The organism is Saccharopolyspora erythraea NRRL 2338 (genome assembly GCF_000062885.1).
In the GTDB taxonomy this organism is placed as follows: domain Bacteria; phylum Actinomycetota; class Actinomycetes; order Mycobacteriales; family Pseudonocardiaceae; genus Saccharopolyspora_D; species Saccharopolyspora_D erythraea.
In genome coordinates this window covers 6983358-7443256 of sequence record NC_009142.1, presented here as the reverse complement: position 1 = coordinate 7443256, position 459899 = coordinate 6983358, and the positions used below count along the sequence as shown (strand labels likewise).

Here is a 459899-nt window from a genome sequence, read left to right as displayed (position 1 = left end):
GAGCCCGGCGGCGAGGTGATTTACCTGGAACGGGTGCTGCTGGCGGGCGGCGAACGCGTCGGGCTGGAGTCGAGCTACCTGCCGAGGCACCGGTTCCCGCGGCTGCTCGAAGACTTCGACGCCGACGGCTCGCTGTACGCGTTCCTGCAGCGGGAGCTGGGCGTGGTGTTCGGCGAGGCCGAGGAACGCATCGAGACGGTGCTGGCCACGCCCCGGGAGGCGCTGCTGATCGGCACCAACCCGGCGACGCCGATGATCCTGCTGCACCGGGTGTCGTGGGAGCCGGACGGGACGCCGATCGAGCGGGTCCGGTCGCTTTTCCGCGGCGACCGCTTCAGCTTCGTGACCCGCCTCCGCCAGTGAACCGCGTGTGCCCGTGACTCCCGTGTCCCGGTGAGCCGCCCGCGTCAGGACCGCTCCGGCTCGTAGTGCATCGCGGTGATCCCGCAGTCGAACGGCCGCGCCGTGACGAGCCGGAACCGCTGGTAGGCACCGGTGTTGGGAAACACGGGCAGACCGGTTCCGATGGCGGTGGGGTTGACGAAGAGGTGCAGCTCGTCGAGCAGGCCCCTGGCGATCAGCTCGGAAGCGAGCGTCGCGCCGCCGTAGGTGATCAGGTCCCCGCCGGGCTCGGCCTTCAGCCGCTCGACGATCTCGGCGAGGTCGCCGCCCGCGACGACGGCGCCGTCCCAGGGCGACTCGGTGAGACTGTCCGAGATCACCACCTTGGGCGTGCCGTTCATCCAGTCGATCGTCTCCTGCGTCTCGCCCTCGGGCCGGGACGCCCACGCCGGGATGAACCCCTCGGCGAGCTTGCGGCCCAGCACGATGCGGTCGACCGGTTCGGTCAGCGCGTCGACGTAGGAGTTCATGTCGTCGGTCCACGGCAGCGTCATCCAGTCCATCTCGCCGTTCGGGCCCGCCATGTAACCGTCGGCGGTGACCTGGAGCTGGAGCTTGAAAGTGGCCACGAGAAGTCCTCCTGGATTCGGCGAGCCGTTCGCTGTGGACGGTGCCGCGCTTGTCACGGGCTCTCCGATCGACGGCATCCGACAGTTTGCCTGGTCATGGGCGGTTGTGGTGGTTCCTACGGGAAGTTCGCGGCGGGATGAGCCGCAGAAAATAACGGTGAGATAACTGATCTAGACCGTCGCTCGGTGTTCACTTCGCGTTCGTACCGCCACCACGGCCAATTCGCCCGTGGCCGTGACGGTGTGTCCCGTGCGAGTACTGATCGTGGGCGGCGGCGTGCTGGGAACCATGCACGCGCTGCGCGCCCTGGAGAACGGCCATCACGTGGTGCACCTGGAGCGCGAGCCGGAGGCGCGCGGCGCCTCGGTCCGCAACTTCGGCCTGGTGTGGGTCAGCGGCCGCGAACCCGGCCCCGACCTGGAGCTGGCCCTGCGCGCCCGCCAAGCCTGGGAGCGCATCGGCGCCGACGTGCCCGGTGTCGGCTTCCGGCCCAACGGGTCGCTGACCCTGTTGCGCACCGACGCCGAGATCGCGGTCGCCGAAGGCATGACCGACCTCGCCGAACGCGGCACGAAGCTGGTCGAAGCCGCCGAGGCCAAGGCCCTGAACCCGGTGCTGCGCGGCGACTTCCGGGCCGCGCTGTGGTGCGAGCGCGACGGCGCCGTGGAGTCCCGCTTGGCGCTGCCCGCGTTGCGCGCCCACCTCGCCGCCACCGGCCGCTACACGTGGCTGCCCGGTCGCGAGGTCCGCGACGCGGGCGAGGGCTGGGTCCGCGACGACACCGCCCAGCGCCACGAGGCCGACGTTGTCGTGCTGTGCACCGGCGCCGCCCTCGGCGGCCTGGTCCGCGAGCTGCGGCCCGAACTGCCCGTGCGCCGAGTGCGGCTGCAGATGATGCAGACCGACCCGCTCGGCGAGGAGCTGGCGACCTCGATCGCCGACGGCGACAGCCTGCGCTACTACCCCGCCTACCGGGGCGCCGCGCTGGACGAGCTGAACCGCGCCGAGCCGCAGCCGCCCGTCGCCGCCGACAACGGCATGCAGCTGCTGATGGTGCAGCGCCTCGACGGCGGGCTGACCATCGGCGACACCCACGACTACGCCGAGCCGTTCCCCTTCGACGTGCGGGAGGAGCCCTACGACCACCTGGTGCGCCGCGCCGAGGAGCTGCTCGGCCGACCGCTGCCGCGTGTCACCCGCCGCTGGGCGGGCGTCTACGCCCAGACCGCCGACAAGTCGCAGGTCGTGCACCGCGAGCAGGTCCGGCCCGGGATCTGGCTGGTCACCGGCCCCGGCGGGCGCGGGATGACCGGTTCCCCGGCCATCGCCGAGGACACGCTGCGCGAGATCGAGGAGCACTGATGATCGAGCTCGTCGTCATGGACATGGCCGGGACCACCGTCGCCGACGGCGGCCTGGTGGAGGCCGCCTTCACCGACGCGATCGCCGAGGTCGGCGTCGCCGAGTCCGATCCCGCGTTCCCCGGCATGCTCGACCACGTCCGCCGCACCATGGGCGAGTCGAAGATCTCGGTGTTCCGCACGCTGCTCGACGGCGACGAAACCCGCGCGCGGCAGGCGAACGAGGCTTTCGAGCGCGCCTACGGCAGGCGGGTCGGTGAGTGCACCGAGATCGACGGCGCGGCCGAGACCATCCGGCGGCTCCGAGACGCGGGCGTGAAGGTCGCGCTGACCACCGGGTTCTCCGAGGTCACGCAACGCCAGATCATCGACGCGCTGGGCTGGGACGGCCTGGCCGACCTCACCCTCACCCCCGCGCAGGCCGGCCGCGGCCGGCCCTACCCCGACATGGTGCTCACCGCCCTGCTGCGGCTGGGCGTCGACGACGTCCGCCACGTCGCCGTCGTCGGGGACACCGCCTACGACGTCGGATCGGGACTGCGCGCCGGCGCGTCGGTCGTCGCCGGGGTGCTCACCGGCGCCCACGGCACCGCCGAGCTCACCGAGGCCGGTGCCACCCACGTCATCGACTCCGTCCGCGACCTGCCCGCCATCGTCCGAGTCCACTGAGGACTGAAAATGTCCAGGAGGTTCCCAGCCATGCGCACCAGCAGACTGGCCGGTGCCGCCGCCGGCTTCGCCGCGGTGGCGCTCACGCTCTCCGCCTGCGGCCCCAGCGCCGCCGACCAGAACGCTTCCGGCGGCGACGAGATCGTCTTCGCCTCCATCCCCTCCGAGGAGTCGACCAGCCTCCAGGCGAGCTACCAGCCGGTGCTGGACATGCTCGCCAAGGAGACCGGCAAGACCGTGCGCTTCCAGCAGGCGACCGACTACGCGGCCGTCATCGAGGGCCAGCGCGCCGGGAAGATCGACATCGCGCAGTACGGGCCGTTCTCCTACGTGCTGGCCAAGAACAAGGGCGTGGCGGCCACCGCCGTCTCCGGTCAGGTTGAAGCCAAGGGCGAGGCGCCCGGCTACCTCTCCTACGGCATCACCCGCCCGGACTCCGGCATCAACGGCCTCGCCGACCTGCGCGGCAAGAAGGTCTGCTTCGTCGACCCCACCTCCACCTCGGGCTACCTGTACCCGAAGGCCGGCCTGCTGAAGGCCGGGATCAACACGGACACCGACATCCAGCCGATCTACTCCGGCGGCCACGACTCGGCCGCGCTGGCGGTGGCCAAGGGCGACTGCGACGCCGGGTTCGCCCAGAACGCCACGGTCGACACCCAGCTCGTCGAGAAGGGCCAGCTCAAGCCGGGCGAACTGCGCACGATCTGGCGCTCGGAGACCGTGCCGGGCTCGCCGGTGGCCGTCAGCGACGAGCTCGCCCCGCAGGTCGGGGAGAAGGTCACCGCGGCGCTGCGGGAGAAGGCCAACTCCGACTACCTGCGGGCCAACGGCTTCTGCCAGGGCGACTGCAAGCTCGGCGACATCGGCGGCTGGGGCTACGCCCCGGTCGACGACGCCTTCTACAACGGCATCCGCGAGGTCTGCGACGTGACGAGGGACAAGCAGTGCCAGTGACCGGAGACCGCGTGATCGCATTCGACCGGGTCGGCAAGACCTTCGACGGCGGGGTCCGGGCGCTCGACGACGTCTCGATCGAGGTCGCCCGCGGCGAGGTGCTGGTGCTGCTCGGCCTGTCGGGCTCGGGCAAGTCGACGCTGCTGCGCCACGTCGACGGACTGCAACGCCCCACCTCCGGCAACGTCGCGGTGCTCGGCGAGGACGTCGGCAGGCTGGGCGGCGGGGGACTGCGCGCGCTGCGGCGCCGCGTCGGGTTCGTGTTCCAGCAGTTCCATCTCGTCGGCTCGCTGACCGTGCTGGAGAACGTCTGCACCGGCGCGCTGGGCACGCTGCGCGGACCGCGCCTCGGCCTGCTGAGCTACCCCAAGCGCATCCGCCACGCCGCGCTGGAACGGCTGGAGCGCGTCGGGCTCGGCGACCAGGCCCTGCAACGGGCGGACACCCTGTCCGGCGGGCAGCAGCAGCGGGTCGCCGTCGCGCGGGCACTGCTGCAGAAGCCCGAGATCCTGCTCGCCGACGAGCCCGTCGCCTCGCTCGACCCGGACTCGGCGGCTCAGGTGATGAGCCTGATCGCCGAGATCGCCGAGGAGGACGGCCTGACCGTGGTGTGCAGCCTGCACCAGGTCGACCTGGCGCTGAGCTGGGGACACCGCATCGTCGGGCTGCGCTCCGGACGGGTCGTGCTCGACACCCCGGTGCACGGGCTCAGCCGGGACGAAGCCATGTCGATCTACTCCAAGGTCGGCACCGAGCTCGCGCCGGTGGCGGTCTCATGACCACCACGGCGCAGCCGGTCCGCGCCGGGCGTGCCGCGCCGCGCACGCTCGCGCGGCCGAGGGCGGAAGGCACCGCGCCGGCGCTGACCGCCATGGCGCTGCTGGCGGCCGCCATCTGGGCGTTCACCGACCTGCGGCTCAACGTCGCGACCCTGGTGGACGGCGTCGCCAACGCCGCGGACTTCGCGGCCCGGACCTTCCCGCTGGACTTCCCGCCGGTCGGCGAACTGCTCGCGCTGTGCGGGCAGACGCTTGCCGTCGTTGTCTGCGCGACGCTGCTCGCCTCGCTGATCAGCGTTCCGGTCGCGGTGCTCGCGGCTGGCAACACCGCGCTCGGACCGGCCACCCGCTACGGCGGCCGGGCGTTGATCGTGCTGGCCCGCGCGGTCCCCGACGTGGTGCTCGCGATCGTGTTCTTCCGCGTCTTCGGCTTCGGCGGACTCACCGGCGTGCTGGCGATGGGCCTGCACTCGGTCGGCATGATCGGCAAGCTCTACGCCGACGCGGTCGAGCAGATCGACGAGGGACCGCGCACCGCGATCCGCGCCGCGGGCGGCTCGCGCGCGCAGCAGCTCGTGAGCGGTGTGCTGCCGCAGGTGCTGCCGTCCTTCGTCGCGACCTCGCTGCACCGTCTCGACATCAACCTGCGGGTGTCGGTCGTGCTCGGCTTCGTCGGCGTCGGCGGACTCGGGCAGGCGATCGCCGACGCCCTGCGAACCCTGGACTACCAGCGGGGCATCGCGCTGGCGTCGGTGGTGTTCGCGCTCTGCGTGGCGGTGGAGATCGTCTCCGGCGCGATCCGCGGCGCACTGCTCGGGCCGCGTGAGGAACACCGCGGGCTCCTCGCGCGGCTGCGCCGCCGACCGGGCCCGGGTCCCACGGGCCCGCGGATCAGCCGGCCCTGGGACCTCGCGCGGCTGCGGCGGACCGGCTACTGGCTGCTCACCGCGCTGGTCGTCGCCGCGTCGGTGTGGGGAGCGGAGCTCTCGTTCGAGCAGCTGGCCCGGGGCGTCACCGAGTTCGGCCCGACCATCGCGCTGTTCTGGCCACCCGAAACCGGTGGCATCCTCCCCGAGCTTCTGTCGGAACTGCTGGTCACCGTGCAGATCGCGCTGGCGGCCACGCTGATCGGCGCGGTGCTGTCTCTGCCCGTCGGGGCGCTCGCCGCGGCCAACGTCGCGCCGAACCCCGGAGTGGCGCGGTTCTTCCGCGGCGTCGTGCTGCTGGTGCGGGGCGTGCCGGAACTGGTGCTGGCGATCGTGTTCGTGGTGATCACCGGCCTCGGCCCGGTGGCGGGTGCCCTCGCGCTGGGCGTCGGATCGGTCGGGCTGCTCGGCAAGCTCGTCGCCGACTCGCTGGAGGAGGTCGACCGCGGTCTGGAGCGGGCGCTGCGCGCCACCGGCGCGAGCCGCACGCAGGTCTTCTTCGCGGCGACCCTCCCGCAGGCCGCACCGGCGTTCGTGTCCCACGTGCTGTACCAGCTCGACACGAACATCCGGTCGGCAACGCTGCTCGGCCTGGTCGGCGCGGGCGGCATCGGCTACTACCTGCTCAACGCCTCGCGCGTGCTGGAGTTCGGAGTGGTGACCACCGTCCTGCTGCTCACGTTCGCCGCGGTGATGGCCGTGGAGCTGCTGGCGGTGTGGTTCAGGCGCGTGAGCGCCTGAAGGCGGGGGACGTCGGGTCAGGAGCGCGCGAGCGTTCCCGGTGTCCAGCGGGAACTCTTCCAGCGGCTTTGCGTGGTGCCAAACGCCGAAGGAAAGGCCGGGCGTGGTCCGGTTCGAAGATCTCCGAACTTCGTTCGGAAGGTGGCCTACTCAACGCCCCATCTGGGGCGTTGAGCTCCGGCCTTCGGCCGGAAGCCCTTCGGGCTGCTAAAGGCGCCATCTGGCGCCTTCAGTCCCACCAGAACGACCAGGTCCTCCTGCCGCGGATTTCTCGGGCGTAGGCGGAGATGCTGCCTGATTCCTGGAGGATGCGGTCCGGGCAGAAGGTCCAGTGCTCCGCGGCTACGGCGGCGGCGTGGTGCATCTCCTGCGGGGGTGCGGCGACGCTGAGGTCGAGGCGGTCCGGGCCCAGGCGCAGTAGGCGGACGCCGAAGCGTTCCTCCCAGCTGCGGGCCATCGCGGCCAGGCCGGCCGTGCGGGAGACGTGGTTGGCCGCGCCCGACCAGCCGAGGGTGGCCAGCACGTCGGCGCCGCGCTCCACCGGCACCAGGCCGAGCCTGGTGTCGGCGTCGACGAAGCGCGGCACCTGCTGGTTGGCCAGGATGTCCGGGTCCGCCAGCAGGTTGCCCTCCGCCGCCAGGCCGGGGCAGTCGTAGCCGAAGGGCTCGAGCACCTCCAGCTCGTAGGCGGGTCCGAGGTCGTCCTCGGCCTGCACCAGACCGTCCCAGATCCGCGCCATCACGTCGGCCGCGTGCCAGCGCTCGATGTGCTCGCGCGGCTCCGGCGGCACTATCCCGACGGTGCAGCGGTCGCCGTAGACCTCGTTGCTGTCGCACAGCAGCAGCGGCCACAGCCCGGTGCGCTCGTGGTCGGTGCGCAGCGCGGCGAGCAGGTGCGGCGACGGCCGCTCGTCGCTGATCCAGCACAGCGGCGCCGGATCGCCCTTCCCCGGCGACTGGTCGGTGAGCAGCTCACCGGCGGGCAACGGCACGGACGGCGCGACACCGGTACCGAAGGCAGCGGGCAGGTCGGCAGCCGAATCCGCACCCCAGTCTTCTCGCAACACGCCACCGCCTCCTCGCAGAGAGCCTGCCGCCCACCTTAAGGAGCCCGCCCGGAATCCATCCGTTCGGGCTCCGGCGCGTCAGCGGGATTCGCGAACGTGGTCGGTTACGAGCACGATCCGGCCCGTCACGCGCCCCGCCATGTGCGTATCCAGGGCTTCTGCCGCCTGCGACAGCGGCAGCCGCATGCCGACCAGCGGCCGCAACCGTCCACACGCGACCAGTCGAAGCAGTTCGGTGAGGTCCTTCCGGTACTCACGGTTCGTCCGGACGTAGTACATGCGGGCGCGCCTGCCCGCGGTCCGGCCGACCAGCCGCAGCAGCTCCCACCGGCCGATCAGCCCCAGCATGCCCAGGTACGGGCGCCACCACGGGCTGTCGTCGGTGAGCGTCGCCGAGCTGCCGTAGGCGACGAGCGCGCCGCCCGGCGCGAGCAACTCCCACGACCGCCGCAGGCTCGCCTCGCCGAGCGGATCGAACACCGCGTCGACACCGCGCGGCGCCAGTTCCCGGACCCGCGCCGCGACGTCCTCGGTGCGGTGGTCGATCAGCTCCGCGCCGAGCGGGCGCAGCACCTCGTGGCGGCCGGCCGAGGCGGTACCGATGACCCGCACGCCCGAAAGCGCGCCGAGCTGGGCCAGCAGCGCGCCGACACCGCCGCCGGCACCGTGCACGAGCACGGTCTGTCCACTGCGGACGCGCGCGGCGCGGTGCAGGAGCTGCCACGCGGTGACGCCGTTGAGCACGACGGCCACCGCCTCCGCCGCGTCGATCTCGTCGGGCACCGGGACCACGTCGCTGTCGCGGACCTCGACGTAGTCCGCCCAGGCCCCGGTCCGCGGCATGGCGGCGACGCGCTGGCCCACCCGGCACGACGTCACCGCCTCGCCCACGGCCACCACCTCGCCCACGAGGTCGTAGCCGGGGACGAACGGGAACGCCGGCTGGGCCGGGTAGCGCCCGCGCAGCATTTGGACCTCGGCGAACGCCACGCCCGCGGCCTCGGTCCGGACCAGCAAGCCGTGCTTGCCGGGCTCGCCCCGCGTGGTGGTCCGAGTGGTGACGACCTCGGTGCCGCCCAGGCCGGTGAGCACGATCTCGGTGCCGGTGCGTTCGGCGGTCCGCGTCATGACGCCTCCAGTGATAAGTAATCACTTGTGTTAGAAGTTCTAACAAGAGAATGAGGCTGTTACCGTGGTGCTGTCAAGGAAGGGGCGGCGATGCACGCAGAGCGGCGGTCCGGTCCGCGCGAGAGGTTCCGCGAGCAGGCGCGGGCGGAGGCGAAGCGGGTGGCGCTCGACCAGCTCGCCGAGTCCGGGCCCGCCGGGGTCTCGGTGAACTCGATCGCCAAGCGGATGGGCATCACCGGGCCGGCGCTGTACCGGTACTTCGAGAACCGGGACGCGCTGCTCACCGAGCTCGTCAGCGACGCGTACCAAGACCTGGCGGAGGCTCTGGAGGAGGCGTCGGAGGGGAGCAGGCGCAAGTCGCCGCCGGTCCGGTTCCGGGAGTTGGCGCACCGCTTCCGGTCGTGGGCGCTGGAGCAGCCCCACCGGTACCTGCTGCTGTTCGGCACCCCGGTGCCCGGCTACCGGGCCCCCGGGCTGACCCTCGGGCTCGCCGACCGCGCGATGCGCGCGATCATCGACGTGGTGGCCGACCTGGCGCCGGCCGAGCCGCCCGCGGGGCGGTCGGCGCTGGACCGCCAGCTCGCGTCGTGGCGCGCCGAGCGCGGCGACGACGCGCAACGGCCGCCCGCGGTGCTGCGGCGCGCCCTGCTGACGTGGACGCGGCTGCACGGGCTGGTGAGCCTGGAGGTCGAGGGGCAGTTCACCGCCATGGGTGTCGCGCCCGAACTCCTCTTCCGGTTGGAAGTGCAGACCCTGCTCGACCAGCCCTGGGACTGACCCGCCCGGGGCCCGCGGGACGGGTCACTGCTGCGCGGCCGGCTTCTCCACCTCGCAGTCGCCGCCCGGGTAGACCAGGCTCTGGTGTCCGTCCTTGAACCGGACCAGGTAGGGCGGGGCGCCGTCGGGCCCGCGCACCTCCAGGATCTCGCCGGTCTGGTCGGCCTCGTCGACGTGTTTGCTGTGCACGTGCAGCTGATCGCCCACCGCTGCCTTCATGGCCATCACCTCCGCGACTCAAGGTTAGGTGACCAGGGCCACAGCGCGCAGCGTTGAACGGCTCTTGAACTCACCTCGCGTAGCGGTGCCGGTTGCGGGGTGGGCCGAGCGGCTCCGCGGCTTCGAAGGTCGAAGACGGGCTCTGAACGGCTGCGACGGACCCGCCCGCGGGAGCCGCGAGGCCCCGGCGGGCGGGCCCGCGGGCGGGTCAGCCGCCGACGGCCTTCGAGCAGGTCGTGGTGATCTGCCCGTACTTCTCCAGCTGCGCGGAGGCCCATTCCGCGCTCGACTCCAGGGTCACCGATCCGGAGGCGACCTGCTCGACCGACTTCTGCACGTCGAGCAGGTTCTGCTTGAGCGTCTGGTCGGCGGTCTGGTCGGCCAGCCGCTGCAGCTCCTGCACCTTCGCCTGGGCGTCGGCCTGGGCCTGCTGCGGGTCGGCGAAGTTCGGCATGAAGTTGGCGATGTTGATCGCCTGGACGCAGGCCGAACCGGCGTCGAGGCGGTCCTGCGCCTGCTGGATGCCCTCCTGGGCCTCCTGCGCGTTCTGCTGGAGCTCGCCGCACGCGCTCAGGCCGGTCAGCAGCGGCAGCGCCAGCGCCGCAACGACGAAACGCACTCGGGTTCGCATCTGTCCTCCGGTCCGCGAAGTCGCCAGCCGGGGCGCTGTCGACCATGTCACCCTATCGATACCGAAGGGCGTGATGGGCGATTTGTCGCGAGAACACCGATCAGGAGGAAGGGGCGATCCAGGCCATGACCTCCGGCGGGAGGTCGAGCTGGGCCAGCCACGGTGCCGCGCCGACGCGGTAGAGCACGACCGAGCTGAGCGCCACGGCGACGATCGTCAGACCCGGGCCGACCAGCACCATCTCGACCTTGCCGCCGGTGCGCATGCGCATCGCCTTCGGCGGCGCCACCGGGTACCAGGTCTTGCCGGTCAGCGGCACCGGCCAGAGCATCGGGCAGCCCTGCTCGGTGATGGCGTCGCCGACGAAGTGCGCCACGCAGCCGATCATCACCGCCAGGCCGAACGCGGCGGCGTCGGTGGGCTGGTCGCCCGCCCACGCCCAGCACGCCAGCGTGAGCACCAGCGAGGCGACCGTGATCAGGATGGCGTCCTTGCGGGGGCACCACGTGTGCATCAGGCCGCGCACCGCCAGGCCGGCGAAGAAGAACATCAGCACGCCCAGCGCGGTGCCCTGGCTCGTCTGCACGATGGCGGTCGTGGCCAGGCCGGCGAGCACCGCGAAGATCAGGGTATGGGTGAAACCGCGGTGCGTGCCGTCGCGGTCGCTGTCGCGCTTGGTGCGGGTGAGGCGGTACAGGAAGCCGCTGAACCCGCTGAGCGCCGCCGAAGCCCCGCGCGAGACGCCGCCGAAGGTGCTGGCGACGGTCGACTTGGGGTGGTCGATGTCGGGCAGCAGCGCGGCCCCGGAGGCCAGCGTCGCCCCGACGACCCAGGTCTTGGGCGATAATTGGCCGATCGCGTGCGTGTCGGCCAGCGCCGTCACCGCCGCCCACGCCGCCAGCCCGCTCATCGCATGCGTCGGTCCCGTCGCCATGGCCCCCTCCTGGATCAGGTGTTCGACGTCCGAGCCTAGAAGAAGATCGTCGCGAGGGGGGCGACCACCGGGTGCCGGATCGCCGGCTGTGGGAGCGTCACAACCGGCAGCGGGGGCCGGGTGGCGGATGGAACAATCGAATCCGCTAGCAGTACGCTTGTACCGCTTGCATTCTCGCGAGAGGAGCACCCCGCCACATGAGCAAGATCAAGGTCCAGGGCACCATCGCCGAGCTCGACGGCGACGAGATGACGCGGATCATCTGGCAGTTCATCAAGGACAAGCTGATCCACCCCTACCTGGACGTCAACCTCGACTACTACGACCTCGGCATCGAGCACCGGGACGCCACCGACGACCAGGTCACCGTCGACGCCGCGAACGCCATCAAGAAGTACGGCGTGGGCGTGAAGTGCGCCACCATCACCCCGGACGAGGCCCGCGTGGAGGAGTTCGGCCTGAAGAAGATGTGGCGGAGCCCGAACGGGACGATCCGCAACATCCTCGGTGGCGTCATCTTCCGCGAGCCGATCGTCATCTCCAACATCCCGCGCTACGTACCGACGTGGACCAAGCCGATCGTCATCGGCCGCCACGCGCACGGCGACCAGTACAAGGCGACCGACTTCAAGGTGCCGGGCCCGGGCACGGTGACCGTCACCTACACGCCGGAGGACGGCGGCGAACCGATCGAGTTCGAGGTCGCCAAGTTCGGTGAGGACGGCGGCGTGGCGATGGCCATGTACAACTACAGGCGCTCCATCGAGGAGTTCGCCCGCGCGTCCTTCCGCTACGGCCTCGAGCGCGGCTACCCGGTGTACATGTCCACCAAGAACACGATCCTCAAGGCCTACGACGGCCTGTTCAAGGACGTGTTCCAGGAGGTCTTCGACAACGAGTACAAGGCCGACTTCGACGCCAAGGGCCTGACCTACGAGCACCGGCTGATCGACGACATGGTCGCCACCGCCATGAAGTGGGAGGGCGGCTACGTCTGGGCCTGCAAGAACTACGACGGTGACGTGCAGTCCGACACCGTCGCGCAGGGCTTCGGCTCGCTGGGCCTGATGACCTCGGTGCTGATGACCGAGGACGGCAAGGTCGAGGCCGAGGCCGCGCACGGCACGGTCACCCGGCACTTCCGCCAGCACCAGCAGGGCAAGCCGACCTCGACCAACCCGATCGCGTCGATCTTCGCGTGGACCCGCGGCCTGCAGCACCGCGGCAAGCTGGACTCGACCCCCGAGGTCGTCGGCTTCGCCGAGACGCTGGAGAAGGTCGTCATCGAGACCGTCGAGAGCGGCCGGATGACCAAGGACCTGGCGCTGCTGGTCGGCGGCGACCAGGGCTACCAGACCACCGAGGAGTTCCTCGCGACGCTGGACGACAACCTGCAGAAGAGGATGGCCAACCGCTGATCTCCGGCGGCCACCACCACGCCTGACCTGATCCCAGGCGATGTGCGCGAACGCCACTTTTGCCCCCGAGGGGGCGAAAGTGGCGTTCTTCGTCCGGTCCGCGCGCCTCGACTACCTGCAGAACTTCCGGCCCCGGCGGAGCTCGTCGATGCGCATGGCGCTGCCGAGCGCGAAGAACGTCGGCGCCCACTCGCCGACGAAGATGCCCCAGCGGTCGGCCCGCTCGGTGCTCTCGGTCTTCTTCGAGGTCAGCCAGGAAAGGAACGACAGGCCGATCGAGGCCATCCCGGCCGCGAACATGTGGTCTGAGGTGAGGCCCATCTCGCGCAGCTTCGTAAGCATGTTCGTCCCCCCGTCGAGCTTCGGTCTCCGGCGCAGGCCCGTCGGATTCCCACTCCTGGCGGCGCGGAAACGCCGCATCACCGCCGTGGCACCTTTCGGGTGCCGCTCCGGCATCCCGCCCGGCTTCTCCTCCCGCTTCCGCTCCGCTTCCCGCCCCCGCTGACTGCGCGCACACGTCCGCTTGTGGGCGACACCCGACGCGCTGAACCGGACGTGCAGGCGGGTGCCCCGGGGTTCCGCCGCGGTCGGCCTGCCCGTATAGCTGGAACCAGGACATGTCGCCTGACCAGGAGGAACGTCATGTTCGGGGTGCCGCGTCCGGTCTTGTACGCAGTAGCGGGTGTGCTCGTCTTCATGTGGGCGACGGGCACCCAGGCAGGCGGCCTCCTCGGCGGAACGGCCCCCTGCGAGTTCCAGGTGAACGCCGACGTGCTCAATGTCCGCGCGGGCCCGGCCACCGGCGAGAAGCAGGTCGACTCGCTGCTCAACGGCGCGAAGGTGCGCGGGACCCCGACCGTGGTCAACGGCTTCCGCGACCTCGGCGGTGGGCGCTGGGCCGCCGACGAGTTCCTGACCCGCAAGCCCGGCAGCAAGTGCGAGCCGTGATCCACCGCTGCGCGCCCGAGGAACCCACGGCGGTCCGTCCTCGTTGGCCTGGTGTACGTGCAAGGCGACGACGGGGGACCGGATGCCCTACGAGTACAAGGTGGTCGAGCTGAGGGAGAAGATGCTCGGCGGCAAGATTTCCGGGGACAAGCTGGAGCGGGTCCTCAACGAGCACGCCTCCCAGGGCTGGCAGCTCAAGGCGATCACGGGCGCCGACGTCAAGGGCCGCCTCGGTCCGGGCGGCGTCGAGGGCCTGCTGGTCACCTTCGAACGCCAGGTGTGACCACCCGCCACACGTGCGGGGTGCCCACAGGTGCCGATCACGCCTCCGCTAGAGTGGTGCGCGCACGCGGTGCTGAACCGCAGGCGCGATTAGCTCAGTGGGAGAGCGCTACCTTGACACGGTAGAGGTCACTGGTTCAATCCCAGTATCGCGCACCGGAGCCAGCACGAAGCCCCTGCCGATTTCCCGGCAGGGGCTTCGTCGTGCATGGCGCGCTGATAGGCCGAGCGGGTGATGCTTCTCAAGAAGAGCCGGTATTGCTGGGACGATCAATGGTCGTGGTGAGCCTTGGTTTCAGCGATGCACGGTACCCGCGCCTTGCAGGCGAACTGTTCGAGGACGAACAGCATCTTCGCTGGGCGGCCGAAGACTGGGGCCATCTCGTCCACGACCGCCCGCGGGCCGTGCTGCGCCCCGGGAGTGTTTCCGACATCCGTGCTATGGCGCGGTTCGCGGCGGAACGCGGGATTCCGTTCGTGCCGCGCGCGCAAGGGCACTCTTCCGGAGGGCAGGCGCAGGCGAAGAACGGCATCGTCGTGGACATGAGGGGGCTCAACGGAATTGATGCCGTGCAGAGCGAGCACGTGGTGGTTGGTGCGGGTGCGCGGTGGAGCGAGGTGCTCCGCGCGACCCTCTCGCATGGTCTGACGCCACCGGTGCTCACCGACTACCTCGAACTGTCCGTCGGGGGCACGCTTTCGGTGGGTGGGATCGGCGGAACCAGCCACCGCTCCGGGTTGCAGACCGACAACGTCGCCGAGCTCGAGATCGTCACGGAGGAGGACGAACTCCGCACGTGTTCGCGGACCCGCGACTCAGATCTGTTCGACGCTGTTCTCGGGGGTCGTGGAAGGCACGGCACGATTATCAGGGCCACGCTGCGTCTCATTCCCGCCAAAACGTGCACGAGGCGCTACAAGCTGTACTACCGCGAGCTCAGTCCATTGCTGGCCGACCAATGCCTGCTCGTCGAGGATGGCCGGTTCGACCACATCGAAGGCCATGCCCGGTTCGCCGACAGCGGCGAGTGGATCTACGCGATGGTGTTGGCGACTCACTTCGATCCTGGGGAGGAGCCGGACGATGCCGCTCTTCTCGGCCGTCTCGGCCACGAGTCCGCCGAGATCGACGATATGGGGTGCTTCGACTTCCTGAACCAGATGGAGGACGACGAGGCTTACCTCAGGTCCACGGGGGCGTGGGAACAGCCGCACCCCTGGCTCGACCTCATGCTGCCGGGTTCCGCGGCGGAGGATTTCATCGTCGAAACGATGCGAAAGCTTGTGCTCGACGACATCGGTGAGTCGGGTCTGGTGCTGTTCTACCCGTTCCACACGCGCGTGATCACGACGCCACGGGTCCGGGTTCCCGCCGAACCGCGGGCGTTTCTCTTCTCGCTCCTGCGCACCGCGCCGCACGACGAGGTCGTGGTGAGCCGGCTGGTGGAGTCCAACAGGGAACTTCGTCAACGCGCCTTGTCCCTCGGCGGCACCGTGTACCTCGAGCACGCGGAGTCCCCCTGAGCGGAGAGGTTCCGCCAGCGCTGAATCCGTCGGGCGATGAATATTGGATGTCGGCTCGGGAAGACGGCAGCCCTCGCTGCAACCGGAGCTGGACGCCGTGCACGCGGCCGTATGCCGGGTGTGCGGGCCGAGTTCCGCGATGGTGCGAACGGCAGGGGCGGCGTCGCGAATGTTGCCGACGTCGACAGCGGTCGGCCGCTCGGACCGGAGTCGCGGCAGCGGGCCGGCAGCACCACCAAGACCTTCACCGCTGTCGCCATTCGCGGTGAGCGCGGGCAGCGGATCTCAGTGCGGATGGTGCTCAACCACACCAGCGGGATCAACGACTACGAGCACGTCCTGTCCCGTCGTACCTCCAGGGCAAGCTGGACGACCTGGAGGCCGGGCGCTGGAAGACCTGGCGGCCCGAGGGCTGATCGCGACCGGGCCGACCGAGCCGAGGTCGCCCGCCAAGGGCTCGGTCTGCCGGCCGTCGACGGTGGCGAGTGCGGCTGGCTCTGGGGCCATAACGACGCCGTCTTCGGCATGACCACGACGTCGCTGAACACCGAGGACGGTGCCCGGCAGCTCACCTACGGGCTGAACCTCACCAACTTGCCGTCGCCCATCGACGATGCGGTCACCGGTCTGACGGCGAAGGCCATGTGCCCGGCCACGCCGCCGGCAGCGGTGCCGCGCATCGCCGCGAGCTTCTGGAGGTCAGGCGGTGGTGGTCCGGGCGCGTTGTGAATCGCGGCGGCCGACCAGGAACCAGAGGACGCTGCCCAGGAACGGCGCCACGAACGCGAACACGATCCACGCCAGCTTCATCCCTCCGCTGTGGTGGGACCGCAGGATGCTGATCAGCGCGCTGATGAACAGCACCGCATAGGCGAGTGCCGCGATGCTGAGCACGCCGCCGAGTGCCAAGCCGAAGACCTGGCTCGTGTCGGCAACCGAAGCGGCCTGGTGGGCGATTGACGCGTGCATTGCTCTTCCTCGCTTCACAAAGTCGTTGTGCGATTGCCCTCGTGGGCATCTCGACGCCACTCATCCTGGTCGTTCCACCGCAGCGCGCACGTCATCGTTCCGGCTCGGGCCGGTTGTCCGAAAGGCTTAGGTCCGCTGACTGGAATGCGGACGTGCCCGACGGCTCGTCAGACCGAACATGGGTTGGTCACCGGGTTGGCACCGAGCCGACCCCTCAGACCAGCATTGCGAGGACACGCGTGATCACTGTCCAGGGACTGACGAAGCGGTACCGGGGTGTCACCGCCGTCGACGACCTCTCCTTCACCGTTCGGCCGGGTGTCGTCACCGGTTTCCTCGGCCCGAACGGTGCGGGAAAGTCCACCACGATGCGGCTGATGCTCGGATTGGAGCGAGGGTCGGGCAGCGCCACGTTCGGCGGCCGCACCTACGCCGAGCTGGCCAACCCGCTGCGCACGGTCGGGGCGTTGCTCGACGCGAAAGCCGTGCACCCGGCCCGTACAGCGTGCAACCACCTGCGCATGGTCGCCGCAGGGGCCGGCATTCCCACGCAGCGGGTGCGGGAGGTGCTGTCGCTGGTCGGTCTTGACGACGTTCGTCACCGGCGGATCGGCGGGTTCAGTCTCGGCATGCACCAGCGGCTCGGCCTGGCCACGGCCATGCTCGGTGACCCCGAGTACCTGATCCTCGACGAGCCCGCGAACGGTCTCGACCCGGAGGGCGTGCACTGGATGCGCACGTTCCTGCGTGGGCTGGCCAGTGAGGGCCGCGTCGTGCTCACGTCCTCGCACCTGCTGTCCGAGATCTCGATGACGGCCGACGAGCTGGTGGTGATCGGCCAGGGCCGCCTCATCGCCTCCCGGCCGACGCGGGACTTCGTCGACACCTACACCCGCTCCGAGGTGGTGGTGCGCACTCCGCAGGCCGCCGAGTTCGAGATGCGGTTGCGCCAGGCCGGTTTGCGGGCCCGCTGTGAGGAGCCGGAGGTCGTCGTGGTCACTGGTGTCGACGCCGACGTGGTCAGTGCGAGGGCCGCGCAGAGCGGTGTCCGGGTGCGTGAGCTGCACACCCGCCGGAGCAGCCTGGAAGACGCGTTCCTGGCCGCCACGTCCAACGCCACGCAGTACAGGGGAGAGGCCGCATGAACAACATCGCAGCGAATCTCGGCCGCGCGGGCGTCGCGCGGTCACCTGGCGTGGGGGGTTTCGGCGCGGCCCTGCGCTATGAGTGGATCAACCTGACCACGCTGCGCTCGACTTGGGTGCTCAGTGGCATGGCAGTGCTTCTCCAGGTCGTCCACGCGCTGTACGACGATCGCACGGGCGTCTCCGGTGCGGATCAGTTCTCCAGCGGACTGAGGCTGACGACGATGATCGCGGCCGTGCTCGTCTCCGCGATCGGTGTGAACGTGTTCGGTGCCGAGTACCGGTACAGGACCATCGCCACCACCGTGCTCACGGTGCAGTCGCGCGCGCGTGTGGTGCTGGCCAAAGTCGCCGTGGTCGCCGGCTTCGGCGCGTCGGCGAGCCTGCTCGCCGTGCTCGTCGACTACCTCGGTGTGCTGCTCAGCGGTGCGACGACGGACGACCCGGTCGGCATGGCGGTCGCGGGCCTCGGCGCGGTGCTGTACGTGACCCTGTCGGGTCTGGTCGGTCTGGCCTTGGCGGGGTTGGCCCGGCACGCGGTGGCCGCACTCGCAGTGGTGCTGCTCTGGCCCACCGTCCTGGAGCCGCTGCTGGTCAGTGGGCTGGAGATCAGCCCGAAGGTACTGCCGTTCCTGGCGACCGGGGCACTGGCCGAGGTCGTTCCCGAACCGCAGTGGTACCTGGCACTGCCGCTGGCCGGGCTGGCCACCATCCTGCTGGTCGCCGCGGGGACGGCGCTTTCGCGCAGGGATACGTGAGGCCGATGAGCGCAATGGGCGGGCATTACCGTGGGGCCGTGCGCTTCTTCGATCACCTGAGGGCCCGGTTGTCGTGGTGGGACGGCAGGATCCGGTCGCTGCTGTTCGATCTGGTGGCGGCGCTCATCACCATCCGGTTCGGGGTCAACCTCGAAACCGCGCTGACGGTGCCCAACGTCGGCCTGTTGATCGCGGCGGTGCTGGCGTTCGTCGTGCGCAGGCGGTTCCCGTGGTTGCCGGTCGTCGCGACCGCGGGGCTGGCCACCTTCACCGGTCCGGCCGCCGCCGCGTCGGTCGCCGCCTACACCATGGCGCGGCGGCGGGGTCCGTCCACGCAGCTCTGGGTTGCCGGCGGCCTCCTGGCCGCCGTGATGACCGCGCACACCTACCAACAGTTCCCGCAGGACCTGCACATCTACGCGATCGCGTCGGCGGCCACCGCGGGTGTGGCGATGCTGCTGGGCCTGTGGGTCTTCCAGCGCAAGATGCTGCTGGTGACGTTCCGGGAGCGCGCCGAGCAGGCCGAACGCGAGCGCGACCTGCTCGCCGAACGGGCGGTCGCTGCCGAGCGCAGGCGCATCGCCCGCGAGATGCACGACGTGGTCGCCCACCGGTGCAGCGTGATCTCGCTCCAGGCGGGCGCGCTCACGCTGACCGCTCCGGATGAGCGGACCGGTGAGGTCGCCGAGGTCATCCGCAAGACCAGCGCGACCGCGCTGACCGAACTTCGGAGCATGCTGCGCGTGCTGCGTGAGGACGAGAACGACGGCCCGGGGGAGATGAGCGGTGAGCTCGCCAGCGACCCGACCCTGAGCAGCATCCGGCGGCTGGTCGCCGATTCCGTCGAATCCGGGGAGAACATCCGGCTGGACCTGCCCGACCCGCTGCCCGAGACTTCCAGCGAGGTCGGCCGGGCCGCCTACCGCGTCGTGCAGGAGTCGCTGACCAACGCGGCCAAGCACGCGCCACACGCCGCGGTGCACGTCGAAGTCACCGCGGAAGACGGAGATCTCGTGGTCACCGTGTCGAACCGCCGCGCTCCAGGCACTGGCTCCGATGCCGTTCCCGGGTCGGGATACGGGCTGATCGGCATGCGGGAGCGGGTCACGCTCGCCGGAGGCGCACTGCGCAACGGGTGGGCCGAGGACGGCGGATACCGTGTGCGGGCGGTGTTCCCCCTGCAGTAGACGAGGTGCTGGCGTGGCCGTCAAGGTGGTCCTGCTCGACGACGAGGAACTGGTGCGCGGTGGTATCCGGCTGATCCTCGACCTGGACCCGGACATCGAGGTGGTCGCGGAGGGGAGCGACGGCTCGGTGGCCGCGGAGCTGGTGGCCATGCACCGCCCGGACGTCGTGCTCACCGACATCCAGATGCCCACCGTCGGCGGGCTGGAGGTCACCAGGCGCCTCACCAGGTTGCCGGATCCGCCCGCCGTCGCCGTGCTCACCACGTTCGACCTCGACGAGTACGTCTACGCCGCGTTGCAGAACGGCGCGGCGGGGTTCCTGCTCAAGGACACGCCGCCGCGCGACCTGGCCGCCGCGGTGCACGTCGTCGCCCGCGGTGAGGCGATGCTTTCCCCGCGCATCACCACGAAGCTGCTGTCGACGTTCTCGTCGGGGGCGACCGCCGCGCAGGCCGCGAAAGCGCGGATGGAGGAGCTGACGGCCCGCGAACGCGAGGTGGCCGTGGCCGTCGCCCAGGGGATGAGCAACGCCGAGATCGCGGGCAACCTGCACATGAGCCTGTCCACCGTGAAGGTGCACATCGGCCGGATCATGACGAAGCTCGGCATGGCCAACCGCACCCAGGTCGCCATCCTCGCCCACGACGCCGGGTTGGCCTGAGCCGGCCGGAGGGCGACGCCCTGCCCGACGGCGGCGGCATCTCCCGCGGAGGCCGTCAGCCGGTTTCTTCCGACTCCTCGCGGGTTCCCGCGATCAGCTCCTCGCGCGCCCGCGCGACGCGCGAGCGGACGGTGCCGACCGGGCAGCCGCAGATGTCGGCCGTCTCCTGGTAGGACAGCCCGAGGACCTGGGTCAGCAGCAGCACCTCGCGGCGCTGTTCGTCGAGCCCGGCCAGCAGCATGTTCAGCTCGACGATGTCCTCGAAGCCCGGCGCCGGTCGCTCGGCCGCGGTCGCCCACTCCACGGCGGCGGTCGTGCGCGGCCTGCTCCGGGCGTAGCGGACCTGGTCCACGACCACCCGGCGGGCGATCGAGAGCAGCCAGGTCCGGGCCGAGGCGCGGCCCGCGAACCGGGGCAGGCTCCGCAGCACCCGGACGTAGGTCTCCTGCGCGAGGTCGTCGGCCTGCTCGACGCTCGCCAGGTGCGCGACGAAGCGCCACACGTCGCGCTGGGTGGCCCGGATGAACTCCTCCAGCGCGCGACGGTCGCCGGTGCCGGCCGCCAGGGCGAGCTCGGTCAACCAGGCGTCATCTGCGGCGGATCGACTCACGGTCGCCGACATTACCTCGATCGTGATCTCTCGAAGAGCCCGGGAACCGGTGGTTCTCACGATGCGACCACCTGTGCAGAGCCCGGTCGAGACGTCCACAGCGCCGCCGGGCACGCACGACGCTGAAAGGCCCCGGATGACCCCGACCCCGACCCGCGTTACCCCGCGCCCGCAGGCGCGGCAGGTGGAGCTCGCCGTGACCGGCATGACCTGCGCGGCGTGCGCGACCCGCGTGGAGCGCAAGCTCGGCAAGCTCGACGGCGTGCGGGCGAGCGTGAACTACGCCACGGGCCGCGCGAGCGTCGAGGTCGCTTCCGCCACCGACGACGCGGCGCTGCTCGACGCCGTGCGACGGGCCGGCTACCAGGCGGAACCGGTGACGCCGGAAAGCGCGGAGGAACCCGACTCCGGCGACCGCAGCCGGGACCTGTGGCGCCGGATGCTGGTCTCGGTGCTGCTGTTCGTGCCGCTGTGCGACCTGTCGTTGCTGTTCACCGCACTTCCCGGCACGCGGTTTCCGGGCTGGCAGTGGGTGCTGGCCGCGCTCGCGCTGCCGGTCGTGGGCTGGGCGGCGCTGCCGTTCCACCGCGCCGCGCTCAGCGGCGCCCGGCGCGGGTCGTCGTCCATGGACACGTTGGTCTCGCTCGGGATCTGCGCGGCCGGCGCGTGGTCGGCGTACGCGATGTTCTCGGGGCACGAACCGGCCGAGCTCACGGGGTTCTGGGCGCTGTTGCGCGCCGACGGAGCGATCTACCTCGAGGTCGCCGCCGGGGTGACCACCTTCGTGCTCGCCGGCCGCTACTTCGAGGCGCGCGCCCAGCGCAGGGCGGGCCACGCGCTGCACGCGCTCGCCGACCTGCGCGCGAAGACCGTCACCGTCGTGCGCGATGACGGCACCAGGCAGGAGATCCCGGTCGACGATCTCCAGGTGGGGCAACGCTTCCTGGTGCGCCCGGGTGAAACCGTCGCGACCGATGGCGTCGTGCGCGACGGACGCGCCGAGCTCGACTGCGCGGCCATGACGGGCGAGTCGATGCCGGTCGGCACCGCGTCCGGCGACGACGTGATCGGTGGAACCGTGCTGCTGACGGGTCATCTGGTGGTCGAGGCGACCCGCGTCGGACGCGACACGCGGCTGGCCGCGATGGTCCGCCTGGTCGAGGAGGCGCAGACCGGCAAGGCGGCCGTGCAGCGCCTCGCGGACCGGATCTCGGCGTACTTCGTGCCCGCCGTGCTGGTGCTCGCGGTGTCCACATCGGTCGGCTGGCTGCTGGCCGGAGGTACGGCCGAACGCGCGTTCACCGCCGCGCTGGCGGTGCTGGTGATCGCCTGCCCCTGCGCGCTCGGACTGGCCACCCCGACCGCGCTCATGGTCGCCACCGGACGCGGCGCGATGCTCGGCATCTTCATCAAGGGCCACCAGGCCCTCGAGTCGACCAGGCACATCGACACCGTCGTGCTCGACAAGACCGGGACGGTCACCGAGGGACGGATGTCGGTGGTGGCCGTTGAGTGCCTGCCCGGCGTCGAGCGGGCGGTGGTGCTGCGTCGCGCGGGTGCGCTGGAGGACGCCTCGGAGCACGCGGTCGCGCGTGCGGTCAGCGCCTTCGCGCGGGAGGAACTCGGTGCGTTGCCCGGTGTCGCGGAGTTCCGCAACCTGACCGGGCTCGGCGCTCGTGGTGTGGTGGAGGATCGCGAGGTCCTCGCCGGTCGCGCCGCGCTGTTCGGCGAGCTCGGCTGGGAGGTGCCTGGTGACCTCGACGCCGTGCGCCGCGAATGGGAGCGACAGGGCAGGACCGCGGTGCTCCTCGGCTGGGATGGCCGTGCCGTCGCGGTGTTCGCGCTGGCCGACCTGGTCCGGCCGTCGGCGCCCCGGGCGGTGGCCGGCCTGCACCGCCTTGGCCTCCGGACGGTGCTGCTGACCGGCGACAACGCCGCGACGGCGGACGCGGTGGCCGCGGCGGTCGGCATCGGCGAGGTGGTCGCCGAGGTGCTGCCGGACGAGAAGGTCGACGTCGTGCGGCGCCTGCGCGCGCAAGGCCGGGTGGTGGCGATGGTCGGCGACGGCGTCAACGACGCTCCCGCGCTGGCCGCCGCCGACCTGGGGCTGGCCATCGGCACCGGCACCGATGTCGCGATCGGCGCCGCCGACCTGATCCTGGTGCGCGACGAACTGACGGTGGTGCCCGACGCGATCCGGCTCTCGCGTGCCGCGCTGCGCACGATTCGCGGGAACCTGGTGTGGGCGTTCGGCTACAACCTCGCCGCCCTCCCGCTCGCCGCCCTCGGACTCCTCAACCCGCTGGTCGCGGGTGGGGCGATGGCGCTGTCGTCGTTCTTCGTGGTCTCCAACAGCCTGCGCCTGCGCAGGTTCGCGCCAGGAGGCTGGGAGAACGCGGACCCGAGCCGCTGATCGCGCCTTAGGGGTCCTTGCATAATGATCTTGGTCTGGCATGGTGGTGGCTGGAGTTGATCACGTTTCGATCGTTGGGAGCGTGGGATGGCTCGCCCGAGGCCGTGGGAGGTCAGCGACGAGTTGTGGGCGTTGATCGAGCCGTTGCTGCCCCGGCACGAGCGTCGGTTTCGGTATCCGGGTCGGCGTCGGATCGACGATCGCAAGACTCTGCAGGGCATCTTGTTCGTGCTCTACACCGGCATCCAGTGGGAGTTTCTGCCGCAGGAGTTGGGATTCGGCTCGGGGTCGACGTGCTGGCGGCGGTTGGCCGAGTGGCAGCAGGCCGGAGTATGGGAGCAGTTGCAGCGGGTGCTGCTGGATCGCCTGCGAGCGGCCGATCAGTTGGACTTCTCCCGAGCGGTCGTGGATTCCTCCCAGATCCAGGCCAAACGGGGACGTGGTTGCCCAAAAGTCGGTCCGAGTCCGGTTGACCGTGGTCGGCCGGGCTCGAAGCACCACGTCATCACCGATGCCTGTGGAACCCCGTTGCGGGTGGTGCTGACCGGCAGCAACCGCAACGATGTGACCCAGCTGGTGCCGCTGGTGGAGGCGATCCCACCGGTGCGCGGACGGCCGGGTCGGCCCCGCCGCAAACCCCGCCGCCTCTACGCAGACCGGGCCTACGACCACGACGTCTACCGAGACAAGCTGCGGGCCCGGGGCATCACACCCCGGATCGCTCGCCGAGGTGACGACCACGGTTCCGGCCTCGGCAAGCTGCGGTGGGTGGTCGAAGCCGCGATCGCCTGGCTGCACGGACCACGCCGCCTACGGATCCGCTGGGAAACCCGCGACGACATCCACGACGGCTTCCTCCAACTCACCCACTGCATGATCCTCGCCGCCAAGCTCCCCACACACGCAATCTGAAAGGACCCCTTAGGCGTCGTCGGGCACCCAGCGCAGCACGTCGCCGGGCTGGCAGCGAGGGTGCGGCAGATCGCGACGAGCGTCGTGAACCGCACCGCCGTCGCCCGGCCGTACTCCGAGGATCGCCACCGTCACGTAGGGCACGGCGAACGGGGCGGGAACCGGTCGACCTCGTCGGCCGCCGTCTGCGGGATGACCACGATCTGCTCCCGGCTCACCGAGTACCGCGCGATCAGCGCCTGCGGGACTCGGCGAGCTGGGCGAGCATCGCGTTGTAGGCGGCGAGCTCCTCGTCGCCGGAGCGGTTCTCGCGGCGGCCCTGGCGCATGTCGTGGCGGTACCACTGGGTGAGCAGCGCGATCAGCACGAGCACCAGCGGCAGTTCGCCGCCCGCCCACGCGATCGCCCCGCCGAGGGTCTGGTCGGCGAGCAGGTCCGGCGCCCACGGCAGGTCCAGCGTCCGGTAGAAGTTCTCCGCGATCACCGTGGACGTGCTCATCACGATCACGCCGAAGAAGGCGTGGAACGGCATCACCGCGAACACCACCCCGAGCCGCGCGAGGTGCGGCAGCGGTCGCGGCGCCGGGTCGACGCCGATCACCGGCCAGTAGTACAGGTAGCCGACGAGCAGGAAGTGCGCGTTCATCAGCTCGTGCGCCCAGTGCTGCGCCATCGCCCACTCGAACAGCGGCGTGAAGTACAGCGCGTAGAAGGAGCCGACGAACAGCACCGTTGCCACCGCCGGATTGGCCAGTGCCCGCGCCGGCGGCGAGTGCGTCACCGCGAGAACCCATTCGCGCGGCCCGGCGGGGTTTCCCCGTCCGCTCGGCGGAATCGCGCGCAGCGCCAGCGTGATCGGGCCTCCGAGCACGAGCAGGACCGGCGCCAGCATGTTCAGCACCATGTGCACGAGCATGTGCATGCTGAACATTCCCGACGAGTAGACGCCGAGTCCCGACGACGTCGCCACGAGCACCGTCGCGCAACCGGCAAGCCACGCGACCGTCCGCCCGACCGGCCAGGCATCGCCCCGCCTGCGCAGCCGCCGCACGCCAGCCGCGTACAGGGCGGCCATGACGACCGCTGCGGTGCCGAGCACCAGGTCGAAGCGCCATGTGGTGATGACCCCGAGCACGCTGGGAGGCACCGGCAGGTCGTAGCCGATCACCACCGCCGTCGGGCCGACGCCGCGGGCGAGCAGGTTCGGGGGCGGGGTGTGCGCCATGCCCATCGAGACGCCGAGCGTCAGCAGCATGAGCGCGAGCTCCGGTCCGAGCAGACCCCGCAGCCCGCGGGCCCGGCGCCGGAGGGCGACGCCCACGGCGCCCAGCACGATCAGACATCCGGCTTTCGCCAGGACCATCGCCCCGTACCGGGTGGTGAGCAGCTGCGGCAGCGGCACCAGCACGAGCGCGTCGACCACGCCCGACACCGCCAGCGCGGTCCAGCACCAGAACGCGAGCCTGCGGTAGCGGCCGAGCACGAGCGCGGTCCGCGCGCCATTGCGCCGCAGGTGCGCGACGACGGCGACGAGCACGCCGAGCCACAGCGCGGCCGCCACCACGTGGATCAGCATGGCGTTGGTGGCGATGTCGTGGCCCGCGTTCGAGGCGGAGTGGCCGATCACCGCGGGTGGCAGCACGCCCGCGACCGCCAGTCCGGCCAGCAGCATCGTCGGCCGCCAAGACAGCACGAAGCGGCAGCTCACCGCGACGGCGAGCGCGACGGCCGAGGTCGTCAGCCACGCCTTCGGTTCGACGAGCGCGTGCAGCAGTCCGGAGAACGAGTCCGGGGCAAGGACGTCGGTCACCGGCTGACCGGACGAGTCCGACATCTCCAGCGGCACCATCGCGGCAGCGGACGCCGCCCACGCCCACCCGGCGGCCTCGGCGGCCCGCACAGCCGCGTAGCCGTCGGCGCAGACCCCGCCGGACTCCCGCGGCGAGGTGAAGAATGCCGCGAACACCAGCGATCCCACGCACACCGCCGCCGCGAGGTCGGCCACCATGCGCGCCGCGCTCACCCCGAACACCGTCACAGCGCCGGGAGCGCGGTAGCCGAGGACGGCGTAGACCTCGCTGCCAGCGGCCGCCACCAGAACAGCGGCCACCACGACCGCCGCGATCGTCCCGGCCAACATCCATGTGCCGTGCCGGCGCCGGCACGTTTTCCCGTCCATCTCCAAGGAGGTCGGTAGCGGCGTGGGGTTGGTTCCCGCTCACCGGTGCGTGGCCGCCGATGGAACACGCAGGACCTTGATCAGGCTCATGTAGTTCTCGTCGCCGTAGCCCGCCGCGACGGCCCTGTCGCCGAGCGCCTTCAGCTGCGACGGGACCTCGTCGCTGATCCCGGCGTCGCGGCTGGTCCGGACGATGTGCTCGATCGCGGTCAGGCACATCGCCAGAGTTCCGCCGTCCCCGGGGAACTCTTCGCGGTCGATCCGCGCCGCTTCGGCCCGCAGGATCTCCCCGGTGACCGAGGGCAGGAACCAGTCGACCGCCGTCTCCGCGAAATCGGCGACGCCGACGCCCCCCGACTCGACCAAAGCGGCGGCGTGCAGGAAACCGTTCACGGTCGCCCACATCAGGCCGAGCAGCGCGGTGTTGTGCAGGACGGCGAGCCCGGCGTCGCCACCGAGATACCGGGGGACGCCCCCGAGGGCGTCCAGCGTGTTCCGGTGCGCGTCGAACGGCTCCCGGGCGCCGCTGTAGAAGACCACCGAGCTCGGAGTGCCGATGACCTCCACCGGCACCATGATCGCGCCGTCGAGGTATCCGGCGCCGTGCGCGGTCGCCCAGGTCAGCGCTTCGCGGGCCTCCTGCGGAGTTCCTGAGCAGAGGTTGACCAGCACCTTGCCGGACAGCGCGGTGCCGCAGTGGTCGAGGGCCGCGTGCATCGCGGCGTAGTCCGCCACGCACACTACGGCCAGGTCGCTCGCGGCCAGCGCCTCGGCGGCGGTGGCGGCGCGCACGGCGCCCTCGGCCACCAGCGGGTCGGCCTTGTGCGCGGACCGGTTCCAGACGGTGGTGGGGTGGCCCGCGGCCAGGAACGCCTCTGCGAGCGCATACCCCATGGGGCCCAGGCCGACGACGGTCACGGGCGCGGCGAAGCCGTTGTGCATCTCGTGCTCCCCAGTTCTTGATTCTCATGCGCCGCAACGGTTTCCGGCGTGCGCCCATCGTCGTCTCGCGGGAATACCCCGGACAAGTACCGACTTGCAAGTGGGGTACGCACCTGGAGGACAGGGGGAGGATCGGATGAAGGGTCGCCAGCCCTACATCTGCGGACTGGGGCCGGTGTTCGACGCCATCGCGGGCAAGTGGAAGGTCCTGCTCCTGTGGGAGCTGAACCCGGGGCGGCTGCGCTTCGGCGAACTGCGCAGACGGGTCGCCGGGATCACCGAGAAGGGTGCTGACCCAGCAGCTCAAGGAGCTGGAGCGCGACGGCCTGGTGCGGCGCGAGGTGCACTACGAGATGCCGCTGCGGGTGGAGTATTCCTCACCGAGCTCGGCGTCACGCTCAACGACGCATTGATCCCGTTGGCTGAGTGGGGAAAGCGCTACCAGCGCGCGAAGGAGAACACTCGCGTCTGAGTGCCTGTCCTAAGACCACATCTCATTTGGGTGTGCCCTTGGGAGGGGGATATCGTTGATCAACTGTGAGCGATGTGGAGAAGTGGTGTCCGGAGCCGTTGTGGCTGCTGGTGCGTTCGCTGTTGCCCGAAGCGCCGCAACGCCACCAGGGCGGAGGTCGGCGTCGGCTGGACGACCGCGCGGTGCTGGCCGCGATCCTGTACGTGCTGCAAACCGGGTGCGCCTGGTCAGCGCTGCCCACCTCGTTCGGAGTCAGCTGCGCCACCGCACACCGCCGGTTCACCGAGTGGTCCCAAGCCGACGTGTTCACCCGGCTGCACCAGGAACTGCTGGACCTGCTCGGCACCGCTGGAGCGATCGACTGGTCCCGGGCGTCGGTGGACAGCATGCATATCCGGGCGGTCAAAAGGGGGACCTGACCGGCCCCAGCCCGGTGGATCGAGGCAAGCCCGGCTCGAAGATCCACGCGATGAGCGACCGCAGTGGCATCCCGCTGGCCGTGGTCATCTCCGCGGCCAACCGCAACGATCACCGGGAACTTCAGACGGTGATCGATGCGGTTGCGCCGGTCAGAGGGTCTGCCGGACGGCCTCGACGTCGGCCGCGCAAGCTGCACGCCGACAAGGGCTACGACTATCCGGTCTGCCGACACGCGTTGCGTCGGAGAGGAATCATCGCCCGGATCGCTCGCCGGGGTATCGAGTCGACCACCCGGCTGGGACGCCACCGCTACGTCATCGAACGCACCCTGGAGTGGGTTTCCCGGTTCCGTCGGCTGGCTCGCCGCTACGAGCGCAAGGCCGCCCACTACGCGGCATTCGCCAGCCTGGCCTGCGCGGTGATCTGCTACCGCCGCGCCGCCAAACTGGATCTGCTCACCCATAACAACCCCAAATGAGATCCCGTCTAAGGGTTCCGGGTGGCGGAAACTCAGGCGTGTCACTCGCAATGAGCACGGCGGTGGACGCGGGCACGTGAGCCCTGGTCAGCCGCCGGAAGGTCAGGTCACCAGGCGACCACGCCGTCACTGACCGGCTGCAGCGTGCCGACCTGGGCGGCGGACAACGGCAGCTCCGTCACGCGCTCGTCACCGCCGTTGGCGCCGTGGAAGTCGGCCACCACGGGCGCGGCGGCGCCGGGCGAGGTGATTTCGACGGTCGTGGCCACCGAGCACTCCGGGTCGGCCTTGTCGCAGGGGGTCCACTTGATCCCGCCGAACGCCGAGCGGCCAGGGAGGAGCTCGATCGGCCGGCCGGGGCCGGGCTGGGGCACCGCCTCGACGCTGACCGGCAGCTCACTGTTGTCAGCGGCGCGGAAGCCGACGCCCGGGGCTCCCTCCACAGTGCACGCGCGGGTGCCGATGTTGGTGAGCACGAGCATCGCCTTGCCGCCGCCGGGCTGGGCGTTCAGGTCGGGGGCGATCTCCTCCGCGGCGCACGGCGCGGGCTGCGCGGGGGCGGCCGGGGCGGAAGCCGGCGCGGCACCGGCCGCGCCCGCCAGGGCCACCGCGGCAGCGGCGGCGGTGGTGGTCAGGTAGAAGGCGGTCTTGCGCATCCGGCACCTCCGTGATCGTCTCGGAAACTCGTTCCGTGAGACGTCCGGCCGCTCCCGCCGTTGCAGGGGTGAGGAGTTCGCCACTGCGGAGCAACCTCGGCGATCCGCGGTTCACGCGCCGCCGGGGACTCGGCCGATGATGCGGGCGTACATGCGCCCCGGGCTCGGCGTCGAGGCGGGATCGAGGAAGCCCGGCAGCATCGGCAGCTCGTCGGCGAAGGACTGCAGGCGCTCGTAGAGGACCCCGGCGTCGGCGGGCCGGTCCTCGGGGTCCTTCTTCAGCAGGTCCTGCACGAGGTCGTCCAGCTCCGCGGGCACGCCGTGCACGGGCGGCGGGGCCTGCTTCACCTGCTTCTCGAAGACCGCGTAGGCGGTGGGGCCGGTGAACAGCTGCCGGCCGGTCAGCATCTCGTGCAGCACGCAGCCCAGGGCGTAGAGGTCGCTGCGCGGCCCGGCGACGCCCTGCTGGATCTGCTCCGGCGCCATGTAGGCGGGCGTGCCGAGGATCTGCCCGGCGCGGGTGAACTGCGCGACGTCGGTGTCGCGGAGCACCGCGAGCCCGAAGTCGAGCACCTTGACCGCCCCGTCCGGGCACAGCATCAGGTTGGTCGGTTTGAGGTCGCGGTGGCAGATCGACAGGGCGTGGGCGGCCGAGAGCACCGCGCACGCCTGCGCGGCCACCGCCGCCGCCCACGGAACCGGGACCGGGCCGTGCTCGCTGATCAGGTCGGCCACCGTGACCCCGTCGACGAACTGCATCACCTGGAACAGGCGGTGGTCGTAGGCCCCGAAGTCGTAGAGCGTCGGCGCACCCGCGTGCTCCAGCCGGGCGAGGATGCGCGCCTCCCGGATGAAGCGCTGCTCCAGCTCCTCGTCGGGACCACCGGGCAGGTGCAGGAACTTCACCGCCACCCGGCGGTCGAGGTGCAGGTCGTGGCCGCGGTGGACCGCGCCCATGCCGCCCTTGCCGAGGGGGAGCTCGTCGAGCTCGTACCGATCGGCGATGAGCATCCGGCCTCCCACCAGATCAGGGGCTCAGCCGTCCGTCGAGGAGCCCGTCGAAGCCTAGCCGGGCCAGCCTGCCCGCCAGGTCGGCCGTCTCCCGCGCGGTGTCCTCCAGCTCGGCGAGCCTGGCGAAGGCCCGGCCGTAGGCCCGCTGCTCCTCCAGCGGCAGCCGCGGCAGCCTGGTGCGCCTGGCGTCGACGCGGCTGGAACCGGCGCCGGGGCGCGGGTCGGCCGAGCGCAGCGCGCCCGCGATGTACTCCGGGTCGACCTGCTCCCGGTCCACCCGGTAGAGCGTGAGGTACGGGCCCAGCACCGCCTGGCCGCCGCGGACGACCCTGGCCGCGCCGGTCGCGGTCGCCACCACGTCGCCGGGGTGCAGCGGGACCAGGCCGTCGGTGGCCGTGGTCCAGCCGGACGGCGCGTGGTTGCCCGCGACGTCGTCGGCGGTCAGCACCGGCGTTTCACCCGCGCCGACCGGCATCCGCGGCGAGCCGTGCCGGATGGTGATCAGGCCCGCCTTGGCCATCTCGCCGATCGTGGTGATCGGCAGCGCCCTGCGCTGCGACAGCACCTCCAGCTCCGGCAGCGGAAGCGACGCGGCGCGCAACTCCTCCAGCGCGGTGGCGAAGTCGCGGCCGAGCCTGCGTCCGGTGCGCCGCAGCCGGTTCGCCGCCGGGCTCAGGTCCACGTCGTCGTCGAGCAGGTCGATGATGCGGGTGCCTGCCGACTCCGGTTCGGCGGTGTGGCGTTCCCACACCGGCTCCACTGAGGACAGATCGTCGGCCTCCAGCAGGAGCAGGTGCGAGGGCGGGCGGTCGCCGGGCGCCGGACGCCGCAGCAGCCACAGGTCGTTCCCGCCCGCGGGCAGCGTCACGATCGCCCGCAGCGCTCCGGCGCGCAGCAGGTTCCCGCGGATCCGCTTGCCCGGTCGGCGCGAAGCCGCGGCGGGCGGCATCAGGATCGCGACCGAGCCGCCCGGTCTGGCGTGGGCGAGGCAGTGCTGGACCCACGCGAGCTCGGGCTCACCGCGAGGTGGCACGCCGAACTCCCAGCGCGGGTCGCCGGTCAGCTCGCCGTGGCCCCAGGAGCGCTCGTTGAACGGCGGGTCGCACAGCACCGCGTCGGCCGTGCTCCCGCGGAAGCCGTCCTCGCGCAGGGAGTCGGCGGCCACGACCTCGGCATCGGTCCCGCGCAGCAGCAGGCGCGCGGCGCTGATCGCGGCGTGCGGCACGTCGACCTCCTGGCCGAGCGCGCGCGACGCGGGGGCGGCGAGCAGCAGCGTGCCGAGCCCGCACGCGGGGTCGAGAACGGTGCCCTCGGCCCCGCAGAGCCGCACCATGAGCGAGGCGACCGCGTCCGGCGTGGTGACCAGCCGCCGGGAGTGCGCCTCGCGGTAGCGGTCGCAGAGGAACTCGAAGGTCTCGGCCTCGCCGCGTTCGTCGGCGAGCGCGGTCAGCAGCTCCGCGAGCTCGGGATCGCCCACGCCGCCGTCGGAACCTGGCACCATGAGATCGCGCCGCCGCAGCAGGAAGGCCCCGGCGTCGGCGACCAGGCGTCCCAGCCGCAGATCGTCGGAAGCCGTCCGCAGCCGCTGCCAGGCGCGTTCGGCCATCGGCACCCGATAGGACTTGCCGTTGCGCCGGAGCCATTCCTCGACCTCGCGGAGGGAGAACAGCGGACTCGCGCTCGTGCCGCCCACGGGCTGCGGGAAGTCGTCGTAGCGGCGCCGCCAGTTGCTCACCGCGGCGCGCCCGACATCGACCAACCGCGCGATGTCACCCGCGTTCACGGTGGCGTCCTGGCTCATTGGACCCACCCTAGCCGCCGTCGGCAAGCGGGTCCACGGTCGAAATGCTTGTGAACTGAGTTCACCACGTGATTCACTGGGGGTATGACGCACAACGAGTCGTTGGTGCTCCGCTTCGCCAGTGGAACGGATCCGGGGCGCCGCCGTCAGCTGAACGAGGACTCCGCCTACGCCAGTCCGCGCGTGCTGGCCGTCGCCGACGGCATGGGCGGCCACGCGCACGGCGAGGTGGCGAGCTCGATCGCCGTCGAGGTGCTCTCCGACCTCGACCGCGACCTCGACCCCCAGCGGATCGACCTGCTCGACGCGCTCTCGGACGTGGTGACCGAGATCGGCCAGCGGCTGGCGAACCTGGGCGTGCGGAACCCCGAGCTCAAGGACATGGGTACCACGCTCACCACGCTGGTCTGGGACGGCACCCGCTTCGCGCTCGCCCACGTCGGCGACTCCCGCGGGTACCTGCTGCGCGAGGGCGCGCTGCACCAGCTCACCCGCGACCACACGCTCGTGCAGGAGCTGGTCGACGCCGGCCGCATCACCGAGGAGCAGGCCGCCGAGCACCCGCGGCGATCGCTGCTGACGCAGGCCCTGCGCAGCGGCGAGTCACCCGTCCCGGACCTCTCCTACTGCGAGGTCCGGCCGTTCGACCGCTACCTGCTCTGCTCGGACGGCGTGACCGCCGTGCTGCACGCGGCCGACATCCAGGAGGTGCTCGGCACCGTGCCCGAGCCGGGTGACGCCTGCCGGCGGCTCATCGAGCTGGCCAACGCGGGCGGCGGGCCGGACAACATCACGTGCGTGGTCGCCGACGTCATCGACCCCGCGGCGTTCGACGAACAGGACACCGTGCGGGAACCCAACTGGTGGCAGCGGCTGCTCGGAGGATGACGCGGGCGGAGCCGGACCCGCCGGGACGGCTCCGCGGATGATCGGCTGGACTTCTCGGCGGCCCGGCGACAGCCGGACGGCCCGGTGCGGCGCGCTTGCCGCAACCCCGGTTCGCGCCCGGTGGTTATGAACGGACCAGCCGAACGATCGCCTCGTTGGCCTCCCGCAGCTTCTCGTCGGCCACGGCACCGCCCTCGGCGACCGCCTCGGCGACGCAGTGCTTGAGGTGCTGCTCGATCAGTCCCAGCGACACCGCCTGCAGCGCCTTGGAGGCCGCGCCGACCTGGGTGAGGATGTCGATGCAGTACTCGTCCTGGTCGATCATCCGCTGCAGGCCGCGGATCTGGCCCTCGATGCGGCGCAATCGCTTGAGGTAGCCTTCCTTGTCCTCGGTGTAACCGCGCATCTCTCAACTCCTGGATCATCCGCGCCCGCAAGTCCGCCTGCGGTGCCAACCGTCGTGGATACGATACCTCCGTACCGCTGCCGCGGAACCCGCCCGCTTCGCCGATCGCCCCGAATCCGCAGGTGGCGGTGGGTCGACGCCGGTGAACCCGGCAGTCCACAGTGGACCACCGGGCTCCTCGGGGCCGAGCGCGTCAGGACGGGCGGAAGCCGCGCAGCCGCAGGCTGTTGGACACCACGAACACCGAGCTGAACGCCATCGCCGCCCCCGCGATCATCGGGTTCAGCAGCCCCGCCGCGGCCAGCGGCAGCGCCCCGACGTTGTAGGCGAAGGCCCAGAACAGGTTGCCCTTGATCGTGCCCAGCGTCCGCCGGGAGAGCCGGATCGCGTCGGCGGCGGCCCGCAGGTCACCGCGCACCAGCGTCAGGTCCCCGGCCTCGATCGCCACGTCGGTGCCGGTCCCCATCGCCAGACCGAGGTCGGCGGTGGCCAGCGCCGCGGCGTCGTTGACGCCGTCGCCGACCATCGCCACCGCCCGGCCCTCCTTCTGGAGCCTGGCGACCACGTCGACCTTGTCCTTGGGCAGCACCTCGGCGATCACCTCGTCGATGCCGACCTCCGCGGCGACCGCGCGGGCCGCTGCCTCGTTGTCGCCGGTCAGCAGGATCGGGGTGAGGCCGAGGTCGCGCAGCCTGCGGACGGCCTCCGCCGAGGTCGGCTTGATGGTGTCGGCCACCACCAGCACCGCCCTGGCATGCCCGTCCCAGGCGACCGCGACCGCCGTCGCGCCCTCGGACTCCGCCGCGGCCTTGGCCTCGGCGAGGTCGCCGGGCAGCCGGATGCTCCACTCCTCCAGCAGCGCGACGCGTCCGACGAGCACCGCGTGCCCGTCGACCACGCCGTGCACGCCCAGCCCCTCGGCGTTGGTGAAGCCCTCCACCTCGGGCAGCGACCCCGCGCGCTCCCGGGCCCCGGTCGCGATGGCCCTGGCGATCGGGTGCTCGGAGGCGTCCTCGAGGGCTCCGGCCAGGCGCAGCACCTCGGTCTCGGTCTCGCCGCCGGCCACCGCGACGCCGGCCAGCGACATGTGCCCGGAGGTGACGGTCCCGGTCTTGTCCAGCACGACGGTGTCGATCCGGCGGGTCGACTCCAGGACCTCCGGCCCCTTGATCAGGATGCCGAGCTGGGCGCCCCGGCCGGTGCCGACCAGCAGCGCCGTCGGCGTCGCGAGCCCGAGCGCGCACGGGCAGGCGATGATCAGCACCGCGACCGCCGCGGTGAAGGCCGCCGCCACCTCGCCGCCCGACCCCAGCCAGAAGCCCAGGGTGGCGAACGCCAGCAGGATCACCACCGGCACGAACACCGCCGACACCCGGTCGGCCAGCCGCTGCACGGCGGCCTTGCCGGTCTGGGCGTCCTCGACCAGTTTGGCCATCTGCGCGAGCTGGGTGTCGGAGCCGACCCGGGTCGCCCGCACCACCAGCCGGCCACCGGCGTTGACGGTCGCGCCGACGACGGTGTCGCCGGGGGCGACCTCGACCGGCACCGACTCTCCGGTGAGCATGCTGGCGTCGACCGCCGAGCTGCCGTCCTCGATCAAGCCGTCGGTTGCGATCTTCTCCCCGGGCCGCACCACGAACCGGTCGCCGACCGCGAGCTGGTCGGTCGGGATGCGCTCCTCGCGGCCGTCGCGCAGCACGGCGACGTCCTTGGCGCCCATCTCCAGCAGCGCCCGAAGGGCGGCGCCGGCCCGGCGCTTGGACCGCGCCTCGAAGTAGCGCCCGGCGAGGATGAACGCGGTGACGCCGGCGGCGACCTCCAGGTAGATGTTGCCGCTCCCGGCGGTGCGCTCGACGGTCAGCTCGAAGCCGTGGGTCATGCCCGGCTGTCCCGCGGTGCCGAAGAACAGCGCGTAGAGCGACCACGCCAGCGCGGCCAGGGTGCCCATGGAGATCAGCGTGTCCATGGTCGCGGTGCCGTGGCGGAGGTTGGTCCAGGTCGCGCGGTGGAACGGCAGCGCCCCCCAGACGACCACGGGCGCGGCCAGCGTCAGCGACAGCCACTGCCAGTTGGTGAACTGCAACGGCGGCACCATGGCCATCAGGATCACCGGGACCGACAGCACCGAGCTGACGACCAGCCGGGTGCGCAGCGCGTCGTGCTCGTGGTCCCGCGGCTCCTCGCCGGTCTGCTCGGGCTCCTGCGGGCGCGGGAGCGTCGCGGTGTAGCCGGCCTTCTCGACCGCCTCGACCAGGTCGTCGGGGGTGACGGTGTCGGGGAAGACGACGTTGGCCTTCTCGGTGGCGTAGTTGACGGTGGCCTGCACACCCTCGATCTTGTTGAGCTTGCGCTCGACCCGGGAAGCGCAGGAGGCGCAGGTCATGCCGCCGATGGCGAGCTCGATCCGGTCACCTACCCGGTCGGTGGTGGCGGTCATCGTCCTGTCTCGCTTCCGTGTTCGTCGTGGCCGGTGTCCTGCTGGTGCTGCGCCGGGGGAGGCGACGGGCTGATCCCGTCGGGGTTGACCGTCCTGCCCACGGTGAACGCGCTGACGAATGCGAACGCGGCGACCAGCGCGAAGCCGCCGAGTCGGGCCGCTGCGTTCACGGTCGGCTCACCACCTCGTAGCCCGCTTCCCGCACTGCCGCCGCGACGTCGGAGCCGGCCGGCGGCGCGGCGCTGGTCACCGTGACCGTACCGGTGGCCAGGTCGACGTCCACGCCGCTGACCCCGGCGATTCCGCTGATCCCGGTCCGCACGGAGCCGGCGCAGTGTTCGCAGGTCATGCCCTTGACGGTGTAGGTGGTGGTCGTCATCTTCGGCGTCCTCTCGCGTGCGGGCCGGGCGGAGCGCCCGGTAACCGGTACAATACCCCCCTAGGGTATGAAGTCAAGTGCGCAGGTCAGCTGCGCTGTTAGTTGTCCCCCGCTCACTCGGCAGGGTTTCGCCCGCAGGGTTCCCGATCTTGCCCGGAGCCAGTCCCGGTGCAGGTCGGAAAACGTGTCACCTACCCCAGGGGGGGGAGCCACGGGATGACAAAAAAGCGTCCACGCGGCACGTGCCGCATGGACGCTTGCGTTTGTTGGCCGGCCTCCGGCGCGCCCCGGCTCACGGCCGGGGCCTGGTTCGATCGCTCTGGTTCTGCCTGGTTCCGCTGGGCTCGGGCTGGGCTCGTCGCGGGGTCGGGCCGCCGCGAACTTCATGCGGTCGCGAGGTCAGACCGCCACGAGCTCCAGGTCATCGTGAGGCCGGGCCGTCACCGAGGTGATCAGGCCGAGGCCGCCAGCCAGGTGGACCGCCCGGCGTGGGTGGGCATCCAGCAGCCCTTGGCCGCGGTGCCGATCTCCACCGGGTCCTCCAGCTTGAGCACCTGCCTGATGACGTCCCGGGCGCGACCGGAGGTCCGCCAGATGACCGTCTGCGGGAACAGGACGTCGGGCTCGTCGCCGGGGATCCGCGCGGCGTCGGCGTCGTCCTCGCCGTAGAGCTGCACGATGTCGATCACGTTGTGGTGCACGCGCAGGCCGACCACGGCGACCAGGGTCCCCGCCGAGTCCCTGGGGTGTGCGAACTGGAAGTCCCTGGACATCAGCGCCTGCAAGCCGTCGGTGATCTCGTTCGTGACACCGCCGGCGATCGTGCGCGGTTGCTGCTCGAGCTGGGTTTCTGTCCGGATCACGACATGTCCCCCTGCATGATCAGGTCGTCGAACTCGCCGTCCTTGGCACCGCTGAGGAACGCCGCGATCTCGTCGCGGGTGTAGACCAGCGCCGGACCTTCCGGGTACCGCGAGTTGCGGACGGCGATGTCGCCGTCGACCAGCGGCGCCAGTTCCACGCAGTTGCCGACCGCGCCGCTGTGCCTGCTCTTGCGCCAGACTGCGTCGAACAACTGCTGAGCGGGCATTCCGTTCTGGACCTGTTGCATCGAAATCCCCAACCTCCCCCGGGTGCCGTGCACGGTCACCTGCACGTGCAGATGATCGTGCACGAACCGTAGCAGTTGCGGATGCAAGAGAGAATGCACGTGCACGACGGTGTGCGTCAGGTCACACGATTGGGCCTGTCGCCTGCGTGAATACTGGTAACTACGAGCGAACCGCGGGGTTCTAGAGCTCGTCGAGGAACGCGGAAAGCCGCTTGCGGGTCGCGTCCGGCGTCAGCGCGTCGACCGCGAGCCGGTGGCTGACCTTGCTGTAGAGCTCGACCTCGTCGGGCTTGTCCAGGTAGAGCGCGCCGCAGAGGTGCTCGAGGTAGACGATGTCGGGGATCTCGGGCTCGGCGAAGCGCAGGATCGTGAACGCGCCCTCGGCGGCCGAGCGGCCCACCGCCAGCGGCACGATCTGCAGCGAGACCGTCGGCAGCTTGGTGACATCGAGCAGGTGCTCGATCTGCTCGCGCAGCACCTTGCGCCCGCCGATCGGCCGGTGCAGCACCGACTCGTCGATGACCGCCCACAGCCGAGGGGCGCGCGGCTGCTGGAAGAGCCGCTGCCGCTGCATGCGCAGCCGGACCCGGCGCTCGACCTCCTGGTCCGAGGCTTCGGGCCGGCCCTGGGTGGCGATCGCCCTGGCGTAGTTCTCGGTCTGCAACAGGCCGGGCACGAACTGGATCTCGTAGGTCTGGATGCGGGAGGCCGACTCCTCCAGCCCGACGTAGTCCTGGAACCAGGACGGCACCAGGTCGCTGTAGCGGTGCCACCAGCCGGGCTCGTTGGACTTGCGGACCATGTCCAGGAACGTCGCGCGCTCGGCCTCGTCGGTGACCTTGTAGAGCGTGAGCAGGTCGGAGACGTCGCGTTCCTTGAAGCCGACCCGGCCGAGCTCCAACCTGCTGATCTTTGAGCCGGAGCCGCGGATGGAGTAGCCCGCGTCCTCGCGGGAGATGCCGTTGGCCTCCCGCAGGCGGCGCAACTGGCTTCCCAGGACAAGCCGTCGGGCGGTGGGGCCGCTGGTGGCGGCACCATCCGTGGTCACGTCCAGACCTCCCGTGCGTTCCGGCTCCCCGACCCGTTGTCGCAATCTCGCCACGGATCGTTACATGCGGCGGCAGTGTAATGCAGCGAGCCCGCGAAACCAGTGCTACGCGTCAGTACTCGCTCACTTCGACCAGCGGGGGGTGGTCGTGCCACGTGACGATCACGGACGAGCCGTGCGCGCCGCCGCCGAACTCTACGCGCAACCACCCCTGCGCGGTCCAGGTCCGCACGGAGTATCCCGGCTTCGGAGTCGCCGAGACCAGGCTCGCCGAGGTCGCTTCCATCGACAGCACGATGCGTCCGCCGCCGACGTCGTAAGTGCGTACGTCGCCGACAGGGCTCGGCTCGGGCTCCTGTGAGGACTCCCGTGTCGGCTCCGGCGCGGAGGTCTCGGGAGCGGCCGATTCCGGCGGAGCCGACGTGGGCGGGGTGGTGGCCTCCGGTGGTCGCCCGATGACGGGCCGCACGGCGGGCACCGGGTCGGGCCGGTCCAGCACCGCGCCGCGGATCACGTCGCGGACCCCGAGCCACGACAGCGTGACCGCCGCCGTGGTCGCCGCCAGCCACGCGGCCAGGTAGGTGAGGGCTCGTCTGGTCCGCACGGGAGCGACATCCTGCTCGTTGTGGGCTGTCCGGCGCAACCGCCCGGAACGCGTGTGCGCGCGTCCGTGCGGCCGGACGCGGCTTCGGTAGCGTCCCGGGGCATGGCAGTGGTTCTGGTGGTCGAGGACGACCCGGTCGTGCGGACGGCGATGATCCGCGACCTCAGCGCCCGCGAATGGGTGGTGCGCAGCGTGGGCACCGCGCTCGCCTCGCTGCGCGAGGTCGCCGAGAACCCGCCGGACGTGCTCGACCTCGGACTGCCCGACCTCGACGGCGGCGAGACGCTGAAGATGATCCGCGGGATCTCCGACGTGCCGACGATCGTCGCCACCGCCCGCGACGACGAACGCGAGATCGTGCGGCTGCTGCGCGCGGGCGCCGACGACTACGTGGTCAAGCCCTTCTCCAGCGAGCACCTCAACGCCCGCATCGAGGCGGTCCTGCGCCGGGCGCGCGGTTCGCGCCCGCCGCAGGCGGTGGAGGTCGGCGGCCTGCGCATCGACCTGGACAGCAGGGCCGCGACGCTGGACGGAGCCGAGCTCGAGCTCACCCGGCGCGAGTTCGACCTGCTGGCCTACCTCGCCGCGCGGCCCGGCCGGGTCGTGCCGCGCCGCGAGCTGCTCGCGCAGGTGTGGCGCCAGTCCTACGGCGATGACCAGACCATCGACGTCCACCTGTCCTGGCTGCGGCGCAAGCTCGGCGAGAGCGCCGCCACCCCGCGCTACCTGCACACGGTCCGCGGCGTCGGCGTGAAGCTGGTGGCACCGGAATGAGGCGGGCGCTGGCGCTGGTGGCGCTGGCGGTGACCTCGATGGTGGCGTTCGCGTTCCTCGTCCCGCTCGGGCTGATGATCAAGGAGATCGCGCGGGACCAAGCGGTGTCGGAGGCCGAGCGGCAGGCGGCGGCGCTCGCGCCGGTCCTCGCGACCACGACCGACCCGGCCCTGGTGGGCAGGGCCGTCGCGAGCACACCGGCCGGACAGGCGGGCTGGCTGGCGGTGCACCTGCCCGGCGGCGAGCGGGTCGGCACCTCCCGGACCGACGTCGGCCAGGCGCGCGCGGCCACCGGCGAGGCCCGTGCCGCGAGCCTGCCGGTGCCGGGCGGATCGGCCTTCGTCCAGCCGATCGCGCTCGACGGCGGCCGGACGGCGCTGGCCGAGGTGTTCGTCCCGGATTCCGAGCTCACCCGCGGCGTGCTGCGGTCTTGGCTGGTGCTGGCTGCGGTCGGGCTCGTGCTCGTGGCCGGTTCGGTGCTGGTCGCCGACCGGCTCGCGGCCAGGGTGGTGCGGTCGGCGGGCAGGCTCGCCGAGGCGTCGTCGGCGCTGGGCTCCGGTGACCTGAACGTGCGGGTGACGCCCAGCGGTCCGCGCGAGCTGGAGGAGGCCGGCCTGGCGTTCAACGTCATGGCCGACCGGGTGCGGCAGCTCCTGGCCGCCGAACGGGAGATGGCCGCCGACCTCTCGCACCGGCTCCGCACCCCGCTGACCGCGCTGCGGCTCAACGCCGAGGCGCTGGGCGACGGGCCCGCGGCGGAGCAGACCCGCGTCGCCGTCGACCGGCTGGAGCGCGAGGTCGACGCCGTCATCACCAGCGTGCGCCGCTCCGCCGACGGTGAGGGCGACTGCGACGTGGCCGAGCTGCTGCGGGAGCGCCTGGAGTTCTGGTCGGCGCTGGCGGAGGACCAGGGCCGGCGGTGGGAGCTCCGCGGCGCGTCCGAGTCGGTGGAGGCGCCGGTGCCGCGTTCGGAACTGGCCGCGGCGGTCGACGCGGTGGTGGGCAACGTCTTCCGCCACACGCCGGAGGGCACGGCGTTCGCCGTGTCGTTGCGGGAGAACGACGGCGTGGTCGGCGTGGTGGTGGAGGACGCCGGGCCCGGCGTCGGCGAGTCCGGCGCCGTGGTGCGGCGCGGCAGCAGCGGGGCCGGGTCGACGGGGCTCGGGCTCGACATCGCGAGCAGGCTGGCCGAGTCGACCGGCGGGCGCCTCAGCGTCGACCGCTCCAGCCTCGGAGGGGCCAGGGTGTGCATGTGGCTGTGGCAGCGGCCCGCCGCGCCAAAGCGCGCCGGACTCCGCGATCGCGCCCGTCGTCGCCGCCGTCGTCGCGGCTGAGATGGGTTTCGTCCACATTGGCCTGGTGTCTGGTGCGTCGTGGGCTGGCCTCGTTGCTGGCTCGTTGCTTGGCCGGGGTGGCAGCGGTGTTGTGTCCTAAATGGGCACTGCCGTCGTCGGTAGGCCGCCAATTGGCAGACGTGTCAACGGTTCGCGTTCTGCGTCATGACGGAGAGTGAAGCCCGGAGAGGTCGGCAACACTTAAGGGAATTCCGCTTCCGGTGACGGTCCTGGGACCCCCGGGCCGCCAGTAACGGACACCGCTCACCCGTTGGTGGCGCGGGCCCCACAGCTAGCGTTCTGCTTCGTGCTGGCGTTGCCATCGACGTTGCGAGGAACGACCGAGTGCCAGATGTTGGGGGAGGGCGACCGATCGAGCGGGTCGCCCGCACGAGTGGGACGGAGCCGGTTCGCACCGGCATGGGGATAAGAGGGGATCTGGGGGCCACGACTCCGCGCGAGCCGGACGACGATCTGCCGGCCGACGCCGGACCACGGGACTCGCGTCCGCCGGAGGCAGGCGCGCATGAGGAGCGGTCGGCGGAGACGGGGGCGCCGGACGGCTGGTCGGCGGACGCCGAGCGGTCGGGTGGGCGATCGGCCGCGCCCCTCCGGTGGTGGCCGACGCTGCTGGGGGAGCAGGAGGTCCGCCGCCCGGCGGGCACGGGATGGGCGACAGAGCGAGGCGACCTCTGCGCACCGGACAACGACCGTGCCGATGCCTCCGGCGACAGCCCCGGTTCGCAGGACACCGCCACCTCGCCGGACGGCACTCGTCCGGGCGATGTCCCCGGCCCGGTCGACGGCGTCGGTCCGGTTGTGGGCCTGACGTCGGTCGAGGACACCGGCCCGGATGCAGGCCTGAAGTCGGTTGAAGACACGGGCCCGGTCGACGGCGTCCGCCCGGTTGTGGGCCTGAGGTCTGTTGAGGACACGGGTCCGGTCGACGGCGTGCGCCCGGTTGGGGGCCTCAGTGCGGTTGAGGACACGGGCCCGGTCGACGGGGGCCACCCGGTTGCGGGCCTCAGGCCGGTCGACGGCGTTGACCCGGCCGCCGGCTCCAACCGGGCCGACAGCCCGGACCGGGACGCCGGCTCGAACCCAGCCGTCGGCCTCCCCCCAACCGCCGGTTCGCACCCCGCCGCGGTCACTGGCCGCTTCCCGGGGGTGAGCAGGCTCGCCGATCGGGAAACCCGCTTCAGCGAGTACGAGATCCGGCTCTGCCAACGGGTTTCGCGCAAGCTCGGCCACTCCGCGGAGCAGGTGGAAGCCCTGGTCACCGACCTCGACGGCCGCCACGCGCGACTGTTCGCCGAGCTGCGCGCCGGCGGCACCCGGCTCGACCTGGAGTCGCTGGTCCGCGAGATCGACGAGCTCGCGTCGATGCGCGTGCTCGGCCTGCCGACCGAGCTGCTGGCGCGGATCCAGGGCGGTGCGGAGCGGACGAACCTGGAGATCCTGATCCGCGAGGTGGACCGGCAGATCGCGGTCCAGGCCCTGTGCCTGCCGGTGGAGCTGTTCGACGACTGCCCGAGCGACCTGATCGACGCGTGGTGCACGCACGGCGCGGCCTGCACCCCCGACGAGCTGCTGGCGATGCCGCGCGCGGTGCGCCTGACGCTGCTCGCCGCGCTGTGCGCGGTGCGTCGCAGGGAGACCGCGGACATGCTGGTGGCCGTGCTGATCGGGCTCGTCCACCAGCTCCACGCGAGGATCGAGGCCCGGTTCGAGCAGTCGCTGCCCCAGGACCCGTGGCTGGAACGCGAGCGGCACGCGCTGCTGCCGAAGCTGCTCGGCGCGGCGCTGGACCGTCCCGACGAGCCGGTGCGCTCGGTGCTGTACCCGCTGGTGAGCGAGAAGACGATGCGCGAGCTGGTGAAGGACGCCGCCACGCGGGAGGCGATGCACGTCCGCCGCAAGCGCGCGGTGCTGCGCAGCACGTACTCCTCGCCGTACCAGCAGGTGCTGGCGCTGCTGCTGACGGCGCTGGAGTTCCGCTGCACCGACCCGGCCTGCTGGCCGGTGATGGCGGCGCTGGGCGAGCTCGTCGACGACTGCATGGTGTGCTGGGGCAAGGGACGGTACTACGACGCCGGCCAGTCCCTGCCGGTCGACGGCGTCGTTCCGGAGTCGTGGCGGCCTGCCGTGTTCGACGCCGAGGGCAGGATCGAGCGGGTGCCGTACGGGCTGTGCGTGCTGCTGTCGCTGCGGGACATGCTCAGCCGCAGGCGCGTTCACATCGCCGGGGCGGGCAGGTGGGGCAGGCCACCGGAGACGCGGGAGCCCGAACCGGTCGGCGCCACGCCGACCTACCACGGTCTGCGGCCCGTGCGCGGCGACGTGATCGACTGGCCGTCCGGCGCCGACGAATGAGGACACGACTCCGACGCGATGTTCGCCGGCCGGGTGCCTTTCCGCCTTTTGATGGTCGGGTTTTCCCGCCCCAAGATCGTCGGGCGGCTCGCGTATGCTTCGGCGCTGGCCCGGAATGGAAGCTGGAAGTAGGTTCACCCCGTGCTCACCGTCTCGACCGTGAACGTGAACGGCCTGCGCGCTGCCGCGAAGAAGGGCTTCGTGGAGTGGCTGGCCGCGACCGGGTCCGACGTGGTCTGCATGCAGGAGACCCGCGCCGAGCCCGACCAGCTGCCGGCGGCGGTGCGTTCGCCGGAGGGCTGGCACACGCAGCTCGCGCCGTCGGCCGACAAGGGCCGCAGCGGTGTGGCGATCTACAGCCGCCGCGAGCCGGACGAGGTCCGCGTGGGTTTCGGGTCGGCGGAGTTCGACGAGAGCGGCCGCTACGTCGAGGCCACCTTCGGTGACGTGGTCGTGGCCAGCCTCTACCTCCCCAGCGGCGATGTCGGCACCCCGCGCCAGGACGAGAAGGAACGCTTCATGAAGGAGTTCCTGGTGCACCTGACCGACCTGCGGGCGCGCGCCGAGGCGGCGGGCAAGCAGGCCCTGGTCTGCGGCGACTGGAACATCGCCCACCGCGAGATCGACCTGAAGAACTGGAAGGGCAACCAGAAGTCGGCCGGTTTCCTCCCCGAGGAGCGGGCCTGGCTGACCCAGGTCTTCGACGAGGTCGGCTACGTCGACGTCGTGCGCCGCCTGCACCCGGAGGGCCCCGGTCCCTACTCCTGGTGGTCCTACCGCGGCAAGGCCTTCGACAACGACTCCGGCTGGCGCATCGACTACCTCGCAGCGACCCCCGCCCTGGCCGAGCGGTGCACGGACGCGTTCGTGGAGCGGGCGCCGAGCTACGACAAGCGCTGGTCGGACCACGCCCCGGTGACGGCGGTCTTCGACTTCTGAACTGGCCGATGCACCACCCTGCCGGTTCAGGGTGCGATGCGCCGGCAACCGCCGTGTTCGATCGTTGGTGAGGCAGGTTCACCTGGTGCGACGGTCGCTGGAGCGACTGTTCCCCGTAAGGTGACCTACCTGCCCTGGTCGGGCATAATCGAACCGGGAGGTGACGTAGATGCACGAGCTGATCGAAGCGAAGCGCCGCGAGATCGAAGAGCTATGCCGCGTGCTCTCGGTGCGTCGCCTCGACGTGTTCGGGTCGGGGCTGGGGGAGTCATTCGACGTCGAGTCCAGTGACGTCGATGTGCTGGTCGAGTTCGACGTCGGCCCGGGATTCGATCACTTCGGTACCTTCTTCGACCTGAAGGAGGGGCTGGAGCGGATCCTCGGGCGTCCGGTCGACCTCGTGAGCGCCACCAGCATCCGAAACCACTATTTCAAGCAGCAGGTGTTGGACACCAGGGAACTGCTCTATGCGGCGTGACGCTCGGGCATACCTCTGGGATGCGCTTCAGGCATCGGAGCTGCTGAGGGACTTCAGCAATGGTGAGAACTTCGCCGGTTATCAGCAAACGCCATGCTGCGCTCTGCTGTCGAGCGCCAGTTCGAGATCATCGGCGAGGCGCTGAACCAGTTGTCCAAAGTGGATAGCGAGCTTGCCGCGCAAGTGCCGGATCTCGCCCGTATCGTGGCTTTTCGCAACATCCTCATCCACGGGTACGCGACAGTCGACGATGCCCTGGTTTGGCAGGTCCTCACCGAGAGGCTTCCCCGGTTGGCCGATGTCCTGCGGCAGTTGTTGGAGCCGTAGTCTTTGGACGTCCGGTCGACCTGCCGAGTGATATCAACAAGATCAAGGGCCGGCGCATCGACTACCTCGCAGCGACCCCCGCCCTGGCCGAGCGGTGCCCGGACGCCTGACGCCGAGCGGGCGCCGAGCTACGACAAGCGCTGGTCGGACCATGCGCCTGTGACGGCGGTCTTCGACTTCTGATGCGCGGCGGTGTTACGGCCGACCCGTAACACCGCCGCCTCCCTCGTTACGGACTTCGGGCCGTAACAAGCTTCCCTGCGCGTTGCGGTGTCCGGCCGTCCTGGACCCGGACTTCAAGCAGGGCTGCGGCAGCCCGATCCAGGAGCGCCGTGATCACACTCCGCATGTGCCCACTTCCGGCGCGCAGCACCCATTACCAGGGCGAGGGCGCTCTTCCCCTCCGTCTGCCGGGGTTGACCATGCATCCGCCCGTGCCCCGCTGCGTCCCCCGGCCCGTGCGCCGCGCTGTGCCGTAAAGCGCTCCACGCCGCCGTCCCCATGCCGCGTGGTCGGTTGGCGGCGCGGCCCCTCTTGTGGCCGTCGTCGCCTCTTCCCGAACGCCAGCACCGGCAGCGGGCACGCCGCGACGGCTCGCGGCCGCTCGGCGCACGCTTCCCACCCCGGTGTTCACGTCGCTTGAGCACCACAGGGACTAGATCCTCAGTGAACCCGAACTGGATCGGCATTGGGGCCAACTATCTATTGTTTTGCGGATTGCGGGAGGCGCTAATGGGTGGCGGCAGGGCGCAGAATAGCGGTCAAGCTGCAGGAATCACGTAGGAGATATCATGTCGAATCCAGGACAACCGTCGATTAAGAACGGCGACACCGGCGAAGCGGTGAAAAGGCTTCAGCGGGCATTGAACCGTGCGCCTGACGTGCCCGGGCTCATGGTGCTTCAGGTCGACGGGATCTTCGGCCCGCTCACCGAGGGCCGTGTCAGGGAGTTTCAGCAGCTGATCAAGAGTCTCATCGTGGACGGTATTGTCGGACCTCTGTCCTGGCAGGCGCTGCCGAGCGGTAGCGCGATGCCAGTGCTTCAGGAGGGCTCGACAGGGGGTGTCGTCTGGGACCTGCAGCGCACGCTGAACACCCTCATCGTTGCTGGGCTGGTGCAGGACGGGATTTTCGGGCCCCTCACCAAAGCGAAGGTGGTGCAATTCCAGCAGATCTCGTCAATCGCGCCGGACGGCATCGTCGGCGACCGCACCTGGCGCGCGAAGGCCGGGCTCATGATGCGTCCCACCCTGGAGCTCGTCGTCGGTCCGCAGTATGAGACTGCCTGATCACACGTTCTAGGGCGGCATGTGCGAACTCTGTGGGATTGGCGGGTGTCAAGCGGCACAGGTGAGTCGTGGGCGCGCGAGATCATCCGCGCGAGCCAAGCACCGACCCGTTAGCGGACTCGTGATCGAACACCCCAGCGCTACACCGAGTCATCCGGCCCCCACGCGGCTGGTGACGATGAGTGCATCCCTGACGACAGCGCCCAGTACCCGACCTCGTGCGGGAGGCCTGGGTCCTCCGGCGGAGGCGCACATGGGCAAGTGGCTCGTCCGGCAAGCGCTGAACCGCGAGCGGCAGAAGCACCAATGCGGAAATCCGCAAACAGCGCATTTCTACGCTGGAAGTGCGGCTTTCTGAAGAACTGACGCGGTGTCCGAGACACGGGCGCTACAGTGCCTCTTGGTACATCAGAGAGACAACGGTGCTTTGCCCAGCTGCCAGGTTGCGGTCATCGCTACCTGTCCGGCTGACTTCGAGCAAGTGACAGGGCAACAGACTCTATTTAATGCGTGAAACACCGAAATGGCCCAATCGGTCTGAATGGTGGCACCGTGTCTCGGCTGGGCGGCTCCAAGGTGCGGGTAGCCCGGGATCCCTTGTCATCGCGATCAGTAGTGTGTGTGCATGGCTGACAGTTCGCGGACCGCGCTCTTACCGATCCTGCACTACGACGACACGCGAGCGGCGTTGCGGTTTCTCACCGACGTCCTCGGCTTTCACGAGGCATTGGCGGCGTCGGACGAGGAGGGCGACGTCGTGCACGCTGAGCTGGTGTGGCCCGGCGGTGGCGCACTGGTCGTCGGCGGGACGAAGCACACCGACAGCGTCCACGGAGGGATGCGAGCGGGAAGCAGCGCGATCTACCTGGCCACCGACGATGTCGACGCCGTCCATGGCCGGGTGCGGGAGGCAGGTGGCGAGGTCGTCGAACCGCCCCATCACGCGAAGTTCGGCTCAGGCGCCGGCTCGTACACCTTCACGGTGCGGGATCCGGAGGGCAATCTCTGGACGTTCGGAACTTACCGCGGCGCCTTCTGACCGGCGCCACACGGATAGGCCCGCGTCCGGGGCCGCGTCGACCGCGGACACCTCGGTTGCGAAGACCGGCGATGACGGGGTGATGTCGTGACAACGTTTCCTTGATCTCGGCAATCGTGTCCGTAAGGTTCGAACGGAGGACGCTGCCCGGCCCCGAGCCGGAGCACCAGTCGACGGAGGTCTACCCGTAAGGAAGCCGGCTCCCCCAGCCGGGGCGGTTCCTCGCGGCACCGCCCCAGCCGCCGGAGTCACCGCCGTTCGTAGGTGAGGTGGAGGACGCCGGATTCGAAGGTCTGGCTCCTGGTCAGCCGGAACTGCGCGGGGTCGAAGTCGCCCTCGAACATCCGGATGCCGTTCCCGACGGTGACGGGGTGCAGCTTGATGACCAGTTCGTCGATCTCCGGGCGCAGGGCGGCCGCGAGGCTGCCCCCGCCCACGAGCCAGATGCCCTGCCCGGCCTCCCGCTTCAGCTCCCGGACCACCTCCACCGGATCGCTGGAGACGATCTCCACGCCGGGGTCCGGGCTTTCGGTCATGGTCCGGGTGAAGACGAGGTGGCGCAGGTGCGGGTAGGCGTTGGGGATGCCCGCGGCGAGCCCGCCCTCGTACGACACCCGCCCCTCCACCACTGTGTCGAAGTGCTTGTTGGGGGTGCTCGCGAGGCCGAGGGCTTCGCGCGCCTGCACCGGGACGATGTCCGGGTACTCGTCCAGGAGGGCCGCCATGTGATCGCCCTCCATGGTGAAGATCCCGGAGCCGGTGGGGTCGGTCGCGTCCGGCCCCGCGATGAAGCCGTCGAGGGTCGCGGCGACGAGATAGGTGAGCTTTCGCATGTGGTCCTCCTCCGGGCCAGTAACCACTTCAGTTGTAGTACTCTGCCTGTAGTGGTTGCAAGTCCGTTCTCCGCCGAGGAGGCGTCATGGTCCAGAACCCCGCGCGCCGGACCGCGCTGGTCGACGCGGCGATCGAGGTTCTCGCCCGCGACGGCGCCCGCGGCCTGACGTTCCGCGCGGTGGACGAGGAGGCGGGTGTGCCCAAGGGCACCGCGTCCAACTACTTCGCCAACCGCGACGACCTGCTCACGCAGGCGGGCAGGCACGTCCACCAGCGCATGGGACCCGACTTCGCCGAGCTCGCCGAGACGATGAAGGCGCCGCCGACGCGAGAGCTGGACTTCGAGCTGCTGCGCGCCACCATGCGCAGGCTCGAGGACGACCGCACCGGTTACCTCGCGCTGCTGGAACTGCGGCTGGAGGCCACCCGGAGACCGGAGCTGCGGGCGGCGCTCACCGAGACGATCCGCTCGAACCTGGCCGAGAACATCCGCTTCCACCTGGACTCCGGGCTGCCTGGGGACCGCTGGACCGTCGTGCTGCTCTACTTCGCGCTCACCGGGCTCGCCGTCGAGAAGCTCACCGTTCCGGACGTGCTGGCCGACTTCGACCCCGACGAACTGGTCGGCACGGTCATCGACCGCATCCTGCCGGCGGGACAGGGCGGAAACCCGGCGAAGCGAGACCGCGGCTGAGCCGCAAACGCGGCGCCTCCGGACCCTGCGTCGCGGCAGCCCCGGTGGGGCAAGAGCGAGAAGCGTGCGCCCCCCCGGGAATGAGGAAAGCCCCCGCCGGGCGGGGGCTTTCCGGTGTGGAACCGTCGCTGCGTCAGCGCACCGCGTCGAGCGCGTCGACCATGCCCGCGCCGTGGAAGCCGGCGCCTGTGCGGCCGCCCTCGCACACCGCGTCGGCCTTGCCGTCGCCGTTCGGGTCGTAGAAGTCCGGGCAGGTCAGGCGGTCCGCCTGCGCCTGCAGGACTCTGGTGACCTGCTTGGCGTTCCAGTCCGGGTGGGTGCTGCGCAGCAGCGCGACGACACCGGCCGCGTGCGGGCCCGACATCGAGGTGCCCTGCTTCCAGCCCCAGCCGCCGCCGGGCAGCGTGGACAGGATGCGGCCGTTGGCCGACGGCGTCTGCGGGATCTGGCGCGCGTCACCGCCGGGCGCGGTCACGTCGATCGAACCGAGGCCGTAGTTGGCGAAGTAGGACTTCTCCGACTTCACACCCACCGAGCTGACCGTCACCACGCCGTCGAGCTCGGCGGGCAGGATGCGGCACTCGTCGCCGGTCTGGCGCTCCTGCACCGGGCCGCCGTTGTTCGGGCTGTTCTGGTCGAGGATCGGCTTGGACAGGTCCCAGTTGCTGTTGCCCGCCGAGGCGACGGTGACGACGTCCTTGCGCGACGCGTAGGCGACCGCCCGGCGCACCGCCTCCGCCGCGGCCTTCTGGTCCGGGTCGCTGTCGCACCACAGGTACCAGGGGTCGACGAAGTAGGAGTTGTTGGTGACGTCGAAGCCGTGCTCGGCGGCCCAGACGAAACCGCACACCGCGTACTCGGGGTAGATGAAGCCGTCGTCGTCGATGACCCGCACCGAGGCGAGGGTGACGCCGGGGGCGACTCCCGCGACGCCGATGCCGTTGCGCGCGGCGGCGACGGTGCCCGCGACGTGCGTGCCGTGGTCCTGCTCGGCGTTCTCCGGGGCCCACGCGGCGGGGGACTGGTCCGGGATGCCCTGGTCGACGCAGCTCACCGAGCGGGAGACGTCGAGGTTGGGCTTGAGGTCGGGGTGCGCCGGGTCGATGCCGTAGTCGAGCACGCCGACGGTGACGTCCTTGTCGCCCTGGGAGAGCAGGTGCGCCTTGTCGGCCTTGATCAGCGGCAGGTCCCACTGCTCGGCTTCCAGCGGTTCGGCGTCGCCGGCCGCGGCGATCGACGCGGGAGCCGACAGCGTGCCCTCGGTGGGCTCGAGCATCGTGCTGTTCGCCGGCGGCAGCCATTCGACGAGGTTGCGGCTGGCTCCGGCCTGCTGGACTCCGGGACGACCGCGCACCGCGGCGGCGAAACCGGCGTCCGTCGAGGTCGCGACGAGCACGCCGATCTGCGGCCAGCTCTGCACGACGGTGCCGCCCGCCGCCCGGACCGACTTCTCGGTCCGGGCCAGGTTGCCGACCGGGCCGACGACCATGAAGTGCGCCGGGGCGGCGGTGGCCGCGGGCGCGGGGGCGGGGGCAGGTGCGGCACCTGCCGCGCCGGTGGGTACGAGCAGGGCGAGCGCGAACGCCGGTCCGGCGAAGCGCAAGGCGCGATGCTTACCAAGTTTGCGTGACACGCGGGTCCTCCCGAGACGCAGAATCACGACCGCTCAGTAGCGGTTCGTCGGGATTTTGCGCTTATTTGGGGAAGTCTGATAGGGCGAATCGGAGTAATTGAGTAGCCGTGCGTGATGTGTGCTGTGCGTCGCCGACGGCTGCGTGGGTACCCGCGCGGGACTTAGGGTCACGGGGTGGCCGATCTGCAACTCTCACCACCGCCGGAGCCCGTACCGAGCGCCTCGGCGATGCGCCGGGCGCTGCGCCGCGCCACCGACGGCGTGTCGCTCGACGTCACCGAAGCCGCCGTGCTGCTGCACGCGCGCGGCGACGACCTCGACGCGCTGCTGGCCGCGGCGGGCCGCGCCCGCGACGCGCACCTGCTGGCCGAGGGGCGCCAGGGGGTCGTCACCTACAGCCGCAACGTCTTCATCCCGCTCACCCGGCTGTGCCGGGACCGCTGCCACTACTGCACTTTCGCGACGGTGCCGCACCGGGTCGAGTCCGCCTACCTGGAGCGCGAGGAGGTCCTGGAGATCGCGCGGCGGGGCGCGGCGGCGGGGTGCAAGGAAGCGCTGTTCACCCTCGGCGACCGCCCGGAGGACCGCTGGCCCGCCGCCGCCGAGTGGCTGGACGCGCGCGGGTATTCCTCCACAGTGGACTACGTACGGTCCTGCGCCGTCGCGGTGCTGGAGGAGACCGGGCTGCTGCCGCACCTCAACCCGGGGGTGCTGAGCTGGTCGGAGCTGACCAGGCTCAAGCCGGTCGCCGCCAGCATGGGCATGATGCTGGAGACGACCTCCGAGCGGCTGTGGAGCGAGAAGGGCAACCCGCACTACGCCAGCCCGGACAAGGAGCCCGCGGTGCGGCTGCGGGTGCTTTCCGACGCCGGGCGCGTGGGCGTGCCGTTCACCAGCGGCATCCTGATCGGGATCGGTGAGACCAGGACCGAACGCGCCGAGTCGCTGATGGCGCTGCGCCGCAGCGCCCGCCAGTACGGGCACCTGCAGGAGATCATCGTCCAGAACTTCCGGGCCAAGCCCGACACCCGGATGCGCGGCATGCCCGACGCCGACCTGCAGGACCTGGCCGCGACCACCGCCGTCGCCCGGCTGCTGATGCCGTCGGACGTGAGCGTGCAGGCGCCCCCGAACCTCGTCGGCGACGAGCTGCTGCTGTTGCTGCGCGCCGGGATCGACGACTGGGGCGGGGTGTCGCCGGTGACGCCCGACCACGTCAACCCCGAACACCCGTGGCCGCACATCGACGACCTCGCCGCGCGCACCGCCGAGGGCGGTTTCGGCATGCGCGAGCGGCTGACCGCCTACCCGCGCTACGTGCGCGCGGGGCTGGCCGGGGACAGCACGCAGTGGATCGACCCGCGCATCGCGGGCCACGTCGCCGCGCTGTCCACACCGGACGGTCTGGCGTCGGAGGACGCCGTGCCGGTCGGCCGGGAGTGGCAGGAGCCCGACGGCGGATTCGAGTCGATCGGACGCACCGACCTGCACAGCAGCATCGACACGGTCGGTCGCACCGGCGACCGCCGCGGCGACTTCGACACCGTCTACGGCGACTGGGACGAGCTGCGCGCCCAGCTGCCGAGCGGAGCCGCGCCGCAACGGCTCGACTCCGAGGTCCGCGCCGGCCTGGACCTGGCCGGGTCCGACCCGGCGGCGCTGCTCGAGGAGCCACACACCGCCGCCGCGATGGCCCTGATGACCTGCGACGGAGCCGCGCTGGACACCCTGGCCGGCATCGCCGACGACCTGCGCCGCGAGGTCGTGGGCGACGACGTCACCTACGTGGTCAACCGCAACATCAACTTCTCCAACATCTGCTACGTCGGCTGCCGCTTCTGCGCGTTCGCGCAGCGCGAGCGCGACGCCGACGCATACCGGCTCTCGCCCCAGGAGGTCGCCGACCGCGCCGAGGAGGCGTGGCTCGCCGGGGCCACCGAGGTCTGCATGCAGGGCGGCATCGACCCGAAGCTGCCGGTCAGCGGGTACGCGGACCTGGTCCGGGCGGTGAAGCAGCGGGTGCCGGAGATGCACGTGCACGCCTTCAGCCCGATGGAGATCGTCAGCGCCTCGGCGAAGGCGGGCGTGAGCGTCGAGGAGTGGCTTTCCGAGCTGGCCGAGGCGGGCCTCGGCAGCATCCCCGGCACAGCCGCCGAGATCCTCGACGACGACGTGCGGTGGGTGCTGACCAAGGGCAAGCTGCCCGCCGCGGAGTGGATCGAGGTGATCAGCACCGCGCACCGGCTCGGCATCCCGTCCTCGTCGACGATGATGTACGGCCACGTCGACACCCCGGAGCACTGGCTCGGCCACCTGCGAACGCTGGCCGGCGTGCAGGACACCGCCGCGAGCAACGGTGCCGGCGGGTTCACCGAGTTCGTGCCGCTGCCGTTCGTGCACCGCAACGCGCCGATCTACCTCGCCGGTCTCGCCCGGCCGGGGCCGACCCGCCGCGACAACCGCGCGGTGCACGCGATGGCGCGGATCCTGCTGCACGGGCGCATCGACAACGTGCAGTGCTCGTGGGTGAAGCTCGGCGACGAGGGCACCTCGGAGGTGCTCACCGGGGGCGCCAACGACCTCGGCGGGACGCTGATGGAGGAGACGATCAGCCGGATGGCCGGGTCCGAGCACGGTTCGGCCCGCACGATCGAGGAGCTGCACGAGGCCGCCGCGCGGGTCGGCCGCCCGGCGCGGCAGCGCGGCACCACCTACGGGCGGGTCGGCCGGGTGCAGCTCGCCGTCACCGAGACGGGGGACGGGTCGCCCGGCTGAGTGTGCGTGAACTCATGACCGCGGATCCGGCCGTCGCGCGGGAGCCGCCGGATCCGCGTTCCGCACTGCGGTTGCCCTGCGGCGAACGGTGTTTCGCCGACCCGGTGCGAAGCCGCCCAGAACGGAAAATATGATCATTCCGTCGTGACAGGTTTACGCAACGCGACTTCGACGTTTACGTCTGGTCGGTACTGTCCGCCACCGAGCTGCAAATGCTTGTGACCCGTACGGGTTACCCGTCAAGGGAGGCAACGCTCGTGCGTAGCCGATTGGCATGCGTGTGCACCCGCGTGTCCGTGCTCAGCGCCGTGCTCGTCACGGGCCTGCTGGTGGCCGGGACGACCGCCAGTGCCGGCGCCAGGTCGACCGTGGTCGCGCAGCCCAGCCCCCTGGAGTCGTTCGGGCCGGTCGGTTCGGCCGCCGTGGTGCTCGGCGTCGTGGGCATGGTCGCGGGTGTGTTCCGGAAGAAGAAGATCCAGCCGGAGAACCAGCGCAAGAGCTGACTCGCGGCCGGCCGCCCGCGTGCCGAGGCGGTCCGGGGCAGCGGGCCGACGGCAGATACGCGCGGGAAGTGGCCGGACACTCCCTGTTGTCGGTACGCGCGAGAAGCGCGGGCACGCCCCTGTTGCCAGTACGCGCGGGAGGCGACTGGGCACTCCGTGTCTGCGGACCCGAGCCCGGTCGCCAGATCGGGAGCCGGAGCCGCTTCGCCGCCTGAGACCACGGCAGCTCGGAACGTCGTGCAGCTGACCGGTGGTCGCCCTTCCGGTTCCGCGGCAGCCTCGGCTCCCCGCCCCGCCGGGCGGCCTCGGCGCGGTTCGCGAAACACCGAGACCGGTGACCCGCTCCCGGTCGGCGGGGTGAGCTTGCGAGAATCAGGACGTGAGTGACGCGCCCGCAACCCAGAACGCCGAGACGTCCGCGGCCCGGCCGCGCGTGCTGTCCGGAATCCAGCCCACCGCCGACTCGTTCCACCTCGGCAACTACCTGGGTGCGCTGCGCGAGTGGGTCGTGATGCAGGAGACCCACGACGCCTTCTACTGCGTCGTCGACCTGCACGCCATCACCATGGGCCACGACCCGGAGCTGCTGCGCCGGCGGACCCGCCTGTCGGCGGCCCAGCTGCTCGCGCTGGGCATCGACCCGGAGCGCGCCACCCTGTTCGTGCAGAGCCACGTGCCCGAGCACACCCAGCTCAGCTGGGTCATGGAGTGCCTGACCGGCTTCGGAGAGGCCGGCCGGATGACCCAGTTCAAGGACAAGTCCGCGCGGCAGGAAGCCGACCACGTCAGCGTGGGGCTGTTCACCTACCCCGTGCTGCAGGCCGCCGACATCCTGATCTACCAGGCCGACGCGGTGCCGGTCGGCGAGGACCAGCGCCAGCACCTGGAGCTGACCCGCAACCTCGCGCAGCGGTTCAACTCGCGGTTCGGCGAGACCTTCACGGTGCCCGCCGCGCACATCCCCAAGGAGACCGCGAAGATCTTCGACCTGCAGGACCCGACGGTCAAGATGAGCAAGTCGGTGCCCGCGGGCGTCGTCGAGCTGCTGGAGGACCCGAAGCGCTCGGTCAAGAAGATCCGCTCGGCGGTCACCGACGCCGGCCGCGAGATCCAGTACGACCCGGAGAACAAGCCGGGTGTGAGCAACCTGCTGGTCATCTACTCCGCGCTCACCGGCCGCTCGATCGCAGACCTGGAGGCCGCCTACGAGGGCAAGGGCTACGGCGACCTGAAGAAGGAGCTCGGGCAGACCGTGCTGGAGTTCGTCACGCCGTTCCAGGAGAAGGTGCGCGGCTACCTCGACGACCCGGCCGAACTGGACAAGGTCCTGCGGCGCGGCGCCGAGCACGCCCGCGAGGTCGCCGCGGGCACGCTGAAGACGGTCTACGACCGGATCGGCTTCCTGCCACCGGCAGGCTGAACTGATCAACCGCCGGTAGCCTTCCGTTCGGGGCACGGTCACTGCGCCACGAGGACCAAGCCCGCGTCGGACGTGCCGGTGGAGGTGGATCCGTGGCCGAACGGACCAAGGCACCCGGGCTGCTCGCCCGGCTGCGGCAGCGGCACGAATGGCTGGACCGGCTGATCCGGGCCGCGAACCGCTACCAGAGCCAGTACGGCGACTACTACGCGGCGGCGATCACCTACTTCAGCGTGCTCGCCCTCGTCCCGCTGCTGATGATCGCGTTCGCGATCGCCGGTTTCGTGCTGGGCGGCAACCCGGACCTGCTCGCCCAGCTGCGGAACTCGATCACCACCGCGGTGCCGAACCCGGCCATGAGCCAGATGCTCAACAACGTCGTCGACCAGGCGATCGGCCAGGCGGGCGCGGTGGGGATCATCGGTCTTGTCGCGGCGCTGTACTCCGGTCTGAGCTGGATGACCAACCTGCGCGAGGCGCTGACCGCGCTCTGGACGCAGGAGCCCGAGCAGCAGCCGGTGCTGAGGAAGTACGTCTCCGACCTGCTCTCGCTCATCGGGCTCGGACTGGCGATGGGCATCTCGTTCGGCATCAGCGCCGTCGGCGGCGGCGTCGGCCGGATGCTGCTGGAGCTGGCCGGCATCGACGACACGCCGTTCGCCAGGGCCGGGCTGCAGGTGCTGGCCACCCTGCTGTCGCTGGCGGCGAGCTGGCTGGTGTTCCTGTGGATCCTGGCGCGGCTGCCGCGCAAGCCGGTGTCGCTGCGCAGCGCGGTCTGGGGGGCGCTGTTCGGGGCCGTCGGCTTCGAGATCCTCAAGCAGGTCGGGGTGTTCTACCTGAACAGCGTCACCGGCTCGCCGGCTGCCGCCGCGTTCGGGCCGATCCTGGGTCTGCTGGTGTTCTCCTACCTGACCTCGCGGTTCATCCTGTTCGTGACCGCGTGGACGGCGTCGGCGCCGGAGAACCAGGAGCGCGCCGTGCCGTCGCCGCCCGAGCCCGCCGTGATCCGGCCCGTGGTGCAGACGCGCGGCCGCACGGGTCCGGCGGCGACGGCGAGCCTGTTCGGCCTCGGCGTGCTCGCCGGTCTCGCCTGGCGCAGGCGCCGGTGACGGGTCTTCCGGGGCGCTCTATGGCAGCCCGGAAGACTCACGGGAGCGCAGCAGGCCGGTGAGCGGCTGGCGGACCTCCGCGGGATACAGGTCCAGCAGGTCGAACTCCTCGGAGCCCGCCCACACGAGTTCATAGCTGTTGTCGGGGCCGTGCGCCGCGGCCTCCGGGCCGGACAGCACGGGTGCGCCCTCGACGCCGGTCATGAGGAAGTACGACGCCGGGCGCCCGTTGTGGTGGCCGGTCCACAGCAGCCGCCCGGTCGTGGCCCGGAGCGATGTCTCCTCGGTCAGCTCCCGCAAGGCCGCCTCTTCGGCGGTCTCGCCCTCCTCGACGTGTCCGCCGGGCAGGATCGCGTAGCGGTGTCCGGGGCACCACGGCTGCGACCAGGCGATGTGCTCGCAGTTCCGGCAGGCTTCTCGGGACTCGCGCCTGACGTAGCGCTTCATGACCAGCACCCGTGGTCCGTCGACGACCACCGCGACCGCTCTGGGAATCCGCACGGACCAGATCATCCACGCAGCGTCCGCTCGGGTCATCCGCCCGCAGGGCGATCGGGCAGCAGCCCGGCCTGGCGGTGGACGGACTCCAGGTACCGTCGCGCACCCTCGGCGTCGAGGGGTTCCGGCTGGAGGAGCCGGAACATGACCGCTCCCACGACCATGTCGATGAGCACGTCCACGACGGTGTCCTCGGGCAGCACCCCCGTCGCCTTCGCGTGCTCCAGCAGCGCCCGGATCGCTTTCCGGCGCGGTACGACGTGGTGCTCCCAGTAGGCCGCCATCAGCGACGGATGGCGAGCGGCGGAGCCGAATACGCGCGCGATCATCGCGCGGACCCGAGGAGAGGACAGCGCCTGCGCCCACACCGGGAGCGCGCCCTCGATCTGTTCGCGCAGCGGAAGGTCCGCGCGCACCTCGAAACCCAGCGCCTCGCCGCGCACCGACTCGATCGCCTGCGCGATCAGCTCTTCCTTCGAGGACCAGCGGCGGTAGACGGTCAGCTTGCCGACCCCGGCGCGCTTGGCGACCTGCTCGATGCTGGTGCCTTCGACCCCGCCCTCGATGAAGAGGTCCATCGCGGCCCGCAGGATCGCCGCGTCCGCCTCGGGATCACGCGGCCGGCCGCGCGGGCGTGAACCGCCGCCGGCGCTGCCAGCGGCCCGCGGCGGGCTCATCGGGCCCTCCCGCGTTCGAGCGCGTTCTCCAGCCACCGCCCGAGCTCGGCCTGGTCGGTCCCGCGCCAGGCCAGGTGACCGTCGGGACGCACGAGCAGCGTGTCGCCGCTCCCGGTAGGGGTCAACGTGACCACCCGGTCGCCGAGCCACTTGCGCGCGACGGGCGCGTCTCCGACCACCGCCCAGCGCCCGCGCAGCTCGGTGTGCAGCCGAGTGCGTGTGCCATCCGCGCGCAGGCACTCGAAGTCGCGAACCCGGTCGCCGGAGCGCGGACGCGGACCGCGCACCGGAGCGGCGAGCGGTCCGCGCCGGTAGCTGATCCGCAGCTGCGACGCGGCGTCGGTGCCCATGCGCTGCACCACGGGCAGGTTGAGCAGCGGCGTCAGCACCCGGTCGCGCAGGAACCGGCCCGCGGCGCCCCCGCCGAGCAGGAGCTTGGTGTTGGCGGTGGTGCCGCGCAGCACGTAGGCCGCGACCGGCCGGCGCTCGGCTTCGTAGGTGTCCAGCAGCGCCTCGCCCGCCATGCCCCGGGCCACGAGGGCGAGCTTCCAGGCGAGGTTCTCCGCGTCGCCGACGCCGGTGTTCATGCCCTGACCGCCGAAGGGGCTGTGGATGTGCGCCGCGTCGCCGGCGAGGAGCACGCGTCCGCTGCGGTAGCGGTCGGCCAGGCGGCGGTGGATGCGGAACGCCGACGCCCACTTCGCGTCCGTGATCCGCACGTCGGTGAGCCCGGTGCGCTCGGGCAGCAGCCGCCGGAGGCGGTCAAGGATCTGCTGCTCGGTTAGCGCCTCGTCGGCGCGGGGTACGTCGCACATGATCCGCCACAGGTCGTCTCGGCCGGGCTCGCGCATCGGCATCGCGAACAGCAGGCCGTCCCGGTGGTACCAGCCGGCCGAGCCGCTGCGGTCGCGGTCCCAGTCGGCGTGCACGTCGGCGAGCAGCCACTGGTCGACCAGCGGTGCGCCCGGGAAGCCGATCCCGGCCAAGCGCCGGACGGCGCTGTGCGCGCCGTCGCAGCCCACGAGCCACTGCGCCCGGACCTGCTCACCGCCGCTCAGCTCCGCGGTGACGCCGGTGTCGTCCTGCGAGGCGGAGACCAGTTCCGAGCCCCACTCGACCTCGACGCCCAGCTCGCCGAGGCGCCGGCGCAGCTCGCCCTCGATCTCGGCTTGGGAGATGAACACCGCCGAGAGCCTGGCGCCCTCGACCTCGCCAAAGCGGACCTCCGCGATCTGGCGGCCCTCGAGGTGGATGGACAGCTGGAGAGCGCTGAGCCCGCGTTCGCGCAGGTCGCCCAGCGCGCCGAGCCGGTTCAGCACCTCGACGCCGCGCGCGTGCAGGATGTTGGCCCGCGACGTGGTGGCCGGTCCGCCAGCCTTGTCCACCACCCGCACCGCCACGTCGTGCTGCCGCAGCGCGCACGCGAGCGCCAGACCGGCCGGGCCGGCCCCGGTGATCAGCACCTCGGTCATCGCAACCCCCAATTTGTTTACGATACGGAGTCGTTAACAAATTGAACCACCGCGCACCGCCGAAATCCAGCAGTGCGAGGGGAAGGGAGGGTTACGGGTGGTCGGCCGGGACCTTCGCGCTTTCGCGCCGCGCGGCGGCGGCCCGCCGTGCCCGGCGCTGCCGCACACCCACCACGCCGAGCAAGGCCACGGCCGCGGCGGCCGCCAGCGTCAGCGGGCCCCCGACCGTGCCGAACGCCGGGTCGCGGTGCGGCGGCTCGACGTTCTGCACCGGGACGACCGGCGCGGTCTCGGTCGTCGGCTCCAGAGCGCCCTCCGCCACGAGCTCGCCGACCCGGCCGCGCAGCGTGAAGCCGTAGTCGAGCAGCCGCATGGTCTGCGACGACAGCCGGAGAGGCTGGTTCTCGCCGCGCAGCAGCACCGCGACGATTCGGCGCCCGTCGCGCTCGGCGGCGGCGATGAAGGTGTGCCTGGCGTCGTCGGTGAAGCCGGTCTTGCCGCCCAGAGCGCCGGCGTAGTTGAGCAGGACGGCGTTGTCGCTCCACACCTCCAGCGGCTGCCCCGGCGGGCCGGGCAGCACGGTGTGCTGGGTGTTGATCGCCCGCGCGAACTCCGGGCGCTGCATGGCGGCGCGGAAGACCAGGGCCAGGTCGTAGGCCGAGCTGCTCATGCCCGGCCCGTCCAGCCCGGACGGCGTCGCCGCGCGGGTGTCGAGCGCGCCGAGGTGGTGGGCCAGCTCGTTCATCCGGGCCGTCATCACCTCGGGGCCGCCGAGCTTCATCGCCAGCGCGTGCGCGGCGTCGTTGCCCGACTGCATCAGCAGTCCGGTCACCACCTGCTCGACGGTGTAGGTGACGCCGGGGTGCAGCCCGACGCGGCTGCCCTCCTGGTCGGCGTCGGCCTGGGTCGCCACCAGCGTGTCCGACATGTTCAGGTCGCGGATGGCCACCAGCGCGGTCAGGACCTTGATCGCCGACGCGGGCCGGTGCCGCGCGTGCGAGTCGCGTGCCGCGAGCACCTCACCGCTGGTGACGTCGGCGAGGATCCACGATGCCGCGCTCACCTCGGGCGGCGGTGCCGGGGCTCCCTCGGGCAGCACCGGGCCCGCGCACTCGCCGAGCCGGTCGCCGCCGACGGGCTTCTCCGGCACCGGCAACGGTTCCGGCGAGGCGACACCCGGTGGCGGCACCTCGGAGGTGTCGACGGGGGGCGGCGGAGCCGTCTCGTTGGAGCACGGCGGTGGGGGCGGCGGAGGTTGCGGAGCCGCCAGCGCGGGAGTCGGGCCGAGTGCGGTCGCAGCGAGCACGACCGCGGTAGCCGCGAGACGCAGCGCCGAGGTCGGATTCGTGCGGGGTGGACTGGCCGAGCGGGCTCTCACTGGCACACGTTGAAGGCTAACCAATATCGGTGCGTAGCGGCGGTCGGACGGAGTCGGCTACGCCCCGGTGGAGTGATGCCCGCAGGCGTGCGCCGATACTGGCGAGGTGACACTTTCGCGTGGTTGGTCGCTGTTCCTGCTGGCCTTCGGGGTCTGGACGTACCTGCTGTGGCCCAACTTCATCCGCAACATCTGGACCAGCGAGCGTTCCTGGGCGGCCGGTTCGCCCACTTCGTACCTCGTCGTCCACGTCGTGATCGCCGTCGTCTCGATCGTCCTGGGAACGGTTATCGGTGTGCTGGGGTGGCGTGGTTACCGAGCGTCACGACGCTGAGGGCCTGTCTTCGAACTCTGTCCCCGAATGCCAAGCGGCGCCCGCCCCTGTGGTGGGGCGGGCGCCGGTCGGGTGTCGCAGGCCGTCAGCGGCGGAACATCAGGGCCCGCTTGACCTCCTGGATCGCCTTGGTGACCTGGATGCCACGCGGGCAGGCGTCCGTGCAGTTGAAGGTCGTGCGGCAGCGCCAGACGCCGTCGACGTCGTTGAGGATGTCCAGGCGCTCCTCGGCGGCCTCGTCCCGGCTGTCGAAGATGAACCGGTGCGCGTTGACGATCGCCGCCGGGCCGAAGTAGGAGCCCTCCGACCAGTACACCGGGCACGACGTGGTGCACGCCGCGCACAGGATGCACTTGGTGGTGTCGTCGAAGCGCGCGCGGTCGGCGACCGACTGCAGCCGCTCGCGGGTCGGCTCGTTGCCCGAGGTGATCAGGTACGGCTTGACCGCCCGGTAGGCCTCGAAGAACGGCTCCATGTCGACCAGCAGGTCCTTCTCGACCGGCAGGCCCTTGATCGGCTCGACGCTGAGGGTGGTCTCACCGCTCTTGGCGAACAGGTCCTTCATCAGCACCTTGCAGGCCAGCCGGTTGACCCCGTTGATCCGCATCGCGTCCGAGCCGCACACACCGTGTGCGCAGGACCGGCGGAACGTCAGCGAGCCGTCGATGTACCACTTGATGTAGTGCAGCAGGTTGAGGACCCGGTCGGTCGGCAGCGCCGGCACCCGGTAGGACTCCCAGTGCAGGTCCTCGTCGACCTCCGGGTTGAACCGCTGGATCCGGACGGTCACCATCGTGGCGCCTTCGGGGATCGGCGGGGCGTCTTCCGGGAGGTCGGTCGTGTCGTGCTTGCTGGTGGTGGCGGTCATCAGTACTTACGCTCCATCGGCTGGTACCGGGTGACGACGACGGGCTTGTAGTCCAACCGGATGTCGGCGGTGAACCCGGTGAGCCCGAGCGGTGCGTTCGGGTCCTCGGCGTCGGGCAGCAACTTGTAGGACATGCTGTGCCGCATGAAGTTGACGTCGTCCCGCGCGGTGTAGTCCTCGCGGGCGTGCCCGCCACGGGACTCCTTGCGGGCCAGTGCGGCGTTGACCAGCGACTCGGCGAGGTCGAGCAGGAAGCCCAGCTCGATCGCCTCCAGCAGGTCGGAGTTGTACCGCCTGCCCTTGTCGTGCACGGCGATCCGGCCGTAGCGCTCCTTGAGCGCCTGCACGTCCGACAGCGCCGTCTTGAGGGTCTCCTCGGTGCGGTACACCGAGGCGTTGGCGTCCATCGTCTGCTGCAGCTCGGTGCGGATGGTGGCGACCCGCTCGCCGCCGCTGGCGGTGCGCAGGTGGTCCACCATGCCCTGGACCAGCTTCTCCGGCTGCTCCGGCAGGTCGATGTGGTCCTGGCCCAGCGCGTACTCGGCGGCGGCGATGCCCGCGCGGCGGCCGAAGACGTTGATGTCCAGCAGCGAGTTGGTGCCCAGGCGGTTGGAGCCGTGCACCGACACGCACGCGCACTCACCGGCGGCGTACAGGCCCGGCACCAGGTTCTCGTTGTCGCGCAGCACCTGGCCGGTGATGTTGGTCGGGATGCCGCCCATCGCGTAGTGCGCGGTCGGGTAGACCGGCACCAGCTCCTTGGTCGGCTCCACGCCCAGGTAGGTGCGGGAGAACTCCATGATGTCGGGGAGCTTGGTCTCCAGCAGCTCCTCGCCGAGGTGGGTCACGTCGAGCAGGACGTAGTCCTTGTTCGGGCCCGCTCCACGGCCTTCCAGGACCTCCAGGGCCATCGCGCGGGCGACGATGTCGCGGGGCGCGAGGTCCTTGATCGTGGGGGCGTAGCGCTCCATGAACCGCTCGCCGTCGGCGTTGCGCAGGATGCCGCCCTCGCCGCGGACGCCCTCGGTGATGAGGATGCCCAGACCGGCCAGACCGGTCGGGTGGAACTGGTAGAACTCCATGTCCTCCAGCGGCAGGCCCTTGCGGTAGACGATGCCCATGCCGTCACCGGTGAGGGTGTGGGCGTTGGAGGTCGTCTTGAACACCTTGCCGAAGCCGCCGGTGGCGAACACCACGGACTTGGCCTGGAAGACGTGGATCTCGCCGGTCGCCAGCTCGTAGGCGATGGCGCCGGTGCAGACCGGGCCGTTCTCGCCCTCGCTCATGACGATGTCGAGCACGTAGAACTCGTTGTAGAACTCCACGCCGTGCTTGACGCAGTTCTGGTACAGCGTCTGCAGGATCATGTGGCCGGTGCGGTCGGCCGCGTAGCAGGCCCGGCGCACCGGGGCCTTGCCGTGGTCGCGGGTGTGACCGCCGAACCGGCGCTGGTCGATCTTGCCCTCCGGGGTCCGGTTGAAGGGCAGGCCCATCTTCTCCAGGTCGAGGACCGCGTCGATGGCCTCCTTCGCCATCACCTCGGCGGCGTCCTGGTCGACCAGGTAGTCACCGCCCTTGATGGTGTCGAAGGTGTGCCACTCCCAGTTGTCCTCCTCGACGTTGGCCAGCGCGGCGCACATGCCGCCCTGCGCCGCGCCGGTGTGGGAGCGGGTGGGGTAGAGCTTGGTCAGCACCGCGGTGCGGGCGCGCTGCCCGGACTCGATCGCGGCGCGCATCCCGGCGCCGCCGGCGCCGACGATGACTACGTCGTACTTGTGGTACTGCATTGTCGCCTCCTGGGGCTGGGTGCCGGGGCCACGTGCCGTTGGCGGGCCCCGGGGAGCTGCTGGGTGCCGGGGTCAGCCGATGTTCGGGTCGAAGGTGAAGAGCACGAAGCTCCCCAGACCGACCGTCAGCAGCACCGACGCGTACAGCAGCACCTTCAGCCAGAAGCGGGTGCCGTCCTTGCGGGAGTAGTCGTTGATGACGGTACGCAGGCCGTTGCCGCCGTGCAGACCGGCCAGCCACAGCATCGTCAGGTCCCAGAACTGCCAGAACGGGGACGACCAGCGCCCCGCCACGAAGGCGAAGTTGACCCGGTGCACGCCGCCGTCCAGGAACAGCATGATCAGCAGGTGACCCAGCACGAGGAACAGCAGGACGACGCCGGACAGCCGCATGAACAGCCAGCTGTAGAGCTCGAAGTTGCTCCGGCGCGCCGCCGGGCGCGACGGCGAGCGGGGCTTGTCGACCGACAGCGGTGCTTCCGTGGTGGTCATGTCAGTGCCCCCCGAACATGATGTCGACGGCCCTTCCGAGCAGGCTGATCGCGGCGGGCACCATCAGGACCAGCCACAGCACCACGACGGTCCAGAGCATGGGCTTCTGGTACTTCGGCCCGTTCGACCAGAAGTCGACGAGCATGACTCGAATGCCGTTGAACGCGTGGAACAGCACCGCGGCCAGCAGACCCAGCTCGAACAGGATCATGACCGGGTGCTTGTAGGTCTCGATGACCGTGTCGTAGGCGTTCGGCGAGACCCGGACCAGGGCGGTGTCCAGGACGTGTACGAACAGGAAGAAGAAGGTGAGTACGCCCGTGATGCGGTGCGCGACCCACGACCACATGCCCAGATCGCCGCGGTAGAGGGAGCCCTTGGCGCGAGGGAGTGCCTCGCGTTGGGGGGCCTCCGCCGCGGAGGCGGTGGTGCTGGCCATGGTGGAAGGCCTCCAACGTCGCTGGTGGACTGACGACCCCAATCTCGGGAACACCGGCGACCGGTTCGAGTCGTCGATGTGTACGCCCGCCACCGGCCACCTGAACTGGGGCCTTGACCCATCGGATGCTAGACCTCGCCGCTCCGCGGGGCCTACTCGCCGGTGCACTCTGTGATCGATGAGACAGACGCCCGGGTCGGGTTGATCGATGTAGAAACCGTTCCGTGACAGTTTCGCGGCATTCGAGGTGACGCGCGCCACCACGCACGGTTACCGCTGGGCGGTACGGGCGGGTGCCGGAACCGGCCTCCGCGAGTCGAATGCACGTTCGGTCCAGTCTTGCACGGGTCGCAGGTGCGGGGCTCGGTTCGGTTCGAAGCAGTGCCTCGCGGTACCGCTCGCGGCGGCGCCGCCATGTGGCTTGGAGCACACGTAAGCGCTCCCGGCCGGTCTGCGCGCCCACCCGTTCCGGTACCGGTCCGCCCGCTCGGTAGCCCTCGCGTCGGCCTTGCCGACCCCTTGCCGGTCTTGCCCGCGTGCTCCTCGCCGTTGGTGCTTCCGGCTGTACTTGCGCCGTTCCAGAAAGCGCGTTACACACCTGAATTCCGCGTTATTCCCAGAGTTCCGGGTGGTTCCGCGGGCCGTCGGCGTCGCGAAATTCCCCGTTCACCGCGAGTTGATCGATGCAGAAACCAATTCGTGACTGCGTTCGCTCCCGCCGCGGCATGGTTCGGTCCTAAATTCCGGAGATCACGCCACGAATGGCGTGCGCTGCCAACCGGATCAACAATTCACCGGAAACGCCTCCGGGCGAGTTGACCCGGCAGCCCGTCATTGCCCGGTCCTCGGCAGGACCAGCCGGTGGTGGCGCGGGCACGCGGCGATACCGACACGAAAGGGGTACGGCATGCGGCGGACGCCACTTCATCGGCGCTCGGGTGCAGGCTGGTCGCGGTCCAGGGGGCGTTCCGGCGCCACTGCGGTCGCCTTGGTGCTCTCCGGCGCGCTGGCGCTGGCCGGATGCGCGAAGGACACCGGGGGCGGGGGCAGCGACAACGCGAGCGGTCAGCCCTGCAAGACCAACCCGCCGCCCACCGCCACCGCACCGGCGACCACACCCGCCGAGCAGCAGGCGCCGCCGAACGCCTCCCACATGAAGGTCGGCCTGGCCTTCGACATCGGCGGCCGCGGCGACGCCTCGTTCAACGACGCCTCGATCGCCGGCCTGGAGCGCGCCCAGCGCGAGATGGGCCTGTCGGAGATCAAGTCTCTGGACGCCGGTGCCGGTGAGCCCGAGGACGCCAAGCAGACCCGGCTGCGCCAGCTCGCCCGCGAGGGCTTCAACCCGGTGATCGCCGTCGGCTACGCCTACGCCGACGCGGTCAAGATCGTGGCTCCGGAGTTCCCCGGCACGAAGTTCGGGATCGTCGACGAGGACGTGCAGGGCATCCCGAACGTCACGCCGCTGGTCTTCGCCGAGGAGCAGGGTTCGTTCCTGGTCGGCGTCATCGCCGCGCACCGGTCCAAGAACTGCACCGTCGGCTTCGTCGGCGGCGTGAAGACCCCGCTGATCGAGAAGTTCCAGGCGGGCTTCGAGCAGGGCGCCAAGGCCGCCGCGCCGGACGTCGAGATCAAGAGCGACTACCTGACCCCGGCGGGCGACAGCAGCGGCTTCCAGGACCCGAACAAGGGGTCCGAGGTCACCCAGGGCCAGCTCGAGAGCGGGGCCGACGTGATCTACCACGCGGCGGGCGCCTCCGGTAAGGGCGTGTTCTCGTCGGTCAGCTCGGCGGGCGCGATGGCCATCGGCGTCGACTCCGACCAGTACAACCAGCCGACCGTGGCCGAGTACAAGGACGTGATCATCACGTCGATGCTCAAGCGGGTCGACCTCGCGGTGTTCGACTACGTCGCCGCGGTCGCGCGCAACGACCTGAGCACGCTGCCCGAGAAGTTCGACCTGGCCATCGACGGCGTCGGCTACTCCACCTCCGGCGGCAAGATCCAGGACCTGGTCCCGGTCGCCGACGCCTACAAGGCGGCGATCGCGTCCGGCCAGATCGAGGTCGTCGACAAGCCGCAGAACTGACCGCACCGACGAACGGCTCCGCGCGCCGGACGGCCCAGACCGGCGCTCCGGCGCGCGGAGCCCGCCAGACCCAGCGCCGCCCGCCCCGACCGGGTGCGGCAGGCGCGTTCCAGCGACGGAGCCATATGCGCAACCCCAGCGAGCCGGACCGCGGTGCCAAGCCGGACGGCGGTGCCGGACCCGCCCCCGGTGCCGCGCCGGGCGGGATCTCCCCGCCCGCGGTGGAACTGACCTCGATCACCAAGACCTTCCCCGGCGTGGTGGCCAACTCCGACGTGAACCTGCGGGTGCGCGCCGGTGAGGTGCACGCGCTGTGCGGGGAGAACGGGGCGGGCAAGTCCACCCTGATGAAGATCCTCTACGGCATGCAGGCGCCGGACTCGGGCACGATCCGGATCGAGGGCGAGCAGGTGCGCCTGCGCACCCCCGCCGACGCGATCCGCGCCGGGATCGGCATGGTGCACCAGCACTTCATGCTCGCCGACAACCTCACCGTGCTGGAGAACATCGTGCTCGGCGCGGAGGGCGTGCGGGGCATCGGCGCGAAGGCACGCGCGGAGGTGCGCGCTCTGGCGGCGAAGGTCGGGCTGGACGTGCGTCCCGACGTCCTGGTCGAACGCCTCGGCGTGGCCGACCGGCAGCGGGTGGAGATCCTCAAGGTCCTCTACCGGGGCGCGCGGATCATCATCCTCGACGAGCCGACGGCGGTGCTGGTGCCGCAGGAGGTCGACGAGCTGTTCGCGACCCTGCGCACCATGCGGGAGGAGGGCTTCACGTTCCTGTTCATCTCGCACAAGCTCGACGAGGTCCGCGACATCGCCGACACCATCACGGTGCTGCGGCGGGGCACCACGGTCGGCACGGTGGCGGCCGGTGAGGTCAGCTCGCGCAAGCTCGCCGAGATGATGGTCGGCAGCGAGCTGCCGGTGCCCGAGCACGGCGCGTCCACGGTCACCAACCGGGCGGTGCTGTCGCTGACCGGGCTCTCGGCGGTCGAGCAGGGCCGCGAGGTGCTCTCCGACGTCGACCTCACCGTGCACGCGGGCGAGGTGGTCGGCATCGCCGGGGTCGAGGGCAACGGCCAGACCGAGCTCGTCGAGGCGATCATGGGCATGCGGCCCGCGCTGCGCGGCCGGATCCGGCTGGGCGAGCGCGACATCACCGACCGCACCACGCTGGAGCGTCGCGAGGCGGGCATCGGCTACGTGCCGGAGGACCGCCACCGCCACGGCCTGCTGCTGGACGCGCCGCTGTGGTTCAACCGCATCCTCGGCCACCAGACGCGCAGGCCGTCCGCGCGCGGGATGCTGCTGGACCGCCCGGGCGCCAAGGCCGACACCCAGCGCATCGTCGAGCGGTTCGACGTGCGGACCCCCGGCATCGACGTCGACGCGGCGGCGCTGTCGGGCGGCAACCAGCAGAAGCTGGTCATCGGCCGGGAGCTCTCCGGAGACCCCGTGCTGCTGATCGCCGCCCACCCGACCAGGGGCGTCGACGTCGGCGCCCAGGCCGGCATCTGGGAGCACCTGCGGACCGCCCGGTCGCAGGGGCTGGCGGTGCTGCTGATCTCGGCCGACCTCGACGAGCTGATCGGCCTGTCCGACACGATCAAGGTGATGCTGCGGGGCAGGCTCGTCGCCGACGCCGACCCCGCGGACGTCACGCCGGAGGAACTCGGGGCCGCGATGACCGGTGCGACGGGCGGTGAGGCCGGATGAACAACTGGAGCGCAAGACTCCTGCCACCCGCGCTGGCGATCGGGTTCGCGGTCGTGCTGTGCAGCGTCGTGCTGCTGCTCTCGGGCGCGAACCCGGCCGAGGCGCTGGCCGAGATGGTGCTGCAGGTCGGCCGCGGCTCGACGGCGACCGACATCGTCAACACCGCCGGCGCCTACTACCTGGTCGCGATCGCGGCGGCGATCGGCTTCCAGATGAACCTGCTCAACATCGGCATCGAGGGCCAGTACCGGCTCGGCGCGTGCGTGGCGGCGATCGTCGGCGGCTCGCTGTCGCTGCCCTTCGGCCTGCACGCGCTGGTGGTCATCGCGGTGGGCGCGCTGGTCGGCGCGGCGTGGTCGGGGATCGCGGCGCTGCTGAAGGTCTACCGGGGCGTGTCGGAGGTGATCTCCACGATCATGCTGAACACGCTGTCCTTCGGCGTGATCGCCTACCTCGTCCGCGTCTTCGGCGAGTTCCGCGGCAACACCCAGGGCACGCCGGTCATCGCCGAGTCCGGGTGGATCCCGGGCATCCCGATGGGCGAGGCGGGCACGATGTTCGGCCTCGTGCTGCTCGCGGTCGCGGTCGGCGTCGGCTACGCGCTGATGATGGACCGCACCCGCTACGGCTTCGAACTGCGGGCCTCCGGGCTCTCGCCGACCGCCGCGCTGGCGGGCGGGGTGAACTCGAAGCGCATGGTGCTGACCGCGATGCTGCTCTCCGGTGCCATCGCCGGGCTCGCCGGCCTGCCCGAGATCCTCGGGCGCGACCACACCTTCACCATCAACTTCTCGACCGGCTACGGCTTCGCGGGGCTGGCCATCGCGCTGCTGGGCCGCAACCACCCGCTCGGCGTCGCGTTCGGCGCGCTGCTGTGGGCGTTCCTGGACAAGAGCTCGCTGACGCTGGACAACATCGGCGTGCCGAAGGAGATCGTGACGATCCTGCAGGGAGCGATCGTGCTGTCGGTCGTCGTCGCCTACGAACTGGTCCGCCGCTACGACCAGGCCGCCGAGCAGCGGCGGGTCGGGCGGGCGCTGGGCACCGCGGCCGAACCGGCCGCCGCGAGCGCGGGAGGTGAGCGCGCATGACGACCACTGTGGACATCACGACCGAACCCGTCCGGCAGCGCGCCCGCAAGCCGTTCCCCGGCTGGGCGCGCGCCGCCCTGTGGGTGGCGGTCGCCGTGGTGGCGGTGTCGCTGACCTCCTACCAGACCGGACTGCCCGAGCTGACCGCGTCCGGGACGGTGCAGGCCGCGGTGCGCCTCGGCGTGCCGATCCTGCTCGCCGGACTCGGCGGTCTGTGGGCCGAACGCGCGGGGGTCATCAACATCGGCCTGGAAGGCATGATGATCCTCGGCACCTGGGGCGGCGCCTGGGCCGGGTACCAATGGGGCCCGGTCGCGGGGCTGGTCGCGGCGGCGGTCTTCGGCGCGGTCGGAGGCCTGCTGCACGCGGTGGCGACGGTGACCTTCGGGGTCAACCACATCGTCTCCGGTGTCGCGATCAACCTGCTCGGCGCTGGGACGGCGAAGTACCTGTCGACGCTGGTGTTCGAGCCGGTCTCGCACAACCCGCGCGAGTCGCCGCCGGTGCCCAAGTTCGACACCTACTCGGTGCAGCCGCTGGGCGACTGGTTGCAGGAGCTGGAGGACATGCAGCGGGTCGGTCTCTCCGACGTCGCGGGCGTCCTCGGCGGCCTGGTCACCGGCCTGTCGCCGCTGACCGTGCTGGCCTTCCTGCTGGTGCCGGTGAGCTACCTGGTGCTGTGGCGGTCGCCGTTCGGGCTGCGGCTGCGCTCGTGCGGGGAGAACCCGGTCGCGGCGGAGTCGCTGGGCGTCAACGTCTACCGGTACAAGTACCTCGCGGTGATCGTCTCCGGCGCGCTGGCCGGCATCGGCGGCGCGGCGCTGATCCTCAACCCGGGGCAGGCCGGCTACCTGGAGAACCAGACCAACAACCGCGGCTACATCGGTCTGGCCGCGATGATCTTCGGCAACTGGCGGCCGGGCGGCCTGCTGGGCGGTGCCGCGCTGTTCGGCTACTCCGACGGCCTGCAGCTGCGCAGCGGTGAGACCACGGTGCACGCGCTGTTCTACGCGGCGGCGCTGGTGCTGCTCGCCGTCGTCGTGGTGCAGATCTGGCGGCGCAAGTGGTTCGCGGCCGGGATCGCTGCGGTCTTCGCCGCGGCGCTGTACTCGGTCTACTGGTTCACCGACGAGCTGCCGGAGGAGCTCACTGCCTACACGCCGCACCTGGTGACGCTGATCGTGCTGGCGGCGGCGTCGCAGCGGCTGCGACCGCCGGCCGCGAACGGCCTGCAGTACCGGCGCGGCACGGACTGACAGCGGCGGCGGGCCAGCGCCTCGGGTGCCGGCCCGCCGCCTTCCTGCTCCCTGCGAAGGAGAACTCGCTTTGGCTTCAGTGGCTCCCGCGGCGTCCTCCGTGGACTGGGACGCGTTGCGCGCGGCGGCGGTGGAGGTCGCGGGCAAGGCGTACTGCCCGTACTCGAATCTCCAGGTCGGTGCGGCCGCGATCTGCGACGACGGCCGGACGGTGGTGGGGTGCAACGTCGAGAACGCCTCCTACGGCCTGGCGCTCTGCGCGGAATGCACGATGGCGGGCCAGCTGCGCCTGACCGGCGGCGGCCGGTTCGTCGCCGTGGCCTGCCGCAGCGGCACCGGAGAGCTGCTCATGCCGTGCGGACGCTGCCGGCAGGTCCTGTTCGAACTCGGCGGCCCCGAATGCCTGGTCGACACGCCGCGCGGGGTGCTGCCGATGCGCGACGTCCTTCCGGACGCCTTCGAACTCTGAGCACGGCCGTCCGGTGAACTTTTGGTTCCGTCCGTTGACTTGTTCTTGTGGAGGCGAAGATGGCTCATTCCGTGATCGATGTGATCAGAGCGAAGCGGGACGGCGCTCGACTCACCCCCGAGCAGATCGACTGGGTCGTCGACGCCTACACCCGCGGCGCCGTCGCCGACGAGCAGATGTCGGCGCTGGCGATGGCCATCCTGCTGCGCGGCATGGAACCGGCGGAGACGGCGCGCTGGACGGCCGCGATGGTGGCCTCCGGCACGACCCTCGACCTCGGTGAGGTCGGCGCGCCCACCGTGGACAAGCACTCCACGGGCGGCGTCGGCGACAAGATCACGCTCCCTCTGACGCCGCTGGTGGCCGCGTGCGGTGCCGCGGTCCCGCAGCTCTCCGGCCGGGGACTCGGCCACACCGGCGGCACGCTGGACAAGCTGGAGTCGATCCCGGGCTGGCGCGCGAGCCTGTCGGCCGACGAGATCCGCCAGCAGCTCGCCGACGCGGGAGCGGTCATCTGCGCGGCGACGGAGGGACTGGCCCCGGCCGATCGCAAGCTCTACGCCCTGCGCGACGTCACGGGCACCGTGGAGTCGGTCCCGCTGATCGCCAGCTCGATCATGAGCAAGAAGATCGCCGAGGGAGTCAGCTCGCTGGTGCTGGACGTCAAGTGCGGCTCCGGCGCCTTCATGAAGGACCTGGGGCAGGCGCGCGAGCTCGCCGCCGCGCTGGTCGGGATCGGCACCGCGAACGGGCTGAACACCAGCGCGCTCATCACCGACATGTCGGTGCCGCTCGGGCGGGCGGTCGGCAACGCGCTGGAGGTGGCCGAGGCGGTGGAGGTGCTGAGCGGCGGCGGACCGGCCGACGTCGTCGAGCTGACCGTTGAGCTCGCCCGCGAGATGCTGAGCCAGGCAGGTCTGTCCGATGTGGACCCCGCGGAGGTGCTCTCCTCGGGGCGGGCCCACGACACCTGGAGGCGCATGATCAAGGCGCAGGGCGGCGACCCGGGCGCGGTCCTACCGCGGGCGGAGCACGTGGAGGTGGTGACAGCCCCGGAGAGCGGTGTCCTGACGTCCCTGGACGCCTACGCCGTCGGCGTCGCGGCGTGGCGCCTGGGCGCGGGCCGCTCCCGCAAGGAGGACGACGTCCAGCACGGCGCGGGCATCGTGTGCCGCGCCAAGCCCGGCGAGGAGGTCGCACAGGGCAGCCCGCTGCTGGAACTGCACACCGACACCCCGGAAGCCTTCGAGGCCGCTCGTGAGGCCCTGCAGGGGGCTTTCACGATCGCTGGGGAGGGCGCGGGGGCTGGACGCGAGGAGTTGGCGGGTGGACGGGGGTTGATCTTGGAGACCGTTCGGTAGGGGGCTTGGGGCCAGTTTTCGGGCGGTCGCCTTGGGCTTGTGGCTTGCTTCGAGGGTGGGGGCGCCGGGCCTCGGGGTGGTTGCGTTGGTCTTGCGGCTCACCTTGAGGGCGGGGGCGCGCCGGTTTTCGAGGCATCGAGCGGGGCTGGCGGGTCGCCTTCAGCGCGGGGCGCGTGGGTTTTCGGGGGACTCACCCTGGCATTGCGGGTCGCGGTGGGCTTGGGGTTTCTGGGGCGCTCGCCGCCCCCAGCATCCCCCGGCAGGTCTCCGGGATGAGTGGGGTTTCGAGGAACGCTGCGGCACGCTGCGGTGGGGAGCGAGTGGGCCCCCTTGACACGGTCTGATCGGGCTGGCGCCAGGTCGACGGGATGAGAACCGGGCACCGCCTGTGTGGGTCGGGCAGGTGGTGTGGGGCGACAGGCGAAGAAGCCATTGAGCAAAGTGGGGTGGCTTTCCCGGTCGTTGCCGGGGAAGCCACCCCACTTCACGTGCTCAGTTTTGTCGCGGCGGTCAACCGCTGCCTACGGCCGGTGCGTCAGGCGCTCTCGGCTGCGAAGCCGTCCTCGTCGCCGTCGGCGGTCAGGGCCTTGTCGTTGTCGCGCTTGGCGCTCTTCGAGCGGCCGCGGCGCTGCTGGCGCGGCAGCGTGGTGGGCGGCGGCGGGGCCGACGGCGCGCTGCCGCCGAGGATGAGCTCCGCGAAGGTCGCCATGGCCTCGTCGAGCTGACCGGCGTGGCGCCGCTCGGTCTCGGCGTTGGCCTCCCGCACCAGCGAGCCGAGCTGCTCCGCGTCGGGCCGCTGGGAGAGGTTGCCGCTGATCTGCGACAGGTTCTTCGCCAGGTTGCCGCCGAGCTCGCCCAGGCCGGTCTTGACGCCCTCCTCGACGGTGTCCAGCCGGGAGCTGAAGCCCTGCTCGACGGTGTCGAGGCGGTTGCTGACGCCCTGCTCCACCGTCTCCAGGCGCTCGCTGACGCCCTTCTCGACGGTCTCCAGCCGGGTGTTGACGTTCTCCTCGACGTTGTCGAGCCGGCTCGAGACCTGGTCGAGGCGCTCGGCGAGCTTCTCCAGCCGGTCGCCCAGCTTCGACAGCCGCTCGGTCGGGTCGACCGACTCGAGCTTGCCCTGCAGCTGGTCGCGGCTGCCCGTGACGGCCTCGCTGAGCGAGCTCTGCACGCCCGCGGCCGACTCGGTCAGCGAGCGCTGCAGCGCCTCGCGGGTGCCGTCGAGGTGCTCGTGCACGCCCTCGTCGATTTCGGCGAAGCGGCCGCGCAGGCTGGTCTCCAGCGAGTCCATGCGCTCGCGCACCGGACCGTGCACCGCCGTCGGCAGCGACTCCAGCCTGCCGTCCTGCTTGTCCAGGTGCAGTCCCAGCTCGTCGAGCCGCTTGTGGATGTGGGCGAGCTTGTCCTCCAGCCCGTCCATCCGCCCGGCGACGCCGTCGAAGCGGCCGGCCACCCCGTCCAGCCGCCCGTCGAGCTGGGCGAAAGGCTTGGCGAGCTTGTCGACCAGGCCGTCGACGGAGCTGCGGAGCTCGGTGATCGCGCCGTCCTGGGCCTCGAGCTTGGCCAGCGTCTCGTCGAGCCGCTCGGCGAGCACGCTGACCTCGGTGCGGTCGGGCAGCTCGGACAACCGCTTCCGCACGGAGCCCAGCGACTCCAGCGGAGACATCCGGGCGTGGATCTCATCAAGTGCGTCGAAGATCTGCTGCTGTTCGCTTTCGCGGATCTCAGCCGCACGCGTGAGCATGTTGCGCATGCGGTCGAACGACATGTTCTCGGTCACGGCTACGGGCGTCCTTCGTCGAGGGGAGGTGAGGACTCCAGGAGCGTAGCTACTCGCTCTCCGTGTTCCCAGACACCCCCCGATACTTTCCGTTATGGTCACGGTTTTGCATACACCGTTCGGTCTTTGTCAATTGCACTGAACGGAGTCAAACAGGGGGGTGCGAATGTCGCAATGGACATAACGCCACCCGTTCGGAGGAGTGCCGGGCACGGCCGGTTCGGCAGCCGGGTGATGTCGCGTAGCCGCTGATCGCCGGGGGTGCGGCGGCTCCGCCGGATTGCCGCCGCGTTGCGAGTAACGTGGGGCCATGGCGACCCCGGTTAGCTTTGACACGATCCGTTCGGCCCCCAAGGTCCTGCTGCACGACCACCTCGACGGCGGGCTGCGCCCGCAGACCGTGATCGACCTCGCTGCGGAGACCGGGTACTCGGGCCTGCCCCACACCGACGCCGCCGAGCTGGGCGAGTGGTTCCACCGCGCGGCCGACTCCGGCTCGCTGGAGCGCTACCTGGAGACCTTCTCGCACACCGTCGGCGTCATGCAGACACCCGACGCGCTGGTGCGCGTCGCCGCGGAGTGCGCGGAGGACCTCGCCGCCGACGGCGTCGTCTACGCCGAGGTGCGTTACGCGCCGGAACTGTTCCAGGACGGCGGTATGACGATCGACGAGGTCGTGCAGGCGGTTCAGGACGGATTCCGAGAAGGTGAACGCCGGGTTGCCGAAAGCGGAAAACGTATCCGAATCGGTACCTTGCTGTGCGCGATGCGGCAGAACGCCCGCGCGACCGAAATCGCCAACCTCGCGGTCCGCTACCGGGACGCCGAGGTCGTCGGATTCGACATCGCGGGCCCGGAAGCCGGTTTTCCGCCCACGCGGAACCTGGACGCCTTCGAGTATTTGCGCCAGCAGAACGCGCATTTCACCATTCACGCCGGTGAGGCGTTCGGGCTGCCGTCGATCTGGGAGGCGATCCAGCACTGCGGTGCCGAGCGCCTCGGCCACGGGGTGCGCATCGTCGACGACATCAAGGTCGACGACAACGGCGAGGTGCAGCTCGGCAGGCTGGCCTCCTACGTGCGCGACCGCCGCATCCCGCTGGAGATGTGTCCGTCGTCGAACCTGCAGACCGGGGCGGCGCCGTCGCTGGCCGAGCACCCGATCGGCCTGCTGGCGCGTCTGCGGTTCCGGGTGACGGTCAACACCGACAACCGGCTGATGAGCCACTGCTCGATGTCGAGCGAGTTCCACGCACTGCACGAGACGTTCGGCTACGACTGGGCGGACATGCAGTGGTTCACGGTGAACGCGATGAAGTCGTCCTTCCTCGGCTTCGACGAGCGGCTCGCGATCATCAACGACGTGGTCAAGCCGGGCTACGCGCGGCTGATGGCGTGAGGGGACTGCTCCGCTGGTCGCCTGTGGAAGCGCGGCGGCGCGTGATCCGGACGCACGGCGACGTCTCCGGCCGCGCCCCGCGAGAGCTCCCGCCACATCCGGCCGGGCGAGCAGTTCCGCCCCGTCGTCGGGATGTGACCGCCGACGCTGGCGCGCCCGGCCGGGTCCGGCGCACAATCGCAGGTCAGACATGTTGGTGGTCCGGTTCGCGCCAGGTGCGGACCGGACCGGGGCAGGAGGGAACGGTGACACGGGGGGACGGGGAGCCCACGCTCATCACGTCGGTGCAGCGTGCCTTGCGCCTGCTCGAGGCCGTTGGTGAACACCCCGGTGGCACGACGGCCAAGTACCTCGCCAGGCGCACCGGTATCGCACTGCCGACGACGTACCACCTGCTGCGCACGTTGGCGCATGAAGGCTACGTGGAGAAGCTCGGCGACGGCTCCTACATCGTCGGTGACGGCGTCGACGGGCTGCACGCCTCCAGCCGGGGTCAGGTGCTGCGCAACCGCGTCCGCGCGGTGATGGCCGACCTGCGCGAGGAGCTCGGCGCCGCCATCTACCTCGCCCGCTACCACGACGGCGAGGTGCAGGTGTCCGACATCGTCGACAGCCGCCGCGCACCGCGCGTGGACGTGTGGGCCGACTTCCGGGACGCCGCGCACGCCACCGCCATCGGCAAGTGCCTGCTGTCCGGGATGAGCCGGCAGCAGCGCGCCGACCACTTCAGCCGCTACCCGCCCGCCGGCCTCACCCCGCGCACGTTCACCCGGGTGCGTGACCTGGTCGACGGCGCGCGCACCTCGTCGATCGTCCTCGACTCCGAGGAGTACTCCCTCGGCGTGGCGTGCATGGCGGCTCCGGTCCGGGTCGGCGGTGGACCCGCGACGCTCGCGATTTCCTTCCCCGTCCAACGACTTCCGGTTTCCGGTGAGCTCGTCGGTCCGCTCTCCGACGCGGCGGGGAGGATCACCCGAATGCTCGCGGTGGCCGGAGATTTTCCCACCGCGCGGTGAGTTTCAGCGGGTCCGGCGGTCCGCGCAATCAGTATGTGAAATTCCGTGGCTTGTTAGGTGCCGGGAATGCGGGAAAGCATCTCCGGCGGGACGGGGCGACCAGTGCGCCGCACCGGTGGCCGAAGCCGTCCTCGAAACCGGATCACCCGCTAGGAGGCGGTGAACCATCGGCGACGAAGGAATCCTGCTGGACGCGGCGCGGTGCGGCTCCGCCGCGGCTTTCGGGGAGCTGTACGCGCGGCACGTCGGCGCCGCCCACACGATGGCGCGGCAGGTCGCCAGGACGGCGACCGACGCCGAGGACCTGGTGGCCGAGGCGTTCGCCCGGATACTCGACGTCCTCAACCGCGGTGGCGGCCCGACGACGGCGTTCCGCGCCTATCTGCTCACGACGGTCCGCAACCTGGCCACGACGTCGAACACGCAGGACCGCAGGCTGCACCTGGCCCCGGACGTCGACCTCGTCTTCGCCGAGCAGCCCCGGATGCCGTCCATCGACTCGGTTTCCGACGCGATCGACCGTTCGCTGCTCGCCCAGGCGTTCGCGCGGTTGCCCCTGCGGTGGCAGCGCGTGCTGTGGCACCTGGAGGTGGAGGACCTGCCCCTGGCGGAGGTGGCCGACCGGTTCGGGATGAACCCCAACGGCGTGTCGGCGCTCGCGTACCGGGCGCGCAAGGGTCTGCGCGAGGCTTACCTGGATGCCGACCGCGCGATCCCCGACCCCCGCAAGCGGTCCCCGCGCCCGATGGCCGACGCCGCCTGAAGCCGGGCCCGGCCACCTGGCCTGAACTCGGGTGCCTGCCGCCTGGAGCCGCGCACACCGGGCGTTGCATGGAACCCGCGAACGCCCGCCTAAAACCACCGGACGCGAGAACGCCGACCGCTGCCGGCCCTGTGGCGGGCCGCGCGGTCGGCGTTCGGTCGCTGATGCGAGGTCAGTGCGTGCGGAGGCGTTCCTCGAAGGACTCGACCAGCCCCTGCCAGGCCTCGACCTCGGCGTCGAACGGCGGGCTCGGCGGCAGCCGGTTCGGGCTGGGCTGCAGCACGAACGAGACCATCCAGCCCAGCCGCTCGGAGGGCTGCAGAGTCTCCTCGACGGTCTTGTCGCCCGCCCACACCGCGGCGTCGACGAGCAGCTCCTCGGCGAGGTCGAGCTGCACCGGGTCCACTTCGGACGGGCCGGCGGCGAGGTCGGCGTCCAGGCCGGCCAGCACGTAGGTGTTCTCCTCGTCGACCTCGACGGTCAGCTCCCCGGCGGTGGCCTTCTCGGTGACCTTCGGCCAGGTCGCGACCCGGGTCAGGTCGTTGTGCTCCACGGAGTCGGCGTCGGCGAGGAAGCGGGCCAGCGCCCGCGGCGAGGAGAACACGTCGATCTTGCCCTCGGACCCGAGGAACACCGGGTCGTCCTCGAGGTAGCAGCGCAGCGAGTAGTGCTCGCCCTGGCTGGTGATGATCCGGATCGGGTCGATGCCGATCTCGCCCCAGAAGCCGAGCTCCTCGTCCTCCACGGCCTCGACGTCGTCCAGCTCGGACGCCTCGGCGCCCTCCTCCTCGTCGGTGTCGAGCGCTTCGGCGAGCTCGGCCTCGGCGGTGGCCACGGCGTCGGCGGCGACCTCGGGAGAGGTGACCACGCCGTCGATCGCGTCCAGGACCTCGTCCCAGCGGTCGACGACCACCTTGCACAGCTCGTTCCAGCGCTTCTGCCCGTCCTTGCCGGAGAACGCCAGCGTGCCCTGGTCGAGCACGGCGAAGCCGTCGGCGGAGTCGAGGACCTCGTGCACCTTGTCCAGCTCGCAGACGTCGGCCAGCGACCGGGCGATCTCGACGATGTCGGCGAGCTCGTTGATCGTCCAGGTGTCCGGCGGTTCGGCGACGAGCTCCGGCACGCCGACGAGGTCGAACTGGTGGTCCTCGTCGGGGTTCAGCTCCACCGCGGACAACGCGGGCACCACGTGCCACGCCGGGTGGTCGTCGAGGTCGTGCTCCGCGGCCGTGCGGACGAACGCGGCCAGGCGGGCGGAGTCGGGGAAGGCGTACAGGTCTTCCTCGTGCCCGAGGAAGGCCTCCCACTCCTCGCCGTCCTCCCGCCAGCGCGGCGCCCACAGGGTGACGACGTCGCCCTGCGGCAGGCCAAGCTCGATGGGGACGATGTCCTGCGCCATCTCTTCTACCTCCGGTCGCCGAACCAGACGTCGCCGAAGCCTACGGGTTGGCCGACCACGCCCTGTGCGCCGGTCGGGTTCTCACCGTATCCAGCCCGGCTCAGGCGACCACAGACCCAATTCCTGATAACGATTCTCCTGGTCGGCACTACTGCGCTCGCCGTCGGCGGGCTTCGGCCGTTCGGTCGATCGTGGTCGCGCGGCGTGGTTTCCGGGGCTCCGCGGGCCGTGCGGGCTCACGGTTGGCGGTACCGGTGGTAGCGCAACGAGGCGATCATGAGTGGAATGGACGTCACGGAACTGTGGGCGAACATCGTGCGGTGGCTGGAAGATCACGCGCCGGTCACCGCCGCCGCCCTCGAACCCCCCGATCCGGCGGAGCTGGTGGCGCTGGAGGCGGAGTTCCACGTCCAGCTCCCAGCGGACCTGCGCGCCTGGTGGACCTGTTGCGGCGGTACCGCCACCGACGTGCTCGCCGACGTCCTGCCGCCCTTCTACACCCCCTACAGCCCGAGTGCGGCGCTGCGGGCGTGGCGCGGGCACCGGGAGCTGTGGACGGCGCGCTGGGAGCGGCCCTCCTGCGACTACTACGCCGGCTCGGCGGGATCGAGCTTCCACCCCGCGTGGATCCCGATCGCCGGTGACGGCTTCGCCGACGAGCTCGTCGTCGACCTGCGCCCGGGACCATTGCACGGCTGCGTGCTCGAGTGGGAGCAGGAGGCGGCGCAGGTCGAACGCCCGGAGTGGCAGGGCGTCTCGGCCATGCTGGCCGACGTCTACCGCGCGCTGACCGACGGCGTGCCCGCCGGGCACAGCCACGCGACGGTGACCGAGGACGGCAAGCTGGACTGGCAGATCCGCTGACCGGGGCGGACCCACTCTTGGCCTGACCCCGAGGTTCTCGGCCGCACGTGCCCGCTGGGGGCGGTGTGTTGCGGCCACTGGTGTCCTCTCCCGCGCGAAGGCGCGCGCGACCGCATGCGTGCGCCCACGTGCGCGCCCGCCCACGCAGGGTGCCCGCCCGCGTTGGTGCCCGTCTTCCGCCCGAGCGCGTAGGAACCATTCGCGCCGCTCGCGCTCATGCACCCGCCCACCTGCCGCCCCTCACCGCCGGCCACATGCGCCGTCGAGTCCCGTCCACACCAACTAGTTTGCGAGACCTACTAGTAGGTGTTACGTTCTCCGCATGGCGGACAAGACGACGGCCGCCCGTCAGACGCAGTGGCTGCGCGGGGTGCTCGACCTCGCGGTGCTGGCGCTGCTCGCCGAGAGCGGCGAGGACTACGGCTACACGCTGCTGCAGCGGCTCGGCGAGGCCGGCATGCCGGACATGAAGGCGGGAACCCTCTACCCGCTGCTCAACCGGCTGGCGGCGGACGGGCTCGTGCGTGCGGAGTGGCGGGCCGGTGAGGGCGGCCCGGGGCGGAAGTTCTTCGCCCTCACCGACGAGGGCCGCAAGGTGCTCTCCGAGCAGGGTCCGAAGTGGACGGAATTCGCGAAGAACGCGGTCGCGGTGGTTGAACGAGGGGTGCGAGCATGATGACGCTGGACAAGAAGTACCGGGACGAGCTGATGTTGGCGCTGCGGCTGCACGACATCTCCGGCAGGCGGGTCGGCGAGGTCCTCGCCGAGGTCGAGACCCACGTCGCCGAGACCGGCGAAGACCCGGTCGAGGCGTTCGGGTCGCCGCGGGAGTACGCGGCCCAGGTCGCCGCGCAGCTCGACCGCTCCACCGGCAAGCCGTCGCCGGTGGACAACGCGCTCGGCGCGCTGGGAACCGGGGCGTTCGTGTTCTTCGGGATCACCTTCCTGCTCGACGGCCTGTGGGCCGGGCCGAACGGCGTCACCTACACGCTCGCCGACAGCATCGGGGCGCTCCTGACGCTCGCCCTGATCCTGGTTGCGGTGTTCCTGTCGTTCCGCGCGGGCACCGCGCTCGCGGCGTCGAGGCGCCGCTCGCTGGGGACCGCCGCGGTCGTGACGTTCGCGGCGGCGATCGCGTGCACGGTCGTGAAGGACTGGTTCGTCGCCGACGCCGCGCCGCTCTTCGAGCTGTCGGCCTGGGTGTCGGTGGGGCTCGGCGCGGTGCTGATCGCGGTGTCGCTGGTCTTCCTGGTGCGGGCGATCAGGCGCGGCTGGGTCGTCGACCCGCGCTGACCGCACGGCCTCGACGTCCCCGGGTCGCCCGTGCGATCCGGGGACGTCGCGCGCTCAGGTGCCGACCGGGTGCCACACCGTCTTGACCTCGGTGAACGCGCGCAGCCGCTGGATGTCGGGCTGGCGGTTCCAGTCCGGCTCGCCGCGCACCGGCAGCACGCGCTTGACCGTCTCGGCCGCCGCCCGCTCCAGTTCGGCGCGCAGCTCGCCGGGGGCGCCCACCGGGTCGAGGGCGTTGACGTCGGCGTGCGAGGCCAGCCATGGACCCAGCTCCTCGGCGTGCCCGGTCAGCAGGTTGACCACGCCGCCGGGGACGTCGGAGGTCGCCAGGACCTCGGCGAGGGTGATCGCGGGCAGCGGCCGCTCGGAGGCGGCGACCACGACGCAGGTGTTGCCCGCGGCGATCACCGGCGCCACCACGCTGACCAGCCCGAGCAGCGACGACGACTGCGGTGCGAGCACGCCCACCACGCCGGTCGGTTCCGGCACGCTGAACGAGAAGTACGGCCCGGCGACCGGGTTGGCCGCGCCCAGCACCGAGGCGATCTTGTCGGTCCAGCCCGCGTACCAGACCACGCGGTCCACCGCGGCGTCCACGGCGGACTCGGCGGCCTTCTGGGAGAGCCCTTCCGCGGCGCGGACCTCGGCGGCGAACTGCTCGCGTCGCCCCTCCATCACCTCCGCCACCCGGAACAGCACCTGGCCGCGGTTGTAGGCGGTGGCGCCGGACCAGCCGCCGAAAGCCTTGCGCGCGGCCGAGACCGCGTCCCGGACGTCCTTGCGCGAAGCCTGCGCGGCGTTGGCGAGGAAGCCGCCCTTGGCGTCGCGCACCGGGTAGGAGCGCCCCGACTCCGAGCGCGGGAACTTCCCGCCGACGTAGAGCTTGTAGGTCTTGGCCACTGCCAGCCGCCCAGAAGACGTCGAACGGTCAGACATCGAGGTATGCCTCCAGACCTGCGCGACCGCCCTCGCGGCCGAAACCGGACTCCTGGTAGCCGCCGAACGGTGCGGTCGGGTCGAACCGGTTGAAGGTGTTGGCCCACACCACCCCGGCGCGCATCTTCTGCGCCGCCCACAGGATCCGGGAGCCCTTCTCGGTCCAGATGCCCGCCGACAGCCCGTACGGCGTGTTGTTGGCCTTGCTCACCGCCTCGTCCGGCGTGCGGAAGGTCAGCACCGACAGCACCGGTCCGAAGATCTCCTCGCGTGCGATGCGCATCGACTGCTGCACGCCGGAGAAGACGGTGGGGGAGAAGAAGAACCCCTTCTCCGGCAGCGGGCACGGGCTGGTCCACCGGCTCGCGCCCTCGGCGTCGCCGGTCGCGCTCAGCGCGGTGATCCGTTCGAGCTGCTCGGCCGAGTTGACCGCACCGACGTCGGTGTTCTTGTCCAGCGGGTCGCCGACCCGCAGCGTCGCGATCCGCGAGCGCAGCTTGTCGAGCAGCTCGTCGGCGACCGACTCCTGCACCAGCAGCCGTGAACCCGCGCAGCAGACGTGGCCCTGGTTGAAGAAGATGCCGTTGACGATGCCCTCGACGGCCTGGTCCAGCGGGGCGTCGTCGAAGACGACGTTGGCGGCCTTGCCGCCGAGCTCCAGCGTCAGCTTCTTGCCGCTGCCTGCCAGGGTGCGCTGGATCTGCTTGCCGACCTCGGTCGAGCCGGTGAAGGCGACCTTGTCGACCCCGGCGTGCCCGACCAGCTCGGCGCCGACGTCACCGGCTCCGGGCAGGATGTTGACCACGCCCGCGGGCAGTCCGGCCTGCTGGCAGATCTCGGCGAAGACCAGCGCCGTGAGCGGCGTGGTCTCGGCGGGCTTGAGGACGACGGTGTTCCCGCAGGCCAGCGCGGGTGCGATCTTCCAGGCCAGCATCAGCAGCGGGAAGTTCCACGGGATGACCTGGCCCGCGACGCCGACCGGCCGCGGGTCGGGGCCGTAACCGGCGTAGGAGAGCTTGTCCGCCCAGCCCGCGTGGTGGAAGAAGTGCGCCGCCGCGGTGGGGATGTCGGCGTCGCGGGACTCCTTGATGGGCTTGCCGTTGTCGAGCGTCTCCAGCACGGCCAGCTCGCGCCCGCGTTCCTGGATCAGCCGGGCGATGCGGAACAGGTACTTCGCGCGCTCGGAACCGGGCATCCCGCCCCACGTCCTGTCGAACGCCTTGCGCGCGGCGCGAACCGCCTTGTCCACATCCGACGGCCCGGCGCTGGAAACCTCCGCCAGGGTTTCCTCGGTCGCGGGGTTGACGCTCTTGAGCGGTTCGCCCGCGCCGTCGACGAACTCGCCGTCGACGAACATCCGGTAGCTCGGCTGGAGGTTGGCGATCGCCCGCGACTCGGGGGCGGGCGCGTACTCCCACGGGCTGCGGGTCTCCTCGGGCATGTCAGTCCACCGCCACGTAGTCGGGGCCGGAGTAGTGGCCGTCGAGCTGGGTCCGCCGCTGCATCAGCAGGTCGTTGAGCAGACTGGAGGCGCCGAAGCGGAACAGCTCCGGGGTGAGCCATTCCGGGCCCGCCACCTCGTGCACCGCCACCAGGTAGCGGATGGCGTCCTTGGTGTTGCGGATGCCGCCCGCGGGCTTGACCCCGCGCAGCTCGCCGGTGCGGTCGCGCCAGTCGCGCACCGCCTGCAGCATCAGGTGCGTCACCGGCAGCGTCGCGGCGGGCGACACCTTGCCGGTGGAGGTCTTGATGAAGTCGCCGCCGGCAAGCAGCGCCAGCCAGGACGCGCGCCGGACGTTGTCGTAGGTGGCCAGCTCGCCCGTCTCCAGGATGACCTTCAGGTGCGTGTCGCCGCAGGCCGCCTTGACCGCCCGGATCTCGTCGAACACCTGGCCGTAGCGGCCGGAGAGGAAGGCACCGCGGTCGATCACCATGTCGACCTCGGTCGCACCGGCCGACACCGCCAGCTCCACGTCGGCGAGCTTGACCTCCCGCGACGACCGCCCGGACGGGAAGGCGGTGGCCACCGACGCGACCCCGACGCCGGAGCCGCGCAGCGCCTCCACGGCGACCGCGGCCAGGTCCGGATACACGCAGATCGCGGCCACGCGCGGGGTGCCGGGCCGGTCCGGGTCGGGGTTGCGGCCCTTGGCGCACAGCGCGCGGACCTTGCCCTCGGTGTCGGCGCCTTCGAGCGTGGTCAGGTCGACCATGCCGATCGCGGTGTCGATCGCCCACAGCTTGGCGGCTTTCTTGATGCTGCGGGTGGCCAGGCCGGCGGCTCGCTGTTCGAGCCCGACCTGGTCGACGCCGGGAAGCCCGTGCAGGAAGCGGCGCAGGGTGCTGTCGTCCTTGGTCGCCTCGGCGAGCTCGGCCGGCAGACCGGGGGAGCTCGTCACCGACGGCGTTGTTGGTGGCGGGTAGGCCATGCTCCGGAGTCTAAGGGCCGGAGGTCCCGCACGGCCCGCAGTCGTTCGGGCGAGAACTCGTCGGTGTGCGGTGGCAGGCTGACCGCCATGACGGCATCGGACCCGAAAGCGGACCTCCACCTCTACCTGCGAGCGGCCCGCGAGGCGCTGCTCTGGAAGCTCGACGGGCTCTCGGAGTACGACGTCCGCCGGCCGCTGACCCCGACGGGCACGAACCTCCTCGGGCTGGTCAAGCACGCGGCCTGCTGCGAGCTGGGCTACTTCGGGTTCGTCTTCGGACGGCCGTCCGACGAGCCGATGCCGTGGTACGAGGACGGCGCCGAGCCCAACGGCGACATGTGGGCGACCGCAGAGGAGTCGCGGGAGCAGATCGTCGCGTTCTACCGCCGGGCGTGGGCGCACGCGGACGCCACGATCGAGGCGCTGTCGCTCGACTCGACCGGCAAGGTCCCGTGGTGGACCGGCGCGGAGGTGACGCTGCACCGGATCCTGGTGCACGTGATCGCCGAGACCCACCGCCACGCCGGGCACGCCGACATCGTCCGGGAGCTGATCGACGGCCAGGTCGGCATGCGCGAGGACAACGACAACATGCCGCCCGCCGACCGGGCCTGGTGGGAGGACTACCGGGCAAGGCTCGAGCGAGTGGCGCAGGAGGCCGGAGGGCGCTGACCGGACCGGTCCCGCCGGCCGGCTTCTCCGCTGATCGTGGTCACCCGTCCCCAAATTTCCTCCGCTCGGACCTTTGGACTGCGCCGGTCGGGGTAGTCCGTGAGTAGTGCCTCGGACATCCCCTGGAGGTGGTCGGTGATGAGAGCAGTGGTGTACCAGGAACCGTTCTCGGTCGCGGTGGACGAAGTGGACACGCCCACCATCCAACATCCGAACGACGTGCTCGTACGGGTGACGTCAACCGCGATCTGCGGGTCCGACCTGCACATGTACGAGGGGAGGACGGCCGCGGAGCCAGGCATCGTGTTCGGCCACGAGAACCTCGGCATCATCGAGGAGGTCGGCTCCGGCGTGGTGAGCCTGCAACGGGGTGACAGGGTCGTAATGCCCTTCAACGTCGCATGCGGGTTCTGCAAGAACTGCCTGGCGCGCGACACCGGGTTCTGCCTCACGGTCAACCCCGGCTTCGCGGGCGGGGCCTACGGCTACGTGGCGATGGGTCCCTACACCGGCGGGCAGGCGGAGTACCTGCGGGTGCCCTTCGCTGACTTCAACTGCCTGAAGCTGCCGTCGGACTCCAGCAAGGAGAGCGACTACGTCCTGTTGGCCGACATCTTCCCCACCGGCTACCACGGCTGCGAGCTGGCGCAGGTCTCGCCCGGCGAGACGTGCGTGGTGTACGGGGCGGGGCCGGTCGGCCTGATGGCCGCCTACTCGGCCATGCTGCGCGGGGCATCGCGGGTGTTCTGCGTGGACCGGGTCCCGGAGCGGCTGGCCAAGGCGGAGGAGATCGGCGCGATCCCGATCGACTTCAGCAAGGGCGACCCGGTGCAGCAGATCAAGGACCAGACCGACGGCGAGGGCACCGACAAGGGCGTCGACGCGGTCGGCTACCAGGCGCAGGTCGGCGACTCCTCCAAGGAGGAGCCGGCGGTGGTGCTGAACTCGCTGATCGAAACCGTGCGCCCCACCGGCCGACTCGGAGTGCCCGGACTGTACGTGCCGGCCGACCCCGGAGGACCGGACAGCAACGCCCAGCAGGGCAAGCTCCTGGTCTCCATCGGCCGCATGTTCGAGAAGGGCCAGGTCATGGGCACCGGCCAGTGCAACGTCAAGCGCTACAACCGGCAGCTCCGCGACATGATCACGGCCGGACGGGCCAACCCCAGCTTCGTCGTCTCCCACGAGCTGTCGCTCTCGGAGGCGCCGGACGCCTACCGCAAGTTCGACCAACGCATCGAGGGCTACACGAAGGTCGTCCTGCACCCGTAACAACAACCACGACGACGGGGCTTCCGGCACACCCCGGAAGCCCCGTCGCCTCACGCACACGGGCGGTGCAGGTTCTCATCCCGTCGACCTGGCGCCAGCCCTTAGCCCTCGTGGAGGTCGACGGGATGAGAACCGCCAACCGCCAAACCGCAAGCTGCCTCGAAAACCCACTCATCCCGGAGACCTGCCGGGGGTCTGGGGGCGGCGAGCGCCCCAGAAAACCCCTTCCCAAAGCGACCCGCAATGCCAGGGTGAGTACGTCGAAAGCTCCCGCGCCAGAGTACGTCGAAAATCCGCGCGCCACCCCGCCCTCAAGGTGACCCGCCAGCCCCACTGGATGCGTCGAAAGCCCCCGCGCCCCGCTCTCAAGGCGCCCCGCAAGGCCAGGGTGACCACCCCCAGAGCCCCGCGGCCCCGCTCTCAAGGCGACCCGCCAGCCCCGCTGCATCCCCCGAAAACCCACGCGCCCCCGCCCTGAAGGTGAGCCACCCCCTCACCGCCCCAGCACGGTCCGCAAAGCCTTCTCCAGCTCCGCCGTAGTCCCCGCTCCGACGCTCCGCCAGGCGATGAATCGGTCGGGCCGCACGAGCACAGCCCCCTGTTCCGACACGCCGTAGGCGTCTGCCCACTCACCTTCGAACTCTCCGCTGCCCGACCCGGCTCGGCCGATCAAATGCGCCGTCAGCCCCACGCCGAGGGAGTCACCGACCGCGACCGCTGACCGGACCCAGTCCTCCGAACCAGCCAAGAGGACGAAGTCGCGCCCGAAAAGGTCGATCGTCGACAGGCCATCGCGCCCACCGCTGCCCTCGCCTTTACGGCTGCCGCTGCCGTTCCCACTCCCGCCGCCGCTACCGCCCCCGCCAGGGCCTTCGACGCCACCCCCACTCCAACCCCCGCCCCCGCTCCGCAGCACCACGTGGGGTGCGCGAGAGCCCGGTCGGCCCGTGGGCTGCGTCGGGTCCTCCAGGAGCTCGCCCTCGTCGCCGGGTTCGGCCACGATCGCGCCGTTGTGCCGATAGCCGAAGCACAGCAGCCCCGGGTCCTCGATCGGCGGTTCCGCCTCGCCCGCCGCATCGCGCTGCGCGTCGCCGGGACGGGCGTTGCGGTAGATCGCGTTGTTGTACTGGTTGCGCGCGATCCATTCGCCCACGGGACGGCGTTCGGCGTCGTGGCTGTCGAGCAGGGACGGTCCCGCCTCGCCCTTGACCACTGCGGCCAGCTTCCACGCCAGGTAGAAGCCGTCCATCACGGCGGTGTTGCCTCCCATGCCGCCCTGCGGCGGCATGGTGTGGGCGGCGTCGCCGACGAGGTGCGCCCGCCCCGCGCTGAACCGGTCGGCGACGTGCATCCCGGTCTCGACGGCCGCCCGCGCCAGGATCTCGACATCGAGGTCGTCGACGCCGACCGCGATCCTGACCTGTTCGAGCGCGCGTTCGTCGGGGAAGTCGAACTCGTCCTCGACGGCCGGGTCGTAGGCCACGGCGACGATGAAGCGGTCGGGGTCGTCGGTGCTGCACACCACGCCGCTGGCTCCCGACAATTCGGGATTGCGCAGGTAGTAGAGCACCTGCTGGTCGCCGACCAGCGGGGCGAGGTCGGCACGGATGGTCCAGTGGATGTAGTGCCCGAACGACCCCTCGCCGTGGGTGCCGATGCCCAGCGCCTCGCGGACCGGACTCCGGTTGCCGTCGGCGCCGACCAGGTAGCCGGCTCGCAGGGTGCTCCGCTCGCCGTTGGTCAGGTCGCGGACGGTCGCCGTCACGCCGTGGCCGTCCTGCTCGAAGCTCTCCAGCTCGGTCGAGAAGCGCAGGTCGGCGCCGAGTTCGCGGGCTCGGGCGGCGAGGATCCGCTCCGCGCTCTCCTGGCTGGCGTCGGCCGATCCGGCGGGCGTCAGGTGGCCGAGCTGCACGAACGTGTCGTGCACGATCTCGCGGAACACCGGGCCGCGCACGCTCTCGGCGATCCGGATGGTGAAGCCGCGGCTCTTCGGCGAAGCGGCGGCGAAGGACTCCTCCAAGCCCGCCAGGCGCAACGCTTCCATCGTGTGCGGCCGCTGGCCGCGGGCCTTCGGGTGCGTCGAGGTGCTCGCGTGGCGCTCGACGACCACGGCGCGCACGCCGTGCAGGCCGAGGAAGACAGCGGTCGACAAGCCGGCCAGCCCGGCCCCCGCGATGAGCACCGGTGTCCCCGCTCCATCCTTCGGTCCGATCGCTCCGCTTTTCACCTCGATGGCTCCATCCTTCGGTCCGATCGGTCCGTTCTCCGCCTCGACCGCCCCGTTCTCCACGCCGATCGGTCCGTCCCCGCTCCTCCGCCCGCTCTGCCCGCCAGTCATCCCGGTGTTGGTGTTGGTCGTGGTCATCGGCGCTCCTACTCAGCATCGAACGGTGTTCGCAAGCCTTGACGAACACCGTTCTATTCGCGAACAGAGTTCGTGTCAAGAACGCCGTTCGTCTCCAGTACAGTGTTCGCGGCAGTCGGAGGAGGTTCGTGGATGTCGGTTCCGGTTCCGCCGTGGCAGCAGCGGGCGGGCAGGTCGCGGGCGGGCAGGCAACCGCTGAGCCTGGAGGCCATCGTCGGGACCGCGCTCGGCCTGATGGACCGCGAAGGGCTCGACGCGGTGAGCATGCGCCGCGTCGCCCAGGAGCTCGGCACCGGTGCCGCGTCGCTGTACGCCTACGTGCGCAACAAAAGTGAGCTGCACGAGCTGATGCTCGACCTGGTCATCGGCGAGATCCCGGTTCCCGAGCCCGACCCCGCCCGCTGGCGTGACCAGCTCAAGCAGATCGCCCGAGACCAGGTGCGGGTGTTCGCCGAGCACCCGGGCATCGCCCAGGTCGTCATGCGCACGCCCGCGCCGACCGGCCCGAACGCGCTGGCGATGATGGAGGCCGTCCTCGCCATCCTGCGGTCGGCCGGGCTCCCGGACCGCGTGGTCGCCTTCGCCGCGGACCTGCTGGCGCTCTACCCGAACGCGGTCGCGTTGGAACGCAGTGCGGCGTTCGGCTTACCCGCAGAGGAACTGGGGGAGCGGATGTCCCAAGTGGAGCGTTACTTCTCCCAACTGCCGCGTGAGACCTTCCCCACGATCGTCGCGCTGCTGCCGTCGCTGATGGCCGGCGAGGGTGACGAGCGCTTCGAGTTCGGCCTCGAAGTGATCATGCGCGGGCTGGAGTCCTGGGCCGGGTGACCGGTTACTGTTGTTGGCCATGGAGATCCGGGTCGTAGAGCATCCGCTGGCGAAATCGAGACTGTCCACAATGCGCGATGCGCGCACGGGCAGTGCGGCTTTCCGCGCCGCGTTGCAGGAACTCACCCTCATGCTGATCTACGAGGCGACCCGGGACGCCGAGGTCGCCGAGGAGATGATCCACACCCCCGTGGCGCGCACCACGGGCTACCGGCTCGCCAACCCGCCGCTGCTGGTGCCGGTGCTGCGGGCCGGACTGGGCATGGCCGACCAGGCGCACAAGATGATCCCCGAGGCGCAGATGGGATTCGTCGGCCTGGCCAGGGACGAGACGACACTGCAGCCGACGCCGTACCTGGAGTCGCTGCCCGCCGACCTGGCCGGCCGCCCGGTCTTCGTGCTCGACCCGATGCTGGCCACCGGCGGTTCGATGGTGCACACGATCAACCTGCTGGCCGAGCGCGGCGCGAGCGACGTGACCGCCATCTGCACGCTCGCCGCGCCGGAGGGGCTGGACCGGCTGGAGAAGTCGGGACTGCCGGTGCGCGTGGTCACCGCGAGCGTCGACGAACGCCTCAACGACTCCGGCTACATCGTCCCCGGCCTCGGCGACGCCGGAGACCGCGAGTACGGCGCGGTCTGACCGACCTCCGGACGATCCGGCTCCAGCGTGCTCGGCGCGGGCGGTGGTGAGGTGACGCGACCGCCCGCACCGAGGTGCGTGCCGCCCCGGTTCTCGGCTGCTTCAGGGCGGTCGCGCACCCGCTGAATTCGCGCCAACTGGGGTTTCGAGGCGCGCCTGCCAAGGTGAGCGCGAACCCGGCCCGCGCCGCCGCAGCCGCACCGCTGTCCCCCCCGCGCCGCTGCCGCACCGCTGTTCCCCCGCACCGCTGCCCCCGCCGCGCTATCCCCCCGCGCCGCTCTGCCACCGCCGCACTCCGGACCGCCGCACTCCGCACCACCGCGCCGCTGCCCTCCGCGCCATCCCCCCGCGCCGAGCTGCACCGCCGCACTCCGCCCCACCGTCCCCCAGCGCCGTGCTCCGTGCTCCGTGCCACCGCCGCACTCCGTGCGCCGTGACGCCCGCCGTCATCGCCACGCGCCGCGAGCGCCACTCCGGCCAGCAACCCCCCACCCCGCCTCACGCGAGCAATGCAGTGACGCCGAACGGGCCTACCGGTGGTCTAGACCTTATCGGAACATGGTCCGAGCCATGTTCTCCCGCACCGCCGCCGTTTTCCCCCGGGCGTCGGGCGGGTGGCAGGTCATCCCCGAAACCCCAGGAGTTGTGCTATGTCCTCAGCTCGAACCCCCTGGCGTTTACCGGCACTGGCCGCCGGTGTCCTCGCAATGGCACTGGCCGCCCCGCCGACGTTCGCGGCGACCCCCGCCGCCGCTCCGTCCCCCGCAACAGCCCAAGCCCCCACCGCCGCCCAAGCCCCGACCGCCGCCGAGGTGCCGGAAGCGCGGGCGGCCAACCGCAGGGTCGGGTACTTCACCCAGTGGTCGATCTACGACCGCAACTACTTCGTCAAGAACCTCGACACCTCCGGCTCCGCCGCGAAGCTCACGCACGTCAACTACGCGTTCGGCAACCTCGACGCGTCCGGCAAGTGCTTCCAGGTGAACCAGGCGGGCGAGGGCGACGCGTGGGCGGACTACCAACGCCGCTTCACCGCCGACCAGACCGTCAGCGGCCAGGCCGACACCTACGACCAGCCGCTCGCCGGGAACCTGAACCAGCTCAAGCAGCTCAAGGCCAAGTACCCGCACCTGAAGGTCCACATCTCCTTCGGCGGCTGGACGTGGTCGAAGAACTTCCACACCGCTGCCGCGACCCCGGAGTCCCGCGCGGCGCACGTGAAGTCCTGCGTCGACATGTGGATCCGGGGCAACCTGCCCAAGCTCGGCGGCGAGCCGCAGGGCGGCGCCGGCGCCGCGGCCGGGATCTTCGACGGTGTCGACCTGGACTGGGAGTGGCCCGGTTCCGAGGGCGGACCCGGCAACGTGGTCGACCCGGCGGACAAGGCGAACTTCACCGCCCTGCTCCAGGAGTGGCGCAAGCAGCTCGACGCCGTCGGCCAGGAGCTCGGCAAGTCCTACGAGATCTCGGCGTTCCTGCCCGCCGACCCGAAGAAGATCGACGCCGGTTTCGAGGTGCCCAAGGTGTTCGGCCTGCTGGACTTCGGCACGATCCAGGGCTACGACCTGCACGGGGCCTACGAGCCGACGACCAACCACCAGTCGGCGATCCACAGCCCGGCGGGCGACCCGCACCCTGAGAAGTGGAGCATCGACCAGACCGTCAACGCCTGGCTCGACCGGGGCGCGCCCGCGGACGAGATGGTCCTCGGCGTGCCGTTCTACGGGCGCGGCTGGACCGGTGTGCCGAACCAGAACAACGGCCTGTTCCAGTCCTCGACCGGGCCCGCGCCCGGCCGCTACGAGGGCGGGTTCGAGGACTACGAGCTCCTGAAGGCCAGGGCCGGTTCGTTCCAGCTGCACCGCGACGGGCAGGCGGGGTTCGCGTGGCTCTTCGACGGCACGACGTTCTGGACCTACGACGACCCGACCGAGATCAAGCGCAAGATGGCCTACGTCAAGCAGAAGGCGCTGGGCGGGGCGATGGTCTGGTCGATGGACGGTGACACGCCGCAGGGCGAGCTGATGGCCGCCATCGACCAGGGTCTCGGCGGCTGAGAGCGGGGCTGGTCGCAGCCCTGGGGCCGGTCCCGCGTTCCAATCCCCCGTCGCGCGGGGCCGGCACCCCCGAGGATCTCTCCGATTGCGCACTCCCCGGCGGTGGCCGACCGTCGGGGAGTGCGGCTGTTCGGCTTCTACCCGCAGTGGTCGATCCACCAGCGGGGCTACCTGGTGCGCGACGTCAGCGCCGTCGCGGACCGGCTGACCCACCTCGGTTACGCCTTCGGCGACCTCGACGCCTCCGGTGAGGCGGTGTGCGGCGACCCGTGGGCCGACCGCGAACGCCGGTTCGGCGCCGAGGAGGCCGTCAGCGGCGTCGCCGACAGCGAGGACCAGCCGTTGGCGGGCAACCTGAACCAGCTGCGGCAGCTCAAGGCCGAGCATCCGCACCTGAAGGTCGTCGTCGCCATCGGCGGCTGGAACTGGTCGCGGCACTTCCACGCGGCCGCGGCGACGCCGCGATCCCGTGCGGCGCACGTGGAGTCGTGCATCGACATGTGGCTGAAGGGCGATGCCGCGGGCGTGTTCGACGGCGTGGATCTGGACTGGGAGTGGCCGGGTTCCGACGGTGGTCCCGGCACCGTGGCGGACCCGGCGGACAAGGCCAACTTCACCGCCCTGCTGCGGGAATGGCGCACCCGGCTCGACGCGCTCGGCGCCGAGACGGGCCGGACCCTCGAGCTGACGGCGTTCCTGCCGTGCGCGCCGGAGCGGATGCGGGCCGGGTACCAGGTGCCGGAGGTCTTCGACCTGCTCAGCTCCGCCAATCTCCAGGGCTACGACCTGCACGGGGCGTTCGAGCGGACGACCAACCACCAGTCCGGAATCCGCAGTCCCGCAGGCGATCCCGCTTCCGGGCGGCCGAGCCTCGACCAGGGCGTGCGGGCGTGGATCGAGGCGGGCGCGCCCGCGCACAAGCTCGTCCTCGGCGCTCCCTGCCACGGCAGCGGCTGGAGCGGCGTGCACGCCCACGGCGACGGGCTGTTCCAGCCGTCGGCCGGTCCGGCGCGCGGGACCTTCGAACCCGGCCACGAGAGCTACCGGGTGCTGAAAGACCGCACTGGCGCTCGGCACCGCGACGAGGCAGCCGGATTCGCCTGGCTGTACGAAGGCGGGACGTTCTGGACCTACGACGATCCCGTGGAGATCGCGCGCAAGGCCGAGTACGTCCGCGACCGCGGCCTGGGCGGCATGATGCTCTGGTCGCTCGACGGCGACACCGAGGACGGAGAGCTCGTGGAGGCCGCGCACCGGGGGCTCGCGGGCGGCGCACCGCCGGACGGGGCAACCGATCGGCGGTCTGGTGATCAGTGGTATCAGGCAGATACCATCCCCGCATGGCCATGACACTGCGTCTGACCGAGGAAGAGAACCGGCGGCTGGCCGAACTGGCCGCGGCCGAAGGCCGCTCCAAACAGGAAGTCGTGCGCAGCGCGCTGGCCGAGCGCTGGGCGCGTCAGCAGAAGGAGCAGAGGCTCGACGACGTCATGCAGCGCGTCCTGCCGCGTTATCGGGGATTGCTGGAGCGCCTCGGACCCGCATGATCGACCATTGATCGGTGATCGTTTACCTCGACGCGTCCGATCTGCTGCTGCTCGCGACCGCCATCACCGCCGGTGACCTGGTGGTGCGCGACAGCGGTCTGCTCGACTCCGCCGCGTACCGGCCGCGGGCGGAGGTACTGGGAGCACCCTCCTACGACACGCTCTGGCTGAAGTCGGCGGCCCTGCTGGACTCGATCGTGCGGACCCGCCCGCTGGCGGCGGGCAACTGGCGGCTCGGCTGGGTCGCCGCGGTCACGATGTGCGACGTCAACGGCTGGTGGATCGACGCCGACGAGGACGAGGCGCTGGAGCTGGTCCGCGAGGTCGGCCGCGACCAGCGCGAACTGCCGGAGATCGCCGAGCGGCTCGAGGAGTGGGCCCGCCCGAAGGTCTGAGTGCCTGTCGGCGTGTCGGTGCCGATGGCCGGGGGCCAAGTGGCTGCGCCGCTTCAAAGCTCAATGACAAACCCTGAAGGCCCGGTGCTGGTGCCACCCGGCCTGCGTGCAACGGCCATGCGCTGTTCGTGTGGAATTCGCGTTTCCGATCTATGCCGGTTCGCCCGTTGCGGGCGACCCTCTCCGGCGTGGGTTCTCAGAGCAGCGGATCGTTGCGGAGCGTGATGGCACTGGCGGTCGCGGGGTCGGTCTACCGCAGCGCGAGGACGGTGGCCAGGACGCGCGCGGTCGTCCCGCTGGCCACGGCCGCGTCCGACACCCCTCTCCCGCCGCCGGTGACCATCGTCGTCCCGGCCCGGGACGAGGCCGGTGTCCTGCACGAATGCCTGACCGGACTGCGCGCGCAGACGCACCCGGGCACGCTGCGGATCGTGCTGGTCGACGACGGCTCCACCGACGGCACCGGCGACATCGGCCGCGCCCACGCGGCGGTCGACCCGAGGGTGCGGGTCGTGCGCGTGGAGGGGCCGCCACCGGGTTGGGCGGGCAAGGTGCACGCGATGCACGTCGGCATCGAGCGCGCCGGTGCCGCCGACGCGGGGGAGTGGCTGCTGTTCGTCGACGCCGACACCGTGCTCGCGCCGGACCTGCTCGGCAGGCTGCTCGCCACCGCCGAGGAGGTCGACGCCGACCTGGTGTCCACGCCCGGCGGACCGCCTGCGGGGCATTCGGCGTCCTGGCCGCTGCTGATGCCCGCGGGCCTGCAGATGATCGGGGAGAACGCGTCACCGGACGGACGGGGCCGCAAGGCGTTCGCCATCGGCCACTGCCTCGCGCTGCGGCGTTCCTACTACGAGAAGATCGGCGGCTGGCGGACGCTGGCGTCGATGCGCAACGAGGACGTCGCGATCGCCACGACCGTGCGCGACCACGGCGGCACGACCAGGCTCGTCGACGGCGCCGACCACGTCACGACCAGCGGGATGGACCCGTTCGTGCAGGGCTGGGCTTCTTTCCGCAAGAGCTTCGTGGCCGGTGCGCGCGGTTCTGTACCGGTCCTGCTCGCCGGCGGGCTCGGCCAGATCGCGCTGTCGCTGGCTCCTCCGGTGGCGACGCTCGCCGGGCTGCGCGGCAGGAATCCCGCGCTCGCGGCCGTGGGACTGGCCGGCTGGGCGGCGCAGGGCGTGGCGCACGCGCGCACCGCGAAGCTGATGCGCGCGGACTCCCGCCTGGCCCCGCTGGCGCCGCTGACCGGCGCGCTGTTCGGCGGGGTGCTGCTGGACGGGGCGGCGCGGGTGGCGCGGGGCACCGTGCGGTGGAAAGGACGCCGCACCACGTCGTGAGAAGCGGCGGGAACGCAGCCGCCCCGCGGAGAGAGCGCTGCCGCGGAAGCTGAGCGCTGAGCTGGAGCTGAGCGCTGCGCTGGAGATGGGCGCTGCGCGGCGGCTTTCGCGCGGTAGTGGCGCCGAACGGGATTTCGGGGGCCGCAGACTTCCGGCGGCCGGTGTTCGCCGTGGAGCGGGCCACGGCGAACTCGGCTGCGGACTGCTTTCGGTGGTCGGTCTGGTGATCAGCCTGCGGCTTCTGCTGACTGCTTGCGCAGCGCGACCGGCGCGCCCGCCAGATCCTCCTCGTTGCAGAGCAACTTCACGTCGTAATAGGGCTCGCCGTTGCGGTCGTCGTAGTCCAGGTGGACCGCGATGACGTCCAGGGGCTCGCCCAGCCACGTCTGCGCTTCGCGGAGCCAGCGCGCGGACCGTTCCAAGGCGGTCGGCAGATCGTCGTCACGGAACTCGACCGGCCGATATGGGACGCCCTGCACCTGATCGTTCGGATGGGAGGGCTGAGGGAGATCCACAGAGACGCCGGAGTCGTCGAGTTCGAGTTCGATCGTTTCCTCACTCACCTGACGAAGCGTAACCCCTATGCCCTGACCAGGTCGAACAAAACGGAGTCTGAATTGATACCCGATCGACGCCCCGAGCGGGCCGCGCAGGACCGGTCCGAGAATTCCTGGCATATACCATCGGGTGGCACGGGGGTGCCCTGAACATCGCACGTTGATGAGGGAAGGCGGGCTCTGCTCAGGGCACCCGTACCGCCGTCCGGGGGCGCGCCCCGACGACCTGATCAGGTTAACCCGGCGCGCATCAGCAAGATCAACTGGGTTTGCCCTGAGAGCGCCCGCGAGCGCTCCGTGCGCGGGGGCGGGCGTTCCGCTGTGACGGACCCGACAACTTCGGCCCGCCCGGCGCGTCGTGGCGGACCCCGGTCCGGCAGGCGGATTCGCGCTTCCGCACGGCACCGCACCGGATGGCATGGCGAATCTCACCCGATCGCGCCACCTTGCTCACCAGGATCCGGGACCGAACGCCGGAGCCGTCAGGAAGGACGGCACAGCACGGGATTCGCCGGCTCCGCGCACGGGCGGTGACCGTGCGAGCGGACGATGTCCTTGCCGACCACGTTGGTCAGGTAGAGCAGGAAGCTCGCCGTCGGGGAGTCGGCCTCGGGCTCCCCGTAGGTGTAGGCGTACTCGGTCTCCCAGAACGGATACGCCCCGTAGTCGGCGCCTTCCAGTGTCGCCGCGTGGCCCCCGATGCGCACGAGCAGCAGGTCGTCGCGTGCGGAGGCGGCCCCGCCCTCGCTGTAGCCGAGGGCTCCCGGTGTGGCGGCCACCGCGTCCAGCACGTCCCCGGTGGACGCCCGCGCGCAGCGGACGACGCCCGGCGGGGCGCCCGGAGCCGGGTTCGCGCAGTCGTCGGAGGTGTCGCCCGGCTCGCGGCGGCCGTCGAGGAGCCGCTGCTCGAAGGTCCTGCGGGTGCCGGGGTCGGAGAACCGGCTGACCAGCCGGACGGGCAGGTCGTTGCCGCCGATCTGCCGCCGGTTGACGATCTCCCCGGCGTGGAGCCGCCGGATCTGCTCCGGCGAGAGGTCCTGGACACCCGCCTCACGGTTGACCACGAGAGTGAACAGCGAGAAGGCGATAGGGCGCGGCAGCAACTGCGGGTAGCCCTCGCCCTTCGCCCCGTCGGAGAACGCCAGCAGTCCGGGTGACACGTGGCCTTCCCGGTCGAGCCCTGCAACCCGCCGGTGCTCCCCTGGGTGCTGATGGCGATCTCGGCGCCGGGACAGGTGCGGCGGTAGGCGTCGGCGCCTCCTTCAGCACCGGCGCGAACGCCGTCGACCCGAGGACCCTGAGCCTGCCGGTGGCGCAGTCCAGCGGTGCCGAGCCGCTTCCGAGCGACACCGCGGCCTGGGCGATGATCAGCAGCACCAGGAACCCGATCAGTGCGAGGGCCTTGCGCGGTGTCCCGGTCTGGCTCCGCGTCTCGTGGATTCCGCCGCGGCCCACGCCGCCCTTGATCCCGCCGACGATCTCCGGGTCTTCGAAGTTCTCCGGCGTACCGCCGGCGGCGTCGAGCGCGGCCAGGACCTTGTAGTGCGCGGTGCGGTTCAGCGGCACCTTGGGCAGCTCGATGACGTCGTCGCGCACGCTGAGGCCCGAGTCCGCGCCGAAGGCCGGGCGCAGGAAGTCGTCGCTGAGCTCGGTCACCACCATCCCGGCGACGCGCCGCCCCGGGAACCTGATGCGGATGCCCACCTTGTCGTCGTCGAGCACGGCGTAGTCGCTGGTGTCGATGGGCGTCGCGCCGGTGTTCTCGATGCGCAGCAGCACGAACGAGGGGGCGCTCAGCCGCTCGCCGTTCTCGCCGAGCCGCAGCTCCTGGAGCGCACCGGAGTGGTTGGAGGAGACCGCGTCGGTTGCGGTGGTGTCCATCTGCACGCGGTAGCCGAGCCGCTTGCGGCCGACGACGACGAACTCGTAGAGCGCCGCCACGATCGGCACCACGACACCGAGGACCGCGAAAACGATCTCCCAGGGAATTCCGGCCATGACCGCCCCCGAATTCGTTCGGTCGAACGCTGAACGAACATGCGAGCGGGCGGCATTCGGTGATGCCGCATTGCGCACACCCTTCGGCGGCCGTTCACCCGACGTTCGGCCGCACTGCCCGGTGTGTTCGGCGAATTGGGCCGGACGGCCGCATTTTCCGCGCTGCCGCGGCATTTCCGCGGCTCTCCGCGCGTTGCGGAACAATTGTCGGAGCACCGCGGGATCGGCGAATGCCGCGGCACCGATCGGCTAGGGCATCAGGCCGGCGGCGACCGTGGCGCCGAGCTCCCAGCACGCCTCCAGGTCCTCCTTGCCCGGCTCCCCGGTCACCGAGACGTTGGGAGTCGCCTTCTCCCAGCCCAGGCCGGTGGTGACCGACTCGATCCCCCGGACCGCGCCGGTGGTGTCGTTGTTGCCGTGCACGTACAGGCCGTACGGGCGGCCCTTCGTCGAGTCCAGGCACGGGTAGTAGGCGAGGTCGAAGAACACCTTCAGCGCCCCGCTCATCATCCCCAGGTTCGCCGGCGTGCCCAGGACGTAGCCGTCGGCGGCCAGCGCGTCGGACGGGGTGGCCTCCAGCGCGGCGCGGCGGACCACCTCGACGTCCTCGATCTCGTCGGTCGTGGCACCGGCGATGACCGCTTCGAGCATGGCCTGCAGGTTCGGCGACGGCGTGTGGTGGACGATCAGCAAACGAGGCACGTCGCGAGGGTGCCGTCTGCGGCGCCGTCGTGCAACGCCTACCGGTTGTGACACCGCGCCTGCCACCAACGGCCGCCGGTCCGCGCCCTCCGAGGTACCCGCAATCATCCTTCTGGGTGCATCCTCCCAAGCCGTGTTCGGCTGTACGGTGGTCGATCGATCACCCGGTCGCGGCAGCGGCTTCGCGGTTCACCCGCCCGGCCGGCGAAGGAGTGAACGACCCGGACGAGGTGGCTCATGGCTGAGGAAGCGCATTGGGTTCCGGCGAACATCGACGTGGAGGTGCCCAGCGCGGCGCGCGTCTACGACTTCCTGCTGGGCGGTGGGCACAACTTCGCCGCTGACCGCGCGGTGGGGCACAAGGTCCTCGAGGTGCAGCCGCAGGGACGCCGGATCGCGGCGTCGAACCGGGCTTTCCTGCACCGCGCGGTGCAGTACATGGTCGACGAGGGCATCACGCAGTTCCTCGACCTCGGTTCGGGCATCCCCACCGCGGGCAACGTGCACGAGATCGCCCAGAAGGCCAACCCGGACTGCCGCGTGGTCTACGTCGACTACGACCCGGTCGCGGTCGCCCACAGCGAGCTGCTGCTCAAGGACGACACGCGCACCATCGTCGTCGACGCCGACCTCCGCGAGCCGGAGGCGGTGCTCGAGGCCCCCGCGGTGCGCGAGCACCTCGACTTCAGCCGGCCGATCGGGCTGCTCACCGTCGCGATCTTCCACTTCGTGGCCGACGAGCGGGACCCGTGGAAGATCCTCTCCCGCTACCGGTCCGCGCTGGCCCCGGGCAGCCTGGTGGCGCTGTCGCACCTGACCGCCGACCAGATGCCCGGCGAGATGGCCGCGGTGGTCGAGGCCATGAAGCGCAGCAGGGACCCGATGTACTTCCGCACCTACTCCGAGGTCGTCGCCATGTTCGAGGGCCTGGAGCTGGTGGAGCCGGGCGTGGTCAGCGCCCCGGTGTGGCGCTTCGCCTGGGACGCGGAGGAGGAACCGCCGCAGGACGGCGTCTACGTCGGCGTCGGCCGCAAGAGCTGACCGGCGGAGTCAGGAAGCGACCAGCTCGGTCACCGCGGTCGAAAGCTCGGAGAGCCGCCGCGCCGCCTCGCGCTTGGCGGTGCCGATCGTGCCGCAGGTGACCTGCTCGACCACCTGCAGGTAGCACTTGAGCTTCGGTTCGGTGCCCGACGGACGGATCACCACCCGCAGTCCGCCCGCGCCGGTGACCACCAGCGCGTCCGTCTCGGGCAGCAGGTCCTGGACCTCCACCGGTGAACCGGCCAGCTCGGCCGGAGGTTGCCGCCGCAGCCGGCGCATCGTCTCGGCGATGACGCCCAGGTCGGTCACGCGCACCGAGACCTGCCCGGTCTGGTGCACGCCGTGGGAGATCGCGAGCGCGTCGAGCAACCCGGCGATGCTGCGCCCGTCGGCGGCCACGTGCGCGGCCAGGTCGCAGGCCAGCACCGCGGTCGAGATGCCGTCCTTGTCGCGCACCCACTCCGGGTCCACGCAGTGGCCGAGCGCCTCCTCGTAGGCGTAGACGAGGCCGGTGCCCGCCCCGTCGCCCGCGCGCACGAGCCACTTGAAGCCGGTCAGCGTCTCGTCGTAGCGGGCGCGGAACTCCTGCGCGATCGAGCGCAGCATCGTCGAGGAGACGATGGTGGTGGCGACCAGCGGGTCCGGGTGCGCCTGGCGGTCCAGCGCCGACAGGATGTGCTGCGCGAGCAGGACGCCGGTCTCGTCGCCGCGCAGCATCCGCCACCGCCCGTCCTCGCGGATGCCCAGCGCGCAGCGGTCGGCGTCGGGGTCCAGGGCGATGGCCAGGTCGGCCTCGATCTCGGCGGCCAGCGCGAGCAGCGCGTCGGTCGCTCCCGGCTCCTCCGGGTTCGGGAACCCGACGGTGGGGAAGTCCGGGTCGGGTTCGGACTGCGACGCCACCAGGTGCACGTCGTCGAACCCGGCGCGGTGCAGCGCCTCGCGCAGCGGCCGCGCGCCGACGCCGTGCAGCGCCGTCGCGGCGACCCGCAGTGGCCGCGGGGAGCCCTTCGAGAGTTCTGCCACCCGCGCCAGGTAGTCCTCCAACGCGCTGTGGTGGACCGAGTAGTCCTGGCTGCGCGGCACCGAAGCGGCGTCGGGGGTCCGCGCGATGGCCTCCTCGATCTCGGTGTCGGCCGGACCGACCAGGTGCACGCCGCCGCGCAGGTAGAGCTTGTAGCCGTTGTCCTGCGGCGGGTTGTGGGAGGCGGTGATCTGGATGCCCGCCACCGCGTCCAGCGCCCGGGTCGCGAACGCCAGCACCGGCGTCGGCAGCGGCGCGGGCAGCACCCGCACGTCGAAGCCGGCGGCGGCGAGCACCCCGGCGGCGTCGGCGGCGAAGTCCTCGGAACCGTGCCGCGCGTCGCGCCCGACCACCACGATCCCGCCGCCGTGGCCCCGTTCGCGCAGCCACTCCGCGACACCGGCGGTGGTGCGCACGACCACCGCGCGGTTCATCCCGTTGGCACCGGCCCGCACCGGGCCGCGCAGACCGGCCGTGCCGAACGTCGGCATGCCCGACATCCGGTCGGCGAGCTCGGTGGCGGCGTCGGCGGAACCCGCGTCGGCCGCGCCGAGCAGCTCCAGCAGCTCGTCCCGCGCCCGCGCATCGACGTCACCGGCGACCCAGCGTTCGGCCGCCTCCCGCACCTGGGGGTCCAGACCGCTCAACTCAGGCCCGTTCCACCAGCGCCCGCAGCAGCCCGCCCATCCGGCTCGCCGCCGCCCGGCCCGCGTCGAGCACCTCCTGGTGGCTCAGCGGCTCACCGCTGAGACCGGCCGCCAGGTTCGTCACCAGCGACAGGCCGAAGACCTCGGCGCCCGCGGCGCGGGCGGCGATCGCCTCCAGCACGGTGGACATGCCGACCAGGTCGACGCCGAGCCCGCGCAGCATGCGGATCTCGGCGGGCGTCTCGAAGTGCGGGCCCGGCAGCCCCGCGTAGACCCCCTCCTCGAGCGTGGAGTCGATCTCGCGGGCGATGTCGCGCAGTCGCGGGGAGTACAGGTCGGTCAGGTCGACGAAGTCCGCGCCCACCAGCGGCGACCGCGCCGTCATGTTGACGTGGTCGCTGATCAGCACCGGCTGCCCGACGAACATGCCCTCGCGCAGGCCGCCGGCCGCGTTGGTCAGCACGACCGTCCGGCACCCCGCCGCGGCGGCGGTGCGCACCCCGTGCGCGACCGGCTCGACGCCCTTGCCCTCGTACATGTGGGTGCGCCCGAGCATCACCAGCACGTGCTTGCCCGCGACCGGCACCGACCACACCTTCCCGCTGTGGCCGATGGCGCTGGGCGGGGCGAAGCCGGGCAGGTCGGACATGTGCATCTCGGTCTCGGGAGCACCGATCTCCTCGGCCGCGGGCTGCCAGCCCGAGCCGAGCACCACTGCCATGTCGTGCCGCTGGATGCCGGTGGCGTCGGCGATCGCCGAGGCCGCCGCGTGCGCGTCGGTGGTAGTCGTAGCCGTCACGGTGCAGAGCTTAGTGGCGCGCGCGGTGCGGGGAATGCGGTGTTCACCCCGCTCGCGCGGGCGAACGGGCATGCGCGCGGAAGGCCGTACGGACTCCGGGTGTACGGGTGAACGCGGCGTCCGTCCGGCGCAGCACGCGGTCGCTGCACAGGGGAAGCTGTGTCCACAGTGAACTGACGGCGGTCCCGCTAGGAGAAGCGGCGGAAGGTTGGCACCACGGTGTCGAACAGCTCCTGGCCCTTCGCGGCGGCCTCCGCGGGGACGGTCACCCGCACCAGCCACAGGTCGTCGCCGCTCGGGATCAGCCTCGCCACCGTCGAGCGGCTCAGCCTGCCCTGCCCGCCGGTCAGCGGGACCTCCACCGAGGTGTAGTTCAGCCGCCGCTCGCCAGCGCCCGCCGGCTCGGCCACGTCGGAGTGCAGGGTGAACAGGCCCTTGGAGCCCGCCGCCATCTCCGGCAGCGCCGCCAGGTAGTCGTCCACGTCGTGGCCACCGCGGAAGAAGCCGCCGAAGCGTTCCACGGCGACCTCCCTCCTGCCGTCGGGCGAGACGAACGACACCGCCTTGCTGTTGGTCAGCTCGTCGTGTTCGCCCTGGAAGACCGCCCAGTTCTCGGCCACGGTGATCTCGAAGGCACCGGTGCCCGAGTCCGACGAGTGCTGCGTGTCGAGCCGGACCGGGACGAGTTCCGGGGCCGGCCGTTGCGCCGGCGGCACGGGCAGCACGGTGTCCCCGGCGAGCGTGCGGGCGGCGGCGAAGCCGCCCGCCAGCGCGAGGGTGAAGACCACGACCGAGGCCAGGCCCAGCGCGGTGGCCGCCAGCGGCGAACGGCGCCGCGCCGCCGGCGGCGGGTCCTTGAGCATGAAAGGCAGCACGCCCGGGTCGCTCGCCAGCGGCGCGGGCGCGGGCTCGCGCTCGGTTTCCTGGCGGCGCGGCACGGACTGCGCGGGACGCCGCACCCGGACCGTCGGCGCCTCCGGGTCGAGCAGCATCGCGAACGGGCGCGCCCCCGGCTCCGGCATCAGGTGCCGCATCCGGCGGCGGACCTCGGTCAGCGACATCCGCTCGGCGGGGTCCTTGACCATCAGGCCCGCGATCACCTCGCCGACCGGTCCCGGCCGGGCGCTGGAGGGCACCGGCCCGCGCACCACCTCGGTGACCGTGGCGACCGGGTCGTCGCCGGCGTCGTAGGGCGGCCTGCCCTCCGCGGCGGCGAACAGGGTGGCGCCCAGCCCCCACAGGTCGGCCGAGGCGGTGACGCCGTCGCCGGAGGCGATCTCCGGCGCGATGAACGCCGGGGTGCCGAGCATGATCCCGGTCCGGGTGATCGTCTGCTCGGAGATGTTGCGGGAGATGCCGAAGTCGCTGAGCTTGATCCGCCCGTCGTCGCCGATCAGCACGTTGCCGGGCTTGACGTCGCGGTGCACGATCCCGGCCCGGTGCGCGGCCTCCAGCGCCGAGGCGACGCCGTCGGCGATCAGCGCGAGCTGGTGGTCGTCGAGCGGCCCGTGCTCGTCGAGGACCGCGGCCAGGCTCTGCGAGGGCACCAGCTCCATCACCACGAACGGCTCGCCCGCCTCGCGGGCGACGTCGTAGAGCGTCACGACGTTGGGGTGGGTGACAACCGCGATGGCCCGCGCCTCGCGCAGCGCGCGTTCGCGCAGCTCGGCGGCCTCCTCCTCCGGCATGCCCGGGGGCAGCCGCACCTCCTTGACCGCGACCGGCCTGCGCAGCAGCTCGTCGATGGCGGACCACACGGTGCCCATCGCGCCGCCGCCGAGCCGGCTTTCCAGGCGGTATCGGTCGGCGATGATCCGGCCCGCGCCGGCGAGGGTCGTGTCGTCGTCTGGAATGGGCACGCCGACATTCTCCACGGGCCACCCGGGCCGCTGTGGCGAAACCCGCAAGGTCGGCGAGGGTGAGCTGATGCCGTCGCTCACCCGGAAAGCCGTCTTGATCACGAGGAGTGATCAAGGTGTGCTCGGTTGGCAGGGACCGCGTTACCGGTAGTGAACTTTCCCACGCCCCCTCCGGCGCCCCGTGACCCGCGCAACCGCGAAAGGTCATTTCGCCGCAACGAAAAAACGGCTCTGACCGGCCTGGATTTCACCGCGAGAGCAATCACGGGGAATTGGCCCCGACTGGGGCGTTTCGGATAACTTGGCGCTGATCGGACCGTGCTGACCGTCTGGCCCGAGCCTTCTCAGCCGACACCCGCGTGCCGGCGTCGAACGTCGCCACGGAAACCGATGCGGTGAAGTGGATCGACACTCGTTGTCACGGTGCGCCCGAGGTGGCGGTGGCGAACAATCCCGGTGCCGGGTGTTGGTGGGTCGCGTTCGCCGTACTGCCCGCCGCCTGAGGAGGTGCCCTTGCTCGCGTTCGTCATCGTGCACCTGCTGGTCGCCCTCGCACTCGTGTTCGTCGCCCGCCGCAACACCCGCGCCGCCTTCCTCGTCGCGGCCGTGCCGCCCGCCGCGGCGCTGGGCTGGGTGCTGGCGAAGTCCGGGCCGGTGCTCTCCGGCCAGGCGATCGACGAGGTGGTCGAGTGGGCACCGGCGATCGGCCTGGAGCTGGCCTTCCGGCTGGACGCGCTGGGCGTGCTGATGACGGTCCTGGTCGCGGGCATCGGGGCGCTCGTGCTGGTCTACTCGGCCTGGTACTTCCAGCGGGACAGCGGTGACGCGCGGCGCTCCGGCCCGCTGCTGCTCACCTTCGCCGCCGCGATGCTCGGGCTGGTGCTGGCCGACGACCTGATCACCGTCTACGTCTTCTGGGAACTGACGACCATCTGCTCGTTCCTGCTGGTCGGGCAGGCCGGCGTGAGCCGGGAGTCGCGGCGTTCGGCGATGCAGGCGCTGATGATCACCAGCCTCGGCGGCCTGGTCATGCTGCTCGGTTTCGTCGTGCTCGGCGAGGCGGCCGGCACCTTCCGGATCTCGGCGCTGGTCGCGCACCCGCCCGCCGGACCCCAGGTCGCGGTGGCCGCCGTGCTGATCCTGGTCGGCGCGTTCACCAAGTCCGCGCAGATCCCGTTCCACAACTGGCTGCCCGCGGCGATGGTCGCCCCGACGCCGATCAGCGCCTACCTGCACGCCGCTTCGATGGTCAAGGCGGGCGTGTTCCTGGTCGCCCGGCTCGCGCCGGTCTTCGTCGGGGTCGTGCAGTGGTGGCTGCCCACCGTGCTGTTCGGTCTGGCCACCATGCTCGTCGGCGGCTGGCGGGCGATGTTCGAGACCGACCTGAAGAAGCTGCTCGCCTACGGCACGGTCAGCCAGCTCGGCTTCATCATGGTGCTGGTCGGCGCCGGAACGCCGACCGCGGCCATGGCCGGCGCCACGATGCTGCTGGCCCACGGCATGTTCAAAGGGACGCTGTTCCTGGTCGTCGGCATCGTCGACCACAACGCGGGCACGCGCGACGTCCGGGAGCTCTCCGGTCTGGGCCGAAAGGTGCCCTGGGTGAACGGCGTCGCCTGGCTGGCGGCGGTGTCGATGGCCGGTGTGCCGCCTACGCTGGGCTTCCTCGGCAAGGAGGCCGCCTTCACCGCCTACCTCCGCCACGAATGGGTGCTGGCCGGACTGGTCGCCGGTTCGATGCTGACCGTCGCCTACACCGCGAGGCTGCTGTGGGGCGCGTTCTCCACCAAGCCAGGTGTCGCGCCGACCGAGGTCAAGCCGGTCGGGCCGGGGCTGCTGCTGCCGACCGCGGTGCCCGCGGTCGTCGGTGTGGTGCTCGGCGTGGTCTACGGGGTGCCCGACTACCTCGCCGCCACCTACGCGTCACAGCTCGGCAACACCACCTACCACCTCGCGCTGTGGCACGGCGTGAACGTGGTGCTGGTGTGCACCGCGCTCGCGCTGGTCGGCGGCGCGCTGCTGCACGTGGTGCGCTTCCGGCTGGCCGCGTTCCGCCGCGACCTGCCCAGACCGCTGGACGCCCAGCGCGGCTACGAGCGGGTGATGGGGCTGCTCGAGCGGGTCGCGGTCGGCGTGACCGGCCGCCTGCAGGTCGGTTCGCTGCCCACCTACGTCGGCATCATCCTGCTGACCGTCCTCGCCGTCCCGGGCACGGCGCTGGTGCTGAACTCCAGCGTCCCCGAGGACCTGCGGTTCTTCGACAACCTGCTCCAGGTGCCGCTGGCGATCGTGGTCGTCGTCGCGGCCGTCGCGGCGCTGCGCTCGCACCGCAGGCTCACCGCGGTGCTCATGGTCGGCGTCGTCGGCTACGGCATCGGCGGGCTGTTCATCGTCGACGGCGGGCCCGACCTCGCGCTGGCGCAGTTCCTGGTCGAGACGCTGACGCTGGTCGCGTTCGTCTTCGTGCTGCGCAGGCTGCCCGCCCACTTCTCAACCGGGGAAACGACGCTGCGGCTGCCGAAGATGCTCATCGCCGCGGCGGCCGGGACCTTCATCGCCTTCGCCGCGCTGATCTTCAGCTCGGCCCGCCAGGTCCCGCCGATCAGCCACTCCTACCTCGCGCAGGCCGAGGAGGGCGCCGGGGCCACCAACGTCGTCAACTCGATCATCGTCGACTTCCGCGCGTTCGACACCGTCGGCGAGATCTCGGTGCTCGCAGTGGCCGCGACCGGCGTGGCGAGCCTGATCCTGGCCTCGCGCTTCGAGCGGCGCAAACGCAGCACCCGCGCCACAGCGGTCGTCCGGCAGCCGAAGCAGAAGGAGGAGGTGCGCGATTGAGCCCCGACACCAAGACCCGGTCCTGGATCGGGTGGGACGCCCCGCGCGAGCGGTTCCTGCTGACCGGATTCCTGCGGCCCGGCCAGGAGCGCACCGTGCTGCTGGAGCTCACCGCGCGCATCGCGTTCCCGACCGTCCTCGTGCTGTCGCTGTATCTGCTGTTCGCCGGGCACGACCGGGCGGGCGGCGGCTTCAGCGGCGGACTGGTCGCCGGCCAGGCGTTCGTGCTGCGCTACCTGGCGGGCGGGCGGCTCGACGACAGCTCCACGGTGCCGCTGCGGCCACCGGTGCTGATCGGCATCGGCCTGACCATCGCCACCGTCACCAGCTTCGTGCCGCTGCTGGCAGGCGGGCAGGTGCTGGAGAGCGCCATCTACAAGTTCACCCTGCCGCTGCTGGGCCAGATCAAGCTGGTCACCAGCGTCGTGCTCGACACCGGGGTGTACCTGCTGATCGTCGGCGTGGTGCTGGACCTGCTGCGGACGCTGGGCTCGGGCATCGAGGCCGACGTCGACGCCGCGGCGAGGGAGCAGGCGCGATGACGATCAACCTGACGATGGCCTTCGTGCTCGCCGTGCTGTACTCGGCGGGCTTCTACCTGATCATGCAGCGCTCGCTGATGCGGATCCTGATCGGCATCGTGATCCTCGGCCACGGCGCCAACCTGATGCTGCAGACAGTCGGCGGCCCGCCGGGCAAGGCGCCGATGCTCTTGGTCGCACCCCCCGGCGAGATGACCGACCCGCTGCCGCAGGCGCTGGCCCTGACAGCGATCGTGATCACCTTCGCGCTGACCACCTTCCTGCTCGCGCTGGCCTACCGGTCCTGGATGCTGCTCGGCCACGACGAGGTCCAGGACGACGTCGAGGACCGCCGGATCATGCGCCTGGAGCGCAGGCTCGCCGAGTCCGAGGAGGCCGAGGAGGAGCTCGAGGAGGAGGTGAGCAGGTGACCGTGCTGGTGGCTCTGCCCGTGCTGCTGCCGCTGGCCGCGGCCGCGCTCTCGCTCGCGCTCGGCCGCTTCGCCGACGTGCAGCGGGTGATCGGCATCGTCGTGCTCGGCGCGATCATCGCCGACGCCGGCGTGCTGCTGCACCTCGCCGACGCGCACGGGCCGCTGGTGCTGCAGATGGGCGGCTGGCCCGCCCCGATCGGCATCAGCCTCGTCGCCGACCGGCTGTCGGCCCTGCTGCTGCTGGTGTCGTCGGTGGTCACCTTCGCGGTGCTGATCTACTCGATCGGGCAGCGCGTGGCCGACTACGGCCGGGAACGCTCCAGCACCACGTTCCACCCGATGTACCTGATGCTGTGCGCGGGCGTGTCGCTGGCATACCTGACGGGCGACCTGTTCAACCTCTTCGTCGCGTTCGAGATCATGCTGTCGTCGTCGTACGTGCTGATCACCCGGCGCACGACGAGCCAGCGCATCCGGGCGGGGATGACCTACACCATCGTCAGCCTGGTCTCCTCGCTGCTGTTCATCACGATGATCGCGCTGGTCTACGCCTCGACGGGCACGATCAACCTGGCCGACCTGGGCGCCAAGGCCGACGCGCTGCCCGACGGCCTGACGGTCGCGCTCGGCCTGCTGGTGGTGATCGTCTTCGGCGTCAAGGCCGCGATGGTGCCGCTGCACTTCTGGCTGCCCGACAGCTACCCGACCGCGCCCGCCCCGGTCACGGCCGTGTTCGCCGGCCTGCTGACCAAGGTCGGCATCTACGCGCTGATCCGCACCCAGACCCTGGTGTTCCACCACCACGAGAGCTGGAAGCTGATGCTGGGCATCGCGCTGATCACCATGATCGTCGGCGCGCTGGGCGCCCTGGCGCAGAACGACCTCAACCGGATGCTGTCGTTCCTGCTGGTCAGCCACATCGGCTACATGCTGTTCGGGCTCGGCGTCTACGACGTGGCCGGCCTGACCGGCGTGATCCTCTACGTGGTGCACCACATCACCGTGCAGGCGACGCTGTTCCTGGTCAGCGGTCTGATCACGCGGCACACCGGCACGGTGGCGCTGAGCCGGATGGGCGGGCTGGCCAAGGCCGCACCGCTGGTCGCCGTGCTGTTCGCGCTGCCCGCGCTGAGCCTGGCGGGCGTGCCGCCGTTCTCCGGCTTCGTCGCCAAGCTCGCGCTCCTGGAGGCCGGCGTCGGCGCCGGCACCACCGCGGCGTTCGCCGTCACCGCGGGCGCGGTGCTGACCAGCCTGCTGACCCTCTACGCCATGGCGAGGGTCTGGACCCGCGCCTTCTGGGGCCAGGTCCGCGCCCCCGAGCCGGACCCGGACCCGACCGACGAGCTCGTCGTCGGCACCGGCACCTCGTCACCGCCGATGGTCGTCGCGACCGGGGTGCTGGTCGCCTCCAGCGTGGCGATCGCGGTGCTCGCCGGGCCGCTGGCCGCCATCAGCGAACGCGCCGCGACCGACCTCATGCACGGCGAGACGTACCGGACGGCGGTGCTGGGAGGTGTCGCGCATGAGTAGGCGCAAGCGGGTGCTGCGGCGCCTGCCGCTGCTGCTCTGGCTGACGCTGGTGTGGGTGATGCTCTGGGGCACCCTCGACGCGGGCACGGTGTTCTTCGGCCTGATCGTGGCGCTGCTGGTGACGGCGGTGTTCCCGATGCCGCCGATCACCACCAACATCGTCGTCCGGCCGCACCGGCTGGCCCACCTGGTGCTGTACCTGGCGTGGGACCTGCTGATCTCCACGGCCAGGGTCGCGTGGCAGGCGGTGCGCTACGGCCCCAACGCCAAGGCGGGCATCGTCGCGGTGACGATGCTGACCGACTCCGACCACCTGACCGCGATGGTGGCCAACGGGGTTTCGCTGGCCCCGGGCAAGTTCGTCATGCAGATCGACCGCGCCAACCGCATCTGCTACGTCTACGCGCTCGGCATGGGCGAGCACGACGCCGAGTCGGTGCGCCGCGACGTGCTGAGCCTCGAGGCCAAGGTGGTGCGGGCCGTGGGCTCGCCCGCCGAGGTGGCGATGGTCGAGGCGCACCCGAAGGCGGAGGGCTGAGCGATGTCCGTTGTTTTCGCGATCACCTTCGCGCTGCTGGCGGTCGCCGGGCTGCTGGTGATCGTCCGGCTGCTGCGGGGCAGGACCACGCTCGACCGGATCGTCGCGGTCGACGTGTTCGTCACGCTGATCGTCGCCTCCGCCTGCGTCGGGATGGGCTACCTGCAGGACGCCTCGAACATCGCACTGCTGCTGGCGTTCGCGCTGCTGGCGTTCATCGGCTCGGTGAGCGCGGCGCGGCTGGTGGAGCGGAAGGAGCCGTACCGGTGAACTGGATCGACGTGGTCTCGGCCGTTCTGATGATCGGCGGCGCGCTGTCGTGCCTGCTCGGCGCGATCGGCCTGCTGAGCTTCCCGGACGTGGCCGCCCGCCTGCAGGCCGCGACCAAGCCGCAGACGCTCGGGCTGATCCTGGTGCTGATCGGTGCCGCGCTCCAGCTCGGCTTCCCGGAGGCGCTGGCGCTGGCGCTGGTTGGCCTGTTCCAGATGCTCACCGCGCCGATCGTCGCCCAGCTCGTCGGACGTGCCGCCTACCGGGCCGACAGCATCCGCCGCGACACGCTGGTGATCGACGAGCTCGGCGAACGGCTCGACCGCGAGCGCGGCTCCGCGAGCTGAGCCCGGCCCGCCTCAGTCGGCCACCACCCGGTCCGGGATCGGCGGGGCGGCGCGGGCGCGTTCGAGCAGGGCGCGGACGGCGTTGACGGCATCGGGATCGCGGTCGGCCAGCCAGGTCAGCGTCGCCTGGTCCCGGGTGTCGAGGTCGAGCCCCGCCAGCGGGGCGCGCAGCAGCGCCAGGTTCGTCCGGCAGCGACGGCTGCGGGCCTCCGCGGCGATCAGCTGCCCGTCGTGGTCCGGAGTCATCGACTCCAGCAGACTGCGTCGCCTGAGCACGGACGGCATCTCTGCGAGCGGTTCGTGGGACCGGTTCATGCGGACTCCTTGCTGTGCAACACCAGGATGACCGCGCGTCGTTCACTCGAAAGGGAACAAAGTCCCGGCGGCGAGGCCCTGACCTCGGTATCCGCGCCACACGAGCGGATTCGGGCAGACTCGGCACGGTGGACGACCTCCTGCCGCCCGACCTCCCGATCTTCGCCGAGATGCGGCACGACGACTCGCAGCGCGAGTGGCTGACCCGCCTGCCCGGGATGATCGCGGAGCTGCGCGACCGCTGGTCGCTCGACCTCGGCGACCCCGTCCATGGCGGGAGCTGCTCGTGGGTCGCTCCCGCGTCGCCGCCGGACGGCACCCTCGCCGTCCTGAAGATCACCTGGCCGCACCGCGAGATGGAGGGGGAGGCGCAAGCCCTGCGCCTGTGGGACGGCGTCGGCGCGGTGCGCCTGCTCCACCACGCCCCGGACCTCTCCGCGCTGCTGGTGGAGCGCTGCGAGCCCGGCACCGAGCTGGCCGAGCACGACGGCGTGCCGGAGGAGCTGTTGACCACCGCCGCGAGTGCCCTGCGCGAGCTCTGGCGCCCGCCGGCCGCGGATTCGGGGTTCGAACGGGTCACAGACGTCGCCGCCGAGTGGGCCGACGAGGTGGAGGACCGCATGCGGCGGCACCGGCCCGCCGTCGACCCGGGACTGGTCGCGCTGGGAGCGGGCCTGCTGCGCGAGCTGCCGCGCACGGCCGAACGCGAGGTCGTCGTGCACGGCGACTTCAACCCGGGCAACCTGCTGGCCGCGCACCGCGACGGCGGCTGGCTGGCGATCGACCCCAAGCCGATGATCGGCGACCCGGCCTACGACCCGTGGCCGCTGCTGGAGCAGATCGACGACCCCTTCGAGCACGACGACCCCGACCTGCTGCTCAAGGAGCGGTTCGCGTTGGTGGCCGACGTCCTCGGCGAGGACGTCCGGCGCCTGCAGGCGTGGTCGGTCGCCCGCCAGGTCGAGACGGCCCTGTGGTGCGTCGAGCACGGCGAGGCCGAGGACGGCGCCGAGGTGATGGACTGCGCACGGGTCGTCGCCGACCTCGCCGGCCTGTGACCGGACCCGGACGCCCGGCGGTGTTCGGCACCGGATGTTCGTCACCGACCCTTGTGCGGCCTTCCGTCCGGCACACGCCATCATGGTCGGGCCTTGGTGGGGGCCAGGCGGCACGTGCGGGCGAGATGCTGCCCGCCGGCCACTGCGACGTTCCGGGGTAAGTCGGACGCATCGAGTTACGGGCGCGCCCGCATATGATCAAATGAACCGGTAAGGGTGACCACGTCGGGGTGACCCGGCAACGCTGTGCTTGGGGAAGGGTGTGCTGCCATCATGTCGCGGACAGCCCATGCGCTCGCAGTCCTCGTGATCGGCTGCCTCTTCGTCCTGGCGCCTTCGGCGGTCGCTGCCGACGCGGGCCACGCCGTTCCCGCAGGCCATGCCGTCCTCGCCCAGGCTCCCGCCCCGCCGCCGGGCCCGGCCCAGCAACCGGGACAGCAGGGCCCCCAGCAGCTGCCGGAACGCCAGCGCCTGGCGATCGGCGTGACCGGAGCGGTCATCCTCGGCCTGGTCTTCGTCTCCCGGAAAGTGCGCGGCAAGCCGGTGTTCTTCGTGCAGTGGAAGAAGAAGTGAAACGGCGAAAAGAGTCCGAGCGGTCTGTTTTCACGACATTCTTTCGGAAGATTTCCGGCATGGACTAGACCTGGCGGCGAACCTGTGGGATTTTCACAACCGAGCGTGAGCGGCTGGCGAACCCGTCGGCCTGCTCCGCGAACAACGTGCGAGTAGCTGGGGCATGAGCCCCCACAGACGTGGGTCGGCACCGGGAAGCCCCCCGACCGGTGCCGACCCACACCCTGCCGTCCGGATGCTTTCTTCAGTCGCGCCGAATCGTTTTCGGCCGCTCGCCGCAGGACCCGTACCGGTGGGCTTCTCAGGACGTGGTCGACCCCGCGCGAAGCGTTCCCGTCGTGCAGGATGGGCCGCAAATGAGTACTGGTCCCAACCACCGAGATGACGCTCGTACCGACTCGTTGCGCGCCACCTGCCATCGCACCGTGCAGCGCGCCGAGCAGGAGCTGACGGCGCTCTCGCGCTCCATCCACGCCGAGCCCGAGCTCGCGTTCGCCGAGCACCGCAGCGCCGCCAAGATCGCCGAGCTGATGCGCTCGCACGGCTTCGACCTGCGACTTCCGGTGGCCGGCCTGGACACCGCGTTCGTCGCCGAGTACGGCACCGGAGACCTGGTCGTCGGGGTGTGCGCCGAGTACGACGCGCTGCCGGAGGTCGGTCACGCCTGCGGGCACAACATCATCGCGGCAGCCGGCGCCGGAGCGGCCCTCGCGCTGGCCGCGGTCGCCGACGACCTCGGCATCACCGTCCGGCTGATCGGCACCCCGGCCGAGGAGACCGGCGGCGGCAAGGTGCTGATGCTGGAGCGCGGCGTGTTCGACGACGTGGCGCTGGCCATGATGGTGCACCCCGGCCCCGAGGAGGTGTGCCGACCGGGTTCGCTGGCGATCACCGACCTCGAGGTCCGCTACTCGGGCCGGGCGGCGCACGCCGCGGCGGCCCCGGACCTGGGCGTCAACGCCGCCGACGCGATCACCGTCGCCCAGGTCGCCATCGGCCTGCTGCGCCAGCACCTCGAGCCGCGGCAGATGGTGCACGGTATCGTTACCGCAGGTGGCGCGGCGCCGAACATCGTGCCCGCGGCCACCGCGGCGGTCTACAACCTGCGTGCCGCCGAATCGCACTCCTTGCAGCGCTTGGAGAACCGCATTCGAGCCTGCTTCGAGGCGGGTGCGACCGCGACCGGGTGCACCGCCGAGGTCGTGCAGGTGTCGCCGGTGTACGCCGAGCTGGACACCGACGAATGGCTGTCGGAGGCGTACCGGGCGGCGATCACCGAACTCGGGCGCGAACCGCTCGACCGGTCCGCGGAACGGGACCGCGTCATCGGCAGCACCGACATGGGCAACGTCACCAGGCGGCTGCCCGCGATCCATCCGATGATCGCGGTGGACTGCGGTTCGGCGGTCAACCACCAGGCGGAGTTCGCCGCGGCCTGCGCGTCGCCCTCGGCCGACCGCGCGGTGGTCGACGCGGCGGTGGCGATGGCGTGGACCGCCGTGGCCGCCGCGACCGACCCGGACCAGCGGGTCCGGTTGCTGGCCGCGGTGCAGGGGCGGCCGGGTGCTTCAACAGAAGAGTTCTTCGCGTCGGGAGGCGTGGCGTGACGGTAGTGGATTCGGATCCAGGGCAGTTCCCGAACGGGCGTCCCGCGGTGCCGGGGGACGGCTGGGACACCGCCGAGCGGGTCGCGGTGCTCGACGGGCCGACCACCGGCATCGGCAGCACCATGTCCACCGTGGGGTCCAGTGTGGAATCCGCGGTTGAGGACATCGGTGCGGGGCACGGACCGGCCTGGCTGGACGCCTGGATCGAGGACAACGCGCACCGGGTGGTCGCGTGGCGCCGGCACATCCACGCCCACCCCGAGCTCTCCCGCGCCGAGCACCGGACCACGGCCTTCCTCTCCGACCGGCTCGCCCGCGCCGGCCTCAACCCCAAGCTGCTGCCCGTCGGCACCGGGCTCATCTGCGACATCGGCCCCGACACCGCCGAGCGCACCGTCGCGCTGCGCGCCGACATCGACGCCCTGCCGCTGACCGAGGCGACCGGCCTGCCGTATTCCTCCACAGTGGATGGTGTCGCGCACGCCTGCGGGCACGACGCGCACACCACGATCCTGCTCGGCGCGGCGTCGGCGCTGGCCGAGGCGCCGGAGCTGCCCGGGCGGGTGCGGCTGATCTTCCAGCCCGCGGAGGAGGTCATGCCCGGCGGGGCCCTCGACGTGCTCAACGCCGGCGGCCTGGAAGGCGTGGACAGCATCTACGGCCTGCACTGCGACCCGCGCCTGCCGGTCGGCAGGATCGGCACCCGGGTGGGCCCGATCACCTCGGCGAGCGACCTCATCGAGCTGCGGCTGACCTCGCCGGGCGGGCACACCTCCCGGCCGCACCTGACCGCCGACCTGGTGCACGCGCTCGGCACGGTCATCACCGGCCTGCCGACCCTGCTGTCGCGCCGGATCGACCCGCGCACCGGCACCGTGCTGGCGTGGGGCGCGGTGCACGCGGGCGAGGCCGCCAACGCCATTCCGCAGGACGGCGTGCTCACGGGCACCCTGCGCACCGGCGACCGGGACACCTGGGCGGAGCTGGAACCGCTGATCCACGAGCTCGTGCACAGCCTGCTGGCGCCGCTGGGCGTCGGGTTCGACCTGCACCACCGCCGCGGTGTGCCGCCGGTCGTCAACGACGCGGCGAGCACCGAGATCATGCGCGAGGGCATCACCGCCGCCCTCGGCGAGCAGGCCCTGACCGGGACCCCGCAGTCCTCCGGAGGTGAGGACTTCGGCTGGTACCTGGAGCACGTGCCCGGCTCGTTCGCCCGGCTCGGCGTGCACTCGAACGTCGTGCGGCCCAAGGACCTGCACCAGCCGACCTTCGAGCTCGACGAGCGCGCCCTGCTGGTCGGAGTCCGGGCCATGGTGGGAACGGCCCTGCGGGCTCTGGAGAACTGACGCCGTCGCGTTCGTCCCAGCGCGGGGCTGGCTTCACCCGAACGAGGTGAATCCACAGGCGGTGTTCGGGCCTCTTTTATGTATGCGCTCGAACACCGCTCACCCCGAAGCCTTCGCCGACCGTCCCACCGACCGCGCCGGTGGCCATGCTGCTGGCCGCGCCGTCGGCCATGCTGCCGACCCGTCAGCACGTCCGTCGGCCCACCGCCCGGTGGAGCCACTGCCCACTGATCTGTCTGTCCGGATTGGACAGGGGATTGGCAGCGCGGCATCCGCGAGTCTTCTGGATTGCCATGACAGCCCTAAAGACTCAGGGCAGCAGTCCGGAACCGGTTCACCGTCCAATCCCGACGGTGCGGATTCCGAGTCAGACTGCCCCGGGCTCGGCGCGGAGGCCCACTCGGCTCCCGACTCCGGGCCATCTCCCGACCCCGGTTCCAGGCCGAAGCCCAGTCCTGAAAGCGCTTCCGGAACATCCTCCGCAGCGAGGTGCGCTCCCGCCCAGCTCCACCGCGCGATGTTGCGTGCGGACGCCGAGCAGTTGCTCGGTGGCGACGAACTCGCGGCCGCACTCGAAGACCGGCGGCTCGTCGAGCCGTGGCCCGGTGTCGTGCTTCCAGCCGCGCTCGAAGGCGATCCGTGCACCCGAGCACGCGCTGCTCTCCTCCGTGCGGGGCCGGCCGGGGTGCTGTCGGGTCCGACGGCCGCTGCCATGCACGGCTGCGAGGCGGCGGCCGGACCGGTCGTCCACGTCACGATCCCGTACTACCGGGAGAAGCGCTCCGTCCCGGGACTGACGTTCCACCAGGCATGGATCCGCGAAAAAGACGTGGTCGAACTGGACGGCCTGCGCGTCCACGCGCTCGACGTCGCGATCGCGGACCTGCTCTGCACAGGTCCGCAACGCATGGCCCTGGCCTGCCTGGAGCAGTCACTCGCCGACCTCGGCGAGCGCGGACCGCATTTCCGCGCCCTGGTCGAGCAACGCCTGGCCCGACGCCGCGACCGCCGAGGCACCCGACAAGCCGCCGCACTACTCGAACTGGCGTGGACCGAGTCACCCGGCCGCCGCCTCCCTCCGCAGCAAGGAGGGCTCGCCATGGCGTCCTGAACCCGTCGCGACGAGCCCTACCGGTGCACTCCGCCTACCGGTGCACTCCGTCTACCGGTGCGCTCCACCTGTCAGCGCGCACAGGTGGACACCCACCGGGTAATCCACGCGCCGGTGCCGCCTGCTGGCGGTCGGCGCTGGCGTGGCAGGGCTGGCGTGGCAGGGCTGGCGTGGCAGGGCTGGCGGGTCGCGGTCGTCGTGGTCGGTGCGCTGGCGCTGTTCTGGGCCGCGTGGTGGCTGCGTTCCTACCGCGAACCGCGCGAGCCCCCGAAGGTCACCGCCGAAGAGCTGGCCTCCGGTCGCCGAGGGTCGGCGCTTGCGGGGTGCCACCGATGGAGTTTGCGCTGCGGGGTTGCCGCCTACCGGGCTCGTCGTCGTACCTCTGGAGTCGTCACATGCCCGCGCTGTTGGCTGCCGGGCTGGCCGCCACGCTGGCTCGCCATGTCCGGGCTGTCACCCCCGGACGTGCTGGCTACCAGGGTTGCTGCTGTGGGAGTCGAAACTCGCCGGGCTCGCCTCTCCCAGACTCGTCGGCCGGACTGCACGACATCGGAGCCGCTACCTGCGGAGCCGCCGCCGTGCCGGAAGTCGCGACGGGGCTGGAGTCGTGTTTGTGCCGGGGCCGTCAGCACCGGAAGTCGCCACCGGGCCGGAGTCGTCGCCGTGCCGGAAGCTGGCGTGGGTGGCTACTTCGGCCAGGTTGTCCAGGTATGACAGCCTCGCTTCGGCCCGCTCGGCTCGTCCTGCTTTCGGCTCGCCCCGTCGTGCTCCGCGCTGTCCCGGGCTCGCGCCGCCCGCTCCTGCTCGACCGCCGCTCCCTCCGCCCCGGCGCTACCACCTCGCACCGCTCGATGGCTCTGCTCCGCGCTCCCCGTCGCTGCCGCCCAGCGCCGCTCGCCCCGCCCCGCTCGCTCCGCGTCGCTCCCGCTCCGCGCCGCTCCCGCTCCCGCTCCCGCTCCGCGCCGCTCCCGCTCCCGCTCCCGCTCCGCTCCCGCTCCCGCTCCCGCTCCCGCTCCCGCTCCGTTCCCGCTCCGTTCCCGCTCCGTTCCCGCTCCGTTCCCGCTCCGTTCCCGCTCCGTTCCCGCTCCGTTCCCGCTCCGCTCCCGCTCCGCTCCCGCTCCGCTCCCGCGCCGCTCCCGCGCCGCTCCCGCGCCGCTCCCGCTCCCGCCCCGCCCCGCTCGCTCCGCTGCGGGAGCGCCGCTCCCGCGCCGCGCCGCCCCGCTCCGCGGGCGGAGCGGGCCCGCCGCTGCCACCAGGCGCTGCCGCGTCTGGGCCCCGCGTCAGTCCGCTGGGCGGAACCAGTGCGCTGTCTGGGCGGCGTTGCGGGCGGCGAGGAACCGGGCGTAGGCGTCGTCGTAGCGGGGGCGGTTCGCCGGGAGCGGGTCCATCGGGGCGGCGGTGCCGACCAGGTCGGCGGCGACGTCGGGGATGGTTCGTCCTTCCAGCACCGCGTGGGCGGTGACCGTCGCACCGCGCGCTCCGGCCTGCGCGTCGGAGGTCCGCACCACGGGCAGTCCGGTCGCGTCCGCGATGACCTGGCGCCAGAGCGGGTTCGCCGAACCGCCACCGGTGAGCCGCAGCTCCGTGGGGGTGGCCGTGCTGGCTTCCAGGCATTCCCTGATGACCAGGGCCAGGCCCTCGAGGCACGCTCGGGCGATCTCCGCCGGGCCGTGCTCCAGGCTCAGCCCGTGCAGGCTGCCCCGCGCACGCGGGTCGTAGAACGGTGCCCGTTCTCCGCCCGGCGAGAGGTAGGGCAGCATCAGCAGGCCCCTGCTGCCGGGCTCCGCGTTCTCGGCGAGCGCGGTGAGGTTCTCGGGGTTCGGCAGCCCCAGCATGCGGCAGGTCCACTCGACGACCTCGGTGCCGGCCAGGGTCGCGTAGGCGAGCATCCAGCGCTGCGGCATCGGCGTGCGCAGCGACATGCCCACCGGGCTGCGCTCGAGGCGCGGGCTGTCGCTGAGCACCTCGGTGCACACCGTGGTGCCCAGGATCGTGCACGCCTGCCCGGGCTTGGTGGTTCCTGCGCCGATGGCGGTCGAGATGACGTCGTAGGCGGCCAGCACCACCGGCGTTCCGGCGGGGACGCCCAGGCGGCGTCCGGAGGCTTCGGTGAGCGGTGCGACGCGCTGCTCGCCGTCCACGACCTCCGGCAGCAGCTCCCGCGCCCAGTCGAGTCCGAGCTTGCTCAGCACCGCGTCGGAGTACTCGCCGCTACGGGCGTCCAGGAACGGGTTCGACGCCTCGGAGACGTCCTGCGCGAGCCGGTCGGTCAGGCACCGGTAGAGCCATCCGCCGCACGTCAGGACCTTCGACGCCGAGGCGAGCCGTTCGGGTGCGTGTTCGGCGAGCCAGGTGAGCTGCGCGTGCGGCAGTCCCGCGAAGCCGACCGAGCCGTTGATCTCGAACAGCTCGTCAAGGATCCCGCTGCGCGCCCAGCGGGCAGCCGTGCCCGCGGCTCGGGCGTCGTTCCACAGCATCGCGGGCCCGACCGGCCGGCCGTCGGCGTCGACCAGCCAGCACCCGTCGCCCTGCGCGGTCACGGCCACCGCGCGCACGTCCTGCCCGACAGAGGAGACGAGTTCGGCGACCGTGGTCGCGACGGCTTCCCACACCTCGTCCATGTCCTGTTCGGCCCACCCCGGTTCGGGGTGCACGACCCTGGTCGGCCGCCGGACGACGGCCAGCTCCGCGCCGTCGTCGGCGTAGGCGACGGCCTTCACGACGGACGTGCCGGCGTCGATGCCGATCGTGATCACGACCGCTCCTCCCTGGTGGCCGCTCGGGCATCGGACTTGCCCCGACGCCTCGAAGCACAAACATCACAGCAGGAGGTGTTATAAATGGCAAGAGTTATGTTAAATCTAGCGGTAGGGTTGAGATGAAGGCCGTTGCGCTCGACAGGCGCGAGTCGGCCCAGCGAGGAGGACGCACTGTGCCGGACCAAGCTTCACCGCAGGTCAACGCGGGCATCGCCGGTCAGGACGCCGGGCGAGGCGCGCCGATCGAGCTCGTGCTGCTCGACGTCGGCGGACCGATCTACGACGACGCGACCTACCGCGACGCGCTGTGGCGCGCCACCCGCGAACTGGTGGCCGAGCGCGGCGGCGAGGTCACCGAGGACGAGTTCCAGCGGGTCTACGACGAGCGCAGGCAGGCGCAGAGCGGCTCGCTTCGCACGGCCGTCGCCGAACGGTTCCTGGAGCCCGGCGACCGGCAGCGGCTGTCCGACCTCGCCGACGCCTACTGGGTCTACCCGCCGTCCGCGCTGCACCCCGACGTGCTCCCGGTGCTGCGCGAGCTTTCCGGCAGGTACGCGCTCGCGGTCGTGGCCAACCAGCGGGCGGTGGTCGTCGACGCGCTGCGCAGGGACGGGGTCGCCGGCTTCATCGACCACTGGGCGATCTCCGAGGTCGTCGGTGCCGCCAAGCCCGATCCCGCGATCTTCCGGCACGCCCTCGACGCGGCGGGCGTCGACGCGAGCCGCGCGGTGCACGTGGGCAACCGGCTCGACACCGACGTCCGCGGCGCCCGGCGGCTCGGCCTGCGAACCGTGTGGGTGGTGCGCGGCGAGGCGCCGCCGGAGCCGACGCCCGAGCAGCTCGCCGAACCCGACGTCTCGATGTTCACGATGGCCGACCTGCCCGCCGCGCTCGAGCGGTTGCAGGAGGCGCGGTGATGGGCGAGCTCGTCGCGGGCGTGGACGTCGCGACGGCGAACGTCCGCGTGCAGGTGCACGACCCGTCGGGCGAGCTGGTCGCGTCGGCGTCACGCCCGCTGCCGCAGCCGGTGCGCTCGCCGGGCGGCCGTTCCGAACAGGACGCTTCGACGTGGTGGCCCGCGGTCCGCGACAGCCTCCGCGAGTGCACCGCCGCGCTCGGGGAGCGGTCGTCCGGGATCGCCGCGCTCGCGGTCTCGGCCACCTCGGGCACCGTCGTGCTCGTCGACCGGCACGGCGACCCGGTCACCCCGGCGCTGATGTACGACGACCGGCGGGCAGGTGCGGAGGCGCTGACGGCGGCCGAGGCCGGCGCCCGGCGGTGGGACCGGATCGGCATCCGGCCGTCAGCGGGATCCGGGCTCGCGCGCATCGCGCGGCTGGCGTCGGACGCCCCGGACGATGCGGTGCTCGCCTGCCACACGCCCGACGTGATCGGGTGGAAGCTCGTCGGGCGCCCGGTCGCCACGGACTCCAGCCACGCGCTCAAGAGCGGCTACGACGCCGTGGCCGGTGAATGGGCATCGGAGGTCTTCGACGCGCTCGGAGTTCCCGCGGCGCTGCTGCCCGAGGTCGTGCGGCCGACGACCGTGCTCGGCGCGGTCGGCGCGCGGGCCGCCGAGCTGACCGGCCTGCCGGTCGGCTGCGAGGTCCGGGCGGGCATGACCGACGGCTGCGCCGGTCAGCTCGCCTGCGGTGCGGTGGACGTCGGGCAGTTCGTGACCGTGCTGGGCACGACCCTCGTGCTCAAGGGCGTGTCCAAGGAACTCGTGCGCGACCCGGCCGGAGCGGTCTACAGCCACCTGCACCCGGACGGCGTGTGGCTGCCGGGCGGAGCCGCCAACGTTGGCGGATCGGCGCTGTCCGATGTGGACGTCGCGGAGCTGCGGTCGCTCGACGAGGCCGCCACCGAGCGCGGGCCCTCGGGTGCGGTGAACTACCCGCTGCGGGGCGAGGGCGAGCGGTTCCCGTTCCTGGCCGAGGGTGCGCGCGGTTTCGTGCTCGGCGAGCCCGCGGACCGGGTCGACGAGTACCGCTCCAGGCTCGAGGGGGTCGCCTTCTGCGAACGGCTGGCGGTGGAGCGCCTCGCCGAGCTGGGCGCACCGGCAGAGGGACCGATGCGCACCGCGGGCGGCGGAGCGCGCAGCCTCGCGTGGTGCCGGATCCGGGCGTCGGTGCTGGACCGGCCGGTGATGCGCATGCAGGAGGCCGGAACGGCCCTGGGTGCGGCCCTGCTCGCGGCCGCCGGATCTGTCCACCCGGACCTCAGCCGCGCCGCGGCGGCGATGGTCCCGACGGGCGAGGTCGTGGAGCCGGAAGCAGCCGAGGTCCCCGCGCTGGAAACGTCCTACCAGCGCTTCCTGGCCGAACTGCGCGAGCGCGGCTGGCTCTGACTGACCTGGGCGGTCCCGTCCGCGGGCGGGTGCACGGACCGCTGGACGCCCAGGCGGTCCGGTGCGCCGAGAAGGCTGGACGCCGCCTGCCCGGGAACCCGTGATCACGGATCAGGGAGCGTCGAGGGGCCCGGCCCGTCTGCCGTACCGGTCAGCCTTCGGCGACCTCCACCGGGACGTCCGCCAGGCGCAGGTCCTCGATGGTGGCCTCCGGGGTGTCGGCGTCCACGATGACGACGTCGAAGTCGGTCAGCGGCGCCAGTTCGTGGACGGCGCGGCGTTCGAATTTCGAGTGGTCGAGCAGCAGCACCCGCTTCGCGGTGGTCCGCATCAGCGCCCGCTTGACTTGGATCGTCTCCTGCGACCGGTGCAGGCAGTGCCCTTCGACGACCGCCGTCGTCGACATGAACAGCACGTCGGACCGCATGGTCAGCGCCATGTCCGCCGCGTGCAGCCCGAGGAAGGCGTCGTAGTCGGGGCGGTAGTCCCCGCCGAGGCCGATCACTTGCAGCCCGGGCTCACCGCCGAGCAGGCTGATCACCGGCAGGAAGTTGGTCACCACCGTCAGCGGCCCCAGCGAGGTGAGGCGGTTCGCCACGGCCAGCGCGCTCGTGCTGTCGTCCAACGCGACGACCTGGCCTGGGGAGACGTGTTGCAGGGCGTGGGCGGCGATGCTCGCCTTGGCCTCGGCGGCGTCGGTCATGCGCGCGCGCAGCGAGGTTTCCAGCACGGCCGTCGGGGTCGACGTCGCGCCACCGCGCACCTTGCGCAGCCAGCCCTGCTGTTCGAGTACGTCCAGGTCGCGGTGGATGGTCATCCCGCTGACGCCGTGCTCGGCGGCGAGCTGTTCGATCTTCACGTAGCCGCTGTCCAGCACCTCGCGGCGGATCTGCTCCCGGCGCTGGAGCTGGTTCACCGGCATGCCTGCGTCGGCCACGCGCACCCCTCACCCGGCGATCTCTGGCACGAGTGATTATCACACGGCGGGTGTGATGTCCGGCGCGGACATCACGTCGCGCGAGCCCGGCTCAGGAGCCGACCGGGTCAGGGACCGGCCGGATCAGGGACCGATGTTGCCGCACGGACGCGTGCGCAGCTTCTCCACGTAGTCCGACGGAGCCCCGGCCGCTTCGGCCGCGTCGGCCATCACGCCGAGGTAGCGCGCCGAGGGCAGGCCGCCTTCGTAGGCGTCGAGCACGTACAGCCACGCCAGGACCGGGCCGTCCAGGGTGTGGACCCGCAGCCGCAGCTTCTTGTGCATCCCCAGCTCGGCGCCTTCCCAGCGGTCGAGCTGCCGTTCGTCCTCGGGGCTGACGTCGTACAGGACGGTGAACACCTGGGAGCCGGGGGCCTCGACGATCGTGGCCAGCGCGCCTTCCCAGCCGTAGTCCTCACCGCCGAAGGTCAGCCGCCAGTCCATCAGCCAGCCCGTTCCCGCCATCGGGGAATGCGGGGCTCGCTCCATCATCTGGGCCGGATCCATGTTGGACCCGTACGCGGCGTACAGCGGCACGCCCCACAGGGTAGCGATCGACGGGCCACCTGTCGGAGTGGACCACATCACGAAGGGGTGTACGGCAGTGCGACGAGCGGTCCCGGAAGCCGCGCGGCGTTCGCCCGTACGGCCCGCGCGCGGCCCGTACCTGGGGACTTCCGGCGGCCAGGGCGACGTGGTGAGGCTCACCCGAAGCGGTGGCACCACCCGGAATGACCGATCTCGGCGCAGCGTACGGTGAGGTCGGCGCCCACAAGGCAGGCGGACCGGGGAGGAATCGCACAGTGACCCGCATCGTGATCATGGGAGGCGGCCCGGCGGGCTACGAGGCGGCTCTGGTCGCCGCGCAGAACGCGGCGGAGGTGACGCTGATCGAGCCGGAAGGTCTCGGGGGAGCCTGCGTGCTTTACGACTGCGTGCCGTCGAAGACCTTCATCGCCTCCTCAGGTGCGCGCTCCTCCGCCCGCGACGCCCGCGAGCTGGGCATCCGCAGCCGCAGCGAGGACACCGACGTCGACGTCGCGGTGGTCCACGGCCGGGTCAAGGGCCTCGCGCTCGCGCAGTCCGCGGACGTCCGGTCCCGGGTCCGCCGGGAGGGCGTGCGGGTCCTCACCGGGCGTGCGCGCTTCACCAGCCCGACCAAGGGCATGGCGCAGCACCACGTGGGCGTCGACCTCGCCGACGGCGGCTTCGAGGAGCTGCTCGCCGACGTCGTGCTGATCGCCACCGGCGCCACGCCGCGCATCCTCAAGGGCGCCGAACCCGACGGCAAGCGCATCCTCACCTGGCGCCAGCTCTACGACCTGCCCGAACTGCCCGAGCACCTGGCCGTCATCGGCTCCGGTGTCACCGGTGTGGAGTTCGCCTCGGCCTACACCGAGATGGGCGTGAAGGTCACCATGATCTCCAGCCGCGACCGGGTGCTGCCGCACGAGGACGCCGACGCCGCCGCCGTGCTCGAGGAGGTCTTCGCCGAGCGCGGCACCGAGGTCGTCAAGCACGCCCGGGCCGAGAAGGTGGAGCGCACCGACACCGGCGTGCTGATCCACCTCGCCGACGGCCGCCAGGTCGAGGCCGGCCACGCGCTGATGACGGTCGGTTCGGTGCCCAACACCGCCGACATCGGACTGGAGCGCATCGGCATCGAGCCGGACCGCGGCGGCTACATCCCGGTGGACCGGGTGTCGCGCACCAGCGTCCCCGGCGTCTACGCGGCCGGTGACTGCACCGGCGTCCTGCTGCTGGCCTCGGTCGCGGCGATGCAGGGGCGGATCGCGATGTGGCACGCGCTGGGCGAGGGCGTCACCCCGATCAAGCTCAAGACCGTCGCGGCGAACGTGTTCACCCACCCCGAGATCGCCACCGTCGGCATCAGCCAGCAGGCGATCGACAGCGGCGAGGTGCCCGCGCGGACCGTGATGATGCCGCTGGCGACCAACCCGCGGGCCAAGATGGAGGGCCTGCGCCGCGGTTTCCTCAAGGTGTTCTGCCGCCCGCAGACCGGTGTGGTCGTCGGCGGCGTGGTGGTCGCGCCCAACGCCAGCGAGCTGATCCTGCCGATCGCGATGGCGGTGCAGAACCAGATCACCGTGGACAACCTGGCCGCCACGTTCTCGGTGTACCCGTCGCTGTCGGGGTCGCTGACCGAGGCGTGCCGCCAGCTCATGCGCCACGACGACCTCGACTGACGGTGACTGGTCGAGTTCCGGCACGGCGACGGGAGAAGCCGTTGTGATGCGGTGATCACCGCGCCGATGCTGCTGGGGAACCTGTACCTCAGGCCGTTCGGCTGGGGCTCGTTCCCGCGACCGCTACGTCAGGGCGCGGTCGCGCCCGGTCGCTGGTGCGCCGGCAGCCGGCAGGCGGGCGTCGCACCCGGCAGCCGGTACCGGTTCGCCGCGACCCACCGGTACGCCAAGTGCGCCAGCGAACGCAACACCGGCAGCGACATCAGATGGCCGAGCACCGGCCACGGGCGCCGGCAGTGCTTCAGCAGCTCGGCGACGGCGGCCGCTCCGCCGAACCGACGCCCCGAGGTGTCGACCCAGACGATCTCGTGCCGGGCGCGGTCCTCGGTGATCCGCAGCGCCGCGAGGTCGGCCTCCTGCCACGGGACGAGCCGCACCCGCACGGGCAACCGCTCCACCAGTCGCGCGCTGCGCGTGCAGAAACCGCAGTCACCGTCGTAGACCAGCACCGGAACCGGTGGCATGGGAACCTCCTCCCCGCAGAGCCGCACCAGGCTTCGTGGCATCCACGATAGGCCGGAGCTTCGGCCAGTCCTGACGTAGGCCGAAAGTACGAGCCGTGGCCTGCCTTCCTGACCGTTCGATCGATCTTGCGCTGCCAATTCGGCCGATCCGAACATTCGCCCTACCCGCATAGCGTGAGGTCATCGGGGGTTCGGTGCCGCCGGTGCTCCGGGCTCAGGGGACAGCGGAGCACCGGCGGTCCGGCAAGGGTCGAGGCGGGGTCCTCGACCGAGGTGCTGATCGCGAAGGTGGCTCGGATGTACGGCAAGGCGTTCGCACCGGAGTACCAGGGGGCGCTCTGGGAACTGTCGGTCAACACGGCGTACGAGGACGTCCTCGCCGCCGCGCGGGAGCGGGAAAGCCGCGCCGAGGCCGATGGCACGCCGCTGGAGCTGGCTCAGGCGAGGCTCGGCGTCGCCGAGGCGTGCCGCCGGCTCGGCAGGCTCGACGAGGCCGACGCCGCGTGGCGGGCGAGCTACCACGCCGCCAAGAGCGTGTCGGCGCAGGGCGCGATGGCGTGGGCGCTGTGGAGCGGCGGCACGCTGGCGCGCCAGTGCGGCAAGCTCAACGTCGCGGTGCGCTGGCTGAAGGCGGGCCGCGACCTCGCCGAGCAGGCCGGCGACATCGTCGCCTACGGCTACACCTTCGCCGGGATCGCCGAGACGCTGCGGATCAGGGGCGACCACGAGGAAGCGCGGGTGCTGCACGAACACGTGCTGGCCGAGGCGCGCAAGCGCGGCGAGTCCCGCCACATCGTGTGGGCGCTGGAAGGGCTGGCGCAGATCGACCGCTTCGCCGGTGATCTCGACTCCGCCTGGAACCGCTTCGAGGAGGCCGCCCGCACCGCCGAGGAGTCCGGCGACGAGCGGGGGCACGCGTGGGCGCTGCGCGGCCTGGCCGACGTGTCGTCGCTGCGCGGTGACCACGACCAGGCGTTGCTGCTGCTCTCGCAGGCCGAGCAGACGTGCAGGCAGATGGACCTCTCCAGCGCGCTGGCCTACAACCGCAAGATGCGCGGCAACGTGCTGTTCCGCGCGAGCTGGTACGGGGAGGCCTCGCGCACCTACCGGGACGCGCGCGAGAAGTTCCGCGCCATCGGCGAACCCCGCGGTGAGGCGCTGGCGCAGCTCGGACTGCTCAAGAGCCTCGACAAGCTGGGGCGTCCGCGCCCGGAGACCGAGCGCGACCTGGCGGCGTTGCGGGATTCGCTGCAGAGCCACGAACTGGGGCACACCCGGCAGATGGTCGAGAACACCATCGAAGAGCTGACGTCGCGCCCCTGAGCCGGAAGTGCTCCCCGGGTCAGGGCCCACGCGCGGGTGCTGGCCCGGGGTCTTCGGCGCGCGGCTGCTTCCGCTGCTTCCACTGCCGCCAACCGGCCGGTAACTTACGGCCCCACGACGTTGACCGGCGATCGTTCGGAGGACCCCGTGACCGCTGGCGAATCCTTCGGACGCGCCGTCCAGGCGCAGATCTACCGCGCGGGCCTCTTCGGCCGCACGCCCCGCGTGCCCGTGTCGCCCGACGCCCTGGAAGCCGCCGCACGCCGCCGGATGAGCCGGACCGCGTGGGCCTACGTCGCGGGGTCGGCGGGCAGGGAGCGGACCGCGCACGCGAACCGGTCCGCGCTCGACCGGTGGGAGATCGTGCCGCGCATGCTGCGCGACGTCGAGGACCGCGACACCGGCGTCGAGCTCTTCGGCGCGCGGCTGCCGTCGCCGTTCCTCTTCGCTCCGGTCGGGGTGCTGGAGATGGCCCACCAGGAGGCCGACCTCGCGGTCGCGGCGGCGGCCCGCGAGCTGGGCGTGCCGATGGTGATCTCCACGCAGGGCTCGGTGCCGATGGAGGAGACCGCGGTGGCGCTGGCCGAGACGGTCCGCTGGTACCAGCTCTACTGGCCCGGTGACGACGGGCTCGCGGCGAGCCTGGTCCGGCGCGCCGAGGCGACCGGGGCGGCGGCCATCGTGGTCACCCTCGACACCGACCTGCTCGGGTGGCGCACCCGGGACCTGGATCTGGCGTGGCTGCCGTTCGGCCGGGCCATGGGCATCGCGCAGTACCTCAGCGACCCGGTCTTCGCCGAGCTGGTCGCCGAGCGGGCGTCCCGTCCCCGGCAGGACGCACCGGTGAAACCCGGGCTCGCGGCGCTGAAGACCCTGGCCGGGATCGCCCGGCGGTATCCGGGCGGTTTCCTGCGCAACCTCACTTCGCCGTTGCCGCGCGCGGCGGTCGAAACCTTCCTGGACGTCTTCTCGCGGCCCGCGCTGACCTGGGAGCACCTCGCCTGGCTGCGCGAGCGGACGTCGTTGCCGATCGTCCTCAAGGGACTCCAGCACCCCGACGACGCGGCGCTGGCGCTGGACCACGGCGTGGACGGGATCATCGTGTCCAACCACGGCGGCCGACAGGTCGACGGAGCCATCGGTGCCATCGACGCGTTGCCGGGGATCGCCGAACGCGTCGGGGGTCGCATCCCGGTGCTGTTCGACAGCGGCATCCGCAGCGGCGCCGACGCGTTCAAGGCGCTGGCCCTCGGGGCTCGAGCGGTCCTCGTCGGCAGGCCCTACGTCTACGGGCTCGCGTTGGCGGGCGCGGACGGCGCGCGGGAGGTCGTGCGGAACCTGATGGCCGAGTTCGACCTGACCATGGCGCTGACCGGCCGCACGACCACATCGGACATCACCCGCGACGCGCTCCGCTGACCGGCCTCGTCGCTCGTCCTGCCGCGTCGGCGGTGGAAAAGGTTGGTGCCGCGGTAACGAACCGTTCACCTCCTGCGACGAGCTGAACGGGTTGATCAAGAACTGCAGAGGGGGAGAAGCTCACATGCCTCGCGTGGTGGTGTCCTGGGCGTTGGCGGTCGTCGCGCTGATGGGCTGCGTGGTCGTCGTGATGGTGGGCGGTACCCCGTTGGCGCGACCCGCCGAGATCGGCAGCGGCTCCTCGGTCACGGTGGGCACGCTGCCGCACCCGTGACAGGGGGACCTGACCGCGACGTGCCCCGCACCTGGCCTTCCGGGTGCGGGGCACGTCAGTTTCCGGCTCGGGGCGGTGGTGCGTCCGTCACCGGGTGAGTGGCGTGGCCGGGTGATCTTCAGCGGTCGAAGGGACGAAAACCGGGCTCTCGGACAGCGGGCGAGCGGCGTTCGATCTGCACTTCGGTGCGGGAGTTTTCGGCGCTGTCCGCCGGAAAGGGAAGGAGTCCTCGCAATGATCCGATTCAGGTGGACGATGGCCGCGGTGGTCCTCGGCGCGGCGACCGCGATGGCATCGGCACTGCTCGCCGGACCCGCACGCGCTGACGAGGCGGCGTGCGGCCGCTACCTGGCTGACATGAGGTTCTCGCTTGTGGCGGCCGATGCCGCCGAAGCGTGCGGGCGGGCTGTCCTCCCACCGGGCTTCGCCCGGATGTGATCACCTCTGCCGCCGGTGTCGACGTCGAATGGGCGGCGCTCCTGCTGTCGCCTGTCAGCCACCCGGAGGTGTGACCGTCGATCAGCGCACCGAGCGGGCGAGGACCCGAAACCTCGGGTACTTCTCAGGAATCGGTGATCGACACTTGGAAAGGGTTGTCCCATGCGCGTGCGTTCTCTGATCCTCGCGATGTTGGCCACTGCCGGACTCACCGTCATGGGCGCGGCACCCGCGTCCGCGGCTTTGGGTCCGCTCGGCGATCTTATCGGCGGCAAAGGCTCGCCCGTCACGGCTCTGCTCGGCGGTAAGTAACAGCGGCGCCACTGTCCGTGTCGCGGGTTGGCGTCTCGGGTTCCCGAACCCGGACGAGCGTTGACTCCCTGGACTCCGGGGCCACCGCGGGGTAGCCTTCCCGCTGCCCGGCCAGGGCACGCCAGGGCCGGGTCCAAGCAACCGCCCCCGCATCCTTCCGGTTCGCCGGTCGGATGCGGGGGCGTTTCTTTTCGGCTCGAACAGACCGGCCGGGCACCGGCCCGGGCGGGCGCCGCCGCTGTCCCACGGAGCCACCTCTGGAGCGAATGTCCTTCGTGTGACACACGTTGGTGGTACTTGATCGGCTGGATCGACGATCTCGGGCCAGAGTGATCGCGGAAACGCAACCTGATCAAAACCCCGAGAAGGACGGTGTTTCACGTGATGAGCATTTCCGAGATCGAGAACGAGCGGATCGAGCTGCTCCCGGCGCGTACCGTGCTGACGACGTTCGCCTTCGCCTTCGGCCCGCGTCATGCGGATTGGGGCGGTGAGACCAACAACTCCACCGCGGGCGGCGGCGGCAACGGTGGCGGCCAGGGTGGCGGCAACGGCGGCGGTGGGGGCGGCAACGCCGGTGCCGGCGGCACGTTCGGCCACGGCGGCCACGGCGGCCACGGCGGCGACTTCGGCCACGGCGGCTTCGGCTTCGGTGGCGACGGCAAGGGCGGCCCCGGCGGCGACGCCTTCGCCCGCTGAGGCAGCAGGCGGGTCAGCGGCCTTCCGCTGACCCGCCGCTTCGCCGAGCGAGAGCGCAGATCCCGCGCAGGGACTCGGAGAATCCGAGATCGTCCAAGCTGATCCCGGCGCCAGAGCCGGGGTACCAACTTCACTCGTCCCAGTCGAACTACTGGGTGTTCATAGGCCCTGTTGCCAGCGGCCGACAGATCTCTTTCCTGGCCGGTGTCTCGCCGGAAGGCAGATCGTCCGTAGACGGCGCTCCCACAGGTGGCTCCTCGACGGGCTCGACGTTTCAGCAGAGCCGCCGTCGACGAGCGGAACTCGGCGACCAATGCATCCGCGTCGAAAGCCATGTCGCCGTTGGTGGTGTATAGCGAGCGGGCGTTTCCGTCCTGGGTCCAGGCGCCGCCCGCTTCGGACGCGAAGGCACCAAAGCGAGGGGGCTCCAACGCCGGACGTGGCGTTGGAGCCCCCTCGGTCAGCGGGTGGTCACTCGACCCAGTCGAAGGTCTTGGTCACGGCCTTCTGCCACTGGCGGTACTCGGCTTCCCGCTTCTCCTCCGGCATGAGCGGGTCCCACTGCTTGTCCTTGGCCCAGTTGGAGCGGATGTCCTCCTCGCTGCCCCAGAAGCCGACGGCGAGGCCCGCCGCGTAGGCGGCGCCGAGCGCCGTCGTCTCGCTGACCACCGGACGGATCACCGGCACGCCGAGGATGTCGGCCTGGAACTGCATGAGCAGTTCGTTGCCGACCATGCCGCCGTCGACCTTCAGCGACTTCAGCGGCACCCCGGAGTCGGCGTTCATCGCCTCGATCACCTCGCGGGTCTGGAACGCCGTGGCCTCCAGCACCGCGCGGGCCAGGTGCCCGCGGTCGACGAACCGGGTCAGGCCGACGATCGCGCCGCGCGCGTCGGATCGCCAGTGCGGCGCGAACAGCCCGGAGAACGCCGGGACGAAGTAGGCGCCGCCGTTGTCGTCGACGGTCCGCGCGAGCTGCTCGATCTCCGGCGCGCTGGCGATGAGCCCGAGGTTGTCGCGCAGCCACTGCACCAGCGAGCCGGTGACCGCGATCGAGCCCTCCAGGCAGTAGACGGTGTCGTTGCCGCCGATCTTGTAGCCGACCGTGGTCAGCAGCCCGTTCTCGCTGAGCACCCGCTCGGTGCCGGTGTTGAGCAGCAGGAAGTTGCCGGTGCCGTAGGTGTTCTTGGCTTCACCGGGCGACAGGCACGCCTGCCCGAAGGTGGCGGCCTGCTGGTCGCCGAGGATGCCCGCGATCGGCAGCCCGCCGAACACCCCGCGCTCGCGGAAGTGCCCGTAGACCTCCGACGACGAGCGGATCTCCGGCAGCATCGACGTCGGGATGCCGAACTCGGCGCAGATGTCGGTGTCCCAGTCCAGGGTCTCCAGGTCCATCAGCAGGGTGCGCGAGGCGTTGGTCGGGTCGGTCACGTGCAGACCGCCGTCGGGACCGCCCGTGGAGTTCCACAGCACCCAGGTGTCCATGTTGCCGAACAGCAGCTCGCCCTTCTCGGCACGGGCGCGGACACCGTCCACGTTGTCCAGGATCCAGCGGATCTTGGTGCCGGAGAAGTAGGTCGCCAGCGGCAGACCGGTCTTGCGGTGGTAGCGGTTCTGCCCGCCGTCGGCGGCGAGCTCGTTGACGATGCTGTCGGTCCTGGTGTCCTGCCAGACGATGGCGTTGTAGACCGGCTTGCCGGTCTTGCGGTCCCACACCACGGTCGTCTCGCGCTGGTTGGTGATGCCGACCGCGGCGATCTCGGAGGTCACCAGGTCGGCCTTGGCCAGCGCGCCGGCGCAGACCTGCCTGGTGTTGCTCCAGATCTCCTCCGGGTCGTGCTCGACCCATCCCGCGCGCGGGAAGATCTGGCGGTGCTCCACCTGGTCCACGGCGACGACCCGGCCCGAGTGGTTGAAGATCATGCACCGGGTCGAGGTGGTGCCCTGGTCGATTGCTGCGACGTAGGAAGCCATATCCATCTACCTTCCGAGGAGTTTCGACGTCAGCTCGCGGGCAGGGCGAGCGCCAGCAGACCGGCCAGGACACCGCCTGCGATCGGTCCCGCGACCGGGACCCAGGAGTAACCCCAGTTGGCCGAGCCCTTGCCCCGGATCGGCAGCAACGCGTAGGCGATGCGAGGACCGAGGTCGCGCGCCGGGTTGATCGCGTACCCGGTGGGACCGCCCAGCGAGTTGCCGATGCCGATGACGATGAAGGTGACCGCCGCGTATCCCAGCGCGGCGTTGCCGAACTCCGGCACGCCGGCCTGGCCGACCTCCGCCGACGGGTTCTGGATGATCCAGAAGACCAGCACGAAGGTGCCGATGATCTCGGTGACCAGGTTCCACGGCGCGCTCGGCACGGTCGGTCCGGTGGAGAAGATCCCCAGCGTTTCGCCCGGGGCGTCATGGGTGTCGAACTGCAGCTTGTAGGCCGCCCAGCAGAGCAGCGCGCCGAGGATGCCGCCGAGAACCTGCGCGACGATGTAGAAGGGCACCTGGCTCCAGGAGACCTGCCCGTTGACCGCGAGTCCCAGTGTCACCGCGGGGTTGATGTGCGCACCGCTGGGAGCGGCGATGCTGGCACCGGCGAAGACCGCGAAGCCCCAGCCGAAGTTGACCAGCAGCCACCCTCCATTGTGGCCGAGCGACCTGCGAAGCACGTTGTTCGCGACCACACCGCACCCGAGCAGGGTGAGCATGGCGGTGCCCATGAACTCCCACAGAAAGATCTCACCAGGACTCATCGTGTCGATCCCCTTATCGTGCCGCCGTTGGCGCGGACGGGTTCAGCAAATGTCCGACGTGGAATGAGTCGGGACGGTACTGCCGCATGGCAACACGTGTCCACGCCTGCCGCCAGTCGTAGGCAAGCGGTTGGGCTGTCCCGGCTAATCCCTGCTTCCACTCCGCTCCGCCGCAGGTCGCGGCGAGTGCGGCCGGGGAGGTCGTGATCCGCTTCGAGTGCGGTTTCGGCGCGATCATGCCCGCGACGACCTCCTCCGTTGGAGCTGCCGGCCTCGGCTACCTGCCGAAGAGTGAGGTCACACTAGACTTGGTGAAACAAACATTGCAATAGCTCTCCGATGGTGTTTTTATCGTGTTACACGATGACGACGTGGTCTGTCGGGTGCCGGCCGGAGGTGGACCCGCCGTAGCAGGCCAGGCCGAGGGAGGATGGGAACCGCCAGTGGACGAACCCCGAGAGGGATGTGCGGTGAGGGGAACGACGATGTCCGGGACCTCCGGTCGACGCCCGTCCGGCAAGCAGCAGGACCGGCGCCGAAAGATCACCGAGCTGGTCATGGAGGAGGGCACGCTGCGGATCGACGACCTGGTCGCGACCGTGGGCGCCAGCGCCATGACCGTCTACCGCGACCTCGCCGACCTGGAGTCGCAGGGGCTCGTGCACCGCAACCGCGGCTACGTCTCGGCGGCGTCATCGCTGCTCTACGAGGCGGCGTCGGAATACCGCATGCAGCAGAACCAGGCGGAGAAGGAAGAACTGGCCCAGGCCGCCGCCGAGCTCGTCGAACCGGGCCAGGCGGTGGTGCTCGACGACTCGACGACCGGGGTGTTCCTGGCCAGGCTGCTCCCGGAGCGGGCGCCGCTGACCGTGGTGACCAACCACCGCGGCGTCTTCGGCGAACTCGCGGGTGTGCAGGGCATCCACCTCATCGGCGTGGGCGGGGACTACCTGCCGTGGGCGGACGCCTTCGTCGGGGGCATGGCCATCGACGCGATCCGCGGCATGCGGGTCGACCTGGCGATCATGTCGGTCTCGGCGGTTACCGACGGCATCGGCTGCTACCCGCAGCAGGAGATGGTGCAGCTCAAGAAGGCCATGCTGGCCTCGGCGAGCAAGCGGGTCCTCTACGTCGACCACACGAAGTTCCGCAGGCGGGCGCTGCACGCGGTCGCCCCGGCCGAGGACTTCGACATCGTGATCGTGGATTCCAAGACCGAGCGCTCCGACATCGAGGTGCTGCGCGAGCGGGGCGCGAAGGTCGAACAGGCGGGCGTCGCGGACGGCGCGGAGCCTGCCCGTCGGGCATGATGACCACCGAAGACGTACCGGCGCCAAGTCCGTGCCCGCGTCATCGGTGGGACGCGATTCGAGCAAGGAGGACGTCTGGTGTCCAAGCAGAGCACGGGATCGGCCCCGTCCGAAGCGACCAGGGCCGAGGGCAGGCTGGGGCCGGCCGACCGGGTTGAGAACTGGCGGCGGCTGGGTTCCGAGGAGTTCGACGTCGTGGTGATCGGCGGCGGTGTGACCGGCGCCGGTGCCGCGCTGGACGCCGCGACCCGCGGGCTGCGGGTCGCCCTGGTCGAGTCCAGGGACCTGGCCTCCGGCACGTCGAGCCGCTCCAGCAAGCTGTTCCACGGCGGCCTGCGCTACCTGGAGCAGCTCGAGTTCAACCTGGTCCGCGAGGCCCTGCGGGAACGCGAGCTGATGCTGACCACGCTGGCGCCGCACCTGGTGAAGCCGGTCAGCTTCCTCTACCCGCTGACCCACCGCGTCTGGGAACGTCCCTACACCGCGGCGGGACTGTTCCTCTACGACACGATGGGCGGCGCCCGTTCGGTGCCGGGGCAGAAGCACCTGACCCGCGCGGGCGCGCTGCGGATGGTCCCGGCGCTCAAGCGGGACGCGCTCATCGGCGGCATCCGCTACTACGACGCGCAGGCCGACGACGCCCGCCACACCATGACCGTCGCCAGGACCGCCGCCCGCTACGGCGCGGTCGTCACGACCTCGACCCAGGTCATCGGGTTCCTGCGGGAGGCCGACCGCATCGCGGGCGTGCGGGTGCGCGACGTCGAGACCGGCGCCGAGACCGAGGTGCGCGCCCAGGCGGTCATCAACGCCACCGGCGTGTGGACCGACGAGCTGCAGAAGCTCTCCGGCGGTCGCGGCCGGTTCCGGGTGCGGGCCAGCAAGGGCGTGCACATCGTCGTCCCGCGCGACCGGATCGTCGCCGAGACCGGGATGATCCTGCGCACCGAGAAGTCGGTGCTGTTCGTGATCCCGTGGGGCAGCCACTGGATCGTCGGCACCACCGACACCGACTGGAACCTCGACCTCGCCCACCCGGCGGCGACGAAGAAGGACATCGACTACATCCTCGAGCACGTCAACACCGTGCTGGCCACGCCGTTGACCCACGACGACATCGAGGGCGTCTACGCCGGGCTGCGCCCGCTGCTGGCGGGGGAGAGCGAGGAGAGCTCGAAGCTCTCCCGCGAGCACGCGGTCGCCCACGTCGCGCCCGGGCTGGTGGCCATCGCGGGCGGCAAGTACACGACGTACCGGGTGATGGCCGCCGACGCGGTGGACGCGGTCGCCAGCGACGTCTCCGGCCGCATCGCGCGGTCGATCACCGACAAGGTGCCGCTGCTGGGCGCCGACGGCTACCACGCGCTGGTCAACCAGGCCGACCAGCTCGCGGGCAAGCACGGCGTGCACCCGTACCGGATCCGGCACCTGCTCGACCGCTACGGCTCGCAGGTACACGAGGTGCTGGCCCTGGCCGAAGAGCGCCCGGAGCTGCTCAAGCCGGTGCCGTCGGCGCCGAACTACCTGCAGGCCGAGGTGGTCTTCGCGTGCAGCCACGAGGGCGCGCTGCACCTGGAGGACGTGCTGACCCGGCGCACCCGGATCTCCATCGAGTACCCGCACCGCGGCGTCGACTGCGCCGAGCCGGTGGCCCGGTTGATGTCGGACGTGCTGGGCTGGGACGACGAACGCATCGCCCGCGAGGTCGACGTCTACGTGCGGCGGGTCGAGGCCGAGCGCGACTCCCAGACCCAGCCCGACGACGAGGCGGCCGACGCGAAGCGGTCGGCGGCGCCGGAGGCGCGGGCGAAGCTGGTCGAGCCGGGCAGCTGAAGACGGCCGGTGCCGTGCGGGCCCGCCCGTCCAGGAGTGCGGACGGGCGGAGTCCTGCGACCACCAGCGGCGCAGCGGCTCCCGGGCGGCCGCGGCCGAGTCGACGCGGCCCAGGCGCGGGACTGCAACCGCGCCCGTACCCGGGAGCGCCGCCGGACGTCCGCGGAGGGGGACGACTGCGGCCGTGGACGACGGTGGTGCGCGTCAGTCCGGGCGTGCGGGGCCGTCCCGCCGCCCGGGCTGACGCGGTTCGTGGTTTCCGTTTCGGGACAAGGGGAATCCGCTCTGAGCGGTCGCTGACAGCAGGCCCGGCAGCCGATCTCCGGACGCCGGTTCGGCCCGCGCCGGTCAGTCCTCGGTGACCTCGGCGAGCAGTTCCTCGAGGTGGCCGATCATGCGGCGCGCGTCCACCGGCGCGACCGTGCTCCACGGGTCGCCCGACGGCGACTCCCGCCGGACCTGCACGTAGCGGCCGCGCGGGGTGTCGAAGAACCCGACGACGTGCGAGCCGCGCCTGCGGCGTCCCCAGCGGTCCCGCGCCGCGGCGCCGAACTGACCCCGCGCGCCGACCTCACCGACCATGCTGGTCAGCGCCTCGGCGTCGCCGGGACGCACGCCCCTGCGCCGCAGCCCCACCTGCAGCCTCTCGATGTCGGCGCCCGCCTCCTCGGCGGCCGCGTCGAGGTCGGCGCTGGGCACCGACACCGATCCGCCCGGACCCGGGCCGAGCTGCGGCAGCGCCGATGCGGCCTCTCTCGGCAGGCCCGACGCGGCGGCCGGTCGCAGGGCCAGCGCGTCGTCCTCCTTGGTCGCAAGCACCGCGTGCTCGTCGTCGGCGGCCGCGAGGACCCGGACGCTGCGCCCGAGCCACAGCCGGCCGTCGACCTCGCGCCGCGGCCGTGCGAGCGTCCGCAGCATCCGCTCCAGCTCACCGTCGATGCCGGTGGGTCCGCCGAGGCCGCGGCGCGACAGCGACCGCCACGCCGACTCCACCAGTTCCGCGCGTTCGGTGTGGGTGCGCCCGGGCGAGGGGACCTTGAGCACCAGCGGCATCGTGTCCAGCCCCAGGTGCTCGAAGAGGACGTCGAACTCCAGCGCCGACAGGGTCACCAGCCGGTCGGCTTGCGCGCCGATCACCATCGACCGGGCTCGCCACCGATCACCGGCCGGGACAGGGTCCGCGGTTCGTCGAAGAAGCCGCCCGGACTGCCGAACTCCTCGGTGACCTCGCGGTCGAACGCTTCGGGCTCGTCGCTGCGGGGCCTGGGCGCCGCGCCACCGGTCCGGGCCGGTGCGCCACCACCTGGACGAGCCGGTCCACCGCCACCCGGACGTGGCCCGGAGCCGCGCGCGGGCGCACCGCCTGGTGCGCGGGAAGCCGAGCGAGTCGCGGAGCCCCGGGTGGCCGCGCCGGTCGCCGACCGCGCCGCCGGGACCGCGGGGGTGCTCGCACCCCAGCTGATGGTGATCGACTGCTGTCCACCGGGGATTGGCGAGGTGGACTTCACCGGTGCGTCCACGACGACCTGGGGCGGCGGCGTGAACGACGCGAGCGAGGTGGTGTTGGCGGTCGTCGAGGCTTCGTAGGTGCGCATGACCGCGAACGCGCGCTGCTCGGCGGCGTCGCGCTGGGACTCCTGCACCTCGTAGTCGGTCTGGCCGCCGAAGAGGTGGGTGAGCATCGACTCGGCCGCGCCCGGCTCCTCGGCGGTCACCGGCACCGGCGGCGGCATGTCGGCCCGCGCCTTGCTGATGAACTCCGCCTGCTGCTCGGCGCGGTCGCGCATCGCGTCGGCCGCCTGCTGGGCCTGCATCGCCCAGTCGCCCAGCGGGCGCAGGCCGTCCCGGGCGCTGTCGGCGGCGGCTCCCTGCCAACCCGACATCGCGCCCGCCAGCGCCGTCGCCAGACCGCTGTCGATCTCGCCGAGTGCGCGGGTCAGCTCGCTCCAGCGCCGGATGGAGTCGCTGGAGCCCGACGGGCCCGGGCCCTGGTGGATCTGGTCGAAGAGCTCCTCGTGGCGGTAGCCCTGCCAGCGGTGGTCGCCCATCGGCTCAGCAGCCCCCGCCCATGCGGACGACGTTGTCGTCCTCTATCCGCTCGTACTGCCTGCCCGCCAGGCGCAGCGACTCGGCCGCCGCCTGGAGCTGGTCGCGGTACCCGCACAACGCGGTGAGGGCGTCGTCCCCGCCGCCGACCGAACGCTGGTTGAACTCGTCCGCCGCGGTGCTGCTGACCGGGTCGCCGGCCCAGGGCCGGATGCGCAGCTCGGTGATCGCGTGCTCGATCTGCACGCCGACCTCGTCGAGGGAGGACTGCAGGGCGCTGACGAGGTTCGGGATGGCGGAGGGCTCGACCTGCACCGATCCGCCGGCCTGCGCCGGCACTCCGGTGGAGTCCGATGAGCCGTAGCCCGGTGGTGAACTGAGCGGCACGGTTTCCCCTCTCACAGGTGAGACGTCCGCGGAACACTGTAATCACCATTTGTCACTCTGGGGAGTGCTCCAAACGCGGTGAGTGTCACCAACAGAGGGCCTAAAGGTGCCGGTCACGCACGGGACGGTGAACACGCGGACAACCGGGAGTCGCCGAAAGATCACGCCCGATCGTGTAGCGGGGTGCGACTAACCGGTGGGTTCGACCACCGGTTCGGACTCGGTCTCCGGCTGCAGGCTCGGCTTTTCGGAGCTCGACGTGGGCGGCGACACCAGCGAGGCGACGGTGTCCTCGGCGACGCGCTGGGCGCCCGCGCACAGCGACTCCAGCGGCGGCGCGGGACGGCCGCCGTCGTCGCGGTAGAGGACGTCGACGTGCTGGCCCTCGGCGACGTCGATCGCGACGTTGCACGACAGGTTCAGGTCCGGGGTCTTGATCACCAGAGCTGGGAAACCGCCGATGACGACCGGGGTCGCCTCCACCTGGGCGGTGTCGTCGGTCCAGACGCCCATGCCCTCGGTGGTGATCAGCGACAGCCGGGCGCCGACCTTCGCGGTGGTGTTGCGGTAGCTGCAGGTGGCGGCGTCGCCGAAGCCCGCCTCGGAGTCCGGCAGCGGCTCGCGGTCGAAGCCGAGCTGCGCGCGCTGGTCGGCGGTGAGCAGGTCGCACGGGTTCAGCCCGTCGAGGGCGATGTCGAACGGGCGCGGCGGCAGCGGCTGCGCCGAGCTCGTCGTGGGCGGCGGAGGTGGCGGTGGCTGCGTCGCGGTGGCGGTGTGCTCCGGCAGGAGTCCGCAACCGGTCAGCGCGAGAGCCGCGACGACCGACGCCCCGCCCAGCAGGCGTCGTCCGGTCCGCGAGCTGTGCATGGGGTTCACCGTAGCGAAACGCCCGGCGCACCCGGTGGAGCTCAGGCGAGAACGCGTCGTGCGCTGCGACTCAGCTCACGCGGGGGTGTCGCGCGGCGGGACTCACCGGCGGCCGCGGGCGAACCACAGCCCGAACGCCAGCACCAGCAGCACCACGAAAGCCGGTTGCTTGACCACGATCGCGAGGAACACCAGCATCGCGCCCACGCACGCCACGAGCACCACGTTGCCGGTGCGGGACGCGGGGGCCGGCCGCACCGGTACCGGTGCGTGGTCGGACGGCCGAGGCGAAGGCAGGTCGTCGAAGAGCGCGTCGAGTTCGGAGGCGTAGCGGGCGGAGGCGGCCCGGACGCAGCGCTGGTCGTACTCGTCGACCTCCAGCCTGCCCGCGGACATGTGCCTGCCGAGCAGTTCCATCGCCAGCTCGCGTTCCCGGTCGCCGACCCGCAGGTCGCGCTGCTTGCCCACGGTCCCATCGTAGGCCGCCGAACGGGGTGGTCAGTCCTTGAGTTCGCAGAGGGTGCTGCCTCGGGTGAGGGTGGCGCCGGGCTGGGCGGTCAGTCCGGTGACGGTGCCGTCCTTGTGCGCCAGCACCGGGTTCTCCATCTTCATCGCCTCCAGCACCGCGATCTCGTCCCCCGCGCTGACCCGGTCGCCCTCGGCCACCACCAGCTTGACCAGCGTGCCCTGCATCGGCGCGGTCACCGCATCCCCCGACGAGCCCGCACCACCACCGCCGGCCGACCGCCGCCGCGGCCGCCCCGCACCCCCGGCCGGCGCCGCCGCGGGCGTGAGATCAGCCGGCAGCGACACCTCCAACCGACGACCACCGACCTCGACCACCACCGTCCGCCGCCCCACCCCCGCCTCGGCCTCGCTCGCACCGTCGAACGGCGGCAGCGTGTTGTCGAACTCGGTCTCGATCCACCGCGTGTGCACCCCGAACCCGTCCTCGGCGGTGAACGCCGGATCGGCCACCACCGCCCGGTGAAACGGCAACACCGTGGCCAGCCCCTCCACCCGCATCTCGGCCAGCACCCGCCGCGACCGCGCCAACGCCTGCGCCCGATCCCGCCCCCACACGATCACCTTGGCCAACAACGAGTCGAACTGCCCCCCGATCACACTCCCGGACTCCACCCCCGCATCCACCCGCACCCCCGGACCCGACGGCACCACGAATCGCCGCACCGTACCCGGCGCCGGCAGGAAATCCCGCCCCGGATCCTCCCCGTTGATCCGGAACTCGATCGCATGCCCCACCGGCACCGGATCCTCCCGCAACCACAACCGCTCACCCGCCGCGATCCGCAACTGCTCGACCACCAGATCCAGCCCCGTGGTCTCCTCCGACACCGGATGCTCCACCTGCAACCGCGTGTTGACCTCCAAAAACGAGATCGTCCCGTCCGCACCCACCAAGAACTCCACCGTCCCGGCACCGGCATAACCCGCCCGCGCACAGATCTCCCGCGCCGCGGTATGGATCCGCTCCCGCTGCTCCTCGCTCAAAAACGGCGCCGGAGCCTCCTCCACCAACTTCTGATGCCGCCGCTGCAACGAACAATCCCGCGTCCCCACCACCACCACACCACCATGGCGATCCGCCAGCACCTGAGCCTCCACATGCCGCGGCCGGTCCAGATACCGCTCCACGAAACACTCACCCCGACCGAACGCCGCCTCGGCCTCCCGCACCGCCGACTCGAACAACCCCGGAATCTCCTCCAGGCTGCGCGCCACCTTCAACCCCCGGCCCCCACCACCGAACGCCGCCTTGATCGCCACCGGCAACCCGTGCTCCTCAGCGAACGCCACCACCTCATCAGCACCCGACGCCGGCTCCTCGGTCCCCGGCACCAACGGCGCCCCCACCTCCAACGCGATCCGCCGCGCGGTCACCTTGTCCCCCAACACCCGGATCGCCTCCGGCGACGGACCCACCCACACCAGACCCGCATCCAGCACCGCCTGCGCGAAATCCGCGTTCTCCGACAAGAACCCATACCCCGGATGCACCGCATCCGCCCCTGAGCGCTGCGCCGCATCGATCACCTTGCCGATGTCCAGATACGACTCCGCCGCCGTCGACCCACCCAACCCGAACGCCTCATCGGCCAACCGCACGAACACCGCATCCACATCCGGCTCCGCATACACCGCCACACTGCCCACCCCCACATCCCGGCAAGCCCGGATCACCCGCACCGCGATCTCACCCCGATTCGCCACCAACACCTTGCGCAGCGGCGCGGTGCGTTCACGGGTGTCCTGGACGTCCTGCTGGGCCACGGCGGCCTCCCCTACAGAGCACCGGATACGCAGCCGAGTCTAGGCGCTGACCAGCGGCGGGCCCGGTTTCCGGCGAGACGGGGCCGCGAACGCGAAGCGGCCCCGCCCAGGTCGGGCGGGGCCGCTCGCGGCGTCGTGGGTCAGGCCCTGGCCAGGCGCGCTTCCGAGGAGTCGTCCAGCAGCGGCGGGGCGCTGGGAGCCGCCAGCACCTCGTCGTCGAGCAGTCCCTCGGTGCGGGCCACCACGGTCGGGACCACGATCTGGCCCGCGACGTTGGTCGCGGTGCGCATCATGTCGAGGATCGGGTCGACCGCGTAGGCGATCGCGATGCCGGTGGCCACCACCTCGGGCGGGAAGCCCAGCGCACCGACGGTCAGCGTCAGCATGGTGAACCAGCCGGTCACACCGGCGGTGGCGATGGCGCCGAAGACGGCGACCGCGATGATCGTCAGGTACTGGGCCGGACCCAGGTGGATGCCGAAGAGGTTCGCGATGAACATCGAGCCGATCGCGGGGTAGATCGCCGCGCAGCCGTCCATCTTCGTCGTGGTCGCCAGCGGCACCGCGAAGTTGGCGTACGAGCGGTCGACGCCGAGGTTCTCGGCGGCCTGCCTGCTCAGCGGCAGCGTCGCGCTGGAGGAGCGGGAGACGAACGCGAACTGCAGCACGGTCCAGGTCTTGGCGAAGAAGCGGACCGGGCTGACGCCGGCGACGAACCGCAGCAGCAGCGGGTAGACGACGAACAGCACCAGCGCGCACGCGACGTAGACCGCGGCGATCAGCTTCAGCAGCGGGGTGAAGAACTCGTTGCCGTAGGTGGCGACGGCGTTGCCGATCAGGCCGAGGGTGCCGATCGGGGCGAGCCGGATGATCCAGCCGAGGACCCGCTGGATGACCTCGAAGGCCGAGCGGTTGAAGTTCACGAACGGTTCGGCCTTGTCGCCGAGGCTGTAGCTGGCGGCGCCGATCAGCAGCGCCACGAACACCACCTGCAGCGTCTCGCCCTCGGCGAAGGCGCTGACCAGGTTCTGCGGGACCAGGCCGTTGACCAGGTCGAGCCACGAGCCGTGCGTCTTCTCGCCGATGGCGGAGAGCTTGGCCGGGTCGGGTTCGATCACCAGGCCGCGACCGGGCTGGAACAACGCGGCGAGGGCGATGCCGATCAGCACCGCGACGAGCGAGGTGGCGGCGAACCACAGCGCGGTCTTGCCGCCGAGCCGGGCGGCGGTGCGGCCTCCGCCGACCGACCGCAGGCTGTTGATGCCGACCACGATCGCGGTGAAGATCAGCGGCAGCACGGTGAAGGTGAGCAGGCTGGTGAAGACCGAGCCGATGGTGTCGAGGACGGTGACCAGCCAGCTCGCCCCGGTCGTCTTGGCGATCCAGCCCAGCAGCGCGCCGAGCACGAGCGAGGCGACGACCGCCACGGCGAACACCCTGGGGTTGAAGCGCGGTGCGCGCCGGTTCTCCTGGGCGGTGGATGTGGACACGAGGATCTCCCGTAAGTCGCGAAGGCCGGCGCGATCGCGCCGGGGTCGGCTCTGCCGCGGGCCGGTCGGCCGGCGGCGGGCGGGTCTTTCGCCGACTACGGACAGATGGAACTGGCCTGCCGCCGCAGATCGACGTGCAGGCGCTCGGTCAGGTAGATGCGCCGGTAGGTTTCCATCGCGGACAGTTGTAACCGCCGGGTGCGGCGGCGCCATTCCCCGGTAACCGAATTGTGTTCGTGTTCACTCGAACGCCGCGAAGGGCGCGTCAGCGCGCTACCGGAGGACCCCACAGCGTCACCACGCTCACCCCGACCTCGGCCAGCAGTTTGCGGGTCAGCGGCAGGCTGATGCCCAGCACGCTCGACGGGTCGCCGTCGACACCCTCGATGAACCAGCCCCCGAAGCCCTCCAGGGTGAAACCGCCCGCCACGTGCAGCGGCTCGCCGGTGGCGATGTAGGCGTCCAGCTCGGCCTCGGTGGGCTCGGAGAACCGGACCGTGGTGGCCAGGTGTCCCTGCGTGCGGGCCACGACCTCACCGCCGCGCAGCACCACCACGGCGTGCCCGGTCAGCAGTTCGCCGGACCGGCCCGCGGCCTTGCGCCACCGCTCGGCGGCGGCCTGCGGCGTACCGGGCTTGCCGACGATCTCGCCGTCGGGCGCCGACAGCATCGAGTCGCAGCCGACGACCACCGCGTCGGGCGCCTCGGCGGCGACCGCGGGCAGGACGGCCTCGGCCTTGGCCGCGGCCAGCGCGGTCACCAGCTCCGGCGGAGTCGGGTCGGTCAGGCCCGCGGCCACCGCGTCCTCGTCGACGCCGGAGACCCGCACCAGCGGGTCGATCCCGGCGGAGCGGAGCACGGACAGGCGGGCGGGGGAGGCCGAGGCGAGGACGAAGCGCACGGCGCCGAGGATACGACCGCGCGCTGCCGCGCCGGACCGGACGTGTCGTCGTGGAGCGGGCTCGCCGGGCCAGGCGCGCAGGGCCGGATGTACCGCCGCGGGAGGATGTACCGCCGGGAGGCCGAGGTGCCGCCGCGGTCGGATGTAGTGCCGGGAGGCCGAGGTGCCGCCGTGGTCGGATGCACTGCCGCGCGGCTGGGCCGAACGTGTCCTGTATCACCGGAATGGGCTGAATGGCGGCTTCTCCTGTGCGCAGGGAATTCTTACTGTCCTGAATGGCACGGGACCGGTTCCCCGACCGGGCGCCCGACCCCGGACCGCCTTCTCCTCTGGTGGCCCGGATTCCCCGTTCACGTGCGGAGCGAACGACGCCCGGCTGATCACCGGTAGACCGCGAACTCCGCCCTTCACCGCATTTGTTTTCCACAACTCCTGCGCGCCCGCGGACCAGAAGTCCGCTCGCGCGGGTGGTCCCCAACCACGGATCTAGGGAGACGAATCATGAAGCGAACAATTCGGCTGGCCGGTGTGGCCGTGCTCGCGGCGGGCACCATCGCCGCGATCGGCGCACCAACCGTCGGCGCCGAGCCGGTGTCGCCCGACCTCGTCGCGGCGATGGAGCGCGACCTCGGCATCTCCGCCCAGCAGGCGCACGCGCGGCTGGCGCAGGAGGCCACGGCGATGCGGGCCGACGCCGAGCTGAGCCGCTCGCTGGGCGAGAGCTTCGGCGGTTCCTACTTCGACGCGGCGCGCGGCAAGCTCGTCGTCGGGGTGACCGAGCAGGCCGATGCGGCGAAGGTGCGGGCGGCGGGAGCCGAGGCCGCGGTCGTGCCGAACAGCCTGCGCGAACTGGACGCCACCAAGGCGGCGCTGGACGCGATGGACGCTGCGGCGCCCGCCTCGGTGACCGGCTGGTACGTCGACGTGCCCAGCAGCAGCGTGGTCGTCTCCGTCAACGGGCGCGACGCCGCGACCGACGCCTTCCTGGACAAGGCGAAGGCCGCCGGTGACTCGGTGCGCGTGCAGGAGGTCGCCGAGTCGCCGCGCCCGCTCTACAACGTGGTCGGCGGCGACGCCTACTACATGGGCGGACGCTGCTCGGTGGGCTTCTCGGTGCGCTCGTCCTCCGGCCAGGCGGGCTTCGTCACCGCCGGGCACTGCGGTACCCGCGGCACGGCGGTCTCCGGCTACAACCAGGTCGCCATGGGCTCGTTCCAGGGTTCGTCCTTCCCGAACAACGACTACGCCTGGGTCTCGGTGAACTCGAACTGGACGCCGCAGCCGTGGGTGAACCTCTACAACGGCTCGGCCCGCGTGGTGTCGGGCTCGTCGGCGGCGCCGGTGGGCAGCTCGATCTGCCGTTCCGGTTCCACGACCGGCTGGCACTGCGGCAGCGTGCAGGCGCTGAACCAGACCGTCCGCTACGCGGAAGGCACGGTCTACGGCCTGACCCGCACCAACGTCTGCGCCGAGCCGGGTGACTCCGGTGGCTCCTTCATCAGCGGCAACCAGGCCCAGGGCATGACCTCGGGCGGCTCGGGCAACTGCAGCTCGGGCGGCACGACCTACTTCCAGCCCGTCAACGAGGCGCTGAGCGCCTACGGCCTGAGCCTGGTCAGGGGTTAGCGGATGTTCCAGGAGTGGTCTGCGTAGCGGTGCGAGCGGGTTCCACACCGCAAGCGGCTGACGCCGCTTTTCAAGCAGGCCCTGGCACAACCGGAGCCGGGCCGGGGTGCGACCCGGTCCGGCTCCGCCGTCCACGCAGCAGGGGTGTGCCGGTTCCGGGGAAGCCGGCACACCCCGCGTGCGCGCTACGGGCGGTTGAGCTGCACGTCCGGCTGCTGCGGTGCGCGGTCCGGCCGCACGACCGGCGGCGCCGCCGGGGTCGTCGCCGTGATGTGCGGCGATGCGCCGCCGACGACCGGCAGCGTGACCGAGGTCCCCGAGATGTCCAGGCCGATCTCGCCGGGCCGGGGCGGGGCGACGATGAACTCCTTGTCGGTACCGCCGATGATCAGCGCGAGCCGGTGCCCTGCGGGCACGACGTGGTCGGTGGTCGCGAGCCGGAACGTCATCTCGTACGGGGTTCCCGGCCGCAGCGGCCGCTCCTCGGACAGCGACTCGTGGTTGGCCAGGTCGGCCCAGCCGCGGGCGATGATCTCGAAGTCCACATCGGACCTGGTCGCCTCGGTGTCGGTGTAGCAGGCGTCGTCGCCGGGACGGCTTTCGCCCCAGCAGGACTCCGTCGCCGTGTCGCGGATGCCCTCGCCCTGGCCGAGGTAGTCGCGCGTGGTGGCGGGGCCGTAGTCGACGAGCATCGCCGAGAGGTGCGCGGTGTCGGTGCCCGGGGTGGCCGCGACGGTCACCGAGCCGGTTCCCGCGATCCGCGTGTCCCGCTGGAGCGGGCCCGTGGTGAACAGCGCCCTCGCCGGGGAGGGCTGGTCCGGCCGAGCGGCCCAGTCGTACTCGCCGAGGCCCGGGTCGTCGGTGAACGAAGCGCTGCCCTGTCCCGGTTCCGGGCCGAGCTCGCCGAGTCCGCCGGTCGAACCCGGTCGCGGGTGCAGCGTCGTGGGCCGGGCCTGCTCGCCGCCCCAGACCGGTTCGTCGCTCCACACGTCCGGTGCCCGTTCGACGCTGGCGGCGGCCTCCTTCTCGACGCCGTCGTCCATGCCGAGCAGGTAGTGGTCGAACCAGCGGTGCAGCGTGCGCACCCACTCCTCGCGCCGGAAGTCGAACGGGTCGACGTGGCCGGTCTGGCTCAGCCATACCCTGCGCTCGACGCCGCCGCGGGCCAGCGCGTCCCACCACTGTCCGAACTGGACCATCTTGACGTTGAGGTCGCCCTGCCCGTGCACGGCGAACACGCTCGCCCGCACGTTGCCCGCGTCGGGGACGTGGTTCCGCTCGCTCCACAGTGGAGTCATGTCGCCGTTCGCCGGTGCGCCGTCGACCAGGTCCTGCTTGGCCGCGTCGCAGTCCGGCCTGCCGCCCTCCTCGACGGTCCGGGCGAGCCCGACCGGGTCGAAGCCGAACGAGACGCCGTCGGAGCGGTAGTAGTCGTACCAGGAGCTGATCGCGCCGATCGGCACGATGGTCCGCAGCCCCTCGACGCCGGTGGCGGCGACCCCGTTGGCGATGGTCCCGTCGTAGGACTTGCCGATCATGCCGACGTCGCCGGTCGTCCACGGCGCCTCGACCGGCCTGCCGCCGTCGGCGCTGTCGAACCCCTTGGCGCGGCCGTTGAGCCAGTCGACCACCGCGCGGGCGGAGGTGACGTCGGACGGGCCGCCGACGTCGACGCAGCCCTGCGAGCGGTTCGTGCCCGCGAGGTCGACCAGGACGGTCGCGTAGCCGCGCGGGATGAAGTAGTTGTCGTAGAACAGCGGGAAACCGACCGGGCGGCCCTGCTCGTCGTAGGTCTTGCGCTCGGACTCGTTGCCGCGTCCGCAGCAGGAGTAGTAGGGGCTCGCGTCCATGATCACCGGCACCCGCGCGTCGGTTCCCGCGGGCCGGGCGATGTCGGCGGCCACCCGGTCGACGACTCCGTCACCGTCGCCGTCCAGGCCGGTCTCCACCCACACGGTCTCGCGGACGGGTTCGGCGGTGAACACGGGTTGGGAGACCCCGCCGGGCGGCTCGGGCGTCGGCTGCGGCGTGGCCGCCGCCTGCGGCGTCATGGCGGCGACTGCGAGCGGGATGCCGCACAGCAGTGCGGGCCAGCGGGCTTCGGGCACGGCGTCTGCACCTCCGGTTCGGTTGGCCGGGGGAGCGTAGACCGGTGATCACGCGGCCACTACAGGCGAAAGTCGGGCAGTCGATCACACCAGCCCGGCGGGCGCCTACGAGTGGAATCGCGTGGTCTCGGCGAGTTCCGCGCGGGGGACGGTGATGTCGTTGACGGGCGCGGACGGGTCGGCGTAGCCGAAGGAAACCCCGAACAGCAGCTTGCGGTCCCGGACGCCGAGTGCTTCGCGGACGGTGTCGGCGTAGAAGCTCAGCAGGCCCTGCGGGCAGCTCGCGATGCCGTGCGCGGCAAGCGCCAGCAGGAGGGTCTGCCCGTACATGCCGAGGTCGGCCGCCATGCGCGCTTCGGCGTTCGGCGGCAGGAACAGGAACGCGACGTGGGGCGCACCGTAGAAGCGCAGGCTTTCGGCGTCGTAGGCGGCCCGCGCTTCGTGGTCGTCGCGGCCGATTCCCAGCGCGGCGTACATCGCCGCGCCCGCTTCCCTGCGCCGCTGGGCGTAGGTCCCGCTGTACAGGTCGTCCCGGTACGGGAAGTCCGTCGAGACGGCCCCGCGCGCGTGCGCGGCCAGCAGGGTTTCGGCGAGCCGGTCGCGGGCGGCACCGCTGACGACCTCGACCTGCCACGGCTGGGTGTTGGAGTTGGACGGCGCCGCACCGGCCAGCGAGAACACCGCGCGCAGGGTCTCGTCGGGAACCGGGTCCGGTCGGAACGCGCGAACTGCGCGCCGGTTGCGGATCAGCTGGTCGGCATAGCGGGTCAGGGTGGTCATGACCTTCCTCGAGTCGTGTTCAGTCGGACAGATAGGAGTCGACGAGCCGGTCGGTGGCGTCGACGAGGTTCGCGGCGGAGCGGTCGGGGCCGAAGATCTGGCCGGTGATGTGAGCGCCCTCGACGAGCATCTGGATCAGGTGGGCCAGGTTCTCCGGGTCGCCGACGGGCAGGGGCGCGACCAGTTCGCGGAACAGGCCGAGGTATTCGCGCTTGAGCGCCTCGGCCGCCTCGCGCACCGGATGCGTCCGGTCGGGGAACTCCACGACGGCGTTGGCCAGCGGGCAGCCGCGATGCCCAGGCGCGGTGATCTCGCGGGCGATCTCCGCGACCACGCGGCGGAGCTGGGCCCGCGCATCACCGGGGTAAGCCTCCTGCGCCGCCCGCAGGATCTCCCTGGGCGGCACCGCTTTCTCCCGGAGGTAGGCGACGGCCAGCTCGTCCTTCGAGCCGAAGTTGCGGTAGATGCTCGGCTTCCCCACGCCGGAGTGCTCGGCGATCTCGGCGACGCCGCACGAACGCACGCCCTCGCGGTAGAACAGCTCGCGGGCGGTTTCCCACACGCGCTGCCCCGCCGGTGTCCGCTCTTCGCTCGTCATCCAGGCCTCCCTTGCGTACCGATCGGTACGCCCTGACCGTACCGATCGGTACGGCGGTGGTCAACAGCGGCCCGTTGGGTGGCAGCGGTGGGGCCGATCGGCCGATTGGTGTGTGAGAGCGCTCCCACGACACTGGAGACCTCGCTCACGAGGAGGATCGACCGATGCCCCTTGCCCGAATTCCACGCGCCCGCCGGGCGGTCGCCACCCTGGTGGGGCTGGCGGCGACCGTGCTGCTCACCGCCGCCGCCGTGCCGTCCGCCGACGCGGGCCGCCCGGCCTACCGCGACCCGCGGCTACCGGTACCCGACCGGGTCGACGACCTGATGGCCCGGATGTCGCTGGACGACAAGCTCGGCCAGATGGTGCAGGTCGAGCGCAAGGCCGCCGGGCCGCAGGCCGTCGCCGACCACCGCATCGGGTCGGTGCTCAGCGGCGGAGGCTCGGCGCCGGAGCCGAACACGCCGCAGGCGTGGGCGGACATGTACGACTCCTACCAGCGCGCGGCGCTGTCGACCCCGCTCGGCATCCCGCTGATCTACGGCGTCGACGCGGTGCACGGCCACAACAACGTGCACGGGGCGACGATCTACCCGCACAACATCGGTCTCGGGGCCACCGGGAACCCCGACCTGGTCCAGCGGATCGGCGCGGCCACCGCGGAGGAGGTCGCCGCCACCGGCATCGACTGGTCGTTCGCGCCGTGCGTGTGCGTGGCCCGCGACGACCGCTGGGGACGCACCTACGAGTCGTTCGGCGAGAAGTCCGAGAACGCCTCGGCGATGACCAGCGCCGTGACCGGGCTGCAGGGCGAGGCGCTGGGCGCCACGCCCAGCTCGGTCATGGCCACCGCCAAGCACTACGTCGGCGACGGCGGCACGACCGGCGGCGACGACCAGGGCAACACCGAGATCAGCGAGCAGGAGCTGCGGGAGATCCACCTGCCGCCGTTCCGGGAGGCCATCGCCCGCGGCGTCGGGTCGGTCATGGTCTCCTACAGCAGCTGGAACGGCGAGAAGCTGCACGCCAGCACCTACCTGGTCAACGACGTGCTCAAGGGCGAGCTCGGCTTCACCGGGCTCGTGGTCTCCGACTACGACGCCATCGACAAGCTCGACGGTCAGGAGGACTTCACGCCCGATGAGGTGCGGGCGTCGGTCAACGCGGGCATCGACATGTTCATGATGTCCAGCCGCCACGAGAAGTTCATCGACTACCTGCGGGCCGAGGTCGAGGCCGGGCGGGTGCCCGCGGAACGCATCGACGACGCCAACCGCCGCATCCTGACCAAGAAGTTCGAGCTGGGGCTGTTCGAGCGGCCGTTCGCCCAGCGCGACCTGCTGCCGACGGTCGGCAGCGCCGAGCACCGCGAGCTGGCCAGGCAGGCCGTGCGCGAGTCGCAGGTGCTGCTGCGCAACGACGGCGTGCTGCCGCTGGCCAAGGACGGCGGGAAGCTGTTCGTGGCGGGCAAGAACGCCGACGACATCGGCAACCAGAGCGGCGGCTGGACGATCTCCTGGCAGGGCTCCAGCGGCGACATCACCGAGGGCACCACGATCCTGGAGGGCATCCGGGCGGCGGCGAGCGGCTCGGAGGTGACCTACGACCGCCACGGCAACGGCGTCGACGGCAGCTACCGGGCGGCGATCGCGGTGGTCGGCGAGACCCCGTACGCGGAGTTCGAGGGCGACCGCCCCGGCGGCCTCGGGCTCGACGAGGAGGACCGCGCCACCATCGCCAAGCTGCGCGCGTCGGGCGTGCCGGTCGTGGTCGTCACGGTCTCGGGCAGGCCGCTGGACATCGCGGGCGAGGTGGACGGCTGGAACGCGCTGCTGGCCTCGTGGCTGCCGGGCTCGGAGGGCCAGGGCGTGGCCGACGTGCTCTTCGGCGACCACAACCCGACCGGCAAGCTGCCGATGACCTGGATGCGCTCCTTCGACCAGCTCCCGATCAACGACGGAGACGGCCAAGACCCGCTGTTCCCCCACGGCTTCGGCCTCAGCTACGGCTGACGACAACGCTGAGGCCGGTTTGCGCAGCGGGTCGTTCAGCGGAACCTCAGGCGCCTTCCCGCTCCGGGATCTCCGGCCTCGAGTATGCCGATACGCCACGTCGGAGCTGTCCTCGCGGGAAGACGCCTGAGAACCCGCGGCGGTGCAGGCCGGGTCTCACCCCGCAAGCGGCTGCCGCTGCTTTCCGGAAGGCGCCGGACCCCGGGCGGGCGGACCCGTCCCGGGGCCCGGCGGGCTTTTCGTAGGCTTGCCACGTGGGTGAACCGGTGATGCTGGACGGCGGACGACTACGGGCGCGACTGGTCGACGCCGGGCCCTACGCGGCCCTTGACGTCGTGACGGTGACGGGTTCGACCAACACCGACCTGGCCAAGGCGGTGCACGAGGGCGCCGCGGACCGGACCGTGCTGATCGCCGAGGAGCAGCAGCAGGGCCGCGGCCGGATGCAGCGGCAGTGGATCTCCCCGCGCGGCTACGGCCTGCACGTCAGCGTCCTGCTGCGTCCGGAGGTTCCCGCCACGTCGATGGCGTGGCTGCCGCTGCTCGCCGGGGTGGCGCTGGCAGAGACCGTCGAGCGCACCACCGGTGTCCGCGCCGCGCTGAAGTGGCCGAACGACCTGCTGCTGGGTGGCGGGGACGACTGGCACAAGGGTGCAGGGATCCTCGCCGAGGCCATCGCGACGGCCGACGGCATGGCGGTGGTGCTCGGCATGGGCGTCAACGTCCACCACAGCCGCGAGGAGCTGCCCGCCGGAGCGGGCGGTCTGCCCGCGACCTCGCTGGCGGCCGAGGGAGCCGACGTCGACCGCGAGGACTTCGCGGCCTGCCTGCTCGAAGCGTTCGCCGCCGTCGACGACGAGTGGCGGGCGGGCTCCGGCGACGTGGTCTCCACCGGTCTTCTCGAGCGCTACCAGCGCTGGTGCGCCACGATCGGCAAGCGGGTGCGGGTCGAGCTCGGGCGCGACGACGACCTGCTCGGCACCGCCGAGTCGGTCGACCGGGACGGCCGCCTGGTGGTGCGCGGACCCGGCGGGGTGAGCACCGCCGTGTCGGCGGGTGACGTCGTTCACCTCCGTCCCGCCTAGCCGTTCTGCCGGTACCGTGATCCCTGATGCGCGACGCTGGCCCGCGTCCGGCGGTCCGCGGCGGACCGCGTGCGGGCGCTCGACCGGCTGAGGAGGAATCCGGTGGCCTACCCTGACGCGCTGCTCGGCGAGCACGAGCACGTGGTCGTGCACAAGCACCCGCACTGGAAGATGCTGGTGCTGCCGGTGCTGGCGCTGCTGGTGGTGGTCGGCGGCGGTTCGTACCTGGCGGCGCTGGCCGCGCCGCTGAGCTGGCACCTGCCGGTCTGGGTCGTGCTCGCGGTCGTCGCGGCGATCATGGTCGTCTGGTTCACCGTCGCGCCGCTGCTGCGGTGGCGCACCACGCACTTCGTGATCACCACCCACCGCCTGATGGTGCGCGAGGGGGTTTTCACCCGCAGCGGCGTCGACATCCCGCTCGGCCGGATCAGCAGCGTCCGCTTCCGGCACGGGCTGCTGGACCGGATGGTCGGCTGCGGCACGCTCGTCGTGGAGTCGGCCTCCGACGAACCGCTGGAGTTCGACGACATCCCGGCGGTGGAGAAGGTGCACACCCTGCTGCACCGGGAGATCAGCCAGCCGGACCAGGAGGACGCGTGATGCAAGTCGCGCCCGGCTCGCGGCGATGGGTGGTCCGCGCCACGGCGCGGTGAAAGCATGAGGCGGCGCCGCGCCGGAGCGGGTGTCCCGGCCGGCCCGGCGCCGAGCAGGGAATCATCGGACAGGCCCGCGGACCCGCGGCACATGCGGGCGTGCGGCCGGACCTTGGAGGAGCGCTGATGGGAACGCGAGAGCTGGGGTTGCCGATGGCGGTGACCTCGCCGGAGCCGGAGGGGCTGCCGGCCTCGGTGACCATCTGGGAGGTCGGCCCCCGCGACGGCCTGCAGAACGAGTCCGGCGTGGTCCCGGCCGAGGTCAAGATCGAGTTCCTGCACCGGCTGGCCGACGCCGGGCTGCCGGTGGTGGAGACCACCAGCTTCGTGCGGCCGGAATGGGTCCCGCAGCTCGCCGACGCGGGAGTGGTGCTCGACGGCCTGCGGCGCCGGGACGGCGTGCGCTACCCGGTGCTGGTGCCGAACGCGCGGGGGCTCGACCGCGCGCTGGACGCGGGTGTGAGCGACATCGCGGTCTTCGCCTCGGCGACCGAGACCTTCACGCGCCGCAACCTCAACCGCGGCCTGGACGAGCAGTTCGCGATGTTCGACCCGGTGGTGCGGCGCGCGGGGGGCGAGGGGCTGCGGGTGCGCGGCTACATCTCGATGGCCTTCGGTGACCCGTGGGAGGGCCCGGTCGACGTCGACCAGGTCGTCTCCGTCGGCAAGCGGCTGCTGGACATGGGCTGCGACCAGCTCTCCATCGGCGACACCATCGGGGTTGCCACCCCGGGGCACGTCGAGACGCTGCTGCGCACCTTCACCGGCGCGGGCGTCGGCGTCGAGCGGCTGGCGGTGCACTTCCACGACACCTACGGCCAGGCGCTGGCCAACACCTACGCCGCCCTGCGCGTCGGGGTGTCCACTGTGGATGCTTCGGCGGGCGGTCTCGGCGGCTGCCCGTACGCCAAGTCGGCCACCGGCAACCTCGCCACCGAGGACCTGGTGTGGATGCTCGAGGGCCTCGGCATCGAGCACGGCGTCGACCTCGAGGCGCTGGTGGAGACCAGCGTCTGGATGGCCGGGCACCTCGGCAGGCCCAGCCCGTCGCGGGTCGTCAAGGCCCTGGCGGGGCAGTGATCAGGCCCGCGGTCCGGCAGTCCGCCGGGGACCTTTCGTGATCGGCGTCGAGCACCGCCTGCACGCCGTCGAGTCGCGTCCCGTCCTGGTGTGGCGCTGCGACCGCCCGTGGCTGGCGATCTCCTCCGCCGTGCTGGGCGGAGGCATCGGTGAGCGGGAGTGGGTCCTCAACGCCACGGTCGGCACCAACTACGACCACCCCGACCCGGGCGCGCACGTGCGCGAGATGTCCGCCGGGCTGGGGCTGCGGGGTCCCGGCACCGGCATGCTCACGGCGGTCGACGTCCGCCACGAGGTCACCTCGGCCGACTCCGGCGTCCGCGCGAGCGTGACGACCGGAGTCAGCCATCCCGTCTGGGCCGCCGCCGACGCCGAGCGCATCGCCGCCGAGTCGGCGGCGTGGAGCCCGGGCACGATCAACGCGGTCTGCTGGTCGCCGGTGCGGCTCAGCGAGGCGGCGCTGGTCAACGCGGTCGCCACGGTCGCCGAGGCCAAGGCGCAGGCCCTGCTGGAAGCCGGCGTCGCGGGCACCGGCACGGTCACCGACGCGACGGTCGTGCTCTGCCCGGTCGACGGCGAGGCCGAGGAGTACGGCGGTCCGAGGTCGCGCGTCGGTTCCGCGCTGGCGCGGGCCGTGCACGCGGGCGTCGCGGCGGGACTGCGGGTGGAGAACCCCCGGCTGCGGTGAGCCTCAGCCCTCTCCGCGGGTGCCGAACAGGCCGACGAAGGAGAACCGCAGGACCCGGTCGGACCCGCGGTCGGCGGTGCCGGTGATCTCGACCAGCCCCAGGTTCGGCCTGCTCTGCGAGAGGCGCTTCCCGGTCACCTCCAGCTGGAAGTGCAGCACGTCACCCGGGTAGACCGGCGCCAGCCACGCCAGCTCGTTGCCGCCTGGCGAACCCTGCGAGGTCGAACCGGCCAGCACGTGGTCGACGTAGGCGCGCATCCACAGCGAGGCGGTGTACCAGCCCGACGCGCACAGTCCGCCGAGCACGGAGTTGCGGCCGGCCTCCTCGTCGAGGTGGAAAGGCTGCGGGTCGAACCGGCCGGCGAAGGCGACCATCTCGTCCCGGTCGATCTCGGTCTTGCCCAGGTCGATCACCTGGCCGGGCGTCAGGTCCTCGTAAGCGATGCCGGTCATGCCCCGATCCTCGCAGCCCGCCGGTCCGCGGCGCTGCGGCGCCCCTCACAGCGGGACGGGCGGGCATGGAACCATTCGGCCGTGGCGCGCGTCCAAAACGTGAGCCGCGCTCGTGCGTCGATCGCCTCCGGGCACCCAGCGCCCGTCCGGGTGCCCGGCGCCTGCCGACCGAGTACCAGCCTGCGAGGAAAGGGGACCGGCCGTGCCCACCGATCACCGCGCCGAGGTGGCGGAACTGCTCGCGGACTACCGCAGGAGCCGCGAACGCCTCGAGGCGACCCGCCAGGAACTGGCGGCGCTCACCGAGACCGCCCGCAGCGAGGACGGCAGCGTCGAGGTCACCGTCGGACCGCAGGGCGTGCTGCGTGACCTGCACCTGTCCGACGACGTCCACGAGCGCTACCACCCCGCCAGGTTGTCGGCCCTGATCGTGCGGCTGACCACGGAGGCGGCGGGCGAAGTCGTGCGCCGGGCGGCCGACGCGCTCGCGCCGATCGTGCCGGAGGGCACCGATCCAGCCGTCCTGCTCGGGCCGCACCAGCCCGCCGCGGACGAGCCGGTCGACGCCGTTGACGAGGAGCCGGTCGACGACGAATGGCGGCCCGCGCACGCGGAGCGGAACCGGTCATGAGCGGATTCCGGGGCGACCTGGGCAGATTGGGCGAGCGCGCGGGCGAGTTCGGTGAACACGCCGCGGAAGCGCAGCGGATCGCCGACGGCCTGCGGCACGCTGTGGAGTCGGCGGGCGAGTGCTGGGGCCGCGACGAGGTCGGCGCGAGCTTCGCCGCGACCCACCGCGAACGGGCCGACCGGGCGGTGGAGGAGGCGGGCGGGCTCGCGGGCGCGCTGCGCGACCTGGGGTCGGAGTTCGCCGGCGTCGCCGCGGACTACCGCCGCATCGACCGCGATCAGGCCGAAGAGCTCGGCCGGATCACCGGACAGGGGTGAGCAGAGGATGGGGATCGAGCTTCCCGCCGAACTCCGGGACGCCGCCGCCAGGGCCGGGGCGCGCTGGCCGGAGGGCGACGAGGACGCGATGCGCGAGTCCGCCACCGCGTGGCGCGAGGCCGCGCGGTCGCTCGACGCGCTCGCCCGGGACGCCGACGCGTCCGCGCAGGGCGTGCTGGCGGCGTTCGAGGGCGACGCCGCTCAGGCCGCGCGGCGGGAGTGGGACCGCTTCGTGACCGAGGACGGCGAGCTGCCGCGCACGGCGGCCGAGTGCGTCGCCGCCGCGGACCGCCTCGACCACGCCGCCGAGCAGATCGGCGCGGCCAAGGTCCGGATGGTGCGCGAGCTGGTGGCGCTGGCCAAGAGCACCGACGCCGCCGAGCAGGCCACGGCGGCCGGGCACCCGCAGGCTCTGGGCGAGCTCGACGCGGCGGTCCGGCGCGCGGCGGCGGGACTGGCGCAGGTGCACGACACCCTGACCCGCGCGGTGGACATCGACAGCGGCGTGACGGTGGATTCCGGGGGCGCGCTCGACTTGACGTCGGGCGCCTTGTCCACAGTGGAGTCCACGGTCGGTGCCGGGGGCAGCGCGCTGAGCGGTGCGTCCGCAGCCGCCCAGGACGTGCTGACCCCGATCGCGCGGACGGCGGGGTCAGTGCCGGGCGCTGTGGGAGAACTGGCCTCGGCGTCCGTCGTGGACGGGGCCGGCGGCCTCGCGGGGGACGCGTCTGCGGAACTCGGCCGGACGACCGCGCAGGTCGGCGACGCCGTCGCGGGGTCGGCGGCGAGCGCGGGCGGTGCGGCCGAGGCCGGAGCGGAGGGCGTCGCGCAGGCCGGAGCGGAAGCCGTGGGCCAATCCGCCGGCGCGGCAGGTCAGGCCGCCGACGGGCTGGGTCAGGCTGCCGATGGGGTTGGTCAGGCGGCCGATGGGCAGGGGCAGGGGGCCGGCCGTTGGCAGGCCGACGCCGAGCACACCGGCCCGGTCCACATCAGCGCCGGTTCCTGGGCCTCCGGCCTCGCCGACGCGGGCACCGGCCCGGTCCCCGTCGCCGGGGCCCAGCCCGGCTGGGCCGCCACCGGCGAGGACCCGGCCTCCACCACCGCCCCGCACTCCGTGCACCAGGCGTGGGCGTCGCCGCCCTCCGCGCCGTCCGGCGCGGCGGCTCCGCCGCCCCCGCCGGCTCCCGGCGCGCCGGCGCCGCAGGGCTTCGCCCCGCCCGCGGGCGGGCACTTCGTGCCGCCGCCGGGCGGTGCCGCGCCCGCCGCTCCCGGCGCGCCGGGAGCGCAGCCGTCGCGACCTCCGGTCGCTCCGCCGCCGCGCCCGCCGAGCTACGCGCCGCCGCAGCAACAGCCACCGCAGCAACAGCAGCAACAGCAGCAGCCGCCGTCCAAGCCCGCGAACCCGGCAAGCCCGGCCGTGCCGGTCCACCAGGGACAGAGCGGTCCGCCCGTGCGCCAGGGGAACCCGGGGCCCGGGCAGTATCGGGGTGGTCCCGGTTTCCAGGGGCAGCCCGGGCCGCAGGGCCCACCGGCCGGCTACCAGGGTCACGGTCACAACCCGCACTCCGGCCGCCACGGCCAGCAGCCGCAGCACCCGCGGATGGGGCCCGGCGGTGGGCAGTTCCAGCCACCGCCCGGTGCGCATCCGGAACCGCCGCCGCGGGTTCCCCGGCGCAACGAACGTGATCCCGAGGTCCTCGCGTTCGTGCTGCACCAGTTCCCGATCGGCCACATGCCGGTGGCGGCCAGCCGGGCGAGCACCCAGGTGTGCCGGGAGGAGGCCGACGCCGCCGGGCGGTTCCCACCTCAGGACCACCCGCAGGCGGATCTGGTCGACGACACCGACGCGCTCGCGCGGCTCCGCGCTCGCGACGCGCGCGGTGGTGGCGATCTCGAGCGGGCGGACCCGGCACCGGTGCCGGAGGAGCTGGTCGCGACGCACGATCCGCTCGGCGAGCTCAGCGAGATCGAGTGGGAGCGCCGGTACGTCACGAAGCAGGGCGACCACGTGTGGCCGCCGGCCGACGCCCATCCGGAAGGCGGGGTGGAGGCGGGCGAACCCGTCGTCCTGCCCCCGGACGAGGTGGTCGATCGCGTCGGCGACGGCGAAGGGCGGGTGCTCTCCGCGGTGGCGGCCGCGTTCTCGCAGCGCTCGCAGCCGCCCGCGTACCTCGAACGCGCCTACCGGCGCTACCGAGTGCTGCGGGAACTGCCGGTGTGGCAGAGCGTCGCCGCGCCGTGGTTCTGCCAGCCGGGCGGCGGTGTCCGCTACCGCACGACCTACCCGGTCGACGATCTGGTGGCGCTGGGGTATCTGGTGGAGCTGACCGAGGAACTCGAGACGGCGGAGGCGCAGACCCTGCGCATCGACCGGGCGCAGGCGGCAGCAGAGGAGGACGTCAGGCTGTGAACAGCGAATCCGTGCTCGGCTGGCTGGAGTCGATGGGCGTGCCGCCCGCGTTGGTCTCGGTCGGAGCCGAGGCCGACGACCGGTGGTGCCTGGTCCGCGAGGACGTCGACGGCGTCGCCGGCTGGGAGGTTTTCTGGCGCGAGCACGGCAACCGCTACGACTGGGCCAGGTTCAGCAGCGAACAGGTCGCGTGCTTCTACCTGTTCGGCAGGCTGACCTGGACGCAGGCGCTGCGCGGGGTCGTGGGACCGCTCGACTCCGCGGGCACCCCGGCAGGCGGGACGCAGGCTCAGGGCTGACCGAGCAGCCCGAGCGCGGTGCCGTGCAGGTGGCCGTTGGAGGACAGCGCGGTGCCGCCGTCGTAGCGGGGCTGACCGGTGAGGTCGGAGAACCGGCCACCGGCCTCCTCGACGATCACCTTCGCCGCCGCGACGTCCCACGGGTTGACGATCGGTTCCGCGGCGAGGTCGATCGCGCCCTCCGCGACCAGGCAGTGCTGCCAGAAGTCGCCGAAGGCCCGGTTCTCCCAGCAGGCGTCGACCAGGCGCAGGTAGGACTCCCTGGAGTGGTACTCCACCCAGGTGCCCAGGTGCGTGGTCGAGACGTAGGCGTCGGAGATCTCCTGGACACCGGACACCGAGATGCGCTTCGCGGCACCGCCTCCGGTGCTGCTCCAGGCGCCCTCGCCAGCCGCGGCCCACCAGCGCTTGCCAAGGGCCGGTGCGCTGATCACGCCGACGGTCGGGGAGCCGCCGTCGACCAGCGCGATCAGGGTCGCCCACGCCGGCACGCCGCGCAGGAAGTTCTTGGTGCCGTCGATGGGATCCAGGACCCACGCGCGGCCCTCGCCCGCGGTGCCGCCGCGCTCCTCCCCGGCGACCACGTCGTCCGGACGGCGTTCGGTCAGCACCTCGCGCACCGCGTCCTCCACCGCGAGGTCGGCGTCGGTGACCGGGGTCCGGTCCGGCTTGCGGTCCACCGACAGGTCCCTGGCCAGGAACCGGCGGGTGGTGATCCCGTCGGCGACGTCGGCCAGGTGCAGGGCGAGTTCGAGGTCCGTCACGTCCCGCACCCTATTCGCCCGGCCGAGACCCACCACCGCCCGGTTCGCGCGCCACGGCCCGCGGCGCGGCCGGTTCCCGCGCCGCCTGCCCACTACGGCCGGTTCCCGCGCCGACGCCTGACTCCGCAGTCCGCCTGCCGTCGCCCGGCCCGCGCCGTCGCTCTACCGCCCGGCCGCTTCCATTACCCGGCTCACATCCGCCGACCGTCCCGCTTCCGTCGCTCGGCCGCCTCTACCGCCTGGCCGCGCCCACCGCTCGGCCCGCCTGCCGTCGCCCGGCCGGGTACTCTCGCTCCGCCGGCTCGCGCGCCCGTCGCACCGCACCGCCGGCCACCGCAGCCGGCCTGCCTCGCAGCGGCCGGTTTCCGGCGGTGGCGCGACTTCCGGGTTCACCTCGGCCGAGCCGCTCTCACCGGCCCTGATCGACGGGACTCGTGGGTGACGATCCTGCCACGGACGGCCACTTCCGACGTTTCGCCCGTATGCCGCCCGTGATCTTCGGCGCCCTCTACGCTGGAGGCGTGAGTGTTGTGCTGCTGGCGGAAGACGACCCGGCCATCGCTGTGCCGTTGTCGAGGGCACTGCAACGCGAGGGCTACTCGGTCGAGGTGATCGGGGACGGGCCGGCTGCCCTGCGGGCGGCGTCCTCCGGCGGGGTCGACCTGCTGGTGCTGGACCTCGGGCTGCCGGAGATGGACGGGCTGGAAGTCTGCCGCCGGTTGCGCGCCCAGGGTCGGGGCCTACCGGTGCTGATGCTCACCGCCCGCACCGACGAGGTCGACTTCGTCGTCGGGCTCGACGCGGGCGCCGACGACTACGTCGCCAAGCCGTTCCGGCTCGCCGAGCTGATGGCGCGCATCCGCGCGCTGCTGCGGCGCGGGTCGCCCGAGACGCTGGAGGCCTCCGGCGTCCGCCTGGAGCTGACCGCGCGCCGGGTGCTGGTCGACGACCACGAGATCCAGCTCGCGAACAAGGAGTTCGAGCTGCTGCGGGTGCTGATGCAGCACGCGGGCCAGGTCGTCACCCGCGAGGAGATCCTCGAGGAGGTCTGGCCCGAACCCAGCCGGAAGGGCAGCAAGACGCTCGACATGCACATCTCGTGGCTGCGCCGAAAGCTCGGCGACAGCAACGGCCGGTTCGACGACCAGCGCATCGCGACGGTCCGGGGCGTCGGCTTCCGCTTCAACGCCGACTGACCATGCGCACCCGGATCCTGCTGTCGATCCTCCTCGCGGTCGCGGTCACCGCGGCGGTCCTGGGGCTGCCGCTGGGCTTCAGCGCGCTGAAGCTGGTGGAGGACTTCACCAGCGGCGACCTGACCACCCGCGCGCAGCAGATCGCGACGCTGCTGGACGAGCAGATCGCTTCGCGCCGGCCGATCGACCTGAACGCGGCGCGGCTGGCCGTGCCCGGTGGTGCCCGGCTGGTGGTGCGCACCCAGCACCAGGACTACACCTACGGCCCAGATCCGGGGGAGAACCCGCTGGTCGAGATGGTGCCGACGGTCCAGAGCGGGACCGTCACGATCGCCGCGCCCAGCGCTCCGGTCCGGGCGCAGCAGTTGCAGGTCGCCGGTCTGGTGCTGCTGCTCGTGGTGCTGTCGGCGGGGACCGGGATGATCGTGGCCACGGTCACCGCCAGGCGGCTGGCCGATCCGCTGCGCCACGTCGCTGCGCGGGCGGCGCGGCTCGGCGCGGGCGACTTCCGGCCCGACCCCAAGCGCCACCAGGTGCCGGAGCTGGACCGGGTCGCCGACGCGCTCGACGCCTCCGGCGCGGCGCTGTCGCACCTGGTGCAGCGGGAACGCGAGCTGGTCGGCGACGTCTCGCACCAGTTGCGCAGCAGGCTCACCGCGCTGCACCTGCGGCTGGAGGCGCTGACCCAGACCGAGGACGCCGACGTCGCCGAGGAGGCGTCGGCCGCGCTGGAGCAGGCGGAGCGGCTGTCGGCGGTGCTCGACGACCTGCTCGCGGCGGCCACGGCGGCCCGCGCCAGGGACGCCGAGCCGCTCGACGTGTCGGCGCAGCTCTCCGACGTGGCCGCGGAGTGGCGGGACCCGCTCAAGGCGGAGGGCCGGACGCTGCGGCTGCGGCTGCCCGAAGGGCTGCTGGCTCGCGCGACCCCGGCGCGGCTGCGGGAGGCCATCGGTGTGCTGCTGGACAACGCGCTGCGCCACGGCGAGGGCACGGTCACGCTCACCGCGCGGCAGGGCGGCGGCATGGTCGTGGTGGAGGTCGGCGACGGCGGTCCCGGGGTGCCCGACCAGCTCGTGCCGTTCGTCTTCGACCGCGGCTTCTCGGCGGGCGGCTCGACCGGAGTCGGTCTCGCGCTCGCGCGCGCTCTGGTCGAGGCCGACGGCGGGCGGTTGGAGCTGAGCAAGGCCCGGCCGGCGATGTTCGAGGTGTTCCTGCCGCTGGCGCGCGCCGACGACGTGCTCGGCGTGCCGTGGAAGATCGAGTCCACCCCGCGGTGAGCCCGCCAGACGCCCCTTCCGGTGACTCGGGGTGGGGAGGCCGGGTCAGCGCCGGCTGAGGCTCAGCGGACGTTCCTCCTGCGGGGCGGCCTGCTTCTGGTCGGGGAAGACCCACTTGCGGAACGCCCACCAGCGGAACGCCATGCCGACCAGCAGGCCGACGATCTGCCCGGCGGTGAAGTCCGCGATCTCCTCCACGAAGCGGGTCGTGAACGGCGTCTGCAGGTGCAGCACGTACCGGGAGATCCACAGCGGTGCCGCGTAGAGGGCGACGCCGATGCCGCTGACGGCGAAGTACAGCGTCGCCTCGTGGTGGCGTTCCCGTCCGCCGCGCGTCCGGAACGACCACTCCCGGTTGAGCACGTAAGACACGATCGTGGCCACCAGCACGGCGACGACCTTCGCGGTCACCGGCTTGGGGTCCAGGACGGTCAGCTTCAGCAGGTAGAACACGGCCGTGTCGATGAAGAAGGTGACGCCGCCGACCAACCCGAATTTCAGCAGCTCACGGTGCCGGATGGCGATCCGGCGGTACGGCTGCGGGATGCGCGCGAGCACCGACTCGACAACGGACACGTCCCCGAGTCTACGGATTTGCTCCGACCAGGTGACTCCTGCGCCGAAACGTCCGGTTCACCCGAACGGCCACCCCCTGCCGGGCGAGCCGGCGTCCTGCGGCGTAACCGAGATCGGAAGCGGCAGCGGTGGCGGGCACCCGGCGTCGGGTGAGCGCAGCGGCCACGGCGCCGGGCACACGGGGTCCTGAGGGCCGTCGGCCGGTGACGGCTCCGGCGCCTCGCTCGTCGAGCTCGGCTCCTCCGCACCGGTCGGGACCGGCGGCGTGGGAATCGGCACCGCGCCGCTGGTCGGCTCCGTCTCGGGCGTCCCGCTGGGCGGCACCGTCGGCTCCGAACCGGGCAGCGGCGGGATGCCCGGTTCCGGCTCCGGCTCCGGCGAGCCGTGCCAGGGGAACCACAGCCGCACGTCGGTGGTGTCGCGGTCGGTCGCGGTGCCGAGCGTGGCGGTCACCGGGACGGTGATCTCGCGGTAAGCGAACCCGGTGTGGTGATCGAACTCGTGCGGCCAGGACAGCAGCGGCTCGGCGGTGAGCCACACCACGCCGTCGAACTCCTCGCCCGGCTCCAACTCCGCCGCGCACCGGATGCGCCGCTCGTCGTCGGGGCGGACCTGGCACTCCAGCGGCAGCCCGGTCGCCGACACGCCCTCTGGCAGCTCAGCGACGGCTTCCGCGCGCCCGCTGCCGCCACCGGTGTTGCGGACGTCGATCTCGATGCGGCTGCCCAGCCACGGCGCCTCCCAGGCCGCCACCTCGACGTCGACACCGTCGGTGGGCCGCACCGGCCGGACCTCCACCGCCACCGCAGGCAGCCGCAGCTCGACGCTCCGACCCGCGCTGACCCGGGCGGTGATGTCGCCGCTGGTGGCCGTCGGGTCGGCGCGCACCATGAAGTTGAGCACCATGGTCTCGCCGGGTGCGAGCCCCCGGTCGGTCGTGCAGGCGATGCCACCGGCGAGCCCCCCGCAGCGCAGCGGCGGTCCTTGCGCGTCCGGTGCGGCGGCCTCCAGCGCGCTCTGCGGGGTCGTCGACGCCGGTCCGGGCGCGGCCGGTGGCACCGGGGTCGCGGGTCTCGAGGTCGCGGCGCCCGGCACGGTCGCCGACACCCCGGGCGGCAGCGACAGCGCGGTCGACACCGGCTCGGACGGCCCCGACCCGGTGTTGCGGATGGTGATCGGCAGCGCAACCGCTTCGCCACCCGCGACGAGCCGGATGGGCGCGGCCGGTCCGGTAGCGCTGAGGTTCGCCACGGCGGGTGGTGGCGCGGGCGGCGGCTGCGGCGTTTGCGGCTTCGGCGCCGGAGGCTTCGGCCTGGGCGGCTGCGGTGGTCGTGGCGGCTGCTGCGCGGGTGCGGGCACCGGGGGCGGGTCGGCCGCGAGCGGCCGCGGGACCTCCGTGACCGTGGTCAGCCCGAGGGCGACGGCCGCCACGAGCGCGGCGCCGGACGCCGTCGTCGTGACGGCCTGCCTCGGCGCGGTGCCGGCCGCACCGGCGGCGCCCGAGGTGGCCGCGGCCGCCGTCCCGGCTCCGGCACCGCCGGAGACCGCCAGGTACCCGGCGGCTCCCGCGCCGAGCACGAGCGGGCCGATGATCGAGTGCAGCGCGCCGTTGACCTCGGCCAGCTCGCCGGCCAGCGCCCGGCATCGGTCGCAGCCGTCCAGGTGGTTCTCGACCTGCGCGGTCTCCCGCTTCGACAGGCCCTGCCGGGTCCACGCGCCGAGCCGGTCCATCGTCGCCCGGCAGTGCTCCACGCCGGGCGCGGACTCCAGTTGCCCGAGGTGGACCTGCAGGTACGCCTGCCGCAGTCCCTCCCGGGCGCGGTAGGCCAGGGCGGAGACGCCGTTGGCCGTCAGACCCAGCAGGGGCGCCACCTCCGACGGCGACTGCCCTTCGATCTCGACGTGCCAGAGCACGGTCTGCCAGCGCTCCGGCAGCCGGGAGAACGCCTGGGCGGCCAGCGTGCGCTCGAGCCCGTCGACCGCGGTGTCGGTGAACGGGACCCCGACATCGGCGCCGGAGACCTCGGTGACGTCGGGCGCCAGGTGCAGCTTCTTGTCCCGGCGGGTGCGGTCGTAGGCGGTGTTGCGCACCGCCGTGAGCAGGTAGGCGCGGAACGCCGTCGTCGGCCCGCGCCCCGCGCGCAGGGTGTCGAGGACCTTCGCGAACGCCTCCGACACCAGGTCGTCGGTCTCCGCCGCGGATCGGGCGACCTGGCGGGCCATGTTGTACGCGGCGGTCACGTGCCGCTGGTAGAGCTCGCCGTACGCGTCGGTCGAACCGTGCCGCACGGCCTCGATCAGTTCCGCGTCGCTGGGCCCCTGCATTCCTGCCGACGGAGCTGTCGACACACCGCACCTTCCCACCCGGGCAGGCGCCCGACCCCTGTCGGGCCGCCGCTGCCGGGCTGCTGTTCCCCTTCGAAGACGTCAACGATGAGTCATGTCGGCCGCGTGAACGGCGGCCTGAACCCGAAGATCAGTGTGATGTACCTCAATTCGGGAACGCCAACCCCTACACCGTCATGGGCGAACCGCTGCTGCGTCCCGATCGCAGGGAGTGAGAAGGAGGGGTCTTGAGCAGCGAAGAATGGACTCGGAGGTGCGACGGGGAACTCGTTGCGGGCAAGTGTCGCGCGTTGCGCGCCCGCTGGCGCACGGCGAGCCTGGCGGCGGGCTGGCCGTTCCCGAGCGACTGGGCCTCCGACGCCGTCGATCGGGTCTGCGAGGCGGTGGTCCGCGGCGCGGACCCGCTGGAGCGGCTGGGCGAGCTGGGCGCGGCCAGGGCCGAGGCCGGCGTCGGGCTCGCCGGGACCCTGCAGGACCTGGCGGCGCTGCACGCGGCGATGACCGGAGACCACGACGGCCTGGTGTCCGCCGACCCGGACGCGGTGCCCGCGCACCTGGTCCGAGCCACTGCGCTGGGCTGGGCCGACGTGGTCGCCCGGCTGGCCGTGGGCCGCGAGGTGCAGGACCCGCTGACCGGCCTGACCACGCTGTCCTACCTGCGGACCAGGCTGCACGAGCTCTACCGGCTGGCCGACGCGTCCGGCCGCACCCCGGACGCGGACCACGCGCTGGTCGAGGTGTCGCTCGACGTCCGGGGCGAGGACCGCGGCTATCCGGCGATGATGGCCATGGTGCTGGCCGCCGACGTCCTGCGCTCGGTCTTCGACGCGGGCGAGACGGTGTCGCTGGCGCGGTCGTCGACCGCTCTGGTGCTGGCGCCGCGCGGCCGGCCCACCGCCGACAGGTGCGCACGCCTGGGACGCCTCATCGAGCGCCGCATCGCCGACGACCCCGCGCTGCTGATGAACGGCCCCGTCCGCGTCCGGGAGATGGCTCTGCCACCGGCTCACGAGCAGGCGTGCGCGCTGATCACCTCGATGGCGTGACCGTGGCGGAACCGGAGCCGTTCCCGCCGCCCGGCCGGGGCCCGCCACTCCGGTCCGGGCAGCCCCAGCGGTGCGGTCGTGTCCCACCGGTGCGGGACAGGCCAACCCCTGCACAGGCCGGTCGGCGCACCGCTTTAGGCTTTTCGGCGTGGACCATCGCACCGGAACCCCCGTCGTCGGCATGATCGGTGGTGGCCAGCTCGCACGCATGACCCACCAGGCGGCGATCCCCCTGGGGCAGTCGCTGCGGGTGCTGGCGACCTCGCCGGACGATCCGGCCGCGCTCGTCGCGCCGGACGTGCGGATCGGCCACCACACGGACCTCGACGCGCTGAAGGACTTCGCGCAGGGCTGCGACGTCGTCACCTTCGACCACGAGCACGTGCCCGGCGAGCACCTGCGGGCGCTGGCCGCCGCCGGCGTCGCGGTGCATCCCGGGCCCGACGCGCTGCTGCACGCCCAGGACAAGCTGGTGATGCGTCACAAGCTAGACGAGCTCGGTCTGCCGGTGCCGCCCTACGCCGAGGTGACCAAGCCCGCCGACGTCCTGGAGTTCGGTGCCGAGCACGGCTGGCCCTGCGTGCTCAAGGCCGCGCGCGGCGGCTACGACGGCCGTGGCGTGTGGGTCCTCAACACCCCCGAAGGCGCCAAGCGCACCACGACCGAGCTGCTCGACGCCGGCTCGCCGCTGCTGGTCGAGCAGCGCGTGCCGCTGCGCCGCGAGCTGGCCGCGCTGGTCGCGCGCTCGCCGTTCGGGCAGGGCGCGGTGTGGCCGCTGGTGGAGACGGTGCAGTCGGACGGGATCTGCGTGCAGGTGCTCGCGCCCGCGCCCGGCGCCTCCGAGGCGCTGACCCAGCAGGCGCAGGACATCGCGCTGAAGGTGGCCGAGTCGCTCGGCGTCGTCGGGGTGCTCGCGGTGGAGCTGTTCGAGACCGACGGCGGCCTGGTGGTCAACGAGCTGGCGATGCGCCCGCACAACTCCGGGCACTGGACCATCGAGGGTTCGCGGACATCGCAGTTCGAGCAGCACGTACGCGCGGTGCTCGACTACCCGCTCGGCAGCACGGAGATCACCGCGCCGGCCGTGGTCATGGCCAACGTCCTCGGCGCGCCGACCGAGCCGAAGATGGGCGTCGACGAGCGGCTGCACCACCTGTTCGCCCGCTTCCCGCAGGCCAAGGTCCACCTCTACGGCAAGGCCGAGCGCCCGGGCCGCAAGGTCGGGCACGTCACGCTGCTCGGCGACCGGATGGACGAGGTGCGCGAGCAGGCGCGGCTGGCGGCGCACTTCCTGTCGGCGGCGGAGTGGCCGGACGGCCACCGGATCCACTGACGGCCCGCGCTGACGGGTTCGGCTACAGAAGCGACGCGGGAGAGGTGTGCACGTGAATCCACTGGTCGGCGTGATCATGGGCAGCGACTCGGACTGGCCGGTCATGCAGGCGGCCGGGCAGGCGCTGTCGGAGTTCGACGTGCCCTACGAGGTCGGCGTGTACTCGGCGCACCGCACCCCGCAGCGGATGCTCGACTACGCCAGGGATGCCGCCGACCGCGGCGTGCGGGTGATCATCGCCGGTGCCGGCGGTGCGGCGCACCTGCCGGGCATGGTCGCCTCGGCGACGGTGCTGCCGGTGATCGGGGTGCCGGTGCCGCTGAAGCACCTGGACGGCATGGACTCGCTGCTGTCGATCGTGCAGATGCCCGCCGGGGTGCCGGTCGCGACGGTGTCGGTCGGCGGTGCGCGCAACGCGGGCCTGCTCGCGGTGCGGATGCTCTCGGCCGATTCCGGTGAGCTCGGCTCCCGGCTGCGTTCGGCGATGGCCGCGTTCCAGTCCGATCTGGAGAACCTGGTGCTGGACAAGCACTCCGCGTTGCAGGAGAAGGCCGCGGGCGCCTGACGCCGCACGAGTTCCGAGAGGGTCCCTCTGCCGAGCAGGCGGAGGGGCCCTCTCGCGCGTCGTGGGTCGAATTCCAGGTCAGGGCGGTGAGTCCCGGCGAGTTCCCGAAATCTTCCGTGCTGCGCTGGGAAATTCCCGACTTCCCAGCGAAGGCGCAGGGGGTGGATGTGATCTCGTCCGCGACCCGGGGAATTATTTGAAGCTTCACGTATATTGGCGCTGAGCTTCCGCTACCCCGAAAGGCTGATCATGGAGCAACGCGCACGTGACCTCACGGTCCTGCTGGCACGCCTGGTCGTGGGCGCGACCTTCCTCGCGCACGCCTACCAGAAGTTCGTCATCAACGGCATCGACGACGTGGCCACCGGGTTCGGCAAGATGGGGCTCCCGGCGCCGGCCGTCGCGGCCTGGTTCACCGCGCTCGTCGAGGTCTGCGGCGGGCTCGCGCTGATCCTGGGCGTCCTGCTGCCGGTCGCGGGCGTGCTGCTCGCGGCGGTCATGATCGGCGCGCTGGCCACCGCGCACCTGTCGTCGGGCTTCTTCGCCACCGACGGCGGTTTCGAGTACGTACTCGTGCTGGCCGCCGTCAGCCTGGCGCTGGGCTTCAGCGGTCCGCGCTACACGCTGACCGGGCTCCTGCGCGGCAACCGTCAGGTCGCCGAGGGCTGACCCGCCGGGCCGGTGCCGAGTTCGACGGTGATCCGCTCGTCGGACCGGCGCCGGTCCAGCTTCGCGGGGTCGAGGTTCGCGCACTGCACCAGAGCCGCCCGCGCCGCCAGCACGGTCAGCAGACCGTCCACCACACCGCCGCGCAGATCCCAGTCCACGGTGGACAGCACGCGGTCGTCGCCGCCGATGCCGAGCTCGCCCGCCCGCCGCTGCGCCGACTCGACGACATCGTCCGCGGTCGCCTCCAGCAGGGCGGGCGAGTCGCCGGGAACCGGTGTCAGGGCGAGGAAGTCGTCGCCATGGACCCGGATGTCGGACACGTAGTCCACGACACCCGAGGGCAGCCCGCGCACCGGCGCGCCGAGCGCGTCCAGGCCGGCCGCGGCGACCACGGCCGCGCCTTCACCGCGGTCCAGATCCGACGCGGGCACGAACGCCACCTCCGCGCCGCGCGGGTCGTCGGTCACGTGCGCGCCGCACCACCACGAGCCCAGCAGCACGCCGACGGTCTGCCAGTGCGCGGGCAGCGCGACCGAGACCCGGGTGCCCGGTTCGACGTCGAGCTCGTCGACCAGCCAGTTGGCCGTCTTCGCCGCCCAGTTCGCCACCGTCAGGCGCGACAGCTCGATGCGCGCGCCCGTGGCGTCGTCGTAGTAGGTGACCAGCGGCTTCGGGCCGCCGGTCGCCAGCAGTGGACCGAGCAGGCGCTGCGTGACGCTCATGCGGTGAGCGTAACGGGCGTCAGTTCACGCAGGGGATGCCGGAGGGCGTGATCGGCTGCTGCCGGTGCGCCGGACCGTCCAGGCGCAGCAGAGGTCGCGGCCCGAAGCCGGTCGGTGTCGGCACCGCGGTGCCGGGAGGCGGGACCGCGGTGGGTGAGCCCGGGTTCGGCGCAGGCGAGGCGGGACCCGTCACCAGGCCTGCGACGAAGTTCTTCACCTGCACCGGGTTGACCCGCACGATGCTCTGGTTGCGGTCGTCGCGGGCGCCCGCGTCGACGACCGGCATCGTCACGAACTCCACGCTGCCGCCCGCCAGCGCCTGCATCTGCTGCGCGAACCCGACGACGTCCCAGTCCTGGTCGAGCACCACCGAGCGGCGGGCGGCGTTGACCAGCCCGTTCACCTTCGCCGGGTCGGTCAGCGTGCCGGTCGAGAGCACCTTGTTCAGCACCGAGGCCATGAACGCCTGCTGGCGCACGATCCGGTCCAGGTCGCCGCGCGGCAGGCCGTGGCGCTGGCGGACGAAGGCCAGCGCGTCCCCGCCCGAGATCGTCTGCACCCCGGCGGCGAACTCGGCGCCGGAGTCCTTGTCGCTGGTGGCCTGGTTGAGGCACACCTCGACGCCGCCGAGGGCCTGGGTGACCTCGAAGAAGCCGAGCATGTTGACCTCGGCGTAGTGGTCGATCCGGGCGCCGGTCAGGTTCTGCACGGTCTGCACCAGCGCGCGTTCGCCCGCGGCGCTGGACTGCCGCTCGGCCTCGGCCGCGGGCACGCCCTTGTCGTCCAGCTCGTCGAAGGCCGTGGTCTTGGCCAGGCCGTAGACGGCGTTGATCTTCTCCTGCGAGCCGCCGGGCGCGGCGGTGTAGGTGTCGCGGGGGATGGAGATCGCCGACGGCGTCGCCCCGCTGTGCGGGACGCGGACCAGGATCAGCGAGTCGGTGTTGTAGCCGTTGCTGCTCTCGGTGCGCAGCTCTTTGAGGATCGCCTCCGGCAACGGGTTGCCCTGCGCGTCGGTGCGGCTGTCGTTGCCGACCAGCAGCAGGTCGGTCGCGCCGTCGTCGATCGGCGGCCCCTCCTGCTCGCCCGCGTCGGCCAGCACCCGGGAGGTGCTGACGTCGCCGCTGAGCCGGTCCAGCGTGATCCAGCCGACCGCGGTCGCGGCGAGGACCACCACCGACACCAGCGCGATCGCACCGCGACCGGCGGCGCTGGCGACCCGTCGCGTGCGGTGCGACGCGGGTGCCGCTTCCGGCTCGGCGTCTTCCTGCTGGGCGTCGGTTGCCGCGTCGGTGTCCGCGTCAGCCTTGCTCGCGCCGGGAGTTCCGGCCGCCTCGGCGGTTTCGCCGCCGGGCGTTGTCCCGCCGCGGGCCGCGACCGGATCGGGGTCGTCCGGCCATGAGCCGACCGCCTCCGAACCGCCGGACGATAACCGCGCGTCGGCCGGCCCGGCCGGTTCCGCCTGGCCCGCCCGCGGGCCGTCAGGCGTTCCCGCCCGCGAGTCCGCCGCCGATGCGTCCGCCTGCCCGGCGGTCTCCTCGGCGGCGGAACTCCGTTCCTGCTCGTCCCCCACGCTCGCCTCCCGACGGCGGTCTCCCCGATACGCGACAACCAAGAGTACTGCGTTCGGGAACCGCGATCAGTTGACGCAGGGAACTCCGTCCGCCGTGATCGGCTCCTCCTGCTCCAGCTGCTGCGCGGGCGCGACCGGTCCCTGGCGCATGCCGTCGAGCGCGACCGCCGGGGAACCCGCGAAGTTCTGCTTGCCGGGACCGTTGTAGTCCTTGCCGAGGTAGACCTCGACGCTGCCGGACTTCAGGTTCTGGCTGGGCTGCACCGGCAGGCCGCCGAGGACGTCGGCCACCTGCTGGGCGACCGCCTCCTCGCCGGGGGCGCTGTAGACCACCGAGTTCGGCATCGACTGGGCGTTGGCGCTGCCGCCCTGGGCGAAGCCCTCGGCGGTCACCGCTTCCAGCACGCTGGCGGCGAGCCCGCTGACGCCGGAGGCGTTGTAGACGCTGACGCTGACGCCCGCGCGCTGCTCCTCGGCGGTGGCCTCGGCCTGCTGCTTGATGCGCCGCTCCTCGGGGTCCAGCAGCAGGTCCGCGGCGAACTTCTGGATCTCGCGGGGCTTGATCGTCACCTCTTCCTGGCCGGACTCGCCGACCAGGTGCACCGGGATGGTCTGGAACTCGATGTTGCCGCCCGCGATGCCCTGCATCTGCTGGGCGAAGCCCATCATGTCGCTGCCCAGGTCGTCGTCCACGACGATCGACTTCTGGATCGCGCTGACCAGCGCGGAAAGCTTGGCCGGGTTGCTCAGGGTGCCGCTGGACAGGACCTTCCGGGCCAGACCGGACATGAAGACCTGCTGGCGGACACCGCGGTCGAGCTCGTTGATCAGCCCGTGGCGCTGCCGGACGAACGCCAGCGCGTCGGCGCCCTGGATGGTCTGCGGGCCTGCCTTGAACACCGCGCCGGAGTACTCGCTGTCGTCCACGTCGTCCTTGAGGCAGACGTCGACACCGCCCACGGCCTTGGTGATCTCGTAGAAGCCGAGCAGGTTGACCTCGGCGTAGTGGTCGACGCTGACGCCGGAGATGTCCTCTATGGTCTGGATGAGGAACTTCTGCCCGGCCTTGTGCGCGTCCAGCTCGATCTGCTTGGGGTCCTTGGCGCCGGACTCCTGGAGCCGCACCCGTTCGGCGTTCTTGGCGTGCAGCATCGCCTCGGTGAGCTTGCGCTCGCCGAAGCCCTGGCCGAGCTTGACCATCGTGTCGCGCGGGAAGCTCATCGCGCTGGCGCGCTGGCCTCCGTTGGGGATGCGCACGAGGATCATCGTGTCGGTGAGGTCGCCGCCGCCGTCGTCGGTGGTGCGCAGCTCGCGCAGAATCTCCTCGGGCAGCGGGTTGCCCTGCGCGTCCACGCGGGCGTCGTTGCCGACCAGCAGGATGTCGGTGGCGCCGTCGGGGGAGTTGAAGCCCTTGCCGATGACGTCGTTGGTCTTCAGGCCGCTGTTGAGGCTCTGCAGCGTCGCCCAGGCGTATCCGGTGGTGCTGAGGACGACGACCGACAGCAGCGCGACCAGCACCCGGCCGAAGGTCCGGGCGCCCATGCCGCGGCGCCGGTCGCGGCTCCAGGTGTCGTCGTGCGGCGCGTTCTCGGGCGCGCCGGTGTGTGCCGCCGCGACGCGGTCGCGCTGGGCGCCCTGCGGGGGACGGCGGCGGGCCGGACCGGAGGAGGCGGCGCCGCGTGCGGCGCGACCCGGCTGGGCCGCGGGCCTGTCGCTTCCGTTCCTAGGGCCGTTCCCGGCCCTGGAGCCCCTGCCGGCTCCGGGAGGCGGAACGGGTCTGCCGGGCTGCCCCTGCGGGCCCCCAGACCACCGCGGCCGGTCGTCCACGCCGAATCCTCCTTGGGCTGCCTTCGAGCGTTACACCCCGCGAGGTGATTTCGCTCGTGTTCAACGTGCAGGCTAACGGTGATCGAGTGGAAGTGGTTCGGGTCCCGTCAAGACAGGTGAGATCGCTCATATGAGTGAGATGAGGTTTCACTCTGCGTTGCCAGGGACTGTCACTGTCCGCCGCGCCCAGCGTGTCAGACTGCCGCATGCGCCCCGTTCGGGGCGAGGACCGGAGTGTCAGGAAAGGCGCCATCCATGCGGGTCTTGGTCACTGGGGGAGCCGGTTTCATCGGCTCGCACTACGTACGGCAGCTCCTCGGCGGGGCCTACCCGGCGTTCGCCGGAGCCGACGTCGTGGTGCTCGACAAGCTCACCTACGCGGGCAACGAGGAGAACCTTCGCCCGGTCGCCGACGACCCGCGGTTCCGCTTCGTCCGCGGTGACATCTGCGAGTGGGACGTGGTCTCGGAGGTGATGCGCGAGGTCGACGTCGTCGTGCACTTCGCCGCCGAAACCCACGTCGACCGGTCGATCCTGGGCGCGTCCGACTTCGTGGTCACCAACGTCGTCGGCACCAACACGCTGCTGCAGGGCGCGCTCGCGGCCAACGTGTCGAAGTTCGTGCACGTCTCGACCGACGAGGTCTACGGCACCATCGAGCACGGTTCGTGGCCCGAGGACCACCTGCTGGAGCCGAACTCGCCCTACTCGGCGGCCAAGGCGGGCTCGGACCTGATCGCCCGGGCCTACCACCGCACGCACGGGCTGCCGGTGTGCATCACGCGCTGCTCCAACAACTACGGGCCGTACCAGTTCCCGGAGAAGGTGCTGCCGCTGTTCATCACGAACCTGATGGACGGCAGGAGGGTGCCGCTCTACGGTGACGGGCTCAACGTCCGGGACTGGCTGCACGTCACCGACCACTGCCGCGGGATCCAGCTGGTGGCCGAGTCCGGACGAGCCGGTGAGATCTACAACATCGGCGGCGGGACCGAGCTGACCAACAAGGAGCTCACCGAGCGGGTGCTGGAGCTGATGGGGCAGGACTGGTCGATGGTCCAGCCGGTCACCGACCGCAAGGGCCACGACCGCCGCTACAGCGTCGACCACACCAAGATCTCCGAGGAGCTCGGCTACGAGCCGGTCGTGCCCTTCGAACGCGGACTCGCCGAAACCATCGAGTGGTACCGCGACAACCGAGCGTGGTGGGAGCCGCTGAAGTCGGCTCCGGACGGGGGGAAGTGATGACCCGCAGCCGGCTCGCGGTGCTGGTGCCGGGCGGGCGTGGCCAGGTCGGCTCGGAGCTGAGGCGGATCGTGTCCGGCTGGTCCGGAGCACTGGTCCACGCACCGGGATCGGGCGAACTGGACGTGACCGACGCCGAGGCCGTCGCCGACGCGGTGGACTCCTTCGCCGAGACCGCGCGCGACTCCGACCTGCGGCCGGTGGTCGTCAACGCCGCCGCCTACACCGCGGTCGACGCGGCGGAGGAGGAGCCGGACCGGTCGGCGGCGATCAACGTCGCGGGCGCGGCGGCCCTGGCGGACGCCTGCGGCAGGCGCGGTGTTCCGCTGCTGCACATCTCCACCGACTACGTCTTCCCGGGGGACGCGACCCGGCCCTACGAGCCCGACGACGAGACCGGGCCGCGAACCTCCTACGGGCGCACGAAGCTAGACGGAGAGCGTGCGGTGCTCGACTCGGGCGCGCGGGCCTGGGTGGTGCGCACCGCCTGGGTCTACGGCGCGGGCGGGAAGAACTTCGTCAAGACGATGGCGCGGCTGGAGTCCGAGCGCGACACCCTGTCCGTTGTGGACGACCAGGTCGGATGTCCCACGTGGGCGGCGGATCTGGCGGCGGGACTGCTGGAGCTGGCCGGACGGGTGGCCGAACGCAAGGGCCCCGAGCAGCGGGTGCTGCACTGCGTCAACGGCGGCCAGTCGAGCTGGTTCGAGTTCGCACGCGCGGTCTTCGCCGAGCTGGGCGCCGACCCGGAGCGGGTCCGGCCCTGCAGCAGTGAGGAGTTCCCCCTCCCGGCGCCGCGGCCGGCGTACTCGGTGCTCTCCGGCCGCGCTTGGGAGGCGAGCGGGCTGACCCCGCTGCGCCACTGGCGGGAAGCGCTCGCCGCGGCCTTCGCCGCCGACGGCGACGCGCTGCGCGGCCGGTAGAACGGCGCCGCCGGCGCGCTCCGGCGGCGATCCGGCCCGACTGCTGTCGGCCTGGCTGCTGGCTGTGCCTGTCCGGTGGCCGCCGATTCCTGCCGCTGTTCGCCTGGGCCGTTACGGTTCGTCCGGATTCGCCTGCGTCGTCAGGGTTCGCGGTCGCCGTCACGGTTCGTCCGATTTACCTGGCCTGTCAGGGTTTGCGGGCGACGCCGCCGAGCGCGCCCACGTCCGACGGCTCGCAGTTCGCGGCGGCGTCGGGATGCCACTGCGGGTAGGACACCAGGCCCGGCGTCACGAACTCCAGGCCGTCGAAGAAGCCGGCGATGTGGCCGGGACTGCGCAGCCGGTAAGGGGAGGGGTCCCGCTCGTTGTAGTAGTCCTGCGCCTCCACCAGCGACGGATCGGTGTCGGTGGCGTCGCCGATCACCAGGTAGCTGCCGGACGGAACGGCGGCGACCAGCTGCCGGACGACGTCGCCCGCGATGTCGTCGTCGGGAACCAGCCCGAGGATGCCCAGCAGCATCACCGCGACCGGGCGGCCGAAGTCGAGGGTGTGCGCGGCCTTGTCGAGGATGACCCTGGTGTCCCGGACGTCGGCGTGCAGGTAGTCGGTGCTGCCTTCGGCCGTGCTCGTCAGCAGGGCGCGCGCGTGCGCGAGCACCAGCGGGTCGTTGTCGACGTAGACGACGCGGGATTCCGGCGCGACGCGCTGCGCGATCTCGTGGGTGTTGTCGGCGGTCGGCAGCCCGGTGCCGATGTCGAGGAACTGCCGGATGCCCGCCTCGCCCGCGAGGTGGCGCACGACGCGGGTGAGGAACCCGCGCCCGGTCCTGGCCATGTCGACGATGCCGGGGAACGTCTGGCGGTAGCGGTCACCGGCCTCGCGGTCGACGGCGTAGTTGTCCTTGCCGCCCAGCCAGTAGTTCCAGATCCGCGCGGAGTGCGGAACGGTCGTGTCGATGGTGCTCGGCGACGACTGGGCGTACGACGCGGCGGCTGGATCGTCGCTCATCGGCGGACCTCTCGGATGCGGTGCGTTCGGAGCGCCAATACTGCCGCAAACCGCGAACCCGCGGGGCAGCAAAGGCGAGTTCCCGGCCCTTCGGCGCGGAATCGCGCAATACCTACCCCTCGCGCTGCCGCCTTCAGCAGCACTTGGCGTACACGAGACGCCGGTGAGTTCTCGAGAGCCTGCCCGCCTGCCGGGGGTCATCCGACTGCCGAGGTCGCCCGCGTGCTGAGGGCGCCAGCGTAGGTGGCGCCCTCCCGTCGTCACCGGTCAGCCGCCATCCGATACGCCCGCAATGTCGCTTCGGCGCAGGCTCGCCAGGTGAACCTCGCCGCGTGGGTCCTGCCCGCCTCCGGCGCTCCTGCGTCCAACGCCCGGTGCAGGGCCGCCCGGAGGCCCTCCGCGTCCCCGTACCGGAACAGTTCGGCGTGCCCGCCGGTCACCTCGCGCAGCGCCGGAATGTCGGAGCACACCACGGGAACACCGCAGGCGAGGGCTTCCAGCGCGGGCAGACCGAAGCCCTCGTCCCGCGAAGGCAGCACCAGCGCACGCGCGCCCGCCACGACGCTGCGCAACTGCGGGTCGGGCAGGTAGCCGATGCGCTGCACGCGTCCGTCGTGTCCGGGTTCCCCGGGGCCGACGACCACCAGCGGCGGCAACTGCTCGTCGAGCGCGCGCAGCAGACCGGGCAGGTCCTTGCGGGGCCCGTCGGCGCCGACGAACAGCAGATAGTCGGCGGGAAGACGTTGCCGCAACTCCGCATCCGGCTCGGCGTCGAACCATTCCCGGTCCACACCCAGCGGCGTCACCACGATCTTCGACTGCTCGACGCCGAGCCGCGTGCCGACCGCATCGGCCACCGCCTCCGTCGGCGTGCACACCGCCGCGGCACGCCGGACCGACGCGCGCACCAAAGCCTCCAGGCCGGGTGCTTCGGAGGGTTCGTCGAGGAAGGCCAGGTCGTGCACGGTGACGACGCCTCCCGCTCGCGCCGATGGCGGCAGAACGAAGTTGGTCCCGTGCACCACATCGCTCGTCCCGGCCAGCAGTTCCACCGGAGGCAGGGGACCGCGCGACCACATTGAGCGCAGCACGCGCGCGGGCACCGGCGGGCCGACGACGCGGGCGCCCGCGGGCGCCACCGACCGCAGCTCCCGCCAACCCCGCGTGGTGAAGCCGATCAACCGCAGGTCCACCAGCGACGCCAGTTCACCGACAAGCGAGGCGGTGTAGCGGCCGATGCCGGTCCGCCGCCCCAGCAACGGAGTCGCGTCGGCGAGGACCCGCAGGTCAGCCATTGCGTCGCAGCCGCTCCGCGGCCAGCCGGCGGAGGCGTCCGGTGGCGCGCTTGGCGACCTCCACCGGGCCGCCGGCGTCGAGGTACTCGCGCAGCAGCGCGACATCACGGCGCAGCGTCTCGACACCTCGCAACTGCGGTGTGCGCACCAGCGGGCCCGACGCCTTCAGGCGGTCGGCCGCGGGCCTCGGGTCGCGGCAGAACTCGGTGAGCGGCGCGAGGACCGACTCCCAGGTGAAACGCTCCCGCACGGCCACGATCCGCTCCTGGCAGCCGGCCGCGAACTCGGCGTCGTAGAGCACCTTCTCCAGCGCGTCGGCCAGTGCTTCCGGGTCCTCCGGCGGCACGACGACGCCGAGGCGCTCCTGTCGCACCAGGTCGGCGAAGGAGTCACCGTCGGTGGTCACGACCGGCAGCCCCGCCCACAGGTAGTCCAGGACCCGGGTGCGGAAGGCGAAGGTGGTCTCGACGTGCTCGAAGTGCGTGGTGACCCCGCAGTCGGCGTCGAGCAGGTAGTTCTGCCGCTCGTTGTAGGGGACCCACGTCTCGTTGAAGAACACGTGCTTGTCGGTGAGCCCGAGCCGCCCGGCGAGGCTGCGGGTCTGCCCGGCCATGCCCATCTCCGGCACGTCCGGGTTCGGGTGCTTCATGCCCAGGAAGAACAGACGGATGTCGCTGTGCTGCTGGGAAAGCCGGTGCACGGCGTGCAGCAGCGTCAGCGGGTCGAACCAGCTGTAGACGCCGCCCGCCCACAGCACCACCTTGTCGTCGGCGTCGATGCCCCGCCGCGCGCCCTTGATCGCGGGGCCGGTGCGGCGCGGCGCCACCGACGGCAGCCCGAACGGCACCACCGACAGCAGCGAGCGGACAGTGGGGTCGTTGTCGTAGAGGCCGGGAGTGAGCCTGCCCAGCGACGCGAGGTGGCCGAGCCAGAAGTGGCGCTGGCGTTCGGAGGCGCACAGGAAGAAGTCGCCGCGCTCCAACTGCGTGTTGAGCACCTTCGTCACGCCCGCCAGGTCCTTGGCGCGGCGCTCGTCGTCGGTGTCGCGGCCCTGCTCCAGCAGCTCCAGGTGCATCGGGTCGTAGACGTCGCAAACCACGATCTTGGTGGAGTCGGCGTGCTTGAGCGCGGGCACCATCTCCAGCACGTGGCCCTGCAGCACGACGACGTCGGCCCACTCCACGTGCGCACCGAGCTCGCGGGGCTTGGCGGCCAGCACGGCGAACGGCGACTCCGGCGGATCGACCCGCTCGTTGACGCTGACCAGCCGGACCTCGTGCTCGTTGGACAGCACGTCGGCCATGTGCCAGGCGCGGATCGCGGGGCCCGCCATCCGCTCGGTCACCGCGTCGCCGGTGATGACCACGATCTTGCGCGGACGCCCGAACACCTCGTCCAGCCCGAACGCCTCGACCAGCGCGTCGTGCGCGGCGAGGTAGCGCGGCAGCGGGTACGCGGGCTCCATGGCCTTGCGCATCAGCGGCAGCAGGTCCGCGTCGGTGCGGACCCTGCCCAGTTGCTCGGTCTCGCGGGACTCCTTCAGCGACGGCAGCATCTCGACGAACTGGTCGATCGCCAGCATCCCGGCCAGCGCGGCCCGGTCGATGGAGACCTCGCCACCGTCGTCGGGACCGTCCGGGCGGCGGGTGATCTCCAGCTGCGTCGGGTCGATGTCCCCGCGCGCGGTCGCCCGCCGGACCGATAGCGCCATCGCCGCGGGCAGCGCCTTGGCCAGCGTCTCGTCGGAGACGTTCTTGTAGAGGCTGGCCAGCGCGTTGCGTTCGAGCAGGTAGTACTCGCGGGCCGAGGCGATCTCGGTCATCGAGGCGTGGTGGCGGTGGTAGGTCAGCGAGCGCGGCTCGTAGCGGACCCGCCACCCGCGCAGGTTCAGCCGCCAGCCCAGATCCACGTCCTCGTAGAACATGAAGTAGCGCTCGTCGAAACCACCGAGCGCCTCGAACAGCTCGGCGCGGACGAACAGCGCGGAGCCGGTGCCGAACAGCACGTCCCGCGCCGCGTCGTGCGACCCGTCGTCGACCTCGCCGGCGTGTCGCTTGTAGCCCATGCCGAACCAGGTCAGCCCACCGTCGACGAAGTCGACGTGCTTGCCCTCCCAGTCGAGCACCTTGCTGGCCACCGCGCCGACCGTCGGCTCCGACCGCAGCACCGACACCGCGGCACGAACCCACGCCCGATCCGGCCTGGCGTCGTTGTTGATGAACGCCAGCACCTGCCCGGTCGCCTCCCGGGCCCCGAGGTTGCAGCCACCGGCGAACCCGACATTCTCGGCGGACTCGACCAACCGGACACCGGGCTCGGCACCGCGGATGCGCTCGACCCCACCGTCCCCGGAAGCGTTGTCGACGCAGATCAGTTCCAGCCGGTCACCGGGGTAGTCGAGCTCCTCCCGGAGCGACCGCAGGCACGTCAGGGTGTCGTCGGTGCCGCGGTAGTTGACCACGATCACCGAAACGGTGGGCAGCATGCTGGACGTATCGGGCACGCCCCTAAGCCTGCACCATGCCGCCCCACCCGCGGTGCGGAGTCCGGAAACCAGCACAACGGTGTCCTGCACCACACAAAACTGGCGGTGCCCGGTTCTCATCCCGTCGACCTGGCGCCAGCCCGATCAGACCGGGTCAAGGGGGCCCAAAGATGCCAACCGCAGGTTGCCTCGAAAAATGGCCCCCTTGACGCGGTCTGATAGCCCTCGTGGAGGTCGACGGGATGAGAACCGCCTAACCGCCCCACCGGAGAATGCCTCGAAAACCCGCTCATCCCGGAGACCTGCCGGGGTCTGGGGGCGGCGAGCGCCCCAGAAACCCCGCTCTCAAGGCGACCCGCAAGGCCAGGGTGAGTACGTCGAAAACTCACGCGCCCCTGCTCTCAAAGTGACCCGCCGGGTCCGCTGGATGCGCCGAAAACCCGCGCGCCGCTGCTCTCAAGGTGAGCCGCATTGCCAAGGTGACCACCCCGAGAGCCCCGCGCCCCCGCTCTCAAGGCGACCCGCTAGGCCAGGGTGACCACCCCGAAAACCCGCGCGCCCCTGCTCTCAAAGTGACCCGCCGGGTCCGCTGGATGCGCCGAAAACCCGCGCGCCGCTGCTCTCAAGGTGAGCCGCATTGCCAAGGTGACCGCCCCGAGAGCCCCGCGCCCCCGCTCTCAAGGCGACCCGCAAGGCCAGGGTGACCACCCCGAAAACCCGCGCGCCCCCGCTCTCAAAGTGACCCGCCGGGCCCGCTGGATGCGCCGAAAACCCGCGCGCCGCTGCTCTCAAGGTGAGCCGCATTGCCAAGGTGACCACCCCGAGAGCCCCGCGCCCCCGCTCTCAAGGCGACCCGCAATGCCAAGACGCCCCCCGAAAGCCCCGGCCCCTACCGCCCGGCCCACTCCCGCCACACCCGCGCCCGCCCCACCGCCGCCGCCCGCCGGCCGATGGCCAGCCGCTCAGCCAGCGTCCACGGCATCCGCACCGCAACTTCTCCGAGCACCCGCATCCGCAGGGTCGTGCGGAAGTTCGCCGCCTCCGGCACATCCCGTCGCAGGGGCCGCGGCGCGTACCGCCGTACTGGAAGCGCGCAGGTGATCGCCGCGAAGCGGACGACTTCCCTCATGGCCACCGGAGCAGGGGCGCACCGCAGCAGCGTCAGCAACCTGTTGCGCTCGTTCCAGCGGTGGAACCGCACCGAACCCGGCTCCGCTGACGCGCCGTGCAGGTGCGTGGCGCGGGCGCCGGCGACGTGCACGATCCGGCGTCCCGCGAGGCGCAGCCGCCACGACGTGTCGGTGTCCTCGTAGTAGCAGAAGAACCTGGCCGGAACTCCGCTGATCGCGCACAGGTCGGCCATCCGCATAAGCACCGCCCCGCCGCAGAAGCCGAAGACCTCCCCGTCGGCTCCCTCAGCCCAGTCCGCTCCCACCGCATCCGCGCCGTAACCGTCCGCAGTGAGACGGACGCCGACCGATTGCAACCGGCCGTCAGGTGCCAGCAAGGTACTGGAGGCAGCGGCCACAGCGCCGGGTCCGTCGTCTTCCCCCAAGGCGTTCTCCAACGCTGCCAGCCAGCCGGGTTCCGGCGCCGCGTCGTCGTTGAGCCAGGCGACGAGAGGGGTCCGCACGCTCGCCAGAGCGGCTGCGACCCCGCCCGCGTAGCCCCGGTTCCGCGGCATCCGCAGCACTTCTGGCTGGGACGGGTGGGCCGCGAGCACCTCCGCCGTGCCGTCGTCCGAGGCGTTGTCGACCACCAGGGTCCTATGTGGATGATCCTGGGCGGCCAGGGCGTCCAGGCAGGCTCCGACGTGGTCGCGTCCGCGCCAGGTCACGACCACCACGGTGCTGCGCACCCGGTCCGCCGAGGCTCCCGACCGGTCCGCAGGCGAAGTCACCGACGAGGTCACGGCGGGCAACGCTACGCGCAGCGGCGTCGCGCGCCCGTGGCAGGCTGGATTCGTGCCCGAACTCGTCGCGATCGCCGAGCAACTGCTGGCCCCGGTTCCCGGGGGCACCGGCCGCTACACCCGCGAACTGCTGCGCGCGATGGCCGCGACCACGCCGCCCGGGTGGCGGCTGACCAGCGTTGTCAGCCGCGGCGGTGATCCGGGCGCCGTCGTCGTCGACGGCGTCGAAGGGCCGCGCGTGCTGCGGCTGCCGCGCCGAGCGCTCGTCGCCGCGTGGGAGCGCGGTGTCCCGCTGTGGCCGGGCGGCGACAGCGTGCACGCGATGACGCCGCTGGCCCCTCCACCGCGCCGGGGTCACCGACTGGTGGTCACCGTCCACGACACGGTGCCCTGGACACATCCCGAGACGCTGACACCGCGCGGTGTGGCTTGGCACCGGCGGGCGATCGCCCGCGCCGCCCGGACCGCCGACGCCATCGTGGTTCCGACCACGGCGGTCGCCACCGAGCTGGCGCAGCACGTCGACCTCAGGGCCGAGGTCCACGTCATCGGCGAAGGCGTCACGCCGTCCGTCATCGCGGACCACCCGCACTCCAGCGATGCCCGCCCAAGCGATGCCCGCCCAAGCGATGCCCGCCCAAGCGAAGCCCACTCCAGCGAAGCCCACCCCGCCGATCCCCGCCCCCGCGATACCGACGACCGCATCGCTGCCCGTCTGGAGCTGCCGCCCCGCTACGTCCTCGCCGTCGGGACGATCGAACCGCGCAAAGGGCACGCCGACCTCGTCCGCGCCCTCTCCCTCCCGGGTGCGCCCGACGTGCCGCTGCTGGTCGTCGGCAGACAGGGGTGGGGCGGTGTCGACCTGCACGCGCTGGCCGCCGAACATGGTCTGAGCCCCGGCAGGGTGCGCGTGCTCGGTGGTCTCGACGACGCCGACCTCGCCGTGGTGCTCCGTCGTGCCAGCGCGCTCGCCGCGCCGAGCCTGGCCGAGGGGTTCGGCCTGCCGGTGCTGGAGGCGATGGCGGCCGGGGTTCCGGTCGTCCACTCCGACGCTCCGGCGCTGGTCGAGGTCGCGGGCGGCGCCGGGGTCACCGTTCCCCGCTCGGATCCCGCCGCGCTGGCCGAGGCGCTGCGCGTCGTTGTCGCCGAGCCGGACCCCCAGCGCATCGAGGCCGGTCGGCGGCGGGCGTCGGCCTGCACTTGGGAGCGGGCCGCGCGCGAAGTGTGGCGCCTGCACACAGAGACGCCCTGAACGCCGAACCAGCCCTGAACGCCGCAGGAACGGTCCGAAAGCGAGGAACGGTCCGGAAGCCGTGAACGACGCGGAAACCGTGAACGACGCAGCGCATGCCGCCGGTAACGGTGTGCCTTTATCTCCGAACCGGTCACGAAAGCCCACGGTCGCCCCGTACTCTGCTCGGGTGCACAGACGCGAGCCGCGCATCCTCATCGACGCCACGGCGGTGCCCGCGGACCGCGGGGGCGTCGGCCGGTACGTGGACTCGCTGCTCGCCGCGCTCGACGCCGACGGTGCCCGGCTCGCGGTCGCCTGCCAGCCCAGGGACGCCAGGCTCTACAGCACCATCGCGCCGCACAGCGAGGTCGTGCCCGCCGCCGAGTCCGTGGCGACCCGCACCGCCCGGCTGGCGTGGGAGCAGACGACGCTGCCCCGGCTGATCCGCCGCCTCGGCATCGACGTCCTGCACTCCCCGCACTACACGACGCCGCTGGCGAATCCGGCCGCGTCGGTGGTCACGCTGCACGACGCGACCTTCTTCACGGACCCGGCGCTGCACTCGCCGGTCAAGGCGCGCTTCTTCCGGGCGTGGACGCGGACGGCGTTGCGCCGCGCGACGTTGTGCGTCGTCCCGAGCGATGCCACCGCGAGCGAGCTCGCGCGCACCGTCGGTGCCGACCGCGGCGCGATCCAGGTCATGTACCACGGTGTCGACCCCGAGCGGTTCCACCCGCCGTCGCCCGCGGAGGTGCGGGCGGTGCGGGACCGGCTCGGGCTGTTCGACCAGCCCTACATCGCCTTCCTGGGCGCGCTCGAACCGCGCAAGAACGTCCCGTCGCTGATCCGCGGGTTCACCATGGCCTGCCAGGGACGATCCGATCCGCCGACGCTGGTGCTGGCAGGTCAGCCGGGCTGGGACACCAGCGTCGAGCGGGCGCTCGAGGCCGTTCCGCACCGCATCCGGGTGATCCGGGCCGGCTACCTGCCCTTCGGTGAGCTCGCCGGTTTTCTCGGTGGTGCGCAGGTGGTGGCGTATCCGAGCATCGGCGAGGGCTTCGGCCTGCCGGTGCTGGAGGCGATGGCCTGCGGTGCGGCGGTGCTGACCACCCGCAGGCTCGCGTTACCCGAGGTCGGTGGCGATGCTGTCGCCTACTGCGGTGTCGGCGCGGGTGACATCGCGGCAGCGCTCACCGAGCTTTTCGACGACTCCGCGCGGCGCTCGGCCCTCGCGGCGGCGGCGCAGCGCCGTGCGAAGGAGTTCACCTGGGCAGCCTGCGCCGCGCAGCACCGCGACGCCTACGCCCGCGCCGACCACGTCCACCGCCACCGCCGCTGAGGTGCCCGCCCGCCGCGAGCCCGCCCCCGCGCCACCCAGCTCTCCCACCAAACCCCCGTCCCGCGACCTGGCCGTGGGACTGCGACGCCGGTTGGCAGAATGTGACGCCGTGACCGACTCGCGCACCTACGGCGACGAGATCGCCGTCGTCACCGTGACCTACTCGCCGGGCGAGACCCTCGACAGGTTCCTCGACACCCTGGCCACCGCCACCGACCGCCGGGTCCGCGTGATCCTGGCCGACAACGGCTCCACCGACGGCGTGCCGGAGCGGGCGGCGGCCGAGCGGGACGACGTGCACTTCGTGCCGACCGGCGGCAACCTCGGCTACGGCGGCGGCGCCAACCGGGGTGTGGCCGAGCTGGGCGAGGAGTACGGCTGGATCGTCATCTGCAACCCGGACCTCGAGTGGCAGCCGGGTTCGCTGGACGAGCTGCTCGCGGCGGCCAAGCGCTGGCCGCGCGGCGGCTGCTTCGGCCCGCTGATCAGGGAGCCCGACGGCAGCGTCTACCCGTCGGCGCGGCTGGTTCCGTCGCTGGTGCGCGGCGCCGGGCACGCGGTGCTGGGCAAGGTGTGGCCGGCGAACCCGTGGAGCCGGGCCTACCGGCAGTCCGAGACGACGATCACCGAGCGCACCGCGGGCTGGCTGTCGGGTTCGTGCATGTTCCTGCGCCGGGAGGCGTTCGACTCCGCCGGCGGCTTCGACCCGCGCTACTTCATGTACTTCGAGGACGTCGACCTGGGCGAGCGGCTCGGCAAGGCGGGCTGGCTCAACGTCTACGTGCCGAGCGCCGAGATCATGCACATCGGCGGGCACTCGACGGGCAAGGCTTCGGCGCGGATGCTCACCGAGCACCACCGCAGCGCCTACCGCTACCTCGCCGACCGGCATCGCGGGTTGGTGTGGGCGCCGCTGCGGGTCCTGATCCGCGCCGCCCTCGCCGTCCGGGCGAGGCTGGAGATCAGGTCCGCCGGAAGGCGGTGACGTCCGGCGTGCGCGGCCGGCGGCCGATCATCGCGGACCGGGGCCGGACCGGTGCGGTCCGGCGCCTGAGCTGCTCGGCCCGCACGCCGCTGCGCAACGCGCGCGGTTCAGTACTGCCCGTAGTGCTGCTGCGCGGCGCGCGAACCCAGCGGCCCGAACTCGCCGGGCCCCCGCTGCGCCTGGTACGGGTTCAGCGGAACGTCCTGCGGGTCCTCGGACGGCCACGCGGTCGCCTGCTGGGTCTGACCCTGCTGCCCCTGACCGTGTACCTGCTGACCTTGGCCGTGTCCCTGCGGGTGCCCGTGTCCCTGGCCCTGCGAGCGGCCGTGCCCGCCTCCCTGCGAGTGCCCGTGCCCCTGCTGCGGGTGCGAATGCCCCTGCTGCGGCTGGGGATGGTGCTGGTGCCCGGACTGCTGGTTGTGGTGCGGCCCGCCGTGCTGCGGACCGGAGTGGCTCTGCTGCGAACCGGACTGGGACTGCTGGGACTGCGGGAAGACCTGCGTCGAGTCGGAGTCCGACTGCTCCACGACGGTGCGGGGGATGCGGACGGTGGTGGAGGCGTCCATCGGCGACGTCGCGTTGTCTGGTGTGACGACGAACGCACCTCGCGCCCGCGCGCGAGCAAGTGCTTCGTCGGCTCGAAGGCGCGGGTCCATAGGGATGCCCTCTCAGTACTTCGCCGGTCAAGGTGGTCGAGCATGGTCACCGGTGGGCAGCGGTCGAGTGAACCCCTCGGGATCGCCGTCGGGGTTCGTCCCGCGGAGGTCGGCTCGGTCCCCAATGGTGGGCCCGATGACCATTATGCCGTTGCTCCTGCCAGAGTATTCCCCCCAATGGGGTTTTCGTCAGGCAAACTTCCTCAGGTAAGGGATCACCAGGTAAGCAGGGTGAGCGAGGTAAGGAGTGCGTCGCCTCATGTCCACTGAAGCGGTGGTGCTGGTCGGAGGTCAGGGGATGCGGTTGCGTCCGCTGACGCTGTCGGCACCCAAGCCGATGCTCCCGACGGCGGGTGTCCCGTTCCTCAGCCACCTGCTGTCCCGGATCCGCGAGGCGGGCATCCGGCACGTGGTGCTCGGCACCTCCTACAAGGCCGAGGTGTTCGCCGAGTACTTCGGCGACGGCTCCGCCTTCGACCTGGAGCTGGAGTACGTCGTCGAGAAGGAGCCGCTGGACACCGCGGGTGCGATCCGCAACGTGTCCGACCGGCTGCGCGCCGACGACGTGCTGGTGTTCAACGGCGACATCCTCTCCGGGCTGGACCTGCGCGAGCTGCTGCGGACCCACCGCGAGGCCGAGGCCGACGTGACGCTGCACCTGGTCCGCGTCGACGACCCCCGGCAGTTCGGCTGCGTGCCGACCGACGCCGACGGGCGGGTCACCGCGTTCCTGGAGAAGACCGACAATCCGCCGGTCGACCAGATCAACGCGGGCTGCTACGTCTTCCGGCGCCCGGTGATCGACGACATCCCGGCGGGCCGCCCGGTGTCGGTGGAGCGCGAGACGTTCCCCGGCCTGCTGGCCTCGGGGGCGCGCGTGCAGGGTCACGTCGACGACTCGTACTGGCTGGACATCGGCACACCCGCCGCCTTCGTGCGCGGGTCGGCCGACGTGGCGCAGGGCAGGCTGCGCTCGGCGGCGCTGCCCGCCCCGGCGGGCGAGGCGGTGCTGCTCGACGAGGTCAAGGTCGCCGCCGACGCGGCGGTGCGCGGTGGCAGCACGATCGGCGCCCGCGGCGACATCGGCTCCGGCGCGCGGATCGTCGGCTCGACGCTGTTCGACGACGTCCGGGTCGAGGCAGGCGCCGTCGTCGAGCACAGCGTGATCGGCGCGGGCGCGGTGGTCGGCGAGGGCGCCGTCGTGCGCGGGGCGATCATCGGTGACGGCGTGACCGTCGGCGCGGGCTGCGAGCTGCTCGACGGGGTGCGAGTGTGGCCTGGAGTCGAACTGCCGCCCGGCGGGGTTCGCTTCTCGGCGGACTGAGGCGATGGAAGAACCACTGACCACGACGTGGCATCCGCCGCATCCACTGGATCTGGCACGGGTGCTGGCCCCGCTGCGCCGGGGGACCGGCGACCCCGCGACGCACGTCGAACCGGACGCCTTCTGGTGGGCGAGCACGACCGCGGACGGCCCTGCCACGCTGCGCCTCCGCAAGGACGCGGGTGGCACGGTGCGGGCGTCCGCCTGGGGTCCGGGTGCCGCCCGGGTTCTGAAGGACGTGCCCGAACTGCTCGGTGCCTCCGACGACGACTCCGGCTTCGTGCCGGTGCACGACGCCGTCGAGCGGGGGCGGCGGGCCGCCCGCGGCCTGCGGCTGTGCTCGTCGGGGCGGGTGTGGGACGTGCTCGTGGCGGCGGTCCTGGAGCAGAAGGTGACCAACCGGGAGGCGTGGCGGTCGTGGCGGGAGCTGTGCCGGTGGTTCGGCACCCGCGCTCCCGGTCCCGCGCCGCAGCGCCTGTGGGCGCCGCCGGACCCCGCGCAGGTGCGCGCGATCCGCGACTGGGAGTGGCACCGGATCGGCTTGGACGGCGCCCGCCGCCGCACCCTGATCAGGGCGGCGTCGGTGGCCGGGCGCCTGGAGCGGGCCGTCGAGCTGCGCGGCGCCGAGGGCAGGCGGCTGCTGCAGCTCGTGCCCGGCATCGGGCCGTGGACGGCGGCCGAGGTCGCGCAGCGGGCGTGGGGCGACCCCGACGCCGTCAGCGTCGGCGACTACCACCTGCCGACCATCGTCGGCACCGCGCTGACCGGGTGCCCGCTCGACGACGACGGCATGCTCGAAGCCCTCGCCCCCTACGAGGGGCACCGCCACCGCGCGGTCCGCTATCTCGCCGCGGCCGGGGTGTCCCGGCAGCGCTTCGGACCACGTCTGCCCGTCCGCGACTACCGCGCGATGTGAAGTGAACCATTCGCAGCCGGGGCAGGAAGATGCATCCAGGAGCGTCTGGCCGCAACGCGGAGGTGGCCTCGATGCCACCGGTGGGCCGTGGCCTGCTCTCTGTGGCGGAGATCGTCTGGACCAGGTGCGGGCGCGAGCGGCCGCCGAGGACACCAAAGCCACCGCGTGGATCAGAGCGCTGATCGAGGCCGAGCTGTCAGCCGCCGCGCCCAACAGCACCGAAGCCCGTCTCCGGCGGCTGGAAGCCGCCGTCTTCGAGCACTCGGCCTAGCCGCTGACCCGCCGGCTCGCGGCGGCGACCAGCGGACCGAGGTCCGAGCCGTCGGGCAGCGCTTCCACCGGCCACCAGCGCAGGTCAAGCGACTCGTCGCTGCGCGCGGCCTCGGCGCCCTCGGGTGCGCGCACGACGAACCGGACGTCGAAGTGGCGCGTCGGCACGCCGAGCGAGCACGTGATCGGGTGCACGTCCAGGTGCACCGGCACCGGGTCGACGACCAGCCCCTCGATGCCGGACTCCTCGCTCGCCTCCCGCAGCGCGGCGCCGGCCAGCGTGGTGTCCTCCGGTTCGCAGTGCCCGCCGAGCTGAAGCCACGCGCCGACGCGCGGGTGCAGGGTCAGCAGCACGTTGCGCCCGGTCGAGTCGAGCAGCACCGCCGAGGCGGTGACGTGGCCCGGCTCGCATGCGCGCAGGCAGCCGTCGGCACGTGCGTCGAGCAAGGTCAGGAAAGCGTGCCGGAGGGCCTCCTGCTGCGGGTCGTCGGGCTTCCACTCCCCGAACACCCGCCGTGCGTCCCCGTGCGGACCGGCCGAGCCGTCCACCGGCCCGCTCTGTGCGTCGGTGTGCGAATCGTTGCGCACTCCACCGTTCGCCTCGCTCACAGCTCCACCAGCCCGTCATTCGCGTCGCGGGGCGGGCGGGGGCCTTCGACTTCCTCCGCGGGGTGGCCGATCGCCACGGTGCCCATCGGTTCCCAGCTCTCCGGCAGCTCCAGCGTCGAGCGCACCACGTCCGGGCAGAACATCGTCGAGGACACCCAGCACGAGCCGAGGTCCTCGGCAGCCAGCGCGACCAGCAGACCCTGCACAGCCGCGCCCGCAGCCACCGTGAACATCGACCGCTCGGCCTCGCCGCGACGCTCGTCGGGGTAGTCGTGGGCGCCTTCGCGCACCAGGAAGGGCACCACCAGCTCCGGCGCGGCGTAGAGCAGGTCGCCGCGACCGACCCGGCGCTGCGCCGCCTCCTCCGACATGCCGTCGCGGCGCAGGTCGGCCAGCCACGCGGTGCGCATCGCGTCGAGCAGCTTCGTCCGAAGTGGACGGTCGCGCAGCCAGACGAACCGCACCGGCCGGGTGTGGTGCGGGGCGGGAGCGGTCAGCGCCGCGCCGACGGCCCGGCGGACGGCCTCGGCGTCGACGGGGTCCGGGCCGAAGGCCCGCACGGACCGGCGCATCAGCACTGCCTCCCGGCGGCCCTGCGCCAGCGCCTCGGCGGTGCCCATCCGGAACAGGTCCTCCTCGACCGGGCGGACCAGGTCGCGCGCGGTGGAACCGTCGTCTACCGGGGCCAGTCCGCGCACCACCGCGACCGGCACCCCGCCGAGCTTGCCCTTGACCAGGTCGGCCGCGGCCGCGATCTCGTCGGCCACCGCGACCTCGGTCACAGCCAGCTCGTTGCCCTGCGGGTCGGTGCTGCCCCGGTAGCGGTGCAGCACCTTCAGGCCGGCCGCGCCGATCGCGGCGTCGGTCTGCCCGACGCGCCAGGCGCGGCCCATGGTGTCGGTGATGACGACGCCGACGTGCACGCCGAGACGTTCGGCGAGCCCGGCGCGCAGCCTGCGGGCCGAGGCGTCGGGGTCCTCCGGCAGCAGCGCGATCTGGTCGAGCGCGACGTTGGAGGCGTCCACGCCGGAGGCGGCCTGCACGATGCCGAGCCGGTTCTCGGTGATCAGGGTGCGCATGCGGCGCGCGAGCACCTGCACGGCCTCCGACCGGACCAGCTCGCGGCGCAGCTCGTCGCGCTCCTCGGGATCGCTCGGGGCGCGCACGATCCGGCCCTCGACCTTGGACACCACCTTGCTGGTGACCACCACGACGTCGCCGTCGCTGAGCCACGGCGCGGCGGCGGAGATCGACGCGGCGAGGTCGTCGCCGGGGCCGAACTCCGGCAGTCCGGGCACCGAGAACAGCCGCAGGCCGTCCCGTGCCGCGTGGTCCTTCACGGCTGCACCCCCGCGATGTCGAAGGCCGCGCGGGTCATCTCCGCAGTGCTGTCCACATCGGACATCAGCAGCGGGACGGCCCGCACCGACGCGCCGGGCACGTCGGCGGTGTCACCGGTGTGCACCAGCCATGCGTCCAGGATGCCCTCCTCGGAGCCCTGGCGGGAGCCGTAGTGCCTGCCGACCGCCTCGGCGGTGGTCTCGACGCCGATCGCGGAGAGGCAGGCGTCGGCCATTCCCCGCAGCGGCCTGCCGCCGATGATCGGCGAAAGCCCCACGACCCGCGCCTTGGTGCCGCGCAGCGCCTCGCGGAAGCCCGGCACCGCCAGCAGCGTGCCGACACTGACGACGGGGTTCGACGGGGCGATCAGGACCACGTCGGCCTCGGCGACCGCGTCGAGCACGGCAGGCGTCGGCTTGGCCTCGTCGGCGCCGACCGGCACGATCGCCCGCGCGGCGGGCTCGGCGCGGTGGCGCACCCACCACTCCTGGAAGTGCACGGCCCGCGGCTCGGGGTCCTCGATCGCGATGTGGGTCTCGACTCGGTCGTCGGTGACGGGCAGCAGCCGCACCCCCGGGCGCCACCGGTCGCACAGCGCCTCGGTCACCGCCGTGAGCGAGTAGCCGGCGCGCAGCATCCGCGAGCGCACCAGGTGGGTGGCGATGTCGCGGTCGCCGAGGCCGAACCAGCTCGGTTCGGCGCCGTAGGCGGCCAGCTCCTCCTTGACCGACCACGTCTCGCCGAGCCGTCCCCAGCCCTTCTCCGAGTCGATCCCGCCACCCAGCGTGTACATGCAGGTGTCGAGATCCGGGCAGACGCGCAGCCCGTGCATCCACACGTCGTCGCCGACGTTGACCACCGCGGTGACCTCGTGCGGTGACGGTTCCTCCGGTTCACCCACGGCGGGCATGCCCAGCGCGGCCTTGACCCCTTGCAGGAAGCGCGCGCCGCCGACCCCGCCTGCCAGAACAACGACCTTCACGGCCTCAGATCCTCGCACGCGCGTGCCTCACATCCAGAAGCGGAAGGTGCTCATGCCCGTGGCCGTCAGCCCCGCGTCGCCACCCACGGCGTCGAACAGCAGGTACGAGACGTCGAAGAAGAGGCCGCCGAGCGGGGTGGCCAGGATCAACGCGAACAGCACCAGCGGCGCCCACGGCCGCGCCTTCTCGCCGAACTCCCGCGCCGGTCCCGACAGCCACGGCTCGATCGCGCCGTAGCCGTCCAGGCCCGGGATCGGCAGGATGTTCAGCACGAACGCGATCACCTGCAGGTAGGCCAGGTAGCTCAGGCCCGAGCCGAGCCCTTCGGGCATCGGCACCGAGACCACCACTGCGGTCAGCGCGATGCCCAGCACGAGGTTGGTCAGCGGACCGGCCAGCGAGACCATCGACTCCACGCGCCGCGTCCGCAGCGCGTGGTGGTTGATCCACACCGCGCCGCCGGGCAGCGGGATGCCGCCGATCGCGACGAACAGCAGCGGCAGCACGATGCTCAGGACCGGGTCGGTGTAGTGCCTGGGGTCCAGCGACAGGTAGCCCTTGGAGCGGACCGACAGGTCGCCGCCGCGGTAGGCGGTGAGCGCGTGGCCGAACTCGTGCAGGCACAACGATGTGGCCCACCCGCCGAGCACGATCAGCACGACTCCGGTGGTGATCGCGACCGTGTTGGGGAAGGTCGCCAGCACACCGCCCGCGACGGTGGCGGCGACGAGCGCGAGGAACAGCGGACTTACCCGGACTGCGGAGTTCATCACCGGACCAGTGTCCCCGTCCGACGACGCGCGCGTGGCGGCCCCGGGTGGTATGCATTGATCATGAAGCCAGATACCGCTGTACGGAGCACTCGATCATGCGCCGTAAGTGCTCATCCGATGACTCTGAGCGGATGCGCGCGAGGGATCCCCCTACGGATGGTCTCCACTTGACCGCATGGAGCTACACGGGTGTAATCACAGTGGTGTCATTCTCCGTTGACGTTCACCGAGCCAGCGGTCCGGAAGCCGCTCGTTGCGGGCAGTACCGCTGTTCCGGGTGGAGCTGAGCGTCATCGGCGGTGCCGGCAGCGCCGATTCCGCCGTGGCGGAGCGGGTCGCGGGTGCGGTGCGCGTCAGCGCCCGGCCGGAGGGGAGAACCGGCCGGGGAATCGCAAGTGGGAGTGCGTCCCGTTCAGGTCCTGGGGAGGACCGAATGGAATGGGAGAGACCCGGGGGAGGACCGATGTGGGAAACGACGGAGGGCCGTCTCATGGAGCGGGAAGACCCGCACCTGGCGGAACTCGACATCCTGAACGGGCTGTTCGATCTCGGGGAGGAAGAACAGGAATGGCAGGAGCGCGCCTTGTGCGCGCAGACCGATCCTGAGGCTTTCTTCCCGGAGAAAGGCGGTTCGACCAGGGAGGCCAAGCGGATCTGCGCCGGGTGCGAGGTCCGGTCGGAATGCCTGGAATACGCCCTCGAACACGACGAGAGATTCGGGATCTGGGGCGGTCTTTCCGAGCGCGAGCGCCGGAAGTTGAAGCGCCGCGCGGTCTAGCCCGCTTCGGCAGGGCAACTCTTCGCATCGTCGCTCGTTTACCGTCGTGCGGTAGCTGATCACGGCGGTGGGAGGAAGAGTTGGCCGCGAGCACGCCCCGTTTGGACACCGCACCGGTTCTCGCGGTGCTGGTGTGCCACGACGGAGCCGAATGGTCGGCTGACGTCCTGCGCGCGTTGCGCGAGCTCACCGTCGGTCCCAGGCACGTGCTCGCGGTGGACACCGGTTCGTCCACATCGGAGCAGCTCGCGCGGGCGGCGGCCGAGGGCGTCGTCGACGGAGTGCTCGAACTCCCCGCGGAAACGGGATTCGGCGCGGCGGTGTCAGCGGCCCTGGAGCACGCCACCGAACGCTGGGGCGATCCGGGCCGCTGGCTGTGGTTGCTGCACGACGACTCCGCGCCCGAACCCGACTGCCTGCGCGACCTGCTGCGGATGGCCGAACTCGACTCGACGGCGGCGATGCTCGGGCCGCTCGGCCTGGACTGGGACGATCCCCGGCTGGTGGTCGACGCCGGTCTGTCCACCGATGCGTCCGGCAACCGCCAGACCGGCATCGGACCGTCCGAACTGGACCCGTCGCTGGGTGGAGCCGGCTCCGCGCTGGCGGTGTCGGAAGTGCTCGCCGTCGGCACGGCGGGCGCGCTGGTCCGGCGCGACGTCTTCGAGCGGCTCGGCGGTTTCGACGACGACGCCACCGCCTTCGACGACGTCGACCTCGGGTGGCGCATCAACGCGGACGGCCACCTGGTCCTCTTCGTGCCCAGCGCCCGCATGCGGCACGCCCGCGCGACGAGCAGGGACCTTCGCAACCCGGACGCGTTCAGGGCGCGCGGGTTCCGGAGCCGGCGCGCGGCCGAGCGGGTGGACGGCGTCCGCACCTTCCTGGTCAACACGGCGGTGTGGGCATATGTCTTCGGCGTGCCCAGGCTGTTCGTTCTCGCGGTGGCTCGGGCGTTCGGGTTCGCGCTGCTCCGGCGCTGGCCGGAGACGGCGGCCGAGCTGTCGGTGCTGCGGCGGCTGCTCACCGGAGGGCTGGGGCTGCGGGCGGGCCGCCGGTCGCGGGCGGCGCTGATCCCGAAGCGCCACGGCGTGCGGGGATTGCTGACCAGCCGGTTGACCCGGCTCCGCAACGGCCTGCGCGCCGCGTTCGCCGGCCTGGTCCGCGACCGCGTGCGGCGCGACGTCGTGCTCGGGCGCAGACCTGAGTCGCTGCGCTCGGTGCCGGCCGCCGCCGCACTGGCGGGCACGCCGGGCGACGGACCGGCCACTTCGGACACCGCCGGTGACGCGCCCTCGAACGACCTGGCCGACTCCGACCGCACAACCGCGCCGGACGCTGCTCCCTCTGCCGGTCGCGACACCGCCCGGCCGGTCGGGCCCGACGCGCTGCCCGCCGGTGCGGTGGGCAAGCGTGTCGCGGGACTGCGCAGGCCCGCGGCACCGGTCGTCGTCCCGGTGGAGGTGGTGCCCGCGCCGGGACCGAGCCCGAGGCCGCGACCCTCCCCGGTGCCGAGGAACGGCGAGCCGTCGCACGACAACGGCCCCGCGCCGGACCAGGAACTCCTGCTCGTCCCGGTCGACCGCCGGCGCGTGCTGCGCGAGCTGCTGCTGACGCCCCCGGTCGTGCTCGCGGTGGCCTTGGTGGCCTTCGCGCTGGTCACCCACGGCCTGCTCGCCGAACACCCGCGTTTCGGGCCGGGGCTGCACGGCGGTCGCCTGCTGCCCGTCGGTGACCTCGCCCAGACGTGGGCCGACTACCTGGCCGCCTGGCATCCGGTCAACGGCGGTACGGCCTCGCCCGCGCCCGCGTCGCTGCTGGTGCTGGGAGTCCTGGGGGCGGTGTTCGGTGGACCGCCGACGGTGGTTTCCGTCCTGCTGCTGTTCGGCGTCCCGCTCGCCGGAGTCGCCGCTTACGTGGCGACCCGCGCCCTTCCGGTCTCCCGGACGTGGCGCGCGACCGCTGCGGGCGCCTACGCCCTGTTACCGGTCGCGGTGTCGTCGGCCGCGCAGGGGCGGGTCGACGTCGTGGTGGCGCACGTCCTCGTGCCGCCGCTGCTGGCGGGCCTGGCGTCGGTCGTCGGGCTGGCTCGGATGACGCCCGTCAAGCAAAACCGGAGCTGGCTGGGCACGGCGTGCCTGACCGCGCTCGGACTGGCCGTCGTCGGTGCGTTCGCGCCGCTCGTGCAGGTCGCGTTGCTCGCGCTGGCGCTGCTCGGCTTCGTGCTCGTGCCGGGGGAGGTACGCAAGGCGCCACGGCGGGTCGCGGGCCTGACGGCGGTCGTGCTGCTCTCGGTCGCGTGCCTGCTGCCGTGGCCGGTCGTCCTGCTCCGCCATCCGCAACTCCTGCTGCACGGGCTCGGCGCTCGGACCACCGAGGCCGCCGCCTCCGGCCCGTGGTTGCTCGCGCTGACGCCGTCACCGGTTGGCTGGGCCGGCGGGCTGCTCGTGCTGGCCGCGGCGGCGGCGCTGGGGCTGGGCCGCCGGCGGGCGATGCTGCCTGGCGTCGTGGTGGTGCTCACCGGCTGGGCGCTCGCCGCCGTGGTCGCGTTCGTGCAGGCCGCTCCCGTCGGAGGCGGCCCCGCGAGCACCGGATGGACCGGTGCACCGCTGGTGCTGGTCGCCGCGGGGGCTCTTTGGATGGTGCTCGCGCACCCGCCGGCGGTGCCGAAGGCGGTGCCCGCGGTCGCGCTCCTGGTGCTGGCGGTCGGCTCGGCGCTGGCCGGCATGGCTGGTCCGCTGACCGCCCAGCAGGGCCGCACCACGCCGGCCCTCGCGGCTGACCTCGACCGGCCAGGCGCGCTGCTGCTCGTCGAACGCGGGCCGCAGCCCCCGCGGCTGGTCGAGGGACGCTCGCCGCGCTTCGGCGACGACGACCTGGTTCCGGTACCCGGCGCGACCGAATGGCTGCACCGCGTCGACGACGAACTGCTGTCCCGCGACCCCGGCCGGGTGCGCGCTGCCCTGGCCTCGGCCGCCGCGCGCGGCACCGGATTCGTCGGGGTCCCGCAGGGCACGGGCGCGGAGCTGACCGGAGCGGCGGGCGACCTGGTGCTCCCGCACGGACGGCTGGCCGACGGCAGCGAGGTGTTCCGCATCCTGCTGCCGAACAGCCCCGTCGAGGTGCTCGGTCCCGACCTCGCCCGGCAGGCCAGGGCGGAGGCGGCGCCGTCACCGCAGGCCAGGCCCCTGACCGTGCCCGCACAGCCCCCGGACTTCGCGGTGAGGGTGTCCGAGGGCGGTGTCGGCAGGCTGCTCGTGGTCGGCGCGGAGAACGAACCGGGCTGGCAGGCGTGGATCAACGGCGCCCCGGCGCCCCTGGCTACCGCGTGGGGCCACCAGGTCGCGGTCCCGCTGCCCGAGCACCCCGGCGAGGTGCGCGTCGCCTACTCGGGCGCGGCCCGGACGGCGCTGCTGGTCGTGCAGGCGGCGGCGATCCTGTTCACGGTGGTCGGGGCGCTGCCGGAGCGGCGCCGCCGGGTCACTGCCCCTCGATGACGTCGGGATCCAGGCCGAGGTAGGTGGCGACCTGCTCGATCAGCACGTCGTGCAGCAGGTCGGCCATGTCGGTGCCGTCACGGGCCCTGGCCTCCAGCGGGCGCCGGTACAGCACGATGCGGGCGCGGGTGGGCAGCCCCCGCCGGTCGACCCCCGCCGGGACGAGCCGCGCGAGGGGGACGTTGGCGTCGACGACGACGTCGTCGTCCCACACCACCTTCTCGGCGGCGGTGGTGGTGACCTCCGGTACCTCGTCCACCGCCACGTCGAGCTGGGTCAGCTCGGCGTGCCAGCGCTGTTCGATCGGCTCGAGCGCCTCCAGCACCAGCGCGTCGAAGCGCTGGGAACGGCTCCTGGCCACCGGGACCGAGGACGGGTACAGCGGTCCGCGCAGGCCACGGCCTCGCCTGTCCCGCCGAAGCAGCGTTCGGCGCCGAGATCCACGTGCGGTCACCACGTGGTGAGGGTACGCCGTCGGTAACCGCCGTGGCGCCGGTCTCCTCGGCTCGTTTCCGCGTGCCTGCGGCGCGGGCCGGAAGCGGGACGCTATCGTGCGTGTCGTGCGGAGCGTGAGGCGTTGCTCGCGGACCGGGTGTACCAACCCGGCCGTTGCCACGCTCACTTATGCCTACGCGGACTCCACTGCGGTCGTCGGACCGCTGGCCACCTACGCCGAGCCGCACAGCTACGACCTGTGCGAGGAGCACGCCCTGCGCCTGACCGTCCCCAAGGGCTGGGAGGTCGTGCGCCACGAGGGTGAGTTCGCGCTCCCGGAACCCTCCGCCGACGACCTCACCGCGCTCGCCGAGGCCGTCCGCGAGGCCGGACGCCCCGACCGCCAGCCCGAGGCCCCCGACTTCTCGGTCGGCGGCGGGCGGCGCGGTCACCTGCGCGCGCTACCGGACCCGCGGGAAGAGTAAGGCCCGCTACGCCACCTCGCGGTACCCGGCGCGCGAACAGCACGAATACACGTGATGAACAGCTCGCCGGGGGGCCGTGCAACGCCACGACGAGCGCGATCGCCGGTAGGCTTCGCACCGCACGAGGTGGATGTCGACGGCATTGGGGAGTGTGCAGCGTGCGGGACTTGTCGGGGATCGTCAAGGCGTACGACATCCGCGGGGTGGTGGGCGAGCAGCTCGACGCGGACGCGGTCCGCGACATCGGCGCCGCCTTCACCCGGCTGGTGGGCGGGCCCGCCGTGGTGGTGGGCCACGACATGCGCGAGTCGTCCCCGGGCCTGGCCGAAGCGTTCGCCGAGGGGGTCACCGGCCAGGGCATCGACGTGGTCGAGATCGGCCTGGCCAGCACCGACATGCTCTACTTCGCCTCCGGCAAGCTCGAGCTGCCCGGCGCGATGTTCACCGCCAGCCACAACCCGGCCGAGTACAACGGGATCAAGCTCTGCCGGTCCGGCGCGGCCCCGGTCGGCCAGGACAGCGGTCTGTCGGAGATCCAGGAGCTGGTGGCCCACGGGGTGCCGGAGTTCCTCGGCGCCAAGGGCTCGGTCACCAGCCGCGACATGGTCGCCGAGTACTCGCTGTTCCTGCGCGAGCTGGTCGACCTGCGCGGCATCCGCCCGCTCAAGGTCGTCGTCGACGCCGGCAACGGCATGGGCGGGCACACCGTGCCCACCGTCTTCGAGGGGCTGCCGGTCGAGGTGGTCCCGATGTACTTCGAGCTCGACGGCACCTTCCCCAACCACGAGGCCAACCCGCTGGACCCGGCCAACCTCGTCGACCTGCAGGCGAAGGTGCGCGAGGTCGGCGCGGACGCGGGACTGGCCTTCGACGGCGACGCCGACCGCTGCTTCGTCGTCGACGAGCGCGCCGAGCCGGTCGCGCCGAGCGCGATCACCGCGCTGGTCGCGGTCCGCGAGCTGGCCAAGGAGCCGGGCGGCACGATCATCCACAACCTGATCACCTCCAAGGCGGTGCCCGAGATCGTCGCCGAGCACGGCGGCGAGCCGATGCGCACCCGCGTCGGCCACTCGTTCATCAAGCAGACGATGGCCGAGACCGGCGCCATCTTCGGCGGCGAGCACTCGGCCCACTACTACTTCCGCGACTTCTGGCGGGCCGACTCCGGCATGCTCGCCGCGCTGCACGTGCTCGCCGCGCTCGGCGGCCAGCAGCGGCCGCTGTCGGAGCTGATGGCCGAGTACACCCGCTACGCCGCGTCCGGCGAGATCAACTCGACCGTGGACGACCAGCAGGAGCGGATGCGGCGCGTCGCCGAGGTGTTCGGTGACCGGAATGGCGCTCGTGCCGACGAGCTGGACGGGCTTACCGTGGAACTCGCGGACGGGTCGTGGTTCAACCTGCGCCCGTCCAACACCGAACCGCTGCTCCGGCTCAACGTCGAGGCCAGGGACACTGACGCCATGGCCGCGCTCCGCGATGAGGTGCTCGCGGTCGTGCGAGGTTGAGATCGATGCGACGGGCCGGTGGAGCGCGCACTCCCCGGCGGGCTTGGGAGGAAACGTGGCCGTTGACTTGGAACCGCAGTTGCTGGAGATCCTGGCCTGCCCGTGCCCGGCGCACGCGCCGCTGCGGCAGAGCGACGACGGTCTGCTGACCTGCACTTCCTGCGGGCGCGGGTTCCCGGTCCGCGATGGCATCCCGGTGCTGCTGCTGGAGGAGGCCGTCGGCGGTCCCGCTCCAGGCGATCCCGGAGAGGGGTGACGCCTCGTGCTCGACGACAGCCTCTTCGACGACCCGGCCCGGCTCGCCGACGTCGACACCGGGGGGTTGCTGCGTTCGGCCGCGATGGCCGGCGCGCAGGTGCGCTCGGCGGCCGAGGTGGCCGCCGAGACCGGACTCGACGACCTCTCCGACGGCAGACCGCGAGCGGTTGTGCTGCTGGCCCGTCCGGGTGTCTCGCCCGGGGTGTGCCGGCTGCTCGCCGCACTGGCGGGGCAGTCGTGCCCGGTTCCGGTCGTGGTGGCCGAAACCGCGCCGACCTGGGTGGGTGCGCTCGACGTCGTGTTCGCAGCCACCGACGACGCGGGGGACCCGGTGCTGGCCGAGTCGGTGTCGGTGGCCGGGCGCCGCGGCGCGACCGTGGTCCTGGCCGTCCCGGCGGAGGGCCCGGTGGCGGCTGCCGCGGCCGGCCGCGCGAAGGTCATCGCGCCGAAGGTGCCGGTGCCCCCGGCGCTGAGCTTCGCGCACGCCTTCACCGCGGGCCTGAGCCTGTTCGGCGCCCTCGGCCTGCTGCACGCCGACACCGAAGCACTCGCCGACGAGCTGGATCGCGAGGCCTCCCGGGCACACCCGTCGCACGAACTGCTGACGAACCCGGCGAAGTCGCTGGCGATGCGGCTGGCCGACCGCGCGCCGCTGCTGTGGGGGCTCGACCAGGTTTCCACCGCGGTCGCCGAGCACGGCGCCTACGCGCTGGGCTGCCACGCCGGCACGGCCTGCGACGTGTCGAGCTACCAGCAGGCGGTCGCCCGCCAGGCCCTGCACCGCGCCGCGCAGGGCCTCGGTTCGGAGGCGGACCTGTTCGCCGATCCGGAGGACAACCCCGGCGGTCTGATGCGCGTGTTCCTGGTCAGCGCTCGGTTCGACGCCGAGAGCGAGGCCACCGAGCGGGCCGCGGTTCGCGACCTGCCGGCAGCCGACCTGGTCACCCCGGGTGAGTCGGTGCGCGACGACGCCGTGCTGCGGTCGGCGCTGCTGGCCGCCCGGTTCGACCTCGCCGCCGTGTACCTGGGGCTGGCGGCCGGCACGCTCGACGGTCCCGGCTGGCAAGCCCTGGCGATGCACTGAGGGCAAAGCTCAGGGACAGCCCTGATGCCCCGCTCCCCGGCGGAGGGTGTGCTGTGTCCGGCGCGGCGCCGGTGCCGGTGGACGAACGAGCAGGCGTGAGACGAGGAAGCGAGAACGACTGTGGAGTTACTGCGGAACGCGGTGCGCCCCTACGCCTGGGGTTCGCGCACCGCGATCGCGGACCTGCTCGGCCGTCCGGTCCCGACGCCGCACCCCGAGGCAGAGCTGTGGATGGGCGCGCACCCGGGTGACCCCTCGATGCTGGTCCGCCACGACGGCACGGAGGAGTCGCTGCTGGCGCTGCTGGACGCCGATCCGGCGCACCACCTCGGCGCGGGCTGCAACGACCGCTGGGGCGGCAGGCTGCCGTTCCTGTTCAAGGTGCTGGCGGCCGACGAGCCGCTGAGCCTGCAGGCGCACCCGTCTGTGGAACAGGCGGCCGAGGGCTTCGCGCGGGAGGAGGCGGCGGGCATCCCGCGCAACGCCGCCAACCGCAACTACCCGGACCCCACCGCCAAACCCGAGCTGATCTGCGCGCTGACCGAGTTCCACGCGCTGGCGGGGTTCCGCGAGGCCTGCCGCACCGTGCGGCTGCTCGACGCGCTCGACGTGCCGAGCCTGCGCGCGCACCGCGGTCTGCTGGCGGCCCAGCCCGACGCCGACGGCCTGCGGGCGCTGTTCACCACGTGGATCACCCTGCCCGAGCACTACCTGCGCGACGTGACGCCCGAACTGCTCGACGCTTGCGTCGAGCACGTGCGCGAGCGCGGCGAGTTCGCGCTGGAGTGCCGCACGGTGCTGGAGCTGGGCGAGGCGTACCCGAACGACGCCGGTGTACTGGCCAGCCTGCTGCTCAACCGGCTGGTGCTGCAACCGGGCGAGGCGATCTTCCTGCCCGCCGGCAACCTGCACGCCTACCTGCACGGCACCGGTGTGGAGATCCTGGCCAACTCCGACAACATCCTGCGCTGCGGGCTCACCCCCAAGCACGTGGACGTGCCGGAGCTCCTGCGCGTGCTGGACTTCGCCTGCGGTGACATGCGGATCCTCAAGGGCGAGTCGCTGGACGCGAACCTGACCGTCTACAAGACCCCGGCCGAGGAGTTCGAGCTGTCCCGGGTGGACTGGACGCTCGCCGACTCCGGTGGGGTCCTGCTCGACTCGGCGGGGCCGCAGATAGTGCTGTGCACCAAGGGGCGCGTCCACCTGTCCACGGTGGACGGAAGTCGTTCGGTCGAGCTGGAGCGCGGTGAGTCGGTGTGGCTGGCGGCCTCCGACGAGGCGGCCGTCGCCCGTCCCGCGACGCTCGACGCCGACGGCGCGGCCCAGGTCTTCCGCGCCGCTGCCGGTGTTGTCTGACCCGTAGGGTTCCGCCCGGGGGTCCCGCTGTCGGGACGGCGGGGTTCGGCGTCTCGTTTCGCCAACGGCCGTCTTCCCACCCCCGGTTCAGTTGTTCCGAATGGCCGAGCCGATTGCCGCCACACGTCCGGTGCCGCCTTCCAGCCTGTCGCTTTGGGATGGTCCGCACGAAACGGGTACTTTCCGGCCGATGCGGCGATAGATTGCTCGCGAAACCGGCCGGTGAGGAGCTCACCGGCAACGCACCGGAATTGGGAGTGACAGCGTGTCAGCAGGCGGCGGTACCAAGGCAATCATCGCGGCGCTGGTCGCGAACGCGGGCATCGCGCTGGCGAAGTTCGGCGGGTTCCTGGTCACCGGGTCCTCATCGATGCTCGCGGAGTCGGTGCACTCGGTGGCCGACACCTCCAACCAGGGCCTGCTGCTGCTCGGCAAGAAGACCTCGCAGCGCAAGCCCACCGAGGAACACCCGTTCGGCTACGGGCGCGACCGCTACTTCTACTCGTTCGTCGTCGCGCTGATGCTGTTCAGCCTGGGCTCGGTGTTCGCCCTCTACGAGGGTTACCACAAGATCGAGCACCCCGAGCCGCTGAGCACGCCGTGGGTCGCGGTCGTGATCCTGGTGATCGCCATCGCGCTGGAGACCTTCAGCTTCTACACCGCGATCAAGGAGTCCAGGGCGATCAAGGGCGATCTGAGCTGGTGGCAGTTCATCCGCCAGGCCAAGACCCCGGAGCTGCCGGTGGTGCTGCTGGAGGACGCGGGTGCGCTCTTCGGCCTGATCCTCGCGCTGGGCGGCGTGGGCCTGTCGGTGCTCACCGGCAACCCGGTCTGGGACGGCATCGGCACCGCCTGCATCGGCGTCCTGCTGGGCGTCATCGCGATCGTCCTGATCATCGAGACCAAGAGCCTGCTCATCGGTGAGGGTGCCGACAGGGCGGTCCTCGGCGACATCGTGTCCGAACTGACGCGCGAGCGCGTCGAGAAGGTCATCCACATCCGGACCCAGTACATCGGCCCCGACGAGCTGCTGATCGCCGCGAAGATCGGCCTCGCCCCCTCGCTGACGGTCGCCGAGGTGGCCGCCGAGATCGACGCCGCCGAGGCCCGGGTCCGCGCGAAGGTCCCGGCGGCGCGGCTCATGTACCTCGAACCCGATCTTGAGCGTGCCACTGAGGACACCCCCGCCGAAGGCGCCGCCGCGCACCACGAGTAGTGCCTGAATGGCAATGCTGTGAACATGAGTCACAAGGCGTTAACGAATTCCGCTCGGGGCTCCAGCCGGACCGTTCCCATTGGAACACTGCGGCGCTAGGGTGCGACCCACCATTTGGGAAGATTGAGGGAGGCGGCAGTGCCAGGTACTGGGCTGTGGCGAACCAAATCGGTCGAGCAATCGATCTTGGATACCGATGAGCCGGACACCAAGCTCCGAAAGAACCTGGGAGCCTGGGATCTGATCGTCTTCGGCGTGTCGGTCGTCATAGGCGCCGGCATCTTCACGCTCGCCGCGCGCACGGCGGGTGACACGTCCGGGCCCGCGGTCTCGCTGGCGTTCATCATCGCCGCCGTCGCATGCGGGCTGGCCGCGCTCTGCTACGCCGAGTTCGCCTCCACGGTGCCGGTGGCGGGCAGTGCCTACACGTACTCCTACGCCACCTTCGGCGAGTTCATCGCCTGGATCATCGGCTGGGACCTCGTGCTGGAGTTCGCGGTCGCCGCGGCCGCCGTCGGCAAGGGCTGGTCGACCTACCTGCAGGAAGTGCTGAGCCTGATCGGGCTGGACGTCCCCACGGTGTTCCCGCTGGGGCCGTTGCAGTTCGACTGGGGCGCGGTGCTGCTGGCGGTCGTGCTGACCACCCTGCTCGCCATGGGTACCAAGCTGTCGGCGCGGGTCAGCCTGGTGATCACTGCGATCAAGGTCGCGGTGGTACTGCTGGTCATCGTGGTCGGTGCCGCGTTCATCAAGGTCTCGAACTACACCCCGTTCATCCCGCCGGCGCAGACCGCGTCGGAGGGCGGCCCGGCGCTGGAGCAGTCGCTGCTGTCGCTCATCCTCGGCGGCGAGACCAGCAACTTCGGCGTCTTCGGCCTGCTGGCCGGTGCGTCGCTGGTGTTCTTCGCGTTCATCGGCTTCGACGTCGTGGCGACCACCGCCGAGGAGACCCGCAACCCGCAGCGGGACGCGCCGCGGGGCATCTTCGGCTCGCTTGCGATCGTCACCGTGCTGTACGTGGCGGTCGCGTTCGTGGTGACCGGCATGGCGAAGTACACCGACCTGTCGACCAAGCCCGACGGCAGCCGCTCGACGCTGGCCACCGCGTTCTCGCTGAACGGCGTGGACTGGGCCGCGGCGATCATCTCCGTCGGTGCGTTGGCCGGTCTGACCACCGTGGTGATGGTCATGCTGCTGGGCCAGATCCGGATCCTGTTCGCGATGTCCCGCGACGGCCTCATGCCGCGCGCCCTGTCCAAGACCGACCCCAAGAAGGGCACCCCGGTCCGCGCGACCGTGCTGGTCGGCGCCGTCGTCGTGGTGGCCTCCGGCTTCTTCCCGGCTGACAAGCTGGAGGAGATGGTCAACGTCGGCACGCTGTTCGCGTTCGTACTGGTCTCGGCCGGTGTGATCGTGCTGCGCAAGAGCCGGCCCGACCTGCCGCGCGGCTTCAAGGCGCCGATGGTGCCGCTGGTGCCGATCCTGGCGATCATCGCCTGCGTCTGGCTGATGCTGAACCTCACCGCCCTGACCTGGGTCCGGTTCGTGGTCTGGATGGCCGCCGGTGTGGTCATCTACTTCGTCTACGGACGCAGCCACTCCAGGCTCGGCAAGGGCGAACTGGCCGAGGTGCCCGCGGGCGGTACCGGAGGCAAGGGCCCGAACGCCTAGCGCCGTCGGTCGCCGGAGCTTCACCGCTCCGGTGTCCCGCTCGGTTTGAAAGCGGCGCCATCCTTCGGGATGGCGCCGCTTTCGCGTTCGGGGGACGTGCGATGTTCGCTGTTGTCGAACAGGTGTTCACTCCCTTGAGTGATGATTACCGCTGGTCAGCTCGGAATCATGAATTCATGCGACCTCGCCAGCAGCACAGGACCCCCGCTCGCCCTGCCCGCACCCGCACTGCCCGCACCCGCACTGCCCGCACCCGCACTGCCCGCACCCGCACTGCCCGCACCGGCACCTCGACGCCGTACGCCGCTGTCCCAGTACGGCCCACCGTCCCGGTGTGGCAGAGGACGCACACGGCGACGTCAGGTCCGCGGGCGCACACCGCACTGCCCGCCGAGACGAGCCTCAGCCCGCCCTGCGATGGCCTGCCCGGCCCGCCCTGCAGCGCTGCACCCGCCCGGCCCCCGTCCGCCCTCTGGGCTGGCCGCCCTGGTCGCCACCAGCCCTCGCCGCCACGGCGAGGCGTCGTCGGCGGCATGCGCACCTGGCTCGCCACTGCGAGACCAAGCAGGCGTCCACACCTGCCCGGGCAGCAGTGGTCCGCCCGAGCCTGGCACTACGGGCACCGGTCCGGGAGCTTGGCGCCCCTTGTGTCAACGGCGGCCGAATGTGGACCCGGCTGCGGCGGCTGAAAATGGACCCACCCTGGTTGTTGATGTTTAGTCGTTGGTGTTGGTGGCCGCGGGCACGCGGCCGAGGTCTTGGCGGTCTTTGAGGCGGTAGCTGTCTCCTTTCAGTGAGATGACTTCGGCGTGGTGCACGAGGCGGTCGATCATGGCGGCGGCGACGACGTCGTCGCCGAAGACCTCGCCCCAGCGGCCGAAGGGTTTGTTGCTGGTGACGATCAGGCTGGCTCTCTCGTAGCGGGCGGAGACCAGCTGGAAGAACAGGTTCGCGGCTTCGGCTTCGAACGGGATGTAGCCGACCTCGTCGATGATCAGTAGCGGGATCCGGCCGAGTTTGACCAGTTCCTGCTGGAGTCGTCCGGCGTGGCTGGCCTCGGCGAGCCGGGCTACCCACCCGGCGGCGGTGGCAAACGAGACGCGGTGTCCGGCCTGGCAGGCCCGGATCCCGAGTCCGATCGACAGGTGGGTCTTGCCGGTGCCGGGAGGCCCGAGGAAGACCACGTTTTCCTTGCCCGCGATGAAGTCCAGTGTTCCGAGATGTGTGATCGTGTCGCGTTTGAGGGAGCGTTGGTGATCGAAATCGAACTCCTCCAGCGACTTCCTGCTCGGGAACCGGGCGGTGCGGATGCGGCCCTCGCCGCCGTGGGACTCGCGGGCGGCGACCTCGCGTTGCAGGCAGGCGGCCAGGAACTCCTCGTGGGACCAGTCCTCGGCCCGGGCCCGTTCGGCCAGCCGCTCGACCGCCCCGGCCAGCGACGGTGCCTTCAACGCCCGGGCGAGTAGGCGATCTCGGCAGCCACGTTGCGACTACTGGTGGTGGGTTTGCCGGGCATCACGCCACCCCCTGGTCATCGGTGGTGTCGGTGTCGAGGCCGAGTGCGCGGTCGTAGTCGGCGAGCTCGCGGTGCTCGACGGGTGTGTCGACCGGGCGCAGGCTGGCCCGGCGGGCTTGCTGGCGCAGCCTGGCTGCGGCGGTGGCGTGGTCGGGGTCGGTGATGCTCTGGTGCGCCGCCCAACACCGCTGATGCCGGGCGACCAGGCCGCCACCTTGGCAGGACACTTCCACGTGCTCTAGATCGCCGGTGATCTCGACGCGGTGACCGATCGCCGACGGGTGCACCGAGTAGTCGTTGGCGCCCAACCGCACGTAGTGATCACGCGGCAGCCGGATACTCGCGCGCCATCCGGTCACTGGGGCCACCGGCGGCAAGGCCAGCATGGCTTGCCGGTCGTGCTCCCACCGGTCGGCCGGCCGACACCCGAGGATGCGGTGGTGACGTTGGTTGGCCCGAACCAGCCAGTCGGCCAGCTGGGTGTTGAAATCAGCCGGTGAGGTGAACCGGCGGCCGGGCAGAAACGAGGTCTCCAGATAGCCGTTGGCCCGTTCCACCAGCCCTTTGGCCTCCGGGTCACCGAGGCGGCATTGGATCACCGCGATCCCGAGCGTCCCGCGAAAAGCGTTCATCGCCTCGGTCAGCACCGGCCGACCGGCCTTGCGGAACCCGACCGCGGACTCGTTGTCCCACACCAGCGTCTTGGGCACCCGCCCCCACCCCGACAACAGCGCCCAGTGCCCGGCCAGCAGATCCGGGCCCTGCCGCGACGGGATCAACCTCGCGGCGATCACCCGCGAATAGCCCGACACCATCACCAGCACCGGCGGCCGCCCCACCTGCCCGAACCCCAGCGGGATATCGACCGGCGGGAACCACAGGTCGCATTGGGCCAGCTCACCGGGCTGATACACCGTCCGCGACACCGGATCCGGCGGCAGGAACAACGGGCGCAACTCCCGCACCCGGTCCTTGAGCACCGTCAGGCCCCGCTGCCAGCCGATCCTCTCGGCGATCACCGGCACCGGCATCGTCGGCCACTCCGCCAGCAACGCCCGGATCTGCGGCTCCACCGCATCCACGACCGAGCCCTTCGACGGCCGCTGATACCGCGGCGGCCCCTCCGAAGCCAACGCCCGCCGCACCGTGTTCCGCCCGACACCCAGCTTCCGGACGATCGCCCGAATCGGCATGCCCTCACACCGATGCAACCGACGGATCTCTGCCCAGTCCTCCACGCTGATCACTCCCTACTTGTCAGGGAGTGGGTCCGATTTCGCCCGCCCACACCGGGTCAGGATTCACCCGTCCGCGACACCTTGCCGGCCGCTGCGAGCACTTGACGGCGTCCGTAGCGCCGCTGGGCACGCCAGGCCGCCCACTACCGCCCGAGCCGTCTACGACCTGCCCAGCACCGCGTTCCGGGCTGGCCGTGGGTATCGGACGACGTTCCGGACCCGACATGGGCATCGGGCAGCGTGCACGTCACCCGCATGCGCAGCGCCGCTCCGAGGCGAACCTCAGCGCCCTCGGAAGGGGCCTCCGCTCTCGAGAAGCCTCACCGCTCCGCGGAGGAGGAGCGCAACGCCAGGCCCCGCTCCCAGGGCGCCGTGCGCCCGCGTGGCTCGGTGATCTCGGGCAGCACGCTTTGCTCGGTGCGGGAGGTGTCGTCGGCATGCTCGGCCGCGTCCGACGGCTTGCCGTTGGCGGTGGACTCGCTCTGCGACGTCTCCGTGCCGCCGCTCGACGCACCTTCGGCTCCCGTCCCGGTACCCGAGCCGGCTCCGGTCGCTGTCCCGGTCTTGGCCCTCGACTTCGAGTCGTCGGCAGCCTCAGCGTCGTTCCAGACCCTGGTTCGCTCGTCGACTCCGGCTCCATTGCCCGCCCGCGACTCCGCGTCGGCCTCCGCCTCGACGTCCGTACCTGCCGCGGCGGTGGAGGCCGCGCGCTCGCCGCGCCCCGTGATCACGAGCGGTCCGGTGAGCGACCCGCCGTCGCCTCCCTGGGTGTGGAACACCTGCGTCTCGGCGACCTCCGACCCGGACGCCTTCGAACCGCCCGGCGTCGACGTGGTCGTCGGTGTGATCAGCGGCAGTGCCGCGGCGCGTGTCGGGGCCTCCAGGCCGGCGGCCATGGCCACGGCGCGGTCCCACTCCGGGTCGCCGCTGTAGTCGGTGTGCCCGAGCACGCCGGGCACCCACCGGCGGAAGGAGAACGGACCGCGCTGCGGGTCCGGCAGCCAGTGGTCGCCGCCGAGGACGAGTGCACCGGTCGGGCCCCGCGTGGCCGCGGGCAGCGGCCCGGCGGTGCCGTCGGTCCGGAAGCCGACACCGATCAGCATGCCGTCGAACACCTGGCGGTTCCAGGTGCTCACGGCACCGCCGATCGAGTCGGTGCCCCTGCACAGCGAACGCCACCGCCCGCCGAGCGAACCGGCGAGGTCCCGCAGCGAGTCGTGCGGCACCACACCGGGGAACGCCCGGGGGTAGGCCCACTGCAGCTGCGAACCGGCGGTCACCAGGCCGACGCGCTCGCGATCCTCCTCGGGCAGCGACTCCATGAGCCGCGCCGTGGCGACCGCCGCGAGCAGGCTGCCCTGGCTGTGCCCGACCAGCACCACCCTGGTGTTCGGATCGGCGAGGTGCTCGGTGGCGCGCGCGGCGAGCTCGGGGATGACCTTCAGCGCGTAGCACGGCGGAACGACCGGGTGCGCCTCGCGCGGCCAGAAGAGCGTGAGGTCGCACAGGATCCCGAGGTAGCGGGCGGTCTTCCGCTCGGTGGCGGCCAGGAAGACCATGCGCAGCAGCCCGATCGCGAGCGCGGCCAGCGTCGCCACACCGAGCGCGATCAGCCAGTTCGACCAGGCGGTCCGCGGAAGCCCGAAGTACCGCAACAGCATCGTGAGCGCGGTGCAGGCGGTGAGCACACCGGCGATGACGAGGAGGGTCCGGTGGACGTTGCGACGTTGCAGGTCTGCCAGCCGCCACGCGGTCGCCGCGGACTTCTGGTCCTGCTGGCGTCCGGCGTGCAGCAGCGCGACCTCGTCGGGCACCGGCCCCTCCGTCTGGGCTGCCCGCCAGTTCCGGACCAGCACGTACGGCACGAGCACGACGCCGGCCGCGATCAGCAGCGCGGCCGCGGTGCCCCAGAAGATCGCCAGGTCGTCGTAGGCCGCGGGCAGCAGCAGGCTGGAGTCACCGAGCGCCTGCCTGATGCTGAGCGCGAGTCCGGCGCCGAAGCCGCTGCCCAGCAAGCAGGCGATCATCAGCATCGGCGCGGCCATCCAGCCGCCCGCCCAGGGGCGCAGCTGCGCCGGGACCTGCTTCCACCCGGATCGGGCCAGCAACGCGGCCGGCACGAGCAGCACCGCGAACGCGACGCAGGCCGTCACCATCAGCGCGGTGATCGCGTCGATGGTGCCGCCCGAGCCGGGCAGCGCGCCGCTCAGCGAGCCGGGGAAGACCACGGCGCTGAGCAGCACGAGCCCGGAGACCGACATCAGCGTGCGTCGCGGACCGCGGTGCAGGCGGGCGCGCAACGCCTGGCCGCGCCGGTGCGAGTTGGAGCCGGTGGGGTCGTCCATGACCAGCACGCCGCCCACGGAGAACACGATCAGCGCGGCGGAGAGCAGCCAGCGCGGGTCCAGCGCCCAGCCGGACGGGCCGCCGAGTGCCAAGAAGGCCACAATGGACAGTGCGCCGGTGACGTGCAGCGCACGCAACGCGGCGGTGTCGGGGTCGGAGACCACGTTCGAGCCGGGCAGGATCGGGGCGGTCGCGGAGTGGTGCGGGCCTTCCGACCTGCCTGCCGAGACCTGCCAGGACACCGACGAGAGCCGTTGCATCAGCAGCACCACGAGCGCGACGGGCAGCAGACCCACCGCCGCGCGCAGCACGTCGAGCTCCCGGACGGTGTCGGGCACGAAGCCCAGGCAGCCGGAGTCCGGTCGCAGGCACTGGGCCGCGAGCAGGTCCAGGCCCACCACAGCCAGCTGCGCCACCATGAGCATCGTCAGCAGCAGCGCCGAAAGCCGCAGCAGGGCGCGCAGCACGCCGGAGAGCCCGCGGCTCAGCACGTTGCCGCGGCGCGGCGAGGGCAGCATCCAGTGCGCCACGTTGGCCAGGGCGAACGGGAACAGCAGCGCCCACGTCGCCTTGCCCCAGCCGCCGGAGGTCATGCCGCCCCACACGTAGCCCTCGACGACCCGGGGCACCGTGCGTTCCCCCGCCGAGAGCATCGGCCCGGGAACCGGGCGGCGGAGCCGGTCGGCCGGCCGGACTATGCGCCCGACGCCGTCGCCCGCGACGTCCACCGACGCCACCGAGTCGGTCAGCGCGTCGCCGGTCGTGCCGAGGATCCCGTGGACCCGCAGCTCGACGACGCGGGTGTCGGGACCGGGAACCCGCACTGCACCTCCCGGCTCGGTTGCCTGTCGATCACGTGCTGGTCGATTCTCCATCGCAGATCCCACTCCTGGCGACCCCTTCGCGCCTCGCATTGTGGTCGCCCGAACGTCCCGGTGTCCCGGAATCGGCCGAGCCGGCGGCGCCCGATCGTTTCGACGAGCGACCGCGCCGACACCCTCGGTAGGCTCGTTATACCGCCAGCACCCCCGGTGAGGAGCACTCGGACGATGAACGACGAACGTCTTCAGGTCCGCAACGGTATCGAGTTCGCGATCGCCGATCCGGGCGCGGCCACCGCCGGTCGGCACCAGATCCGCCTCGCCGAGCACGAGATGCCGGGTCTGATGGCGTTGCGCCGGGAGTACGCCGAGGTCTTCCCGCTGCGCGGGGCTCGCGTCTCCGGGTCGCTGCACATGACCGTGCAGACCGCCGTGCTGATCGAGACCCTGGTCGCGCTCGGGGCCGAGGTGCGCTGGGCGTCCTGCAACATCTTCTCCACCGACGACTCGGCCGCGGCGGCCGTCGTCGTCGGCCCGCACGGCACACCGGACGAACCCAGGGGCGTTCCGGTGTTCGCCTGGAAGGGCGAGACGCTGGAGGAGTACTGGTGGTGCACCGAGCGGATGCTCACCTGGCCCGGCGAGGCCGGACCCAACATGATCCTCGACGACGGCGGTGACGCGACTCTGCTGGTGCACAAGGGAGTCCAGTACGAGCGCGCCGGCGTGGTGCCGAACCCGGCCGATGACGACCCGGACGAGTTCAAGGTGATCCTGCAGACGCTGCGGGCGTCGCTGGCCGCTGACACCACCAAGTGGACGCGGGCCGCCGAGCGGATCCGCGGCGTCACCGAGGAGACGACGACCGGGGTCAACCGGCTCTACCAGCTCGCGGCGCAGGGCGAGCTGCTGTTCCCCGCCATCAACGTCAACGACTCGGTCACCAAGTCGAAGTTCGACAACAAGTACGGCATCCGCCACTCGCTGATCGACGGGATCAACCGCGCCACCGACGTCCTGGTGGGCGGCAAGGTCGCGGTGGTCTGCGGGTACGGCGACGTCGGCAAGGGCTCCGCGGAGTCGCTGCGCGGGCAGCGCGCGCGGGTGATCATCACCGAGGTCGACCCGATCAACGCGCTGCAGGCGCTGCTCGACGGCTACGAGGTCGCCCGGCTCGACAGCGTCATCGGGCAGGCCGACATCGTGATCACCGCGACCGGCAACAAGGACATCGTCACCGTCGACCACATGCGCCGGATGAAGCACCAGGCCGTCCTGGGCAACGTCGGCCACTTCGACAACGAGATCGACATGGCCGGCCTGGAGCGGGCCGACGGGGTGCGCCGCATCAACATCAAGCCGCAGGTGGACGAGTGGGCATTCCGCGACGGCAGGTCCATCATCGTGCTGTCCGAGGGCAGGTTGCTGAACCTGGGCAATGCCACCGGGCACCCGAGCTTCGTGATGTCCAACTCGTTCTCGAACCAGACCATCGCGCAGATCGAGCTGTTCACCAAGTACCGGGAGTACGACCGGGAGGTCTACCGGCTGCCGAAGGCCCTGGACGAGAAGATCGCCCGCATCCACGTCGAAGCGCTCGGCGGGGAGCTGACCCGGCTCACCAAGGACCAGGCGGAGTACATCGGCGTGGACGTCGAAGGCCCGTACAAACCGGACCACTACCGGTACTGAACGCACCGGCGCGCTCGGCCGGACGCGCCGACTCGAGTGGCGTCAGCTCCCGACGCTGATCTGCGGCTCGTGGCGGACGGGGAAGTTCACCGAGTTCGCGATGAAGCACTTCGCGTGCGCCTGTTGGTGCAGCTCGGCGGCCTTGGACAGCATCGACTCGTCGGAGACGGTCACCTGCGGGCGCAGCACCACCTCGGTGAAGTGCCCGCCGCTCTCGCGGTCCTCGACCATCGTCCCGCTCGCCTCGTCGCGGTAGCCCGTGACGACCACACCGGCGGCGCTGCACAGCGCGAGGTACCAGAGCAGGTGGCATTCCGACAGCGAGGCGACCAGCAGGTCCTCCGGGTTGTGGCGGGCGGGGTCGCCGCGGAACGCGGGGTCGGCCGAACCCGCCAGCCGCGGCTTGCCCGCGATCTCCACGTCGTGGTCGCGGCTGTAACCGCGGTAGGAGGCGGTGCCGTGACCGGTGTTGCCGGTCCAGGTCACGGTCGCGGCATAGGAGTGGGTTTTCGCCATACACGTTGTATACAGCAATTCCTCCGATGGCAGAAGGGAATTTCGACCCGTGCCCGACCTGGGATGGCATCGCCGTCCGAGGAGCCTGCCTGAACACCGGTCCGGCCCGTGCCCGGTAACCATCCCAGGTAAGTGACGGGGCCCAGGTAAGTGTCGGGCGGTCGAGCACCTCGGCTACCGTTTCCGGCGTGGGTCGGCTGATCGTGATCGAAGGACTGGACGGCGCGGGCAAGCGCACTCTCGCCGACGGGCTCACGGCGGAGCTTTCCCGTCGCGGGCGGTCGGTGGCCCGTGTCGCGTTCCCGCGCTACGACGCCGACGTCCACGCCGAGCTGGTGGCAGAGGCGCTCCGCGGCGGCCACGGCGACCTCGGCGACTCGGTCCACGGCATGGCCGTCCTCTACGCGCTGGACCGCCGCGGCGCGGCGGACGCGCTGCGCGTCGACCTCGAAACGCACGACGTCGTGCTGCTCGACCGCTACGTCGCCTCCAACGCCGCCTACGGCGCGGCGCGGCTCCACCAGGACGCCCAGGGCGACTTCGTCGCCTGGACCGAGGAGCTGGAGATCAAGCGCTTCGCGCTTCCACGGCCGGACCTGCAGCTGCTGCTCCAGGTGCCCACGGAGGTCGCGGCCGGCCGCGCCGCTCACCGGGAGCGCACCGAGGCCGAGCGCCAGCGCGACAACTTCGAGTCCGACGCCTCGCTCCAGGAACGTTGCGGTGAGGTCTACGCGCAACTCGCCGAGCGGAACTGGTGGTCGCCCTGGCGGGTCGTCAGCGGCGTGGGACAGGTCGATTTCGCCGAGCTGGCCGACGTCGTCATGGCCGCGTGATCACCGACGCGCTGTCGCCGACCTGGCGAGCAGAGGCACTGACGCGGTAACCCCCGGCTCGCTGACGCCGCTGTCCCGTACCGCGACCCCGCCCCGGAATCCATTTCACGCCGTCCCGCGCTGTCCCGCCGGACCGCCACCACAGCCATCGCGACCGCCAACCAGCCCTCCTGGCCCCCGACTCGTCGCCCCGCAAACAGACCCGCACCGTTGATCAATGCTCCTTTCGGCGGTACCGGACGCCGTGAGGCCGTGTCCGAGGCGGCGACCTGCGGGGACGTTTAGCGGGCGGTGCACGGCTGGGTAGTGAGAAGTGCAACCATGTGGGGCATGAAGGCACGCGTGCTCGTGGTGGACGACGATCCGGCCCTGGCCGAAATGCTGACCATCGTGCTCCGAGGCGAGGGTTTCGAGACCGCCGTCGTCAGTGACGGCACCAAGGCCATGCCTGCCCTGCGGGAACTCAAACCCGACCTGGTGCTGCTCGACCTGATGCTGCCGGGCATGAACGGCATCGACGTCTGCAAGGCCATCCGCACCGAGTCCGTCGTGCCGATCGTGATGCTGACCGCCAAGAGCGACACCGTCGACGTCGTGCTGGGCCTCGAGTCCGGCGCCGACGACTACGTCGTCAAGCCGTTCAAGCCGAAGGAGCTCGTCGCCCGGCTGCGCGCCCGCCTGCGCCGCACCGACGCCGAGCCCGCCGAGGTGCTCTCGATCGGCGACCTGACCATCGACGTCCCCGGGCACGAGGTGACCCGCGACGGCCAGCCGATCGCGCTCACGCCGCTGGAGTTCGACCTGCTGGTTGCCCTGGCCCGCAAGCCGCGCCAGGTGTTCACCCGCGAGGTCCTGCTCGAGCAGGTCTGGGGCTACCGCCACGCGGCCGACACCCGGCTGGTCAACGTCCACGTCCAGCGCCTGCGCTCCAAGGTGGAGCGCGACCCGGAGCGGCCCGAGGTGGTGCTCACGGTTCGCGGCGTCGGCTACAAGGCCGGCCCGCCGTGATCGGCGTCGCTCCGCGGCGCGCGGTGCCGCACGTCGTCGGCGTGCCTCCGCTCGGTGGAGCACAGGGCTTCGGCGCGGTGCCCGGGGAACGGTCCCCGGGTATCCGCGCGTTCTGCATCTCCGGGCCGCTGCGTCGCCGCACATCCGAGCCTGGTCGTCACCGCCCGGTCGCGGTCCCCGACGAGTGCTCGCAGGGACGGTCGGCGTGAGTGCTTGGGCGCTTCGCAGCCGAACGGCGCGGCGGCTGGCCGCTCGCGCCCGCCACGAGTTCCGCCAGCGCTGGCACGGCTTCGAGCGGATGTGGCGCCGCTCGATGCAGCTGCGGGTGGTGGTCAGCACCCTCGCGCTGTCGTCGGCGGTGGTGTTCGCGCTGGGCATGCTGCTGCAGACGCAGATCGCCTACCAGATCGTGGAGGCCAAGAAGTCCGCGGCGATCGCGCAGCTCGAGTACAGCCTGCCGATCCTCGAACGCGAGCTGACCGCCGTCGACCCGAATTCCGAGCGCGTGTCGGAGCAGCTGGAGGCGGCGCTCAACCGGCTGACCACCACGGTCTCCGGGCAGTCGACGAACGAGACCGTCAAGAGCGCGTTCGACCCGGTCCTCATCGACGGCCACGCGCCGACCGGCGACTACCAGCCGTCGGCGGGCCCGGTGCGGGACGTGCCGATGCAGCTGCGGCGGTTCGTCGAGCGCGGACAGCTCACCACCATGATCACCACGGTGCCGCGCCGCTACGAGCGGGTCACGATGCTCGCGGTGGGCACCCCGGTCGGCAGCTCGACCCGGCCGTTGCAGGTCTACCTGCTGTTCCCGCTGACCGCCGAGCAGCAGACCCTCGCGCTGGTGCAGAGCACGCTGTTCCTCGGCGGCTCGGTGCTGCTCGTGCTGCTGGGCGCCATCACGAACCTGGTCACCCGCCAGGTCGTGCGACCGGTCCGCCAGGCCGCGCAGATCGCCGAGCGGCTGGCCAACGGCGACCTCGACAAACGCATGCGGGTCATCGGCGAGGACGACGTCTCCAGGCTCGCCGAGTCGTTCAACGAGATGGCCGACAGCCTCAAGCAGCAGATCAAGCAGCTGGAGGAGTTCGGCCAGCTCCAGCGGCGCTTCACCTCCGACGTCTCGCACGAGCTGCGGACCCCGCTGACCACGGTGCGCATGGCCGCCGACGTCCTGCACGCCTCGCGGGAGCAGTTCCCGCCGGGACTCTCCCGCTCGACCGAGCTGCTGGTCGACGAGCTCGACCGCTTCGAGTCGCTGCTGGCCGACCTGCTGGAGATCTCGCGGCTGGACGCGGGTGTGGCCGAGCTGGCCGCCGAACCGCTGGACATCCCCGAGATCGTGCGCCGCACCGTCGAGTCGCTGCGTCCGATCGCGGTCAGCAGCGGCGTCGAGCTGCGGCTGGACCTGCCGTCCGAGGAGGTCACCATCGTCGCCGACGCCCGCCGGGTGGAGCGGATCGTGCGCAACCTGGTGGCCAACGCGATCGACCACGCCGAGGGCGGGCCGGTCGAGGTGCGCTTCGCCAGCAACGAGCGCGCGGTCGCGGTGATCGTGCGCGACTACGGGGTCGGGCTGCGGCCGGGCGAGGCGGAGCTGGTGTTCACCCGGTTCTGGCGGGCCGACCCGTCGCGCGACCGCAAGACAGGCGGGACCGGGCTGGGCCTGTCGATCAGCTCCGAGGACGCGCGCCTGCACGGCGGGTCGCTGGAGGCCTGGGGCGAGCCGGGTGAGGGCTCGTCGTTCCGGCTGACCCTGCCGCGAGCCCCGGGCGAGGAGATCGACTCGAGCCCGCTTTCGATGCCCGACAGCAGGCGCATCGCCGCGCCGGGCGCGCTGCTGGCCGGCGCCCCCGACCTGCCGCCGGACGGTGACGGCGAAGGCGAACCGGAGCCGAGGGACCAGGGCCCGGCGCGGTTGTCGGAGGTCTGGGAGGAGTCGAAGTGACCAGGCGAGTGCTGGCCCTGTTCGTGCTCGTCGTGCTGGCCGCGCCGGCCTGCGCGTCGATCCCGGAGAGTTCCGACCCCGAGGCGGTCAAGCGGGTCGACGAGGCCAACACGACGATGCCGGTGACCCCGCCGCCCGACGGCATCGACTCCCTCGAGCTCGTCCGCCACTTCGTCGACGCCGGCGCCGCGCCGGAGAACGACCACGCCACCGCGCGCATGCACCTCTCGCCCGCGGCAGGGCGGGTGTGGGTGCCGCCGCCCGGGATGCTGATCGTCGACCACGTCGACACGATCCCGGCGCCCTCCCCGGTTCCCCTGCCAGACGGGGTGCAGCTGGTGAGCCTGCAGGCGGAGCGGATCGGCAGGCTGCTCGCCGACCAGTCCTTCGTGCCGGAGTCCGGGGAGTACAACGCCCAGGTGCGGGTCGAGCGCCAGGCCAACGGCCAGTGGCGGATCACCAACCCGCCCGTGGAGCTGGTCGTCAGCAAGCCGGCGTTCGAGGTCAACTACCGGCAGGTGCCGGTGTACTTCTTCGACCACGACTGGAGCGGGGTGGTGCCGGACATGCGCTACGTCGTCTCGCAGCCGGCCAGCACGCTGCCGCGCCGGGTGGTCGACCTGCTGATGACGGGGCCGTCGGAGGGGCTGCGCACGTCGCTCAACAACGCGATCCCGCCCCAGGTGCAACCCAAGACCAACGTCAGCGAGACCGCCGACGGGGCGTTGGAGGTCAACCTCAGCAGCGTCGGCGACCTGCCGCACGAGGCGCGGCGCCTGATCGCCGCCCAGATCGTGCTCTCGCTGCAGAGCGTCAGCAACGCGCGCGTCCGGTTGCAGGAGGAGGGGTCCTCCCTGCTGCGCGACGGCAAGGACCTGCGCACGACGGACTTCGTCTCCTACGAGGCCGACAACGCCGGCCGGCCGGACCTGCCGGGGCTGGCGGTGGCCAGCGAGCGCCTGCACGTCCTGGACCAGCGGGCGCAGCCGGTGCCGGGACCCGCCGGGTCCGGCGAGTACGAGGTGGTCCGGGCCGCGCAGTCGGCCGACGGGGCGCAGCTCGCGGCGGTGGCGCGCAACCCGGCCGGAGGCGTCACCCTGCGCGTCGGCCCCTACGGCGGTCAGCTGCCGGAGGTGCAGCTCTCCGGTACGGACATGACGCGGCCGTCGTGGCGGGGACGGTCGGAGCTGTGGACCGTGGTCAACCGGCGCGACATCGTCCGCCTGCTCGACGACGGCGGGCGCTGGGTGCCCACGCTGATCGACGCCCGGGAGTTCGCCGCGGGCAAGGAGATCACCGACCTGCGGCTCTCCCGCGACGGCACCCGGGTCGCGGGGGTGGTCGGCGGCCAGATCATCGTGGCGGGCATCGCCGACGAGGACGGCCACCTGGTGCTGCGGCGTCCGACGGTGCTGCCGAGCAGGTCCCCCGACCTGCGCGTCACCGGTGTCGAGTGGCTCAGCAACCGGTCGCTGGTGGCGATCACCGACAGCAGCGCGGAACCGGTCCTGGAGTTCTCCTCCGACGGCTTCCAACGGACCCCCTACGCCTCGGCCAACCTCGTGCAGCCGCCGACAGCGGTGGCCGTCAGCCCGGGCGGGAAGGTCGTGGTCGCCGACCGCAGCGGCCTGTGGGAGGCCGACGACTCGACCGACCTGTGGACGCTGATGCAGAACCCGATCGGCGGCAACTCCCTCCCGTTCTTCCCCGGCTGACGCCCGAGCCTCCGCCACGTCGCACCTGCGGCGGAACGCGCCAGGTGCGGAAGTCCCTGTGGCCGAAGGTTTCTCGAGCACTTCCACCTCGACCCATGCCGGGCAGGGGCGCTCACCCGTCGACGGTGGGGGACGCGACTCACCCCGCCGCCGGTGAGCGTCGGTGAGCGTCCCCGACACGCGTCCATGAGCGCCCCCGACACACGTCGGTGAGTCCGATCGCGATTCCGGCCATGCTCACCGGATGCCCACTCGACTCCGCGACGCGCTCTCCAGCCTCGTCGACCTGCTCTTCCCCCTGCACTGCGCGGGCTGCCGCCGCAGAGGTGCCTCCCTGTGCGGCGAATGCGCCCGAGACCTCGGAGGTCTCCACCGTCAGCGACGGCTCCTGCTGCCTCCCGCGCCACCGGCGTACGCGCTGGGCGGCTACCGCGGCAGCGCACGCCGGGCGGTGCTCGCCTACAAGGAGGCCGGGCAGCGGCACCTCGCCGCACCCTTCGGCGAGCGGCTGGCCACCGGGCTGCGCGGGATCGCCGCCCTACATGGTTGGCAGCCCGCGCACTGCCTGCTCGTCCCGGCGCCATCCCGCCCGATCGCATCGCGCAGGAGGGGCGGCGCCCACATGACGAGAGTCGCCATGCGCATGGCCGAAGCGATGGCCGAACCCACCCGCGCGCCGCTCGTCTCCGCACCACTCGAAGCACAGCCATCCCGCGACCATCAACTCGTACACAAACAACCCAAAGCCCACTTACGCAACGCCGAGTCATCCGATGACCGCTGGTCCGCGGAGGTCGTCGACTGCCTGGTGCTGCGCCCTGGTGTCCGGGACTCCGCGGGGCTCGACTCCGCCGAACGGGTCCGCAACCTGACCGGCGGTGTGCTGGTCCGAACCGGTCGAATTGCGCCCGAAACCCTCCGGCGCCGCGGTGACGGCGTCCGGACGGTGCTCGTCGACGACGTCATGACCTCCGGAGCGACCGCCGCGAGCTGCCTGCGTGCGCTGGATTCGTCCGGTATGGCCGTCGATGCCGTGCTCACGCTCACCGCCACAGCCGGCTGGGACGAACGTGTGGTGGACCCGGCACCCGGAGGGGCCAGGAACTCACGCCGCTCCGCACTCGTTCCCCGGGTGTGAGCTGGCCGAACGCGACCGGTACGAGCGCTCGCGCGGCGCAACGCCGTGAGTGGGCCGAACGGGTGAAACTTGCTGCGGGCGTCGCCCGATCGGTTTGTATCCCGCGCGCGTGGACCAGTGCTTCCAACGGTTGCGGCAATCACGCTCAGTGGCCGCTTGACTTCGCCCAACTCGGGGGGTGTCACAAATCGGTAAAGAGAGCTAACGTGCCACCAATCAGCCGTACCCGGGCTGCGGGAAGGAGTGCGAAGCCCATGTCCCTGGCGCCGGAAGTGAGCTGACATCACCTCTCCCGGCGCTGTCGTGACCGTCGCTTACGGGCGCACGAAATTCGGAAACGGAGGTCGTGAATGGACATCGTCGTCAAGGGTCGCAACGTCGAGGTGCCGGACCACTACCGGCAGCACGTCGACGAGAAGCTGACTCGGCTTGAGCGGTACAGCAAGAAGACCATCCGGGCGGATGTGGAGCTCTTCCACGAACGCAACCCGCGGCAGGCGAAGACCTGCCAGCGCGTCGAGATCACCCTCAAGGGCAAGGGCACACCGGTGCGCGCCGAAGCCGCCGCAGGTGATTTCTACGCCGCTCTCGACGCCGCGACGACCAAGCTCGAAGGGCGCCTCCGCCGGATGTGCGACCGCAGGAAGGTGCACTACGGCCAGCACAACCCGACTTCCGTGGCGCAGGCGACGGCCGCGATGGCCGACCGGACGGTGGTGACCGGCACTTCAGGCGGGCGGACAGCCCTCCTCGAAGCCCCTGAGGAAGAGCAGGAGGAGCAGGAGGAGAGCGCCGAATACACCACCGCCGAGGTGCCGGAGCAGCGCTGGAGCTCCGACAACGGCTACGAGCCGGGACGGATCGTCCGGGAGAAGGAGCACACGGCCGAGCCCATGACGGTCGACCAGGCGCTCTACCAGATGGAGCTCGTCGGTCACGACTTCTACCTCTTCTCCGACGCCGACAGCGGTCGCGCCAGCGTGGTGTACCGCCGGAAGGGATTCGACTACGGAGTGATCAGGCTCGCCGAGTCCCCCACCGGGTGACGGGCGAGTCTGCGCCAACGACGACCCCTTGAGCTGTCCCCCGCGTACCGTGGTTCGCGGGGGACAGCGTCGTTCGCAGGGACGTCGAGGTTCTCCGACCAGCTCTAATACGATGACCGCAAAGCGTCCGTGACGGACGCGTCACGATCAGCTAGTGAGGTCGACCGGATGGTCCTGTCCCGACTGCTCCGCGCCGGTGAGGGCAAGTTGCTCAAGCGCCTGCGCAGGATCGCGGCGCACATCAACGAGCTTGAAGATGACGTGCTCGCGCTGTCAGATGCCGAGCTGCGGGCCAAGACCGACGAGTTCAAACGTCGGCACACCGACGGCGAGTCCCTCGACGAGTTGCTGCCGGAGGCGTTCGCGGTCGCCCGCGAGGGCGCGCGGCGCACGCTCGGCCAGCGCCACTTCGACGTCCAGCTGATGGGCGGGGCAGCCCTGCACCTCGGTCAGATCGCCGAGATGAAGACCGGTGAGGGCAAGACGCTGACCTGCGTGCTGCCCGCCTACCTCAACGCGATCGCCGGCCGGGGCGTGCACGTGGTCACGGTCAACGACTACCTGGCCAAGCGCGACGCCGACTGGATGGGCCGGGTGCACCGCTTCCTCGGCCTCGAGGTCGGCGCCATCATGGCCGACATGACGCCGGAGCAGCGGCGCCACGCCTACGCGGCCGACATCACCTACGGCACCAACAACGAGTTCGGGTTCGACTACCTCCGCGACAACATGGCGTGGAGCCTGGCCGACTGCGTGCAGCGCGGCCACTTCTTCTCCATCGTCGACGAGGTCGACTCCATCCTGATCGACGAGGCCCGCACACCGCTGATCATCTCCGGTCCGGCCGACCAGTCCTCGCGGTGGTACCAGGAGTTCGCCCGGCTTGCCCCGATGCTGAAGAAGGACCAGCACTACGAGGTCGACGAGCGCAAGCGCACGGTCGGTGTGACCGAGGACGGCGTCACGATCATCGAGGACCAGCTCGGCATCGAGAACCTCTACGAGGCGGCCAACACCCCGCTGGTCGGCTACCTCAACAACGCGCTGAAGGCCAAGGAGCTCTACAAGCGCGACAAGGACTACATCGTCCGCAACGGCGAGGTCGTCATCGTCGACGAGTTCACCGGCCGCATCCTGCACGGCCGCCGCTACAACGAGGGCATGCACCAGGCGATCGAGGCCAAGGAAGGCGTCGAGATCAAGGCCGAGAACCAGACGCTGGCCACGATCACGCTGCAGAACTACTTCCGCCTCTACGAGAAGCTCGCCGGCATGACCGGTACCGCCGAGACCGAGGCCGCCGAGTTCAACGGCACCTACAAGCTCGGCGTGGTGCCGATCCCGACCAACCGCCCGATGGCCAGGGCCGACCAGCCCGACCTGGTCTACAAGAGCGAGGTCGCCAAGTTCGAGGCGGTCGCCGAGGACATCGAGGAGAAGCACCGCAAGGGCCAGCCGGTCCTGGTCGGCACGACCAGCGTCGAGCGCTCCGAGTACCTGGCGAAGCTGCTGGTGAAGAAGGGCGTTCCGCACAACGTGCTGAACGCCAAGTACCACCAGTCGGAGGCGGCGATCATCGCCGAGGCCGGCCGCAAGGGCGCCGTCACGGTCGCCACCAACATGGCCGGCCGCGGTACCGACATCGTGCTCGGCGGCAACGTCGACCACCTCGCCGACGCCGAGCTGCGCAAGCGCGGCCTGGACCCGGTCGACAACCGCGAGGAGTACGAGGCCCAGTGGCCCGCGGTGGTCGAGAAGATCAAGGAGCAGGTCGAGGCCGAGGCCGAGGAGGTCCGGGAGCTCGGCGGCCTGTACGTGCTCGGCACCGAGCGGCACGAGTCCCGGCGCATCGACAACCAGCTCCGCGGCCGCTCCGGCCGTCAGGGCGACCCCGGTGAGTCCCGGTTCTACCTCTCGCTCGGCGACGAGCTCATGCGCCGCTTCAACGCCGCGATGGTCGAGACGGTCATGACCCGCCTGAAGGTGCCCGACGACGTGCCGATCGAGCACAAGATGGTCACCCGCGCGATCCGCAGCGCTCAGACCCAGGTCGAGCAGCAGAACATGGAGATCCGCAAGAACGTCCTCAAGTACGACGAGGTCATGAACCAGCAGCGCAGCGTCATCTACGACGAGCGCCGCCGCGTGCTGGAAGGCGAGGACCTGCAGGAGCAGGTCAGGCACATGATCCGCGACGTCGTCACCGAGTACGTCAACGCGGCGACCGCCGACGGCTACGCCGAGGACTGGGACTTCGAGAAGCTGTGGTCGGCGCTCAAGACGCTGTACCCGGTCTCGGTCAGCTGGGAGGCCCTGGTCGACAGCGACGAGGACCTGAGCAAGGAGCGGCTGCTCGAAGAGGTGCTCGCCGATGCCGAGGCCGCCTACGCCAAGCGCGAGGCCGAGGTGGACGGCAAGGTCGGCCCGGGGGCGATGCGGGAGCTGGAGCGTCGGGTCGTGCTCAGCGTGCTCGACCGCAAGTGGCGCGAGCACCTCTACGAGATGGACTACCTCAAGGAGGGCATCGGTCTGCGGGCCATGGCCCAGCGCGACCCGCTGGTGGAGTACCGGCGGGAGGGCTTCGACATGTTCCACGCGATGCTCGACGCGCTGAAGGAGGAGTCGGTCGGCTTCCTGTTCAACGTGCAGGTCGAGGCCGCCGAGCCGGAGCCCGCGCCCGAGCAGCCTTCCGTGCCGGTGTCGGTCAGCCGGTCCGCGGAGCCGACCCCCGACCTGCAGGCGGCCGCGGAGGCCGCCGCGGCGCAGTCGCAGGTCAGGCGCGCGAAGCCGACGTCGGCGGGCCCGGCGCTCAGCCAGCTTCCCGGCAGCACCACGCAGGCCCCGTCCGCGCTGCGCGGCAAGGGCCTCGACGCCCCGGAGAAGCAGCGGCTGAACTACTCCGGCCCGACGGAGCAGGGTGGCGTCCAGACCACCAGCGAGTCCGCCGGTGAGCAGGGCAACGGCACGAGCACCCGGCGCGAGCGCCGCGCCGCGGCGCGGGCCGAGGCCAAGAAGAACAAGCGCCGCTGAGCTCAAAGCAGGGACAGCACGGTGCACACCCACCGTGCTTCCTCCTGCTCGAGTCGCATCACCAGGGCCCGGACCCGGCTGGTGGTTCCGACGATCAGGCAAGCCTCGACCGTGTGGTCATCGGTCAGGCTCGCGTGAACGGAACGCAGCCGGTAGTCCGGGCCTTCTGCGTACCACCGGGGCAGGAGCGCCAGGAGCAGCGCAGCGACCGGACTCGACAGATGCCGGCGCAGCTGCGGCACGGATCTCCGCCCCGCGAGGACGTCGAGGATCTGCTCGCCGGCGGAGCGGGCGAGCGCGCACGCGGTCCTCTCGGTCACCTCGGCTCCGGCAGGAGCCAGGACTGCGGTCATGGAACCTCCCCTGGTTCTGTTGATCTCCCGCATTACTGAGAGACGACGACCCCGGATCCGGTCACCTTCGAGCCGACATTGACCGGAACGTGTGACCGCCGGTCATCGTGGCCCAATCAGTCACCACAACCGCATTCGTGCCTTCTGACCTGGTGTTTTGTTGTTAGAGGGGGGTGGTGTTCAGGGGGTGTTCAGGGTGCTGTAGATTTTCTCTTGTCAGCGCGGAACGGGCCGGACGGAGAAACGGACCGGGCACTGACGGGGGTTGCGAACCAAGCTCCTGCCTTCGGGTGGTAGAGTGGGCGGCCTTGAAACACGAATGAGCTTTGATAGCTTGACTGGTGTTGACAACTCAAATGCAGTGCTCGTTCGGTGAGCGCGGTGGGAAACGGGAAAGGCCGACCCCCCTGAAATCGCCGAAAATCGGGTCTGCTAGTGTGGTGGACACAAGCGAGAGGAAATGCTCCCCGGAGCTTCGCGGCCTGAAAATGGGGTCGGGGTGATGGTGTGGGTGTGTTCTTTGAGAACTCAACAGCGTGCCGATGATTTAGGTTAGTGTAGATTGTATGCCCCTGGATCTCGTGAACGGCCTTGATGGTTGTTTGTGGGGTTTGGTGGTTTCTTTGAGTATGGCGCTCCGGCCCTGTGGGGTTGTTTGAGTGTCTGCTGGGATTGTTTTCGACAGTCATTGTTGGAGAGTTTGATCCTGGCTCAGGACGAACGCTGGCGGCGTGCTTAACACATGCAAGTCGAACGCTGAAGCATCTTCGGGTGTGGATGAGTGGCGAACGGGTGAGTAACACGTGGGTAATCTGCCCTGTACTCTGGGATAAGCCCGGGAAACTGGGTCTAATACCGGATAGGACACATGGCCGCATGGTCTGTGTGTGGAAAGTTCCGGCGGTGCAGGATGAGCCCGCGGCCTATCAGCTTGTTGGTGGGGTGATGGCCTACCAAGGCGACGACGGGTAGCCGGCCTGAGAGGGTGACCGGCCACACTGGGACTGAGACACGGCCCAGACTCCTACGGGAGGCAGCAGTGGGGAATCTTGCGCAATGGGCGAAAGCCTGACGCAGCAACGCCGCGTGGGGGATGACGGCCTTCGGGTTGTAAACCTCTTTCGACATCGACGAAGCCTTCGGGTGACGGTAGGTGTAGAAGAAGCACCGGCTAACTACGTGCCAGCAGCCGCGGTAATACGTAGGGTGCGAGCGTTGTCCGGATTTATTGGGCGTAAAGAGCTCGTAGGCGGTTTGTCGCGTCGTTCGTGAAAACTGGAGGCTTAACCTTCAGCTTGCGGTCGATACGGGCAGACTTGAGTTCGGTAGGGGAGACTGGAATTCCTGGTGTAGCGGTGAAATGCGCAGATATCAGGAGGAACACCGGTGGCGAAGGCGGGTCTCTGGGCCGATACTGACGCTGAGGAGCGAAAGCGTGGGGAGCGAACAGGATTAGATACCCTGGTAGTCCACGCCGTAAACGTTGGGCGCTAGGTGTGGGGACTGTTTCCACGGTTCCTGTGCCGTAGCTAACGCATTAAGCGCCCCGCCTGGGGAGTACGGCCGCAAGGCTAAAACTCAAAGGAATTGACGGGGGCCCGCACAAGCGGCGGAGCATGTGGATTAATTCGATGCAACGCGAAGAACCTTACCTGGGTTTGACATGCACTAGACTGCCTCAGAGATGGGGTTTCCCTTGTGGTTGGTGTACAGGTGGTGCATGGCTGTCGTCAGCTCGTGTCGTGAGATGTTGGGTTAAGTCCCGCAACGAGCGCAACCCTTGTCCTGTGTTGCCAGCACGTAATGGTGGGGACTCGCGGGAGACTGCCGGGGTCAACTCGGAGGAAGGTGGGGATGACGTCAAGTCATCATGCCCCTTATGTCCAGGGCTTCACACATGCTACAATGGCCGGTACAGAGGGTTGCGATGCCGTGAGGTGGAGCGAATCCCTTAAAGCTGGTCTCAGTTCGGATCGGGGTCTGCAACTCGACCCCGTGAAGTCGGAGTCGCTAGTAATCGCAGATCAGCATTGCTGCGGTGAATACGTTCCCGGGCCTTGTACACACCGCCCGTCACGTCATGAAAGTCGGTAACACCCGAAGCCCATGGCCCAACCCTTTGGGGGGGAGTGGTCGAAGGTGGGACTGGCGATTGGGACGAAGTCGTAACAAGGTAGCCGTACCGGAAGGTGCGGCTGGATCACCTCCTTTCTAAGGAGCAGCATCACGTCCATCGACAGTTGTCTGTTGGTGGGGTGTCCATGGTGGGCAAGGCGAGTGTTCTTGCGCTGTGGGTGCTCGGAGGATTAGTGGAAACGCTGACCGTTGGTCTTGTTGTTCAAGGCTTGAAGATCGTTTGGCACGTTGTTGGGTCCTGAGGGAACACACTGTGTGTGGGCTCGTCTGGTTGTTGTTTGAGAACTGTATAGTGGATGCGAGCATCTTTGTGGCCAAGTTTGAAAGGGCACATGGTGGATGCCTTGGCACCAGGAGCCGATGAAGGACGTGGGAGGCTGCGATATGCCTCGGGGAGTTGTCAACCGAGCTGTGATCCGAGGATGTCCGAATGGGGAAACCCAGCCCGAGTGATGTCGGGTTACCAGCATCTGAATGTATAGGGTGTTGGGGGGAACGCGGGGAAGTGAAACATCTTAGTACCCGTAGGAAGAGAAAACACTGGTGATTCCGTGAGTAGTGGCGAGCGAAAGCGGAGGAGGCTAAACCGTGCATGTGGGATACCTGGCAGGGGTTGCGTGTGCGGTGTTGTGGGGCGCTGCTGGAGGAGGCTGCTGACTCTTCAGCGTGTGTGTGTTGGTTAGTTGAACAGGTTGGGATGCCTGGCCGGAGTGGGTGAGAGTCCCGTAGGCGAAAACCGATATGCCGCGTGTGGTGGTGTTCCCGAGTAGCAGCGTTTCCGTGGAGGGCGCTGTGAATCTGGCGGGACCACTCGCTAAGCCTAAATACTTCCTGGTGACCGATAGCGGATAGTACCGTGAGGGAATGGTGAAAAGTACCCCGGGAGGGGAGTGAAAGAGTTCCTGAAACCGTGTGCCTACAATCCGTCAGAGCCTTTGGGTGATGGCGTGCCTTTTGAAGAATGAGCCTGCGAGTTGCTGCTGCGTGGCGAGGTTAACCCGTGTGTGGGGTAGTCGGAGCGAAAGCGAGTCTGAAGAGGGCGTTTGAGTCGCGTGGTGCAGACCCGAAGCGGGGTGATCTACCCATGGCCAGGGTGAAGCGCGGGTAAGACCGTGTGGAGGCCCGAACCCACCAGGGTTGAAAACCTGGGGGATGAGTTGTGGGTAGGGGTGAAAGGCCAATCAAACTCCGTGATAGCTGGTTCTCCCCGAAATGCATTTAGGTGCAGCGTTGCGTGTTTCCCGGGTGGGGTAGAGCACTGGTTGGCTGATGGGCCCTATCAGGTTACTGACGTCAGCCAAACTCCGAATACGCCTTGGGTGAAGCGTGGCAGTGAGACGGCGGGGGAGAAGCTTCGTCGTCGAGAGGGAAACAGCCCAGAACACCGGCTAAGGCCCCTAAGTGTGTGCTTAGTGGGAAAGGATGTGGGATCGCTGAGACAACCAGGAGGTTGGCTTAGAAGCAGCCATCCTTGAAAGAGTGCGTAATAGCTCACTGGTCAAGTGGTCCTGCGCCGACAATGTAGCGGGGCTGAAGTACACCGCCGAAGCCGTGTCAATGCGATTGAGGTCGTGTTGGGTAGGGGAGCGTCCTGCATGCTGTGAAGTGCCGCCGTAAGGTTGGTGTGGAGTGTGTGGGAGTGAGAATGCAGGCATGAGTAGCGAGTGCAGAGTGAGAATCTCTGCCGCCGGATGACTAAGGGTTCCTGGGGCAGGTTCGTCCGCCCAGGGTGAGTCGGGGCCTAAGGCGAGGCCGACAGGCGTAGTCGATGGATAACGGGTTGATATTCCCGTACCCGTGCGCATGCGTCCATGGTGAAACGGTTGAGACTAACCATCCGCTGGCTGTGTGAGTCTTCGGACGAGCGTAGTTGGTGCATGGGACCTGATTCCGCGGTAGTCAAGTGATGGGGTGACGCAGGAGGGTAGCTCTGCCAGTGAGTGGTAGTACTGGTGTAAGCCTGTAGCCCGGTGTGTAGGTAAATCCGCGCACCATTGGGGTGAGGGGTGATGCGTAGCCGTGGTGGTGAAGTGAGTGATCCCATGCTGCCGAGAAAAGCCTCTAGCGAGTGTGTGCATGGCCCGTACCCGAAACCGACACAGGTGGTCAGGTAGAGTATACCGAGGCGGTCGGGTGAACTGTGGTTAAGGAATTCGGCAAAATGCCCCCGTAACTTCGGGAGAAGGGGGGCCACTGCTGGTGAACGCCCGTGCGGTGGGAGCTGGTGGTGGCCGCAGAGGCCAGGGAGAAGCGACTGTTTATTAAAAACACAGGTCCGTGCGAAGTCGTAAGACGATGTATACGGACTGACGCCTGCCCGGTGCTGGAACGTTAAGAGGACCCGTTAGCCTCCTTGTGGGGTGAAGCGGAGAATTTAAGCGCCAGTAAACGGCGGTGGTAACTATAACCATCCTAAGGTAGCGAAATTCCTTGTCGGGTAAGTTCCGACCTGCACGAATGGCGTAACGACTTCTCCGCTGTCTCGACCACAGGCCCGGTGAAATTGCAGTACGAGTAAAGATGCTCGTTTCGCGCGGCAGGACGGAAAGACCCCGGGACCTTTACTATAGCTTGGTATTGGTGTTTGGTTCGGCTTGTGTAGGATAGGTGGGAGACTGGGAAGCGCTCACGCTAGTGGGTGTGGAGTCGTTGTTGAAATACCACTCTGGTCGTTCTGGGCATCTCAACCTCGGGCCCTGATCGGGTTCAGGGACAGTGCCTGGTGGGTAGTTTAACTGGGGCGGTTGCCTCCTAAAGGGTAACGGAGGCGCCCAAAGGTTCCCTCAGCCTGGTTGGCAATCAGGTGTTGAGTGTAAGTGTATAAGGGAGCTTGACTGTGAGACTGACGGGTCGAGCAGGTGCGAAAGCAGGGACTAGTGATCCGGCACTGGCTGGTGGAAGCGGTGTCGCTCAACGGATAAAAGGTACCCCGGGGATAACAGGCTGATCTTGCCCAAGAGTCCATATCGACGGCATGGTTTGGCACCTCGATGTCGGCTCGTCGCATCCTGGGGCTGGAGTTGGTCCCAAGGGTTGGGCTGTTCGCCCATTAAAGCGGCACGCGAGCTGGGTTTAGAACGTCGTGAGACAGTTCGGTCCCTATCCGCCGCGCGCGTAGGAGACTTGCGGAAGGCTGTCCCTAGTACGAGAGGACCGGGACGGACGGACCTCTGGTGTGCCAGTTGTCCCGCCAGGGGCATGGCTGGTTGGCTATGTTCGGAAGGGATAACCGCTGAAAGCATCTAAGCGGGAAGCCTGTTCCTAGATGAGGTCTCCCTCCCCTTTGTGGGTTAAGGCCCCCAAGAGATGATTGGGTTGATAGGCTCGACATGGAAGTCCAGTAATGGATGGAGTGGACGGGTACTAATAGGCCGAGGACTTGTTCACAAAGATTGCTGCGCATCCACTATACGGTGTCTGAAACAACAACCAGGTTGGTTGTTGTGGCATCTAATTGAATGGTTTGTGATGGACCCTTGAGGTTTCCTGCCACGGTGGTGGTGGGGTGGGGTTTGTCGGTGGCGATAGCGGTGGGGAAACGCCCGGTCCCTTTCCGAACCCGGAAGCTAAGCCTGCCAGCGCCGATGGTACTGCACTCGACAGGGTGTGGGAGAGTAGGACACCGCCGACAATCAACTGATGATGGTGGGGTCACCCGACTTCGGGTGGCCCCACCATTCTGTTTTGGGGCTTGTGGCTGTGTGGTGGGGGAGGATTCACCTGGAACGGGTGGATCTTCCCCCTCTTTTGGTGTGTGTGTGAGCGTGTGTGGGGGTTGCCCGGGACGGGCGGCCCCCTTTTTTTTGTGTGTGCTGCACGGTGTGGTGGGGGGTGCCCAGGACACGCAGCCGCTTTTTGTTTTGGTGCGGGTGTTGGTGTGAGGGCTGCCCTGGGACGGGCAGCCCTTTTCTGTTTGTGCTCGGTTCAGCTATTTGCCGGTGCGGCGGAGGAGTTCGAAGCAGAGCACGGCGGCTGCGCTTGCGACGTTGAGGGATTCGACTCCGCCGCGCATGGGGATGGCCACGGACTGGGCGATGCGGGTCTGCACGTCCTCCGAGAGGCCGGCTGTTTCGCTGCCCAGTACGAACACCGCGCGGGAACCGAAGTCGGCTTCGTAGATGGATTCCTGAGCGCCGGCTTCCAGGGCGTAGAGCGGGTAGCCCGCCTCGGTCAGCAGCTCCGCGGCATGGCCGGCTGTCTGGGCGCGCAGCACTGGGGCGTGGAAGGCGACTCCGGCGGAGGCCTTGATGACCAGGGGGTCCAGGCTCGCGACTCCGCGGTGGGGGACGACGATGCCGTCGATGCCGGCCGCGGTGGCGGTCCGCAGGATCATCCCGACGTTGGCCGGGGTGGTGAGGCCGTCGAGGAGTAGGACGTTGCGCGGCGCGGTCGCCGGGTCCTCGAGGGCGTCGGCGAGCGGGCGCATCTTTCGGGCGACGACGTCGGCGAGCACGCCCTGGTCGTGCCTGCCGTTGCCGGCGAGCACCTTCACCCGGTGCGCGCTCGCGCGTTGCACGCGGACCGCGCGGTCTGCGGCGGCCTCCTTGATCTCGCTGATGACCGCTCCGCCAAGGCCCTCCGCGATGATCACCTTGTCCACGCGCAGGTCGTAGTCGCTCAGCGCTGCCAGCACCGGCTTCCGGCCGTAGACGGTGACGAATCGATCTTTGGGGGACACTTCGCTGGTCACCCGTCCAGTGTCACATGCCCGGCCCGGGAGCCCCCGCTGCCCGCCGTCGATGTGCCAATATCGCGGACATGCCGGATCGCCTCTCCGCCCTCGACGCGTCCTTCCTCTACCTCGAGGACTACACGACGCCGATGCACGTCGGCGGGGTGGCTGTGTTCCGGCGACCGCGCACGGGCTTCGACTACGACGGCGTGCTGGCCATGATCGAACGCCGGCTCGCGCTGGTCCCCCGCTACCGCCAGCGCGTCATGCAGGTGCCGGGCAAGCTGGCCCGCCCGGTGTGGGTGGACGACCAGGACTTCGACATCACCTACCACGTGCGGCGCTCCGCGCTGCCGAAACCGGGTACCGACGACCAGCTGCACGACCTGGCCGCGCGCCTGATGTCGCGCAAGCTCGACCACGCGCGCCCGCTCTGGGAGATCTACCTCGTCGAGGGCCTGTCGAAGAACCGGGTCGCGGTGATCACCAAGACCCACCAGGCGATGGTCGACGGCATCGGCGCGATCGACATCGGGCAGGTGATCCTCGACGTCTCGCGGACCCCGGAGGTGCCGGAGCGCGAGGAGCTGTGGATGCCGCAACCGCAGCCGACCCGCTCGCAGCTCGTGCTGGAAGCGGTCACCGACGCCGTGCAGAGCCCCGGCGAGGTGGTCGAGAACGTGCGGGCCGCCATGGTCGACGCGACGGCGACGGTGCAGAAGGTCGCGAGCACGCTCGGCGGCTTCGCGTCGGCGCTGCGGGCCGCGGTGGTGCCCGCGCCGGTGGGCCCGCTGAACGGGCCGACTTCGCGGCACCGCCGCTTCGCGGTCGCGCGCACCCGGCTCGAAGACCTCCGCCGCGTCCGCCGGGCGCACGGCGGCACCGTCAACGACGTGGTGCTGGCGGTCGTGACGGGCGCCCTGCGCAACTGGCTGCTGTCGCGTGGCGAGGTCGTGTCCTCCTCGACGACGCTGCGGGCGATGGTGCCGATGTCGGTGCGGGCGGACGACGCGGCGGCGAAGGAGACCTACCCCGACACCAGCAGTCTCCCGATCGGCTCGGTGGGCAACCGGGTGTCGGCGTACCTGGTGGACCTGCCGGTCGGCGAGGCGAACCCGATCGTGCGGCTGCACCACATCAGCCACGCGACGCGCGCGCACGCCGAGTCCGGGCAGTCGGTCACGGCCGGCGCGCTGGTGAAGCTGTCGGGCTTCGCGCCTCCGACGCTGCACGCGCTGGGCGCCCGGGTCGCCAACGGCTTCTCGGACCGGCTGTTCAACGTGCTGGTCACGAACGTTCCCGGTCCGCAGGTGCCGCTGTACACCGCGGGGGCGAAGATGATGGAGATGTTCCCGGTGGTCCCGCTGGCCAAGAACCAGTCGCTGTCGATCGGCGTGACCTCCTACGACGGCGGGGTGTACTTCGGCCTCAACGCGGACCGGGACGCGATGTCCGACGTGGACGTGCTGGCGGCGATGATCGGGGAAGCAGTGGACGAGATGATCGGGACGGTCGACGCATGAGGGTTTATCTGCCCGCCACGCTGCGGATGTTGCGGCAACTGGTCGAGGACAAGCAACTCCAGCCGCTCAGCGGGACGGCGTTCGCGCTGACGCCCGCGTTGCGCGAGTCCTACGCGAGCGGCGACACGGAGGAGCTGGAGTACGCGGCGATGCGCGAGGCGTCGCGAGCGTCGCTGCGGCTCATCGCGAGTGAGCAGAGCGAAGGTGAGAAGACGGAGTCACGCCGCGTGGTGGTCTCCGCCGACGTGGAGGACGTGACGCTGCGACCGGACCTGGACCACGCTGTGGTGCGCCTGTCCGGCCCGGTGCCGTGGAAGAAGGTCGCCGCGGTGCACGTCGACTCGGCGGATGCCGAGGAGGCGGTGCGCAACGCGGTCGAGGTGATCGACGCGGCCGACCTCGGCGACCCGGACGCGGACTTCACGCTCGGGGAGGCCGAGGACCACGAGCTCGCCTGGTACGCGCCGCAGGAGGTGCCCTTCCTGCTGGAGCTGATGTGAGCTGACCGCTGGAGGCGGGCGGCTGTGCGTCGGGCAACTGCCCTTCCGCACGTGCCGCGTCACTGAACCCGTAGCGGGCAGGCGAGGACACCGAGGCGCGACGGTGGCCGGCCTGTCGGCGCGGGGACGGCGGGACGGCGTCCCATCGAGCGTGGGACGACTGCGCGGGGAAGGCGCCGCCGGGGGCGGAAATAGGACGTCTGAGCAGGGGGAGCTGCCGCCGGGCGCGACGACTTGCGCAGGGAGCTGCCGCCGGGCGCAGAAACGGCTGAGCTGATGCGCCTTCGCCTGGGGCCAGCCTTCGTACGGCCGAACGCTCGGCCGGCTTGCCGCGTTCCGCTCAGCCCGGTGGGCGTTCCGTCTGCGGAGGCGGGCCCTCCGGGAAGGCGCCGACGAGGTTGTCGGGCGGAGCCTGGATGTTGGTGGGCGTGCCCCAGTCGCGGTAGGTCGAGGTCAGGGACACGCGACCGGCCTGGGCGACGTTGTGGGTCGCGCTGAAGCGGGCGGGCAGGCCGGCCTCGTCGACCCACAGCTGGTAGCCGCGCTCGCCGCCCGGTGCGACGACGCGCAGGTCGTAGCGGGTGACCGGCTTGCCGTCGACCTGGTCCGGGCCGCTGGACTGGATGCGGGTCGCCTGCTCGACGTCGGCGAAGGCCGCCCGCGGGTCGACGGCCTCGCGCAGCTGTCCCACCGCCGGGCTGAGCAGCTTCGAGGCGAAGTCGGAGCCGCCCGGCACGATTCGCAGCCACGGCCGGTCCGGCTGCGGCCGGGTCATCGGCGAGTTGAGGTAGCCGACACCGTCGACGACCACGACCTCGACGCGCTGCTTCGGCTGGTTCCGCGGCTGGTTGTGTCCCGTCAGCGACAGGTCGGCGAGCGGCTTGCGGTAGTTCACCGAGTTTTCGGCCGTCAGCTCACCCAGGAGACCGAGATCGCCGGTGACGGTGCCGCGCACGCTGCCGTGTTCGCCGATGCGCTGGTTGAGCGCGTCGATCAGCGGCGCCGCGGCGGGCCGCGGGTCAGGACGGGCGATGGCACCGGGGGCCGGTCGCGGCGGCGGTGCGCTGCAGGCTGCGGCGAGCAGGACGAGACCAGCGGACACGGCGACGGCGATCCCGGCTCGTGGCATCGGCGAGCTCCTGGGGCGGGAGGTGGCGGGGCCTCCTCCACGCTAACAACGGTGCGGCGGCGCCACAGGATCTCAGGATTCGTCCAGACCGGCGCGGGAGCGCAGCAATCTGCGCAGCGACGCCAGCTGTTCCTTGTTCCCGCTGCCCTCGGCGAAGTCGTCGAGGTGGCAGTCGGGATCGTCGGACCCGCCCAGATGTCCGCAGTTCGGCGGGCATTCCTCGGCCGCCTCGGCGAAACCCTCGAACACCGCGATCACGTCGTCGGGTGTGACGTGGGCGAGTCCGAACGAGCGGATGCCGGGGGTGTCGACCACCCAACCTTCGCCCGGAAGTGGTAGCGCCACCGCCGATGTCGAGGTGTGCCTGCCCTTGCCGACTCCGCTGACCTCACCGGTGGCGCGGTCGGCGTCGGGCACCAGCCGATTGACCAAAGTGGACTTGCCGACGCCGGAGTGGCCGACCAGCGCCGAGACCCGCTGCTCCAGCCGGTCGCGCAGCTCGGTGGGTTCGGCGTCCATCCGGGTGACGATGACGGGCAGCTCCAGCGACGAGTACGCCTCGATCCACTCGTCGGGCGATGCGAGGTCGGACTTGGTTAGGCACAGCACCGGGGTGAGTCCGCCCGCGTAGGCGGCGACGAGGCAGCGGTCGATGAAGCCCGGGCGCGGCGGCGGGTCGGCCAGCGAGCAGACGATGATCAACTGCTCGGCGTTGGCGACCACGATCCGCTCGTAGGGGTCGGTGTCGTCGGCGGTGCGGCGCAGGACGCTGCCGCGGTCGCTGACCCGGACGATGCGGGCGAGCGTGTCGGGTTTGCCGGAGGTGTCGCCGACCAGGCCGACCAGGTCGCCGACGACCACCGGCGTGCGGCCGAGCTCGCGGGCCCGCATCGCCACCACCAGGCGCTTCGGGTCACCGTCCAGCGCGCACGTCCAGCGGCCCCGGTCGACGGCGACGACCATCGCCTCCTCGGCGTCGGCGTGGTCCGGACGCCGCTTGCTGCGCGGCCGGCTGCCCCGGCGTCCGGGGCGCACCCGGACGTCGGACTCGTCGAGCTCCCGCCAGCCGCGCCGGGCCATCAGTCCACCGCCCCGAGCATCGACGACCACATCCCCGGGAAGTCGGGGATCGTCTTGCGCGTGGTGGCGATGTCTTCGACCAGGACGCCGGGGACCAGCAACCCGAGGATCGCGCCCGCGGTCGCCATCCGGTGGTCGGCGTAGGAGTGCCAGTTGCCGCCGGTCAGCGGCCGGGGCTCGATGAGCAGGCCGTCGTCGGTCTGCTCGACGTCCCCGCCGAGGCCACTGAGCTCGCGCTGGAGCGCGGCGAGCCGGTCGGTCTCGTGCCCGCGCAGGTGCGCGACGCCGCGCAGGCGCGAGCGGCCGGACGCGAAGGCGGCCAGCGCGGCGACGGTCGGGGTGAGCTCACCGACGTCGTGCAGGTCGATGTCCAGCGGTGCCAGCTCCGCGGGGCCGGTGACGGTGAGCCCGTCCGGGCCCAGCTCCACGGTCGCGCCCATCCGGGCGAGGATGTCGCGGATCGCGTCGCCCGCCTGGTCGGTGCGCTCGGGCCAGCCCGGCACGGTCACGGTGCCGCCGGTGACCGCGGCCGCGGCCAGGAACGGTGTCGCGTTCGACAGGTCGGGCTCGACGTCGAGGTCCAGCGCGCGGATCGGGCCGGGGGCGACGTGCCAGACGTCTCGCTTGCTGTCGTCGACCTCCACGCCGGCGGCGCGCAGCATCGACACCGTCATGTCGATGTGCGGCAGCGAGGGGACGGGCTCGCCCGTGTGGGTCACGGTGACGCCCTGCTCGAAGCGGGGCGCGGACAGCAGCAGGCCGGAGACGAACTGCGACGACGCGGAGGCGTCGATGGTGACCGCGCCCCCGGCGAGCTTGCCGGTGCCTTGGAGCTCGAACGGCAGCGAGTCGCCGCTGATGTCGGCGCCCAGCGCGCGCAGCGCGTTCAGCACCGCGTCCAGCGGCCGCTCCCGCGCCCTGGGGTCGCCGTCGAAGGTGATGCGGCCCTCGGCGAGCGCGGCGACCGGAGGCAGGAACCGCATCACGGTGCCCGCCAGCCCGCAGTCGACCTCGGCCGGGCCGCGCAGCGGGCCCGGGGCGACCTGCCAGGAGCCTTCCGGCCCGTCCTGGAGATCGGCGCCCAGCGCACGCAGCGCCGTGGCCATCAGCTCGGTGTCGCGGCTGCGCAGCGGCCCGCGCAGGGTGGACGGTCCTTCGGCGAGCGCGGCCAGTACCAGCGCGCGGTTGGTGATCGACTTCGAGCCGGGTACGGGAACGGTCGCGCGGACTGCGCCGGATGCCGCTGGAGCAGGCCAGAACTGGGTCATACCGATATGATCCCCCACCTGGACCCCAGGTCGCCGGGGACGGGGTCGCCCGTGTCGGTGGGTGCTGTCACGATGATGTCCCACGGCCCGAAACAGGAGGTCCCCAGGCATGTGCGGCAGGTACGCCTCCACGAAGGATCCCGCGAAGCTGGCAGCGGAGTTCGCCGCGGTCGACGCGACCGGCGACGCCGCGCCGGGGGCCGACTACAACGTCGCGCCGACCAAGAGCGTGTTCAGCGTCGTCGCACGTCACCCGCGTGACGAGGCCGGTGAGCGCGACGAGTCGCGCACCGAGCGCAGTATCCGGCTGATGCGCTGGGGGCTGGTGCCGAGCTGGGCCAAGAGCATCTCGGTCGGGAACCGCATGATCAACGCCAAGTCCGAGACCGTCACCAGCAAGCCCGCGTTCCGCAGCCCGATCAAGCGCCAGCGCTGCCTGGTGCCCGCCGACGGCTGGTACGAGTGGAAGCGCGACGGGAAGGTCAAGCAGCCGTACTTCATGACCCCCCAGGACGGGTCGAGCCTGGCCATGGCCGGGATCTGGTCGACCTGGCGCGACCCGGAGGCGGGCCCCGACGCGCCACCGCTGGTGAGCTGCTCGGTGCTGACCACCGACGCCGTGGGGCAGCTCACCGACATCCACGAGCGGATGCCGCTGCTGCTGGCGCCGACGGTGTGGGAGCGCTGGCTGGACCCGGACAACGCCGACGTCGGCGAGCTGCTCGGGCCGCCGCCGCGCGACCTGGTGGACGAGCTGGAGCTGCGCCCGGTGTCGACCGCGGTGAACAACGTCCGCAACAACGGCGCCGAGCTGCTTGAGCGCGTCGACCCGGACCCCGCCCCGGTAGGTTTGGACCATGATGGTTAGCCCGGGTGAGCGCTGATGTGCGGCAGGTACGCCCAACGGCAGGACCCGGCCGCGCTGGCCGGTGAGTTCGAGGCGGTCGACCGCACTGAGGGTTCGGTGGGGCCGGACTACAACGTCACGCCGACCAAGACCGTCCCGATCGTCGTCGAGCGCGGCGGCGAGCGCAGCGTGCGCCCGGTGCGGTGGGGTCTGGTGCCCACCTGGGCCAAGGACACCACCAGCGGCCCGCCGATGATCAACGCGCGAGCGGAGTCGATCACCACCAAGCCCGCCTACGCCGAGTCGGCGGCGCGCCGGCGGTGCCTGCTGCCCGCGACCGGCTGGTACGAGTGGCAGCCCGGCGACAAGCAGCGCCAGCCCTACCTGTGCCGGCGCGGTGACGGGGCGAGCATGGCGCTGGCCGCGGTGTTCTCGGCGTGGTGGCCGCCCAGCGGCGACCCGCTGGTCACGTGCGCGGTCGTCACCACCGACGCGGTCGGCGAGCTCGCCGACATCCACCACCGCATGCCGCTGGTGCTGCCCCGCTCGGCGTGGGCGGACTGGCTGGATCCGCAGCGCACGGAGGTCCCGGAGCTGCTGAGCCCGCAGCCCGGGGTGCTCGACGAGCTCGTGCTGCACCCGGTGTCGACGGAGGTGAACAGCATCCGCAACAACCGTCCGGAGCTGCTGGAACGGGCCGAGCCCGTGCCGGAGCCCGCTGAGCAGGCAGCGTTGTTCGAGTCATGACCAAGGTCGAGGTGGACACTCCGCACGGCCCCGCACGGGCCGAGCTGCACTGCGCCGAGGAAGGCCGGGCGGCGCTGCTGCTCGGCCACGGGGCGGGCGGTGGTATCTCCGCGCCCGACCTGGTGGCGGTCACGCGTGCCGCGACCGCGGCCGACGTGCACGTGGCGCTGGTCGAGCAGCCTTACCGGGTGGCAGGCCGCCGGGCGCCGGCCCCGGCCAAGCAGCTCGACGCCGCGTGGCTGGCGGTGGCCGAGGACCTGGGCGAACGGTGGTTCGCCGACCTGCCGCTGATCTTCGGCGGCCGGTCGTCGGGGGCGCGGGTCGCGTGCCGGACGGCGGAGGCGGGGGAGGCGTCGGCCGTGCTGTGCCTGGCGTTCCCGCTGCACCCGCCGGGCAAGCCCGAGAAGAGCAGGCTCGCCGAGCTCGACGGCGTCGAGAGCCCGGTGCTGGTGGTGCAGGGCGAGCGCGACTCCTTCGGCCAGCCCGAGCCGTCGCACAACCGCGAGGTGGTGCTGGTGCCCGGCGACCACTCGCTCAAGGCCGACACCGACTCCGTCTTCCGCGCCGCCCAGGAGTGGCTCGGGCGCATCCTGCGCCTGGTCGAGTAGCGCTCCCGGGACGTGGGAAAAGGTGTGGCGATCAGTGCGGCGTTGCGTGCAGGATCGTCGCGTGTTCAACGCGGGCCAGGCCGCCACCCCCGCGGGCGTGCGGGCGCCTGCCTCAGGCGGCGATGCCGGCTACCTGGGCGTCGAGCAGGCGCACCAGGTCGCCGGGGGCGAGCTCGATCTCCAGGCCGCGCCGCCCGGCGCTGCAGTAGATGGTGTCGAAGTTCTTCGCCGAGCTGTCGACGACCACCGGCAGCCGCTTCTTCTGCCCCAGCGGCGAGATGCCGCCCGCGACGTAGCCGGTGGCCCGCTCCGCGGCGGCCATCTCGGCCATCTTCGCCTTCTTCCCGCCGCAGGCGGCGGCCAGTGCCTTCAGGTCGAGCTGCCCGGTGACGGGCACCACTCCCACGGCCAGCCGCCCGTCGACCTCGGCGACCAGGGTCTTGAAGACCCGCTCCGGTGCCAGTCCGAGCGCCTCGGCGGCTTCCAGCCCGTAGGACTCCGCGCGCGGGTCGTGCTCGTAAGCGTGCACGTGATGCGGAACACGCTGCTTGACCAGCAGCGCGGTAGCCGGGGTGCCCTTGCCTGCCATGGGATCAACTCTAGAGCCGCCCGCGACCGGATTTCGCGGTGCGGCCGCGTGACCGGAGGCACCCGTGGAGCGGAATAACCGCCGGGCCGGGGCGCGTTGGATCGGGCGTGCCAATGGAGCAGACGAACACTTGCGTACTCGACCGACCAGGTGCGGAGCCGGTTTCGTCCACGGGTGGGCCCGGAGCGCGCCGCGTATCCTCGAAGCCGAGCCATGCGCAGGACCGCATGGGTTCGTCGCCAGTTGTCACCAAGTCCTGGCGACGGGAAAGGAGCCAGGTGCCTAGCACCCCCCAGCCGCCGAGCAACGCTGGGCAGCTCGACACTGCCGAGGACCAGCGGCCAGGTCAGACGGTTTCCGCGGACGGACAGGTCGAGGAGACCGAGGACGAACGCGCCGCCCGGTTCGAGCGCGACGCGATGCCGCTGCTGGACCAGCTCTACGGTGCGGCGCTGCGGATGACCCGCAACGCACCCGACGCCGAGGACCTGGTGCAGGAGACCTACCTCAAGGCGTACTCGGCGTTCAAGTCCTTCGCCCAGGGAACCAACCTGAAGGCGTGGCTGTACCGGATCCTGACCAACACCTACATCAACGGCTACCGCAAGCGGCAGCGCCAGCCGCAGCAGCAGCCGACCGACGAGATCGCCGACTGGCAGCTCGCGCAGGCGGAGAACCACACCTCCAGCGGCCTGCGCTCCGCCGAGGTGGAAGCGCTGGACCGGCTCCCCGACACCGACGTCAAGAACGCGCTGCAACAGCTCGCCGAAGAGTTCCGCATGGTCGTCTACCTTGCCGATGTCGAAGGCTTCGCGTACAAGGAGATCGCCGAGATCATGGGGACCCCCATCGGCACCGTGATGTCGCGGCTGCACCGCGGCCGCAGGCAACTGCGCGACATGCTCACCGATGTCGCGCGGGACCGCGGGTTCCTGCGGGAGAACAAGCGGGAGGTGAGCACTTCATGAGCAGCGGCGAGCGAGAGCACACCTCTTGCGACGACGTGCTCGCCGAGGTGTGGCTGTTCCTGGACAACGAGTGCGACCGCGAGCGGCGCGCGATCCTGCAGCGCCACCTGGACGACTGCGGGAGCTGTCTGGAGCACTACGGGCTCGAGGAGCACATCAAGGCGCTGCTGCACCGCAAGTGCAGCGGTGAGCACGCACCCAAGGAGCTGCGCGACCGGTTGCGCGCGTCGATCCGCGAGACGGTGCTCAGGCAGGCCGAGGTCACCGTCGAATACGGCCCGGATGGCACCTCCGTGGAAGTGCGCACGAGGAAAACCTCTTCGGCGGAGTAGACGACGCCGATGATCCGGACGCAGGAAGGGCCCCGAACCAGCAGGTTCGGGGCCCTTCCGCGCTTGTCGTGGCGTGAGCGCCGCGGTCAGCTGTTCGGGCGCTTGCCGTGGTTGGCCTTGTTCTTGCGCCGGTCCTTCTTCTTGCGGGCCCGCTTGCCCATGGCAACTCCCTCGGTCTGTGGTCAACGGCTTGTCCCGACCAGCCCGCGCACCGCGTGGACGTCGCAAGGCGTCCGAGCCGACGGCTCGAGCTGGGTCAGCCCGTCAAGTCTGACATGGCCCCACCTGCCGCTCGCCGGTGCCCCGTCACGTGGTTTCCTTGTCTGGGGTCCACCCGGCCCCGCTGTCGAGGAGGGGAACTGATGGCCGAGGCGGAGGAGATCCGCGCTGACGTCGCCGCCGGTGTGAAGGCGGTGCGGGTCGCCGAGGGCGACCGCGTCAGCGGTGGGGACGCCTTGGTCGTGCTCGAGTCCATGAAGACCGAGATCCCCGTCCTCACCCAAGCGGCAGGCGTCGTGAGCCGGCTGGTCGTTCGGCCCGGCGACGCCGTGCAGGAAGGCGACCTCATCGCCGTCGTCGAGGGATGATCTTTGTCGACGCTCAGTGACCTGCTCGCCGAGCACACCGGTCTGTCCGGGGCCGCGGCCGACCACCTGCAGCTCGTGGTGGCCGAGTGGCAGCTGCTCTCCGACCTGTCCTTCGCGGACTTCCTGATGTGGGTGCCGATCGGCCCGCCGGACGCGGCCGAGTCGCGCTTCCTGTGCGTGGCGCAGGCCCGTCCGACGACGGCGCCGACGGCACACCCGGAGGACGTGGTCGGCAGCGAGGTGACCCAGGACGAGCACCCGCAGCTGCGGCGGGCGGCCGTGGAGGGCCGGATCTGCCGCGAGGAGGACCCGCGCTGGCACCTCGGGGTGCCGGTGCGGCGGGAGACGATCCCGGTCAAGCTCGGCCGGGAAATCGTCGCGGTGCTCAGCCGCGACACCAACCTCGCGGTGCCGCGGGTGCCGAGCCCGCTGGAGATCTCCTACCTGGGCAGCGCGGCCGACCTGTGCCAGATGGTCGCCGACGGCACGTTCCCGACCCCGGAGCCCTCGCCCGACGTGCACACCAGTCCGCGCGTCGGAGACGGCCTGATCCGCCTGGACGCCTCCGGCTCGGTCGTGTTCGCCAGCCCGAACGCCCTGTCGGCCTACCACCGGATGGGCCACGCGTCGGACCTGGTCGGCGCCCAGCTGGCGCCGCTGACCCGGTCGCTGCTGACCGATCCGTTCGACGCCGACGAGGTGTCGCAGCGCATCCGGCGCGCGAACGGCGGACAGCCCAGCATGCGGATGGAGGCCGACGCCAGGGGCGCCACCGTGCTGTTCCGGGCGCTGCCGCTGCACCCTCGCGGCCAGCAGGCGGGTGCGCTGGTGCTGGTGCGCGACGTCACCGAGGTCAAGCGGCGGGACCGGGCGCTGCTGTCGAAGGACGCGACGATCCGGGAGATCCACCACCGCGTCAAGAACAACCTGCAGACGGTGGCGGCGCTGCTGCGCCTGCAGTCGCGGCGCACCGGAAATTCCGAGGCGCGGCTCGCGCTGGAGGAGTCGGTGCGGCGGGTCACCTCGATCGCGCTGGTGCACGAGACGCTGTCGATGTCGGTGGACGAGCGGGTCGACCTCGACGACGTCGTGGACCGGGTGATCCCGATGATGAGCGATGTCGCGGCCGCCGAGACCGGGGTGAAGGTCCGCCGGGACGGCCGGTTCGGCGTGGTGTCGGCGGAACTGGCGACACCGCTGGTCATGGTGCTGACCGAGCTGGTGCAGAACGCTTTCGAGCACGCCTTCCCGGAAGGGCAGGGCGGAGAGGTCGTGGTGCAGGCGGAGCGTTCGGCGCGCTGGCTGGACGTCGTCATCTCCGATGACGGTCGCGGCCTGCCGAAGGGCTTCTCCCTCGAGCGCGCCGAACGCCTCGGCCTGCAGATCGTGCGGACCCTCGTGGAGTCGGAGCTACGAGGATCGTTGAGCTTGCGTGGTCGGGGGCGTCAACGCGGAACCGAAGCCGTGCTGAGGGTTCCGCTGAAGTACCGCCGCTGACCGGCGCGTGCGTCGATGTCCGTTGGCACGTCCATGCGGGGTGACGTGCCGGTGGCCGATCCGTCGGTGCGCACCGGGCTCGCTGTTCGCGAGGCGGGCGCGGCCGACATCAACGCTGATCGACCTGGCTTCTTCTCGTCGGGGTTCGTTCTTGTACGCGACAGCCGCAGTGGGCGGGGCCGGAGCACGAGGGTCGGCCAGTGGACCGTGGCCGACCCGTTACGCTTCCAGCGGGACGCGCTACCTCAGGCGTTGGTGCGGGCCCGGGTGCGGGAGTTGCGCCGCTTGAGCGCACGCCGCTCGTCCTCGCTCATGCCGCCCCAGACACCGGCGTCCTGGCCGCTCTCCAGAGCCCAGGCCAGGCACTCGGAGGCAACCGGGCAGCGCCGGCAAACGGCTTTCGCCTCGGCGATCTGCAGGAGCGCAGGACCGCTGTTCCCTACGGGGAAGAACAGTTCCGGGTCCTCGTCACGGCAAACCGCATCGTGGCGCCAGTCCATCGTTCCTTGCTCCTCGCTAGGCACGCCCGTGCGTGCCGATAGTTTCGTTCGGGGTGTTTGTGAATGCTTTCACGGAGTCCGTGTGCTTGTGAATGCTTTCACGAACTGCCGTGATGTCAAGGGTTCGATCTCCAGCGGTGAGGGAACTCACCTGAAAGATCGATAGGTCTTGACCTGGGGTTTCGGTTGATCATCGGCAGCGGACGGGGCCACGCGCCGACGACGACCACCCGTTACGAGAAAGTTATACGGCGACACGCAGGGCGTCGGGCACCGAGGTGAACTCGATGACCGAGCGTTCGCCCAGGTTGTCGCCGTCCACCTGCAGGCGCAACGGCTCCTGACAGGTTACGTGCAGACGCCCCACGTCCGCACGCCGAAATGAGTTTCTACCGTGTGGTTTCGCTCTACCGCGCAGCATCTGCGCTACATGATGTAACACAGAGTAAGCATCCATGCTGCGCAGCGAGAAGACGCCGAGACCGGTGTCGAAGGATGTTTCCGGGTTCATCCGCACGGGGCGCGGGCCCAGGTAGGTCCACGGATCGGTGTTGGTGACGAACGCCGTGTGCAGGCCGGTCACCGGCTCCTCGTCGTCGGCCCGCACGCTGATCAGCGGCTTGTGCCGGGCGACGCGGAAGTAGCAGGCCAGGGCGATGCGCGCGTACAGGGCGGGGCTGACCTCCCGCCCGCCGGCGCGCAACCGCTCGACCTCGGCGACGACGTCGGCGTCCCACCCGACGCCCGCGTTGAAGGTGAACCAGCGGTCGTTGGCGCGGCCCAGCCCGACGCGGCGCCCGCTGCCCGTCTCCACGGCGCGCAGCAGCCGGTGTGTGGCCTCGACCGGGTCCTTCGGCAGCCCGAGGGCCCTGGCGAAGACGTTGGCCGACCCGCCGGGCACCACGCCCAGCGTCGGCATCGGCGCGGTGCCCGCGGGCGCCGCCGAGAACATGCCGTTGACCACTTCGTTCACGGTGCCGTCGCCGCCGTGCGCGATCACCAGGTCCACGCCTTCGACCACCGCCGCGCGCGCCGCGTCGGCGGCGTGGCCGCGGTAGCGGGTCTCGACGACGTCGAGCTTCAGCGTGCTGGCCAGCGCGTGCGCCAGCACATCCCGGCCCGCCGCGGTGGTCGAGGTCGCCTGCGGGTTGACGACGAGAACGGCACGCACACCCGAAGCCTAGGTGACACCTCGACGGGCGACGCGTCCGCGTCCGCGTGATTGCTTGCTACCGGCGGACCCCCTTCCGTCCGCTGCGGTACGACCTCGCCGGGCCGGGCCCGGCTGCGGTGGCTGCGGCGGGCTGAGACACCGGCCACCGGTGCGCCTCGCCGTCGACTACCACCCGGGGCCGATCCGATGCAGGTGCGCAACCCCGGAACGCACCTGGCGTGGACGGATCGGCGTCGGCCGGGCTCGTGGCGGAACGCGCGGGCACCCCGTGACCCTCGACCGCCGCACCAGCCATAGGTCCGATCATTGCTCCCCGACCCCGCGACGGCCATGCGACGTTCGGGCGGTATTACCATCGTGGGCGTACACGTAGAGTCACCGAACTTTTTTCCTGCCGAAAGGGCGATGGCGTCGTGCCGACCGAAGCTGCCCCGCGATCCGTCCGCATCGCCGGCGTCATCACCACCCTGCAGGCGGTGGCCGGACTCGTCTTCGCCACCGCGCTGGTGGTCCGCGGCGCGGCCGTGGACCTCGGCGGCGTTGGTGAGCTGGACCGCCGCTCGACCTACGGCGAGGCGGGGTACTACACCGTGCTGTCGGCCGCGGTGCTCGCGGCGGGCATCGGGCTCGTGCGGGGCAAGCACTGGGCCCGCACCCCGGCGATGCTGCTGCAGCTCCTGCTGCTCGGCGCCGCCTGGTATGCGATCGGGCCGTCCGGGCAGCCGCTGATCGGCTTCGCGATCGCCGCCCCGTCCGTCGCGGTCCTGTGCTTCATGTTCAACCGCGAGGGCCGGGAGTGGGCGTTCTACTCCAGGCCCGCCCCGGACGCCGACCGCGAGAGCTGACCTCCGGACGCACGACGTGGCGCCGGACGGCCGGTGCGTTCCTCGTGCCCGTGGCCCAGGGCCGCTGAGGCCGCCGCTGCGACGCGGACGGTCCGCACGCCGTTGGCCCGACCGGACCCTTGCTCAGCCCGCGAACGAGACCAGCGCGTCGTCGGTCAGCCGGAAGACGGTCCACTCGTCCATCGGGACGGCTCCGGCGGCCTTGTAGAAGTTGATCGACGGCTCGTTCCAGTCGAGCACCGACCACTCCAGGCGCGCGTAGCCGCGGGCCACGCACTCCTGCGCCAGGGTCTGCAGCAGCGCCTTGCCCAGCCCCAGGCCGCGGTGCTCCGGGCGGACGTAGAGGTCCTCCAGGTAGATGCCGTGCACGCCGCGCCAGGTCGAGAAGTTCAGGAACCACACCGCGAAGCCGCCGATCGCCCCGTCCACTTCGGCGACGTGGCCGAAGACGGCGGGCGACGGGCCGAACAGCGCCTCGCGCAGCTGTCCCTCGGTGAGATGGCACTCGTGCTCGGCGCGCTCGTAGCGGGCCAGGTCGTGGACGAGCTCGACCACTGCGGGCACGTCGGTCTCGGTCACCCTGCGGATCATGTTCCGGCTACCTCCCTCAGTCGCCGGAATCCTGCCACGCGGGGATGTTGGAGCGGACGACCTGGGGCGCGCCCCGCTCGTGGCCGAGGACCGTGACGCCCGCGGGGTCGAGGGCGAAGCCGACGCCCGAGGTGACCGGCAGCCCGAGCCAGCGGGCGACGAGCGAGCGGCTGAAGTGGCCGTGGCCGACCAGCACCACGTCGGACTCGGCGTGGCGGACCCGCGCCAGGACCTTGTCCGCGCGGGCCGCGACGTCGTCGGCGGACTCGCCGCCCGGGCAGGAATGCGTCCACACCGTCCAGCCCGGCACGCTCTCGCGGATCTGCGGCGTGGTCAGGCCCTCGAAGTCGCCGTAGTCCCACTCGGCCAGCAGCGGCTCGGTGGCGGCGCCGCGCAGCCCGGCGAGCTCGGCGGTGCGCCGGGCGCGCTCACGCGGGCTGGTCAGCACCAGCGCGGGCATGACCAGCCCCAGCCAGGCCAGGGTGCGGCCGGCGCGGCGGGCCAGCCGCTCGCCGTTGGCGGTGAGCGGGATGTCGGTGCGGCCGGTGTGCCTGCCGTTGCCCGACCACTCCGTCTCGCCGTGCCGCAGGAGGTAGACGCGGTGCTCAGGACGTGTCACGTCGTGAGCGTAGCCGCGTCAGAGCGCGTTCACCGCCGCGTGCAGGGCCGTGACCATCTCCGCCGGGGCCTTGTCGGGCGACCCGGTGTCGAACGGCGGCTGCGGGTCGTACTCGAGGCCCAGGGTGATGCGCTGCGCGGCTTCCTCGCCCCAGACCCGCGCGACCAGCCGCAGCGCCATGTCGATGCCCGCCGACACGCCGGCCGCGCTGACCACGTCGCCGTCGAAGACGACGCGGTCGGTGCTCACCTCGACACCGAGGCCGGCGAGCACATCGCGGCAGGCCCAGTGGGTCGTCGCGGTCCGCCCGGCCAGGACGCCGGCCTTGGCGAGCAGCGTGGAGCCGGTGCACACCGACGTCGTCCACGACGTGGTCGGGTGCACGGCGGCCAGCCAGCCGATCAGGTCGCGAGCCTCGAGGGCGTTGCGCCACCCGGATCCGCCGGGCACCACGACGATGCCGGGGCGGGTCAGCTCGGCGAAGGTGGTGGTCGGCTGGACCGTCAGGCCGTTGTCGGCGCGGACCGGTTCGCGCGTCGCGGCCACGAAGTGGCCGGTGGCCGACGGTACGGCGGAAAGCACCTCGTAGGGGCCTACGAGGTCGAGCGCGGTCATGTTCTCGTAGAGCACGAACGCGATGTCGGTCTTCTGCTCGGTCATCTCGGTCTTCCTCTCAACTGGCGGTCCGGAAGCGGTCCCGGTAAGCGGCCGGCGGCACCCCGAGCTCGCGCAGGAACGCGCGGCGCATGCTCTCGGCGCTGCCGAAGCCGCACCGGCGGGCCACGCCGCGGTGGCCGGCCTCGAGCAGGGAGCGCGCGGCCTCGACCCGGGCCCGTTCGACGTAGCGGCCGGGGCTGGTGCCGACCTCGCGGGTGAACAGGCGGCTGAAGTGGCGGGGGCTCATCGACATCCGCCGCGCCATGGCGGTGATGCTCAGGTCTCCCGCGGGGTGGGCGGCGATGTCGCCGAGCAGCTCGCGAAGAGCCTCGTCGCGTACCGGGCGGCTCTGGTTCCAGATGCTGAACTGCGACTGCCCGCCAGGGCGCTGCAGGAACACCACCAGCCACTTCGCGACGGTGCGCGCGACATCGGCGCCGTGGTCGTCCTCGACCATCGCCAGGGCGAGGTCGATACCGGCCGTCACGCCGGCGGCGGTCAGCATCGGGGCGTCGCGGACGTAGATCGAGTCCGGCAGCACGGTGACGTCCTCATAGGTCCGCGCCAGCTCGGCGCAGTACGCCCAGTGCGTGGTGGCGCTGCGGCCGCGCAGCAGTCCCGCTTCGGCGAGGAGGAAGGCCCCGGTGCACACGGAGGCGACGCGACGCGCTCCGCCTGCCAGCCTGCGGACGTGGTCGACGACCTCGGGATCGCCGACCGCGTCGGCGAATCCCGTGCCGCCCGCGATGACGAGCGTGTCGGGGCGCAGCGCGGTGTCGGCCAGGTCGGCGTCCGCGCCCAGGCGGACGCCGGAGCCCGCCCGCACGGTCCGGCCGCCGGGGGAGACCACTCGGACCCGGTACCCGCCTCCGGTCGCCCGTGCAGCGCCGTCGAAGACCTCGACGGGGCCGGCAACGTCGAGTAGCTGGACCCCGTCGTAGACCACCACAACAACGTCGTGACTGCTCACGACACCAAGAATGGTGAGCGGCCGGGATGGCAGCAATGACATGCTGCCCTCGGATCAGGACATGTCACTGCCGTGGTGGGTCGGCAGTGCCTCCGGTCAACGTCCCCAGCTTCCCGGCGATCTCGTATCCGTCGCCTCCCCGGCGCAGGGAACCGCCACAACCGGTCGATCTTCACACGGCCCAGCGGCCTTTGCGAAAGCCTTCCTGCCGCATGCGAACCCGGCCGGCCGCCAGAGGCGGAGGTCCTGCCCGTCCACAGTGGTCGATTTCAGGTCGTCCGAAGGCCGCCGGCCACAAGACGAAAAAGACGCCGACCAACGGGAACGTGTTTCCGCTGGTCGGCGTCCTTTGTGACCGGATGGCCTCAGCCCTGCTTGGTCTCCCAGAAGATCTTGTCGATCTCGGCGATGTAGTCCAGCAGCTCCTGGCCCTTGGCCGGGTCCATCGAACCCTTGGTGCCGGTGGCGCCGGCGGCCTTGGTGGCCTTGTTGACCAGTTCGTGCAGCTGCGGGTACTTCTCGAAGTGCGGCGGCTTGAAGTAGTCCGTCCACAGCACCCACAGGTGGTGCTTGACCAGCTCGGACCGCTGCTCGGCGATCAGGATCGCGCGGGTGCGGAACTCCTGGTCCTCGTTGGCCTGGTACTTCTCCTGGATAGCCTTTACGGACTCAGCCTCGATCCGGGCCTGAGCCGGGTCGTAAACGCCGCACGGCAGATCGCAGTGCGCGGTCGCCTCAAGACGCGGGCTGAGGATTCGCGACAGTAGCCGCATCATTCCTCCCTGACAGTGAATGCTCCGACAGCACGGACCCTACCGGATACCCGCCTCGCGTTCTCCTTGTCGTGCCCGCCATGGATCTTGTTCCCGCGACGTGGACCGCGGCACCGGAGGGGCAGGATGGGAGCCGTGGTGGTTCTGGGCCGATGGCCGTGGCGACGCCTGCTGGTGCGCGGGCCCTCGATGGTGCCGACGTTGCGCGACCGCGACGTCGTGTTGCTGCGGTTGCGCGCCCGCCCGCGGGCCGGCGCGGTGGTGCTGGTGCGCTGGGAGCGACGTCCCGGCCAGCTCTCGGTGAAGCGCGCGGTGCGGCCAGACGGCGGTGGCTGGCACGTCGAGGGCGACAACGCCTTCGGTTCGACCGACTCGCGTGATCTGGGGCCCGCCGAGGTGCTGGGAGTGGTCGGCTGGCGGCTGTGGCCGCGGCCCGGGCGGATACGGTGAGTGATACACGTTCACTCAGGTTTACAACGTTTACGTGAAAATCCTTCGCGCCCGTTGGGTGCGGGCCGCGGCGCAACGCATGATCACCTGCCATGACCAGTTCGGTGACCCGCAGGCGTTTCCTCGGCATGGCCGCGATGCAGTCCGCGGCGGTACTCGGTCTGGGCGCGGTCTCCCTCGGCCGCGCCGATGCCGCCGAGCGTCCCTTCGTACCGGCAGTGGTGGTCGGTTCGGGCTACGGTTCGGCCGCTACCGCGCTGCGGCTCGGCGAAGCGGGCGTGTCCACGCTGGTGCTGGAGATGGGCAGGTTGTGGGACCGGGCGGGCGAGGACGGCGCCATCTTCTGCTCGATGCTCCAGCCGGACCACCGCGCGATGTGGTTCAAGGCCCGCACCGAAGCGCCGCTGTCGTCGTTGCTCTGGATGGACCTGGTCAACCGCGACATCAAGCCCTTCGCCGGCGTGCTCGACCGCGTGCACCACGGCGACATGTCGGTCTACGTGGGACGCGGTGTCGGCGGCGGCTCGCTGGTCAACGGCGGCATGGCCGTCACGCCCAGGCGCGGCTACTTCGAGGAGGTCCTGCCGCGGGTGGACGCCGGCGAGATGTACGGCAGGTTCTTCCCGCTGGCCAACCGGATGCTCGGGGTGAACACCGTCGACCGGACGTGGTTCGAGGAGTGCGAGTCCTACCGGTATGCGCGGGTCTCGCGCGGCCACGCCCAGCGCGCGGGGCTGCGGACCACGTTCGTGCCCAACGTCTACGACTTCGGCTACATGCGGCGCGAGGAGCGTGGCGAGGTGCCGAAGTCCGCGCTGTCCTCGGAGGTCATCTACGGCAACAACCACGGCAAGCGCAGCCTGGACCGCTCCTACCTGCCCGCCGCGGTCGGCACCGGCAACGTGACGATCCAGAGCCTGCACCGCGTCCGGTCCTTCCGCCAGGAACCGGATGGCACCTACGTGCTGACCGTCGAGCGGATCGACGAGCTCGGGAACATGCTCGGCACCACCGAGATCGGCTGCCGCTGGTTGTTCCTCGGCGCGGGAAGCATGGGCACGACCGAACTCCTCCTGCGGGCGCGGGAAACCGGCGTGCTGCCGCGGCTGGACGACTCCGTCGGCCACGGCTGGGGCACCAACGGCAACGTGATGCTCGGCCGTGCGCTGCACTCCTGGGACCGCACCGGCTCGGTGCAGTCGGGCATGCCGGCGCTGGGCATCGACAACTGGGACGACCCCGTGCACCCGGTGTTCGCCGAGATCGCGCCGCTGCCAGCCGGGCTCGAACTGCTGACCAGCCTTTCGCTGGCCATCACGCGGAATCCCGAACGCGGCAGCTTCAGCTACGACCCGGCCGCCGACGCCGCGCGCCTGCACTGGTCGGCTTCGCAGGGCAAGCCGTCGGTCGAGGCGGCCAAGGCGCTGTTCGACCCGATCAACCGGGCCAACGGCACGGTCTACCGGCACGACCTGTTCGGCGACAGCCGCGCATTCGAGGACCGGTTCACCTACCACCCGCTGGGCGGCTGCGTGCTGGGCGAGGCGACCGACGACTTCGGGCGGGTGCGGGGATACCGCAACCTCTACGTCACCGACGGCTCGCTCATCCCGGGATCGACCGGCGTGAACCCGTTCGTCACGATCACCGCGCTCGCCGAACGCAACATCGACCGGGTGCTGTCCGAGGACTTCTGAGCGCCGCGGGCGGGGCGGCACGGGATCCCCGCCCGCACGTCCTACTCGCTGCGCAGCTTCTCGTAGTGGGCCAGGCAGTCTCGGTAGTCGGGCAGCAGACCGGACGCGGCGGCCTCGGCCAGGCCCGGGGCGTCGCGGTCCTTGTCGGACAGGATCGGCTCGCCGTCGAGGTCGCCCCACGGCAGGCCGAGGTCGGGGTCCAGCGGGTTGATGCCGTGCTCGGCGGACGGGTTGTACGGCGTCGAGCAGAAGTAGGCCACCGCCGTGTCGTCGGTCAGCGCCGCGAACGCGTGGCCGAGACCTTCGGCCAGGTAGACGGCGCGGTACTCGGCGGAGTCCAGGCGCACGGCCTCCCAGCGCCCGAAGGTCGGGGAGCCCACGCGGATGTCGATCACGAAGTCCAGCATGGCGCCCTGCGCGCAGTAGATGTACTTCGCCTGGCCCGGTGGCACATCCGAGAAGTGCACACCGCGCACCACGTTGCGCGCCGAGACGCTGTGGTTGGTCTGGGCGACCCGCAGCGCGTGCCCGGTGGCCTCGACGAACGCGGCTTCCTGGTAGGGCGCCACGAACAGCCCGCGGTGGTCGGGGAACGACCTGGGGCTGAACTCGAACGCGCCGGTGATCTCAAGTTGACGTGCCTGCACGGTCGAAAAGCCTATGGTCGGTGCTTCGGCGCGGGCGCAGGCGGGTTGGCGCTGCGCGACATGTCCGGATGCCAGGTCCCGCGCCGGTGATCGCCGGTGATCGGCGACGCACTGGGCCACGCGGGTGATGGTGGCCGCCGAGTTTTTCCGACATTTCGGGCGCCAGATCAAGAACTACGCGATGGATTTCCGTTTGCGTCAAGTTCGACGGCGTGTTCTTGGTAAATCGCTGCGACAGGACGAGAATTTTTCGGTATCACTAAAGGGCCGGTTCGGATGATCCCGACACCGCGCACGGGAATTCGGTCCGGGTGCTCGCGGGTTGATCCCGGCAAGGACGCCGGGCATCACGCGCGGGACACCATCGGCCGCGCAGGCCTCACAGCCAGATTGACAAAATGTTGAAGAGGCTGGTGGGATGTGATCCCGATCGCTGACAGTGGCAGGACCACCTGCCACACTGGCCGGACCGCAGCGTCCACCGAGCCGCTGTCCGCACCAGGACGGCCGGAACCGGTAGTTCGAGACGCCCGCCCGCTCGGTACCGCCCGAGCCTGCCGGGGTCTTCGCCCGGGCGGCAGCTCGCCGCCCATTCGCCAGGAACGGAGCCCCGACTCCGCGCCTCAGGCCATGGCAACAGGAGGGACGCCGTGACCACCGTGAACGACCGCACCGCGAGCAGCGGGACCGGGTCGGACCTGACCGACCAGGAGATCTTCCAGGCCCACGAGGGGGGCAAGCTCGGCGTCGGCGTGACCGCACCGCTGACCAGCGCCCGCGACCTCTCGATCGCCTACACCCCCGGGGTGGCCAAGGTGAGCCGCGCCATCGCCGCCGACGCCTCGCTCGCCGACCGCTACACCTGGACCCAGCAACTCGTCGCGGTGGTCAGCGACGGCACCGCGGTGCTCGGCCTCGGCGACATCGGCCCCCGGGCCTCGCTGCCGGTCATGGAGGGCAAGTCCGCGCTGTTCAAGGAGTTCGGCGGGCTCAACTCGATCCCGCTGGTGCTCGACACCACCGACGTCGACGAGATCGTGGAGACCCTGGTCCGGCTGCGCCCGTCGTTCGGCGCGGTGAACCTGGAGGACATCGCCGCGCCGCGCTGCTTCGAGCTGGAGCGGCGGCTGGTCGAGGCGCTGGACTGCCCGGTCATGCACGACGACCAGCACGGCACCGCCGTGGTGACGCTGGCGGCGCTGACCAACGCCGCCAAGGTCGTCGGCCGCGAGCTCGGCTCGCTGCGGGTCGTCATCGCCGGTGCCGGCGCGGCCGGTGTGGCGTGCGCGAAGATCCTGCACACCGCCGGGGTCGGCGAGATCATCGTGACCGACTCGCGCGGGGTCATCCACGAGGGCCGCGACAACCTCACCCCGATCAAGCAGGAGCTGCTCGGCTACACCAACCCGCGCGGCGTGACCGGTGCGCTGGCCGACGCCATCAAGGGCGCCGACGTGCTGGTCGGGGTCTCCGGCGGCAAGATCTCCGAGGAGGAGATCAGCACGATGGCCGAGGGCGCGATCGTGTTCGCGCTGTCCAACCCCGACCCCGAGATCCTGCCCGACGTGGCCGCCAGGCACGCCTCGGTCGTGGCCACCGGCCGCAGCGACTTCCCGAACCAGATCAACAACGTGCTGGCGTTCCCGGGCATCTTCCGGGGTGCGCTGGAGGCGGGCTCGCGGATGATCACCGACCGGATGAAGGTCGCGGCGGCGGAGGCGATCGCCGCGGTCGCCGCCGACGACCTCTCGGCCGACCACATCGTCCCCAGCCCGCTGGACCCGCGGGTCGCTCCCGAGGTCACCGCCGCGGTGGCGCGGGCGGCGCGCGAGGACGGCGTCGCTCCGAGCTGACCGGCCGCGCGCGGAGGGTGCCCGCAATCCGCGTTGACCTGTACGGGCGATAGGCAGGGCCGAAGTGTTCACCTGAAGTGGTGAGACTTCGGCCCTGTCGCCTGCCTGGCGGCGGTTGAAACGGGGTGACCTGGCAACCGTTTTTCCCTTTCGGCGTCATCATTGCGAGTGCGGTTAGTCACCCAGTAGGGCACAGACAACCGTCGGAACGTGTCCGGAAGGTAGCCACACGTGAGTTGCGCTGCACCGTGGCATGGCCGACTGGTCCATGCCGGTAAGGTCAGCTCCGGAGTTCGCTGTGGTTCCGGTCACTCGTTCGCGGCGTGCTGGCGCGAGTCGGTGGTGTGCCCGCGGAACGCGGCCGCTACGCAGGAGGGGTGCTGTTGACCGATCGGAGCGAAAGGATCCGACGTGCCTCCGGTGTGCTCGACGTCGACGGTGGACTCGAATGGGAGGCCGAGGCGCTGGTGATGCCCGCCGCCCCCGCGCTGCTCACCGATGCCGGGGGCGTCGTGGTGCGGGCGACCGGTCAGGCCGTGCGGCTGGCGGGGGAGACCACCTCGGCCGCGCTGATCGGCCGCAGGCTCACCGACCTGGTCGTCGGCGACGGCCCCGTCGCCAAGCTCAAGGGCCGCGACGGCGAGGTGTCGGTCCGTCCGGTGAGCTGGCCGCACGAGGAGGACGAACGGCTGCGCGTGACCGTGCTGGTCGACGTCTCGGACCTGGTGGCGGCCGATCCCACCCCGCAGTCCGGTGCCCCGGCCAACGACGAGCGCACCCGGCTGATCGACGCGCAGCGGATGGCCAAGGTCGGCAGCTGGATCTACTACCCCGGCACCGGTGAGTTCTACCGCAGCCCCGTGCTGGAGGAGCTGTTCGCCGCCTCCGGAGCCGCCGACACCGGCAACCCCGCCGACCTGGTCGACGCCGTGCACCCGGAGGACCGGCAGAAGGCCGAGGACTTCGAACGGCAGATCCGCCGGATCCCCGAGGGCAGCCTGATCGAGGTCGAGCTGCGCGACCGCGGCGGCAGCCGCGTCTACCTGTGCACCGCCCGCGCCGAGTACGGCGGCGACGGCAGGCTGGAGCGGCTGCAGGGCACCGTCCAGGACGTCACCGAGCACCGCTACCTGGAGCGCAGGCTCCGCGACGAGCGCCGCAAGCTGCACGACGCGCAGCGCGTCGCCCGGCTGGGCACCTGGGAGTGGGATCCGGCCACCGACAACATCCGCCTCTCCGAGATGCTGCACGAGATCATCGGCAAGAGCTCGGAGACGGTGATCTCCTTCGAGTCCTACGTCGCCGCGGTCCACCCCGACGACCGGGTGTGGGTGCGCAACGCGTGGCGCCCGCTGGTCGAGGAGCACGACCCGATCGAGGTCGAGCACCGCTACCTGCGCGGCGACGGCGCGGTGCGCATCCTGCGCATGCACGGCACCGCGGTCCGCGACGCCGACGGCAGGACGCTGCTGGTCGGCACGGCGCAGGACGTCACCGAGCAGCGCACCGCGGTGACCCGCATGGAGCGGTCCAGCCAGCGCTTCACCGATCTGGTCGCGGTCACCCCGGTGGGCATCGGGCTGTTCGACCAGGCCGAGCGGCTGGTCGACGCCAACGACGCGCTGTGCGACCTGCTCGGCTACCGGCTCGACCAGCTGCGCGGCATGACCGCGCAGGACATGACCCACCCCGACGAGGACGGGATGCGGCTGCAGACCGCCTCGCACCAGGGCGGTCGCGGCAGCGGCCGCCGCAAGGTCCCGCAGCGGCTGCTGATCCGCTCCGACGGGGAGCCGGTGTACTGCGAGCTGCACGTCGCGCTGTCGGTGCAGGACGACGGGACCCGGTTCTGGCTGGTGGTGTTCCAGGACATCACCGAGCGCCGCCGCGCCGCTGAGGCGCTGCGCTACCAGGCCACCCACGACGACCTGACCGGGCTGCCGAACCGCGCTGCGGTCAAGGACCTGCTGGGCCACCTGCTCGGGCGCGCGGACTCCGCCGAGGGCGTGGCAGTGCTGTTCTGCGACATCGACAACTTCAAGCGGGTAAACGATTCGCTGGGCCACGACGCCGGTGACGAGCTGCTGGTCGCGCTGGCCAGGCGGCTGGAGGGCGGGCTGCCCGACGGCTGCACCGCGGCGCGGCTGTCCGGCGACGAGTTCGTGATCATCTGCCGCGACATCGGCACCGTCGGCGGGGTCGACCAGCTCGCCACCCGCGTGGCCGGCCTGCTGCGCACCGCGGTGCCGGTGCACGGCCAGCTCATCCGGGTGTCGGCCTCCATCGGTGCCGCCGTGCCCAACGGCAGCGGCGCGGGCGGCGAGGACCTGCTGCGGTTCGCCGACGCGGCGATGTTCGAGGCCAAGCGGCGCGGCGCGGGCAAGGTGTCGCTGGCCAGCCCGGCGCTGATGGCATCGGCGGACCGCCAGCTGCACCTGGAGGGACAGCTGCGCGACGCGCTGAACAACGACGGGCTGACCCTGTACTACCAGCCGGTGGTGAGCTCGGACGGCTCGATCGTCACCGCCGAGGCGCTGGTGCGCTGGCCGCACCCGGACCGGGGGCTGCTCAGCCCCGACGCGTTCCTGCCGGTCGCCGAGCAGGGCGACCTGCTGCGCGAGCTGGACCGCTGGGTCCTGCGCACCGCGCTGAAGGAGGCGGCGAGCTGGCCGAGCTCCAACGGCAGGCAGGTCGGCGTCGCGGTGAACCTGGCGGGACTGGTGCCGGGCGGACCGGACTTCGTCGACACCGTGGCCGACGTGGTCGCCGACGTCGGCATCGACTGGCACCGGGTGATCCTGGAGCTGGTGGAGACCGCGCTGGTGGACCTGCCGTCGCGGACCAGGCACGCGATGGGCGAGCTGGTCCAGCGGGGCGTGCGCTTCGCCGTCGACGACTTCGGCACCGGCTACTCCTCGCTGGCCCGCCTCAAGGACCTGCCCGCGCAGATCATCAAGGTCGACCGCCGCTTCGTCTCCGGCGTCGGCGGCGACGCGTCGGACTTCGCGGTCGCGCGGGCGGTCGTCGACATGGCGCGGGCGATGGGCAGGCAGTGCGTCGCCGAGGGCGTGGAGACCGCGACGCAGTTCCACGTGCTGTGCGGGGTCGGTGTCGACGCCTACCAGGGCTGGCTGTTCTCGCGGCCGATACCGGCGCGGGAGTTCCGCACCATCCTGTCGATGGGACCGCTGCACGTGCCGCGCAGCAGCTGAAACGTCAAAACTCCTCGCGAAGAACCCCGGCGGGTGCCGCTGCGCGTCAGTCGACGACGCGCAGCAGGGTCCGCAACCGGTGGCGTGGCAGGTCGATCAGGCGCAGGTCGAGGTCGCCGGCCACCGGTGCCCGCTCGGCGACGAGCTCCTTGGCCTCCCGTTTGGTGAGGCTGTCGGAGACGCTGATCAGCGCCTCGCGCCAGGTGTTTCCGACCTTGCCGTGCGCGCGCCGCAGCAGGTAGCCGCGCGAGCTGGACTCCTCCACCTCGTCGGCGATGACGATCGCGTGCTTGGGGTCGGGCGTGCTGCGGTGGAAGCGCAGCTTGTACTTCGGCCCGACGAGCTCGGAGAGCTCGCGCTGCGCGGTCTCGCTGGTGATGTCGGGGTGGTTGTTGTCGACCACCAGCCCGAGGCGTTCGGTGTTGCAGGCCAGCAGCATCCGCAGCAGCCACGGCCCCGGGTCGGCGCGCAGGTCGAACACCGGCGCGCTGAGCTTGAGCTGCACCGGCCGGGACCACCCCGGATAGCGCAGCGTGCTGACCATGGCGCCGATCCGGTCGCCGATGGCGTGCAGGAACTCCTCCGGCGCCGAGGTCTCGCGGGCCTCCACCGACTGCGGGCCGTGCGTGTAGATGCCGACCGCCTGCCGCAGCGCGAGCTTGCGGGTGTGCGCGGTCGGCTGGCACACGTAGAGGTCGCTGGCGCTGCCGATGGCCTGCGCGCCGTGGTAGCGGTGGAAGTCGGGCAGGATCGCCTCGAAGACCATGCCCAGCCGCAGCAGCTCCTGCTGCACCTTGTGCCCGAGGGCGGGGCTGCGCGGGCTGAAGCCGTAGGCGATCAGGACCCGGCTCTGCGGTCCGGCGACGCACTCCGCGGCGCGCGTGGCGAACAGGCCGATGCCTTCCGGCGTGTACGGCGGGTCGGTGAACACCAGGTCCGCTTCCAGCTGCGGCGGGAGCCCGAACCGCAGGTCGGTGTGCAGGGTGCGGATGGCGAGGCCGTGCTCGGCCGCGACGCGGTCGATGTGGGCGAGTACCCGCTCGTCGAGGTCGACGACGGTCACCGACGCCGACGGGCACACCAGGCCCACCGCGAGCGAGGTCAGGTCGTGGTCGCCGACGAACAGCACCCGGGCGCCGTCCAGGTCGTAGTGGTCGCGCATCCACTCGGCGCGGCGCAGCACCGACTCGGCGGTCGCGGTCACGTGGTCGAGCGCGGCGAGCGGAGCGGGACCCGACTCGATGAACTCGCGGACCTGCTCCAGCGCGCCCGGCGGCGTCGCCGGCGGCTGCTCCAGCGCGTCGAGCGCGAAGCGCGCGCGGTAGCGCGGCGCCGCCTCGGGCCTCAGCCGGTAGGTGCCGTCGCCGGACTCGACGTCGCCGCCGGCGGCGGAGAGGATCTCCTCGACGCTGCGGCGGGGGACGGCGGTCAGCCGGATGAGGTCGTCGAGCGACCGGGGCGCGGCGGCGAGCAGGGCGAGGACCTCGCGCAGCGAGCGCGCGTGCATGCCGGTCTCGGCCAGCAGCGCCTGCACCGAGTCGATGGGCGGCGAATCGTGTTGGGCAGCGTTCATCGGAGGCTCAGCTTACGGCTTCGCCGGGGCCCACGCCGCCGCGCGGTGCCGCCCCGCGCCGTGTTCCGGCTGCCGGGAACGCGCAGGCAGGCGATGCTTCGTAGATCACACGTGAGTCTCGGTCGATCGCACGGTTGGTCTGATCGAGTTAGGGTCGGCCAGGACGTGACGCTCGGTGTCGCGGACGGGGACGGGCACGAGGGGCCCCGGACGCGCTATCGGACCCGCGGAATCCGTCGGGACAAGCTCTGAGGGGGGCTCGGTTGATCGAGTTCCAGTCCGTGCGCAAGCAGTACGACAACGGCACCGTCGCCGTCCACGAACTCAGCCTGGTCGTGGAGACCGGCACCATCACGGTCTTCGTCGGGCCGTCGGGGTGCGGCAAGACCACGCTGATGCGGATGGTCAACCGGATGATCGACCCGTCGTCGGGCACCGTGCTCGTCAACGGCACCGACGTCCGCGAGTCCGACCCCGCCCGGCTGCGCCGCGGTATCGGCTACGTCATCCAGCAGGCCGGGCTGTTCCCGCACCGGACCGTGCTCGACAACGTCGCCACCGTGCCGCTGCTTTTCGGCCAGCGCCGCCGCGAGGCCCGCAGCCGCGCCGGCGAGCTGCTGGAGCTGGTGGGCCTGCCCTCGGAGCTCGGCAAACGCTACCCGGCGCAGCTTTCCGGCGGTCAGCAGCAGCGGGTCGGGGTGGCCCGGGCGCTGGCGGCCGACCCGCCGGTGCTGCTGATGGACGAGCCGTTCAGCGCGGTCGACCCGGTGGTGCGCGAGGGGCTCCAGGACGAGTTGCTGCGCCTGCAGGCCGAGCTGGACAAGACGGTCCTGTTCGTCACCCACGACATCGACGAGGCCATCAAGCTGGGCGAGAAGGTGGCCGTGCTGCGCCAGGGCGGTCACCTCGCCCAGTACGCCGAGCCCGACGACCTGCTCGCCGAACCCGCCGACGACTTCGTGACCTCCTTCGTCGGCCGCGACCGGGGCTACCGGCGGCTGTCCTTCGTGGACTCGGACGGCATCCGGACCGGTCAGGTCGACACCGTCCGGGTGGGCGAGACCGCGCGCCCGAGCGTGGAGTGGCAGCTCGCCCTCGACGCCGACGGCAGGCCGCGCGGCTGGCTGGAACCCGGCACCACCGTCTCCGGCCCGCTCGCCGAGGACCAGCTCGTCGCGGGCGGCTCCCTCTACACCGAGCACGCGCCCCTGCGCGGCGCGCTCGACGCCGCCCTGTCGGCACCCTCCGGGCTCGGCGTGGTCGTCGACGCCGACGGCGGCTACGTCGGGGTGGTCACCGCCCGGCACGTGCTCGACCTCATCGAGCGCAGGCGGGACGCCACGGCATGATCGACGAGCTGATCCGCTTCTTCACCAGTCCCAGCAACAGGGAACTGGTGGTCGGCCAGCTCGGGGAGCACATCTACCTCTCGCTGGTGCCGCTGGTGCTCGGCGTGCTGCTGGCGCTGCCGCTGGGGCGGCTCGCACAGCGGGTGCGGTGGCTGCGCGGTCCTCTGCAGGGCACCGCGAACGTCCTCTACACCGTGCCGTCGCTGGCGCTGTTCGTGCTGATCCCGGGCATCGTGGGCACCCCGCTGCTCTCGCCGCTCAACGTCGTGATCGCGCTGAGCATCTACACCGCCGCCCTGCTGCTCGGCCCGGTCGCCGACGCGCTGGAGTCGGTGCCCGTGCACATCACCGCCGCGGCGACCGCGCTCGGCTACCGGCCGCGGCGGCTGTTCCTGTCGGTCGAGCTGCCGCTGTCGGTGCCGGTGCTCGCGGCCGCAGTGCGGGTGGCTTCGGTCAGCAACATCAGCCTGGTCAGCGTCGGCGCGCTCGTCGGCATCGGCGGGCTGGGCAGGCTGTTCACCGACGGGTTCCAGCGCGACTACCTGGTGGAGATCGTCGTGGGGATCGTGCTGACCCTGCTGCTGGCGCTGGTGGTCGACCTGCTGCTGGTGCTGCTGTGGCGGGTGCTGACGCCCTGGACGCGAGCGGAGCGGGCATGATCGGCGAACTCGTCGCGTGGCTGACCGACCCGGCCAACTGGACCGGGCAGGGCGGCATCCTCGTGCAGACGTTGCTGCACCTCTACTACTGCGTCGTCTCGGTCGCCGTCGCCGCGCTGGTCGGCGTGCCGCTGGGCGTCTACATCGGCCACACCGGGCGCGGCGCGGTGTTCGTCGTAGGCGCGAGCAACGCCATGCGCGCCCTGCCGACGCTGGGCGTGGTCACTCTGCTGGTGCTGAGCTTCGGGCTGGGTGAGGCGCCTGCGCTGGCCGGGCTGGTGATCCTGGCCGTCCCGGCGATCGTGTCCGGCACCTACGCCGGCATCACCAACGCCCCGCCCGACGCCGTCGACGCGGCCAGGGGCATGGGCATGACCTCGTGGCAGCGGCTGTGGCAGGTGGAGCTGCCCAACGCGCTGCCGCTGCTGTTCGGCGGGGTGCGCAGCGCGATGCTGCAGGTGGTGGCCACCGCGGCCGTCGCGGCCTACGTCGGGCTCGGCGGTCTGGGCCGCATCCTGCTGGACGGGCTCAAGATCAGCGACTACGCGCAGATGGCCGGGGCGGCGATCATGGTCGCCCTGCTGGCCGTGCTGCTCGATCTCGTGCTGGCCGGAGTGTCCAGGCGCCTGATCCCGCGCGGACTGGTGCCGGCCACCCGAAATAGGAGGTAACGGACCATGAAGCGGTTGCTCGCCTTCGCCGCGGTCGCGGCACTGGCGCTGACCGGCTGCGCGTCGCAGGACCCGCTGGAGGCGAACAAGGCACAGGGCGGGACGGTCGTCGTCGGCTCCGCCGACTTCGCCGAGAGCGAGCTGCTGATGGAGATCTACGCCGAGGCGTTGCGCTCCACCGGCACCGACGTGCAGACCCGGCCCCGCATCGGCGCCCGCGAGTTCTACGTCAACGCGGTCAAGGGCGGTGAGCTGACGCTCGTGCCCGAATACACCGGGAACCTGCTGGCGTACCTGGACAAGCAGGCCGCCGGCACCGAGGCGCAGGAGGTCTACAACCAGCTCAAGGGCAAGCTGCCCCCGGAGCTGGAACTGCTGGACCAGTCGCCTGCCGAGGACTCCGACGTGCTCGCGGTGACCGCCGCGACGGCCGCGACCGGCGTGCGGTCGATGACCGACCTCGGGCCGCGCTGCGGGGAGTTCGTGCTCGGTGCGCCCGCGGAGTGGAAGTCCCGGTGGGAGGCCCGCATCGGCGAGGTCTACGGCTGCAAGTTCAAGGAGATCCGCAGCGTCGAGGCGGGCACCGTCACCGTCGACGCGCTGACCGGCAACCAGGTGCAGGTGGCCAACCTGTTCACGACCTCGTCGCAGATCCAGCAGAACAACCTGGTCAAGCTCGACGACCCGAAGAACATGTTCCCGGCGCAGAACGTGGTGCCGCTGGTGCACAAGTCCACGCTCAAGCCCGAGCAGGTCGCGGTGCTGAACAAGGTCTCGGCGGCCCTGACCACCGACGAGCTCACCGATCTCAACCGGCAGCTGGAGGTCGACAAGGCCAACCCCGCCGACGTGGCGAAGTCCTTCGTCGCCTCGGCAGGCATCTGAGGCCGCCTTCGACGACGACGCCCGTGGTCCCCGGACCACGGGCGTCGGTGCTTTTCAGGAGGCGCTGTCAGTCCGCGGTGCGCGCGGTGCCGCGCGAGTCCCCAGTGCAGCGGCGGCACCGATGCCGACAGGTCGACCAGCGCATTCGTCACGGGTGGTGAGGACGTCGCCCATGCGCACTCGCTACCCGTGGCCGCCGATGCGGGCCGTCAGCTCCCGCGCGGTGCGGCCCACCTGCTCGGCCACCTCCGGCCAGGTCTGCCCGCACTCGCCTTCGCCGTCGCAGAAGTGCCGGAAGGTCACGCTGATCGACGCCGTCGGCCGGCCGCCGTAGTCGAAGACCGGGCACGCCACCGACGCGAACCCCGCCGTGACGTAGCCGTCCTCCACCGTCCACCCGAGCCGCCGCTCGGCCGCCAGCACCCGCCGCAGCTCCGGCAGGTTGCGCGGCCCGCGGTCGGTGCGCAGCACGAAACCCGCGGCGGACGGGAACAGCGCCCGGACCTGCGCCGCGGGCAGGTGCGCCAGCATCGCGCGGCCGGACGCGGTGAGCTGCGCGGGCAGCCGCACACCCACGTCGGTGACCAGCGTCTGCGGCTGCGACGGGCGCTCCTTGATCAGATACAGCGACTCGCCGCCGTGCAGGACTCCCAGGTGCGCGGTCCGCCCGACCTGGTCGACGAGCTTGCGCAGCAGCGGCCCGGCGAGGCGTTCCAGCGGGTCGTGGCGCAGGTACGCCGAGCCCAGCTCGAAGGTCGCCACGCCGAGCCCGTAGCGCCGCTCCTCCGGCAGGTGCGTCACGAAACCGGCCGCGACCAGCTCGGACAGCAGGTGGTACGTCGTCGACCTCGGCAGCTCCAGCTCGCGGGCGATGACCCCGGCCGACACCGGTCCCGGCCGTCCCGCCAGCACGCCGAGGATGGCCAGCCCGCGCCGCAGCGCGGGCACGTCGCTGCTGCCGCCCACGCCCGCTCCCTTCGTCTGGGATCTCAGACAGAGTCACTCTATCGAGCCGCCCGCGACGCCGTTAACCAGGTTGTATGGACTCATGCACGACAACGCGCACAGGATCGGCCCGGACTCGCTGACGCGCGAGCAGGTGGTCGAGGTCGCCCGCGGCCGCGCCCGGGTCGAACTCACCCAGCACGCCGAACACGGCATCGCGACGACCCGCAAGCACATCGAGGCGCTCGCGGCGGACCCGCACCCGACCTACGGGGTCTCGACCGGTTTCGGCGCCCTCGCGGTCCGCCACATCCCGGGCGACCGCCGCGCCGCGCTGCAGCAGTCCTTCGTGCGCTCGCACGCCGCGGGCGCCGGCCCGGAGGTGGAGGCCGAGGTGGTGCGGGCGCTCATGCTGCTGCGCCTGCGCACGGTGGCCACCGGCCGCACCGGCGTCCGCCTGGAGACCGCGCACGCCCTGCTCGCGATGCTCAACGCGGGCATCGTGCCGGTGGTGCACGAGTTCGGCTCGCTCGGCTGCTCCGGGGACCTCGCGCCGCTGGCGTCGGTGGCGCTGGCGCTGACCGGCGAGGGCGAGGTCACCGACGCCCAGGGCGTGCGCAGGCCGGCTGCCGAGGCGCTGGCCGAGGCCGGGATCGAACCGGTCGTGCTCGCCGAGAAGGAAGGGCTGGCGCTGACCAACGGCACCGACGGCATGCTCGGCATGCTCGTGCTCGCCCAGCACGACCTCGCCGCCCTGCTCGACGTCGCCGACGTGACGGCGGCGATGAGCGTCGAGGCCCTGCTCGGCACCGACCGGGTCTTCGCCGCCGACCTGCACCGGCTGCGCCCGCACCCCGGACAGGCCGTCTCCGCCGCGCGGATGGCCGCGGTGCTGGCGGACTCGCCGATCGTGGCCAGCCACCGCGGTCCCGACTGCAACCGGGTCCAGGACGCGTACTCGCTGCGCTGCGCACCGCAGGTGCACGGAGCGGCGCGGGACGCGGTCGCCTACTCCGAGACCGTCGCGGACCGCGAGCTCGCCGCTGCCATCGACAACCCGGTCGTGCTCGACGACGGGCGAGTGGAGTCCAACGGCAACTTCCACGGCGCGCCCCTCGCGCACGCGCTGGACTTCCTGGCGATCCCGCTCACCGACGTCGCGAGCATGGCCGAGCGCCGCACCGACCGGATGCTCGACGTGGCGCGCTCGCACGGTCTGCCCGCGTTCCTGGCCGACGACCCCGGCGTCGACTCCGGTCACATGATCGCCCACTACACCCAGGCCGGTGTCGTCAGCGAGCTCAAGCGGCTGGCCGTCCCGGCGTCGGTCGACTCGATCCCGACCAGCGCGATGCAGGAGGACCACGTGTCGATGGGCTGGCACGCGGCCCGCAAGCTGCGCCGCGCCGTCGACGGTCTCACCACGGTCCTGGCCGTCGAGCTGCTGACCGCGGCGCGGGCGCTGGACCTGCGCGCGCCGCTGGAGCCGGCCCCGGCGACCGCGGCCGTCCGCGACCTGCTGCGCACCCGCGTCGGCGGGCCCGGCCCCGACCGCCACATCGCTCCCGAGATCGCCGCCACCGCCGAGCTGGTCCGCTCCGGCGCGGTGCGCGAGGCGGTCGCCAAGTACACAGCCGGTGCCCACGAGTGAGCCCGGTACCCGCCGCACGGGCGATGCCCGCACAACCCTGGAGGTAGTCATGAGCTCTGCCCGACCCGTGCGCGCTGCGCGCGGGACCACGCTGACCGCGCGCAGCTGGAGCACCGAGGCTCCGCTGCGGATGCTGCAGAACAACCTCGACCCCGAGGTGGCCGAGCGGCCCGACGACCTCGTCGTCTACGGCGGAACCGGCAAGGCCGCCCGCAACTGGGCCAGCTTCGACGCCATCGTCCGCGAGCTGACCACGCTCTCCGACGACGAGACGCTGCTGGTGCAGTCGGGCAAGCCCGTCGGCGTCCTGCGCACCCACGAGTGGGCGCCGCGGGTGCTGCTGGCCAACTCCAACCTGGTCGGCGACTGGGCGAACTGGCCGGAGTTCCGCCGCCTCGACGCGCTCGGCCTGATGATGTACGGGCAGATGACCGCGGGTTCGTGGATCTACATCGGCACCCAGGGCATCCTGCAGGGCACCTACGAGACCTTCGCCGCGGTCGCCGAGCGCCGCTTCGGCGGCACCCTCGCAGGCACGCTGACGATCACCGCTGGTCTGGGCGGGATGGGTGGTGCCCAGCCGCTGGCGGTGACCATGAACGAGGGCGTGGCGCTGGTCGTCGAGTGCGACCCCGAGCGCGCGCACCGGCGGGTCAAGCACGGCTACCTCGACGAGGTCGCCGACGGCCTGGACCAGGCGATCGAGAAGGCCGAGGCCGCCAAGGCGCAGCGACGCGCCTATTCCGTCGCGGTCATCGGCAACGCCGCCGAGGTGCTGCCCGAACTGCTGCGCCGCGGGGTGCGGGCCGACATCGTCACAGACCAGACCTCCGCGCACGACCCGCTGTCCTACCTGCCGCTGGGCGTGGAGCTGGAGGACTGGGAGGACTACGCGAGCAAGAAGCCCGAGGAGTTCACCGACCGCGCCAGGGACTCGATGGCCAAGCACGTCGAGGCCATGGTCGGGTTCATGGACGCCGGGGCGGAGGTCTTCGACTACGGCAACTCGCTGCGCGGCGAGGCCCAGCTCGCCGGGTACGGCCGCGCCTTCGACTACCCCGGCTTCGTCCCCGCCTACATCCGGCCGCTGTTCTGCGAGGGCAAGGGCCCGTTCCGGTGGGCGGCGCTGTCCGGCGATCCGGCCGACATCGCCGCGACCGACCGGGCGATCCTGGACCTGTTCGGCGACGACGACCACCTCGCGCGCTGGATCCGGCTCGCGGGGGAGAAGGTCTCGTTCCAGGGTCTGCCGGCCCGCATCTGCTGGCTCGGATACGGCGAGCGCCACCTGGCCGGGCTGCGGTTCAACGAGATGGTCGCCTCCGGTGAGCTGAAGGCACCGCTGGTGCTCGGCCGCGACCACCTGGACTGCGGTTCGGTGGCGTCCCCCTACCGCGAGACCGAGGGCATGGCCGACGGATCGGACGCGATCGCCGACTGGCCGCTGCTGAACGCGCTGGTCAACACCGCTTCCGGCGCCACGTGGGTGTCGCTGCACCACGGCGGTGGAGTCGGCATGGGGCGGTCGCTGCACGCCGGTCAGGTCACCGTCGCCGACGGCACCGCGCTGGCGGCGCAGAAGCTGGAGCGGGTGCTGACCAACGACCCGGGCATGGGCGTCATCCGGCACGTCGACGCCGGCTACGACCGCGCCCGCGAGGTGGCCACCGAGCGCGGCGTCCGGGTGCCCGGCCTGGCCTGACCTCCCCGGGCCCCGGTTCGGTGCCGGGGCCCGGGCTGGCAGCCCGTTTTCGGTGCCAGGGTTGGGGCCGGACCGGTTCGGTTGGGCGGGTTCGGTCGGGCTGGTCGGGACCGGCCGGAGCGCCATGGCCCCTGCCCGGAGCCACGATCACCCGATCGAGGGTGAATCACCGGCGGGGGGTCGCGCCTCTTTATTACGACACGTTTTTCGCGGACCGAGGAGCGCAGATGACCACGAGCGAGTTGCTGTCGGCGATCGACGGCGTGGGGACCGACCGCAGGCGCGGCGGTTTCTCGCGCCACGCCTTCGACCCGGCCGAGATGGAGCTGCGCGAGTGGTTCGCGGAGCAGGCCGAGGCGAGGGACCTGCGGGTGACGACCGACCGCAACGCGAACCTCTGGGCTTGGTGGGGTGAGCCGGGGGACGACGCGGTGGTCACCGGCAGCCATCTCGACTCGGTCCCCGGCGGCGGCGCGTTCGACGGGCCGCTCGGCGTGGTGAGTTCCCTCGCGGCGGTGGACTCGTTGCGCGCAAGCGGATTCGTTCCGCGCCGCCCGCTGGCGGTGGTCGTGTTCGCCGAGGAGGAGGGCGGCCGGTTCGGCGTGCCCTGCCTGGGCTCCCGGCTCCTGGCGGGCACGATCGACCCGGACAAGGCCCGCGGCCTGCGCGATCCCGACGGCGTCAGCTTCGCCGATGCGATGCGGTCGGCGGGCATGCGAGCCGACCGCGTCGGCCGCGACGAAGAGGCGCTGCGCAGGATCGGGCAGTTCGTCGAGCTGCACGTGGAGCAGGGCAGGGGGCTGGTCGACCTGGAGCGGCCGGTCGCGGTCGCCTCGTCGATCCTGGCGCACGGCCGGTGGCGGTTCCGCTTCTCCGGGCAGGGCAACCACGCCGGGGCCACGCTCATCACCGACCGCCGCGACCCGATGCTGCCCGCGTCGCGGCTCGTGCTCGCCGCCCGTCGCGCGGCGGCCGGGGTGGAGGGAGCGCGGGCCACTGTCGGCAGGCTCGTCCCGAACCCGGGCGGCACCAACGTCATCCCATCCACAGTGGACCTCTGGCTGGACGCCCGGTCGCCCACGGACGCCGCCACGCGGTCCGTGGTCGACGAACTCACCGAGCGGGCGCGGGAGTTCGCCGCCGAGGAGGGCTGCGAGGTGGTGGTGACCGAGGAGTCCTACGGCGACACGGTGCACTTCCAGCCCGCGCTGCGCGACGAGCTGAGCGGACTGCTGGAGGACGCGCCGCTGCTGCCGACCGGGGCCGGCCACGACGCGGGAATCCTGGCGGCCGAGGTGCCGACCGCGATGCTGTTCGTCCGCAATCCCACCGGGGTCAGCCACGCCCCGGAGGAACACGCGGAGTTCGCCGACTGCGAGGCCGGTGCGCAGGCACTGGCCCGCGTCCTTGAACATCTGGCGAGGTGACGTGATGGGTGTGTCGACCGCGTACTGGTGCGAGTGGGCGTGGCTGCCCGGCGGTCCGGTGCCGGGGGTGCTCGTCGAGACCGAGGACGGGCGCATCACCTCGGTGTCCGAAGTGGACGATCCTGGCGGTGCGCGAAGGCTGGGCGGGCTGGTGCTGCCCGGTATGGCCAACGCGCACTCGCACGCCTTCCACCGGGCGCTGCGCGGGCGCACCAGCGCAGGCAAGGGCACCTTCTGGACGTGGCGCGACCAGATGTACAAGGTCGCGGCCCGGCTCGACCCGGAGAGCTACCACCGGCTGGCGACGGCGGTCTTCGCCGAGATGGCGCTGTCCGGCATGACCTGCGTCGGGGAGTTCCACTACCTGCACCACGCGCCCGGCGGGCAGCGCTACTCCGACCCGAACGCGATGGGGGCGGCGCTCGCGCAGGCCGCCGCCGACGCCGGAATCCGGTTGACGCTGCTGGACACCTGCTACCTCGCGGGCGGGTTCGGCAAGCCCGTCGAAGGGGTCCAGCTCCGCTACACCGACGGTGACGTGTCGGCGTGGGCCGACCGGGTCGACGAGTTCAAGCCGGCGGGCGACCACGTGCGCGTGGGTGCCGCGCTGCACTCGGTCCGCGCGGTCCCGGCCGAAGCGATCCCCGGAGTCGTGGAGTGGGCCGGTGGCGCCGACGCCCCGCTGCACGCGCACCTGTCCGAACAGCGCGCGGAGAACGAGGCGTGCCTGGCCGCGCACGGCTGCACGCCCACGCAACTGCTGGCGTCGCACGGCGCGCTGGGGGAGTCCACCACCGCCGTGCACGCGACCCACCTGGCTCCGGGGGATCTCCCGCTGCTGGGCGGTAGCGGCACCGGCGTCTGCCTGTGCCCGACGACGGAAGCCGACCTCGCCGACGGCATCGGTCCGGCGAGCGCACTGGCCGTCGCGGGCAGTCCGCTGTCGGTCGGCAGCGACGGCCACTCGGTGATCGACCAGTTCGCCGAGGTGCAGGCGGTGGAGTCCTACATGCGGCTGAGCCAGGAGACGCGAGGCAACTTCACGCCCGCGGACCTGGTGACGATGGCGACCGCCTCCGGTCATCGCGCCCTCGGCTGGAGCGACGCCGGATGGATCGGTGCCGGGGCCCGCGCCGACCTCGTCGCTGTCGGGCTCGACAGCGCCCGGCTCGCGGGGGTGCCACCGGAGGCCGTCGTGTCGGCGGCCAGTGCGGACGACGTGCGCGACGTCGTTGTGGACGGCAGGCTGGTCGTCCGCGACGGCACCCACCGGCTGGTTCCGGATCTCGCCGAACGCATGCGGGATTCGGTCGCCGCGCTGTTGTAGGTCCTGACGACACCGCGCACCTGGGGCGCGCGGCGTTCGAGGGACCGCTGCCGACCTTCCAGCCACTGCCACCACCAGCGAGGATGACTCAGCGATGACAAGCACTGTTATCACCGGCATCGGCGAGCTCACGACCAACGACGACGAGCTGGGCAAACTCACCGACGCGGCACTCGTCGTCGAGGACGGGCGCATCGCTTGGATCGGACCGTCGACCGCCGCCCCGGCCGCCGACGAGCGGTTCGACGCGGAGGGACGGGCGGCGCTGCCCGGCTGGGTGGACAGCCACACCCACCTGGTCTTCGCCGGTGACCGCACCGCCGAGTTCGCCGCGCGCATGGACGGCAAGCCGTACGAGGCCGGCGGCATCGCGGTGACGGTCGAGGCCACCCGCGCCGCCACCGACGCCGAGCTGGCCGCGAACCTCCGGCGCCACATCGCCGAGGCCGCGGCCCAGGGCACCACCTTCGTCGAGACCAAGACCGGCTACGGGCTGACGGTCGCCGACGAACGGCGCGCCGCCGTGGTCGCCGCCGCCGAGGCCGACGAGGTGACCTTCCTCGGCGCACACCTCGTCCCGCCGGGGGCCGACGCCGACGAGTACGTGGACCTCGTCTGCGGCGAGATGCTCGACGCGGTGGCGCCGCACGTCGGCTGGTGCGACGTCTTCTGCGAGAAGGGCGCCTTCGACGCCGACCAGTCCCGGCGCGTGCTGACCGCGGCGGCCGAGCGCGGCCTCGGGCTGCGCGTGCACGGCAACCAGCTCGGCACCGGACCGGGAGTGGCGCTCGCGGTCGAGCTGGGCGCCGCGAGCGTCGACCACTGCACCTACCTCACCCAGTCCGACGTGGACGCCCTCGCCGGTTCCGCCACCGTGGCCACGCTGCTGCCCGCCTGCGACCTGTCCACCCGCCAGCCGCTCCCCGACGCGCGGGCGCTGCTGGACGCGGGTGCGACCGTCGCGCTGGCGTCCAACTGCAACCCCGGCTCGTCCTACACCTCGTCGATGGGCTTCTGCGTGACCACGGCGGTCCTGCAGATGCGGATGACCGTCGACGAGGCGATCCGCGCAGCGACCTGGGGCGGCGCCCGCGCCCTGCGCCGCGAAGCCGGCGAGGACGCCGTAGGCGTCCTGCGCCCGGGCGCGCGAGCCGACGTCCAGGTCCTCGAAGCCCCGAGCACCGCCTGGCTCGCCTACCGCCCCGGCGTCCCCCTCACCCACACCGTCTGGCGCAAGGGCGTCCGCGTGACCGGCCGCTGAGGCCTTGCGGCCGGTCGGGTCGCGGCTGCGTTCAAGGGCCGGGGACCGGCGAGGGGAAGTTCCGGGGGAGGGCGAGGTTCGGGCAGGGGATGACGAGGTTCGGGTAGGTGAGGACGAGATTCGGGGCTAGGCGGATATAGCGGGAGAACTGCGGGGCAAAGCGCCATCGCGCCCTGAGGTGCCTGGCCTCCGGCCGCATGCACCGTGCCCGGGTGGTCGCGATCGGGGTCCTGGGCATCAGCGGCGCGGGAGAACTGCCGGGCAACGCATCATCGCGCCTTGCGATGCCTGACCGTCGGCCGGAGTGCACGGGCTTGCCCAGTTCCCCAGCCCTGGTCGCCTTGAGCTTTAACCTGGCCTAGCCGTCTCCGGAAGTGCGGTTCTGGGGCGTGCGGTCGGCTCGCCCCAGCACCTTGTGGCTACCCCTTGTCGGGAATCCGGCCGCGGTCACGACACAGCAGCCAGTGCTGGTCCATGAAGCAGCAGGCCGGTCGCAGCATGCTCCCTGTGCGTCTGGGCGAGCTGGGGGTCGAGATCATCGGGGGTACCGACACCGGCACCTCCCGGTCGGTCCGTGAACGCGCGGGCCGCTCGCGGGAAAGAACCGGGTGTGTCGACGACAACTAGCCTCTCGGAACCCGAAGCGGGTGCAGCGATGGCACTGGACGAGGACCGCCCGTCATTGACGACCGGCGATCCGACGGCCACTTTCGGCCGGCTGTTCGACGAGTACGCCGCGCCGCTGCACCGATATCTCGCCCGAAGAACCGACGAGTCGGTGGCCGACGACCTGGTCGCCGAGACCTTCCTGGCGGCACTGCGCCATCGAGCGTCCTACGACCCGGAACGCGCCAATGTGCGGTCCTGGCTCTACGGCATCGCCACCAACCTGCTGCGCAAGCACCTGCGCACGGAGCTGCGTGGGCTGCGGGCCACCGCGCGCATGGTGCGCGCCAGCGAGGTGAGCACGGCCGGCCACGAGTCCAGAGTCGCCGAAGCCGTGGACGCGCACTCCAGCGTGAACGATCTCGCCGCCGCGCTGGCCGAGCTGAGTCCCGCCGACCGGGACACCCTGCTGCTGACCGCCTGGGGCGGGCTGGACTCCACCGAAGTCGCCGATGTGCTGGGAATCCCGGTCGGCACGGTGCGGTCCCGGATACACCGGGTGCGCAGGCAGTTGCGCAAGAACGCGCCCGGCGCGGCATCCCGACAGACCACCGAGGACATCGACGAAGAGGCGAACCGCCATGCGTGACAACGACCGAAGCAACACCCGCACGATGTGGTCGGAGCGCGACCTCGACGAGGCCCTGGGCGCCCTGCACAGCGACGTGGACACCGATCCCCGCACCCTCGACCGGACCCGCAGCATGCTGATGCGGGCCGCCGGAAACCCGGAGGAAGCACAGAGCGTTCCGGATTCGGATGCCGACGATGTCCTTCCGATCGCACGGCCGAAGCGCACGTGGCGTTCCTGGGTGACCGTCGCCGCTGCCGCTGCCGCGCTGGCCGTCGGTGTCACGGCGCTTCAGACAGTGTCGTTCAACGGCGACGCACCGCGGATCTCCCAAGCGGTGGCGGGAACGCTGAGCGAAGCCGCCCAGAAGACCGACGCGATCCACTCCCAGGACCAGCCTCCGGGCCCAGGCCAGTACCGCTACGTCTCCCACCACGGTTGGGAGATGGTGACCCTCCACCCCGGCTGGGACACCTTCGGAGTGCTGGCCGAGAACCGCCGGGAGCGGTGGATTCCCGCCGACGAGAAGCAGGAGTGGCTGGAGCGCCGGACCACCACCGGCCAGGAGAAGTGGGTCAAGGGCACCAGGGAAGAGGCCGAAGCCGCGGGGGTGGACGTCTACGCGAGCTGGTGGCCCGAGGGTGAGCGGAAATCTCCCTGCGGGGACTTCTACGCCAACCAGTCGGCTGACGGAGGTGCGCCGCCCTGCGCGGGTGAACCGGGCTGGGGGAAGCCGACCCAGGAGTGGATGGCCACACTGCCCCGTGAGCCGGAAGCGCTCTACGCGACGCTGCGCAGCACCGCCGGCAGCCCCTACGACGAACCCGTCATGGACAACTACCAGATGGTTCACAACGTCGGGACCACGCTGCAGACCGGGCAAGTGCCGGCAGACCTGCGGGCGGCGCTCTACCGCGCGCTGGCCATGGTTCCGGGCGTCGAGATCACCGAGCAGGGGGTCGACCTCGACGGCAGGCAGGGCGTCGCGATCGGCATCGCCAACGACGACCAGCGCTACGAGATGATCATCGACCCGGCCACCGGTGAGTACATCGGCTACCGCGCGGTCGCCACCGAGCAGAACCCGGACTACGAACCGGGAACCGTGCTCGCCGTCACCTCGGTCAAGACAGCCGTGGTCGACGCCATGGGCGCCTACCCGCACGACTGACGCGGACTCGTGGCCCGCACGCTCTCGAAGCGTGCGGGCCACGCACGGCTCACGAATGGCCTCGGCAACGTTCGAAACCGTCCCTGGCCGCGGTGCCGGCTACGTCTCCGGTCGGATCCGGCTTGGCCCGCCGCCGTCGCGCGTCACTGGCTGTCGTACTCGTCGTGGCGGCGCCACCAGACGCCGGTTTCGTTGCGACCGAGCGGGGCCCGGTCGAGCCACTGGTACATGCCCCACAGGGCGTCCAATCCGCGCGCATAGGTGGAGTAGGTGTGGTAGACGACGCCGTCCTCCAGCGCGAACGCGCTCATGCCCGGCCGGTCGCGGTGGTAGGTGGCCGTGTCGGTGCCGCACATGGCCGCGAACTGGTCCTCCGCGTCCGCGCCACCGCCTTCTTGACCCGCGCGCCACTCGAAAACCGGCTCGCGCTGGTAGTTGTACTCGATACCGCCCCCGCGCTGTTGTTCCTCGGTGAACCAGACGTTGAAGTCGGTGTTGAAGTCGCTGCGGAACGAGGACGCCCAGGGGAAGCTCCAGCCCATCCGCCGCTTGTACGCCTGGAGCTTCGCGAGCGGGGCCCGCGAAACCGCGGTGAGCGCGACGTCGTGGTTGGCCAGGTGGGTGACGATGCCGTTGAAGCCGTCCGCGATCGCCGAGCAGGACGGGCATCCCGCCTCGTAGTCGGGGCCGAACATGAAGTGGTAGACGAGCAGCTGGGAGCGTCCGCGGAAGAGGTCGGTGAGGGACGCGGCGCCCTCGTCGGTGTCGAACCGGTAGTCCTTCCCGACGCGGATCCACGGAAGTTCCCGCCGCTGGCGCGCCACCTCGTCGCCGCGGCGCGTGAGTTCCTTCTCGGCTTCGAGCAGCCGCAGGCGGGCCGCGAGCCACTCGTCACGTGTTCCGATCTTGTGGGTGGTCATCGTCGTTCTCCTCTTCGGTGGCGTCGCAGCGGTTCGCGGCGATCGCGTGGTTGATGTGGTGCGGCGGCGAGTCCGGTCGTCGCGGTGAGCGCGAGTCCGGTCGTTGCCATGAGCCTGAGTCCGGTCGTCGCGTTGAGCGTGGGCCCGGTCGTCGCCGCGAGCGTGTCGTCGTGCCGGGTGGTCGTCATGGCTGGTCGCCCGAGTCGGCGCCGTCAGAGCGCCCGGCATCCAGCCGGGACCACTGGGCGGTGGGGCGTCCGCCGGTGCGGAGCAACTCGCCGTTGACGAGCCACGGCTGCGGCCACCCGGCGGGCGAGTCCTCCCAGGTCTCCTGCCTGCCGTACGCGGTTCGGTCCAGCAGGCCGTACGTCTGGCCCATCACCTCTACGCCGCGGCCGGTGGTCCAGTACGTCTCGAACACCCGGTCGCCCAGCCGCAGGTAGCACGCCAGCATGAACGGGCCGCGGCCCGCCATCAGCACGTCGATCGACTCCGCCGCGGAGTACCAGGGCACGTCCCAGCCCATGGAGTCGCGGTAGCGGACGCTCTCCTCGTACGGGCCCTGGCAGAACGTCGCGTAGGTGACGTCGCGGGAGTGGAGGCAGGACAGCTCCCGCACCTGCCCGTTGTAGAAGGTGCAGCCCTCGCACTGGTCCGCGGCCGGTTGGCCGGTGTGCCGCATGTGGAAGTAGGCGATGAGCTGGCGGCGGCCCTCGAGCGCGTCCAGCAACGTGACCGGACCGTCCGGGCCGATCAGTTCTGCGGTGGCGTCGACCTCCACCATCGGCAGCCGCCGCCGGGCCGCCGCGATCGCGTCGCCTTCGCGGGTGTGCGCCTTCTCCCGGATCCGCAGCGCGTCCAGTTCGGCCTGGTAGGCGGCTCGGTCGACGACCGAGGGCGCCGGTGTTGCCATGTCGGTGTGCACGAGGTCTCCCTTGTCCCCGGTGGGCTGGTCTTCGCCCTACCGACGACGGCGGCCGGCCCGGATCGACATCGGCCGGAGGAAAATCTCAGAGTTCTTCGAGCCGGCCCCTCAGGTAGCGGCGCTCCGCCTCGGTCGGCGCCAGTTCCAGCGCGTCCTCGTACGCCGCCCTGGCCTCGGCCGCACGGCTGTCCCGGCGGAGCAGGTCCGCCCGCGTCGCGGGTAGCAGGTGGTACCCGCGGAGCAGGCCGGACTCGGTGAGTCCGTCGACCATGGCCAGGCCGGCCGCGATGCCGTCGGTCATGGCGACCGCCACTGCGCGGTTGAGGTCCACGACCGGCGACGGCGCCAGCCGGGCCAGCTCGGCGTACAGGATCGCGATCTGCGGCCAGTCCGTCCCGGCCGCGTCGGACGCGGTGGCGTGGCAGGCGGCGATCGCGGCCTGCACCTGGTACGGCCCGACGCGCCGCATCGCCAGCGCCTCGTCGAGCACCGCCACGCCCTCGTCGATCAGCGCCCGATCCCACCGGGACCGATCCTGGTTCTCCAGCGCGACCAGCACGCCGTCTTCGATGCGCGTCGCGCGCCGGGCCTCGTGCAGCAACATCAGCGCGAGCAGTCCGCGCGGCTCGGGTTCGTGCGGCATCAGCCGGACCAGGAGCCGGGCCAGGCGGATCGCCTCGGCCGTCAGGGCCCGGCGTGCGTCCCGCTCGCCGCACTCCTCGTCGTAGCCCTCGTTGAAGATCAGGTACAGCACCGCGAGCACGGCGGCGAGCCGTTGCGGGAGGTCCTCGACGGGCGGTACCCGGTACGGGATACCTGCCTCCTTGATCTTGCGCTTCGCGCGGACCAGACGCTGCGCCATCGTGGGCTCGGTGGTCAGGAACGCCCGGGCGATCTCGGCGGTGCTCAGGCCCGCCAGCGTGCGGAGGGTGAGCGCGACCCGCGCCGGGAACGGCACCGCCGGATGGCAGCAGGTGAAGATCAACCGCAGCCGCTCGTCCGGGATCTCCTCCACCACCGGCCCGTCCGGGTCGCGGGCCAGCACGGCGAGCTCACGCAGCTTGGCCGCACCGGTGGTGTCGCGGCGCAGCCGGTCGGTCGCGCGGTTGCGGGCCGCCGTGGTGAGCCACGCGCCGGGACTGCGCGGGACGCCGTCGCGCTGCCAGGACACCAGCGCGGCGGTGAACGCGTCCTGCGCGCATTCCTCGGCCAGGTCCCAGTCGCCCGTCCAGCCGATCAGAGTCGCAACCACCTGGCCCCACTCGTCGCGGAAAGCGGCTGCCACCGCCTCCCGTGCCCGATGGTCCGGTGCGGTCATTCCCAGACGGGGCGGATCTCGACGCCGCCCCAGCGCGCGTAGGGATGGCCCGCGGCGATCTCGATCGCCTCGTCGAGGTCCGCGCACTCGACGATCACGAAGCCGCCGACGAAGTCCTTGGTCTCGGCGAAGGGCCCGTCCGAGACCAGGGTCTCTCCGTCGCGGACCCGGATCGTGGTCGCGTCCACCACCGGACGCAACCGCGCGCCCACGAGCTCGGCGCCGCGTCGTTCCAGGTCCGCCGCCCAGGCCTGGTGCACCGGGTCCGCCGCCAGCTCCTCGTTGCTCGGCGAAACGGTCTCGTCATCGCAGATGAGCAGCACGTATTTCACGCAGCCGATTCTGCCAAGGAATAGTCCCGGCGACCGAACTCGAAGATGCTTTTCCGCATCCGCCACCTCCGCGGTCGGCCAGTGGAACCCGCGAGGGCACTGCCCTCAAGCCCTCGCCCTATCGGGTGAGAAAGCGGTGTTCCGGCCGCCCTCTTATCAGCATGTGACAACGTCTCTTTGGCTTCCGGGGCGCGGTGGTCAGTCTGTGGGCAGTCCCAGCCGCCCGGCCGAAGGAGTCCGAGGTGAAGGCAGTACGAGTGCACGCCTACGGCGAGCAGCCCGAGATCGAGTCGGTGCCGGACCCGGTGCCGAAGGGCCCGATGGACGTCCTGGTGGAAGTCGGGGCAGCGGGGGTCTGCCGCACCGACCTGCACATCATCGAAGGCCAGTGGGCCGACAAGAGCGGCGTCGAGCTGCCGTACATCATCGGTCACGAGAACGCGGGCACGGTCCGCGAGGTCGGCCCGGCGGTCGGCAACATCAAGCCCGGCGACAAGGTCATCCTGCACCCGCTGGTGACCTGCGGGCTGTGCCGGGCCTGCCGCTCCGGCGACGACGTGCACTGCGAGAACTCGCGGTTCCCGGGCATCAACACCGACGGCGGGATGGCCGAGCTGCTGCTGACCAACGCCCGGTCGGTCGTCCGCCTCGACGCCGGCCTCGAGCCCGTGGACGTCGCGGCCCTGGCCGACGCGGGGCTGACCGCCTACCACGCCGTCCGCAAGGCGGTCCCGCTGCTGCACCCCGGCACGCACGTGGTGCTCATCGGCGCCGGCGGGCTCGGGCACATCGGCCTGCAGTCGCTCATCGCGCTGACGCCCGCCGAGATCACCGTCGTCGACCGTTCCGCCCAGGCGCTCGACCTCGCCTCCGAGCTCGGCGCCCACCACACCGTCGAGGCCACCGGCGACCACGTCGAGGCGGTGCGCGACCTGACCGGCGGCCGGGGCGCGCACGTGGTGCTCGACTTCGTCGGGGAAGGCGGCACCGAGGCCGAAGGGGTGGCGATGACCAGGGACGCCGGGTCCTACTTCGTCATCGGCTACGGCGGCCGCGTCGAGGTGCCCACCATCGACATCATCTCCCGCGAGATCAACGTGATCGGCAACCTCGTCGGCTCCTACAACGACCTCGACGAGCTGATGACGCTCACCGCGCAGGGCAAGGTCGCGCTGCGCACCCGGACCTACGCGCTCGACGACGCGCCGGCCGCGCTCGACGACCTCGACGCGGGGCGCATCCCCGGCGGCCGGGCCATCCTCGTGCCCTGACCCGGAAAGGCGGGAAACCCATGTACAGCAAGGACGGCGAGAACTACTTCATCGTCGACAGCCACATCCACTTCTGGGACGGCACGCCCGCGAACCAGGCCAACCGGTACGGCGAGGGGTTCCTGAACTGCTTCTACGACTACCACCGCAACCTCAGCCCGCAGAGCGAGGTGTGGTCGCTGGAGCACTTCCAGAAGCAGAGCGAGCAGGACCTCCTGCACGACCTGTTCGAGGTCGGCTACGTCGACAAGGCCATCTTCCAGCCGACGTACCTGACCGACTTCTTCGTCAACGGCTTCAACACCACCGAGCAGGACGGGGCCCTCGCCGAGCGGCACCCGGACAAGTTCATCGTCAACGGCAGCTGGGACCCGCGCGACGGCGAGGCGGGGCTGGCCGCGCTCGAACGCCTCGCCGAACGCTGGCAGCTCAAGGGGGTCAAGCTCTACACCGCGGAGTGGAAGGGCCGGTCCAAGGGCTGGAAGCTCACCGACGACTGGTCCTACCGGTACCTGGAGAAGTGCCAGGAGCTCGGCATCCGCAACATCCACATCCACAAGGGACCGACGATCTACCCGCTCAACCGCGACGCCTTCGACGTCGCCGACGTCGACGACGTGGCGACCGCGTTCCCGGACCTGCGCTTCGTCGTCGAACACGTCGGGCTGCCGCGGCTGGAGGACTTCTGCTGGATCGCCACCCAGGAGCCCAACGTCTACGGCGGGCTGGCGGTGGCGATGCCGTTCATCCACTCCCGGCCGCGCTACTTCGCCCAGATCATCGGCGAGCTGCTGTACTGGCTGGACGAGAACCGGATCACCTTCGCCAGCGACTACGCGATCTGGACGCCCAAGTGGCTGGTCGAGAAGTTCGTCGACTTCCAGATCCCCGAGGACATGCAGGACGAGTACGGCGTGCTCACGCCGGACGTGAAGCGCAAGATCCTCGGCCTCAACGCCGCCCGGCTCTACGACATCGACGTGCCCGAGGGCATGGGGCTGCCCGCGCCGGACGTCCCGGCCTCGCGGACGCCGGTCGCCTCCGAGACCAACCGGGAGGCGATGACGTCGTGAGCAAGCCGAGCAGCGCGGGCGCGGCGACCGCGGCCGTGGACGGAGACGGTACGGGCGGGCACCGAAGCGGCCCGGGCAGTGGCACCGCCGGCGGGCGTGCCGCCCCGGCCAAGGGTGCGGCGGCGCGCTTGGAGGCCGCCGCGTGGCGGGCGCTGGGCGAGGTGCTGGACCCGGAGCTGGACCAGCCGATCACCGACCTCGGATTCGTCGCCGCGTGCGAGGTCGTCGACGGCGAGGTGCGGGTGGAGCTGCGGTTGCCGACGTACTTCTGCGCGCCGAACTTCGCCTACCTCATGGTCGCCGACGCGCGGGAGGCGCTGGCAGCCGTGTCCGGAGGTCCGGTGCGGGTGCGGCTGCTCGACCACTTCGCGTCCGAGGAGATCAACGCCGGGGTCGCCGCAGGCGACGGCTTCGACGCCACGTTCCCCGGCCTGGCCGCGGGCGAGCTCGACGACCTGCGGGCGACGTTCCTGCGCAAGGCGCACGCCGCCTACCAGCAGCAGATCGCGGCCCGCCTGCTCAAGGCCGGGCGCACCCACGCCGAGCTGGTCCGGTTGCGCCTGGGCGAGCTGGCCGAGGACACCACCCGCCTGCGCAGACGGCGCAGGCAGCTCGGGCTGCCCTCGGCCGACGACGCCCCGCTGCTCGTCGACGACGAGGGCCGCCCGGTGGATGCCGAGTCGCTGCCGCTGCGGCTGCGCTTCGCGCGCACCACGCAGGTCAGCATCGAGGGCAACGCGGGCTGGTGCCGCGGACTGCTCGGAACCCGCTACGGCGACCTACATTGAAGGGCGTGCAAGCCCCGCTGGACGGCGTCGCACGCCGCAACGGCAGCGCGGGCCCGCTGCAGTCGGTCGGGCGGGCCCTGCGCGTGCTGGAGGTGATCGCGAACTCGCCGGACGGGCTCACCGCCAAGCAGATCGCCGCCGAGCTCGACCTCGCCCTGCCCACCACCTACCACCTGCTGCACGCGCTGATCGACGCCGGGCACGTCGTGCACCTCAGCGACCAGCACGTCTACGGGCTCGGCTACATGGCCCGCTACCTCGGGCAGGCGCTGACCCGCCAGCTCGCGGTGCCGCCCGGTGTCGCGGGCGCCATCCGCGCGGTCCACCAGGACGCCGACGCCGCCGCGTACTACGCCGTCTACCGGGACACCGAGGTGGTGATCGCCCACGTCGAGGACTCCGAGCGGCGCCCCCGCGCGCAGCCGCTCGACGTCGGGTTCCACCAGGCCGCCCACGCCACCGCCTTCGGCAAGATCATGCTTTCGGCGATGGGGCCGCAGCGGCTGGCCCGCTACCTCGACGCCGCCGGGCTCGCCGCGCTGACCCCGGCCACCATCAGCGACCGCGGCGCGCTGGAGGACCACCTCGCGCACGTCCGCCAGTCGCACCTGGCGCTGGAGATCGGCGAGTTCCAGCAGGGGATGTCGTGCATGGCGGTGCCGGTGCGCGAGCCGGCGGGCGGCGTCGTCGCCTCGGTCGCGATCTCGTTGCCGACCGACGAGTTCCTGTCCCGGCGCTGGGAGGTCGAGCGCGCGGTCCGGCAGGGCGCCACCCGCGTCACCCGCGCGCTGGCGGTGTTCCAGCGAAACGGCCAGGTCTGAGCAGGGGCGTCAGGCGGTTCGCGGTTCCAGCAGCGGGGCGAGGGCTTCGCGGAGCTGGTGAGGGCCCCGGAAGTGCAAGGCGGTCATGCCGACCTCGCGTGCGGCCTCGACGTTCGCGGGCGTGTCGTCGACGAAGAGGCAGCGCTCGACCGCCGCGCCGGCACGCGCCGCCGTCAGGCGGTAGATCCGCGGATCCGGTTTGGCGCACCCGACCCGGGAACTGTTGACGACGGCGTCCACGGCGTGGGTGAGTCCCAGCCGCTCCAGGTCGGCTTCGAGCCTGGTCGTCGCGTTGGTCACCAGGAGGACCGGCAGGTGCGCGGGCGTCGGCCAGCACCCTGGCGACCTCGGCGTCGACCTCCCCGGCGGGCCCCGACCACTCCGCGACGAGCGCGCGTGCGGCGGCGAGCGAGCCGCACGCGGCGGCCAGGTCGTCCGCGACGGCGGCCCGCCACTCCTCGTCGGTCCACGCGCCGGTGATCGCGGGGTGCACGCGCTCCGGGGCGAACGCGGTCGCGGCGATCGAGCCCGGCTCGAGCCCGTGCGCCAGCTCGAGGCGCTGCAAGGCGCGCTGGTCCCAACGGCGCAGGACGCCGTCGAGATCGCAGAGGACGGCGTCGAAAGGTCGCAGAGGCATGATCGCCAGCTTGCCACCGGACGAGCCCGGTCGACGCGCGATCCGACCGCCCGTTCGGCCGGTCAGTCGTCGGGCTTCTGCTCCAGCAGGGCGTCCAGCACGGTGCGCACCAGGGGGTTCTCCTCGCGGCCGCACTGGACCGCGGCGAAGACCCGGCGGGTCGGTGGGCGGCCGGCGACCGGCCGCACGGTGCCGGGGTGGTCGCCGATGGCGGTCCTGGGCACCAGCGCGACCCCGGTGCCCGCCGCGACGAGCGCGACGACGGCGTGGAAGTCGTCGGAGGTGTGGGTGATGCGCGGGACGAAGCCGGCGTTCTCGCAGAAGACCTGCGCGACCGCGCGGCACGGGTTGCCCGGCAGCGGCGCGATCCACTCCTCGTCGCGGAGGTCCTCGACGGCCACCGACGGCATCGACCCCAGCGGGTGCCGTGGCGGCAGCACGACGTCGAACGGCTCGGCGTAGAGCGGGTAGCGGGTCAGCCTGCGGTCGTCGGCCTGCAGCGTCGAGGTGTACTCCATCGAGATCGCCACGTCGATCTCCCCGGCCAGGAGCATCAGCAGGCTGTTGTGCGCCTCGGCGTCGCGCACCAGCACCGAGACCCCCGGTGCCCGCGACCGCAGTTTCACGATCGCGGGCGCCACGACCTGCGTGATCGCCGATGCGAACGAGGCGATCTCGACCTTGCCGACGGTGCCCGACGCGCACGCCGCGAGGCTGGCCTCCGCCCGCTCCAGCTCCGCGAGCACCGCCTTGGCGTGCTCGACCAGCAGCTCTCCCGCCGCGGTCAGCCGGACCCGCCGCCCGTGCCGGGTGAGCAGCGGCTGCCCCACCTCGCTCTCCAGCGCGTTGAGCTGCTGCGAGACGGCCGACGGCGTCAGGTACAGCGCCTCGGCCGCCGCACGGACCGTGCCGTGGTCGGCCAAAGCGCGCAACACCTGCAGCCGCCTGGGGTCAATCACCTGCCGATGGTACCCATTCGCCCAGGAGGCGGACGGTCGTCAGCGCACCGTCCTCACCTGCGCATACGCTCGCGGGCCCGGACGAACGCCGTGACCGCCCGCTCGATGTCCTCGGGGCTGTGCGCCGCCGACATCTGGGTGCGGATCCGCGCCTTGCCCTTGGGCACCACCGGGTAGGAGAAGCCGATGACGTAGATGCCCTCCTCGAGCAGCAGGTCGGCCATCCGCGCCGCCTCGGCGGCGTCGCCGATCATCACCGGGATGATCGGGTGCTCGCCCGGCAGCAGGTCGAAGCCCTCCTCGGCCATCCGCGACCGGAACAGCGCGCTGTTGTCGCTCAACCGCTGCCGCAGCTGCGGGCTCGCCGAGACCAGGTCGAGCGCGGCCAGCGAGGCGGCCACGATCGACGGCGCGAGCGAGTTGGAGAACAGGTACGGCCGCGAGCGCTGGCGCAGCAGCTCGACGATCTCGCCGCGCGCCGACACGTAGCCGCCGCTGGCCCCGCCGAGCGCCTTGCCGAGGGTGCCGGTGACGACGTCGACCCGGTCGGTGACGCCGAACGCCTCCGGGGTGCCCGCCCCGGTCGGGCCGGTGAAGCCCACGGCGTGCGAGTCGTCGACCATCACCATCGCCCGGTACCGGTCGGCGAGGTCGCAGATCTCGTCCAGCGGCGCCAGGTAGCCGTCCATCGAGAACACGCCGTCGGTGACGATCAGCCGGTGCCGTGCGTCGGCGGTGTCCTTGAGCTGCTGCTCCAGGTCGGCCATGTCCCGGTTGCGGTAGCGGGCGCGGCGCGCCTTGCACAGCCGGACGCCGTCGATGATGCTCGCGTGGTTGAGCTCGTCGGAGATGACCGCGTCCTCCGGCCCGAGCAGCGTCTCGAACAGCCCTCCGTTGGCGTCGAAGCAGGAGCTGTAGAGGATGGTGTCCTCGGTACCGAGGAACTCCGACAGCCGCTGCTCGAGCTCCTTGTGCGGGGCCTGCGTACCGCAGATGAACCGCACCGAGGCCATCCCGAAGCCCCAGCGCTCCAGCGCCTTCGACGCGGCGTCGACCAGCGCCGGGTGGTCGGCCAGCCCGAGGTAGTTGTTGGCGCAGAAGTTGAGCACCTCGGCGTCGCCGACGCCGACCCGCGCGCTCTGCGCGGAGTCCAGCACCCGCTCGTGCTTGTAGAGGCCCGCGGCGCGGATCTCCTCCAGCTCGGCCCGCACGTCCTGGCCAATGGTGTACATCTAGCGCACCGTCCAATCCAGAATGACCTTGCCGCAGCGCCCCGCGCGCGCGGTTTCGAACGCCTCGACGTGCCGCGTGCAGGGGAACCGGTGGGTTATGACCGGCGAGAGGTCCAGCCCGGACTGCAGCAGCACCGACATGGAGTACCAGGTTTCGAACATCTCCCGCCCGTAGATGCCCTTGACCGTCAGCATCTTGAGCACGACCGCGCTCCAGTCGATCTGGAACCGCTCGGCCGGAAGACCCAGCATCGCGATCCGGCCGCCGTGGGCCATGTTCTCGATCGTCTCGCGCAGCGCGGAGGGCTGCCCGGAGACCTCCATCGCGACGTCGAAGCCCTCGGACATGCCCAGCTTCGCCTGGGCGTCGGCGATGCCGGTCTCGGCGACGTTGACGGCGAGGTCCACGCCGACCCGGCGGGCCAGCTCGAGCCGGTGCTCGCTGACGTCGGTGATCACGACGTTGCGCGCGCCGGCGTGCCTGGCCACGCACGCGGCCATCAGCCCGATCGGGCCCGCGCCGGTGATCAGCACGTCCTCGCCCACGACCGGGAAGGTCAGCGCGGTGTGCACCGCGTTGCCGAACGGGTCGAAGATGGCGGCCACGTCGGGGTCGACGTGCTCCCGGTGCACCCACACGTTCTGCTCGGGCAGCACCGCGTACTCGGCGAAGGCGCCGTTGTGGTGCACGCCGAGTCCCCTGGTGTTGGCGCACAGGTGCCTGCGGCCCGCCCGGCAGTTCCGGCACGTCCCGCACACCAGGTGGCCCTCGCCGCTGACGAAGTCGCCCACCTGGGCCTGGGTGACCGCCGAGCCGACCGCCACCACCTCGCCGGCGAACTCGTGGCCGATCACCAGCGGCGTCGGCACGGTCCGGGCGGCCCACTCGTCCCAGGAGTCGATGTGCAGGTCGGTTCCGCAGATGCCGGTGCGGAACACCTGGACCACGATGTCGTTGGCGCCGGGCGTCGGGTCGGGGAGCTCGGTCAGCTCCAGTCCGGGCGCGGGCGAGGTCTTCACCAGTGCGCGCACGTTGCCTCCAATGGTTCTACGGCCGGCTGCTCCGACGGCCGTCACGGAGTTTGCTGCGCACGGCCGCCGCAGGTCCATCGCGACTTTCTGCACTGGCTGGTTAGCCGGACTGCACAGGACGCGCGGTGAGCGGCCGTCATCCGGCCGGTGTCGTCGAGGCGGGTGGGCTGGGACGGGGCCGGTGCGCATGGCGACGGACGCGGGTCCCGGAAGGCGTGGACGGGCGCGCGGAGGTCCGGGACGGGTGGAGTTCGCCACCGGGACGGGCACGGCCGGCCGGTGGGTCGGGTAGCGGGAGTCAGGTGCCTGCCGGGCCGGTCCGGCACGGCCGCCCGGGCGCGGCGCTGCCGGGGGCTGGGAGCCGGGCGCGACCGCCCTCCGGGCCACGGGCCGCGGCTGTCGGCGTTGGCGACCACGAGCCGGATTGCCTTGCTGGGTAAGGGGGATGCGGCGCAACATCGGCGGGAGGCCTGTCCTACGCTGCACTCCGGTCTGCGGCAGCGCAGCAGGCGAGCGAAACCGAGGAGGACCGGTGTACTTCACCGACCGTGGCATTGAAGAACTCGAAGAGCGTCGCGGTGATGATGAGGTGACCCTGGCGTGGGTCGCCGACCGGATGCGTGCCTTCGTCGACCTCAACCCCGAGTTCGAGGACGCCGCCGAGAGGCTGGCGACCTTCCTGGCCCGCGACGACGCCGACGACGACTGACCGGCGGCTCACGGGGCTGACGGCGCCCTCGGCGGCCCGCGGCCGGACGGCACGCCAAGCGCCCGGCCCCGTTCAGCTCCGGGCCGCCGACCCGGCGGGCTCGTTGCGGGACCGGCTCGCGCTGGTCAGCCGGCGTCCTCGTCGTGGCGGTCGGCGGCGCAGTCGTCGGGCGTCACGGCCTCGGCCCACAGGTGCAGGCGGTCGCTCTCGCGGGCGATGTCGATGTAGAGGGAGTCTCCGCGGCAGGCGACGTCGAGGTTCTGGTGCACGTCGTGCTCGATGTGGCCGTCGTCGCCGATCTGGCCGGTGCCGCCGCGCGGCCCGATGAGGCGGACGTGGCGGCGGTGAGCGTGCTCGCGCACCATCTCCGCGATCCAGTCGGTGACTTCCTCCGGCGTCAGCAGCACCGCCTGCGGGGCTCGCCGCAGCCGGTCGAGGCGCCTGCTGCCCGGCGACGTCGAGCTGCTGTCGCGCGACTCGGAGTAGGCGTGCCAATGCACGCCCTTGGCCCGCCACTCGTCGGGATCCTGCACGTCGCCTCCGTCCTCTGTGGAGCGGTGCCGGCGTTCGCCGACGGCCGCCGCCGGAACGCGCCGGGTGGGGCCGGCGCGTGGGCGCATCGCGGTGCGGCTCGCGCCGCGATGGGCCGGGAGGAGCTGGCGAGCCGGCCTCGCGGCCGCCTCGAATGACCACCGTGCCGCTTCCTGATCACGACGGCGTCCCCCATCCGATAACGGACGGGTTGTCGTGCCCGCGACCGCGAGCCGGACCCCGGCGAGACCCGCGCGGAACCGACCCGGACGCGGAAGGGCCGCCGGCTCCCGCGGGAACCGGCGGCCCTTCCAGCAGTCGTCGGCGATCAGGCGAAGGCGCCCTGCACGACCTCGGCCTGCTCGACCTCGTGCACCTTGGCCATACCGGTCGCCGGGGCGGCCATCGGCCGCCGCGACACGCGGCGCAGGCCCGCCAGGCGCTCCGGGAACAGCTCCGGCAGCGCCAGGCCGAGGAACGGCCAGGCACCCTGGTTCGCCGGCTCCTCCTGCACCCACCGGACGTCGGTGGCGTTGGAGTACCGCTCGAGCAGCCTGCCCAGCTTGCGGTGCGGCAGCGGGTAGAGCTGCTCCAGCCGCACCACCGCGGTGTCGTCGTGGCCCTGCTTGGCCTTCTCGGCGGCCAGCTCGTAGTAGAGCTTGCCGGTGCACAGCACCACGCGGCGCACCGAGGCCGGGTCCGGCTGCGTCGGGTCGTCGATCACCGAGGTGAACTTGCCCTCGGTGAAGTCCTCGACCGGGCTGGTGGCCGCCTTGAGCCGCAGCATCGACTTCGGCGTGAAGACGACCAGCGGCCGGTGGATGCCGTCCAGCGCGTGGCGGCGCAGCAGGTGGAAGTAGTTCGCCGGCGTCGACGGCATCGCCACCGTCATCGACCCCTCGGCGCAGAGCTGCAGCCACCGCTCGATGCGCGCCGAGCTGTGGTCCGGACCCTGGCCCTCGTGGCCGTGCGGCAGCAGCAGCACGACGTCGGAGCGCTGGCCCCACTTGGCCTCACCGGAGGAGATGAACTCGTCGATGATCGACTGCGCGCCGTTGAAGAAGTCGCCGAACTGCGCCTCCCACAGCACCAGGGCGTCCGGGTTGGCCACCGAGTAGCCGTACTCGAAGCCCATGGCCGCGAACTCCGACAGCGCCGAGTCGTAGACCAGGAACTTCGCCTGGTCCTCGCTCAGGTTCTGCAGCGGCGTGTACTCGGCACCGGTCTTGCGGTCGATGAGCACCGAGTGCCGCTGGCCGAACGTGCCGCGACGGCTGTCCTGGCCGGTCAGGCGGACCGGGCGGCCCTCCATGGTCAGCGAGCCGAACGCGAGCAGCTCGCCGAACGCCCAGTCGATGCCGCCCTCGGTGGCCATCTTCGCGCGGCGCTCCAGCACGGGCTTGACCCGCGAGTGCGGCGTGAAGCCCTCGGGCATGTTGACCTGCGCGTCGGCGATCCGCTTGAGTGTGTCGACCGGGATCGCGGTCGCCAGCCCCTGCGGGACCACCTGCTCGGACTCCACCGACGGGCTGGGCTCCGGCGGGTGCTTCTCCAGCTCGCGGACCTCGTTGAACACGTGCTCCAGCTGGCTGGCGTAGTCCTTCAGCGCCTTCTCGGCCTCTTCGACCGTGATGTCGCCACGGCCGATGAGGGCCTCGGTGTAGGTCTTGCGGACGCTGCGCATCTTGTCGATCGCGTCGTACATCGCCGGCTGCGTCATGGACGGGTCGTCGCCCTCGTTGTGACCCCGGCGGCGGTAGCAGACCATGTCGATCACGACGTCCTTGCCGAACGCCTGGCGGTACTCCACGGCCAGCTTGGCGACCCAGACGCAGGCCTCGGGGTCGTCACCGTTGACGTGGAAGACCGGCGCGCCGATCATCTTCGCCACGTCGGTGGAGTACTTGCTCGACCGCGAGTGCTCCGGGGCGGTGGTGTAGCCGACCTGGTTGTTGACGATCACGTGGACCGTGCCGCCGGTGCGGTAGCCGCGCAGCAGCGACAGGTTCAGCGTCTCGGCGACCACGCCCTGGCCCGCGAACGCGGCGTCGCCGTGCAGCAGCACCGGCAGCACCGTGAAGCCCTCCTGGCCCTTGTCCAGGATGTCCTGCTTGGCGCGGACGATGCCCTCCAGCACCGGGTCCACGGCCTCCAGGTGCGAGGGGTTGGAGGTCAGCGACACCTTGGTCTCGCCGTCGCCGAACATCCGGAAGTACTTGCCCTCGGCGCCGAGGTGGTACTTCACGTCGCCGGAGCCGTGTGCCTGGCCCGGGTCGAGGTTGCCCTCGAACTCGCGGAAGATCTGCGAGATCGGCTTGCCGACGATGTTGGCCAGCACGTTGAGGCGGCCGCGGTGCGGCATGCCGATGACGACCTCGTCCAGCTCGGAGGCCGCGGCGGTGTCGAGCACCGCGTCCAGCAGCGGCACGACGGTCTCGGCGCCCTCCAGCGAGAAGCGCTTCTGGCCGACGTACTTGGTCTGCAGGAAGGTCTCGAACGCCTCGGCGGCGTTGAGCTTGGACAGGATGTACTTCTGCTCGGTCGGCTCGGGCTTGGTGTGCGGCTTCTCGACCCGGCCCTGCAGCCACTCGCGCTCGTCGGGCTCGAGGATGTGCATGTACTCGACGCCGACGGTGCGGCAGTAGGAGTCGCGCAGCACGCCGAGCACGTCGCGCAGCTTCATCCGCTCCTTGCCCGCGAAGCCGCCGACGGCGAACGTGCGGTCCAGGTCCCACAGGGTGAGGCTGTGGGAGAGGACGTCGAGGTCCTCGTGGCGGCGCTGGCGGTAGTTCAGCGGGTCGATGTCGGCCATCAGGTGGCCGCGGGTGCGGTAGGCGTCGATCAGCTCCAGCACCCGGGCGGTCTTGTCGACCGCGCCCTCTGGGATGTCGCGGGTCCAGCGGACCGGCTCGTAGGGGATCCGCAGCGACGTGAAGATGTCGTCGTAGAACCCGTTCTCGCCGAGCAGCAGCTGGTGCACCGTGCGCAGGAAGTCACCGGACTCCGCGCCCTGGATGACGCGGTGGTCGTAGGTGGAGGTCAGCGTCACGATCTTGCTGATCCCCATGTCGACCAGCGCCTGCTCGCTGGCGCCCTGGAACTCGGCGGGGTAGTCCATCGCGCCGACGCCGATGATCGCGCTCTGGCCCTTGGTCAGCCGCGGCACCGAGTGGTTGGTGCCGCTGGGGCCGGGGTTGGTCAGCGAGATGGTGGTGCCGGAGAAGTCGTCGGCGGTCAGCGCGCTGTTGCGGGCCTTGCGGATGATGTCCTCGTAGGCCTGCCAGAACTGCTGGAAGGTCATCTCCTCGCAGCCCTTGATGGAGGCGACCACCAGGCTGCGCGAGCCGTCCTTGGCCGGCATGTCGATCGCCAGGCCGAGGTTGACGTGCTCGGGGGTGACCACGGCGGGCTTGCCCTTGGCGTCCTCGCCGTAGTGGCGGTTCATGTCGGGGTGGTTCCGCAGCGCCCGGATCAGCGCGTAGCCGATCAGGTGCGTGAAGGAGACCTTCCCGCCCTTGTTCCGCTTGAGGTGGTTGTTGATGACGATGCGGTTGTCGAAGAGCAGCTTGGCCGGCACCGCGCGCACGCTGGTCGCGGTCGGCACGGTGAGCGACTGCTCCATGTTCTTGGCGATCGCGGCCGCGGCGCCGCGCAGCGGCTTGGCCTGCTCGCCCGCGGGGGCCTCCTTGACGGGGGCGGCCTTGGCGGCCTCCTGCGGGGAGGGCTTGGGCTCGGCGGGCTTCGGCTTGCTCGGTGCGGTGGCGGACGGGGGCGGGGTCTGCCCGTTGGTCTCGACCACGCGTGCCGCGGTGGCCGTCGCCTTCGGGGCCGCTGCAGAACCGGTCGCGGCTGCGGTGGTTTCAGTGGCCTGGCCCGGCTTGTAGTCGGCGAAGAATTCGTGCCACGCCGAGTCTACGGAGGTGGGATCGTGCAGGAACTGCTCGTACATTTCCTCGATCAACCACTCATTGGGGCCGAACTGTGACGCAGGGCTGCTGCTGGACACGGCTGGCGTTCGCCTCGATCCATCTGCTCGTGATGTACACACACTCGGGTACCAGGCTAGCGGTCCGTTTCGCGTGGTTGGCACACAGTACGGTCGTTCTGGTAGCGAAGATGGTCACAGAATCGTTAAGGAAACGCCTCGCGGCGTTGAACACGCCCGCCCGGCTCCTGAGCACGATCACTGCCCTCACGTACGATGCGCCGCCCCCGGGCCTGCCGCCCGGCTGCCGCTGCCTGGCACTACTCCATACGAGTTGTCGTCCTGCTCCAGTATGACGTTTCTCCTCGGCGAGTTGTTCCTGGATCCCGGACCGATTCGTCCCGTCATCCGGGCGGGTGGTGACTCTGCGGAACCGCTCCTGCGCGTTCGGTGCCGGTGTCGTTCCACAACTGCCGGTAGCGACCGCCGAGCGCCAGCAGCTCCTCGTGGGTGCCCTCCTCCGCGATGCGGCCGCCGTCGACCACGACGATCCGGTCGGCGCGGGCCGCCGTGGCAAGCCGGTGCGCCACGACGAACGTGGTCCGCTTGGCCGCGAGCTGATCGCTGGCGGTCACCACCATCGACTCGGTCGCCGGGTCCAGCGCGGCGGTGGCCTCGTCGAGCAGCAGCAGGTCGGGGGAGACCAGTTCGGCGCGGGCGAGCGCGACGAGCTGGCGCTGCCCCGCCGACAGCCCCCGCCCGCGCTCGCCGACCTGCTGGCGGAACCCGTCCGGCAGCATCGCGATCCCGGGCAGCGCGCCGACCGAGCGCGCGGCGGCCTCGATCTCCTCCGGCTCGGCGCCGGGCCGCCCGTAGGCGATGTTGGCTGCGATGTCCCCGGTGAACAGGTGGCCCTCCTGCGGGACCACCGCCAGCCGGTGGTGGAAGCCGGTCAGGTCGTAGGAGCGCACGTCGACCCCGTCGACCAGCACCGCGCCCTCGGTGACGTCGTAGAACCGGGCGAGGAGCTTGACCAGCGTCGACTTGCCCGCGCCGGTGGCGCCGACCAGCGCGACGGTCTCGCCGGGGGCGACCCGCAGCGAGACGTCGTGCAGCGCGGGCCGCTCGGTGCCGGGGTAGCGGAAGGTCACCGAGCGCAGCTCGACCTCGCCGGTCAGCCGCTCGGGCACCGCGACCGGCTCGGCCGCCTGCGGCACCGACGTCGGCGTGCGCAGCAGGTCGCCGATGCGGCGCAGGCCGACCCGCGCCTGCTGGTAGCCGTCGAAGACGCTGGAGAGCTGCTGGACCGGGGAGAAGAACAGCCCCAGGTACAGCAGGAACGCGACCAGCACGCCTGCCGAGAGACCGCCCGCGGCGACCCGGGACGCTCCCACGCCCAGCACCATGGCCTGCGCGGCCTCCGACAGCAGCGCGACGAACGGGAAGTAGGTCGCGATGTAGCGCTGCGCGCGAAGCCGCGAGCGGCGGTAGGCGTCGCTGCGGCGGGCGAAGACCTTCGCCGAGTGCCGCTCCCGGCGGTGGGCCTGGGCGACCCGCAGCCCGGAGACGTTCTCCTGCATGTCGGCGTTGACCGTGCTGACCCGCTCGCGGGCCTCGGCGTAGGCCACCGAGGAGACCCGCCGGAAGATCACCGTGGCCACCACCAGCACAGGCAGCACCGACAACGCCACCAGTGCCAGTGAGAAGTCGGTGACCAGCAGGGTGACGGCGATGCCGGCGATGGTCAGCACGCTGACCACCGCGGTGGCCAGTCCGGTTTGCAGGAACGTCGACAGGGCGTCGACGTCGGTGGTCATCCGGGTCATGATCCGGCCGCCGAGCTCGCGCTCGTAGTAGTCGAGCCCGAGCCGTTGCAGGTGCGCGAAGCTGCGCAGCCGCAGCAGGTAGAGCAGGGTCTCGCCGGTCCGCGCGGTCACCACGGTCTGCACCTTCACGACCAGCCAGCCCGCCGCGACCACGGCCGCGGCCACCGCGGTCGCCGTCCACAGCGCCCCCAGGTCGCCCGCGACCACACCGCCGTCGACGCCCTGGCGGACCAGCGTCGGCAGCGCGATCAGCGCCGCCGCGTCGGCGGCGACCAGCAGTACGGTCAGCACCAGACCCCAGCGGATCGGCCGGAACAGCCGGGCCAGCCGGAACTCCGGGTCCGGCGCGGTCGGGTCCACGCCGGGCAGCCGGGGCTGGGCGGTTGCCGCGGGCAGCTTGCGCAGCCCCTCGATCAGCTCCGGGGTGGGCGGTGTGCCGCCGGAGGCGTCCGCGACGAGCTCGTCGCGCTCGACCTGCGGCCACAGCTCCGGGGTGATGCCCTCGCCGCCGTCCGCCCGGTCGCAGCGGTTGTCGATCGACTCGCCGGGCCCGGCCAGCAGCGAGCGGAAAAGCTCGCAACGCTCCTCCAGCTCCTCCTGGGTGCCGATGTCGACGACCCGGCCCTCGTCGAGCACCGCGATCCGGTCGGCCAGCGCCAGCGTCGAGCGGCGGTGCGCGACCAGCAGCGTCGTGCGCTGGGCGGTCACCGAGCGCAGCGTGTCGTGGATGGCGGCCTCCGTGGTCGGGTCCACCGCCGAGGTCGCGTCGTCGAGCACCAGGATGCGCGGGTCCGACAGCAACGCCCTGGCCAGCGCGACCCGTTGCCGCTGGCCGCCGGAGAGGGTCAGTCCGCGCTCGCCGACCAGCGTGGCGTAGCCGTCGGGAAGCGCGCTGATGAAGTCGTGCGCCTCGGCCGCCCGAGCGGCTGCGATCACCGCCTCGTCGGACGCGTCGGGCATGCCGTAGGCGATGTTGCCTCGGATGGTGTCGGAGAACAGGAACGCTTCCTCGAACACCACTCCCACCGCCGAGCGCAGCGAGTCCAGCCGCAGGTCGCGGATGTCGAGCGGCTCCTCGCCCACCCGGCCGATCCGCACCGCGCCCTCGTGCACATCGTAGAAGCGAGGCAACAGCATCGACACCGTCGACTTGCCCGAACCGGCCGGACCGACCAGCGCGACCGTCTCGCCCGGACGCACGCGCAGCGTCGCGTCGCGCAGCACCGGCTGGGTGCGGCTGTAGCCGAAACCGACGCCGTCGAGCTCCACCTCCAGCGGACCGTCCGGCAGCGCGACCGCGTCCGGCTTGTCCTGCACCTCCGGCTGCGAGTCGATCAGCTCGTTGATCCGCTCGGCGCCGGCGCGCACGAGCTGCCCCTGGATCACCGTGCTCGCGATCATCCGGGCGGGCCCGGCCAGCATCGTCACGTACCCGGCGAAGGCCACGAAGGTGCCGATGCTCACCTGGCCCTGCACCACCATCCAGCCGCCGAGGCCGAGCACCCCGACCTGCCCGGAGACCGGCAGCGCGGTCAGCGTCGCCTGTGGCAGCGAGGTCAGGCGGGCGCTGCGCAGCCGCTCGGCGAACAGCCTGCGCGCACCGCTCTCCAGCCGCGCCACCTCGCGGGCCTCCTGGCCGAAGCCCTTCACCACCCGGACGCCGGTGACGGACTCCTCGACGTGCTGGGCGATGTCGGCGGCGCGCTGCTGGGCCGACCACGTCGCCAGGTAGAGCCGCTTCTTGCTGCGCGCCGACACCACCGCGATCAGCGGCGTGATGACCAGCGCCACCACCGTCAGCAGCGGCGACAGCCACAGCATCGCCCCGATCGCGAACAGCGCGAGCACCACGGTGCCCGCGGCGAGCGGGAACATCGACAGGAGTCCGTTGACCAGTTGCAGGTCGGTGATCGAGCGCGACACCACCTGGCCGGTGCGCAGCGCGTCCTGCTTGCCGCCGTCGAGCCGCTGCACCGACGCGAACACCGCGCGGCGCAGGTCGTGCTGCACGTCCAGGGCGAGGCGGCCCGCGCTGTAGCGGCGCACGAACGCGGCGGCGAAGCGGAACAGCCCCAGCCCGAGCAGTCCGGCCACGACCCACCAGAGGCGCGCCGTCGTGCCCGCGACCGCGTCGTCCACCGCGACCTTGGTCAGCAGCGGCACCAGCGCTTCCAGGCCGACGGCGGTGACCGACGCGGTGATGGCCAGCGTCGCCGATACGGGGTGGCGCCAGCAGGCGGCCGCGAGCCGGCGGATCCAACCGCCGTTGGCGGGTCTGGGGGAGTCGCTCACCACGCCAGGTTAGGTCGAACCACTGACACCGCACCGGTTTCCGGCTCGGCGGAGTGATTGCGGGCACAAGTTCAGCGCCCGTCTTCGAACTCGCCTCGCGTAGCGGTTCCGATGGCGGAACCTTCGAAGGTCAAAGACAACCGCCCGGCCGGTGGCGAACCAGGTGATCACGGCGACCAGCAGCAGCGCGGGCATGGAAAGCAGCAGTCCGCGCACCGCCGCGCCGGTGGCCTCGCGCACCGAGTCCAGGGTCGAGGAGGCGCTGACCACCCGCGGTCCTCGGCGTTGGATGCGGAGGCCGGGGCCACCGAGGCGGCCCCGGCCTTCGTCCGCTCAGCGGACGCTCACGTGATGTCGCGCCTGCGGCTGACCAGCCATCCGGCGACGCAGAACACCGCGGTGTAGCCGCAGAAGGTGAGCAGGCTGGCCCACCACGGGTGGTCGTAGGTGCCGCCGAAGATGAAGTGCAGCACCTGGAAGACCTCCTTCGGCGTCTCGGCCTCGTGCGGTCCGGCCGCCGCGGCGATGAAGATCGGCACCGCGAGGTTGCCCACGATGCCGTTGCCCGCCGCGCCCGGCAGGTAGGGCCCGATGTCGAAGCTGGCGCCGATCATCGCGGTGGAGACGATGAACTCGAAGACGAACTTGTAGACCAGCAGCGTGATGATGACGACCACCGGGCTGGACACCAGGGCGCCGAAGCCGACGCCGAGCAGCGTCCACAGGACCATCGCCAGCAGCCCGGCGCCGCCGACGGTGAACCAGTCGCCGGGGTCGCCGAAGCCGTCGAGGCCCGCCCCGACGAGCCCGCCCGCGCTCGAGAACAGCACGTTGACCAGCCCGAAGAGCACGCCCATCGCGGAGTAGGTGACGAGCTTGGCGCCCAGCACCGCGCCGCGCGGGTTCGCCGTCAGATAGGTGGTGGTGATGCTGCGCGTCCGGTGCTCGCCGGAGATCGCCAGGCCACCGAACAGCGCCGCGAAGACGGTGCTGAAGTTGGTCGACATCGACACGGTGAGCAGGCCCAGCGGCAGCGGGCCGCCGATCTCCTGCTCCAGCGAGGCGACGGTGCCGAACGCGGTGCCCAGCCAGCCCGCGCCGAAGCTCAGCACCGCGACCGGCAGCAGCAGCGCCCACCACAGGTTGACGGAGAAGATCTTGCGCAGCTCCGCCCTGATCAGCGCGGCCATCAGCGACCACCCCCGAAGCCACCGCCGTGGTGCTGGTGGCCGACAGCCGGTGGGGCCCAGTTCCCGGGCGGCGCCTGCGCTCCGGCGTACTGCCCACTGGTGAGCTGGAAGAAGAGCTGCTCAAGGTCGACCTGCTCGTCCTGCATGCCGTAGAGCGCGACGCCTGCCTCCAGTGCGAGGTCGGCGACCGCCCTGGAGTCGGCGCCGGTGATCGCGAGCCTGCCGTCCTGCAGGTACTCCGCCGACAGCCCGTGCTGGTCCAGCGCGGGCACCAGGGCCGCCGGATCGGCGGCCTGCACCAGCACCCGGGAGCGCTGCGCCGCGCGCAGCTCGTCGAGGTGGCCGTTGTAGACGCACTGGCCGCGGCTGACGATCACGACGTGGTCGACGGTGTGCTCCATCTCCCGCAGCAGGTGGCTGGAGACGAGCACGGTGCGCCCGGTCGCGGCGAACGAGCGCAGGAAGCCGCGCAGCCAGGCGATGCCCTCGGGGTCCAGGCCGTTGGACGGCTCGTCGAGCACCAGGATCTGCGGGTCGCCCAGCAGCGCGGTCGCCAGCGCCAGGCGCTGGCGCATGCCGAGCGAGAACCCGCCCGCGCCGCGCCGGGCCGCGCTGGACAGGCCCACCAGCTCCAGCGCCTGGTCGGCCTGCCGGTCGGGCAGCCCCATCGCCGCGGCGTAGCACCGCAGGTGGTCGCGGGCGCTGCGGCCGGGGTGGAAGCTCTGCGCCTCCAGCACGGCACCGACCACGGTGCCCGGCCGCGGGAGCCGGTGGAACGGGACCCCGTTGATCGTCGCGGTGCCGCTGGTGGGGGTGACCAGGCCGAGGATCATGCGCAGGGTGGTGGTCTTGCCGGATCCGTTCGGACCGAGGAACCCGGTCACCGCGCCCGGGTGCACGGTGAAGTCGAGGTTCCGGACCGCGTGGATCGGCCCGAAGCTCTTGCTGAGGTCCTGCGCGATGATCCGGCCACTGCCGTCGTGCACACGCTCCTCCATCGTCGCGGTTGGCGGTCGGCCATCACCCATCCTGCCGCAGACAGGAGAGTGGGATGGGAGGAGTTGCGCGGAACGCCGACGATCCACCGCCCGCCCTGGCGGTGCGCTCCCGGGGCGGGTGGGGTCTACGTGGTGTGGGTGGTGGGCCAGCTGATCGGCCGCTCGGTGACCGAGGCCCGGTAGATCCTGGTGTGGTCGGTTTCCAGGTGCCCGCCCGCCGGAGGGTGGCCCCGGAGCTCTCCGCCTGCGGCCTCGTCCAGCGCGAACTCCTCGGTGTCCCAGTCGCCCGGGCCGCGGCCGGAGTCGGAGGTGATCACGGTGCTGGAGACGGCCACCTCGCCGACCTCGCCCACCTCTGCAGGCTCGGCCTGCGGACGGCCGCGCAGCTTCCAGCGCAGCACGGCCGGCGCCAGGTCGGTCTGGTCGCCGAGCAGGCCGCGGTGTGCGGTCAGCCACACCGCGCACGGCCACTGCCTCCCGCGCAGCAGGCCGGGGCAGGTCGGGCACCTGCCGTCGTGGTCGGGCCGGTGCGCACTGAGCAGCGCCCGCAGGGCTTCCGAGAGCCGGTGCAGCTCGTTGCGCGCCACCGGCAGCAGCGCCGCGGGGTCGCCGTCGGCGGCTACCCGGTCCAGCGCGTCGAGCCGGTCCAGGACCGCATGCCGGATTGCGATGTCCATCGCTGGTCTCCCACCGTCGTAATCCACGTTGGTGATGCCTCATCACCGGGCCGGACCAGTCGATCCCCACCTGTTCGGTGGCAACCGACCTGCCGGAACCGCGGGATTTACTCCGAAGGGGGACATCGGCAGTCGGCGAGGACGCCTGCACGGGTGACGTGCGACCTTCATTCGATCGGGTGGTTATCGATTCCGGGTGAAATCGCCGGAATGACATTGCTCCAGTCGTCGGCAAACAGCCGATCGTGTCCTACACTGTGAGTGGCGGCCTGCTCCCGGTGACCCCCAGGCTGGTTGAGCGGGCCGCCCCTACATGCGTTGATCTTCTCGGACCTCGGTCCACTCCGGCTTATGGCCCAGCACTTGCGCGCATGCGGTCGAGTTCCGCCGTTTCCGACCGAGATCGGCCCGGTGTGCCGACGTGGATATCCGGCGTCCGGTGCGGTAGCGCTGAGTGATCGCCGACGGTGTCTCCGGACGCGCGACCGCGCGTGGTTCCGGTCGGGGCGTCGGAACCACGCGCGGTCGAGATCGGGATCGGTCCCGGAGTCAGGCCAGGACGTCGTCCAGCGAGGTGGAGGACAGGCCGTGGGCCTCGGCGACCGGTCGGTTGACCAGCTTGCCGTCGTGGGTGTTGACGCCCAGCGCCAGCGCCTGGTCCGCGCGGCAGGCGTTCTGCCACCCGTTGTCGGCGATGCGCAGCGCGTACGGCAGCGTCACGTTGGTCAGCGCGTGGGTCGAGGTGTTCGGGACCGCGCCCGGCATGTTCGCCACGCAGTAGAAGACCGAGTCGTGCACGCGGTAGGTCGGGTCGTCGTGCGTCGTGGGACGCGAGTCGGCGAAGCAGCCGCCCTGGTCGATGGCGATGTCCACCAGCACGCTGCCCGGCTTCATCTCCGACACCAGGTGGTTGGAGACCAGCTTCGGCGCCTTCGCGCCCGGGATCAGCACCGCGCCGATCACCAGGTCGGCGGCGCGGACGGCCTGCTCGACCGAGTAGCGGTTCGACGCCACGGTGCGGATCTGGCCGCGGAAGTCGCGGTCGATCTCGCGCAGCTTGTCGACGTTGGTGTCGAGCAGCTCCACGTCGGCACCCATGCCCAGCGCGACGCTGGCCGCGTTCAGTCCGGCGACACCGCCGCCGATCACCACGACGCGGGCCGGGTGCACGCCCGGCACACCGCCCGGCAGGACGCCGCGGCCGCCGCTCGGGCGCATCAGCGCGTAGGCGCCCATCTGCGGCGCCAGCCGCCCGGCGACCTCGCTCATCGGCGCGAGCAGCGGCAGGCTGCCGTTGCCGTTCTGCACGGTCTCGTAGGCGATGCCGGTGACGCCGGAGGCGAGCATGGCCTCGGTCAGCTCCGAGGAAGCCGCCAGGTGCAGGTAGGTGAACAGCACCTGGTCGCGGCGCAGCCGCGGGTACTCCTCGGCGATGGGCTCCTTGACCTTGAGGACGAGCTGGCCCTCGGCCCACACCTCGTCGGCGGTCGGCAGGACCTTCGCGCCCGCGGCGAGGTAGTCCTCGTCGGGGATGGACGACCCGGCGCCCGCCTGCGCCTCGACGAAGACCTCGTGGCCGCGGCTGGTGAATTCGTGCACGCCGGCCGGCGTGATCGCGACCCGGTACTCGTTGTTCTTGATCTCGCGCGGAACTGCGATCTTCACGGCGCAATCCTTTCTCGGTCTGTTGCGCATTACGATCCGCCGCCGTCGCCGGGCTCGCATCATTCCGCGCAGATGAGATTGCCCAGGTGGGTTTGTTCCGCGGGCACAACCGCGCACCGCAGCGCCCGGCCGCCGATCAACAGTTCGGGCGGGATGCGCCGTCCGCGCTCGCACCGCGCGGTTCGCGGCGCTCCCGCGCCGGTGGAGGGCGGGCGCGCCCTGGTTTCACCCGTGCGGGTGGCTAGCGCTGGCGGGCCCACCGAGCGGCGAGCAGCTGCACGAGCAGGGCGGACCGGACGTCGGGGTCGTCCAGGTCGACGTCGACGAGCTGGGTGATCCGCTTCATCCGGTAACGGAAGGTGTTCGGGTGCACGCGCAGGTCGTGGCTGGCCGTGCGCGGGTCGCCGGGGTGGCGCAGCCAGGCGTGCAGCGTGTTCAGGTACTCGGTGCCCTGCGAGCGGTCGTGCTCGCGCAACAACGGCAGGGGGCCCAGCGAGGCGACCCCGGCGTCGGTGGCGGCGCCGGCCATCCGGTTGAGCACCAGCAGGTGCCAGAGGTCCTCGTACACCGCGAGCCGGTCGGGCACCTGCCCCGCGCGCAGCAGGGCGAGCAGCTCGTCGGCCTCCGACCGCGACCGGTGCAGGTCCGCGACGCCGACCGCCGTACCCACCGCCACCAGCGGTTTCGCCTGGCCTTCGGCCGCGGTCAGCGCGTCGCGCAGCACCGGCCAGCCGCCGGGCCCCGGCCGGTCGGGCACGAGCGCGTAGAGGACGTTGCCGACCTCGGTCACCAGCGGCCTGCGCCCGACGCCGCGGGTGATCCACTCCCACATCGCCAGCCGGTGCCCCTCCGCCTCCTCGGCCGAGGTGCTGACCTCGATCGCGGCCACCCGGTGCGGGTCGTGCGAGACCCCCAGCTCGCTCGCGGCGACGCGCCAGCGGTCACCGCCCTCCAGCAACTGCCGCACCTGGTCGGCCGAGCGCTGCCGCTCGGCGTCGGCGACGGCCCGCCAGCGCAGCAGTTGCAGCGCGACCAGCGGGGCGGTGTCGGCGAAGGCCGTCGAGCGCTCCACGGACACCTCGCCGGGCACCACCGCCCACATCGACCCCAGCAGCTCGCCGCCCATCCGGATCGGCACCACCAGCCTGGGCAGCGTGCCGTCCTGCTGGCCGGGCACGAAGATCGCCGAGCTGCCCTTGCTGAGCTGCCGGAACGTGCCGCGCGCGCGGAACTTGGCGAGCACGTCGTCGGGCTGCTTGCGGCCCATGATCGTCGACACCCGGGCCGGGTCGGTCAGGTCCTGGCGCGCCGAGTACGCCAGCACCTGGGAGTGCGCGTCCTCGATGGTCACCGGGGCGTCGACCACGTCGGCCACCGCGTCGGCCAGCTTGAACAGGTCGCCCAGCCCTGGGCTGCGGGTGTCGGTGTCCTCCACCGCCGTGCCGGCCAGCGCGGCCCTGATCAGCCACACGAGCTGCGCCCAGGCCGTGCCCGGCCGCACCTCCACCAGCGCGAGGCCGGTCTCCTCCGCGGCGGCGATGACGGCCGGGTCCGCGCACAGCGGCGGCTTGAGCAGCACCGCCGCCGCGCCCTGCGCGCCGCACTCGCGTGACAAGCGCACGGCCGCGTCGCGGTCGCCGACGGCCACGCCGAGCACCAGGTCGCCTTCGGCGACCGTCGGCGACTGGTCGGGTTCGGCGATCACGACGTCGCCGACGCAGTCGGTGGAACCGGGCAGGATCACGGTTCGCAACAGCGTCGGCCCGACCCGCTCGATCACCGCCCGGATGTCCAGCATCACCCGCCTCCTCGTTGGGCCCCAGCGTCTTCCCAGCCTAGACACGCTCGCCGGCGGACCGTCGCCCGCGCATGCGGGGTGCCGGCGGCGGGGGGAGCCATTGACAGCTCGGCAGGTCCGTTTAGGGTTCGTGTCGGTAGACCCACAACCGCATACCGGCCGCAGACCCCGGGCGGGAGAGCCCCTGTCCTGCCGCGCGAGCAGTGGAACAGGGCGCCGAAGGAGCAAGACTCCCCGCAAACTCTCAGGCACCCATGACCGTCCGGGCGAGGCGACTCTGGAAAGCGTGCGTTCCGACGCCGCACCCACGGTGCAAGCCGCGACGGCGCGGTGAAGCTCTCAGGTTCCGCAACAGAGGGGGAGGCACACCATCCCGGGCATCGCCATGCCCTCGACAGCGACGGAGCCTCCCGCATGTCCCTTCCCGCGAACCTGCGCTACACCCGCGAGCACGAGTGGATCGAGGACCGCGACGACGTGGTCCGCATCGGTATCACCCCCTACGCCGCCGAGGCGCTCGGCGACATCGTCTACGTGCAGCTGCCCGCCGTCGGCGAGCGGATCGAGGCCGGCGAAACCTGCGGCGAGCTGGAGTCGACCAAGTCGGTCAGCGACCTCTACGCGCCGGTCACCGGCGAGGTCGTGGCGATCAACGAGTCCGTGGTGGACGATCCTGCCCAGGTCAACGCCGAGCCGTTCGGCGCGGGCTGGCTGCTGGAGGTGCGCGCCACCGGCACCGGCGAGATGCTCAGCGCCGAGCAGTACGCCGAACTGACCGGGGAGTAGCCGGACCACGGCGCTAGGAGGACGGATCAATGGCGATCAGCGTCTTCGACCTTTTCTCGGTGGGGATCGGACCGTCGAGCTCGCACACGGTGGGACCGATGCGGGCTGCGGCGATGTTCGTGGCTCGGTTGCGCGCCGCGGGCCGGTTGTCCGAGGTGAGCCGGGTCAAGGCCGAGTTGTTCGGGTCGTTGGGTGCCACGGGGCACGGTCATGGCAGTCCGAAGGCGGTGCTGCTGGGGCTGGAGGGCCATGCGCCGGAGTCGGTGGACCCGGCGGCGGTGGCGCCGCGGGTGACCGAGATCGGCGAGACGGGCCGGTTGCGGTTGGACGGGGTGCGTGACATCGCGTTCTCGGTGGACCGCGATCTGGTGATGCATCGCCGCAGGTCGTTGCCGGTGCACCCGAACGGGATGCGGTTCACCGCGTGGGACGGCTCGGGTGCCGAGGTGGAGTCGTCGGTGTTCTATTCGGTCGGTGGCGGGTTCGTGGTGGACGACGAGGCCACGGGCGCGGACCGGATCAAGCCGGATGCCACCGAGGTGGCGTGGCCGTTCACCACCGGTGAGCAGCTGCTGGCGCGCACCGCGGAGTCGGGGCTGTCGATCAGCGGGGTGATGCTGGCCAACGAGCTCGCGTGGCGCGGCGAGGACGCGGTGCGCAAGGAGTTGCTGCACATCTGGGACGTGATGGCCGAGTGCGTGGCCAACGGGTGCGCCAACTCCGGTGAGCTGCCGGGCGGTCTGCGGGTGCGGCGCCGGGCTGCGGCGTTGGCGTCGAGTCTGACGGCTGCCGATGACCCGATGGAATGGGTCACGCTGTTCGCGCTGGCGGTCAACGAGGAGAACGCCGCGGGTGGCCGGGTGGTCACGGCGCCGACCAACGGCGCGGCGGGGATCGTGCCCGCGGTGCTGCACTACTACACGCGGTTCGTGCCGGGTGCCGACGAGGACGGCGTGGTGCGGTTCTTGCTGGCGGCGGGCGCGATCGGGGTGCTGTTCAAGGAGAACGCGTCGATCTCGGGTGCCGAGGTGGGCTGCCAGGGCGAGGTCGGGTCGGCGTGTTCGATGGCCGCCGCGGGCCTGGCCGAGGTGCTGGGCGGCACGCCCGCGCAGGTGGAGAACGCGGCGGAGATCGCGATGGAGCACAACCTGGGCCTGACGTGTGATCCCATCGGTGGGTTGGTGCAGATCCCGTGCATCGAGCGCAATGCGGTGGCGTCGGTGAAGGCGATCACGGCGGCGCGGATGGCGTTGCGGGGTGACGGTGCGCATTTCGTGTCGCTGGACAAGGTGATCAAGACGATGCGGGAGACCGGGCGGGACATGAAGGTGAAGTACAAGGAGACCGCTCGGGGCGGCCTGGCCGTCAACGTCATCGAGTGCTGAGCACGAGCGGCGCCATCGGGCGCTGAGCGCGGTGTACGACCGACAGGGCTCCGGGGGTGCGGCGCCTCCGGAGCCCATGTCTACTGTGGACGATTCAGGTCGTGAGCACGTACACCAGGCCCGTGCAGCCGCCGAGGACGGCGAGCACGGCCACCGCCGCCGGCAGGATGCCGTCCGGCAGCGGGGCCTCGGCGTGCAGGCTGCGTTCAGTCCGGCGGTGCCGGCGCCAGGTGACCAGGGCGATGCCGGCGCAGAGCGGCAGCGTGAACACGGCGCAGGCGATGGCGGCGGCGAGGCTGTTGTGGGCGATGAGCCGCAGCAGCACCAGCAGCCCGACGGCGAACGACAGGATCGTGCGCAGCCAGGCCAGCGTCGTGCGCTCGTTCTGGAGGCCGGGGTCCCATGGGCCGCGACGTTCGTCCGGGCCTTCAGCGGGCATGGTGCTCGGCTCCCCGCGGCATCGTCAGATCCCCGTGGCGAAGAGCAGGACGCACGCCATGATGCCGATGGCGGTGAGCCCGAAGCCGAGCAGCGGGGCCAGTTTCGGCGCGGGCAGCGCCTCGCCCGCGCGCATCGCCCGCTCCGTCGCGACCCAGCGGCCGAAAGCCGTTGCGCTGCAAACCACACCACCGAGCAGCAGGAGCACGGCCAGGACCGTCCTCAGTGGACTTCCGGTCTCGTGGGTGACCGCGTTGAGCGCCTCCACGCCGACGCCCGCGGCCATCAGCGCCAGCGAGGTCCGGATCCACGCCAGGAAGGTGCGCTCGTTGGCGAGGGTGAACCGGGGATCGGGCTCGCTGCCCACCTCGTAGAGCCGCCGCGGCCGGCGCCGGCCGCCGGTGCCGTCTGCTGCCATGGGTCCACAGTAACGCGTCCGAATGGCGGGACGGCGGTGCTGACCAGCGCAATGCGCCGGGAAGGCACTGCCGGGCGACTCGCCGGGGACCCGGCGGGGCCGTGGAGTGGTGGCCTTGGAGTGGCGTGCCGTGGGAAGGCCCCCGCCCGGTGGCCGGCTCGTCGGATGCCGGCCCGGGCGGGGGCCTCTGGGCGCCGCCTGCGGTCCGCCCGGTGGAGTCGGGTCGGACGCGGGGCGTCCGGTCCGGTGGCCGGACGACCGGCCACCGATGGTCCAGCCGCTCGGCGCCGTCCTCGCGAGAAAGCGCTGGAGAACCGCGCGGCAGAGCGGGCTGGTCCCGCACCGCATGCGGCTGACGCCGCTCGCGGAACGGCGGGCTAGAACGAGAACACCTCGCCGGTGTGCGACTTGGCCACGCAGACGTTGGCGAACTCGCGCTCGAAGTTCACCGGCTTGCCCCGCCAGGTGCCGGTCGCGCGGAGCGTGACCTGCTTGAGGTCCAGCGTGCACATCGCGGGCGCCGGCTCCTTGGTCAGCTCCTGGAAGTCACCGTTGACGCCGGTGAGGTTCTCGCAGGCGGCGGGTGCGTTCGGGTGGGTGCCACCGGTCGGCTCGCAGGTGAGCACGGCGGAGCGGAACTGCGCGGTACCGGGCTGCCCGGTGACCGTGAGGTTGAGGCTGCTGGCGGCCACCTCCGGCATCGTGGCGGCACCCGCCGCCAACGGGACGAGGGCGGCTGCGGTGGTCAGCAGAGCCGCCGACGCGATGTGGCCGATCAGCCGGGTTGCGGTCATCTCTTGTTCCTCCTGTGGGTTGCGGAGAAGACTCGATCCCCTTTATCGCCGGAATTCCTCTGGATGCGGCAGCAGCGGTCGGGTGTCCACCTGAACGAGGTTCCCCCATCCCGGTTTTCATCACTCTGCGTCGGGATTCGTGGTCGAGAGTCGGGATCAGGACTAGCCCGGAAGGGGCGATGTGGAAAATTCGATGTGGACGACCGCGCCCGCACTCGACATCGTTGTGGGCGCAGTCGAGTGGCGGACGAGGCCGGGAGGGCCGGATGGCAGTCGAACCGAGGAGCGCTACCCCGTCGGGCGCCGAGGTGCGCAGGGCGGCGTTCGCCAGCGCGGTCGGCAACACGATCGAGCTGTACGACTTCCTCATCTACGGCACGGCCGCCGCCGTGGTGTTCAACAAGCTGTTCTTCGCGGCGAGCGATCCCTGGGTCGGCGTGCTGCTGGCGTTCGCGACCTTCGGCGCGGGGTTCCTGGCCCGCCCGCTGGGAGCCGCGGTCATCGGCCACTTCGGCGACCGGCTCGGCCGCAAGCTGATGCTGGTGATCACGCTCAGCGTCACCGGGGTGTGCACCGCGGCGATCGGCCTGCTGCCGACCTACGAGCAGGTCGGCGTGTGGGCTCCGCTCGCGCTGGTGGTGCTGCGGGTGGTCCAGGGCTTCTTCCTCGGCGGCGAGCAGGGCGGCGCGGTGCTGATGGCCGTGGAGCACGCGCCGCCGAACCGGCACGGCTGGTACGGCGGCTGGACCTTCATCGGTTCCCCGACCGGGCTGTTCCTGGCGACCGGGGCGTTCTCGGCGGCCACCGCGATCTCCGGCGACCAGTTCCTCACCTGGGGCTGGCGGGTGCCGTTCCTGCTGAGCCTGGTGCTGGTCGGGGTCGGCCTCTACGTGCGGCTGCGGCTGGCGGAGTCGCCGGAGTTCGCCCGCATCCGCGAGCACGGGCAGCGTGCGCGGCTGCCCATCACCGACGCGTTCGCGACCTCCTGGCGCCAGATCCTGCTCTCGGCGGGGGTGAACCTCGGGTTCAACACCTTCATCTTCATCCTGGCGACTTTCCTGCTCTCCTACGGCATCGAGGCCCTGGGGGTGTCCAGGCAGCTGATGCTGACGGGCAGCCTCGCCGGTTCGGCCGCGCAGATCCTCGGGATCCTGGTCTTCGCACACCTCTCCGACGTCCTGGGGCGCACCAGGGTGATGCTGGGCGGCGGCATCTTCCTGGCCCTCTACGCGTTCCCGATGTTCTGGCTGCTCGACACCCGCTCGCCCGCGCTGATCGTGCTGGCGATGGTGCTCGGCTACGCGGGTTCGGCGGCGGTTTTCGGCCCCATGGCGGCGTTCTGCGCGGAGCTGTTCGACACCAGGGTCCGGTACACGGGGGTGTCGCTGGGTTACCAGAGCGGTTCGGTGCTCGGCGGCGGGCTCTCGCCGTTCGTGGCCACCGCGCTGCTGGGCGCGGCGGGCGGTGCGTCGTGGCCGATCGCGGCGTACCTGGTGGCCGGTTCGCTGGTCACCGTGCTCTGCCTGGCGCTGACCGGGGACCCGCGGCGGTTCGCCCGCGAGTCCGCTCCGTCCGCGCGGAGCGCGGATTAGGCCGCCGGGCTGACCCGGGTCAGCCCGGGTTGGCCCGGTGGGTCACCACCAGGAAACCGTCGTCGTCGAGGCTGCCCGCGTCGCCGGTGCGCAGCCAGCCCTCGGCGTCGGTCGCCGGCTTGATCACGCCGTCGGGCTGGAGGTGGCCGGGGCAGACGACCGGGCCGCGCACCAGGATCTCGCCGTCGTCGGCGATGCGGACCTCCACGCCGGGCATGCCTCGTCCTGCCGTGCCGGGCCGGGAGGCGCCCGCGTGGTTGGCGGTGGCGAAGCCGCTGGTCTCGGCGGTGCCCCAGCTCTGGCGGATGTCGACGCCCAGCGAAGCGAACAGATCCAGCACCCCGGGCTCCAGCGGGGCCGGGCCGCTGGAGGCCCAGACGACGTCGCCGAGTCCGAGTCGGGCGCGGAGCCGTTGCCGCGCCTGGGCGGTGGCCGGTCGGTGCGGCGCGACCGACTCCGCGTCCGCGGCCAGTTCCGCCCACACCCGCGGCGCGCCGAAGAACGCCGCGGGCCGCAGTTCCGGCAGCGCGGTGGCGGCGTGCGCGGCGTCGGCGCACAGGTGCACGTGCGAGGCGCCGTGGATGGCCGAGTACATGCCGAGCATCCGGTCGGCTGCGTCGGTCAGCGGCCGGTAGCAGATCGTGTTGGCATGCCGGGGAATTCCGGTGATGTGCTCCAGCGCCGCGGCGGCGTAGCCGACGTTGCGGTGGGTCAGCACTACGCACTCGTGCTCGCGGGCGCGCTCGGTGGTGTAGAGGATCGTGGCGGGCCGGTCCGGGGTGAGCGACTCCCGGTGCCGGGCCACGATCGCGCGGTCCTCGGCCAGCAGCCGCCGTCCGTGCGACAGCAGCGCTTCCCAGGTGAGGAACCGGGGGTCGCCGGAGGGAACCGCCGCGCGGTCCAGGACCACGACGTGCTCGATCGCCGTCGGCTCGCGCAGCGCCGACGACCACCGCCCCACCTGGTCGGCGCCCTCCACGACGACGACCCGGGCCCTGCTGTGCCTGGCCAGGTACAGCACGTGGTCGCCGGCGTGGTTCCCGCGGACGGTGGCGGGCACCGCGCCGAGGTGCGTCGCGGCCACGTCGGCCAGCCAGTGCTCGGCGCGGTTGGACATCATGGTCAGCATGGTCTGACCGCGTTGCAGGCCCAGCGCGCAGAGCCCGGCCGCGATTGTCTCGACCTCGGTGCCTGCCTGGCCCCAGGTCCAGGTGCGCGTGCCACCGCCGCGGTGGTCGGTCAGCGCGGGATGTTCCGGATGTTCGTCGGCATTGCGGGAGAAAAGGGACGGGATCGTCGTTTCGAGAGCGGTGGCGGCCCAGGACTGCGACAAGCCCATCGCTGCGGTCTCCCCTCGACGCGCGTGACGATCGTCACGACTGGCGATGAAACCGCATCGGCCCGGCCTTTGGCCAGGGTTCGAGAGAACCGGCCACGAACGGCGGTGCGCTCGGAGGTGTCTTGCTCGGCGGTGCCGGTTGCACGGGCGGGCCAAGCGGCGGCGCCGCTTCGGAGATCGAGGACAGGCTCTCGGGCGCCCTCTGGCTCTGCGACCTCTCTCGCGAGGACGGGCGCTCAGACGTGGTCGCGGATGACGTCGTTGACCGCGCGCTGGAATCCGTTGACCAGCACCTGGATCGTCAGCGGCCGCAGCTGGTCGGTCGCGGCGCGGACCCGTTCGCGCTCCTGCTCGGGACGTCCGCGCTCGACGTAGGGGCGCAGCACGTTGGCGGCGAACAGCTCCCGCAGCTCGACGGCGATCTGCGTGGTGTGCTGCTCGACGATCCCCTTGGCCTGCACCAGCATCTCCAGCGGCAGGCCGAGGTCGAGGATCTGCAGACCGACGCCGAGCATGGCGGTGCTGGGCAGCCGCAGCCGGTCGGGGTCCTCGGGGAGGCGCTCGAGGACGCCGAGCGCGACGAGCTGCTCGATCAGCTCGTCGTCGAGGTGCCGTCCGGCGCGCTGGTTGAGCTCGTGGCGGTCCAGGTCCTCGCTCTGGTCGCGGGTCCACGGCGCGAGCAGCGCCCGTTGCAGGGCGAGGTCCTCGGGGGTGGCGTCGGCGGGGATGCGCTCGAGGTGCCGTTCGATCGCCGAGAGGGTGAAGCCCAGCGCCTGCAGGTCGCGGATCAGGTCGAGGCGGGCCAGGTGGTCGCCGCCGTAGAGGCCGAGCCTGCCGCGCAGGCGCGGTGGCGGGAGCAGGCCGCGGGAGGAGTAGAACCGCACGGTGCGCACGGTGACGCCGGCCCGTGCGGCCAGCTCGTCGATGGTGAGCTCTTCGTCGGCGGTTCGGAGCATGCCGGGGACGATACTCCTTGACCGCTGTAACACCAGCGATGTAACACTAACTGCGTCGCGTTTGGTGTGGCCGGTGACACAGGACGGAAGGTGCGGGCGTGGCAGGCACAGGCAACAGCGGGCCGCTGGCGGGCGTGCGGGTCGTGGAGCTGGCGGGGCTGGGGCCCGCGCCGTTCTGCGCGATGCTGCTCGCCGACCTCGGGGCCGACGTCGTGCTCGTGGACCGCCCGGGGGCGGGCGCGCGGGTGGACCGCCCGGATGGCTCGGACCAGACCGACCTGCTCAACCGCGGCAAGCGGTCGATCGCGGTGGACCTCAAGCACGAGCGCGGCGCGGCGGCGGTGCTCGCGCTCGCCGAGCGCGCGGACGTCCTGCTCGAAGGCCTGCGTCCCGGCGTCGCCGAACGGCTCGGCGTCGGTCCGCGGCAGTGCTGGGAGGTCAACCCGCGGCTGGTCTACGGCCGGATGACCGGCTGGGGGCAGGACGGGCCGCTCGCGCCGACGGCCGGGCACGACATCGGCTACATCGCGCTGACCGGCATGCTGCACGCCATCGGCCGGGCGGGTGGGCCACCGCAGGTCCCGCTCAACCTGCTCGGCGACTTCGGCGGCGGCTCGATGTACCTGGCGGTCGGAGTGCTCGCGGCCCTGCTGGAAGCGCGCGGCAGCGGGCGCGGCCAGGTCGTCGACGCATCCATTGTGGACGGCGCCGCGCACCTCGGTACGATGATCCACGGAATGCGCGCCGCGGGCGGCTGGAGCACCACTCGCGGTACGAACCTGCTGGACACCGGGGCCCCGTTCTACGACGTCTACGAAACCGCCGACGGCGAGCACATGGCCGTCGGCGCGCTGGAGCCGAAGTTCTACGCCGAACTGGTCCGACGGCTCGGCGCCGAGGACCTGCCCGACCGCGACGACCCCGCGAACTGGGCGGAGCTGCGCAGGCGGTTCGCCGAGATCTTCGCCCGGCGCACCCGCGCGGAGTGGACCGAGGTATTCGAAGGGTCCGACGCCTGCGTCGCGCCGGTGCTGTCGATGGCCGAGGCGCCGCGGCACCCGCACGTCGCCGCCCGCGGGACGCTCGTCGAGCGCGAGGGCGTGCTCCAGCCCGCACCGGCGCCCCGCTTCTCCCGGACCCCGAACCCGGCGCCCCGCGCGGTGCCCGCGGCCGGTGCGGACGCCGCGGCGGTCCTGGACCAGTGGCAGGTCGCCGGGGCCGCCGAACTGCTCGACTCAGGTGCGATCGCCCGAAAGGAAGCGTGACCGATGCGCAGGGAACTGTTCGACGACGAACACGAGGCTTTCCGCGAGACCGTGCGGGCGTTCATCGCCAAGGAGCTGACCCCGCACGTGGCCGAGTGGGAGCAGGCCGGTGTCGTCAGCCGCGACGCGTGGCTGGCCGCCGGTGAGCAGGGGCTGCTCGGATTCGCCATCGACGAGGAGTACGGCGGTGGCGGCACCGAGGACTTCCGGTTCAACGTCGTCTTCGACGAGGAGCTGGTCGCCGCGGGCGTCTCCGGTTTCGGCTCGCCGCTGCACGTCGACATCATCGCCCCGTACCTGACCAAGCTCGCGACCGAGGAGCAGAAGCGGCGCTGGCTGCCCGGGTTCTGCAGTGGTGAGCTGATCACCGCGATCGCGATGACCGAGCCCGGCGCGGGCAGCGACCTGCAGGGCATCCGCACCACCGCCGTCCGCGACGGCGACGAGTACGTCCTCAACGGGCAGAAGACCTTCATCTCCAACGGCATCCTGGCCGACCTGGTGATCGTCGTGGCCCGCACCGACCCCGACGCCGGGCACGAGGGCATCAGCCTGCTGGTGGTCGAGCGCGGGACGGAGGGCTTCGAGCGGGGCCGCAACCTGGAGAAGATCGGCCAGAAGTCGCAGGACACCGCCGAGCTGTTCTTCAACGACGTCCGGGTGCCCGCCGCCAACCTCCTCGGCGAGGAGGGCAAGGGCTTCGTCTACCTGATGCAGAACCTCCCGCAGGAGCGGCTGTCGATCGCGGTCGCCTCGGCGGCCTCGGCGGAGAAGGTCCTGGACGTCACCAAGGAGTACTGCCGGACCAGGACCGCGTTCGGGCGGCCGATCGGCAAGTTCCAGAACACCCGGTTCGAGCTGGCCGAGATGGCCACCGAGGTCCAGATCGGCCGCGTCTTCACCGACCGTTGCGTCAGCGACCACCTTCGCGGTGAACTTGGTGTCGAGCACGCCGCGATGGCCAAGTGGTGGCTCAGCGAGATGAACAAGCGCGTGGTGGACCGTTGCCTCCAGCTCCACGGCGGCTACGGATACATGCTGGAGTACCCGGTGGCCAAGGCGTTCCTGGACACCAGGATCCAGACCATCTACGGCGGCACGACCGAGATCATGAAGGAGATCGTGGGCAGGTCGATGGGGTTCTAGCCCGCCCCGCGGCCCCCGCGGCGGGCAGAGGAGGTGCTCGGTGGACTGGATCGTCGCTCCCGACCACGACGGGCGCGCTCTTCCCGACGTACTGCCGTCCCTGCTCGCCGCGATGGGCACTCCCGGGTTCACCGACACCGTCGGGTTCCCGGCGTGCCGCAACGCGGCGGTGCTCCTGGTCGACGGGCTCGGGTGGGACCTGCTGCGCGCCTACGCCGCCGACGCGCCGTTCCTGGCGTCGCTGGCGACCGGGAACCCGGTCAAGGTCGGCTTCCCGACGACGACCGCCACCAGCATCACCTCGCTGGGCACCGGCAGCCTGGCAGGCGAGCACGGCGTCGTCGGCTACACCTTCGCCGAGCCGTCGGGCGGGTTGCTGCACCCGCTGTCCTGGGGCACCCACAGCAGCCCGAACGCCTCGGCGTCCCGGCGCAGCCTGCTGCAGGACTGGCCGCCGGAGAGCGCCCAGCCGCGCGCGACCGTGCTGGAACGCGCGGTGGAAGCGGGAGTGGACGTGCGGATCGCGGTGCCGAGGGAGTTCAAGGGCACCGGTCTGACGCGGGCCGCGCTGCGCGGCGGCGAGTTCCGCGGCGTGGGCGCCATGGGCGATCTGGCCGCCGAGCTGCTGACGGCGCTCGCGGTCCCGGGCCCCGCCCTCTGCTACGGCTACCACGGCCACCTCGACGGCCTCGGGCACGGCCACGGCCCCGGTTCGCTGCCGTGGCGCATGCAGCTCAGCCAGATCGACGCGCTCGTGGCGAACCTGGCCTCCAAGCTGCCGGAGTCGGCGGTGCTGGCGGTGGTCGCCGACCACGGCATGGTCGCCGTGGACCCCGAGGACACGCTCGACGCCGACACCGAACCGGCGCTCCAGCACGGCGTGCGGCTGATCGGCGGCGAGGGCCGGGCGCGCCACGTCTACGCCGAACCCGGCGCGGGCGGCGACGTGCTCGCGGCGTGGCGGGAGGCGATCGGTTGCCGGGGCGTGGTCGTCACCGGTGAGCAGGCCATCGACGACGGCTGGTTCGGCCCGGTGATCAGCGGCCCGGTCCGGCCGCGCATCGGCGACGTGATCGCGGTGATGCGGGAGTCGGCGGTCGTGCGCTCCGCGGTCGAGCCGGCGGAGTCGTCCCTGCGCGGCCAGCACGGCTCGATGACCGCGGCCGAGCAGTACGTCCCGCTGCTGGTCGCCCAGGGGTGAGCGATGGCGAAGGGGCTGTTCGGTCCGGACACGGTGACCTGGCACCTGCACGCCGACCCGGCGATGTGGGTCGCCGGCGTGTGCGGCCTCTACCTGCAGTCCCTGCATCCGAAGGCGGTCGCGGCCGTGGTGCAGAACTCGCGGTTCCGCGAGGACCCGCTCGGAAGGCTCCGGCGCACCGGTGACTTCGTCGGCGTCACGACCTACGGCACCCGTGAGGCAGCCGAGGCCGCCGCCCGCCGGGTGCGGCAGGTGCACCGCAGGCTCAGCGCCGTCGACCCGCGCACCGGCGAGGACATCCGCCTCGACGACCCCGGCCTGCTGCTGTGGGTGCACTGCGCCGAGGTGCACTCCTTCGCCGACGTGGTCGGCAGGGCCGGCCTGCCGCTGACCGGCGCCCAGGTCGACCGGTACTTCGACGAGCAGCGCAGGGTCGCCGCGCTGGTCGGGCTCGATCCCGAGGCGGTGCCCGGCTCCCGCCGCGAGATGGCCGACTACTTCGTCCGCGTGCGTCCCGAGCTGGCCCGCACCGAGGACTCCGAGGTCGTCTACCGGTTCCTGCACCTGCCGTTCGACCAGTGGTGGCTGCTCGGCGTCGATCTCGGCTACCTGCCGCTGGGCCACCTGGCGTACTCGGCGCAGCCGCGGTGGGCGCACGAGGTGCACCGCCATCCCGCCTACCCCCGGCTGGCCACCGCGGCCGGGTTGTTCTCGTTCCGCACCGCGGCGCTGGCGCTGCCCGCGGCGGTGCGCTGGCGGTACCCGACCGGGCACGTCTACCGGGCCGTCGAGCGGCTCGGCACCGGGGCCTTCCCGTCCCCGGCGGCTCTCGCGCGGCTCTGAGCGCCTGGCGTCGAACTCGCCTCGCGTCCGTTCACGGGTTCGGCAACGCTTCGAAGATCGAAGACAGGCGCTGACGACCACCGCTCACTGGAGGCGCGTTGTGCTTGGCGTCACAATGGTCGTGGGTGTGCGCCGAAGGGGAGCGTGCGGTCCGCGCCGTCCGGATCTGCTGGAACGCCTGCGCGGCCGCAGTCGGGACGCCGCCGGAGACGCAGCCCGGGGTGCTTGTCGACCCCTTGTATCTATGTCGCCGACAACCTAGGGTCGCCATAGTGGAACGGTGATTCCGCGAAGCGGAATGTCATTTCGGCAAGGAGGCCGGAAACATGCAGTCGACCGCCACCGGAGTCCTCGACTCGGCCCTGCGCCGGTTTCACGAGGTGCTCCCGCCGAACGGCGTCATCACCGATCCGCAGCGCCTGCGGACCTACGAGTGCGACGGCCTGGCCAGCTACCGGGTCGTGCCCGCCGTGGTCGTGCTCCCGGAGAACCAGGAGCAGATCCAGCAGGTGGTGCGGATCTGCGCCGAGCACCGGATCCCGTTCGTCGCCCGAGGATCGGGCACCGGCCTGTCCGGCGGTGCGCTCCCGCACTCCGACGGCGTGCTGATCGTGACCGCGAAGATGCGCCGGATCCTGGAGATCGACGTCGAGAACGAACGCGCCGTGGTCGAGCCGGGCGTGATCAACCTCGACGTCACCAAGGCCGCAGCGCCGCACGGCTACTACTTCGCTCCCGACCCGTCCAGCCAGCAGGTGTGCTCGGTGGGCGGCAACGTCGCGGAGAACTCCGGTGGCGCGCACTGCCTGAAGTACGGGTTCACCACGCACCACATCCTCGGGCTCGAGGTCATCACGCCCGACGGCGAGATCGTCCAGCTCGGCGGCGCCCGCGAGGCGCCCGGCTACGACCTGCTCGGCGCGTTCATCGGCAGCGAGGGCACGCTCGGCATCGTCACCAAGATCACCGTGCGGTTGCTGCGCAAACCCGAGTCGGTGCAGACCCTGCTCGCCGGCTTCCCCTCCACAGACGAGGCGGGCGCGGCGGTCTCGGCGATCATCGCCGCGGGGGTCACGCCCGCCGCGATCGAGATGATGGACGCGCTGGCCATCGAGGCGGCCGAACAGGCCGTGCAGTGCGGCTACCCGAAAGGCGCGGGCGCGGTGCTGGTGGTCGAGCTCGACGGCCCGGCCGCCGAGGTCGAGCACACCTTCGCGGAGGTCGAGCGCTACTGCGGCGAGCACGGCGCCTTCGAGATCCGGGTCGCGGCCGACGACGCCGAGAGGGCGATGATCTGGAAGGGGCGCAAGTCCGCATTCGCCGCCGTGGGCCGGATCAGCCCCGACTACATCGTGCAGGACGGCGTGATCCCCAGGACCGCGCTGCCGGAGGTGCTGGGCCGCATCGCCCGCCTGTCGGGCGAGTCCGGGGTGAGGGTGGCCAACGTCTTCCACGCCGGTGACGGCAACCTGCACCCGCTGGTGCTCTTCGACGACTCCGAGCCCGGCGCGGCCGAACGCGCCGAGGAGGTCTCCGGCGCGATCCTCGACCTGTGCATCGAGCACGGCGGCTCGATCACCGGCGAGCACGGCGTCGGCGCGGACAAGGTCAAGTACATGGGCCGGATGTTCAACGCCGACGACCTGGACACCATGCAGCGCGTGCGCTGCGCCTTCGACCCGGTGGGCATCTGCAACCCGGGCAAGGTCTTCCCGACTCCGAGGCTGTGCGGCGAGGTCCCGGGACCGCGCCGCGGCGTGCACCCACTGACCGAGGCCGGATTGGCGGACCAGTTCTGATGGCCATGAGCGAGGCGCGGCGAGCGCTGGAGGAAGCGGTTCCCGACGTCCGCGACGCCGGGGAGCACGACGCGGTCGACGGCGTCCGTCCACAGTGGGTGGCCGCTGTGGACGGTACCGAGTCGGCCGCGGCGGCGATGCGGGTCGCGGCCGAGCACGGTCTGCACGTGGTGCCCAGGGGTTCGGGCAGCAAGCTCGACTGGGGCGGGCCGCCCCGCGAGGTGGACCTCGTGCTGGACCTCTCCGGCGCGAACGAGGTCGTCGAGCACGCCGCGGGCGACCTGGTGGTGCACGCCATGGCGGGCACGCCGCTGGCCGACGTCCAGCGGGTGGTCGGCGCGGCGGGGCAGATGCTGGCCATCGACCAGCCGCTGCCGACGGCGACCGTCGGCGGGGTCATCGCGACCGCGACTTCCGGTCCGTGCCGCCACCTGTTCGGCGGAGTGCGGGACCTGCTGATCGGCATCACCGTCGTCCGGCCCGACGGCGCGGTGACCATCTCCGGCGGCAAGGTCGTCAAGAACGTCGCGGGATACGACCTCGGCAAGCTCTACACCGGTTCCTTCGGCAGCCTGGGCGTGATCACCGAAGCGGTGTTCCGGCTGCACCCGCTGGCCGCCGAGCACCGCTGGATCCAGGTCGAGACCGACGACCCGGGGGCCGCGGCCGAGGCGGTCGACCGCATCCGGCACTCCCAGGCGATGCCCACCGCCGTCGAGGTGGACCGCGCCACCCCCGGTGGCCGGATCGAGGTGGTGGCCGAGATCGAGGGGCGCCCGACGGCGACCCACGAGCGCGCCCTGGAACTGGCCGATGCCGTCGGCGGCAGCGTGCTGGAGCACGCGCCGTCGTGGTGGGGCCGCTACCCGTTCGACCCGGCCGACGGCATCGGCATCCGCGTCGGCGTCGAGCCGAAGGCGCTGGCCGCGCTGCTGTCGGTGCGGCCGGACATCGACGTGGCCGTTCGCGGCGCGGCCGGCATCGGCGTGCTGCACGCCGGTCTGCCCGGCGACGCCGACCCCGCCGCGGTCGCCGACCTCGTCGGCATGCTGCGCGAACGATGCGACTACGCGGTGCTGACGCGGTCGCCGCGCGCGATACGGGAGAAGGTCGACCCGTGGGGTCCGGTCGCTCCCGGCGTCATGGCGCTGATGCGCCGCACCAAGGACCAGTTCGACCCGGAGCACCGGCTCGCCCCCGGCCGGTTCGTTGGAGGGATCTGATGACCGACAGCGCGTTCGACGCACTGCACCCGCCGCAGCGCGAGCTCATCGACGACTGCGTGCACTGCGGTTTCTGCCTGCCGTCGTGCCCCACCTACGAGCTGTGGGGCGAGGAGATGGACTCGCCGCGCGGCCGCATCTACCTGATGAAGGAAGGGCTCGAGGGCGAGCCGATGACCGGCAGCATGGTCGGGCACTTCGACGCCTGCCTGGGCTGCATGGCGTGCGTGACCGCCTGCCCGTCCGGCGTCCAGTACGGCACCCTGATCACCGAGACCAGGGCGCAGGTCGAGCGCAGGCACGAGCGCGGCCGCTGGGAGAAGCTGCTGCGCGCCGGGATCTTCGCGCTGTTCCCGTACCCGCGGCGCCTGCGCGCGATGCGCGGCCCGCTCGCGCTGTACCAGAAGACGGGGTTGAGCAAGCTGGTCAAGCGCTCCGGGCTGCTGCGGAAGATGCCCGCGTCGCTGCGGGTGATGGAGTCGCTGGCGCCGCCGATCAGCCGCGCGCCCAAGCTCGGAAACCGCGTCCCGGCGAGGGGGACGCGGCGCGCGACGGTCGGGATGATCACCGGCTGCGTGCAGAGCGCGTTCTTCCCCGACGTCAACGCCGCGACGGCGCGGGTGCTCTCCGCCGAGGGCTGCGACGTCGTGATCCCGCGCGCCCAGGGCTGCTGCGGCGCGCTGAGCGAGCACACCGGCCGCGAGGAGGAAGCGGTCAGGTTCGCCCGGAACCTGCTGGACACCTTCGAGGACGCCGGGGTCGAGTACGTCGTGATCAACTCGGCGGGCTGCGGCTCGACGCTCAAGGAGTACCCGCGGCTGCTGCGGGACGACCCCGAGTACGCCGAGAAGGCCGAGCGGTTCTCGGCGCGGGTGCGCGACATCGCGGAGCTGCTCGTGGAGCTGGGGCCGGTGGCCGAGCGCCACCCGCTGCCGGTGCGGGCCGCCTACCACGACGCCTGCCACCTGGCCCACGGCCAGGGCATCCGGTCGCAGCCGAGGGAGCTGCTGCGCGGCATCCCGGGTATGGAGGTCCGCGAGATCAACCGCGGCGAGCTGTGCTGCGGCTCGGCCGGGGTCTACAACATCCTCCAGCCGGAGGCGGCGATGGATCTCGGCGACCGCAAGGCCGAGAACGTGCTCGACACCGGCGCCGAGTTGCTGATCAGCGCGAACCCGGGCTGCGCGATGCAGATCCGCACCTCCCTGGAACGCCGCGGATCGGAGCTGGCGATGGCCCACACCGTAGAGGTCCTCGACGCCTCGATCCGCGGCCTCGGCGCGGAGGCGCTGCTGGGCGACGCGGAGCGGAAGCCGACCGGCTGACCGCGACGAGCGGCCTCGGCGGGTGGATGCGACGCATCCACCCGCCGAGGTGTTTTCGCGGCGCGGAGAACGGGCTTGCCGGGACTGGAGCAACGACCGTCCTGAACGCGCGTCGTCCCGCTGGTGCCGGCCGCCGAGCTGGGCAGGGTCATGGGTGGCCTTCTCGGCGCCGGCGCCCGCCCCGCGAAACGCCCGAAGCGACCTCTCCATTGACTGTGACAGTAATGGTGTCACACTCTGGGTGGAGTACCTGCCGCAACGAGGAGGCACGCCGCCCATGTCCGAGGCGTTCGTCTACGACGCGATCCGCACGCCACGCGGTCGCGGCAAGAAAACCGGGTCGCTGCACGGCACCAAACCGATCAGCCTGGTCACCGGGCTGATCGACGCGCTGCGCAAGCGCCATCCCGGTCTCGACCCCGCGCTGATCGACGACGTCGTGCTCGGCGTCGTCTCGCCGATCGGCGACCAGGGTGGGGACATCGCCAAGACCGCCGCGTTGGCCGCCGGGCTGCCGGAAACGGTCAGCGGCGTGCAGCTCAACCGGTTCTGCGCCTCCGGCCTGGAGGCGGTGAACATCGCCGCGCAGAAGGTCCGCTCCGGCTGGGAGGACGGCGTGCTCGCAGGCGGCGTCGAGTCGATGTCGCGGGTGCCGATCGGCTCCGACGGCGGGGCGTGGGCGATGGACCCCGAGACCAACCTCGACACGTCATTCGTGCCGCAGGGCATCGGCGCCGACCTCATCGCCACCCTGGAGGGCTTCGACCGCGGCACCGTCGACGCCTACGCCGCCGAGTCCCAGACCCGCGCCGCCAAGGCCTGGGCCGACAACCGCTTCGGCCGCTCCGTGGTCCCCGTCGTCGACCGCAACGGCCAGACGGTCCTCGACCGCGACGAGCACATCCGCCCCGGGACCACCGCCGAGAGCCTCGGCGGGCTCCAGCCGTCCTTCGCCATGATGGGCGAGCACGGCGGTTTCGACGCCGTCGCGCAGCAGAAGTACCACTGGGTCGAGCGCATCGACCACGTGCACACCGCCGGCAACTCGTCGGGCATCGTCGACGGCGCCGCGCTCGCGCTGATCGGCAGCGAGGCCCTCGGCGAGCGCACCGGGCTGCGGCCGCGCGCCCGCATCGTCGCCGCCGCGCTCAGCGGAGCCGACCCGACGATCATGCTCACCGGCCCCGGCCCGGCGGTCCGCAAGGCGCTGGCCAAGGCGGACATGACCATCGACCAGATCGACCTGGTCGAGATCAACGAGGCGTTCGCCGCGGTCCCGCTGAAGTTCATGAAGGACTTCGGCGTGCCGCACGACAAGGTCAACGTCAACGGCGGCGCGATCGCGATGGGCCACCCGCTGGGCGCCACCGGGGCGATGATCCTGGGCACCCTCATCGACGAACTGGAACGCCGCGGCGAGCGCTTCGGGCTCGCCACGCTGTGCATCGGCGGCGGCATGGGAATCGCGACCATCGTGGAACGGATCGGCTGAGGCAGACATGAGCGAGCAGAGCACCATCCGCTGGACCGAGGAAGACGGCGTCGTCGTGCTGACCCTGGACGACCCGCAGCAGCAGGCCAACACGATGAACGAGCGCTACGTGCGCTCGATGGAGGAGACCCTCCAGCGGCTGGAGGACGAGCGCGAGCGCATCACCGGGGTCGTGCTCACCTCGGCCAAGAGCACCTTCTTCGCCGGCGGCGACCTGCGCGACCTGATCCGCGCGCGGCCCGAGAACGTCCAGCAGATCACCGAGACCAGCCGGGCCGTCAAGCAGCAGCTGCGCAGGCTGGAGACGCTCGGCGTCCCGGTCGTGGCCGCCCTCAACGGCACCGCGCTCGGCGGCGGCCTGGAGATCGCCCTGGGCTGCCACCACCGCGTCGCGCTCAACGACGCCAAGTCGCGCTTCGGATTCCCCGAGGTCACCCTCGGCCTGCTGCCCGGCGCGGGCGGCGTGGTCCGCACGGTCCGGCTGATCGGCATCGCCGACGCGCTGGTGCACGTGCTGACCCAGGGCCAGCGGCTGCGCCCGGAGCGGGCCAAGGAGCTCGGCCTGGTCGACGAGCTGGTCGACACCCCCGAGGAACTGCTGACCGCGGCCAAGGACTGGATCAAGGCCAACCCGCAGGCGGACCAGCCCTGGGACCGCAAGGGCTACAAGATCCCCGGCGGGACGCCGTCGACGCCGAGCTTCGCGGCGAACCTGCCCGCGTTCCCGGCCAACCTGCGCAAGCAGCTCAAGGGCGCGCCGTACCCGGCGCCGCGCAACATCCTCTGCGCGGCGGTCGAGGGCGCCCAGGTCGACGTGGACACCGCGTTCGAGATCGAGGGCCGCTACTTCGTCGAGCTGGTCTGCGGCCAGACCGCCAAGAACATGAGCAAGGCGTTCTTCTTCGACCTCCAGCACGTCAACTCCGGCGGCAGCCGCCCGGACGGCGTCGAGCAGTGGCAGGCGAAGAAGGTCGCGGTGCTCGGCGGCGGCATGATGGGCGCGGGCATCGCCCACGTCTGCGCCAAGGCCGGGATGCAGGTCGTCATCAAGGACGTCTCCGTCGAGGCCGCCGAGAAGGGCAAGGCGTACTCGAAGACGGTGCTGGACAAGGCCATCGCCAAGGGGCGTTCCACCGAGGCCAAGCGCGACGAGGTCCTGGCGCGGATCACCGCAACCGACAAGGCCGCGGACCTGGCGGGCGCCGACCTGGTGATCGAGGCGGTCTTCGAGGACACCAAGCTCAAGCACCAGGTCTACGCCGAGATCGAGGACGTCATCGACCCGGACGCGCTGATCTGCTCCAACACCTCCACGCTGCCGATCACCACGCTGGCCGAGGGCGTCCGCCGCCGCGAGGACTTCATCGGGCTGCACTTCTTCTCGCCGGTCGACAAGATGCCGCTGGTGGAGATCATCCGCGGGGAGCGGACCAGCGACCGCGCGCTGGCGCGCGCCTTCGACGTCGTGCGCCAGATCAGCAAGACGCCGATCGTGGTCAACGACAGCCGCGGTTTCTTCACCAGCCGCGTCATCGGCACGTTCCTCAACGAGGGCGTGGCGATGCTCGCCGAGGGCGTGCACCCGGCCTCGATCGAGCAGGCTTCGGCGCAGGCCGGCTTCCCGGCTCCGGTGCTCCAGCTCTTCGACGAGCTGACCCTGACCCTGCCGCGCAGGATCAGGGAGGAGACCAGGCGCGCCGTCGAGGCGCAGGGCGGCACCTGGGCCCCGCACCCCGCCGACGCGGTGCTGGACCGGATGGTCGAGGAGTTCGACCGCAAGGGCCGCTCCGGCGGAGCCGGTTTCTACGAGTACGCCGACGGAAAGCGCACCCGGCTGTGGCCTGGTCTGCTCGAGCACTTCGGCACCGGCGCCGATCCGTCCGATGTGGACCTCGTCGACCTCCGCGAGCGGATGCTGTTCATCGAGGCGCTGGAGACGGTGCGCTGCCTCGACGAGGGCGTGCTGCTGTCGGTGCCCGACGCCAACATCGGTTCGATCATGGGCATCGGTTTCCCGGCCTGGACCGGCGGCGTCGTGCAGTACATGAACGGCTACCCGGGCGGTCTGGCCGGTTTCGTCGCGCGGTCGCGGGAGCTGGCGGCCCGCTACGGCGAGCGCTTCGAGCCGCCGGCGTCGCTGGTGCGTCGCGCGGAGGCCGGTGAGCCGTTCGAGCTGGGCGAGCCCGACGCCGCCATCGTGGCCGCCGCCGCGGCCGCCTGACGCGGTCGGCCGGTGCCGGAGCGGCCTCGTGGTGGAGCCGCACCGCCACCGCCGAACGGCTGAAGGGCGCCGGACCTCGGTCCGGCGCCCTTCGTTCTTCCGTTGAACTCCCCGCGCTACTGCGCTGCGGAGGCCAGGCCGGTGACCTGGGACGGGCTCTGCGGGAGTCCGGTGGCGACGTTGTGCGCCGAGCCCACCACCGCGTCCTCCAGCGTGCTGTCGAGCGAGGGCAGCGCGGGGGTCTGCCGCTCTGACGCGGGCGCCGCGGACGGAGGCACCGCGGGCGCGGGTGGTTGCGGCGCAGGCGCGATGCGCTGGTAGGTCTTCGCCAGGGCGTTGCCGCGGGTGTTCACCTCGGTCAGCAGCGGGTCGACCCCCGGTGCCTGCCTGGCCAGCGGCATCACGGTGCCGACCGGGACGGTCGCCGGGCGCATGCCGTACCCGTGCGCGGCGTCGAGCCGGCTGACGGTGTCGAGGGCTGACACGCCCTCGTGGTCCGGCGGGCGGGGTGCCAGTTCGGCGTCGAACAGGACGCCGTCCGCGGTCTGCTTGTGCAGGGGGCCGATGTTGTCCGGCCACAACCCGACCTGCGTGGTCGGACGGGTCCGGCCCAGTTCCTGGGCGCGGTGGCTCGTGTTCTGCACGGCGTCGAGCGCGCGCTGGGCCTTGCCGAAGCTGACCAGCGGACGCTCGACGCGCAGGGCGGAGCCGAGTTCGGAGCGGGACTGACCGAGATCGGCGCCCGCCTGGTGGACCAGCGTCGGGGCCACCACGCGGCCGACGGCGTCGACGCACGTCTTCGCCGAGACGTCCTGCGGCTTGCAGCCGTCGATCGGGGCGGCGAGCTCGACCTGTTCGGGGATCCGCGTCAGCTCGGGGCCGGACGGCGGCGTCGCCTGGCCGCCGTCGGCGATGGCGACGGCACCGCCGCCGACAGCCGTGACACCGGCGGCGACGACAGCCGCCTGCAACGTGCGCGTGCCCCAGGGGGACCGCGAGCTCCAAGGGGGCAAAGGACTTCTCCCTGCTCGAGCGTTCGGGGGACGTGCCGGGGGCACCGGGGCAGTGCGCGACCGACACGCCCGCTATCGGAAGCCGCGTGGAGGCCCTTGACCTCGGCTTCCCCATATCGCTCGAAGGGGTGATCTACGGCGCGGGCGGACTCAGGCTCGGCAGCAGCAGCGTCATCAGGTGCCGCGTGGCGTCTTGCGGGGTGATCTCGGGGCGGCGCTCCCGCCACAGCGCCAGCCGTTCGCAGGCGCCGATGATCGCCTCGGCGAAGGCCTCGAGCTGCAACGGCTCCAGGTCGGGCCGGGCGACCCGCATCAGGCTCGCGGTCAGCTCGGTCTGCTGGAGGCGGATCGACTCCAGCTCGGTGTGCACCGAGGAGCTGGGGACCGCGGACTCGTTGCGCAGCAACGCCCACGCCTGGGCGTGCTCCTCGCCGAACCGGAAGAAGGACAGCAGGCAGTCGTGCAGCAGCTGCTCGGGGCCGACGGCCTTCTCGGCGGCCCGCATGGTCGACTCCAGCAGCTCGCGCTTCGCCTTCTCCAGGCACGCCAGCAGCAGGCCCTCCTTCGAGCCGAAGTACTCGTAGAGCATCGGCTTGCTCAACCCGACGCGCTGGGCGATGTCGTCCATCGACGTGTCCTGGTAGCCGTCGCGGGCGAACACCTCCTCGGCCACGGCGAGGATCTGCCGCTCGCGCTCGGCCCGGGGAAGGCGCTTGCGCCCGGCCGGGCGCGCGGATGAACCGACTGCCTGCTGCGTCTCCACGAATCCACCCTACCGGAGGTAACCTACTCGTAGTAGGCTACTGGTCGGTAGGCAGCGTGGCGGTGGCACGAACGAGGAGGCCCGCATGGCGAGGCGCAGGTCCAAGCCCCAGAGCACTTCGAACCCGGTGCACGACACCTCCGTCGTGATCGTCGGTACCGGGTTCTCCGGGCTCGGCACGGCGATCAAGCTCAAGCAGGCGGGCATCCACGACTTCGTCGTGCTGGAGAAGTCCGACGACCTCGGCGGGACGTGGCGCGACAACACCTACCCGGGGTGCGCCTGCGACGTGCCGTCGCTGATGTACTCGTTCTCCTTCGAGCAGAACCCCGACTGGTCCCGGTTCTTCGCCGGGCAGCAGGAGATCTCCGACTACCTCCAGCACTGCGCCGACAAGTACGGCGTGCGCGAGCACATCCACCACGGCGTCGAGTTCACCGGTGCCGAGTACGACGAGACGACCCAGACCTGGCGGGTCTCGACCAAGGGCGGCACCGAGTACGTGGGGCGGGCGCTGGTCTCCGGCGTCGGCGCCCTGCACCTCCCGAGCTATCCGGACCTGCCCGGCGTGGAGGGGTTCGAGGGCGAGGTGTTCCACTCCGCGGAGTGGAACCACGACTTCGACCTGGAGGGCAAGCGGGTCGCGGTGGTCGGCACCGGCGCCAGCGCCATCCAGTTCGTGCCGCAGATCGCCGAGGAGGTCGCGCAACTCCACCTGTTCCAGCGCACGCCACCGTGGATCCAGCCCAAGCCCGACCGGCCCATCTCCGAAGGCGTGCGCAAGTGGTTCCGGCGGTTGCCGCCGGCGCAGCGCATCGCGCGCGCGGCGGTCTACTGGCTGCTGGAGGCGCGGTCGCTGGTGGTCTTCAGCCCACGGTTCGGGCGGATCTCGGAGATGCTGTCCAAGCGCTACATCCGCCGGACCATCAAGGACCCGGAGCTGCGCGAGGCCGTCACCCCGGACTACTCCATCGGCTGCAAGCGGATCCTGCTCTCCAGCGACTACTACCCGGCGCTCAACCGGTCCAACGTGGACGTGCGGACCAGCGGGATCAAGGAGGTCCGCAAGCGTTCGGTGGTCACCGGCGACGGTGAGGAGCACTCGGTGGACGCCATCATCTACGGCACCGGCTTCCACGTCACCGACGCGTTCGACCACCTCGAAATCGTCGGCCGGGAGGGTCGCAAGCTCCAGGACGCGTGGAAGGACGGGATGGAGGCCCACCTCGGCGTCACCGTCTCCGGTTTCCCGAACCTGTTCTTCCTGCTCGGCCCCAACACCGGACTCGGGCACAACTCGGTCGTGTTCATGATCGAGTCGCAGATCAACTACGTGCTGAGCTGCCTGCGGCCGATCTGCCGTGGCGACATCGGCCACATCGACGTCCGCCAGTCCGTCCAGGACGAGTTCAACCGCGAGATCCAGTCGAAGCTCTCGGGCGCGGTCTGGTCCGAGGGCGGCTGCCGGAGCTGGTACCTCGACGCCAACGGCGTCAACCGCACCATCTGGCCGGGTCCGACCTGGAAGTACTGGCTGCGCACGAGGAAGGCCGATCCGGCGGACTACGAGATCCAGGCCGCGGGGCGCCGTTGAGGCTTCGCACGGGCGTTCGATATAGTGCGGATGTCACTGTCGAATCCGTCCCGGCCGGTGCGCGTCGCGCTGCACCCGGGCAAGACCGGGACATCCCGTTGAGCTAGGGGCACCGATGTCTCAGGCCCGTGCGCTGTCGTCCGACGAGGTCCGCGGTCTGCGGGAGCAGCTCGCCGCGGGCGAGACCCCCACGGTGTGGTTCACCCCGGCGGCGGTGGGCGTCCAGGAGGGACGCTCCGGCAAGGTCATGGCACTCGACGAGCCTGCCGAAGGCGACTTCATCCAGGTCCGTCCGGCAGGATCGAAGGACGTGCTGTCCTTCTCCGTCGGTGAGGTGACGATGGTCAAGCCACCGCGCAAGCGATCGGACGACTCGGCCGGGTCGCGCGGCCGGTCGCGCAGCGGCTCGGGTTCAGGTGCGGGTTCGGCTTCCGGCGCCGGTACGGCGTCGGGTTCCGGCTCGGCGAAGGGTTCGGGTTCCGCTCCGGCTCCGGCGAAGGCTTCCGGCTCGGCGTCGGGTTCGGGCTCGGCCGGCGCCGCGTCGAGCAAGCCGGCGGCGTCATCGCCGTCGGGCGGCGCGACGTCCGGGCGGTCGTCGGCGGGTCAGGGCACCGCGGGCTCCGGCGCTTCGCGCGCTTCCGACGCCGCCGATGCGGCGCGGACGAGTTCGTCCGCCACCGCCGCGAAGTCGTCGAGCGCCGGTGCGCGGCGCAAGCAGCGCCAGCCCACCGAGGCCACCGTGACGCTGACGGCCGACCAGGCGGGGCAGTGGAGCGTCGAGGTCAGCACCGGCAAGAAGCGGGTGCTGCGGCCGATGGCGGTGCCTGCCTCCGCCGTGGCGCAGGCGGCGAAGGCCCTGCACGACGACGTCGCCGACGCGGTCGAGCCGCTGATCGACGCCGCGCGCGAACAGCAGCGCGCCCGCGTCGAACAGCTCCAGCAGGAGCTGGCCGACGCGCAGCGCATGCTCGACGAGCTGACCGACTAGGGCCTGCCCGGCGGATCTCTGCCGGAAAGGCAGGGCGGTCCAGCCCCAGGGCGCTGCGGAGGCCGGACACCCCGGCGGGCGAGAGTCATGCCGGGGCGTCGAGGAACCGACCGAACAAGTGCCGCCCGGTGGTCAGCGTCCGGGTGTCGTCGGCGAACCCGATGCGCACGGTGTGCTCGATGCCGAAGGCGTAACCGGGCGGCCGCGAGCCGTCGGTCGCGGCCGCCCGGTGGTCAGTCCTCGATCTCGGTGATCGTGCCCCGCGTCTGGTCGCGGTCGGTCGGCGGGATCCGGTCGTAGGCGGCCGGGTCGAGGTTGTGCACCTGGCCGCCGGCCACCGAGGCCAGGATGCCGTCCAGGCCGATCTCCACCGTCCTGGTCAGCATCTCCCGGTGGCGCTCACCGAGCGTCTGCGTCTGCCCCCGCACCTCGAAAAGCACGGCGCCGCTGCCGTTGAGCTGGAAGGTGCCGAGCCCGGTGCCGGGCAGGTCGATGTCCTGCGGGTAGAGCGTGATGTCGCCGAAGGCCGGGTTCTGGTTCGCCGCCGCCTGCAGGGCGTTGTAGGCGGCGACGTTGAGCTGCTTGGAGTAGTCGAGCGGGAAGCCGTCGGCGTAGGCGGCGTAGGGCGAGCCGGGCGCCGCGGGGTCGGCCACGAACTTGCCGGACAGGCTCATCGTCACGAACCGGCCGGTGCCCGGCACGGTGTAGCAGGCGCCCTGGTGGTGCAGGTCGATGTAGCTGTCCACCCCGCCGAACTCGCGTTGCAGCCCGCGGTAGACGTCGCGCACGGTGCTGGTCTCCGGGCTCAGGAACCAGCCTGGCCGGTCGCTGGCGCCCGGGAAGTCCTGCGGGCGCGGCCTGTAGTCCAGATCCGGGTTGTAGTCGCGGTTGACGTCGAAGCCCGGCTGCTGCGAGTAGTCGTCGCCCTGCAACGAGCCGGTGTAGTAGTTCCACGGCGGCGGGGCGCTCGCGAGCTGGGGGTGGCGGAGCTTGGCCTCCTCCCACGTCATGTCGTTGCCGCGCCGGTCGAGCGCGCCCGCGTCAGGGTTGATCTTGGGCATCGCCACGACCGTCAGCTCGGAGCGGATCTGGCGCGCCTTCGGGGAGTCCGAGGTGCCGAGGAAGTCCAGCAGGTGCAGGACCGCGTCCGGACCGGTCTTCTCGTTGCCGTGGATCTCGGCGGTGATCAGCACGGCCTTGGGTCCGTCGCCGACGCGGGCGGTCACCAGGTCGCGGCCGCGGTTGGACTCGCCCGCGGTCTCGACGGCGACCCTGCCGCGGCTGACCCGCTCGATGCGGCCGAGCTCGACCAGCATCTCGTCGTAGCTGGTGAACTCGGTGACCGGGTTCTCGCGCGGCTCCTCGCTGCACGGTTCGGCTGGGGCCGCCGCCGGTTCGGCTGGGGCCGCCGGCGGGGCGGTCGCCGCGGCGGGGGCGGTGAAGGCGGTACCCGCCACGATGGTCGCCAACGTCAGCGCTCGTAGTCGACGCATTCGGTTCTCCCTCGGCTCCGGGTGGTGATCACCCAGCCAAACCGACCCGGCGCGGCTCCACAATCGTCCGGCCGTGGCCTTTCGCGAGCGCCGGACCTGCCGGAACGCGTCCGCCCCGCACCGGACTGGTACGGCCGTTCGACAACTGCCGTCCTCCGCACGTATGAAGTAGCCGTGCGAGTCGTATCCGACCGCCGCGCCGCGAACCCGCTGCGCGGTCGTTCGTTCCTGCTGATGCTGCTGGCGGTGCTGGGCGGTTTCGCCGGCTACGTGCTGCTGCTGCCGGTGGTGCCGCTGTGGGCCGTCGTCGGTGGCGCGGGCGAGATCGCCGCCGGCGCGACCAACGCGGTGTTCATGCTGGTCACCGTGCTGACCCAGCTCGCGATGCCGTGGCTGCTGCGCCGGGTCGGGCACCGCCTCGCGCTGGGCGCCGGCACGCTGCTGATCGGCCTGCCGACCCCGCTGTTCGCGGTCTCGCAGGAGATGTGGGCGCTGCTGGCGGTGTCCGGCCTGCGCGGCATCGGCTTCGGGCTGCTCACGGTCGCGGGCAGCGCGCTGGTCGCCGAGCTGGTGCCGGTGGCGATGCGGGGACGCGCGGCCGGGCTCTACGGCCTGTCGGTCGGGCTGCCGAACGTGGTGTTCCTGCCCGCCGGGGTGTGGCTGGCCCAGCACGTCGGCTTCGTGCCGCTGTTCTGGATCGCCACGGCGCTGCCGGTCGCCATGACCGCGGCGGTCTTCTGGATCGCGCCCGTGCGCAGACCCGAGGCCGGTCCGGCCGCCGCGCGGACCTTCCCGCTGACGTTGTTCTCGCCGTGGCTGGTCATGTGCGTGGTCGCGACGGCCGCGGGCGGCCTGGTGGCGTTCCTGCCGCTGGCGATCACGGCGTGGGCGGTGACGCCCGCCCTGCTGTCGTTCGGCCTCGCGACCGTGGCCGGGCGCTGGCTCGCCGGTCAGGTGGGCGACCGGTTCGGAGGCGGGCTGGTGGTCGTGCCGAGCGTGGTGCTGGCCGGAGCCGGCACGGCCGCGATCGCCCTGGCGTCGGCCGGTGCGGCGGCCGTCGCCATCGCCGGGGCCTTCGCGCTCGGAGCCGGGTTCGGCGCGGTCCAGAACGTCACGCTGGTGATGATGTTCGAGCGGGCGGAGTCGGGGGCGGCCAGCACGGCGTGGAACATCGCCTACGACGCGGGCAACGGCATCGGTGCGGTCGGTTTCGGGGTGCTGGTGACGGCCACCGACTACCCGACGACCTTCGGCGCCATGGCGGCGGTGGTGCTGGCGTTCACCTCCCTCGCGATCGCCGACCAGCGGGGGAGAGCCCGTTCGCGGTGATCCCGCGCCGTGGGGGCGCTCGACGCCGAAGCGTCGCCGCACCGCAACCTGCCGCACGCCCGCACGACGCCCGGAGCCGGCAGCCTGCCGCCCATGAGATCGAAGTCGCTGCGCGCGGTGAGCTCCCTGCTGGTGTCGGTCGCGCTGTCGGCGGGCATCGTCGCGCCCGCGGCCGCCGGACCTCCCGGGCACGGGCCGGGCTTCGACCTACAGGCGCATCGCGGCGGCATCGCCCACTACCCGGAGGGCACGCTCCCGGCGTTCGCCAACGCCATGCGGATCGGTGTCACGACGCTCGAGCTCGACGTGCAGATCACCGCCGACGGGCGCGAGGTGGTCACCCACGACCGGCAGATCAAGCCCGGGAAGTGCCTGGACACCGCCCCCGCGTTCCCGGGTGACCCGCAGTTCCCGTACGCGGGCTCCTACGTCAAGGACCTCACCTTCGCGCAGGTCCGCACGCTGGACTGCGGTTCTCGGACCCACCCGGACTACCCCGAGCAGCAGCCGGCGCCCGGGGCGCGCATGCCGACGCTGCGCGAGGTCTTCGCCCTCGTCCGCGCCTGCCGCGCCCACGACGTCCGCTTCAACATCGAAACCAAGGTGGAGGCCGCCGCCCCGCACGAGACGGCCCCGCGCGAGCAGTTCGTGCGGGTGGTCGCCGAGCAGGTCCGCCAGGCCGGGATGCTCGGACGCGTCACGGTCCAGAGCTTCGACTGGGGTGCGCTGCGGCTGATGCGGCGGGTCGAGCCGTGGCTGCCCGTGGTCGCGCTCACCGAGCCGAAGTTCCTGGAGGTCGGCGAGCCAGGGGCATCGCCGTGGCTGGGCGGCCTGGACATCGACGACTTCGGCGGCAGCCCGGTGCGCGCGGTGCGGACCTTCGGAGCCGCCGCCCTGTCACCGCTGCACGGCGAACCGCAGGGCGGCGCGGTCGGCGACCCCGGCTACGTGCCGTTCACCACGCCGGCGCTCGTCGAGGAGGCGCACCGCGCGGGCCTGGCCGTCGTGCCGTGGACGGTGAACGACGAAGCCACGATGAACGCGCTGATCGACATGGGCGTCGACGGCCTGATCACCGACTACCCGGCTCGCTTGCGCCGGCTGCTGGAGGCCGGGGGAGTGCCCGTGGCGGAACCGGTGCGGGACTGCGAGCAGCCCGCGAGTGGCGCCTAGTACCCCTCGGCCTACGGGCCGCCTGCCGGGCCTTGCCCGCCCACCTGGGCGCCGCACCCGCTTCGGAGCACCTAGAATCCAGGTGTGAACCGCAGCCTGTTGACACCGCGATGGCTGCTGCTGCACCTGCTTTTCCTCGCGGCCACCATCGCCACCGGCTTCCTCGCCCGCTGGCAGTGGGACCGCGCGCACGAGGCGGGCGGAAGCGCGCAGAACCTCGGTTACGCGCTGATGTGGCCGCTGTTCGGGGCGTTCACGATCTTCCTGTGGGTCCGCGTGGCGCGCATGCACAAGGTGGCCGAAGCCGTGCCCGCTCTCCCGGAGACCGGGACGGCGGAAGCGGCGCCCAGCATCTCGGGTGCCGCCGCCGCGAGCGCGGAGCAGGCCGCCGAGAAGCATCGGCGGCGTCCCCTCGTCCCGCCTCCGGCGCCGCCGGTCGACGACGACGAGGATCCGGCGATGGCCGAGTACAACCGGTACTTGGCCGAGCTCAACGAGGCCGACCGCCGAGCGGGCTGAACCCGCCCGGCGTGTCCGACGTCACGCCGGCGCCGCGGGTGCGCGGACCCGGCTTCGGCCGATGCGGCCCGGCGTCAGCCAGAGCAGCCTGGTGCCGGTCAGAGCGACTCGGCCTCAGCGGGAGCGGCCCCGTGTCAGCCGATGTTTGCCCGGCCTCAGTTGAACGTGATGCCGCCGTGGATCTCGCGGCTCTGGATGAGCTTGTCCACGTTGCCGTGGTTGACGTTCACCACGCTGTTCTCGCTCGCGGTGATGTCGTTGTGGATGGGCGCGCCTTCGGTGCGAAGCTCCTCGCCGAAGCCCGGGTCCTCCTGGGAGACCCGGTCCAGCCGCTCGGCGAGCGCCTTGATCTGCGGCGCGCCGGCGTCCGGGCCCTCGGCCGCCTCGAGCGCGGCCAACGTCTCGGGGTCCCGGTCCGACCGCCGGCGCAGGAGCTCGCGGACCTTCACCAGCGCCGCCGTGCCCGCGGCGCCGAGCGCGGTCACCGCCTGACCCGCGAGGGCGGTCGCGAGCGCGTCCATGAACGGGTCGGTCATAGGTCCTCCATCGTGCGGTGAAGCGGATCGGAACTCGGTGACCAAGTGTAGTGATCCGGTTGCGCACGCGATGCGGAATCGCAACCAGGAGACGGGCAACCTCGCCGCCGGTGGCGCGTCGTACGAAGCGGGACTCGCGGGTCCCGTTCGGGCGGCCGGTGAACCGTTCGGCGCGGGGAAGGCGACTTCCACCGATGTGATATCAACGCATTGAACCGACTACTGGAGAAGCGAATGCGGACGATCCCGCCGGGGGCGGGCGTCGCGGGTGTTTTCCATGCGGGTTCGGTGTGCGATCGGCGAGGTGGGCATCGGTGGCCGCCCGCGGACCGCGTTCGGCGATCAAGTCGCGTGACACTTGATGATTGGGGCTGGCGTGCGCAGCGGCGTACTACTGAAGATGTTCGGCCTGTGCGTGCTCGCGGGGGTCCTGGTGGCGAGCCTGATGATGCCGCTGGCCACCGGCGCGGGCGCGGTGGTGAACCAGGCGACGGATGCCATGTCCAGGATGTCGAGTTCGCTTGCGCAGCGCGACATGCCGCAGGTGTCGACCGTCACCGACAAGGACGGCGACCCGATCGCCTACTTCTTCAAGGACTACCGGGTCGAGACGCCGCCGGAGCAGATCCCCGACACCATGAAGGCGGCCATCACCGCCGTCGAGGACAAGCGGTTCTGGGACCACGGCGGGGTCGACTGGCAGGGCACCATGCGCGCGCTGGCGACCAACGTCAGCAGCGGTGAGACCGCGCAGGGCGCGTCCACGATCACCCAGCAGTACGTCAAGAACTACCTGGTGCACGTCGTCGCGCAGACCGAGATGGACGCCGAGAAGGCCAAGGAGACCACCATCGCGCGAAAGCTGCGCGAGGCCAAGATCGCCGTCGAGCTCGAACGCACCATGACCAAGGAGGAGATCCTCACCGGATACCTCAACGTGGTGCCGTTCGGCAACCAGACCTTCGGCGTCGGTGCGGCCGCCCAGACCTACTTCGGCACCACCCCGGACAAGCTGACGATCGCCCAGTCCGCGCTGCTCGCCGCCATCGTCAACCAGCCCGGTTCGCTGAACCCCAACAGCAACCCGGCCGACGCGATGGCCCGCCGCAACCTGGTGATCGACCTGATGGCCGACCCGAACAACAACATCCGCATCACCCCGCAGGACGCCGAACAGGCCAAGAAGGAGCCGCTCGGCGTGATGTCCCCGCTCGGCCGCCCGCCGAACGGCTGCGTCGGCCTCGGCGACGGCACCACCGACGGCTTCTTCTGCAGCTACGTCAAGGACTACCTGGAGCGGCTCGGGATCGACTCAGACGACCTCAAGACCGGCGGTTACACGGTCCGCACCACGCTCGACCGCAAGTCCAGCGACGCGGCCAAGCAGGCCGCCCAGAAGCAGGTCCCGACCCAGACCGAGGGCATCGCGAACGTGATGTCGGTCGTGCAGCCGGGCAAGGACAAGCACAAGGTGCGGGCGCTGGTCGCCAACCGCGACTTCGGCAACGACCTGAGCAAGGGCCAGAGCGCCTACGACATCGTCAGCCGGGTCCAGCCGTTCGGTGCGGGCTCGATCTACAAGGTGTTCACGGCGGCGTCGGCCATGGAGCAGGGCATGAGCCCCTACGACGTCATCGACGTCCCGCCGTCCTACACCTCGCGCGTCTACAAGAACGGCACCGCGCCCTACACGGTCGGCAACGCCGACGGTGTGCAGCCCGGCCCGCGGACGCTCCAGATGGCGCTGGCGACGTCGCCGAACACCGCGTTCGTCGCGCTGCAGGAACGGGCGGGGCTCAGCAACGTCGTCGACATGGCCGCTCGCCTCGGGCTGCGGCACGGCATGCTCGGCGTGAACTCCAGCGGCCAGACCCTCAAGGACGACGGCTCGAACGGTCCGTCGCAGGCAGAGGTGATCAAGAAGGGCAACCGGGGCGCGTTCACCCTGGGCTACACCCCGACCAGCGTGCTGGAGCTCTCCAACGTCGCGGCGACGATCATGAGCGACGGCGTCTACTGCCCGCCGACTCCGCTGGAGGAGGTCAAGGACCGCAACGGCAACATCGTGCCGCTCAACGAAGGCGCCTGCGAGCAGGCGATCGCACCGCACGTCGCCAACCAGCTCGCACAGGGCATGAGCAAGGACGACACCGACGGCACCTCCCGCCAGGCCGCCCAGGCGGTCGGCTGGAACCGGCCGATGATCGGCAAGACCGGTACGACGCAGGAGCACAAGTCGGCGGGCTTCCTGGCGGCGACCCCGCAGATGGCCGGCGCGGTGCTGACCTACGCCGACGGCAACAGCCCGCAGGGCATCTGCGACGGCGGCGGTGACGCACCGCCGTACCTGTGCGGCAAGCACGGCGGCAACATCTACGGCGGAAAGGTGCCTGCCCGCACCTGGTTCGACGCCATGACGAGGATCCACGAGGGCTTGCCGTCCGCGCCGCTGCCGGGTGCCCCGGCGCCGCCGCCGGCGGCTCCCCCGAGGTAAGGGGCGTTTCGCAGTAGTTCGCGGGGGTCTTTCCGCCAGGGGCGGGAAGACCCCCGCTTCGCGTTCGGGGGCGGAGTTTCGGGTGGCCGCCTCGCAATGCGTGGGCGAGCAGGAATGCTTCGACGTCCGAGCCGGCGCAGGTCGGTGAAAACGACCACTCGTCGGGAGGTATTGGCAGAGCGCGCTGCCGGGGTCGTGCGGACGCGCTTTGCTCCGCTGCGGAACATCTCTCGCGGCGTCCGCGACCAGACGCCCGGAAAGAGCTGCGGATGAGTGCGAGGGAGATCCGGGCGGCCGGCCTGACCGATCCGTAGCTGTGCGGCGCGTACGAGACCGCGGGTGAGTTCCTTCGCAGGCGCGCCAAGCCCGCCCACCCCGTCCGGCTGCTCCTGCCTCCCGGCCGTCGTCCGCACTGGGAAGCCCTGATCGGGTTCGTCACCTACGTCGACGACCTCGTCGACGATCCGCACCAGCCCGTGTCGCAGCGCATCGTGGGCTACGACGCCCACGCGAGCGAGTTCTTCGAGCTGCTGGAGACGGGTGCGCCGCGGCCGAGCGCGCCGGCCAGTCCCCAGCACCACCTCGGCCGGCAGCTCGGACGTGCCTTCGCGCCCTCGTGCGCACGTGGGACGTACCGCGGGAATCGGTGCGGGAGTTCATGGACACCATCGCGACCGATCTGCGCGTCACGCACTACCCGACCTACACGGACCTGCGGCGCTACGTCGACGCCGTGTGCGGGCACAACGGTCTGTGGGTCAACGCGCTGCTGTCGCATCCCCCGCACGGCACGGAGCACTGCGCCGTCCACGCGATCCACGCGAGCGCCGGGCTCCAGCTCACCGACTACCTGCGCGATCTGCGCGAGGACATCGAGGACGGCCGTTGCTACCTGCCGCTGGAGGACCTGGACGCGTTCGGGATCAGCACCGACGACCTGGCGGAGGCGGCGCGGAGCGGGCGGATGACCGAACCGCTGCGCGAACTGGTCCGTTTCGAGGCCGAGCGCGCGCGGCTGCACTTCGCCCAGGCCGCCGACTGGTGGCGTTCGGTGCACCCCAGCATGAGGGAGCTTCCCCGCCTCTACGTGCGCCTGGGGCAGCACGGCCTGGAGCGGATCACGAGGTCCGGGCACGACATCTTCCGCGCGACCCGCACCGCGCGGGCGGTGTGCGCGACGGCTTCGTGCGCCGAGTTCGCCGCCGGATACGCGCGGGCTGCGACGAGGCGCCTCACGGCGAGGACCCCTTCAGGTGTCCAGCGCGCGGCCTCCCGCGAGGACAAGGCCGGGGCGGCCTGACACGCGGCTGCCGAGGCTCGCGGTCATCGGCGGCTGCGGCGCTGGACGCCTCGGCTGATGCCCTCCTCCTTCGGCTGCTCGATGCGGACGGGCAGCTTGTCGAACATCACCAGGGTCAGGATGAGCAGGACCAGGACGAGCCAGCCGGTCCAGCCGAGCAGGCCCGCCGAGACGTTGTCGACCGGGTGCCCCGCCGCACTGAAAACCAGTGAGAGACCGGCCGAGGCGTTGAGGAAACCGTGGGCGATGGCCGCGGGCCACACGCTGCCGCCGGCGAGCCGCAGCCAGCTCAGCAGCGCGCCCACCAGCACGCAGAAGCAGGTCATCATGATGAACGACACGACCACCGGCACGGTGGGGTAGTTGTAGCCGAGCACGAGCACCGGCGCGTGCCACAGGCCCCAGAGCACGCCGCTGGTGAGCAGCGCCCCCGGCTGCCCGAGCGGGAGCAGCGCGGGCACCAGGTAGCCGCGCCAGCCGAGTTCCTCGCCCAGGGCAGGGATCACGTTGAGCCAGCCGAGCAGGAAGACCTGCGCGATCTGGCCGAGAGCCAGGGTGCCTGCCGCCTGCGGCGCCGAGCCGACGACGCCGCCCTGGAGTTGCTCGGCGAGGCCGGAGAACCCGGTCCAGTCCGCCTCGTAGAAGTTGAGCATGTAGCCGACGACCAGCGCCACGAACATGGTCGCGGGCGGGGCCAGCCACGCCAGCAGCGCGTAGCGCCACCACTTCCTGATCCCGCCCGGGTTCGTGAGCCCGGTGGCGCGCAGCGGTTTCGGCCGCGGGCTGATCCACCTGTTCACCACGAGGGCCGCCACGGCGGGCATGAACATCATGGCGACGAGCACCAGCGGCGACCACGCCCAGGTCAGGCCCTGGCCGGTCAGCCACAGCGGGAGCGTCATCAGCCATGCCGGGAGGTAGGCGATGGCGACGAAGCCGACCACGCCGCGGACGTCCACTCGATCGCGCTCTGCGTTCACGCGCTTATCTTGCCAAGGTTGTCTGAGTGGCGGCTGAGCAAGTCGCCGATGGATGCCTCCCGCGGATCAGGCCAGGTCGGCGCGCATGCGCGCCGCCGCCTCGACCATGCTGCGCAACGCAGGCTCCACCTCGGCGTAGCCGCGGGTCTTCAGCCCGCAGTCGGGGTTGACCCACAACCGTTCGGCGGGCACCGACCGGAGGGCGGCGGCGAGCAGTCCCTCGATCTCCTCGGTGCTCGGCACGCGCGGCGAGTGGATGTCGTAGACACCGGGACCGACGCCCCGCCCGAACCCGACGGCGTTGAGGTCGTCGAGGACCTCCATGCGCGAGCGCGCGGCCTCGATGCTGGTGACGTCGGCGTCGAGCGCGACGATAGCGTCGATCACCTCGCCGAACTCGGAGTAGCACAGGTGGGTGTGGACCTGGGTGCGGTCGGCGACTCCCGAGGTGGCGAGCCGGAACGAGCCCACCGCCCAGTCGAGGTAGTCCTCGTGCTGTTCGGCGCGCAGCGGCAGCAGTTCCCGCAGCGCGGGTTCGTCCACCTGGATCACGCGGATTCCGGCGGCCTCCAGGTCGCGCACCTCGTCGCGGATGGCCAGCGCGACCTGCGCGGCGGTCTCGCCGAGCGGCTGGTCGTCGCGCACGAAGGACCACGCGAGGATGGTGATCGGACCGGTGAGCATGCCCTTCACCGGCTTCTCGGTCAGCCGCTGCGCCCGCTCGGCCCACCGCGTCGTGATCGGCTCCGGGCGCGACACGTCGCCGAAGAGGATCGGGGGCCGCACGCAGCGCGACCCGTAGGACTGCACCCAGCCGTTCTCGGTGCTGACGAAGCCGTCCAGGTGCTCGGCGAAGTACTGCACCATGTCGTTGCGCTCGGGTTCGCCGTGCACGAGCACGTCCAGGCCGAGCGCTTCCTGGAGGGCGATGACCCGGCTGATCTCCTCCAGCATCCGCTGGTCGTAGGCGGCCTGGTCGATGGAGCCGTTGCGCAGCGCGGCGCGTGCCTTGCGAACGTCGGGGGTCTGCGGGAAGGAACCGATGGTCGTGGTCGGCAGCGGAGGCAGGTCCAGCGTCCGCCGCTGGGCGGCGCGGCGCGCGTCGTAGGGGCTTCGCCGGTAGCTGTCGGCGCTGAGCGCGTCCAGCCGTCCGCGCACCCGGTTGTCGCGCAGCCGCTCGGAGGACCTGCGGTCCTGGACGGCGTTGCGCGCGGCGGCCAGCTCATCGGCGACCGAGTCGCGCCCTTCGCGCAGCGCGCGGCCGAGGGTGACGACCTCGGCCGCCTTCTGCTTCGCGAACGCCAGCCAGGGCCGGACGTGCGGGTCGAGGTTCGCCTCGGCGTCGACGTCGTAGGGCACGTGCAGCAGGGAGCACGAGGTGCTGACCGCGACCTCGCCCGCCACCTCGAGCAGGGCGGCCGCCGTGCCGAGCGCCGCGTCCAGGTCGGTGCGCCAGACGTTGCGGCCGTCGACCAGTCCTGACACCAAGGTCTTGGAGCGCAACCCGTCCACCCGGGCCAGACTGTCCACAGTGGATGCGTTGCTGACAAGGTCGACGGCGATTCCCTCGACGTCGGTGGAAGCCAGCGTCGGCAGCGCGTCGCCCGGGTCGCCGAAGTAGGTCGCCACCAGGATGTCCGGGCGCCGATCGAGCTGCGACAGCGTCCGGTAGGCGCCGCGCAGCAGCTCCAGTTCCTCGGGAGTGCGGTCGGCGGCGAACGCCGGTTCGTCGAGCTGGACCCAACCGGCGCCCGCGTCGTGCAGCTCGGTGAGCAGCTCGGCGTAGCGCTGGACGAGCTCGTCGAGCTTGTCCAACGGCCGGAAGGACTTCGGCGCGTCCTCAGCGGACTTGGACAGCAGGAGGAAGGTCAGCGGGCCCACGACGACGGGCCGCGTGCCGACCCCGTCCGCCGCCGCTTCGCGGTAGTCCTCGACCGCGGTCCGGTCGGCGAGGGAGAACGTGGTGCCGGGGCCGATCTCCGGCACCAGGTAGTGGTAGTTGGTGTCGAACCACTTGGTCATCTCCAGCGGCGGCGTGGACTCGACCCCGCGTGCCATCGCGAAGTAGGTGTCCAGCGGCCCGAGGCCCAGTTCGGCGAACCGGCGGGGCACCGCACCGAAGGTCGCAGCGGTGTCGAGCACCTGGTCGTAGTAGGAGAAGGTGTTGCCCGGCACCGAGTCCAGCCCCGCGGCGGCCAGTTCCCGCCAGGTGCCGGCGCGCAGCGAACGCGCGACCTCCCTGAGCTCCGCCTCGGTGCTTCGCGACGCCCAGTAGCCCTCCAGCGCGCGCTTGAGCTCCCGGCGCGGGCCGATTCGCGGGTGGCCGAGCACGGTTGATCCGATCCTGCTGCTCAAAGCTCTCTCCTCGCGGGCTCGAGAACCCAGCGCGGATCGGGACGCGGCGATGCACGTCCGGTCCTCCCCAGCGGCAGCGCAGAATGCGCCGCGGGTCGAGGCAGACCTCGGACCAGCGCACACGTCGCGTGCACACCGGTGGCAGGCCACACCGCCGCCGGGCGGCCCCGGGCTCGCACCGGGTTCCCTCCTGCCTCACCACGCCCGGGACCTCTCGGATGTGATGGACCATCGGCAGTTCAGAGGCTACGCGCCGTCCCCCGGATGGCAAGGCTGTCGATCGAGGAACCCGTCCACATCGTGAAAGCATGGCGCCATGTTGACGAGCTTGCTCCCTACGACCGAGCGCGCGCTGCTGCGGCGCCTGGCAGTGGAACAGCGCGAAGGGCGCGTTCCTTCGCTGATCGCGGGACTGGTCCGCGACGGCCGGACGATCTGGGTGGGAACCAGGGGGCGGGTCGGTGACGCCGCCCCCACCTCGAACACGCAGTACCGCGTCGGCTCGATCACCAAGACCTTCATCGCCGTGCTGGTGATGCGCCTGCGCGACGAGGGCAGGCTGGACCTCGCCGACAAGCTCGACGACCACGTACCCGGCACCTCGATCGGCAACCGCAGCATCACCGAGCTGCTCACCCACTCCAGCGGCCTGACCGCCGAGCCGGATGGCCCGTGGTGGGAGCGCACCCCAGGCGGCAGCGCGGAGGAGCTGCTGTCGACGATCGACGACGACGCGCTCCGGCCGGCTCCCCGGCACACCTTCCACTACTCCAACGTCGGTTTCGGCGTGCTGGGCGAACTGGTGGCCAGGCTGCGCGGCACGAGCTGGGCGGAGGCCATGCGGGCGGAGATCCTGGAGCCGCTGGGCATGAACCGCACGACCCTCGCTCCCGAGGCGCCGCACGCGAAGGGCTGGGCCGTGCACCCGTGGGCGGACGTCCTCATGCCCGAACCTGCGGAGGACGCCGGCGCCATGGCCCCGGCCGGGCAGCTCTGGTCCACCGTCGACGACATGGCGCGCTGGCTGCGCTTCGTCAACGGCGACACCGCCGGGGTGCTGCACCCCGACACGGTCGCCGAGATGCGCGCGCCGGGAGCGGTGGACGACGGCAACGAGTGGCGCGGCGGATTCGGCCTCGGGCTCCAGCTCTTCCGGCACAGCGGCCGCCGACTCGCAGGGCACACCGGCTCGATGCCCGGGTTCCTCGCAACCATGCTGATGGACCCGGCGGACAACACCGGCGTGGTGTTCATGGCGAACACGACCGCGGGCGTCGGCTCGGCCCTGGCGCTCGACCTGCTGGACATCCTCGACCACCACGAGCCGCGCATCCCCGACCCCTGGGAACCCCGCTCCGACATCGACCTCGACCTGCTCGAACTGACCGGGCAGTGGTACTGGGGGCCCTCGCCGCACGTGCTCCGCGTCCTGCCCGACGGACTGCTCGACCTGGTGCCCTGGCAGGGCAAGGGCCGCGCATCCCGCTTCCGCCCGAACGGCGACGGAACGTGGACCGGCCTCGACGGCTACTACGCGGGCGAACCCCTGCGCATCGGCCGGGACGAGAACGGCACGCCCACCCACCTCGACCTGAACACTTTCATCTTCACGCGCACGCCTTACTCCCACGACGGGCCGGTGCCGGGTGGGGTTGAGGGCTGGGGGGTGGTGGAGTAGCGGCTTTGGGTTGCGCTGGCCTTGTGAGGCGCTTTGAGGGCGGGGGCGCGTGGGTTTCGGGATGGTCGGCGTGGCCTTGCGGCTTCCTTTAGGGGCGGGGGCGCGTGGGTTTGCGGCGCATCCGGCGGGGCTGGCGGGTCGCTTTGAGGGCGGGGGCGCGCGGGTTTTCGGGATGGTCGCCTTGGCCTTGCGGGTCGCTTTGGGTGGGTGGTTACTGGGGCGCTCGCCGCCCCCAGGCCCCCGGCGGTGTTGCGTGCGACGCTTCCCGCTCCGGCTGTGATCCGTGCCGAGCTCCCGGCTTCTCCGGCGACCGTTGCGCGTGTGCGGGAGGCGCGAGCCGGGATTGCCGGGGTGCTCGGCGGTCGGGACGACCGGTTGCTGGTCGTCACAGGGCCGTGCTCGGTGCACGACCCGGAGGCGACGCTCGCCTATGCCGCCCGCCTGTCGGGGCTCGCCGAGGAGTTCCGCGACGAACTGCTTGTCGTCATGCGCGCCTACTTCGAGAAGCCCCGTACGACGGTCGGGTGGACCGGGTTGGTCGGGGATCTTGATCTCGACGGCAGCTCGACCAGGCGAAAGGTCTCCGCGTCGCCCGGCGGGTGCTGCTGGAGCTCGACCGCCTCGGTCTGCCCGCCGCAACCGAGTGGCTCAACCCCGTCACCGCCGCCTACCTCGCCGACCTCGTGTCCTACGGCGCGATCGGGGCTCGGACGGTGGAGAGCCAGGTCCACCGCCAGCTCTCCAGCGCCCTTGGCATGCCGATCGGGATGAAGAACGGGACCGGGGGATCGTTGCAGGTCGCGGTGGACGCGGTGCTCGCGGCGGCGGCCCCGCACGTCTTCGCCGCGGTGGGGGAGCAGGGCTCGGCCGACCTGGTCCGGAGTTCCGGCAATCCCGATGCGCACGTCGTCCTGCGTGGCGGTGCCGACGGGCCGAACCACGGGCCGGAGTCCGTCGCGCGGTTGTCGGCCCTGCTCGGCGCCGCCGAGCTGCCGGGCCGCGTGGTGATCGACGCCAGCCACGGCAACAGCGGCAAGAGCCACGTGCGCCAGAAGCAGGTGGCCGCCGACATCGGTGGCCGGATCGCCGCCGGGGAGAACGCGATCCGGGGCGTCATGCTGGAGAGCTTCCTCGTCGCGGGGCGGCAGGAAGTCGTCGCCGGCAGGTGCCCGACCTACGGCCAGAGCATCACCGACGCGTGCATGAGCTGGGACGACACCGCCGAGACGCTGCGCCTGCTGGCGTCGTCGGTGCGTGCGCGGCGGCGTGCGCGCGCACTCGCCGACTGGCCGTCCCCGGCGCCGCTGCCCGTCTGACCCGCGGGAAGCCCCCCCCCGCCGTTTCTTCCCCACCGGCCTCTCCTGACCCTCCCGTGGGGCATGCTTGGAGCATGGCCGACGACCTGCCCGTCACTCGGCGGTTGGCGATCCCGGCCGCCGAGCTGTCCGAACGCTTCTCCCGGTCCTCCGGACCCGGTGGTCAGGGCGTGAACACCACCGACTCCCGCGTGGAGCTGTCCTTCGACCTCGCCCGCACGCCCTCGCTGCCCGACGAGCTGCGCCGCAGGGCGGTGGAGCGGCTCGGCCACCGGCTGGTCGACGGCGTCGTCACCATCGCCGCATCCGAACACCGCTCACAACTGGCCAACCGGCAGGCCGCGCGCGAGCGCCTGGCGGCTCTGCTCGCCGAGGCCGTGGCGCCGCCACCGCGGAAGCGGCGGGCGACCAAGCCGACGCGCGCCTCGCAGCACCGCAGGCTCGCGGGCAAGAAGCGCCGGAGCGAGGTGAAGCGCGGGCGCCGTCGAGGTGATCCGGGCGACGACTGAACACCGGAACAGCGGAGCGCGGCTAGCCTCGATGTGGAGGACGAGCAGAGAGGACCGTGCGGATGCGGACGGTGTGGGTTCTGCCGGGCGGCTCCACCTTCGGGGCGATTCAGGCCGGCCTTGTGACGTCATTGTTCGAAGCGGGTGAGGCGCCCGACGCGGTCATCGGCACGTCGGTCGGATCCCTGAACGCCGCATGGCTGGCCGGCGACCCCACCGCCCGGGGCGCGGAGAAGCTGCGCGAGGTGTGGCTGTCGATGCGGCGTTCGGACGTGTTCGCCATCCAGCCGATGCGCATCCTCGCGGGCAAGCTCGGTCTCACCAACCACCTGATGAGCAACCGCGGGCTCGCACGCTGGCTGTACCAGACCCTGCCGTACCGGCGGCTGGAGGACGCCCGGATCCCGCTGACGGTCACCGCGACCGACATCGACAGCGGTGAGGCCGTCTACTTCGACCGGGGTCCTGCGCTGCCCGCGCTCGTGGCGTCCTGCTCGATCCCCGGGATGTTCCCGCCGATCAAGGTGGGCGACCGGTGGCTGGTGGACGGTGGTCCCGCCGCGTTCATGCCCATCAGCCGGGCCGTCGAACAGGGTGCCGAGCGGGTCTACGTCCTGCCCTGCGGCGGCAGCGAGCCGTTCGAGTTCGACCGGCGAAGGCGCGGCGTCGGCACGGTGGCCACGTGGCCGCCGCCGCAGAGCCCGCCGAAGTCGATCACCGGTGTCAACGGCGCCGCCATGGGCGCCGCCATGGTCGCGGCGGCGCGACTGGACATGCAGGTCAACGCGGCCAAGTGCGAGCTGTACGTGATGCCCGCGCCGTCGGTGATCGGCTTGTCGCCCTACTCGTTCGAACACGTCGGCGCCCTGATGGACGCGGCGATGGCCATCGGGCGGAGGTGGTTCCCGACCGCCCGCCCGGTAGCCGCCGACCGGCCGGTCGACATCGGCGGGAACGTCGTGCTCGAAAGCTCCGACACCGAACACGCCGCACCCACCCGAGGCTGACCGCCACCGGCCGCGAACCCCGGCGGCCTCACACCCGAGCCGACGGTGCCTCCCGGAGCTCGGGGACCGCGAGGCGGTCCGCCGGGGTGTCGGCGGGCCGGGCCAGGCTCACCGCCACGTTCACCGCGAAGTTGACCACCAGGCCGAGCAGCCCGGCGTTGATCCCGAGCAGCGGATCGTTGCCGGTCACCACCAGCACCGCCACGACGGCCACCCCGGCGGCCAGGCCCGACGCCGCGCCCGCCGTGGACATCCGCCGCCACAGCAGCCCGACCAGCACGACGGGCAGCAGTTGCGCCAGGCCCTGGTAGGACAGCACCGAAAGCTGCACCAGGGTCGTGGGCGAGGCGAAGGTGAAGACCAGCGCGAGCAGCCCGACCAGGAAGGTGACCAGCTGCGACAGCCGCTTCTGGTGCGGTGCCGTGCGCGGGTGGGCACCGAGGATCGACCGGCCCCACATCGTGCCGATGACCAGCATGAACACCGCCATCGGCACGATCGACGACAGCGCTCCGGCCACTCCGACCAGTCCGACCAGCCAGGCGGGCATCGAGTCGACGACCAGCTCGAACATCGCCAGGTTCGAGTCGCCGAGCCCGGGCACGACGAACACCGCGGCCAGGCCGAGCAGGATCGGCACGAACAGCAGCACCTGGTAGAAGGGCATGATGATCGCGTTGCGCCGCAGCACGGCGGGGCTCCTGGCGCCCAGGTAGCCGGCCACGGTCGTCGGGAAGATCGTGTACACCACGCCGTTGAGCAGGCCGGTGGTGGCGAACCACAGCATGCCCAGCGACTCCTTGCCCTGCCCTGGCAGCATCAGCCACTGCGGACGCTCGGCCACCAGCCGGTCGAGCAGCGGGCCGAACCCGCCGAAGTAGTGCAGCGGCACGTACACGAAGACGACCAGCAGTGTGATGATCACCAGGCCGTCCTTGAGGATCGAGACCCAGGCGCTGCCGCGCAGCCCGGACGCGATGATGAAAGCCTCTGCCACCACGAACGCGACCACGTAGCCGACGCCGAGGCTGATCGTGCCGTAGCTGATCGTCGAGACGACCACGCCCATGCCCGTGATCTGGAGCTGGATGTAGGGGAGCAGGAACACCGTCGTCAGCACGGCGACCGCCCCGCCGAGCCACGGGGAGTCGAAGCGGTGCGAGGTGATGTCGGTGATGTTGTGCAGGTGGTGGCGGTGCGCGTAGTGCCAGAGGATCGGGCCGACCACGTAACCCACCGCGAAACCGATCGCCAGGTAGGCGACGAGGTAGAACACCGGCATGCCGTAGTCGTAGGCCCAGCCCGCGGCGCCCAGGTAGCTGAAGCTCGTGTAGGTCTCGCCCGCCATCAGCACGAAGATCAGGACGACGCCGAGGCTGCGGCCGCCCACCGACCACTCGGCCAGGTTCGCCTTGTCCCGGCCGCGCAGCGACAGCAGCCCCAGCGCGACGGCGGCGACGATGAACAGCGCGAAGATCCCGACCGAGACGGTGGCGTTGGCGTTCACCGGACATCACCTTCCGAGTCGGCCGGGGCATCCGAGGCGGCCCCCGTGTCGCCCGTTCCCCGCTCGCGGTCGCGATCCGCCGCCCACAGTGGATCGCTGCGCGCGGCGAGCCAGATGCAGACCGGCGTGAGGACGGTCGCCATCAGCGTCCAGAACATGAAGAAGGGCAGTCCGAGCACCACGGGATCGACCCTGTTGTACAGCGGCAGGGCCAGCAGGTAGAGCACCACCGGCCCCAGCAGCCACCACAGCGATCTCCGGCCTTCGAACATCGTTACCTCCTGCTCGCCGTGGGGCTGCCCTTGCGGTCCTCGCGCGCGTGTGGTTCCCGGCATCCGCGCTCAGCTCGGGTCGTCCTGCCGCCACACGGGTCGTCCGCCGACCCAGGTCTGGAGCACCTGGACTCCCGGGAGCCGGTGCGGGTCCGCTTCCAGCGGGTCTTCGGACAGCACTGCGAAGTCCGCGAGGTACCCGGGCAGCAGCCGCCCCTTGTGCTCCGCCTCGCCCGAGGCGTGCGCGGACCCGGTCGTGTAGAGCCCCAGCGCTTCCAGCGGCGTGATGCGTTGCGAGCCGCCGAGCACCCGGCCCGAAGTCCGGCCTGCCGTGGACTGCCGGGTGACGCAGCTGGCCAGCGCGACCAGCGGTTCGTACGGCCCGCAGGGGAAGTCGCTGGAGCCGGCCACCGCAACGCCCGCGTCGAGCAGGGCGCGGTGCGCGAACATCCGTTCCAGCCGGTCCGCGCCGTAGTAGTCGAGCAGCTTGTCGCCGTGGAAGGCGACATAGCTGCCGAAGGGCACCGCGATGGCGTCGAGCGCTGTCATGCGCGCGAGGATGTCGTCGTCGACGATGGAGCAGTGCTCGATCCGGTGCTTCAGGCCGGGGCGCGGTGTCCGTTCCCGAGCGCGCTCCAGCGCTGTGAGCACGTGCCGGATCGCGCGGTCGCCGTTGGCGTGGATCGCCAGCCTGCTGCCCGCGCCGTGGACGCGCAGCGCCAGCTCCTCCAGCTCGTCCTGGCTCAACGTCTGGATCCCGTGGTCCTCGGTACCCTCGAACGGCTGCTCGACCAGGCAGGTCCCACCGGCCACGGCACCGTCGGCGAACGCCTTGACACCGCCGACGCGCAGCCAGTGGTCGCCGAAACCGGTGCGCAGCCCGGCGGCGTGGAAGGTGTCGACGTGGGGGTAGGTCAGCAGGGCGTTGACCCGGGCGGTCAGCCGGCCGCGCCCGCGCGCCTCCTGGAGCAGGGCGAGCTCGTCCGGGCCGACCATGGCGTCGCCGACGCTGGTGATGCCCGCCGCGTTGAGCGCCCGGAACGTCTGCTCGAGGTGCCGCAGCCCGGACTCGACGTCCTGCCGCGGCAGCACCGTGGGACGCCGCGCCAGCGACGGGTACGCCAGGTCGAACAACGCCTGCTCGTGGACCACGCCGGTCAGCCGCCCCGCGGCGTCGCGGACGAGCTCGCCGCCGACGGGGTCCTCGCTGTCGTCGGAGAGCCCCGCCGCACGCAGGCCCGCCGAGTTCAGCACACCCCAGTGCGCGCCGACGTTGATCAGCAGCACCGGGTGCGACGAACCGAGCTCGTCGAGGTCCCAGCGGGTCAGCGGGGTGCCGCCGGTGGCCCGCCCGTGGTCGTAGCGGGTGCCGAGAACCCACTCGCCCGGGTCGGCCGAGCGGGCACGTTCGCGGAGCGCGCCGAGGAGCTCACCGGCGGAGTCCGCAGTGGACAGGTCCACGCCGCGCAGGTTGGCCGCCGTCATCGTCAGGTGCTGGTGGGCGTCGTTGAAACCCGGGACGACCGTGGCGGCGCCGAGGTCGACCAGCTCCGCCTCGGGGGCTCGTTTCCGCAGCGCATCGAGGTCCCCGGTGGCGACGACGCGTTCACCGAGCAACAGCAGCGCGGGGCGCGGCCCGGACGCGTACGGGGAGGCCCGGCCGTCGGCCGCCGTCACGATCCGCTCGGCGGTGACCAGCACCTGCCGCTGCGCGTTGCCGACCACGACACCTCCTACCGGGCCGTCGATGCCTGGCATGTTGCCTGCCGGTCGCCGCGAATTCCACCCCTGTTCTTCAACAGGCCGGAACGCTGCGGCTCCACGGCTTTCGCGTGCGCGTGGTGTCGTCCCGCGCCGGTAGCATCCTGCGCAACGTCCATCCACGCTGGTGGGTGGCGCGCCGGGGCCTGCGTCCGGCAGCGGTTGTGGGCCGGCGGCGGTCCGGTCCGGTGGCGGAGAAGGGGCTGAGCATGGGCGTGCTGGTCTACTCGGCGATCACCTCCCTCGACGGCTACATCGCCGACGAGAAGGGGAACTTCGACTGGGCCGTGCCGGACGCGCAGGTGCACGCCTTCATCAACGACCTGGAGCGCTCGGCGGGCACCTACCTCTACGGGCGCCGGATGTACGAGACGATGGCGGGCTGGGACGACCCGGAGGCGCTGCCCGATCAGTCGCCGCTCTCGGAGGAGTTCTCCGAGATCTGGCGGTCGGCCGACAAGGTCGTGTACTCCACGACGCTGGAGGCGGTGTCCACCGCCCGCACCCGGATGGAGCGCGAGTTCGACCCGGAGGCCGTCCACCGCATGAAGGCGGCGGCGAAGCGGGACCTCATCGTGGGCGGACCAGGTCTCGCCGAGCACGCGTTCCGGGCCCGGTTGGTCGACGAATGCCACCTGTTCGTCACGCCCGTCGTGGTCGGCGGCGGTACGCGCGCGCTGCCCGACGGCCTCCGCCTCGATCTGGAGCTGCTTGCAGAACGGCGCTTCGACGCCGGCACGGTGTACCTCCGCTACCGCGTCAGGAACTCCGACGTCGCCGGAGCGGAGCGCAACCTGTGAGAATCCGGCACCACCACGCCCGACTTGGGGTGGGATTCGACAGGGAATCCATAGCTTGTTCTCAGCATCGGCGGGCACTGTCAGCCGCATGAGACCAGACGAGACGCCAGCGCCCCACAACCACGACGCCTCCCAGCACGGACCCGGCACCACGCCCGCTGGGCCGGCCTTCCAGCACACCGCTCCGGCGCCGCCACCGCCCAAGAGCAGACGCGTGAGCGGCGGGATAGTCGCGGCCGCGCTGATAGCCGGTCTGGTCGGCGGCGCGGCGGGCACCGGCGGCGGGTACCTGCTCGCCCAGGGGACGGGCGGCACCTCGCCGCTGAGCCAGCAGGACCCCGTCCAGGGCCGGCAGGTCAGCGCGCAGACCGGCACCGCGCAGTTCGCCGCGGAGAAGGTCTCGGCCAGCACGGTGGACATCTCGGTGAAGTCCCGCACCGGCGGCTCGGAGGGCACCGGGGTGGTGCTCACCGCCGACGGCTACGTGCTGACCAACAACCACGTCGTCGCGGACCAGGGCGAGATCACCGTGACGCTCTCGGACGGCCGCAAGACCTCGGCGAAAGTGGTCGGCACCGCGCCGTCCTACGACCTCGCCGTGATCAAGCTCGACCAGGTCGACGGGCTCGTGCCCGCCCAGCTCGGCAAGTCCTCCGCGCTGAAGGTCGGGCAGCCGGTGGTGGCGATCGGCTCGCCGCTTGGGCTGGAGGGCACCGTCACCTCCGGGATCGTCAGCGCGATGGACCGGACCGTCGAGGTCTCCGGCGACAACGGCGAAGCCGTCGTCTACAACGGCATCCAGACCGACGCCTCGATCAACCCGGGCAACTCCGGTGGCCCGCTGGTCAACCTCGACGGCCAGGTGATCGGCATCAACTCCAGCATCCTGTCCGGCCAGGGCGGAGGGCGCGGCTCGTCGGCGGGCAACATCGGGCTCGGCTTCGCCATCCCGGTCGACACCGCCGCCCGGGTGGCCGACGAGATCATGGCCAAGGGCGTGGCGACCAAGCCGCAGCTCGGCGTCACGGGAACCGACGGCGTCGAGGGGCACGCCACGGTCAGTCAGGTCGTCGCGGGCGGCGCGGCGGACGAGGCCGGGATCAAGGAGGGCGAGACGATCCTGAAGGTCGGGGACAAGTCCGTCACCGCGTTCACGGACCTGATGGCGCAGATCGGCGCGCACGCGCCGGGTTCGAAGGTCACGCTCACGGTGGGCGACTCCCGCGGTGAGAACCCGCGGCAGGTCGAGGTGACGCTCGGCAGCGTCGAGGACAGGGCACCCCAGACCACGTCCGGCGAAGCGCCGCAGCAGAACCCCTACCCCCAGCAGCAGCAGCGCCCGTACTGGCCGGAGGGAGAGCTCCCGTACGGCGGGTGACGGGAAAGGAGGTGATTCCCCTGTCGCAGCACCGGTTTTCGGTCATCGGCACCGCCTCGCGGTGGCGGCAGGACCGGACGGCGCTGCCCAACTCCTCGGACAGCAAGGGAACTTTCTCGTCCCCCCGGCGGGAAGTTCCCTTGCGCGCGCCTCTGCCGGTGACGCGCCGGCAGTCGCCTGGCTGCGCGCATTCCGGCTGGCGGCTAGGAACCGCGCTGCACCCACCACCGCATGGCGTACTCGACGAGCACGATCAGCGCCTGCTTGGTGGACTCGCGGTTGCGCGCGTCGCAGGTGACGATCGGGACGTGCGCGCCGACCGCGATCGCCTCGCGGACGTCGTCGATCCGGTGGTACATCTGCGCGTTGAAGCAGTTCAGCCCGACCACGTAGGGCAGCCCGCGGTCCTCGAAGAAGTCGATCGCCGAGAAGCAGTCCGCGAGGCGGCGGGTGTCGACCAGCACCACCGCGCCGATGGCGCCGCGCACCAGGTCGTCCCACATGAACCAGAACCGGTGCTGCCCCGGTGTGCCGAACAGGTAGAGGATGAGGTCGGAGTCCAGCGACAGCCTGCCGAAGTCCATGGCGACGGTCGTGGTCTGCTTGTTCGGCGTGGCGCGCAGGTCGTCGATGCCGCGGCTCGCCTCGGTCATCACGGCTTCGGTGGTCAGCGGCACGATTTCCGACACGGAACCGACGAACGTCGTCTTGCCGACTCCGAAGCCGCCGGCCACGACGATCTTCGCCGAGGTCGTCGTCGCGGTTCTGCGCGCCTGCGCGGGGCGTGAACGCGTTTCAGATGTCATGGTCAGGCCACCTCAGGTTTGTCGGATCAGGTGATCTCAGGGGTCGAGTGCTATGCCACGTGGTACGGAGCCATGCGGATCACAGTCGGCGAAGTCCCTTCAGCACCCGCTCCATCAGGTCCAGGTGCGAGGTGCTCCCGTTCTCACTGACCGTCCGGTGCACCGTGATCAGCCCGAGGTCCGCCATGTCGCCGATCAGCACCCGGACGACGCCCAGCGGCACGCCCAGCAGCGCGCCGATCTCGGCCACCGACCGCGGGTGCTGGCAGAGCCCGGCTATCGAGTGGTGCTCCAACCGCTGCAGCACCGCGGGCCGGCACATCTCGCTGGTGGACACCAGGGTCTCCAGCTCCAGCCGGTGGTTCGACCGCGTGCGCCCGCCGGTCCAGGCGTAGGGCCGGATGTAGGTGGCCGCGGCCGACTCCGCACCGCCTTCGACCTGGTCGTGCGGGGGCGGTTCCGCCGCGTCGGCGGCCTCCTCGTCCTCCAGCGGTTCCTCCGCGGGCCAAGGCGTCTCGTTGGCGGGCTGGTCGAACTCGCGCGCGGCCACGTGGTGCTGGGCGTCCCCGCGGGAATGCGCGGGGACGCGGGAATGGACGGCACCGCGGGGCTGGGTGCCCTCGTCGGCGGCGCGGTGCCGCCTGCGGCCGCGACCGCTGTCCAGGGTGAACCGGCTGAAGACCTCGGCCATCGCGTCGGCGTCGGACGACCGCCGCCCTGGTGAGTCCGAACCTGTGGTCATGGCGCCCTCACACCGACTGACCGGTCATCACTCGATTCGAGCCCTGCAACTGGGAACGCAGTTCGGGGGTGAGGATCTGGCCGACGCGCTCCACGAGCATGGCCATCTCGTAGGCGATCAGCCCCATGTCGCAATGCGGTGCGGCCAGCACCGTCAGGCACGAGCCGTCGCTGATCGCCATCTGGAGCATGAGGCCGCGCTCCATCTCCACCACCGTCTCGGTGACCGCACCCGCCTCGAAGCACCTCGCGGCGCCCTGGGTGAGGCTCAGCAGGCCCGAGGCCACCGCGGCGAGCTGGTCGGCCCGGTCGGTCGGCAGCTTCGCCGACGCGGTGAGCAGCAGCCCGTCCGCGGACACCACCACCGCGTGCGCCACCCCGGGCACCCTCTCGGTGAAGTCGGTGACCAGCCAGCCGAACTGGCTCGGCTGGGGTTGATGGGGGTTCATACCGCCTCCTGTCCTGTTCACTGGTTGTGCTCCCCGCCGCCGGCGCTACTCGGCCGTGCCGTCGGCGTGCTCGCGCAGGGTGTGCTTGCCCTCGCGGACACCGCGCTGGAAGCTGGTGAGCCTGCCGCGCATCTGGTCGGCGTCGCGCCGCGGCGCCGCGGCCGGCTGGCCGGCCGCGCTCGCGCTGGGCAGCAGTTGCGCGCGCGGGCTCCTGCGGGGCAGACCGGCGGAGGTGTAGTCGACCTCTTCGTCGGGGGGAGCGGGCGCGTTCTCGATCTCGACCGGGTGCACCAGCTCCGTCGGTTCGTCGCTGCCGTCGGGCACCGGCGCCGGTGCGGGCAGGGCGAGCCGCGGGGCCTGTTCCGGCGCTGGCGGTGCGGCCTGCGCGGTGGGCTCGTGCCGGTGGCGGCCCCGGCGCAGGCCGTTCTGGAAGCTGGACAGCCTGCCCCGTGCGGCGTCGGGATCGCGTTGCAGGAGCGACGGATCGCCGTTGTGGGCGCCGGCGGCGCTGCCCGCGACCAGGTTGGCCCGCGGGACGCGGAGGGGCAGGCCGACCGAGGTGTAGTCCTCCGGCTCGGCGGCCGAGACTTCCTCGGCGCGGCGGCGGGCCTGGTCGTTGGTGAAGGCCCAGTTGGTGCCGGTGCCGTCCGCCGCGTCGCCCGCGGTCCCGAACACGTCGGCCGGTGCGACCGGCGGCAGCTCGGAATCCGGGCGCGCGGCCGGGAACTTCTGCGTGTGCGTGGCGATGTCCGCGTCGTCGGCGGGACGCGCGGGCCACCGGACGCTGCTGCCCGCACCGTCCACGCCGTCCGGGTCCGGTGGTTGCGAGACCTGGAACCAGGCGGACGCGAGGTCGTCGAAAATGGGCGTCGGGAGGTCGTGGCCGTTCTGCACCGGCGCCGCGTGCTGTTGCGGTGCACCGTTCGCGCCGCCGTGCAAGCGCGCGCCGTTCGTGCCGGCCTGCGCCCCGCCGGCGCGGTGCTGGAACCGCGTTCCGTTGGCACCGCGGTGGAAAGCGGCACCGTTCGGACCGCCGTGGGCAACCGCACCGTTCGGACCACCGTGGAAGGCCGCGCCGTTCGCACCGCCATGGAGGGCCGCGCCGTTGGCGCCGGGCTGGAAGACCGCGCCGTTGGCGCCGGGCTGGAACGCGGTGGTGCCGGGGGCCGCGTGCTGGGGTGGTCCACCCGCGCTCTCGTGCTGCGGCGTGCCGTTCGTGGCGCGCTGCGGTGTGCCGTTGACGCTTTCGTGCCGCGGCGTCCCGTTGTTGCCGTGACCGCCAGGACTCCGTTGCGGGAGAGGGGACGGCTGGGCGGGGATGACCGGTTCGCGCGCCTCGGTTTCGGGTTCCGGGTTGAGCAGGTGGAAGCCGTTGCGCACCGGAGGCGCCTGTGCGGCGGTGTCGTGTCCGGCGGTCTCATGCGCGGTGGCGTCCTGCTCGGCGGCGTCCCAGTCGAACTCCTCGACCAGGGTGTCCTCGCTCCTGGCCCGCGACACCGGCATCTCGTTGTGGACGACGCCGTTGACCCTGGCCGCCGCCGTCGACGGCGGCGGCTCGACCAGCAGCTCCGCGCGCACTCCGACGCTGGCCCGCAGCCCGGTGCCGTCCGGGCCGGGGTGCAGCTCGACGTCGATGTCGTGCCGGGCGGCCAGCCTGCCGACCACGAACAACCCCATCCGGCGGGAGGTCGACAGCTCGATCTCGCCGTCGCTCAGGAGCCGGTCGTTGGCCGCGTCCAGCTCGTCGGCACCCATGCCGATGCCCCGGTCGACGATGTCGATCACCAGCTCCCCGTCGCCGCGCCGGTGCCCGGTGACCATCACGTTCGTCTGCGGCGCCGAGAAGTTCGCGGCGTTGTCCAGCAGCTCGGCGAGCAGGCGCACCAGGTCGCCGGCCGCGTAGCCGAGGACCCTGGCCTCCGGCAGCGGCTGCACGATGACCCGCGGGTAGTGCTCGATCTCGGAGACCGCCGCGCGCACCAGGTCGGCGGGCGGGACCGGCCGGGTGAACCGGCGGGCGAGGTCGGACCCGGAGAGCACCATCAGGTTCTCGTTGTTGCGCCGCATCCGGGTGGCCAGGTGGTCGAGCTGGAACAGCGTCGCGAGCTGGTCGGGGTCCTCCTCGTCGCGTTCGAGCTGCTCGAAGAGCCGGAGCTGGCGTTCGAGGAGGCTCTGGCTGCGGCGCGAGACGTTGATGAACGAGTCGCTGTAGCTGCGGCGCAGACCGGCCTGCTCGGCGGCCAGGGCGACCGCCTGGGAGTGCACGGTGTCGAAGGCCCTGGCGACCTCGCCGACCTCCTCGGTGGTGTGCACCGGCACCTGCTCGATCTCCTCCGGGTCGTACCCGTCGAGGATGTCCGACACCGCCTGCGGCAGCTGGGTGCTGGCGGTGTCCAGCGCGCTGCGGCGCAGCAGCGCCAGCGACACCAGCAGCTGCCGGGCGACCAGGACGGCGACCGCACCCGCGAGCATCAGCGCGGTCAGCAGGATCACCGACTCCAGGCCCGCGAGGTTGCTGGAGTTGTCCTGCAGGGCGAACGCCGTGTCGTGCAACCGCTGTTCCAAGCGGGACTGGATGTCCCCGAGCGCGCTGAGCGCCGCCCGCGACTGGCTGTCCCACATCGCCGGGGCGACCTGCATCGCCGACAGCTCGGACTCGCCCGGCCTGCGTTCGGTCATCGCCGTCTGCAGCGTGGTCTCGCGGCTGGAGACCTCCGGCCTGAGGTACATCCGGTCGTAGGCCATCCGCTCCTGCGGGGCGGCGGTGGCGCGGAACTCGCGCAGCGCCGCGGCCCGCCGCGCCTCGCTGGAGCCGAGCAGCGCCATGTCCCTGGCGTTGAGGCGGTCGCGGGTCAGCCCCATGAGGACCACGGCCTGCTGGAGCCGCACCTCTTCGCCGATCTTGGCCAGCTCGTGCACGCTGATCGCGGTGGCGGTCAGCTCGGCGGAGGAGATCTGGCTGACCAGCGCCCGGTCCAGCGCCAGCAGCGCGCCGATGATCTCGGTGTAGGAGTTGACCGCCACCCCGGGGTCGAGGTGGGTGCCGAGGATCTGCTTGCGCAGCTGCGGGATCTCGGCGGTCTTGCGGTCGGCGTCCTGGCGGGCTAGCCGCACCACGACGTTGTCGCCGACGTGGGTGCGCAAGACCTGGAGGTGGTGGTCCAGCGCGCGGTCGGTGGTGGTGAAGTGGTCCTGCAGCGCCTGGGGCGCCACGTGGCCGCCCGCGAGGAACTCCGCGGAACGGGTCCGCTCGTCCTGCAGGTGGCCGACGGTGGTGCGCACCGACCCCGCCGCGGTGACCACGCGGCCCATCTCGGCGTAGCCCGAGGCGTGCTCGATCTGGTCCTGGATCTGCAGCACGCCGAGGCTGAGCGCGAAGACCGCCGGGACGAGCACGACCGCGGTCAGCTTGGACGCCAGCCTCCAGTTGCGCCACTGCGTGATCCGCCATGCGGCGCGCGACCACGCGGACGCCCGGATCGCGGCCGCGGGTGCGTTGTCGGATCCGCTGCTCACGACGCAGTCCCTTCCCGCGCGGTCGAATCGATTTCGCCAACAGCGCGTTCGTCTGTGGGCAAGGTGCAGCCCATCGTTCGTTGTTGCGTGGCGGTTCTCCCGGCGCGGCGAGTGCCGTTCCGGGATGCTTTCGGGCCGGCCGGCACGGTTTTTGCACCCGAATGTGTGAAGTCGCGATTGCCGTGGCGTATGCATCCGCCCACGGGTCGCTTTTGCTCTCCGGTTGTCAGTTGCAGAAGACTACAGGACGCTAACGATCAGCCGACGTTCTTCGTTTCAGCTTGCTGACCAGCAATATTTCGTGCGAAGAAGATCGTTCGCGTCAGGTCGGCGCCGAGGCGCCGAACCGGCGGACACCGATTGTGAACGGGGTCCCCGGAGCGGGGAGCACTTTTTCACCTGATGGGTGGGAATTGCGCATCACTCGGTTAGAACAGCGGTTCAGGCTCGTTCCGCACGCGTCGATGAGCCGCCGCGCGCTGCCGGAACAACGCTGTTGACCTGCGGCGACTTGATCTCGACACCGATCCGCCGAGTGGCGGTGAAAGCGGGTTCCGGGCAGGTGTTCGAGCAGCTCCGACCATGATCCGGAACTGTGCGTGATCGACGAATTCATCAAAGCGTGTGCTGTGTCGCTGCGGCATCTTCCGCTGCGCGGATCTGTCGCTAAACTTCCGGCGCTGTTGGCGTCGCTGGGGACATCCAGCTCGCGGTTGTCGGCGCCAAGGGATTCGCGAAGCCGTACGAAAACGTGGAACGCGCGAACCGCGGCGGCAGGCGGTGCCGCCCGGTGGTCCCGCACGCGCGACGACAGACCGCTTGGAAGGACGCATGCCCTACGCACCCCAGTCCCCGTCGCAGACGAGATCCGCGGGCGGGAGACGACCGGCCACCTTCGGTGCGATCGACCAGACGTCGGTGGCGCAGGACCCGGAGGCCCCGCTGGACTTCGTCCGCATCGCCGAGAGCCCCGACTTCCTCGAGCTGAAGTACCGGCTGCGCGCGTTCGTCTTCCCGACGAGCGTGCTGTTCTTCGTCTGGTACCTCGGTTATGTCGTGCTGGCCGCCTACTTCCCCGGCGTCATGTCGGTCCGGCTGGCCGGCGTGATCAACGTGGGGCTGGTCATGGGCGTCGGCCAGTTCGCCTCGACGCTGCTGATCACCGCGCTCTACGTGCGCTTCGCGGTCCGCGAGCTCGACCCGCGGATCGCCGAGCTGCGCGACCGCCACCTCGGAGGTGATCCGCGGTGATCGCGGCCAACCCGGTGCTCAACATCAGCATCTTCGGCGTGTTCGTGCTGATCACGCTGTTCGTGGTCTACCGGGCCAGCAGCATGGGCACCACGTCGGACTACTACGCCGCGGGCGGCGGTTTCAACGGCGCGCAGAACGGAATCGCGCTCTCCGGCGACTTCCTGTCGGCGGCGTCCTTCCTGGGCATCGCCGGGGCGATCGCGGTGTACGGCTACGACGGGTTCCTGTACTCCATCGGGTTCCTCGTCGGCTGGCTGGTGAACCTGCTGCTGGTCGCCGAGCTCACGCGCAACACCGGCCGGTTCACCATGGGCGACGTGCTCAGCTTCCGGATGCGGCAGCGTCCGGTTCGGGCCGCCTCCGCGGTGTCGACCATCGTGATCTCGCTGGCGTACATGATCGCGCAGATGGCGGGCGCGGGCGGGCTGGTGGCGCTGCTGCTCGACGTGCACAGCAGCGGTGGCCAGGCCGTCGTGATCACCGTCGTCGGCTTCGTCATGGTCGCCTACGTGCTGGTCGGCGGCATGAAGGGCACGACGTGGGTGCAGATCATCAAGGCCGCGATGCTGATGCTGTGCGTCCTGCTGATCACGCTGTTCCTGCTCGGCAAGTTCGGGTTCAGCCTCACCTCGCTGCTCCAGCAGGCCGCGGAGAAGAACCCGCTCGGTGAGCGGATCTTCGATCCTGGGGCGCAGTACGGGGAGAACGCCATGACGAAGCTCGACTTCGTCTCGCTGTCCCTGGCGCTGGTGCTCGGCGTGGCCGGACTGCCGCACGTGCTGATGCGCTTCTACACCGTGCCCGACGCCAGGCAGGCGCGGCGTTCGGTGGTGTGGGCGACGTGCACGATGGCGTTGTTCTACATCTGCACGCTCGTCATCGGCTACGGCGCGGGCGCGGTCAGCGGCACCGAGGCGATCCTCGCGGCACCGGGCGGGCAGAACTCGGCGGCGCCGCTGCTGGCCTACCGGGTGGGCGGAACGGTGCTGCTCGGTGTCATCGCCGCGGTCGCGTTCGCCACGATCCTGGCCGTGGTCGCCGGCCTGACTCTGACGGCGTCGGCTTCGTTCGCCCACGACGTCTACGCCAACATCCTGCGCGGCGGGAGGGCCGACCCCGACTCGGAGGTGCGGGTCGCGCGGGTGACGGCGGTCGTGATCGGTGCGGCGGCCATCGCGGGCGGCATCCTGGTCAACGGGCAGAACATCGCGTTCCTGGTGGCGCTGGCGTTCGCGTTCGCGGCCTCGGCGAACCTCTCGACGCTGCTGTTCTCGCTGTTCTGGCGGCGGTTCAACACCCGGGGCACGCTCTGGGGCATCTACGGCGGCCTGGGTTCGTGCCTGCTGCTGGTGGTCTTCTCGCCGGTGGTGTCGGGCTCGCCGGACTCGATCGCGCCCGGCGTGGACTTCGCGTGGTTCCCGCTCAGCAACCCGGGCATCGTCTCCATCCCGGTCTCTTTCCTGTGCGGCTACGCCGGCACCCTGCTGGGCGGCGGACAGGTGAGCAGGCGCCGGTCGGCGGAGATGGAGGTCCGGTCGATCACCGGTATCGGTGCCGGCTGACGGGTGGATGGGAGAAGGAGGGCCCCTTCCCGCCGCGGCAGCGGGAAGGGCCCCTTCGCGTGGGGCGCGCCGACTCGTGCGCGACCCGGGATCAGCCGAACAAGCCGACGAACCGCTCCCACAGGCTCGGCGACTGCGCGGCCGGGGCGGGCGCCGGGGCGGCGGGCGCGGGCTGGCGCCCCGCGTGCGACTCATGCCCCGCGTGCGACTCGTGCGATTCGCCCGTCGCGTGCGACCCGTGGTCGTGGGCGGCCGAGGGTGCGGCGTCGGCGGGCTTCCGGGCTTCGAGCTGTTCGGTCCGCGCGGTGCCCTGCTGACTCAAGACGACGTCCGAGCACGAGTAGAACGCCTCCGGGCTGTCGGTGCGCTGCCAGATCGTGTAGATCACGTGCCGGCCCGTCTTGCCTTCGGGCACCTTGCCCGCCAGGGAGTAGCCCTCCGCGGTGTCCGGCGGGTTCTCGACGTGCATGAAGGGCCGGGCTTCGAGGTCGTCCCAACCCAGCGGCTGCGTCGGGTCCCAGCCGTCCTTGGTGATGTAGAGGTCGAAGTAGCCCTTGTGCTTGGCGGTCGCCTTGAAGTCGAAGGCGACGTCGCCGGTCTTCAGCTGGGTGGTCGGCCACGCGGTCGCGGGCTTGTCGAAGCCCGAGAACTGCGGGTTGTTGGCGCTGCAGAGCCTGCCGTCCGGGATCAGCTCCTGGTGCCTGCCGTTCGCGTCGCCGATCCGGTTGCTCATCCAGTCGTAGATCGGGGCGGGGCCGTTCTCGGCGACGACTCCCTTGCAGCCCTCGGACTGCGGGGTCTCGGCGCCTTCGAGGTAGCAGGTGTAGGCCCGCCCGGCAGGGGCCTGCATGTCCCCGTGGGCGAACGCCGCCTGCGGGGCGAGCAACGTGCCGACGATGGACAGACCACCGAGGGTGGCGGCGGCGGCCGCCTTGCGGCGCAGGTTCACGTCGAAACTCCTCATGTTCCTGCCGGATCGCGGTGTCGGGGCACCGCGATCCGGAGCTCTCGTTCGGGGCGCACGGATCATGGCCCACGAGCACCGCCGCGCTCCAGTCCGCGGATTTCCCGCATTATGCGGGCATCACTGCTGGTCAGAGCCCAGATCAGGTCATTGTGGCGGCCGCCGCCGCACCTCGGTCATAGCTTTCCTTTAAGGCTGCGCTATGGCTGGGAGGTCACCGCGCGAACCCGCGGTAGCCCGCCGCCCGCGCACTCGACGTCCTCGTGCGGCAGCCGTCCGCTCACCAGGTAGGCCGCGGCCGTGTCGTCGACGCAGGCGTTGCGCTGGCTGGCGAACACGCCGTGGGAGTAGCCGTCGTCCAGCGTGACCATCCGCGAACCGGGGAGCACCCGCTGCATCCGCCGGGCGCCGGCCAGCGGTGTGGTGGGGTCGTGCGCGGCCTGGGTGAGCAGGACCGGTGGCATCGCGGGGCTGCCGAGCCGGGCTTTCTCCCTTGGCGCGGGCCAGAAAGCGCACGTCGTCGCTTCGAGTCCGGTCAGGACTGGCAGAGGATCCGCCGCGCGGAGAGCGCGGACGTCGTGGACGACCTCCTCCGCCCTCGGCCGGGCGCTGTCGGCGCACTTGACGGTCCGCAGCGCCGCTTCGTAGTTGCGGGACTCCGTATCGCCTTCCGGTTCGGCGGGTTCGAACCCGGATGCGTCGCCGGAGGCGAGCAAAGCGCTCAGCGCGTGGGCGAACGGCTCCCAGCGCTCGGTGCGGGAGAGAGTCCGGTACACGAACCGGTCGAACTCCGCGGGCCCGACACCGCCCGCCGCCGGATGCGCGCTGAGGCGGGCACGCGCCTCGGTGTAGTTCGCCCGCACTTCTTCCGCTGTCGCGCCAAGTCCGAGCGACGGGTGCGCGGCGACCCAGCGGAACAGCACGTCCCGCTGCTCGACCATCGCGAATCCCTGCTGGACGTCGAAGTCGTGCCAGTCGTCGGGGCTCACGACGCTGTCGAGCACCATCCGGCCGGTCCGCCGGGGGAACTGCGCCGCGTAGGCGGCGCCCAGGTACGTGCCGTACGAAACGCCGAGGAAGTTCAGCTCCCGCTTCCCCAACGCCTCGCGGATGACGTCCATGTCCCGTGCGGTGTTCGCGGTGCTGACGTGCGGCAGGACGTCGCCGACGTGGCGCACGCAGTCGCCGGCCAGGTGCCGCAACTGCCCGAGGTAGGCCTGTTCGCTCGCCGGGTCGGTGGGCACCGGATCGGGCGCGGGGTGCTGGAAGAGCCCGCCCGCGGGACCGCAGTCGACGGGGGCGCTGCGCCCCACTCCGCGCGGGTCGAAGCCGATGACGTCGAAGGAGCGCTGGACCGGCTCAGGCAACTTGGCCCGCTTCTCCGCCGCGTAGCCGAGTCCGGAGCCGCCCGGCCCGCCCGGGTTCACCAGCAGGGCGCCCCGGTACTCCCGCGGCGTGCCGGTGGCGCGGATGCGGGAGATCGCCACCGGCAGTGTTCGCCCGCCCGGGTCGTCGTAGTCGAGCGGGACGTCGATGGTCGCGCATTCGACAGGGGGTGCGGTGGGGACGTCGTCGCTGGTCCCGACGTCCGGTGGACAGGGGCCGAAGTGCGGTTCAGCCGCGGCAGGCGGACCGGCGGCGAGCAGGGACGTCGCGAGTGCGGTGGCGAGGCAGAGACGCAAGGCGATCACGATGAGTCACTTCCGGTCCTACACGATCGAAGGTTGTGGAGCTTATTGACAACGATTATCATCGCCGATCGTCGTGAACAACCATGAACGAGGGAGCTCCGTGGGCCACCTGCTGATGGTCGAGAGCTGGGTAGGCGCGATGAGCGCACTGCTTCCCCGGGGCATCCGGGAATCCGGGCACCGGTTCAGCTTCATCACCCGAGACCTGCACCACTACCTGCGATCCAGTCCGGTGCCGGGGGCGCACCCGCTGCTGGGGGCGGAGAACCTGCTCACCACCGAGACCAACGACGTCGCGGCGCTGGCCGAGCACGTCGCGCGGTTGCAGCCCGTGCTCGGGTTCGACGGGGTGCTGACCTCGTGCGACTACTACCTCCCCGCGGTCGCGCACATCGCGGCCCGGCTGGGGCTGCCCGGCGCGCCGCCGGAGGCGGTGGAACGCGCGTGCAGCAAGGACCTCACCCGCCGCGCGCTGCGCGAAGCGGGTGTGCCCGGTCCGGCGTTCGCGCTCGCCGAGAGCGCCGCCGGCCTGGAGGAAGCCGCCGCCGCGCTGGGCTATCCGCTCGTGCTCAAGCCCGTCGACCTGTGCGCCGGGATGTTCGTGCGCAAGGTCACCGACGACGTGGAACTGCGCGACGCATACGCCGCCCTGCGGCAGTTCCCGGTCAACGCCCGCGGGCAGCGGCGCAATCCGCTGGTGCTGCTGGAAGAACTGCTCACCGGCCCGGAGGTGAGCGTGGAGACGGTGACGTCCCGGGGCCGGACGTCCGTCATCGGCGTGACGGACAAGAGCATCGCCGGGGCGCCGTGGTTCGTCGAGACCGGGCACATGTTCCCGGCGGCGCTGGACCTCGACACCGAGCGAGCGGTCGTCGAGACCGCCGTCGCGGCGGTCGAGGCGCTCGGCCTGGACAACGTCGTCGGGCACACGGAGCTCAAGCTCACCCCGGACGGTCCGCGGATCGTCGAGGTCAACCCCAGGCCTGCGGGCAACCAGATCACCGAGTTGGTGCGGCGGGTGACCGGCATCGACCTCGCCGCCGCCTACGCGCAGGTGGCGCTCGGCGAGGAACCTGCGCTGGAACGGGCGGAGACCGGGGCGGGCAGCGCGGCGATCTCGTTCCTGCTGCCGCCGAAGGAAGGCGTGATCGGCGAGGTCGTCGGCGTCCAGGATCTCGACGGGGCTGACGGCGTCGTGGACTGGAAGTTCAAGTCCTCCGGCCACCGCTCGGGACCCGCCACCAGCAACAACAACTACCTGGGCCACGTGATGGTGACCGCGCCGGACCCGGGGCGGGCCAGGGCGAAGGCGGAGGCGCTGGTCGGCGGCCTGGACGTCCGCTACGCCGAGGAAGTGCCCGCGTGAACACCGCACTCGGAGCGAATGCCGTCGCGAACGCCGAATCGGGGAGTGGACCGGGCGAGCCTGCAACTCCGCGCGTCGAATCGCTCGACGACCTCGTCGGCCGGGTCCTGGATGGACGGATCTCGCCCGCGATCGCCGACGCCACCGCCAGCCTCGGATTCCTCACCCAGCAAGGGGTTCGGCACGCGTCGCGCGAGTGCTCGTACCGCAACCACGTGCTGAGCCTGCGCGTCGAGGACGCCGTGGGATCGTGCGCGGTGGAGCCGGGCGAGCTCGCCGAGGAGGTCGTGCTCGACTGCGTCGGCGCCCCGGTCCGGGAACTGCTGCACCACCCGAGCGCGGCGGTGCGCACGGCGGTGCTCGACGCGTTCCTGATGTGGACCGGGCCGCACGCGCGGCGGGCCGAAGAGGTAGTGATCGGGCGCGGGAACTCCCTGCACAAGTCCGTGCAGCGGGCCAGGGCCGTCGTCGACCTCGTCCCCGGGAAGCCGGAGCGCGTGCTCGTCGTAGGCGTGGTCAACTCCCTGCTCCAGCAGTTGCGGGAGCGCGGCTGCGGATACGTGCCGTGCGACCGCAAGGGCGGCGTGACGGAATGGGGCGAGCCGATCGCCACCGACGCCCACGCCGCGCTCGACGGCTGCGACGCGGTGCTCGCCTCGGGCATGGTCGTCGGCAACGGCACCTTCCAGCCGCTGCTGGAGCACGCGCGGGCGACGGGCAAGCCGTTCGTGCTGTTCGCGCAGACGGCCAGCGCCGTGCTGCCGTGGTTCCTCGGCTCCGGCGTCACCGCGGTCTCCGCCGAGCCCTACCCGTTCTTCTGGCTCGACGGCGGGCCGACCGCGATCTACCGCTACTCGGTCCAGGGGATGTTTCGGACGTGATTTTGCGTGGCGGTGCCGGTCGCGGGGTCGGGCCGAGCGGCTGCGCCGCTTCCAGACCAAAGACAGCACCGCGAGCTGCTGACGCCGCTTGCGAAAGCCCCTGGCCGGCACTTCCACCGGTGCCTCGGCGCACTCGCGCGCCTGCCTCGGCGCAGCCGCGCGCAACCACCTCGTGAGGGAAGGACACCTGTTGACTGTTCGGATCGAGGAGCGGGTGCCGACCGGCAACCCCGACCTCCTCGCGCTGCTGCCGGACACCCCGCTGGCGCGCATAAGCACGCCGCTCCCGCAGCCGCACCCCGGCTTCTGGGCGAAGCTGGAGTGCGTCAGCGTCGGCGGGATGAAGGCGCGGGCCGCGCTGTCGATGCTGGCCGGCGCCCGCCACCGGGCGGAGCTGCGGCCGGGCGCGCCGGTGGTGGAGTCGACCAGCGGGACGCTCGGGCTCGGGCTCGCCTTCGCCGGGCAGGCGCTGGGCCACCCGGTGGTGCTGGTCGTCGACCGGGAGCTGGAAGCGGGCATGCGGGCGCTGCTGCGGGCCCACGGCGCCCGCATCGAGGTCGTCGACCGCCCGCACCCGGTGGGCGGCTGGCAGCAGGCGCGGCTCGACCGGGTGCGTGAGCTGTGCCGCGAGCTGCCCGGCGCGTACTGGCCGGACCAGTACAACAACCCCGACAACCCGGCCGGCTACGCCGCGCTCGGCGAGGAGATCGTCCACCAGCTCGGCGCGGCCGACGTGCTGGTGTGCAGCGTCGGTTCCGGCGGGCACAGCGCGGGCACGATCCGGGCGCTGCGCAGGCACTGGCCGTCGATCCGGCTGGTCGGTGTGGACACCGTCGGGTCGACGATCTTCGGCCAGCCCGCGCGGCCCAGGGTGATGCGCGGGCTCGGCAGCAGCATCCACCCGCGCAACGTCGACTACGCGCAGTTCGACGAGGTGCACTGGGTGGGGCCGGCAGAGGCGGTGCAGGCGTGCCGGACGCTGGCCGAGCGCTCGTTCGTCAGCGGCGGCTGGAGCACCGGCGCGGTCGCGCTGGTCTCGGCGTGGGTGGCGCGGGTCGAGGCGGGCGCGCGGGTGGTCACGGTCTTCCCGGACGGCCCGCACCGCTACCTGCACACGATCTTCGACGACGACTTCTGCCGGGCGCGCGGGCTCATCGACACCCCGGTCGCCACCCGGCCCGTGGAGATCGCGCACCCGCGGCTGGACGAGGTCGAGGGCTGGGCGCGGTGCCGCGCGGTGCTCGACCCGCTGTCCCTCGTGGAGGTGCCGGCGTGAAGTTCCGTTGGACCGCTGGGGATTTGCGTCTCCGCGAGCCGTTCCGCATTTCGCGCTCGGTCATGCACGAGCGGGGCGCGGTGACCCTGGAGATCGAGCACGACGGCGTCGTGGGCTTCGGCGAGGTCGTCACGAGCGTCTTCTACGACCTCGACGTGGCACGCATCGAAGCGCTGCTCGAGTCGAATCGGGACGTCATCGAGGGATCCTCCGATCCGGAACGACTTCTCGCGTCGTTGCCGGACGGTCCGCTCGCGGCGGACGCGCCCGGAGTGCTGGCCGCGGTCGACGCCGCACTGCACGATCTCGTCGCGAAGCTCCGGGGTGTCGCGGTGCACGAACTGGTCGGCGCGCCGCGTCCCGAACGCGTCCCGACCGCCCGCACGATCGGCATCACCTCGCTGGAGCGGTCGGCCGAGACGGCGGAATCGCTGGCAGCGCGCGGGTTCGAGCTGATCAAGGTCAAGGTCGGTGCCGAAGAGCAGCCGGAGCTGGAAAGGATCGCCGCGATCCGGCGGGCGGCACCCGGCGCGCGCCTGCTGCTGGACCCCAACGGCGCCTGGCAACCGGAGCAGGCGGTCCGGATGCTCGAAGCGGCTCACCGGCACGGCGTCGAAGCGGTCGAGCAGCCGATCCCGGCCGGGACACCGCACCTGCTCGCCGAGGTGGCGCGGCGGTCACCGGTCCCGGTCATCGCCGACGAGGACGCCGCCGGGCTCGACGAAGTGCGCGCGCTGGGCGACTCGGTGCGGGGCGTCAACGTGAAGCTGGCCAAGTGCGGCGGCATCCGTGCCGCGATGCGGATCGTCGAAGCCGCGCGCGACCGCGGTGTCGAGGTGATGCTCGGGTGCCTGGTCGCCAGCTCCCTCGGCATCGCGCCCGCGGTGCACCTCGCGGGCCTGGCCCGCTGGGTCGACCTCGACGGCCACCTGCTGCTCGCGCACGACCCGTGGACGGGGATCGGCGGCGAGGACGGCGTCCTGCGCGTGGTCGGCCAGGCGGGCTTATGCGTGCGGCGGGCGGGGGAGACGTGAGGACCTGGCGCCTGATCCGCAGCTTCCCGGTCGCCGTGCAGGTCCTGCTGGTCAACCAGCTCGGTGTGAACACCGGCTTCTACCTGCTCATCCCGTACCTGTCCGGCTACCTCGGACACGACCTCGGGATGTCGGCGGCCGTCGTCGGCATCGTCCTGGGCGTGCGCAACCTCAGCCAGCAGGGCCTGTTCCTGCTCGGCGGGTCGGCCGCCGACCGCCTCGGTGCCAGAGGTGTCATCGTGGCCGGTTGCGCATTGCGCGCGGTCGGCTTCGGACTCTTCGCGTTCGGGCCGTCGGTCCCGGTGCTGGTGCTCGCGTCGGTGCTGAGCGGCCTCGCCGGAGCGCTGTTCAACCCCGCGGTGCGCGCCTACCTCGCGCAGGAGGCGGGCGACCGGCGGGCGGAGGCGTTCTCGCTGTTCAACATCTTCGCCAACACCGGTGCGCTGCTGGGCCCGCTGCTCGGCAGCGCGCTGGTCGCGGTCGGTTTCCAGCTCTCGGCGGTGGTCGCGGCGCTGATCTTCGCCGGGCTGACGGTGGCGCAGGTCGTGGTGCTGCCCGTGCGCCGGGTCGAGCGGCCGGCGACATCGGTGCTGGGCGACTGGCGCGCGGTGCTCGGCGACCGGCGCTTCTTCGCCTTCACCGCGGCGCTGACCGGCATGTTCGCCCTGCAGAACCAGCTCTACCTGGTGCTGCCGATGGAAGCGGCGCGGCTCACCGGCTCGTCCGCGCCGGTGGCGGTGATCTTCCTGGTCTCGACGGCCGCCACGCTCGCGCTGCAAGTGCGCATCACCCAGCGGTACCAGCGGCGGTGGTCCCGCGGCCGTTCGATCGCCGTGGGAATGGCGGTCATGGGCGCGGCCTTCGCCGTCACCGCGCTGGCCGCGGTGCTGGTTCCGGCCCCCAACGCCGGTGACGGAGCGGGGGCGACGGCGCTGCGGCTGCTGCCGGTCCTGGTCACGGCGTTCGGCCTGGCGGTCGGACTGATGCTCGCGCAACCCTTCGTCAACGAGCTGATCCCGTCGTTCGGCCGGGAAACGCTGTCGGGCACCTACTTCGGCGTGTTCTACCTGGCGTCGGGACTGGTCGCCGCGGGGGGCAACGCGCTCATCGGCTGGGCGATGGACGCGGCGCCGTGGCTGCCGTCGGCGCTGTGCGTGCTGATCGGACTGGCCTCGGCGGCGGCGGTGATCTTGCTGGAACGCAAGGGGATTCTCGACCCGGACGGCCCCGGGCGGTGCAGGGGAAGCAGAACAGGAGCAGACGGGTGCCACAACGAGTCCAAGACCAGGAGCAGCGAGCCGGAGTGCAGGTCGCCAGCAGCAACTTCCTGACCGACAACCCGGCGCTCTACGAGCAGCAGTTCCCCGACCCGGGCCACGTCGCGGCACGCTTCGTCGACGACGTCGTCCGCCGCTTCGGCGGGCCGGACGCGGGCTCGCTGCTCGACATCGGGTGCGGTACTGGGCGCGACGCCCGGTACTGGAGCCAGCGCGGCCGCGACGTCGCCGGACTCGACTCGTCGGAGCGGATGGTCGAGTACGCGCGGCGGCAGTGCCCCGACGGGGAGTTCGTGGTCGCCGACATGCGTTCCTTCGCGCTGGAGCGGCGGTTCGACGTCATCACGTGCCTGGACAGCGCGCTGCTCTACTGCCACACCAACGAGGACCTCGACGGCTTCCTCCAGCTCTGCCGAGCGCACCTCGTCCAACGCGGACTGCTGGTCGCGGAGATGCGCAACGGCGCGTTCTTCCTCGGCAACACCGAGCTACTCGACGGCGTCCGCGAGCGGACGGTGGAGTGGGACGGCGTCGGATATCGATCGCGCACCACGCTCTGGATCGACCACGCGGCGCAACTGCTGCGGCGCAGGCGGATCTGGGACTGGCCGGGCTGCCCGGAACCGCTCGACCAGCGCTCGGCGTGGCGCCTGCTGTTCCCGCTGGAGCTGCGCTCCTACCTGGAGCGTGCCGGTTTCGAGGTGCTGGCGGTGTTCGACGAGCCGGGTCCGCGCACCGACTCGCCCTGGCACGCCGATGCTCCGCTGTCGGAGGCGTTGGCGGGAGACCGGCTGCACTTCGTCGCGCGGGCCTGCGGCGCAGGTGGAGCGGTGTAGTCGCCGCATGGTGCCTGCTCCGAACTCCGCGGTCTCGCCGCGGGACCGCGGTCCAATCGCACCGAGGCAGGCCACGACTTCGGTACCGGCGCCTGTGTCTCGGACAGTTGCGGACCTGGTTTCCGGCGGCTGAACGCCGGTTGCCGGGCACCTTGACCCGAACTGTCGAAAAGAATTATCGTTTTCGTTAGTCTGTGCGAACCTGCCGCCGCGTCCTCCGGTGACGACGTCGTCCCGCTTCCGGCGAAATCCCGCCGTCGACCCGCGTCCACGTCCTGGTTCCACCGTCCCGAAGGGAAATCCCCATGCCTTCCGACCAGAACGCGGCCGACCGGCCGCGCCTGCACCGCCGCGGCTTCCTCGGCCTCACCGCGGCTGCCGCCGCGTCGGCCGCCCTCGCCGGCTGCGCCGGCGCGGGATCGGCCCCCGGCCCGGGCGCCGCGCGCCCCGGCGGGCGCCTGCGCGCCGCGTTCCCGGGCGGCGGCGCCGACGAGGTGCTCGACCCGCATGCGACCGACCTCTACTCGGAGATCGCGCGGGCGAAGGCGCTGTTCGACAAGCTCGCCGACTACGGCTCGGACATGTCGCCGCAGCCCCGGCTGGCCGAGCGCTGGGAGTCCAGCGCCGACCTGCTCACCTGGCGGATCACGTTGCGGCAGGCGAACTTCCACGACGGTCGCCCGGTGCGCGCCGCCGACGTCCTGCACAGCTACGAGCGCATCCTTCGCCCGGACAGCACCCGCCGGGCGAAGGCGAGCCTGTCGGTCATCGATCTACCGGGCAGCAGGGCGGTGGACGACCGCACCGTGGAGTTCCGGCTGAAGCGCCCGTACGCGGAGTTCCCGAACGCGCTGTCCACGCTCGGCGCATACATCGTTCCGGAGGGCGCCGAGAACTTCGACCGGCCCGTCGGATCGGGACCCTTCCGGTTCGCCTCCTTCGAACCGGGCAGGTCGTTCCTGGCCACCCGCAACCCGGACTACTGGGACGGTGCGCCTTACCTGGACGAGCTGGAGATCCTCGTGAGCAACGACGAGGCGGCCCGGGTGAACGCGCTGCTGGGCAGGCAGGTCGAGTACGCCCACGACCTGACCGCGACCACCGCGCGCACCCACGAGAGCACCGGGCAGGTGGCGATCCACCGGCTGCCGAAGAGCAACTTCCACGCGCTGGCGATGAAGGTCGACCGCCCGCCGTTCGACCGGCTGGAGGTCCGGCAGGCGTTCTTCCACCTCATCGACCGCGAGGAGCTGGTGCGCTCGGTCCTGCAGGGTTCGGGCGAGGTCGCCAACGACCTGTTCGGCAAGGGCTACCAGTACTACGCCGACGCGCTGCCCCAGCGACACCAGGACCTCGACCGGGCCAGGGCGCTGTTCCGGCAGGCGGGCGTGGAGAACCTGACGCTGGACCTCGACACCTCCGACGTGTCGCCCGGCCTGCGCGAGGCGGCGCTGGCCATCGCGGACCAGGCGAAGAAGGCGGGCGTGACGCTCAACGTCAAGCTCGGCAACAAGGACACCTACTGGTCCGACATCTCCAAGCAGGGCGTCATCGCCAGCTACCGATCCGGCGCGATGCCGATCGAGTCCCACATCTCGCAGCGGATGCTGAGCACCTCGACCACCAACAACACCAAGTGGAAGCGCCCGGAGTTCGACGCGCTCTACCAGCAGGCGCAGTCCACACCGGACAACGCGCGGCGCGCGCAGCTCTACCTGGACATGCAGCGGCAGCTCCACGACGAGGGCGGCTTCGTGTGGTGGGGCGTGTCGGACTGGCTCGTCGCGACCGCGACCAACGTCGGCGGGGTGGACGACCGCGCTCCGGCCAACACCCTGGACTGGGCGCGGTTCGACAAGGTGTGGCTGGGGTGAGCCTCCCGCGCTACGTCCTGCGCCGCGCGCTGCTCGGCGCGTTGCAGGTGCTGGTGGTCCTGGTGGTCGTCTTCGTGCTGGTGGAGGCGTTGCCCGGCGACGCGGCCGTGACCATCGCGGGCGACAACCCCGACCCGGCGGTCATCGCGACGCTGCGCGCGCAGCTCGGTCTCGACGAACCCGCCTGGCTGCGGCTGTGGAACTGGCTGGTCGGCGCGCTGCACTTCGACTTCGGCCGGTCGCTGGCGGGGCCGGCGGCGGTCGCCGACATCATCGGCTCGACCGTCGGCCCGACGCTGCTGCTGGCAGGGCTGACGCTGGCCTTGGTCGTCCCGCTGTCCGTGGTGCTCGGCGTGCTCGCGGCCAACCGCGAGGGGCGGATCGTGGACCGCGCCATCACGACCGGCACGCTCGGCCTGTACTCGGTGCCCGAGTTCGCGATGGGAATCCTGCTCGTCACCGTGTTCGCGGTGCAGCTCCGGTGGTTCCCGCCGACGGCGGTGGGCGCCGACCTGCTCAGCCGCCCCGCGGTGCTGGTCCTGCCGGTGGTGGTGTTGCTGCTGCGGCCCATCTGCTCGCTGAGCAGGCTCGTGCGTGCGGGGATGATCGAGGCGCTGCGCTCCGGATACGTCCGGCAGGCGCGCCGGGCGGGACTCTCGGCCGTGCGCGTGCAGCTCGCGCACGCGCTGCCGAACGCGGTCGCCCCCGCCGTGCAGCAGCTCGCGCGCACCGCGGACTGGCTGATCGGCGGCGTGATCGTGGTCGAGGCGATCTTCGTCGTGCCGGGACTGGGGACGACGCTGGTGGAATCGGTCTCGGCCCGCGACCTGCCGGTCATCCAGGGGCTCGCGGTGGTGCTGGCGACGACGACGGTGCTGGTGAACCTCGCCGCCGACGTCGTCGCCCGGATCCTGGCGCCGGCGGCTTCGGAGGCGGGGCGATGAGAGGAGAGCCGAAGGGGATGGATCCCGTGGCGGCGGTGGAGGCGAAGTCCGCGCGGCGGAGGGAAGAACGCCCCGCCGCGGCGGTCGAGCGCAATGGCGTGCGTGCGGTCGGGCGGTACGTCGTCGGGGGCGTCCTGCTCGGGATTCCTTTGCTGCTGGCGTTGTTCGGGCCGCTGTTCGCCTCCGGTGACCTGTCCAAGGACGCCGCTTTCACCCTCGGTGGCGGGCACCTGTTCGGGACGGACTTCGTCGGCCGCGACGTCTGGAACGAGGTGCTGCTCGGCGGCCGGTCGGTCGTGCTCGTGGCAGCGGTCGCGACCGCCGCGACGTACGCGCTGGCCGTGCCGATCGGCCTGCTGGCCGGGATGACCAGGAGCCGGCTGCTCGACGAGGTCGTGATGCGGCCGCTGGACGTGGTGCTCGCGATCCCCTCGATGCTGATGCTGCTGTTGCTCGCGTCGATCGCACCCAACGTGCTGTGGGTGCTGATCGGCATCGTGGTGCTGATCAACCTGCCTGACGTCATCCGCATCGCACGCGCCTCCGCGCTCTCGCTGTCGGCGCGACCGTCGGTGGAGGCCATGCGGATGCAGGGGGAGAGCTGGGCGCGCATCGCCATCGGCTACGTGGCCAGGGCCATGGCGCGGACCCTCGCCGCGGACTTCGGCACCCGGTTCACCGGCGCGATCTACCTGGTGGCGTCCGCGAGCTTCCTGGGCGTCGGGGTGTCGCCGCAGGCGAGCGACTGGGCGGCGATGGTGGACCGCAACCGGACGGGGCTGTTCATCCAGCCGTGGGCGGTCGCCCTCCCGGCGATGCTGATCATCGCGCTCTCGGTGGGCGTGAACCTCGTGTTCGACCAGTGGTGGCGCGGCCGTACGGAGGTGCGCGGGTGACGCAGGAATCGGTTTCCGGCGATGGCGCGGGCCGTGGCGGAGGCGATGGACGTGGTGGAAGAGGCGGACCAGGCGCGGGGCGCGGCGGAAGTGGTGAACCGGGCGCGGTCGGCGGGGCGCGGGCCGTGGTGGTGGAGGTCGACGGCCTGACGGTGTCGCTGGGCGAGGATCGGCTCGTCGACGGCGTGACCTTCACCCTGCGGGCAGGCGAGGTCGCGGCGCTGGTCGGTGAGTCGGGAAGCGGCAAGACGACGACCGGCCTCGCGCTCCTCGGCGAACACCCGCCCGGCGCGGCCGTCGGCGGCGTCGTGTCGGTGGCGGCCGACGACGGCGGTCTTGGCGGAAATGGCGGTGGAAACGGCGGACCTGCTGGCGGCGGACTTGACGGGCTGGCCGCCGCTGACGGCGTTCCTGGCGGGGACGACGGGGTTTTCGGCGGTCGCAGTGGCGGGATCGGCGATGACGGCGGTCGTCACGGGCATGGTGGCGGAAACGGCGGTCGCGGCGGCGGTGCTGGTCGGCGGCCGGTCGTCGGGTACATCCCGCAGCAGCCGTCGTCGGCGTTGAACCCGGTGCGCCGCATCGGTCCGGTGCTGGAGGAGATGGCGCGGCGCCACCTAGGCGCCGGGACGAGGTCCGAGCGTCGCCGCTCGGCGCGCGAGCGGGTGCTCGACGCGTTGCGGCGTGCGCAGTTGCCCGCGGAGCAGCAGTTCCTCCGCCGCTACCCGCACCAGCTTTCCGGGGGCCAGCAGCAACGCGTCGTGCTGGCGCAGGCTCTCGTCTGCCGCCCCCGGGTGGTCGTCGCCGACGAGCCGACCACCGGCCAGGACGCACTCACCCGCGCGCAGGTCGTCGAAGAACTGCGCATCCTGACCGCTCAGGGCATCGCGGTGCTGCTGCTCACCCACGACCTCGACGTCGTCCGCTCGCTGGCCGAGCAGGTGCTGGTGATGCGCGACGGGCGAATCGTCGAGTCCGGGTGCGCAGGCCAGGTGCTGGGAGCGCCGGAACACGAGTACACGCAACGACTCGTCGAATCCCAGCTCAGCGCGGAGCCGAGCGAGCAGGACGGCGGAGGAGAAGAGGCGAGCCGGGCCCTGGTCGGAGTCCACGGGCTCGACGCCGGGCATCGGCGCACGACCACGTTGGAGAACGTCTCGCTGGAGATCGCGGAGGGCGAGCGCGTCGCGCTCGTCGGCCGTTCCGGCAGCGGCAAGACGACGCTCGCGCGTTGCATCGCCGGCCTGCATCCGGCGCGGTCGGGGAACATCCGGCTCGACGGCGTCGACCTGCCGTCACGACTGCGCAAGCGCACGCGCGAACAACTCGCACGCATCCAATACGTCTTCCAGGACGCGCGTGCGTCGTTCAACGAGTTCGTGCCGGTGCTCGACCAGGTGGCCCGCACCGCGGAGCTGCTCCGGGGCGTGCAACGACCGAGCGCGCACGCGGAGGCGCTGGAGATGCTCGCGCGTGTCGGCCTCGCGGAAAGCACGGTCCGGCGCAGGCCCGCGGCGCTGTCCGGCGGCGAGTTGCAGCGGGCGGCGCTGGTGCGGGCTCTGCTGAGCGGCCCGGACCTGCTGATCTGCGACGAGATCACCTCGGGCCTGGACACCGCGACCCAGGCCGGGATCGTGGAGCTGCTGGCGGAGCTGCAGCAGGGTGCGGGCTGCGCCCTGCTGCTGATCACGCACGACTTCGGTGTGGTCGCGCACCTGGCCGGACGCGTGGCGGTGATCGACCAGGGGCGGATCGTCGAGCAGGGCGCGGCGGCGGCGGTGCTCACGTCGCCGGAGCACGCCGCGACGCGCGCGCTCGTGGCGGCCACGGCGGGCGCGGGCGAAGACGCGGCGGGAGCGACATTGGGGCGGACGCGAGGGTAGAAGCGGCGGGCTACGCGGGCGGGTTGAGGCGGGCGTCGGCCGCGGGGCGGTCGGTTGGCGGGTGCGGCGGGCGGTGGGTTGGCGGACGCGGCGGAGTGGTCGGTGGAGGCGGGCGCGGCGGTCGGCGGGGTGGGGACCGGAAGATCAGCGCGGCAGCGGGATTTCGAAGTGGACGCTGGGGCTGTACCGCGGATCCTCCCGCCCGTCGTAAATCTCCTTGGCCACGCTGCGCCAGAACGGCTCGGCGCCCTCGACGGCGGGATTCGTGTGCAGGTAGATCGCCGAGTAGCCGGCGGTGTCGGCGACGAAGTCGCAGGCCATCGCCACCAGCGCCCGCGCGAGCCCGTGCCGCCGGTGCGCCCGGTCGACGTAGACGCGGAACAGCTGGGCCGTCTCGCCCGCCGGGTAGCGGTCGACGAGCCACTGCGGATGCGGCGGGCACTTCGGACCGTGGGAGCGGATCGCGGTGGTGGCGGTGACCTGTCCGTCGAGGACCGCGACGAACAGCGCGTGCCGCGGGTTGCCGAGGTAAGCACCCTCGATGTCGACGACGTCGGCGTGCCACTCGGCGTGGTAGCCGTGCCCGAACTCCAGGTAGAAGGTGTCGAGCATGACCTTCCGCGCGCCCGTCACGTCCTCGGGACGCGCGGCGCGCAGGACGTAGTCGCCGTGGCGGTGTTCCAGGTGGTGCCGCATGAGGTCCTTCCGGAGTCGAGGAGGGAGGGGATGCAGGCACCAACCATACAATGACATTCATTTCCAATAGTGCGGTGGCGCGCGAGGATCACCTTCCCGGGTAGGGGTGACCCTTGTCTTGTGGGTGCTTTGCGGGTGCGCTTTGACATTGCGGGTCGCCTTGAGTGCGGGGGCGCGTGGGTTTTCGACGCATCCGGCGGGCCCGGCGGGTCACTTTGAGAGCGGGGCGCGTGAGTTTTCGGCGGACTCACCCTGGCCTTGCGGGTCGCTTTGGGTGGGGGTTTTCTGGGGCGCTCGCCGCCCCCCCCAGGCCCTCGGCGGGTCTCCGGGATGAGTGGGTTTTCGAGGCAGCTTGCGGTGGGGCGGTTGGCGGTTCTCATCCCGGCGACCTCCACGAGGGCTATCAGACCGGGTCAAGGGGGCCATTTTTCGAGGCAAGCTGCGGTTGGCATCTTTGGGCCCCCTTGACCCGGTCTGATCGGGCTGGCGCCAGGTCGACGGGATGAGAACCAACCACGGCACTGCCCGTGGGTGGGCCGTGCCGGTGTCGTCAGGCCTTCCGGTCCGGGGTCGTTGGTGTGGTTTCCGGCCAGCGGGCGCCGTTCTCCCAGTAGGTGCGGATGCTCTCCAGGGTGCGGCCCTTGGTTTCCGGGGCGAAGCGGAGGACGAAGGCGAAGGAGATGGCGGCCAGCACCAGGAAGATGACGAAGGTGGTGGCGCCGCCGAGGCCGTCCATCAGGGGGAGGAAGAACTGGGCGACGATCAGGTTCGCGATTAGGTCGGTGGTCAGCATCAGGGACGCCCCGAGAGTGCGCAGGCGCGCGGGGAAGCTCTCCGATGCGTAGACCCACACCAGGGAGCCGAAGCCGAAGTTGAAGCCCGCCGTGAAGACCAGGATGGCCAGGAATCCCCAGACCGATCCGCCCGAGCCCAGTGAGCCGGTGGCGAACACCAGGATCATGACGAGGCTGGACAGCATCATCGACGCGATGCCGCCGAGGAGGATGGGCCTGCGCCCGAAGCGGTCCACGATGAACAGGGAGCCGATCGTGGCCACCAGCGCCGCCGCCTGCACGATCGCGGGGAGGCCGATGATGGTGGCGTTGCCCTCGAAACCCATCTGCTTGAAGATCGTCGGGCTGTAGTAGGTGATCGCGTTGATACCGGTGATCTGCACCAGGAACCCGAGGGTGAGCACGAACATCGTGGCGGACGAGTACGGGGCGCGAAACATCTCACTCAGCCGTCCGCCGGTCTGGGTGCTGATCTCGGCCTCGATCTCGGCGATCTCGCGGTCGGCGTCGGCGCCGGGGTCGACCAGCCGCAGCGTGGCGCGGGCCTCCTCGTGGCGTCCCTTGAGCACGTACCAGCGGGCGGTGTCGGGCAGGCGCACCAGCAGGAAGACCACCAGCACCGACGGGACAGCCGACAGCGCCAGCATCAGCCGCCAGTTGCCCGACCCGGCCAGGCTCCAGTCCACCAGGTAGGCCAGCAGGATGCCGGTCACGGTCGCCACCTGGTAGCCGACGACGAGCCTGCCGCGGATCGCGGCGGGCGCCGACTCCGCCAGGAAGATGGGCGCCACGACCAGCGACAGCCCGATGCTGATGCCGAGGAAGAAGCGGGACACGTCCAGCCACAGGATGTCCGAGGTCAGACCCGACCACGCCGCGAAAACCGCGTAGCCGGCGACGACGATGAGCATCGTGGGCTTGCGGCCGACGGCGGTGGCCAGCTTGCCCGCGATCAGGGCACCGACGATGTTGCCCGCCACCAGCACCGTGGTGACGCTGCCCTGAAGGGCTGGGGAGAGCCGCATCTCCTCGGTGATGAACAGCAGCGCACCGGAGACGTTGCCGATGTCGTAGCCGTAGATGATGCCGATGGTCGCGGCCGCGATCGCGATCTTGCGGCCCATGGGGGATGTGGTACCCAGCGCGGGAGGTCTCCCGGACATGACACCCTCCTTCGGTTTGCGGTCAGGTGGGATTCCTGCGTCCGTCGAGGACGTCGAGCAGGCGCGCGGTCTCCTCGGCGACCGCCGAGCGGGCGGCACCGAGGTACTTGCGGGGATCGACGAGGGCGGGCTGGTCACCGAGGTGGCGGCGCACCTCGGCGGTGAAGGACTTGTTGAGCTGCGTGGCGATGTTGACCTTGGTGAGCCCGGCCCGGACCGCCGCCGACAGGCCCTCGTCGGGGACGCCGGACGACCCGTGCAGGACCAGCGGCACGTCCACCGCCGACCGCAGCCGCCCGATCAGCTCGAGGTCCAGCTCGGCGGTCCGGGTGAGCATCGCGTGCGAGCTGCCGACGGCGACGGCCAGCGCGTCGACGCCGGTGGCGGCGACGAACCGCGCGGCCTCCTGCGGGTCGGTCCGCGCCCCCGGGGCGTGCACCCCGTCCTTGCCGCCGACCTCACCCAGCTCGGCCTCCACCCACACACCGGCTTCGTGGCAGTGCTTCACGACGTCTGCTGTGGCCGCCACGTTGCCGGTGTAGTCCATAGTGGACGCGTCGTACATCACCGAGGAGAAGCCGAGATCGACGGCCTCGTGCACGAGTTCCGGCGACTCGGCGTGGTCGAGGTGCACCGCGACCGGCACGTCGGCGAGGCGTGCCGCGGCCAGCATCGCCGAGCCGATCGGCGCCAGCGCCCCGTGGTAGCGCACCGCGTTGTGGCTGAGCTGGAGGATCACCGGCCGCCGCCGGGCCTGCGCGGCGTCGACGATGGCGGTGATGTGCTCGGCCTGGATCACGTTGAACGCGGGCGCGCAGCCGCCTTCGGCGTAGGCGGGCGCGACGATGTCACCCGTGGTGGCGAGGGGCATGGATCTCCTCCAGGTGGACGGCCGCGAGCTGGCGCCGGTAGCTGTCCTGGTCGAATTCGCCCGCGACCGGGGCCGCCACGGTCGCGGCGGAGAGTGCGACGGCTTCTCGAAGCCGGTGCGGCCACGGCTCGTGCAGGGCAAGTCCCGCGGCGAGGGCCGCTACGACGGAATCCCCCGCGCCGGTGGGGTTTCCGCGTACGCGTTCGCCGGGCACGGCCCGGTAGGCGGTGTCGCCGGTGACGGCCAGGAGGCCGTCGGGTCCGAGCGATGCGACCACCGCGCGGGCCCCTCGCTCGATCAGGGCCACCGCGCCCGCCAGCGGATCGCGGCAGCCGGTCAGCTCGGCCAGTTCGTCGGCGTTGGGCTTGACGATGTCCGGGCGGGCCGCCAACGCCGATTCCAGGGTGTGCCCGGAAGCGTCCACGATGGACGGTGCGTGGACCTGTTCGAGCAGGGCGGTGTAGGAGTGCGGGTCGATGTTGCGAGGCAGGCTGCCGGAGAAGACCGCGGCGGAGGCCCGGCTGCCGTGGTCGACGACGTGGGCGGCGAACGCCGCCCACTCGCCGGTGCCGAGCTCCGGGCCGGGTTCGTTGAACAGCGTCGCCTCGCCGTCGTCGGTCGCGACGGCCGTGACGGTCCGCCGGGACTCCCCGCGGATCGGGATGATCGCGTGCCCGAGACCGGACGCGGTCAGGTCGTCGCGGATGAGTTCGCCGTGGACACCGCCGGCCGGGGCGGAAACCAGCACGTCGTGCCCCAGGCTGTGCAGGATCCGCGCGACGTTGACGCCCTTGCCGCCCGCCCGCTCCGCGACCGCGCGCACGCGGTGCGTGCCGCCCGGGACGACGGAACCCACGTGGTAGGTCACGTCCCAGGCGGGGTTGGGCGTCACGGTCAGGATCACCTCCGCGCCCCGCCGTCAGGCGTGCTCTTCGAGCAGCACGGAGCGCGTCAGGGAACGCGGGTGGTCGGGGTCCAGACCCCGCCGCTCGGCCAGCTCGATGGCGACCCGCTGCGCGCGGACCAGGTCGGCCATCGGGTCCACGGCGTGCTCGGCGAAGATGCCGCCGGTGGCGGCGACATCGTCGGCCAGGCCGTGCGGCGCGGTGCCGAACATCCAGGTGACGCGGCCGGGTTCGGCGATGCTGATCGGGCCGTGCCGGTACTCCAGCGCCGGGTAGGACTCGGTCCAGAACCGAGCGGCCTCGCGGAACTTCAGCGCCGCCTCGTGCGCGAGGCCGACGGTCCAGCCGGTGCCGAGGAAGGTGAACTGCTCCGCCTCCAGCAGGTGTCGCGGCAGCGGTTCGGCGAGCACTCGCTCGGCGTCCGCGACGGCCTTGCCGAGGTCCTCGCCGAGGTGGGCGCGCAGCAGGGCGAGCGCTGTCGTCGCGAAGCGGGTCTGCACCACCGACCGCTCATCGGCGCCGGACAGGTCGACGACGGTGTCCGCGCGCCCGGCGACCGCGTCCGGGGTGGCGGTGATGACGGTGGTCGGGACCCCGCCGCGGAGCTCGTCCAGGAGCCTGAGCACTTCGGTCGTGGTACCGGAGCGGCTGATCGCCAGCACGTGGTCGTAGGAGCGGGAGAGCGGCATCTCCGACGGCGTGAACGCGTCGGTGCGGCCACGGCCGCCGGTTTCCCGCAGCGCCGCGTAGGACTGCCCCATGAACCACGACGTGCCGCACCCGACCACGGCCAGTCGCGCGCCGTCGGCGGGCAAGAGGTCCTGCAGCGAGCCCGCGAGCGCGGCGGATCGGTGCCAGAGCCCGGGCTGGCTGGAGATCTCGGTCCGCGCGAACGACTGCGTCATCTCACGCTCCTTCGGAGGGAGTTGGCGGTGAAAACAGCCGTGACGGTATGTGCGCAAAACTGTTCGGTCAAGGCTCCATTCGAGCAACTGTGTGCGATGTCGTGATGCGAAAAAAGGGACCTCCCGGCTTCGGGAGGTCCCTGGAGGAGCCGCGGTGTCAGACCGCCTGGACGGTCGTCCCCTCGGCCTCGAACGCCCGCAACACGTCCTTCGGTGCGTCGTCGTTGGTGATCAGCGCGTCGATGGAACCGCTCGCGCAGATCTGCGCGAAAGCGCGCCTGCCCAGCTTGGAGCTGTCGGCGACCACCACCACCCGCGCGGCGCGCGAGGCCATCAGCCGGTTGATGCTCGCCTCGCCCTCGTGGTGGGCGTAGGCGCCCATCGCCGGGTCGATCGCGTCGACGCCCAGGAACAGCAGGTCGATCGTGATCTCCTCGAGGATGCGGGTCGCCAGCGGCCCGGTCAGCTCGAACGACTGCTGGCGCGCGACACCGCCGGTGACCACGATCTTGATGTGCGGGCGCACCACCAGCTCGTTGGCGATGTTGAGCGCATTGGTCACCACGGTCAGCCCCGGATCGCCCTGTTCGCCCAGGTCCGCGCGGGTGGCCAGGCAGCGCGCCACCTCGGTCGTCGTCGTGCCGCCGTTCAGCCCGATCACCATGCCCGGCTGCACCATCCGCGCCGCGGCGTTGCTGATGCGCTGCTTCTCCGGGGCGTGGCGCGCGGCCTTGTGCCGCAGCGGGAGGTCGTAGGCGACGCTGGTGGCCACCGCCCCGCCGCGGGTCCTGGCCAGCAGCTGCTGCTCGGCGAGGTGGTCGAGGTCGCGGCGGATGGTGGCGGCCGAGACGCCCAGCTCCGCGGCCATGTCCTCGACGTCGATGCGCTCGCGCTGGCCGACGATGTCGAGCAGCTTGCTGAGACGTTCGTGCCGGTTCACGCGGTTCCTTTCGGGCAAGCGGCGTAGGCGTGCAGCCGGGTTCGCAAAGTACTACAGCGTGGCATCCGCGCTCCCGGTCGCCGTGGACGGCCATGCCGACCGGATTGCACCGATCGGCCTAGCCGCAACCGGCCGCGCGAGCGGTACCGTGCACGAACCCCGAAGTGCAATCCTGTTCGAAATTCACTGTTTATGAACAAGAATGACCAGGAGGGTTCATGGCAGGCGACGAATCGCGCAGCAACCCCTTCTCGCGGCGGACCCTGCTGCGGACCAGCGCGGCGGCCGGTGCCGGCCTGGGCGTGGCCGGGCTGAGCACCGGCTACGGCGCCGCCCAGCCCGTCCGCCCCGCCAAGGGCGAGTCCATGATGGGCGTGGCGTTCGAGGCGCACGAGACCGTCCGCGTCGGGATCATCGGCGTCGGCAACCGGGGCGCGTCGATGCTGCCGCTGTTCCTCGCGGTGCCCGGCGTCGCGATCACCGCGGTCTGCGACGTCAGCGCCGACGCGGTGAACCGGGCCGCCAGGGCCGTCACAGACGCCGGACACCCGGAACCGGCGAAGTACTCCGCGGGCGAGGACGACTTCGAGAACCTGCTCAGGCGCGACGACGTCGACTTCGCCTACGTCGCGACCCCCTGGGAATGGCACACCCCGATGGCGCTGAGCGCGATGCGCAACGGCAAGCACGTCGGCGTCGAGTGCCCGGCAGGCACCACCGTCGACGAGTTGTGGGAGCTGGTCGACACCTCGGAGAAGACCCGCAGGCACTGCATCCAGCTCGAGAACTGCAGCTACAGCCAGAACGAGATGCGCGTGCTGCGCATGGTGCACGACGGGCTCTTCGGCCAGGTCCTCTTCGGCGCCGGCGCGTACCTGCACGACCTGCGCGAGCTGCTGTTCTCCAAGACCTACTACGCCGGCCAGTGGCGGCGCGCCTGGCACACCGGGCTGAACGGCGACCTGTACCCGACGCACGGGCTGGGGCCGGTGGCGGCGTACATGGACATCAACCGCGGCGACCGCCTCGTGCGCATCACCTCGATGAGCACGCCGGCGGCCGGGCTCGCCCAGTACCGCGAACAGCACATGCCGGCCGGGGACCCGACGTGGAACGAGCGCTACGTCAAGGGCGACGCCACGATCAGCCTGATCCAGACCGAGGCGGGCCGCGTCGTGCAGCTCGCGCACGACGTGTCCAACCCGCGCCCCTACAGCAGGCTCAACCAGCTCCAGGGCACCAACGGCGTGTTCGAGGACTACCCCGCGCGGATCTACCTGGAGCCCACGCACTCCAACGACGAATGGGGCGACTTCGCCGAGTTCGCCGACTACGACCACTGGCTGTGGAAGGAGGTCGGCCCCGGACCCGGCGGTCACGGCGGGATGGACTACATCATGCTCTACCGGCTCGCCCAGACCATGCGGCTGGGCCTGCCGCCGGACATCGACGTCTACGACTCGGCGACCTGGAGCGCGCCCTTCGCGCTCAGCGTGGAGTCGGTGCGCCGCAACAGCGCGCCGGTCGACTTCCCCGACTTCACCCGGGGCAGGTGGCAGACGCCGCACCCGGGCGTCGACTCGCCCAAGCCCGCCTGACGGCGGAGCTCCCCGTCGGTTCGGCGGGGAGCCCCGGCTTTCACCCCGATGCGTGGAGCTTTCCGCCCCGCACGGGGAAAGCCGCGGTTGCGGCGGGCCTCCGGCCGCCCTCTGTTGACTGGTCGACGTCCGCCGACCGGCGGGCGTTGGTCCGACGGAAGGGTATCGAGGTGTCTCGTTTCGCTCGTACGGCATCGGCAGCGGCGGTTTTCCTGGCGGCGACGGCGTTCCAGGTGGTTGGTGCGGCGCCTGCCGGGGCCGACGCGCAGGAGTGCGCGAAATACGCGACCGGCGTCGCGAAGGACCTGACGCCGGAGCAGACCGCGGAGGTCGAGAAGGGCTGCGAGCAGGGCGAGCTGGACTTCCGCGCCTGCGTGCGCACGCTCGAGGCGGTTGTTCCCGAGCACGCCACCCCGGCCTGCTACCGGGCTGTGGTGTTCCAGCAGGCGTGACGGGACGTCCCGGTGGAGCCCTGGGCTACCCGGATCCGCCCTTCGGCTTCGCGCGGACGTGCATGCGTTCACCCTGCGGGCCGAACAGGCTCAGGATCTCCACCGGGGCTTCACCGGTGCTGCCGAACCAGTGCGGCAGGCGGGTGTCGAACTCCGCGACCTCCCCGACCTTGAGCACGACGTCGTGCTCGGCGAGCACGAGACGCAGATTCCCGCTGAGCACGTAGAGCCATTCGTAGCCCTCGTGCGTACGGGGGTCGGGCTCGCTGCGGCCCGCACCCATGATCATCTTGAACGCCTGGAGGCCGCCGGGCTGCTGGGTCAGCGGCACCACCGTCATGTCCCCGCGCCTGATCGGCTTCAGCCGCACCCGGGGATCGCCGACCGGCGGCGCGCCGACCAGCTCGTCCAGCGGCACCTGGTGGGCCTGCGCGATCGGCAGCAGCAGCTCCAGGCTCGGCCTGCGCTGCCCGGACTCCAGCCGCGACAGCGTGCTGACCGCGATCCCGGTGGTCTTCGACAGCGCCGCCAGGGTGCATCCGCGCTGCCTGCGGATCTGCCGGAGCCTCGGTCCGACGGCCGCGAGCACTTCGTCCATCCCTCCATTTGCGGAAATGGCAACAAGGTTTGTCAAGCCGTCCGCGCCGGGCGCATGGTCGGTGCCAGGAGGTGCCAACCATGGAGGATGTGGTGGTCATCGGGGGCGGTGCCGGCGGTCTGAACGCCGCGCTCACCCTGTGCAGGGTTCGCCGCCGGGTGCTGGTGGTCGACTCGGGCGAGCCGCGCAACGCACCGGCGGAGCGGGTTCACGGGTTCGTCTCCCGCGACGGCACGCCGCCCGCGGAACTGCTCGCGGCCGGGCGGGCGGAGGTCGAACGCCACGGCGGCCGGTTCGCCGACGGCGAGGTGCGCACGATTCGCAGGCGGGACGGCGTGTTCGCGGTAGAACTCGCCGACCGCGTCGTCTCGGCGCGGCGCGTCGTCGTCGCGACCGGACTTCGCGACGAGCTGCCCGGCGTGCCCGGTCTGCGGGAGCGCTGGGGGCGGGACGTGCTGCACTGCCCGTTCTGCCACGGCTACGAGGTCCGCGACCAGCCGCTCGGGGTGATGGGCGGGCTGCGGGCTTCGGTGCACCAGGCGCTGTTGCTGCGGCAGCTTTCCGACGACGTCGTGATCTTCGCCGAGGAGGTCGACGACCGCGACCGCGCGAGGCTCGCCGCGCGCGGCGTCCGGATCGTCCGCGCGGCGATCGCCGGTCTGGACGTCGAGGACGACGCGCTCCGGGGCGTCCGGCTGGCCGACGGGACCGTGGTCGCGCGGTCAGCGCTGTTCGTCCCGGCCCCGCCGGTCCCCAACGACGCGCTGCTCGCCGGCCTGGGGTGCGAGCGCGACGGCGACGGCCTGGTGCGCGTCGACGGGAACGGACTGACGAGCGTGCCCGGTGTGTGGGCGGTCGGCAACGTGGTGGATCCCCGGGCGCAGGTCGTCGTCGCGGCCGGCGCCGGGGCCAAGGCGGCGATCGCGGTGAACGCCGACCTGATGGAGGAAGAACTGGTGGAGGAGAGGGCGGCATGAACGACATCGACTGGGCCGCGATGGCCGACATGATGGTCGACGAGGCGGAGGTGCACAGCCCCTACGTGCGGCAGGCGTTCGCGGAGCTGGAGCACCTGGCGCCGCGGCGGGTGCTCGACATCGGCAGCGGGCCCGGGGTGGCCGCCTGCCGGCTGGCCGGCCTGTTCCTGCAGGCCGAGGTGACCGCGGTGGACGGCACGCCCGAACTGCTGGCCCGCGCCGAGGCCAGGGCCGAGCAACTGGGGGTTCGGCTGCGCACCAGGCTGGCCGAGTTCCCGGAAGGTCTCGACGACCTCCCGACCGCGGACCTGGTGTGGTCGGCGCAGGCCGTGCACCACGTCGGTGACCAGCAGAGTGCGCTGGATCGCATCGCCCGGCTGGTGGCGCCCGGCGGTGTGCTCGCCATCGTCGAGGGAGGACTGTCGCCCCGCTTCCTGCCCCGCGACTTCGGCTTCGGGCGGCCGGGACTCCAGGCCCGCCTCGACGCGGCGTTGGAGGACCGGTTCAGCACCATGCGCGCCGAACTGCCCGGATCGGTGCCGGTGGTAGAGGACTGGCCCCGAATGCTGCGCCACGCCGGACTCACCGAAGCTCGCAGCCGGACGTTCCTGGTCGACCACCCGGCGCCGCTTGCCGACACTCCCCGCCGGTTGGTGCGGCGGCTGCTCGAGCGCCTGCGCCACATGCTCGCCGAGGGCCTGGACCCCGACGACCTGAAGGCGCTGGACCGGCTGCTCGACCCGGCCGACCCGGACGGCATCGACCAGCGTCCCGACCTGTTCCTGCTCACCGCCAAGACGGTGCACTACGCCCGTCGAGCGCTGCCTTTGAACTGACCTTGCGTGGCGGTGCTGGTGGCGGAACCTCAGGCGTCCTCTGGCCCCGGGATCTTTTTCTCGCGTATCAGCCATACGTCGCGAAAAGCTGTCCTCGCCAGAGGGCGCCTGAGAACCCGCGGCGGTGCCGGTTGAGAGCGTGGGCCAGACGGCTGCGCCGCTTCAACGGCCGAAGCTCCGAGAAGACTCCTCGCTCCGGTCCCGCGCGCGAACAGCCGCGCCGGCGCCGTCACGGCGTCGGCGCGGCCGCGTCAGCGGTTCACACCTCTGCGCACCGGCTCGGGGGGTTTGACGTGGGTGCCGGTCGGCCCTTCGGGGCGCGGGACTCCGAGGTAGCGGCGGAACCACCCCGCGGCGAGGTCGGAGACCTTCTCCAGCGCGCCCGGCTCCTCGAACAGGTGGCCTGCGTGCTGCACGATCTCGATCTGCACGTCGGTGAGCGGCAGCGAGGTCAGCAGCTTGGCCGCGTGCCGGTTGAGCTCCAGCACCTCGCGGTCGTCACCGCCGACGATCAGCAGTGTCGGGGCCTGCACCGAGGAGAGGGCCTCGCCGCTGAGGTCGGGCCGCCCACCCCGCGACACGACCGCCGCGACCCGCCCCGGCCGTCTGCTCGCGCCCTTGAGCGCGGCCGCCGCACCGGTGCTTGCGCCGAACAACCCGACCGGCATGCCCCTGGTCGCCTGCCGCTGCTCGAGCCAGTCCACGGCGGTGACCACGCGGTCGGTCAGCAGGTCGATGTCGAAGCGCAGCGCCTGCGTGCGGTCGTCGGTGTTGGCCTCGTCCGTCGTGAGCAGGTCGAGCAGCATGGTCGCGAAGCCGGTGTTCTGCAGCGCCTCGGCCACCGCGCGGTTGCGCGGGCTGTGGCGGGAGCTGCCGGAGCCGTGCGCGAAGAGCACGACCGCCTCGGCCGCGGGCGGCACCACGAGGTCGCCGTTGAGCGTGCCGGTGGCCACCCGCATCTCCACCGGTTCCGCCGTCAGATGAGCCATGAGAAATCCCCTCCGCTCGCTCAGGCCACGCCTACCCCTGCCCGGCCCCGGGGCAAACCACCCGTGATCGGACGGCACTTCCGAGCGTTGTTCACATTTCGCCGCCGGCGTTTCATCGGCTTGCAAAAACTTTTCAATCACGCAAACGCTTGTATCCGCCATGGTGGCCTGGTTCACTGCTCCGCGGCTCAGGACGACGCAATCCCGGCAGATGGGAGTTCGAAACTTCTTGCACTGAGGATTGCGGTCCACTGTGGATTCGATCGGAGGTCGTCTTGTCCAGACGATGGCGAACACCGCTGCTGGGGATCTGCGTGGCGGCGGCGGTCGCGGGCACCGCGCTGCCCTCGTCGGCCGCGCGAGCGGGCGACGCACCGGGCGCGCCCGGCACCGACCCCGGCTACGCCGGCGCCGACAAGCTCGGCTTCGGGACCTCGCGCGACGCGCAGAGCCCGGTGTGGTTCACCCTCGGCCGCGGCGGTGCCGCGGATCTCTACTACCCGAACCTGTCGACGCCGGCGTCCCGGCAGCTCCAGGTCGTCGTGACCGACGGGGCCGGCTTCGTCCAGCGCCTGTCCGACGTCCCCACGCGCACCGAGCCGGTCGACCCGAAGACCCCGTCGTACCGCCAGGTCTCGACCGGGCAGGGCTGGGAGGCCACCGCCACCTACGTCACCGACCCGGCGCGCCCGTCGGTCGTGGTCGACCTCCAGGTGCGGTCGCTGGACGGCAAGCCGTTGCAGACCTACGTCCTGCACGAGCCGACCCTGACCAAGGACGGCTCCGACGACCGCAGCCGGACCGAAGGCGCGACGCTGGTGGCGTCCGACCGCTCGGCGGCCAGCGCGCTGCGCGCGACCCCGGCCTTCACCGAGACCTCCTCCGGATACCTCGGCGCCAGCGACGGCTGGACCGACCTGTCGCGGCACAAGCGGCTCACCGCGCACCACCCCGAAGCCGGCGCCGGGCACGTCGGCCAGGTCGGGCGGCTGCCCGTGGACGGCGTGGGAACCTCGCACGCCGTGCTCACCCTCGGCTACGGCAAGCACGCCAGCGAGGCCGTCGCGACGGCGGAGGAGACGGAGCGGACCGGGTTCGAGGCCGCCGCCCGCGCCTACGGCGAGGGCTGGCACCGCTACGCCGACTCGCTCACGCCCCCGGACGCGCTGACCGACGAGCACCAGAAGAACGTGTACTGGAGCTCCACGGCGATGCTCGCGGCCAGCGAGGACAAGCAGAACCCGGGTGCGTTCATCGCGTCGCCGAGCATGCCGTGGGCGTTCCGCAACGACCCGGAGATGGCTCCGGAGTCCGGGCCCTACCACCTGGTGTGGCCGCGTGACCTCTACCAGCACGCGACCGCGCTGCTGTCGGCGGGCGACCGGGCGGCGGCCGAGCGGGCGCTGGACTACCTGTGGTCGGTGCAGCAGCCCGACGGGCACCTGCCGCAGAACACCGAGACCTCCGGCGAGCCGTTCTGGACCAAGGTCCAGCTCGACCAGACGGCGTTCCCGATCGTGCTCGCCTGGCAGCTCGGGCGCACCGACCAGGCGACGATGGACGGCGTCCGCAAGGCCGCGGAGTTCATCGTCGGCTTCGAGCACGAGGGGCACCCGGCCCCGTACACCGAGCAGGAGCGGTGGGAGAACCACAGCGGCTACTCGCCGGGCACGATCGCCTCGACGATCGCGGGCCTGGTGTGCGCCGCGGACCTGCTGGAGCGCAGCGGCGACCACGAGACCGCCCAGCGGTACCTGGCCGTCGCCGACGAATGGGCGGCCAAGGTAGACGGGTGGACCGCGACCGCCAACGGCCCCCACTCACCGCAGCCCTACTACCTGCGGCTGACCAAGGACGGCAACCCGAACCAGGGCACGACCTACAACCCGGGCGACAACTACCCGGAGGACGTCGACCAGCGCACCCAGGTGGACCCGAGCTTCCTGGAACTGGTCCGGCTGGGCGTCAAGCGGCCCGACGACCCGGTGGTGGTGAACTCGCTGCGCGTCGTCGACGAGGTGCTGGGGGAGCAGACGCCCGCGGGGCAGCACTGGCACCGGTTCACCAGCGACGGCTACGGCGAGCGCGAGGACGGCGCGGACTGGAACATCGGCCACGGCCGCACCTACGGCAGGCTCTGGCCGCTGTTCGCGGGTGAACGCGGTGAGTACGAGCTGATGGCGGGTCAGCCCGGCATGGCCGCCGAACGCCTGCGGTCGATGGCGGCGACGGCGAACGAGGGGCTGCTGCTGCCGGAGCAGGTCTGGGACAACCGGGCACCCGCCGCCGACGGCGAGCCCGCGCCCGGTACGCCCAACCGCTCGGCCACCCCGCTGGCGTGGACCCACGCCCAGTACGTCCGGCTCGTCACGTCGATGGCGGCGGGCGCGCCCGTGGAAACCCCGTCGGTCGTCGCGGACCGCTACACCCGCTGACCGATGCTTCCTCCCGGGGCGCCGCCCCGGGAGGAAGCGACCCCCTCGAACTCCGAAGCCGGTGCCTCGGGCACCAGCCGCGCCCGGTAGGCGGCCAGCGCGTTGGCGAGCCGATCTCGTGCGACCTTCGCCTGGGCGTCGTCGGCCCCGATGCCCAGGTGCGCGCACACCCAGCCGCCGGCGTTCGCGCGAAGCTCTTCCTTCTCCTCCACGGGCCCATCGTCCCCCGGGCCCTGCGGCCCCGTAGGAGAGGCCCCACCCAAGGCGGTCGCGAGGGCTCGTCAGTGCTGGGACGTGGCGACCTTCAGGCCGAAGCCGATCAGGACGACTCCGGTGACGCGGTCCATGGTCCGGCGCACGGCGGGCCGCTCGAAGAACGCGCGGGCCCTGGCCAGCAGCATCACGTAGCCGCCGAGCCAGCCGAAGGTCAGCACCGCGTGCAGGAGCACCAGCAGCGCCATACCGCTGCGCGGGGAGAGGCCCGACGGCGCGAGCGTGGGTAGCAGGCCGGTGTAGAAAACGGCGATCTTCGGGTTGAACAGGTTGCTGACCAGGCCGGTCCGCCACGGGTTGCCCGCCGTGGGCGGGCCGGCCGGCGCCGGGGCCCCGGGGCGGTTGCGGCGGCTGTGGAGCAGCGCCTGGACACCGAGGAAGACCAGGTAGGCAGCCCCGGCCAGCTTGATCACCGTGTACGCCGTGGCGGAGGCGGCCAGCACCGCGGCCAGCCCCGCCACGGTGAGCACGCCCCACACGAGCAGCCCGAGGGTGATGCCCCCGGCGGTGCGCAGGCCGTCCTGCCAGCTCGACGCGACGGCTCGTTTCGTCACCACGGCCATGTCCGGGCCGGGCACGATCGTCAGCACGGCGAGCACGCCGACCGCGGCGAAGAACTGCAGGAGCATGGGCTCAGTCTCGCATTCGGCTGGTCAACACGGCCTGCACACCCGCACGGGCGGGTGCCGTGCTCAGCCTCCGATGCCTTCGGCGGTGGTGATGACTTCCTGTGGCACGGGGGTGTCGGTGGCCAGTGCGCCGAACAGCTTCTCGGCGCCCTCGTCGTCCCATTCCACGACCGAGGCGCCGCCGTCGGTCTCACCGAAGCCGCCGAACGGCACGGTGGTCGTCACGCCCTGCCCGGAGGCGATGCCCTGCATCGCCAGGCCCAGCGAGCCCAGGTGCCAGACGTGGTCGCCGGAGTCGACCAGGAACGACTGGGAGGTGTCCAGGATCAGCGGGAACAGCCGGAACGGGTTGGCCAGCACCTCGGGGCCGGAGACCTTCTCGGTCAGCGCGGCCAAAAACTCCCGCTGCCGCTGGACCCGGTCCAGATCACCCCGCGCGGTCGCCCGGGTGCGCACGTAACCCAGCGCCTGCGGCCCCTGCAACGTCTGGCAGCCCGGCCGCAGATCCAGATTGGCCTTCGGGTCCTGCATCGGTTCCTTGACGCACAGGTCCACCCCGCCGATCGCGTCGGTGATGTCGGCGAAGCCGCCCAGCCCGACCTCGGCGTAGTGGTCGATGCGCACCCCGGTGTTGTTCTCCACGGTGCGGGCCAGCAACTGCGAACCGCCGTAGGCGAACGCGGCGTTGAGCTTGTCCTTGCCCTGACCGGGGATCTTGACCAGAGAGTCCCGCGGCAGGCTCACCATCGTCGGAGTACCACCGCTTTCCGGGATGTGCACCAGCATCACCGTGTCGGTGCGCCGGCCCGCCGTGTCCCCGGTGCCCAGCTCGTCCTTGCGCTCCTGGTCCAGGTCCTCCCGGCTGTCCGAACCCACCAGCAGCCAGTTCGTCCCCGGCCCGTCCTGCGGCCGCTCACCATCGACCGGCAGCGCCTGCTCCCGCTTGAGCGAGTAGTCCACGTAGAGCACGAACCCGACCAGCGCCAGCACCAGCACCACCAGCACCGCGACGACCTTGCGCCCCCACCGCCTCCGCCGGACCCGAGGCTCCGGCGTCCGTCCGCGCGCCTGGTGACCCGGTTGCGTGTAGGTCATGTCCCGTTCCTCTTCCGCCTTGCGCGACACGGCTTTCGTGTCGTCGATTTCGGTTCGCCAACCCCAGCCATGCGGCGCGCAAGCATGGCAGAGATCAGGACCTCCAAATAGGAGCAAGCACACAGCGCGAGCAACGATGGGAATACGCCAGGATCACGCCGAAGCAACCTTTTCGGCGGGCGGACGCGTTAGTTGCAATTACCAACCGCACATCAACGCAGATCAGACTATTTTCCCGAGGCGAATTCAGGTTCGTTGTGTTCGCGCACTCGTCGCGTTCGGTTTCCCCGTACTTACGACGTCGATCTTCCGTGTCCGCACAATCGAGGCCCATGGGTCACCGCCCACCGCAAGGCCACAATCCCTGCTCTCCGCAGGGCTCTGACCCCTGCTGCCAGGATGAACGGCGCCGCGAGGGGCACCGTCGCGAACATCGTCCGCATCGTGACCGGTGCGGTCGTTCCGTCTTTGTCCTGCACATCCTCTTCGTGGTACTGGGCGCCAACCAGGGCAATGATTCGTCTCGTTCGTATACGGCCTGGCCGAAGTCCTGGTCCTCGGACTCGGAGTCGTTTTCAACCCCGACGACGCACTCCTCGGCGTCATCCTCAACTACGGACTCGTCGCCCTCAGCTACCTCGTCATCGGCCAGTTGATCAACGAGGCGATCCGCCGCCGGCCGAACTCGTCCACGCAATTGCCGACGCTAGTTCCGCCAAGGATGTGCAATAGCGGCTAAGGGCGAAAATATCTGCACCACGACTTGCGAACGCGATTCTCATCTATAGGATTCACTGCCGCTGGCGCCTGCCGAGCGGATGGCGGTCACACCCACCCAGCCGGCGGACGCCAGCTCGACTGAAGGCGGGCCAGCCGCAAAGTCCTGGAGGGCGTGCTGCGCGGAAAGCCCTGACGGCCGTGAACGTGCATTGCACGTAACCAGTGGCACATGGCGGGACGTGGTGAGGCACGCAAAAATCCGCCCCTGTCCTTGCTGCTGCTGGTCAGGGGCGGAATCCGCTGTTCGGCTGATGCGCCCTCGGCAGGACTCGAACCTGCGACACCTGCCTCCGGAGGGCAGTGCTCTATCCGCTGAGCTACGAGGGCTTGTCGTTGTTGACGTCCGAAAGCTTAGCGCATCGCCTGATCGTGGACGCGCAGGGGGCCGGTTGGGTGTTCGCTGATCGCTCACCTGGCGTTTTTCGAGTGCTGCCACGTGGGGAACTCCGGTGTCACCGGCGGCGGGGTACGTGTTCCGGTGTGATCATCGAGTGAGGTGAGCCTCCCTTCTGTTGCACTCATGCACATGTGACTATATATCTGTGGTGGAGGACGTGAGGAGGGCTTGAGATGGGCCATGGGCACGGGCACGGCGGTGCCGCCGACGCGGTGAGTGCGTCCGGGCGCTACGTGCGGCGCCTGGGGGTGTCGTTCGCGGTTCTGCTGGGCTTCTTCGTGCTCGAGGCCGTGGTCGGCTTCATGACCTCGTCGCTGGCGCTGCTGTCGGACGCCGGGCACATGCTCACCGACGTCCTCGGTGTCGGGATGGCCCTGGCGGCCATCACCACGGCCCGCCTACCCGCCCGCGGCGGGCGGACCTTCGGGCTGTACCGGGTGGAGGTGCTCGCGGCCCTGGCGAACGCCGTCCTGCTGTTCGGCGTGGCCGGCTACATCCTCTACGAGGCCGTCGGGCGCTTCCAGGAGCCGCCGGAGGTCTCCGGCGTCCCGATGATGCTGACCGCCGCCGCCGGCCTGCTCGCCAACCTCGTGGTCTTCGCCCTGCTGCGTAAGGGAGCCAGCGAAAGCCTCAACGTCCGAGGGGCCTACCTGGAAGTCCTTGCCGACACGCTCGGCTCGATCGGCGTGCTCGTCGGCGGCGCGCTGACCACCGCATTCGGCTGGTACCTGGCCGACCCCATCGTCGCCGTCGGCGTGGGCCTGTTCGTCCTGCCGCGCACCTGGAAGCTGGCCCGGCAGGCACTGCGCATCCTCGTCCAGCAGGCACCGGAGGGCGTCGACGTGCAGAAGATGCGCGCCGAGCTCGCGGAGCTCCCGTCGGTCACCGAGGTCCACGACCTGCACGTCTGGACCCTCACCTCCGGCATGGAGGTCGCCTCGGCCCACCTGACGACGGACAACGGCGCCGACCACGGCGGCGTGCTCATCGCCGCCCAACGGCTCCTGGCGGAGCGGTACTCCATCAACCACGCCACCCTCCAGGTCGAACCCATCGACTGCGCCCGCCGCTGCCGAGCCCTCACCTGGTGAACAACCACCCACCCCACCGCAGCATCCTCCGAAAACTCATCCCGGAGACCTGCCGGGGGTCTTGGGGGCGGCGAGCGCCCCAGAAACCCTTCCCAAGGCGACCCGCAAGGCGCGAGTACGTCGAGAACTGGCGGGCCCCCGTGCTGAAGGTGCCCCGCCAGTGCCGCTGGATGCGTCGAAAACTCACGCGGCCCTGCCGCCAAAGTGACCCGCAAGGCCAGGCTGGCCACCCCAAAACCCCTGCCCGCCCTCAAAGCGACCCGCGAGGCCAAGCCCCGTCAGCCAGGCGGCAGAGGCGCGGCGCCCCGCGCGCTCAGCATCTCCCGCATCAGCATGCTCTCGTTCCCCTGCGACCCCAGCATGTTCTGCGCCAGCCCCCGCACGGTGGGGACCGCTGCGTGCTGGGCGCCGTATTCGGCCATGGCCGCGCCGCCTTCGTGGTGGCGCAGCATGAGGCGGAGGAACTCGACGTCGAAATCGGGGCCGCGGAGGGCCTGCAGCCGTGCCAGCTCCGCACTGGTCGCCATGCCGGGCATCAGGCCGCCCGACGTCGGAGGCGCACCGTGGCCTTCGCCGCCGTGTCCACCCGCGTGTCCGCCGCCGTGTCCGGCGTCTTGCTCCATCCACTGCATCGGTGCTCCGGTGGACTGGGCGGGCTGACCCCACAGGCTGAGCCAGCCCTGCATGCGGCCGATCTGGTCGCGCTGGTTCGTCTCGATGTCGAAGGCGAGCTGGCGCACCGCCGTGTCGGAGGCGCGCTCCCTGGCCAGGGTGGCCATGGTGACGGCCTGCTGGTGGTGGACCGACATGTCCTGGGCGAAGCCGACGTCGACCGCCGACGGGTTGTTCTCCACCCGCTGGTCCGAGGGCGCCTTGAGCAGCATGCCGCCCGCCGCGCCGAGCAGGAGCAGGGCGACCGTGCCGGCCACCGCGATGAAGATCCGCGCCGCCAGCGGAGAGCCCGCTCGCCGCGAGCTCTCGCGCCCGAGCTGATCCTCCTCCGCACCGCCCGGCAGGTCCTCCACACGGGCCCGGTCGTCAGCCGCCCCACCGTTGGCGCGGTCCTCCGCTGCCCCGGCCCGGTCGCCCACTCGCCCAGCGCTGTCCTCCGCTACGGGACGGCCGCTCCCAGCCCCGGCCCGGTCCTCCGTCCCGCCCGCTGACGCGGCCCGGTCCTCGGGACCGGTCGTCCCTCCGGTCACTGACCGGCCCCCATCTCACCGGTCGCCTGCTGCGAGCCGGTGCCGTCCATGGGGACCGAGCCCGGGGGCGCCGGGGCCGGGTCGAACGGCGGCGGGTTCAGGGTGTCGAAGGCGCCGGGGTAGGCCTGGCAGGAGCCGCCGATCTCGGGGTAGACGCCGAAGCCGTTCTGCCGGAGGGCGGTGATGAACTGGTCGATCCGCTGGTCGTCGGCCTTGTCGACCTTGAGCCGGTGGCCCCACGACTGCACCGAGATGGGGCTGTCCATGCCGGGGTAGGGCGACATCATCGTGTACGGCTTGCCCTCGACCCGCTTGCCGAGCTCCTCGACGCCCGCCGCGTCCACCTTCGCCGGGTCGTAGGCGATCCAGACCGCTCCGTGCTCCAGCGAGTGGACCATGTTCTCGGTGCGCACCGGCTGCGGGTACACCACGCCGGTGCAGTCGGCCCAGATGCCGTCGTGCGGGCCGCCGAACGGCGGGTTCTGGTCGTAGGCCACCCGTTGTGCCTGGGTGACGTGCTGCTGAGCGGGGTAGTTGGCGAGCTGCACCCCGGGGATCGCCTTGGAGGGGTCGGGGTTCTGCTGGGAGGGCGTGAACACCGCCAGGGCCTGCTTGTCGGCGGCTCGCATGCCTACGTAGCCGAACACCACTCCGGCGATGATGAGCACCACGGTCACGCCGGCGATGAGCACCCACGGGATCGAGCGCTGCTGCACCACCGACCCGCGTGCGCCGCGAACCGCCTTGTTCTTCTTACCGTTCGCCATAGCTTCTTCCGGAACCTCGTCTCGCGGAGCAGTGCCAGGCCGTGCAGGCCCGCCTCGGCCGCCCGCCAGTTTAGAGATTTTGTCGCGTTCGGACCCCCCTTCGTCCTATTCGCGACACAAGTTCACGTCCTCCCGGAGGCCGCAGCACGACCCCGCACGGGCCACAGACTCCCAGCCCGGACCGCCATGCGAGCGCACTCCGGGCCGCAGCACAACCGGAACGCAACCGGAACTCCGGGCCGCGGCACAACCGGAAGCCGCAGCACAACCGGACGCCGGCACGCAACCGGCCGGTAACCCTTCTGTGACGCTGCGCACTCCCGCGGTCCTCCGTCCCGCCGCAGGCCCCGAACCCGTCCCCGCACCTCCAACCCCTTGGCTGAACAGCGACGACGCTTCCTTAGACTTCCTAGGGTGACTCCCGCCGCGCTCGCTGAACTGCTCCGCAACACCGCCGTCGATGTGCTCGCCAGCCGTGACCTGGACACATCCGTGATTCCGGCCGCGGTGACGGTCGAGCGACCCCGCAACCCCGAGCACGGCGACTACGCGACCAACATCGCGATGCAGGTGGCCAAGAAGGCGGGCGTGGCCCCCCGCGACCTGGCCGGCTGGCTGGCCGAGGCGCTGACCGGCCAGGACGGCATCGACTCCGTCGAGGTCGCCGGCCCCGGCTTCCTCAACCTGCGGCTGGCCGCCGACGCGCAGGGCCAGATCCTGCGCGAGGTGCTCGACGCCACCGACGCCTACGGCCGCGGTGCGAAATACCAGGGCCTGAAGGTCAACCTCGAGTTCGTCTCGGCCAACCCCACCGGCCCCGTCCACCTCGGCGGCACCCGGTGGGCCGCCGTCGGCGACGCGCTGGGCCGCACGCTGGAGGCGCAGGGCGCCGAGGTGACCCGCGAGTACTACTTCAACGACGCCGGCGCGCAGATCGACCGGTTCGTCCGCTCGCTGATCGCCGCCGCGCGCGGCGAGGCGGCCCCGGAGGACGGCTACGGCGGCGCCTACATCGGAGAGATCGCCAACCAGGTGCTCGAAGCCGAGCCCACCGCGCTGGACCTGCCCGAAGCCGAGCGGCACGAGACGTTCCGCCGCATCGGCGTCGGCCTGATGTTCGACGAGGTCAAGCGCAGCCTGCACGACTTCGGCGTCGACTTCGACGTCTACTTCCACGAGGACTCGCTGCACACCTCCGGCGCGGTCGAGAAGTCCGTCGAGCAGCTCAAGGAGTCCGGTCACCTCTACTTCGCCGACGGCGCATGGTGGCTGCGCTCGACCGAGTTCGGCGACGACAAGGACCGGGTGCTGATCAAGAGCGACGGCACCACCGCCTACATCGCCGGCGACGTGGCCTACCTGCGCGACAAGCGCAACCGCGGTTTCGACCTGTGCATCTACATGCTGGGCGCCGACCACCACGGCTACATCCCGCGGCTGAAGGCCGCCGCCGCGGCCTTCGACGACGACCCCGACGCCGTCGAGGTCCTCATCGGCCAGATGGTCAACCTGGTCAAGGACGGCAAACCGGTCCGGATGAGCAAGCGCGCCGGCACCGTCCTCCGCCTGGAGGACCTCGTCGACGCCGTCGGTGTGGACGCCGCGCGCTACTCGCTGATCCGCTCGTCGGTGGATTCCGCCTTGGACATCGACCTCGACCTGATCAGCAAGCGCTCCAACGAGAACCCCGTCTTCTACGTGCAGTACGCGCATGCGCGGCTATCGTCGCTGCAGCGCAACGCCGCCTCCCTGGGCATCGACCGGGGCTCGGTGGCCGACGCCGACCTCTCGCTTCTCACCCACGAACGCGAGGGCGACCTGATCCGCACCCTGGGCGAGTACCCGCGCGTGGTGCGGTCGGCGGCCGAACTGCGGGAGCCGCACCGGATCGCCCGGTACCTGGAGGACCTGGCCAGCGCGTACCACAAGTTCTACGACGCCTGCCGAGTCCTGCAGCCCGGTGACGACCAGGCCACCCCGCTGACGATCGCCCGGCTCCAGTTGTGCGAGGCGGCCCGGCAGGTGCTCGCCAACGGCCTCGGCCTGCTCGGGGTCAGCGCACCGGAACAGATGTAAGGAGCCGCACCATGCGCGCCCATCCGGCCGGGCCGAGGCACGCCGATGTCGTGCCGCCCGGCAACACCGCGGGCCCGGTGCCCGCCACCACCGACGACCTCGACCGGCTGCACCCGCACGTGTGGCCGCGCAACGCCGCCCGCGCGGCGGACGGCAGCACCGGCTTCGCCGGCGTCGACGTCCGCGACCTCGCCGAGGAGTACGGGACGCCGCTGTTCGTGCTCGACGAGGACGACTTCCGCTCCCGCTGCGCCGACTACGCGGGAGCCTTCGGCGACCCGGCGTCGGTCCACTACGCGTCCAAGGCCTTCCTGTGCACCGAGGTCGCCAGGTGGGTGGCCGAGGAGGGCCTGAGCCTGGACGTGTGCAGCGGCGGCGAGCTGAACGTCGCGCTGCGCGCGGAGTTCCCGCCGGAGCGGATCACGCTGCACGGCAACAACAAGTCGGTCCCGGAGCTGACCGCGGCGGTCGAGGCCGGGGTCGGTTCGGTGGTCCTGGACTCCTTCCACGAGATCGCGCGGCTGGAGCACATCGCCCGCGAGCGCGGGGTCCGCCAGGACGTGATGATCCGGGTGACCGTGGGCGTGGAGGCCCACACCCACGAGTTCATCGCGACCGCGCACGAGGACCAGAAGTTCGGCTTCTCGCTGACCTCCGGGCAGGCAGCCGAGGCCGTCGGCCGGGTGCTCAAGGCCGAGTCGCTGCGGCTGGTCGGCCTGCACAGCCACATCGGTTCGCAGATCTTCGACGACGACGGCTTCGAACTGGCCGCGCACCGGGTGATCCGGCTGCTGGCGAAGATGCAGGAGGAGCACGGCGCCGAAGCGCTCTCCACCGTGTCCACTGTGGACCTCGGTGGCGGGCTCGGCATCGCCTACACCGCCGAGGACGACCCGCTGCCCCCGGCCGAGCTGGCCGCCCGGCTGAACGAGATCGTCCGCAAGGAGTGCGAGAACGCGGGGCTGGCCGCCCCCAGGATCGCCGTCGAGCCCGGCCGGGCGATCGCCGGTCCGGGCACCGTGACGGTCTACGAGGTCGGGACCATCAAGGACGTGGCGCTAGACGGCGGCCTCCAGCGCCGCTACGTCAGCGTCGACGGCGGCATGAGCGACAACATCCGCACCTCCCTCTACGACGCGGTCTACGACTGCCGCCTGGTGTCCCGCCGGGCCGAGGCGCGGGCCGTGCTGTCCCGCATCGTGGGCAAACACTGTGAGTCCGGTGACGTAGTGGTGCGAGACTGCTGGCTCCCGGAGGACATTGCTCCGGGCGACCTGGTCGCGGTGGCCGCGACCGGCGCGTACTGCTACGTGATGGCCAGCAACTACAACCGCCTGCCCAAGCCCGCCGTGGTCGCGGTCCGGGACGGTCAGGCGCGGTTGCTGCTGCGCAGGGAGACCGAGGACGACCTGCTCCGGCTGGAGGTGTGAGTGATCGAGGACCGTGAACCGATCAGAGTCGCGCTGTTGGGGTGCGGCACGGTCGGTACCGAGGTGCTGCGTCTGCTTCAGGACCAGCCGGAGGAGTTCGCGGCGCGGACCGGGGCGCCGGTGCAGGTCACCGGGGTGGCGGTGCGCCGTCCGCACAAGCACCCAGAGGTGCCCGAGCACCTGATCACCACCGACGCCACGGCGCTGGTGGAGGGCGACGTCGACGTCGTGGTGGAGCTGATCGGCGGCATCGAGCCCGCCCGGTCGCTGCTGCTGACCGCGCTGAAGTCGGGCAAGTCGGTGGTCACGGCGAACAAGGCGCTGCTGGCCGAGTACGGCTCCGAGCTGTACGCGGCGGCCGACGCCGCGGGCGCCGACATCTACTTCGAGGCCGCCGTCGCCGGTGCCATCCCGCTGCTGCGCCCGCTGCGCGAGTCGCTCGCGGGCGACCGGATCAACCGCGTGATGGGCATCGTCAACGGCACCACCAACTACATCCTGTCGGCGATGGACTCCACCGGCGCCGGCTACTCCGAGACGCTGGACGAGGCGGGCAGGCTCGGCTACGCCGAGGCCGACCCGACCGCCGACGTCGACGGCTTCGACGCCGCGGCCAAGGCCGCCATCCTGGCCTCGCTGGCGTTCCACACCCGGGTCACCGCCACCGACGTGCACCGCGAGGGCATCTCCGCGGTCAGCCCCGGCGACATCGCCGCGGCCAGGTCGCTGGACCGCACCGTGAAACTGCTGGCGATCTGCGAGCGGGTCGTCGACGAGGACGGCACCGAGTCGGTGTCGGCCCGCGTGCACCCGGCGATGATCCCGCGCAGCCACCCGCTGGCGGGTGTCGGCGGCGCCTTCAACGCGGTCTTCGTGGAGGCCGAGGCAGCCGGGCAGCTCATGTTCTACGGGCAGGGCGCCGGCGGCGCCCCGACCGCGAGTGCCGTGCTCGGCGACCTGGTCGCCGTGGCCCGCAACCTGGTCGTGGCGGGCAAGGGGCCGCGCGAGTCGGCGCACGCCCAGCTGCCGGTGCGACCGATGGGCGGCACCCCGACCCGCTACCACATCAGCCTCGACGTGGCCGACAAACCGGGCGTGCTCTCGCAGGTGGCGGCCACCTTCAACGAGCACGATGTGAGCATTTCCGTGGTCCGCCAGCAGGGCAGGGGCGACGAGGCCAGCCTCGTGGTCGTCACCCACACCGCGGCGGACGCGGCCTTGAAGTCCACAGTGGACAAGATCGCGCAGCTGGAGGTGGTGCGCGAGGTGGTCAGCGTGATGCGCGTGGAAGGTGAACCGTCGTGACTTCGAACATCCAGGGCGCGCGTGCCGGGTGGCCCGGTCTCATCGAGGCCTACCGGGACCGCGTCCCGGTCCCCGACGGTGCGCGCGTGGTGACCCTCCAGGAGGGCAACACCCCGCTGGTGCCCGCCCACCACCTCTCGGAGCTGACCGGCTGCGAGGTCCACCTCAAGGTCGAGGGCGCCAACCCGACCGGTTCGTTCAAGGACCGGGGCATGACGGTGGCCATCACGCACGCCCTCGCCGAGGGCAGCAAGGCAGTCATCTGCGCCTCCACCGGCAACACCTCGGCGTCGGCCGCCGCCTACGCCTCGCGCGCCGGGCTCACCTCGGCCGTGCTGGTGCCGCAGGGCAAGATCGCGATGGGCAAGCTGGCCCAGGCGGTCGTGCACGGCGCGAAGATCCTCCAGGTGCAGGGCAACTTCGACGACTGCCTCGAACTGGCCCGCAAGACCGCCGCCGAGCACCCGGTGACCCTGGTCAACTCGGTCAACCCGGTCCGGCTGGAGGGCCAGAAGACCGCCGCCTTCGAGATCTGCGACGTGCTGGGCGCCGCGCCCGACGTGCACTGCCTGCCGGTCGGCAACGCCGGCAACATCACCGCGTACTGGAAGGGCTACGACGAGTACGCCCGCGACGGGGTCATCTCCGCCACGCCCGCCATGTTCGGCTTCCAGGCCGCCGGTGCTGCGCCGCTGGTGCACGGCCAGCCGGTGTCCAACCCCGAGACGATCGCGACCGCGATCCGGGTCGGCAGCCCCGCTTCCTGGCACGGCGCGGTGGCCGCCAAGGACGCCTCGGGCGGCCTGTTCTCGGCCGTGAGCGACGAGCAGATCCTGGCCGCCTACCGGCTTCTGGCCTCCCGCGAGGGCGTGTTCGTCGAGCCCGCGTCGGCCTCCAGCGTCGCCGGGCTGCTGGCCACCGTCGAGGACGGCCGGATGCCCCCGGGCTCGCGCGTGGTGTGCACCGTGACCGGGCACGGCCTCAAGGACCCCGACACGGCGCTGTCGGGCATGGTCGAGGTCGAGCCGCTGCCGGTGGACCCCGGCGCCGTCGCGACGGCGCTGGAGCTGACGTGACGGCCCTGGCCGCCACGTCCGTCGAGGTCACCGTCCCGGCGTCGACGGCGAACCTGGGTTCGGGTTTCGACGCCCTCGGGATGGCGCTGTCCCTGCACGACGTGGTGCGGGCCGAGGTGGTCGACGGCCCGCCGGGCAGCGTGCGGGTCGAGGTCGAGGGGCAGGGCGCCGGGGTCGTCCCGGCGGACGGGAGCCACCTCGTCGCCCGGATGCTGCACCGCACCCTGGACCGGCTCGGGGTGCCGGCCCCGGCGCTGCGGCTGCGCTGCCGCAACACCATCCCGCACTCCCGCGGGCTCGGCTCGTCGGCGGCGGCGATCGTCGCCGGTGTCGCCGCGGGACACGCGCTGGCCGGGATCAGCGCCCGGGACCCGGAATACGCGCCCGCGGCCCTCCAGCTCGCGGCCGAGCGCGAGGGCCACGCCGACAACGCCGCGGCCAGCCTCTTCGGCGGGTTCGTCGTCGCGTGGTGCGAGGACGGCCGGTTCCGCGCGACCCGGCTCGAACCGCACCCCGACGTCGTGCCGGTGGCCCTGGTGCCCGGCGTGGAGTCCGCGACGCACACCACCCGCGGGCTGCTGCCGGAGCGGGTGCCGCACGCCGACGCGGCGTTCGCGGCGGGACGCGCGGCGCTCGCCGTGCACGCGCTGACCAGCGACCCGTCGCTGCTGCTGGCGGCCACCGCGGACCGCCTGCACCAGGACTACCGGGAGCCGGCGTGGCCCGAGACAGTCGCGCTCGTGCGGCGGCTGCGCGCGGCGGGCGTCCCGGCGGCCGTCTCGGGAGCCGGACCGACCGTGCTGGCGTTGCCCGAAGCCGGTGAACTTCCGCCCGGTCTCGACATCGCCGGCTTCGAGGCGCTGCGCCTGCCGGTCGACCGCGAAGGCGTGCGCGTCACCGCCAAACCCTGACCGAAATGCCCTGATGGGCGGCCCTGCGCGCGGCGGGGGCGGCGGAGGTGGTACAAAGGTGGTGTCGGTAGGTGCGCCACAGCGCCGACCGGCGGAGTGATCGACATCGGGCGTGCCACACGCCCGGGGGGTTGTTGCACCTGGATGTCAGGGCGTCTACCCTCAAGGTCAATCAGTCACCGCGCGCAGGGCGCCGGTGCCGTATCCGGGACGTCGACCCCGGAACGCATCTCCCGCTGTGAATTGACTCCACCCGACCCGGGGTGAAGATCAGGATTGGCGGGTACCCGGACGCGGTGACCGAGGCAGGAGTTGTCAACTCAATGGGGTTCGCTTCGGACGAATCGATCTGCGAATCGTTGCCGATGTCGGGGTTGGGGCTCTAGGTTTCACACCGTGGCCCACTGCGGTAACCGAGTCGGCGGATCGATCCCCGTAGCTCCTCCACCGGCAGCCAGGTGCGTCCGCGACGTGCGGACGGGGCCTGCCGCAATGCCCGGTGAAGGGCTTCAGCGAGTCGATTCCTCCTGGTACGAGGCGGCAGCAGGGCGTGCATCGGCGAGTGTGGATCGGAGTGGACACGTCGCACGTGGACCGTTGTTCGGGCAGCTCAGCGCGAGTCGGCGGAGCCACCGGCGAGTCCCGTGAGCTGATATCACCGAAGCTGGAATCGTCAACGCTGGTATCGGACTGGCGATCTCGCGAGCCGGGTGCCTCCCACCGCCCGGTGCTGCTGGTTCAGCACGAGCCACGGCTCGACAGCCGGTCACCTTCGTGGATTTCCGATCGGCTGCCGGTAGCACAAAACGGCCGTCCGCGACTGGAGAGCGGGCGGGCAATCCGCTGGGTCGCGTAGGAGGCGCGGTCCGGTCAGGAAGGACATTCGTGAGCAACACCGAACTGTTGAGCAGCGAAGCGGCCAACGGCGTCGCTCAAGCTGGCCGGCAGGAATCCGAGCAGTCGGGCACCGGTTCCGAGACCAACGGGACCCCGCGCCGACGCGGCGGACTTTCCGGCATGGTTCTCGCTGAGCTGCGCCAACTCGCGGGGGAACTCGGCATCGAGACCACCGGCCTGCGCAAGGGCGACCTGATCGCGGCCATCAAGGAGCGGCAGGGCGGCGCGGCCCCGCAGCGGTCGCGCAGCACCAAGAAGCCAAGCCAGGGCGCCGAGGACAGCGCCCAGGCCAAGGCCCACCAGCCCGCGCTGGACGAGAGCGACGCCGACAGCAAGCAGCGCGACACCGAGCAGGCCGCCGAGCCCGCCCCCAACGGTGCCGCGCCGTCCCGGGGACGTGGGCGCCGCCAGCAGGCCGCCGACGCCTCGGGCGACGACGAGAGCCGGCGTTCCAACAACCGCCGCAGGCGCTCCTCCGGGCGGGCCGGCGGTGCGCAGGAGGACGAGCGCGGTGGCCAGGGCGGCCAGGAGCGCTCCGAGCGCGGTGAGCGCCAGGACCGCGGAGACCGGCAGGACCGCGGAGACCGGCAGGACCGCGGAGACCGGCAGGACCGCGGAGACCGCCAGGACCGCGGTGAGCGCCAGGACCGCAACAACGCCCGTCAGCAGCAGGACAACCGGCAGGACGACGGCGACGAGGACGGCGGACGCAGGCGCGGACGCCGGTTCCGCGACCGCCGCCGCAACCGCGGGCGCGCGGAGGGCGGCGGTGGCGAGCCGGAGGTCCGCGAGGACGACGTGCTGCTGCCGGTCGCGGGCATCCTCGACGTGCTGGAGAACTACGCATTCGTGCGGACCTCCGGCTACCTGGCGGGGCCGAACGACGTCTACGTCTCGCTGTCGCTGGTCCGCAAGTACGGGCTGCGGCGCGGCGACGCCATCAAGGGCGTCATCCGCCAGCCCCGCGAGGGCGAGCAGCAGCGGCAGAAGTTCAACCCGCTGGTGCGCGTCGACGCCATCAACGGCCTGGAGCCCGACGCGGCCAAGGGCCGGTCGGAGTTCCACAAGCTGACCCCGCTCTATCCGAACGAGCGGCTGCGCCTGGAGACCGAACCGCACAACCTGACCGGCCGGATCATCGACCTGGTGATGCCCGTCGGCAAGGGGCAGCGGGCGCTGATCGTCTCGCCGCCGAAGGCGGGCAAGACGATGGTGCTGCAGGCGATCGCCAACGCGATCACCACCAACAACCCCGAGTGCCACCTGATGGTCGTCCTCGCCGACGAGCGTCCGGAAGAGGTCACCGACATGCAGCGGTCGGTGAAGGGCGAGGTCATCGCCTCCACCTTCGACCGTCCGCCGTCGGACCACACGACCGTGGCCGAGCTGTCGATCGAGCGGGCCAAGCGCCTGGTCGAGATGGGCCACGACGTGGTCGTGCTGCTCGACTCCATCACCCGGCTGGGCCGCGCCTACAACCTGGCGGCCCCGGCATCGGGCCGGATCCTCTCCGGTGGTGTCGACTCGACCGCGCTGTACCCGCCTAAGCGGTTCCTGGGTGCGGCGCGCAACATCGAGAACGGCGGCTCGCTGACGATCTTCGCCACGGCGCTGGTGGAGACCGGCTCGACCATGGACACCGTGATCTTCGAGGAGTTCAAGGGCACCGGCAACGCCGAGCTCAAGCTGGACCGCAAGCTGGCCGACAAGCGGCTGTTCCCCGCGGTCGACGTGGACGCCTCCAGCACCCGGAAGGACGAGATCCTGCTCTCGCCCGACGAGCTGGCGGTCACCCACAAGCTGCGCCGGGTGCTGGCCGCGCTCGACGCCCAGCAGGCCCTGGAGCTGCTCCAGGACCGGCTGCGCAAGTCGCGGACCAACATCGAGTTCCTGATGCAGGTCGCCAAGACCACGCCGGGCAAGGACGAGGACTGACGTCCGCGTCTCCGCGCATCGCCGAAGGGCCCGCACCGACCAGGTGCGGGCCCTTCCGCTTCATGACGCGGAGCACACATCCCCCGGCGGAAGGTCGCCGGATCGGGGTGCCTGCGTGCGGGCGCGGTGTCGGTCAGGGGCAGGCGACCGGGCGGGCGGCGCTGCGGACGAGCACCACGATCAGCAGGGTCGCGGCGGGCGGTCCGATGACCAGCGCGGCGACCAGGGGCACCCGCACGGCGTCGGCGGCCAGGCCCCCGAGCAGCACGGCCAGCGGGTAGCCGAACCGGAGCCAGCGGCGCTGCCAGGCCGCGCTCCAGCCGACCTGACCGCTGCTCAGCAGCGTCAGCGCACCGGCGAACCCGCAGAGGACGGGCACCGAGGCCGTCACGTCCTGGAACAGGCCGGGCGAGGGGCTGACCAGCACCTCGAACAGGGCGGCGATGCCGACCGCGCTGCCGAGGAACAGCAGCGGCAGTAGAACCCACGTCTTCACCGTGAGTTTGCCGAGGGCGGAGCAGAGCATCACGCGTAGAGGATGCGTCGGCGGCGCGGAGTGCGCACCACCTGCCCATGCTTCACTCGACGGGCGGTCACTCCTACGCGCCGGGCGGCGTGTTCGGCGGGCCGAACGGCAACCGGGTGCGCCGGGAATATCCGGGGAGGGCCCCTGCGTTGCAGGTCAGCAGCCTTCGTCTGGCAGAATGCAAGGTTGGTTCCGGCACCGGTTCACCGCGCGGCGCGGCCGCGTGGACCCGGCGGCCACGATGAGAGGACAAGGCGTTGAAGTCTGGTATTCACCCCGAGTACGTGACCACCCAGGTCAACTGCGGTTGTGGCAACTCCTTCACCACGCGCAGCACCCGCACCAGCGGCCAGATCACCGTCGAGATCTGCTCCAACTGCCACCCGTTCTACACGGGCAAGCAGAAGATCCTCGACACCGGTGGCCGCGTCGCCCGCTTCGAGGCCCGTTACGGCCGCCGCAAGAAGTAGCCGAGCCGACGGCGCCCGTCACCGCGTTGCGCGGGGCGGGCGCCGCGTCGTGTTCGCAGTGCCGTCCGGTCGTTCGCACCAGTGAAGAGGGTCGCCAGTGGAGACGTCCAAGCTCGATGGTCTGCTCGCCGAGTACGCGGAGTTGGAGCGGCGGCTGGCCGATCCCGAGGTGCACGCCGACCAGGCGGGTGCCCGCAAGCTGGGGCGCCGCTACGCCGAGCTGACCCCGGTCGTGCGCTGCTCCAAGGAGCTCGACCAGGCCCGCTCGGACCTGGCCACCGCCCGTGAGCTGGCCGACGAGGACCCGGCCTTCGCCGAGGAGGCCGAGTCGCTGGCCGAGTCGGTGCCCGCGCTGGAGGCCAAGCTCACCGAGCTGCTGCTGCCGCGCGACCCGCACGACGCCTCCGACGTGCTGCTGGAGGTCAAGTCCGGCGAGGGCGGCGAGGAGTCCGCGCTGTTCGCGGGCGACCTGCTGCGGATGTACCTGCGCTTCGCCGAGCGGCAGGGCTGGCGCACCGAGATCCTGGACGCCACCGAGTCCGACCTCGGCGGCTACAAGGACGCGACGGTGGCGGTCAAGACCAAGGCAGGCGACACCGGTCCCGACGGCGTCTGGTCGAAGCTGAAGTTCGAGGGCGGCGTGCACCGCGTCCAGCGGGTGCCGGTCACCGAGTCGCAGGGCCGCGTGCACACCTCGGCCGCCGGTGTCCTGGTCTACCCGGAGCCGGAGGAGGTCGAGGTCGAGGTCGACGAGAAGGACCTGCGCATCGACGTCTACCGCTCGTCCGGGCCCGGCGGGCAGAGCGTGAACACCACCGACTCGGCGGTGCGCATCACCCACCTTCCGACCGGCATCGTGGTGTCCTGCCAGAACGAGAAGTCGCAGCTGCAGAACAAGATCCGCGCGATCCAGGTGCTGCGCGCCCGCCTGCAGGCGCTGGCCGAGGAGGAGGCCGAGCGCGAGGCGTCCGAGACGCGCCGCAGCCAGGTGCGCACGGTGGACCGCTCCGAGCGCATCCGCACCTACAACTTCCCCGAGAACCGGATCTCCGACCACCGGGTGAACTACAAGGCCTACAACCTCGACCAGGTCCTCGACGGCGACCTGGACGGCGTGCTCGGCGCGCTCGTGGCGGCCGACCGCCAGGAGCGGCTGGCCACCGCCGAGTGATCGGGCTCGCAGTGCGCTCGCTTCAGCGGATTCCGGCCGCGTGCGCCTTAAGCTTGCTGACGTGACCCGACAGCCCCTGCGCCTGGCCATCCTCGAAGCGGAGCGCGTGCTCGCCGCCGCTGGTGTGGCGAGCCCGCGTACCGACGCCGAACTGCTGGCCGCGCACTTGCTCGGCGTCGAGCGGACGAAGCTGATGATGGTGCCGCTGGTGGACCCGCCGGTGGTGCGCGAGCTGGAGGAACTGGTGCGCCGGCGCGCCAAGCGCGTCCCGCTCCAGCACCTGACGGGCACGGCGCACCTGGGTGGCGTCACGCTCAACGTGGGCCCGGGGGTGTTCGTCCCGCGCCCGGAGACCGAGCTGCTGCTCGCCTGGGGGCTGGCCCTGCTGGAGGGCGTGGAGTCCCCGACGGTGGTCGACCTGTGCAGCGGGTCCGGCGCGCTCGCGCTCGCGGTGGCCCACGCCCGTCCGGATGCCGCGGTCTACGCGGTCGAGGTCGGGCCCGCCGCGCTGTCCTGGGTGCGGCGCAACGCCGACCAGCAGGTCGCGGCCGGTGACACGCCGATCCGGCTCTACGCCGGGGACGTGACCGACCCGACGCTGCTGATGGATCTCGACGGCACGGTCGACCTGGTCCTGTGCAACCCGCCGTACGTGCCGGAAGGCACCCCGGTGCCGCCGGAGGTCCGCGACCACGACCCGCACGAGGCCGTCTTCGGCGGCCGCGACGGCCTGGACGTCGTCCGCCACGTCGTCGGCTGCGCGGCCCGCCTGCTGCGGCCGGGTGGCGGGGTGGCCATCGAGCACGACGACACCCACGGCGGCTCGGTGCCCGCGCTGCTGTCGGCGCGGCGCGTGCTCACCGACGTCGAGGACCACACCGACCTCGCGGGCAGGCCCCGGTTCGCCACCGCGCGGCGGGCGCAGCCGCAGTCCTAGTGCCTGTCTTCGAACTCACCTTGCGTGGCGGTGTGGGTGGCGGAACCTCAGGCGTCCTCCGGCTTTTCTGACGTGTCGCCGCCGCGCCGGGTCGCCCGGCGCGGCAGTCCACCGTGTCATGTCCACATAGGACGACCGACTACGGGTGGGCGTTGACGAACTCCCGCAACAGCGCGTTGAACTCGTTGGGCTTCTCGCGGCTCGGCCAGTGCCCGGCGTCGGCGATCCACCGGAACATCGCGCCCGGGATGGCCCTGGCGGCCTCCTGCGACGCCGGCATCGGCACGATCCCGTCCTTCTCGCCGTGGATGACCATGGTGGGGCAGCGGATGCGGTCCAGGTGCGGCAGGTGGTTGATCCGCATCGAGCGCCGGTCGATCGCACCGTGCTGCCAGTCGGAGAACACCGTGCCCCTGCTGCGCACCTCCGCCCGCACCTCGTCCAGGATCGACTCCAGGTCCGCGGCCGGCTGACTCCCCGTGAAAGTGCTGCGGGTCATGACCCACCTGGTCAGCGCGCTGCTCATGCCCATCGCCCTGGCCCACAGCATCCCCGGGAAGCGCAGCTTGACCAGCAGGTAGGTGAGCAGGTGCCGGTCCAGCCGCGCCTGCATGCCCGTCGGGGCGGCCAGCACCAGACCGCGCACCCGCTGCGGGTGGCGCAGCGCGAAGCCGGTCGCGATGCTGCCGCCCATCGACATCCCCACCACCGTCGCGTCGGGGACCCGCCACGCGTCGAGCAGCCAGCGCAGCGCCTCCTCGCAGGTACGCTGGTCGGCGCGCCCATGCCACGGGCGGCTGCCGCCCTGGCCGGGCAGGTCCGGTACGAACACGGTGTGGTCGACGGCGAGCACCGGGACGGTGTGCCGCCAGCTCAGCATGCCGTTGTCCACGCCCCCGCCGTGCAGCAGGACGATCGCGGGGCCGGAGCCGCCCGCCCGGTGGAATCGGATCTTCCCCGCGGGGAACTCGATGTGATCGGTCTCGACACCCTGCGGCAGGGCGGTCATGATTCGCTCCTCGGCTGGCTCGGTCTAGTGCGGGCGGCGTGTCTCGCGGGCGGTGGCGGTGCTGCGGACCGGCGCGCCCGGGATGTCAGACGTTCCGGACGGCGTCGGCGTTGTCGCCCCGGAAGCGGTGATGCCCGAGCCGCCGGTACGGGCAGGTCCTCGCCCGGTCGGCACGGCACACCTTTGCGATCTTGTCCGGGGTTCTCGTCGTTACCGGCGTGCGCGATCGATTCTCCCCCGCACCACATGCGGGCGCCGCGGTTGCGCGTGCCAGGATCGTGGGGTGAGCACCGTCTATGACTGCAGTCGCCCGGACAGCCGGGAATCCGGGCTCGCCGCCGCCGCGAACGCGGTTCGCGCGGGCGGCCTGGTCGTGTTGCCCACCGACACCGTCTACGGGATCGGCGCGGACGCCTTCGACTCCAACGCCGTGGCCTCGCTGCTGGCGGCGAAGGGCCGCGGGCCGGACATGCCGGTCCCGGTGCTGGTCGGCTCGTGGTCCACTGTGGATGGGCTGGTGATGTCCGTGCCGCAGCAGGCCCGCGCGCTGATCGAGGCGTTCTGGCCGGGCGGGCTGTCGATCGTGCTGCCGCAGGCGCCGTCGCTGTCCTGGGACCTCGGCAACACCCGCGGCACCGTCAACCTGCGGATGCCGCTGCACCCCGTCGCGCTCGACCTGCTGCGCGAGGTCGGTCCGATGGCGGTGTCCAGCGCCAACCGCACCGGGCATCCGCCGGCCTCGACCGCGACCGAGGCGCGCGAGCAGCTCGGCGACTCCGTCTCGGTCTACCTGGACGGCGGTCCCTCCGGCGAGCCGGTCGCCTCGACGATCGTCGACCTCACGCAGGCGCAGCCGAGGGTGCTGCGCGAGGGCGCGGTGGGCTTGGACGACCTGGCCGACGTGCTCGGCGTCGACGCCGAGTCGCTGCGCTGACGCGGCGGCCCGGCCGGTCGGCGGAGCGCGGCTGAACCTGAACGGGTGACACCCGGACGGGTGTGATGCGGGTGCCGCGGCGGTCCGCGGGCAACGGCGGAAACGATCTTCGCTGCTGCGGACCGGTGGGAACGCTGCCGCGGTTGGCCGATAGCGTTAGTGCCAGGATGCGCAACGTGAGCAGTGATGAGGAGCGTCAGGCTTGAACAGGTCGTTCTGGGGGCAGAACGTCGAACTTCCACGGGCCACTGATCCGCGAGGGTGATCCGCCGGTATGGACAACGCACCCGCATGGGCACCCGCCGGACTGCCGGCCCGTGAGTACCTGCTCGTCCTGCTCACCGCGGCGGCGGTGACGTTCCTGCTCACAGGACTCGTCCGGCTGCTGGCGATGAGGGTCGGCGCGGTCGCCTACCCGCGCAAGCGCGACGTGCACGTCAAGCCGATCCCGCGGATGGGCGGCGTGGCGATGTACGGCGGCGTGCTCGCCGCGATGTTCCTGGCCGACAACCTGCCTGCGCTGTCGAGGGGTTTCGACTACTCCAAGGACGCGGTCGCGGTGATCGTCGCGGGCGGGCTGATCGTGCTGGTCGGCGCCCTCGACGACCGCTTCGAGCTGGACTCGCTGACCAAGCTGGCCGGGCAGGTCACCGCCGCGGGCATCCTCGTGCTCTCGGGCGTGCAGTGGTACATGATCGGCGTGCCCTGGGGCGGCGGCGAGGACCAGCTCGGCCAGATCGTGGTGCTGGGCAGCAACCAGGGCCAGCTGCTCACCGTGCTGCTCATCGTGGCCATGGTCAACGCGATGAACTTCGTCGACGGGCTCGACGGCCTGGCCTCCGGCATCGGGCTCATCGCGGCCAGCGCCACCAGCGTCTTCTGCCTGGGGCTGCTGGCCAAGCACGGCGGCGACGTCACCGCCTACCCGCCCGCGCTGATCGCGGCCACCATCGCCGGCGCCTGCCTGGGCTTCCTGCCCTTCAACTTCCAGCCCGCCAAGATCTTCATGGGCGACTCCGGCTCGATGCTCATCGGCCTGATGCTGGCCACCGCCAGCACCACCGCTTCGGGCAAGCTCGACATCAACACCGCCGAGCTCAAGGACACCATCGCGCTGCTGTCGCCGCTGCTGGTCGTCGCGGCGGTGCTGTTCGTGCCGCTGCTGGACCTCAGCCTGGCCGTCGTCCGGCGCACCAGGGCGGGCAAGAGCCCGTTCCACGCCGACAAGATGCACCTGCACCACCGCCTGCTGGAGATCGGGCACTCGCAGCGGCGCGCGGTGCTGCTCATCTACCTGTGGGCGAGCGTGATCGCCTTCGGCGCGGTGTCGTTGACGCTGTTCAACGCGGTGGTCGTGGCCTGGGTCGTCGGCCTGGGGGTTCTGGTGGCGGCTATCATCTCGGTGGTCCCGCGGATGCGGGCCCGAGCCGCCGAGCGAGAGAGCCAGCGAGAGAGCTGATGGACCCAGCACAGCAGACCGACACCGCCGAGAAGGCGTCCACCGACCCGCACGGGGACTCGGTGCGCAGGCTCGCCGCGGCCATGCTGCGCACCGCACTGGTGCCCGGCGCGGTCACCGCCGTCCTCGGCGCGATCGTGGCGACCGTGCTGTTCGGGGTCTCCGGCCTGGTCAGCGCGCTGATCGGGGGCGTGGTGGCCTTCGGATCGTCGGTGCTCACCATCTGGCTCATGCGCACCACCGGTGGCATGAACCCGATGTTCGTGATGGTGGCGGCGCTCGGCGGCTACATCGGCAAGATGGTCGTGTTGCTGGTGGTGATGACGTTGCTCGGGTGGGTCGAAGGGATCCACCGCGAGTCGTTGGCGTTCACGATGCTGGCCACCATCATGGTGTGGGCCGGTGCCGAGGTCGTCGCGTTCAAGAGGACCAAGATCCCCACGATCGTGCCCAGCGACTGAGGTCGTGGGAGGGCTTCCGCTCCGCTGGGAGGGCGGTCCGCGGGAGCCGAAGTTACCGCTTGGTATTGTCCGGTGGGCCGCCGCCTTTCCTCGCGAAAGCGGCCGATCGGGTGCCAAGGGGCGCCCGTTCGCGCACGGGGTGGGGCCCCCGACGTGCCGGAACACCTATCAGGTACGTTAAGTGCAAATCGTGACGATTCCCCCGGCGGTGTGAAAGTCGACCGGGAGAACCGGAAGGAGCCCAGTTGGGCGCGCTGGTGCTGGCCGAGGGCGGAACGTTCGTACCGCCAGGGGCCGATAGTTTCGTTCTGCCGCCGATCTTCGGCGGGGTCACCAAACCGATGGTGCTGGTCGTGCTGTCGGCACTGATCGTCGGCGCGTACTTCGTGATCGCGACCCGCAACCTCAAGCTGGTGCCGGGCAAGGGCCAGTTCGTGGCCGAGTCGATCTACGACTTCAGCCGCAACAGCATCGCCAGGCAGCAGATCGGCGCGAAGGACTTCCGTCCGTTCGTCCCGCTGATCTTCGCGTTGTTCACCTTCATCCTGGTCAACAACATCTACGGGATCATCCCGCTGATCCAATTCCCCACGATGTCGCGCATCGGCTTCCCGATCGCCCTGTTCATCGTGGCCTACCTGGTGATCCACGCCGTCGGCTTCAAGCGGCACGGCTTCCTCGGCTACCTCAAGCACGTCATGTTCCCGCCCGGGGTGCCCAAGCCGATCTACATCCTGCTCTCGCCGATCGAGTTCTTCCAGAAGTTCATCGCCCAGCCCGTCGCGCTGGCGATCCGAGTGTTCGCCGCGATGTTCGCCGGACACCTCATCCTGCTGGTGTTCACCATCGGCGGTCAGTTCCTGCTCATGGAGGCGAGCGCGGCGCTGAAGCCGGTGTCCGTCGTCGCCTTCGCCTTCGCCATTGCCTTGACGTTTGTCGAGGCCTTGATCCAGGTGCTCCAGGCATACATCTTCGCGCTGCTCGTCGCCAACTTCATCGGCGCGGCGATGGCGCAGGAGCACTGAGTCCGACCAAGACCTCCGATCCGCGCCCTCAAGCGGACCGAGTTGAAAGGTAGTGAAAGTGAGCAACATCGTTCTCGCCCAGGCCGCCGAAGCCGCCGTGAACATCAACCCGGGTCTGGCCGCGATCGGCTACGGCCTCGGCGCCATCGGCCCGGGCATCGGTGTCGGTCTGATCTGGGCCGCCGTCATCAACGGCACCGCCCGCCAGCCGGAGGCCCAGGGCCAGCTCCAGGGCATCGCCTGGATCTCCTTCGTCCTCGTCGAGGTGCTGGCGCTGATCGGTCTGGTCGTCTACTTCATCGCTTCGGCCGGCGGCGCTGCCTGATTAACGGCTCTACGCGTTGGGAGACGTTGTGGTGAAGACGCAGATTTTGCTGGCTGCGGAAGGTGGGCACAACCCCATCATCCCGGAGCCGGTGGAGATCGTGGTCGGCCTTGTCGCCTTCCTGCTCCTGCTGTTCGTGCTCTGGAAGTACGCGGTCCCGCGCTTCGAGAAGGTCTACGAGGAGCGCAGCAAGCGGATCGAGGGCGGCATCGAGAAGGCCGAGGCCGCGCAGGCCGAGGCCCAGCGGACGCTGGAGCAGTACAGGTCCCAGCTCGCCGAGGCCAGGGCGGAGGCGGCCCGGATCCGCGACGACGCCCGCGCCGAGGGGCAGCAGATCGTGGAGGAGATGCGGGCCCAGGCGCAGGCCGAGTCCGAGCGGATCGTGTCCGCCGGCCAGTCCGCGCTGGCCGCGCAGCGGGCCCAGATCGTCGCCGAGCTGCGGGCCGACCTCGGCCGGCAGGCCGTCGACCTGGCCGGCCGCGTGGTCGGGGAGTCCCTGGAGGACGAGGCCCGTCGTCGCGGGACCGTCGACCGGTTCCTCGACGAGCTGGAGGCCGCTTCGGCTCCGGCGTCCAAGGCCTGATGAGTGAAAGGCGCTGAGAGTTGAGCACCCTCGTGAACGCCGCGAGCCGCGACGCGCTGGCAGCCACCGAGCTGCAGCTGCTGCAGGCCACCGACGGGGCCGCGGCCGCGGAGATCACCGGGCTCGCCGACGAGCTGTTCGGCGTGGCCGAGCTGCTGCGCCGGGAGGCCACTCTGCGGCGAGCGCTCGCCGACGCCTCGACGGACCCGCGGACCAGGGAGGACCTGGCCCGCGGGCTTCTGGCGGACAGGCTCGGCGGCCGCGCGCTGCCGGTCGTGGTGGAGGCGGTCCGGTCGCGCTGGTCGAGCGCGAAGGACCTGATCAGCGGCCTGGAGCGGTTGGCCCGCACCGCCCTGCTGGTGCAGGCTGAACGTGCCGGGCGGCTCGATGCGGTGGAGGACGAGCTGTTCCGCCTCGGTCGCATCATCGGTGGCCAGGTCGACCTGGAGCGCTTGCTGTCGGACCCGACCACGAGCGCCGAGGGCAAGGCGACCGTCGTCGACCAGCTCATCTCGGGCAAGGTCGAGGAGGTCACCCAGAGCCTGGTCCGCCAGCTCGTCACGCACCCCCAGGGCCGCGTGAGCGACGGGCTGGAGGAGCTCGCGGAGCTGTCGGCAAAGCGCCGGGAGCGTTCCGTCGCGCACGTCCGGTCCGCGACCCCGCTCAGCGAGGAGCAGCAGCAGCGGCTGGCAAGCACGCTGCAGCGGATCTACTCCCGCCCGATCGCGCTCCACCTCGAGGTGGACCCCGATCTCGGCGGCGGGCTGCTGGTCCGCGTCGGTGACGAGATCATCGACGGCAGCGTCGCGGGACGCCTGCAGTCCCTGCGCCGCGACCTCGCCGACTAGGGCCGTCCCAGACGGCACGCCCGAACCCGAACTCCCTTCCAAGAACGAACCGAGAGCAGGAACGAGACATGGCGGAGCTGACGATCTCGTCGGACGAGATCCGCAGTGCGATCGAGAAGTACGTCTCCAGCTACTCCCCGGAGGTCAGCCGCGAGGAGGTCGGAGTCGTCACCGATACCGGTGACGGCATCGCCCATGTCGAGGGCCTGCCTTCGGTCATGACCGAGGAGCTGCTGGAGTTCCCCGGCGGCATCTACGGCGTCGCGATGAACCTGGAGGCCCAGGAAGTCGGCGCGGTCATCCTGGGTGAGTCGGACAAGATCGAGGAGGGCCAGGAGGTCCGCCGGACCGGCAAGGTGCTGTCGGTCCCGGTGGGCGACGACTTCCTCGGTCGCGTGGTGAACCCGCTGGGTGAGCCCATCGACGGCCTGGGTGAGATCACGGCCGAGGAGAACCGCGCGCTGGAGCTGCAGGCCGCGACGGTCGTGCAGCGCCAGGGCGTCTCCGAGCCGATGCAGACCGGCATCAAGGCCATCGACTCCATGACGCCGATCGGCCGTGGGCAGCGGCAGCTGCTCATCGGTGACCGCAAGACCGGCAAGACCACGGTCGCGGTCGACACGATCATCAACCAGAAGGGCAACTGGGAGAGCGGCGACCCGCAGAAGCAGGTCCGCTGCATCTACGTCGCGATCGGCCAGAAGGGCTCCACGATCGCCGGCGTGAAGCGCTCCCTGGAAGAGGCCGGTGCGCTGGAGTACACCACCATCGTCGCCGCCCCCGCCTCGGACTCGCCCGGTCTGAAGTGGCTGGCCCCCTACGCCGGTTCGGCCATCGGCCAGCACTGGATGTACCAGGGCAAGCACGTCCTGATCGTCTTCGACGACCTCACCAAGCAGGCCGAGGCCTACCGCGCGATCTCGCTGCTGCTGCGGCGCCCGCCGGGCCGCGAGGCCTACCCGGGTGACGTCTTCTACCTGCACTCCCGTCTGCTGGAGCGCTGCGCGAAGCTCTCCGACGAGATGGGCGCGGGTTCGATGACCGGTCTGCCGATCATCGAGACCAAGGCCAACGACGTGTCGGCCTACATCCCGACCAACGTCATCTCCATCACCGACGGCCAGTGCTTCCTGCAGTCGGACCTGTTCAACTCGGGTCAGCGCCCGGCCATCGACGTCGGTATCTCGGTGTCCCGAGTCGGTGGTTCGGCGCAGATCAACGCGATCCGCAAGGTGACCGGTTCGCTCAAGATCGACCTGGCGCAGTTCCGCGAGCTGGAGGCGTTCTCCGCCTTCGCCTCCGACCTCGACGCCACGTCGAAGGCACAGCTCGACCGCGGTGCCCGCCTGATGGAGGTCCTCAAGCAGGGCCAGGGCGAGCCGCTGCCGGTCGAGGAGGAGGTCGTGTCGCTGTTCCTGGGCACCAAGGGCCACCTGGACTCGGTGCCGGTGGAGGACGTGCGGCGCTTCGAGTCGGAGTTCCTGGCCCACATGCGGCGCACCCACGACACCGTCCTCAAGGACATCGTGGAGACCAAGAAGCTCTCCGACGACGGCGCCAAGACGATCGCCGACACCGCCGAGGAGTTCAAGAAGCAGTTCACCACCTCCTCGGGTGAGTCGGCCGCGCCCAGCGAGCCCGAAGCCGAAGCCCTCGCCGCCGACGAGGTCGGGCAGGAGACCGTGAAGGTCAACCGCCCGGCCCCGAAGAAGTGACCGGATAGCTCATGGCTCAACTTCGGGAACTCCGGAACCGGATTCGGTCGGTCAAGTCGACCCGGAAGATCACCAAGGCGCAGGAGCTCATCGCTACCTCGCGCATCATGAAGGCGCAGGCCAGGGTGGAGGCTTCCCGTCCGTACGCGGACGAGATCACCAACGTCCTGACCGCGCTGGCCGACGCCAGCACGCTGGACCACCCGCTGCTGACCGAGCGCGAGAACCCCAAGCGGGCCGGCGTGCTGGTGGTCACCAGTGACCGCGGTTTCTGCGGCGGGTACAACGCCAACGTGCTGCGTGCGGCGGAGGAGCTGCAGACGCTGCTCCGCGAGCAGGGCAAGACCCCGGTGCTCTACGTGGTCGGGCGCAAGGGCGAGGCGTACTACCGCTTCCGCCAGCGGGAGATCGCCAAGAGCTGGACCGGGTTCACCGACCGGCCCGACTACAGCGACGCTGCCGACATCGGCGAGACCCTGGTCAAGGCCTTCCTGGCGGGCGCCGACGACTACCTGGACGATGGTGGCCCGGACGGTACGCTGGGTGTGGATGAACTGCACCTGGTGCACACCGAGTTCGTCTCCATGATCACCCAGAAGCCGTCGGTCAAGCGGGTCGCCCCGCTGGAGGTGGAGTACTCGGAGGAGCCGCAGAAGACCCTGCGCCCGGTCTACGACTTCGAACCGGACGCGGACACCCTCTTCAAGGCTCTGCTGCCGAAGTACATCAACACCCGCCTGTTCGCCGGGCTGCTGGACGCGGCGGCGTCGGAGCACGCGGCCCGCCGCACGGCCATGAAGTCGGCGACGGACAACGCGGACGAGATCATCCGCACGCTCAGCCGTGAGGCCAACCAGGCCCGCCAGGCCCAGATCACCCAGGAAATCAGCGAGATCGTCGGCGGTGTCGAGGCGCTCTCGTCAGCAGGAAGTGAGTGACATGACCGCAGACTGCCACTAGCACTGCTACTGGCACCGGCCGCGTCGTCCGGGTCCTCGGCCCGGTCGTGGACGTCGAGTTCCCGCGGGACCAGGTGCCTGACCTCTACAACGCCCTCACCGTGGAGATCACCGCCGAGGGCATGGCCAAGACCCTGACGCTCGAGGTCGCCCAGCACCTGGGTGACTCCGTGGTCCGGACGATCTCCATGCAGCCCACCCAGGGTCTGGTTCGCGGCGTCGCGGTCACCGACTCCGGTGCGGGCATCTCGGTGCCGGTCGGTGACGTGGTCAAGGGACACGTGTTCAACGCGCTGGGCCACTGCCTCGACGAGCCCGGCTACGGCTCGGACGCCGAGCGCTGGACCATCCACCGCAAGGCGCCGTCCTTCGACCAGCTCGAGGGCAAGACCGAGATGCTGGAGACCGGCATCAAGGTGATCGACCTGCTCACCCCGTACGTGCAGGGCGGCAAGATCGGTCTGTTCGGCGGTGCCGGTGTCGGCAAGACGGTGCTCATCCAGGAGATGATCCGCCGGGTCGCCAAGAACTTCGGTGGTACCTCGGTGTTCGCCGGTGTCGGTGAGCGCACCCGTGAGGGCAACGACCTGTGGGTGGAGATGGCGGAGTCCGGCGTTCTCGCCGACACCGCGCTGGTCTTCGGCCAGATGGACGAGCCCCCGGGCACCCGTATGCGGGTCGCGCTGTCGGCGCTGACGATGGCCGAGTACTTCCGCGACGTGCAGCAGCAGGACGTGCTGCTGTTCATCGACAACATCTTCCGGTTCACCCAGGCCGGCCAGGAGGTCTCGACCCTGCTGGGCCGGATGCCCTCCGCGGTGGGCTACCAGCCGACGCTGGCCGACGAGATGGGTGAGCTGCAGGAGCGGATCACCTCGACCCGCGGTCGTTCGATCACCTCGATGCAGGCGATCTACGTGCCCGCCGACGACTACACCGACCCGGCGCCGGCCACCACCTTCGCCCACCTGGACGCGACGACGGAGCTTTCCCGTCCGATCTCCCAGAAGGGCATCTACCCGGCGGTGGACCCGCTGGCCTCCAGCTCCACCATCCTCGACCCGGCCATCGTCGGCGAGGAGCACTACCGGGTGGCCCAGGAGGTCAAGCGGATCCTGCAGAAGTACAAGGAACTGCAGGACATCATCGCCATCCTCGGTATGGACGAGCTGTCCGAAGAGGACAAGGTGACGGTGCAGCGGGCGCGTCGCATCGAGCGCTACCTGTCGCAGAACTTCTTCGTGGCCAAGCAGTTCACCGGCCAGGAGGGGTCGTTCGTCCCGCTGAAGGAGACCATCGAGGCCTTCGACAAGCTCTGCAAGGGCGACTTCGACCACTTCCCGGAGCAGGCGTTCATGTCCATCGGTGGCCTGGACGACCTGGAGCAGGCGTACAAGAAGCTCACCGAGAAGTGAGCGGAGGTGGTGCCCGCGGCCGCTCGGCCGCGGGCACCACCGCATCGCCGGGTCGGGGTCCGAGGTGGGCCCCGGCCTTTTTTCGGCACGGCGGGGTGCACGCCCCGGTGCCGCGGCGCGGGCCCGGTCCGGGCCCGGCCGGTCACTACCGCCCGGCAGGCATTGGCTAGACTGCGGGCACACACCCGACAAAGGAGACGCGCGTGGCCAACATGTCCGTCCAATTGGTCGCTGTCGAGCGCCGCCTGTGGTCTGGTGAGGCGACCGCCGTGGTGGCGCAGACCACCGAGGGCGAGATCGGCATCCTTTCCGGGCACGAGCCGGTGCTGGGCCAGCTCGTCGAGGGTGGCGTCGTCAAGATCACGACCCCCGAGAAGGAGACCGTCACCGCGGCCGTGCACGGCGGCTTCCTGTCGGTCACCGCCGACGGTGTGAGCGTGCTCGCCGAGTCCGCGGAGCTGGCGGACGAGATCGACGTCGCGCAGGCCCGCGAGGACGTCAAGCGTGGTGATGAGCAGGCCAGGGCGCGAGCGCTGAGCCGACTGCGGGCGGCCGGACACTCGTCCTGACGGGCGCCGCGCATGGGGTCCCCGGTCGTGTGGTTCGCAGTCGTGGTCGGGCTGTTGCTCGCCGCGGCTCTGTGCGTCACGGCGCTGGCATGGCGTCGTCTGAAGCAGCTGCGCGCCGGGGGCATCGACGTCGCCCTGCGCATGCGCGAGGACGACCGGGGCAGGGGCTGGCACCTCGGTGTCGGCCACTACCGCGGTGAGGAGTTCGTCTGGTACCGGGTGCTGAGCCTGCGGTCGGGGCCGAACCTGGTGCTCAACCGCAGCGTGGTGGAGATCGCGCGCCGCCGGGACCCGTCGGTGGCCGAGGTCTACGCGATGCCGGCCGGGGCGACCGTGCTGGACCTCACCGGCCCGGGGCGGCACTTGGAGGTCGCCATGGGCGCCGACGCGCTGACGGGCTTCCTGTCGTGGCTGGAGTCGGCGCCGCCGGGGCGTTCGGTGCCGTGGGCGTCGTGAGCGGCTGGGGAGATTTCGCAGGGTCCCGTCAGGGGCCCTGTTTTCGTTTTGGGGGGCTTTGCCGCGGCCGGATTTTCGCGTGCGGCCGCGCGGGCGTCGTCGTTACCGTCGCGGCATGGGAGACGATCTCGCGCGAGAGCTGGTGTCGGGTGTCCGCGGCCGCCGGTTGTGCTGGGAGCTGCTCCAGGACCCGCTGTCGCGCACATCGGCGTGGACCGCGTTGCGGACGGGGCGGTCGCGGCCGGGTGACGAGGACCTGCTTTCCGAGCTGACGGCGTTCACGGCCGACTTCGACGCCCATGGCATCGCCGACCGGCTGTTCAGCGCGCTTGAAGAGTCGGTCGCCTGGGCCAGGTACTGGCAGGAACCGGACGAGATCGACCAGGGGCTCGCGTTGCCGGGCATGGACGTCGCCCTGCTCCCGGTCGCGCGGGAGGTGGCCGCGGCGGCTCCGCGCTGGTGGTCGGACGGCGTCGCCCTCCACGACCAGTGGCTCGTGGACCTTCGTGGTTCGGATCCAGGTGCGGCGCTGGACGGCAGTGCCGCGGGCAAGCTCGCGCAGTGGTGGGAGCACGCGGTCGAGTGGGAGCGGCAGTGGGAGGGCTACACCAGTGATCCGGGGGTGAACCTCAGCGGTTACTGGTGGTCGACTCCCAACCAGTCAGTGGTGGAGCTGCCCTCGACGACGCGGAAGCCGCCCGGCGGCGGTCCCGTCGGGCTGAGCCTGGTCGAGGACGGGATGGGGTGGACCTCGCTGCACTGCGCGCCGGTCGCGGTCCGCGGCGGGGCCCGGGTGTTCGAGGTCACGTGTCCGCGGGACTGGGCCGAGCTGGTGGCGCGCTACCCGATGGACGTGACCGCGTCCAGACGGCATGACTGGTGGCGGACGACGGGGGTCGCCGGCCGGTGGCTCCTGCCGGACTACGCCGCTGTCGGTCGCGACTACGACGCCGTGCACCTGACCGCGTGGGGCTACCTGACCACCGCGGGAGAGGCGTTGGAGGCCGGGGAGGCGGGCACGGTCCTCGCGGGCTGGAGCCCGGACGAGACCTATTGGCTGACCGACTGCCTCCAGTTGTCCGGCCCCACCGAGCACTGGACCCGGGATGAGGCCTACGACTCCCCGTGGGTACGGGCGGCCGGAGCGACGGACTAGCGGTCAGCCTCCGAAGCGCTCGGCCAGCTCCGCACACAGGTTCTCCAGCAGCCGCAGGCAGACCTCGGTGAGGGGAGCGTGGCCCGCGCTGGCCGGGACGACGGCGTGGATGCGCCGGAACAGGCCGGGCTCGGCCAGCGGCCGGTGCACGGTGCCGCTCGTGCCGGAGATCGCGAGCCTGGGGATGAAGGCCACCGCCACACCGGCCGACACGACCGCCTCGGCGACGGCGTAGGACTCCGACTCGAACGGGACGTTCGGCAGGAAGCCCTGGGCGCGCGTGGCCTCTTCGAGCTGCCGCCGGTTGGGCAGCGTGCGCGGCGCGGCCGCCCACGGCTCGTCGGCGAAGTCCGCCAGGCGCACCGCCGGGTGGTCGGCGAGCCGGTGGTCGGTGGGGAGCACGGCGTGGACGGGGTCGTCGATGAGCGGGGCCAGGCGCACGCCCGGGGGTGCGTCCAGCGGGGTCCCGTACTCGCCGACCAGCGCCAGGTCCAGCTCGTGGCTGCCGACCAGCGCCATGCCCTCCACCGGGCCCAGGTCGACGACCGACAGCTCGGCGTCGGGGTGGCGGTGCCTGAGGGCGGCGAGGACGTCGGGCAGCAGCGCGAGACCGGCCGTGGGGAAGGCGCCGAGCCGGAGGCGGTTGCGGTGCCGGTCGAGGTAGTCCGCCGTCTCCGCGTCGGCCCGGCGCACGGCGTCGGCGATGCGTTCGGCGTGGTCGGCGAGCCGGGTTCCCAGGGGCGTCAGGCGCGCGCCGTGCGGGAGGCGTTCGACCAGCTGCGCCCCGACCTCGGCTTCGAGGCGGGCGAGCTGCTGCGAGACGGCGGGCGGCGTCCGGCCCGTCTGCTCCGCCGCCCGCGTCACGCTCCCCTGCTCGCGGATCGCCAGCAGGACGAGGAGGCGGGACGGGTCGACGGCCATGAAGTATCACTTTAGGAGCCCGAAGGTTCGGTAAATGGATGTGAACGGCCGTCCGGGTGAGACTGGTCGGTGTGATTGACGCTTCCGGCCAGCAGACCCAGCCGTTCACGATCGACGCCGAGCCGATCGACAGCCCCGACGCCGAGCAGGTGCTCGCCCGCTACGTCGCCGAGCTCGGCGAGCGCTTCCCCGCGGGCTTCGACACCGGCCGCGCCGCACCGCCCGCACCCGGCGACTTCACTCCGCCGTCCGGGGTGTTCCTGGTCGTCAGGCTCGATGGTCGGGCCGTGGGCTGCGGAGCGCTGCGAACCGAGGCGGGCGAGGTGGGTGAGATCCGCCGCATGTGGATTTCGGGTGAGCTGCGCGGCAGGGGCGCCGGCCGCGCGCTGCTGGCGGAGCTCGAGCGCCGTGCCCGCGCGCTCGGGTGCCGCCGGGTCAGGCTCGACACCGCCGCCGAGCTGCACGAGGCCAGGAAGCTCTACGAGACGTCGGGCTACGTCGAGATCCCGGCCTACAACGACAACGAGTACGCCCGGCACTGGTTCGAAAAGACGTTGGAATGACTCCGTCGGCGGCGCCTAGGCTGGCCGGGTGCGGATCGAGATCGCCGGCTACCGGCACCCCGACGCCAAGCGCCTGATCGAGGACCTGCAGCAGGTCTACCTCGACCGGTACGGCGAGGAGGACCGCACGCCCGTCGATCCCGGCGACTTCGAGCCCCCGCGCGGCCTGTTCCTGCTCGGGTACCTGGAGGGCTGTGCGGTGGCCTCGGGCGGCTGGCGGGTGCTCGACAGCGGCCAGCCCGGTTTCCGCGACGGCGACGTGGAGCTGAAGCGGATGTACACCGCACCCGAGGTGCGGGGCCGCGGGCTGTCCCGGCTGATGCTGGCCGAGCTGGAGGCCAGGGCCGCGGTGGCCGGCCACCGGCGGATCGTGCTGGAGACCGGCACCCGCCAGCCGGAGGCGATCGGTCTCTACGCGTCGTCGGGGTACCGGGAGATCGAGAAGTTCGGCGTCTACCGGCACGATCCGGACAGCGTGTGCCTGGGCAAGACGATCTGAAAGCGCCGGAATTCGGTTGAGCGGCTTCTTGGTCTTCATGGGTGCGCATCGAGATCGCCTCCTACGACCACCCCGAAGCGACCGCGCTGATCGACGCGCTGCAACGGGTGTACGCCGCCCGCTACGGCGAGGGTGACGCCACCCCGACCGACCCGGCCGAGTTCCGGCCGCCGAGGGGCCTGTTCCTCCTCGGCTACCTCGACGGACGTGCGGTCGCGTCGGGCGGGTGGCGTGCGTTCAGCAGCGCCGAGCCCGGGTACCGGGACGGCGATGCCGAGCGGATGTAGATCGCCCCGCGGGCGCGGGGGCGCGGGCTGTCGCGGCGGATGCTCGCGGAGCTGGAGGACTCGGTCGCGGCGGCCGGTGGCAGGCGGGTCGTCCTGCAGACCGCGACCGGGCAGCAGGCGGCGATCGGGCTCCGCACGTCCGCCGGCTACCGCCGGGTCGCCAACTTCGGGCCCTACCGGGAATACCCGGACTGCGTCTGCTTCGCCAGGCCGCTCTAGGCGTTGCCGCCCGGCTTCCACAGCACGTCGCCCTCCGGGTTGGCCACCCGCGCGAGGATGAACAGCAGATCCGAGAGGCGGTTGAGGTACTTGGCGGGCAGCACGCTCGTGCGGTCGGGATCGGCCTCGACCAGGGCCCACGACGCCCGCTCCGCGCGCCTGGCCACGCAGCGGGCCTGGTGCAGCAGGGCGGCGCCGGGCGTGCCGCCGGGCAGGATGAACGAGTCGAGCTTGCCCAGCCGCTCGTTGTAGCTGTCGCACCAGCCCTCCAGCCGCTCGACGTAGCTCTCGGTGATGCGCAGCGGCGGGTACGCCGGTGCCTCGACGACCGGCGTGGAGAGGTCCGCGCCGACGTCGAACAGGTCGTTCTGCACCGCCCGCAGCACCTCGGCGACGTCGGGGGAGAAGGGCGCGGTGGCCAGCGCCACGCCGAGCACCGAGTTCGTCTCGTCCACGTCGGCGTAGGCGATCAGGCGCGGGTCGGTCTTGCTGACCAGCGAGTTGTCCGACAACCGCGTCCGTCCGCCGTCACCGGCCCGGGTGTAGATCTTCGTGAGGTGGACTGCCATGTCCACAGCCTATGCGGCAACGGGCGGGCAGCGGGGCCCGCGAGAGCCGGCGACGCTCGCGGGCGCCCGTGCGGGAGCGGTTTCCGCGGCCGGGCCCCACGGCCGCCCCGCTCCGCGGCGGGGCGGAGCGTGGCCGTAACCTGGCTGCTCGTGAGTGAGCACTTCCGTGTGCACGGCGGAGCGCGCCTCGTCGGCGAGGTGGACGTGGTCGGGGCCAAGAACAGCGTGCTGAAGCTGATGGCGGCGGCCCTGCTGGCCGAGGGCACCACGACGATCACCAACTGCCCCGAGATCCTCGACGTCCCGCTGATGGGCGACGTGCTGCGCAGCCTCGGCTGCGAGGTCGTGATCGACGGCGGTACGGCGACCATCACGACCCCCGCCGAGATCAGCCACGAGGCGATCTCGCCCTCGATGGGCAAGCTCCGTGCGTCGGTGTGCGTGCTCGGCCCGCTGGTCGCCCGCTGCCGCCGCGCGGTGGTGACGCTGCCCGGCGGTGACGCGATCGGCTCCCGGCCGCTGGACATGCACCAGAACGGCCTGCGCCAGCTCGGAGCCACCAGCCACATCGAGCACGGCGCGGTGGTCGCCGAGGCCGAGAACCTGCACGGCGCGCAGATCTGGCTGGACTTCCCCAGCGTGGGCGCGACCGAGAACATCCTGATGGCCTCGGTGCTGGCCGAGGGCACCACGGTGATCGACAACGCCGCCCGCGAGCCGGAGATCGTCGACCTCTGCGTGATGTTGCAGCAGATGGGCGCCAAGATCGAGGGCGCGGGCACCTCCACGCTGACCGTGCACGGGGTCAGCTCGCTCAAGGCCGTGGAGCACCGCGTGATCGGCGACCGCATCGTGGGCGCCACCTGGGCGTTCGCCGCCGCGGCCACGCGCGGTGACATCAGGGTCACCGGTGTGGACCCGCGGCACGTGAACCTGGTGCTGGAGAAGCTGCGCAGCGCGGGCGCCGAGGTGACCACCGACGAGCAGGGCTTCCGCGTGGTGATGGGCGAGCGCCCGGCGGCCGTCGACTACGTCACGCTGCCCTACCCGGGCTTCCCGACCGACCTGCAGCCGATGGCTTTGGCGCTGTCGGCGGTGGCCGACGGCACGTCGATGATCACCGAGAACCTGTTCGAGTCGCGGTTCCGGTTCATCGAGGAGCTGGTCCGGATGGGCGCCGACGCGCGCACCGACGGCCACCACGCGGTCGTGCGCGGCCTGGACCGGCTCTCGAGCGCCCCGGTGTGGGCCTCCGACATCCGCGCCGGGGTGGGGCTGGTGCTGGCCGGGCTGTGCGCCGACGGCGTCACCGAGGTGTGGGACGTCTTCCACATCGACCGGGGCTACCCGAACTTCGTGGAGAACCTGCGCGGCCTGGGCGCGGAAATCGAACGAGTGAGCGCCTGAGCCTCCTTCCACGCCGGGACTCGCCCGGCGGGTGACGCAGGGTGCGGGGGCCGCTCGGGTCGCGCTGGGCCGAGCGGAGTAGTACACCTACGTTCAGTGAACGGGTCACATCGACCGGTGTGATCCCGCCACCGGACGAGGGAGGCCGCTCCGGTGCGTGCAGCGACTCTCGACAGACGGAACTTCCTGCTGGGGGCAGCCGGAGGCGCGCTCGCCGTGGTGGCCGCCACGGCGTGCTCCCGCGTGGGGCTGGGCGCCGAGCCCGACGGCGGCACGCTCCTGGAACGCCTGCGCGAGCGCGGCGAGGTGCGGGTCGGGTTCGCCAACGAGTCGCCCTACGGTTTCATCAACTCCGAAGCGGAGCTGACCGGCGAGTCGCCGGAGGTCGCCAGGGTGATCTACCAGCGCCTGGGGGTGGAGCGGCTGGTCCCGATCCCCTCGGAGTTCGGCGCGTTGATCTCGGGGCTCAAGGTCGGGTTGTTCGACATGATCGGGGCCGGGATGTCGGTGACGCCGAGCCGCTGCGAGGAGGTCCTGTTCACCAACCCCCACTTCATCGCGCCTGCGGCGTTCCTGGTGCCGGCGGGCAACCCGCAGGGCATCCGGACCTTCGAGGACGTCGCGGCCAAGCCCGACTTCCGGCTGGGCGTGCTGATCGGCGCGGTGGAGGCCGACTACGCCGAGGCGTCGGGCGTGCCCGCGAGCCGCATCACCCCCTATGCCGACCAGCCCAGCGGCCTTGACGCGGTGCTGACCGACCGGGTCGACGGCTTCGCGCTGACCACCATCTCGCTCAAGGACGCGCTCTCCAAGCGCCAGGACGCGCCGCTGGAGATCACGCCGGGGTTCGTGCCGATCGTCCAGGGGCGGCCCGAGTACACCGCGGGGGCCTTCGCGTTCCTGCCGGACCAGACCAACATCGTCAACGCCTTCAACCAGCAGCTCGCCGAGCTCAAGGCCAGCGGCGAGCTGCTGCGGATCATGGCGCCGTTCGGCTTCTCGCAGGAGGAGATGACCAACCTCACCAGCGCCGAGCTGTGCAGCGCCCCGGCGAGCTGAGAGGGGGAGGCGATGCTGTCCGCGGCTCTGATCGGCAGGCTCCTCGAGGGAGCGCTCTACACGATCTACCTGACCCTGGGCGGGGCGGCCCTCGGCCTGGTCTTCGCGTTCGCGGCCGGACTGGCGCGCGGGGCGAGGTCCAGGGTGCTGCGCGGGATCGGCTTCGTCTACATCGAGTTCTTCCGCGGCGCGGCTGTCATCGTCCTCGCGTTCTGGTTCGTCTACGCGCTGCCTTCGCTGGGCTGGCAGCTGGAGCCGCTGTGGGCGGGCATCCTGGCGCTTTCGCTCAACATCGGCGCCTACGGCGCGGAGGTGGTGCGCGGCGCTATCAGGGCGGTGCCGCAGGCGCAGGTCGAGGCCGCCACCGCGCTGAACATGACCGGCTGGCAGCGGATGCGGCGGGTGGTGCTGCCGCAGGCGTTCGTGGCGATGGTGCCGCCGTTCACCAACAACCTCATCGAGCTGCTGAAGGCGTCGGCGGTCGTGTCGGTGGTGTCGATCCCGGAGCTGACGTTGCAGGGCCAGCTGGTGCGCAACGGCACGCAGGCGTCGGCGGCGACCTTCGGCGGGCTGCTCATCGGCTACGGGCTGATCGCGCTGGTGTTCGTCGGGCTGATGCGGATCGTGGAGTTCCGCGCGGCGGCCTCGGTCGGACGACGGCCTGAACCCGGCCTCTTCACCAGGATGTGGCGGCAGGCGGGAGCGGGGGCGAAACCGTGAAGTGGGACTGGGACTACGCGGCCGAGATCTTCCCGATGCTGCTCGGCGCGCTGTGGACGGCCATCCAGGCCGCGGTGCTCGGCTACCTGCTCGCGCTGGTGCTCGGGCTGGTCATCGCGCTGCTGCGCCGCAGCCGCGTGCTCTGGATCAGCGTGCCGGTCGGCCTGGTCGTGGAGTTCGTCCGCAGCACCCCGCTGATCGTGCAGCTCTTCTTCCTGTTCTTCGTGCTGCCCGAGGTCGGGATCCAGATGTCGCCGCTGCTGACCGGGGTGGTCGGTCTGGGGCTGCACTACGCGACCTACGTCGCCGAGGTGTACCGCGCGGGTATCGACGGGGTGCCCGCGGGGCAGTGGGAGGCGGCGACCGCCCTGAACCTGCCGACCCGCCGGGTGTGGACCGACGTCATCCTGCCGCAGGCGATCCCGCGTTCCATCCCGGCGCTGGGCAACTACCTGATCGCCCTGTTCAAGGACGTGCCGCAACTGGTGGCGATCACCGTCCTGGAGCCCTTCACCGTGGCGAGGGAGGTCACGGCGGACACCTTCCGCCCGTTCGAGGCGATCACCCTGGCCGGGTTGCTCTACCTCGCCGTCACGCTGGTCATGTCCTACCTGGGCCGGTTGGCGGAGCGGCGGTTCGGCGAAGTGCGGGCGGTGTGAGCACCGCGCCGGGACCGGGAGGAGACCATGACGCAATCGACCAGCTCGCCCGAGCCGACGACGACCGGCCCGCGGGCCGAGTTCATCCGGTTCGACGAGATCAGCAAGCGGTTCGGCGACAACGTGGTGCTCGACGACCTGTCGTTCTCGGTCGGTGAGGGCCAGCGCGTGACGCTCATCGGTCCGAGCGGTTCGGGCAAGACAACCATCCTGCGGATGCTGATGACGCTGACCCGGCCGGACTCCGGCACGATCGCGGTCGGCGGGGAGTACCTGTTCCACGAGCAGCGCGACGGCGGACTCGTACCCGCGAGCGAGGCGCACGTCCGCCGCGTCCGCGGCCGCATCACGATGGTCTTCCAGCAGTACAACCTGTTCCCGAACATGCGGGTGCTGCGCAACGTCACCGAGGCGCCGATCCACGTGCTCGGCCGGTCCAGGGAGCAGGCCGAGCAGCGGGGCCGGGAGCTGCTGGACATGGTGGGGCTGGGCGAGAAGCTCGACTCCTACCCGTCACAGCTCTCCGGTGGCCAGCAGCAGCGGGTGGCCATCGCGCGGGCGCTGGCGATGGACCCCGACGTCCTGCTGCTGGACGAGATCACCTCCGCGCTCGACCCGGAGCTGGCCGCCGAGGTGCTCGACGTGTTGCGCGACGTCGCCCGCACCAGTGACATCACCATGCTCGTCGTGACGCACGCGATGAAGTTCGCCAGGGACGTCTCGGACAAGGTGCTGATGTTCGACGGCGGCAAGATCATCGAGGCGAAGGCGCCCGCGGAGCTGTTCGAGTCACCCGAGCACGAGCGGACCCGCAGCTTCCTGCGCTCGGTCATCGACGAAGCCTGAGCGCCCGGCAGCCGGGCCGTCGGCGCGCCGTGCCGCTGCGGGCCGACGGCTGCCGCGGCGCGGCGAGCGTGCGCTCGGAAGCGCCGCGGCTGCCCTCGGCGTGCGGGTCACCCTGCCCGCGCGGCCTCCGGCTGCTCAGTCGCCCGGGGCGGGCGCGGGCGCGGCCACGCCCCGCTCGTGCAGCAGCAGGAGGCTGTAGGCGGCGATCGACTGGGCGTCGGTGACCTCGCCGCTGGTGATCATGCGCTCGAACTCGGCGCGGGTGAACCATGCCGAGCGCATGTCCTGCTCCTCCTGCTCGCGTTCGTGCTCGCCCTCGCTGATGCCGGTGGCCAGGAAGACCCGTCCGCGCTGGCTGGACATCCCGGCCGCCACGTCGAGCACGCCCAGCTCCAGCAGCTCGGCCGCCCGCAGGCCGGTCTCCTCGCGCAGCTCGCGCGCGGCCAGCTCGGTGGGCTCGACATCGACCCGGTCCGGTGCGGTGCCCTGCGGGAACTCCCAGCGCCGCATGCCCAGCGGGTAGCGGAACTGCTCGACGAGCTGCACCCGGTCCCCGTCGAGCGCGATGACCAGCGAGTAGTCGGGCTTGTCGATCACGCCGTAGATGCCGGCCGAGCCGTCGCCGCGGCGGACGGAGTCCTCCCGCACCGTCATCCAGGCGTTCGCGTAAACCTCGCGGCTGTTCGTGGTCTGCATGGGGCCATCCTGCCTGGGGCCCTCCGCGGCGACGCACACGGCGCGTGCCCTCCGTCAGCCCTTCACCGCGCCGCTGGCGAGGCCGGAGACGACGGAGCGGCGGAAGACCAGCACCAGGATCGCGATCGGCGCGGTCGCCGAGACCGCGGCGGCGAAGATGGTGCCGTGCGGCACCTCGAAGGAGCTGCCGAACAGCGAGATGCCGACCGGGATGGTGCGGTAGTCGTTCTGCGAGTTGAACGTCAGCGCCATCAGGAACTCGGTCCAGGTGGCGGTGAAGGTGAAGATCGCCGCGGTGAGGATCCCCGGCCGCACCACCGGTACGACGATCTGCAGCACCGTGCGGGTAGGACTCGCGCCGTCGACCGTGGCGGCGTCCTCCAGCGCGGTGGGCACGCCGAGCATGTAGTTGCGCATGATCCAGATCGCCAGGGGCAGGTTGAACGCGACGTAGGGGATGATCAGCCCGAGGTGCGAGTTGAGCAGCCCGAGCTGGCGTTCCACCAGGTACAGCGGGGTGACCACGGCGATGGCGGGGAACACCGAGATCATCAGCAGCGCGATCATCAACGGCCGTCTGCCGCGCATGGGCAGCCTGGCCAGCGCGTAGCCGGCGAAGGTCGCCAGCGACACCACGACCACGGTCGACACGACGCTGACGACGAGGCTGTTGACCAGGTAGCCGCCGAAGCCGTTGCCGGCGAACGCCTGGACGTAGTTGTCCACGGTCGGGTCCGACGGCCACGGCGTCGGCGGGGTGGCGCCCAGCTCGGCGCCGCCCTTCAGCGAGTTGACCACCATCCAGTACAGCGGTGCCGCGGTGGCCACGACGAGCACCAGCGCGCCGAGGTTGACCAGGTTGAAGATGCGGCGTGCGCCGCGTCTGCGCGTCATGCGAGGTCCTCCTTGCCGACCTGGGCGCGGAACGCCTTGAGGAACAGCAGGCAGCCGCCGATCACCAGCAACCCGGTGCTGGTGGCGATCGCCGCTCCCGGCCCGATGTGCAGGTCCTGGAACAGGGTCTTGTAGCCGAGGATCGCCAGCGACTGCGTCGCGGTCCCCGGCCCGCCGGTGGTGAGCACGAACGGCAGGTCGAACACCCCGAACGCCTGCAGGATGCGGAACAGCACCGCGACCGCCAGCGTCGACTTCAGCTGCGGCAGCGTGACCCGCCAGAACGTCGTCCACGCGTTCGCGCCGTCGATCTCGGCGGACTCGTAGACCTCGCGGGAGAGCATCACCAGACCGGCCAGCACGATGATCGTGACGAACGGCGTGGTCTTCCAGATGTCGGCGACCATCATGCCGGTGATCGCCGGGACCGGGGTGCCGAGGATGATCGGCGCCGTGCCGAACAGCGCCTCCAGCAGCCACGTCGCCACCCCGTAGGTGGAGTTGTAGATGAAGGCCCAGAGCTGCGCGGAGATCACCGTGATCATCGACCACGGGATGAGCAGCAGCGCCAGCACCCACCCGCGCGCCGCGCCGAGCCGTTCCAGCACCAGTGCGGCCAGCACGCCCAGCACCAGCTCGATGGTGACGGTGACGACCGTGTAGAAGAACGTGAACAGCACGGCGTAGTGCCACTCCGACGACTGGAACAGCGCCACGTAGTTGTCCAGCGTCAGCTCCTCGACCCGGAACCCGCCGTAGGTGACGCGGACCCGGGTGAAGCTGAGGACGACGGAGAACAGGATCGGGAAGATCGTCACCGCGACCACCACGATCAGCGCCGGTGCGGTGTAGAGCCAGCCCAGGCGGGCGCGCATGGCGTTCAAAGGACCACCCCGCTCAGCGCGAAGTCGATCTCCGAGGAGACCTTGGCCAGCACGGCGCCGGGGTCGGAGGAACCGGCGACGACCGGGTTGATGTTGCTGTAGACGGCCTCGCTGACCTGCGGGTAGTACGGCGTGCGGGTCGGCCGGGGCGCGAGGTCGACTTCCGGGACCATCCGCAGCACCGGGTTGTCGTTCTGGCGGATGCGTGGGTCGTTGACCGCGGTGAGCGACGCGGGGAGCTGGGTGCTGCGCATGCCGAGGATGAGCTGCGCGTCCACACCGGACATCCACCTGGCGAACGCGACCGCGGCCCCGAGCTGTTCGGTGTGCGGGTTGACGAAGTTGTGCCATCCGCCCACTGTGGACACCCGCGAGCGCGTCGCGCCGTCGAAAGTCGGCCGGAAGGTCGCGCCGATACGCCCGCTCACCTGCGAGTCGGAGGGGTCCTGCGCGGTTCCCCACGCGTACGCCCAGTTGCGCAGGAACGCCGCCTGCCCGCCGGTGAAGGTGGTGAGCGACTCCTGCTCGCTGAACGTCGCGACCGACCGCGGTGAGACACCGGTGCCGACCAGCTCCTCGACGAACCCCAGCGCCCGCCTGCCCGCCGCGGAGTCCAGCGTCGCGCGGCTGTAGTCCGGAGCCACCAGCTCGCCGCCGGCGTCGGCGACGAACTCGGCGACGTTGCAGGTCAGGGTCTCGGACGGGGCCGCCTGCCAGCTCAGGCCGTAGCGGACGTCGCCGGTGGCGGTCAGGGCGCGTGCGGCCCGGGTGAGCTCCTCCCACGTGCGGGGCACCGCGATGCCGTGCTTGGCCAGCAGGTCCGCCCGGTAGTAGAGGAAGGACTCCGACAGGTACAGCGGGAACGCCCAGCGCCGGTCCTCGTAGGTCAGCGACGTCACCACCGGTTCGGCGAAGTCGTCCCAGAAGCCGGGTTCCACCAGCGTGTCCAGCGGTGTGGCCAGCGAGTTGTGGGCGAACTGGGCCGGCCAGACGCAGTCGCCCAGGTAGACGTCGGGGCGCGGTGCGCCGCTGGCGATCTGGGTGGTCAGGGTGGCGCGCTGCACGTCGGTGGTCGGCGGCGCCTGCGCGATCCGGACGGTGATGTTGGGGTGCGCGGCCCGGAAGGCGTCCACGAGGACCTGGCGCAGGTCCGAGCCGTCGTTGGACTTGAGCTTCTGGCTGAGCCATTCGATGGTGACCGGACGGGTGGGCGGTTCGGCGCTCTTGCCCGCCAGCGGGTCGGTCTCGGCCCGGCCGCACCCGGCGACCGCGAGACCGGCCGCGCCGGCGAGCAGGGATCGGCGTGACAGCTGCATGGGCGGCCTCCTCGACGACTCCGTGCAGTGGACGAAAACGCTTGCACCGGTTCCCCCGAAGAGTCAACAGCGGGCGGAAAACTGCCAGATCCACCTGCTGTTTCGTTATGGAAGCCGAATGGCAGCGTTGCCATAACCACCTGCCGGTCGCTAGCGTTCAGGCATGGCCGCTGCCAGTCCGCACTCCCGGATGAGCGATGTCGCCGACCGGGCGGGAGTCTCCCTGTCCACGGTGTCGCGCGCGCTGCGCGGAGCACCCGGCGTCGCGCCGGAGGTGCGGGAGCGGGTGCAGCGAGCCGCCGCGGAGCTCTCCTACGTGGTGTCGCGCAACGCGTCAGGGCTCGTGACCGGTGCGACGGGGCGGGTCGCGGTGCTGGTGCCGTTCCTGCAGCCGTGGTTCTTCGGGGTGGCGCTGGCGGGTATCGGGACGCGTCTGCGGCAGGCGGACCTGGACATGCTCGTCTACCAGGTCGGCGACATGCGGGGCGTGGAGGAGTACCTGGGCGAGCTGCCGTTGCGGCGCAACGTCGACGCGGTCATCGCGCTGTCGCTGGACCTCGACGAGCGCGAGATCGCCGTGCTCGACGAGGTCGGGGTGCCCGTCGTCTTCGTCAGCCAGCGGATACCGGAGCGCGCCAGCGTCTTCATCGACAACGCCGCCGCGGCCAGGTCGGCCACCCGGCACCTGCTCAACCTCGGGCACACCTCGATCGCCTTCGTGCAGTCGGCCGACAGCACCGGCTTCGAGTGGAGCTCGGCGGAGCGGGTCAACGGCTACCGCGAGGCCATGGCCGAGGCGGGCGTGCGGCCGCAGGTGCTGGTGGGGGAGTCCGGGCCCCGCGGCGGGGCGCTCGCGGCCGGTGAGCTGCTGTCGCGGGCCGAGCCGCCCACCGCGATCTTCGCCGAGTCCGACGACGTGGCGATGGGTGTGCTGCGGGTGCTCCAGCGCAGCGGTCTGGCGGTTCCGGAGGTGATGTCGGTGCTCGGCTTCGACAATCACGACATGGCCGAGTTGCTGGACCTGAGCACCGTCGCCCAGCCGGTCTCGGAGATGGGTGCCGTCGCCGCGCGGCTGGCCGTCGAGGCCGTCGCGGACCCGGCGGCGGTGCCGCACGTGGAGCTGGCCACGAACCTGCTGGTCCGCGGCTCCACCGCAGGCCCGCGAGCCGCGTCGCGGCTCGTCGGCGGGAACGAGTAGCGAGGACAAGAGGAGCTCATGAGCCGGAACTGGTGGCGCAACGCAGTCATCTACCAGATCTACCCGCGCAGCTTCGTCGACTCCGATGGCAACGGCATCGGTGACCTGGCCGGGATCACCTCGAGGATGGACTACCTGGCGGGGCTGGGCGTAGACGCCGTGTGGCTTTCGCCGTTCTACCCCTCGCCGTGGGCGGACGGCGGCTACGACGTGGCCGACTACCGCGACGTGGACCCGAGCCTGGGCACCCTGGAGGACTTCGACCGGCTCGTCGCCGCCGCGCACGAGCGGGACATCCGGGTGCTGATCGACATCGTGCCCAACCACACCTCCGACCAGCACGAGTGGTTCAGGCAGGCGCTGGCCTCCCCGGCGGGCTCGCCGGAGCGCGACCGCTACGTGTTCCGCGACGGCAAGGGGCACGCCGGCGAGCACCCGCCGAGCAACTGGGAGTCCCGCTTCGGCGGCCCGGCCTGGACCCGGCTGCCCGACGGCCAGTGGTACATGCACCTGTTCGCCAAGGAGCAGCCCGACCTGAACTGGGACAACCCGGACGTCCGGGCCGAGTTCCTCGACATCCTCCGCTTCTGGTCGCGGCGCGGCGTCGACGGCTTCCGCATCGACGTGGCGGCGGCGCTGGTCAAGGACATGAGCGAGCCGCTGCGCGACGTCGTCGGCGGCGAGGGCACCACCGGTCTCGACGACTTGGCCGCCAACCCGGACCACCCGTTCCTCGACAGGCCCGAGGTCCACGACGTCTACCGGGAGTGGAACAAGGTGTTCCACGAGTTCGACCCGCCGCGCATCGGTGTCGCCGAGGCGTGGGTGCAGAACGAGCGCCGCGTCCGCTACACCCGCACCGACGAGCTGCAGCAGGCGTTCAACTTCGAGTTCCTGCGCGTGCGCTGGGACGCCCCGGAGTACCGCCGGGTCGTGCAGGAGTCGATCTCGGGCGCGAAGTCCGTGGGCACCGTGGCCACCTGGGTGATGTCCAACCACGACGTCGTGCGCCACGTCTCCGCCCTGGGACTGCCCGCAGAGACCGACCTGCGGGTCTGGCTCTCCACCCACGGCACCCACCCGGCCCCCGACCTCGAACTGGGCACCAGGCGGGCCCGCGCGGCGGTGCTGTTCACCCTCGGCCTCCCGGGCTCGGCCTACGTCTACCAGGGCGAGGAGCTGGGCCTGCCCGAGGTCGCCGACCTGCCGGTGGAGGTGCTCGAGGACCCGAAGTACGAGCGGACCAACCACAAGGAGAAGGGCCGCGACGGCTGCCGCGTACCGCTGCCGTGGACCCGCGACGGCGTCTCGGCGGGCTTCAGCACCGAACCCGGCTGGCTGCCCCAGCCCGAAGGCTGGGGTGAGCGGTCGGTGGAGGCCCAGGAGGGCGACGAGGAGTCGATGCTGGAGCTCTACCGCACGGCCCTGCGGCTGCGCCGCGAGTTCGCCGCGGACGAGAGCTTCGAGTGGGAGCCCACCCACAACACCGGCGACGTCCTGGCCTTCCGCCGGGCGGACAACATCCTCGTCCTGGTCAACACCGGCAGCGAGGCCGTACCACTACCCGTGGGCGAGGTCGTGCTCTCCAGCATCAAGCTCGACGGCGACACCCTCCCAGGCAACTCCGCCGTCTGGCTCCGAGTGGGCTGACACGCAACACCACTACCGCCACCCGCCCCACCGCAGGATGCCTCGAAAACCCGCTCATCCCGGAGACCTGCCGGGGGATGCTGGGGGCGGCGAGCGCCCCAGAGACCCCGTTCCCAGCGCAAGCCGCAGGGCCAGGGTGGGTGCGTCGAAAACTTGCGCGCCCCCGCGTCGAAGGTGCCCCGCAAGGCCAGGGCGGGTGCGTCGAAAGCCCCCCGCGCCCCCGCCCCTTCAGCAAGCCGCAAGGCCAAGGTGACCACCTCGAAGCCCTCGCGCCCCCGCGCCGAAGGTGCCCCGCAAGGCCAGGGCGGGTGCGTCGAAAGCCCCCCGCGCCCCCGCTCCCAAGGCGCCCCGTCAGCCCAAGCCGCCACCCACCCCCGCCCCCGGCCCCAAAAAATCCCCAAAAAATCCCGACCGCCGATGTCGAGAACCCGTGTCCGGCTCCGTCCCCGGGGTGAACGCGCCCAGAATGGGTCGCACCAGCACCGAGGAGAACCACGATGGCCAAGTACCTGCTTCTCAAGCACTACCGCGGCGCTCCGGCTGCGGTGAACGACGTGCCGATGGACCAGTGGTCGCCGGAGGAGGTCTCTGCGCACATGCAGTACATGCGCGACTTCGCGGCCCGGCTCGAGGGGACCGGCGAGTTCGTCGACGGTCAGGCGCTCGCGCCCGAGGGGGCGTGGGTCCGGTACGACGGTGAGGGTCGCCCGCCGGTCACCGACGGCCCGTTCGCCGAGACCAAGGATCTCATCGCCGGCTGGATGATCATCGACGTCGACAGCTACGAGCGCGCCGTCGAGCTGGCCGGGGAGCTGTCGGCCGCCCCGGGGGCGGGCGGGAAGCCGATCCACGAGTGGTTGGAGGTGCGGCCGTTCCTGACCGCGCCGCCCACCATCACGGAGTGACGTCCCAGATGGACGAGGCCCTGATCCGGAGCCTCACGCCGAGCGTGCTCGCGATCCTCGTCCGCCGCGGAGCCGACTTCGCGGCGGCCGAGGACGCCGTGCAGGACGCGCTGGTCGAGGCGGTCCGCGTCTGGCCCGCCGACCCGCCGCGGGACCCGAAGGGCTGGCTGGTCACCGTGGCCTGGCGCCGGTTCCTCGACGAGACCCGGTCCGACGCCGCCCGCCGTCGGCGTGAGGACCTCGTCGAGGAGGAGCCGGAGGCCGGGCCCGCGCCCGCGGTGGACGACACGCTCCAGCTCTACTTCCTGTGCGCGCACCCGTCGCTGACGCCGTCGTCGGCGGTCGCGCTCACGCTGCGCGCCGTCGGCGGGCTGACCACCCTCCAGATCGCCCAGGCGTACCTGGTGCCCGAGGCGACCATGGCGCAGCGCATCAGCCGGGCCAAGCGCACCGTCTCCGGCGTGCGGTTCGACCAGCCCGGCGACGTCGCCACCGTGCTGCGCGTCCTGTACCTGGTCTTCAACGAGGGCTACTCCGGCGACGTCGACCTCGCCGCCGAGGCCATCCGGCTCACCCGGCAGCTCGCGGCCGCGATCGACCACCCCGAAGTGTCGGGGCTGCTCGCCCTGATGCTGCTCCACCACGCCCGGCGCGCCGCCCGCACCGCGCACGACGGGAGCCTGGTGCCGCTCGCCGAGCAGGACCGCGGCCGGTGGGACACCGAGTCGATCGCCGAGGGCGTCGAGATCCTGCAGGCGGCCCTCGCCCGCGACCGGCTGGGCGAGTTCCAGGCCCAGGCCGCGATCGCGGCACTCCACGCCGACGCGCCCACCGCCGAGGAGACCGACTGGGTGCAGATCGTCGAGTGGTACGACGAGCTCGCGCGCCTGACCGACAGCCCGATCGTCCGGCTCAACCGCGCGGTGGCCGTGGGCGAGGCCGATGGACCGCGCGCCGGCCTGGCGGCGCTCGCCGCGCTGGACGCCTCACTGCCCCGCCACGCCGCGGTGGCGGCGTACCTCCACGAGCGCGACGGCGACCTGGCGACGGCGGCACGGCTGTACGCCGAGGCGGCCCGAAAGGCACCCAACATCGCCGAGCGCGACCACCTGACGCGCCAGGCCGCCCGGCTCAACTCCCGCCGCGGCCGCTGACCACTCGCTGGGGGTGACCGCTCCGCGTCCCCGCCGGAAAGCCTCCGAGCGGACCGCCCCCGCACCGCCACCGTCGCAGTACTGGTCCCGGCCGTCGCCGTTGCCGTCGGCGCCGACGCCGTGCGAGTTCCCGTCCCCGCCGCCGTCCCGGTCGCGGTTCTAGTTCCCAGCCCCGCTGTCGTTCTCGTTCCCGTCCTCGCCCGCGACACCGCCACCGCTGCCGCTACCGACCCCGACACCGGCGCCGTTCAGCTTCGACCGCCGGATTCCGTAGGCGAAGTAGACGATGAGGCCGAGCGCCGACCAGATGCCGAACGTGATCCACGTGATCCAGTCCAGGCCGGTGATCAGGTACACGCACAGCGCCAGTCCGAGCAGCGGTACCAGCGGCATGAGGGGCGTCCGGAAGCTGCGCTCCAGCTCGGGGCGGGTGCGCCGCAGGATCAGCACCCCGATGTTGACCAGCCCGAAGGCGACGAGGGTGCCGATGCTGGTGGCTTCCGCGAGCTGGTTGAGCGGCACGACGGCGGCCAGCACCGCCACCACGACGCCGACCAGCAGGGTGTTGCGGGCGGGCACCGCGCGCCGGTTGACCTTCGCCAGCATCGGCGGCATGAGCCCGTCGCGGGACATCGACACGAGGATGCGCGTCTGCCCGTAGAGCACCGTCAGCACCACCGACGCGATGGCGATGACCGCTCCGAGGGCGAGCACGACCGACGGCCAGCCCTGGCCGGTGACGACCTGCAGCGCCGTCGCCAGGGAGGCGTCGGAGTCACCGAGGACCTGCGTGCCGACCGCTCCGACCGCCGCGAAGGCGACGAGCACGTAGATCGCGGTGACGATGGCCAGCGAAAGCATGATCGCGCGGGGCAGGTCGCGCCTTGGGTTGCGCGCTTCCTCTCCCGCCGTCGACGCCGCGTCGAAGCCGATGAAGGAGAAGAAGACCGCCGAGGCGCCCGCCGAGATGCCCGCGAAGCCGGCGGGCGCGAACGGCGTCATGTTGTCCGAGTTGAACGCGGTGATCGCCACGGCCACGAAGAAGACCAGCACCGCGATCTTGAGCAGGGTGGTGACGGTGGTGACCCGTCCGCTCTCGCGCACGTTCATCAGCAGCACGCTCATCGCCAGCAGGACCACCAGGGCCGCCGGGACGTTGACCACGCCGCCTTCGCCGGGTGGCGCGGCCAGCGCGTCGGGGATGCGCATCCCGATCGTGCCCTGCAGGAACTCGTTGAGGTAGCCGCCCCAGCCGACCGCCACCGCCGCGACCGACACGCCGTACTCCAGCAGCAGGCACCAGCCGCAGATCCAGGCGACCAGCTCGCCGAGGGTCGCGTAGGTGTAGGAGTAGGCCGAGCCGGAGACCGGCACGCTGCCCGCGAGCTCGGCGTAGGACAGCGCGGAGCACAGGGCGGCGAGCCCGGCCAGCACGAACGACACGACCACCGCGGGCCCGGCCGCAGGGGCCGCTTCGGCGAGCACCACGAAGATGCCGGTGCCGAGGGTGGCGCCCACCGACAGCGCCACCAGCGGCACCAGGCCGAGCGTGCGGTGGAGCTGGGTGTGCGAGCCCTCGTCGGCGAGTTGCTCGGCTGGTTTGACCCGTAGCAGGCTTCGAGCGAACGACACGAGGGCGAACGGTAGCTCACTCCTTGGGATGACCCGGGCGCAGCCTCGGCTGCGGGCGTCCCCGATCGGGGGCGGAGATCGCCGTCCGTACCCTGTGCCGGGTGCGTCTTGTCATTGCCCGTTGCCAGGTCGACTACGTGGGGCGCCTCACCGCCCACCTCCCGATGGCGCAGCGCCTGCTGCTGGTCAAGGCCGACGGTTCGGTGTCCGTGCACTCCGACGACCGCGCCTACAAACCGCTGAACTGGATGAGTCCGCCGTGCTGGCTGATCGAGGACCCGGGGGTCTGGACCGTCCAGAACAAGGCGGGGGAGAAGCTGGTGATCTCCATCGAGGAGGTCCTGCACGACTCCAAGCACGAGCTGGGGGTGGAGCCCGGGCTGGTCAAGGACGGTGTCGAGGCGCACCTGCAGGAGCTGCTCGCCGAGCACGTCACCACCCTCGGCGACGGCTGGTCGCTGGTGCGGCGCGAGTACCCGACCGCGATCGGGCCGGTGGACCTGATGTGCCGCGACGCCGAAGGGGCGAGCGTGGCGGTGGAGATCAAGCGGCGGGGCGAGATCGACGGCGTGGAGCAGCTCACCAGATACCTGGAGCTGCTCAACCGCGACCCGCTGCTCTCGCCGGTGACCGGTGTCTTCGCCGCGCAGCAGATCAAGCCGCAGGCGCGAACGCTCGCCGAGGACCGGGGCATCCGCTGCGTCGTTCTCGACTACGACAAGCTCCGCGGCATCGAACCCGACGAATTCCGCCTCTTCTGACGCCTGCCGCCCCGACGACGGGCGGCAGGCAGCGGCGGTCCACACCCGCCCGCTGCGGGCAGTCGCCGCCCCGCCTTCGCTGACGCGTCCGCGGGAGGTCGCTGCGTTCTGTCCGCGATGTGCCTCGCTGACGTGCCTGCGGGAGGCCTTGCGCCCGGCCCGCGATACGCCCCGCCCTCGCTGACGCGCCTGCGGACACCCGCCGCCCGGTTCGCGGGACACACACCCCGCTGCCCTGCCCGCGGGACGCCACTGCACCCGGTCCGCGAGGAGTCTCGCCCGTCCGCGAGAAACACCGCCGCCCCCGCCCGCGAGATGCCCCGCCGCGAGGTGCCCCGCCGCCCCGCCCGTTAGACACCCCAGCGCCCCGCCGCGAGGTGCCGCACCGCCGCGTCCCGCTGGCGCCGCACCGCCCCGAACACTGCCGCGTCTGTCCGCCCGCGGGGTGCCTCGCCACCTCGACGTCGCCCTCACACCACCTTGAGGGTGTTGCCGTCGATCACGTGGTCCGCGCCGAGGATGCTCGGCGCGTGGGGTGAGGCCAGGAAGGTCACCAGCGCGGCCACCTCGTCGGGTTCGACGAAGCGGCCCGTGCTCACGCCCGTCGCGTCGGGGAGTCCGGCCAGGAGCTGCTCCTGGGTGATCTTCATCGACTCCGCGAGCCGCGCCCCGTAGCCGTCCGGGGCCTCCCACATCGCGGTGCGCGCCGCGCCCGGCGAGACGGTGTTGACGCGCACGCCGCGCGGGCCGACCTCCTCCGCGAGGGCCTTGCCGAACGCGGTGAGCGCCGCTTTCGCCGTCGTGTAGGCGATCGGCCCGGAGTGCGGCATGCGCGCGCCGATGGACGAGATGTTGATGACCGCGCCCCTGCGCCGCAGGAGCCCGGGCAGCGCCGCACGGGTGGTGCGGACGGCGCTGAAGAAGTTCACGTCGAACAGGTGCTGCCAGTGCTCGTCGGCGACGTCCAGGAAGCCCCCGACGATGCCGCCACCGCTCACGCCGCCGGCATCACCACCGCCGACGTTGTTGACAAGGAGATCGACGTCCCCGGCCTGTTCGACGAGGGCCTGCGGGCCGTCCGGGGTGGCCAGGTCGGCGCGAACGATCCGCGCTCCGGTCGCTTCCAGTTCCGGGCTGTTGGTGCGCGCTCCGGCGAGCACTGCCATGCCTTCGGCGGTCAGCGCGCGGACGATCGCCAGCCCGATGCCGCGGCTCGCCCCGGTGACCACGGCGGTCCTGCCGTTGAGGTGCATGTCCATGGGACCGGCCTTTCAAAGTTGCGTCGAAGGTGTCGCCGACAACGCTAGAGATGCGACACTAATGACGCAACTAGGTTTTTAATTGAGACATTGCGGTACTCTTCGGTCCGGCGTCGGCGTGAAGGGAGGCGTGGTGAGCCGAGCGATGCGAGCCGATTCGGAGCGGACCGCGCTGGCGATCCTGGAGGCCGCCGAGCGCGTGCTGGTGCGGAACCCGGCCGCGACGATGGCGCAGGTCGCGGAAGCGGCGGGGGTCGCCAGGACGACGGTCCACCGGCGGTTCGCCAGCCGCGAGGCGCTGGTCGAGGCCATGTCGGCCTGGGCGGCCCGGCGGTTCGCCGCCGCGGTCGAGGAGGCGCGGTCCGACACCACGCCTCCGCTGGTCGCGCTCTACCAGGTCACCGCGAACGTGCTCCGCGTCAAGATCGGGTGGGGTTTCGCGATGAGCCGGATGAACTCGGCCGACCCGGAGGTGGAGCGGATCCACGCCGACGTGCGCGAGAAGTGCCTGCGCCTGTTCCGGCGGGCGCAGGAGGACGGCGTGCTGCGCGCGGACGCCGATCCGGAGTGGGCTCGCCGCGTGTACTACGCGCTGATCCACGAGGCCGCCGAGCAAGGGCGCGACGACGGCGACACCGACGTGCTGGCGACCCGGGTCGTGGACACCCTGCTCCGAGGTGTGGGCACGGGCTGAACCCGCGCCGGGTGGCAGTTCCGAGCGCGCTCAGCGGCGGTGGCGGTGGTGTGCGCGGAACGCGCCACCGCAGGCCCGGGGACTCGGAACCGCGGGCGGCGCGAGGTGGCCGGTGATCAGGGCGCTCGCATAGCGCAGCAACCCGACCTGGGCCGCCGTCGGTTCCGCGCTCGGCTCACGGGCCGAATCCGCTTGCCTCCGCTGCTGATCGTGACCCGCGGGCAGCCGCGTTCTTCCGGTCGACGATTCCGCCGAAGTCTCCGGCGAGCCGGCGTCTGCTGAACCAGCGTCCGCCGAACCAGCGCCTGCCGCGCCGGATCTGCCCGGCGCGCTCGCAGAATCCCTCGCCCCCGCCGTCTTTCGAGTCTCCACTGCCCTCGACGCCGTGCGGACTTCCGCCGTTCGCGCTCGCTGCGGCGAGTTACGCGTCTGCGCCGTCGTGTCCGTCTCCCGCGACGAGGACGTTCCCGCTGCCGCCGAGCCCCGCTCCGAAGGCACCGCTGGCGTGCCCGAGTCCCGCTCGGCCGACGCCCCCGGCGCGTCCGAGCCGACGTCCGGCCGCTCCGCCGACGGCCGTGAGTCCCGGCCCGACCGCTGCCGCGGCACCCGGGGGAACCACCACCCCGGCGGCCGCTGCGCCTCGCCCGGCTCCGCCGGCTCGGCCGCGCCCGCGCGCCCCGCCGCTTCGCGTCCGCTCGCGCGCCCCGCCGCTTCGCGTCCGCTCGCGCGCCCCGCCGCTTCGCGTCCGCTCGCGCGCCCCGCCGCGTCGGTGGCTTCCGCCGCCTTCCCCGTCGCGTCGGCTGCCTCCGGCGGCTCCGCCGCTCCGGCTGCCGCCTCCGCCGCTGACGCCCGCGGGGTCCGGCGGAGGCGCTGCTCCGGCACCGCTGCGGGTGGTCCTTCGAGGCCGGCGATGATCGCCAGGTCGATCCGGGCGTTCACAGTTCCCCCTCGGTCACCGCGAGTGTGCTGGTGTACCCGTACCGTCACGCTACGCCCCGGTTTTCCGTTGTGGGGAGCCGACATTCCGGCAATCACTCGCATGGCCGCCGGGGCTGCCGGAGCCCTCCGCGTGTTCGACGGTGTCGCGTTGTGTTGGGCGTTGCGCCGGACTCGCCGCCGCTCACCCGAGCGGCCGGACGTTACCGAGCTGTACTGCGAATTCGGCTACCCAGCGGAGTCGCCCGGATCGATTTAGTGTCAGGATCCAACGAAATGATATCGGGCCGGTGTGACTGATCCCACTGTGCGGTACTGTCCGGCTGCTGCCGCAAGAGTGGTGATTATCGTTTGACTTTGTTGGGTCTGGAGGTGGGGTAGCGTGCAGGTGCTGGCCCAGGTAGAGCTGCGGCTCGACGCGAGCGCCGTGGATTACGTGCTGCTTGCGATCTACTTCGTGTTCGTGCTCGGAATCGGCTATCTCGCGCGTCGCTCGGTCTCCACCAGCCTGGACTTCTTCCTGTCCGGGCGGGCGTTGCCGGCGTGGGTGACCGGTCTGGCGTTCATCGCGGCCAACCTCGGCGCGATCGAGATCATCGGCATGTCGGCCAACGGCGCCGAGTACGGCATGCCGACCATGCACTACTTCTGGATCGGCGCCGTTCCGGCGATGCTGTTCCTCGGCATCGTGATGATGCCGTTCTACTACGGATCGAAGGTCCGCAGCGTTCCCGAGTTCATGCTGCGGCGTTTCGGCAAACCCGCGCACCTGGTCAACGGCATCAGCTTCGCGGTCGCGCAGGTGCTGATCGCCGGTGTGAACCTCTACCTGCTGGCCAGCATCGTCAACGTGCTGCTGGGCTGGCCGCTGTGGGTCTCGGTGCTGATCGCGGCCGCGATCGTGCTCTCCTACACCGCGCTGGGCGGGCTGTCGGCGGCGATCTACAACGAGGTGCTGCAGTTCTTCGTGATCGTCGCGGCGCTGCTGCCGCTGACCATCGTCGGCCTGACCAAGGTCGGCGGCTGGGAGGGCCTGGTCGCCAAGGTCAGCGCGAGCCCCGGCGGTGCCGAGCAGCTCACCGCGTGGCCCGGCAACGAGCTGACCGGTTTCACCAACAGCTTCCTCAGCGTCGTCGGGCTGGTGTTCGGCCTGGGCTTCGTGCTCTCGTTCGGCTACTGGACGACGAACTTCGTCGAGGTGCAGCGCGCGATGGCGTCCAAGAGCATGTCGGCCGCGCAGCGCACGCCGATCATCGGCGCGTTCCCCAAGATGTTCATCCCGTTCCTGGTGATCATCCCGGGCATGATCGCGGCGGTGCTGGTCCCGGACCTCTCGGCCTACAAGGCCACCGGTGCGGGCGCCGTGGACTACAACGACGCGCTGCTGCTGCTGATGCGCGACCTGCTGCCCAACGGTCTGCTCGGCATCGCGCTGGCCGGTCTGCTCGCCTCGTTCATGGCCGGTATGGCGGCGAACCTGAGCTCGTTCAACACGGTCTTCACCTACGACCTGTGGCAGGCCTACATCGTCAAGGACAAGCCTGACCACTACTACCTGAACATGGGCCGGTGGGTGACCGTCGGAGCGACGGTGGTCGCGGTGGGCACCGCGTTCATCGCCGCCGGCTACGAGAACCTGATGGACTACCTGCAGCAGCTGTTCTCGTTCTTCAACGCGCCGCTGTTCGCCACGTTCATCCTGGGCATGTTCTGGAAGCGGATGACGCCCACCGCCGGTTGGCTGGGCCTGGTGCTGGGCACGCTGGCGGCGGTGACGGTGTTCGGGCTGTCCGAGGGCGGCGTGCTCGACCTGCCGGGCCAGGGCGCGAGCTTCGTGGGCGCCGGTGCGGCGTTCGTCGTCGACATCGTGGTCAGCGTGCTGGTCAGCATGGCGACCCGGCCGAAGGCCGACACCGAGCTGGTGGGGCTGGTGTACTCGCTGACCCCGAAGGAGTCCCGCACGGCCTCCACCAGCGGTGAGGACGCCGGCTGGTACCGCAGGCCGGGTCTGCTCGCCGGGATCGTGCTGGTGATCACCGTGCTGCTCAACATCATCTTCGGCTGACAGGAGGCAACCCAATGGCGAACGAAACCCCTCGCTCCGGGCACACCGCGGGTGCCTTCGACATCCGGGTGATCATCGCGGCGCTGTTCGCGATCTACGGGCTGGTGCTGCTGGTCGTGGGGGTGGTGGCGACCGCCCCGGAGGACGTCGCGAAGGCGGCGGGCATCAACATCAACCTGTGGAGCGGCGTCGGCATGCTGGTCTTCACCGCGCTCTTCGTGCTGTGGGCGAGGTTGCGGCCGATCAGGGTGCCGGACGAGTCCGCGCACCAATAGCCGGACGGCGAAGCGCCGCGTCCCGCTCCGGCGGGTGCGGCGCTTCGCGCTGTCGAGGGCGAGGTAAGAGCGGGCCGTGCCGTCAAGCGAGCTGTGCCCGTCGCGAGCCGTGCCCATCAAGCGGGCGTGCCGTCGAGCGGGCCCCGTGCCCGTCGTGAGCCGTGCCTGCCGGTCGAGCGAACTGTGCCCGTCGAGCGAACTGTGCCCGTCGCGAGCCGTGTCCGTCGAGCGAGCCGTGCCCGTCGCGCCGACCGCTCCGGTCGAGCGGCCGCGGCTTCTGCTCAGCCGAGCGCGGCTTCCGCTCAGCCGACCGGAAGCTTCGCCTTCACCGCCCGTGCCGCGTTCAACGCGTTCGCGCACGGGTCCATCGGGATCTTGTTGTTGTTGTTGTAGACCTGCACCTGGACGCGCTCGATGCCGTTGACGTTCGCGGGCGTGCGGCGGTGCTCCCACTCGACCCGGCAGCTGTTCAGCTCCGACGACGGCAGCACCGCCGCCGCGACGCCGCCGATGTCGGCGGGCGGCAGCGTGCCGGTCTCCGGGGTGCCGGTGGCGAAGTCGACCTTGAGGTCCACGCCGTTGTCCGCGTGCCAGTCGCACGCGTAGATCCCGGCGGGCTCCGGGGAGGCCGTGACTCCCATCGTGGTGTCGCGCACGACCACGGGGTCGAGCGTCGTGCAGGGGTCGATCCCGGACAGCTCGGCCGGGCCGCGGTCGGCGATCGGCGGATTGGTGCGGATCTGCTCGACGACCTCGTGCATGATCTGCACCGCGGCCGAACAGGGATCGGGCAGCTCGGTGTCGAGCTGGAGCTGCATCGACCGCGGCGACGACAGCATGCCCTCCGCGCCCTGGTAGGCGACCCGGACGAAGCAGGGGTCGGAGTCGGCGGTGATCTCGGCGGGCAGCCCGGCGATGCGGTGCTTGCTGAAGTCGAAACCGTCGGCCTGCAGGTACAGGGTGACGTTGAACGGCCCGCCGTCGTGGGTCTTCATGAAGTTCGAGCACGCGCCGAGATCGCTGAGAACGTCACCCGCGGGCTGTCCGTGCTCGCTCAGGTCCGTGCCGCGCAGCAGCGCGCACGGGTCGACCGCACGCAGCTTCGCGGCCGTCAGCCGGTCGTCGAAGAACGCCGCGCTCTCGACGTCGGGCTTGGCGACCGGCACGGTCTCCCGCTGCCCGGTGGTTCTCTCCGTTCCGGCCGAGCATCCGGCGACCGTGAGGACGAGAGGCAGAACGGCGATCAGCGACGCGTACCGGTACACGCGGGTCACACTATCGAGCGGATCAGTGCACGTGGTCGGGAACGTGCTGATTCGGGCGCGACCGATGCCGCTGGAGAGGCCGTCACCGCACCGCTTCGTCGCTCTGCGTGACACGACGGCAGGTGATCGGGTGGGGACACCACCGTGTCGTTGTGCCGGGCGCTGCCGGAGATCAGGTGAGGGAGCGAGTACAACTACACCAACGTTGCGGTGGAAGCACAGGTCGTCGCCACCCGGTCGGTGATGACGGGGTGCCGGTCGGCTGACCCGCGGAAACCGGACGAAGAAGACATCCGGCGGCGTCCGCTCCCTCCGGTGGTCGCCCTTTCGTGGCGACATTCCGTAGGCTGCAGGATTACAACGACCAATGAAATGGTGGGAGGCCAGCGATGACCGGGACCGCCCGTGGCAGCGTCGAGACATCGACCGAGGCGGAGTTGGATCCGCAGCCCACGTTCGAATCGCTCGATCCGCGCACCGGTGAGGTCGTCGGCCGGCACCCCGTACACGACGCCGGTGAGGTCGGCGAGGTCGTCGCGGCCGCCCGCAAGGCCCAGCAGTGGTGGTCCGACCTGGGCTTCTCCGGTCGCAAGCAGCGGTTGGACGCCTGGCGCAAGCTGCTGCTGCGCCGGCTCGACGAGCTCGCGGGCGTCATCTGCGCCGAGACCGGCAAGCCGCTCGACGACGCCCGCCTGGAGCTGGTCCTGGTCGTCGACCACCTGCACTGGGCCGCGGCCAACGCCGAGAAGGTGCTGCGCCGCCGCAAGGTGCCGTCGGGCTTCCTGATGGCGAACCAGGCCGCGACCGTCGAGTACCTGCCGTTCGGTGTGATCGGAGTCATAGGTCCCTGGAACTACCCGGCTTTCACGCCGATGGGCTCCATCGCCTACGCGCTGGCGGCGGGCAACACCGTCGTGTTCAAGCCGAGCGAGCTGACGCCCGGAGTGGGCGAGTGGCTGGCGAAGAGCCTCGCCGAGGTCGTACCCGAGCAGCCGGTGCTCAGCGTGGTGACCGGCTTCGGGCCGACCGGGGCCGCGCTGTGCGAGTCGGGTGTGGACAAGGTCGCGTTCACCGGCTCCACGGAGACCGGCAAGCGCGTGATGGCCACCTGCGCCCGCACCCTCACCCCCGTGCTGGTGGAGTGCGGCGGGAAGGACGCGCTGATCGTCGACGCCGACGCCGACCTGAGCGCCGCCGCCGACGCCGCGGTCTGGGGCGCGATGTCCAACGCCGGGCAGACCTGCATCGGCGTCGAGCGGGTGTACGTCGTCGACGCCGTCGCCGACCGGTTCTTCGACCTGGTGACCGAGCGCGCCGCCAAGCTGCGGCCGGGCGGCGAGCCCAACGCGAACTTCGGGCCGATCACCATGCCCTCGCAGGTGGACGTGATCCGCGACCACGTCGACGGCGCGCTCGAACGCGGTGCCCGCGCGCTGGTCGGCGGCGGGCACTCGGTGCGGCCGCCGTTCGTCGAGCCGGTCGTGCTCACCGACGTGCCGCCGGACGCGGCCGCGGCCACCGAGGAGACCTTCGGCCCGACCATCGTCGTCGAACGGGTGCGCAGCGCCGACGAGGGCGTCGAACGCGCCAACGACAGCCGCTACGGGCTGGGCGGCACGGTGTTCTCCCGGGCGCGCGGCACTGAGCTGGCCCGGCGCCTGCGGAGCGGGATGGTCGCGGTGAACTCGGTGATCGCGTTCGCGGCGGTCCCCGCGCTGCCCTTCGGCGGTGTCGGCGACTCCGGGTTCGGCCGGATCCACGGCGAGGACGGCCTACGGGAGTTCACCCGGGCGCAGGCGGTGACCAGGCTCAAGTACCGCATCCCGCTCAACCCGATGACGTTCGGCCGCTCGAACCGCACTGTGCGGCGGCTGGTCCGCCTGCTGCGCCTGTTCCGCGGGCGCTGAGCAGGGCCGACGCACGCAGCCGACGTCCCCGCGCCGACTGGGTGGCAGGCCCCTCCGCCTGGACGCCGGCGCCAGACCGCTGCGGTCGAGGCGTGCGCGACGCGCCATCGAGCCCCGCACGGTCCGCCGAGCCTCGGGCCAGGAGGTCGGCTGAGCCTTGGCAGGTCGCCGAGCGTCCGGTGCCTGAAGGCCCCCGAGCCGTGCATGGTCCGCCGAGCCCCGGACCTGGAAGTTCGCTGGGCCCTGCGCACGACGGGCCGCCGAGCCCGGGCCTGGACGTCTGCCGAGCCGTGAGCCTGGAGGCGCCAAGCCTGCCCCGCCGTCCAGCCTCCGTGGCTGTCCTCCCGGCGGGGCCTCTCACCGCGAGCCGGCCGGAGGCCCCGCACGTCGCAAGGGCGCGGCACAAGCCCTGCGCCCCGCGCGCCCTTGCCTCCGCGACCGCGGCGCGGAACGATCCGCGCGTGGGCGGCGGGCGCCTCGCCCGCTCCCGGCCGCGATCGGCCGGGCGACGGCCCGCGAACGTGTGAGGATGCGATGTAGGCAACCTTGCGTGCACATTTGCGCCTGGGTCCATCGGACGTTCGCCCGCACCGGCGGTCAAGGAGGACAGCGGTGAAGAAGATCATCAACGAGCCCGCGGACGTGGTCGCCGAATCGCTGCGGGGCATGGCGGCGGCGCATCCCGAACTGCTGCGCGTCCGGACCGACCCGGCCGTGGTCGTGCGCGCCGACGCCCCGGTGCGGGGCAGGGTCGCGGTGATCTCCGGCGGCGGTTCCGGCCACGAGCCGCTGCACGCCGGTTTCGTCGGCCCTGGCATGCTCGCCGCCGCGGTGCCGGGTGCGGTGTTCACCTCGCCGACCCCGGACGGGGTGCAGGCCGCGATCAGCGAGACCGACGGCGGCGCGGGCGCGTTGCTGGTGGTCAAGAACTACACCGGCGACGTGCTGAACTTCGAGACCGCCGCCGAGCTTGCGGAGGCGGAAGGCACCGAGGTCCGCACGGTGCTGGTGGACGACGACGTGGCGGTGAAGGACTCCACCCACACGGCGGGCCGCCGGGGCGTCGGTGGCACGGTGCTGGTGGAGAAGATCGTCGGTGCCGCGGCCGAACGCGGTGCCGGGCTCGACGAGTGCGAGGAACTGGGCAGGCGAGTCGTGTCGCGGGTGCGTTCGATGGGCATGGCGCTCACCGCACCGACCGTGCCGCACGCGGGGGAGCCGAGCTTCTCGCTGGGGCCGGACGAGATGGAGATCGGCATCGGCATCCACGGTGAGCCCGGTCGCGAGCGGCTGCCGCTGGAGAAGGCGGACGCCGTCGTCAGCAGGCTCCTCGACGCCGTCATGGATGATCTTCCGTATGCCGACGGCGACGACGTGCTGCTGTTCACCAACTCCATGGGCGCCACCCCGCTCATCGAGCTCTACCTCGCGCACGGCATCGCCGAGCGGCTGCTCGCCGAACGCGGCATCCGGGTCCGGCGGCGGCTGGTCGGCCCCTACACGACGAGCCTGGAGATGCAGGGCATGAGCCTCACGCTGCTCAAACTGGACGATGAGCTCACCGAGCTGTGGGACGCACCGGTGCACACCGCGGCGTTGCACTGGTGACCGAGGAACAGGTGGACCTGATGGGTTGCACAGCACAGGACGTCGTCGCCGCGTTGCGCGCCGGCGCCGAGATCGTGGCGGCGCACCGGGAGGAGCTGATCCGGCTCGACCGGGAGATCGGCGACGCCGACCACGGCGAGAACATGGACCGCGGCTTCCGCGCCGTCGTGTCCAAGGTGGACACCGCCGCGCCCGAGACACCGGGTGCGGTGCTGAAGATGGTGGCCACGGTGCTGATCTCGACCGTCGGCGGGGCGTCCGGTCCGCTGTACGGCACGGCGTTCCTGCGGGCCGCGGCGGCGGTCGGCGACGCCGCGGAGCTCGACGGCCCGGCCGTCGCCGCCGCGCTCAAGGCGGGGATGGAGGGTGTCGCGGCGCGCGGCAAGGCCGTCACGGGCGACAAGACGATGATCGACGCGCTCTCGCCCGCGGTCGACGCCGCCAAGGCCGCGGCCGACGCGGGCGAGGGGCCGGTGAAGGTGCTGTCGGTGGCCGCAGAAGCCGCCCACGTCGGCGCGCAGGCGACCGAGCCGCTGGTCGCGCGCAAGGGCCGGGCCTCCTACCTCGGCGAGCGCAGTGCAGGCCACATCGATCCGGGGGCGCGGTCGACGGCGTTGCTGCTGTCGGCGTTCTCCGAGGCGGCGAGGGGCGGACGATGAAGACCGTCGGACTCGTGATCGTCTCCCACAGCGAGAAGCTCGCCGAGGGCGTCGTGGAGCTGGCCCGGCAGATGGCTCCGGAGGTGCGGGTCGTCGCCGCGGGCGGGCTCGACGACGGCAGCGTCGGCACCGACTTCGAACGGGTGTCCGCCGCGCTTTCCGACGCCGACACCGGCGCGGGCGCCGTGCTGCTCTACGACCTGGGAAGCGCGCAGATGGTCGCGGAACTGGCCGTCGAGTCGCTGGGCGACCCGCGGACCGCGATCGTGGCCGACGGGCCGTTGGTCGAGGGCGCGGTGGCGGGCGCGGTCGCCGCGCAGGGCGGCAAGGACCTCAAGGCCGTCGTCGAGGCGGTGCAGACCGCGGGCGGGCCCTCGGAGCTGGCGGGCGGAGGCGGGGAAGCCGAGGCCCCGCCGCAGGAGGAAGTCCGCGAGGAACTGGAGCTGGCCAACGAGGTCGGTCTGCACGCGCGTCCGGCCGCGCTGGTGGCCCGGTGCCTGACCGGTCTCGACACCGACGTCACGATCTCGCTCGGGGACAAGGAGGCCGACGCCGCGAGCGTTCTCGGCGTGATGGGGCTCGGAGCGCGCAAGGGGCACCGGATCGTGCTGCGCGCGAGCGGTCCCGACGCCCGGGAAGCCGTGCAGCGCATCCTCGACCTGGCGTCCCGCAACTTCGACGAGTAGCAGTCGCGGGAGGGGCCTGCCGACGCGCGGTCCCTCCTCGAATCTCCTTGTCGCGCCGGAGGTTCGCGTGGCGGAAGTCGCAGCGGTTCCGGCTCGTCCGACCAGTACCCGTTCGGGTGTCGCGAGGTTAGGCTGAGCTGATGCCGCCGCGTCCCCGCTTCCGCTGGATGGCCCTGCTCATCGCCGGACTGCTCGTGCTCGCCGGATGCGTCGGCGGCCCGGCCGGTTCGGGCCCGGTGGCGGGCGGCGGGAAGCCGTCCGCGTCATCGGCCGGCGTGCTCGGAGACCTGCGCACCTTCGACCCCTGCTCGGTCGCCGACCCGGCTGCGCTGGCCCGGTTCGGTCAGGTCACCGACGCCGGGACGGTCTCGCTCGACTACTGCCTGCACCGCGTCCAGCTGGCAGACGGCTCGGTGGTGCAGGTCGCGGTGGGTGAGCTGGCCGAGTCCACACCGGACCAGCCCGGCGGCGGGGCACCGGTCGTGGCGCGTGGGCAGTTCCGCGTCCGCCAGGAACCCCCGCTGCCGGGGCACTGCGCGCGGGACGTGCTGTTCGACGACGGCATCGCGATGCGGGTCAGCGCCGACCTCCTCAGCGGCGATCCCGGTGCGGGACTGTGCGCGGTCGCCGAGACCGGTGCGGACGCCGCGGTCGGGGCGATGCAGCAGCACCGGGCCGGGCACCGCGCCTACCCGCCGGACTCGCTGGCCGTCGTCGACCCGTGCACCGTGCTGGACTCCGCGGTCGTGCACGAGGTTCCCGGCCTCGAACAGACCCAGCCGCGATCCACCCCGGCTCGTCACCAGTGCCAGTGGGGCGAGCAGAACGCGGAGTCGCCCCGGGTGCGGCTCGTGCACACCGCGGGAGACCCGCCCAGGGTGCTGCACGGGGCGGCGGTGGAGGAGGAGATCGCCGGACGCCGCACGGTCGTCAGCATCGTCGGCGGCGACCCGAGCGTGCCGCTGTGCTCGGCCGAGACCGGCCACATCCCCTTCGGCGACCCGGCCGGGCGGCAGGTGGAGGTGGCGATGCTGGTCGTGGCGGTCCCGGGCGCGGACGGCATCGAGGCGTGCGAGTACGCCAGGGGCCTGGCGCAGTCGGCATGGCCGCGTCTGCCCTCGTCGGGAGGCAGCGGTTAACGTGGGGCCATGCCCCGCCGAAACCGTCCCCGTCGCCCGAACGGGCCTGCCACCGGCGGCGGTGCACGTCCGATGGGCACCGGTTTCGGTTGGTCGCGCGTGGAGGAGGGCCCGGACGGCGACTGGATGGTCCGCACCGTCCCGGCCGCCCAGGCGACGAAGGACTACCGGTGCCCCGGCTGCGACCACGAGATCCGCGCCGGCATCGGGCACGTGGTGGCCTGGCCCGCGGCCGACCACGGCGGCGTGGACGACCGCAGGCACTGGCACACCGGCTGCTGGAACGCCCGCAGCCGCCGCGGACCGACCCGCCGGTGGTCGTGACCCGCGCACCGTCTCGGCGCTAGCGCCGCATGCCGCCGTGGCCGTTGTGACGACGGGCACGACTTTTCCGCAGCCGACACGAACGCCTGGTCAGCGCCGCCGGTGGCTTCTGCCGACGCGCGGATCCGGCACGGCCGCACATCACACCGTGCGCGCCACCCGTTCGTGGCAGGATCGAGGCGATGAGTACTCCGATCCGCGCGAACACGGTGCTGCCGGCCCGGCGCGAGCCGATCACGCTGCACACCGCCGACGATCTCAAGCTGGTCGGCGAGCTGGCGCTGCCGGAGAGCGGCGAGCCGAAGGCCACCCTGGTCTGCCTGCACCCGCTGCCCACTCACGGCGGCATGATGGACTCGCACATCTTCCGCAAGGCCGCCTGGCGGTTGCCGGCGTTGGCCGATCTCGCTGTGCTGCGGTTCAACACGCGGGGCACAGCCAGCGAGGCCGGCCGCAGCGAGGGCAGTTTCGACGGCGGCAAGTCCGAGCGTTTCGACGTCGCGGCGGCACTGGAGTACGCCGAGTTCAGCGACCTGCCGAACGTGTGGCTGGTCGGCTGGTCGTTCGGTACCGACCTGACCCTCGTGCACGGCCTCGACCCGCTGGTGCGGGGCGCGGTGCTGATCTCGCCGCCGTTGCGCTGGAGCACCGAGGACGACCTGCGCGCGTGGGCGGAGTCGGGCAAACCGGTGCACGCGCTCATCCCGGAGTACGACGACTACCTGCGTCCGGACGAGGCCCGGCGCCGGTTCGCCGCGATCCCGCAGGCCCAGGTCACCGGCTTCCCCGACACCAAGCACCTGTGGGTCGGCAAGGCCGAGGACGCGCTCGACGCGATCGCGGGCGCGGTGGCGCCCGACGTCCCGACGCCGCTGCCCCGGACCTGGGACGGCCCGTCGGAGACCCGGCAGGTCACCATCGTCGAGTCCTGATCCCCCGGCGCACAGGCGCAGGGCCGCGACGGCGGCGCGTCTCCGGCAGGATGGGGCTCGTGCATTTCATCGAATCCGGAGTCGGAACTCCACTGGTACTGCTGCACGCCTTCCCGGTCGACGCGCGCATGTGGAACGCGGCGCGGACGTCGTTGGAGGAGCACGCCAGAGTCATCGCCCCCGACCAGCGCGGGCTGGGCGAGAGCGCGCTGCACGGCGCCTCCACCGGTGTCGACGAGCCCGCCGGTCCCGTCGTGCGGGACCGGCCGAGCATGGCCGCCGCGGCGGCCGACGTCATCGCCCTGCTCGACGAGCTGGGTCTGGAGCGGGTCGTGCTGGGCGGCTGCTCGATGGGCGGCTACGTGGCGATGGCGGTGTTGCGCGCCGCGCCCGAGCGCGTCGCCGGGCTGGTGCTGGCCGACACCAAGGCCGTCACCGACAACGAGGAGCAGCGCGCGAACCGGCTGAGCGCGGCCGACCGCGCCGAACGCGAGGGCACCGACGGGTGGCTGTCGGAGAGCACGCTGCCGAACGTCCTCGGCACCACCACCCGCGCCGACCGCCTCGAGGTCGTCAACGAGGTCCGCGACATCATCGAGACCCAGCCGCCGGAGGGCGTCGCGTGGGCGCAACGCGCGATGGCCGACCGCCCGGACAGCACCGAGCTGCTGCGCGGATACAGCGGTCCGGTGCTGGTTGTCGTGGGCGAGGAGGACGTCATGACCCCGCCCGACAGCGCGGCGGAACTCGCGGGAACGCTGCCCAACGCCGAACTCGTGCGCATCCCCGGGGCCGGGCACCTCTCGCCGGTCGAGACCCCGGCCGCCTTCAGCGAGGCCGTCGCCTCCTGGCTCGGCCGGATCTCCTAACCCGCGGGCACATAGGTCATAGGTCCAGCCGCCGGTCCGGATGGCCTTTGGCCGCCGGTCGGGCCGATCAGGTCGCGGGGCACGTCCACTCCGGTCGCTGGTCCGGATAGCTTCGGCTGCCGCCGGTTCGAGTGGTCCGGCTGAGCTCGGAGCGGCCACGTCGGGTCTGGTGGACGGCCAAGGTTGTTCGGCCGCCGCCGGTTCGACTGGTGTGGCCGATCAGGGAGCGGGCCGGGCGGGTTCGGCCGCTGGCGAGGATTGTCGGCCGCCGATCCCGCCGGCTGGTCTTGCCGCCGCATACGTCAGCGGTCCGGACGGTTCGGCGGCCGGTCCAAATGCTTGGCCGCCAGGCCGGATGCGCGTTGGCGACCGGCCTGGCGGCCTGAGCTTTCCGGGACCGCGCTGCGTGTCAGCGAGGGTCCATCCCGGCCGGGGGGCCGGTAGTCGCGCCGGACGAGCCTGGGCCTGGGCGCCCGTCCGGGACTTCGACCGGTCGCCCGGCCTGGGCGGCGGGTCAGCCGCCCGGCCGGGACCGCTTGTCCACTTTGGCCGGTCCGCCCTTGCCGGCCGTGCCGTCGGGCACCGGGAGCTGGATCCGCCGGGTCGGCGGGTCGTGCGGGTTGGTCCCGCCCTGGAAGGCGCCGCGCTGGATCTTCTCGGTCGGACCGTCGTCGGCGGTGGTCTTGGCCGCCTCCTGCTTGGCGGGCCCGGTCTGCGGAGTTCCAGGCTGCGAGGCTCCAGTCGGCCCCACCGGCTTCACCTGCCCCGTGGGCTTGGCCTTGCCCTGGGAAGGCTGCTGGGACTGCGCGCCGCCGTGTCCGGAGTTCGCCGCACCGCCACCGTTTCCGCCATTGCCCGCGGCACCACCGTTGGCCGACGCGCCGCCGTTGCCGGACGGGCCGCCGTTGGCGGAGGCACCGGTCGCGCCCTCCGGGCCCGAGCCGCCGGGCCGGTCGGCCGCGACGTTTGCCTCGGCGACCTTGCGCGCGTGCTCGCGCGCCTCGGCCGCGGCCTCCCGCAGCTTGGCCTCCTCGGTGTCCTCCTCGGCCAGCCGCTCCAGCAGCGGAGTGGTCTGGCCGAGCAGGCCGGCGGCGTCGCGCAGCTTCGCCGCGACGGTGTCGCGCAGCTCGGTGAGCGAGTGCACCTGCTCGTCGGCCTTGGTGAGCCTGCGCTGGACCTCCTCGGTCGTCGCGCCCAGCCGCCGCTCGGCGTCCTTGCGCGCCTCGTCGACCAGGCGCCTGCTCTCCCGGTCGGCCTCGTCCAGCAGCCGCTTGTGCTCCTGGGTCGCCTCGTCGACCAGCCGCTTGCTCTCGCGCCTGGCGTCGTCGATGAGCCGGGTGGCCTCCTCGGTGCACTCCTTGACCATCAGCTCGGACTTGTCGGTGGCCTCCCGGACCATCCGCTCGGCCACCTGCTGCGACTTCTGCTCGCGGCGCGTCGCGGCGTCGGTGGACTCGCGCTCGCGCTTCTCGGCGGCTTCGGTGGATTCGCGGGTGAGCTTCTCCGCCTTCGCGGTGGCATCGCTGACCAGCCGGTTCGCCTCGTCGGTCGCCTCGCGGACCCGCCGGTGCGCCTCGTTGGTGCCCTCGCGCAGGCGCCGGTTGGCCTCCTCGGTGGCCTCGCGGACGCGGCGCTCGGCGTCGGCCTTGCTGGTCGCCTCCTGCTCGGCGAGGGTGCGCATGGACTCGGTCCGCCGGGCCGCCATGGCGATCTCGAAGTCCTCTTCGACCTGGACCCGCCGCGCCTCGGACTCCTCGTCCGCGCGCTTGCGGTTCTCCTCGGCCTCCCGCGTGATCCGCTCGGCCTCGGCCTTGGCCTTGTCCATCAGCGCGCGGTGCTCGGTCTCCATCTCACCGCGCCGCTGGTCGACCTCGGCGATCAGCTTCTCGTAGCGGGTGCGCAGGTTGCTCGCCTCGGCCTCGGAGCGGGCGCGCGTCTCGGCGGCGTCCTTCTCCGCGCGGGCGCGGATGTCGTTGGCCTCGTCCTGGGCCAGCCGCAGCATGCGCTGCAACCGCTCGCTGAGCCCCTCCAGCGTTGTCGGGGGCTTGGACAGCCGCTCGACCTGGCCGCGCAGGTTCTCGATCTCCGAACGCGCCGACTCCAGCTGCTTGGACAGATCGTTCGCCTGGGAGACGGCGGCATCCCGGTCGGCGGTGAGGATCCGGAGATCGGCGTCGATTCGCTCCAGGTGTTCGTCGACCTGTGCGCGGTCGTACCCGTTCTTTCGAGCGAGGTCGAAGCCTGATCCCAGTGGTAGCAGGTCACGGTCGTCGGCAAGGCCCATGGCACTCAACGCTACCTGGAACTCGGCCGTGTTGTGGGAGGTGTGGGCCTGATGACCGGATTTCGTGGCGCGCACGTCTCCAGGTGGGCGACGAGCGGCGGCCACGGCGGTGTGGCGGCGCCCGTCCGCCGGGTGCCGTAGGGCTGTCGGAAGCGGTCGCGGACCGGTGGTCCGATCGGATTGGGCCTTTCGCCCCACAGGGCTTCGGAGCGCGCTCCCGGGGCGATGACCAAGCGTGCAGGGCTAGTCCGTTTGGACTAGTACCAATCGGGTGCCCGTGCCGTCGAACGCAGTACGTAGTCGAGTGTCGGATGGACGCGATTCGCCGCTCAAACGGGGAAAAATACCCGTTCAGGGAGTCTTGACCGGCTGGCCAACCAATACGACCATTTGGAGTAGGACATCCCGTCTGTGGAGGTGATCGACGTGGCCAGTAGGTCCGAAGGAGCGACTGCGAAGCCGTGGATGCGGTGGCAGGACTGGGTCGGCGTGGTGCTGGGTGCCTACCTCGTGCTCGCGACGCTGTGGACGTCCACCAACGGCAACGCGATGTCGGCGATGATCGTGCTGGGCGCGCTGCTGGTGATCGCCAGCGTGTGGTCGTTGGCCATGCCGGGCTCGATGACCAGCGAGTACGCCCACATGCTGCTCGGAGTCCTGCTGTTCATCTCGCCCTGGGCACTGGGCTACACCGACTACATGGGCGCCGCGTGGACCTCCTGGGTGGTCGGCGTGCTGGCCGTGATCGCCGGTGCCGCCGCGCTCCCCGAGGCCAACGCCGCGCACCAGCGGGGAGTGGCCGGACAGCACTGACGCAGGGGCGTCCGAGCGAGGTCGGCGCGGTCCGGGCGCACTCCGGGCCGCGCCGCACCTCGGCGGACGGCGACTTTCCAGGGCTGCATGCGATGCAGCGGCAGGCGAAGGAGCTCCACACCGGATGCCCGGAGGCTGGAGGTCGCGCCGATGGCACGGGGACCAGGTGCGGCGAACGCGGCGGGCCGGAGGTCCAAAGCGGACGAACCCGGAGCCGGCGGTACGGACCAGGAGGTGGGTGCGCGCGAGCGGATCCTCACGGCGGCAGGTGAGCTGTTCGCCGAGCACGGCTTCGACGCGACGCCGACCTCCCGGATCGCCGAGCGGGCGCAGGTGCCCAAAGGACTGATCCACTACTACTTCCGCCACAAGCAGGACCTGCTGACCGCGCTGGTCGACCGGTTGCCGGAGGAGGCGGTCGAGTCCGACGGGGTCGCGGTGCGCGGTGACGTCGCGGGCAGCCTGCGCAGGCTGGTGCTCGAGTTCGACACGCGGCTGGAGTCGTCGCTGCTGCTGAGCCACCTGCTGTGGCGCGAGGCCGACACCCACGTCGCGTTGCGGGAGGCGTTGCAGACGCGCTTCCAGGCCGTCGTGGACCAGGTCAGGCGGGTGATGGAGGCGGCGCTGCCGACCGGACGCAAGGGCGGCGACGTGGACACCGCCGCGATGCTCTTCGCGCGGCTGATCAACTACCGGCACGCCGTCGCGCGCCGGGGAGAGCACGACGACGAACTGGAGCGCGAGATCGGCTTCATCGCGCGCGCTCTGGAACTCAGCGTCGGCGGGATGACGAAGGCCCCGAAGCCCGCCTGACCCATGCCGTTCTCGCGGTGGTCATGCGGCGGCGCTCGCGTTGCCGCGGCTCTCGTGCGGCGCTGCTCGCACGGCGCGGTCGAGCCGCGCGCCATGCTTCCGTGCTAACACGCTCGCGCGCTCCCGAGAGGGTTTACCGCACGCTCGGTCATCGGAAGCACGGTGTCGCGCACTTTCGCGTGTCACGCTTCCGCGTTGAGGCCGCAGTCCGGCGTCGCGGACGGAAATTCACGACGCAATCCTCCACGGTGTCCACATCGGAGTGCCGCCGCATCCCGCCGCGCCGCCGCGCCGCGCCGCATCCCCGCGCCGCTACGGATCTCCGCCGCGCCGCTACGCGCCGCGGCACGCCGTGTCGTTACTGCGCCGGCTCGACCAGTTCCACGAGCACGCCGCCCGCGTCCTTCGGGTGCACGAAGTTGATGCGGCTGTCGGCGGTACCGCGCCGCGGCGAGTCGTAGAGCAGTCGAAAACCCTTGGCGCGCAACGCCTCCGAGGCCGCCTCGACGTCGGTGACGCGGTAGGCGAGCTGCTGCAGGCCGGGCCCGCTGCGGCCGATGAACTTCGCGATCGCCGAGTCGTCCCGCATCGGTGCGAGCAGCTGGATCTGCGTGGCACCCGAGGCGTCGCCGGGCGCGCGCAGCATCGCCTCGTGCACGCCCTGCTCCTCGTTGACCTCGATGTGGGCGACCTCCAGGCCGAAGGTCCGCCGCTGGAACTCGATGGCTGCGTCCAGGTCGGGCACCGCGATGCCGACGTGGTCGATGGCGGTCACCAGCCCGCTCAGGTCCTCGTGCATGCCGCGAGCCTAGCCCGCGTCCGATGTGGCGGGAAACAGGTGAAAAGCGGCAAATGAACAGTCTCTTTCCTTGATCGAGTTGCCCCGATCGGTGGAGTTCGACGAGCACGTCCCGAACGAGCATGTCGATAATTCACGACCGAAGGGGGCACTATGGTTACCAAGCAACCTGTCCGCCCGTGCTCCGTCCTGCTCGCCGTTCTGCTGGGGGCCACCACGGTGTTCGCGCCGGTCGCCTCGGCTGCCGGGGCGGACGGGACCATCTCGGGCGGTGGCGGGGAGAATCCCGAGGAAGTCCGGCTGAAACGCGAACGGGCGTGGGTGGCCGAGAACGCGCCGCTGCAGTTCGGCGCCGAGCCCTACGCCGCGGTCCAGGCCGCCGCCGCCAAGGCCGTCGAGCAGGCGGAATGCCAGGTCAGCGCCGAGGCGGCGACCAACCTGACGCTGGCCACCACCTGGCCGGAGGTGGCTGGGTCGGGCGAGCCGCCCTCGCCCATGACTCTTTCCCGGTACGACGACCAGGCGTCGCTGGCCGATCCCGAGCAGCGCGCCGACGGGCTGTTCTTCAACCCCGGCGTGGGCATCTGGCAGCTCGACTCGGCGGGGCTCGGCGCGAAGGAGACCGCGGCAACCGCGATCGACTCGGTGACGGCGGCCGAGAAGATGGCGCCCTACATGCTCGGCAAGTTCTGCGACGCGGTGAACGGCGGCGCGTCGACGGCGTCGGCCCGCTCCGCGGCCTGGAAGGACTGGCACGCCTGCGACGGCGGCGCCTGCGAGAAGATCTTCCAGCGGCTCGGCTCGCAGCAGGTGACCAAGGTGGACGGCGTGGGCCGCTACGGCGGCGCCGAACCGCGCAAGTGCACCTACGAGGGAGCCCAGTACGACTGCCTGTACGTCGATCCGGCCAAGGCCGAGGGCGAGGACGCCTGGACCTCGCCGGACTTCGGGCCCGCACCGGTGCCCGCGCCGTTCTACGTCTTCACTTACGCCGAGGGCGGCAAGGACTACGAGGTCCGCTACTGGCTCAAGGGCGACTCCGGGGCGAGCGGCGACGTCTCCGCCTCGCGCGAGCTCGGCGTGAACGCGCGCAGCAAGCTCTCGTGGGCCGACGAGACGACGCTGTGCGACACGACCGCGGGACGCGGCAACTGCTGACCGGCGCCTCGGAGAGCCGCCCGCGCCGTCGGGGTGCGGGCGGCTCACCGAGGTCAAGCGCGGCCTGGTGTCAGCACCAGTCCCAGCGCGTCCCGCTCTGTGGGCGTCCTCACAAGCGGCACGGCGTGCCACGCTGGGTATGGTCCCCAGTGCGTCCGAGACCCCATGATGGTGGTGCGACGCGGCAACGCAGCACGTCGACGAACGGACCGGGAGGCAGCGGTGGGAACTTCTGTGATCGTGGCCGGGGCGCGCACCCCGATGGGGCGGCTGCTCGGCTCGCTCAAGGACTTCTCCGGCGCCCAGCTCGGCGGGGTGGCGATCAAGGCCGCCCTGGAGCGCGCCGGGGTCGAGCCCGAGCAGGTGCAGTACACGATCATGGGCCAGGTGCTGACCGCGGGCGCCGGGCAGATCCCCGCCCGGCAGGCGGCGGTCGCGGCGGGCATCCCGATGGACGTCCCGGCCCTGACGATCAACAAGGTCTGCCTGTCCGGCCTCGACGCGATCGCGCTGGCCGACCAGCTCATCCGCGCGGGCGAGTTCGAGATCGTGGTCGCGGGCGGCCAGGAGTCGATGACCCAGGCGCCGCACCTGCTCGGCAAGTCGCGCGAGGGCTTCAAGTACGGCGACGTGCAGATGCTGGACCACATGGCCCACGACGGCCTGTTCTGCGCGTTCGACCAGGTCGCGATGGGCGCGTCGACCGAGAAGTACAACTCCCGCTACGGCATCACCCGCGAGGAGCAGGACGCCTTCGCCGCCCGCTCGCACCAGCGGGCGGGCGCGGCGGCGAACTCGGGCGTGTTCGCCGAGGAGATCGCGCCGGTCACCGTGCCGCAGCGCAAGGGCGACCCGGTCGTGGTCGACACCGACGAGGGCGTTCGCCCGGACACCACCGCCGAGGGTCTGGCCAAGCTGCGTCCGGCGTTCGCGCCCGACGGCACGATCACCGCGGGCTCGGCCTCGCAGATCTCCGACGGTGCCGCCGCCGTGGTGGTCATGAGCAAGGCCAAGGCCGAGGAGCTGGGCCTGACCTGGCTGGCCGAGATCGGCGCGCACGGTGTGGTCTCCGGCCCCGACGCCAGCCTGCACGAGCAGCCGTCGAACGCGATCAGGGCGGCCTGCGCCAAGGAGGGCATCGAGCCCGGCGCGCTCGACCTCGTCGAGATCAACGAGGCGTTCGCCGCGGTCGGCGTGGTCTCCAGCAAGGCGCTGGGCCTCGGCGAGGACAAGGTCAACGTCAACGGTGGCGCGATCGCCCTCGGTCACCCGATCGGCATGTCGGGCGCCCGGCTCGCCCTGCACCTGGCGCTGGAGCTCAAGCGCCGCGGCGGCGGAACCGGCGCGGCGGCCCTGTGCGGCGGCGGCGGTCAGGGCGACGCGCTCGTCGTGCGCGTGCCTCGGAGCTGACCGGACTCGGGGAAACCCTGACCGAACCCGGAAATCCGGGTAGGAACATGATCAACTGGACGGGTCGCCGCTACCCTGGGGGCCATGAAGTGGCTTCCAGGCGGATGGCAGCGGGCCGACTCGGCGAACGACGCGCGCAAGACGGTGCCTCGGGGCGAGGTCGGTGACCGGGGCACCGCGCGCTACACCTCCGAGCAGTCCGCGCGGGGTGAGGACCGGACCGTCCGCGCGCAGCCGCCGCACTCCGCGCCACCGCCGGGCCGGGCGGTGCCGGTGGTGCTGGGCGCCGACGCGCAGGACGTCGACGTCAGCGCGAGCAGCTTCCGCACGCTGCTGATCGGTGGCGGCATCAGCGGTCTGCTCACCGTGCTGTGCGCGGCGACGCTGGCCAACAAGGGCTCCACGGTCGGCATGTGGATCTGGCAGCTCGTGTTCGGCGTGATCTTCCTGTGGTTCGCCACCTCGTCGCGGGGCATGCTCAGCAGCCGGGGTTTCCTGTTCGACCGCGGCGGTTTCTACGCCCGCACGCGCGGTGAGGTCGTGGGCGTGTCGTGGGACGAGATCGCGGCCGTGGGCGTGGGCACCCTGCCGTGGATCCAGCACAACCGGCCGGTGCCGCCGGACCGCAGGGTGGCGCTGGAGTTCTACCCGGCCGACGCCGGCTTCGCCGCCCGGCACCCGGAGTTCGACCGCTGGCGGATCGAGGAGCCGCCGTCGATGCCCGGCCTGCCCGGCGAGCGGTACCGCTTCCACCTGCCGCCGTTCAGCAAGCTGGCGCGTTCGGTCGAGCACGCCGTGCAGACGGTGGCGCCGCGCAAGTGGGTCGGGCACTACAAGCGCGAGCTGCCCGCGCCGACGGCAACCTGACCGGGGCCGCTTGCGAAGCGGTGCGGGCTGAGTCCCGCACCGCAGCGGCTGAAACACCTTCTCGGCGGCCGTCGAGGCGCGGCGCGCTCCTCAGTCCGACTGCCAACCGAGGCTGTCGAGCGGGTCGCCCGGGTGGAGCAGCGGTTCGTCCGAGGCGAACGTGCGCGCCACGCCGCGACCGGTGGTCGCGGTCTCGAACCGCACCGTGACCCGTCCCAGCCCGGCTCCCTGCACCCAGCCGTGCCCGTGCTCGTCGTGCCGGACGTCGTCGCCCGCCCGCCAACCCCGCGCCGTCGGCGCGGCCTCGGGTACCTGGGTGTGCTCGACCGACTGGGTGCTGACCACGACCTCGGCACCGGGGCTCTCGAAAAGCGCCTCCTGCTCGGAGTTCGCCAGGCCGGAGTAGGAGACCCCGACCAGCCGGATCGGGGTGCCGGGCGGCACCGCGACCGAGGTCAGCCTGCGCGCGGCAGCCGCGAGCGTCGCGGCGTCGCTGGTGGCGCTCGCGAACGTCTCGGCGCGGCTGATGGTGGTGAAGTCGGAGTCGCGCACCTTCACGGTCACCGTCTTGGCGGCGCGGCCGGAGGAGACCAGCCTGCGGTGCGCGTTGTCGGCCATCCCGGCGACCTCGGCCAGCAGCCGCCCCTGGTCGGTGATGTCGACGTCGAACGTCGTCTCGGCGCTGACCTGCTTGGCCTCCGCGCGCTCCTCCACGGGGTGGTCGTCGATGCCGTGGGCGAGCCGGTGCAGCTCGGTGCCGTGCGCCTGGCCGAGCAGGGAAGTGACGTCGCCCAGGTGCAGCGCGGCGAGTTCGCCGATGGTGTGCACGCCGATCCGGTGCAGCTTCCCCTCGGTGACCGGCCCGATGCCCCACAGCTTCCGCACCGGTAGCGCGGACAGCAGCTCGATCTCCTCCTGCGGCGGCACCACCAGCGCGCCGTCGGGTTTGGCCAGGCCGGAGGCGATCTTGGCGAGCTGTTTGCCGGAGCCGGCGCCGATCGACGCGGTCACCCCGGTCTCGCGCCGCACCCGCTCCCGCAGCCGGGCCGCGAAGCGCTCGACGGTCGCGGGCTCGGCACCGGCCAGCTCCGCGGGCTCCATGAACGCCTCGTCGATCGACACCTGCTGCACCACCTCGGAGACGTCGCGAACGATGCCCAGCACGCGCTCGCTGACCGCCGAGTAGACCCGGAACCGCGGCGGCAGCACCACCGCCACCGGGCAGAGCCGCCGGGCCTCGGCCATCGGCATCGCCGACCGAGCGCCGTAGGTGCGGGCCTCGTAGCTGGCGCCGGCGACCGTGCCGCGCGGCCCGAGGCCGCCGACGAGCACGGGCCGCCCGCGGACGGTCGGCCGGGTGAGCTGCTCCACGGACGCGAAGAACGCGTCCATGTCCATGTGCAGCACCCACCTCCGCATGACTCCATTGAACGGTGTGCGACCGACATCGCAGGAGCCGGTACGGCGGACCGGCGGGTCCGCTGAACGCGAATCGGATGGCTGGTCCGCCGGTAGGATGGTGCTTCCGGAGGATGGTGTCTCCGGTCAGCGATCGCCGATCCGACGGAGATGGTCTCCATGGGCTTTGTCGGTGCACTCTTCCCCGGCCGCAAGCTCAGGCACGAGGGCGACCAGGGCGCACCCGGGCGCGAGCACGACCCGGGCGGGCCGCTGGACCTCGACCGCGGTGTGGTCTTCCTCGCACCGCCGAACCAGGACGCCGCGCAGCCTTCCGAGCAGGCGTCGACCGGCGCCGAAGAGGACGACGTGGCTGCCGACACCCGTGACGACAGCGGCGAAGACGGGCCCGTCCCGGACTGAGGCGGAGCACTCGGGCTCTTCCGCGTCTCGCCCGCTGATCTGCCCCGGGCAGGTTGGCTGACGGGTCATCACAGCCGGGACTCGGATCGGGCAAGCCGGCGTCGATGCGCGTTCCGCTCCGTTACTGTTCCCCGGAACAGGTGGCCACCGAAGTTGGAGCGCGCGTGGTGTGCGTCACCGCGCGTGTCCGATTTCGGTGGCCTCGCCGCGTGTGGAACGGAGGAGCGGACGTCGTGCAGCCGCAGGAGTCGTACCCGGGGTCCGGCCTGGACCAGGCCGAAGCGGTGGAGGACGGCACCGCGCTGATCGGTCACATGACGCCGCAGCCGACCCGGGTGGTCGGCGGCAGGCCGCAGGAGCCGACGCCCGAGCAGATCGGGCGCGACTGGAACCGCATCAGCGCCCGCATCGCGGAGCTGTTCAGCACCGGTGTCCCCGACAACGACCCGCGCACGCAGCACGCCATCCACGACCACTACCGGTGGATCTGCCACTTCTGGACCCCGGACCGCGACTCCTACCTGCGCCTGGCCACGCTCTACGTGAGCCACCCCAAGTTCCGCCACCGCATCGAGCGCAAGAAGCCCCGCGGCATGGCCGCCTACATGCGGGACGCGATGACGGCCTACGCCTGGTCCCGCCTGCGCTGAGCGGCGACGGCGGCCGGGTCACATGTGCCGCAGGTAGAGGTCGGGGTCGGTGAGGTAGCGGCGCCAGTGGTCGACCACGTCCAGGTCGGCCCACGTGGTGCGCCGCGTGCCGTGCTCGCCGACCTCGACGATGTCGGCGCCCGGAGTCGCGGCGAGGATCGGCGAGTGGGTGGCGCAGACGACCTGCGCCCCGCTTCGCGCGAGCTCGCGCATGAGGCCGACCAGTTGCAGGCACGAGGTGAAGCTCAGCGCGGCCTCGGGCTCGTCGAGGACGTAGAAGCCGCGCTCGCGGAACATCGCGGAGAAGACGGTCAGGAAGCCCTCGCCGTGGCTCATGGTGCCGGTGTCGTCGTCCCAGTAGCCGGGGAGCCCGCTGACGCTGTTCAGCAGCCCGAACGCCGTCTCGGCGCGCAGGAAGAAGCCCTTCTTCCTGTTGCGGGGACCCGAAAGCATCCGCGCGCCCGCCGCGGTGGTCTCCAGCTTGAGGACCTCGCCCAACGGGGTTCGAGGCCGGTCGTTGGCGTACTTGCGCCCTGCCTTGCCGCCGTGCGAGTCGAGCTTGAACCCCTCGGCGATCGCCTCGACCAGCGTCGACTTCCCCGAGCCGTTCTCGCCGACCAGCATGGTGACCGGCGAGTCGAAGCCCAGCCCGCGCTCGGCGAGCTCGGCCACGCACGGCACGGTGTAGGGCCAGACATCGAACGAGTCGGGCCGGTCGGCCCGCGGGATGTAGGCGCGGCGTACGAGCACCCGGCCTTCCTACCAGGAAATGTTTCAGAAGTGGTTTGCGTGGCGGTGTGGGTGGCGGAACCTCAGTGCCTGCCTGCCCCCGGCCGCCATCGACCATCGGCCCGCCACCGACGACCGGCCCCCTGAGGTCCGCGCCACCGGGAACCGCCCCACCGACGGCGAACGCCCCCGCCACGCTTAGCCGCGGCGGGGGCGCAGGTGTCCGGCGAACTCAGCACTCCGACTTGTAGAAGTACTGGGACTGCGCCTGCATGTTGTCCTTGGTGATGGCGATCATGTTGGTCCTGGTCTCCCGCTCGACCGGCTGGCCCTTGATCGCCGCGATGGCGCGGTCGACGCCTTCGCGGCCGATGGCCGCCGGGTCCTGCGCGATCAGCGCCTGCACCCGCCCGTTGCGCAGGTCCTCGACCTGCTTGGGGCTGGCGTCGAAGCCGACGAGCTGCACCTGGCCCGACCGCCCGGCGTTGGCCAGCGCGGTGCCCGCGCCCTCACCGGTGTTGAGGTTGGTGGCGAACACCCCGACCAGGTCGGGGTTGGCGGCCAGGGTCGCCGAGACGATCTGCGCCGCCGTCGCGGGCTCGTTCTCGGTGT

412 protein-coding genes, 2 tRNA genes, 3 rRNA genes, 4 pseudogenes and 1 riboswitch (2 of these 422 cut by a window edge) are annotated in these 459899 nt (G+C 71.5%); of the genes and pseudogenes, 253 read left to right on the top strand and 168 right to left on the bottom strand.

Features of this window, described 5'->3' with window-relative positions; translation table 11 throughout:
* Nucleotides 1-363: the 3' end of a GntR family transcriptional regulator gene (locus SACE_RS31995; RefSeq protein ID WP_009949965.1), read on the top strand. 402 nt of this gene lie to the left of the window's left edge; only the last 363 of its 765 coding nucleotides appear in the window; its start codon lies off the left edge, out of view; it ends in the stop codon at nt 361-363.
* A 44-nt stretch (nt 364-407) separates the two neighbouring features.
* Here SACE_RS31995 and SACE_RS31990 read toward each other — a convergent pair whose 3' ends face one another.
* Entirely contained in the window at nt 408-971 is a 564-nt protein-coding gene (locus tag SACE_RS31990; RefSeq protein WP_009949966.1) for a dihydrofolate reductase family protein, read from the bottom strand.
* A 250-nt stretch (nt 972-1221) separates the two neighbouring features.
* On the opposite strand from SACE_RS31990, the gene SACE_RS31985 reads away from it, so the two are divergent.
* From SACE_RS31985 to phnE, 5 genes are read left to right on the top strand one after another with little or no spacing between them, the layout of a single operon-like run.
* Nucleotides 1222-2334 (top strand): TIGR03364 family FAD-dependent oxidoreductase, encoded by a 1113-nt coding sequence (locus tag SACE_RS31985; protein WP_011875110.1) that lies wholly within the window; start codon nt 1222-1224, stop codon nt 2332-2334.
* Entirely contained in the window at nt 2334-3002 is a 669-nt protein-coding gene (locus tag SACE_RS31980) for a phosphonatase-like hydrolase (protein ID WP_009949969.1), read from the top strand. The genes SACE_RS31985 and SACE_RS31980 overlap by 1 nt, the downstream gene beginning before the upstream one ends.
* Nucleotides 3003-3032: 30 nt before the next feature.
* Nucleotides 3033-3959 (top strand): phosphate/phosphite/phosphonate ABC transporter substrate-binding protein, encoded by a 927-nt coding sequence (locus tag SACE_RS31975; RefSeq protein ID WP_009949971.1) that lies wholly within the window; start codon nt 3033-3035, stop codon nt 3957-3959.
* A gap of 11 nt (nt 3960-3970) precedes the next feature.
* The gene (phnC, locus tag SACE_RS31970; RefSeq protein WP_231849863.1) at nt 3971-4738 is read left to right on the top strand and encodes a phosphonate ABC transporter ATP-binding protein; all 768 of its coding nucleotides are present in this window, start codon (nt 3971-3973) and stop codon (nt 4736-4738) included.
* The gene (phnE, locus tag SACE_RS31965) at nt 4735-6405 is read left to right on the top strand and encodes a phosphonate ABC transporter, permease protein PhnE (protein WP_009949974.1); all 1671 of its coding nucleotides are present in this window, start codon (nt 4735-4737) and stop codon (nt 6403-6405) included. Before phnC ends, phnE begins: the two co-directional genes overlap by 4 nt.
* A 229-nt stretch (nt 6406-6634) precedes the next feature.
* On the opposite strand, the gene SACE_RS31960 is transcribed toward phnE, so the two are convergent.
* The gene (locus tag SACE_RS31960) at nt 6635-7471 is read right to left on the bottom strand and encodes a DUF4253 domain-containing protein (protein ID WP_009949976.1); all 837 of its coding nucleotides are present in this window, start codon (nt 7469-7471) and stop codon (nt 6635-6637) included.
* A 78-nt stretch (nt 7472-7549) separates the two neighbouring features.
* Nucleotides 7550-8599: a medium chain dehydrogenase/reductase family protein gene (locus tag SACE_RS31955; protein WP_009949978.1), complete on the bottom strand. Its 1050-nt coding sequence runs from the start codon at nt 8597-8599 to the stop codon at nt 7550-7552.
* Nucleotides 8600-8689: 90 nt separating this feature from the next.
* On the opposite strand from SACE_RS31955, the gene SACE_RS31950 reads away from it, so the two are divergent.
* A complete protein-coding gene (locus tag SACE_RS31950) occupies nt 8690-9376 on the top strand; it encodes a TetR/AcrR family transcriptional regulator (RefSeq protein WP_009949979.1) in 687 nt (228 codons plus the stop codon).
* Between the two features lie 24 nt (nt 9377-9400).
* On the opposite strand, the gene SACE_RS31945 is transcribed toward SACE_RS31950, so the two are convergent.
* From SACE_RS31945 to SACE_RS31935, 3 genes are all read right to left on the bottom strand, one after another.
* Nucleotides 9401-9595 (bottom strand): DUF1918 domain-containing protein, encoded by a 195-nt coding sequence (locus SACE_RS31945; RefSeq protein WP_009949980.1) that lies wholly within the window; start codon nt 9593-9595, stop codon nt 9401-9403.
* 208 nt (nt 9596-9803) lie between these two features.
* Nucleotides 9804-10226 carry a hypothetical protein gene (locus SACE_RS31940; protein WP_231849862.1) on the bottom strand — a complete coding sequence of 141 codons (423 nt, stop codon included), beginning with the start codon at nt 10224-10226 and terminating at the stop codon, nt 9804-9806.
* Nucleotides 10227-10326: 100 nt separating this feature from the next.
* Complete coding sequence (locus SACE_RS31935; protein WP_011875108.1) at nt 10327-11160, bottom strand: metal-dependent hydrolase; 834 nt, start codon at nt 11158-11160, stop codon at nt 10327-10329.
* A gap of 197 nt (nt 11161-11357) precedes the next feature.
* Here SACE_RS31935 and SACE_RS31930 point away from each other — a divergent pair, with 197 nt between their 5' ends.
* Nucleotides 11358-12578: an NADP-dependent isocitrate dehydrogenase gene (locus SACE_RS31930; protein WP_011875107.1), complete on the top strand. Its 1221-nt coding sequence runs from the start codon at nt 11358-11360 to the stop codon at nt 12576-12578.
* Between the two features lie 111 nt (nt 12579-12689).
* On the opposite strand, the gene SACE_RS31925 is transcribed toward SACE_RS31930, so the two are convergent.
* The gene (locus SACE_RS31925) at nt 12690-12920 is read right to left on the bottom strand and encodes a hypothetical protein (protein WP_009949983.1); all 231 of its coding nucleotides are present in this window, start codon (nt 12918-12920) and stop codon (nt 12690-12692) included.
* A 300-nt stretch (nt 12921-13220) separates the two neighbouring features.
* On the opposite strand from SACE_RS31925, the gene SACE_RS31920 reads away from it, so the two are divergent.
* The 5 genes from SACE_RS31920 (at nt 13221) to SACE_RS31900 (ending at nt 16061) form a co-directional block, all read left to right on the top strand.
* Nucleotides 13221-13526 (top strand): hypothetical protein, encoded by a 306-nt coding sequence (locus SACE_RS31920; protein WP_009949984.1) that lies wholly within the window; start codon nt 13221-13223, stop codon nt 13524-13526.
* 82 nt (nt 13527-13608) lie between these two features.
* Entirely contained in the window at nt 13609-13809 is a 201-nt protein-coding gene (locus tag SACE_RS31915) for a DUF4177 domain-containing protein (protein WP_009949986.1), read from the top strand.
* 83 nt (nt 13810-13892) lie between these two features.
* A tRNA-Val gene (locus SACE_RS31910) sits at nt 13893-13964 on the top strand.
* A 48-nt stretch (nt 13965-14012) separates the two neighbouring features.
* Nucleotides 14013-15332 carry an FAD-binding protein gene (locus SACE_RS31905; RefSeq protein WP_143538257.1) on the top strand — a complete coding sequence of 440 codons (1320 nt, stop codon included), beginning with the start codon at nt 14013-14015 and terminating at the stop codon, nt 15330-15332.
* Nucleotides 15333-15443: 111 nt separating this feature from the next.
* On the top strand, nt 15444-16061 hold the full coding sequence (locus tag SACE_RS31900) for a serine hydrolase domain-containing protein (protein WP_009949989.1): 618 nt from the start codon (nt 15444-15446) through the stop codon (nt 16059-16061).
* Here the strand turns inward: SACE_RS31900 and SACE_RS31895 are convergent.
* A complete protein-coding gene (locus tag SACE_RS31895; RefSeq protein ID WP_009949990.1) occupies nt 16032-16301 on the bottom strand; it encodes a PLD nuclease N-terminal domain-containing protein in 270 nt (89 codons plus the stop codon). The genes SACE_RS31900 and SACE_RS31895 overlap by 30 nt on opposite strands.
* Before the next feature lie 239 nt (nt 16302-16540).
* On the opposite strand from SACE_RS31895, the gene SACE_RS31890 reads away from it, so the two are divergent.
* From SACE_RS31890 to SACE_RS31875, 4 genes are read left to right on the top strand one after another with little or no spacing between them, the layout of a single operon-like run.
* Nucleotides 16541-17446: an ATP-binding cassette domain-containing protein gene (locus SACE_RS31890; RefSeq protein WP_009949991.1), complete on the top strand. Its 906-nt coding sequence runs from the start codon at nt 16541-16543 to the stop codon at nt 17444-17446.
* Nucleotides 17443-18204 carry an ABC transporter permease gene (locus SACE_RS31885; protein ID WP_009949992.1) on the top strand — a complete coding sequence of 254 codons (762 nt, stop codon included), beginning with the start codon at nt 17443-17445 and terminating at the stop codon, nt 18202-18204. Before SACE_RS31890 ends, SACE_RS31885 begins: the two co-directional genes overlap by 4 nt.
* Nucleotides 18205-18242: 38 nt before the next feature.
* Nucleotides 18243-19391: a sensor histidine kinase gene (locus SACE_RS31880; RefSeq protein WP_021341779.1), complete on the top strand. Its 1149-nt coding sequence runs from the start codon at nt 18243-18245 to the stop codon at nt 19389-19391.
* A gap of 13 nt (nt 19392-19404) precedes the next feature.
* A complete protein-coding gene (locus SACE_RS31875; RefSeq protein WP_009949994.1) occupies nt 19405-20052 on the top strand; it encodes a response regulator in 648 nt (215 codons plus the stop codon).
* Between the two features lie 55 nt (nt 20053-20107).
* Here SACE_RS31875 and sigC read toward each other — a convergent pair whose 3' ends face one another.
* On the bottom strand, nt 20108-20674 hold the full coding sequence (gene sigC / locus SACE_RS31870; RefSeq protein ID WP_021341780.1) for an RNA polymerase sigma factor SigC: 567 nt from the start codon (nt 20672-20674) through the stop codon (nt 20108-20110).
* 124 nt (nt 20675-20798) lie between these two features.
* Here sigC and SACE_RS31865 point away from each other — a divergent pair, with 124 nt between their 5' ends.
* Together SACE_RS31865 and SACE_RS31860 are read left to right on the top strand one after the other, a co-directional pair.
* The gene (locus tag SACE_RS31865) at nt 20799-23075 is read left to right on the top strand and encodes a heavy metal translocating P-type ATPase (protein WP_009949997.1); all 2277 of its coding nucleotides are present in this window, start codon (nt 20799-20801) and stop codon (nt 23073-23075) included.
* 87 nt (nt 23076-23162) lie between these two features.
* The gene (locus SACE_RS31860) at nt 23163-23987 is read left to right on the top strand and encodes an IS5 family transposase (protein ID WP_011873634.1); all 825 of its coding nucleotides are present in this window, start codon (nt 23163-23165) and stop codon (nt 23985-23987) included.
* Nucleotides 23988-24219: 232 nt separating this feature from the next.
* On the opposite strand, the gene SACE_RS31855 is transcribed toward SACE_RS31860, so the two are convergent.
* Together SACE_RS31855 and SACE_RS31850 are read right to left on the bottom strand one after the other, a co-directional pair.
* Complete coding sequence (locus SACE_RS31855) at nt 24220-26127, bottom strand: bifunctional copper resistance protein CopD/cytochrome c oxidase assembly protein (RefSeq protein ID WP_011875100.1); 1908 nt, start codon at nt 26125-26127, stop codon at nt 24220-24222.
* A 78-nt stretch (nt 26128-26205) separates the two neighbouring features.
* The gene (locus tag SACE_RS31850) at nt 26206-27108 is read right to left on the bottom strand and encodes an NAD(P)-dependent oxidoreductase (RefSeq protein ID WP_009951565.1); all 903 of its coding nucleotides are present in this window, start codon (nt 27106-27108) and stop codon (nt 26206-26208) included.
* Nucleotides 27109-27244: 136 nt separating this feature from the next.
* Between SACE_RS31850 and SACE_RS40365 the strand changes: the two genes are divergently transcribed.
* Together SACE_RS40365 and SACE_RS37025 are read left to right on the top strand one after the other, a co-directional pair.
* Entirely contained in the window at nt 27245-27580 is a 336-nt protein-coding gene (locus tag SACE_RS40365) for a winged helix-turn-helix transcriptional regulator (protein ID WP_009951566.1), read from the top strand.
* 74 nt (nt 27581-27654) lie between these two features.
* Nucleotides 27655-28478 (top strand): IS5 family transposase gene (locus SACE_RS37025; protein WP_085982286.1). Its coding sequence is split into 2 segments (ribosomal slippage): nt 27655-27997 and nt 27997-28478, totalling 825 coding nucleotides; the frame shifts between segments, so codons are not numbered across the junction.
* Nucleotides 28479-28585: 107 nt separating this feature from the next.
* Here the strand turns inward: SACE_RS37025 and SACE_RS31830 are convergent.
* The 3 genes from SACE_RS31830 to SACE_RS31820 form a co-directional block, all read right to left on the bottom strand.
* Nucleotides 28586-29134, bottom strand: coding sequence for a DUF4232 domain-containing protein (locus SACE_RS31830; protein WP_009944986.1), 549 nt, complete (start codon nt 29132-29134; stop codon nt 28586-28588).
* Nucleotides 29135-29245: 111 nt separating this feature from the next.
* The gene (locus SACE_RS31825; RefSeq protein ID WP_009944987.1) at nt 29246-30145 is read right to left on the bottom strand and encodes a serine/threonine-protein kinase; all 900 of its coding nucleotides are present in this window, start codon (nt 30143-30145) and stop codon (nt 29246-29248) included.
* A 16-nt stretch (nt 30146-30161) separates the two neighbouring features.
* Entirely contained in the window at nt 30162-31946 is a 1785-nt protein-coding gene (locus tag SACE_RS31820) for an N-6 DNA methylase (protein WP_009944988.1), read from the bottom strand.
* 84 nt (nt 31947-32030) lie between these two features.
* Here SACE_RS31820 and SACE_RS31815 point away from each other — a divergent pair, with 84 nt between their 5' ends.
* Nucleotides 32031-32834 carry a PP2C family protein-serine/threonine phosphatase gene (locus SACE_RS31815; protein ID WP_009944989.1) on the top strand — a complete coding sequence of 268 codons (804 nt, stop codon included), beginning with the start codon at nt 32031-32033 and terminating at the stop codon, nt 32832-32834.
* A 124-nt stretch (nt 32835-32958) separates the two neighbouring features.
* Here SACE_RS31815 and SACE_RS31810 read toward each other — a convergent pair whose 3' ends face one another.
* From SACE_RS31810 to SACE_RS31780, 8 genes are all read right to left on the bottom strand, one after another.
* On the bottom strand, nt 32959-33240 hold the full coding sequence (locus SACE_RS31810; protein ID WP_009944990.1) for a metal-sensitive transcriptional regulator: 282 nt from the start codon (nt 33238-33240) through the stop codon (nt 32959-32961).
* Between the two features lie 193 nt (nt 33241-33433).
* The gene (locus SACE_RS31805; protein WP_009944991.1) at nt 33434-35677 is read right to left on the bottom strand and encodes a heavy metal translocating P-type ATPase; all 2244 of its coding nucleotides are present in this window, start codon (nt 35675-35677) and stop codon (nt 33434-33436) included.
* Nucleotides 35674-35847, bottom strand: coding sequence for a hypothetical protein (locus SACE_RS38090; RefSeq protein ID WP_009944992.1), 174 nt, complete (start codon nt 35845-35847; stop codon nt 35674-35676). The genes SACE_RS31805 and SACE_RS38090 overlap by 4 nt, the downstream gene beginning before the upstream one ends.
* Nucleotides 35844-36056, bottom strand: coding sequence for a heavy-metal-associated domain-containing protein (locus SACE_RS31800; RefSeq protein ID WP_009944994.1), 213 nt, complete (start codon nt 36054-36056; stop codon nt 35844-35846). Before SACE_RS31800 ends, SACE_RS38090 begins: the two co-directional genes overlap by 4 nt.
* A 452-nt stretch (nt 36057-36508) precedes the next feature.
* Nucleotides 36509-36919 (bottom strand): hypothetical protein, encoded by a 411-nt coding sequence (locus tag SACE_RS31795; protein ID WP_009944995.1) that lies wholly within the window; start codon nt 36917-36919, stop codon nt 36509-36511.
* Nucleotides 36916-37167, bottom strand: coding sequence for a DUF397 domain-containing protein (locus SACE_RS31790; RefSeq protein WP_009944996.1), 252 nt, complete (start codon nt 37165-37167; stop codon nt 36916-36918). Before SACE_RS31790 ends, SACE_RS31795 begins: the two co-directional genes overlap by 4 nt.
* Nucleotides 37168-37348: 181 nt before the next feature.
* Entirely contained in the window at nt 37349-38215 is an 867-nt protein-coding gene (locus SACE_RS31785; protein ID WP_009944997.1) for a helix-turn-helix domain-containing protein, read from the bottom strand.
* A gap of 112 nt (nt 38216-38327) precedes the next feature.
* Complete coding sequence (locus SACE_RS31780; RefSeq protein ID WP_009944998.1) at nt 38328-38819, bottom strand: hypothetical protein; 492 nt, start codon at nt 38817-38819, stop codon at nt 38328-38330.
* Between the two features lie 102 nt (nt 38820-38921).
* Between SACE_RS31780 and SACE_RS31775 the strand changes: the two genes are divergently transcribed.
* The 9 genes and pseudogenes from SACE_RS31775 (at nt 38922) to SACE_RS31740 (ending at nt 47372) form a co-directional block, all read left to right on the top strand.
* Nucleotides 38922-39593 (top strand): response regulator transcription factor, encoded by a 672-nt coding sequence (locus tag SACE_RS31775; protein ID WP_011875096.1) that lies wholly within the window; start codon nt 38922-38924, stop codon nt 39591-39593.
* Nucleotides 39590-40927 carry a sensor histidine kinase gene (locus SACE_RS31770; RefSeq protein ID WP_009945000.1) on the top strand — a complete coding sequence of 446 codons (1338 nt, stop codon included), beginning with the start codon at nt 39590-39592 and terminating at the stop codon, nt 40925-40927. Before SACE_RS31775 ends, SACE_RS31770 begins: the two co-directional genes overlap by 4 nt.
* Before the next feature lie 1167 nt (nt 40928-42094).
* Nucleotides 42095-43300 carry a hypothetical protein gene (locus tag SACE_RS38085; RefSeq protein WP_011875095.1) on the top strand — a complete coding sequence of 402 codons (1206 nt, stop codon included), beginning with the start codon at nt 42095-42097 and terminating at the stop codon, nt 43298-43300.
* A 141-nt stretch (nt 43301-43441) separates the two neighbouring features.
* A complete protein-coding gene (locus SACE_RS31760) occupies nt 43442-44239 on the top strand; it encodes an exodeoxyribonuclease III (protein ID WP_009945002.1) in 798 nt (265 codons plus the stop codon).
* Nucleotides 44240-44408: 169 nt separating this feature from the next.
* On the top strand, nt 44409-44717 hold the full coding sequence (locus SACE_RS31755) for a nucleotidyltransferase family protein (RefSeq protein WP_009945003.1): 309 nt from the start codon (nt 44409-44411) through the stop codon (nt 44715-44717).
* 93 nt (nt 44718-44810) lie between these two features.
* Nucleotides 44811-45044 (top strand): HepT-like ribonuclease domain-containing protein, encoded by a 234-nt coding sequence (locus tag SACE_RS31750; RefSeq protein WP_009945004.1) that lies wholly within the window; start codon nt 44811-44813, stop codon nt 45042-45044.
* A 47-nt stretch (nt 45045-45091) separates the two neighbouring features.
* Nucleotides 45092-45227 (top strand): annotated as a pseudogene (locus tag SACE_RS39600) (exodeoxyribonuclease III); the annotation flags it as partial.
* Between the two features lie 608 nt (nt 45228-45835).
* Entirely contained in the window at nt 45836-46333 is a 498-nt protein-coding gene (locus SACE_RS31745; RefSeq protein ID WP_044547681.1) for a peptidoglycan-binding domain-containing protein, read from the top strand.
* Between the two features lie 625 nt (nt 46334-46958).
* Nucleotides 46959-47372, top strand: a complete 414-nt coding sequence (locus SACE_RS31740; RefSeq protein WP_009945006.1) for a VOC family protein — start codon at nt 46959-46961, stop codon at nt 47370-47372.
* Nucleotides 47373-47620: 248 nt separating this feature from the next.
* Here the strand turns inward: SACE_RS31740 and SACE_RS31735 are convergent, their stop codons facing one another.
* Complete coding sequence (locus tag SACE_RS31735; RefSeq protein WP_009945008.1) at nt 47621-48205, bottom strand: dihydrofolate reductase family protein; 585 nt, start codon at nt 48203-48205, stop codon at nt 47621-47623.
* Nucleotides 48206-48291: 86 nt separating this feature from the next.
* Between SACE_RS31735 and SACE_RS31730 the strand changes: the two genes are divergently transcribed.
* The gene (locus SACE_RS31730) at nt 48292-48900 is read left to right on the top strand and encodes a TetR/AcrR family transcriptional regulator (protein WP_009945009.1); all 609 of its coding nucleotides are present in this window, start codon (nt 48292-48294) and stop codon (nt 48898-48900) included.
* A 133-nt stretch (nt 48901-49033) separates the two neighbouring features.
* On the opposite strand, the gene SACE_RS31725 is transcribed toward SACE_RS31730, so the two are convergent.
* Nucleotides 49034-50503, bottom strand: coding sequence for a S8 family peptidase (locus SACE_RS31725; RefSeq protein ID WP_009945010.1), 1470 nt, complete (start codon nt 50501-50503; stop codon nt 49034-49036).
* Nucleotides 50504-50761: 258 nt separating this feature from the next.
* On the opposite strand from SACE_RS31725, the gene SACE_RS31720 reads away from it, so the two are divergent.
* The 4 genes from SACE_RS31720 to yhjD all read left to right on the top strand — a co-directional run bounded on the left by SACE_RS31720 (nt 50762) and on the right by yhjD (nt 56340).
* Complete coding sequence (locus SACE_RS31720; protein WP_009945011.1) at nt 50762-53308, top strand: bifunctional FO biosynthesis protein CofGH; 2547 nt, start codon at nt 50762-50764, stop codon at nt 53306-53308.
* A gap of 257 nt (nt 53309-53565) precedes the next feature.
* Entirely contained in the window at nt 53566-53811 is a 246-nt protein-coding gene (locus SACE_RS31715; RefSeq protein ID WP_231849861.1) for a hypothetical protein, read from the top strand.
* A gap of 379 nt (nt 53812-54190) precedes the next feature.
* Nucleotides 54191-55231: a tryptophan--tRNA ligase gene (gene trpS / locus SACE_RS31710; RefSeq protein WP_009945014.1), complete on the top strand. Its 1041-nt coding sequence runs from the start codon at nt 54191-54193 to the stop codon at nt 55229-55231.
* Nucleotides 55232-55323: 92 nt separating this feature from the next.
* Nucleotides 55324-56340, top strand: coding sequence for an inner membrane protein YhjD (yhjD, locus tag SACE_RS31705; protein ID WP_009945015.1), 1017 nt, complete (start codon nt 55324-55326; stop codon nt 56338-56340).
* Between the two features lie 18 nt (nt 56341-56358).
* Here the strand turns inward: yhjD and SACE_RS31700 are convergent, their stop codons facing one another.
* The 4 genes from SACE_RS31700 to SACE_RS31685 form a co-directional block, all read right to left on the bottom strand.
* The gene (locus SACE_RS31700) at nt 56359-56853 is read right to left on the bottom strand and encodes an NUDIX domain-containing protein (protein ID WP_009945016.1); all 495 of its coding nucleotides are present in this window, start codon (nt 56851-56853) and stop codon (nt 56359-56361) included.
* A 20-nt stretch (nt 56854-56873) separates the two neighbouring features.
* The gene (locus tag SACE_RS31695; protein WP_009945018.1) at nt 56874-57515 is read right to left on the bottom strand and encodes a TetR/AcrR family transcriptional regulator; all 642 of its coding nucleotides are present in this window, start codon (nt 57513-57515) and stop codon (nt 56874-56876) included.
* Nucleotides 57512-58987 (bottom strand): FAD-dependent monooxygenase, encoded by a 1476-nt coding sequence (locus tag SACE_RS31690; RefSeq protein WP_009945019.1) that lies wholly within the window; start codon nt 58985-58987, stop codon nt 57512-57514. The genes SACE_RS31695 and SACE_RS31690 overlap by 4 nt, the downstream gene beginning before the upstream one ends.
* A gap of 91 nt (nt 58988-59078) precedes the next feature.
* Entirely contained in the window at nt 59079-60371 is a 1293-nt protein-coding gene (locus SACE_RS31685; protein ID WP_011875091.1) for a D-alanyl-D-alanine carboxypeptidase family protein, read from the bottom strand.
* A gap of 100 nt (nt 60372-60471) precedes the next feature.
* Here SACE_RS31685 and SACE_RS31680 point away from each other — a divergent pair, with 100 nt between their 5' ends.
* Nucleotides 60472-60699: an SCO4848 family membrane protein gene (locus SACE_RS31680; RefSeq protein ID WP_009945021.1), complete on the top strand. Its 228-nt coding sequence runs from the start codon at nt 60472-60474 to the stop codon at nt 60697-60699.
* An 85-nt stretch (nt 60700-60784) separates the two neighbouring features.
* On the opposite strand, the gene SACE_RS31675 is transcribed toward SACE_RS31680, so the two are convergent.
* From SACE_RS31675 to sdhC, 4 genes are all read right to left on the bottom strand, one after another.
* A complete protein-coding gene (locus SACE_RS31675) occupies nt 60785-61567 on the bottom strand; it encodes a succinate dehydrogenase iron-sulfur subunit (RefSeq protein WP_009945022.1) in 783 nt (260 codons plus the stop codon).
* A complete protein-coding gene (gene sdhA / locus SACE_RS31670; protein ID WP_011875090.1) occupies nt 61567-63354 on the bottom strand; it encodes a succinate dehydrogenase flavoprotein subunit in 1788 nt (595 codons plus the stop codon). Before sdhA ends, SACE_RS31675 begins: the two co-directional genes overlap by 1 nt.
* A gap of 72 nt (nt 63355-63426) precedes the next feature.
* Nucleotides 63427-63846, bottom strand: coding sequence for a succinate dehydrogenase hydrophobic membrane anchor subunit (locus SACE_RS31665; protein WP_009945024.1), 420 nt, complete (start codon nt 63844-63846; stop codon nt 63427-63429).
* A 1-nt stretch (nt 63847) separates the two neighbouring features.
* Nucleotides 63848-64285 (bottom strand): succinate dehydrogenase, cytochrome b556 subunit, encoded by a 438-nt coding sequence (sdhC, locus tag SACE_RS31660; protein WP_009945025.1) that lies wholly within the window; start codon nt 64283-64285, stop codon nt 63848-63850.
* 991 nt (nt 64286-65276) lie between these two features.
* On the opposite strand from sdhC, the gene SACE_RS31655 reads away from it, so the two are divergent.
* The 6 genes from SACE_RS31655 to SACE_RS31630 all read left to right on the top strand — a co-directional run bounded on the left by SACE_RS31655 (nt 65277) and on the right by SACE_RS31630 (nt 72269).
* A complete protein-coding gene (locus SACE_RS31655) occupies nt 65277-66374 on the top strand; it encodes a BMP family lipoprotein (RefSeq protein ID WP_231849860.1) in 1098 nt (365 codons plus the stop codon).
* Nucleotides 66375-66499: 125 nt separating this feature from the next.
* Nucleotides 66500-68092, top strand: coding sequence for an ABC transporter ATP-binding protein (locus tag SACE_RS31650; protein ID WP_009945027.1), 1593 nt, complete (start codon nt 66500-66502; stop codon nt 68090-68092).
* Entirely contained in the window at nt 68089-69183 is a 1095-nt protein-coding gene (locus SACE_RS31645) for an ABC transporter permease (protein ID WP_009945029.1), read from the top strand. The genes SACE_RS31650 and SACE_RS31645 overlap by 4 nt, the downstream gene beginning before the upstream one ends.
* Entirely contained in the window at nt 69180-70439 is a 1260-nt protein-coding gene (locus SACE_RS31640; RefSeq protein WP_009945030.1) for an ABC transporter permease, read from the top strand. Before SACE_RS31645 ends, SACE_RS31640 begins: the two co-directional genes overlap by 4 nt.
* Nucleotides 70440-70464: 25 nt before the next feature.
* Nucleotides 70465-70908 carry a cytidine deaminase gene (locus SACE_RS31635; protein WP_372491249.1) on the top strand — a complete coding sequence of 148 codons (444 nt, stop codon included), beginning with the start codon at nt 70465-70467 and terminating at the stop codon, nt 70906-70908.
* A 59-nt stretch (nt 70909-70967) separates the two neighbouring features.
* The gene (locus tag SACE_RS31630) at nt 70968-72269 is read left to right on the top strand and encodes a thymidine phosphorylase (protein ID WP_011875088.1); all 1302 of its coding nucleotides are present in this window, start codon (nt 70968-70970) and stop codon (nt 72267-72269) included.
* A 535-nt stretch (nt 72270-72804) separates the two neighbouring features.
* On the opposite strand, the gene SACE_RS31625 is transcribed toward SACE_RS31630, so the two are convergent.
* The gene (locus SACE_RS31625; protein WP_009945033.1) at nt 72805-74049 is read right to left on the bottom strand and encodes an apolipoprotein A1/A4/E domain-containing protein; all 1245 of its coding nucleotides are present in this window, start codon (nt 74047-74049) and stop codon (nt 72805-72807) included.
* Between the two features lie 310 nt (nt 74050-74359).
* Here SACE_RS31625 and SACE_RS31620 point away from each other — a divergent pair, with 310 nt between their 5' ends.
* The 3 genes from SACE_RS31620 to SACE_RS31610 all read left to right on the top strand — a co-directional run bounded on the left by SACE_RS31620 (nt 74360) and on the right by SACE_RS31610 (nt 77227).
* Nucleotides 74360-75448 carry an adenosine deaminase gene (locus SACE_RS31620; protein WP_009945035.1) on the top strand — a complete coding sequence of 363 codons (1089 nt, stop codon included), beginning with the start codon at nt 74360-74362 and terminating at the stop codon, nt 75446-75448.
* A 245-nt stretch (nt 75449-75693) separates the two neighbouring features.
* The gene (locus SACE_RS31615; protein WP_011875087.1) at nt 75694-76464 is read left to right on the top strand and encodes an IclR family transcriptional regulator; all 771 of its coding nucleotides are present in this window, start codon (nt 75694-75696) and stop codon (nt 76462-76464) included.
* Between the two features lie 166 nt (nt 76465-76630).
* Nucleotides 76631-77227: an RNA polymerase sigma factor gene (locus tag SACE_RS31610; RefSeq protein ID WP_081468277.1), complete on the top strand. Its 597-nt coding sequence runs from the start codon at nt 76631-76633 to the stop codon at nt 77225-77227.
* A 172-nt stretch (nt 77228-77399) separates the two neighbouring features.
* Here the strand turns inward: SACE_RS31610 and SACE_RS31605 are convergent, their stop codons facing one another.
* Nucleotides 77400-78626 carry a hypothetical protein gene (locus SACE_RS31605; RefSeq protein ID WP_009945039.1) on the bottom strand — a complete coding sequence of 409 codons (1227 nt, stop codon included), beginning with the start codon at nt 78624-78626 and terminating at the stop codon, nt 77400-77402.
* Nucleotides 78627-78911: 285 nt separating this feature from the next.
* Here SACE_RS31605 and SACE_RS31600 point away from each other — a divergent pair, with 285 nt between their 5' ends.
* The 3 genes from SACE_RS31600 (at nt 78912) to SACE_RS31590 (ending at nt 80783) form a co-directional block, all read left to right on the top strand.
* Nucleotides 78912-79490, top strand: coding sequence for an SMI1/KNR4 family protein (locus SACE_RS31600; protein ID WP_009945041.1), 579 nt, complete (start codon nt 78912-78914; stop codon nt 79488-79490).
* Between the two features lie 322 nt (nt 79491-79812).
* Entirely contained in the window at nt 79813-80166 is a 354-nt protein-coding gene (locus SACE_RS31595; RefSeq protein ID WP_009945042.1) for a PadR family transcriptional regulator, read from the top strand.
* A complete protein-coding gene (locus SACE_RS31590) occupies nt 80163-80783 on the top strand; it encodes an HAAS signaling domain-containing protein (RefSeq protein ID WP_011875085.1) in 621 nt (206 codons plus the stop codon). Before SACE_RS31595 ends, SACE_RS31590 begins: the two co-directional genes overlap by 4 nt.
* A gap of 54 nt (nt 80784-80837) precedes the next feature.
* On the opposite strand, the gene SACE_RS31585 is transcribed toward SACE_RS31590, so the two are convergent.
* The 3 genes from SACE_RS31585 to deoC are packed head-to-tail and all read right to left on the bottom strand — an operon-like array spanning nt 80838 to nt 84148.
* Nucleotides 80838-81719: an aldehyde dehydrogenase family protein gene (locus SACE_RS31585; protein WP_031334207.1), complete on the bottom strand. Its 882-nt coding sequence runs from the start codon at nt 81717-81719 to the stop codon at nt 80838-80840.
* Nucleotides 81712-83160: an aldehyde dehydrogenase family protein gene (locus SACE_RS31580; RefSeq protein WP_009945047.1), complete on the bottom strand. Its 1449-nt coding sequence runs from the start codon at nt 83158-83160 to the stop codon at nt 81712-81714. Before SACE_RS31580 ends, SACE_RS31585 begins: the two co-directional genes overlap by 8 nt.
* 1 nt (nt 83161) lies before the next feature.
* Nucleotides 83162-84148 (bottom strand): deoxyribose-phosphate aldolase, encoded by a 987-nt coding sequence (gene deoC / locus SACE_RS31575; protein ID WP_011875084.1) that lies wholly within the window; start codon nt 84146-84148, stop codon nt 83162-83164.
* Between the two features lie 87 nt (nt 84149-84235).
* Between deoC and SACE_RS31570 the strand changes: the two genes are divergently transcribed.
* Together SACE_RS31570 and SACE_RS31565 are read left to right on the top strand one after the other, a co-directional pair.
* On the top strand, nt 84236-84820 hold the full coding sequence (locus tag SACE_RS31570) for a DinB family protein (protein ID WP_029621492.1): 585 nt from the start codon (nt 84236-84238) through the stop codon (nt 84818-84820).
* Nucleotides 84821-84958: 138 nt separating this feature from the next.
* A complete protein-coding gene (locus SACE_RS31565) occupies nt 84959-86092 on the top strand; it encodes a glutathione-independent formaldehyde dehydrogenase (protein WP_011875083.1) in 1134 nt (377 codons plus the stop codon).
* Nucleotides 86093-86585: 493 nt separating this feature from the next.
* Here the strand turns inward: SACE_RS31565 and SACE_RS31560 are convergent, their stop codons facing one another.
* On the bottom strand, nt 86586-88457 hold the full coding sequence (locus tag SACE_RS31560; RefSeq protein WP_021341393.1) for an FAD-dependent monooxygenase: 1872 nt from the start codon (nt 88455-88457) through the stop codon (nt 86586-86588).
* A 132-nt stretch (nt 88458-88589) separates the two neighbouring features.
* Here SACE_RS31560 and SACE_RS31555 point away from each other — a divergent pair, with 132 nt between their 5' ends.
* From SACE_RS31555 to SACE_RS31525, 7 genes are all read left to right on the top strand, one after another.
* Nucleotides 88590-89285: a TetR/AcrR family transcriptional regulator gene (locus SACE_RS31555; protein ID WP_009945054.1), complete on the top strand. Its 696-nt coding sequence runs from the start codon at nt 88590-88592 to the stop codon at nt 89283-89285.
* A 19-nt stretch (nt 89286-89304) separates the two neighbouring features.
* Complete coding sequence (gene upp / locus SACE_RS31550) at nt 89305-89928, top strand: uracil phosphoribosyltransferase (protein WP_009945055.1); 624 nt, start codon at nt 89305-89307, stop codon at nt 89926-89928.
* 707 nt (nt 89929-90635) lie between these two features.
* Nucleotides 90636-91985 (top strand): glycoside hydrolase family 18 protein, encoded by a 1350-nt coding sequence (locus SACE_RS31545; protein ID WP_011875080.1) that lies wholly within the window; start codon nt 90636-90638, stop codon nt 91983-91985.
* A gap of 102 nt (nt 91986-92087) precedes the next feature.
* Complete coding sequence (locus SACE_RS31540; RefSeq protein ID WP_011875079.1) at nt 92088-93335, top strand: glycoside hydrolase family 18 protein; 1248 nt, start codon at nt 92088-92090, stop codon at nt 93333-93335.
* The gene (locus SACE_RS31535) at nt 93326-93532 is read left to right on the top strand and encodes a ribbon-helix-helix protein, CopG family (RefSeq protein WP_009945058.1); all 207 of its coding nucleotides are present in this window, start codon (nt 93326-93328) and stop codon (nt 93530-93532) included. Before SACE_RS31540 ends, SACE_RS31535 begins: the two co-directional genes overlap by 10 nt.
* Nucleotides 93533-93546: 14 nt before the next feature.
* Nucleotides 93547-93927, top strand: coding sequence for a type II toxin-antitoxin system death-on-curing family toxin (locus SACE_RS31530; protein WP_009945059.1), 381 nt, complete (start codon nt 93547-93549; stop codon nt 93925-93927).
* Nucleotides 93928-94115: 188 nt separating this feature from the next.
* Complete coding sequence (locus SACE_RS31525) at nt 94116-95270, top strand: glycosyltransferase family 2 protein (RefSeq protein ID WP_197537718.1); 1155 nt, start codon at nt 94116-94118, stop codon at nt 95268-95270.
* Nucleotides 95271-95497: 227 nt separating this feature from the next.
* Here the strand turns inward: SACE_RS31525 and SACE_RS31520 are convergent, their stop codons facing one another.
* From SACE_RS31520 to SACE_RS31505, 4 genes are all read right to left on the bottom strand, one after another.
* Nucleotides 95498-95833, bottom strand: coding sequence for a hypothetical protein (locus tag SACE_RS31520; RefSeq protein ID WP_011875078.1), 336 nt, complete (start codon nt 95831-95833; stop codon nt 95498-95500).
* A 476-nt stretch (nt 95834-96309) separates the two neighbouring features.
* The gene (locus tag SACE_RS39595) at nt 96310-96987 is read right to left on the bottom strand and encodes a substrate-binding domain-containing protein (protein ID WP_011875077.1); all 678 of its coding nucleotides are present in this window, start codon (nt 96985-96987) and stop codon (nt 96310-96312) included.
* Entirely contained in the window at nt 96878-97825 is a 948-nt protein-coding gene (locus SACE_RS39590; protein WP_009945065.1) for a hypothetical protein, read from the bottom strand. Before SACE_RS39590 ends, SACE_RS39595 begins: the two co-directional genes overlap by 110 nt.
* A gap of 249 nt (nt 97826-98074) precedes the next feature.
* Nucleotides 98075-98527, bottom strand: coding sequence for a flavodoxin family protein (locus SACE_RS31505; RefSeq protein WP_009945067.1), 453 nt, complete (start codon nt 98525-98527; stop codon nt 98075-98077).
* Between the two features lie 237 nt (nt 98528-98764).
* On the opposite strand from SACE_RS31505, the gene SACE_RS31500 reads away from it, so the two are divergent.
* Nucleotides 98765-99568 (top strand): SAM-dependent methyltransferase, encoded by an 804-nt coding sequence (locus SACE_RS31500; protein ID WP_011875075.1) that lies wholly within the window; start codon nt 98765-98767, stop codon nt 99566-99568.
* A gap of 9 nt (nt 99569-99577) precedes the next feature.
* Here SACE_RS31500 and SACE_RS31495 read toward each other — a convergent pair whose 3' ends face one another.
* The 3 genes from SACE_RS31495 to SACE_RS31485 form a co-directional block, all read right to left on the bottom strand.
* The gene (locus tag SACE_RS31495; RefSeq protein WP_009945069.1) at nt 99578-101236 is read right to left on the bottom strand and encodes a phospho-sugar mutase; all 1659 of its coding nucleotides are present in this window, start codon (nt 101234-101236) and stop codon (nt 99578-99580) included.
* A 1-nt stretch (nt 101237) separates the two neighbouring features.
* On the bottom strand, nt 101238-102035 hold the full coding sequence (locus SACE_RS31490; protein ID WP_009945070.1) for a purine-nucleoside phosphorylase: 798 nt from the start codon (nt 102033-102035) through the stop codon (nt 101238-101240).
* Nucleotides 102036-102223: 188 nt separating this feature from the next.
* A complete protein-coding gene (locus tag SACE_RS31485) occupies nt 102224-103894 on the bottom strand; it encodes a serine/threonine-protein kinase (RefSeq protein ID WP_011875074.1) in 1671 nt (556 codons plus the stop codon).
* A gap of 513 nt (nt 103895-104407) precedes the next feature.
* Between SACE_RS31485 and mbhE the strand changes: the two genes are divergently transcribed.
* From mbhE to mnhG, 7 genes are read left to right on the top strand one after another with little or no spacing between them, the layout of a single operon-like run.
* Complete coding sequence (gene mbhE / locus SACE_RS31480) at nt 104408-106732, top strand: hydrogen gas-evolving membrane-bound hydrogenase subunit E (RefSeq protein ID WP_009945073.1); 2325 nt, start codon at nt 104408-104410, stop codon at nt 106730-106732.
* Nucleotides 106729-107274: an MnhB domain-containing protein gene (locus SACE_RS31475; protein WP_009945075.1), complete on the top strand. Its 546-nt coding sequence runs from the start codon at nt 106729-106731 to the stop codon at nt 107272-107274. Before mbhE ends, SACE_RS31475 begins: the two co-directional genes overlap by 4 nt.
* Nucleotides 107271-107684: a Na(+)/H(+) antiporter subunit C gene (locus SACE_RS31470; protein WP_009945076.1), complete on the top strand. Its 414-nt coding sequence runs from the start codon at nt 107271-107273 to the stop codon at nt 107682-107684. The genes SACE_RS31475 and SACE_RS31470 overlap by 4 nt, the downstream gene beginning before the upstream one ends.
* Nucleotides 107681-109216 carry a Na+/H+ antiporter subunit D gene (locus SACE_RS31465; protein ID WP_009945077.1) on the top strand — a complete coding sequence of 512 codons (1536 nt, stop codon included), beginning with the start codon at nt 107681-107683 and terminating at the stop codon, nt 109214-109216. The genes SACE_RS31470 and SACE_RS31465 overlap by 4 nt, the downstream gene beginning before the upstream one ends.
* Nucleotides 109209-109754 (top strand): Na+/H+ antiporter subunit E, encoded by a 546-nt coding sequence (locus SACE_RS31460; protein ID WP_081468278.1) that lies wholly within the window; start codon nt 109209-109211, stop codon nt 109752-109754. The genes SACE_RS31465 and SACE_RS31460 overlap by 8 nt, the downstream gene beginning before the upstream one ends.
* A 3-nt stretch (nt 109755-109757) precedes the next feature.
* Nucleotides 109758-110024: an MrpF/PhaF family protein gene (locus SACE_RS31455; RefSeq protein ID WP_009945080.1), complete on the top strand. Its 267-nt coding sequence runs from the start codon at nt 109758-109760 to the stop codon at nt 110022-110024.
* Nucleotides 110021-110371 carry a monovalent cation/H(+) antiporter subunit G gene (gene mnhG, locus SACE_RS31450; protein WP_009945081.1) on the top strand — a complete coding sequence of 117 codons (351 nt, stop codon included), beginning with the start codon at nt 110021-110023 and terminating at the stop codon, nt 110369-110371. Before SACE_RS31455 ends, mnhG begins: the two co-directional genes overlap by 4 nt.
* A 12-nt stretch (nt 110372-110383) precedes the next feature.
* Here mnhG and SACE_RS31445 read toward each other — a convergent pair whose 3' ends face one another.
* Nucleotides 110384-110686, bottom strand: coding sequence for a hypothetical protein (locus tag SACE_RS31445; protein WP_009945082.1), 303 nt, complete (start codon nt 110684-110686; stop codon nt 110384-110386).
* A 128-nt stretch (nt 110687-110814) separates the two neighbouring features.
* On the opposite strand from SACE_RS31445, the gene SACE_RS31440 reads away from it, so the two are divergent.
* The 5 genes from SACE_RS31440 (at nt 110815) to SACE_RS31420 (ending at nt 116384) form a co-directional block, all read left to right on the top strand.
* Complete coding sequence (locus SACE_RS31440) at nt 110815-111744, top strand: aminoglycoside phosphotransferase family protein (protein ID WP_009945084.1); 930 nt, start codon at nt 110815-110817, stop codon at nt 111742-111744.
* A 273-nt stretch (nt 111745-112017) separates the two neighbouring features.
* Nucleotides 112018-112317, top strand: a complete 300-nt coding sequence (locus SACE_RS31435) for a hypothetical protein (RefSeq protein WP_011875072.1) — start codon at nt 112018-112020, stop codon at nt 112315-112317.
* Nucleotides 112318-112673: 356 nt separating this feature from the next.
* On the top strand, nt 112674-113924 hold the full coding sequence (locus SACE_RS31430) for an amidohydrolase (RefSeq protein ID WP_372491250.1): 1251 nt from the start codon (nt 112674-112676) through the stop codon (nt 113922-113924).
* Nucleotides 113921-115273: a M20 family metallopeptidase gene (locus SACE_RS31425; RefSeq protein ID WP_029621496.1), complete on the top strand. Its 1353-nt coding sequence runs from the start codon at nt 113921-113923 to the stop codon at nt 115271-115273. The genes SACE_RS31430 and SACE_RS31425 overlap by 4 nt, the downstream gene beginning before the upstream one ends.
* Nucleotides 115274-115790: 517 nt before the next feature.
* Nucleotides 115791-116384 carry a hypothetical protein gene (locus SACE_RS31420; RefSeq protein WP_009945091.1) on the top strand — a complete coding sequence of 198 codons (594 nt, stop codon included), beginning with the start codon at nt 115791-115793 and terminating at the stop codon, nt 116382-116384.
* Nucleotides 116385-117664: 1280 nt separating this feature from the next.
* Here SACE_RS31420 and SACE_RS31415 read toward each other — a convergent pair.
* On the bottom strand, nt 117665-119140 hold the full coding sequence (locus SACE_RS31415; RefSeq protein ID WP_009945092.1) for an FGGY-family carbohydrate kinase: 1476 nt from the start codon (nt 119138-119140) through the stop codon (nt 117665-117667).
* 176 nt (nt 119141-119316) lie between these two features.
* Here SACE_RS31415 and SACE_RS31410 point away from each other — a divergent pair, with 176 nt between their 5' ends.
* The gene (locus tag SACE_RS31410) at nt 119317-120060 is read left to right on the top strand and encodes an HAD family hydrolase (protein WP_009945094.1); all 744 of its coding nucleotides are present in this window, start codon (nt 119317-119319) and stop codon (nt 120058-120060) included.
* A complete protein-coding gene (locus SACE_RS31405) occupies nt 120060-121493 on the top strand; it encodes an FGGY-family carbohydrate kinase (protein ID WP_009945095.1) in 1434 nt (477 codons plus the stop codon). The genes SACE_RS31410 and SACE_RS31405 overlap by 1 nt, the downstream gene beginning before the upstream one ends.
* Nucleotides 121494-121644: 151 nt before the next feature.
* On the opposite strand, the gene SACE_RS31400 is transcribed toward SACE_RS31405, so the two are convergent.
* The gene (locus tag SACE_RS31400; RefSeq protein WP_009945096.1) at nt 121645-122430 is read right to left on the bottom strand and encodes a DeoR/GlpR family DNA-binding transcription regulator; all 786 of its coding nucleotides are present in this window, start codon (nt 122428-122430) and stop codon (nt 121645-121647) included.
* 123 nt (nt 122431-122553) lie between these two features.
* Complete coding sequence (locus tag SACE_RS31395) at nt 122554-123006, bottom strand: gamma-glutamylcyclotransferase family protein (protein ID WP_009945097.1); 453 nt, start codon at nt 123004-123006, stop codon at nt 122554-122556.
* Between the two features lie 266 nt (nt 123007-123272).
* On the opposite strand from SACE_RS31395, the gene SACE_RS31390 reads away from it, so the two are divergent.
* On the top strand, nt 123273-124676 hold the full coding sequence (locus SACE_RS31390) for an NAD(P)H-quinone dehydrogenase (RefSeq protein WP_011875069.1): 1404 nt from the start codon (nt 123273-123275) through the stop codon (nt 124674-124676).
* Between the two features lie 128 nt (nt 124677-124804).
* On the opposite strand, the gene SACE_RS31385 is transcribed toward SACE_RS31390, so the two are convergent.
* Nucleotides 124805-125200 (bottom strand): thiol-disulfide oxidoreductase DCC family protein, encoded by a 396-nt coding sequence (locus SACE_RS31385; protein ID WP_009945099.1) that lies wholly within the window; start codon nt 125198-125200, stop codon nt 124805-124807.
* Nucleotides 125201-125497: 297 nt separating this feature from the next.
* On the opposite strand from SACE_RS31385, the gene SACE_RS31380 reads away from it, so the two are divergent.
* From SACE_RS31380 to SACE_RS31365, 5 genes are all read left to right on the top strand, one after another.
* Nucleotides 125498-126523, top strand: coding sequence for a tetratricopeptide repeat protein (locus SACE_RS31380; protein ID WP_011875068.1), 1026 nt, complete (start codon nt 125498-125500; stop codon nt 126521-126523).
* A gap of 147 nt (nt 126524-126670) precedes the next feature.
* Nucleotides 126671-127942, top strand: a complete 1272-nt coding sequence (locus tag SACE_RS31375; protein WP_009945101.1) for an alpha-hydroxy-acid oxidizing protein — start codon at nt 126671-126673, stop codon at nt 127940-127942.
* 124 nt (nt 127943-128066) lie between these two features.
* Nucleotides 128067-128216, top strand: coding sequence for a hypothetical protein (locus SACE_RS38490; RefSeq protein WP_009945102.1), 150 nt, complete (start codon nt 128067-128069; stop codon nt 128214-128216).
* A gap of 234 nt (nt 128217-128450) precedes the next feature.
* Nucleotides 128451-128654 carry a hypothetical protein gene (locus SACE_RS31370; RefSeq protein ID WP_009945103.1) on the top strand — a complete coding sequence of 68 codons (204 nt, stop codon included), beginning with the start codon at nt 128451-128453 and terminating at the stop codon, nt 128652-128654.
* 696 nt (nt 128655-129350) lie between these two features.
* The gene (locus tag SACE_RS31365; RefSeq protein ID WP_009945104.1) at nt 129351-129665 is read left to right on the top strand and encodes a hypothetical protein; all 315 of its coding nucleotides are present in this window, start codon (nt 129351-129353) and stop codon (nt 129663-129665) included.
* A 471-nt stretch (nt 129666-130136) separates the two neighbouring features.
* Here the strand turns inward: SACE_RS31365 and glpK are convergent, their stop codons facing one another.
* Nucleotides 130137-131639, bottom strand: a complete 1503-nt coding sequence (glpK, locus tag SACE_RS31360) for a glycerol kinase GlpK (RefSeq protein ID WP_009945105.1) — start codon at nt 131637-131639, stop codon at nt 130137-130139.
* 29 nt (nt 131640-131668) lie between these two features.
* Nucleotides 131669-132412, bottom strand: coding sequence for an MIP/aquaporin family protein (locus tag SACE_RS31355; RefSeq protein ID WP_011875065.1), 744 nt, complete (start codon nt 132410-132412; stop codon nt 131669-131671).
* Nucleotides 132413-132882: 470 nt separating this feature from the next.
* On the opposite strand from SACE_RS31355, the gene SACE_RS31350 reads away from it, so the two are divergent.
* Together SACE_RS31350 and glpD are read left to right on the top strand one after the other, a co-directional pair.
* Entirely contained in the window at nt 132883-133722 is an 840-nt protein-coding gene (locus tag SACE_RS31350) for a DeoR/GlpR family DNA-binding transcription regulator (protein WP_231849859.1), read from the top strand.
* A 78-nt stretch (nt 133723-133800) separates the two neighbouring features.
* A complete protein-coding gene (gene glpD, locus SACE_RS31345; RefSeq protein WP_009945109.1) occupies nt 133801-135555 on the top strand; it encodes a glycerol-3-phosphate dehydrogenase in 1755 nt (584 codons plus the stop codon).
* Nucleotides 135556-135903: 348 nt separating this feature from the next.
* Here the strand turns inward: glpD and SACE_RS31340 are convergent, their stop codons facing one another.
* The 9 genes from SACE_RS31340 to SACE_RS31305 all read right to left on the bottom strand — a co-directional run bounded on the left by SACE_RS31340 (nt 135904) and on the right by SACE_RS31305 (nt 143538).
* Nucleotides 135904-136695 (bottom strand): ESX secretion-associated protein EspG, encoded by a 792-nt coding sequence (locus SACE_RS31340; RefSeq protein WP_009945110.1) that lies wholly within the window; start codon nt 136693-136695, stop codon nt 135904-135906.
* Nucleotides 136689-137603 carry a PPE domain-containing protein gene (locus SACE_RS31335; protein WP_009945111.1) on the bottom strand — a complete coding sequence of 305 codons (915 nt, stop codon included), beginning with the start codon at nt 137601-137603 and terminating at the stop codon, nt 136689-136691. Before SACE_RS31335 ends, SACE_RS31340 begins: the two co-directional genes overlap by 7 nt.
* Nucleotides 137604-137607: 4 nt before the next feature.
* Nucleotides 137608-137988, bottom strand: a complete 381-nt coding sequence (locus SACE_RS31330; RefSeq protein WP_009945112.1) for a hypothetical protein — start codon at nt 137986-137988, stop codon at nt 137608-137610.
* Nucleotides 137989-138177: 189 nt separating this feature from the next.
* Entirely contained in the window at nt 138178-138855 is a 678-nt protein-coding gene (locus SACE_RS31325; protein ID WP_009945113.1) for a DUF3558 domain-containing protein, read from the bottom strand.
* A 102-nt stretch (nt 138856-138957) separates the two neighbouring features.
* A complete protein-coding gene (locus tag SACE_RS31320) occupies nt 138958-139323 on the bottom strand; it encodes a DUF1707 SHOCT-like domain-containing protein (RefSeq protein WP_009945115.1) in 366 nt (121 codons plus the stop codon).
* Nucleotides 139324-139353: 30 nt separating this feature from the next.
* Complete coding sequence (locus SACE_RS31315; protein ID WP_011875064.1) at nt 139354-141147, bottom strand: acetyl/propionyl/methylcrotonyl-CoA carboxylase subunit alpha; 1794 nt, start codon at nt 141145-141147, stop codon at nt 139354-139356.
* A 140-nt stretch (nt 141148-141287) separates the two neighbouring features.
* On the bottom strand, nt 141288-142637 hold the full coding sequence (locus SACE_RS31310; RefSeq protein WP_009950966.1) for a dicarboxylate/amino acid:cation symporter: 1350 nt from the start codon (nt 142635-142637) through the stop codon (nt 141288-141290).
* A gap of 95 nt (nt 142638-142732) precedes the next feature.
* On the bottom strand, nt 142733-142813 hold the full coding sequence (locus tag SACE_RS40315) for a putative leader peptide (protein WP_372491256.1): 81 nt from the start codon (nt 142811-142813) through the stop codon (nt 142733-142735).
* 89 nt (nt 142814-142902) lie between these two features.
* A complete protein-coding gene (locus SACE_RS31305; RefSeq protein ID WP_009950967.1) occupies nt 142903-143538 on the bottom strand; it encodes a Maf family protein in 636 nt (211 codons plus the stop codon).
* Between the two features lie 501 nt (nt 143539-144039).
* On the opposite strand from SACE_RS31305, the gene SACE_RS31300 reads away from it, so the two are divergent.
* Nucleotides 144040-145164: a S1 family peptidase gene (locus SACE_RS31300; protein WP_011875063.1), complete on the top strand. Its 1125-nt coding sequence runs from the start codon at nt 144040-144042 to the stop codon at nt 145162-145164.
* Nucleotides 145165-145349: 185 nt separating this feature from the next.
* On the opposite strand, the gene SACE_RS31295 is transcribed toward SACE_RS31300, so the two are convergent.
* The 3 genes from SACE_RS31295 to SACE_RS31285 all read right to left on the bottom strand — a co-directional run bounded on the left by SACE_RS31295 (nt 145350) and on the right by SACE_RS31285 (nt 148650).
* Complete coding sequence (locus tag SACE_RS31295; protein WP_009950970.1) at nt 145350-147272, bottom strand: Xaa-Pro dipeptidyl-peptidase; 1923 nt, start codon at nt 147270-147272, stop codon at nt 145350-145352.
* A 105-nt stretch (nt 147273-147377) separates the two neighbouring features.
* Nucleotides 147378-148052 carry a nitroreductase gene (locus SACE_RS31290; RefSeq protein ID WP_009950971.1) on the bottom strand — a complete coding sequence of 225 codons (675 nt, stop codon included), beginning with the start codon at nt 148050-148052 and terminating at the stop codon, nt 147378-147380.
* 19 nt (nt 148053-148071) lie between these two features.
* Entirely contained in the window at nt 148072-148650 is a 579-nt protein-coding gene (locus SACE_RS31285) for a TetR/AcrR family transcriptional regulator (protein ID WP_011875062.1), read from the bottom strand.
* 164 nt (nt 148651-148814) lie between these two features.
* Between SACE_RS31285 and SACE_RS31280 the strand changes: the two genes are divergently transcribed.
* The 5 genes from SACE_RS31280 (at nt 148815) to SACE_RS31260 (ending at nt 154168) form a co-directional block, all read left to right on the top strand.
* The gene (locus SACE_RS31280; protein WP_011875061.1) at nt 148815-150662 is read left to right on the top strand and encodes a glycoside hydrolase family 3 protein; all 1848 of its coding nucleotides are present in this window, start codon (nt 148815-148817) and stop codon (nt 150660-150662) included.
* Between the two features lie 254 nt (nt 150663-150916).
* Nucleotides 150917-151747, top strand: a complete 831-nt coding sequence (locus SACE_RS31275) for a biotin--[acetyl-CoA-carboxylase] ligase (protein WP_009950974.1) — start codon at nt 150917-150919, stop codon at nt 151745-151747.
* Between the two features lie 102 nt (nt 151748-151849).
* A complete protein-coding gene (locus SACE_RS31270) occupies nt 151850-152347 on the top strand; it encodes a PH domain-containing protein (protein ID WP_009950975.1) in 498 nt (165 codons plus the stop codon).
* Nucleotides 152348-152526: 179 nt separating this feature from the next.
* Nucleotides 152527-153480, top strand: coding sequence for a hydroxymethylglutaryl-CoA lyase (locus SACE_RS31265; RefSeq protein ID WP_009950977.1), 954 nt, complete (start codon nt 152527-152529; stop codon nt 153478-153480).
* Nucleotides 153481-153517: 37 nt separating this feature from the next.
* Nucleotides 153518-154168 (top strand): adenosylcobinamide amidohydrolase, encoded by a 651-nt coding sequence (locus SACE_RS31260; protein ID WP_009950979.1) that lies wholly within the window; start codon nt 153518-153520, stop codon nt 154166-154168.
* A 3-nt stretch (nt 154169-154171) separates the two neighbouring features.
* Here SACE_RS31260 and SACE_RS31255 read toward each other — a convergent pair whose 3' ends face one another.
* On the bottom strand, nt 154172-154621 hold the full coding sequence (locus SACE_RS31255) for a MaoC family dehydratase (protein ID WP_009950980.1): 450 nt from the start codon (nt 154619-154621) through the stop codon (nt 154172-154174).
* Between the two features lie 202 nt (nt 154622-154823).
* Here SACE_RS31255 and SACE_RS31250 point away from each other — a divergent pair, with 202 nt between their 5' ends.
* The 4 genes from SACE_RS31250 to SACE_RS31230 are packed head-to-tail and all read left to right on the top strand — an operon-like array spanning nt 154824 to nt 158278.
* A complete protein-coding gene (locus SACE_RS31250; protein WP_009950981.1) occupies nt 154824-155252 on the top strand; it encodes a YbaB/EbfC family nucleoid-associated protein in 429 nt (142 codons plus the stop codon).
* Complete coding sequence (locus tag SACE_RS31245) at nt 155249-155569, top strand: WXG100 family type VII secretion target (RefSeq protein WP_011875059.1); 321 nt, start codon at nt 155249-155251, stop codon at nt 155567-155569. The genes SACE_RS31250 and SACE_RS31245 overlap by 4 nt, the downstream gene beginning before the upstream one ends.
* 7 nt (nt 155570-155576) lie before the next feature.
* Complete coding sequence (locus tag SACE_RS39870; RefSeq protein ID WP_011875058.1) at nt 155577-157979, top strand: TNT domain-containing protein; 2403 nt, start codon at nt 155577-155579, stop codon at nt 157977-157979.
* On the top strand, nt 157976-158278 hold the full coding sequence (locus SACE_RS31230) for a hypothetical protein (protein ID WP_009948685.1): 303 nt from the start codon (nt 157976-157978) through the stop codon (nt 158276-158278). Before SACE_RS39870 ends, SACE_RS31230 begins: the two co-directional genes overlap by 4 nt.
* Here the strand turns inward: SACE_RS31230 and hisN are convergent.
* Entirely contained in the window at nt 158269-159051 is a 783-nt protein-coding gene (hisN, locus tag SACE_RS31225; RefSeq protein WP_009948686.1) for a histidinol-phosphatase, read from the bottom strand. The two genes, SACE_RS31230 and hisN, sit on opposite strands and share 10 nt — an antisense overlap.
* A gap of 512 nt (nt 159052-159563) precedes the next feature.
* On the opposite strand from hisN, the gene SACE_RS31220 reads away from it, so the two are divergent.
* Entirely contained in the window at nt 159564-160238 is a 675-nt protein-coding gene (locus tag SACE_RS31220) for a response regulator transcription factor (RefSeq protein ID WP_029621864.1), read from the top strand.
* 2 nt (nt 160239-160240) lie between these two features.
* Nucleotides 160241-161515 carry an ATP-binding protein gene (locus tag SACE_RS31215; protein ID WP_011875056.1) on the top strand — a complete coding sequence of 425 codons (1275 nt, stop codon included), beginning with the start codon at nt 160241-160243 and terminating at the stop codon, nt 161513-161515.
* Between the two features lie 45 nt (nt 161516-161560).
* On the opposite strand, the gene SACE_RS31210 is transcribed toward SACE_RS31215, so the two are convergent.
* The gene (locus SACE_RS31210) at nt 161561-162091 is read right to left on the bottom strand and encodes a GtrA family protein (RefSeq protein ID WP_009948691.1); all 531 of its coding nucleotides are present in this window, start codon (nt 162089-162091) and stop codon (nt 161561-161563) included.
* Between the two features lie 57 nt (nt 162092-162148).
* Complete coding sequence (locus SACE_RS31205) at nt 162149-164440, bottom strand: sigma-70 family RNA polymerase sigma factor (protein ID WP_011875055.1); 2292 nt, start codon at nt 164438-164440, stop codon at nt 162149-162151.
* Nucleotides 164441-164664: 224 nt separating this feature from the next.
* Here SACE_RS31205 and SACE_RS31200 point away from each other — a divergent pair, with 224 nt between their 5' ends.
* The 4 genes from SACE_RS31200 (at nt 164665) to SACE_RS31185 (ending at nt 168050) form a co-directional block, all read left to right on the top strand.
* On the top strand, nt 164665-165483 hold the full coding sequence (locus tag SACE_RS31200; RefSeq protein ID WP_231849857.1) for a hypothetical protein: 819 nt from the start codon (nt 164665-164667) through the stop codon (nt 165481-165483).
* A 148-nt stretch (nt 165484-165631) separates the two neighbouring features.
* Nucleotides 165632-166816, top strand: a complete 1185-nt coding sequence (locus SACE_RS31195; RefSeq protein ID WP_009948695.1) for a 5-(carboxyamino)imidazole ribonucleotide synthase — start codon at nt 165632-165634, stop codon at nt 166814-166816.
* A gap of 52 nt (nt 166817-166868) precedes the next feature.
* Complete coding sequence (purE, locus tag SACE_RS31190) at nt 166869-167381, top strand: 5-(carboxyamino)imidazole ribonucleotide mutase (RefSeq protein WP_009948696.1); 513 nt, start codon at nt 166869-166871, stop codon at nt 167379-167381.
* A 213-nt stretch (nt 167382-167594) separates the two neighbouring features.
* Complete coding sequence (locus SACE_RS31185) at nt 167595-168050, top strand: DoxX family protein (protein WP_009948698.1); 456 nt, start codon at nt 167595-167597, stop codon at nt 168048-168050.
* On the opposite strand, the gene SACE_RS31180 is transcribed toward SACE_RS31185, so the two are convergent.
* From SACE_RS31180 to SACE_RS31170, 3 genes are all read right to left on the bottom strand, one after another.
* Nucleotides 168032-168772 (bottom strand): TIGR03089 family protein, encoded by a 741-nt coding sequence (locus SACE_RS31180; protein WP_009948699.1) that lies wholly within the window; start codon nt 168770-168772, stop codon nt 168032-168034. The genes SACE_RS31185 and SACE_RS31180 overlap by 19 nt on opposite strands.
* Before the next feature lie 19 nt (nt 168773-168791).
* Nucleotides 168792-170342 (bottom strand): LCP family protein, encoded by a 1551-nt coding sequence (locus SACE_RS31175; RefSeq protein WP_009948701.1) that lies wholly within the window; start codon nt 170340-170342, stop codon nt 168792-168794.
* A 66-nt stretch (nt 170343-170408) separates the two neighbouring features.
* A complete protein-coding gene (locus tag SACE_RS31170; protein WP_009948703.1) occupies nt 170409-171884 on the bottom strand; it encodes an LCP family protein in 1476 nt (491 codons plus the stop codon).
* A 540-nt stretch (nt 171885-172424) separates the two neighbouring features.
* On the opposite strand from SACE_RS31170, the gene rfbB reads away from it, so the two are divergent.
* Nucleotides 172425-173414: a dTDP-glucose 4,6-dehydratase gene (gene rfbB / locus SACE_RS31165; RefSeq protein WP_009948705.1), complete on the top strand. Its 990-nt coding sequence runs from the start codon at nt 172425-172427 to the stop codon at nt 173412-173414.
* Nucleotides 173414-174337 (top strand): dTDP-4-dehydrorhamnose reductase, encoded by a 924-nt coding sequence (gene rfbD / locus SACE_RS31160; protein WP_009948706.1) that lies wholly within the window; start codon nt 173414-173416, stop codon nt 174335-174337. The genes rfbB and rfbD overlap by 1 nt, the downstream gene beginning before the upstream one ends.
* 187 nt (nt 174338-174524) lie before the next feature.
* Here rfbD and SACE_RS31155 read toward each other — a convergent pair whose 3' ends face one another.
* The 4 genes from SACE_RS31155 to SACE_RS31140 form a co-directional block, all read right to left on the bottom strand.
* On the bottom strand, nt 174525-175346 hold the full coding sequence (locus SACE_RS31155) for an SAM-dependent methyltransferase (protein ID WP_009948707.1): 822 nt from the start codon (nt 175344-175346) through the stop codon (nt 174525-174527).
* A 260-nt stretch (nt 175347-175606) separates the two neighbouring features.
* The gene (locus SACE_RS31150; protein WP_009948708.1) at nt 175607-176641 is read right to left on the bottom strand and encodes a glycosyltransferase family 4 protein; all 1035 of its coding nucleotides are present in this window, start codon (nt 176639-176641) and stop codon (nt 175607-175609) included.
* Nucleotides 176634-179126 carry a glycosyltransferase gene (locus SACE_RS31145; RefSeq protein ID WP_009948709.1) on the bottom strand — a complete coding sequence of 831 codons (2493 nt, stop codon included), beginning with the start codon at nt 179124-179126 and terminating at the stop codon, nt 176634-176636. The genes SACE_RS31150 and SACE_RS31145 overlap by 8 nt, the downstream gene beginning before the upstream one ends.
* 889 nt (nt 179127-180015) lie before the next feature.
* On the bottom strand, nt 180016-180972 hold the full coding sequence (locus SACE_RS31140) for a glycosyltransferase family 2 protein (RefSeq protein WP_143538363.1): 957 nt from the start codon (nt 180970-180972) through the stop codon (nt 180016-180018).
* A gap of 118 nt (nt 180973-181090) precedes the next feature.
* On the opposite strand from SACE_RS31140, the gene SACE_RS31135 reads away from it, so the two are divergent.
* From SACE_RS31135 to SACE_RS31125, 3 genes are all read left to right on the top strand, one after another.
* On the top strand, nt 181091-182290 hold the full coding sequence (locus SACE_RS31135) for a glycosyltransferase family 4 protein (RefSeq protein WP_029621868.1): 1200 nt from the start codon (nt 181091-181093) through the stop codon (nt 182288-182290).
* 190 nt (nt 182291-182480) lie between these two features.
* Entirely contained in the window at nt 182481-183611 is a 1131-nt protein-coding gene (locus tag SACE_RS31130; protein WP_029621869.1) for a glycosyltransferase family 4 protein, read from the top strand.
* A 109-nt stretch (nt 183612-183720) separates the two neighbouring features.
* Nucleotides 183721-184596 carry a glycosyltransferase family 2 protein gene (locus SACE_RS31125; protein ID WP_009948714.1) on the top strand — a complete coding sequence of 292 codons (876 nt, stop codon included), beginning with the start codon at nt 183721-183723 and terminating at the stop codon, nt 184594-184596.
* A gap of 107 nt (nt 184597-184703) precedes the next feature.
* On the opposite strand, the gene SACE_RS31120 is transcribed toward SACE_RS31125, so the two are convergent.
* A complete protein-coding gene (locus tag SACE_RS31120; RefSeq protein WP_009948715.1) occupies nt 184704-185162 on the bottom strand; it encodes a hypothetical protein in 459 nt (152 codons plus the stop codon).
* 349 nt (nt 185163-185511) lie between these two features.
* On the opposite strand from SACE_RS31120, the gene manB reads away from it, so the two are divergent.
* The 3 genes from manB (at nt 185512) to SACE_RS38070 (ending at nt 187763) form a co-directional block, all read left to right on the top strand.
* Complete coding sequence (gene manB, locus SACE_RS31115) at nt 185512-186576, top strand: mannose-1-phosphate guanylyltransferase (protein WP_009948716.1); 1065 nt, start codon at nt 185512-185514, stop codon at nt 186574-186576.
* A gap of 4 nt (nt 186577-186580) precedes the next feature.
* Nucleotides 186581-187492: a DNA-3-methyladenine glycosylase family protein gene (locus SACE_RS31110; protein WP_029621871.1), complete on the top strand. Its 912-nt coding sequence runs from the start codon at nt 186581-186583 to the stop codon at nt 187490-187492.
* A gap of 124 nt (nt 187493-187616) precedes the next feature.
* The gene (locus tag SACE_RS38070; protein WP_009948719.1) at nt 187617-187763 is read left to right on the top strand and encodes a hypothetical protein; all 147 of its coding nucleotides are present in this window, start codon (nt 187617-187619) and stop codon (nt 187761-187763) included.
* Here SACE_RS38070 and SACE_RS31105 read toward each other — a convergent pair.
* The 4 genes from SACE_RS31105 to SACE_RS31090 form a co-directional block, all read right to left on the bottom strand.
* The gene (locus SACE_RS31105; RefSeq protein WP_011875052.1) at nt 187760-188272 is read right to left on the bottom strand and encodes an NUDIX hydrolase; all 513 of its coding nucleotides are present in this window, start codon (nt 188270-188272) and stop codon (nt 187760-187762) included. The two genes, SACE_RS38070 and SACE_RS31105, sit on opposite strands and share 4 nt — an antisense overlap.
* Nucleotides 188273-188367: 95 nt before the next feature.
* Entirely contained in the window at nt 188368-189711 is a 1344-nt protein-coding gene (locus SACE_RS31100) for a coenzyme F420-0:L-glutamate ligase (RefSeq protein ID WP_009948724.1), read from the bottom strand.
* Nucleotides 189708-190694 carry a 2-phospho-L-lactate transferase gene (gene cofD, locus SACE_RS31095; protein ID WP_009948725.1) on the bottom strand — a complete coding sequence of 329 codons (987 nt, stop codon included), beginning with the start codon at nt 190692-190694 and terminating at the stop codon, nt 189708-189710. The genes SACE_RS31100 and cofD overlap by 4 nt, the downstream gene beginning before the upstream one ends.
* Before the next feature lie 27 nt (nt 190695-190721).
* Entirely contained in the window at nt 190722-191468 is a 747-nt protein-coding gene (locus SACE_RS31090) for a site-2 protease family protein (protein ID WP_011875051.1), read from the bottom strand.
* Between the two features lie 490 nt (nt 191469-191958).
* On the opposite strand from SACE_RS31090, the gene SACE_RS31085 reads away from it, so the two are divergent.
* Both SACE_RS31085 and SACE_RS31080 read left to right on the top strand, forming a co-directional pair.
* Entirely contained in the window at nt 191959-192246 is a 288-nt protein-coding gene (locus tag SACE_RS31085; RefSeq protein WP_011875050.1) for a WhiB family transcriptional regulator, read from the top strand.
* Between the two features lie 80 nt (nt 192247-192326).
* A complete protein-coding gene (locus SACE_RS31080; RefSeq protein ID WP_415857620.1) occupies nt 192327-195743 on the top strand; it encodes a glycosyltransferase in 3417 nt (1138 codons plus the stop codon).
* On the opposite strand, the gene SACE_RS31075 is transcribed toward SACE_RS31080, so the two are convergent.
* Nucleotides 195727-196200, bottom strand: coding sequence for a metallopeptidase family protein (locus tag SACE_RS31075; RefSeq protein WP_170108602.1), 474 nt, complete (start codon nt 196198-196200; stop codon nt 195727-195729). The genes SACE_RS31080 and SACE_RS31075 overlap by 17 nt on opposite strands.
* Before the next feature lie 103 nt (nt 196201-196303).
* Between SACE_RS31075 and SACE_RS31070 the strand changes: the two genes are divergently transcribed.
* The 7 genes from SACE_RS31070 to SACE_RS31040 all read left to right on the top strand — a co-directional run bounded on the left by SACE_RS31070 (nt 196304) and on the right by SACE_RS31040 (nt 203759).
* The gene (locus tag SACE_RS31070) at nt 196304-196663 is read left to right on the top strand and encodes a DUF3499 domain-containing protein (RefSeq protein ID WP_193755466.1); all 360 of its coding nucleotides are present in this window, start codon (nt 196304-196306) and stop codon (nt 196661-196663) included.
* A 158-nt stretch (nt 196664-196821) separates the two neighbouring features.
* Complete coding sequence (locus SACE_RS31065) at nt 196822-198171, top strand: phosphomannomutase/phosphoglucomutase (RefSeq protein ID WP_011875049.1); 1350 nt, start codon at nt 196822-196824, stop codon at nt 198169-198171.
* Between the two features lie 55 nt (nt 198172-198226).
* Entirely contained in the window at nt 198227-198427 is a 201-nt protein-coding gene (locus SACE_RS31060; protein WP_029621875.1) for a Trm112 family protein, read from the top strand.
* Between the two features lie 6 nt (nt 198428-198433).
* Entirely contained in the window at nt 198434-199513 is a 1080-nt protein-coding gene (locus SACE_RS31055; protein ID WP_009948735.1) for an SIS domain-containing protein, read from the top strand.
* Nucleotides 199514-199633: 120 nt separating this feature from the next.
* Complete coding sequence (gene manA, locus SACE_RS31050; RefSeq protein WP_009948737.1) at nt 199634-200872, top strand: mannose-6-phosphate isomerase, class I; 1239 nt, start codon at nt 199634-199636, stop codon at nt 200870-200872.
* 265 nt (nt 200873-201137) lie between these two features.
* Entirely contained in the window at nt 201138-202088 is a 951-nt protein-coding gene (locus SACE_RS31045; RefSeq protein ID WP_009948738.1) for a cation diffusion facilitator family transporter, read from the top strand.
* Nucleotides 202089-202226: 138 nt separating this feature from the next.
* Complete coding sequence (locus SACE_RS31040) at nt 202227-203759, top strand: amino acid permease (RefSeq protein WP_029621877.1); 1533 nt, start codon at nt 202227-202229, stop codon at nt 203757-203759.
* Between the two features lie 716 nt (nt 203760-204475).
* Here SACE_RS31040 and istB read toward each other — a convergent pair.
* From istB to SACE_RS31025, 3 genes and pseudogenes are all read right to left on the bottom strand, one after another.
* A pseudogene (gene istB / locus SACE_RS31035) lies at nt 204476-205222 on the bottom strand (IS21-like element helper ATPase IstB); the annotation flags it as partial.
* A gap of 52 nt (nt 205223-205274) precedes the next feature.
* On the bottom strand, nt 205275-206522 hold the full coding sequence (gene istA / locus SACE_RS31030) for an IS21 family transposase (RefSeq protein WP_044547673.1): 1248 nt from the start codon (nt 206520-206522) through the stop codon (nt 205275-205277).
* A gap of 311 nt (nt 206523-206833) precedes the next feature.
* A complete protein-coding gene (locus SACE_RS31025) occupies nt 206834-209683 on the bottom strand; it encodes a membrane protein (RefSeq protein ID WP_009950948.1) in 2850 nt (949 codons plus the stop codon).
* A gap of 225 nt (nt 209684-209908) precedes the next feature.
* On the opposite strand from SACE_RS31025, the gene ahcY reads away from it, so the two are divergent.
* Entirely contained in the window at nt 209909-211372 is a 1464-nt protein-coding gene (gene ahcY, locus SACE_RS31020) for an adenosylhomocysteinase (RefSeq protein ID WP_009950949.1), read from the top strand.
* Nucleotides 211373-211414: 42 nt separating this feature from the next.
* On the opposite strand, the gene SACE_RS31015 is transcribed toward ahcY, so the two are convergent.
* Nucleotides 211415-211888 (bottom strand): OsmC family protein, encoded by a 474-nt coding sequence (locus SACE_RS31015; RefSeq protein ID WP_009950950.1) that lies wholly within the window; start codon nt 211886-211888, stop codon nt 211415-211417.
* Nucleotides 211889-212076: 188 nt separating this feature from the next.
* On the opposite strand from SACE_RS31015, the gene SACE_RS31010 reads away from it, so the two are divergent.
* The 7 genes from SACE_RS31010 to secA all read left to right on the top strand — a co-directional run bounded on the left by SACE_RS31010 (nt 212077) and on the right by secA (nt 222606).
* Nucleotides 212077-212721, top strand: coding sequence for a dTMP kinase (locus tag SACE_RS31010; protein ID WP_009950951.1), 645 nt, complete (start codon nt 212077-212079; stop codon nt 212719-212721).
* Between the two features lie 330 nt (nt 212722-213051).
* A complete protein-coding gene (gene mtrA, locus SACE_RS31005; RefSeq protein WP_044548066.1) occupies nt 213052-213729 on the top strand; it encodes an MtrAB system response regulator MtrA in 678 nt (225 codons plus the stop codon).
* Nucleotides 213730-213934: 205 nt separating this feature from the next.
* Entirely contained in the window at nt 213935-215677 is a 1743-nt protein-coding gene (mtrB, locus tag SACE_RS31000) for an MtrAB system histidine kinase MtrB (RefSeq protein WP_009950953.1), read from the top strand.
* Entirely contained in the window at nt 215674-217392 is a 1719-nt protein-coding gene (locus SACE_RS30995; RefSeq protein WP_231849855.1) for an LpqB family beta-propeller domain-containing protein, read from the top strand. Before mtrB ends, SACE_RS30995 begins: the two co-directional genes overlap by 4 nt.
* Nucleotides 217393-217636: 244 nt before the next feature.
* Complete coding sequence (locus tag SACE_RS35805; protein ID WP_011875043.1) at nt 217637-218530, top strand: ComF family protein; 894 nt, start codon at nt 217637-217639, stop codon at nt 218528-218530.
* A gap of 350 nt (nt 218531-218880) precedes the next feature.
* On the top strand, nt 218881-219576 hold the full coding sequence (hpf, locus tag SACE_RS30985) for a ribosome hibernation-promoting factor, HPF/YfiA family (protein WP_009950958.1): 696 nt from the start codon (nt 218881-218883) through the stop codon (nt 219574-219576).
* A 168-nt stretch (nt 219577-219744) separates the two neighbouring features.
* Nucleotides 219745-222606 carry a preprotein translocase subunit SecA gene (gene secA, locus SACE_RS30980; RefSeq protein ID WP_009950960.1) on the top strand — a complete coding sequence of 954 codons (2862 nt, stop codon included), beginning with the start codon at nt 219745-219747 and terminating at the stop codon, nt 222604-222606.
* A 2-nt stretch (nt 222607-222608) separates the two neighbouring features.
* On the opposite strand, the gene SACE_RS30975 is transcribed toward secA, so the two are convergent.
* Nucleotides 222609-222959 carry an Rv3235 family protein gene (locus SACE_RS30975; RefSeq protein WP_009950961.1) on the bottom strand — a complete coding sequence of 117 codons (351 nt, stop codon included), beginning with the start codon at nt 222957-222959 and terminating at the stop codon, nt 222609-222611.
* Between the two features lie 688 nt (nt 222960-223647).
* Between SACE_RS30975 and SACE_RS30970 the strand changes: the two genes are divergently transcribed.
* The 3 genes from SACE_RS30970 to rrf all read left to right on the top strand — a co-directional run bounded on the left by SACE_RS30970 (nt 223648) and on the right by rrf (nt 228726).
* Nucleotides 223648-225170 (top strand): 16S ribosomal RNA (locus SACE_RS30970).
* A gap of 237 nt (nt 225171-225407) precedes the next feature.
* Nucleotides 225408-228482: ribosomal RNA gene (locus SACE_RS30965) — 23S ribosomal RNA — on the top strand.
* Nucleotides 228483-228609: 127 nt separating this feature from the next.
* Nucleotides 228610-228726: ribosomal RNA gene (gene rrf / locus SACE_RS30960) — 5S ribosomal RNA — on the top strand.
* Together the 16S, 23S and 5S rRNA genes form the textbook arrangement of a ribosomal RNA operon.
* Nucleotides 228727-229023: 297 nt before the next feature.
* Here rrf and SACE_RS30955 read toward each other — a convergent pair.
* Nucleotides 229024-229785: a TrmH family RNA methyltransferase gene (locus tag SACE_RS30955; protein ID WP_009949666.1), complete on the bottom strand. Its 762-nt coding sequence runs from the start codon at nt 229783-229785 to the stop codon at nt 229024-229026.
* A 68-nt stretch (nt 229786-229853) separates the two neighbouring features.
* Here SACE_RS30955 and SACE_RS30950 point away from each other — a divergent pair, with 68 nt between their 5' ends.
* Both SACE_RS30950 and SACE_RS30945 read left to right on the top strand, forming a co-directional pair.
* Complete coding sequence (locus tag SACE_RS30950; protein WP_009949667.1) at nt 229854-231290, top strand: WS/DGAT/MGAT family O-acyltransferase; 1437 nt, start codon at nt 229854-229856, stop codon at nt 231288-231290.
* Nucleotides 231287-231790, top strand: coding sequence for a DUF6912 family protein (locus tag SACE_RS30945; protein ID WP_009949669.1), 504 nt, complete (start codon nt 231287-231289; stop codon nt 231788-231790). Before SACE_RS30950 ends, SACE_RS30945 begins: the two co-directional genes overlap by 4 nt.
* Nucleotides 231791-232130: 340 nt before the next feature.
* Here the strand turns inward: SACE_RS30945 and SACE_RS30940 are convergent, their stop codons facing one another.
* From SACE_RS30940 to aroA, 3 genes are all read right to left on the bottom strand, one after another.
* A complete protein-coding gene (locus SACE_RS30940) occupies nt 232131-232919 on the bottom strand; it encodes a hypothetical protein (protein ID WP_009949670.1) in 789 nt (262 codons plus the stop codon).
* A gap of 72 nt (nt 232920-232991) precedes the next feature.
* Nucleotides 232992-233999 carry a ribosome small subunit-dependent GTPase A gene (rsgA, locus tag SACE_RS30935; protein WP_011875040.1) on the bottom strand — a complete coding sequence of 336 codons (1008 nt, stop codon included), beginning with the start codon at nt 233997-233999 and terminating at the stop codon, nt 232992-232994.
* Complete coding sequence (gene aroA / locus SACE_RS30930; RefSeq protein ID WP_009949673.1) at nt 233999-235267, bottom strand: 3-phosphoshikimate 1-carboxyvinyltransferase; 1269 nt, start codon at nt 235265-235267, stop codon at nt 233999-234001. The genes rsgA and aroA overlap by 1 nt, the downstream gene beginning before the upstream one ends.
* A gap of 109 nt (nt 235268-235376) precedes the next feature.
* On the opposite strand from aroA, the gene SACE_RS30925 reads away from it, so the two are divergent.
* The 3 genes from SACE_RS30925 to SACE_RS30915 are packed head-to-tail and all read left to right on the top strand — an operon-like array spanning nt 235377 to nt 237469.
* On the top strand, nt 235377-236135 hold the full coding sequence (locus tag SACE_RS30925; protein ID WP_009949674.1) for an SOS response-associated peptidase: 759 nt from the start codon (nt 235377-235379) through the stop codon (nt 236133-236135).
* Nucleotides 236136-236150: 15 nt separating this feature from the next.
* Complete coding sequence (locus SACE_RS30920) at nt 236151-236861, top strand: SOS response-associated peptidase (protein ID WP_009949676.1); 711 nt, start codon at nt 236151-236153, stop codon at nt 236859-236861.
* Nucleotides 236858-237469 carry an alpha/beta hydrolase family protein gene (locus SACE_RS30915; protein ID WP_009949677.1) on the top strand — a complete coding sequence of 204 codons (612 nt, stop codon included), beginning with the start codon at nt 236858-236860 and terminating at the stop codon, nt 237467-237469. Before SACE_RS30920 ends, SACE_RS30915 begins: the two co-directional genes overlap by 4 nt.
* A gap of 112 nt (nt 237470-237581) precedes the next feature.
* Here the strand turns inward: SACE_RS30915 and ybaK are convergent, their stop codons facing one another.
* Nucleotides 237582-238058: a Cys-tRNA(Pro) deacylase gene (gene ybaK, locus SACE_RS30910; protein ID WP_009949678.1), complete on the bottom strand. Its 477-nt coding sequence runs from the start codon at nt 238056-238058 to the stop codon at nt 237582-237584.
* Between the two features lie 278 nt (nt 238059-238336).
* Between ybaK and SACE_RS30905 the strand changes: the two genes are divergently transcribed.
* Both SACE_RS30905 and rsrA read left to right on the top strand, forming a co-directional pair.
* The gene (locus tag SACE_RS30905; protein ID WP_009949679.1) at nt 238337-239026 is read left to right on the top strand and encodes a sigma-70 family RNA polymerase sigma factor; all 690 of its coding nucleotides are present in this window, start codon (nt 238337-238339) and stop codon (nt 239024-239026) included.
* Complete coding sequence (gene rsrA / locus SACE_RS30900; protein ID WP_009949680.1) at nt 239023-239358, top strand: mycothiol system anti-sigma-R factor; 336 nt, start codon at nt 239023-239025, stop codon at nt 239356-239358. The genes SACE_RS30905 and rsrA overlap by 4 nt, the downstream gene beginning before the upstream one ends.
* An 86-nt stretch (nt 239359-239444) precedes the next feature.
* Here the strand turns inward: rsrA and SACE_RS40310 are convergent, their stop codons facing one another.
* Nucleotides 239445-239519: a 50S ribosomal protein bL37 gene (locus SACE_RS40310; protein WP_372448851.1), complete on the bottom strand. Its 75-nt coding sequence runs from the start codon at nt 239517-239519 to the stop codon at nt 239445-239447.
* A gap of 201 nt (nt 239520-239720) precedes the next feature.
* Here SACE_RS40310 and SACE_RS30895 point away from each other — a divergent pair, with 201 nt between their 5' ends.
* Together SACE_RS30895 and SACE_RS30890 are read left to right on the top strand one after the other, a co-directional pair.
* The gene (locus tag SACE_RS30895) at nt 239721-239945 is read left to right on the top strand and encodes a biotin/lipoyl-binding carrier protein (RefSeq protein WP_009949681.1); all 225 of its coding nucleotides are present in this window, start codon (nt 239721-239723) and stop codon (nt 239943-239945) included.
* 3 nt (nt 239946-239948) lie between these two features.
* A complete protein-coding gene (locus SACE_RS30890; protein ID WP_009949682.1) occupies nt 239949-241442 on the top strand; it encodes a PAS domain-containing sensor histidine kinase in 1494 nt (497 codons plus the stop codon).
* A 245-nt stretch (nt 241443-241687) separates the two neighbouring features.
* On the opposite strand, the gene SACE_RS30885 is transcribed toward SACE_RS30890, so the two are convergent.
* The gene (locus SACE_RS30885; RefSeq protein WP_009949684.1) at nt 241688-241942 is read right to left on the bottom strand and encodes a WhiB family transcriptional regulator; all 255 of its coding nucleotides are present in this window, start codon (nt 241940-241942) and stop codon (nt 241688-241690) included.
* A gap of 244 nt (nt 241943-242186) precedes the next feature.
* A complete protein-coding gene (locus SACE_RS30880) occupies nt 242187-243113 on the bottom strand; it encodes a diacylglycerol/lipid kinase family protein (protein WP_009949685.1) in 927 nt (308 codons plus the stop codon).
* A 416-nt stretch (nt 243114-243529) separates the two neighbouring features.
* Here SACE_RS30880 and SACE_RS30875 point away from each other — a divergent pair, with 416 nt between their 5' ends.
* Nucleotides 243530-243961 carry a hypothetical protein gene (locus SACE_RS30875; RefSeq protein ID WP_009949686.1) on the top strand — a complete coding sequence of 144 codons (432 nt, stop codon included), beginning with the start codon at nt 243530-243532 and terminating at the stop codon, nt 243959-243961.
* 123 nt (nt 243962-244084) lie between these two features.
* Here the strand turns inward: SACE_RS30875 and SACE_RS30870 are convergent, their stop codons facing one another.
* The 5 genes from SACE_RS30870 to sodN form a co-directional block, all read right to left on the bottom strand.
* A complete protein-coding gene (locus SACE_RS30870; protein WP_009949687.1) occupies nt 244085-244552 on the bottom strand; it encodes a GNAT family N-acetyltransferase in 468 nt (155 codons plus the stop codon).
* Nucleotides 244553-244568: 16 nt separating this feature from the next.
* Entirely contained in the window at nt 244569-245171 is a 603-nt protein-coding gene (locus SACE_RS30865; protein WP_009949688.1) for an acid phosphatase, read from the bottom strand.
* A gap of 18 nt (nt 245172-245189) precedes the next feature.
* Entirely contained in the window at nt 245190-245831 is a 642-nt protein-coding gene (locus tag SACE_RS30860) for a DJ-1/PfpI family protein (RefSeq protein ID WP_009949689.1), read from the bottom strand.
* 13 nt (nt 245832-245844) lie between these two features.
* Nucleotides 245845-246840 carry a GlxA family transcriptional regulator gene (locus SACE_RS30855; protein WP_044547670.1) on the bottom strand — a complete coding sequence of 332 codons (996 nt, stop codon included), beginning with the start codon at nt 246838-246840 and terminating at the stop codon, nt 245845-245847.
* 323 nt (nt 246841-247163) lie between these two features.
* Nucleotides 247164-247571, bottom strand: coding sequence for a superoxide dismutase, Ni (sodN, locus tag SACE_RS30850; protein ID WP_009949693.1), 408 nt, complete (start codon nt 247569-247571; stop codon nt 247164-247166).
* Between the two features lie 135 nt (nt 247572-247706).
* On the opposite strand from sodN, the gene SACE_RS30845 reads away from it, so the two are divergent.
* On the top strand, nt 247707-248021 hold the full coding sequence (locus SACE_RS30845) for a S24 family peptidase (RefSeq protein WP_009949694.1): 315 nt from the start codon (nt 247707-247709) through the stop codon (nt 248019-248021).
* Between the two features lie 92 nt (nt 248022-248113).
* Entirely contained in the window at nt 248114-249718 is a 1605-nt protein-coding gene (locus SACE_RS30840) for a GMC oxidoreductase (RefSeq protein ID WP_009949695.1), read from the top strand.
* Nucleotides 249719-249759: 41 nt separating this feature from the next.
* Here SACE_RS30840 and SACE_RS30835 read toward each other — a convergent pair whose 3' ends face one another.
* On the bottom strand, nt 249760-250365 hold the full coding sequence (locus SACE_RS30835; protein WP_009949696.1) for a dTDP-4-dehydrorhamnose 3,5-epimerase family protein: 606 nt from the start codon (nt 250363-250365) through the stop codon (nt 249760-249762).
* 650 nt (nt 250366-251015) lie between these two features.
* Here SACE_RS30835 and SACE_RS30830 point away from each other — a divergent pair.
* Both SACE_RS30830 and SACE_RS30825 read left to right on the top strand, forming a co-directional pair.
* Nucleotides 251016-252218 (top strand): NAD(P)-dependent malic enzyme, encoded by a 1203-nt coding sequence (locus SACE_RS30830; protein ID WP_009949697.1) that lies wholly within the window; start codon nt 251016-251018, stop codon nt 252216-252218.
* A gap of 422 nt (nt 252219-252640) precedes the next feature.
* Nucleotides 252641-255430, top strand: a complete 2790-nt coding sequence (locus SACE_RS30825; protein WP_009949699.1) for a sensor domain-containing protein — start codon at nt 252641-252643, stop codon at nt 255428-255430.
* A gap of 46 nt (nt 255431-255476) precedes the next feature.
* Here SACE_RS30825 and SACE_RS30820 read toward each other — a convergent pair whose 3' ends face one another.
* Nucleotides 255477-257003, bottom strand: a complete 1527-nt coding sequence (locus SACE_RS30820) for a bis-aminopropyl spermidine synthase family protein (RefSeq protein WP_009949700.1) — start codon at nt 257001-257003, stop codon at nt 255477-255479.
* Between the two features lie 263 nt (nt 257004-257266).
* Here SACE_RS30820 and SACE_RS30815 point away from each other — a divergent pair, with 263 nt between their 5' ends.
* The 4 genes from SACE_RS30815 to SACE_RS30800 are packed head-to-tail and all read left to right on the top strand — an operon-like array spanning nt 257267 to nt 260567.
* Nucleotides 257267-258352: an ABC transporter ATP-binding protein gene (locus tag SACE_RS30815; RefSeq protein WP_009949701.1), complete on the top strand. Its 1086-nt coding sequence runs from the start codon at nt 257267-257269 to the stop codon at nt 258350-258352.
* The gene (locus SACE_RS30810) at nt 258349-259011 is read left to right on the top strand and encodes an ABC transporter permease (protein ID WP_009949702.1); all 663 of its coding nucleotides are present in this window, start codon (nt 258349-258351) and stop codon (nt 259009-259011) included. Before SACE_RS30815 ends, SACE_RS30810 begins: the two co-directional genes overlap by 4 nt.
* Nucleotides 259008-259682, top strand: a complete 675-nt coding sequence (locus SACE_RS30805; protein WP_011875036.1) for an ABC transporter permease — start codon at nt 259008-259010, stop codon at nt 259680-259682. Before SACE_RS30810 ends, SACE_RS30805 begins: the two co-directional genes overlap by 4 nt.
* A 6-nt stretch (nt 259683-259688) precedes the next feature.
* Nucleotides 259689-260567 (top strand): ABC transporter substrate-binding protein, encoded by an 879-nt coding sequence (locus SACE_RS30800; protein WP_009949706.1) that lies wholly within the window; start codon nt 259689-259691, stop codon nt 260565-260567.
* 183 nt (nt 260568-260750) lie between these two features.
* Here the strand turns inward: SACE_RS30800 and SACE_RS30795 are convergent, their stop codons facing one another.
* The gene (locus SACE_RS30795) at nt 260751-261533 is read right to left on the bottom strand and encodes an IclR family transcriptional regulator (protein ID WP_009949708.1); all 783 of its coding nucleotides are present in this window, start codon (nt 261531-261533) and stop codon (nt 260751-260753) included.
* Between the two features lie 82 nt (nt 261534-261615).
* Here SACE_RS30795 and hutH point away from each other — a divergent pair, with 82 nt between their 5' ends.
* The 7 genes from hutH (at nt 261616) to SACE_RS30760 (ending at nt 271288) form a co-directional block, all read left to right on the top strand.
* Entirely contained in the window at nt 261616-263163 is a 1548-nt protein-coding gene (gene hutH, locus SACE_RS30790; protein ID WP_011875035.1) for a histidine ammonia-lyase, read from the top strand.
* A 49-nt stretch (nt 263164-263212) separates the two neighbouring features.
* Nucleotides 263213-264865 (top strand): urocanate hydratase, encoded by a 1653-nt coding sequence (gene hutU / locus SACE_RS30785; RefSeq protein ID WP_009945953.1) that lies wholly within the window; start codon nt 263213-263215, stop codon nt 264863-264865.
* A gap of 227 nt (nt 264866-265092) precedes the next feature.
* Entirely contained in the window at nt 265093-266292 is a 1200-nt protein-coding gene (locus SACE_RS30780; protein ID WP_009945954.1) for an allantoate amidohydrolase, read from the top strand.
* A gap of 4 nt (nt 266293-266296) precedes the next feature.
* Nucleotides 266297-267619, top strand: coding sequence for a formimidoylglutamate deiminase (locus SACE_RS30775; protein ID WP_009945955.1), 1323 nt, complete (start codon nt 266297-266299; stop codon nt 267617-267619).
* A 94-nt stretch (nt 267620-267713) separates the two neighbouring features.
* Nucleotides 267714-268880: an imidazolonepropionase gene (gene hutI / locus SACE_RS30770; protein ID WP_009945956.1), complete on the top strand. Its 1167-nt coding sequence runs from the start codon at nt 267714-267716 to the stop codon at nt 268878-268880.
* A 655-nt stretch (nt 268881-269535) separates the two neighbouring features.
* Complete coding sequence (locus SACE_RS30765; protein ID WP_011875034.1) at nt 269536-270135, top strand: RNA polymerase sigma factor; 600 nt, start codon at nt 269536-269538, stop codon at nt 270133-270135.
* Entirely contained in the window at nt 270128-271288 is a 1161-nt protein-coding gene (locus tag SACE_RS30760; protein WP_009945959.1) for a CU044_5270 family protein, read from the top strand. Before SACE_RS30765 ends, SACE_RS30760 begins: the two co-directional genes overlap by 8 nt.
* Nucleotides 271289-271431: 143 nt before the next feature.
* On the opposite strand, the gene SACE_RS30755 is transcribed toward SACE_RS30760, so the two are convergent.
* The 4 genes from SACE_RS30755 to SACE_RS30740 all read right to left on the bottom strand — a co-directional run bounded on the left by SACE_RS30755 (nt 271432) and on the right by SACE_RS30740 (nt 274783).
* Entirely contained in the window at nt 271432-272208 is a 777-nt protein-coding gene (locus SACE_RS30755; protein WP_009945960.1) for a DUF899 domain-containing protein, read from the bottom strand.
* Nucleotides 272209-272392: 184 nt separating this feature from the next.
* Nucleotides 272393-273133 (bottom strand): DUF899 family protein, encoded by a 741-nt coding sequence (locus SACE_RS30750; RefSeq protein ID WP_009945962.1) that lies wholly within the window; start codon nt 273131-273133, stop codon nt 272393-272395.
* An 85-nt stretch (nt 273134-273218) separates the two neighbouring features.
* Nucleotides 273219-274451 (bottom strand): RNA polymerase sigma factor, encoded by a 1233-nt coding sequence (locus SACE_RS30745; RefSeq protein WP_009945963.1) that lies wholly within the window; start codon nt 274449-274451, stop codon nt 273219-273221.
* The gene (locus SACE_RS30740) at nt 274448-274783 is read right to left on the bottom strand and encodes a YciI family protein (protein ID WP_009945964.1); all 336 of its coding nucleotides are present in this window, start codon (nt 274781-274783) and stop codon (nt 274448-274450) included. Before SACE_RS30740 ends, SACE_RS30745 begins: the two co-directional genes overlap by 4 nt.
* A gap of 242 nt (nt 274784-275025) precedes the next feature.
* Here SACE_RS30740 and SACE_RS30735 point away from each other — a divergent pair, with 242 nt between their 5' ends.
* The 4 genes from SACE_RS30735 (at nt 275026) to SACE_RS30720 (ending at nt 278736) form a co-directional block, all read left to right on the top strand.
* Nucleotides 275026-276054, top strand: a complete 1029-nt coding sequence (locus tag SACE_RS30735) for an NAD(P)-dependent alcohol dehydrogenase (protein ID WP_011875032.1) — start codon at nt 275026-275028, stop codon at nt 276052-276054.
* Between the two features lie 20 nt (nt 276055-276074).
* A complete protein-coding gene (locus SACE_RS30730) occupies nt 276075-277127 on the top strand; it encodes an amidohydrolase family protein (RefSeq protein ID WP_009945967.1) in 1053 nt (350 codons plus the stop codon).
* Between the two features lie 128 nt (nt 277128-277255).
* On the top strand, nt 277256-277915 hold the full coding sequence (locus SACE_RS30725; RefSeq protein WP_011875031.1) for an iron-sulfur cluster assembly protein: 660 nt from the start codon (nt 277256-277258) through the stop codon (nt 277913-277915).
* A gap of 5 nt (nt 277916-277920) precedes the next feature.
* Nucleotides 277921-278736, top strand: coding sequence for an IclR family transcriptional regulator (locus SACE_RS30720; protein ID WP_009945969.1), 816 nt, complete (start codon nt 277921-277923; stop codon nt 278734-278736).
* 9 nt (nt 278737-278745) lie between these two features.
* On the opposite strand, the gene SACE_RS30715 is transcribed toward SACE_RS30720, so the two are convergent.
* The 4 genes from SACE_RS30715 to tdh all read right to left on the bottom strand — a co-directional run bounded on the left by SACE_RS30715 (nt 278746) and on the right by tdh (nt 282596).
* Nucleotides 278746-279036: an HAD-IA family hydrolase gene (locus SACE_RS30715; RefSeq protein WP_009945970.1), complete on the bottom strand. Its 291-nt coding sequence runs from the start codon at nt 279034-279036 to the stop codon at nt 278746-278748.
* Between the two features lie 399 nt (nt 279037-279435).
* Nucleotides 279436-280332, bottom strand: a complete 897-nt coding sequence (locus SACE_RS30710; RefSeq protein WP_029621537.1) for a LysR family transcriptional regulator — start codon at nt 280330-280332, stop codon at nt 279436-279438.
* Nucleotides 280333-280385: 53 nt separating this feature from the next.
* Entirely contained in the window at nt 280386-281564 is a 1179-nt protein-coding gene (locus SACE_RS30705) for a glycine C-acetyltransferase (RefSeq protein WP_009945973.1), read from the bottom strand.
* Nucleotides 281565-282596, bottom strand: a complete 1032-nt coding sequence (gene tdh, locus SACE_RS30700; RefSeq protein WP_009945974.1) for an L-threonine 3-dehydrogenase — start codon at nt 282594-282596, stop codon at nt 281565-281567.
* 532 nt (nt 282597-283128) lie between these two features.
* Here tdh and SACE_RS38485 point away from each other — a divergent pair.
* Nucleotides 283129-283305 carry a DUF6104 family protein gene (locus tag SACE_RS38485; protein ID WP_009945975.1) on the top strand — a complete coding sequence of 59 codons (177 nt, stop codon included), beginning with the start codon at nt 283129-283131 and terminating at the stop codon, nt 283303-283305.
* A gap of 125 nt (nt 283306-283430) precedes the next feature.
* Here the strand turns inward: SACE_RS38485 and SACE_RS30695 are convergent, their stop codons facing one another.
* The 8 genes from SACE_RS30695 to SACE_RS30655 form a co-directional block, all read right to left on the bottom strand.
* Nucleotides 283431-283838 carry a hypothetical protein gene (locus tag SACE_RS30695; protein WP_011875030.1) on the bottom strand — a complete coding sequence of 136 codons (408 nt, stop codon included), beginning with the start codon at nt 283836-283838 and terminating at the stop codon, nt 283431-283433.
* A 326-nt stretch (nt 283839-284164) separates the two neighbouring features.
* Nucleotides 284165-287842, bottom strand: a complete 3678-nt coding sequence (locus SACE_RS30690) for a multifunctional oxoglutarate decarboxylase/oxoglutarate dehydrogenase thiamine pyrophosphate-binding subunit/dihydrolipoyllysine-residue succinyltransferase subunit (protein ID WP_081468297.1) — start codon at nt 287840-287842, stop codon at nt 284165-284167.
* Nucleotides 287843-288165: 323 nt separating this feature from the next.
* Entirely contained in the window at nt 288166-291882 is a 3717-nt protein-coding gene (locus SACE_RS30685) for an ABC transporter ATP-binding protein (RefSeq protein ID WP_009945979.1), read from the bottom strand.
* Nucleotides 291883-292223: 341 nt separating this feature from the next.
* Entirely contained in the window at nt 292224-293069 is an 846-nt protein-coding gene (locus SACE_RS30675) for an ABC transporter permease (protein ID WP_009945981.1), read from the bottom strand.
* Nucleotides 293069-294055 (bottom strand): ABC transporter ATP-binding protein, encoded by a 987-nt coding sequence (locus tag SACE_RS30670; RefSeq protein WP_011875027.1) that lies wholly within the window; start codon nt 294053-294055, stop codon nt 293069-293071. The genes SACE_RS30675 and SACE_RS30670 overlap by 1 nt, the downstream gene beginning before the upstream one ends.
* 137 nt (nt 294056-294192) lie before the next feature.
* A complete protein-coding gene (locus tag SACE_RS30665; RefSeq protein ID WP_009945984.1) occupies nt 294193-294744 on the bottom strand; it encodes a hypothetical protein in 552 nt (183 codons plus the stop codon).
* Nucleotides 294745-295293: 549 nt separating this feature from the next.
* Nucleotides 295294-296409, bottom strand: a complete 1116-nt coding sequence (gene ald, locus SACE_RS30660; protein WP_009945985.1) for an alanine dehydrogenase — start codon at nt 296407-296409, stop codon at nt 295294-295296.
* 241 nt (nt 296410-296650) lie between these two features.
* Nucleotides 296651-298207 carry a helix-turn-helix domain-containing protein gene (locus tag SACE_RS30655; RefSeq protein ID WP_009945986.1) on the bottom strand — a complete coding sequence of 519 codons (1557 nt, stop codon included), beginning with the start codon at nt 298205-298207 and terminating at the stop codon, nt 296651-296653.
* 163 nt (nt 298208-298370) lie between these two features.
* A riboswitch (glycine riboswitch) is annotated at nt 298371-298478 on the top strand.
* 143 nt (nt 298479-298621) lie between these two features.
* Between SACE_RS30655 and gcvH the strand changes: the two genes are divergently transcribed.
* Complete coding sequence (gcvH, locus tag SACE_RS30650; RefSeq protein WP_009945987.1) at nt 298622-298993, top strand: glycine cleavage system protein GcvH; 372 nt, start codon at nt 298622-298624, stop codon at nt 298991-298993.
* A 29-nt stretch (nt 298994-299022) separates the two neighbouring features.
* A complete protein-coding gene (locus SACE_RS30645; protein WP_009945988.1) occupies nt 299023-300378 on the top strand; it encodes an L-serine ammonia-lyase in 1356 nt (451 codons plus the stop codon).
* A 94-nt stretch (nt 300379-300472) separates the two neighbouring features.
* Here the strand turns inward: SACE_RS30645 and SACE_RS30640 are convergent, their stop codons facing one another.
* The 3 genes from SACE_RS30640 to SACE_RS30630 form a co-directional block, all read right to left on the bottom strand.
* Entirely contained in the window at nt 300473-300817 is a 345-nt protein-coding gene (locus SACE_RS30640; RefSeq protein WP_009945989.1) for a YidH family protein, read from the bottom strand.
* A 24-nt stretch (nt 300818-300841) separates the two neighbouring features.
* Nucleotides 300842-301234 carry a YidH family protein gene (locus SACE_RS30635; protein ID WP_009945990.1) on the bottom strand — a complete coding sequence of 131 codons (393 nt, stop codon included), beginning with the start codon at nt 301232-301234 and terminating at the stop codon, nt 300842-300844.
* Nucleotides 301235-301611: 377 nt separating this feature from the next.
* A complete protein-coding gene (locus SACE_RS30630; protein WP_009945991.1) occupies nt 301612-302028 on the bottom strand; it encodes a subtilase-type protease inhibitor in 417 nt (138 codons plus the stop codon).
* A 266-nt stretch (nt 302029-302294) separates the two neighbouring features.
* On the opposite strand from SACE_RS30630, the gene SACE_RS30625 reads away from it, so the two are divergent.
* Complete coding sequence (locus SACE_RS30625; RefSeq protein ID WP_009945992.1) at nt 302295-303620, top strand: MFS transporter; 1326 nt, start codon at nt 302295-302297, stop codon at nt 303618-303620.
* 19 nt (nt 303621-303639) lie between these two features.
* On the opposite strand, the gene SACE_RS30620 is transcribed toward SACE_RS30625, so the two are convergent.
* Nucleotides 303640-304959: an AMP-binding protein gene (locus SACE_RS30620; protein ID WP_009945994.1), complete on the bottom strand. Its 1320-nt coding sequence runs from the start codon at nt 304957-304959 to the stop codon at nt 303640-303642.
* Between the two features lie 236 nt (nt 304960-305195).
* On the bottom strand, nt 305196-305915 hold the full coding sequence (locus SACE_RS30615; RefSeq protein ID WP_009945995.1) for a MerR family transcriptional regulator: 720 nt from the start codon (nt 305913-305915) through the stop codon (nt 305196-305198).
* A 98-nt stretch (nt 305916-306013) separates the two neighbouring features.
* Between SACE_RS30615 and SACE_RS30610 the strand changes: the two genes are divergently transcribed.
* From SACE_RS30610 to SACE_RS30570, 9 genes are all read left to right on the top strand, one after another.
* Complete coding sequence (locus tag SACE_RS30610; RefSeq protein WP_009945996.1) at nt 306014-307180, top strand: CaiB/BaiF CoA transferase family protein; 1167 nt, start codon at nt 306014-306016, stop codon at nt 307178-307180.
* A 3-nt stretch (nt 307181-307183) separates the two neighbouring features.
* Nucleotides 307184-308326 carry an acyl-CoA dehydrogenase family protein gene (locus SACE_RS30605; protein ID WP_009945998.1) on the top strand — a complete coding sequence of 381 codons (1143 nt, stop codon included), beginning with the start codon at nt 307184-307186 and terminating at the stop codon, nt 308324-308326.
* Between the two features lie 40 nt (nt 308327-308366).
* Nucleotides 308367-309527: an alkaline phosphatase family protein gene (locus SACE_RS30600; RefSeq protein ID WP_009945999.1), complete on the top strand. Its 1161-nt coding sequence runs from the start codon at nt 308367-308369 to the stop codon at nt 309525-309527.
* Nucleotides 309528-309530: 3 nt separating this feature from the next.
* Nucleotides 309531-310370 carry an oxygenase MpaB family protein gene (locus SACE_RS30595; protein ID WP_009946000.1) on the top strand — a complete coding sequence of 280 codons (840 nt, stop codon included), beginning with the start codon at nt 309531-309533 and terminating at the stop codon, nt 310368-310370.
* A 326-nt stretch (nt 310371-310696) separates the two neighbouring features.
* A complete protein-coding gene (locus SACE_RS30590) occupies nt 310697-312169 on the top strand; it encodes an FAD-linked oxidase C-terminal domain-containing protein (RefSeq protein ID WP_009946002.1) in 1473 nt (490 codons plus the stop codon).
* Complete coding sequence (locus tag SACE_RS30585) at nt 312169-313392, top strand: FAD-binding oxidoreductase (protein WP_009946003.1); 1224 nt, start codon at nt 312169-312171, stop codon at nt 313390-313392. The genes SACE_RS30590 and SACE_RS30585 overlap by 1 nt, the downstream gene beginning before the upstream one ends.
* On the top strand, nt 313392-314717 hold the full coding sequence (locus tag SACE_RS30580) for a (Fe-S)-binding protein (protein WP_009946004.1): 1326 nt from the start codon (nt 313392-313394) through the stop codon (nt 314715-314717). Before SACE_RS30585 ends, SACE_RS30580 begins: the two co-directional genes overlap by 1 nt.
* Before the next feature lie 277 nt (nt 314718-314994).
* Nucleotides 314995-316209, top strand: coding sequence for an acetyl-CoA C-acetyltransferase (locus SACE_RS30575; RefSeq protein ID WP_009946005.1), 1215 nt, complete (start codon nt 314995-314997; stop codon nt 316207-316209).
* A gap of 7 nt (nt 316210-316216) precedes the next feature.
* Nucleotides 316217-318430, top strand: a complete 2214-nt coding sequence (locus SACE_RS30570; protein WP_009946007.1) for a 3-hydroxyacyl-CoA dehydrogenase NAD-binding domain-containing protein — start codon at nt 316217-316219, stop codon at nt 318428-318430.
* Nucleotides 318431-318546: 116 nt separating this feature from the next.
* On the opposite strand, the gene SACE_RS30565 is transcribed toward SACE_RS30570, so the two are convergent.
* On the bottom strand, nt 318547-319443 hold the full coding sequence (locus SACE_RS30565; protein WP_231849852.1) for a hypothetical protein: 897 nt from the start codon (nt 319441-319443) through the stop codon (nt 318547-318549).
* Nucleotides 319444-319576: 133 nt separating this feature from the next.
* Nucleotides 319577-320206 carry a TetR/AcrR family transcriptional regulator gene (locus tag SACE_RS30560; RefSeq protein WP_009946010.1) on the bottom strand — a complete coding sequence of 210 codons (630 nt, stop codon included), beginning with the start codon at nt 320204-320206 and terminating at the stop codon, nt 319577-319579.
* An 85-nt stretch (nt 320207-320291) separates the two neighbouring features.
* Here SACE_RS30560 and SACE_RS30555 point away from each other — a divergent pair, with 85 nt between their 5' ends.
* A complete protein-coding gene (locus tag SACE_RS30555) occupies nt 320292-321800 on the top strand; it encodes a flavin-containing monooxygenase (protein WP_009946011.1) in 1509 nt (502 codons plus the stop codon).
* Between the two features lie 115 nt (nt 321801-321915).
* Complete coding sequence (locus SACE_RS30550) at nt 321916-322788, top strand: DUF6319 family protein (protein WP_009946012.1); 873 nt, start codon at nt 321916-321918, stop codon at nt 322786-322788.
* Between the two features lie 233 nt (nt 322789-323021).
* Here the strand turns inward: SACE_RS30550 and SACE_RS30545 are convergent, their stop codons facing one another.
* Complete coding sequence (locus tag SACE_RS30545; RefSeq protein WP_011875026.1) at nt 323022-324281, bottom strand: M14 family zinc carboxypeptidase; 1260 nt, start codon at nt 324279-324281, stop codon at nt 323022-323024.
* A 174-nt stretch (nt 324282-324455) separates the two neighbouring features.
* On the opposite strand from SACE_RS30545, the gene SACE_RS30540 reads away from it, so the two are divergent.
* The 3 genes from SACE_RS30540 to SACE_RS30530 all read left to right on the top strand — a co-directional run bounded on the left by SACE_RS30540 (nt 324456) and on the right by SACE_RS30530 (nt 327302).
* On the top strand, nt 324456-325610 hold the full coding sequence (locus tag SACE_RS30540) for an MFS transporter (RefSeq protein WP_009946016.1): 1155 nt from the start codon (nt 324456-324458) through the stop codon (nt 325608-325610).
* Between the two features lie 93 nt (nt 325611-325703).
* On the top strand, nt 325704-326783 hold the full coding sequence (locus SACE_RS30535) for a glycerophosphodiester phosphodiesterase (RefSeq protein WP_029621538.1): 1080 nt from the start codon (nt 325704-325706) through the stop codon (nt 326781-326783).
* Nucleotides 326784-326867: 84 nt separating this feature from the next.
* Nucleotides 326868-327302 (top strand): hypothetical protein, encoded by a 435-nt coding sequence (locus tag SACE_RS30530; protein ID WP_009946019.1) that lies wholly within the window; start codon nt 326868-326870, stop codon nt 327300-327302.
* Between the two features lie 155 nt (nt 327303-327457).
* Here the strand turns inward: SACE_RS30530 and SACE_RS30525 are convergent, their stop codons facing one another.
* Nucleotides 327458-327838 (bottom strand): hypothetical protein, encoded by a 381-nt coding sequence (locus SACE_RS30525; RefSeq protein WP_009946021.1) that lies wholly within the window; start codon nt 327836-327838, stop codon nt 327458-327460.
* A 361-nt stretch (nt 327839-328199) separates the two neighbouring features.
* On the opposite strand from SACE_RS30525, the gene SACE_RS30520 reads away from it, so the two are divergent.
* Both SACE_RS30520 and SACE_RS30515 read left to right on the top strand, forming a co-directional pair.
* The gene (locus SACE_RS30520) at nt 328200-330332 is read left to right on the top strand and encodes a transglycosylase domain-containing protein (protein ID WP_231849850.1); all 2133 of its coding nucleotides are present in this window, start codon (nt 328200-328202) and stop codon (nt 330330-330332) included.
* 412 nt (nt 330333-330744) lie between these two features.
* Nucleotides 330745-331632: a squalene/phytoene synthase family protein gene (locus tag SACE_RS30515; RefSeq protein ID WP_081468298.1), complete on the top strand. Its 888-nt coding sequence runs from the start codon at nt 330745-330747 to the stop codon at nt 331630-331632.
* 23 nt (nt 331633-331655) lie between these two features.
* Here the strand turns inward: SACE_RS30515 and SACE_RS30510 are convergent, their stop codons facing one another.
* Together SACE_RS30510 and metE are read right to left on the bottom strand one after the other, a co-directional pair.
* Nucleotides 331656-332612, bottom strand: coding sequence for a CPBP family intramembrane glutamic endopeptidase (locus SACE_RS30510; protein WP_029621539.1), 957 nt, complete (start codon nt 332610-332612; stop codon nt 331656-331658).
* A gap of 66 nt (nt 332613-332678) precedes the next feature.
* Entirely contained in the window at nt 332679-334967 is a 2289-nt protein-coding gene (gene metE, locus SACE_RS30505; protein ID WP_009946026.1) for a 5-methyltetrahydropteroyltriglutamate--homocysteine S-methyltransferase, read from the bottom strand.
* 316 nt (nt 334968-335283) lie between these two features.
* Here metE and SACE_RS30500 point away from each other — a divergent pair, with 316 nt between their 5' ends.
* The 5 genes and pseudogenes from SACE_RS30500 to SACE_RS30485 all read left to right on the top strand — a co-directional run bounded on the left by SACE_RS30500 (nt 335284) and on the right by SACE_RS30485 (nt 339477).
* Entirely contained in the window at nt 335284-336645 is a 1362-nt protein-coding gene (locus SACE_RS30500; protein WP_009946027.1) for a serine hydrolase domain-containing protein, read from the top strand.
* Nucleotides 336646-336852: 207 nt separating this feature from the next.
* A pseudogene (locus SACE_RS40010) lies at nt 336853-337152 on the top strand (3-deoxy-7-phosphoheptulonate synthase); the annotation flags it as partial.
* A gap of 92 nt (nt 337153-337244) precedes the next feature.
* The gene (locus SACE_RS38065) at nt 337245-337961 is read left to right on the top strand and encodes a 3-deoxy-7-phosphoheptulonate synthase (protein WP_009946029.1); all 717 of its coding nucleotides are present in this window, start codon (nt 337245-337247) and stop codon (nt 337959-337961) included.
* A 74-nt stretch (nt 337962-338035) separates the two neighbouring features.
* Nucleotides 338036-338470 carry an alternative ribosome rescue aminoacyl-tRNA hydrolase ArfB gene (gene arfB, locus SACE_RS30490; protein ID WP_009946030.1) on the top strand — a complete coding sequence of 145 codons (435 nt, stop codon included), beginning with the start codon at nt 338036-338038 and terminating at the stop codon, nt 338468-338470.
* A 62-nt stretch (nt 338471-338532) separates the two neighbouring features.
* Nucleotides 338533-339477 (top strand): patatin-like phospholipase family protein, encoded by a 945-nt coding sequence (locus tag SACE_RS30485; protein WP_009946031.1) that lies wholly within the window; start codon nt 338533-338535, stop codon nt 339475-339477.
* A 28-nt stretch (nt 339478-339505) separates the two neighbouring features.
* Here the strand turns inward: SACE_RS30485 and SACE_RS30480 are convergent, their stop codons facing one another.
* The 3 genes from SACE_RS30480 to SACE_RS30470 all read right to left on the bottom strand — a co-directional run bounded on the left by SACE_RS30480 (nt 339506) and on the right by SACE_RS30470 (nt 343014).
* Complete coding sequence (locus tag SACE_RS30480; RefSeq protein WP_009946032.1) at nt 339506-340984, bottom strand: sodium:solute symporter family protein; 1479 nt, start codon at nt 340982-340984, stop codon at nt 339506-339508.
* Entirely contained in the window at nt 340981-341256 is a 276-nt protein-coding gene (locus SACE_RS30475) for a DUF3311 domain-containing protein (protein WP_009946033.1), read from the bottom strand. The genes SACE_RS30480 and SACE_RS30475 overlap by 4 nt, the downstream gene beginning before the upstream one ends.
* A gap of 69 nt (nt 341257-341325) precedes the next feature.
* Entirely contained in the window at nt 341326-343014 is a 1689-nt protein-coding gene (locus tag SACE_RS30470; protein ID WP_231849846.1) for an amidohydrolase, read from the bottom strand.
* Between the two features lie 212 nt (nt 343015-343226).
* On the opposite strand from SACE_RS30470, the gene SACE_RS30465 reads away from it, so the two are divergent.
* Complete coding sequence (locus SACE_RS30465; RefSeq protein WP_011875023.1) at nt 343227-343817, top strand: dihydrofolate reductase family protein; 591 nt, start codon at nt 343227-343229, stop codon at nt 343815-343817.
* A 214-nt stretch (nt 343818-344031) separates the two neighbouring features.
* Nucleotides 344032-345195: a S1C family serine protease gene (locus SACE_RS30460; protein ID WP_021341992.1), complete on the top strand. Its 1164-nt coding sequence runs from the start codon at nt 344032-344034 to the stop codon at nt 345193-345195.
* 203 nt (nt 345196-345398) lie between these two features.
* Here SACE_RS30460 and SACE_RS30455 read toward each other — a convergent pair whose 3' ends face one another.
* The 4 genes from SACE_RS30455 to SACE_RS39860 form a co-directional block, all read right to left on the bottom strand.
* Nucleotides 345399-346001: a GTP-binding protein gene (locus tag SACE_RS30455; protein WP_011875021.1), complete on the bottom strand. Its 603-nt coding sequence runs from the start codon at nt 345999-346001 to the stop codon at nt 345399-345401.
* A gap of 79 nt (nt 346002-346080) precedes the next feature.
* Nucleotides 346081-346743: a DUF742 domain-containing protein gene (locus SACE_RS30450; protein ID WP_009946039.1), complete on the bottom strand. Its 663-nt coding sequence runs from the start codon at nt 346741-346743 to the stop codon at nt 346081-346083.
* Nucleotides 346744-346750: 7 nt separating this feature from the next.
* Nucleotides 346751-347191, bottom strand: coding sequence for a roadblock/LC7 domain-containing protein (locus SACE_RS30445; RefSeq protein ID WP_009946041.1), 441 nt, complete (start codon nt 347189-347191; stop codon nt 346751-346753).
* A 45-nt stretch (nt 347192-347236) separates the two neighbouring features.
* On the bottom strand, nt 347237-350707 hold the full coding sequence (locus tag SACE_RS39860) for a nitrate- and nitrite sensing domain-containing protein (protein WP_009946042.1): 3471 nt from the start codon (nt 350705-350707) through the stop codon (nt 347237-347239).
* A gap of 831 nt (nt 350708-351538) precedes the next feature.
* Between SACE_RS39860 and SACE_RS30435 the strand changes: the two genes are divergently transcribed.
* Nucleotides 351539-351958: a DUF485 domain-containing protein gene (locus SACE_RS30435; RefSeq protein ID WP_009946043.1), complete on the top strand. Its 420-nt coding sequence runs from the start codon at nt 351539-351541 to the stop codon at nt 351956-351958.
* Entirely contained in the window at nt 351955-353523 is a 1569-nt protein-coding gene (locus SACE_RS30430; RefSeq protein ID WP_009946044.1) for a solute symporter family protein, read from the top strand. The genes SACE_RS30435 and SACE_RS30430 overlap by 4 nt, the downstream gene beginning before the upstream one ends.
* Nucleotides 353524-353614: 91 nt before the next feature.
* On the opposite strand, the gene SACE_RS30425 is transcribed toward SACE_RS30430, so the two are convergent.
* Together SACE_RS30425 and SACE_RS30420 are read right to left on the bottom strand one after the other, a co-directional pair.
* A complete protein-coding gene (locus SACE_RS30425; RefSeq protein ID WP_009946045.1) occupies nt 353615-354472 on the bottom strand; it encodes a lytic polysaccharide monooxygenase auxiliary activity family 9 protein in 858 nt (285 codons plus the stop codon).
* A 215-nt stretch (nt 354473-354687) separates the two neighbouring features.
* On the bottom strand, nt 354688-356178 hold the full coding sequence (locus tag SACE_RS30420) for an alpha/beta hydrolase (protein ID WP_009946046.1): 1491 nt from the start codon (nt 356176-356178) through the stop codon (nt 354688-354690).
* 100 nt (nt 356179-356278) lie between these two features.
* Between SACE_RS30420 and SACE_RS30415 the strand changes: the two genes are divergently transcribed.
* The 10 genes from SACE_RS30415 (at nt 356279) to SACE_RS30370 (ending at nt 368445) form a co-directional block, all read left to right on the top strand.
* Nucleotides 356279-357544 (top strand): ATP-grasp domain-containing protein, encoded by a 1266-nt coding sequence (locus tag SACE_RS30415; protein ID WP_011875020.1) that lies wholly within the window; start codon nt 356279-356281, stop codon nt 357542-357544.
* The gene (locus tag SACE_RS30410) at nt 357541-358425 is read left to right on the top strand and encodes a Rossmann-like domain-containing protein (RefSeq protein ID WP_009946048.1); all 885 of its coding nucleotides are present in this window, start codon (nt 357541-357543) and stop codon (nt 358423-358425) included. The genes SACE_RS30415 and SACE_RS30410 overlap by 4 nt, the downstream gene beginning before the upstream one ends.
* Nucleotides 358426-358615: 190 nt before the next feature.
* Complete coding sequence (locus SACE_RS30405) at nt 358616-359701, top strand: PLP-dependent cysteine synthase family protein (RefSeq protein ID WP_011875018.1); 1086 nt, start codon at nt 358616-358618, stop codon at nt 359699-359701.
* Complete coding sequence (locus tag SACE_RS30400; RefSeq protein ID WP_037303788.1) at nt 359698-360735, top strand: dipeptide epimerase; 1038 nt, start codon at nt 359698-359700, stop codon at nt 360733-360735. The genes SACE_RS30405 and SACE_RS30400 overlap by 4 nt, the downstream gene beginning before the upstream one ends.
* Nucleotides 360732-362066 carry an MFS transporter gene (locus tag SACE_RS30395; RefSeq protein ID WP_011875016.1) on the top strand — a complete coding sequence of 445 codons (1335 nt, stop codon included), beginning with the start codon at nt 360732-360734 and terminating at the stop codon, nt 362064-362066. Before SACE_RS30400 ends, SACE_RS30395 begins: the two co-directional genes overlap by 4 nt.
* A complete protein-coding gene (locus SACE_RS30390) occupies nt 362000-362848 on the top strand; it encodes a class I SAM-dependent DNA methyltransferase (protein WP_011875015.1) in 849 nt (282 codons plus the stop codon). The genes SACE_RS30395 and SACE_RS30390 overlap by 67 nt, the downstream gene beginning before the upstream one ends.
* Before the next feature lie 305 nt (nt 362849-363153).
* Nucleotides 363154-364722, top strand: coding sequence for an ABC transporter substrate-binding protein (locus tag SACE_RS30385; protein WP_011875014.1), 1569 nt, complete (start codon nt 363154-363156; stop codon nt 364720-364722).
* Nucleotides 364719-365666 (top strand): ABC transporter permease, encoded by a 948-nt coding sequence (locus SACE_RS30380; protein ID WP_011875013.1) that lies wholly within the window; start codon nt 364719-364721, stop codon nt 365664-365666. Before SACE_RS30385 ends, SACE_RS30380 begins: the two co-directional genes overlap by 4 nt.
* 17 nt (nt 365667-365683) lie before the next feature.
* Entirely contained in the window at nt 365684-366562 is an 879-nt protein-coding gene (locus SACE_RS30375) for an ABC transporter permease (RefSeq protein WP_021341667.1), read from the top strand.
* 125 nt (nt 366563-366687) lie between these two features.
* Nucleotides 366688-368445: an ABC transporter ATP-binding protein gene (locus tag SACE_RS30370; RefSeq protein ID WP_009950603.1), complete on the top strand. Its 1758-nt coding sequence runs from the start codon at nt 366688-366690 to the stop codon at nt 368443-368445.
* Between the two features lie 144 nt (nt 368446-368589).
* On the opposite strand, the gene SACE_RS30365 is transcribed toward SACE_RS30370, so the two are convergent.
* From SACE_RS30365 to SACE_RS30340, 6 genes are all read right to left on the bottom strand, one after another.
* Nucleotides 368590-369141, bottom strand: coding sequence for a GNAT family N-acetyltransferase (locus tag SACE_RS30365; protein WP_009950604.1), 552 nt, complete (start codon nt 369139-369141; stop codon nt 368590-368592).
* 550 nt (nt 369142-369691) lie between these two features.
* Nucleotides 369692-371098 carry a sugar porter family MFS transporter gene (locus tag SACE_RS30360; RefSeq protein WP_081495014.1) on the bottom strand — a complete coding sequence of 469 codons (1407 nt, stop codon included), beginning with the start codon at nt 371096-371098 and terminating at the stop codon, nt 369692-369694.
* A 22-nt stretch (nt 371099-371120) separates the two neighbouring features.
* The gene (locus SACE_RS30355) at nt 371121-371969 is read right to left on the bottom strand and encodes a class II fructose-bisphosphate aldolase (RefSeq protein WP_009950605.1); all 849 of its coding nucleotides are present in this window, start codon (nt 371967-371969) and stop codon (nt 371121-371123) included.
* Nucleotides 371947-372861 (bottom strand): 1-phosphofructokinase family hexose kinase, encoded by a 915-nt coding sequence (locus SACE_RS30350; RefSeq protein WP_011875009.1) that lies wholly within the window; start codon nt 372859-372861, stop codon nt 371947-371949. The genes SACE_RS30355 and SACE_RS30350 overlap by 23 nt, the downstream gene beginning before the upstream one ends.
* A gap of 27 nt (nt 372862-372888) precedes the next feature.
* On the bottom strand, nt 372889-373779 hold the full coding sequence (locus SACE_RS30345) for an SIS domain-containing protein (protein ID WP_009950607.1): 891 nt from the start codon (nt 373777-373779) through the stop codon (nt 372889-372891).
* Between the two features lie 157 nt (nt 373780-373936).
* Complete coding sequence (locus SACE_RS30340; protein WP_009950608.1) at nt 373937-374719, bottom strand: DeoR/GlpR family DNA-binding transcription regulator; 783 nt, start codon at nt 374717-374719, stop codon at nt 373937-373939.
* Nucleotides 374720-374937: 218 nt separating this feature from the next.
* Here SACE_RS30340 and SACE_RS30335 point away from each other — a divergent pair, with 218 nt between their 5' ends.
* Together SACE_RS30335 and SACE_RS30330 are read left to right on the top strand one after the other, a co-directional pair.
* A complete protein-coding gene (locus tag SACE_RS30335) occupies nt 374938-376317 on the top strand; it encodes a Gfo/Idh/MocA family protein (protein WP_009950611.1) in 1380 nt (459 codons plus the stop codon).
* A 170-nt stretch (nt 376318-376487) separates the two neighbouring features.
* On the top strand, nt 376488-376769 hold the full coding sequence (locus SACE_RS30330; RefSeq protein WP_009950612.1) for a hypothetical protein: 282 nt from the start codon (nt 376488-376490) through the stop codon (nt 376767-376769).
* A 25-nt stretch (nt 376770-376794) separates the two neighbouring features.
* Here the strand turns inward: SACE_RS30330 and SACE_RS30325 are convergent, their stop codons facing one another.
* Nucleotides 376795-377367 (bottom strand): helix-turn-helix domain-containing protein, encoded by a 573-nt coding sequence (locus SACE_RS30325; protein WP_009950613.1) that lies wholly within the window; start codon nt 377365-377367, stop codon nt 376795-376797.
* An 80-nt stretch (nt 377368-377447) separates the two neighbouring features.
* Between SACE_RS30325 and SACE_RS30320 the strand changes: the two genes are divergently transcribed.
* Together SACE_RS30320 and SACE_RS30315 are read left to right on the top strand one after the other, a co-directional pair.
* Nucleotides 377448-378344 carry an NAD(P)/FAD-dependent oxidoreductase gene (locus SACE_RS30320; protein WP_009950614.1) on the top strand — a complete coding sequence of 299 codons (897 nt, stop codon included), beginning with the start codon at nt 377448-377450 and terminating at the stop codon, nt 378342-378344.
* Nucleotides 378341-379180 (top strand): class I SAM-dependent methyltransferase, encoded by an 840-nt coding sequence (locus SACE_RS30315; RefSeq protein WP_009950616.1) that lies wholly within the window; start codon nt 378341-378343, stop codon nt 379178-379180. Before SACE_RS30320 ends, SACE_RS30315 begins: the two co-directional genes overlap by 4 nt.
* 251 nt (nt 379181-379431) lie before the next feature.
* Here the strand turns inward: SACE_RS30315 and SACE_RS30310 are convergent, their stop codons facing one another.
* The gene (locus tag SACE_RS30310; RefSeq protein ID WP_009950618.1) at nt 379432-380169 is read right to left on the bottom strand and encodes a dienelactone hydrolase family protein; all 738 of its coding nucleotides are present in this window, start codon (nt 380167-380169) and stop codon (nt 379432-379434) included.
* Nucleotides 380170-380444: 275 nt separating this feature from the next.
* On the opposite strand from SACE_RS30310, the gene SACE_RS30305 reads away from it, so the two are divergent.
* Nucleotides 380445-382604: a glycoside hydrolase family 15 protein gene (locus SACE_RS30305; protein ID WP_011875007.1), complete on the top strand. Its 2160-nt coding sequence runs from the start codon at nt 380445-380447 to the stop codon at nt 382602-382604.
* Here SACE_RS30305 and SACE_RS30300 read toward each other — a convergent pair.
* From SACE_RS30300 to SACE_RS30285, 4 genes are all read right to left on the bottom strand, one after another.
* Entirely contained in the window at nt 382592-382816 is a 225-nt protein-coding gene (locus SACE_RS30300; protein ID WP_009950620.1) for a hypothetical protein, read from the bottom strand. The genes SACE_RS30305 and SACE_RS30300 overlap by 13 nt on opposite strands.
* Before the next feature lie 69 nt (nt 382817-382885).
* Nucleotides 382886-383506 (bottom strand): LysE family translocator, encoded by a 621-nt coding sequence (locus SACE_RS30295; RefSeq protein WP_009950621.1) that lies wholly within the window; start codon nt 383504-383506, stop codon nt 382886-382888.
* 63 nt (nt 383507-383569) lie between these two features.
* Nucleotides 383570-384601: an LCP family protein gene (locus SACE_RS30290; RefSeq protein WP_011875006.1), complete on the bottom strand. Its 1032-nt coding sequence runs from the start codon at nt 384599-384601 to the stop codon at nt 383570-383572.
* Nucleotides 384602-385635: 1034 nt separating this feature from the next.
* A tRNA-Arg gene (locus SACE_RS30285) sits at nt 385636-385708 on the bottom strand.
* Nucleotides 385709-385951: 243 nt separating this feature from the next.
* Between SACE_RS30285 and SACE_RS30280 the strand changes: the two genes are divergently transcribed.
* A complete protein-coding gene (locus SACE_RS30280) occupies nt 385952-386869 on the top strand; it encodes a cation diffusion facilitator family transporter (RefSeq protein ID WP_009948448.1) in 918 nt (305 codons plus the stop codon).
* Between the two features lie 278 nt (nt 386870-387147).
* On the opposite strand, the gene SACE_RS30275 is transcribed toward SACE_RS30280, so the two are convergent.
* Both SACE_RS30275 and SACE_RS30270 read right to left on the bottom strand, forming a co-directional pair.
* A complete protein-coding gene (locus SACE_RS30275; RefSeq protein WP_009948449.1) occupies nt 387148-387960 on the bottom strand; it encodes a DUF305 domain-containing protein in 813 nt (270 codons plus the stop codon).
* A gap of 107 nt (nt 387961-388067) precedes the next feature.
* Nucleotides 388068-388838: a DUF3105 domain-containing protein gene (locus SACE_RS30270; RefSeq protein ID WP_009948450.1), complete on the bottom strand. Its 771-nt coding sequence runs from the start codon at nt 388836-388838 to the stop codon at nt 388068-388070.
* A gap of 414 nt (nt 388839-389252) precedes the next feature.
* On the opposite strand from SACE_RS30270, the gene argS reads away from it, so the two are divergent.
* The 6 genes from argS to rho all read left to right on the top strand — a co-directional run bounded on the left by argS (nt 389253) and on the right by rho (nt 398468).
* Entirely contained in the window at nt 389253-390914 is a 1662-nt protein-coding gene (gene argS / locus SACE_RS30265; protein ID WP_009948452.1) for an arginine--tRNA ligase, read from the top strand.
* An 11-nt stretch (nt 390915-390925) separates the two neighbouring features.
* A complete protein-coding gene (gene lysA, locus SACE_RS30260) occupies nt 390926-392344 on the top strand; it encodes a diaminopimelate decarboxylase (RefSeq protein WP_009948454.1) in 1419 nt (472 codons plus the stop codon).
* Nucleotides 392345-393649, top strand: coding sequence for a homoserine dehydrogenase (locus tag SACE_RS30255; protein ID WP_009948455.1), 1305 nt, complete (start codon nt 392345-392347; stop codon nt 393647-393649).
* A complete protein-coding gene (thrC, locus tag SACE_RS30250; RefSeq protein WP_009948457.1) occupies nt 393646-394725 on the top strand; it encodes a threonine synthase in 1080 nt (359 codons plus the stop codon). Before SACE_RS30255 ends, thrC begins: the two co-directional genes overlap by 4 nt.
* A complete protein-coding gene (gene thrB / locus SACE_RS30245; protein WP_009948458.1) occupies nt 394722-395636 on the top strand; it encodes a homoserine kinase in 915 nt (304 codons plus the stop codon). Before thrC ends, thrB begins: the two co-directional genes overlap by 4 nt.
* 885 nt (nt 395637-396521) lie before the next feature.
* A complete protein-coding gene (gene rho / locus SACE_RS30240; protein WP_009948460.1) occupies nt 396522-398468 on the top strand; it encodes a transcription termination factor Rho in 1947 nt (648 codons plus the stop codon).
* 133 nt (nt 398469-398601) lie between these two features.
* Here the strand turns inward: rho and SACE_RS30235 are convergent, their stop codons facing one another.
* A complete protein-coding gene (locus tag SACE_RS30235; protein WP_011875003.1) occupies nt 398602-398994 on the bottom strand; it encodes a hypothetical protein in 393 nt (130 codons plus the stop codon).
* A gap of 257 nt (nt 398995-399251) precedes the next feature.
* On the opposite strand from SACE_RS30235, the gene rpmE reads away from it, so the two are divergent.
* The 3 genes from rpmE to prmC all read left to right on the top strand — a co-directional run bounded on the left by rpmE (nt 399252) and on the right by prmC (nt 401572).
* A complete protein-coding gene (rpmE, locus tag SACE_RS30230) occupies nt 399252-399464 on the top strand; it encodes a 50S ribosomal protein L31 (RefSeq protein WP_011875002.1) in 213 nt (70 codons plus the stop codon).
* A 97-nt stretch (nt 399465-399561) separates the two neighbouring features.
* A complete protein-coding gene (gene prfA, locus SACE_RS30225) occupies nt 399562-400635 on the top strand; it encodes a peptide chain release factor 1 (protein WP_009948463.1) in 1074 nt (357 codons plus the stop codon).
* A 61-nt stretch (nt 400636-400696) separates the two neighbouring features.
* Nucleotides 400697-401572, top strand: a complete 876-nt coding sequence (gene prmC, locus SACE_RS30220) for a peptide chain release factor N(5)-glutamine methyltransferase (RefSeq protein WP_009948464.1) — start codon at nt 400697-400699, stop codon at nt 401570-401572.
* A 139-nt stretch (nt 401573-401711) separates the two neighbouring features.
* Here the strand turns inward: prmC and SACE_RS30215 are convergent, their stop codons facing one another.
* A complete protein-coding gene (locus tag SACE_RS30215; RefSeq protein WP_009948466.1) occupies nt 401712-402581 on the bottom strand; it encodes an alpha/beta fold hydrolase in 870 nt (289 codons plus the stop codon).
* Nucleotides 402582-402864: 283 nt separating this feature from the next.
* On the opposite strand from SACE_RS30215, the gene SACE_RS30210 reads away from it, so the two are divergent.
* From SACE_RS30210 to SACE_RS30150, 13 genes and pseudogenes are all read left to right on the top strand, one after another.
* The gene (locus tag SACE_RS30210) at nt 402865-403515 is read left to right on the top strand and encodes an L-threonylcarbamoyladenylate synthase (RefSeq protein ID WP_009948468.1); all 651 of its coding nucleotides are present in this window, start codon (nt 402865-402867) and stop codon (nt 403513-403515) included.
* A 274-nt stretch (nt 403516-403789) separates the two neighbouring features.
* A complete protein-coding gene (locus SACE_RS30205) occupies nt 403790-404974 on the top strand; it encodes a glycosyltransferase family 4 protein (protein WP_009948469.1) in 1185 nt (394 codons plus the stop codon).
* A complete protein-coding gene (locus SACE_RS30200) occupies nt 404974-405435 on the top strand; it encodes a Cg1360 family ATP-synthase-associated protein (RefSeq protein WP_009948470.1) in 462 nt (153 codons plus the stop codon). The genes SACE_RS30205 and SACE_RS30200 overlap by 1 nt, the downstream gene beginning before the upstream one ends.
* Nucleotides 405436-405680: 245 nt before the next feature.
* Nucleotides 405681-406460: a F0F1 ATP synthase subunit A gene (gene atpB / locus SACE_RS30195; protein WP_009948471.1), complete on the top strand. Its 780-nt coding sequence runs from the start codon at nt 405681-405683 to the stop codon at nt 406458-406460.
* Between the two features lie 58 nt (nt 406461-406518).
* A complete protein-coding gene (locus SACE_RS30190; protein ID WP_009948472.1) occupies nt 406519-406785 on the top strand; it encodes an ATP synthase subunit c family protein in 267 nt (88 codons plus the stop codon).
* 31 nt (nt 406786-406816) lie between these two features.
* Nucleotides 406817-407368, top strand: a complete 552-nt coding sequence (locus SACE_RS30185) for a F0F1 ATP synthase subunit B (protein WP_009948474.1) — start codon at nt 406817-406819, stop codon at nt 407366-407368.
* 20 nt (nt 407369-407388) lie between these two features.
* Nucleotides 407389-408216 (top strand): F0F1 ATP synthase subunit delta, encoded by an 828-nt coding sequence (locus SACE_RS30180; RefSeq protein ID WP_009948476.1) that lies wholly within the window; start codon nt 407389-407391, stop codon nt 408214-408216.
* Between the two features lie 68 nt (nt 408217-408284).
* A complete protein-coding gene (gene atpA, locus SACE_RS30175; RefSeq protein ID WP_009948478.1) occupies nt 408285-409931 on the top strand; it encodes a F0F1 ATP synthase subunit alpha in 1647 nt (548 codons plus the stop codon).
* Between the two features lie 11 nt (nt 409932-409942).
* Complete coding sequence (locus SACE_RS30170) at nt 409943-410869, top strand: F0F1 ATP synthase subunit gamma (protein WP_009948479.1); 927 nt, start codon at nt 409943-409945, stop codon at nt 410867-410869.
* A 23-nt stretch (nt 410870-410892) separates the two neighbouring features.
* Nucleotides 410893-412305: pseudogene (gene atpD, locus SACE_RS30165) on the top strand (F0F1 ATP synthase subunit beta); the annotation flags it as partial.
* Nucleotides 412306-412508: 203 nt separating this feature from the next.
* Nucleotides 412509-412874: a F0F1 ATP synthase subunit epsilon gene (locus SACE_RS30160; RefSeq protein WP_009948481.1), complete on the top strand. Its 366-nt coding sequence runs from the start codon at nt 412509-412511 to the stop codon at nt 412872-412874.
* Nucleotides 412875-412886: 12 nt separating this feature from the next.
* A complete protein-coding gene (locus SACE_RS30155; RefSeq protein ID WP_009948482.1) occupies nt 412887-413330 on the top strand; it encodes a DUF2550 domain-containing protein in 444 nt (147 codons plus the stop codon).
* Between the two features lie 115 nt (nt 413331-413445).
* On the top strand, nt 413446-414486 hold the full coding sequence (locus SACE_RS30150) for a hypothetical protein (RefSeq protein ID WP_009948483.1): 1041 nt from the start codon (nt 413446-413448) through the stop codon (nt 414484-414486).
* Between the two features lie 3 nt (nt 414487-414489).
* On the opposite strand, the gene SACE_RS30145 is transcribed toward SACE_RS30150, so the two are convergent.
* Entirely contained in the window at nt 414490-415407 is a 918-nt protein-coding gene (locus tag SACE_RS30145) for a LysR family transcriptional regulator (RefSeq protein WP_009948484.1), read from the bottom strand.
* 71 nt (nt 415408-415478) lie between these two features.
* Here SACE_RS30145 and SACE_RS30140 point away from each other — a divergent pair, with 71 nt between their 5' ends.
* From SACE_RS30140 to SACE_RS40000, 4 genes are read left to right on the top strand one after another with little or no spacing between them, the layout of a single operon-like run.
* A complete protein-coding gene (locus SACE_RS30140) occupies nt 415479-415970 on the top strand; it encodes a GNAT family N-acetyltransferase (RefSeq protein ID WP_231849844.1) in 492 nt (163 codons plus the stop codon).
* A 28-nt stretch (nt 415971-415998) separates the two neighbouring features.
* Complete coding sequence (locus tag SACE_RS30135; protein WP_009948487.1) at nt 415999-416469, top strand: GNAT family N-acetyltransferase; 471 nt, start codon at nt 415999-416001, stop codon at nt 416467-416469.
* 41 nt (nt 416470-416510) lie between these two features.
* Nucleotides 416511-416756, top strand: a complete 246-nt coding sequence (locus SACE_RS40005; RefSeq protein ID WP_009948488.1) for a hypothetical protein — start codon at nt 416511-416513, stop codon at nt 416754-416756.
* Nucleotides 416757-416975 carry a GNAT family N-acetyltransferase gene (locus tag SACE_RS40000; RefSeq protein WP_308196738.1) on the top strand — a complete coding sequence of 73 codons (219 nt, stop codon included), beginning with the start codon at nt 416757-416759 and terminating at the stop codon, nt 416973-416975.
* Here the strand turns inward: SACE_RS40000 and SACE_RS30120 are convergent.
* Entirely contained in the window at nt 416972-417544 is a 573-nt protein-coding gene (locus tag SACE_RS30120) for a cob(I)yrinic acid a,c-diamide adenosyltransferase (protein WP_009948491.1), read from the bottom strand. The genes SACE_RS40000 and SACE_RS30120 overlap by 4 nt on opposite strands.
* Nucleotides 417545-417694: 150 nt before the next feature.
* Here SACE_RS30120 and murA point away from each other — a divergent pair, with 150 nt between their 5' ends.
* The 5 genes from murA to ehuA all read left to right on the top strand — a co-directional run bounded on the left by murA (nt 417695) and on the right by ehuA (nt 422235).
* A complete protein-coding gene (gene murA / locus SACE_RS30115; RefSeq protein ID WP_009948492.1) occupies nt 417695-418951 on the top strand; it encodes a UDP-N-acetylglucosamine 1-carboxyvinyltransferase in 1257 nt (418 codons plus the stop codon).
* Between the two features lie 153 nt (nt 418952-419104).
* Complete coding sequence (gene ehuB / locus SACE_RS30110; protein ID WP_009948493.1) at nt 419105-420010, top strand: ectoine/hydroxyectoine ABC transporter substrate-binding protein EhuB; 906 nt, start codon at nt 419105-419107, stop codon at nt 420008-420010.
* A 12-nt stretch (nt 420011-420022) separates the two neighbouring features.
* Nucleotides 420023-420730 carry an ectoine/hydroxyectoine ABC transporter permease subunit EhuC gene (gene ehuC / locus SACE_RS30105; protein WP_009948494.1) on the top strand — a complete coding sequence of 236 codons (708 nt, stop codon included), beginning with the start codon at nt 420023-420025 and terminating at the stop codon, nt 420728-420730.
* Nucleotides 420727-421389: an ectoine/hydroxyectoine ABC transporter permease subunit EhuD gene (gene ehuD / locus SACE_RS30100; protein ID WP_011874997.1), complete on the top strand. Its 663-nt coding sequence runs from the start codon at nt 420727-420729 to the stop codon at nt 421387-421389. Before ehuC ends, ehuD begins: the two co-directional genes overlap by 4 nt.
* A gap of 27 nt (nt 421390-421416) precedes the next feature.
* Entirely contained in the window at nt 421417-422235 is an 819-nt protein-coding gene (gene ehuA / locus SACE_RS30095) for an ectoine/hydroxyectoine ABC transporter ATP-binding protein EhuA (RefSeq protein WP_009948496.1), read from the top strand.
* Nucleotides 422236-422370: 135 nt separating this feature from the next.
* On the opposite strand, the gene SACE_RS30090 is transcribed toward ehuA, so the two are convergent.
* Genes SACE_RS30090 through SACE_RS30075 form a run of 4 tightly spaced genes read right to left on the bottom strand, consistent with a single transcriptional unit; the run spans nt 422371 to nt 426025 of the window.
* Nucleotides 422371-422931, bottom strand: coding sequence for an NUDIX domain-containing protein (locus tag SACE_RS30090; RefSeq protein WP_009948497.1), 561 nt, complete (start codon nt 422929-422931; stop codon nt 422371-422373).
* A gap of 54 nt (nt 422932-422985) precedes the next feature.
* A complete protein-coding gene (locus SACE_RS30085) occupies nt 422986-423825 on the bottom strand; it encodes a carbohydrate ABC transporter permease (protein ID WP_009948499.1) in 840 nt (279 codons plus the stop codon).
* On the bottom strand, nt 423822-424700 hold the full coding sequence (locus tag SACE_RS30080; RefSeq protein WP_009948500.1) for a carbohydrate ABC transporter permease: 879 nt from the start codon (nt 424698-424700) through the stop codon (nt 423822-423824). The genes SACE_RS30085 and SACE_RS30080 overlap by 4 nt, the downstream gene beginning before the upstream one ends.
* Before the next feature lie 5 nt (nt 424701-424705).
* Entirely contained in the window at nt 424706-426025 is a 1320-nt protein-coding gene (locus tag SACE_RS30075; protein WP_009948502.1) for an extracellular solute-binding protein, read from the bottom strand.
* A 163-nt stretch (nt 426026-426188) separates the two neighbouring features.
* Between SACE_RS30075 and SACE_RS30070 the strand changes: the two genes are divergently transcribed.
* From SACE_RS30070 to SACE_RS30055, 4 genes are all read left to right on the top strand, one after another.
* Nucleotides 426189-427223 carry a LacI family DNA-binding transcriptional regulator gene (locus tag SACE_RS30070; protein WP_009948503.1) on the top strand — a complete coding sequence of 345 codons (1035 nt, stop codon included), beginning with the start codon at nt 426189-426191 and terminating at the stop codon, nt 427221-427223.
* Between the two features lie 18 nt (nt 427224-427241).
* Entirely contained in the window at nt 427242-428873 is a 1632-nt protein-coding gene (locus SACE_RS30065) for a glycoside hydrolase family 13 protein (RefSeq protein ID WP_009948504.1), read from the top strand.
* Between the two features lie 497 nt (nt 428874-429370).
* Nucleotides 429371-429778, top strand: a complete 408-nt coding sequence (locus SACE_RS30060) for a YciI family protein (protein WP_009948505.1) — start codon at nt 429371-429373, stop codon at nt 429776-429778.
* A gap of 8 nt (nt 429779-429786) precedes the next feature.
* Nucleotides 429787-430932 carry an RNA polymerase sigma factor gene (locus SACE_RS30055; RefSeq protein WP_009948507.1) on the top strand — a complete coding sequence of 382 codons (1146 nt, stop codon included), beginning with the start codon at nt 429787-429789 and terminating at the stop codon, nt 430930-430932.
* Between the two features lie 159 nt (nt 430933-431091).
* Here the strand turns inward: SACE_RS30055 and SACE_RS30050 are convergent, their stop codons facing one another.
* The gene (locus tag SACE_RS30050; protein WP_009948508.1) at nt 431092-432564 is read right to left on the bottom strand and encodes an amino acid permease; all 1473 of its coding nucleotides are present in this window, start codon (nt 432562-432564) and stop codon (nt 431092-431094) included.
* Between the two features lie 101 nt (nt 432565-432665).
* Between SACE_RS30050 and nucS the strand changes: the two genes are divergently transcribed.
* Nucleotides 432666-433325 (top strand): endonuclease NucS, encoded by a 660-nt coding sequence (nucS, locus tag SACE_RS30045; RefSeq protein WP_009948509.1) that lies wholly within the window; start codon nt 432666-432668, stop codon nt 433323-433325.
* 470 nt (nt 433326-433795) lie between these two features.
* Here the strand turns inward: nucS and SACE_RS30040 are convergent, their stop codons facing one another.
* Nucleotides 433796-434584: an SDR family oxidoreductase gene (locus tag SACE_RS30040; protein WP_009948510.1), complete on the bottom strand. Its 789-nt coding sequence runs from the start codon at nt 434582-434584 to the stop codon at nt 433796-433798.
* Nucleotides 434585-434729: 145 nt separating this feature from the next.
* Between SACE_RS30040 and SACE_RS30035 the strand changes: the two genes are divergently transcribed.
* The 3 genes from SACE_RS30035 (at nt 434730) to SACE_RS30020 (ending at nt 438554) form a co-directional block, all read left to right on the top strand.
* A complete protein-coding gene (locus tag SACE_RS30035) occupies nt 434730-435278 on the top strand; it encodes a TetR/AcrR family transcriptional regulator (protein ID WP_009948511.1) in 549 nt (182 codons plus the stop codon).
* A 1318-nt stretch (nt 435279-436596) separates the two neighbouring features.
* Nucleotides 436597-438279 (top strand): sodium:solute symporter family protein, encoded by a 1683-nt coding sequence (locus SACE_RS30025; RefSeq protein ID WP_009944297.1) that lies wholly within the window; start codon nt 436597-436599, stop codon nt 438277-438279.
* A gap of 14 nt (nt 438280-438293) precedes the next feature.
* Nucleotides 438294-438554 (top strand): hypothetical protein, encoded by a 261-nt coding sequence (locus SACE_RS30020; protein WP_009944300.1) that lies wholly within the window; start codon nt 438294-438296, stop codon nt 438552-438554.
* A 302-nt stretch (nt 438555-438856) separates the two neighbouring features.
* On the opposite strand, the gene SACE_RS30015 is transcribed toward SACE_RS30020, so the two are convergent.
* Nucleotides 438857-439819: a DUF3558 domain-containing protein gene (locus SACE_RS30015; protein ID WP_011874993.1), complete on the bottom strand. Its 963-nt coding sequence runs from the start codon at nt 439817-439819 to the stop codon at nt 438857-438859.
* A gap of 389 nt (nt 439820-440208) precedes the next feature.
* Here SACE_RS30015 and SACE_RS30010 point away from each other — a divergent pair, with 389 nt between their 5' ends.
* The 8 genes from SACE_RS30010 to SACE_RS29975 all read left to right on the top strand — a co-directional run bounded on the left by SACE_RS30010 (nt 440209) and on the right by SACE_RS29975 (nt 447943).
* On the top strand, nt 440209-441726 hold the full coding sequence (locus SACE_RS30010; protein ID WP_009944302.1) for an aldehyde dehydrogenase family protein: 1518 nt from the start codon (nt 440209-440211) through the stop codon (nt 441724-441726).
* A 612-nt stretch (nt 441727-442338) separates the two neighbouring features.
* Nucleotides 442339-443334: a dihydroxyacetone kinase subunit DhaK gene (dhaK, locus tag SACE_RS30005; RefSeq protein ID WP_009944303.1), complete on the top strand. Its 996-nt coding sequence runs from the start codon at nt 442339-442341 to the stop codon at nt 443332-443334.
* 20 nt (nt 443335-443354) lie between these two features.
* The gene (dhaL, locus tag SACE_RS30000; RefSeq protein WP_011874992.1) at nt 443355-443993 is read left to right on the top strand and encodes a dihydroxyacetone kinase subunit DhaL; all 639 of its coding nucleotides are present in this window, start codon (nt 443355-443357) and stop codon (nt 443991-443993) included.
* Entirely contained in the window at nt 443990-444679 is a 690-nt protein-coding gene (dhaM, locus tag SACE_RS29995; protein WP_009944305.1) for a dihydroxyacetone kinase phosphoryl donor subunit DhaM, read from the top strand. Before dhaL ends, dhaM begins: the two co-directional genes overlap by 4 nt.
* A gap of 140 nt (nt 444680-444819) precedes the next feature.
* On the top strand, nt 444820-445818 hold the full coding sequence (locus tag SACE_RS29990) for a hypothetical protein (RefSeq protein ID WP_009944306.1): 999 nt from the start codon (nt 444820-444822) through the stop codon (nt 445816-445818).
* 9 nt (nt 445819-445827) lie between these two features.
* Entirely contained in the window at nt 445828-446142 is a 315-nt protein-coding gene (locus tag SACE_RS29985; RefSeq protein WP_029621457.1) for a hypothetical protein, read from the top strand.
* Nucleotides 446143-446324: 182 nt separating this feature from the next.
* Nucleotides 446325-447074, top strand: coding sequence for an alpha/beta hydrolase (locus tag SACE_RS29980; RefSeq protein ID WP_009944308.1), 750 nt, complete (start codon nt 446325-446327; stop codon nt 447072-447074).
* 59 nt (nt 447075-447133) lie between these two features.
* Nucleotides 447134-447943 carry an alpha/beta fold hydrolase gene (locus SACE_RS29975; protein ID WP_009944309.1) on the top strand — a complete coding sequence of 270 codons (810 nt, stop codon included), beginning with the start codon at nt 447134-447136 and terminating at the stop codon, nt 447941-447943.
* A 514-nt stretch (nt 447944-448457) separates the two neighbouring features.
* Here SACE_RS29975 and SACE_RS29970 read toward each other — a convergent pair.
* The gene (locus SACE_RS29970; RefSeq protein ID WP_009944310.1) at nt 448458-450227 is read right to left on the bottom strand and encodes a coiled-coil domain-containing protein; all 1770 of its coding nucleotides are present in this window, start codon (nt 450225-450227) and stop codon (nt 448458-448460) included.
* A 465-nt stretch (nt 450228-450692) separates the two neighbouring features.
* On the opposite strand from SACE_RS29970, the gene SACE_RS29965 reads away from it, so the two are divergent.
* Nucleotides 450693-451040, top strand: coding sequence for an SPW repeat protein (locus SACE_RS29965; RefSeq protein WP_009944311.1), 348 nt, complete (start codon nt 450693-450695; stop codon nt 451038-451040).
* A gap of 150 nt (nt 451041-451190) precedes the next feature.
* Nucleotides 451191-451853, top strand: a complete 663-nt coding sequence (locus SACE_RS29960) for a TetR/AcrR family transcriptional regulator (RefSeq protein WP_009944312.1) — start codon at nt 451191-451193, stop codon at nt 451851-451853.
* A 358-nt stretch (nt 451854-452211) separates the two neighbouring features.
* Here the strand turns inward: SACE_RS29960 and mce are convergent, their stop codons facing one another.
* On the bottom strand, nt 452212-452652 hold the full coding sequence (gene mce / locus SACE_RS29955) for a methylmalonyl-CoA epimerase (RefSeq protein WP_009944313.1): 441 nt from the start codon (nt 452650-452652) through the stop codon (nt 452212-452214).
* 153 nt (nt 452653-452805) lie between these two features.
* Between mce and SACE_RS29950 the strand changes: the two genes are divergently transcribed.
* From SACE_RS29950 to SACE_RS29940, 3 genes are all read left to right on the top strand, one after another.
* On the top strand, nt 452806-453810 hold the full coding sequence (locus SACE_RS29950) for a hypothetical protein (RefSeq protein WP_009944314.1): 1005 nt from the start codon (nt 452806-452808) through the stop codon (nt 453808-453810).
* A 222-nt stretch (nt 453811-454032) separates the two neighbouring features.
* Nucleotides 454033-455220 (top strand): acetyl-CoA C-acetyltransferase, encoded by a 1188-nt coding sequence (locus tag SACE_RS29945; RefSeq protein ID WP_031334358.1) that lies wholly within the window; start codon nt 454033-454035, stop codon nt 455218-455220.
* Between the two features lie 84 nt (nt 455221-455304).
* Complete coding sequence (locus SACE_RS29940) at nt 455305-456087, top strand: hypothetical protein (RefSeq protein WP_009944316.1); 783 nt, start codon at nt 455305-455307, stop codon at nt 456085-456087.
* A 90-nt stretch (nt 456088-456177) separates the two neighbouring features.
* Here the strand turns inward: SACE_RS29940 and SACE_RS29935 are convergent, their stop codons facing one another.
* A complete protein-coding gene (locus tag SACE_RS29935; protein ID WP_021341602.1) occupies nt 456178-457506 on the bottom strand; it encodes a DNA polymerase IV in 1329 nt (442 codons plus the stop codon).
* Between the two features lie 159 nt (nt 457507-457665).
* Here SACE_RS29935 and SACE_RS29930 point away from each other — a divergent pair, with 159 nt between their 5' ends.
* Together SACE_RS29930 and SACE_RS29925 are read left to right on the top strand one after the other, a co-directional pair.
* Complete coding sequence (locus SACE_RS29930) at nt 457666-457908, top strand: hypothetical protein (protein ID WP_009944318.1); 243 nt, start codon at nt 457666-457668, stop codon at nt 457906-457908.
* 233 nt (nt 457909-458141) lie between these two features.
* Nucleotides 458142-458558, top strand: a complete 417-nt coding sequence (locus SACE_RS29925) for a TipAS antibiotic-recognition domain-containing protein (RefSeq protein ID WP_009944319.1) — start codon at nt 458142-458144, stop codon at nt 458556-458558.
* Between the two features lie 18 nt (nt 458559-458576).
* Here the strand turns inward: SACE_RS29925 and SACE_RS29920 are convergent, their stop codons facing one another.
* Nucleotides 458577-459308 (bottom strand): AAA family ATPase, encoded by a 732-nt coding sequence (locus SACE_RS29920; RefSeq protein WP_009944320.1) that lies wholly within the window; start codon nt 459306-459308, stop codon nt 458577-458579.
* Nucleotides 459309-459519: 211 nt separating this feature from the next.
* Nucleotides 459520-459899, bottom strand: the 3' portion of a protein-coding gene (locus SACE_RS29915; RefSeq protein WP_009944321.1) for an ABC transporter substrate-binding protein. Its footprint extends 592 nt past the window's final position; the window shows 380 of its 972 coding nt (coding positions 593-972); its start codon lies beyond the right edge, outside the window — the gene reads right to left on this strand; the stop codon is at nt 459520-459522.

What these genes read in the sequence shown, in the direction of transcription:
- SACE_RS31925 (WP_009949983.1), bottom strand. Translation starts at nt 12,920, where the DNA reads ATGCTTACGAAGCTGCGCGAGATGGGCCTCACCTCAGACCACATGTTC.
- SACE_RS30085 (WP_009948499.1), bottom strand. Translation starts at nt 423,825, where the DNA reads ATGACGCGCAGACGCGGCGCACGCCGCATCTTCAACCTGGTCAACCTC.
- SACE_RS31500 (WP_011875075.1), top strand. Translation starts at nt 98,765, where the DNA reads ATGGCTGAGGAAGCGCATTGGGTTCCGGCGAACATCGACGTGGAGGTG.
- SACE_RS30945 (WP_009949669.1), top strand. Translation starts at nt 231,287, where the DNA reads ATGAGGGTTTATCTGCCCGCCACGCTGCGGATGTTGCGGCAACTGGTC.
- SACE_RS31290 (WP_009950971.1), bottom strand. Translation starts at nt 148,052, where the DNA reads ATGACCACCCTGACCCGCTATGCCGACCAGCTGATCCGCAACCGGCGC.
- SACE_RS31245 (WP_011875059.1), top strand. Translation starts at nt 155,249, where the DNA reads ATGAGCGGATTCCGGGGCGACCTGGGCAGATTGGGCGAGCGCGCGGGC.
- SACE_RS30485 (WP_009946031.1), top strand. Translation starts at nt 338,533, where the DNA reads ATGCGGACGGTGTGGGTTCTGCCGGGCGGCTCCACCTTCGGGGCGATT.
- SACE_RS30555 (WP_009946011.1), top strand. Translation starts at nt 320,292, where the DNA reads ATGGCGAGGCGCAGGTCCAAGCCCCAGAGCACTTCGAACCCGGTGCAC.
- SACE_RS30355 (WP_009950605.1), bottom strand. Translation starts at nt 371,969, where the DNA reads ATGCCCCTCGCCACCACGGGTGACATCGTCGCGCCCGCCTACGCCGAA.
- SACE_RS31700 (WP_009945016.1), bottom strand. Translation starts at nt 56,853, where the DNA reads ATGATCTGGTCCGTGCGGATTCCCAGAGCGGTCGCGGTGGTCGTCGAC.
- SACE_RS31555 (WP_009945054.1), top strand. Translation starts at nt 88,590, where the DNA reads ATGTCGGTTCCGGTTCCGCCGTGGCAGCAGCGGGCGGGCAGGTCGCGG.
- SACE_RS30145 (WP_009948484.1), bottom strand. Translation starts at nt 415,407, where the DNA reads ATGGCCGTCGACCCGTCCCGCCTCCTCGTCCTGCTGGCGATCCGCGAG.
- SACE_RS31775 (WP_011875096.1), top strand. Translation starts at nt 38,922, where the DNA reads ATGGCAGTGGTTCTGGTGGTCGAGGACGACCCGGTCGTGCGGACGGCG.
- SACE_RS31980 (WP_009949969.1), top strand. Translation starts at nt 2,334, where the DNA reads ATGATCGAGCTCGTCGTCATGGACATGGCCGGGACCACCGTCGCCGAC.
- SACE_RS31535 (WP_009945058.1), top strand. Translation starts at nt 93,326, where the DNA reads ATGGCCATGACACTGCGTCTGACCGAGGAAGAGAACCGGCGGCTGGCC.
- phnE (WP_009949974.1), top strand. Translation starts at nt 4,735, where the DNA reads ATGACCACCACGGCGCAGCCGGTCCGCGCCGGGCGTGCCGCGCCGCGC.
- SACE_RS29940 (WP_009944316.1), top strand. Translation starts at nt 455,305, where the DNA reads ATGAAGTGGCTTCCAGGCGGATGGCAGCGGGCCGACTCGGCGAACGAC.
- SACE_RS31940 (WP_231849862.1), bottom strand. Translation starts at nt 10,226, where the DNA reads ATGCGAACCCGAGTGCGTTTCGTCGTTGCGGCGCTGGCGCTGCCGCTG.
- SACE_RS30280 (WP_009948448.1), top strand. Translation starts at nt 385,952, where the DNA reads ATGGGCCATGGGCACGGGCACGGCGGTGCCGCCGACGCGGTGAGTGCG.
- SACE_RS30215 (WP_009948466.1), bottom strand. Translation starts at nt 402,581, where the DNA reads ATGACCGCCCTGCCGCAGGGTGTCGAGACCGATCACATCGAGTTCCCC.
- SACE_RS31015 (WP_009950950.1), bottom strand. Translation starts at nt 211,888, where the DNA reads ATGGCGAAAACCCACTCCTATGCCGCGACCGTGACCTGGACCGGCAAC.
- SACE_RS31605 (WP_009945039.1), bottom strand. Translation starts at nt 78,626, where the DNA reads ATGGCGCAGGACATCGTCCCCATCGAGCTTGGCCTGCCGCAGGGCGAC.
- SACE_RS29930 (WP_009944318.1), top strand. Translation starts at nt 457,666, where the DNA reads ATGGGCTTTGTCGGTGCACTCTTCCCCGGCCGCAAGCTCAGGCACGAG.
- SACE_RS31860 (WP_011873634.1), top strand. Translation starts at nt 23,163, where the DNA reads ATGGCTCGCCCGAGGCCGTGGGAGGTCAGCGACGAGTTGTGGGCGTTG.
- secA (WP_009950960.1), top strand. Translation starts at nt 219,745, where the DNA reads ATGGTCCTGTCCCGACTGCTCCGCGCCGGTGAGGGCAAGTTGCTCAAG.
- SACE_RS31620 (WP_009945035.1), top strand. Translation starts at nt 74,360, where the DNA reads ATGGCGACCCCGGTTAGCTTTGACACGATCCGTTCGGCCCCCAAGGTC.
- SACE_RS30620 (WP_009945994.1), bottom strand. Translation starts at nt 304,959, where the DNA reads ATGGGCTTGTCGCAGTCCTGGGCCGCCACCGCTCTCGAAACGACGATC.
- SACE_RS30895 (WP_009949681.1), top strand. Translation starts at nt 239,721, where the DNA reads ATGGCCGAGGCGGAGGAGATCCGCGCTGACGTCGCCGCCGGTGTGAAG.
- SACE_RS31650 (WP_009945027.1), top strand. Translation starts at nt 66,500, where the DNA reads ATGCGCAACCCCAGCGAGCCGGACCGCGGTGCCAAGCCGGACGGCGGT.
- SACE_RS30630 (WP_009945991.1), bottom strand. Translation starts at nt 302,028, where the DNA reads ATGACCGCAACCCGGCTGATCGGCCACATCGCGTCGGCGGCTCTGCTG.
- SACE_RS30345 (WP_009950607.1), bottom strand. Translation starts at nt 373,779, where the DNA reads ATGACGCAGTCGTTCGCGCGGACCGAGATCTCCAGCCAGCCCGGGCTC.
- SACE_RS31595 (WP_009945042.1), top strand. Translation starts at nt 79,813, where the DNA reads ATGGCGGACAAGACGACGGCCGCCCGTCAGACGCAGTGGCTGCGCGGG.
- SACE_RS31120 (WP_009948715.1), bottom strand. Translation starts at nt 185,162, where the DNA reads ATGGACGCCTCCACCACCGTCCGCATCCCCCGCACCGTCGTGGAGCAG.
- SACE_RS30035 (WP_009948511.1), top strand. Translation starts at nt 434,730, where the DNA reads ATGCGAGCCGATTCGGAGCGGACCGCGCTGGCGATCCTGGAGGCCGCC.
- SACE_RS31435 (WP_011875072.1), top strand. Translation starts at nt 112,018, where the DNA reads ATGTCGCGGACAGCCCATGCGCTCGCAGTCCTCGTGATCGGCTGCCTC.
- deoC (WP_011875084.1), bottom strand. Translation starts at nt 84,148, where the DNA reads ATGGCCTACCCGCCACCAACAACGCCGTCGGTGACGAGCTCCCCCGGT.
- SACE_RS30870 (WP_009949687.1), bottom strand. Translation starts at nt 244,552, where the DNA reads ATGATCCGCAGGGTGACCGAGACCGACGTGCCCGCAGTGGTCGAGCTC.
- SACE_RS30885 (WP_009949684.1), bottom strand. Translation starts at nt 241,942, where the DNA reads ATGGACTGGCGCCACGATGCGGTTTGCCGTGACGAGGACCCGGAACTG.
- SACE_RS31810 (WP_009944990.1), bottom strand. Translation starts at nt 33,240, where the DNA reads ATGCGCGGTTACACCGAGGACAAGGAAGGCTACCTCAAGCGATTGCGC.
- SACE_RS30755 (WP_009945960.1), bottom strand. Translation starts at nt 272,208, where the DNA reads ATGACCACCCACAAGATCGGAACACGTGACGAGTGGCTCGCGGCCCGC.
- SACE_RS30645 (WP_009945988.1), top strand. Translation starts at nt 299,023, where the DNA reads ATGGCGATCAGCGTCTTCGACCTTTTCTCGGTGGGGATCGGACCGTCG.
- SACE_RS30855 (WP_044547670.1), bottom strand. Translation starts at nt 246,840, where the DNA reads ATGTCATTGCTGCCATCCCGGCCGCTCACCATTCTTGGTGTCGTGAGC.
- SACE_RS30655 (WP_009945986.1), bottom strand. Translation starts at nt 298,207, where the DNA reads ATGCTGGACATCCGGGCGGTGATCGAGCGGGTCGGGCCGACGCTGTTG.
- SACE_RS31545 (WP_011875080.1), top strand. Translation starts at nt 90,636, where the DNA reads ATGGCACTGGCCGCCCCGCCGACGTTCGCGGCGACCCCCGCCGCCGCT.
- SACE_RS31460 (WP_081468278.1), top strand. Translation starts at nt 109,209, where the DNA reads ATGAGTAGGCGCAAGCGGGTGCTGCGGCGCCTGCCGCTGCTGCTCTGG.
- SACE_RS30475 (WP_009946033.1), bottom strand. Translation starts at nt 341,256, where the DNA reads ATGTTCGAAGGCCGGAGATCGCTGTGGTGGCTGCTGGGGCCGGTGGTG.
- SACE_RS30535 (WP_029621538.1), top strand. Translation starts at nt 325,704, where the DNA reads ATGAGATCGAAGTCGCTGCGCGCGGTGAGCTCCCTGCTGGTGTCGGTC.
- SACE_RS30060 (WP_009948505.1), top strand. Translation starts at nt 429,371, where the DNA reads ATGGCCAAGTACCTGCTTCTCAAGCACTACCGCGGCGCTCCGGCTGCG.
- SACE_RS31585 (WP_031334207.1), bottom strand. Translation starts at nt 81,719, where the DNA reads ATGTCTGACCGTTCGACGTCTTCTGGGCGGCTGGCAGTGGCCAAGACC.
- SACE_RS31790 (WP_009944996.1), bottom strand. Translation starts at nt 37,167, where the DNA reads ATGCAACAGGTCCAGAACGGAATGCCCGCTCAGCAGTTGTTCGACGCA.
- SACE_RS30760 (WP_009945959.1), top strand. Translation starts at nt 270,128, where the DNA reads ATGCGTGACAACGACCGAAGCAACACCCGCACGATGTGGTCGGAGCGC.
- SACE_RS30525 (WP_009946021.1), bottom strand. Translation starts at nt 327,838, where the DNA reads ATGACCGACCCGTTCATGGACGCGCTCGCGACCGCCCTCGCGGGTCAG.
- SACE_RS31265 (WP_009950977.1), top strand. Translation starts at nt 152,527, where the DNA reads ATGGGAACGCGAGAGCTGGGGTTGCCGATGGCGGTGACCTCGCCGGAG.
- SACE_RS29990 (WP_009944306.1), top strand. Translation starts at nt 444,820, where the DNA reads ATGCCGCCGCGTCCCCGCTTCCGCTGGATGGCCCTGCTCATCGCCGGA.
- SACE_RS38490 (WP_009945102.1), top strand. Translation starts at nt 128,067, where the DNA reads ATGCCTCGCGTGGTGGTGTCCTGGGCGTTGGCGGTCGTCGCGCTGATG.
- SACE_RS30545 (WP_011875026.1), bottom strand. Translation starts at nt 324,281, where the DNA reads ATGCGTCGACTACGAGCGCTGACGTTGGCGACCATCGTGGCGGGTACC.
- SACE_RS30065 (WP_009948504.1), top strand. Translation starts at nt 427,242, where the DNA reads ATGAGCCGGAACTGGTGGCGCAACGCAGTCATCTACCAGATCTACCCG.
- lysA (WP_009948454.1), top strand. Translation starts at nt 390,926, where the DNA reads ATGCGCGCCCATCCGGCCGGGCCGAGGCACGCCGATGTCGTGCCGCCC.
- SACE_RS30820 (WP_009949700.1), bottom strand. Translation starts at nt 257,003, where the DNA reads ATGAACGCTGCCCAACACGATTCGCCGCCCATCGACTCGGTGCAGGCG.
- SACE_RS30780 (WP_009945954.1), top strand. Translation starts at nt 265,093, where the DNA reads ATGACCACGAGCGAGTTGCTGTCGGCGATCGACGGCGTGGGGACCGAC.
- SACE_RS30200 (WP_009948470.1), top strand. Translation starts at nt 404,974, where the DNA reads ATGGACCCAGCACAGCAGACCGACACCGCCGAGAAGGCGTCCACCGAC.
- SACE_RS30365 (WP_009950604.1), bottom strand. Translation starts at nt 369,141, where the DNA reads ATGCGGCACCACCTGGAACACCGCCACGGCGACTACGTCCTGCGCGCC.
- rfbB (WP_009948705.1), top strand. Translation starts at nt 172,425, where the DNA reads ATGCGGGTCTTGGTCACTGGGGGAGCCGGTTTCATCGGCTCGCACTAC.
- SACE_RS30575 (WP_009946005.1), top strand. Translation starts at nt 314,995, where the DNA reads ATGTCCGAGGCGTTCGTCTACGACGCGATCCGCACGCCACGCGGTCGC.
- SACE_RS30325 (WP_009950613.1), bottom strand. Translation starts at nt 377,367, where the DNA reads ATGGACGAAGTGCTCGCGGCCGTCGGACCGAGGCTCCGGCAGATCCGC.
- SACE_RS31930 (WP_011875107.1), top strand. Translation starts at nt 11,358, where the DNA reads ATGAGCAAGATCAAGGTCCAGGGCACCATCGCCGAGCTCGACGGCGAC.
- SACE_RS31380 (WP_011875068.1), top strand. Translation starts at nt 125,498, where the DNA reads ATGTACGGCAAGGCGTTCGCACCGGAGTACCAGGGGGCGCTCTGGGAA.
- upp (WP_009945055.1), top strand. Translation starts at nt 89,305, where the DNA reads ATGGAGATCCGGGTCGTAGAGCATCCGCTGGCGAAATCGAGACTGTCC.
- SACE_RS31885 (WP_009949992.1), top strand. Translation starts at nt 17,443, where the DNA reads ATGAACAACATCGCAGCGAATCTCGGCCGCGCGGGCGTCGCGCGGTCA.
- SACE_RS30335 (WP_009950611.1), top strand. Translation starts at nt 374,938, where the DNA reads ATGGCAGGCGACGAATCGCGCAGCAACCCCTTCTCGCGGCGGACCCTG.
- SACE_RS39870 (WP_011875058.1), top strand. Translation starts at nt 155,577, where the DNA reads ATGGGGATCGAGCTTCCCGCCGAACTCCGGGACGCCGCCGCCAGGGCC.
- SACE_RS31665 (WP_009945024.1), bottom strand. Translation starts at nt 63,846, where the DNA reads ATGACCACCACGGAAGCACCGCTGTCGGTCGACAAGCCCCGCTCGCCG.
- SACE_RS30010 (WP_009944302.1), top strand. Translation starts at nt 440,209, where the DNA reads ATGACCGGGACCGCCCGTGGCAGCGTCGAGACATCGACCGAGGCGGAG.
- SACE_RS29980 (WP_009944308.1), top strand. Translation starts at nt 446,325, where the DNA reads ATGAGTACTCCGATCCGCGCGAACACGGTGCTGCCGGCCCGGCGCGAG.
- SACE_RS31865 (WP_009949997.1), top strand. Translation starts at nt 20,799, where the DNA reads ATGACCCCGACCCCGACCCGCGTTACCCCGCGCCCGCAGGCGCGGCAG.
- dhaM (WP_009944305.1), top strand. Translation starts at nt 443,990, where the DNA reads ATGAAGACCGTCGGACTCGTGATCGTCTCCCACAGCGAGAAGCTCGCC.
- hpf (WP_009950958.1), top strand. Translation starts at nt 218,881, where the DNA reads ATGGACATCGTCGTCAAGGGTCGCAACGTCGAGGTGCCGGACCACTAC.
- SACE_RS30070 (WP_009948503.1), top strand. Translation starts at nt 426,189, where the DNA reads ATGGCCGCTGCCAGTCCGCACTCCCGGATGAGCGATGTCGCCGACCGG.
- SACE_RS31745 (WP_044547681.1), top strand. Translation starts at nt 45,836, where the DNA reads ATGTCGAATCCAGGACAACCGTCGATTAAGAACGGCGACACCGGCGAA.
- SACE_RS31955 (WP_009949978.1), bottom strand. Translation starts at nt 8,599, where the DNA reads ATGACGCGGACCGCCGAACGCACCGGCACCGAGATCGTGCTCACCGGC.
- SACE_RS30950 (WP_009949667.1), top strand. Translation starts at nt 229,854, where the DNA reads ATGCCGGATCGCCTCTCCGCCCTCGACGCGTCCTTCCTCTACCTCGAG.
- SACE_RS30675 (WP_009945981.1), bottom strand. Translation starts at nt 293,069, where the DNA reads ATGGCCGCGCTGATCAGGGCGGAGCTGCGCAAGATCTTCTCCGTCAAC.
- SACE_RS30375 (WP_021341667.1), top strand. Translation starts at nt 365,684, where the DNA reads ATGGATCCCGTGGCGGCGGTGGAGGCGAAGTCCGCGCGGCGGAGGGAA.
- SACE_RS30040 (WP_009948510.1), bottom strand. Translation starts at nt 434,584, where the DNA reads ATGGACATGCACCTCAACGGCAGGACCGCCGTGGTCACCGGGGCGAGC.
- hutI (WP_009945956.1), top strand. Translation starts at nt 267,714, where the DNA reads ATGACAAGCACTGTTATCACCGGCATCGGCGAGCTCACGACCAACGAC.
- SACE_RS31405 (WP_009945095.1), top strand. Translation starts at nt 120,060, where the DNA reads ATGGGCGAGCTCGTCGCGGGCGTGGACGTCGCGACGGCGAACGTCCGC.
- SACE_RS31950 (WP_009949979.1), top strand. Translation starts at nt 8,690, where the DNA reads ATGCACGCAGAGCGGCGGTCCGGTCCGCGCGAGAGGTTCCGCGAGCAG.
- SACE_RS31770 (WP_009945000.1), top strand. Translation starts at nt 39,590, where the DNA reads ATGAGGCGGGCGCTGGCGCTGGTGGCGCTGGCGGTGACCTCGATGGTG.
- SACE_RS30595 (WP_009946000.1), top strand. Translation starts at nt 309,531, where the DNA reads ATGGCGAAGGGGCTGTTCGGTCCGGACACGGTGACCTGGCACCTGCAC.
- SACE_RS31145 (WP_009948709.1), bottom strand. Translation starts at nt 179,126, where the DNA reads ATGCTGCCCACCGTTTCGGTGATCGTGGTCAACTACCGCGGCACCGAC.
- SACE_RS30920 (WP_009949676.1), top strand. Translation starts at nt 236,151, where the DNA reads ATGTGCGGCAGGTACGCCCAACGGCAGGACCCGGCCGCGCTGGCCGGT.
- mtrA (WP_044548066.1), top strand. Translation starts at nt 213,052, where the DNA reads ATGAAGGCACGCGTGCTCGTGGTGGACGACGATCCGGCCCTGGCCGAA.
- SACE_RS30150 (WP_009948483.1), top strand. Translation starts at nt 413,446, where the DNA reads ATGGGAGACGATCTCGCGCGAGAGCTGGTGTCGGGTGTCCGCGGCCGC.
- SACE_RS31385 (WP_009945099.1), bottom strand. Translation starts at nt 125,200, where the DNA reads ATGCCACCGGTTCCGGTGCTGGTCTACGACGGTGACTGCGGTTTCTGC.
- SACE_RS30120 (WP_009948491.1), bottom strand. Translation starts at nt 417,544, where the DNA reads ATGGCAGTCCACCTCACGAAGATCTACACCCGGGCCGGTGACGGCGGA.
- SACE_RS30315 (WP_009950616.1), top strand. Translation starts at nt 378,341, where the DNA reads ATGAACGACATCGACTGGGCCGCGATGGCCGACATGATGGTCGACGAG.
- SACE_RS30590 (WP_009946002.1), top strand. Translation starts at nt 310,697, where the DNA reads ATGCAGTCGACCGCCACCGGAGTCCTCGACTCGGCCCTGCGCCGGTTT.
- SACE_RS30840 (WP_009949695.1), top strand. Translation starts at nt 248,114, where the DNA reads ATGACCAGTTCGGTGACCCGCAGGCGTTTCCTCGGCATGGCCGCGATG.
- SACE_RS31915 (WP_009949986.1), top strand. Translation starts at nt 13,609, where the DNA reads ATGCCCTACGAGTACAAGGTGGTCGAGCTGAGGGAGAAGATGCTCGGC.
- SACE_RS31730 (WP_009945009.1), top strand. Translation starts at nt 48,292, where the DNA reads ATGGTCCAGAACCCCGCGCGCCGGACCGCGCTGGTCGACGCGGCGATC.
- SACE_RS39590 (WP_009945065.1), bottom strand. Translation starts at nt 97,825, where the DNA reads ATGGCCGGAATTCCCTGGGAGATCGTTTTCGCGGTCCTCGGTGTCGTG.
- SACE_RS30585 (WP_009946003.1), top strand. Translation starts at nt 312,169, where the DNA reads ATGGCCATGAGCGAGGCGCGGCGAGCGCTGGAGGAAGCGGTTCCCGAC.
- SACE_RS31695 (WP_009945018.1), bottom strand. Translation starts at nt 57,515, where the DNA reads ATGAGCCCGCCGCGGGCCGCTGGCAGCGCCGGCGGCGGTTCACGCCCG.
- SACE_RS31935 (WP_011875108.1), bottom strand. Translation starts at nt 11,160, where the DNA reads ATGGCGACGGGACCGACGCATGCGATGAGCGGGCTGGCGGCGTGGGCG.
- SACE_RS31150 (WP_009948708.1), bottom strand. Translation starts at nt 176,641, where the DNA reads ATGGCTGACCTGCGGGTCCTCGCCGACGCGACTCCGTTGCTGGGGCGG.
- SACE_RS31850 (WP_009951565.1), bottom strand. Translation starts at nt 27,108, where the DNA reads ATGCACAACGGCTTCGCCGCGCCCGTGACCGTCGTCGGCCTGGGCCCC.
- rsrA (WP_009949680.1), top strand. Translation starts at nt 239,023, where the DNA reads ATGAGCAGCGGCGAGCGAGAGCACACCTCTTGCGACGACGTGCTCGCC.
- SACE_RS30640 (WP_009945989.1), bottom strand. Translation starts at nt 300,817, where the DNA reads ATGCCCGCTGAAGGCCCGGACGAACGTCGCGGCCCATGGGACCCCGGC.
- ehuA (WP_009948496.1), top strand. Translation starts at nt 421,417, where the DNA reads ATGACGCAATCGACCAGCTCGCCCGAGCCGACGACGACCGGCCCGCGG.
- sigC (WP_021341780.1), bottom strand. Translation starts at nt 20,674, where the DNA reads ATGTCGGCGACCGTGAGTCGATCCGCCGCAGATGACGCCTGGTTGACC.
- SACE_RS31285 (WP_011875062.1), bottom strand. Translation starts at nt 148,650, where the DNA reads ATGACGAGCGAAGAGCGGACACCGGCGGGGCAGCGCGTGTGGGAAACC.
- SACE_RS30925 (WP_009949674.1), top strand. Translation starts at nt 235,377, where the DNA reads ATGTGCGGCAGGTACGCCTCCACGAAGGATCCCGCGAAGCTGGCAGCG.
- SACE_RS31900 (WP_009949989.1), top strand. Translation starts at nt 15,444, where the DNA reads ATGCCGGGTGTGCGGGCCGAGTTCCGCGATGGTGCGAACGGCAGGGGC.
- SACE_RS31690 (WP_009945019.1), bottom strand. Translation starts at nt 58,987, where the DNA reads ATGACCGAGGTGCTGATCACCGGGGCCGGCCCGGCCGGTCTGGCGCTC.
- SACE_RS40315 (WP_372491256.1), bottom strand. Translation starts at nt 142,813, where the DNA reads ATGGAAACCTACCGGCGCATCTACCTGACCGAGCGCCTGCACGTCGAT.
- SACE_RS31215 (WP_011875056.1), top strand. Translation starts at nt 160,241, where the DNA reads ATGCGCACCCGGATCCTGCTGTCGATCCTCCTCGCGGTCGCGGTCACC.
- SACE_RS31565 (WP_011875083.1), top strand. Translation starts at nt 84,959, where the DNA reads ATGAGAGCAGTGGTGTACCAGGAACCGTTCTCGGTCGCGGTGGACGAA.
- SACE_RS30605 (WP_009945998.1), top strand. Translation starts at nt 307,184, where the DNA reads ATGCGCAGGGAACTGTTCGACGACGAACACGAGGCTTTCCGCGAGACC.
- SACE_RS30745 (WP_009945963.1), bottom strand. Translation starts at nt 274,451, where the DNA reads ATGACCGCACCGGACCATCGGGCACGGGAGGCGGTGGCAGCCGCTTTC.
- SACE_RS30155 (WP_009948482.1), top strand. Translation starts at nt 412,887, where the DNA reads ATGGGGTCCCCGGTCGTGTGGTTCGCAGTCGTGGTCGGGCTGTTGCTC.
- SACE_RS30800 (WP_009949706.1), top strand. Translation starts at nt 259,689, where the DNA reads ATGAAGCGGTTGCTCGCCTTCGCCGCGGTCGCGGCACTGGCGCTGACC.
- SACE_RS31280 (WP_011875061.1), top strand. Translation starts at nt 148,815, where the DNA reads ATGCCCCTTGCCCGAATTCCACGCGCCCGCCGGGCGGTCGCCACCCTG.
- SACE_RS31365 (WP_009945104.1), top strand. Translation starts at nt 129,351, where the DNA reads ATGAGCATTTCCGAGATCGAGAACGAGCGGATCGAGCTGCTCCCGGCG.
- SACE_RS31720 (WP_009945011.1), top strand. Translation starts at nt 50,762, where the DNA reads ATGCGCCGGGCGCTGCGCCGCGCCACCGACGGCGTGTCGCTCGACGTC.
- ahcY (WP_009950949.1), top strand. Translation starts at nt 209,909, where the DNA reads ATGAACGACGAACGTCTTCAGGTCCGCAACGGTATCGAGTTCGCGATC.
- SACE_RS30580 (WP_009946004.1), top strand. Translation starts at nt 313,392, where the DNA reads ATGACCGACAGCGCGTTCGACGCACTGCACCCGCCGCAGCGCGAGCTC.
- SACE_RS30860 (WP_009949689.1), bottom strand. Translation starts at nt 245,831, where the DNA reads ATGACCGAGCAGAAGACCGACATCGCGTTCGTGCTCTACGAGAACATG.
- SACE_RS30500 (WP_009946027.1), top strand. Translation starts at nt 335,284, where the DNA reads ATGTTGACGAGCTTGCTCCCTACGACCGAGCGCGCGCTGCTGCGGCGC.
- SACE_RS30765 (WP_011875034.1), top strand. Translation starts at nt 269,536, where the DNA reads ATGGCACTGGACGAGGACCGCCCGTCATTGACGACCGGCGATCCGACG.
- SACE_RS30520 (WP_231849850.1), top strand. Translation starts at nt 328,200, where the DNA reads ATGATTGGGGCTGGCGTGCGCAGCGGCGTACTACTGAAGATGTTCGGC.
- SACE_RS30775 (WP_009945955.1), top strand. Translation starts at nt 266,297, where the DNA reads ATGGGTGTGTCGACCGCGTACTGGTGCGAGTGGGCGTGGCTGCCCGGC.
- SACE_RS30290 (WP_011875006.1), bottom strand. Translation starts at nt 384,601, where the DNA reads ATGACCTACACGCAACCGGGTCACCAGGCGCGCGGACGGACGCCGGAG.
- SACE_RS30975 (WP_009950961.1), bottom strand. Translation starts at nt 222,959, where the DNA reads ATGACCGCAGTCCTGGCTCCTGCCGGAGCCGAGGTGACCGAGAGGACC.
- hutU (WP_009945953.1), top strand. Translation starts at nt 263,213, where the DNA reads ATGAGCTCTGCCCGACCCGTGCGCGCTGCGCGCGGGACCACGCTGACC.
- ehuC (WP_009948494.1), top strand. Translation starts at nt 420,023, where the DNA reads ATGCTGTCCGCGGCTCTGATCGGCAGGCTCCTCGAGGGAGCGCTCTAC.
- SACE_RS31570 (WP_029621492.1), top strand. Translation starts at nt 84,236, where the DNA reads ATGACGGCATCGGACCCGAAAGCGGACCTCCACCTCTACCTGCGAGCG.
- SACE_RS31920 (WP_009949984.1), top strand. Translation starts at nt 13,221, where the DNA reads ATGTTCGGGGTGCCGCGTCCGGTCTTGTACGCAGTAGCGGGTGTGCTC.
- SACE_RS29950 (WP_009944314.1), top strand. Translation starts at nt 452,806, where the DNA reads ATGGTTACCAAGCAACCTGTCCGCCCGTGCTCCGTCCTGCTCGCCGTT.
- SACE_RS31300 (WP_011875063.1), top strand. Translation starts at nt 144,040, where the DNA reads ATGAAGCGAACAATTCGGCTGGCCGGTGTGGCCGTGCTCGCGGCGGGC.
- sdhC (WP_009945025.1), bottom strand. Translation starts at nt 64,285, where the DNA reads ATGGCCAGCACCACCGCCTCCGCGGCGGAGGCCCCCCAACGCGAGGCA.
- manB (WP_009948716.1), top strand. Translation starts at nt 185,512, where the DNA reads ATGTCCACTGAAGCGGTGGTGCTGGTCGGAGGTCAGGGGATGCGGTTG.
- SACE_RS31855 (WP_011875100.1), bottom strand. Translation starts at nt 26,127, where the DNA reads ATGTTGGCCGGGACGATCGCGGCGGTCGTGGTGGCCGCTGTTCTGGTG.
- SACE_RS29970 (WP_009944310.1), bottom strand. Translation starts at nt 450,227, where the DNA reads ATGGGCCTTGCCGACGACCGTGACCTGCTACCACTGGGATCAGGCTTC.
- SACE_RS31945 (WP_009949980.1), bottom strand. Translation starts at nt 9,595, where the DNA reads ATGAAGGCAGCGGTGGGCGATCAGCTGCACGTGCACAGCAAACACGTC.
- atpA (WP_009948478.1), top strand. Translation starts at nt 408,285, where the DNA reads ATGGCGGAGCTGACGATCTCGTCGGACGAGATCCGCAGTGCGATCGAG.
- SACE_RS30445 (WP_009946041.1), bottom strand. Translation starts at nt 347,191, where the DNA reads ATGAACCCCCATCAACCCCAGCCGAGCCAGTTCGGCTGGCTGGTCACC.
- SACE_RS31470 (WP_009945076.1), top strand. Translation starts at nt 107,271, where the DNA reads ATGACGATCAACCTGACGATGGCCTTCGTGCTCGCCGTGCTGTACTCG.
- SACE_RS30205 (WP_009948469.1), top strand. Translation starts at nt 403,790, where the DNA reads ATGGACAACGCACCCGCATGGGCACCCGCCGGACTGCCGGCCCGTGAG.
- SACE_RS31630 (WP_011875088.1), top strand. Translation starts at nt 70,968, where the DNA reads ATGGCTCATTCCGTGATCGATGTGATCAGAGCGAAGCGGGACGGCGCT.
- ybaK (WP_009949678.1), bottom strand. Translation starts at nt 238,058, where the DNA reads ATGGCAGGCAAGGGCACCCCGGCTACCGCGCTGCTGGTCAAGCAGCGT.
- SACE_RS31825 (WP_009944987.1), bottom strand. Translation starts at nt 30,145, where the DNA reads ATGCTCATCGCCGATCGGTACGAGCTCGACGAGCTCCCCCTCGGCAAG.
- hutH (WP_011875035.1), top strand. Translation starts at nt 261,616, where the DNA reads ATGCACGACAACGCGCACAGGATCGGCCCGGACTCGCTGACGCGCGAG.
- SACE_RS29965 (WP_009944311.1), top strand. Translation starts at nt 450,693, where the DNA reads ATGCGGTGGCAGGACTGGGTCGGCGTGGTGCTGGGTGCCTACCTCGTG.
- SACE_RS31895 (WP_009949990.1), bottom strand. Translation starts at nt 16,301, where the DNA reads ATGCACGCGTCAATCGCCCACCAGGCCGCTTCGGTTGCCGACACGAGC.
- SACE_RS30320 (WP_009950614.1), top strand. Translation starts at nt 377,448, where the DNA reads ATGGAGGATGTGGTGGTCATCGGGGGCGGTGCCGGCGGTCTGAACGCC.
- arfB (WP_009946030.1), top strand. Translation starts at nt 338,036, where the DNA reads ATGGCCGACGACCTGCCCGTCACTCGGCGGTTGGCGATCCCGGCCGCC.
- SACE_RS35805 (WP_011875043.1), top strand. Translation starts at nt 217,637, where the DNA reads ATGCCCACTCGACTCCGCGACGCGCTCTCCAGCCTCGTCGACCTGCTC.
- SACE_RS31255 (WP_009950980.1), bottom strand. Translation starts at nt 154,621, where the DNA reads ATGACCGGCATCGCTTACGAGGACCTGACGCCCGGCCAGGTGATCGAC.
- SACE_RS30055 (WP_009948507.1), top strand. Translation starts at nt 429,787, where the DNA reads ATGGACGAGGCCCTGATCCGGAGCCTCACGCCGAGCGTGCTCGCGATC.
- SACE_RS31975 (WP_009949971.1), top strand. Translation starts at nt 3,033, where the DNA reads ATGCGCACCAGCAGACTGGCCGGTGCCGCCGCCGGCTTCGCCGCGGTG.
- SACE_RS30385 (WP_011875014.1), top strand. Translation starts at nt 363,154, where the DNA reads ATGCCTTCCGACCAGAACGCGGCCGACCGGCCGCGCCTGCACCGCCGC.
- SACE_RS31820 (WP_009944988.1), bottom strand. Translation starts at nt 31,946, where the DNA reads ATGAGCCAGGACGCCACCGTGAACGCGGGTGACATCGCGCGGTTGGTC.
- SACE_RS40365 (WP_009951566.1), top strand. Translation starts at nt 27,245, where the DNA reads ATGAAGGGTCGCCAGCCCTACATCTGCGGACTGGGGCCGGTGTTCGAC.
- SACE_RS31735 (WP_009945008.1), bottom strand. Translation starts at nt 48,205, where the DNA reads ATGCGAAAGCTCACCTATCTCGTCGCCGCGACCCTCGACGGCTTCATC.
- SACE_RS31445 (WP_009945082.1), bottom strand. Translation starts at nt 110,686, where the DNA reads ATGAACCGGTCCCACGAACCGCTCGCAGAGATGCCGTCCGTGCTCAGG.
- SACE_RS31455 (WP_009945080.1), top strand. Translation starts at nt 109,758, where the DNA reads ATGTCCGTTGTTTTCGCGATCACCTTCGCGCTGCTGGCGGTCGCCGGG.
- SACE_RS30625 (WP_009945992.1), top strand. Translation starts at nt 302,295, where the DNA reads ATGGCAGTCGAACCGAGGAGCGCTACCCCGTCGGGCGCCGAGGTGCGC.
- SACE_RS31340 (WP_009945110.1), bottom strand. Translation starts at nt 136,695, where the DNA reads ATGGTGATCGGCGCGCAAGCCGACCGGCTGGTGACCCTGTCGGCGCTG.
- SACE_RS30705 (WP_009945973.1), bottom strand. Translation starts at nt 281,564, where the DNA reads ATGTACACCATTGGCCAGGACGTGCGGGCCGAGCTGGAGGAGATCCGC.
- SACE_RS29985 (WP_029621457.1), top strand. Translation starts at nt 445,828, where the DNA reads ATGCCCCGCCGAAACCGTCCCCGTCGCCCGAACGGGCCTGCCACCGGC.
- glpK (WP_009945105.1), bottom strand. Translation starts at nt 131,639, where the DNA reads ATGGCTTCCTACGTCGCAGCAATCGACCAGGGCACCACCTCGACCCGG.
- SACE_RS30915 (WP_009949677.1), top strand. Translation starts at nt 236,858, where the DNA reads ATGACCAAGGTCGAGGTGGACACTCCGCACGGCCCCGCACGGGCCGAG.
- mce (WP_009944313.1), bottom strand. Translation starts at nt 452,652, where the DNA reads ATGCACGAGGACCTGAGCGGGCTGGTGACCGCCATCGACCACGTCGGC.
- aroA (WP_009949673.1), bottom strand. Translation starts at nt 235,267, where the DNA reads ATGACCCAGTTCTGGCCTGCTCCAGCGGCATCCGGCGCAGTCCGCGCG.
- SACE_RS30075 (WP_009948502.1), bottom strand. Translation starts at nt 426,025, where the DNA reads ATGCAGCTGTCACGCCGATCCCTGCTCGCCGGCGCGGCCGGTCTCGCG.
- SACE_RS30465 (WP_011875023.1), top strand. Translation starts at nt 343,227, where the DNA reads ATGGGCGTGCTGGTCTACTCGGCGATCACCTCCCTCGACGGCTACATC.
- rfbD (WP_009948706.1), top strand. Translation starts at nt 173,414, where the DNA reads ATGACCCGCAGCCGGCTCGCGGTGCTGGTGCCGGGCGGGCGTGGCCAG.
- SACE_RS29960 (WP_009944312.1), top strand. Translation starts at nt 451,191, where the DNA reads ATGGCACGGGGACCAGGTGCGGCGAACGCGGCGGGCCGGAGGTCCAAA.
- SACE_RS31750 (WP_009945004.1), top strand. Translation starts at nt 44,811, where the DNA reads ATGCTGCGCTCTGCTGTCGAGCGCCAGTTCGAGATCATCGGCGAGGCG.
- SACE_RS31325 (WP_009945113.1), bottom strand. Translation starts at nt 138,855, where the DNA reads ATGCACAGCTCGCGGACCGGACGACGCCTGCTGGGCGGGGCGTCGGTC.
- SACE_RS31580 (WP_009945047.1), bottom strand. Translation starts at nt 83,160, where the DNA reads ATGCCCGAGGAGACCCGCAGCCCGTGGGAGTACGCGCCCGCCCCCGAG.
- SACE_RS31370 (WP_009945103.1), top strand. Translation starts at nt 128,451, where the DNA reads ATGATCCGATTCAGGTGGACGATGGCCGCGGTGGTCCTCGGCGCGGCG.
- SACE_RS30455 (WP_011875021.1), bottom strand. Translation starts at nt 346,001, where the DNA reads ATGACATCTGAAACGCGTTCACGCCCCGCGCAGGCGCGCAGAACCGCG.
- SACE_RS30295 (WP_009950621.1), bottom strand. Translation starts at nt 383,506, where the DNA reads ATGCTCCTGCAGTTCTTCGCCGCGGTCGGCGTGCTCGCCGTGCTGACG.
- SACE_RS31645 (WP_009945029.1), top strand. Translation starts at nt 68,089, where the DNA reads ATGAACAACTGGAGCGCAAGACTCCTGCCACCCGCGCTGGCGATCGGG.
- SACE_RS31640 (WP_009945030.1), top strand. Translation starts at nt 69,180, where the DNA reads ATGACGACCACTGTGGACATCACGACCGAACCCGTCCGGCAGCGCGCC.
- SACE_RS30080 (WP_009948500.1), bottom strand. Translation starts at nt 424,700, where the DNA reads ATGCGCGCCCGCCTGGGCTGGCTCTACACCGCACCGGCGCTGATCGTG.
- SACE_RS30360 (WP_081495014.1), bottom strand. Translation starts at nt 371,098, where the DNA reads ATGTCCGGGAGACCTCCCGCGCTGGGTACCACATCCCCCATGGGCCGC.
- SACE_RS30270 (WP_009948450.1), bottom strand. Translation starts at nt 388,838, where the DNA reads ATGGCGAACGGTAAGAAGAACAAGGCGGTTCGCGGCGCACGCGGGTCG.
- SACE_RS31600 (WP_009945041.1), top strand. Translation starts at nt 78,912, where the DNA reads ATGGACGTCACGGAACTGTGGGCGAACATCGTGCGGTGGCTGGAAGAT.
- SACE_RS31085 (WP_011875050.1), top strand. Translation starts at nt 191,959, where the DNA reads ATGGAGCGGGAAGACCCGCACCTGGCGGAACTCGACATCCTGAACGGG.
- SACE_RS30615 (WP_009945995.1), bottom strand. Translation starts at nt 305,915, where the DNA reads ATGCTCCGAACCGCCGACGAAGAGCTCACCATCGACGAGCTGGCCGCA.
- SACE_RS30450 (WP_009946039.1), bottom strand. Translation starts at nt 346,743, where the DNA reads ATGACCACAGGTTCGGACTCACCAGGGCGGCGGTCGTCCGACGCCGAC.
- SACE_RS30550 (WP_009946012.1), top strand. Translation starts at nt 321,916, where the DNA reads ATGTCTCAGGCCCGTGCGCTGTCGTCCGACGAGGTCCGCGGTCTGCGG.
- SACE_RS31560 (WP_021341393.1), bottom strand. Translation starts at nt 88,457, where the DNA reads ATGACCACGACCAACACCAACACCGGGATGACTGGCGGGCAGAGCGGG.
- sdhA (WP_011875090.1), bottom strand. Translation starts at nt 63,354, where the DNA reads ATGCAGTACCACAAGTACGACGTAGTCATCGTCGGCGCCGGCGGCGCC.
- SACE_RS31675 (WP_009945022.1), bottom strand. Translation starts at nt 61,567, where the DNA reads ATGACCGCCACCACCAGCAAGCACGACACGACCGACCTCCCGGAAGAC.
- SACE_RS31805 (WP_009944991.1), bottom strand. Translation starts at nt 35,677, where the DNA reads ATGACCGCCACCACCGACCGGGTAGGTGACCGGATCGAGCTCGCCATC.
- SACE_RS30810 (WP_009949702.1), top strand. Translation starts at nt 258,349, where the DNA reads ATGATCGACGAGCTGATCCGCTTCTTCACCAGTCCCAGCAACAGGGAA.
- SACE_RS30570 (WP_009946007.1), top strand. Translation starts at nt 316,217, where the DNA reads ATGAGCGAGCAGAGCACCATCCGCTGGACCGAGGAAGACGGCGTCGTC.
- SACE_RS31740 (WP_009945006.1), top strand. Translation starts at nt 46,959, where the DNA reads ATGGCTGACAGTTCGCGGACCGCGCTCTTACCGATCCTGCACTACGAC.
- SACE_RS31430 (WP_372491250.1), top strand. Translation starts at nt 112,674, where the DNA reads ATGAGTACTGGTCCCAACCACCGAGATGACGCTCGTACCGACTCGTTG.
- SACE_RS31180 (WP_009948699.1), bottom strand. Translation starts at nt 168,772, where the DNA reads ATGAGCGTCACGCAGCGCCTGCTCGGTCCACTGCTGGCGACCGGCGGC.
- gcvH (WP_009945987.1), top strand. Translation starts at nt 298,622, where the DNA reads ATGTCCCTTCCCGCGAACCTGCGCTACACCCGCGAGCACGAGTGGATC.
- SACE_RS31335 (WP_009945111.1), bottom strand. Translation starts at nt 137,603, where the DNA reads ATGGGCGACCACCGCTGGCAGGGCTACCGCCACGAGGAGCTCTTCGAC.
- SACE_RS30090 (WP_009948497.1), bottom strand. Translation starts at nt 422,931, where the DNA reads ATGCAGACCACGAACAGCCGCGAGGTTTACGCGAACGCCTGGATGACG.
- sodN (WP_009949693.1), bottom strand. Translation starts at nt 247,571, where the DNA reads ATGCGGCTACTGTCGCGAATCCTCAGCCCGCGTCTTGAGGCGACCGCG.
- SACE_RS31800 (WP_009944994.1), bottom strand. Translation starts at nt 36,056, where the DNA reads ATGACGACCACCACCTACACCGTCAAGGGCATGACCTGCGAACACTGC.
- SACE_RS31420 (WP_009945091.1), top strand. Translation starts at nt 115,791, where the DNA reads ATGTTGCGTGCGGACGCCGAGCAGTTGCTCGGTGGCGACGAACTCGCG.
- SACE_RS31755 (WP_009945003.1), top strand. Translation starts at nt 44,409, where the DNA reads ATGCACGAGCTGATCGAAGCGAAGCGCCGCGAGATCGAAGAGCTATGC.
- SACE_RS30020 (WP_009944300.1), top strand. Translation starts at nt 438,294, where the DNA reads ATGGCGAACGAAACCCCTCGCTCCGGGCACACCGCGGGTGCCTTCGAC.
- SACE_RS31170 (WP_009948703.1), bottom strand. Translation starts at nt 171,884, where the DNA reads ATGGGCGCCCGGACCTTCGGCCGGGTGCTGGTCGCGCTGCTGTCGGTC.
- rsgA (WP_011875040.1), bottom strand. Translation starts at nt 233,999, where the DNA reads ATGGCCCGGCGCGGCTGGCGGGAGCTCGACGAGTCCGACGTCCGGGTG.
- SACE_RS31830 (WP_009944986.1), bottom strand. Translation starts at nt 29,134, where the DNA reads ATGCGCAAGACCGCCTTCTACCTGACCACCACCGCCGCCGCTGCCGCG.
- SACE_RS30635 (WP_009945990.1), bottom strand. Translation starts at nt 301,234, where the DNA reads ATGGCAGCAGACGGCACCGGCGGCCGGCGCCGGCCGCGGCGGCTCTAC.
- SACE_RS31155 (WP_009948707.1), bottom strand. Translation starts at nt 175,346, where the DNA reads ATGAGCGACGATCCAGCCGCCGCGTCGTACGCCCAGTCGTCGCCGAGC.
- SACE_RS31815 (WP_009944989.1), top strand. Translation starts at nt 32,031, where the DNA reads ATGACGCACAACGAGTCGTTGGTGCTCCGCTTCGCCAGTGGAACGGAT.
- dhaL (WP_011874992.1), top strand. Translation starts at nt 443,355, where the DNA reads ATGGGTTGCACAGCACAGGACGTCGTCGCCGCGTTGCGCGCCGGCGCC.
- SACE_RS31590 (WP_011875085.1), top strand. Translation starts at nt 80,163, where the DNA reads ATGATGACGCTGGACAAGAAGTACCGGGACGAGCTGATGTTGGCGCTG.
- SACE_RS30665 (WP_009945984.1), bottom strand. Translation starts at nt 294,744, where the DNA reads ATGGACATCGCAATCCGGCATGCGGTCCTGGACCGGCTCGACGCGCTG.
- SACE_RS30235 (WP_011875003.1), bottom strand. Translation starts at nt 398,994, where the DNA reads ATGCTCTGCTCCGCCCTCGGCAAACTCACGGTGAAGACGTGGGTTCTA.
- SACE_RS30310 (WP_009950618.1), bottom strand. Translation starts at nt 380,169, where the DNA reads ATGGCTCATCTGACGGCGGAACCGGTGGAGATGCGGGTGGCCACCGGC.
- SACE_RS30730 (WP_009945967.1), top strand. Translation starts at nt 276,075, where the DNA reads ATGTACAGCAAGGACGGCGAGAACTACTTCATCGTCGACAGCCACATC.
- SACE_RS31110 (WP_029621871.1), top strand. Translation starts at nt 186,581, where the DNA reads ATGGAAGAACCACTGACCACGACGTGGCATCCGCCGCATCCACTGGAT.
- SACE_RS30170 (WP_009948479.1), top strand. Translation starts at nt 409,943, where the DNA reads ATGGCTCAACTTCGGGAACTCCGGAACCGGATTCGGTCGGTCAAGTCG.
- SACE_RS29935 (WP_021341602.1), bottom strand. Translation starts at nt 457,506, where the DNA reads ATGCGGAGGTGGGTGCTGCACATGGACATGGACGCGTTCTTCGCGTCC.
- SACE_RS30940 (WP_009949670.1), bottom strand. Translation starts at nt 232,919, where the DNA reads ATGCCACGAGCCGGGATCGCCGTCGCCGTGTCCGCTGGTCTCGTCCTG.
- SACE_RS31355 (WP_011875065.1), bottom strand. Translation starts at nt 132,412, where the DNA reads ATGAGTCCTGGTGAGATCTTTCTGTGGGAGTTCATGGGCACCGCCATG.
- SACE_RS30805 (WP_011875036.1), top strand. Translation starts at nt 259,008, where the DNA reads ATGATCGGCGAACTCGTCGCGTGGCTGACCGACCCGGCCAACTGGACC.
- SACE_RS30470 (WP_231849846.1), bottom strand. Translation starts at nt 343,014, where the DNA reads ATGCCAGGCATCGACGGCCCGGTAGGAGGTGTCGTGGTCGGCAACGCG.
- SACE_RS30435 (WP_009946043.1), top strand. Translation starts at nt 351,539, where the DNA reads ATGCCCTACGCACCCCAGTCCCCGTCGCAGACGAGATCCGCGGGCGGG.